General features: G+C 54.6%; 400 protein-coding genes, 5 tRNA genes, 3 rRNA genes, 4 pseudogenes and 1 riboswitch (2 of these 413 cut by a window edge). Of the genes and pseudogenes, 248 read left to right on the plus strand and 164 right to left on the minus strand.

The genetic code is table 11. From position 1 onward, the window contains the following. Positions 1–502: the final stretch of a two-component system sensor histidine kinase EnvZ gene (gene envZ / locus AC0IXH_RS19745; protein ID WP_013204205.1), read on the plus strand. The gene continues 851 nt to the left of window position 1, outside the view; 502 of the gene's 1353 nt are visible here — the last part of the coding sequence; its start codon lies beyond the left edge, outside the window; its stop codon occupies positions 500–502. A gap of 55 nt (positions 503–557) precedes the next feature. Here envZ and pckA read toward each other — a convergent pair whose 3' ends face one another. From pckA to AC0IXH_RS19765, 4 genes are all read right to left on the minus strand, one after another. Beyond that, complete coding sequence (gene pckA, locus AC0IXH_RS19750; RefSeq protein WP_013204204.1) at positions 558–2171, minus strand: phosphoenolpyruvate carboxykinase (ATP); 1614 nt, start codon at positions 2169–2171, stop codon at positions 558–560. Between the two features lie 254 nt (positions 2172–2425). Continuing rightward, positions 2426–3304 (minus strand): Hsp33 family molecular chaperone HslO, encoded by an 879-nt coding sequence (gene hslO, locus AC0IXH_RS19755; RefSeq protein ID WP_013204203.1) that lies wholly within the window; start codon positions 3302–3304, stop codon positions 2426–2428. A 22-nt stretch (positions 3305–3326) separates the two neighbouring features. Beyond that, on the minus strand, positions 3327–3728 hold the full coding sequence (gene hslR / locus AC0IXH_RS19760) for a ribosome-associated heat shock protein Hsp15 (protein WP_013204202.1): 402 nt from the start codon (positions 3726–3728) through the stop codon (positions 3327–3329). A gap of 139 nt (positions 3729–3867) precedes the next feature. Continuing rightward, positions 3868–6006 (minus strand): intracellular growth attenuator family protein, encoded by a 2139-nt coding sequence (locus tag AC0IXH_RS19765; protein WP_346600140.1) that lies wholly within the window; start codon positions 6004–6006, stop codon positions 3868–3870. A gap of 409 nt (positions 6007–6415) precedes the next feature. Between AC0IXH_RS19765 and nudE the strand changes: the two genes are divergently transcribed. Further along, on the plus strand, positions 6416–6982 hold the full coding sequence (nudE, locus tag AC0IXH_RS19770) for an ADP compounds hydrolase NudE (protein WP_013204200.1): 567 nt from the start codon (positions 6416–6418) through the stop codon (positions 6980–6982). Positions 6983–7063: 81 nt separating this feature from the next. On the opposite strand, the gene mrcA is transcribed toward nudE, so the two are convergent. After that, positions 7064–9619 (minus strand): peptidoglycan glycosyltransferase/peptidoglycan DD-transpeptidase MrcA, encoded by a 2556-nt coding sequence (gene mrcA / locus AC0IXH_RS19775; protein ID WP_013204199.1) that lies wholly within the window; start codon positions 9617–9619, stop codon positions 7064–7066. Between the two features lie 118 nt (positions 9620–9737). Between mrcA and pilM the strand changes: the two genes are divergently transcribed. From pilM to trpS, 12 genes are all read left to right on the plus strand, one after another. Next, complete coding sequence (gene pilM / locus AC0IXH_RS19780) at positions 9738–10565, plus strand: type IV pilus biogenesis protein PilM (RefSeq protein ID WP_471720882.1); 828 nt, start codon at positions 9738–9740, stop codon at positions 10563–10565. Then, complete coding sequence (locus AC0IXH_RS19785) at positions 10565–11104, plus strand: PilN domain-containing protein (protein WP_134822913.1); 540 nt, start codon at positions 10565–10567, stop codon at positions 11102–11104. Before pilM ends, AC0IXH_RS19785 begins: the two co-directional genes overlap by 1 nt. Continuing rightward, positions 11097–11597, plus strand: coding sequence for a HofO family protein (locus tag AC0IXH_RS19790; protein ID WP_053141528.1), 501 nt, complete (start codon positions 11097–11099; stop codon positions 11595–11597). The genes AC0IXH_RS19785 and AC0IXH_RS19790 overlap by 8 nt, the downstream gene beginning before the upstream one ends. Further along, complete coding sequence (locus tag AC0IXH_RS19795) at positions 11587–11991, plus strand: HofP DNA utilization family protein (RefSeq protein WP_471720883.1); 405 nt, start codon at positions 11587–11589, stop codon at positions 11989–11991. The genes AC0IXH_RS19790 and AC0IXH_RS19795 overlap by 11 nt, the downstream gene beginning before the upstream one ends. After that, positions 11924–13192 (plus strand): DNA uptake porin HofQ, encoded by a 1269-nt coding sequence (gene hofQ, locus AC0IXH_RS19800; RefSeq protein WP_471720884.1) that lies wholly within the window; start codon positions 11924–11926, stop codon positions 13190–13192. Before AC0IXH_RS19795 ends, hofQ begins: the two co-directional genes overlap by 68 nt. 386 nt (positions 13193–13578) lie before the next feature. Further along, positions 13579–14100: a shikimate kinase AroK gene (gene aroK / locus AC0IXH_RS19805; RefSeq protein ID WP_041692146.1), complete on the plus strand. Its 522-nt coding sequence runs from the start codon at positions 13579–13581 to the stop codon at positions 14098–14100. A gap of 52 nt (positions 14101–14152) precedes the next feature. Further along, positions 14153–15241 carry a 3-dehydroquinate synthase gene (gene aroB / locus AC0IXH_RS19810; protein ID WP_346568065.1) on the plus strand — a complete coding sequence of 363 codons (1089 nt, stop codon included), beginning with the start codon at positions 14153–14155 and terminating at the stop codon, positions 15239–15241. Positions 15242–15331: 90 nt separating this feature from the next. Further along, on the plus strand, positions 15332–16360 hold the full coding sequence (locus tag AC0IXH_RS19815) for an SPOR domain-containing protein (protein WP_134822908.1): 1029 nt from the start codon (positions 15332–15334) through the stop codon (positions 16358–16360). A 124-nt stretch (positions 16361–16484) separates the two neighbouring features. After that, positions 16485–17303 (plus strand): adenine-specific DNA-methyltransferase, encoded by an 819-nt coding sequence (dam, locus tag AC0IXH_RS19820; RefSeq protein WP_013204190.1) that lies wholly within the window; start codon positions 16485–16487, stop codon positions 17301–17303. A 52-nt stretch (positions 17304–17355) separates the two neighbouring features. Next, the gene (gene rpe / locus AC0IXH_RS19825; protein ID WP_013204189.1) at positions 17356–18042 is read left to right on the plus strand and encodes a ribulose-phosphate 3-epimerase; all 687 of its coding nucleotides are present in this window, start codon (positions 17356–17358) and stop codon (positions 18040–18042) included. Further along, positions 18026–18703, plus strand: coding sequence for a phosphoglycolate phosphatase (locus tag AC0IXH_RS19830; protein ID WP_471720885.1), 678 nt, complete (start codon positions 18026–18028; stop codon positions 18701–18703). The genes rpe and AC0IXH_RS19830 overlap by 17 nt, the downstream gene beginning before the upstream one ends. Before the next feature lie 17 nt (positions 18704–18720). After that, a complete protein-coding gene (trpS, locus tag AC0IXH_RS19835) occupies positions 18721–19725 on the plus strand; it encodes a tryptophan--tRNA ligase (RefSeq protein ID WP_013204187.1) in 1005 nt (334 codons plus the stop codon). A gap of 57 nt (positions 19726–19782) precedes the next feature. Here the strand turns inward: trpS and cysG are convergent, their stop codons facing one another. The 3 genes from cysG to nirB all read right to left on the minus strand — a co-directional run bounded on the left by cysG (position 19783) and on the right by nirB (position 24080). Continuing rightward, a complete protein-coding gene (gene cysG, locus AC0IXH_RS19840) occupies positions 19783–21147 on the minus strand; it encodes a siroheme synthase CysG (protein WP_346600131.1) in 1365 nt (454 codons plus the stop codon). A gap of 75 nt (positions 21148–21222) precedes the next feature. Next, positions 21223–21549 (minus strand): nitrite reductase small subunit NirD, encoded by a 327-nt coding sequence (gene nirD / locus AC0IXH_RS19845; RefSeq protein ID WP_471720886.1) that lies wholly within the window; start codon positions 21547–21549, stop codon positions 21223–21225. Then, complete coding sequence (nirB, locus tag AC0IXH_RS19850; RefSeq protein ID WP_471720887.1) at positions 21546–24080, minus strand: nitrite reductase large subunit NirB; 2535 nt, start codon at positions 24078–24080, stop codon at positions 21546–21548. The genes nirD and nirB overlap by 4 nt, the downstream gene beginning before the upstream one ends. A gap of 248 nt (positions 24081–24328) precedes the next feature. On the opposite strand from nirB, the gene AC0IXH_RS19855 reads away from it, so the two are divergent. Further along, a complete protein-coding gene (locus tag AC0IXH_RS19855) occupies positions 24329–25609 on the plus strand; it encodes a cytosine deaminase (RefSeq protein ID WP_471720888.1) in 1281 nt (426 codons plus the stop codon). Between the two features lie 61 nt (positions 25610–25670). Here AC0IXH_RS19855 and tsgA read toward each other — a convergent pair whose 3' ends face one another. Then, positions 25671–26855, minus strand: a complete 1185-nt coding sequence (gene tsgA / locus AC0IXH_RS19860; RefSeq protein WP_134822903.1) for an MFS transporter TsgA — start codon at positions 26853–26855, stop codon at positions 25671–25673. A 269-nt stretch (positions 26856–27124) separates the two neighbouring features. Here tsgA and ppiA point away from each other — a divergent pair, with 269 nt between their 5' ends. The 4 genes from ppiA (at position 27125) to argD (ending at position 30266) form a co-directional block, all read left to right on the plus strand. Continuing rightward, positions 27125–27697: a peptidylprolyl isomerase A gene (gene ppiA / locus AC0IXH_RS19865; RefSeq protein WP_013204179.1), complete on the plus strand. Its 573-nt coding sequence runs from the start codon at positions 27125–27127 to the stop codon at positions 27695–27697. 97 nt (positions 27698–27794) lie between these two features. Next, positions 27795–28355 (plus strand): putative adenosine monophosphate-protein transferase Fic, encoded by a 561-nt coding sequence (locus AC0IXH_RS19870; protein WP_134822902.1) that lies wholly within the window; start codon positions 27795–27797, stop codon positions 28353–28355. Between the two features lie 33 nt (positions 28356–28388). Next, entirely contained in the window at positions 28389–28967 is a 579-nt protein-coding gene (locus AC0IXH_RS19875) for an aminodeoxychorismate synthase component II (protein ID WP_471720889.1), read from the plus strand. Between the two features lie 81 nt (positions 28968–29048). Next, positions 29049–30266, plus strand: coding sequence for a bifunctional acetylornithine/succinyldiaminopimelate transaminase (argD, locus tag AC0IXH_RS19880; RefSeq protein WP_013204176.1), 1218 nt, complete (start codon positions 29049–29051; stop codon positions 30264–30266). 67 nt (positions 30267–30333) lie between these two features. Here argD and AC0IXH_RS19885 read toward each other — a convergent pair whose 3' ends face one another. Both AC0IXH_RS19885 and crp read right to left on the minus strand, forming a co-directional pair. Next, a complete protein-coding gene (locus tag AC0IXH_RS19885; protein WP_134822900.1) occupies positions 30334–32412 on the minus strand; it encodes a YccS/YhfK family putative transporter in 2079 nt (692 codons plus the stop codon). A gap of 58 nt (positions 32413–32470) precedes the next feature. After that, the gene (crp, locus tag AC0IXH_RS19890) at positions 32471–33103 is read right to left on the minus strand and encodes a cAMP-activated global transcriptional regulator CRP (protein WP_005969523.1); all 633 of its coding nucleotides are present in this window, start codon (positions 33101–33103) and stop codon (positions 32471–32473) included. Between the two features lie 307 nt (positions 33104–33410). Between crp and AC0IXH_RS19895 the strand changes: the two genes are divergently transcribed. Further along, on the plus strand, positions 33411–33821 hold the full coding sequence (locus tag AC0IXH_RS19895) for an OsmC family protein (protein ID WP_013204174.1): 411 nt from the start codon (positions 33411–33413) through the stop codon (positions 33819–33821). Between the two features lie 39 nt (positions 33822–33860). Here AC0IXH_RS19895 and AC0IXH_RS19900 read toward each other — a convergent pair whose 3' ends face one another. Then, positions 33861–34730, minus strand: a complete 870-nt coding sequence (locus tag AC0IXH_RS19900) for a phosphoribulokinase (protein WP_013204173.1) — start codon at positions 34728–34730, stop codon at positions 33861–33863. A 178-nt stretch (positions 34731–34908) separates the two neighbouring features. Here AC0IXH_RS19900 and AC0IXH_RS19905 point away from each other — a divergent pair, with 178 nt between their 5' ends. Continuing rightward, positions 34909–35706 carry a creatininase family protein gene (locus AC0IXH_RS19905; RefSeq protein WP_013204172.1) on the plus strand — a complete coding sequence of 266 codons (798 nt, stop codon included), beginning with the start codon at positions 34909–34911 and terminating at the stop codon, positions 35704–35706. Between the two features lie 33 nt (positions 35707–35739). Here AC0IXH_RS19905 and AC0IXH_RS19910 read toward each other — a convergent pair whose 3' ends face one another. Then, positions 35740–36639, minus strand: a complete 900-nt coding sequence (locus AC0IXH_RS19910) for a LysR family transcriptional regulator (protein ID WP_013204171.1) — start codon at positions 36637–36639, stop codon at positions 35740–35742. Positions 36640–36749: 110 nt separating this feature from the next. On the opposite strand from AC0IXH_RS19910, the gene AC0IXH_RS19915 reads away from it, so the two are divergent. From AC0IXH_RS19915 to AC0IXH_RS19945, 7 genes are read left to right on the plus strand one after another with little or no spacing between them, the layout of a single operon-like run. Next, a complete protein-coding gene (locus tag AC0IXH_RS19915; RefSeq protein WP_455916506.1) occupies positions 36750–37757 on the plus strand; it encodes a BMP family protein in 1008 nt (335 codons plus the stop codon). 16 nt (positions 37758–37773) lie between these two features. Next, positions 37774–39324 carry an ABC transporter ATP-binding protein gene (locus tag AC0IXH_RS19920; protein ID WP_471720890.1) on the plus strand — a complete coding sequence of 517 codons (1551 nt, stop codon included), beginning with the start codon at positions 37774–37776 and terminating at the stop codon, positions 39322–39324. Then, entirely contained in the window at positions 39308–40420 is a 1113-nt protein-coding gene (locus tag AC0IXH_RS19925; RefSeq protein ID WP_346568049.1) for an ABC transporter permease, read from the plus strand. Before AC0IXH_RS19920 ends, AC0IXH_RS19925 begins: the two co-directional genes overlap by 17 nt. Continuing rightward, positions 40417–41355, plus strand: a complete 939-nt coding sequence (locus tag AC0IXH_RS19930; protein WP_471720891.1) for an ABC transporter permease — start codon at positions 40417–40419, stop codon at positions 41353–41355. The genes AC0IXH_RS19925 and AC0IXH_RS19930 overlap by 4 nt, the downstream gene beginning before the upstream one ends. A gap of 3 nt (positions 41356–41358) precedes the next feature. Continuing rightward, entirely contained in the window at positions 41359–41781 is a 423-nt protein-coding gene (locus AC0IXH_RS19935; RefSeq protein ID WP_053141563.1) for a cupin domain-containing protein, read from the plus strand. A 1-nt stretch (position 41782) separates the two neighbouring features. Continuing rightward, the gene (locus AC0IXH_RS19940) at positions 41783–42547 is read left to right on the plus strand and encodes a cysteine hydrolase family protein (RefSeq protein ID WP_013204165.1); all 765 of its coding nucleotides are present in this window, start codon (positions 41783–41785) and stop codon (positions 42545–42547) included. A 9-nt stretch (positions 42548–42556) separates the two neighbouring features. Continuing rightward, a complete protein-coding gene (locus tag AC0IXH_RS19945) occupies positions 42557–43942 on the plus strand; it encodes an amidohydrolase family protein (RefSeq protein ID WP_013204164.1) in 1386 nt (461 codons plus the stop codon). Here the strand turns inward: AC0IXH_RS19945 and AC0IXH_RS19950 are convergent. Then, on the minus strand, positions 43939–44157 hold the full coding sequence (locus AC0IXH_RS19950; protein WP_013204163.1) for a YheU family protein: 219 nt from the start codon (positions 44155–44157) through the stop codon (positions 43939–43941). The two genes, AC0IXH_RS19945 and AC0IXH_RS19950, sit on opposite strands and share 4 nt — an antisense overlap. 1 nt (position 44158) lies before the next feature. Then, complete coding sequence (locus tag AC0IXH_RS19955) at positions 44159–45151, minus strand: hydrolase (RefSeq protein ID WP_471720892.1); 993 nt, start codon at positions 45149–45151, stop codon at positions 44159–44161. An 85-nt stretch (positions 45152–45236) separates the two neighbouring features. Here AC0IXH_RS19955 and AC0IXH_RS19960 point away from each other — a divergent pair, with 85 nt between their 5' ends. The 5 genes from AC0IXH_RS19960 to tauD all read left to right on the plus strand — a co-directional run bounded on the left by AC0IXH_RS19960 (position 45237) and on the right by tauD (position 49497). After that, positions 45237–45839: a LysE family translocator gene (locus AC0IXH_RS19960; RefSeq protein ID WP_013204161.1), complete on the plus strand. Its 603-nt coding sequence runs from the start codon at positions 45237–45239 to the stop codon at positions 45837–45839. Between the two features lie 225 nt (positions 45840–46064). Next, on the plus strand, positions 46065–47045 hold the full coding sequence (gene tauA / locus AC0IXH_RS19965; RefSeq protein WP_013204160.1) for a taurine ABC transporter substrate-binding protein: 981 nt from the start codon (positions 46065–46067) through the stop codon (positions 47043–47045). Between the two features lie 9 nt (positions 47046–47054). After that, positions 47055–47822, plus strand: a complete 768-nt coding sequence (tauB, locus tag AC0IXH_RS19970; RefSeq protein ID WP_471720893.1) for a taurine ABC transporter ATP-binding subunit — start codon at positions 47055–47057, stop codon at positions 47820–47822. Continuing rightward, complete coding sequence (tauC, locus tag AC0IXH_RS19975) at positions 47819–48646, plus strand: taurine ABC transporter permease TauC (RefSeq protein ID WP_013204158.1); 828 nt, start codon at positions 47819–47821, stop codon at positions 48644–48646. Before tauB ends, tauC begins: the two co-directional genes overlap by 4 nt. Continuing rightward, entirely contained in the window at positions 48643–49497 is an 855-nt protein-coding gene (gene tauD, locus AC0IXH_RS19980; protein ID WP_471720894.1) for a taurine dioxygenase, read from the plus strand. The genes tauC and tauD overlap by 4 nt, the downstream gene beginning before the upstream one ends. Positions 49498–49507: 10 nt before the next feature. Here the strand turns inward: tauD and AC0IXH_RS19985 are convergent, their stop codons facing one another. Further along, positions 49508–50233, minus strand: a complete 726-nt coding sequence (locus tag AC0IXH_RS19985; RefSeq protein ID WP_265909322.1) for an NUDIX hydrolase — start codon at positions 50231–50233, stop codon at positions 49508–49510. 214 nt (positions 50234–50447) lie between these two features. Between AC0IXH_RS19985 and prs the strand changes: the two genes are divergently transcribed. Next, positions 50448–51323, plus strand: coding sequence for a ribose-phosphate diphosphokinase (gene prs, locus AC0IXH_RS19990; protein WP_471720895.1), 876 nt, complete (start codon positions 50448–50450; stop codon positions 51321–51323). Then, entirely contained in the window at positions 51313–52800 is a 1488-nt protein-coding gene (locus tag AC0IXH_RS19995; RefSeq protein ID WP_471720896.1) for a nicotinate phosphoribosyltransferase, read from the plus strand. The genes prs and AC0IXH_RS19995 overlap by 11 nt, the downstream gene beginning before the upstream one ends. A gap of 50 nt (positions 52801–52850) precedes the next feature. Here AC0IXH_RS19995 and AC0IXH_RS20000 read toward each other — a convergent pair whose 3' ends face one another. Then, positions 52851–54749 (minus strand): ABC transporter ATP-binding protein, encoded by a 1899-nt coding sequence (locus tag AC0IXH_RS20000; RefSeq protein ID WP_013204152.1) that lies wholly within the window; start codon positions 54747–54749, stop codon positions 52851–52853. 121 nt (positions 54750–54870) lie between these two features. Between AC0IXH_RS20000 and kefG the strand changes: the two genes are divergently transcribed. The 4 genes from kefG (at position 54871) to slyD (ending at position 58122) form a co-directional block, all read left to right on the plus strand. Next, positions 54871–55422 carry a glutathione-regulated potassium-efflux system ancillary protein KefG gene (kefG, locus tag AC0IXH_RS20005; RefSeq protein ID WP_013204151.1) on the plus strand — a complete coding sequence of 184 codons (552 nt, stop codon included), beginning with the start codon at positions 54871–54873 and terminating at the stop codon, positions 55420–55422. Then, entirely contained in the window at positions 55423–57228 is a 1806-nt protein-coding gene (gene kefB, locus AC0IXH_RS20010) for a glutathione-regulated potassium-efflux system protein KefB (RefSeq protein ID WP_013204150.1), read from the plus strand. An 8-nt stretch (positions 57229–57236) separates the two neighbouring features. Next, a complete protein-coding gene (locus tag AC0IXH_RS20015) occupies positions 57237–57431 on the plus strand; it encodes a YheV family putative zinc ribbon protein (RefSeq protein WP_013204149.1) in 195 nt (64 codons plus the stop codon). Between the two features lie 139 nt (positions 57432–57570). Continuing rightward, positions 57571–58122 carry a peptidylprolyl isomerase gene (gene slyD / locus AC0IXH_RS20020; RefSeq protein WP_013204148.1) on the plus strand — a complete coding sequence of 184 codons (552 nt, stop codon included), beginning with the start codon at positions 57571–57573 and terminating at the stop codon, positions 58120–58122. Between the two features lie 58 nt (positions 58123–58180). Here slyD and AC0IXH_RS20025 read toward each other — a convergent pair whose 3' ends face one another. Next, on the minus strand, positions 58181–58399 hold the full coding sequence (locus AC0IXH_RS20025) for a SlyX family protein (RefSeq protein ID WP_013204147.1): 219 nt from the start codon (positions 58397–58399) through the stop codon (positions 58181–58183). A 285-nt stretch (positions 58400–58684) separates the two neighbouring features. On the opposite strand from AC0IXH_RS20025, the gene fkpA reads away from it, so the two are divergent. The 42 genes from fkpA to AC0IXH_RS20235 all read left to right on the plus strand — a co-directional run bounded on the left by fkpA (position 58685) and on the right by AC0IXH_RS20235 (position 82141). Next, positions 58685–59521, plus strand: a complete 837-nt coding sequence (gene fkpA / locus AC0IXH_RS20030) for an FKBP-type peptidyl-prolyl cis-trans isomerase (protein ID WP_013204146.1) — start codon at positions 58685–58687, stop codon at positions 59519–59521. 199 nt (positions 59522–59720) lie between these two features. Further along, positions 59721–60443, plus strand: coding sequence for a helix-turn-helix transcriptional regulator (locus AC0IXH_RS20035; RefSeq protein ID WP_013204145.1), 723 nt, complete (start codon positions 59721–59723; stop codon positions 60441–60443). Then, positions 60443–60829, plus strand: coding sequence for a sulfurtransferase complex subunit TusD (gene tusD, locus AC0IXH_RS20040; RefSeq protein ID WP_346568036.1), 387 nt, complete (start codon positions 60443–60445; stop codon positions 60827–60829). Before AC0IXH_RS20035 ends, tusD begins: the two co-directional genes overlap by 1 nt. After that, positions 60829–61188 carry a sulfurtransferase complex subunit TusC gene (gene tusC / locus AC0IXH_RS20045; RefSeq protein WP_346568035.1) on the plus strand — a complete coding sequence of 120 codons (360 nt, stop codon included), beginning with the start codon at positions 60829–60831 and terminating at the stop codon, positions 61186–61188. The genes tusD and tusC overlap by 1 nt, the downstream gene beginning before the upstream one ends. A 7-nt stretch (positions 61189–61195) precedes the next feature. Continuing rightward, positions 61196–61483: a sulfurtransferase complex subunit TusB gene (gene tusB / locus AC0IXH_RS20050; RefSeq protein WP_105760326.1), complete on the plus strand. Its 288-nt coding sequence runs from the start codon at positions 61196–61198 to the stop codon at positions 61481–61483. A 125-nt stretch (positions 61484–61608) separates the two neighbouring features. After that, positions 61609–61983 (plus strand): 30S ribosomal protein S12, encoded by a 375-nt coding sequence (gene rpsL / locus AC0IXH_RS20055; protein WP_013204141.1) that lies wholly within the window; start codon positions 61609–61611, stop codon positions 61981–61983. Between the two features lie 96 nt (positions 61984–62079). Then, a complete protein-coding gene (gene rpsG / locus AC0IXH_RS20060; protein WP_008457106.1) occupies positions 62080–62550 on the plus strand; it encodes a 30S ribosomal protein S7 in 471 nt (156 codons plus the stop codon). Positions 62551–62643: 93 nt separating this feature from the next. Next, on the plus strand, positions 62644–64758 hold the full coding sequence (gene fusA / locus AC0IXH_RS20065; RefSeq protein ID WP_013204140.1) for an elongation factor G: 2115 nt from the start codon (positions 62644–62646) through the stop codon (positions 64756–64758). 70 nt (positions 64759–64828) lie between these two features. Next, complete coding sequence (tuf, locus tag AC0IXH_RS20070; RefSeq protein ID WP_013204139.1) at positions 64829–66013, plus strand: elongation factor Tu; 1185 nt, start codon at positions 64829–64831, stop codon at positions 66011–66013. 166 nt (positions 66014–66179) lie between these two features. Beyond that, complete coding sequence (gene bfd, locus AC0IXH_RS20075; RefSeq protein WP_346568034.1) at positions 66180–66374, plus strand: bacterioferritin-associated ferredoxin; 195 nt, start codon at positions 66180–66182, stop codon at positions 66372–66374. Between the two features lie 84 nt (positions 66375–66458). Next, on the plus strand, positions 66459–66932 hold the full coding sequence (bfr, locus tag AC0IXH_RS20080) for a bacterioferritin (protein WP_013204137.1): 474 nt from the start codon (positions 66459–66461) through the stop codon (positions 66930–66932). Positions 66933–67271: 339 nt separating this feature from the next. Further along, positions 67272–67583 carry a 30S ribosomal protein S10 gene (gene rpsJ / locus AC0IXH_RS20085; RefSeq protein ID WP_001181005.1) on the plus strand — a complete coding sequence of 104 codons (312 nt, stop codon included), beginning with the start codon at positions 67272–67274 and terminating at the stop codon, positions 67581–67583. A 33-nt stretch (positions 67584–67616) separates the two neighbouring features. Beyond that, positions 67617–68246 (plus strand): 50S ribosomal protein L3, encoded by a 630-nt coding sequence (rplC, locus tag AC0IXH_RS20090; RefSeq protein ID WP_013204136.1) that lies wholly within the window; start codon positions 67617–67619, stop codon positions 68244–68246. Positions 68247–68256: 10 nt separating this feature from the next. After that, a complete protein-coding gene (gene rplD, locus AC0IXH_RS20095) occupies positions 68257–68862 on the plus strand; it encodes a 50S ribosomal protein L4 (protein WP_013204135.1) in 606 nt (201 codons plus the stop codon). Beyond that, positions 68859–69161, plus strand: a complete 303-nt coding sequence (gene rplW / locus AC0IXH_RS20100) for a 50S ribosomal protein L23 (protein ID WP_013204134.1) — start codon at positions 68859–68861, stop codon at positions 69159–69161. Before rplD ends, rplW begins: the two co-directional genes overlap by 4 nt. Positions 69162–69178: 17 nt before the next feature. Beyond that, the gene (gene rplB, locus AC0IXH_RS20105; RefSeq protein WP_013204133.1) at positions 69179–70000 is read left to right on the plus strand and encodes a 50S ribosomal protein L2; all 822 of its coding nucleotides are present in this window, start codon (positions 69179–69181) and stop codon (positions 69998–70000) included. Between the two features lie 16 nt (positions 70001–70016). Next, complete coding sequence (gene rpsS, locus AC0IXH_RS20110; protein ID WP_013204132.1) at positions 70017–70295, plus strand: 30S ribosomal protein S19; 279 nt, start codon at positions 70017–70019, stop codon at positions 70293–70295. Positions 70296–70308: 13 nt separating this feature from the next. Beyond that, positions 70309–70641: a 50S ribosomal protein L22 gene (rplV, locus tag AC0IXH_RS20115; protein ID WP_013204131.1), complete on the plus strand. Its 333-nt coding sequence runs from the start codon at positions 70309–70311 to the stop codon at positions 70639–70641. A gap of 17 nt (positions 70642–70658) precedes the next feature. After that, entirely contained in the window at positions 70659–71357 is a 699-nt protein-coding gene (gene rpsC, locus AC0IXH_RS20120; protein ID WP_013204130.1) for a 30S ribosomal protein S3, read from the plus strand. Between the two features lie 12 nt (positions 71358–71369). Further along, the gene (gene rplP, locus AC0IXH_RS20125; protein ID WP_002438716.1) at positions 71370–71780 is read left to right on the plus strand and encodes a 50S ribosomal protein L16; all 411 of its coding nucleotides are present in this window, start codon (positions 71370–71372) and stop codon (positions 71778–71780) included. Further along, complete coding sequence (gene rpmC / locus AC0IXH_RS20130) at positions 71780–71971, plus strand: 50S ribosomal protein L29 (RefSeq protein ID WP_013204129.1); 192 nt, start codon at positions 71780–71782, stop codon at positions 71969–71971. The genes rplP and rpmC overlap by 1 nt, the downstream gene beginning before the upstream one ends. Then, complete coding sequence (gene rpsQ / locus AC0IXH_RS20135) at positions 71971–72225, plus strand: 30S ribosomal protein S17 (RefSeq protein ID WP_013204128.1); 255 nt, start codon at positions 71971–71973, stop codon at positions 72223–72225. The genes rpmC and rpsQ overlap by 1 nt, the downstream gene beginning before the upstream one ends. A 166-nt stretch (positions 72226–72391) precedes the next feature. Further along, on the plus strand, positions 72392–72763 hold the full coding sequence (rplN, locus tag AC0IXH_RS20140; RefSeq protein WP_004160583.1) for a 50S ribosomal protein L14: 372 nt from the start codon (positions 72392–72394) through the stop codon (positions 72761–72763). A gap of 10 nt (positions 72764–72773) precedes the next feature. Further along, positions 72774–73088: a 50S ribosomal protein L24 gene (gene rplX, locus AC0IXH_RS20145; protein WP_013204127.1), complete on the plus strand. Its 315-nt coding sequence runs from the start codon at positions 72774–72776 to the stop codon at positions 73086–73088. 14 nt (positions 73089–73102) lie between these two features. Next, positions 73103–73642 (plus strand): 50S ribosomal protein L5, encoded by a 540-nt coding sequence (rplE, locus tag AC0IXH_RS20150; RefSeq protein ID WP_013204126.1) that lies wholly within the window; start codon positions 73103–73105, stop codon positions 73640–73642. 13 nt (positions 73643–73655) lie between these two features. Further along, positions 73656–73961, plus strand: a complete 306-nt coding sequence (gene rpsN / locus AC0IXH_RS20155) for a 30S ribosomal protein S14 (RefSeq protein WP_013204125.1) — start codon at positions 73656–73658, stop codon at positions 73959–73961. Positions 73962–73991: 30 nt separating this feature from the next. Then, positions 73992–74384: a 30S ribosomal protein S8 gene (gene rpsH, locus AC0IXH_RS20160; protein ID WP_013204124.1), complete on the plus strand. Its 393-nt coding sequence runs from the start codon at positions 73992–73994 to the stop codon at positions 74382–74384. 10 nt (positions 74385–74394) lie between these two features. Next, positions 74395–74928 carry a 50S ribosomal protein L6 gene (gene rplF, locus AC0IXH_RS20165; protein ID WP_013204123.1) on the plus strand — a complete coding sequence of 178 codons (534 nt, stop codon included), beginning with the start codon at positions 74395–74397 and terminating at the stop codon, positions 74926–74928. 9 nt (positions 74929–74937) lie between these two features. Then, complete coding sequence (gene rplR / locus AC0IXH_RS20170) at positions 74938–75291, plus strand: 50S ribosomal protein L18 (RefSeq protein WP_013204122.1); 354 nt, start codon at positions 74938–74940, stop codon at positions 75289–75291. A 14-nt stretch (positions 75292–75305) separates the two neighbouring features. Further along, entirely contained in the window at positions 75306–75806 is a 501-nt protein-coding gene (gene rpsE / locus AC0IXH_RS20175) for a 30S ribosomal protein S5 (RefSeq protein ID WP_013204121.1), read from the plus strand. A 5-nt stretch (positions 75807–75811) separates the two neighbouring features. After that, a complete protein-coding gene (gene rpmD / locus AC0IXH_RS20180; protein WP_004160569.1) occupies positions 75812–75991 on the plus strand; it encodes a 50S ribosomal protein L30 in 180 nt (59 codons plus the stop codon). 3 nt (positions 75992–75994) lie between these two features. Next, positions 75995–76429 carry a 50S ribosomal protein L15 gene (gene rplO, locus AC0IXH_RS20185; RefSeq protein ID WP_013204120.1) on the plus strand — a complete coding sequence of 145 codons (435 nt, stop codon included), beginning with the start codon at positions 75995–75997 and terminating at the stop codon, positions 76427–76429. A 7-nt stretch (positions 76430–76436) separates the two neighbouring features. Beyond that, the gene (gene secY, locus AC0IXH_RS20190; protein ID WP_013204119.1) at positions 76437–77768 is read left to right on the plus strand and encodes a preprotein translocase subunit SecY; all 1332 of its coding nucleotides are present in this window, start codon (positions 76437–76439) and stop codon (positions 77766–77768) included. Between the two features lie 32 nt (positions 77769–77800). Then, a complete protein-coding gene (rpmJ, locus tag AC0IXH_RS20195; RefSeq protein ID WP_013204118.1) occupies positions 77801–77917 on the plus strand; it encodes a 50S ribosomal protein L36 in 117 nt (38 codons plus the stop codon). Positions 77918–78053: 136 nt separating this feature from the next. After that, positions 78054–78410 carry a 30S ribosomal protein S13 gene (gene rpsM / locus AC0IXH_RS20200; RefSeq protein ID WP_013204117.1) on the plus strand — a complete coding sequence of 119 codons (357 nt, stop codon included), beginning with the start codon at positions 78054–78056 and terminating at the stop codon, positions 78408–78410. Between the two features lie 16 nt (positions 78411–78426). Further along, the gene (gene rpsK / locus AC0IXH_RS20205) at positions 78427–78816 is read left to right on the plus strand and encodes a 30S ribosomal protein S11 (protein ID WP_004160563.1); all 390 of its coding nucleotides are present in this window, start codon (positions 78427–78429) and stop codon (positions 78814–78816) included. Positions 78817–78848: 32 nt separating this feature from the next. Then, complete coding sequence (gene rpsD, locus AC0IXH_RS20210) at positions 78849–79469, plus strand: 30S ribosomal protein S4 (protein ID WP_012442832.1); 621 nt, start codon at positions 78849–78851, stop codon at positions 79467–79469. Between the two features lie 25 nt (positions 79470–79494). Continuing rightward, positions 79495–80484: a DNA-directed RNA polymerase subunit alpha gene (locus tag AC0IXH_RS20215; protein WP_013204116.1), complete on the plus strand. Its 990-nt coding sequence runs from the start codon at positions 79495–79497 to the stop codon at positions 80482–80484. A 40-nt stretch (positions 80485–80524) separates the two neighbouring features. Further along, complete coding sequence (gene rplQ / locus AC0IXH_RS20220; RefSeq protein WP_004160560.1) at positions 80525–80911, plus strand: 50S ribosomal protein L17; 387 nt, start codon at positions 80525–80527, stop codon at positions 80909–80911. Between the two features lie 112 nt (positions 80912–81023). Next, positions 81024–81395, plus strand: a complete 372-nt coding sequence (locus tag AC0IXH_RS20225; RefSeq protein ID WP_471720897.1) for a DnaJ family domain-containing protein — start codon at positions 81024–81026, stop codon at positions 81393–81395. Further along, complete coding sequence (gene zntR / locus AC0IXH_RS20230) at positions 81395–81814, plus strand: Zn(2+)-responsive transcriptional regulator (RefSeq protein ID WP_013204114.1); 420 nt, start codon at positions 81395–81397, stop codon at positions 81812–81814. The genes AC0IXH_RS20225 and zntR overlap by 1 nt, the downstream gene beginning before the upstream one ends. Positions 81815–81868: 54 nt before the next feature. Beyond that, positions 81869–82141, plus strand: coding sequence for an alternative ribosome-rescue factor A (locus tag AC0IXH_RS20235; RefSeq protein WP_049789634.1), 273 nt, complete (start codon positions 81869–81871; stop codon positions 82139–82141). Here AC0IXH_RS20235 and mscL read toward each other — a convergent pair. The 5 genes from mscL to def form a co-directional block, all read right to left on the minus strand. Next, the gene (gene mscL, locus AC0IXH_RS20240; RefSeq protein WP_013204113.1) at positions 82116–82526 is read right to left on the minus strand and encodes a large-conductance mechanosensitive channel protein MscL; all 411 of its coding nucleotides are present in this window, start codon (positions 82524–82526) and stop codon (positions 82116–82118) included. The two genes, AC0IXH_RS20235 and mscL, sit on opposite strands and share 26 nt — an antisense overlap. A 126-nt stretch (positions 82527–82652) precedes the next feature. Beyond that, positions 82653–84029, minus strand: coding sequence for a Trk system potassium transporter TrkA (gene trkA, locus AC0IXH_RS20245; RefSeq protein WP_105760321.1), 1377 nt, complete (start codon positions 84027–84029; stop codon positions 82653–82655). A 62-nt stretch (positions 84030–84091) separates the two neighbouring features. Next, positions 84092–85381: a 16S rRNA (cytosine(967)-C(5))-methyltransferase RsmB gene (gene rsmB / locus AC0IXH_RS20250; protein WP_471720898.1), complete on the minus strand. Its 1290-nt coding sequence runs from the start codon at positions 85379–85381 to the stop codon at positions 84092–84094. A 46-nt stretch (positions 85382–85427) separates the two neighbouring features. Further along, positions 85428–86372: a methionyl-tRNA formyltransferase gene (gene fmt, locus AC0IXH_RS20255; protein ID WP_134822883.1), complete on the minus strand. Its 945-nt coding sequence runs from the start codon at positions 86370–86372 to the stop codon at positions 85428–85430. 9 nt (positions 86373–86381) lie between these two features. Then, entirely contained in the window at positions 86382–86906 is a 525-nt protein-coding gene (gene def, locus AC0IXH_RS20260; RefSeq protein WP_013204109.1) for a peptide deformylase, read from the minus strand. Positions 86907–87033: 127 nt separating this feature from the next. Between def and dprA the strand changes: the two genes are divergently transcribed. The 6 genes from dprA to AC0IXH_RS20290 are packed head-to-tail and all read left to right on the plus strand — an operon-like array spanning position 87034 to position 90826. Next, positions 87034–88158: a DNA-protecting protein DprA gene (gene dprA, locus AC0IXH_RS20265; protein ID WP_471720899.1), complete on the plus strand. Its 1125-nt coding sequence runs from the start codon at positions 87034–87036 to the stop codon at positions 88156–88158. After that, positions 88130–88603, plus strand: coding sequence for a DUF494 family protein Smg (gene smg / locus AC0IXH_RS20270; protein ID WP_041692141.1), 474 nt, complete (start codon positions 88130–88132; stop codon positions 88601–88603). Before dprA ends, smg begins: the two co-directional genes overlap by 29 nt. A gap of 25 nt (positions 88604–88628) precedes the next feature. Further along, on the plus strand, positions 88629–89186 hold the full coding sequence (locus AC0IXH_RS20275; RefSeq protein ID WP_471720900.1) for a DNA topoisomerase family protein: 558 nt from the start codon (positions 88629–88631) through the stop codon (positions 89184–89186). Then, entirely contained in the window at positions 89176–89748 is a 573-nt protein-coding gene (gene tsaC / locus AC0IXH_RS20280) for an L-threonylcarbamoyladenylate synthase type 1 TsaC (RefSeq protein ID WP_346596208.1), read from the plus strand. The genes AC0IXH_RS20275 and tsaC overlap by 11 nt, the downstream gene beginning before the upstream one ends. Positions 89749–89759: 11 nt before the next feature. Beyond that, positions 89760–90578, plus strand: coding sequence for a shikimate dehydrogenase (gene aroE / locus AC0IXH_RS20285; RefSeq protein ID WP_134822880.1), 819 nt, complete (start codon positions 89760–89762; stop codon positions 90576–90578). After that, complete coding sequence (locus AC0IXH_RS20290) at positions 90575–90826, plus strand: DUF1488 family protein (protein WP_041692139.1); 252 nt, start codon at positions 90575–90577, stop codon at positions 90824–90826. The genes aroE and AC0IXH_RS20290 overlap by 4 nt, the downstream gene beginning before the upstream one ends. On the opposite strand, the gene AC0IXH_RS20295 is transcribed toward AC0IXH_RS20290, so the two are convergent. Further along, the gene (locus AC0IXH_RS20295) at positions 90802–91356 is read right to left on the minus strand and encodes a gamma carbonic anhydrase family protein (RefSeq protein WP_346568021.1); all 555 of its coding nucleotides are present in this window, start codon (positions 91354–91356) and stop codon (positions 90802–90804) included. The genes AC0IXH_RS20290 and AC0IXH_RS20295 overlap by 25 nt on opposite strands. 510 nt (positions 91357–91866) lie before the next feature. Here AC0IXH_RS20295 and AC0IXH_RS20300 point away from each other — a divergent pair. From AC0IXH_RS20300 to rrf, 5 genes are all read left to right on the plus strand, one after another. After that, a 16S ribosomal RNA gene (locus tag AC0IXH_RS20300) occupies positions 91867–93407 on the plus strand. Positions 93408–93482: 75 nt separating this feature from the next. Continuing rightward, a tRNA-Ile gene (locus tag AC0IXH_RS20305) sits at positions 93483–93559 on the plus strand. A 171-nt stretch (positions 93560–93730) separates the two neighbouring features. Next, a tRNA-Ala gene (locus AC0IXH_RS20310) sits at positions 93731–93806 on the plus strand. 202 nt (positions 93807–94008) lie between these two features. Continuing rightward, positions 94009–96916: ribosomal RNA gene (locus tag AC0IXH_RS20315) — 23S ribosomal RNA — on the plus strand. Positions 96917–97023: 107 nt separating this feature from the next. After that, a 5S ribosomal RNA gene (gene rrf, locus AC0IXH_RS20320) occupies positions 97024–97139 on the plus strand. Together the 16S, 23S and 5S rRNA genes with 2 tRNA genes alongside form the textbook arrangement of a ribosomal RNA operon. Before the next feature lie 338 nt (positions 97140–97477). Here the strand turns inward: rrf and AC0IXH_RS20325 are convergent. The 15 genes from AC0IXH_RS20325 to msrP form a co-directional block, all read right to left on the minus strand. Next, positions 97478–98239 carry an amino acid ABC transporter ATP-binding protein gene (locus AC0IXH_RS20325; protein WP_471720901.1) on the minus strand — a complete coding sequence of 254 codons (762 nt, stop codon included), beginning with the start codon at positions 98237–98239 and terminating at the stop codon, positions 97478–97480. 8 nt (positions 98240–98247) lie between these two features. Beyond that, positions 98248–99348: an amino acid ABC transporter permease gene (locus AC0IXH_RS20330; protein WP_013204101.1), complete on the minus strand. Its 1101-nt coding sequence runs from the start codon at positions 99346–99348 to the stop codon at positions 98248–98250. A gap of 15 nt (positions 99349–99363) precedes the next feature. Beyond that, positions 99364–100542 carry an amino acid ABC transporter permease gene (locus AC0IXH_RS20335; protein WP_013204100.1) on the minus strand — a complete coding sequence of 393 codons (1179 nt, stop codon included), beginning with the start codon at positions 100540–100542 and terminating at the stop codon, positions 99364–99366. A gap of 68 nt (positions 100543–100610) precedes the next feature. After that, on the minus strand, positions 100611–101636 hold the full coding sequence (locus tag AC0IXH_RS20340; RefSeq protein ID WP_013204099.1) for an amino acid ABC transporter substrate-binding protein: 1026 nt from the start codon (positions 101634–101636) through the stop codon (positions 100611–100613). Positions 101637–101984: 348 nt separating this feature from the next. Continuing rightward, positions 101985–102905 (minus strand): kdo(2)-lipid IV(A) palmitoleoyltransferase, encoded by a 921-nt coding sequence (lpxP, locus tag AC0IXH_RS20345; RefSeq protein WP_013204097.1) that lies wholly within the window; start codon positions 102903–102905, stop codon positions 101985–101987. A gap of 201 nt (positions 102906–103106) precedes the next feature. Next, the gene (gene fis / locus AC0IXH_RS20350; RefSeq protein WP_000462905.1) at positions 103107–103403 is read right to left on the minus strand and encodes a DNA-binding transcriptional regulator Fis; all 297 of its coding nucleotides are present in this window, start codon (positions 103401–103403) and stop codon (positions 103107–103109) included. Positions 103404–103427: 24 nt separating this feature from the next. After that, positions 103428–104393: a tRNA dihydrouridine synthase DusB gene (dusB, locus tag AC0IXH_RS20355; RefSeq protein ID WP_013204096.1), complete on the minus strand. Its 966-nt coding sequence runs from the start codon at positions 104391–104393 to the stop codon at positions 103428–103430. A gap of 303 nt (positions 104394–104696) precedes the next feature. After that, a complete protein-coding gene (gene prmA, locus AC0IXH_RS20360) occupies positions 104697–105578 on the minus strand; it encodes a 50S ribosomal protein L11 methyltransferase (RefSeq protein ID WP_013204095.1) in 882 nt (293 codons plus the stop codon). Between the two features lie 15 nt (positions 105579–105593). Beyond that, positions 105594–107045: a sodium/pantothenate symporter gene (panF, locus tag AC0IXH_RS20365; protein WP_471720902.1), complete on the minus strand. Its 1452-nt coding sequence runs from the start codon at positions 107043–107045 to the stop codon at positions 105594–105596. Next, positions 107042–107278 (minus strand): YhdT family protein, encoded by a 237-nt coding sequence (locus tag AC0IXH_RS20370; RefSeq protein ID WP_346595942.1) that lies wholly within the window; start codon positions 107276–107278, stop codon positions 107042–107044. Before AC0IXH_RS20370 ends, panF begins: the two co-directional genes overlap by 4 nt. A gap of 72 nt (positions 107279–107350) precedes the next feature. Further along, the gene (accC, locus tag AC0IXH_RS20375) at positions 107351–108700 is read right to left on the minus strand and encodes an acetyl-CoA carboxylase biotin carboxylase subunit (protein WP_013204092.1); all 1350 of its coding nucleotides are present in this window, start codon (positions 108698–108700) and stop codon (positions 107351–107353) included. 11 nt (positions 108701–108711) lie between these two features. Next, a complete protein-coding gene (gene accB / locus AC0IXH_RS20380; protein WP_013204091.1) occupies positions 108712–109182 on the minus strand; it encodes an acetyl-CoA carboxylase biotin carboxyl carrier protein in 471 nt (156 codons plus the stop codon). Positions 109183–109203: 21 nt separating this feature from the next. Beyond that, positions 109204–109656, minus strand: a complete 453-nt coding sequence (gene aroQ, locus AC0IXH_RS20385; RefSeq protein ID WP_346595941.1) for a type II 3-dehydroquinate dehydratase — start codon at positions 109654–109656, stop codon at positions 109204–109206. Between the two features lie 240 nt (positions 109657–109896). Next, the gene (gene msrQ / locus AC0IXH_RS20390; RefSeq protein ID WP_053145092.1) at positions 109897–110496 is read right to left on the minus strand and encodes a protein-methionine-sulfoxide reductase heme-binding subunit MsrQ; all 600 of its coding nucleotides are present in this window, start codon (positions 110494–110496) and stop codon (positions 109897–109899) included. 2 nt (positions 110497–110498) lie between these two features. After that, the gene (gene msrP / locus AC0IXH_RS20395) at positions 110499–111503 is read right to left on the minus strand and encodes a protein-methionine-sulfoxide reductase catalytic subunit MsrP (protein ID WP_346595939.1); all 1005 of its coding nucleotides are present in this window, start codon (positions 111501–111503) and stop codon (positions 110499–110501) included. A 317-nt stretch (positions 111504–111820) separates the two neighbouring features. Between msrP and csrD the strand changes: the two genes are divergently transcribed. The 8 genes from csrD (at position 111821) to tldD (ending at position 124169) form a co-directional block, all read left to right on the plus strand. After that, positions 111821–113770, plus strand: a complete 1950-nt coding sequence (gene csrD, locus AC0IXH_RS20400) for an RNase E specificity factor CsrD (RefSeq protein ID WP_346567248.1) — start codon at positions 111821–111823, stop codon at positions 113768–113770. A 314-nt stretch (positions 113771–114084) separates the two neighbouring features. Then, the gene (gene mreB, locus AC0IXH_RS20405) at positions 114085–115128 is read left to right on the plus strand and encodes a rod shape-determining protein MreB (RefSeq protein ID WP_003855260.1); all 1044 of its coding nucleotides are present in this window, start codon (positions 114085–114087) and stop codon (positions 115126–115128) included. A 72-nt stretch (positions 115129–115200) separates the two neighbouring features. Continuing rightward, the gene (gene mreC, locus AC0IXH_RS20410) at positions 115201–116250 is read left to right on the plus strand and encodes a rod shape-determining protein MreC (RefSeq protein ID WP_106381957.1); all 1050 of its coding nucleotides are present in this window, start codon (positions 115201–115203) and stop codon (positions 116248–116250) included. Beyond that, on the plus strand, positions 116247–116735 hold the full coding sequence (gene mreD, locus AC0IXH_RS20415; RefSeq protein WP_013204085.1) for a rod shape-determining protein MreD: 489 nt from the start codon (positions 116247–116249) through the stop codon (positions 116733–116735). Before mreC ends, mreD begins: the two co-directional genes overlap by 4 nt. Positions 116736–116743: 8 nt before the next feature. Then, complete coding sequence (locus AC0IXH_RS20420; protein WP_471720903.1) at positions 116744–117337, plus strand: Maf family protein; 594 nt, start codon at positions 116744–116746, stop codon at positions 117335–117337. After that, the gene (rng, locus tag AC0IXH_RS20425; protein ID WP_053145081.1) at positions 117327–118796 is read left to right on the plus strand and encodes a ribonuclease G; all 1470 of its coding nucleotides are present in this window, start codon (positions 117327–117329) and stop codon (positions 118794–118796) included. Before AC0IXH_RS20420 ends, rng begins: the two co-directional genes overlap by 11 nt. Positions 118797–118815: 19 nt before the next feature. Then, positions 118816–122640: an AsmA2 domain-containing protein YhdP gene (gene yhdP / locus AC0IXH_RS20430; RefSeq protein ID WP_471720904.1), complete on the plus strand. Its 3825-nt coding sequence runs from the start codon at positions 118816–118818 to the stop codon at positions 122638–122640. An 83-nt stretch (positions 122641–122723) separates the two neighbouring features. Continuing rightward, a complete protein-coding gene (tldD, locus tag AC0IXH_RS20435) occupies positions 122724–124169 on the plus strand; it encodes a metalloprotease TldD (RefSeq protein WP_013204081.1) in 1446 nt (481 codons plus the stop codon). A 71-nt stretch (positions 124170–124240) separates the two neighbouring features. On the opposite strand, the gene aaeR is transcribed toward tldD, so the two are convergent. Next, entirely contained in the window at positions 124241–125158 is a 918-nt protein-coding gene (aaeR, locus tag AC0IXH_RS20440; protein ID WP_471720905.1) for an HTH-type transcriptional activator AaeR, read from the minus strand. A 280-nt stretch (positions 125159–125438) separates the two neighbouring features. On the opposite strand from aaeR, the gene aaeX reads away from it, so the two are divergent. The 5 genes from aaeX to AC0IXH_RS20465 all read left to right on the plus strand — a co-directional run bounded on the left by aaeX (position 125439) and on the right by AC0IXH_RS20465 (position 130452). After that, positions 125439–125642, plus strand: coding sequence for a p-hydroxybenzoic acid efflux pump operon protein AaeX (gene aaeX / locus AC0IXH_RS20445; protein ID WP_013204079.1), 204 nt, complete (start codon positions 125439–125441; stop codon positions 125640–125642). A 7-nt stretch (positions 125643–125649) separates the two neighbouring features. Continuing rightward, the gene (gene aaeA / locus AC0IXH_RS20450) at positions 125650–126582 is read left to right on the plus strand and encodes a p-hydroxybenzoic acid efflux pump subunit AaeA (RefSeq protein WP_134822869.1); all 933 of its coding nucleotides are present in this window, start codon (positions 125650–125652) and stop codon (positions 126580–126582) included. A 13-nt stretch (positions 126583–126595) separates the two neighbouring features. Further along, positions 126596–128554, plus strand: a complete 1959-nt coding sequence (aaeB, locus tag AC0IXH_RS20455) for a p-hydroxybenzoic acid efflux pump subunit AaeB (protein WP_013204077.1) — start codon at positions 126596–126598, stop codon at positions 128552–128554. A 127-nt stretch (positions 128555–128681) separates the two neighbouring features. Beyond that, positions 128682–130136 carry an NAD-dependent succinate-semialdehyde dehydrogenase gene (locus AC0IXH_RS20460; RefSeq protein ID WP_471720906.1) on the plus strand — a complete coding sequence of 485 codons (1455 nt, stop codon included), beginning with the start codon at positions 128682–128684 and terminating at the stop codon, positions 130134–130136. Positions 130137–130188: 52 nt separating this feature from the next. Next, the gene (locus AC0IXH_RS20465; RefSeq protein WP_013204075.1) at positions 130189–130452 is read left to right on the plus strand and encodes a barstar family protein; all 264 of its coding nucleotides are present in this window, start codon (positions 130189–130191) and stop codon (positions 130450–130452) included. Between the two features lie 158 nt (positions 130453–130610). Here AC0IXH_RS20465 and yhcN (AC0IXH_RS20470) read toward each other — a convergent pair whose 3' ends face one another. The 3 genes from yhcN (AC0IXH_RS20470) to argR all read right to left on the minus strand — a co-directional run bounded on the left by yhcN (AC0IXH_RS20470) (position 130611) and on the right by argR (position 132167). Beyond that, on the minus strand, positions 130611–130880 hold the full coding sequence (gene yhcN / locus AC0IXH_RS20470; protein ID WP_013204074.1) for a peroxide/acid stress response protein YhcN: 270 nt from the start codon (positions 130878–130880) through the stop codon (positions 130611–130613). A 115-nt stretch (positions 130881–130995) separates the two neighbouring features. Then, positions 130996–131259, minus strand: a complete 264-nt coding sequence (yhcN, locus tag AC0IXH_RS20475) for a peroxide/acid stress response protein YhcN (protein ID WP_013204073.1) — start codon at positions 131257–131259, stop codon at positions 130996–130998. Positions 131260–131696: 437 nt separating this feature from the next. Then, entirely contained in the window at positions 131697–132167 is a 471-nt protein-coding gene (gene argR / locus AC0IXH_RS20480) for a transcriptional regulator ArgR (RefSeq protein WP_013204072.1), read from the minus strand. 435 nt (positions 132168–132602) lie between these two features. Here argR and mdh point away from each other — a divergent pair, with 435 nt between their 5' ends. After that, a complete protein-coding gene (mdh, locus tag AC0IXH_RS20485; RefSeq protein WP_013204071.1) occupies positions 132603–133538 on the plus strand; it encodes a malate dehydrogenase in 936 nt (311 codons plus the stop codon). 50 nt (positions 133539–133588) lie between these two features. On the opposite strand, the gene degS is transcribed toward mdh, so the two are convergent. The 3 genes from degS to zapG all read right to left on the minus strand — a co-directional run bounded on the left by degS (position 133589) and on the right by zapG (position 136621). Next, entirely contained in the window at positions 133589–134647 is a 1059-nt protein-coding gene (gene degS / locus AC0IXH_RS20490) for an outer membrane-stress sensor serine endopeptidase DegS (protein WP_013204070.1), read from the minus strand. Between the two features lie 77 nt (positions 134648–134724). After that, positions 134725–136098: a serine endoprotease DegQ gene (degQ, locus tag AC0IXH_RS20495; protein ID WP_471720907.1), complete on the minus strand. Its 1374-nt coding sequence runs from the start codon at positions 136096–136098 to the stop codon at positions 134725–134727. 121 nt (positions 136099–136219) lie between these two features. Beyond that, positions 136220–136621 (minus strand): Z-ring associated protein ZapG, encoded by a 402-nt coding sequence (zapG, locus tag AC0IXH_RS20500; RefSeq protein WP_013204068.1) that lies wholly within the window; start codon positions 136619–136621, stop codon positions 136220–136222. Between the two features lie 187 nt (positions 136622–136808). Between zapG and zapE the strand changes: the two genes are divergently transcribed. From zapE to sspB, 5 genes are all read left to right on the plus strand, one after another. After that, positions 136809–137936 (plus strand): cell division protein ZapE, encoded by a 1128-nt coding sequence (gene zapE / locus AC0IXH_RS20505; protein WP_013204067.1) that lies wholly within the window; start codon positions 136809–136811, stop codon positions 137934–137936. Positions 137937–138181: 245 nt separating this feature from the next. After that, complete coding sequence (gene rplM, locus AC0IXH_RS20510) at positions 138182–138610, plus strand: 50S ribosomal protein L13 (RefSeq protein WP_013204066.1); 429 nt, start codon at positions 138182–138184, stop codon at positions 138608–138610. A gap of 15 nt (positions 138611–138625) precedes the next feature. Next, entirely contained in the window at positions 138626–139018 is a 393-nt protein-coding gene (gene rpsI, locus AC0IXH_RS20515) for a 30S ribosomal protein S9 (RefSeq protein WP_013204065.1), read from the plus strand. 319 nt (positions 139019–139337) lie between these two features. Further along, on the plus strand, positions 139338–139979 hold the full coding sequence (gene sspA, locus AC0IXH_RS20520; RefSeq protein WP_013204064.1) for a stringent starvation protein SspA: 642 nt from the start codon (positions 139338–139340) through the stop codon (positions 139977–139979). A gap of 5 nt (positions 139980–139984) precedes the next feature. Beyond that, positions 139985–140485: a ClpXP protease specificity-enhancing factor gene (gene sspB / locus AC0IXH_RS20525; protein WP_013204063.1), complete on the plus strand. Its 501-nt coding sequence runs from the start codon at positions 139985–139987 to the stop codon at positions 140483–140485. A 37-nt stretch (positions 140486–140522) separates the two neighbouring features. On the opposite strand, the gene AC0IXH_RS20530 is transcribed toward sspB, so the two are convergent. Together AC0IXH_RS20530 and AC0IXH_RS20535 are read right to left on the minus strand one after the other, a co-directional pair. Continuing rightward, positions 140523–142280 (minus strand): sulfite reductase subunit alpha, encoded by a 1758-nt coding sequence (locus AC0IXH_RS20530; protein WP_013204062.1) that lies wholly within the window; start codon positions 142278–142280, stop codon positions 140523–140525. Positions 142281–142346: 66 nt separating this feature from the next. Continuing rightward, the gene (locus tag AC0IXH_RS20535; RefSeq protein ID WP_134822861.1) at positions 142347–147878 is read right to left on the minus strand and encodes a glutamate synthase-related protein; all 5532 of its coding nucleotides are present in this window, start codon (positions 147876–147878) and stop codon (positions 142347–142349) included. A 1153-nt stretch (positions 147879–149031) separates the two neighbouring features. On the opposite strand from AC0IXH_RS20535, the gene arcB reads away from it, so the two are divergent. Together arcB and mtgA are read left to right on the plus strand one after the other, a co-directional pair. Further along, positions 149032–151362 (plus strand): aerobic respiration two-component sensor histidine kinase ArcB, encoded by a 2331-nt coding sequence (gene arcB / locus AC0IXH_RS20540; protein WP_013204059.1) that lies wholly within the window; start codon positions 149032–149034, stop codon positions 151360–151362. 876 nt (positions 151363–152238) lie between these two features. After that, positions 152239–152961 carry a monofunctional biosynthetic peptidoglycan transglycosylase gene (gene mtgA, locus AC0IXH_RS20545; protein ID WP_471720908.1) on the plus strand — a complete coding sequence of 241 codons (723 nt, stop codon included), beginning with the start codon at positions 152239–152241 and terminating at the stop codon, positions 152959–152961. 47 nt (positions 152962–153008) lie between these two features. On the opposite strand, the gene npr is transcribed toward mtgA, so the two are convergent. The 11 genes from npr to AC0IXH_RS20600 form a co-directional block, all read right to left on the minus strand. Then, on the minus strand, positions 153009–153281 hold the full coding sequence (npr, locus tag AC0IXH_RS20550) for a PTS phosphocarrier protein NPr (protein ID WP_013204056.1): 273 nt from the start codon (positions 153279–153281) through the stop codon (positions 153009–153011). Next, positions 153278–154132, minus strand: a complete 855-nt coding sequence (gene rapZ, locus AC0IXH_RS20555; RefSeq protein ID WP_013204055.1) for an RNase adapter RapZ — start codon at positions 154130–154132, stop codon at positions 153278–153280. Before rapZ ends, npr begins: the two co-directional genes overlap by 4 nt. 109 nt (positions 154133–154241) lie before the next feature. Next, positions 154242–154724, minus strand: coding sequence for a PTS IIA-like nitrogen regulatory protein PtsN (gene ptsN, locus AC0IXH_RS20560; RefSeq protein ID WP_173363019.1), 483 nt, complete (start codon positions 154722–154724; stop codon positions 154242–154244). A 212-nt stretch (positions 154725–154936) separates the two neighbouring features. After that, positions 154937–155224 (minus strand): ribosome hibernation promoting factor, encoded by a 288-nt coding sequence (gene hpf / locus AC0IXH_RS20565; protein WP_013204053.1) that lies wholly within the window; start codon positions 155222–155224, stop codon positions 154937–154939. Positions 155225–155246: 22 nt separating this feature from the next. After that, positions 155247–156680 (minus strand): RNA polymerase factor sigma-54, encoded by a 1434-nt coding sequence (rpoN, locus tag AC0IXH_RS20570; RefSeq protein WP_013204052.1) that lies wholly within the window; start codon positions 156678–156680, stop codon positions 155247–155249. Positions 156681–156728: 48 nt separating this feature from the next. Continuing rightward, positions 156729–157454 carry an LPS export ABC transporter ATP-binding protein gene (gene lptB, locus AC0IXH_RS20575; protein WP_013204051.1) on the minus strand — a complete coding sequence of 242 codons (726 nt, stop codon included), beginning with the start codon at positions 157452–157454 and terminating at the stop codon, positions 156729–156731. 6 nt (positions 157455–157460) lie between these two features. Next, a complete protein-coding gene (gene lptA, locus AC0IXH_RS20580; RefSeq protein WP_013204050.1) occupies positions 157461–158009 on the minus strand; it encodes a lipopolysaccharide ABC transporter substrate-binding protein LptA in 549 nt (182 codons plus the stop codon). Beyond that, a complete protein-coding gene (lptC, locus tag AC0IXH_RS20585) occupies positions 157981–158556 on the minus strand; it encodes an LPS export ABC transporter periplasmic protein LptC (RefSeq protein WP_013204049.1) in 576 nt (191 codons plus the stop codon). The genes lptA and lptC overlap by 29 nt, the downstream gene beginning before the upstream one ends. Further along, complete coding sequence (kdsC, locus tag AC0IXH_RS20590; RefSeq protein WP_013204048.1) at positions 158553–159119, minus strand: 3-deoxy-manno-octulosonate-8-phosphatase KdsC; 567 nt, start codon at positions 159117–159119, stop codon at positions 158553–158555. The genes lptC and kdsC overlap by 4 nt, the downstream gene beginning before the upstream one ends. Positions 159120–159136: 17 nt before the next feature. Continuing rightward, a complete protein-coding gene (kdsD, locus tag AC0IXH_RS20595; protein WP_013204047.1) occupies positions 159137–160123 on the minus strand; it encodes an arabinose-5-phosphate isomerase KdsD in 987 nt (328 codons plus the stop codon). Positions 160124–160138: 15 nt separating this feature from the next. Next, entirely contained in the window at positions 160139–161119 is a 981-nt protein-coding gene (locus AC0IXH_RS20600) for a calcium/sodium antiporter (protein ID WP_013204046.1), read from the minus strand. 223 nt (positions 161120–161342) lie between these two features. Between AC0IXH_RS20600 and mlaF the strand changes: the two genes are divergently transcribed. The 7 genes from mlaF (at position 161343) to murA (ending at position 166151) form a co-directional block, all read left to right on the plus strand. Next, on the plus strand, positions 161343–162155 hold the full coding sequence (gene mlaF / locus AC0IXH_RS20605; protein ID WP_013204045.1) for a phospholipid ABC transporter ATP-binding protein MlaF: 813 nt from the start codon (positions 161343–161345) through the stop codon (positions 162153–162155). A gap of 7 nt (positions 162156–162162) precedes the next feature. After that, on the plus strand, positions 162163–162936 hold the full coding sequence (gene mlaE / locus AC0IXH_RS20610) for a lipid asymmetry maintenance ABC transporter permease subunit MlaE (RefSeq protein ID WP_471720909.1): 774 nt from the start codon (positions 162163–162165) through the stop codon (positions 162934–162936). Between the two features lie 4 nt (positions 162937–162940). Beyond that, positions 162941–163489 (plus strand): outer membrane lipid asymmetry maintenance protein MlaD, encoded by a 549-nt coding sequence (gene mlaD, locus AC0IXH_RS20615; protein ID WP_013204043.1) that lies wholly within the window; start codon positions 162941–162943, stop codon positions 163487–163489. Between the two features lie 11 nt (positions 163490–163500). Continuing rightward, positions 163501–164136 carry a phospholipid-binding protein MlaC gene (mlaC, locus tag AC0IXH_RS20620; protein WP_013204042.1) on the plus strand — a complete coding sequence of 212 codons (636 nt, stop codon included), beginning with the start codon at positions 163501–163503 and terminating at the stop codon, positions 164134–164136. Continuing rightward, the gene (mlaB, locus tag AC0IXH_RS20625; protein WP_013204041.1) at positions 164136–164432 is read left to right on the plus strand and encodes a lipid asymmetry maintenance protein MlaB; all 297 of its coding nucleotides are present in this window, start codon (positions 164136–164138) and stop codon (positions 164430–164432) included. The genes mlaC and mlaB overlap by 1 nt, the downstream gene beginning before the upstream one ends. 124 nt (positions 164433–164556) lie before the next feature. Further along, on the plus strand, positions 164557–164811 hold the full coding sequence (gene ibaG, locus AC0IXH_RS20630) for a BolA family iron metabolism protein IbaG (protein ID WP_013204040.1): 255 nt from the start codon (positions 164557–164559) through the stop codon (positions 164809–164811). Positions 164812–164888: 77 nt separating this feature from the next. Then, positions 164889–166151: a UDP-N-acetylglucosamine 1-carboxyvinyltransferase gene (gene murA / locus AC0IXH_RS20635; protein ID WP_013204039.1), complete on the plus strand. Its 1263-nt coding sequence runs from the start codon at positions 164889–164891 to the stop codon at positions 166149–166151. Positions 166152–166201: 50 nt separating this feature from the next. Here the strand turns inward: murA and AC0IXH_RS20640 are convergent, their stop codons facing one another. Both AC0IXH_RS20640 and ispB read right to left on the minus strand, forming a co-directional pair. Continuing rightward, positions 166202–166459, minus strand: coding sequence for a helix-turn-helix domain-containing protein (locus AC0IXH_RS20640; protein WP_106381969.1), 258 nt, complete (start codon positions 166457–166459; stop codon positions 166202–166204). Positions 166460–166777: 318 nt separating this feature from the next. Continuing rightward, positions 166778–167749, minus strand: a complete 972-nt coding sequence (ispB, locus tag AC0IXH_RS20645) for an octaprenyl diphosphate synthase (protein ID WP_106381970.1) — start codon at positions 167747–167749, stop codon at positions 166778–166780. A gap of 254 nt (positions 167750–168003) precedes the next feature. On the opposite strand from ispB, the gene rplU reads away from it, so the two are divergent. The 4 genes from rplU to fepB all read left to right on the plus strand — a co-directional run bounded on the left by rplU (position 168004) and on the right by fepB (position 171221). Beyond that, positions 168004–168315 (plus strand): 50S ribosomal protein L21, encoded by a 312-nt coding sequence (gene rplU, locus AC0IXH_RS20650; RefSeq protein ID WP_013204036.1) that lies wholly within the window; start codon positions 168004–168006, stop codon positions 168313–168315. 15 nt (positions 168316–168330) lie between these two features. Next, positions 168331–168588 (plus strand): 50S ribosomal protein L27, encoded by a 258-nt coding sequence (gene rpmA, locus AC0IXH_RS20655; protein WP_013204035.1) that lies wholly within the window; start codon positions 168331–168333, stop codon positions 168586–168588. A 329-nt stretch (positions 168589–168917) separates the two neighbouring features. Then, on the plus strand, positions 168918–170105 hold the full coding sequence (gene cgtA, locus AC0IXH_RS20660; protein ID WP_134822856.1) for an Obg family GTPase CgtA: 1188 nt from the start codon (positions 168918–168920) through the stop codon (positions 170103–170105). A 147-nt stretch (positions 170106–170252) separates the two neighbouring features. Further along, positions 170253–171221, plus strand: a complete 969-nt coding sequence (gene fepB / locus AC0IXH_RS20665; protein WP_471720910.1) for a Fe2+-enterobactin ABC transporter substrate-binding protein — start codon at positions 170253–170255, stop codon at positions 171219–171221. On the opposite strand, the gene fes is transcribed toward fepB, so the two are convergent. Beyond that, the gene (fes, locus tag AC0IXH_RS20670; RefSeq protein WP_134822854.1) at positions 171186–172424 is read right to left on the minus strand and encodes an enterochelin esterase; all 1239 of its coding nucleotides are present in this window, start codon (positions 172422–172424) and stop codon (positions 171186–171188) included. The genes fepB and fes overlap by 36 nt on opposite strands. 156 nt (positions 172425–172580) lie before the next feature. Between fes and AC0IXH_RS20675 the strand changes: the two genes are divergently transcribed. Continuing rightward, a complete protein-coding gene (locus AC0IXH_RS20675) occupies positions 172581–174794 on the plus strand; it encodes a TonB-dependent siderophore receptor (protein WP_471720911.1) in 2214 nt (737 codons plus the stop codon). Positions 174795–174828: 34 nt separating this feature from the next. Here AC0IXH_RS20675 and pmrB read toward each other — a convergent pair whose 3' ends face one another. Genes pmrB through dacB form a run of 3 tightly spaced genes read right to left on the minus strand, consistent with a single transcriptional unit; the run spans position 174829 to position 177982 of the window. Next, the gene (pmrB, locus tag AC0IXH_RS20680; protein ID WP_134822853.1) at positions 174829–175884 is read right to left on the minus strand and encodes a two-component system sensor histidine kinase PmrB; all 1056 of its coding nucleotides are present in this window, start codon (positions 175882–175884) and stop codon (positions 174829–174831) included. Next, positions 175881–176543 carry a two-component system response regulator PmrA gene (gene pmrA / locus AC0IXH_RS20685; protein ID WP_013204028.1) on the minus strand — a complete coding sequence of 221 codons (663 nt, stop codon included), beginning with the start codon at positions 176541–176543 and terminating at the stop codon, positions 175881–175883. The genes pmrB and pmrA overlap by 4 nt, the downstream gene beginning before the upstream one ends. Positions 176544–176548: 5 nt before the next feature. Beyond that, positions 176549–177982 (minus strand): serine-type D-Ala-D-Ala carboxypeptidase, encoded by a 1434-nt coding sequence (gene dacB, locus AC0IXH_RS20690; protein ID WP_106381975.1) that lies wholly within the window; start codon positions 177980–177982, stop codon positions 176549–176551. A gap of 248 nt (positions 177983–178230) precedes the next feature. On the opposite strand from dacB, the gene greA reads away from it, so the two are divergent. Continuing rightward, positions 178231–178707, plus strand: a complete 477-nt coding sequence (greA, locus tag AC0IXH_RS20695; protein WP_013204026.1) for a transcription elongation factor GreA — start codon at positions 178231–178233, stop codon at positions 178705–178707. Positions 178708–178832: 125 nt separating this feature from the next. Here the strand turns inward: greA and yhbY are convergent, their stop codons facing one another. Continuing rightward, positions 178833–179126: a ribosome assembly RNA-binding protein YhbY gene (gene yhbY, locus AC0IXH_RS20700; RefSeq protein ID WP_013204025.1), complete on the minus strand. Its 294-nt coding sequence runs from the start codon at positions 179124–179126 to the stop codon at positions 178833–178835. Between the two features lie 128 nt (positions 179127–179254). Between yhbY and rlmE the strand changes: the two genes are divergently transcribed. The 17 genes from rlmE (at position 179255) to AC0IXH_RS20785 (ending at position 197265) form a co-directional block, all read left to right on the plus strand. Next, positions 179255–179884: a 23S rRNA (uridine(2552)-2'-O)-methyltransferase RlmE gene (rlmE, locus tag AC0IXH_RS20705; RefSeq protein WP_053145041.1), complete on the plus strand. Its 630-nt coding sequence runs from the start codon at positions 179255–179257 to the stop codon at positions 179882–179884. Positions 179885–179940: 56 nt separating this feature from the next. Beyond that, positions 179941–181875 (plus strand): ATP-dependent zinc metalloprotease FtsH, encoded by a 1935-nt coding sequence (ftsH, locus tag AC0IXH_RS20710; protein ID WP_013204023.1) that lies wholly within the window; start codon positions 179941–179943, stop codon positions 181873–181875. A gap of 115 nt (positions 181876–181990) precedes the next feature. After that, on the plus strand, positions 181991–182827 hold the full coding sequence (folP, locus tag AC0IXH_RS20715; protein WP_013204022.1) for a dihydropteroate synthase: 837 nt from the start codon (positions 181991–181993) through the stop codon (positions 182825–182827). A 4-nt stretch (positions 182828–182831) separates the two neighbouring features. Beyond that, entirely contained in the window at positions 182832–184166 is a 1335-nt protein-coding gene (glmM, locus tag AC0IXH_RS20720) for a phosphoglucosamine mutase (RefSeq protein ID WP_013204021.1), read from the plus strand. Positions 184167–184386: 220 nt separating this feature from the next. Further along, positions 184387–184719 (plus strand): preprotein translocase subunit SecG, encoded by a 333-nt coding sequence (gene secG, locus AC0IXH_RS20725; RefSeq protein WP_013204019.1) that lies wholly within the window; start codon positions 184387–184389, stop codon positions 184717–184719. A gap of 54 nt (positions 184720–184773) precedes the next feature. Then, a tRNA-Leu gene (locus AC0IXH_RS20730) sits at positions 184774–184860 on the plus strand. Positions 184861–184921: 61 nt separating this feature from the next. Next, positions 184922–184998: transfer RNA gene (locus AC0IXH_RS20735), tRNA-Met, on the plus strand. A gap of 212 nt (positions 184999–185210) precedes the next feature. Next, a complete protein-coding gene (gene rimP / locus AC0IXH_RS20740; protein WP_041692438.1) occupies positions 185211–185663 on the plus strand; it encodes a ribosome maturation factor RimP in 453 nt (150 codons plus the stop codon). Between the two features lie 24 nt (positions 185664–185687). Continuing rightward, positions 185688–187175, plus strand: a complete 1488-nt coding sequence (gene nusA / locus AC0IXH_RS20745) for a transcription termination factor NusA (protein ID WP_013204017.1) — start codon at positions 185688–185690, stop codon at positions 187173–187175. Between the two features lie 24 nt (positions 187176–187199). Further along, entirely contained in the window at positions 187200–189887 is a 2688-nt protein-coding gene (gene infB, locus AC0IXH_RS20750) for a translation initiation factor IF-2 (protein WP_013204016.1), read from the plus strand. Positions 189888–189956: 69 nt separating this feature from the next. Next, entirely contained in the window at positions 189957–190373 is a 417-nt protein-coding gene (rbfA, locus tag AC0IXH_RS20755; RefSeq protein WP_013204015.1) for a 30S ribosome-binding factor RbfA, read from the plus strand. Further along, positions 190373–191317, plus strand: coding sequence for a tRNA pseudouridine(55) synthase TruB (gene truB / locus AC0IXH_RS20760; protein ID WP_346567232.1), 945 nt, complete (start codon positions 190373–190375; stop codon positions 191315–191317). The genes rbfA and truB overlap by 1 nt, the downstream gene beginning before the upstream one ends. 108 nt (positions 191318–191425) lie before the next feature. After that, entirely contained in the window at positions 191426–191695 is a 270-nt protein-coding gene (gene rpsO / locus AC0IXH_RS20765; protein WP_013204013.1) for a 30S ribosomal protein S15, read from the plus strand. Between the two features lie 300 nt (positions 191696–191995). Then, a complete protein-coding gene (pnp, locus tag AC0IXH_RS20770; RefSeq protein ID WP_013204012.1) occupies positions 191996–194140 on the plus strand; it encodes a polyribonucleotide nucleotidyltransferase in 2145 nt (714 codons plus the stop codon). A gap of 126 nt (positions 194141–194266) precedes the next feature. Then, a complete protein-coding gene (gene nlpI, locus AC0IXH_RS20775; protein ID WP_013204011.1) occupies positions 194267–195151 on the plus strand; it encodes a lipoprotein NlpI in 885 nt (294 codons plus the stop codon). Positions 195152–195254: 103 nt separating this feature from the next. Continuing rightward, positions 195255–195311, plus strand: coding sequence for a protein YrbN (gene yrbN / locus AC0IXH_RS20780; protein ID WP_106382000.1), 57 nt, complete (start codon positions 195255–195257; stop codon positions 195309–195311). 16 nt (positions 195312–195327) lie between these two features. Next, a complete protein-coding gene (locus AC0IXH_RS20785) occupies positions 195328–197265 on the plus strand; it encodes a DEAD/DEAH family ATP-dependent RNA helicase (RefSeq protein ID WP_013204010.1) in 1938 nt (645 codons plus the stop codon). A 113-nt stretch (positions 197266–197378) separates the two neighbouring features. On the opposite strand, the gene AC0IXH_RS20790 is transcribed toward AC0IXH_RS20785, so the two are convergent. The 3 genes from AC0IXH_RS20790 to ubiU all read right to left on the minus strand — a co-directional run bounded on the left by AC0IXH_RS20790 (position 197379) and on the right by ubiU (position 200504). After that, on the minus strand, positions 197379–198386 hold the full coding sequence (locus tag AC0IXH_RS20790; protein ID WP_013204009.1) for a luciferase-like monooxygenase: 1008 nt from the start codon (positions 198384–198386) through the stop codon (positions 197379–197381). A 235-nt stretch (positions 198387–198621) separates the two neighbouring features. Further along, complete coding sequence (locus tag AC0IXH_RS20795) at positions 198622–199500, minus strand: U32 family peptidase (protein ID WP_471720912.1); 879 nt, start codon at positions 199498–199500, stop codon at positions 198622–198624. Between the two features lie 8 nt (positions 199501–199508). Then, positions 199509–200504, minus strand: a complete 996-nt coding sequence (gene ubiU / locus AC0IXH_RS20800; protein ID WP_471720913.1) for a ubiquinone anaerobic biosynthesis protein UbiU — start codon at positions 200502–200504, stop codon at positions 199509–199511. A 205-nt stretch (positions 200505–200709) separates the two neighbouring features. Here ubiU and ubiT point away from each other — a divergent pair, with 205 nt between their 5' ends. Together ubiT and AC0IXH_RS20810 are read left to right on the plus strand one after the other, a co-directional pair. Next, positions 200710–201237, plus strand: a complete 528-nt coding sequence (gene ubiT / locus AC0IXH_RS20805; RefSeq protein WP_013204006.1) for a ubiquinone anaerobic biosynthesis accessory factor UbiT — start codon at positions 200710–200712, stop codon at positions 201235–201237. Further along, on the plus strand, positions 201231–201734 hold the full coding sequence (locus tag AC0IXH_RS20810; protein WP_013204005.1) for a GNAT family N-acetyltransferase: 504 nt from the start codon (positions 201231–201233) through the stop codon (positions 201732–201734). The genes ubiT and AC0IXH_RS20810 overlap by 7 nt, the downstream gene beginning before the upstream one ends. Here the strand turns inward: AC0IXH_RS20810 and AC0IXH_RS20815 are convergent. Then, on the minus strand, positions 201721–202038 hold the full coding sequence (locus tag AC0IXH_RS20815; protein ID WP_471720914.1) for a GIY-YIG nuclease family protein: 318 nt from the start codon (positions 202036–202038) through the stop codon (positions 201721–201723). The genes AC0IXH_RS20810 and AC0IXH_RS20815 overlap by 14 nt on opposite strands. A gap of 73 nt (positions 202039–202111) precedes the next feature. Here AC0IXH_RS20815 and AC0IXH_RS20820 point away from each other — a divergent pair, with 73 nt between their 5' ends. After that, positions 202112–202540, plus strand: coding sequence for a YhbP family protein (locus tag AC0IXH_RS20820; protein ID WP_471720915.1), 429 nt, complete (start codon positions 202112–202114; stop codon positions 202538–202540). Between the two features lie 30 nt (positions 202541–202570). Here AC0IXH_RS20820 and AC0IXH_RS20825 read toward each other — a convergent pair whose 3' ends face one another. Continuing rightward, a complete protein-coding gene (locus tag AC0IXH_RS20825) occupies positions 202571–203092 on the minus strand; it encodes a type 1 glutamine amidotransferase domain-containing protein (RefSeq protein ID WP_471720916.1) in 522 nt (173 codons plus the stop codon). 242 nt (positions 203093–203334) lie between these two features. Between AC0IXH_RS20825 and AC0IXH_RS20830 the strand changes: the two genes are divergently transcribed. Further along, on the plus strand, positions 203335–204378 hold the full coding sequence (locus AC0IXH_RS20830; RefSeq protein WP_471720917.1) for a permease: 1044 nt from the start codon (positions 203335–203337) through the stop codon (positions 204376–204378). 42 nt (positions 204379–204420) lie between these two features. Here the strand turns inward: AC0IXH_RS20830 and nrdG are convergent, their stop codons facing one another. The 3 genes from nrdG to AC0IXH_RS20845 all read right to left on the minus strand — a co-directional run bounded on the left by nrdG (position 204421) and on the right by AC0IXH_RS20845 (position 208372). Beyond that, positions 204421–204897: an anaerobic ribonucleoside-triphosphate reductase-activating protein gene (gene nrdG / locus AC0IXH_RS20835; protein ID WP_134822844.1), complete on the minus strand. Its 477-nt coding sequence runs from the start codon at positions 204895–204897 to the stop codon at positions 204421–204423. Next, on the minus strand, positions 204894–207026 hold the full coding sequence (nrdD, locus tag AC0IXH_RS20840) for an anaerobic ribonucleoside-triphosphate reductase (RefSeq protein WP_471720918.1): 2133 nt from the start codon (positions 207024–207026) through the stop codon (positions 204894–204896). The genes nrdG and nrdD overlap by 4 nt, the downstream gene beginning before the upstream one ends. 200 nt (positions 207027–207226) lie before the next feature. Next, positions 207227–208372 (minus strand): SIS domain-containing protein, encoded by a 1146-nt coding sequence (locus AC0IXH_RS20845; protein WP_471720919.1) that lies wholly within the window; start codon positions 208370–208372, stop codon positions 207227–207229. Positions 208373–208677: 305 nt separating this feature from the next. Between AC0IXH_RS20845 and AC0IXH_RS20850 the strand changes: the two genes are divergently transcribed. The 5 genes from AC0IXH_RS20850 to AC0IXH_RS20870 all read left to right on the plus strand — a co-directional run bounded on the left by AC0IXH_RS20850 (position 208678) and on the right by AC0IXH_RS20870 (position 214922). After that, the gene (locus AC0IXH_RS20850) at positions 208678–208986 is read left to right on the plus strand and encodes a PTS sugar transporter subunit IIB (RefSeq protein ID WP_071822128.1); all 309 of its coding nucleotides are present in this window, start codon (positions 208678–208680) and stop codon (positions 208984–208986) included. Positions 208987–209077: 91 nt separating this feature from the next. Beyond that, positions 209078–209401, plus strand: a complete 324-nt coding sequence (locus tag AC0IXH_RS20855; protein WP_013203997.1) for a PTS lactose/cellobiose transporter subunit IIA — start codon at positions 209078–209080, stop codon at positions 209399–209401. Next, positions 209394–210695: a 6-phospho-beta-glucosidase gene (locus AC0IXH_RS20860; RefSeq protein WP_471720920.1), complete on the plus strand. Its 1302-nt coding sequence runs from the start codon at positions 209394–209396 to the stop codon at positions 210693–210695. The genes AC0IXH_RS20855 and AC0IXH_RS20860 overlap by 8 nt, the downstream gene beginning before the upstream one ends. Positions 210696–210723: 28 nt before the next feature. Continuing rightward, complete coding sequence (gene celB / locus AC0IXH_RS20865; protein ID WP_041692435.1) at positions 210724–212094, plus strand: PTS cellobiose transporter subunit IIC; 1371 nt, start codon at positions 210724–210726, stop codon at positions 212092–212094. 251 nt (positions 212095–212345) lie between these two features. Further along, the gene (locus tag AC0IXH_RS20870; protein ID WP_041692434.1) at positions 212346–214922 is read left to right on the plus strand and encodes a DEAD/DEAH box helicase; all 2577 of its coding nucleotides are present in this window, start codon (positions 212346–212348) and stop codon (positions 214920–214922) included. 36 nt (positions 214923–214958) lie between these two features. On the opposite strand, the gene AC0IXH_RS20875 is transcribed toward AC0IXH_RS20870, so the two are convergent. After that, positions 214959–216617: an alpha,alpha-phosphotrehalase gene (locus tag AC0IXH_RS20875; protein ID WP_013203993.1), complete on the minus strand. Its 1659-nt coding sequence runs from the start codon at positions 216615–216617 to the stop codon at positions 214959–214961. A 210-nt stretch (positions 216618–216827) separates the two neighbouring features. Here AC0IXH_RS20875 and AC0IXH_RS20880 point away from each other — a divergent pair, with 210 nt between their 5' ends. Further along, positions 216828–219218 (plus strand): beta-N-acetylhexosaminidase, encoded by a 2391-nt coding sequence (locus AC0IXH_RS20880; RefSeq protein ID WP_471720921.1) that lies wholly within the window; start codon positions 216828–216830, stop codon positions 219216–219218. A gap of 40 nt (positions 219219–219258) precedes the next feature. On the opposite strand, the gene ridA is transcribed toward AC0IXH_RS20880, so the two are convergent. The 4 genes from ridA to argF all read right to left on the minus strand — a co-directional run bounded on the left by ridA (position 219259) and on the right by argF (position 222427). Further along, positions 219259–219645, minus strand: a complete 387-nt coding sequence (gene ridA, locus AC0IXH_RS20885) for a 2-iminobutanoate/2-iminopropanoate deaminase (protein ID WP_013203991.1) — start codon at positions 219643–219645, stop codon at positions 219259–219261. A gap of 103 nt (positions 219646–219748) precedes the next feature. Then, complete coding sequence (gene pyrI, locus AC0IXH_RS20890; protein ID WP_013203990.1) at positions 219749–220213, minus strand: aspartate carbamoyltransferase regulatory subunit; 465 nt, start codon at positions 220211–220213, stop codon at positions 219749–219751. An 11-nt stretch (positions 220214–220224) separates the two neighbouring features. Then, complete coding sequence (pyrB, locus tag AC0IXH_RS20895) at positions 220225–221160, minus strand: aspartate carbamoyltransferase (protein ID WP_013203989.1); 936 nt, start codon at positions 221158–221160, stop codon at positions 220225–220227. Positions 221161–221416: 256 nt separating this feature from the next. Next, positions 221417–222427, minus strand: coding sequence for an ornithine carbamoyltransferase (gene argF, locus AC0IXH_RS20900; RefSeq protein ID WP_106381990.1), 1011 nt, complete (start codon positions 222425–222427; stop codon positions 221417–221419). 159 nt (positions 222428–222586) lie between these two features. On the opposite strand from argF, the gene rraB reads away from it, so the two are divergent. Next, positions 222587–223006, plus strand: coding sequence for a ribonuclease E inhibitor RraB (gene rraB, locus AC0IXH_RS20905; RefSeq protein WP_013203986.1), 420 nt, complete (start codon positions 222587–222589; stop codon positions 223004–223006). A 127-nt stretch (positions 223007–223133) separates the two neighbouring features. After that, a complete protein-coding gene (gene miaE, locus AC0IXH_RS20910; RefSeq protein ID WP_013203985.1) occupies positions 223134–223898 on the plus strand; it encodes a tRNA isopentenyl-2-thiomethyl-A-37 hydroxylase MiaE in 765 nt (254 codons plus the stop codon). Positions 223899–223959: 61 nt separating this feature from the next. On the opposite strand, the gene AC0IXH_RS20915 is transcribed toward miaE, so the two are convergent. The 4 genes from AC0IXH_RS20915 to pepA all read right to left on the minus strand — a co-directional run bounded on the left by AC0IXH_RS20915 (position 223960) and on the right by pepA (position 229385). Further along, a complete protein-coding gene (locus AC0IXH_RS20915) occupies positions 223960–224463 on the minus strand; it encodes a GNAT family N-acetyltransferase (RefSeq protein ID WP_013203984.1) in 504 nt (167 codons plus the stop codon). An 84-nt stretch (positions 224464–224547) separates the two neighbouring features. Further along, positions 224548–227403: a valine--tRNA ligase gene (locus tag AC0IXH_RS20920; protein ID WP_471720922.1), complete on the minus strand. Its 2856-nt coding sequence runs from the start codon at positions 227401–227403 to the stop codon at positions 224548–224550. Between the two features lie 5 nt (positions 227404–227408). Then, positions 227409–227867 (minus strand): DNA polymerase III subunit chi, encoded by a 459-nt coding sequence (locus AC0IXH_RS20925; RefSeq protein ID WP_471720923.1) that lies wholly within the window; start codon positions 227865–227867, stop codon positions 227409–227411. 6 nt (positions 227868–227873) lie between these two features. Then, positions 227874–229385 (minus strand): leucyl aminopeptidase, encoded by a 1512-nt coding sequence (pepA, locus tag AC0IXH_RS20930; protein ID WP_013203981.1) that lies wholly within the window; start codon positions 229383–229385, stop codon positions 227874–227876. A 290-nt stretch (positions 229386–229675) separates the two neighbouring features. On the opposite strand from pepA, the gene lptF reads away from it, so the two are divergent. Both lptF and lptG read left to right on the plus strand, forming a co-directional pair. Beyond that, the gene (lptF, locus tag AC0IXH_RS20935) at positions 229676–230776 is read left to right on the plus strand and encodes an LPS export ABC transporter permease LptF (RefSeq protein ID WP_013203980.1); all 1101 of its coding nucleotides are present in this window, start codon (positions 229676–229678) and stop codon (positions 230774–230776) included. After that, positions 230776–231852 carry an LPS export ABC transporter permease LptG gene (gene lptG / locus AC0IXH_RS20940; protein ID WP_013203979.1) on the plus strand — a complete coding sequence of 359 codons (1077 nt, stop codon included), beginning with the start codon at positions 230776–230778 and terminating at the stop codon, positions 231850–231852. Before lptF ends, lptG begins: the two co-directional genes overlap by 1 nt. A gap of 80 nt (positions 231853–231932) precedes the next feature. Here the strand turns inward: lptG and AC0IXH_RS20945 are convergent, their stop codons facing one another. The 4 genes from AC0IXH_RS20945 to AC0IXH_RS20960 all read right to left on the minus strand — a co-directional run bounded on the left by AC0IXH_RS20945 (position 231933) and on the right by AC0IXH_RS20960 (position 240084). After that, positions 231933–236111 (minus strand): S6 family peptidase, encoded by a 4179-nt coding sequence (locus AC0IXH_RS20945; RefSeq protein ID WP_471720924.1) that lies wholly within the window; start codon positions 236109–236111, stop codon positions 231933–231935. A 404-nt stretch (positions 236112–236515) separates the two neighbouring features. Further along, positions 236516–237811 carry a DUF445 domain-containing protein gene (locus tag AC0IXH_RS20950; protein ID WP_346567222.1) on the minus strand — a complete coding sequence of 432 codons (1296 nt, stop codon included), beginning with the start codon at positions 237809–237811 and terminating at the stop codon, positions 236516–236518. A 55-nt stretch (positions 237812–237866) separates the two neighbouring features. Continuing rightward, on the minus strand, positions 237867–239369 hold the full coding sequence (locus tag AC0IXH_RS20955) for a helicase HerA-like C-terminal domain-containing protein (protein ID WP_471720925.1): 1503 nt from the start codon (positions 239367–239369) through the stop codon (positions 237867–237869). Positions 239370–239571: 202 nt separating this feature from the next. Beyond that, positions 239572–240084: a YjjA family protein gene (locus AC0IXH_RS20960; protein ID WP_241199661.1), complete on the minus strand. Its 513-nt coding sequence runs from the start codon at positions 240082–240084 to the stop codon at positions 239572–239574. Positions 240085–240461: 377 nt separating this feature from the next. On the opposite strand from AC0IXH_RS20960, the gene AC0IXH_RS20965 reads away from it, so the two are divergent. Then, a tRNA-Leu gene (locus tag AC0IXH_RS20965) sits at positions 240462–240546 on the plus strand. Between the two features lie 199 nt (positions 240547–240745). Further along, positions 240746–242011 carry a tyrosine-type recombinase/integrase gene (locus AC0IXH_RS20970; RefSeq protein ID WP_471720926.1) on the plus strand — a complete coding sequence of 422 codons (1266 nt, stop codon included), beginning with the start codon at positions 240746–240748 and terminating at the stop codon, positions 242009–242011. Between the two features lie 92 nt (positions 242012–242103). On the opposite strand, the gene zorE is transcribed toward AC0IXH_RS20970, so the two are convergent. The 4 genes and pseudogenes from zorE to AC0IXH_RS20990 all read right to left on the minus strand — a co-directional run bounded on the left by zorE (position 242104) and on the right by AC0IXH_RS20990 (position 246696). Then, positions 242104–243195, minus strand: a complete 1092-nt coding sequence (zorE, locus tag AC0IXH_RS20975; RefSeq protein WP_471720927.1) for a type II Zorya anti-phage system protein ZorE — start codon at positions 243193–243195, stop codon at positions 242104–242106. A 5-nt stretch (positions 243196–243200) separates the two neighbouring features. Beyond that, positions 243201–243908, minus strand: coding sequence for a type II Zorya anti-phage system protein ZorB2 (gene zorB2 / locus AC0IXH_RS20980; protein WP_471720928.1), 708 nt, complete (start codon positions 243906–243908; stop codon positions 243201–243203). Positions 243909–243914: 6 nt separating this feature from the next. Then, positions 243915–245567 carry a type II Zorya anti-phage system protein ZorA2 gene (gene zorA2, locus AC0IXH_RS20985; protein WP_471720929.1) on the minus strand — a complete coding sequence of 551 codons (1653 nt, stop codon included), beginning with the start codon at positions 245565–245567 and terminating at the stop codon, positions 243915–243917. 204 nt (positions 245568–245771) lie between these two features. Next, a pseudogene (locus AC0IXH_RS20990) lies at positions 245772–246696 on the minus strand (IS5 family transposase). Between the two features lie 152 nt (positions 246697–246848). Between AC0IXH_RS20990 and AC0IXH_RS20995 the strand changes: the two are divergent. The 9 genes from AC0IXH_RS20995 (at position 246849) to AC0IXH_RS21035 (ending at position 279128) form a co-directional block, all read left to right on the plus strand. Next, entirely contained in the window at positions 246849–250208 is a 3360-nt protein-coding gene (locus AC0IXH_RS20995) for an STY4851/ECs_5259 family protein (protein ID WP_471720930.1), read from the plus strand. Next, positions 250208–256537, plus strand: a complete 6330-nt coding sequence (locus tag AC0IXH_RS21000; RefSeq protein ID WP_471720931.1) for a DEAD/DEAH box helicase — start codon at positions 250208–250210, stop codon at positions 256535–256537. The genes AC0IXH_RS20995 and AC0IXH_RS21000 overlap by 1 nt, the downstream gene beginning before the upstream one ends. A gap of 223 nt (positions 256538–256760) precedes the next feature. Continuing rightward, positions 256761–259622, plus strand: a complete 2862-nt coding sequence (locus AC0IXH_RS21005) for an SNF2-related protein (protein ID WP_471720932.1) — start codon at positions 256761–256763, stop codon at positions 259620–259622. Between the two features lie 2 nt (positions 259623–259624). After that, the gene (locus tag AC0IXH_RS21010; protein ID WP_471720933.1) at positions 259625–264547 is read left to right on the plus strand and encodes a DNA methyltransferase family protein; all 4923 of its coding nucleotides are present in this window, start codon (positions 259625–259627) and stop codon (positions 264545–264547) included. After that, complete coding sequence (locus tag AC0IXH_RS21015; protein ID WP_471720934.1) at positions 264547–270894, plus strand: DEAD/DEAH box helicase; 6348 nt, start codon at positions 264547–264549, stop codon at positions 270892–270894. Before AC0IXH_RS21010 ends, AC0IXH_RS21015 begins: the two co-directional genes overlap by 1 nt. Next, positions 270891–273014 (plus strand): 3'-5' exonuclease, encoded by a 2124-nt coding sequence (locus AC0IXH_RS21020; protein ID WP_471720935.1) that lies wholly within the window; start codon positions 270891–270893, stop codon positions 273012–273014. The genes AC0IXH_RS21015 and AC0IXH_RS21020 overlap by 4 nt, the downstream gene beginning before the upstream one ends. A 180-nt stretch (positions 273015–273194) precedes the next feature. Further along, on the plus strand, positions 273195–274583 hold the full coding sequence (locus AC0IXH_RS21025) for a hypothetical protein (protein ID WP_471720936.1): 1389 nt from the start codon (positions 273195–273197) through the stop codon (positions 274581–274583). Beyond that, complete coding sequence (locus AC0IXH_RS21030) at positions 274580–276481, plus strand: hypothetical protein (protein ID WP_471720937.1); 1902 nt, start codon at positions 274580–274582, stop codon at positions 276479–276481. The genes AC0IXH_RS21025 and AC0IXH_RS21030 overlap by 4 nt, the downstream gene beginning before the upstream one ends. After that, a complete protein-coding gene (locus AC0IXH_RS21035; RefSeq protein ID WP_471720938.1) occupies positions 276471–279128 on the plus strand; it encodes a DEAD/DEAH box helicase in 2658 nt (885 codons plus the stop codon). Before AC0IXH_RS21030 ends, AC0IXH_RS21035 begins: the two co-directional genes overlap by 11 nt. 148 nt (positions 279129–279276) lie before the next feature. Here AC0IXH_RS21035 and AC0IXH_RS21040 read toward each other — a convergent pair. The 5 genes and pseudogenes from AC0IXH_RS21040 to AC0IXH_RS21060 all read right to left on the minus strand — a co-directional run bounded on the left by AC0IXH_RS21040 (position 279277) and on the right by AC0IXH_RS21060 (position 285596). Next, positions 279277–281796 (minus strand): annotated as a pseudogene (locus tag AC0IXH_RS21040) (hypothetical protein). Between the two features lie 40 nt (positions 281797–281836). Continuing rightward, positions 281837–283288: a hypothetical protein gene (locus AC0IXH_RS21045; RefSeq protein ID WP_471720939.1), complete on the minus strand. Its 1452-nt coding sequence runs from the start codon at positions 283286–283288 to the stop codon at positions 281837–281839. Continuing rightward, entirely contained in the window at positions 283288–284133 is an 846-nt protein-coding gene (locus AC0IXH_RS21050) for a hypothetical protein (protein ID WP_050946000.1), read from the minus strand. Before AC0IXH_RS21050 ends, AC0IXH_RS21045 begins: the two co-directional genes overlap by 1 nt. Positions 284134–284136: 3 nt before the next feature. Further along, a complete protein-coding gene (locus AC0IXH_RS21055; protein ID WP_471720940.1) occupies positions 284137–285045 on the minus strand; it encodes a helix-turn-helix transcriptional regulator in 909 nt (302 codons plus the stop codon). Positions 285046–285215: 170 nt separating this feature from the next. Then, positions 285216–285596 carry a hypothetical protein gene (locus tag AC0IXH_RS21060; RefSeq protein ID WP_471720941.1) on the minus strand — a complete coding sequence of 127 codons (381 nt, stop codon included), beginning with the start codon at positions 285594–285596 and terminating at the stop codon, positions 285216–285218. Positions 285597–285649: 53 nt separating this feature from the next. On the opposite strand from AC0IXH_RS21060, the gene AC0IXH_RS21065 reads away from it, so the two are divergent. From AC0IXH_RS21065 to AC0IXH_RS21085, 5 genes and pseudogenes are all read left to right on the plus strand, one after another. Next, positions 285650–286758 (plus strand): IS3 family transposase gene (locus AC0IXH_RS21065; protein ID WP_471720942.1). Its coding sequence is split into 2 segments (ribosomal slippage): positions 285650–285911 and positions 285911–286758, totalling 1110 coding nucleotides; the frame shifts between segments, so codons are not numbered across the junction. Next, positions 286734–287054, plus strand: a complete 321-nt coding sequence (locus AC0IXH_RS21070; protein ID WP_471720943.1) for a DUF4942 domain-containing protein — start codon at positions 286734–286736, stop codon at positions 287052–287054. The genes AC0IXH_RS21065 and AC0IXH_RS21070 overlap by 25 nt, the downstream gene beginning before the upstream one ends. Positions 287055–287380: 326 nt before the next feature. Next, positions 287381–287524, plus strand: a pseudogene (locus tag AC0IXH_RS21075) (helix-turn-helix domain-containing protein); the annotation flags it as partial. A 152-nt stretch (positions 287525–287676) separates the two neighbouring features. Further along, a complete protein-coding gene (locus tag AC0IXH_RS21080) occupies positions 287677–288396 on the plus strand; it encodes an integrase (protein ID WP_471720944.1) in 720 nt (239 codons plus the stop codon). Beyond that, positions 288389–289051, plus strand: coding sequence for an RES family NAD+ phosphorylase (locus AC0IXH_RS21085; RefSeq protein WP_471720945.1), 663 nt, complete (start codon positions 288389–288391; stop codon positions 289049–289051). Before AC0IXH_RS21080 ends, AC0IXH_RS21085 begins: the two co-directional genes overlap by 8 nt. Before the next feature lie 147 nt (positions 289052–289198). Here AC0IXH_RS21085 and AC0IXH_RS21090 read toward each other — a convergent pair whose 3' ends face one another. Beyond that, a complete protein-coding gene (locus AC0IXH_RS21090; protein WP_346567209.1) occupies positions 289199–289465 on the minus strand; it encodes a helix-turn-helix domain-containing protein in 267 nt (88 codons plus the stop codon). Positions 289466–289562: 97 nt separating this feature from the next. On the opposite strand from AC0IXH_RS21090, the gene AC0IXH_RS21095 reads away from it, so the two are divergent. Next, positions 289563–289847, plus strand: coding sequence for a helix-turn-helix domain-containing protein (locus AC0IXH_RS21095; RefSeq protein WP_346567208.1), 285 nt, complete (start codon positions 289563–289565; stop codon positions 289845–289847). Between the two features lie 460 nt (positions 289848–290307). Here the strand turns inward: AC0IXH_RS21095 and AC0IXH_RS21100 are convergent, their stop codons facing one another. From AC0IXH_RS21100 to AC0IXH_RS21125, 6 genes are all read right to left on the minus strand, one after another. Beyond that, positions 290308–290895, minus strand: coding sequence for a class I SAM-dependent methyltransferase (locus AC0IXH_RS21100; protein WP_471720946.1), 588 nt, complete (start codon positions 290893–290895; stop codon positions 290308–290310). After that, entirely contained in the window at positions 290895–291908 is a 1014-nt protein-coding gene (locus AC0IXH_RS21105; RefSeq protein ID WP_471720947.1) for an HNH endonuclease domain-containing protein, read from the minus strand. Before AC0IXH_RS21105 ends, AC0IXH_RS21100 begins: the two co-directional genes overlap by 1 nt. A gap of 148 nt (positions 291909–292056) precedes the next feature. Continuing rightward, positions 292057–294129, minus strand: a complete 2073-nt coding sequence (locus AC0IXH_RS21110) for an FUSC family protein (RefSeq protein WP_471720948.1) — start codon at positions 294127–294129, stop codon at positions 292057–292059. Positions 294130–294484: 355 nt separating this feature from the next. Then, positions 294485–295816, minus strand: a complete 1332-nt coding sequence (locus AC0IXH_RS21115) for an MFS transporter (RefSeq protein WP_053144942.1) — start codon at positions 295814–295816, stop codon at positions 294485–294487. Between the two features lie 85 nt (positions 295817–295901). Then, positions 295902–296843: a 2-hydroxyacid dehydrogenase gene (locus tag AC0IXH_RS21120; RefSeq protein ID WP_013203938.1), complete on the minus strand. Its 942-nt coding sequence runs from the start codon at positions 296841–296843 to the stop codon at positions 295902–295904. 150 nt (positions 296844–296993) lie between these two features. After that, on the minus strand, positions 296994–297986 hold the full coding sequence (locus AC0IXH_RS21125) for a LacI family DNA-binding transcriptional regulator (protein ID WP_134822813.1): 993 nt from the start codon (positions 297984–297986) through the stop codon (positions 296994–296996). 270 nt (positions 297987–298256) lie between these two features. Here AC0IXH_RS21125 and idnO point away from each other — a divergent pair, with 270 nt between their 5' ends. Genes idnO through AC0IXH_RS21140 form a run of 3 tightly spaced genes read left to right on the plus strand, consistent with a single transcriptional unit; the run spans position 298257 to position 300063 of the window. After that, positions 298257–299018 carry a gluconate 5-dehydrogenase gene (gene idnO, locus AC0IXH_RS21130; RefSeq protein ID WP_013203936.1) on the plus strand — a complete coding sequence of 254 codons (762 nt, stop codon included), beginning with the start codon at positions 298257–298259 and terminating at the stop codon, positions 299016–299018. A 15-nt stretch (positions 299019–299033) separates the two neighbouring features. Continuing rightward, on the plus strand, positions 299034–299600 hold the full coding sequence (locus tag AC0IXH_RS21135; RefSeq protein WP_455864394.1) for a gluconokinase: 567 nt from the start codon (positions 299034–299036) through the stop codon (positions 299598–299600). Continuing rightward, positions 299590–300063 (plus strand): NanQ anomerase/TabA/YiaL family protein, encoded by a 474-nt coding sequence (locus AC0IXH_RS21140; RefSeq protein WP_471720949.1) that lies wholly within the window; start codon positions 299590–299592, stop codon positions 300061–300063. The genes AC0IXH_RS21135 and AC0IXH_RS21140 overlap by 11 nt, the downstream gene beginning before the upstream one ends. A gap of 72 nt (positions 300064–300135) precedes the next feature. On the opposite strand, the gene AC0IXH_RS21145 is transcribed toward AC0IXH_RS21140, so the two are convergent. From AC0IXH_RS21145 to AC0IXH_RS21160, 4 genes are all read right to left on the minus strand, one after another. Continuing rightward, positions 300136–300681 (minus strand): hypothetical protein, encoded by a 546-nt coding sequence (locus AC0IXH_RS21145; RefSeq protein ID WP_471720950.1) that lies wholly within the window; start codon positions 300679–300681, stop codon positions 300136–300138. 316 nt (positions 300682–300997) lie between these two features. Then, positions 300998–302398 carry a c-type cytochrome gene (locus tag AC0IXH_RS21150; protein ID WP_471720951.1) on the minus strand — a complete coding sequence of 467 codons (1401 nt, stop codon included), beginning with the start codon at positions 302396–302398 and terminating at the stop codon, positions 300998–301000. Beyond that, positions 302395–304053, minus strand: coding sequence for a GMC family oxidoreductase (locus AC0IXH_RS21155; protein WP_471720952.1), 1659 nt, complete (start codon positions 304051–304053; stop codon positions 302395–302397). Before AC0IXH_RS21155 ends, AC0IXH_RS21150 begins: the two co-directional genes overlap by 4 nt. A 27-nt stretch (positions 304054–304080) precedes the next feature. Next, positions 304081–304647, minus strand: a complete 567-nt coding sequence (locus tag AC0IXH_RS21160; RefSeq protein ID WP_471720953.1) for a sugar dehydrogenase complex small subunit — start codon at positions 304645–304647, stop codon at positions 304081–304083. A gap of 412 nt (positions 304648–305059) precedes the next feature. On the opposite strand from AC0IXH_RS21160, the gene AC0IXH_RS21165 reads away from it, so the two are divergent. The 4 genes from AC0IXH_RS21165 to AC0IXH_RS21180 are packed head-to-tail and all read left to right on the plus strand — an operon-like array spanning position 305060 to position 310002. Beyond that, entirely contained in the window at positions 305060–305956 is an 897-nt protein-coding gene (locus AC0IXH_RS21165; protein WP_053144928.1) for an ABC transporter substrate-binding protein, read from the plus strand. Continuing rightward, positions 305953–306879 (plus strand): amino acid ABC transporter permease, encoded by a 927-nt coding sequence (locus tag AC0IXH_RS21170; RefSeq protein ID WP_134822803.1) that lies wholly within the window; start codon positions 305953–305955, stop codon positions 306877–306879. Before AC0IXH_RS21165 ends, AC0IXH_RS21170 begins: the two co-directional genes overlap by 4 nt. Then, complete coding sequence (locus AC0IXH_RS21175) at positions 306872–307633, plus strand: amino acid ABC transporter ATP-binding protein (RefSeq protein ID WP_053144926.1); 762 nt, start codon at positions 306872–306874, stop codon at positions 307631–307633. The genes AC0IXH_RS21170 and AC0IXH_RS21175 overlap by 8 nt, the downstream gene beginning before the upstream one ends. Before the next feature lie 26 nt (positions 307634–307659). Beyond that, on the plus strand, positions 307660–310002 hold the full coding sequence (locus tag AC0IXH_RS21180) for a molybdopterin-dependent oxidoreductase (protein ID WP_471720954.1): 2343 nt from the start codon (positions 307660–307662) through the stop codon (positions 310000–310002). Between the two features lie 1083 nt (positions 310003–311085). Here the strand turns inward: AC0IXH_RS21180 and AC0IXH_RS21185 are convergent. Genes AC0IXH_RS21185 through AC0IXH_RS21200 form a run of 4 tightly spaced genes read right to left on the minus strand, consistent with a single transcriptional unit; the run spans position 311086 to position 315258 of the window. Continuing rightward, positions 311086–312414 (minus strand): MmgE/PrpD family protein, encoded by a 1329-nt coding sequence (locus tag AC0IXH_RS21185; protein ID WP_471720955.1) that lies wholly within the window; start codon positions 312412–312414, stop codon positions 311086–311088. Positions 312415–312428: 14 nt separating this feature from the next. Beyond that, positions 312429–313535, minus strand: a complete 1107-nt coding sequence (locus AC0IXH_RS21190) for an Ldh family oxidoreductase (RefSeq protein ID WP_471720956.1) — start codon at positions 313533–313535, stop codon at positions 312429–312431. After that, entirely contained in the window at positions 313532–314710 is a 1179-nt protein-coding gene (locus tag AC0IXH_RS21195) for an amidohydrolase (RefSeq protein WP_471720957.1), read from the minus strand. The genes AC0IXH_RS21190 and AC0IXH_RS21195 overlap by 4 nt, the downstream gene beginning before the upstream one ends. Continuing rightward, a complete protein-coding gene (locus tag AC0IXH_RS21200; RefSeq protein WP_013203921.1) occupies positions 314707–315258 on the minus strand; it encodes a GNAT family N-acetyltransferase in 552 nt (183 codons plus the stop codon). Before AC0IXH_RS21200 ends, AC0IXH_RS21195 begins: the two co-directional genes overlap by 4 nt. A 335-nt stretch (positions 315259–315593) precedes the next feature. Between AC0IXH_RS21200 and AC0IXH_RS21205 the strand changes: the two genes are divergently transcribed. Genes AC0IXH_RS21205 through AC0IXH_RS21215 form a run of 3 tightly spaced genes read left to right on the plus strand, consistent with a single transcriptional unit; the run spans position 315594 to position 319282 of the window. Beyond that, positions 315594–316664, plus strand: coding sequence for an iron-containing alcohol dehydrogenase family protein (locus tag AC0IXH_RS21205; RefSeq protein WP_134822797.1), 1071 nt, complete (start codon positions 315594–315596; stop codon positions 316662–316664). Between the two features lie 54 nt (positions 316665–316718). Further along, positions 316719–318026 carry an LLM class flavin-dependent oxidoreductase gene (locus tag AC0IXH_RS21210; RefSeq protein ID WP_471720958.1) on the plus strand — a complete coding sequence of 436 codons (1308 nt, stop codon included), beginning with the start codon at positions 316719–316721 and terminating at the stop codon, positions 318024–318026. Positions 318027–318073: 47 nt separating this feature from the next. Continuing rightward, a complete protein-coding gene (locus AC0IXH_RS21215) occupies positions 318074–319282 on the plus strand; it encodes an aminotransferase class I/II-fold pyridoxal phosphate-dependent enzyme (RefSeq protein WP_471720959.1) in 1209 nt (402 codons plus the stop codon). Between the two features lie 87 nt (positions 319283–319369). On the opposite strand, the gene AC0IXH_RS21220 is transcribed toward AC0IXH_RS21215, so the two are convergent. The 4 genes from AC0IXH_RS21220 to AC0IXH_RS21235 all read right to left on the minus strand — a co-directional run bounded on the left by AC0IXH_RS21220 (position 319370) and on the right by AC0IXH_RS21235 (position 323026). After that, positions 319370–320488 carry an NAD(P)/FAD-dependent oxidoreductase gene (locus AC0IXH_RS21220; RefSeq protein ID WP_471720960.1) on the minus strand — a complete coding sequence of 373 codons (1119 nt, stop codon included), beginning with the start codon at positions 320486–320488 and terminating at the stop codon, positions 319370–319372. A gap of 57 nt (positions 320489–320545) precedes the next feature. Next, complete coding sequence (locus AC0IXH_RS21225) at positions 320546–321319, minus strand: amino acid ABC transporter ATP-binding protein (protein ID WP_471720961.1); 774 nt, start codon at positions 321317–321319, stop codon at positions 320546–320548. A 1-nt stretch (position 321320) separates the two neighbouring features. Then, positions 321321–322133 (minus strand): amino acid ABC transporter permease, encoded by an 813-nt coding sequence (locus tag AC0IXH_RS21230; RefSeq protein ID WP_053144909.1) that lies wholly within the window; start codon positions 322131–322133, stop codon positions 321321–321323. Positions 322134–322195: 62 nt separating this feature from the next. Continuing rightward, entirely contained in the window at positions 322196–323026 is an 831-nt protein-coding gene (locus AC0IXH_RS21235; RefSeq protein WP_053144907.1) for an ABC transporter substrate-binding protein, read from the minus strand. Between the two features lie 201 nt (positions 323027–323227). Between AC0IXH_RS21235 and AC0IXH_RS21240 the strand changes: the two genes are divergently transcribed. Then, positions 323228–324316 (plus strand): LacI family DNA-binding transcriptional regulator, encoded by a 1089-nt coding sequence (locus tag AC0IXH_RS21240; RefSeq protein ID WP_471720962.1) that lies wholly within the window; start codon positions 323228–323230, stop codon positions 324314–324316. Here AC0IXH_RS21240 and fucO read toward each other — a convergent pair. From fucO to AC0IXH_RS21280, 8 genes are all read right to left on the minus strand, one after another. Continuing rightward, positions 324288–325439 carry a lactaldehyde reductase gene (fucO, locus tag AC0IXH_RS21245; protein ID WP_346567187.1) on the minus strand — a complete coding sequence of 384 codons (1152 nt, stop codon included), beginning with the start codon at positions 325437–325439 and terminating at the stop codon, positions 324288–324290. The genes AC0IXH_RS21240 and fucO overlap by 29 nt on opposite strands. A gap of 135 nt (positions 325440–325574) precedes the next feature. Continuing rightward, positions 325575–327176 carry an APC family permease gene (locus AC0IXH_RS21250; RefSeq protein WP_471720963.1) on the minus strand — a complete coding sequence of 534 codons (1602 nt, stop codon included), beginning with the start codon at positions 327174–327176 and terminating at the stop codon, positions 325575–325577. 338 nt (positions 327177–327514) lie between these two features. Then, complete coding sequence (ampH, locus tag AC0IXH_RS21255; RefSeq protein WP_134822788.1) at positions 327515–328708, minus strand: D-alanyl-D-alanine-carboxypeptidase/endopeptidase AmpH; 1194 nt, start codon at positions 328706–328708, stop codon at positions 327515–327517. A gap of 130 nt (positions 328709–328838) precedes the next feature. Then, the gene (locus tag AC0IXH_RS21260; protein ID WP_053144897.1) at positions 328839–330419 is read right to left on the minus strand and encodes a methyl-accepting chemotaxis protein; all 1581 of its coding nucleotides are present in this window, start codon (positions 330417–330419) and stop codon (positions 328839–328841) included. 106 nt (positions 330420–330525) lie between these two features. Continuing rightward, positions 330526–332823 carry a phosphatidylglycerol--membrane-oligosaccharide glycerophosphotransferase gene (opgB, locus tag AC0IXH_RS21265; protein WP_471720964.1) on the minus strand — a complete coding sequence of 766 codons (2298 nt, stop codon included), beginning with the start codon at positions 332821–332823 and terminating at the stop codon, positions 330526–330528. A 373-nt stretch (positions 332824–333196) separates the two neighbouring features. Next, positions 333197–334690 carry an FGGY-family carbohydrate kinase gene (locus AC0IXH_RS21270; RefSeq protein WP_013203906.1) on the minus strand — a complete coding sequence of 498 codons (1494 nt, stop codon included), beginning with the start codon at positions 334688–334690 and terminating at the stop codon, positions 333197–333199. Positions 334691–334704: 14 nt separating this feature from the next. After that, positions 334705–335550 carry a class I fructose-bisphosphate aldolase gene (locus tag AC0IXH_RS21275; RefSeq protein WP_041692131.1) on the minus strand — a complete coding sequence of 282 codons (846 nt, stop codon included), beginning with the start codon at positions 335548–335550 and terminating at the stop codon, positions 334705–334707. Next, entirely contained in the window at positions 335522–337300 is a 1779-nt protein-coding gene (locus tag AC0IXH_RS21280; RefSeq protein WP_471720965.1) for a glycerol-3-phosphate dehydrogenase/oxidase, read from the minus strand. The genes AC0IXH_RS21275 and AC0IXH_RS21280 overlap by 29 nt, the downstream gene beginning before the upstream one ends. A gap of 330 nt (positions 337301–337630) precedes the next feature. Between AC0IXH_RS21280 and AC0IXH_RS21285 the strand changes: the two genes are divergently transcribed. The 3 genes from AC0IXH_RS21285 (at position 337631) to AC0IXH_RS21295 (ending at position 341501) form a co-directional block, all read left to right on the plus strand. Beyond that, positions 337631–338782, plus strand: coding sequence for a porin (locus tag AC0IXH_RS21285; protein WP_013203902.1), 1152 nt, complete (start codon positions 337631–337633; stop codon positions 338780–338782). A 151-nt stretch (positions 338783–338933) separates the two neighbouring features. Then, positions 338934–340094 (plus strand): alanine racemase, encoded by a 1161-nt coding sequence (locus AC0IXH_RS21290; RefSeq protein WP_471720966.1) that lies wholly within the window; start codon positions 338934–338936, stop codon positions 340092–340094. Positions 340095–340154: 60 nt separating this feature from the next. Then, positions 340155–341501: an amidase gene (locus tag AC0IXH_RS21295; RefSeq protein WP_471720967.1), complete on the plus strand. Its 1347-nt coding sequence runs from the start codon at positions 340155–340157 to the stop codon at positions 341499–341501. A 36-nt stretch (positions 341502–341537) separates the two neighbouring features. Here AC0IXH_RS21295 and AC0IXH_RS21300 read toward each other — a convergent pair whose 3' ends face one another. Continuing rightward, positions 341538–341927: a tautomerase family protein gene (locus tag AC0IXH_RS21300; protein ID WP_013203899.1), complete on the minus strand. Its 390-nt coding sequence runs from the start codon at positions 341925–341927 to the stop codon at positions 341538–341540. 130 nt (positions 341928–342057) lie between these two features. Between AC0IXH_RS21300 and AC0IXH_RS21305 the strand changes: the two genes are divergently transcribed. From AC0IXH_RS21305 to mug, 4 genes are all read left to right on the plus strand, one after another. After that, positions 342058–342978, plus strand: coding sequence for a LysR substrate-binding domain-containing protein (locus tag AC0IXH_RS21305; protein ID WP_471720968.1), 921 nt, complete (start codon positions 342058–342060; stop codon positions 342976–342978). A gap of 100 nt (positions 342979–343078) precedes the next feature. Then, entirely contained in the window at positions 343079–343540 is a 462-nt protein-coding gene (locus AC0IXH_RS21310; RefSeq protein WP_013203897.1) for a heme-degrading domain-containing protein, read from the plus strand. A 71-nt stretch (positions 343541–343611) separates the two neighbouring features. Next, on the plus strand, positions 343612–344568 hold the full coding sequence (locus AC0IXH_RS21315; RefSeq protein WP_471720969.1) for a YncE family protein: 957 nt from the start codon (positions 343612–343614) through the stop codon (positions 344566–344568). Between the two features lie 37 nt (positions 344569–344605). Continuing rightward, positions 344606–345124 (plus strand): G/U mismatch-specific DNA glycosylase, encoded by a 519-nt coding sequence (gene mug / locus AC0IXH_RS21320; RefSeq protein WP_041692423.1) that lies wholly within the window; start codon positions 344606–344608, stop codon positions 345122–345124. A 72-nt stretch (positions 345125–345196) separates the two neighbouring features. Here the strand turns inward: mug and rpoD are convergent, their stop codons facing one another. From rpoD to rpsU, 3 genes are all read right to left on the minus strand, one after another. Then, positions 345197–347035: an RNA polymerase sigma factor RpoD gene (gene rpoD, locus AC0IXH_RS21325; RefSeq protein ID WP_013203894.1), complete on the minus strand. Its 1839-nt coding sequence runs from the start codon at positions 347033–347035 to the stop codon at positions 345197–345199. 260 nt (positions 347036–347295) lie between these two features. Further along, positions 347296–349041, minus strand: coding sequence for a DNA primase (gene dnaG / locus AC0IXH_RS21330; RefSeq protein ID WP_013203893.1), 1746 nt, complete (start codon positions 349039–349041; stop codon positions 347296–347298). 111 nt (positions 349042–349152) lie between these two features. Then, positions 349153–349368, minus strand: a complete 216-nt coding sequence (rpsU, locus tag AC0IXH_RS21335; protein ID WP_001144069.1) for a 30S ribosomal protein S21 — start codon at positions 349366–349368, stop codon at positions 349153–349155. A 302-nt stretch (positions 349369–349670) separates the two neighbouring features. Between rpsU and tsaD the strand changes: the two genes are divergently transcribed. Then, positions 349671–350690, plus strand: coding sequence for a tRNA (adenosine(37)-N6)-threonylcarbamoyltransferase complex transferase subunit TsaD (gene tsaD, locus AC0IXH_RS21340; protein WP_013203892.1), 1020 nt, complete (start codon positions 349671–349673; stop codon positions 350688–350690). A 100-nt stretch (positions 350691–350790) separates the two neighbouring features. Here tsaD and plsY read toward each other — a convergent pair whose 3' ends face one another. Further along, positions 350791–351399, minus strand: coding sequence for a glycerol-3-phosphate 1-O-acyltransferase PlsY (gene plsY, locus AC0IXH_RS21345; RefSeq protein WP_013203891.1), 609 nt, complete (start codon positions 351397–351399; stop codon positions 350791–350793). A gap of 107 nt (positions 351400–351506) precedes the next feature. Here plsY and folB point away from each other — a divergent pair, with 107 nt between their 5' ends. Together folB and bacA are read left to right on the plus strand one after the other, a co-directional pair. Next, positions 351507–351866 carry a bifunctional dihydroneopterin aldolase/7,8-dihydroneopterin epimerase gene (gene folB / locus AC0IXH_RS21350; protein WP_013203890.1) on the plus strand — a complete coding sequence of 120 codons (360 nt, stop codon included), beginning with the start codon at positions 351507–351509 and terminating at the stop codon, positions 351864–351866. Positions 351867–351979: 113 nt separating this feature from the next. Then, positions 351980–352828 carry an undecaprenyl-diphosphate phosphatase gene (bacA, locus tag AC0IXH_RS21355; RefSeq protein ID WP_173363018.1) on the plus strand — a complete coding sequence of 283 codons (849 nt, stop codon included), beginning with the start codon at positions 351980–351982 and terminating at the stop codon, positions 352826–352828. A gap of 49 nt (positions 352829–352877) precedes the next feature. Here bacA and AC0IXH_RS21360 read toward each other — a convergent pair whose 3' ends face one another. Further along, entirely contained in the window at positions 352878–354104 is a 1227-nt protein-coding gene (locus AC0IXH_RS21360; protein WP_471720970.1) for a multifunctional CCA addition/repair protein, read from the minus strand. A 139-nt stretch (positions 354105–354243) separates the two neighbouring features. Then, positions 354244–354864, minus strand: a complete 621-nt coding sequence (locus AC0IXH_RS21365) for a TIGR04211 family SH3 domain-containing protein (protein ID WP_013203887.1) — start codon at positions 354862–354864, stop codon at positions 354244–354246. A 271-nt stretch (positions 354865–355135) separates the two neighbouring features. On the opposite strand from AC0IXH_RS21365, the gene AC0IXH_RS21370 reads away from it, so the two are divergent. From AC0IXH_RS21370 to hldE, 3 genes are all read left to right on the plus strand, one after another. Continuing rightward, the gene (locus tag AC0IXH_RS21370; RefSeq protein ID WP_471720971.1) at positions 355136–356440 is read left to right on the plus strand and encodes a CYTH domain-containing protein; all 1305 of its coding nucleotides are present in this window, start codon (positions 355136–355138) and stop codon (positions 356438–356440) included. A 57-nt stretch (positions 356441–356497) separates the two neighbouring features. Continuing rightward, complete coding sequence (gene glnE, locus AC0IXH_RS21375; RefSeq protein WP_471720972.1) at positions 356498–359332, plus strand: bifunctional [glutamate--ammonia ligase]-adenylyl-L-tyrosine phosphorylase/[glutamate--ammonia-ligase] adenylyltransferase; 2835 nt, start codon at positions 356498–356500, stop codon at positions 359330–359332. Positions 359333–359451: 119 nt separating this feature from the next. Further along, positions 359452–360879 (plus strand): bifunctional D-glycero-beta-D-manno-heptose-7-phosphate kinase/D-glycero-beta-D-manno-heptose 1-phosphate adenylyltransferase HldE, encoded by a 1428-nt coding sequence (hldE, locus tag AC0IXH_RS21380; RefSeq protein WP_105760238.1) that lies wholly within the window; start codon positions 359452–359454, stop codon positions 360877–360879. Positions 360880–360943: 64 nt separating this feature from the next. On the opposite strand, the gene ubiK is transcribed toward hldE, so the two are convergent. Continuing rightward, a complete protein-coding gene (gene ubiK, locus AC0IXH_RS21385; RefSeq protein ID WP_013203883.1) occupies positions 360944–361231 on the minus strand; it encodes a ubiquinone biosynthesis accessory factor UbiK in 288 nt (95 codons plus the stop codon). Positions 361232–361378: 147 nt separating this feature from the next. Beyond that, positions 361379–361531: riboswitch (FMN riboswitch) on the plus strand. Between the two features lie 107 nt (positions 361532–361638). Between ubiK and ribB the strand changes: the two genes are divergently transcribed. After that, entirely contained in the window at positions 361639–362295 is a 657-nt protein-coding gene (ribB, locus tag AC0IXH_RS21390; protein ID WP_013203882.1) for a 3,4-dihydroxy-2-butanone-4-phosphate synthase, read from the plus strand. 70 nt (positions 362296–362365) lie between these two features. Here the strand turns inward: ribB and zupT are convergent, their stop codons facing one another. Then, positions 362366–363133 carry a zinc transporter ZupT gene (gene zupT / locus AC0IXH_RS21395; RefSeq protein ID WP_041692129.1) on the minus strand — a complete coding sequence of 256 codons (768 nt, stop codon included), beginning with the start codon at positions 363131–363133 and terminating at the stop codon, positions 362366–362368. 195 nt (positions 363134–363328) lie between these two features. On the opposite strand from zupT, the gene ygiD reads away from it, so the two are divergent. Beyond that, positions 363329–364114 (plus strand): 4,5-DOPA-extradiol-dioxygenase, encoded by a 786-nt coding sequence (gene ygiD, locus AC0IXH_RS21400; RefSeq protein ID WP_346595856.1) that lies wholly within the window; start codon positions 363329–363331, stop codon positions 364112–364114. A 10-nt stretch (positions 364115–364124) separates the two neighbouring features. Here ygiD and AC0IXH_RS21405 read toward each other — a convergent pair whose 3' ends face one another. The 6 genes from AC0IXH_RS21405 to tolC all read right to left on the minus strand — a co-directional run bounded on the left by AC0IXH_RS21405 (position 364125) and on the right by tolC (position 378428). Beyond that, a complete protein-coding gene (locus AC0IXH_RS21405) occupies positions 364125–365141 on the minus strand; it encodes a hypothetical protein (protein ID WP_471720973.1) in 1017 nt (338 codons plus the stop codon). Between the two features lie 127 nt (positions 365142–365268). Next, entirely contained in the window at positions 365269–373746 is an 8478-nt protein-coding gene (locus AC0IXH_RS21410; protein ID WP_471720974.1) for an Ig-like domain-containing protein, read from the minus strand. A 235-nt stretch (positions 373747–373981) separates the two neighbouring features. Then, entirely contained in the window at positions 373982–374362 is a 381-nt protein-coding gene (locus AC0IXH_RS21415; RefSeq protein WP_241199665.1) for a hypothetical protein, read from the minus strand. A 606-nt stretch (positions 374363–374968) separates the two neighbouring features. After that, the gene (locus AC0IXH_RS21420) at positions 374969–376129 is read right to left on the minus strand and encodes a glutathionylspermidine synthase family protein (RefSeq protein ID WP_471720975.1); all 1161 of its coding nucleotides are present in this window, start codon (positions 376127–376129) and stop codon (positions 374969–374971) included. 4 nt (positions 376130–376133) lie between these two features. Next, the gene (locus tag AC0IXH_RS21425; RefSeq protein WP_013203875.1) at positions 376134–376805 is read right to left on the minus strand and encodes a DUF1190 family protein; all 672 of its coding nucleotides are present in this window, start codon (positions 376803–376805) and stop codon (positions 376134–376136) included. Between the two features lie 144 nt (positions 376806–376949). Next, on the minus strand, positions 376950–378428 hold the full coding sequence (gene tolC, locus AC0IXH_RS21430; protein ID WP_134822770.1) for an outer membrane channel protein TolC: 1479 nt from the start codon (positions 378426–378428) through the stop codon (positions 376950–376952). Between the two features lie 212 nt (positions 378429–378640). Between tolC and nudF the strand changes: the two genes are divergently transcribed. From nudF to parE, 5 genes are read left to right on the plus strand one after another with little or no spacing between them, the layout of a single operon-like run. Then, positions 378641–379276, plus strand: coding sequence for an ADP-ribose diphosphatase (nudF, locus tag AC0IXH_RS21435; RefSeq protein WP_013203873.1), 636 nt, complete (start codon positions 378641–378643; stop codon positions 379274–379276). Continuing rightward, entirely contained in the window at positions 379273–379698 is a 426-nt protein-coding gene (locus tag AC0IXH_RS21440) for a DUF1249 family protein (RefSeq protein WP_013203872.1), read from the plus strand. The genes nudF and AC0IXH_RS21440 overlap by 4 nt, the downstream gene beginning before the upstream one ends. A gap of 39 nt (positions 379699–379737) precedes the next feature. After that, on the plus strand, positions 379738–380565 hold the full coding sequence (cpdA, locus tag AC0IXH_RS21445; protein ID WP_013203871.1) for a 3',5'-cyclic-AMP phosphodiesterase: 828 nt from the start codon (positions 379738–379740) through the stop codon (positions 380563–380565). Between the two features lie 3 nt (positions 380566–380568). Next, positions 380569–381150, plus strand: coding sequence for an esterase YqiA (gene yqiA, locus AC0IXH_RS21450; protein ID WP_346567171.1), 582 nt, complete (start codon positions 380569–380571; stop codon positions 381148–381150). A gap of 53 nt (positions 381151–381203) precedes the next feature. Continuing rightward, entirely contained in the window at positions 381204–383099 is a 1896-nt protein-coding gene (parE, locus tag AC0IXH_RS21455) for a DNA topoisomerase IV subunit B (RefSeq protein WP_053144838.1), read from the plus strand. Positions 383100–383178: 79 nt separating this feature from the next. Here the strand turns inward: parE and ampC are convergent, their stop codons facing one another. Then, positions 383179–384345, minus strand: a complete 1167-nt coding sequence (ampC, locus tag AC0IXH_RS21460; RefSeq protein ID WP_471720976.1) for a class C beta-lactamase — start codon at positions 384343–384345, stop codon at positions 383179–383181. 195 nt (positions 384346–384540) lie between these two features. Between ampC and AC0IXH_RS21465 the strand changes: the two genes are divergently transcribed. The 4 genes from AC0IXH_RS21465 (at position 384541) to AC0IXH_RS21480 (ending at position 387457) form a co-directional block, all read left to right on the plus strand. Continuing rightward, complete coding sequence (locus AC0IXH_RS21465; protein WP_471720977.1) at positions 384541–385866, plus strand: sensor histidine kinase; 1326 nt, start codon at positions 384541–384543, stop codon at positions 385864–385866. Then, positions 385863–386510: a response regulator transcription factor gene (locus AC0IXH_RS21470; RefSeq protein ID WP_013203866.1), complete on the plus strand. Its 648-nt coding sequence runs from the start codon at positions 385863–385865 to the stop codon at positions 386508–386510. The genes AC0IXH_RS21465 and AC0IXH_RS21470 overlap by 4 nt, the downstream gene beginning before the upstream one ends. A 70-nt stretch (positions 386511–386580) precedes the next feature. Further along, entirely contained in the window at positions 386581–387063 is a 483-nt protein-coding gene (locus tag AC0IXH_RS21475) for a GlcG/HbpS family heme-binding protein (protein ID WP_013203865.1), read from the plus strand. Positions 387064–387079: 16 nt separating this feature from the next. Then, positions 387080–387457 (plus strand): DUF1090 domain-containing protein, encoded by a 378-nt coding sequence (locus AC0IXH_RS21480; protein ID WP_346567169.1) that lies wholly within the window; start codon positions 387080–387082, stop codon positions 387455–387457. Between the two features lie 42 nt (positions 387458–387499). On the opposite strand, the gene AC0IXH_RS21485 is transcribed toward AC0IXH_RS21480, so the two are convergent. After that, positions 387500–388087, minus strand: coding sequence for a hypothetical protein (locus tag AC0IXH_RS21485; RefSeq protein ID WP_346595959.1), 588 nt, complete (start codon positions 388085–388087; stop codon positions 387500–387502). Continuing rightward, a complete protein-coding gene (locus tag AC0IXH_RS21490; protein WP_346567167.1) occupies positions 388087–389049 on the minus strand; it encodes a hypothetical protein in 963 nt (320 codons plus the stop codon). The genes AC0IXH_RS21485 and AC0IXH_RS21490 overlap by 1 nt, the downstream gene beginning before the upstream one ends. Positions 389050–389449: 400 nt before the next feature. On the opposite strand from AC0IXH_RS21490, the gene AC0IXH_RS21495 reads away from it, so the two are divergent. After that, a complete protein-coding gene (locus tag AC0IXH_RS21495) occupies positions 389450–390349 on the plus strand; it encodes a LysR family transcriptional regulator (protein WP_013203863.1) in 900 nt (299 codons plus the stop codon). 16 nt (positions 390350–390365) lie between these two features. Here AC0IXH_RS21495 and AC0IXH_RS21500 read toward each other — a convergent pair whose 3' ends face one another. Next, positions 390366–391298, minus strand: a complete 933-nt coding sequence (locus AC0IXH_RS21500) for a nucleoside hydrolase (protein ID WP_471720978.1) — start codon at positions 391296–391298, stop codon at positions 390366–390368. A 67-nt stretch (positions 391299–391365) separates the two neighbouring features. After that, entirely contained in the window at positions 391366–391878 is a 513-nt protein-coding gene (locus AC0IXH_RS21505; RefSeq protein WP_471720979.1) for a flavin reductase family protein, read from the minus strand. Positions 391879–392139: 261 nt separating this feature from the next. Between AC0IXH_RS21505 and AC0IXH_RS21510 the strand changes: the two genes are divergently transcribed. Genes AC0IXH_RS21510 through argE form a run of 3 tightly spaced genes read left to right on the plus strand, consistent with a single transcriptional unit; the run spans position 392140 to position 394382 of the window. Beyond that, positions 392140–392559: a RidA family protein gene (locus AC0IXH_RS21510; protein WP_053144822.1), complete on the plus strand. Its 420-nt coding sequence runs from the start codon at positions 392140–392142 to the stop codon at positions 392557–392559. A 1-nt stretch (position 392560) separates the two neighbouring features. After that, positions 392561–393238 (plus strand): DUF1028 domain-containing protein, encoded by a 678-nt coding sequence (locus AC0IXH_RS21515; RefSeq protein ID WP_346567164.1) that lies wholly within the window; start codon positions 392561–392563, stop codon positions 393236–393238. After that, positions 393231–394382 carry an acetylornithine deacetylase gene (argE, locus tag AC0IXH_RS21520; protein WP_471720980.1) on the plus strand — a complete coding sequence of 384 codons (1152 nt, stop codon included), beginning with the start codon at positions 393231–393233 and terminating at the stop codon, positions 394380–394382. The genes AC0IXH_RS21515 and argE overlap by 8 nt, the downstream gene beginning before the upstream one ends. Before the next feature lies 1 nt (position 394383). Here argE and AC0IXH_RS21525 read toward each other — a convergent pair whose 3' ends face one another. After that, a complete protein-coding gene (locus AC0IXH_RS21525; protein ID WP_013203856.1) occupies positions 394384–395331 on the minus strand; it encodes a LysR family transcriptional regulator in 948 nt (315 codons plus the stop codon). 403 nt (positions 395332–395734) lie between these two features. Here AC0IXH_RS21525 and AC0IXH_RS21530 point away from each other — a divergent pair, with 403 nt between their 5' ends. From AC0IXH_RS21530 to AC0IXH_RS21550, 5 genes are all read left to right on the plus strand, one after another. Further along, positions 395735–398104: a glycoside hydrolase family 3 C-terminal domain-containing protein gene (locus AC0IXH_RS21530; RefSeq protein WP_346567162.1), complete on the plus strand. Its 2370-nt coding sequence runs from the start codon at positions 395735–395737 to the stop codon at positions 398102–398104. A gap of 61 nt (positions 398105–398165) precedes the next feature. Next, entirely contained in the window at positions 398166–399251 is a 1086-nt protein-coding gene (locus AC0IXH_RS21535; protein WP_346567161.1) for an ABC transporter substrate-binding protein, read from the plus strand. Positions 399252–399300: 49 nt separating this feature from the next. Beyond that, the gene (locus tag AC0IXH_RS21540) at positions 399301–401073 is read left to right on the plus strand and encodes an ABC transporter permease subunit (protein ID WP_041692128.1); all 1773 of its coding nucleotides are present in this window, start codon (positions 399301–399303) and stop codon (positions 401071–401073) included. A gap of 2 nt (positions 401074–401075) precedes the next feature. Further along, positions 401076–402113 carry an ABC transporter ATP-binding protein gene (locus tag AC0IXH_RS21545; protein ID WP_346595842.1) on the plus strand — a complete coding sequence of 346 codons (1038 nt, stop codon included), beginning with the start codon at positions 401076–401078 and terminating at the stop codon, positions 402111–402113. A 37-nt stretch (positions 402114–402150) separates the two neighbouring features. Then, positions 402151–403407 carry a flavin-containing monooxygenase gene (locus AC0IXH_RS21550; protein WP_013203850.1) on the plus strand — a complete coding sequence of 419 codons (1257 nt, stop codon included), beginning with the start codon at positions 402151–402153 and terminating at the stop codon, positions 403405–403407. Between the two features lie 51 nt (positions 403408–403458). Here AC0IXH_RS21550 and AC0IXH_RS21555 read toward each other — a convergent pair whose 3' ends face one another. Together AC0IXH_RS21555 and AC0IXH_RS21560 are read right to left on the minus strand one after the other, a co-directional pair. Continuing rightward, positions 403459–403767 carry a putative quinol monooxygenase gene (locus AC0IXH_RS21555; protein ID WP_013203849.1) on the minus strand — a complete coding sequence of 103 codons (309 nt, stop codon included), beginning with the start codon at positions 403765–403767 and terminating at the stop codon, positions 403459–403461. A 34-nt stretch (positions 403768–403801) separates the two neighbouring features. Beyond that, positions 403802–404383, minus strand: coding sequence for an NAD(P)H-dependent oxidoreductase (locus AC0IXH_RS21560; RefSeq protein WP_105760224.1), 582 nt, complete (start codon positions 404381–404383; stop codon positions 403802–403804). Between the two features lie 165 nt (positions 404384–404548). Here AC0IXH_RS21560 and AC0IXH_RS21565 point away from each other — a divergent pair, with 165 nt between their 5' ends. The 4 genes from AC0IXH_RS21565 to ftsP all read left to right on the plus strand — a co-directional run bounded on the left by AC0IXH_RS21565 (position 404549) and on the right by ftsP (position 410185). After that, on the plus strand, positions 404549–405319 hold the full coding sequence (locus AC0IXH_RS21565) for a transporter substrate-binding domain-containing protein (RefSeq protein WP_471720981.1): 771 nt from the start codon (positions 404549–404551) through the stop codon (positions 405317–405319). Positions 405320–405467: 148 nt separating this feature from the next. Further along, positions 405468–407741 carry a DNA topoisomerase IV subunit A gene (parC, locus tag AC0IXH_RS21570; protein WP_013203846.1) on the plus strand — a complete coding sequence of 758 codons (2274 nt, stop codon included), beginning with the start codon at positions 405468–405470 and terminating at the stop codon, positions 407739–407741. A 180-nt stretch (positions 407742–407921) separates the two neighbouring features. Continuing rightward, positions 407922–408659 carry a 1-acylglycerol-3-phosphate O-acyltransferase gene (locus AC0IXH_RS21575; RefSeq protein WP_013203845.1) on the plus strand — a complete coding sequence of 246 codons (738 nt, stop codon included), beginning with the start codon at positions 407922–407924 and terminating at the stop codon, positions 408657–408659. Positions 408660–408766: 107 nt separating this feature from the next. After that, positions 408767–410185: a cell division protein FtsP gene (gene ftsP / locus AC0IXH_RS21580; RefSeq protein ID WP_346567157.1), complete on the plus strand. Its 1419-nt coding sequence runs from the start codon at positions 408767–408769 to the stop codon at positions 410183–410185. A gap of 62 nt (positions 410186–410247) precedes the next feature. On the opposite strand, the gene dkgA is transcribed toward ftsP, so the two are convergent. Beyond that, positions 410248–411072, minus strand: a complete 825-nt coding sequence (dkgA, locus tag AC0IXH_RS21585) for a 2,5-didehydrogluconate reductase DkgA (RefSeq protein WP_134822761.1) — start codon at positions 411070–411072, stop codon at positions 410248–410250. A 124-nt stretch (positions 411073–411196) separates the two neighbouring features. Between dkgA and AC0IXH_RS21590 the strand changes: the two genes are divergently transcribed. Then, a complete protein-coding gene (locus AC0IXH_RS21590; RefSeq protein ID WP_013203842.1) occupies positions 411197–412090 on the plus strand; it encodes an AraC family transcriptional regulator in 894 nt (297 codons plus the stop codon). A gap of 27 nt (positions 412091–412117) precedes the next feature. On the opposite strand, the gene AC0IXH_RS21595 is transcribed toward AC0IXH_RS21590, so the two are convergent. Together AC0IXH_RS21595 and metC are read right to left on the minus strand one after the other, a co-directional pair. Further along, the gene (locus AC0IXH_RS21595) at positions 412118–412774 is read right to left on the minus strand and encodes a DedA family protein (RefSeq protein ID WP_053144792.1); all 657 of its coding nucleotides are present in this window, start codon (positions 412772–412774) and stop codon (positions 412118–412120) included. Positions 412775–412880: 106 nt separating this feature from the next. Continuing rightward, a complete protein-coding gene (gene metC / locus AC0IXH_RS21600) occupies positions 412881–414080 on the minus strand; it encodes a cystathionine beta-lyase (RefSeq protein WP_346567156.1) in 1200 nt (399 codons plus the stop codon). A gap of 249 nt (positions 414081–414329) precedes the next feature. Here metC and exbB point away from each other — a divergent pair, with 249 nt between their 5' ends. Both exbB and exbD read left to right on the plus strand, forming a co-directional pair. Further along, on the plus strand, positions 414330–415061 hold the full coding sequence (gene exbB, locus AC0IXH_RS21605; RefSeq protein WP_134822758.1) for a tol-pal system-associated acyl-CoA thioesterase: 732 nt from the start codon (positions 414330–414332) through the stop codon (positions 415059–415061). A gap of 5 nt (positions 415062–415066) precedes the next feature. Next, positions 415067–415489, plus strand: coding sequence for a TonB system transport protein ExbD (exbD, locus tag AC0IXH_RS21610; RefSeq protein WP_013203838.1), 423 nt, complete (start codon positions 415067–415069; stop codon positions 415487–415489). Positions 415490–415539: 50 nt separating this feature from the next. Here exbD and tcuC read toward each other — a convergent pair whose 3' ends face one another. The 6 genes from tcuC to AC0IXH_RS21640 form a co-directional block, all read right to left on the minus strand. Further along, complete coding sequence (gene tcuC, locus AC0IXH_RS21615; RefSeq protein WP_471720982.1) at positions 415540–416868, minus strand: tricarballylate/proton symporter TcuC; 1329 nt, start codon at positions 416866–416868, stop codon at positions 415540–415542. A 182-nt stretch (positions 416869–417050) separates the two neighbouring features. Next, positions 417051–418037 (minus strand): Csu type fimbrial protein, encoded by a 987-nt coding sequence (locus AC0IXH_RS21620; RefSeq protein ID WP_471720983.1) that lies wholly within the window; start codon positions 418035–418037, stop codon positions 417051–417053. After that, complete coding sequence (locus tag AC0IXH_RS21625) at positions 418034–420457, minus strand: fimbria/pilus outer membrane usher protein (RefSeq protein ID WP_471720984.1); 2424 nt, start codon at positions 420455–420457, stop codon at positions 418034–418036. The genes AC0IXH_RS21620 and AC0IXH_RS21625 overlap by 4 nt, the downstream gene beginning before the upstream one ends. A gap of 3 nt (positions 420458–420460) precedes the next feature. Further along, a complete protein-coding gene (locus tag AC0IXH_RS21630; RefSeq protein ID WP_013203834.1) occupies positions 420461–421180 on the minus strand; it encodes a fimbrial biogenesis chaperone in 720 nt (239 codons plus the stop codon). 26 nt (positions 421181–421206) lie between these two features. Continuing rightward, the gene (locus tag AC0IXH_RS21635; RefSeq protein WP_346598956.1) at positions 421207–421722 is read right to left on the minus strand and encodes a Csu type fimbrial protein; all 516 of its coding nucleotides are present in this window, start codon (positions 421720–421722) and stop codon (positions 421207–421209) included. A 37-nt stretch (positions 421723–421759) separates the two neighbouring features. Next, positions 421760–422326: a spore coat protein U domain-containing protein gene (locus tag AC0IXH_RS21640; protein WP_265909592.1), complete on the minus strand. Its 567-nt coding sequence runs from the start codon at positions 422324–422326 to the stop codon at positions 421760–421762. Positions 422327–422875: 549 nt separating this feature from the next. Here AC0IXH_RS21640 and AC0IXH_RS21645 point away from each other — a divergent pair. Together AC0IXH_RS21645 and AC0IXH_RS21650 are read left to right on the plus strand one after the other, a co-directional pair. Continuing rightward, positions 422876–425008, plus strand: coding sequence for a putative bifunctional diguanylate cyclase/phosphodiesterase (locus tag AC0IXH_RS21645; RefSeq protein ID WP_471720985.1), 2133 nt, complete (start codon positions 422876–422878; stop codon positions 425006–425008). 57 nt (positions 425009–425065) lie between these two features. Continuing rightward, positions 425066–426475 (plus strand): aminotransferase-like domain-containing protein, encoded by a 1410-nt coding sequence (locus AC0IXH_RS21650; protein WP_471720986.1) that lies wholly within the window; start codon positions 425066–425068, stop codon positions 426473–426475. A gap of 76 nt (positions 426476–426551) precedes the next feature. Here AC0IXH_RS21650 and AC0IXH_RS21655 read toward each other — a convergent pair whose 3' ends face one another. After that, complete coding sequence (locus AC0IXH_RS21655; RefSeq protein WP_013203829.1) at positions 426552–427034, minus strand: YlaC family protein; 483 nt, start codon at positions 427032–427034, stop codon at positions 426552–426554. A gap of 301 nt (positions 427035–427335) precedes the next feature. On the opposite strand from AC0IXH_RS21655, the gene AC0IXH_RS21660 reads away from it, so the two are divergent. From AC0IXH_RS21660 to AC0IXH_RS21695, 8 genes are all read left to right on the plus strand, one after another. Then, positions 427336–427923, plus strand: coding sequence for a cupin domain-containing protein (locus AC0IXH_RS21660; RefSeq protein WP_041692125.1), 588 nt, complete (start codon positions 427336–427338; stop codon positions 427921–427923). A gap of 192 nt (positions 427924–428115) precedes the next feature. Then, the gene (locus AC0IXH_RS21665) at positions 428116–429552 is read left to right on the plus strand and encodes a circularly permuted type 2 ATP-grasp protein (RefSeq protein ID WP_013203827.1); all 1437 of its coding nucleotides are present in this window, start codon (positions 428116–428118) and stop codon (positions 429550–429552) included. Beyond that, positions 429546–430475: an alpha-E domain-containing protein gene (locus AC0IXH_RS21670; protein WP_013203826.1), complete on the plus strand. Its 930-nt coding sequence runs from the start codon at positions 429546–429548 to the stop codon at positions 430473–430475. The genes AC0IXH_RS21665 and AC0IXH_RS21670 overlap by 7 nt, the downstream gene beginning before the upstream one ends. Beyond that, positions 430472–431272: a transglutaminase family protein gene (locus AC0IXH_RS21675; protein ID WP_471720987.1), complete on the plus strand. Its 801-nt coding sequence runs from the start codon at positions 430472–430474 to the stop codon at positions 431270–431272. The genes AC0IXH_RS21670 and AC0IXH_RS21675 overlap by 4 nt, the downstream gene beginning before the upstream one ends. A gap of 19 nt (positions 431273–431291) precedes the next feature. Continuing rightward, positions 431292–432002, plus strand: a complete 711-nt coding sequence (locus AC0IXH_RS21680; RefSeq protein WP_013203824.1) for a proteasome-type protease — start codon at positions 431292–431294, stop codon at positions 432000–432002. A gap of 269 nt (positions 432003–432271) precedes the next feature. Further along, positions 432272–432706, plus strand: coding sequence for a DcrB-related protein (locus AC0IXH_RS21685; RefSeq protein WP_471720988.1), 435 nt, complete (start codon positions 432272–432274; stop codon positions 432704–432706). A gap of 14 nt (positions 432707–432720) precedes the next feature. After that, the gene (locus AC0IXH_RS21690; RefSeq protein WP_471720989.1) at positions 432721–437001 is read left to right on the plus strand and encodes an HNH/endonuclease VII fold putative polymorphic toxin; all 4281 of its coding nucleotides are present in this window, start codon (positions 432721–432723) and stop codon (positions 436999–437001) included. After that, complete coding sequence (locus tag AC0IXH_RS21695; RefSeq protein WP_471720990.1) at positions 436991–437395, plus strand: Imm50 family immunity protein; 405 nt, start codon at positions 436991–436993, stop codon at positions 437393–437395. The genes AC0IXH_RS21690 and AC0IXH_RS21695 overlap by 11 nt, the downstream gene beginning before the upstream one ends. A gap of 144 nt (positions 437396–437539) precedes the next feature. Here AC0IXH_RS21695 and AC0IXH_RS21700 read toward each other — a convergent pair whose 3' ends face one another. From AC0IXH_RS21700 to AC0IXH_RS21710, 3 genes are all read right to left on the minus strand, one after another. Beyond that, on the minus strand, positions 437540–438763 hold the full coding sequence (locus AC0IXH_RS21700) for a serine hydrolase domain-containing protein (protein WP_471720991.1): 1224 nt from the start codon (positions 438761–438763) through the stop codon (positions 437540–437542). Positions 438764–438987: 224 nt separating this feature from the next. Beyond that, positions 438988–439596 carry a phosphate/phosphite/phosphonate ABC transporter substrate-binding protein gene (locus AC0IXH_RS21705; RefSeq protein ID WP_471720992.1) on the minus strand — a complete coding sequence of 203 codons (609 nt, stop codon included), beginning with the start codon at positions 439594–439596 and terminating at the stop codon, positions 438988–438990. Continuing rightward, complete coding sequence (locus AC0IXH_RS21710) at positions 439577–440671, minus strand: fatty acid desaturase (protein ID WP_471720993.1); 1095 nt, start codon at positions 440669–440671, stop codon at positions 439577–439579. The genes AC0IXH_RS21705 and AC0IXH_RS21710 overlap by 20 nt, the downstream gene beginning before the upstream one ends. 219 nt (positions 440672–440890) lie before the next feature. On the opposite strand from AC0IXH_RS21710, the pseudogene olsF reads away from it, so the two are divergent. The 3 genes and pseudogenes from olsF (at position 440891) to AC0IXH_RS21725 (ending at position 445578) form a co-directional block, all read left to right on the plus strand. Further along, positions 440891–442594 (plus strand): annotated as a pseudogene (gene olsF / locus AC0IXH_RS21715) (bifunctional ornithine lipid synthase OlsF). Positions 442595–442928: 334 nt separating this feature from the next. Next, on the plus strand, positions 442929–444149 hold the full coding sequence (locus AC0IXH_RS21720; protein ID WP_105760206.1) for an oxalate decarboxylase family bicupin: 1221 nt from the start codon (positions 442929–442931) through the stop codon (positions 444147–444149). 157 nt (positions 444150–444306) lie between these two features. Continuing rightward, entirely contained in the window at positions 444307–445578 is a 1272-nt protein-coding gene (locus tag AC0IXH_RS21725) for an acid phosphatase (protein ID WP_471720994.1), read from the plus strand. A gap of 64 nt (positions 445579–445642) precedes the next feature. On the opposite strand, the gene abgT is transcribed toward AC0IXH_RS21725, so the two are convergent. From abgT to AC0IXH_RS21740, 3 genes are all read right to left on the minus strand, one after another. Next, positions 445643–447175: a p-aminobenzoyl-glutamate transporter gene (abgT, locus tag AC0IXH_RS21730; protein WP_053144760.1), complete on the minus strand. Its 1533-nt coding sequence runs from the start codon at positions 447173–447175 to the stop codon at positions 445643–445645. Between the two features lie 86 nt (positions 447176–447261). After that, positions 447262–448710 carry a M20 family metallopeptidase gene (locus AC0IXH_RS21735; protein ID WP_013203813.1) on the minus strand — a complete coding sequence of 483 codons (1449 nt, stop codon included), beginning with the start codon at positions 448708–448710 and terminating at the stop codon, positions 447262–447264. After that, a complete protein-coding gene (locus AC0IXH_RS21740; RefSeq protein ID WP_346567138.1) occupies positions 448710–450026 on the minus strand; it encodes a M20 family metallo-hydrolase in 1317 nt (438 codons plus the stop codon). Before AC0IXH_RS21740 ends, AC0IXH_RS21735 begins: the two co-directional genes overlap by 1 nt. 271 nt (positions 450027–450297) lie before the next feature. Between AC0IXH_RS21740 and AC0IXH_RS21745 the strand changes: the two genes are divergently transcribed. From AC0IXH_RS21745 to AC0IXH_RS21760, 4 genes are all read left to right on the plus strand, one after another. Next, positions 450298–451221, plus strand: a complete 924-nt coding sequence (locus tag AC0IXH_RS21745) for a LysR family transcriptional regulator (RefSeq protein WP_053145116.1) — start codon at positions 450298–450300, stop codon at positions 451219–451221. 331 nt (positions 451222–451552) lie between these two features. Further along, positions 451553–452281: a gluconate 2-dehydrogenase subunit 3 family protein gene (locus tag AC0IXH_RS21750; RefSeq protein ID WP_346567136.1), complete on the plus strand. Its 729-nt coding sequence runs from the start codon at positions 451553–451555 to the stop codon at positions 452279–452281. A gap of 3 nt (positions 452282–452284) precedes the next feature. Beyond that, the gene (locus AC0IXH_RS21755) at positions 452285–454063 is read left to right on the plus strand and encodes a GMC family oxidoreductase (RefSeq protein WP_053144752.1); all 1779 of its coding nucleotides are present in this window, start codon (positions 452285–452287) and stop codon (positions 454061–454063) included. Between the two features lie 15 nt (positions 454064–454078). Further along, positions 454079–455380, plus strand: a complete 1302-nt coding sequence (locus AC0IXH_RS21760; protein WP_471720995.1) for a c-type cytochrome — start codon at positions 454079–454081, stop codon at positions 455378–455380. 84 nt (positions 455381–455464) lie between these two features. On the opposite strand, the gene ftnA is transcribed toward AC0IXH_RS21760, so the two are convergent. Next, positions 455465–455974, minus strand: a complete 510-nt coding sequence (gene ftnA, locus AC0IXH_RS21765) for a non-heme ferritin (protein ID WP_013203806.1) — start codon at positions 455972–455974, stop codon at positions 455465–455467. A 290-nt stretch (positions 455975–456264) separates the two neighbouring features. After that, positions 456265–457164, minus strand: a complete 900-nt coding sequence (locus AC0IXH_RS21770; RefSeq protein ID WP_013203805.1) for a sugar-binding transcriptional regulator — start codon at positions 457162–457164, stop codon at positions 456265–456267. A 268-nt stretch (positions 457165–457432) separates the two neighbouring features. Here AC0IXH_RS21770 and AC0IXH_RS21775 point away from each other — a divergent pair, with 268 nt between their 5' ends. From AC0IXH_RS21775 to AC0IXH_RS21800, 6 genes are all read left to right on the plus strand, one after another. Continuing rightward, positions 457433–458374, plus strand: coding sequence for a tagatose-bisphosphate aldolase (locus AC0IXH_RS21775; RefSeq protein ID WP_346595824.1), 942 nt, complete (start codon positions 457433–457435; stop codon positions 458372–458374). Continuing rightward, the gene (locus AC0IXH_RS21780; RefSeq protein WP_471720996.1) at positions 458367–458960 is read left to right on the plus strand and encodes a P-loop nucleotide/nucleoside kinase family protein; all 594 of its coding nucleotides are present in this window, start codon (positions 458367–458369) and stop codon (positions 458958–458960) included. Before AC0IXH_RS21775 ends, AC0IXH_RS21780 begins: the two co-directional genes overlap by 8 nt. Before the next feature lie 228 nt (positions 458961–459188). Further along, on the plus strand, positions 459189–459632 hold the full coding sequence (locus AC0IXH_RS21785) for a PTS sugar transporter subunit IIA (RefSeq protein WP_013203802.1): 444 nt from the start codon (positions 459189–459191) through the stop codon (positions 459630–459632). Positions 459633–459644: 12 nt separating this feature from the next. Beyond that, the gene (locus AC0IXH_RS21790) at positions 459645–460637 is read left to right on the plus strand and encodes a 6-phosphofructokinase (RefSeq protein ID WP_471720997.1); all 993 of its coding nucleotides are present in this window, start codon (positions 459645–459647) and stop codon (positions 460635–460637) included. Between the two features lie 10 nt (positions 460638–460647). Next, a complete protein-coding gene (locus AC0IXH_RS21795; protein WP_013203800.1) occupies positions 460648–460947 on the plus strand; it encodes a PTS sugar transporter subunit IIB in 300 nt (99 codons plus the stop codon). A gap of 48 nt (positions 460948–460995) precedes the next feature. Further along, positions 460996–461373 carry the start of a PTS sugar transporter subunit IIC gene (locus AC0IXH_RS21800; RefSeq protein ID WP_471720998.1) on the plus strand. The gene runs 888 nt beyond the window's last position, so the window shows 378 of its 1266 coding nt (coding positions 1–378); it begins with the start codon at positions 460996–460998; the stop codon falls past the right edge of the window.

Consider the following 461373-nt stretch of genomic DNA (forward strand, 5'->3'; position numbering starts at 1 on the left):
TATTGATTATCTGCGTACCGGCCAGGAGATGCAGTTTGAGCGTGCGGACCTGAATGGCGTACTCGGCGAAGTGGTCGCGGCGGAAAGCGGCTATGAGCGTGAGATTGAGAACGAGGTGATGACCAGCGAACTGATGGTCGATATCAACCCGCTATCCATTAAACGTGCGGTGGCCAATATGGTGGTGAACGCCGCCCGCTATGGTAACGGTTGGATAAAGGTCAGCAGCGGCAGCGAGTTGCAGCGCGCCTGGTTCCAGGTTGAAGATGATGGTCCGGGCATCCGGCCCGATCAGCTGAAGCACCTGTTCCAGCCGTTTGTGCGCGGAGACAGCGCCCGCAGCACCAGCGGAACGGGATTAGGTCTGGCGATTGTGCAGCGTATTATCGACGCGCATCAGGGATCGCTGGAGATTGGTGACAGCGATCGCGGTGGGTTGCGCATTCGTGCCTATCTGCCTTTGCCACCGGCCAACAGCCTGCCGGCACCGCCCGTCGCGTAACGGTTAAATCTGTCTGTAAAAAAAGGGCTTAGTCGATGACTAAGCCCTTTTTGAATTACAGCTGCGGACCGGCTTTGATTAACGCCTCACCGGCCGGCGTATCGGTGTATTTATCGAAGTTATCAATAAACCGCTGGGCCAGATCGTTGGCTTTCCCTTGCCACTCGGCTTCATCACTCCAGGTGTTTCGCGGATCGAGAATATGGCTATCCACACCCGGCAGCGCGACAGGCATCTGCAGATTAAACACCGGCAGCGTCACGGTTTCGGCTGTCGACAGCTCACCGCCCAGAATGGCGTTGATAATCGCCCGCGTATCCTTAATGGAGATGCGCTTGCCGCTGCCGTTCCAGCCGGTATTGACCAGATAGGCTTCCGCACCGGCCGCTTCCATCCGCTTCACCAGCACTTCGGCATACTGCGTTGGATGCAGCGTCAGGAAGGCCGCACCGAAACAGGCGGAGAAGGTCGGCGTAGGTTCGGTCACGCCGCGTTCGGTGCCCGCCAGTTTGGCGGTGAAACCCGACAGGAAGTGATACTGGGTCTGATCGGGGCTGAGCCGTGAAACCGGCGGCAGCACGCCAAACGCATCGGCAGTCAGGAAGATCACTTTACTGGCGTGGCCCGCCTTAGAGACCGGCTTCACGATGTTATCGATGTGCTCAATCGGGTAGGAGACGCGGGTGTTTTCGGTCTTGCTGCCGTCATCGTAATCCACGGTGCCATCGGCACGGATCACCACATTCTCCAACAGGGCGTCGCGTCGAATTGCCTGATAAATTTCCGGTTCAGCCTGTTCAGACAGCTTGATGGTCTTGGCATAACAGCCGCCTTCAAAGTTAAACACGCCGTCATCGTCCCAGCCATGTTCATCATCGCCGATCAGCTGGCGCAGCGGATCGGTAGAAAGCGTGGTTTTACCGGTGCCGGAGAGGCCAAAGAACACCGCCACATCGCCTTTTTCGCCGACGTTCGCCGAGCAGTGCATCGAAGCAATGCCCTTCAACGGCAGCAGATAGTTCATGATGGCGAACAGGCCTTTCTTCATTTCGCCGCCGTACCAGGTGCCGCCAATCAGCTGAATACGTTCCGTCAGGTTGAAGGCAACAAAATTCTCGGAGTGCAGTCCCTGTTTTTGCCAGTGTGGATTGGTGCATTTAGCGCCGTTCATCACCACGAAGTCCGGCTCAAAGGTGGCCAGCGCGGCGTCATCCGGGCGGATAAACATGTTTTTCACAAAGTGCGCCTGCCAGGCCACTTCAGTGATAAAGCGCACGCAAAGTCGGCTATCGGGATTGGCGCCGCACCAGGCATCCACCACAAACAGGCGTTTGTGTGACAGTTGCTTCGTGACGAGGGATTTCAGGGCCTGCCAGTTTTCCTCAGAGAGCGGCTGGTTGTCGTTCTTACCTTCGCCCCGATCGTTCCACCACAGCGTGTCGCGGGTGGTGTCATCGCGGACGATATATTTATCTTTGGGTGAGCGGCCGGTAAAAATGCCGGTATCGACGGCAATGGCGCCAGATTGTGTCTGAATGCCTCGTTCACAACCGGACAGTCCTGGACGGGTTTCTTCATGAAAAAGCGTTTCATAATCGGGGTTATGGACGATTTCAACCGTGTCCGTGATGCCATAAGCGACGAGGTCCTGCGGGGTCAGATCACGCATGTTACTGCTCCTTTATCGGCTCTGTGCTGCAACGTAGTGTAGGGTAATGGAAGACCATTAACCGTGATGTTCCGCATATCCATCCTCATGCGGAAAACACGATCGCGCGCAGTCTACACGTGTGAAGATGCAGTGAAAGGCAAAAGCAGCAGAAATGAGAAGCAGCGCGTGAAGAGAGGAAGGGGCAGGGCCAGGCCGGTTAAGGCCTGACCATTTCGTGCATATTAACGCATCAGTTTGCGACGCGAGTCGCATCAATGAAGCTGATCGTTACTCGCGGAAGAACCGTTACGAATCGCCGCAATATCCACCGCGTCGTAGGTATAGTGGCTGCCGCAGTAGTCACAGTGCATGTCGATTTTGCCATCTTCGGCAAGGATTTCGTCCACTTCGGCTTCTGGCAGCGTCGCCAGCACTTCGCCACAGCGCTCGTGCGAGCAGGTGCAGCGGAAGCAAACGTCTTGCGGATCGAAAATCGTCACTTCTTCCTGGTGATACAGGCGCCACAACACATCATTCGCCGGCAGGCCGAGCAGCTCGTCGGTTTTGATGGTTTCGGTCAGCGTGGCCAGATGGGTGAAGTCATCCGGGTTAGCATCCTGCGCCGGCAGCACCTGCAACAGGATCCCGCCCGCGCCCTGCTGGCCTTCGATTTCGCCGGTACGGATAAACAGGCGCGTTGGCAGCTGTTCAGAGCGCATAAAGTAATCTTCCAGGCACTCCGCCAGCGTCTCGCCTTCCAGCCCTACCACGCCCTGATAACGCTCACCTTCCGCCGGGGAAATGGTGATCACCAGGTAGCCGTTGCCGACCATCTCTTTCAGCGTGCTTTCTGCCGCAATCTCACCCTGCATACGGGCAACACCGCGCATTTCCTGGCGGTTATTGCCGTTGATGACCGCCAGATTCAGCGGGCCATCGCCCTGCAGCTGGACGGTGATATCGCCGTCAAACTTCAGCGTGGCGGTCAGCAGGCTGGTGGCAACAAGCAGTTCGCCCAGTACTTTCTGCACCGGTAACGGATAGTCGTGGCCTTTGATGATTTCACGCCAGGTGTCGGAAACGGTAACCAGTTCGCCACGCACGGCATGGTTTTCGAACAGGTAACGGTGCATTTGATCTTGATGAGCCATGATTCTCTCTCGTTTGGGCGGATTACTCGTCGCCAGAATTTTTAAATTTCATTAAGTCCCGTCGCTCTTTTTTATCCGGGCGGCGGTCGGGATGCGGCATGGTCAGCGCGTTCATTTTTCGCGCCAGCGCTATCTTTTCCCGTTTCTCAATACTTTGAGCCGTCTCTTCGTACATCAGCTGAGCTTCCACCGCCGGGCGGCGCTGTTCGCTGATGGCCAGCACGATCACGGTACGTTCATCATTTCCCTGCCGGAGCGTCAGTTCAGCATTCAGCTCAACGATTTTACTCGGCTTGCTGCGCTGACCGTTGTAGTGGACTTTGCCACCCTCAATCATCTGGCGCGCTGCAGAACGGGTTTTGTAGAAGCGAGCGGCCCACAGCCACTTATCCAGCCGAATCGCCTCTGCGGATTTCTCTTTCATCGCTGCTCCTTGATGGGAATACCCCTATGTATGGGTGAATCGCTGGAATTCAAGGCGCTTCATCGCAGGATAATCAGGGGAGTCAGAAGGGGAGGCCATTCGCCTTGTCAGCCTTAAAAATAGCATAAAACTGACCGGCTCAGAATAACGGGCGAATGCTCTGGCTGGTGCTCAGCGAGGGGCTGAAGCACTTATCGTAATAGGTTTGGATGGCAATCAGGCGCTGGCGATTACCGTGGATGCGCTTCAACGCCAACAGGCCGTTGATCACAAAACTGAGCGTAACCACCAGCAGCAGCAGGCTGGTGCCCAGATAACGCCACAGCGTCAGTTTGTCCGGTGCGCTGTGCAGCGCGATATGACGCGTGCCGTTAGCATCGGTGGTGATATTGGTGACGATGCCGCTGGCGTAAAACTGGGTGTGCAGCAGCATGCCGGCCAGACGTTGCAGCTCGGGCCACTGGTCGGGTGCATTGAAATCAAACAGTGAAACGCTCGGTGCCGGTTGGTTTACTAGCTGCCGGCCTTCATCGCTGAGGATCAGGAAGCCGCCTGGCGGTGGGCTGTTCAGCGCTTCCGCCGCACGGCGCGTCTCGCGGTAGAAGAACGAAGAGGTGGCGGTATTTACCAGATTTTCCAGCGCTTCAGCACTGACCGGGCGCAGCAGCACATTCATGCCGTTCAGCGAGCCGGAATCCGCCCGGCGCACCAGCGTATCCCAGTCTTTGGCATTACCAAGGTTAACCAGCGCATTCTTCAGCCGCACGCAATCCTGATCCTGACTGCATAACTCCTGGGTTCTCAGCACGATGTCTGAGAAATCATCCAGCAGGATCATGCCGGATTTCTGAATAGCCGTTGCCAGTTGTGGGTTGAGCTTCGGATCGGTATTGCTTTGCGGGTGGAGCTGCATGCTGGTGGTGCTGAGCAGCGCGGTGGCTTTATCAATAATGTCGGACTGCGGCTGGGGCAGGGGAGCAGCGTTATTCCAGTAAACCGCCGAGCAGTCGAACGGCATAAAGGCGTAAGTGCGGTTGCCCTGATAGGTTGCCGGGATGGAACACATGCCTTCACCGTTGACCTTCAGGCTGTCACCGATATGCAGCGGCATTTTTTCCAGATCGTTGACCGTCTGAACCTGAACGCTTTCGGTGCCCTTCAACCACGCCAGGCTCAGCTTGAGCGGCATACTGAGCGGGATCCACGCAACCAGCAGCACCATTACCAGTAACGATCCTGCCGCCAGCACCAGATTCTTTTTCCAGCGCTGAATCGGGAAGTTGCGCACTTCATCCTGCAGCGAGAGGAAACGCCCCTGGCGGACAACCTGGCGGTTCAGGTAAATATCTATTTCAGTCGACTGGCCCAAATCAGTGGAGACGTAGGGCTGCCAGTGTGGCGGGTAAATCAGGTCAATGATGCCCAGTGAAATATTGCTGACCTGTCCCTGGTTCGATTCGCCGAACAATCCCCAGCGCTTAGGCGCGCCGCGCAGGCAGTGAATTTCGCGGAGATCTTTTTCGCCAGGACGACGGTAGAGGAACCAGCAGCTGACCGCAATCATCGCGGCGCCAGCCAGCACCAGCCACGGCATCAACAGTTCAGGGCCGACCAGACTGACAAAGAACAGCAGGAAGGCGATGCAGATTGCGGACGCTTCACGCGTGCCGTCCGGGCGGCTGAGGGCGTACTCTTCGGCGGTTTCCTTGCGCACGCTGACCAGCTCAATGTTTTCGCTCTCTTCTTTCCTGATCGAGGCGTTTTGCGACACCGGGCGAATAGCCGGGGCCAGCGCGGGCTGCTCATAAACGTAATTCACCAGCGAATGGCCATTTAACGAAATGACCAGCGGAATGGATTGCGTTTTGATCAGCTCAACGTAGTTCTCTTCAGCAATATACTGTTCCCACAACGGCGGCAAATGGACTTCTACCGCATCCAGGTAGTAACGCCATTTGTTAGGATCATCAGTGGAGAGGCCGTAGCGGGTAATCGAGCGGGTGACAGGGTAGACGTTGCTGCTTTGCGAGGTGAGGACCAGCGGTTCGGCCGTCCTGCTGGTACCACCGGGTAAGGTGTTATCACGATGTTTTTCAAGCAGGCTGATATAGCGCTCAACGGCTTTGCGCTCGTCGTCGCTCAGTTTACGAAATGGAGGACTGATGAATGGCAGTGGTTTCGCCAACGGCGGGCGATGCCGCATAGCGTACCAAAAGAAACATCCCGCTCCCATCGAGCAGGCCAGCATTACAGCCAATATAATGACTATTGTGCTCATGCTTCCCTCATTCCTGCCACGATGCTCCCGTCGTCATTATGATGATACCCGGCTTTGATCATATCGTTACCGACATTGTGGCGGGTTTAGACGGCTCTGGCAATCCGCTGTGTATACAAAAATAGCGCGCAAAATCATAAAATTAGATTATTAGTATAAGATTCCCTGTTGAGATGGTATCAACTCATTTGCCGCATCAGTATCGGCATAATCCTATTTTTACTGGTCCTGATTGACTTTTTTTAAAACTTTTCATGCTAGCCGACGCGCATTTGTTATAACTACGTAAAATAATCCATGCGATGATTGGCATCCCCACTCCGGTGCCGCACAATGGGGGTACGACGGTCAATATGCCGTGACTTACGGGCTATGACGCTCATTTTTTGGCTTTTTTCCTGGGGCCACTATGACCAGACAACTGCAGAAACCCAAAATCCTTAATGTGGAAGCCGTGGCACGCTCGCGCCTGTTCACCGTTGAGGCCGTAGACCTGGCATTCAGTAACGGTGCCCGTAGAGTCTATGAGCGGATGAAACCCACTGACCGCGAAGCGGTAATGATCGTGCCGATTATCGACGACCACATTATCCTGATCCAGGAGTATGCGGTGGGGCTGGAATGCTATGAACTCGGCTTTCCAAAAGGGTTGATTGACCCAGGCGAAACCCCGTTTGAAGCGGCAAACCGTGAGCTGAAAGAGGAAGCGGGTTTCGGCGCGGAAACGCTGGAAACGCTGGGTAAACTGACGCTGGCACCGTCCTATTTCTCCAGCAAAATGAACATCGTGGTGGCGGAAAAGCTCTATGAAGAGAAGCTGGAGGGAGATGAACCTGAACCCCTTCCGCAGCTGCGCTGGCCGCTGGATAACCTGCTGGGATTGTTACAAGAACCGGACTTCTGCGAGGCGCGTAACGTCAGTGCGCTGTTCCTGGTCCGTGAATGGCTGGTGAAGCAGGGCCGCATTCGCTATTAAAAAAGCGGGCACCAGGCCCGCTTTCGTTGATTCAGAGGGACGCGCCGGATAACGGCGCGTCCCTTTTTGTTGGCTTAACGATCAGAACAGTTCATGACTCTGGCCGTTATCCATCAGCGTGGTGCCGACATCATGCACGGAGTACTCGGTAGGCTGGGTGCCATCGATGAAGTATTCCTGACGGGTGTTGCCACCGCCATTCGCCAGCTTGCCGGTGCCACGGTCAATGGTCACCGTCACCACGCCTTCCGGCGGAGTCAGGGGCTGAACCGGCACGCCATCCAGCGCAGCTTTCATATACTGATCCCAGGCAGGCTGAGCGCTTTTCGCGCCGCCTTCATACCCTGAAATCTGATCCTTGATCGCACCCGACGCCGTGGTGCGACCCAGATCGCGACGGTGGTCATCAAAGCCAATCCACACCGAGGTCACCACGCCCGGGCCATAACCAGAGAACCAGGCATCTTTCGAGCTGTTGGTTGTCCCGGTTTTGCCGCCGATATCGTTGCGACCCAAATCACGACCTGCGCGCCAGCCGGTTCCCATCCAGCCTGGCTCGCCGAAGATGTTCGAGTTCATTGCACTCTTAATCAGGAACGACAGCGGCGTGTTGATCACGTGAGGCGCGTATTGCTGCTCACCATCCTGCTCGGCCTGCTTCTGCGAAACCTGCTCAAGCTGCGGCTGAGGAACGGCGGTCTTTTCACCTTCTTTCGAGACGGCAACGTTTTCCACGCTGTCTTCACTCAGGGCGACCGCTTTCTTGGTTTCGCCGTAAATGACCGGAAGATTGCACTCCGGGCAGGCGACCTTCGGTTTCTCTTCAAACAGGGTGTTGCCTTGCTCATCTTCGATCTTGCTGATGAAGTAAGGGTCAACCAGGAAACCGCCGTTAGCCATAACGGAGTAACCGCGCACCATCTGCAGCGGGGTAAAGGACGCGGAACCCAGCGCTAACGATTCGGTGTGAACGATGTTTTGTGCCGGGAAGCCAAAACGCTGCAGATATTGTGCCGCGTAATCGACGCCCATTGCGCGCATAGCCCGCACCATCACCACGTTTTTCGACTGTCCCAGACCCTGACGCAAGCGGATTGGACCATCGTAGGTTGGCGGTGAGTTCTTCGGACGCCAGTCAGAGCCGGCACCCGCATCCCAACGTGAAATCGGCACGTCGTTAAGGATAGAGGCCAGCGTCAGCCCACGGTCCATCGCGGCGGTGTACAGGAACGGCTTGATGTTCGAGCCCACCTGGCGCAGTGCCTGAGTGGCACGGTTGAATTTGCTCTGATTAAAGTCGAAGCCACCCACCAGCGCACGAACCGCACCGTTATGGGGATCCAGCGAAACCAGTGAGGAGTTCACATCCGGCACCTGACCCAGCGCCCAGCCGGAATCCACTTTGTAGACCCAAATTTGCTGACCGGCCTGAACCACTTCCGTCACCGATTTTGGCGTGCGGCCTTGTGCCGTGTCGGATTTGTATGGACGTGCCCAGCGCATACCCGCCAGATTCAGCGCGATGCTGCTGCCGTCACGCATGGTGACCGTGGCTTCATCACTGTTCGCCTCGGTAACCACTGCCGGGAACAGCGGACCATATACCGGCAATGCCTTGAGGGACTTGACGATTGCCGTGTGGTCCCATGGGTTCTGGCCCACTTTCCACAGCACATTCGACGGGCCACGGTAGCCGTGACGCATATCGTAGTTCATCACGTTGTCCTGCACCGACTTCTGTGCAGCTAACTGTAATTTACGGGTGATGGTGGTGGTGACTTTGAAGCCGTCGTTATAGGCGTTGTCGCCATAACGCTTAACCATCTCCTGACGAACCATCTCGGTCAGGTAAGGGGCAGAGAACGCAATTTCCGGCGCGTGGTAGTTGGCTTCCAGCGGGGTGTTGCGCGCTTCGTCATACTGCGCCTGAGTGATGTAATTCTGGTCCAGCATGCGACCCAGCACTACATTGCGGCGCTGTAACGCGCGCTCGTGTGAATACAGTGGGTTGAACGTTGAAGGGGCTTTAGGCAAGCCGGCAATCATCGCCATTTCGCTCAGCGACAGCTGATCAACGGTTTTGCCGAAGTAAACCTGCGCTGCGGCGCCCACGCCATACGCACGGTAGCCGAGGTAGATCTTGTTCAGATAGAGCTCAAGGATTTCGTCTTTATTCATCATCTGCTCAATGCGGATGGCGAGGAAAGCCTCCTTGATCTTACGCATCAGCGTACGCTCAGGGCTGAGGAAGAAGTTACGCGCCAGCTGCTGGGTGATGGTACTCGCCCCTTGTGACGCATGCCCGGACACCAGCGCCACGCTTGCCGCACGGAAGATGCCGATAGGATCGACTCCGTGGTGCTCGTAGAAGCGGCTGTCTTCGGTAGCGATAAAGGCTTTCACCATCACCGGCGGGATTTGCTGCAGTTTCAGCGGAATACGGCGCTTCTCGCCATACTGAGCAATCAGCTCATTGTCGGCGCTGTAAACCTGCATAGGCGTCTGCAAACGCACATCTTTCAGTGTGGCAACGTCGGGCAGCTGGGGCTCTATGTATTTGTACAAACCATAGACCGAGCCTGCTCCAAGCAAAATGCAACACACTGCAAGGATCAATAAATACTTTACGAACTTCACCTGATATTTTCCATTCTGAGTCGATTGGGCAGTTTATAAACAATCGCGCGGTAGTATAAAGGCAAGCCAGAAGCTTGGATACGTCCTTTTAGATACTGACGATATGGAGATCGCGCGAATGGCATTTCAGACATGGCAAGTCGGCCTGGATATTCAAAACGGGCAACTCTGTGCCCTCGGCATCCAGCGCCGTCGGAACGGCTGGCAACTTCGCCACTGGTGGCAACATGCGTTGCCGCAAGATACGTTAGTTAACGGGCTGCTGCAACGTCCTGAGCCGGTGATCGCCCTGCTGCAAAACTGGCGCAGGCGGCTCCCTTACCGCATCTCGCTACGGGTGGGTTTTCCTCCGCAACTGGTGCTGCAGCGGCAGATCGAGCTGCCTGGCAGCCAATTGCGTGAACCAGAGCGTAGCAGGTACATCACCGCAGCGGCGAGGCGATTTTTCCCAATTGAACCGGAGACGCTGGCGCTGGATTACCGTGTGGAGGCCGACGCCGGCAAAGCGCTCTATCTGACCGCAGCCCGTCAGGATGCGCTTCAGAGCTGGCTGCACTGCCTTCATCAGGCCAGATTCAACCCCCAAGTGCTGGAGCTGTCGCCCGCGGCACTGCATGCCCTTTCAACCACGTTACCGCTCAACCCGTCGGCCGCGCTGGTTCACCGTTTGCAGGATCACTGGCTGTGGTATTGCCCATTTGCGGGCAGGCCTCGCTGGGGCTGGAGTTCAGTGCAGGATGCGCCAGATTTTGCCGCGTTACAGCAGAAGCAGCTAGCGGACGTTGACGCATTTTATTACAGCTCGTACCAAAAGGAACCGCTGCCGGAGCGCGCGCAGGGGTTGGATCCTTTTGCCGCATTTGCCCTGAAGCAGCCGCCGTTACCCGCGCTCAGTGGCGCTTTTTCGCTGGCTGCCGGACTGGCGCTTCGTCCAGGAGATGCCTGATGGTTTGGGTCAATCTGTTGCCCTGGCGGGCACTCAAACTGAAAAGGGCGCGTCAGCGTTGGGCATGGGTGCTGGGTGTGCTGGTGCTGACACTGATCGCCGCCGGAATGCCAACGGTCGGGACGCGGGCGCTTAACCAGCAATACCAACGTCTGGACAGCTTTATGCAGGGTGCCAGCCAGCGGCTGGAAGAGCAGACCCGGCAGATGTCGGCACTCACGCTGGAAAAAGAGGGCCTGCAACGCCAGCTTGCGGCGCGCCAGCAGCGTCAACATCGCCTTGATCGCTGGCGAAGCTTTGCCCTGAGTCTGCCCGAGGTGATGCCAGACACGCTGTGGCTGAGCGCCATGGCTAAAAACGCCACCAGCCTGACGCTCTCAGGAGTCTGCCAGGGAATAAGCGATCTGGAGACGTTTCGCCTGCAACTGCAAACGCTGGCATTGGCCGCGCAGGTAAAAACCGGGCAGCTGAGTCGAGGCCCACAAGGCAGGCTGGCCTTTAACCTGTTGGTGACGCTTGCAGGAGAAGAAGATGAATAGCGCCTGGTCTCGCTGGCTGAGTTTACCGGTCTGGGTGCAGGGCTCGCTGCTGTGCATGGCCGTCTGTGCTTCTGCACTGTGCGTTTGGCATCTTTGGGCCGCACCGGCCGACCAGCAGGCGATAAAGCTGCTGGCTCAGCATCGGCTGCAAAGCAGTCGGTATCAGCTTCTTGTGCAACGTCTGATGGCGTCGGGATCCTTTGTCAGTGCCAGGGAGGAAATCGCGCAACTTCAGCAGGCGCTGCAGCCTGAGCAGAAAACAGCCTTCTCTTTACTGACGTTGACCCAGATTTCTGGTGGCGAGTTGGCAGACTGGCAACCCAGCCGCCAGGGAGGAAGCCTGACGTTGGATGTTAGCTGGCCGCAGGTGGAAAGCCTGTTCGGCTATCTGAGCACGCTGCCCGCCGGCGTGACGCTATCAAGCTTCACCCTCAAGCCTGAACACGCGCAGCTGCGTTTCCATCTGACGCTGGCCCTGAATCATGAAGACTGAACGCGGACACCTCTGTAGGGCCATCGTTAGCCTGTTGTTGCTGGTGGCTTCGGACAGTCAGGCCGGTCGCGATCCCTTTCAGCCGTTGGTGAGTGAATGCGAGCAACATCCGATGCCTTTTCACTGGCAGCTGAAAGGCATCATTGGCCAGGCTGACGATTTCCATGCCTGGCTGATGGCGAAAAAAGGCAAGTGGATCCAGCTTACTCAGGGCCAACAGCTTAACCAGCGCTGGCAGTTGCAGGAGATCACCGCGTTGAGCATTACCCTGGAGGATCTGAACGGGTGTGAGCCAGCGTTTAAAAGGAATTTAAAAGGGAGCATTTATGAAAAGGATAGTTTGTCTGCTGATGTTGATGCTGATGGGCGTACTGACGCCGTTAAAGGCCAATGAACGACCGGTCTCGCTGGCCTTTGACGATGCGCCGGTGGGGCAGGTGCTGCAAGCGCTGGCTGACTGGCAGAACCTGAATTTGATGGTGGCGCCAGACGTGCAGGGTACGCTTTCTCTCAGGCTGACGAACGTTCCCTGGCAACAGGCGCTTCAGCTGGTGGCCCGCATGGCTCAGCTCAGTGTCGAAACCGAAGACAGTATTTTACTGGTGTGGCCGGAAAGCCGGGCGCTGGAACAGCAACGCAAGGAGGCGCTGGAACAGGAACATCAGCGTGAGAAGGCCGAGAAAGAACAGCTGCTGATAACCGAAGTGCTGACGTTGGCCCACGCGGATGCCAGCATCGTTAACAGCAGTTTGCAGTTGGAGCGTGCACGACTGATGAGTGAGCGCGGCAGTGTTACCGTCGATGCCCGAACCAACAGTTTACTGCTGCGTGACACGCGCCCAGCGTTGGATGCCACCCGACGTTGGGTACAGGCGCTGGATGTGCCGTTGGAACAAATCGAGCTGGCGGCCCATATCGTCACCATCAACGAGGAGAGCCTGAGAGAGTTGGGCGTTCGTTGGGGCACCACCAGCAATGAGCAAATCACACAAGCGTTGCGCACCAGTCAGTTTACCGTCTCCCTGCCTGTTGCGGATGCCGCCCTGACGGCGGGCTTTACGCTGGCCCGACTGGACGGAAAATTGCTCGATCTGGAGCTCAGCGCGCTGGAACAGGAAAATAAGCTGGAAATTATCGCCAGCCCGCGTCTGTTTACTTCCCATCAGCAACCCGCCAGCATCAAACAGGGCACCGAAATCCCTTATGAAGTATCCAGCGGCACCAGCGGCACCACCACGGTGGAGTTTAAGGAGGCGGTGCTGGGCATGGAGGTGACACCAGTGGTTCAGGCTAACGGCCGGATTTTATTGAAGTTACAGCTAACGCAAAACGTGCCTGGCCGAACCATGCGCAGCGGCGAGGGCGAATATCTGGCCATCGACAAACAGGAAATCCAGACGCAGGTGACGTTAAAAGACGGCCAGACGCTGGCCCTGGGCGGCATCTTTCAGCGTTCCACCGCCAGCGGCCAACGCAAAGTTCCGCTGATTGGCGATATTCCGATACTGGGGTCGCTGTTTCGCTATGATATTAATGAACAAAAAAGGCGAGAATTGGTGATCTTCATCACGCCACGACTGATTCGTGATGAGTAATGCTTTTTTTAGTCCAAACTGAGTAACCGGGTGCTTTTTTCCGGCCTTGAAGGCATATGGGTTTGACGCAAGGGCGGAATTAGCTTACAAGGTTTAGCGATTTTGATTTATGGGCCACAGTTTGGCTCCGAAGAATACACAGAACCCGTTTTTTATCGTGCGCAACCGGCGTAGCCGATGCAATGACATCGGGGTGATAAATGAAGCGGACTGAAACGCGCCAGATAGCGCGCAATGGGCAAGGTCAATTTAAACGGTTGCCAAAACACCTTCAGTGTTGAGATAATTTTGTTCTGACTCTCGCACAACGCTCATGAGGTTTCAGTTCATGTCCTGTCCGGTTGGACGGGGTATCATTAACGAATTGTCGTAGTAATACCGAAAAAATGGCAGAGAAACGCAATATCTTTCTGGTTGGGCCTATGGGTGCCGGCAAAAGCACTATTGGGCGTCAGTTAGCTCAGCAACTCAATATGGAATTTTTCGATTCCGATCAAGAAATTGAGCGACGTACCGGAGCGGATGTGGGTTGGGTGTTCGACGTCGAAGGCGAAGAAGGCTTCCGCGATCGCGAAGAAAAAATCATCAACGAACTCACTGAGAAGCAAGGCATTGTGCTGGCGACCGGTGGCGGTTCCGTTAAATCACGTGAAACCCGTAACCGTCTTTCGGCTCGCGGCGTAGTGGTGTATCTGGAAACTACCATTGAGAAGCAGCTTGCCCGCACTCAGCGCGATAAAAAGCGTCCTCTGCTGCAGGTGGAATCTCCACCGCGCGAGGTGCTGGAAGCGCTGGCCGCAGAACGCAATCCGCTCTACGAAGAGATCGCTGACGTGACGATCCGTACCGACGACCAGAGTGCGAAAGTGGTCGCGAATCAGATCATCAACATGTTGGAAAAGAGCTGAGTCCAGCTCTGACCGCCTGCGGGCCAAAGTAATAAAAAGGTGATAACGCTTCATGGAGAAGATTACCGTCACTTTGGGGGAGAGAAGTTACCCCATTACCATCGCTGCCGGACTGTTTACCGATCCGGCTTCTTTTTGGCCGCTTAAGGCGGGCGATCGGGCCATGCTGGTGACAAACCAGACGCTGGCCCCTCTCTATCTCACGCCTGTGCGCCAGCTGCTGGAAGGCGCTGGTGTGGAGGTTGACCAGGTGATCCTTCCCGATGGCGAGCAGTATAAAACGCTGGCGGTCATGGATCAGGTCTTTACCGCTCTTCTCGAAAAACCTCACGGTCGTGACACTACCCTTATCGCGTTAGGCGGTGGGGTTATTGGCGATCTGACCGGGTTTGCCGCCGCCAGCTATCAACGTGGCGTGCGCTTTATTCAGGTTCCTACCACATTGCTGTCGCAGGTTGACTCCTCTGTGGGAGGCAAAACGGCGGTTAACCATCCGCTGGGCAAGAACATGATCGGCGCATTCTATCAGCCCGCTTCGGTGGTGATTGATATTGACTGCCTGAACAGCCTGCCGCCACGCGAGTTAGCGTCTGGCCTGGCTGAAGTGATCAAATACGGCATTATTCTCGACGCTGAGTTTTTCGACTGGCTGGAAGCGAATATCGATGCCCTGCTGGCCCTTGATGGCACCGCGCTGGCGTACTGTATCCGCCGCTGTTGCGAGCTGAAAGCCGACGTGGTGGCCGCAGATGAACATGAATTAGGGCAACGCGCGCTGTTGAATCTCGGCCATACCTACGGCCACGCGATCGAAGCCCATATGGGCTACGGTAACTGGCTGCACGGTGAAGCCGTCGCTGCCGGCATGGTCATGGCTGCCCGCACGGCCGAGCGTCTGGGGCAATTCTCTGCTGACGATACCGACCGGATCATCCGGTTGCTCAAACGTGCAGGTCTGCCGGTCACCGGCCCGGAATCGATGGCGGCTGAAGCGTATTTGCCGCATATGATGCGTGACAAGAAAGTACTGGCTGGAAAACTTCGTCTGGTGTTACCTCTCGCTATCGGCCAGTCCGAAGTGCGCAGCGGCGTGGCCCATGATACGGTGCTGGCTGCGATCAACGACTGCCTGCCAGTCTGAAGCTGTTACATCGGGCTTGTGCCCAACGATCAAGTTATCCGCCGCTCAGAGGATGTTGAGTGGCGTCGCTGCTCTACTGTAGGAGGTTGAATGGACGAGTTTAAACCGGAAGACGAGTTAAAACCTGACACCAGTGATCGCCGCCCGCAGCGATCCCGCAAGACGTCTTCTGCCCCTAAAGTCCCGGTATCCCGCCAGCATATGATGATGGGCGTCGGTATTCTGGTGCTGCTGCTTTTGGTGATTGGTATCGGCTCCGCGCTGAACTCGCCGGGTGACAGCAACGGAAGCCAGACGGCTGAGAAGCCAGCTGCGCCAACCGGTACTGCGGCTACAACACCTGCACAGTCCGGCAGCGATAAAAATATCGATCTTTCTGGTTCCTCATCAATGAGCGGCCAGTCTGGATCCCAGCCTGCGCCTGATACCACCGCGGCAAACCCGCCGGCGACCAGCAATGGCCCGCAGGAACTCAGCGCACCGCCAATCTCTTCCACGCCAACTCAGGCTGCACCGGTTCAAACCCCGGCTAATCAGCAGCGCGTTGAGCTGCCGGGCGATCTGAATAATGCCCTGAGCAATCAGCAAGGTCAGGTCGATGCCGCCGCACAGGGTGCGCAGGATTCCGGCAGCTCATTGCCTACCGCACCGGCAACCGTTGCGCCGGGTGGCAATACGCCGCCTGCAACCGCAGCTAAGCCCGCCGCCAGCCAGCCACGTCATCCGACTCAGCATCAGGCTCCGGCAACTGCCCACAAGCCAGCCACGGCTAAACCTGCTGCAAAAGAGACTAAGCACGCTGCCACCACGCCAGCCGCGCGTAGCGCCTCTGAGCCGTCAAAAGCCTCTAGCTCAACGCCGGGTGGCAGCTATACGCTGCAGCTGAGCAGCGCCTCGCGTTCAGATACCCTGAATGCCTGGGCGAAGAAACAAAACCTGAGCAGCTATCACGTGTATAAAACCGCACGTAACGGTCAGCCATGGTATGTGCTGGTCAGCGGCTCGTATGCCACGCCAGCAGATGCGAAGCGCGCCGTAGCCTCGCTGCCTGCTGAGGTTCGTGCACAAAACCCATGGGTGAAGCCAGTCAGCCAGGTGAAGAAAGAGTCCACTGAATAGAGGTCAGGCGAGCCTGATTTACTGATGAAACTGTTAGCCCTCTTCGGAGGGCTAACTATTCAAAGCGCAGATAGGTTGTTGTTGTCATCGCAGCCAGAAAAATAAGTGTAATAAAAACGACGGCATGAAAAAAAATCGCGCTTTTTTGAAATGGGCGGGTGGCAAATACCCGCTGCTTGAAGATATCCATCGTCATCTGCCGGAAGGCGACTGTCTGATTGAGCCTTTTGTCGGGGCCGGATCGGTGTTTCTTAACACTGAATTTCCGAGCTACCTGCTGGCGGATATCAACAGCGACCTGATTAACCTCTACAACATCGTTAAAACCCGCGTCAGCGAGTTCACCACCGATGCCCGCGAGCTGTTTACCAGTGAAACCAACGACGCCGAGTTCTACTACGCTCGCCGTGCTGAGTTTAATCGCTGTGAGGATCCTTACCGCCGTGGCCTGCTGTTTTTGTATCTCAACCGCCATTGCTACAATGGGTTGTGTCGCTACAACCTGAGCGGTGAGTTCAACGTGCCTTTTGGCCGTTATCGCAAACCCTATTTCCCGGAGGACGAGCTGTACTGGTTCTCTGAACGTTCACAAAACGCCACCTTTGTCTGTGAATCGTACGATGTTACCCTGAGCCGTGCACATAAAGGGGCGGTGGTCTATTGCGATCCCCCGTATGCACCGCTGTCAGCGACGGCGAACTTTACCGCTTATCACACCAACAGTTTCAGCCTGCTGCAACAACAGCATCTGGCGCAACTGGCGGAGAAGCTGTCGATGGAGAGCCACATTCCGGTGCTGATCTCCAATCACGATACCCCGCTAACCCGCGAATGGTATCAGGCGGCAAAGCTGCATCAAATCAAAGCGCGGCGTTCGATCAGTCGCAACAGTAACGGACGTAATCAGGTGGATGAACTGCTGGCGTTGTTCGCCGGGAGTTAGCCCTCAACTGCGGTACGTGCCTGTCGTCAGGCGCGCTAATTGGGAGAAATGGATGAAACAGTTTTTACTTGCCCCATCAATTCTGTCTGCGGATTTTGCCCGTCTGGGTGAAGACACAGCAAAAGCGCTGGCCGCCGGTGGCGATGTCGTGCATTTCGATGTGATGGACAATCACTACGTTCCCAATCTGACCATGGGGCCAATGGTACTGAAAGCGCTGCGCGACTACGGTATTACCGCGCCGATTGATGTGCACCTGATGGTGAAGCCGGTCGATCGTCTGATCCCGGACTTTGCTAAAGCCGGTGCCAGCTACATCACTTTCCATCCGGAAGCCTCCGAGCATGTTGACCGCTCGCTGCAGCTGATTAAAGAGCACGGCTGTAAAGCCGGTCTGGTGTTTAACCCGGCCACCTCGCTCAGCTACCTGGATTACGTGATGGACAAGGTGGATGTCATTCTGCTGATGTCAGTCAATCCGGGCTTCGGCGGTCAATCCTTTATTCCCGGCACCCTCGATAAGCTGCGTCAGGTTCGCAAGCTGATCGACCAGAGCGGTTATGACATTCGCCTGGAAGTGGATGGCGGCGTGAAGGTTGAAAACATCGCTGAGATTGCCGATGCGGGCGCAGATATGTTTGTTGCCGGTTCAGCGATCTTTGGCAAAGCGGATTACAAAAAAGTGATCGACGATATGCGCACCGAACTGGAGAAATCACGCCATGGCTCATTTCACTAAGGTTCGTGCATTGGCTTTCGACCTGGACGGCACGCTGATTGACAGTGCGCCAGGTCTGGCCAGCGCGGTCGATGCGGCATTAACGGCACTCAGCTTACCGGCCGCAGGCGTTGAACGCGTCTCCACCTGGATCGGCAACGGTGCGGATATCCTGATTGAACGCGCGCTGACCTGGGCGTTAGGCCACCAGCCGGAAGACGATTTGATCCGCGATGCGCGCGTGCTGCTGGATACCCATTACGCCACCACCATCGAAAGCGGCAGCAAGCTGTTTCCGGGCGTGAAGGAAGGGCTGGCGGCATTGGCAGCGAAAGGCCTGCCAATGGCGGTGGTGACCAACAAACCAACGCCTTTCGTCGCGCCGTTGTTATCTTCTCTGGGCATTGCGGACTACTTCTCGCTGATTATCGGCGGTGATGATGTGGTGGCGAAAAAACCGCATCCGGCACCGCTGTTTCTGGTGTTAGGCAAGTTCGGCCTGTTGCAGGAGGAGCTGGTGTTTGTCGGTGATTCCCGCAATGATATTCTGGCGGCTCAGGCTGCCGGTTGTCCCTCAATCGGGATGACGTTTGGCTATAACTACGGTGAGCCGATTGCCACCAGCCAGCCTACCGTTGTACTGGACCATTTTAACGATTTGTTGCCCGCACTCGGGCTGTAATTATCAGGACGAAAAACATGAGCAAACCCATCGTATTTAGCGGCGCACAGCCTTCCGGCGAACTGACCATCGGTAACTATATGGGTGCGCTGCGTCAGTGGGTCAGCATGCAGGATAGCCATGACTGCATCTACTGTATCGTCGACTTACATGCGATCACCGTGCGCCAGGATCCGACCGCACTGCGTAAAGCGACGCTGGATACGCTGGCCCTTTACCTTGCATGTGGCATCGACCCTGAAAAGAGCACCATCTTTGTTCAGTCGCATGTGCCTGAGCATACTCAGCTGAGCTGGATCCTTAACTGCTACACCTATTTCGGCGAACTGAGCCGCATGACGCAGTTCAAGGACAAGTCCACACGCTACGAAGAGAACATCAACGCCGGTCTGTTTGACTATCCGGTGCTGATGGCGGCCGATATCCTGCTGTACCAGACCACGCAGGTGCCGGTAGGCGAAGACCAGAAGCAGCATCTGGAACTGAGCCGTGACGTGGCGTCACGCTTTAACGCGCTGTATGGCGATATCTTTAAGGTGCCAGAGCCGTTTATCCCGAAATCAGGCGCGCGCGTGATGTCGCTGCTTGAGCCGACCAAGAAGATGTCCAAGTCTGACGATAACCGTAATAATGTCATCGGCCTGCTGGAAGATCCAAAAGCGGTAGTGAAGAAGATCAAACGCGCGATGACCGATGGCGATGAGCCGCCGGTGGTACGTTATGACGTGAAGAATAAGGCGGGCGTGTCTAACCTGCTGGATATTCTGTCTGGCGTGACCGGCACCAGCATTCCTGAGCTGGAGCAGCAGTTTGAAGGCCAGATGTATGGTCATTTGAAAGGCGCGGTGGCCGAAGCCGTTTCCGGCATGCTGACCGATCTGCAAGAGCGTTATTACCGCTTCCGTAATGATGAAGCGCTGCTGGATCAGATCATGCGTGATGGCGCGGCTAAAGCCCGTTCACAGGCGCAGGTGACGCTGAAAAAAGTCTACGAAGCCATCGGCTTTGTTGCGCAGCCGTAACGGCCGTTGAATAAACCAGAAGCGGACATTTTCGCTTCTGGTTTACCTTTTCATCCCTCAGAACCAACGCAATTTTTCCCGCAAGGCCACCACCCGGCCGACAATAATCAATGACGGGCTGCTGACGTCTGCTGCCAGGCTTGCCAGCTGCTGTAACGTGCCGCTGACCACCCGTTGCTGGGGCGACGTACCTCTTTCTACCAGCGCTACCGGCATATCGGCCGCCATGCCGTGAGCCAGCAGCTGCGTCTGGATCTCTCCCGCCTGCGACAGTCCCATATAGAACACCAGCGTTTGCTGCTCCGCCGCCAGGTTTTGCCAGTCGAGCGTGCCATTCGCCTGCAGATGCCCGGTGACCAGTCTGACGCTTTGCGCATGATCGCGGTGCGTCAGCGGAATGCCGCTGTACGCTGAACAGCCCGATGCGGCGGTGATGCCGGGCACCACTGAGAAGGGGATCTTCGCGTCCAGCAGCGCCTCCAGTTCTTCCGCGCCGCGGCCAAAGATAAAGGGATCGCCGCCTTTCAGACGCACCACCCGTTTGCCCTGTTGCGCCTGTTCCAGCAGAAGCTGATTGATGCTTTCCTGCGGCACGCAGTGGAAGCCGGCCCGCTTGCCAACAAAGATGCGCTCCGCATCGCGGCGCACCAGTTCGAGGATCGCATCGGACACCAGGCGATCGTACACCACCACATCAGCCTGCTGGATCTGCTGCAGGCCTTTCAGCGTCAGCAGCCCGGCATCGCCAGGTCCTGCGCCAACCAGCACCACTTCACCGCGGCTCTCCAGCGGTTCCGCAAATAGCGCTTCGGTCAGCTGCGCAACCTGGTCGGTTTGTTGATTGGCCAGCGACTGCGCCAGCCGATCGTGATGAAACACTTTTTCCCAAAACCGTCTGCGTTGACCCATCTCGACGAACCGATCTTTAACCCGCTGGCGAAGAGAACCGGCATAGGCGGCGATTTTCCCCAGATGCTGAGGCAACAGCGCCTCTATTTTTTCCCGCAGCAGTCGGGCCATCACCGGCGCACGGCCGCCGCTGGAGATGGCGACAATCAACGGCGAGCGGTCAACGATGGACGGCATAATGACGCTGGCCTGTTGCGGGGCATCGACGAGGTTACAGAACACCTGTCGTGCCTCGGCGCAGTCGCCCACCTGCTGATTCGCCGCATCGTCGTCGGTGGCGGCGATCGCCAGCCAGCAACCGTCGAGCATCTCCGCGCGGAAGGTGCCCTCAATCAAGGTGACCTTGCCTTCCTGCTGCCAGAGCCGGAACTGCGGGGAGAAATGGGTTGCACAGACTGTCAGGTCGGCTCCGGTTTTCAGCAGCATTCGCGCTTTACGTTCGGCAATGTCACCGCCGCCGACTAACAGACAGGCTCTGTTACGCAGCTGACAAAACAGGGGAAGATAGTCCATACAACGCTCACCAGTCAGAAAGAAAAGGGCCGCCAGAACGCGGCCGGTGCGGGATTTTTACATATCAGTCGGGGATCAAACAGCAATCTCTACCTGACCGTCACGGACGCGGGCAGGGTAGCTGGCGATGGAACGGCTTTCGTCTTCCATACAGAGGCCATCATGCAGACGGAAACGCTGCTTTTTCAACGGGCTGGCGACCCAAAGCGCCTGCTGATGCTCGCCGATTAATCCGCGCGACAGAACGCTGGCCCCGGCAAAGGGATCGATATTGCTCAGCGCATACACCGTTTCATCGGCGCGTGGGCGGAAGATCGCCAGCTGTTGATTGTTCACCAACGCACACACGCCGGTGGCGGGCAGGATGCTGTCCAGAGAACAGACCGGTTGCCAGTGACTCATGATTGCTCCTCCATCAGAACAACAGGGATGCGCTCCTCCGGCCGTGCAGGGCGATGCTGCTCGCGTTCGCCGATGACCTGCACCAGCGGGTCGCGCCGTGAATCGTTAATAAAGTGGGCGAAGCGCGCGTGCTGACGCGGATCGTCCACGGTCTCTTTCCACTCGCAGACAAATCGCGCGCGCAGTCTGGCGAGTTCGGCTTCCAGCTGCGCATTGAGCGCCAGCGAGTCGTCAATGATCACCCGTTTCAGGTAGTCGATGCCGCCTTCCAGACTCTCCAGCCACAGCGAGGTGCGCTGCAACTTATCGGCCGTGCGGATGTAAAATATCATCAGGCGGTCGAGATAACGGATTAGCGTTTCCTTATCCAGGTCGGCTGCCAGCAAATCCGCATGGCGCGGCTTCATGCCGCCGTTCCCGGCGACATACAGATTCCAGCCTTTCTCGGTGGCGATAATCCCGACGTCTTTGCCCTGGGCTTCGGCACATTCGCGGGTGCAGCCTGAGACACCGAACTTCATCTTGTGTGGCGTGCGGATGCCCTTGTAGCGGTTTTCCAGCTCGACGCCCAGGCTGACGCTGTCGCCGACGCCAAAGCGGCACCAGCTGCTGCCCACGCAGGTTTTGGCCATGCGCAGCGCTTTGGCATAGGCGTGACCGGTTTCGAAGCCGGCGGCGATCAGCTGTGACCAGATCGCCGGCAGGTCATCCTTCTGCGCGCCAAACAGGCCAATGCGCTGGGAGCCGGTGATTTTGGTGTAGAGGTTGTAGCGGCGGCCAATGTCGCCAATGGCCATCAGCCCTTCCGGGGTGATCTCTCCGCCGGCGGATCGTGGGATCACCGAGTAGGTGCCATCTTTCTGAATATTGCCGAGGAAGATATCGTTACTGTCCTGCAGTGAGGTGTGCGCAGGCTTTAATACGTATTCATTCCAGCAGGAAGCCAGCAGCGAGCCGACGGTCGGTTTACAGACCTCGCAGCCGTAGCCTTTACCGTATTTCGCCAGCAGCGCATCGAAGGTTTTGATCTCTTCAATGCGGATCAGGTGATACAGCTCCTGGCGCGAATAGCTGAAATGCTCGCAAAGGTGGTGATTCACCTCGATGCCCTGACGGCTCAGTTCGGCATTCAGCACCTGGGTCATTAACGGCACGCAGCCGCCGCAGCCCGTTCCGGCTTTGGTTTCTGCTTTGAGGGCAGCCACGGTATGGCACCCGCCCTGAATGGCGCTGACCAGATCGCCTTTGGTGACATCGAAACAGGAGCAAATCTGCGCGCTGTCCGGCAGCGAGTCGACGCCGATTGAGGGTTTGCTCCCGGCATGGGCCGGCAGGATCAGGGCATCCGGATTCTCAGGCAGTTCGATGGCATTGAGCATCAGCTGCAGCAGGTTGCCGTAATCGCTGGTGTCGCCCACCAGCACCGCACCGAGCAGCCGCCTGTTATCCTCGCTGACCACCAGCCGCTTATAGATTTCCTTGCTCTCATCCAGATAAACATAGCTCCGTGAACCCGGCGTGCGGCCATGCGCATCGCCAATGCCGCCCACATCCACACCCAGCAGTTTGAGCTTGGCACTCATATCTGCGCCAGCGAACAGGTTGTCGTTGCCCAACAGATGATCGCAGGTGACCTGCGCCATTTTGTAGCCCGGCGCCACCAGCCCATAGATGCGGCCCTGCCAGGCGGCACATTCGCCGATGGCATAGATATCGCCATCAGAGCTGAGGCAGTGGTCATTAATCAGCACGCCGCCACGCGGGCCGAGGGCAAGCTCGCTTTGTCTGGCGAGGGTATCCTGCGGGCGAATACCGGTAGAGAAGACGATAAAGTCGATGTCCAGCGCGCTGCCGTCGGCAAACTGCATGCGTTTGCCGCCTTCCGGGCGGTCGGTGATGCGTTGGGTGTTTTTACCGGTGTGAACCTTCACCCCCATCCGTTCGATTTTCTGCTGCAGCTGCGCGCCACCAAGGGGATCCAGCTGTTCCGCCATTAGCACCGGAGCAAACTCCACGACATGGGTTTCAATGCCGAGGTTTTTCAGCGCGCCAGCCGCTTCCAGGCCAAGCAATCCGCCGCCCACCACCGCACCGCGCGTGCTGCGGCGCGCGCAGGCTTCAATCGCGTTGAGGTCTTCAATGGTGCGGTAAACAAAGCAGTCCTGGCCGTCCGCGCCGTTGATTGGCGGCACCCACGGATAGGAGCCGGTGGCGATCACCAGCTTGTCATAGTGTACGACGCGACCGCTGCTGGAAACGATCGCCTTCTCCTGCCGGTTCAGGGTGATCGCCCGTTCGCCAATCAGCACCTCCACGTTGTTTTTCAGGTAGAGGTCGTTGCGGACCAGCGATAATTCTTCCGCGGTATGATGGGAAAAATAGGCGGAAAGGTGTACGCGGTCGTAGGCCACGCGAGGCTCTTCGCAAAAAACGGTGATGGCAAACTGGCCGGGCGTCGCCTTTTCCAGCAGTTCTTCAATCAACCGGTGGCCTACCATGCCGTTGCCAATGATGACGAGTCGGGTGCTCATATTTGCCTCACAATGCAATGTAATGCCGCTACAATAGCGCGCCCGACCTCCGGCTTATTGATGTACATCAAAGCGCTTTTTAAATACTCCTTTATGGGTATGCTGCTGATTTTCTGGGTTTTATTGTAAGTGTTGGAATTTGCAGAACTTCAGCTGAAACGCATCAGCCGGTGACTGACAATCTGCCGTGCAGCCCGCGTAAACAATGTTATGGTTAAAGAAGAGATCACTGACCCTCAGGAGCGTGTATGCAGGCTGTTAATTTGAAATGGATTACGCATGTTCGTTTGCCGGCGCGGGAAGGCCTTTGGCAAATTGAGATCGATGCCGGCAGGATCGTGCAGATTTCCCCGCAGACGCAGGATCCTCCCACGGTGGATGCGCTGGATGCGGAAGGAGGATTAGCCTTTCCGCCATTTATCGAGCCGCATATTCACCTGGATACCACGCAGACCGCGGGCGAACCGGCCTGGAATGCGTCGGGAACGCTGTTCGAGGGCATTGAGCGCTGGGCGGAACGCAAGGCGCTGCTGAGCCACGACGATGTTAAGCAGCGTGCGAAGCAGACGCTGAAATGGCAAATTGCCAACGGCATTCAGCACGTACGCACCCATGTGGATGTGTCCGACCCCACGCTGACCGCGCTGAAGGCGATGCTGGAAGTGAAGGCCGAGATGGCGCCGTGGGTCGATATTCAGCTGGTGGCGTTCCCCCAGGAAGGCATTCTCTCTTATCCAAATGGCGAAGCGTTATTGGAAGAGGCGCTGAAGCTCGGAGCGGATGTGGTTGGCGCTATTCCGCATTTCGAATTCACCCGTGAATATGGCGTGGAGTCGCTGCATAAAACCTTCGCGCTGGCGCAGAAGTACCAGCGGATGATCGATGTGCATTGCGATGAAATCGATGATGAGCAATCCCGTTTCGTCGAGACGGTCGCCGCGCTGGCGCTGCGCGAGAAAATGGGCGAGCGCGTCACCGCCAGCCACACCACGGCAATGCACTCCTATAACGGCGCCTATACCTCGCGGCTGTTCCGCCTGCTGAAGCTCTCCGGCATCAACTTTGTCGCCAATCCGCTGGTCAATATTCACCTGCAGGGGCGGTTTGACACTTACCCTAAACGCCGGGGCATTACGCGGGTGAAAGAGATGCTCGACGCGGAGATCAACGTCTGCTTTGGCCACGATGACGTGTTCGATCCCTGGTATCCGTTAGGCACGGCAAATATGCTGCAGGTGCTGCATATGGGGCTGCACGTCTGCCAGCTGATGGGTTACGGCCAGATTGATACCGGCATTAATCTGATTACCCATCACAGCGCCAAAACCATGAACCTGACGGATTATGGACTCGAGGCAGGTAACAGCGCCAACCTGATTATTTTGCCGGCGGAGAATGGTTTTGATGCCGTGCGTCGTCAGGTGCCGGTGCGCTACTCGATTCGTCAGGGAAGGGTGATTGCAGAGACCCGGCCTGCCGAAACCACCATTCATCTGCAGGAAAGCGAGCCGGTGGATTTCAGGCGCTGAGCCTTTCCCGCAGGCAATAAAAAAGGCCGGTTTCCCGGCCTTTCGTTGATCTGTGTGGTGCTTAGTGCGCGGACATATGGCCAGGCAGCTTATGCTTGCTGACGAAGCCCAGCAGCAGACACATCACGAACACCACGGCATACAGACCGTTTGCCGTTAACAGCGCCGCATGTGCGCCGCCTTTCTCAACAATCGGCCCGGTCACCACGAAGGTCAGCATGGTGCCGACGGTGCCGCAGGTCAGGATAAAGTTGACCAGCTTCGGCGAGGAGACTTTGGTCTGCAGCGAGCCGAGGGTGATGATGGTGGTGTAAATCGCGCTGGAGCAGAAGCCCAGGCTGATCATGATCCACTTCAGCATCGACGCGTCGGTCGAGGTGACAAACCAGTACATCAGTGCGGTCGCCAGCAGGGCCAGCACGGTGACAATGCGCTGCGGATCGAAGAAACGCAGGATGGCGCTGAATGCCCACATGCCGATCATGTACGAGGTCCAGAAGTTACCGACCAGACCGCCGGCCTGACTGATATCCATGCCCATGGTTTTGGTGGCGTACAGCGGTACCCAGCCAATAAAGCCAAGCTGGCCCAGGATATAACAGAGGGCAGCAACGGCGAGCAGCAACACGCCAACACCCCATTTCTCTTTCTCACCCTGCGGCTGGTTTGGGGCTTTCTTGCCAAGCACCGGGAACTCAAAGCACAGCGCCAGCACAAAGATCGCTACGTAGATCACGCCGATACAGGCATACACCCAGTACCACGGCAGCGATCGTGCGAGGATGGCGGCGGCAATAATCGGGAAAATCGTTCCGGCCATGCTGAAGAAGGAGTCGGTAAAAAGCAGGCGCGAACCGCGCTGACGGCCTTCGTACAGATGGGTGATCAGGAAGGTGCCGATCGACATGGTAATGCCGCTGACCACACCCAACACAAACATGCACAGAGAGAAGACGCTCAGACTGTGGCTGTTCATCAGCCCCAGCACCGCCAACACCATCAGCACAAAACCAAAGATCAGCTGGCGCTTCAGCGGAATAATTTCCATCAGCCAGGCATTCAGAAACACCGCAGCGAGGATACCGGCGTTCAGGAAGGTAAAGGTATTACTCATCTGGGCAACAGGTAACTGGAAATAGTCAGCAATATTTTCCAGCACCATCCCGGTCACAATAACCACTGCGCCGGTAAGCGCATAAGAGAAGAAGCTGATCCAGGTAAGCCCGATGCGATCGCGATTAGTCATAATTGGAAACCTGTGAGTCAAAGGGAGTGTGGAGCAGGACGCCCACGGTAAGCGTCGGAAGTGTAACGATAATCGTGATCAGCTTAAATAATTAATGAAACATTTGTTTTCATATTCATGAATAACGTGAGCAAGCTCACGCTTTATCGGGTCTCGCAAGCGATTGCCCGGACAGGTTTCGACGTAAATATAGGTAAAACGCTGGCGCACGGGTAAGCGCCTCTTTACAATCAGTTTTCTTGCCTGTAGCCCTTTGTAAGGAATCTTTCATGTTAAAACGTACTTTGACAGCGGTTGCGACCGTTCTCGCGCTGTCCTCGATCTCCGTATCTGCTCTGGCAGCCAAGGGAGACACGCATGTGATGTTGACCACCTCCGCTGGCAACATTGAGCTGGAACTCAACAATCAGAAAGCCCCGATCTCCACCAAGAACTTCGTTGATTACGTCAACAGTGGTTTTTATAACAACACCACTTTCCACCGCGTGATCCCCGGCTTTATGGTGCAGGGCGGCGGCTTTACTGCGGATATGCAGCAGAAGCCGACCAACGCGCCGATTAAAAACGAAGCCGACAATGGCCTGCTGAACAAGCGCGGCACCATTTCAATGGCCCGTACCGCGGACAAGGACAGTGCCACCAGCCAGTTCTTCCTCAACGTCGCGGACAACGCTTTCCTCGACCATGGCCAGCGTGATTTTGGCTATGCGGTGTTCGGTAAGATTGTGAAAGGCCAGGACGTGGCGGATAAAATCTCTCAGGTTCAGTCGCAGAACGTCGGTCCTTACCAGAATGTTCCGGTGAAACCGGTGGTGATCCTCTCCGCAAAAGTACTGCCTTAATCTCCCGATGGGTGATTGCTGCTTATACTGAGTGCAGGCATCTTGCACGCGGCCGCCCGGCCGCATTAAGCAGCAATCACTTCGTCATGGAGGCAGCATGTCCAAAAAAGTCACCGAGAAACAAAAACACAGCCTTTGGCAGCAACGACTGGAAGCCAATTTCCTCGCCAGTTTTCAGTTAGACGGCACCGCCTTCGATCCCGGCCCTGCTCATCCCGGACTTCCCCATTTGCGGGCGCTTCACCATGCGTTATTTCAGGATGTCCTTGAGGATGCGGGCGAACTGCGCCGCGTTGATATCCAGTTGGGCGATACGCCGTGCTGCCATTTCGAATATATCGAGAAAGAAGGCAATGCGCTGATGCAGTCGCTTGAAGATGAGAATGGCCTGGCCGATTTGCCGCTGGAAACGCTGACCGAACGTCTGGCGTGGTATTACTGCGAACTCACGGTGCTGCATCCGTTCCTGCACGGCAATGGGCGCGCTCAGCGACTGCTGTTTGAGCAGGTGATCATTCAGGCCGGGTTTGATATTCAGTGGAAGAATATGGATGCGGAAAGCTGGCAGGCCGCGAACCAGGCGAGTCTGGACGGGGATCTCAGCTTACTGACCGCCGCGTTTGGCAAAGTGGTAAGCGAACGGCCGGAAAGTGCGTAGAATAGCGCCGTCCTGATCCCGCCCGGAGCCACCATGCTACTGCTTATCGACAACTACGACTCATTTACCTGGAACCTCTACCAGTACTTTTGCGAGTTGGGCGCCGAGGTTGAAGTCCACAGAAATGATCGGATCACCCTTGAGCAGATCGCGGCGCTACAGCCCGAACGTTTGGTGATTTCTCCGGGGCCCTGCACGCCTGACGACGCGGGAATTTCTCTGTCGGCTATCCGCGCCTTCGCCGGAAAGCTGCCGATTCTGGGCGTCTGCCTGGGGCATCAGGCGATTGCCCAGGCGTTTGGCGCGCGCGTGGTGCGGGCGCGCGAAGTGATGCACGGGAAAGTCTCCGCCATTGAACACAACGATGGCGGCGTGTTTGCCGGGCTGAATCATCCGCTCACCGTCACCCGCTACCATTCGTTGATTGTGGAAAACGGCTCGCTGCCCGATGACTTGGAAATCACCGCCTGGACCCTTGCAGACGGGCAACCGGACGAGATTATGGGCTTCCGCCATCGCCATTTGCCGCTGCAGGGCGTGCAGTTCCATCCGGAAAGTATCCTTAGCGAGCAAGGGCATCAGCTGCTGGCGAATTTTCTCGCGCGTAAATAAATTGCCTTTGAGTGATTTATTATGCATATTTTATGATTATAATTTCACTTTCCTGCAACGTTACAAATGATGAGGTAGTCAATGGCAGCGGATAAATTAGCGGTAACGCGGGCGACATTTGATGAAGTGATATTGCCTGTTTATGCACCAGCGCAGTTTGTGCCAGTGAAAGGCAAAGGGAGCCGTGTCTGGGATCAGCAGGGCAAAGAGTACATCGATTTTTCCGGTGGGATTGCGGTCACCGCGCTGGGACATTGCCATCCGGTGCTGGTGGAAGCGTTAAAAACGCAGGGTGAAACCCTCTGGCACACCAGCAATGTGTTCACTAACGAACCCGCACTGCGCCTTGCCAGCAAGCTGATCGCCGCCACCTTCGCCGAGCGCGTGTTCTTCGCAAACTCCGGTGCTGAAGCCAATGAAGCCGCCTTCAAGCTGGCCCGCTATTACGCCTCTAAACGCCATTCGCCGTACAAAAGCAAAATCATCGCTTTCCACAACGGCTTCCATGGCCGCACGCTGTTTACCGTTTCTGTCGGTGGCCAGCCGAAATATTCTGACGGCTTTGGCCCGAAACCTGCCGATATCGTGCATGTGCCGTTCAATGACCTGGATGCGGTCAAAGCGGTAATTGACGATCACACCTGCGCCATCGTGGTTGAGCCGATTCAGGGTGAAGGCGGCGTGATGCCCGCGACCGTTGAATTTATGCAGGGGCTGCGCAAACTCTGTGACGAACATCAGGCGTTGCTGGTACTGGATGAGGTGCAGAGCGGTATGGGTCGCAGCGGCAAGCTGTTCGCCTATGAGCATTATGGCGTGACGCCCGATATCCTCAGCACCGCGAAAGCGCTGGGCGGCGGTTTCCCGGTCAGTGCGATGCTGACCACCAACGAAATTGCCTCCACCATGTCGCCTGGCGTGCACGGCACCACCTACGGCGGAAATCCGCTGGCCTGTGCCATTGCCGAAGCCGCGCTGGATATCATCAATACCGAAGCGGTGTTGAGCGGGGTGGAAACGCGTCGTGAGCAGTTTGTCACCGCGCTGAAAGCGCTGGACGCGAAACTGGATCTGTTCAGCGACATTCGCGGTAAAGGGCTACTGATTGGTGCGGCGTTGAAGCCACAACATGCGGGCAAAGCGCGCGATATTCTGAATGCCGCCGCCGCTGAAGGGGTGATGATCCTGAATGCCGGTACCGATGTGATCCGCTTTGCGCCATCGTTGGTGATTGAGCCGACCGACATTGAAGAAGGCATGGCGCGCTTCGCCAAAGCTGTCGAAAAAGTCCTGTCTTAACCGACAAAAACGGGAGCTGAGTGGCTCAGCTCCCGATCCACGCCTGCCGTTCTCCGCACCTTTCAGCTTACGTCGACTTCCTTAACCGTCGGGACAACCAGCGCCCATGATGCGGTCGCGCGCTCCACGCCAGTGACGAGATGGTGTGCATCACGCTGAGGTGCCCCAGGATCCGCTTCACATGCCTTTCCAGGATGGTCACCGGCCCCTGATTCAACTCCATCTGCGTATCCAGCACGTTCGCTTCTGAGCTCGGCCCGTCATACTCCAGCCGCTGTTGGCAACGCTGCAACGCAACCTCACAGGCCTGCAGATAACGCTCCGCCAGCGACGAGGTCAGCATGGTGTGTTCCCGCGCCAGCGTGGTCATGGCATTGATATGCTCGACGATAAACTGGCTGTGCGTCACCCACAGTTTCATATCCGCCAGATAGCTGGGATCAAAGCCTGGCTCCTGCATCGACTGATTGAGCGAGTTGAACAGGGCGTTGTGCGCCTGATTAACGCGGATACGCTGATAGGCCAGCTTCACCGGGTCCTGTTCATTCCCCAGCAATAACCGCAGCGCATCCTGATAGGTTTCCAGCGCGTCATGCGCATTCTGCCGCAGCAACCCGCTTTGCCATTGCGGCCACAACCAGATGGTGCCGCCGAAGGCAATCAGGCAACCCATCAGCGTATCCAGTAAACGCGGCAGCAGGAAGTCTGCGCCGTTAAGCGAGAGCAGCTGCAACGAATACACTGCGGTGACCGTAAAGCCAATCATCGCAAAGCCGTAGAATTTACGGATAAACAGGTAGCTGATAAGGGTGATGGCTAACATCACCAGCAGCACGATGGATTCGGGTGCCTGCAGGCGCAAGGTCACCGCGGCAATCACCAGCCCGGCCAGCGTGCCCAGCGCACGGTGCTGGATGCGGACGCGCGTTGCGCTGTAACCGTTCTGGCTGACAAACATGACCGTCATCAGGATCCAGTAGGGTTTGGGCAGATTAAAGAACAGCGCCAGCGAACTGGCAAATGTGAGCATCACCGCGAAGCGGGCGGCGGTGCGCAAGGCGGCCGATTTCAGCGACAAATAGCTTCTGATGGCCGGCAGCAGCGGCAGTCGGCGCTGCCGGTCAGCCATCAAATCGCGCTGATAAAGGGGACGCTGGGTACGCAGCACCCGACCAATCCGGCTGAAGTGGTAATAGCAGAAGGTGCCCACCGGGTTATCCGGATTCTGCCGTGAGATCTTCTCCAGCGCCTGAAGCTGCTTATCCATGGTGAAGCGCTCGGGCAGCTTGTGGTAAAGGATATCGTCGGCCAGTTCACGCAGCCTGGCGGCGATGGTCTGCGCGTTCCAGCGGATCACCGCTTCGGCATGGCTTTGCTCCACCAGCTTTTGCACTTCTTCCGGCTGATGCAGGCTGACGGAGATGTGCTCCTGCAAATCCAGCGCGATTTGAAACGCGCGGGTCAGCCGCTTGTGGTGATTGTTGTTGGTAGCTGACAGCATATGCATCTGCTGATAGCAGGTGGTGATCAGGTCGACCGCTTTTTGCTGACGCGCCAGCAGCGGAGGCAGGGCTTTCTCCGGATCGGTGAGTTTGGTCAGCAGGGTGTATTTCGCTTCGCAGTAACCCGCCAGCTCGCGATAGAGCAGGCTTAAGGTTTCCCGCAGCGGTTGCTCTTTCCACAGCCAGAACCAGACCCAGTTGAACACGCCGTACCAGATGGTGCCGAGCACGTAGAGCATCGGCGGTTCCCACACCGGCATGCGTCCTGCCAGGCTAAGGGTGAAGATTGCGGCTATCAGCGAGCCGGGCAGCAGGCGGCCATGCAGCGGGCTGATTTCACCGGTGACGCCCAGCAGCATCGCCATCGAAAACAGGATCACGGGCAGGGGAACGTGGTGACCGGCAAGATACTGGATCAGGAAACTGCTGAAGGCGAACAGGCTTCCGCCAACGATCAGGCGTTTGAAAAAGCGCTTATGAGGAGTATCAAGGCCAGCGAGGTTGCAACAGGCAGGGACTAAGGAAAACAGCAACCCTTTTTGCAAGTCGCCCAGTAGCCATCCCATCGCTACCGGTAAACAGAGCACCAGCGTCTGGCGCAATGCGTAGTTGATCTCCGGGTGATAAATCAGTCGACGCCACATCACTCCACACCAAATAAAAAGGCGCAACACCAGGTGTTGCGCCGTGGATCAGAGCCGATTAGCGAGTGCCGTAGACAACGATAGTTTTACCGTGTGCCGAGATCAGGTTCTGATCTTCCAGCATCTTCAAAATGCGTCCCACTGTTTCACGAGAACAGCCAACGATTTGCCCAATTTCCTGGCGGGTGATCTTGATCTGCATCCCATCCGGGTGCGTCATGGCGTCCGGTTGTTTTGCCAGGTTCAGCAAGGTCTGCGCGATGCGACCCGTCACATCGAGGAAAGCTAAATTGCCCACTTTCTCAGAAGTGACCTGCAAGCGATTCGCCATCTGTGCAGACAGGCGCATCAGAATGTCAGGGTTAACCTGGATCAGCTGACGGAATTTTTTGTAAGAGATTTCAGCCACTTCACAGGCTGTCTTCGCGCGTACCCACGCGCTACGCTCCTGACCTTCTTCAAACAGGCCAAGCTCGCCAATAAAGTCGCCCTGATTGAGGTAAGACAGGATCATCTCTTTGCCTTCTTCATCCTTGATAAGCACCGCTACTGAACCTTTGACGATATAGTAGAGGGTTTCTGCCTTTTCACCCTGATGAATCAGCGTGCTCTTGGATGGATACTTATGAATATGGCAATGAGACAGGAACCATTCAAGTGTCGGGTCTGTTTGCGGTTTGCCGAGAACCATTCGCTGTTATCCTCTGTTGTAATCGTGCCTAAATACAGGGGCAGAGTTCCCTGCCAGGCGTTGAAATAGTCAAGCGTTTCCCATCAGGAAATTTATTCGGGCCTCTGTTAAAAGCCTGGCTCGTTATGCGATTCGTTTCGTCGTGCCTGTAGAGTACTGACGAAAATATTACAGCTTTGTTTGTAGCACAGCTTTCAACGAGTGTCTTGTGTTGTCTCGCTTCAGCATAGTGCGAAAATTGCCGCATTGCCGTTTTTCTGCCTAAAGCGTAATCTGGCGATAACTGAATGAATTAGAGGAAATTGTTATGCAGGCTCGAGTCAAGTGGGTTGAAGGGTTAACGTTTTTGGGAGAATCCTCATCCGGGCATCAGGTTCTGATGGACGGAAATGCGGGCGATAAAGCCCCGAGCCCGATGGAGATGGTGTTGATGGCCGCGGGCGGATGCAGCGCAATCGACGTGGTTTCCATTCTGCAGAAGGGCCGCCACGACGTAAAGGATTGCGAAGTGAAGCTCAGCTCCGAACGCCGTGAAGAGGCCCCGCGCCTGTTCACCCACATCAATCTGCACTTTATCGTCACCGGCGTGGCCTTAGGCGATAAAGCGGTGTCGCGTGCCGTCGATCTCTCCGCGGAGAAATATTGCTCGGTGGCACTGATGCTGGGCAAGGGCGTGGAAATCACCCACAGCTATGAAGTGATTGAGTTACCGGCGTAAGTCATCCCATCGCCGCCCTAAGCCCCGTGCCCGCGGGGCTTACTCTATTTTCTTACCCTGGATCAGACGCTTCACCAGCGGCCCCATAATCAGCTCCATCGCCAGCCCCATCTTGCCGCCCGGCACCACCAGCGTATTAATGTGCGAGATAAAGGATCCCTGCAGCATCGACAGCAAATACGGGAAGTCGATATCTTCCAGCGCCTGGAAATGGATCACCACAAAGCTTTCATCCAGCGACGGGATACCGCGCGCCGCGAACGGGTTAGAGGTATCCACCGTCGGCACACGCTGGAAGTTAATGTGCGTGCGGGAGAACTGCGGCGTAATAAAGTTGATGTAATCCTCCATGGATCGCACCACCGAATCCATCACCGCTTCGCGTGAGTGGCCGCGTTCGCTGGTATCGCGCACCAGTTTCTGGATCCACTCCAGGTTCACGATCGGTACCACGCCAACCAGCAAATCAACCTGCTGCGAGACATTGTTCTGCGGCGTCACCACGCCGCCATGCAGCCCTTCATAAAACAGCACGTCGGTCGGTTCCGGCAGGGGTTGCCACGGCGTAAAGGTTCCCGGAACCTGATTCCAGGGGACCGCTTCATCATAGGTGTGCAGATATTTGCGGGATTTGCCGCTGCCTGACCGGCCATATTCCGCGAAGGTCTGTTCGAGCAGGGCGAAGTCATTGGCTTCCGGGCCGAAATAGCTGATATGGCGGCCCATATCGCGCGCTTTTCGGATCGCCATATCCATTTCAGGACGGGTATAACGGTGAAAGCTGTCGCCTTCGACTTCGGCGGCATGCAGATTCAGCTGCTGGAAAATTTTTCTGAAGGCCAGGCTGGTGGTGGTGGTTCCCGCCCCGCTGGAGCCGGTGACGGCAATAACCGGATGTTTGGCTGACATGCGCATACCTCCCTGAGTAAAGTCACATCGATCACGCATTGGTACCATGTTTCGCGCACGGGTGTCATCTTTGCCACTCTCTGATGCCAAAAAAGCAACGCTGCGCCGCATTTTTGCTGCTTCAATTCGGCCACGAATATCCGCAGACTGACAAAAATGATGCAGGAGAAGGTGCCAGATGAATATGCCGTCGTCACGCTGGTGGTGGGATCTTTCCACCCGAGAATTCAGTGAGCTGGACATGGATAAAGTGATCGCGGTGCTGCCGATTGGCGCCGTCGAGCAGCATGGTCCGCACCTGCCGGTCCGGGTGGATGCCGCCATCAACGCGGGCATTATTGCGCGCGCGGTCGAGTTAATGCCGGCGGATTTGCCGGTACTGATCCTCCCGGCGCTGCCGGTGGGGAAATCCGATGAGCACCTCAATTTTCCCGGCACCTTAACCCTTCCTTATGAGGTGTTGGGTAAAGTCTGGTTTGAGGTGGCGAAAAGCGCCTGGCGTGCCGGGATCCGTAAACTGATTTTCTGGAATTCCCATGGTGGGCAACCGCAGCTGATGGAAATCGTCTGTCGCCAGCTGCGCATCGAACTCGATCTGTTTGCGGTCGGCGCCAGCTGGTTCCGCACCATTGATTCTTCCGACCTGTTTAGCGCGGAGGAGTTACAGCACGGCATTCACGGCGGGGAATCCGAAACCAGCGTGATGCTGCATCTGCACCCGGATTTGGTGCAGATGGACTATGCGCAGAACTTTGTTTCCGCCTCGGTGGCGCTGGCGGAAACGGGCGGTATTCTGACCCCGGAAGGCGGCGTCGGCTTTGGCTGGATGGCGGAAGATCTGCATCCGTCCGGCACCACCGGCAATGCGGCGGCGGCAGATGCTGAACGCGGTAAGATTGAAACCGATCGGGCGGCTGAGGCCCTGATCCGGCTGATTGAGGAAGTGCAGGCTTATCAACCTCCTTTCCAGCGCTAAAGGTCCACGGGCGTTGTCTTCGCGGCAACGCCGTTACGCCATCTGTCCCATCATCACTTTGATGGTTTCTGCCAGCACGCTGCCGATCGCGCTGGTGCCCCGGTCGTGACCAATCAGCATCAGCGTTTGTGCCTGCTGCGACAGTTCACGTACCGGGATATACATCAAACGCCCGCTGCGCAGATCGAATTCGATATCAAACGGCGTTAAAAAGGTCAGCGCCTGATCGAACATCGCCGCCTGGCGCATCACTTCGATTGAGTTGGTTTCAATTACCGGATGCACGGTGACCATCGCCCGGGCAAACAGCTCATTCAGATACGGGCGGATCACCATCGACTTATCGGCAATCACCAGCGGATGAGGCACGCAGTCGCTGAGCCTCAGGCTGGTTTTATCGGCCAGCGGATGGCCGGGAGCAACCACTGCGCCCAGTCTGCCGACGGCGCTGCCCAGCATGCGCAACGAGGGCGGCAGGTCAAAATCGAACCCCAGCCCGAGGTCGGCCTCACCGGATCCCACCGCGGCGGTAATGTCATCGCCGGTGGTCATCTGCCGGAGGATCAGTTTCACCCGCGGATTTGCCCGGCGAAATTCAGCGGCCATTCGCGGGATCAAATTGGCGGCCAGCCCGCTCATCATCGCCACCGTCACTTCGCCTCGCCGTAATCCCTTCAGCTCTTCAATCTTAATCTGCGCCCATTCCAGCTCTTTAAAGGTCTGCCGCACATGGTGGATCAACACTTCGCCCGCCGCGGTTAACACCATTTTACGCGGCAAGCGCTGGAACAGCGGGGTGCCCAGTTCTTCCTCCAGCGCGAGGATCTGGCGGTTGATTGCCGACGCTGAGATATGCAGCCGACCTGCGGCTTTGCGGATCGATCCGCAGCGCGCCACTTCATCCAGGTAGGTCCAGAGCCGGTGTTGCAACATGCAAAACTCCTGCGTTGCCTTTAAGGCATCAATGAGTACGAAAATATGTGCTTTTAAGGTAACGAAAATCGCGGCATAACTGAACAATCTTCAGTTGAGGGGGCAAAAAAATGGCAGGTGTAAGTCGCAGGGGATTTGCAAAAATGCTGGCGGGTGCGGTGATGTTACCGGCTCTGGCGCCGTTACTTTCGAAGCGTGCAATGGCGGCCGATAAAAGCATTAAGATCGCGTTGTTATTACCCGGCTCCGTCGCCGATGGCGGCTGGAGCATGCTCGCTTATCAGGGATTACAGGCCCTGAAAAAAGAGGGCTTCACCGTTGCCTGGAGCGAAAGCGTGCCGCAGGCGCAGATGGAACAGACTATCCGCGGTTATGCCGACGACGGCTATTCGCTGATTATCGGACACAGCTTCGAATACGGCTCGGCCTTTGCTGAAATCGGCCCTGATTATCCGGACACCTATTTCTTTGCGTCGACCTTCAAGCCAGACAGCAAAGCACCTGCCAACGTTGAGTACGTCAATCTGGCCTACCTGCAGTCGGCTTATGCTGCCGGCGCGCTGGCGGCACTGATTTCCGATAAGGGCAAGGCGGTGGGCTTTGTCGGCGGCGGGGATAACCCGACGCAGCAGGCGATGATGCGGGCGTTTATTGCCGGCGCGGAGAAAACGCGTCCGGGAGTAAAAGGCCTGGGCGTGGTAACCGGCGATTATGACAATGCGGCCAAAGGTCGGGAAGCGGCCACCACCCTGATCGGCAACGGTGCGGATGTGATCTGGCATACCGCCGATGTGACCGGCTTAGGGGCGCTGCAAGGCGCGGCGGCAGCGAAGGTCAAAGCCATCGGCTGTTATGCCGATCAGAAGGACGTGGCACCGGCGTATATCGCCTGCAGCCTGAAGCAGAACCTTGACTGGATGGTGGAAGAAGTCGGCCACTCGGTCGCCAGTAAACGTTTTATGGGCGGCAAAGAGTGGTCGCCAACGGTCGCCAAAGCCTGGTCAGTGGTGTACGGCAGCGAGCCATACAACAGCAAGCTGGTCAGCGCCGAGGCCTGGCAGACGTTTACCGCCATCTGGCAACAGCTGGATAACGGCAGCATCGTTCCTAACGTGTGAGCAAAGGATTTTTGATATGGCATCAACTCCGTCAGTCCGTGTCGCGCTCAATAAGATCACCAAGCGTTTTGCGCGCGTCACGGCCAATGACTGTGTGACGATGCAGGTGGCTTCCGGGGAAATTCATGCGCTGCTCGGTGAGAACGGCGCCGGGAAAAGTACCCTGATGCAGATCCTCTATGGCCTGTATCAGCCCGATGAAGGCGAGATCGTTATCGAAGGTAAGCCGGTGACGTTGCGCGATCCGGGTGATGCCATTGCCTGTGGCATCGGCATGGTCCATCAGGAATTTATGCTGGTGCAGCCGATGACCGTGGTGGAAAACGTGATCCTCGGACTGAAAGAGACCCGCAGCGGTCGGCTGGATTTACGCACGGCGGCGGCGCGTTTGCAGACCTTGTCGGATCGCCATGGTCTGGCGGTCGATCCCTGGGCGAAGGTACAGCATCTGCCGATTGGCGTGCAGCAGCGGGTTGAAATCCTCAAGCTGCTGTATCGCGATGCCCAGGTGTTGATCCTCGATGAACCCACCGCGGTGCTGACACCGCAGGAAAAAGAAGGGCTGTTTGCCACGCTGAAATCACTGCGTGCCGAAGGGCGCTCGGTAATCATTGTGACGCACAAACTGTATGAAATTATGGCGATAGCCGATCGCGTCTCGGTGATGCGCGGCGGCAAGATGATCGATACCGTGGCGGTCAGCGAGACGTCGGAAACCGATCTTGCCCGGCGCATGGTGGGACGAGATGTGGTGCTGAGGGTGAATAAATCGCCCTGTCGGCCGGGAAAAGAGGTGCTGCACGTCGACAATATCGCGGTGCGGGACGAATCCGGTCAGCAAAAAATCTGGCGAGCCTCGCTGAAAGTGGCCGCCGGGGAAATTTTAGGCATTGCCGGTGTCGACGGTAATGGGCAGTCCGAACTGGCTGAAGCGTTACTGAATCTGCGCGAAGTGGAAGCCGGGCGCATCTGGCTGGGGGGCGAAGATATCACCGAGCTGTCTCCTGCCGGGCGACGCGCGAAGGGCATGGGCTTTATTCCCGCCGATCGCCGGGGCGTCGGATCGGTGACCTCGCTGTCGATTGCAGATAACGCCATGTTAGGCGCGCAGCAAACCTTTACCCATGCTCGCGGCTGGCTGCTCGACCGCAAGAAAATCGCGCTGCACGCACGGGCGATCGTCAATCATTTCAAGGTCCGCACCCCGGATACCGACTTCGAAGCCGGAAAACTGTCCGGCGGCAATCTGCAAAAACTGATCCTCGGTCGCGAAGTGGCCCGTAAACCGCAGTTACTGGTGGTGGAACAGCCGACGCGTGGGCTGGACGTTGGCGCGGTGGAAGCGGTCTGGCAGGCGCTGCTGGCCGCACGCGACAGCGGCTGCGCTATCGTGATGATTTCGGCCGAGCTGGAAGAGATCCTCAACCTGTCTGACCGGGTGGCGGTGATGTACAGCGGGCAAATCGCCGGGATCCTCGATGCCTCAGACGCCACGGCCGAAAAGCTCGGCGAACTGATGGCCGGTGGCAAACTTGTTTCAGGAGCCGACAATGACCAGGCTGCTTGAAAAACGACTGGCACCCGCCGACTCCTCAACCGCCATTGCCATCACCACCTCCGGCGCCATGCTGGTGGCCTTTTTCCTCGCCGGACTGCTGTTTATCCCTTTCGGCGGCAATCCACTCAGCGCCTATGGCTTTTTATTCAGCGAAGCGTTCGGCTCGGTGCGTGGCATCGGGCAGACGCTGGTGCAGGCCACACCGTTGATCCTGATTGCGCTCGGGACGATTGTGATCTGGCGCGCGGGGCTCGGCTACATCGGCTTTGAAGGCTGCTTTTTAGTGGGCGCCGCGGCGGCGAGCTGGGTGGCGTTAGCCGGCACGCCGCAGGGCTTGCCGTGGAGTTTGCCGGACTGGGCTTACTGGCCCGCCGTTATCGTGGCGGCTTTTGTCGCCGGTTCGCTGTGGGCCGGCTGGGTGGGATATCTGCGGGTACGGTTTGGCGGCAACGATGTGCTGATCTCGCTGATGGCGAACTATGTCGCCATTTTCCTGATCCAGTATCTGGTCTCCGGGCCGATGCGGGCGATGGGCGATCTGCCGCAAACGCCGCGTCTGCCGAAAGAGAGCTGGTTGCCGTTTATTATGGACGGTATGCGGGCGCACTGGGGATTAGGCATCGCGCTTATCGCCACGCTGTACGTCTGGTGGTTGATCCGGGCGACGCCGGCGGGCTTTGAAATCATTGTCAGCGGACTCAATCCCAAAGCCGCGCGCTACAGCGGCATTGATGTTGCCAGCCGTCAAATGAAGGCGGTGCTGTTGGGCGGTGGACTGGCCGCACTGGCGGGACTGTGTGCGGTGTTGGGTGTGCAGCACCGTCTGATGGAAGGCTTATCGGGCGGCGTGGGATTTATCGGCGTGGTGGTGGCGTTGCTCGCCAGACTCAATCCGTTGCTGGTGATACCAACCGCCATTTTGTATGGCGGGCTTGAGGTTGGCGGCAGCGCGATGCAACGCCAGACGGGCTTGCCCACCTCGGTGGTGCTGATCCTGCAAAGTCTGGTAGTTATCCTGATCCTCGCGGGCGATATCCTGCGCTATTACCGTCTGCGCTGGCCTGCTCGTTCGCCGCACTCTTCTCTGACGGAGGAGAAGTCATGACTGCACTGATGCATATCGATACGGCGTTTATTGTTACCTGGCTGGCGGCAGCGGTGCGCCTGGCCGGCCCGGTATTGCTGGCAGCCCTCGGCGAAATCTATGCTGAGCGCTCGGGCGTGCTGAATATTGGCCTTGAAGGCACCATTTTGATGGGTGCGCTGGCCAGCTATATGACCGCCGTCTACAGCGGTTCTACCGCGCTGGGCTTTATCGCCGGCGGCGTGGCCGGATTGGTGGTGGGGATGTTGCTGGCCGCGCTCTATTTACGGGCGCATGCCAGCCAGATCGTCATTGGCATCGTCTTTAACATCCTCGCCGGCGGCGTGGCAACCTGGACCTACTCGCTGGTGATGGGCGACAGCTCTTCGCCAACCATCGCCATGCTTAACGCCATCCATATTCCCGGTCTTTCCACGCTGCCGGGCATCGGGCCGGTGCTGTTCTCCCAGCCTCTGCCGCTGTATCTCACCTTATTGTTAGTCGGCATTGCGCACTATGGCCTGTTCCATACCCGGTTCGGCCTTTCGCTGCGTGCCGTCGGGGAAAACCCTCGGGCGGCGCATGCCGCGGGCCTCAACGTGCTGCGCATCCGCACCTGGGGCGTACTGCTCTCGTGTCTGGGCGCGGGCCTGGCGGGAAGCTATCTGGTCACCGCGCAGATTGGTCTGTTCCGCGACAATATTGTCAGCGGCCAGGGATTTATCGCGTTGGCCATCGTCATATTTGGCCGCTGGAGCCCGGTTAAAGCGCTGATTGCCGCCTGTATTTTTGGTGCGGCGGATGCGCTGCAACTGTCGCTTCAGCTGTTTGAAAGCAGCCTGCCGCCGCAGGTGCTGCTGGCGCTGCCTTATCTGTTGACGATCCTCGCCATGTCGGGCGTCGTTGGACGCACGGTGCAGCCTGCGGCGTTAACTCAACCCTATCGCAAGGAGTAATGGATGAAAAATTTCCGCCTGACTAACCCCGCGGAGGCTCAGGTCTTCCGCATCAGCCCGAAAGACACCAACTACTTTGCGGTGCTGTTCGACCAGCAGCAGGACGGTATTGAAAACATCTTCGTGGTGGAGATTTTTACCGTCGGCGGCGCAACGCCACCCAATGAACATGCCCATGCTCACGAGTTCTTCTACGTGCTGGAAGGTGAGGGCGTGGCGAGCTGCAATGGCGATGAGGTGACCATCGGCAAGGGCGATGCGCTGCTGCTGCATCCGGGTAATGAACATCTGATCCGCAATACCGGCAGCGGCAAGCTGTACACCCTGACCGTGATGACACCGAACGAAGGGTTTGCGGAACTGATCCGCAGCGGCCAGCCGATGGCGCTGGATGAAGAAGATTTGCGTGTATTAAGCGGGAGTTAATATGTCAGGACTGAATCCCCTGGGAAGTGCGGCGCACAACCAATGGCGCGTGTCGGCCAGCGAGGTCAACATGGTGCGGCCACCGGTTTCCTGCCATCCGGTTAGCCTGCTCAGCCGTGGCAGAGAAATCACCTTCGATTTGCAGCGCACCGCGCTGCTGGTGATTGATATGCAGAATGACTTTTGTCATCCCGAGGGGTGGCTGGGGCACATTGGCGTCGATGTGACGCCGGCGCGTGCGCCGATTGCACCGCTGCAATCCCTGTTGCCATCGCTGCGTGAAGCGGGTGTGCCGGTGGTCTGGCTTAACTGGGGAAACCGGCCCGACAAGCTCAATCTCAGCCCGGCGTTACTGCACGTCTATAACGGCGACGGCGCAAGCGTGGGGCTGGGCGATCCGCTGCCGGTATCGGGTGAACCGGTATTGCAGGAAGGAAGCTGGGCCGCCGAGGTCATCGATGAGTTAACGCCGGCAGTGGATGACATCCGCATCAGTAAATATCGCATGTCCGGCTTTAAGGACACCGTGTTGGACAGCGTGCTGCGCAATATGGGCATCACCACGCTGCTGTTTGCCGGCGTGAATGCCGATCAGTGCGTGCTCTGTACGCTGCAGGACGCCAATTTTCACGGCTACGACTGCCTGCTGTTGGAAGACTGCAGCGCGACCACGTCCCCGGCGTATTGCCTGGATGCCACGCTGTACAACGTGCAGCAATGTTTCGGTTTCGTCGTCAGTTCAGCCGAACTGCTGCCGCAGCTTTAAGGGGGCCTCTTGTCTTATATTCTTGCTGATGGCTGGATCATCACGATGAATCCCGACCGGGATATCTACCAGCAGGCCAGCCTGTTAATCAGCGGCGATCGCATTGCCGCCATCGGCTCGCGGGAAACGCTGCAGGCGGCGAACCCGGAAGCCGAGATCATTGATTGCCGTGACAGCATCATTATGCCCGGCATGGTGAACACCCATACGCATCTGTTCCAGACGCTGCTGAAGGGGCTGGGCGATGATATGGTGCTGAAAAAGTGGTTCACCTGCATGACCGGGCCGAGCGCCGTGGCGCTGACCGAAGAGGATGTTTTCGCCGCCGCGCTGCATGGCTGCGTGGAGTCCATCCGCTCGGGCGTGACCTCGCTGGTGGATTTTATGTATGCGCATCCACGGCCAGGCCTGACCGCCAAAGTGATTGAAGCCTTTGAGCTTAGCGGCATTCGTGGCCACGTCTGTCGGGGATTCCTCACCACCGGTGAAGAGCACGGCATTCCTGCCGAATTGATTGAAACCCCCGAAGCGGCGCTGGCCGATGCCCGCCAGGTGATCCACCGCTATCACCGTGCGGATGGGCGGGTCAAAGTCGGGTTGGCACCGAGTATGATTTGGGCGCTGGATGAGAAAGTCCTGCGCGGCACGCGGGCGCTGGCCAATGAAACCGGCGTGCTGATCACCACCCATGTGGCGGAAACCGACTTTGAGATTGCCCAGGCGCAGCTGCGTTTTCAGAGCAGCGATACGGAATTCCTCAGCGACATCGGCTTTCTCGGGCCGGATGTGCTGGCCGTCCATTGCGTGCAGTGCAGTTCGCGGGATATCCGCGCGCTGAAACATCACGATGTGCGGATTTCGCATAACCCGTGCAGCAATCTCTATCTGGCGTCCGGCATTCCGCCAATCCCGGAGATGCTGGCCGCCGGTCTGACCGTCGGGCTGGGTTCCGATGGCCCGGCCAGCAGTAACAACCACAGTTTGTTCCAGGCAATGAAAACCGCCGCGCTGATGCAGAAGGGCGTCCATCGCGATCCGACCATTATCACCGCTGAAAAAGTGCTGGAGATGGCGACCATTGACGGCGCGCGCGCCATCGGGCTGGACCATCTGGTGGGATCGCTTGAAGTGGGGAAAAAAGCCGATGTAATTGTTATCGGAACCGATCATCCGGCGATGACGCCGATCCATCATCCGGTTTCCGCGCTGGTGTACTCCGCGCTCGGACACGAAGTCACCGATGTGTTTATCGAGGGTGAAGCGGTGATGCGAGCCGGAAACCTGACGCGGGTCAATCAGCGTGACGTACTGCTTCGTTCCCGCCTGGCCGCCGCGTCACTGGCTGCCAGAACCGGCAACGATCGACCCCGGCCATGGCGGTCTGCCGCGTTCTAACCGGTCACGGAACCCCGTGGCATAATATTGACCGTCTCGTGCAGTTCAGACCACACCAGCACCGCTTCGCCGCTGCTTAACTGGCGGCGAACATCCTTCACTTTTTGTTCCAGCGAGCGTTCCTGCTCACCGTAGTCGGTGCCTTCACGCAGGACAAAAGATTCAATCAGGTTATCGAGGGTTTCAGCGTCGAGCTCTTTCCAGGGAATAATCACGTTAGTTGTCCAGCCAGGTTGAAAGCCATTGAGGAATGCGTTGCTCAAGCCACATTTGCGGGTTACGTAAGGTGCCGCAGACAAATCCTACATGGCCGCCATGTTCGGTCAGTTGGTAGGTCACTGAAGCAGGGAGCAGATCGGCCGCGGGGATCACCTCGCGGGTCATAAAGGGATCGTCTTTGGCGTGAATGATCAGCAGCGGTTTCGCCACGCCAGGCAATCGCGGCATCGCGCTGCAGCGGCGATAATAATCGGTCGCATCCTGAAAACCGTGCGCCCGGGCAGTAATGGCATCATCAAAATCCCGCAGTTTTTTCAGCGCCCGGAGTTCAGTCAGATCGATGGGCAAGGTGCCGGGCCAGGCAAGCAGTTTGCGTTCAGCGTTTTGCTTCAGCAGGTTTAGCAGATAGCGCTGATAAACGCGGGAAAATCCCTGCTCCAGTTTCTGGCTGCAGGGTTCCAGCATCAGCGGGGCCGATACCACCACCGCCGCATCCAGCAGGCAGTTTTTGCCCTGCTCGCCCATCAGGCAGGCCAGCATATTCCCGCCCAGCGAAAACCCAACCGCCGCGGTGGGAACCTGACCCCACTCTTCACGCAGCCAGTTAAGGAAAAAGGTGGCATCGCTGGTTTCGCCAGAGTGGTAAATCCGGTTAAGGCGATTCGGCTCGCCGCTGCAGCCACGAAAATGCATCACCACACCCAGCCAGCCTCGCGCTTTACAGCTTTCCAGCAGCCCGTGGGCATAGGGACTGTGAAAGCTGCCTTCCAGACCGTGGAACAGCACCATCCGCGGTTTGTGTCTGGCACCCGCAGGGTCTTCACTCCACGCCAGATCGACAAAATCCGTGTCCGGCAACGTCAGGCGCTGCCAGTGAGGTTTTAAGGTAATCCGACGGCGAACCAGGCGCGGCAGAAGCGTTTGCAGGTGCGCATTGCTCATGCCGGTTAAGGGCTGAAAAGAGACGGCTGCTGAGTGATTAAAATTCATGTTCAAAATGCTTGTAGGATCTCTGTCACATTGCTAGCTTCGACAAGTTCGTTTCTGGTCAGGGGGTGAGGAGCACCCGTTTCATATGGAACTGAGTTTGTTTTTATCGATGTTAGGCTTTTTATGGGTCGCTGCCATCACGCCAGGCCCTAATAATATGTTACTCACCGCCTCCGGCGCCAACTTTGGTTTTCTGCGCTCGCTGTGGTTGCTGATTGGCATCATGATCGGCATGCAGGTGATGCTGCTGATGGTGGCCTTTGGCATTGGTGGACTGATCCTGCTCTATCCTTCGCTGCATCTGGTGCTGAAAATTGGCGGCAGTGCCTATCTGCTGTGGCTGGCATGGAAAATCGCCAGCGCGAAGTACGAGAAACTGGACACCGAAACGGCACCCGCCGCGCCGATGCCGTTCTGGCAAGGCGGCCTGCTGCAGCTGATTAACCCGAAAGCCTGGCTGATGGCGCTGGGCGCGGTGGCCAGCTTTAGCCTCGCCGGTGAAGCCTATCGCGGTTCGGTGCTCGCCATCAGCGCCGGGATGGCGTTGGTGAATGTGGTTTCCGGCGTGATCTGGCTGGGCTTCGGCTCGCTGATTGGCCGTATCCTGCGCAGCCGCCGCGCGTGGACGATATTCAATGTCTTTATGGGAATCCTGACCGCGGCCTGCGTGCTGCTGATCTGGCATTAATTCCCCGCCCGGCAACATGAACCACCGGCAGGTAGGCTGCTCCCTGAAGGGGCACTTTCTCTGCCGGTGGTTTTTTTATGGGCTAAACCCGGATTCTGACTAAGAAACCCCGCATTTGATCTAAGGACAAAAGGTTATAACAGATAATTTCTAATTACTTTCTTGCGATGGTCACTGTCGGTTACAAAGGCGTTATTCAAACAATAACGTGCGGCGGAAGACATCATGGCAGGAAAATTCACTCTTACTCTTATTGCAGCATCACTCGGATTGTCGGCGCTTAGCGCCCAGGCGGTGGACGTCACTGTAGCCTATCAAACGTCTGCCGAACCGGCGAAAGTCGCTCAGGCCGATAACACCTTTGCCAAAGAGAGCGGGGCGAAAGTCGACTGGCGTAAATTCGACAGCGGCGCGAGCGTGGTGCGTGCGCTGGCTTCCGGCGATGTGCAGATTGGTAACATCGGCTCAAGCCCTCTGGCCGTAGCCGCCAGCCAGCAGGTACCGATCGAAGTCTTCCTGCTGGCCTCTCAGCTGGGTAACTCTGAAGCGATGGTGGTGAAAAACACCATCAAAACCCCGAAAGATTTGATCGGCAAACGCATCGCCGTGCCGTTTATCTCCACCACCCATTACAGCCTGCTGTCCGCGCTGAAGCATTGGGGCATTCGTCCCGATCAGCTGCAAATTATCAACCTGCAACCTCCCGCCATTATTGCTGCCTGGCAGCGTGGCGACATCGATGGCGCCTACGTCTGGGCACCTGCGGTTAACGAACTGGAAAAAACCGGCAAGGTGCTGACCGATTCCGATCAGGTCGGGAAATGGGGCTCGCCAACGCTGGATGTCTGGGTGGTACGTAAAGATTTTGCGCAGAAACACCCGGAAGTGGTCACCGCCTTTGCCCGCAGCGCGCTCGCGGCACAGAAAGGCTATCTCGATAATCCCGAGCAGTGGCTGAAAGAGGGCGACAACCTGAGCAAACTGTCCCGTCTGAGCGGCGTGCCGGAACAACAGGTTCCCGGTCTGGTGAAAGGCAATACCTATCTCACCGCCCAGCAGCAGGTTGAACAACTCGGGAAGCCGGTCGATAAGGCGATTGTCGATACCGCTAAATTCCTGAAAGAGCAGGGCAAGGTGCCGCAGGCGGCCACCGATTACAGCGATTACGTTACCGATCGCTTCGTTAAACCTCTCGCGACGCAATAAGGAGTTCCCATGCTGACGGTCTCGCATCTTACGGCTCGCTATGAAGGGCATCTCGCACTGCAGGATATCAACCTGTCGATTGATTCTGGTGAGCTGCTGGTGGTGCTGGGACCTTCAGGCTGTGGCAAAACCACGCTGCTGAATCTGATTGCCGGTTTTCTGCCTGCCGAATCCGGCAGCATTATGCTGGATGGCAAGGCGGTCACCGGGCCGGGCGCTGAACGCGGCGTGGTGTTTCAACATGAAGGGCTGCTTCCGTGGCGCAACGTGCTGGATAACGTCGCTTTTGGCCTGCAGCTGGCCGGCGTCGAGAAAAACGCTCGCCGCGAGGTGGCTCGCCAGATGCTGAAGAGGGTTGGGCTGGAAGGCGCTGAAAAACGCTTTATCTGGCAGCTGTCCGGCGGCATGCGCCAGCGGGTGGGCATTGCCCGGGCGCTGACCGCCGACCCGCAGCTGTTGCTGCTGGATGAACCTTTCGGCGCGCTTGACGCCTTCACCCGCGAGCAGATGCAGGAACTGCTGCTGACCTTGTGGAAGGAGAGCGGCAAAAAGATCCTGCTGATCACTCACGATATCGAAGAAGCGGTGTTTCTTGCCAGTGAACTGATCCTGCTGTCGCCCGGGCCGGGAAGGGTGATTGAGCGACTGCCTCTCGACTTTGGTCGTCGTTATATCGCTGGCGAGTCCTGCCGATCCATCAAGTCCGATCCGGCGTTTATTGAGCGCAGAGAATACGTTTTAGGCCAGGTCTTCCAGCAACGCGAGGTGTTTTCATGAGCCTGTTATCCACCGAAAAAACCGTGCCACGCCGCGTGCGTCTGCGTTGGCCCTTTGGCCGCCAGATCACGCTGAGTGCGGCGACCTTGCTGGTGATCCTCGCGATTTGGTGGGGCGTCACGGCGCTGAAACTGATTGCGCCGCTGTTTCTGCCTGCGCCGCAGCAGGTGTTCCATCAGCTGCTGACCATTGCCAGTTCACAGGGGTTTATGGACGCCACGCTCTGGCAGCATCTGGCCGCCAGTCTGACCCGCATCCTGATCGCGCTGTTTGCCGCGGTGATTATCGGCGTGCCGGTAGGCATTCTGATGGGATTGAGTGCAACCGCTCGCGGCATTCTCGATCCGCTGATCGAACTTTATCGTCCGGTTCCGCCTCTGGCCTATCTGCCGCTGATGGTGATCTGGTTTGGCATTGGCGAGACCTCCAAAATCCTGCTGATCTACCTGGCCATTTTTGCCCCGGTGGCGATGTCAGCCCTGGCTGGGGTGAAAAGCGCCCAGCAGGTACGCATCCGCGCGGCCCAGTCGCTGGGCGGCAACCGCTGGCAGGTGCTGTGGTTTGTGATTTTGCCTGGCGCACTGCCTGAAATCCTCACCGGTCTGCGCATTGGTTTGGGCGTGGGCTGGTCGACGCTGGTGGCCGCTGAGCTGATCGCCGCCACGCGTGGACTGGGCTTTATGGTGCAGTCCGCCGGAGAATTTTTAGCGACCGATGTGGTGCTGGCCGGCATTGCCGTCATCGCCCTGATCGCTTTCACCCTTGAGCTGGGGCTGCGCGCGCTTCAGCGCCGCTTAACCCCGTGGCACGGAGTACACTCATGAACGAACGTCTGACGATTACCGCGCTGGGCCCGAATATCGGCGCTCAGGTTTCCGACATCAACCTCAGCCGTCCGCTGAGCGATGCGCAATTCGAACAGCTTTATCATGCGCTGATCCGCCATCAGGTCTTATTCTTCCGCGATCAGCCGGTCACGCCTCAGCAGCAGCGTGCGCTGGCCACCCGCTTTGGCGACCTGCATATCCACCCGGTTTATCCTCACGCGCCGGGTGTGGAAGAGATTATCGTGCTGGATACCCATGACAATAATCCGCCGGACAACGATAACTGGCACACCGATGTGACCTTTATTGCCACGCCGCCGGCTGGCGCGATCCTTGCGGCCAAACAGCTGCCGGAAACGGGTGGCGATACGCTGTGGACCAGCGGCATTGCCGCGTATGAGGCGCTGTCTGAACCCTTTAAGGTGCTGCTGAGCGGATTACAGGCCGAGCATGACTTTACCAAGTCATTTCAGGAGTTTAAGCATCGTGGCAGTGAAGAGGAGCATGCGCGCTGGAAGCTGGCGGTCGAGAAGAACCCGCCGTTGCTGCATCCGGTGATCCGCACCCATCCGGTCAGCGGCAAGCCGGCGTTATTCGTCAACGAAGGCTTTACCACGCGCATTGTGGATGTCAGCCAGAAGGAGAGCGAAGCGCTGCTGAACTTCCTATTTGCCCATGTCACCAAACCGGAGTTTCAGGTCCGCTGGCGCTGGCAGGAGAACGATATTGCTATCTGGGATAACCGGGTCACGCAGCATTATGCTAACGCCGACTATCTGCCGCAGCGCAGGATCATGCATCGGGCCACCATCCTGGGTGACAAGCCTTTTTACCGCGCTGAACGCTGAGGGCTGTGAATTAGTCAGCGGCCATCAGGTTGCGCGAGAAGTTGCGGACATCGGCGCCGGCTTTCAGGCGATAGAGTTTCGCTTTTCGCGCACCGGTGGCCACGCTTTCGCCGGTTTCTTCGAACATCTCAGAAGCCTCAAACCGGCGGATCAGGCTTTTGCGCTGCACCGTTTGGCCAAGGATCGTTTCGGTGACATCCTGAAGCTGAGTCAACGTAAATGCTGCGGGCAGGCAGTACACCGGCAGCAAGGAATAGAGCGTCTTCTGCCGTAATCGCTGCAAAGCGGCGGCAATAATCTGCTGATGGTCAAAGGCAATATCTGACCTCGACGCCAGCTCTGCCACTGGCTGCCACTGCACATCACTGATGGCATCACTTTCCGACTGGCAATTCTCTGCTGCTATCAACGCATACCAGGCCGATGTCAGGCTCCAGCCGCGCGGATCCCTGTCGGGGCCCGAAAAGGTTTCTAATTGCTCCAGCCAGGGCGGAATCACGCCCGTTTTCTCCTGCAACTTCCTCATTGCTGTGGCTCTGGTTGAGTCATCACGCGTTAAATCAATAAACCCACCCGGTAACCCCCAAAAACCTTGCTGCGGATGGTTGGCACGCTGCACCAGCAACACACAGAGTCGTTGGTCAAAGAGCGTAAACAGGACGCTGTCGACGGTGACAATGGGCGTGGGATAGCGGCTGGGATCATAGCCGGCCAGATACTGCTGTTCTGCTGTCATGGGATTGCCTGCGAAGAAGTGTCACAAAGACACATTATCAGTCTGCTGCGCGTCATTCAAATACCGCTGCGTGAATGATGTTTTAATCTGCATTAAATCATATGGTTATGTGTTTATCACCCGAAATGGAAATCAAACGCTTGCTTAATAGTGTCTCATGGACAATTATATAAATGTCTCTCGGACATTAATCATAACTGAAAGGAGTCTGACAATGATGAAACTCTCATTAACCCTCGATGGACAGGAAACGGCATTCGATACCGGCCGCTTTCCTGATGGTGCGGTCTGGGCTCACCTGCTTCCGCCACTGCGTTCACAGGCAAACGTGCTGACGCTGCGGGCGACAGCAATGCAGAGCATGGACGATCTGATGCTTGTGGCGCAGTTACTGGATGCTGCTCGCCAACGCTACACCCTGACGTTAACGACCCTCGAACTGCCCTGGCTGCCTTATGCCCGTCAGGATCGCAACATGCGTGATGGCGACAGTTTCGCGTTGAAGGTCTTTGCTGGTTTCATCAATCAGTTGGGCTTTGACCGGGTGAAAGTGCTGGACCCGCACAGTGATGTGGCTGCAGGTGTCCTCGATCGCATGATGGCTATCCCACAACATCGTTGCCTGCAACACAGTCGCAGTCTGATGAGCAAACTGGAACAGGGAATGATGCTGATAGCGCCGGACGCTGGCGCGCTGAAAAAAATTCATGCGCTGGCTCAGCATGTCGGGGCCAGCGACTTTGGCATCCTGGCCAAGCACAGAGATATCACCAGCGGCAGGTTAAGTGGATTTGAGCTGCTGAAAGGCGAGGTTGCGGGACGCGATGTGCTGATCGCCGATGACCTGTGTGATGCTGGCGGCACCTTTATCGGTTCGGCCGCCGTTCTGCGCGGGGCGGGAGCCCGCTCGGTCAGCCTGTATGTCACTCATGGCCTGTTTACTAAAGGGGTTGATCATCTGCTGAGTCAGGGCATTGACCATATCTGGACTACCACTTCCATTGCCGATCCGGCCATTGCGCAGCCGCATGTCGAGCTGATTAACAGCGATGCCATTTTCCACCGCGAAGGAGATAACCATGCAAACTAATCCGATTCTGGCCATTGATGGTTACAAGACCTCGCACCGTGAGCAATACCCGCTGGGCACCAACAAGGTCTATTCCAACTTCACGCCGCGCGGAAACCGCTTCTTCCATTCCCCGCTGGCCGACGACCGCCTGGTGTTCTTTGGCCTGCAGGGCTTTCTGCAGTGGTTCATGGTCGATCTGTTTAACGACAAGTTTTTCGCCCAGCCAGAAGAGGTGGTGGTGGATGAGTATCAACAGCTGATGGACAGCTACCTTGGAAAAGGCAGCGTCAGCGTTGATCATATTCGTGCGTTGCACCGCTTAGGCTATTTGCCGCTGGAGATCAAAAGTCTGGATGAAGGCAGCAAAGTGCCGATGAAAATTCCGGTGCTGACCATCACCAACACGGTTGATGAATTTTTCTGGCTGGTCAATTACCTGGAAAGCGTGATGTCGGCGGAGTTATGGAAATCGTCCACCAATGCCACCGTCGCCAGCCATTACCGGCAGATTTGCCAACTGTGGGCGGACCGCACCTGTGACGATAACAGCCATATCGATTTTCAGTGCCACGACTTCTCCTTCCGGGGAATGTCAGGCTTGCATGATGCCGCACAGGCGGGTGTCGGGCACCTGCTGAGCTTTACCGGCACCGACAGTTTGCCTTCCATTCTGTATGCCCGCCGTTACTACACGCCGGCCAAAGATTACTTTATCGCCGGCAGCATTCCGGCCACCGAGCACAGCGTGATGTGCATGGGAGAAGAGCAGGGCGAAATCGCCACCTTCCGCCGGCTGATCACCGAGCTTTACCCGCAGGGATTTGTCTCTGTGGTGTCGGATACCTGGGATTACTGGAAAGTGCTGACCGAATACAGCCGCGAGCTGCGGCCGGAGATTATGGCGCGTGAGGGGCGTCTGGTGTTTCGCCCGGACAGCGGTAACCCGGTGGAAATCTTATGTGGAACGGGTGATGATCAGGCGACGGATCCCGCGCGAACCGCCCAGCAAAAAGGCTCTGTTGAAGTGTTATGGGAAATCTTTGGCGGTACGGTGAACAGCAAGGGCTACAAAGTGCTGGATCCGCATGTGGGGCTGATTTATGGCGACTCGATTACCCTGGAACGCGCGAATGAGATCCTCAGCCGTCTGGAAGCCAAAGGCTTTGCCAGCAGTAACGTGGTGTTTGGGGTCGGCTCTTACACCTACCAGTACAACACCCGGGACACCTTCGGCTTTGCGATGAAAGCGACTTACGGCGAAGTGAATGGCGTTGGGCGTGAAATCTTTAAGCAGCCTAAAACCGACAGCGGCATGAAGAATTCAGCGCGTGGCTTGTTGCGGGTCGATCGGAATGCCGCCGGGGAATTAACGCTTAAAGATGGGCAAAACTGGGCGCAGGAGCGCGGCGGGGAACTGAAAACGCGTTTTCTCAATGGCAAGCTATTGAATACTGAGGATCTTGCGACGCTGCGTCAGCGTCTGGCCGCACAGTAAATCAGCAAAGCGTCAGAGGTGCGCATTTCACGCGCCTCTGACGTGTGGCATCAGGAGGCCATCAGGGTTTCCAACTGCTCCTGCGCATCCAGCCATTCCATCTCACACTCTTCCAGCGCCGATTTTGCCGTAGCCTGCTGTTGTAGCGCTAACGTGAGATCGGCTTTGCGGCTCTGATCGTAGATGTCGCCATCGGCCAGTTTGGCTTCCGCCTCTGACAGTTGCGTGTTCAGCTTTTCCATCTGCTTTTCCAGCTTCTCGATCTGCTTACGCAGCGGCTGAGTCTGGGTGCGCAGTTCCGCTTCACGCCGTTTCTGGTCTTTACGGTTTTGCGCGCTGTTGGCGCTGTCCTGCTTCGGCTCTGACGCCGAGGTCTGCTTTTGCAGATCGCTCAGCCACTGCTGGTAATCTTCCAGATCGCCATCAAACGGCTCGACCTGACCATCGTGAACCAGGTAGAGATCGTCGGTGGTGGAGCGCAGCAGGTGACGGTCGTGCGAAACGACGACCAGTGCGCCTTCGAAATCAATCAGCGCTTCGGTCAGCGCCTGACGCATATCCAGATCCAGGTGGTTGGTCGGTTCATCAAGCAGCAGTAGGTTAGGGCGCTGCCAGACAATAAGGGCCAGCACCAGCCGCGCTTTTTCACCGCCGGAGAAGCGTTCGGTGTTTTCAGTGACTTTATCGCCCTGGAAACCAAAGCTGCCCAGATAATCCCGCAGCTGCTGTTCCAACACTTTTGGCGCCAGACGCACCATATGCTGCAGCGGAGATTCATCTGCCCGTAAGAATTCCAGTTGATGCTGGGCGAAGTAACCAAGCTTGATGCCTTTTGCCAGGCCGATATCGCCCTTTAACGGCGCCAGATCGCCGGCCAGCATCTTAATCAACGTGGATTTACCGGCACCGTTGCGGCCGAGCAGCCCAATGCGGGAGCCGGGAACCAGGTTCAGCTTGATGGAATTCAGGATGATTTTATCACCGTAACCGGCGGTGACTTTTTCCATCTTCAGCAACGGGTTAGGCAGGCTTTCCGGCTCGCGGAAGCTGAAGGTGAACGGGTTATCAACGTGAGCAGGCGCGATCATCTCCATGCGCTCGAGCATTTTGATGCGGCTTTGTGCCTGCTTGGCTTTGCTGGCTTTGGCCTTAAAGCGGTCGATAAAGCTTTGCAGATGCGCCACTTTTTGCTGCTGATTTTCAAACATCGACTGCTGCTGCGACAGCTTGGTGGCGCGCTGAATTTCGAACGAGCTGTAGTTGCCGGTGTATTCGTTCATCGACTGGTTTTCGATATGCAGAATTTTGTCGACCACCGGATCGAGGAAGTCGCGGTCATGCGAAATCAATACCAGCGTGCCCTGATAGCTGTTCAGCCAGCGCTCCAGCCAGATCACTGCATCAAGATCGAGGTGGTTTGTCGGTTCATCGAGTAACAGCAGGTCAGAGCGACAAATCAGCGCCTGCGCCAGGTTAAGACGCATGCGCCAGCCGCCGGAGAAATCGCTTACCGGGCGTTGCAGCTGTTCCTGAGAAAAGCCCAAACCGTTAAGCAGGCTGGCGGCGCGAGGCTGTATTGTCCAGGCCTGAATCGCATCCAGCTTACCGTGCAGCGTGGCGATGGCGTGGCCGTCGTTGATCTCATTGGCATGTGCCAGTTCAGCTTCCAGCTGACGGAATTCGCGATCGCCATCGATCACGTATTCAATCGCCGGAACGGAAAGGGCCGGGGTTTCCTGATTGACCCAGGCCAGCGACCAGGTGCCGGGAAAGCTAAAGCTCCCTGCATCGGCGCTTATCTCGTTTTTGAGCAGCGACAGCAGCGTGGATTTACCGCAGCCGTTTTTTCCCACCAGGCCCACTTTCTGCCCGGGGTTAATCGTGGCTGTGGCATTGTCCAGCAGTACGCGGACACCGCGTCGAATTTGTAACGATGAGAAGACAATCATAAGCGCCGTAATAGTCAGGATATGTTAAATTAAACCATCAATTTTTTCGGAATCTTGAATTCCGTTGCGTCGAGCATGGTAGCGGAATTTCCCCGCCGTGACGATGATTTGGAGGGGAATGATGTCGCAGCCACCTAAAGTTTTGCTGCTTTATGCACACCCGGAATCACAAGACTCGATAGCCAATCGGGTTTTGCTGCAACCGGCCTATGATTTGCCGCACGTGACCGTTCACGATCTCTACGCGCACTATCCTGATTTCTTTATCGATATTCACTACGAACAGCAGTTGTTGCGCGAGCACGACATCATCGTTTTCCAGCATCCTCTTTATACGTACAGCTGCCCGGCGCTGCTGAAAGAGTGGCTCGATCGTGTGCTGTCACGCGGTTTTGCCAGCGGTCCCGGCGGCAACGTGTTGGAAGGCAAATACTGGCGCAGTGTGATCACCACCGGTGAGCCCGAAGCGGCTTACCATCAGGAAGGGCTGAACCGCTATCCGATGTCAGACATTATGCGTCCGTTCGAGCTGACGGCGCAGATGTGCCGGATGCACTGGCTGACGCCGATGATCATCTACTGGGCCCGTCGCCAGACCCCGGACGTGATGAAGAATTTTTCGCGAGCTTACAGTGACTGGCTCGCTTCCCCTTTGCCTTATGGAGGTATTTGAATGGAAGGACAAACTCTCCTGACGGCAGGCGTGGTCTATTTATTTGCTGCGGTTATCGCTGTGCCGATTGCGGCCCGTTTAGGCATTGGCGCGGTTCTGGGCTATCTGCTGGCGGGTATTGCCATCGGCCCGTGGGGACTTGGTTTTATCAGCGATGTGGACGAGATCCTTCACTTCTCCGAGCTGGGCGTGGTGTTCCTGATGTTTATCATCGGCCTGGAACTGAAGCCCTCAAAGCTGTGGGAGCTGCGTCGGTCTATCTTCGGCGTCGGCGCGGCGCAGGTTATCTTCAGTGCGGCCATTTTGGGCGGGCTGCTGCTGCTGACGGACTTCTCCTGGCAGGCCGCGACCATTGGCGGCATTGGCCTGGCGATGTCCTCAACGGCGATGGCGCTGCAGTTAATGCGCGATAAGGGCATGAACCGTAACGAGTCCGGTCAGCTGGGCTTTTCGGTGCTGCTGTTCCAGGATTTGGCGGTGATCCCCGCGCTGGCGCTGGTGCCGTTACTGGCCGGCGGTGACAGCGGCCACACCGACTGGATGAAGGTTGGCATGAAGGTGCTGGCCTTTGCCGGCATGTTGATTGGTGGTCGCTATCTGCTAAAGCCGATCTTCCGCTTTATCGCCGCTTCCGGCGTGCGTGAAGTCTTTACCGCAGCGGCGTTGCTGCTGGTGCTGGGTTCGGCGCTGTTTATGGATGCGCTGGGGCTTTCGATGGCGCTCGGAACCTTCATCGCCGGGATCCTGCTGGCGGAAAGTGAATACCGCCATGAGCTTGAAATCGCCATCGATCCCTTCAAAGGGTTGCTGCTGGGCCTGTTCTTTATCTCCGTCGGCATGGCGCTGAATCTGGGCGTGCTTTATACCCATATCACCGAAATCCTGATTGGCGTGGTGGCACTGGTTTCCATCAAAGCCGGCGTGCTCTATCTGCTTTCCCGCATCTTTGGCCTGCGCAGTTCAGAACGCCTGCAATTTTCCGGCGTGCTGAGCCAGGGCGGTGAGTTTGCCTTTGTGCTGTTCTCCGCTGCCTCCTCGGCGAAGCTTTTCACCGGCGATCAGATGCCGCTGCTGCTGGTTACCGTCACCCTGTCGATGATGACCACGCCGTTGCTAATGCAGGGCGTGGATAAGATTCTGGAAAGACGCTTTAACGAAGTGGATGAGACCGCCGAGAAACCGTTCGTTGAGGATGATAAGCCACAGGTGATCGTGGTGGGCTTCGGGCGTTTTGGTCAGGTTGTCGCCCGCCTGCTGATGGCCAACGAGAAACGCATTACCGTGCTGGAGCGCGATATCAGTGCGGTTAGCCTGATGCGAAAATACGGTTACAAAGTATACTATGGGGATGCGACCGAGCTGGAGCTGTTGCGTGCCGCTGGCGCAGAAACCGCCCAGTCTATCGTGATTACCTGTAACGGCCCGGAAGATGCGATGGAGATTGTGCATCTCTGCCAGCATCACTTCCCGCACCTGCAGATCCTCGCAAGGGCGAGGGGACGTGTGGAGGCGCACGAGCTGATTCAGGCTGGCGTGACGCAATTCTCGCGTGAGACCTTCTCCAGTGCGCTGGAGTTAGGACGCAAGGCGCTGATGACGCTGGGCATGCATCCTCATCAGGCGTTTCGCGCCCAGCAACATTTTCGCCGGTTAGATATGCGGATGCTGCGTGAACTGATGCCAAATCATGCTGACAGCCAGCAAATTTCCCGGGTAAAAGAGGCGCGTCGTGAGCTGGAAGATATTTTTCAGGCTGAGATGCAGCATGAAAAACGCCAGTTTGATGGCTGGGACGAATTTGAATAGGATCGATTATGCGTAAAAGATTTATTGCAGGTGCCACCTGCCCAAAATGCAAGGCTCAGGACACGCTTGCGCTGTGGCAGGAGAATAATATCGATGTGGTTGAGTGTGTTAAGTGCGGCCACCAGATGCGTGAAGCCGACAAACAGGCGCAGGAACAGGTCAGAACCAATGAGCAAGTGATTGGAATTTTCCATCCTGAGTAGCGTTATGCCTCAGCTTTTTTTAAGCTGTAACACACAGCGGCATTGAAATTCGTTACAATCGGCGCAATTTAGAGTCTTTCGCGTTGGCAAACAGGTCAACAAACTAAGGACTCAACGTTCTCAACGGTTAGGAGTAATCATGAAAGTAGCTAAAGACCTGGTGGTCAGCCTGGCATACCAGGTACGTACAGAAGACGGCGTGTTGGTCGATGAGTCCCCGGTGAGCGCACCGCTGGATTACCTGCACGGTCATGGTTCCCTGATCTCAGGTCTGGAAAAAGCCCTGGAAGAGCATCAGGCGGGTGATAAGTTCGAAGTGAACATCGCTGCCGACGACGCTTACGGTCAGTATGACGACAACCTGGTACAGCGCGTACCGAAAGACGTGTTTATGGGCGTTGATGAACTGCAGGTTGGCATGCGCTTCCTGGCAGAAACCGATCAGGGTCCTGTTCCGGTAGAAATCACCGAAGTTGAAGACGAGCACGTTGTGGTTGACGGTAACCATATGCTGGCCGGTCAGAACCTGAACTTCAACGTTGAAGTGGTTGCGGTTCGTGAAGCGACGCCGGAAGAACTGGCCCATGGCCACGTTCACGGTGAGCACGGTCATGACCACGATCACGACCATGACCATGATCACGACCATGGTAAAGGCGGTTGTGGTACTGGCGGCTGTGGCTGCCACTAAGTGCCCGACACGAAAAAAGGAGCCCACGGGCTCCTTTTTTTATGCGCTGAACCGGCCGTTAGTAGTGCGGCGGCGGGGCTTCTTCAGACTGTGACGCGATCATCGAAGGAGCCGCTGATTTTAGCTTATCGGTCAGCAGGCGCATTTGCTCACGCAAACGGGCCATCTCCAGTTCATGATGAATCACCGTTTGGTTAAGCTCTTCCAGGGTATGTTCCTGAAAGGCCAGTCGGCTCTCCAGCATCTCCATCCGCTCTTCAAACAATGATTGTTGCATACGTTTTCCTCTTGTTGCTGCACTGGCCGGTATACTGGCCGAATGGCGTGATTCTAACGGCAAAGCCTGGCTTGAAATAGGGATTTTGCGGTTAATTTCGCTCCAGCGGTTGAAAAAGTTCTTTCGCGTCTGCATCTCTGTGGTGAAACTTTCGCAGGGGACTGCGGTCGGAAGTTAACTTAGTTTTCATTGCGAGATTGTGTAGCTTCCTCGCAGACAGTTATAGTGCAGGCCCTGGCCTGTAAACGATTTCCGAGGTGAGAGCCTTCGGTTTTGGAGAAATGGATGAAATCACTGTTTAAAGTCACACTGTTAGCCACCACCATGGCCGTTGCGCTGAATGCGCCACTGGCAATGGCTGCCGAAACTACTCCGGCAGCAGCACCGGCTGAACAGGCACCACAGCAGGCACCGAAGAATGCAGCCTTCAAGAATGACGACCAGCAGTCCGCTTATGCGCTGGGTGCGTCATTGGGTCGCTACATGGAGAACTCACTGAAAGAGCAAGAGAAACTGGGCATCAAACTGGATAAAGATCAGCTGATCTCCGGTGTTCAGGACGCTTTTGCGGGTAAGAGCAAACTCTCAGACCAGGAAATCGAGCAGACGCTGCAGTCATTTGAAGGCCGCGTGAAAGGCGCCGCTCAGGCCAAGATGGAAAAAGACGCAAAAGAGAACACCGCGAAAGGTGAGGCTTATGCCACCAAGTTCGCGAAAGAAAAAGGCGTGAAGAAAACCGAGTCTGGCCTGCTTTACCAGGTTGAGAAAGAAGGTACCGGCGACGCACCGAAAGACAGCGACACTGTGGTAGTGAACTACAAAGGTACGCTGATTGACGGTACTGAATTCGATAACTCCTACACCCGCGGTGAGCCACTGTCATTCCGTCTGGATGGCGTTATCCCAGGCTGGACTGAAGGTCTGAAGCACGTGAAGAAAGGCGGTAAGATTAAGCTGGTGATCCCACCACAGCTGGCTTACGGCAAAAACGGCGTTCCGGGTATCCCGGCTAACTCCACGCTGGTGTTCGATGTTGAGCTGCTTGACATCAAACCTGCTGCCAAAGCGGATGCTAATGCTCCGAGCCCAGCAGAAGCCCCAGCCGCCACGCAGGCGAAGTAACACCTCTCACCGCCACACATTGTGTGGCGGTGTGCTTTCCCCGCTGTAAAATCCCTCTTGTTGTTGCGTTCCCCGGCATTTCATGACAAAGGTCAGGACAGGCGTTTCTGATATTTGATAGACTGTGCCTCACGCATTTTCTTCAGAATGAGTCTGCCCTTGCGCCGTGCGACAGGCTCTCTTAAAGGGTGGTGTCTAAATGTCTGGTTCAATTTTTACCGGTGATGTGGCCGATCTGGAATTACTGGAACAGCATCCCTTCGTGCAAACTGACTTTGATATCCTCAAATCCTATGAAGCGGTGGTGGATGGATTGGCAATGCTGATCGGCTCCCACTGCGAAATCGTGCTGCATTCACTGGAAGATTTGAAGTGCTCAGCGGTCAGAATCGCCAATGGCGAGCACACGGGGCGTAAAATTGGGTCGCCTATCACCGACCTGGCGCTGCGTATGCTGCATGACATGAATGGCGCAGACAGCAATGTCTCCAAAGCCTACTTCACGCGGGCAAAAAGCGGCGTACTGATGAAATCGGTGACCATTGCCATCCGCAACGGCGATCAACGCGTCATTGGCCTGCTGTGCATCAACATGAACCTGGATGTGCCTTTCTCTCAGATTATGGCGACGTTTATGCCACCGGAGACACAGGACGCGGCATCTTCCGTGAACTTCGCGTCGTCGGTTGACGATTTGGTGATGCAAACGCTGGAGTTCACCATCGAAGAGGTGAGCGGCGACCGCAATGTGTCCAACAACGCCAAAAACCGTCAGATCGTGCTGAACCTGTATGAGAAGGGGATCTTTGATATCAAGGATGCCATTAACCAGGTCGCCGACCGGCTGAATATTTCCAAGCACACGGTTTATCTCTACATCCGCCAGTTCAAGAATGGCGATTTGCAGGGGCACGATCGCTGATGCGTTATTCCCTGCTGGTCACCGGACCGGCTTACGGCACGCAGCAATCCAGCAGCGCCTATCTTTTCGCCCAGGCTTTACTGGCCGCCGGCCATCAGTTGGAGAGCGTGTTCTTCTATCGTGAAGGCGTGCTGAATGCCAGCCAGTTAACCTCACCGGCCAGCGATGAATTTCACCTCAGTCAGGCCTGGCAGCGCCTGCATCAGGAGCAGGGCGTGACGATGAATATCTGCGTGGCCGCGGCGTTACGTCGGGGCATTACCGATCGGCAGGAAGCGACCAATCTGGGGCTGCCTGCGGCCAATCTGGCGGAAGGCTTTCAGCTGTCGGGATTGGGTGCGCTGGCGGAAGCGGCGCTGACCTGTGACCGTCTGGTGCAGTTCTGATGAACCGTGTGGCGTTCGTGTTCAGCCAGGCTCCTCATGGCAACAGTGCCGGCCGCGAAGGGCTTGATGCGGTGATGGCGATGTCTGCATTGAGTGAAGAGCTGGCGCTGTTTTTTGTCAGCGACGGCGTGTTCCAGCTTCTCTCAGGCCAGGACCCCGAACAGATACTTTCCCGCAATTACATTGCGACCTTTGGCGTGCTGCCGCTGTATGACATCGAGCATTTCTATGTCTGTGCGGAATCGTTGGCTGAACGTGGCCTGAGTGCCGAAATGACCAACGTGCTGCCGGTCGAAGTGATGACGCCTGCTGCATTGCGTGAAGCGCTTGGAAAGTACGATCGGATCATCACGTTTTGAGGATTTTATGCTTCACACTCTGACCGCTTCCCCTTTTAAGACCGATTTAGCCGCGATCGTGCGTTTATTTGCGGCAGGCGACGATGTTCTGCTCATTCAGGATGGTGTGCTGGCCGCAATTGAAGGGACGCGTAGCCTTGAAATCCTGCAGAAAGCCCCTATATCCCTGTATGTGCTGGAAGAAGACATTGTCGCGCGTGGGCTTTCTGCTCAAATTTCGACCAGTGTGGCGACAGTAAGCTATACTGATTTCGTCGCGCTGACGGTAAAAAACCCACAACAAATAACCTGGTAACTGAAGATATCCTGGTTATTTCTTGACACCTTTTGAGCTCAGCCCTAAAATTCTGCGTCCTCGTTATACCACGAGGCGATTTATCACGTGTTTACGAAGCAAAAGCAAATCCCAGGAGCTATTTAATGGCAACAGTTAATCAGCTGGTTCGCAAACCACGCGCACGTAAAGTTGCAAAGAGCAACGTACCTGCGCTGGAAGCCTGCCCGCAGAAACGTGGTGTATGTACTCGCGTATATACTACTACCCCTAAAAAACCGAACTCCGCACTGCGTAAAGTATGTCGTGTTCGCTTGACCAACGGTTTTGAAGTTACCTCCTACATCGGCGGTGAAGGTCATAACCTGCAGGAACACTCCGTGATCCTGATCCGTGGCGGTCGTGTAAAAGACTTGCCAGGTGTGCGTTACCACACCGTCCGTGGCGCGCTGGACTGCTCAGGTGTTAAAGACCGTAAGCAGTCACGCTCCAAGTACGGCGTGAAGAAGCCAAAGGCTTAATGGTTCTCCGTTAAGTAAGGCCAAACGTTTTATATTAAATGTCATAATAAACTCGTAGAGTTTTGGACAATCCTGAATTAACAACGGAGTATTTCCATGCCACGTCGTCGCGTAATTGGCCAGCGTAAAATCCTGCCAGATCCTAAGTTCGGATCAGAGCTGCTGGCTAAATTTGTAAACATCCTGATGGTAGACGGTAAAAAATCTACAGCTGAATCAATCGTCTATACCGCGCTTGAGACCCTGGCTCAGCGTTCAGGTAAAAACGAACTGGAAGCATTTGAAGTAGCCCTGGACAACGTCCGCCCAACCGTGGAAGTTAAATCCCGTCGCGTTGGTGGTTCTACTTATCAGGTACCAGTTGAAGTCCGTCCGGTTCGTCGTAATGCTCTGGCAATGCGTTGGATCGTTGAAGCTGCTCGTAAACGCGGTGATAAATCGATGGCTCTGCGCCTGGCGAACGAACTTTCTGATGCTGCAGAGAACAAAGGTACTGCAGTTAAGAAACGTGAAGACGTTCACCGTATGGCCGAAGCCAACAAGGCGTTCGCTCACTACCGCTGGTAACAGCTTCGTAGTTGTTATTAACCCAGCGGGCGTCCCAGTGACTCACCCGCTGGGGTTTACTAACTTAGAACGTCCGAGAATCAGAGGAATCAAATGGCTCGTAAAACACCCATTGAGCGCTACCGTAACATCGGAATCAGCGCACACATCGACGCCGGTAAAACGACGACGACCGAACGTGTTCTGTTCTACACCGGTGTAAACCACAAAATCGGTGAAGTACATGACGGCGCGGCCACCATGGACTGGATGGAGCAGGAACAGGAACGTGGTATTACCATCACTTCCGCTGCGACCACCTGTTTCTGGTCTGGTATGGCTAAGCAGTTTGAGCCACACCATGTAAACATCATCGACACCCCGGGACACGTTGACTTCACCATCGAAGTAGAACGTTCCATGCGTGTGCTTGACGGCGCAGTAATGGTTTACTGTGCAGTTGGTGGTGTTCAGCCACAGTCTGAGACCGTATGGCGCCAGGCTAACAAATATAAAGTTCCACGCATCGCGTTCGTTAACAAAATGGACCGCATGGGTGCTAACTTCCTGAAAGTTGTTGATCAGATGCAAGTGCGCCTGGGTGCAAACCCAGTTCCATTGCAGCTGGCAATCGGCGCAGAAGAGAAATTCACCGGTGTTGTTGACCTGGTGAAAATGAAAGCCATCAACTGGAACGATGCCGATCAGGGCGTGACCTTCGTTTACGAAGAGATCCCAGCTGATATGCAGGAACTGGCTGATGAATGGCGCGCCAAGCTGGTCGAAGCCGCTGCTGAAGGTTCTGACGAGCTGATGGAGAAATTCTTTGGCGGCGAAGAGCTGACTGAAGAAGAGATCAAAACATCTCTGCGTAAGCGCGTTCTGAACAGCGAAATCATCCTGGTTACCTGTGGTTCTGCATTTAAGAACAAAGGTGTTCAGGCGATGCTGGATGCGGTTGTTGAATATCTGCCGGCTCCAACTGACGTTACTGCAATCAACGGTATGCTGGACGATGGTAAAGATACCCCAGCTGTTCGTCACTCTGATGATGAAGAACCGTTTGCTGCGCTGGCGTTCAAAATCGCTACCGACCCGTTTGTTGGTAACCTGACCTTCTTCCGCGTTTACTCTGGCATCGTTAACTCCGGTGACACAGTTTATAACCCGGTGAAGTCTGCTCGTGAGCGTCTGGGCCGTATCGTACAGATGCACGCCAACAAGCGTGAAGAGATCAAAGAAGTTCGTGCAGGCGACATCGCCGCGGCTATCGGTCTGAAAGACGTGACTACCGGTGACACTCTGTGTGATCCGAACAACGTGATCATTCTGGAGCGCATGGAATTCCCAGAGCCAGTAATCTCGATCGCTGTTGAACCAAAAACCAAAGCTGACCAGGAAAAAATGGGTCTGGCTCTGGGTCGTCTGGCTAAAGAAGATCCATCATTCCGCGTATGGACTGATGAAGAAACTAACCAGACCATCATCGCCGGTATGGGTGAGTTGCACCTCGACATCATCGTTGACCGTATGAAGCGTGAATTCAACGTTGAAGCGAACGTCGGTAAACCTCAGGTTGCTTATCGTGAAGCGATTCGCGCCAAAGTTACCGATATCGAAGGCAAACACGCCAAGCAGTCTGGTGGTCGTGGTCAGTACGGTCATGTTGTTATCGACATGTACCCACTGGAGCCAGGCTCGAACCCTAAAGGTTACGAGTTCGTCAACGACATCAAAGGCGGTACTATTCCAACGGAATATATCCCTGCGGTTGACAAAGGTATCCAGGAGCAGCTGAAATCAGGTCCTCTGGCTGGTTATCCAGTAGTTGATCTGGGTGTTCGTCTGCACTTTGGTTCTTACCATGACGTTGACTCCTCTGAGCTGGCGTTTAAACTGGCTGCTTCTATCGCGTTCAAAGACGGCTTTAGGAAAGCAACTCCAGTTCTGCTTGAGCCGATTATGAAGGTTGAAGTAGAGACTCCGGAAGAGAACACCGGTGACGTTATCGGTGACCTTAGCCGTCGTCGTGGTATGCTGAAGGGACAAGAATCTAACGCTACTGGCGTTCAGATTCACGCTGAAGTTCCGCTGTCTGAAATGTTCGGATATGCAACTCAGCTGCGTTCTCTGACTAAAGGCCGTGCTTCATACTCTATGGAGTTCCTGAAGTATGATGATGCGCCGAACAATGTCGCTCAGGCCGTTATTGAAGCTCGTAGCAAATAAGCTACAGTTTTAAAATATTGATCATATGCTCTCACCATGGAGTGAGAGCATTAAAGTAAGGAATATCGTCGTGGCTAAAGAGAAATTTGAACGTAACAAACCGCACGTCAACGTTGGTACTATCGGCCACGTTGACCACGGTAAAACTACCCTGACAGCAGCTATCACCACCGTTCTGGCTAAAACCTACGGCGGTTCTGCTCGTGCATTCGACCAGATCGATAACGCACCAGAAGAAAAAGCGCGTGGTATCACCATCAACACTTCTCACGTTGAATATGACACCCCGACTCGCCACTATGCGCACGTTGACTGCCCAGGCCACGCCGACTATGTGAAAAACATGATCACTGGTGCTGCGCAGATGGACGGTGCAATTCTGGTTGTTGCTGCAACTGACGGCCCTATGCCTCAGACCCGTGAGCACATCCTGCTGGGTCGCCAGGTTGGCGTTCCTTTCATCATCGTATTCATGAACAAATGTGACATGGTTGATGATGAAGAGCTGCTGGAACTGGTTGAGATGGAAGTTCGTGAACTTCTTTCTGCCTACGACTTCCCTGGTGATGACCTGCCAATCGTTCGCGGTTCTGCACTGAAAGCACTGCAGGGCGAAGCTGAGTGGGAAGAGAAAATCATCGAGCTGGCTGGTTACCTGGATAGCTACATCCCAGAACCAGAGCGCGCAATTGACAAGCCATTCCTGCTGCCAATTGAAGACGTTTTCTCTATCTCCGGCCGTGGTACTGTTGTTACCGGTCGTGTAGAGCGCGGTATCGTTAAAGTTGGCGAAGAAGTTGAAATCGTCGGCATCAAAGACACCGTTAAATCTACTTGTACTGGTGTTGAGATGTTCCGTAAGCTGCTTGACGAAGGTCGTGCAGGCGAGAACTGTGGTGTTCTTCTGCGTGGTATCAAGCGTGAAGAAATCCAGCGTGGCCAGGTTCTGGCTAAGCCAGGTTCAATCAAGCCACACACCAAATTTGAGTCAGAAGTTTACATTCTGTCCAAAGATGAAGGCGGCCGTCATACTCCGTTCTTCAAAGGCTACCGTCCACAGTTCTACTTCCGTACAACTGACGTGACCGGTACCATCGAACTGCCAGAAGGCGTTGAGATGGTAATGCCTGGTGACAACATCCAGATGGTTGTTACCCTGATCCACCCAATCGCGATGGATGACGGTCTGCGTTTCGCAATCCGTGAAGGCGGCCGTACTGTTGGTGCGGGCGTTGTTGCTAAAGTTATCGCTTAATTGTCGATGATTTGAAACGGCAGGGTTCGCTCTGCCGGTGCAAATAAAAAGAGCACTTCGGTGCTCTTTTTTTATGCCTGTAATTTGACGCCGGCAGGCGGGTAGCGATTGAAATAAAAACGATTCGCATTTACACTGTGATCAGAAACTGTACTGGAGTCGCAAAATGTACGTCTGCTTGTGTAATGCCGTTAGTGATAAAACCATCCGCGAAGTTGTCCGTCGTTATCAACCGAAATCGTTACAGCACCTTCGTCAACTGGTCCCGGTTGGCAAACAATGTGGCAAATGTATCCGTGCCGCGCGCGAAATCATGGATGAAGAACTGCAGCACGTTCCGCAGTACAAAGAGATCGCCTGATAATCTCCCTATAATTTGTCATGGTTTTTTGACTTCCCCCAATCCGCGTCTACGATTTGATTAACTGGAAGCGGAGGAAGCAAAATGAAGGGCGATGCCAAAATTATAAGTCATTTAAACAAATTGCTTGGAAATGAGCTGGTTGCTATTAATCAGTATTTCCTGCATGCGCGGATGTTCAAGAATTGGGGACTGATGCGGCTTAACGATATTGAGTACCACGAATCCATCGATGAAATGAAGCATGCCGACAAGTACATTGAACGCATTCTGTTTCTTGAAGGATTACCCAACCTGCAGGATCTGGGCAGACTTCGCATCGGAGAGGATGTTGAAGAGATGCTGAAGTCAGATTTAGCGTTGGAACTTGAAGGGGCGAGAGACTTGCGGGAAGCGATAGCCTACGCCGACAAGGTGCATGACTATGTCAGTCGGGACATGATGATTGTGATCCTGGAGGATGAAGAGCATCACATCGATTTCCTGGAAACCGAACTCGAGCTGATGGGCAAGGTTGGGGTTCAAAATTATCTACAGACACAAATAAAAGTCGAATAGCAGGGTAGGGCAGTTGCAATGTCGTTGTACATATTTTCGCCGCTGAAACAGTCACTTCAGCGGCGTTGTCATTTCTGAGTTCCATCAAGCGCTTTCCCCTTCCAGCTTCCCACTACAGTCCTTTGCGACAAACAGTTTGCTTTGTGTGCTCAGACACGTATAATGCGCGGGCTCGTCAGAAATGACGGCCCGGTTCAATCTGAACCGCAGGTTAGCAATTAGCTCACCTGACAATACTCCCAATAGGGGAGTTATGTGCAGACGATTACACTCTCCCATCAATCGTAATGGGTTTGAGTAGTAATCTTTTCGTTTATAAATAATTGGAGCTCTGGTCTCATGCAGAACCAAAGAATCCGTATCCGTCTTAAAGCGTTTGATCATCGTTTGATCGATCAATCAACTGCGGAAATCGTAGAGACTGCCAAGCGCACTGGTGCGCAGGTTCGTGGTCCTATTCCGCTGCCGACCCGCAAAGAGCGTTTTACTGTTCTGATCTCCCCGCACGTCAACAAAGACGCGCGCGATCAGTATGAAATTCGCACTCACAAGCGTCTGGTTGACATCGTTGAGCCAACTGAAAAAACGGTTGATGCTCTGATGCGTCTGGATCTGGCTGCAGGTGTAGACGTGCAGATCAGCCTGGGTTAATCAGGTCATTGAGCGATTGAGAGGTTGAACACAATGATTGGTTTAGTCGGTAAGAAAGTGGGCATGACTCGTATCTTCACTGAAGATGGCGTTTCTATCCCAGTAACCGTGATTGAAATTGAAGCAAACCGCGTGACTCAGGTTAAGAGCCTGGAAAACGACGGCTACACTGCTATCCAGGTAACTGCGGGCGCTAAAAAAGCAAACCGTGTTACTAAGCCTGAAGCAGGTCATTTTGCTAAAGCTGGCGTTGAAGCTGGCCGTGGCCTCTGGGAATTCCGCACCGTTGAAGGTGATGAGTTCGCTGTTGGTCAGAGCATTAACGTTGATATCTTCAGCGACGTTAAAAAAGTTGACGTGACTGGAACATCTAAAGGTAAAGGTTTTGCCGGTACTGTAAAGCGCTGGAACTTCCGTACTCAGGATGCTACTCACGGTAACTCCTTGTCCCACCGCGTACCGGGTTCTATCGGTCAGAACCAGACTCCGGGCAAAGTGTTTAAAGGCAAGAAAATGGCAGGCCAGATGGGTAACGAACGTGTCACTGTTCAGAGCCTGGACGTGGTACGCGTTGACGCTGAGCGCAACCTGCTGCTGGTTAAAGGTGCAGTACCCGGTGCTACCGGTTGCGACCTGATCGTTAAACCAGCTGTTAAGGCGTAAGGGGATAGCAATGGAATTAGTATTGAAAGACGCGCAAAGCGCGCTGACTGTTTCCGAAACTACCTTCGGTCGTGATTTCAACGAAGCGCTAGTACACCAGGTTGTTGTTGCTTATGCAGCAGGTGCCCGTCAAGGTACTCGTGCTCAGAAGACCCGCGCTGAAGTAACTGGTTCCGGTAAGAAACCGTGGCGTCAGAAAGGTACCGGCCGTGCTCGTGCTGGTACTGTGAAGAGCCCGATCTGGCGTTCAGGTGGTGTAACTTTCGCAGCGAAGCCACAGGATCACAGTCAAAAAGTTAACAAAAAGATGTACCGCGGCGCGCTGAAAAGCATTTTGTCCGAACTGGTACGTCAAGATCGTCTGATCGTTGTCGAGCAGTTCTCTCTGGAAGCGCCTAAAACTAAGCTGCTTGTTGAGAAACTGAAAGACATGGCTCTGGAAGACGTGCTGATCATCACTGGCGAACTGGAAGAGAACCTGTTCCTGGCCGCGCGCAACCTGTACAAGGTTGACGTACGTGATGCAGCTGGTATCGACCCAGTTAGCCTGATCGCCTTCGACAAAGTCGTTATGACTGCTGACGCAGTTAAGCAAGTTGAGGAGATGCTGGCATGATCCGTGAAGAACGTCTGCTGAAAGTCGTGCGCGCGCCGCACGTATCTGAAAAAGCATCTGCCGCGATGGAAAAAACAAACACCATCGTTCTCAAAGTTGCTAAAGACGCGACCAAGGCAGAAATCAAAGCCGCTGTACAGAAGCTTTTCGAAGTGGAAGTAAAAGACGTTAACACCCTGGTAGTTAAAGGGAAAGTTAAACGTTCTGGTCAGCGTATTGGTCGTCGTAACGACTGGAAAAAAGCTTACGTCACCCTGAAAGAAGGCCAGAATCTGGACTTCGTCGGCGGCGCTGAGTAAGTCGGAGGAGAAGAACAATGGCAGTTGTTAAATGTAAACCGACATCTCCGGGTCGTCGCCATGTAGTTAAAGTGGTAAACACGGAGCTGCACAAGGGCAAACCATTCGCCCCGCTGGTAGAGAAAAACAGCAAATCCGGCGGCCGTAACAACAACGGTCGCATCACTACCCGTCATATCGGTGGTGGTCACAAGCAGGCTTACCGTATTGTTGACTTCAAACGCAACAAAGATGGTATCCCAGCAACCGTTGAACGTCTTGAGTACGATCCGAACCGCTCTGCGAACATCGCACTGGTTCTGTACAAAGACGGCGAGCGCCGTTACATCCTGGCCCCTAAAGGCCTGAAAGCTGGCGACCAGATTCAGTCTGGCGTTGATGCTGCGATTAAAGCAGGTAACACCCTGCCGATGCGTAACATCCCAGTGGGTTCTACCGTGCATAACGTAGAAATGAAACCAGGCAAAGGCGGACAGATTGCTCGCTCAGCTGGTACTTACGTGCAGATCGTTGCGCGTGAAGGTTCCTACGTAACCCTGCGTCTGCGTTCAGGTGAAATGCGTAAAGTCGAAATCGACTGCCGCGCTACCCTGGGTGAAGTCGGTAATGCTGAGCATATGCTTCGCGTTCTGGGTAAAGCCGGTGCTGCTCGTTGGCGTGGTGTTCGTCCTACCGTTCGCGGTACTGCGATGAACCCAGTCGACCACCCACACGGTGGTGGTGAAGGTCGTAACTTTGGTAAGCACCCGGTAACTCCGTGGGGCGTTCAGACCAAAGGTAAGAAGACCCGCAGCAACAAGCGTACTGATAAATTTATCGTACGTCGCCGTAGCAAATAATTTTAGAGGATAAGCCATGCCACGTTCTCTCAAGAAAGGTCCTTTTATTGACCTGCACTTGCTGAAGAAGGTAGAGAAAGCGGTGGAAAGCGGAGACAAGAAGCCTTTGCGCACCTGGTCCCGTCGTTCAACGATCTTCCCTAACATGATCGGTTTGACCATCGCTGTCCATAATGGTCGTCAGCACGTTCCTGTCTTTGTTTCCGACGAAATGGTCGGTCACAAACTGGGTGAATTTGCACCGACCCGTACTTATCGCGGCCACACGGCTGATAAGAAAGCCAAGAAACGCTAAGCAGGAGGAAGAGATGGAAACTATCGCTAAACATCGCCACGCTCGTTCTTCTGCACAGAAGGTTCGCCTTGTTGCGGATCTTGTACGCGGTAAGAATGTGTCGCAGGCTCTGGACATTTTGACCTACACCAACAAGAAAGCGGCTGTACTGGTTAAGAAGGTCTTAGAATCTGCCATTGCTAACGCCGAACACAACGATGGCGCTGACATTGATGATCTGAAAGTCACGAAGATCTTCGTAGACGAAGGCCCTAGCATGAAGCGCATTATGCCTCGTGCAAAAGGTCGTGCAGATCGCATCCTGAAGCGCACCAGCCACATTACTGTGGTTGTGTCCGATCGCTGAGACTCTGGAGACTAGCAATGGGTCAGAAAGTACATCCTAATGGTATTCGCCTGGGTATAGTTAAAGCTTGGAACTCTACCTGGTTCGCCAATACCAAAGAATTCGCTGACAACCTGGACAGCGACTTTAAAGTGCGTCAGTTCTTGACTAAAGAACTGGCCAAAGCGTCTGTATCTCGTATCGTTATCGAGCGTCCAGCTAAGAGCATCCGTGTGACTATTCACACTGCTCGCCCTGGCATCGTGATCGGTAAGAAAGGCGAAGACGTAGAAAAACTGCGCAAGGTCGTAGCGGATATCGCTGGCGTTCCTGCACAGATCAATATCGCTGAAGTCCGTAAGCCGGAACTGGACGCTAAATTGGTTGCTGACAGCATCACTTCACAGCTGGAGCGTCGTGTGATGTTCCGTCGTGCTATGAAGCGTGCTGTACAGAACGCAATGCGTCTGGGCGCTAAAGGGATCAAAGTTGAAGTTAGTGGCCGTCTGGGCGGTGCTGAAATCGCGCGTACCGAATGGTACCGTGAAGGCCGCGTGCCGTTGCACACCCTGCGTGCTGACATTGACTACAACACCTCTGAAGCGCACACCACTTATGGTGTAATCGGCGTTAAGGTATGGATCTTCAAAGGTGAGATCCTGGGTGGTATGGCTGCTGTTGAACAACCGGAACCGGCTGCTCAACCTAAAAAGCAGCAGCGTAAAAGCCGTAAGTAAGGAGAGTCGCTGATGTTACAACCAAAGCGTACAAAATTCCGTAAAGTGCATAAAGGCCGCAACCGTGGTCTGGCGCAGGGCACGGATGTTAGCTTCGGTACTTTCGGTTTGAAAGCTGTTGGCCGTGGTCGTCTGACCGCCCGTCAGATCGAAGCCGCACGTCGTGCAATGACACGTGCAGTTAAGCGTCAAGGTAAAATTTGGATCCGTGTATTCCCGGACAAACCAATTACCGAGAAGCCGCTGGAAGTGCGTATGGGTAAAGGTAAAGGTAACGTGGAATATTGGGTTGCCTTGATCCAACCGGGCAAAGTCCTGTATGAAATGGACGGCGTTCCGGAAGAGCTTGCCCGTGAAGCATTCAAGCTGGCAGCAGCAAAACTGCCTATCAAAACCACCTTTGTAACTAAGACGGTGATGTAATGAAAGCAACAGAGCTGCGTGAAAAAAGCGTTGAAGAGCTGAACACTGAGCTTCTTAACCTACTGCGTGAGCAGTTTAACCTGCGCATGCAGGCAGCATCCGGCCAGCTGCAACAGTCTCATCTGTTGAAGCAAGTGCGTCGTGATGTTGCACGCGTAAAGACTTTACTGACTGAGAAGGCGGGTGCGTAATGACCGATAAAATCCGTACTCTGCAAGGTCGTGTGACTAGTGACAAAATGGAGAAATCCATGACCGTTGCTATCGAACGTTTTGTGAAACACCCTATCTACGGTAAATTCATCAAGCGTACGACTAAACTGCACGTACATGACGAGAACAATGAATGCGGTATCGGCGACGTGGTTATCATCCGCGAATGCCGCCCGCTGTCCAAGACTAAGTCCTGGACGCTGGTTCGCGTTGTAGAGAAAGCGATTCTGTAATAGAATCTGCCCTCGTTAAAAATAAGATAAACGGCTCGTTTTGAGCCGTTTATTTTTTCTACCCATATGCGAAAAGCAGTGTTATAATGCTGCGCCCTCAATTATGGGCTATCAATCGACCTGAATCAGGTCCCGAAGTAGTAGTTGACATTAGCGGAGCACTAAAATGATCCAAGAACAGACTATGCTGAACGTCGCCGACAACTCCGGTGCACGTCGCGTAATGTGTATCAAGGTTCTGGGTGGCTCGCACCGTCGCTACGCAGGCGTAGGCGATATCATCAAAATTACCATCAAGGAAGCAATTCCTCGCGGTAAGGTTAAGAAAGGTGATGTGCTGAAAGCGGTAGTGGTGCGCACCAGGAAGGGTGTTCGTCGCCCGGACGGTTCTGTCATTCGCTTCGATGGTAATGCATGCGTTATTTTAAATAATAACAGCGAGCAGCCTATCGGAACGCGTATTTTTGGGCCGGTAACTCGTGAACTTCGTACTGAAAAGTTCATGAAAATTATCTCTCTGGCACCAGAAGTACTCTAAGGAGCGAAAAATGGCAGCTAAAATCCGTCGCGATGACGAAGTTGTCGTGCTGACCGGCAAAGATAAAGGTAAGCGCGGTAAAGTTAAGAATGTCCTGTCTTCTGGCAAGGTAATTGTTGAAGGTATCAACCTGGTTAAGAAACATCAGAAGCCGGTTCCGGCCCTGAACCAACCAGGTGGCATCGTTGAAAAGGAAGCTGCTCTGCAGGTTTCTAACGTTGCACTTTACAACACTGCCACCGGCAAGGCGGACCGTGTAGGCTTTAGATTCGAAGACGGCAAAAAAGTCCGTTTCTTCAAGTCTAACAGCGTAACTATCAAGTAATTTGGAGTAGTACGATGGCGAAACTGCATGATTACTACAAAGACGAAGTAGTTAAACAACTCATGACTGAGTTTAGCTACAATTCTGTCATGCAAGTCCCTCGGGTCGAGAAGATCACCCTGAATATGGGTGTGGGTGAAGCGATCGCTGACAAGAAACTGCTGGATAACGCAGCAGCTGACTTGGCAGCAATCTCCGGTCAAAAGCCGTTTATCACCAAAGCACGCAAATCAGTTGCAGGCTTCAAAATCCGTCAGGGCTATCCGATCGGCTGTAAAGTAACTCTGCGTGGCGAACGCATGTGGGAGTTCTTTGAGCGTCTGATTTCTATTGCTGTTCCACGTATCCGTGACTTCCGTGGCTTGTCCGCTAAGTCATTCGATGGCCGTGGAAACTACAGCATGGGCGTTCGTGAGCAGATCATCTTCCCAGAGATCGACTATGACAAAGTCGACCGCGTTCGTGGTTTGGATATCACCATTACCACTACTGCGAAATCTGATGATGAAGGCCGCGCACTTTTGGCTGCTTTTAACTTCCCATTCCGCAAGTAAGGCAGGGTTACTGATGGCTAAGCAATCGATGAAAGCACGCGAAGTCGTTCGCGTGAAACTGGCTGACAAGTACCGCGCTAAACGCGAGGAACTGAAAGCTATCATTTCAGGTGTGAACTCATCCGACGAAGATCGTTGGAATGCTGTTCTCAAGCTGCAAACTCTGCCGCGTGATTCCAGCCCGTCTCGTCAGCGTAAACGCTGCCGCCAAACTGGCCGTCCACATGGTTATGTGGGCAAGTTCGGGTTGAGCCGTATCAAGCTTCGTGAAGCCGCTATGCGCGGTGAAGTACCTGGCTTGAAAAAGGCTAGCTGGTAATTACCAATTGAATCACGGGAGTAAAGACAGATGAGCATGCAAGATCCGATCGCGGATATGCTGACCCGTATCCGTAACGGTCAATCTGCGAATAAAGTAGCGGTTACCATGCCTTCCTCCAAGCTGAAATTGGCTATTGCCAAGCTGCTGAAGGAAGAAGGATATATTGAAGAATTTAAAATCGAAGGCGACACCAAGCCAGAACTGGAACTTACTCTTAAGTATTTCCAGGGCAAGGCAGTGGTAGAGAGCATTCAGCGTGTTAGTCGTCCAGGTCTGCGCATCTACAAACGCAAAGACGAGCTGCCAAAAGTTATGGCAGGACTGGGTATCGCTGTTATTTCTACCTCTAAAGGTGTTATGACCGATCGTGCAGCGCGCCAGGCTGGTCTTGGTGGCGAAATTATCTGCTACGTAGCTTAAGGAGGAATTTATGTCTCGTGTTGCTAAAGCACCTGTCGTGATTCCTGCAGGCGTAGAGGTAAAACTCGACGGTCAGGTAATTTCGATTAAAGGTAAAAACGGCGAGCTGACTCGTACTTTGAACTCTGCTGTAGAAGTTAAGCATGTTGACAACACCCTGACTTTCGCCCCGCGCGAAGGCTTCACGGATGGTTGGGCACAGGCTGGTACTTCTCGTGCATTGTTGAACGGTATGGTTATCGGTGTTACCGAAGGCTTCTCTAAGAAGTTACAGCTGGTTGGTGTAGGTTATCGTGCAGCCGTTAAAGGCAACTCTGTGAGCTTGGCCCTGGGCTTCTCTCACCCTGTTGACCACGCGCTGCCAGCCGGAATTACTGCTGAATGTCCAACTCAGACTGAGATCGTGCTGAAAGGCGCTGATAAACAGCTGATTGGCCAGGTAGCAGCAGATCTCCGCGCCTACCGTCGTCCTGAGCCTTATAAAGGCAAGGGTGTTCGTTACGCCGACGAAGTCGTGCGTACCAAAGAGGCTAAGAAGAAGTAAGGTAACACTATGGATAAGAAATCTGCTCGTATCCGTCGTGCGACCCGCGCACGCCGTAAGCTCAAAGAGCTTGGTGCAACTCGCCTGGTGGTACATCGTACCCCGCGTCATATTTACGCACAGGTAATTGCTCCAAACGGCTCTGAAATCCTGGTTGCTGCTTCTACTGTAGAAAAAGCAATCGGTGAGCAATTGAAGTACACAGGAAACAAAGACGCCGCAGCAGCTGTTGGTAAAGCAGTAGCTGAGCGCGCAATCGAAAAAGGCATCAAAAATGTTTCTTTCGACCGCTCTGGTTTCCAATATCATGGTCGTGTCCAGGCACTGGCAGATGCTGCCCGTGAAGCTGGCCTACAGTTCTAAGGTAGAGGTGTAAGATGGCACACATCGAAAAACAAGCTGGCGAACTGCAGGAAAAGCTGATCGCGGTAAATCGCGTATCTAAAACCGTTAAAGGCGGTCGTATCTTCTCCTTCACTGCATTGACAGTGGTTGGCGACGGTAACGGTCGTATCGGTTTTGGTTACGGAAAAGCGCGTGAAGTTCCAGCAGCGATCCAGAAAGCTATGGAAAAAGCTCGTCGCAACATGATCAATGTTGCGTTGAACAACGGTACTCTGCAGCACCCTGTTAAAGGTGTGCACACAGGTTCTCGTGTGTTCATGATGCCGGCTTCTGAAGGTACCGGTATTATTGCCGGTGGTGCAATGCGCGCCGTCCTGGAAGTCGCTGGGGTTCATAACGTTTTGGCTAAAGCCTACGGTTCCACTAACCCGATTAACGTGGTTCGTGCAACGCTGGATGGCCTGGGCAACATGAATTCCCCAGAAATGGTCGCTGCTAAGCGTGGCAAATCCGTTGAAGACATTCTGGGGTAATGACCATGGCTAAGACTATTAAGATTACTCAAACCCGCAGTTCGATCGGTCGTTTGCCAAAACACAAGGCAACGCTGCTTGGCCTGGGTCTGCGTCGTATTAACCACACCGTAGAGCGTGAAGACACGCCAGCTGTACGCGGTATGGTCAACGCGATTTCGTACATGGTTAAAGTGGAGGAGTAACAGATGCGTTTAAATACTCTGTCTCCGGCCGAAGGGTCTAAACACGCTGCGAAGCGTGTTGGTCGTGGTATTGGTTCTGGCCTCGGCAAGACCGCTGGTCGTGGTCACAAAGGTCAGAACTCACGTTCTGGCGGTGGCGTACGTCGCGGTTTCGAAGGCGGCCAGATGCCTCTGTACCGTCGTCTGCCGAAATTCGGTTTCACCTCACGTAAAGCAATGGTTACGGCAGAAGTTCGTCTGTCTGACCTGCTGAAAGTGGAAGGCGGAATCGTCGACCTGAACACGCTGAAAGCAGCCAACATTATCGGAATTCAGATTGAATTCGCTAAAGTTATTCTGTCTGGCGAAGTCTCTGCACCGGTAACGGTTCGCGGTCTGCGTGTCACTAAAGGCGCTCGTGCTGCAATCGAAGCTGCTGGCGGTAAAATTGAGGAATAAGTAGCAGATGGCTAAGCAACCAGGATTAGATTTTCAAAGTGCCAAGGGTGGTTTTGGCGAACTAAAACGCAGACTTCTGTTTGTTATTGGTGCGCTGATTGTTTTCCGAATTGGTTCTTTTATTCCGATCCCTGGTATCGATGCCACTGTACTTGCCAAACTGCTTGAGCAACAGCGTGGCACCATCATTGAAATGTTTAACATGTTCTCTGGTGGTGCCCTCAGCCGTGCTTCTATCTTTGCCCTGGGTATTATGCCGTACATTTCGGCCTCTATTATTATCCAGCTGCTGACGGTGGTTCATCCAGCGTTAGCTGAAATAAAGAAAGAAGGGGAGGCTGGCCGTCGTAAGATTAGCCAGTACACCCGTTACGGTACGTTGGTATTAGGGATATTTCAGTCTGTCGGTATTGCTACCGGTTTACCGAATATGCCTGGAATGCAGGGCCTGGTGTTAAACCCAGGCTTTGCTTTCTACTTTACCGCTGTTGTTAGCCTGGTTACCGGAACAATGTTCCTGATGTGGCTGGGTGAACAGATTACTGAGCGAGGTATCGGCAACGGTATCTCAATCATAATCTTCGCTGGTATTGTTGCGGGATTGCCGCCGGCCGTTGGCCATACTATCGAGCAAGCAAGGCAAGGCGACCTGCACTTCCTCCTGTTGCTGTTGGTTGCAGTTCTCGTATTTGCAGTGACCTTCTTCGTTGTTTACGTTGAGCGTGGTCAACGCCGCATTGTGGTGAACTATGCGAAACGTCAGCAAGGCCGTCGTGTCTATGCTGCACAGAGCACACATTTACCGTTGAAAGTGAATATGGCCGGGGTTATCCCAGCAATCTTTGCTTCCAGCATTATTCTGTTCCCAGCGACCATCGCTTCTTGGTTCGGGGGCGGTACCGGTTGGAACTGGCTGACGACTATTTCGATGAATTTGCAGCCCGGACAACCGCTTTATGTGCTACTCTATGCGACTGCAATCATCTTCTTCTGTTTCTTCTACACAGCGCTGGTGTTCAACCCGCGTGAAACAGCAGATAACCTGAAGAAGTCCGGTGCATTTGTACCAGGAATTCGTCCGGGAGAACAGACGGCGAAGTACATCGATAAAGTAATGACTCGCCTGACTTTGGTCGGCGCGCTCTACATTACTTTCATCTGCCTGATCCCGGAGTTCATGCGTGATGCGATGAAAGTCCCATTCTACTTCGGCGGTACATCACTGCTGATCGTAGTGGTTGTCATCATGGACTTTATGGCTCAAGTGCAAACTCTGATGATGTCCAGTCAGTATGAGTCTGCATTGAAGAAAGCAAACCTGAAAGGCTACGGCCGTTAATCAGGCGCTTACTGAAGTTACGGAGAGTAAAAATGAAAGTTCGTGCTTCCGTCAAGAAATTATGTCGTAACTGCAAAATCGTTCGCCGCGAAGGTGTCGTTCGTGTTATTTGCAGCGCCGAGCCTAAGCATAAACAGCGTCAAGGCTAATATTTTTCTTGCAAAGTCGGGTTGAGCTGGCTAGATTAGCCAGCCAATCTTTTGTATGTCTATGCGTTTCCATTTGAGTATCCTGAAAACGGGCTTTTCGGCATGGGACGCATAAGTAATTAAATAGGAGTGCATAGTGGCCCGTATAGCAGGCATTAACATTCCTGATCATAAACATACCGTGATTGCATTAACTGCAATCTTCGGCATCGGTAAGACCCGTTCACAGTCTATCTGTGCAACTACGGGAATCGCTGAAAATGTTAAGATCAGTGAGCTGTCTGAAGAACAAATCGATATTCTGCGTGATGCAGTAGCTAAGTTTGTTGTTGAAGGCGATCTGCGTCGTGAAGTCACCCTGAGCATCAAGCGTCTTATGGACCTTGGCTGCTATCGTGGTTTACGTCATCGTCGTGGTCTTCCAGTTCGCGGTCAGCGTACTAAGACCAACGCACGTACCCGCAAGGGTCCGCGTAAACCGATCAAGAAATAATCGGGGTGATTGAATAATGGCAAAGGCACCAGTTCGTGCACGCAAGCGTGTAAGAAAGCAAGTCTCTGATGGCGTGGCTCATGTCCATGCGTCTTTTAACAACACCATCGTAACTATTACCGATCGTCAGGGTAATGCGCTGGGTTGGGCAACAGCCGGTGGTTCCGGTTTCCGTGGTTCTCGTAAGTCTACGCCATTCGCTGCGCAGGTTGCTGCAGAGCGTTGCGCAGAGGCCGTGAAAGATTACGGTATTAAGAACTTGGAAGTTATGGTTAAGGGTCCAGGTCCAGGCCGCGAATCAACGATTCGTGCTCTGAACGCTGCTGGTTTCCGCATCACGAATATTACTGATGTGACTCCGATCCCTCACAACGGTTGTCGTCCGCCGAAAAAACGTCGCGTATAACGCCCGTTTTTTAGGAATGTTGGAGAAAGAAAATGGCAAGATATTTGGGTCCTAAGCTCAAGCTGAGCCGTCGCGAAGGTACCGACCTCTTTTTGAAGTCAGGCGTTCGCGCGATTGATACCAAGTGTAAGATTGAACAAGCTCCTGGTCAGCACGGTGCGCGTAAACCGCGTCTGTCTGATTATGGTGTGCAGTTACGTGAAAAGCAGAAAGTTCGTCGTACCTACGGCGTGCTGGAGCGTCAGTTCCGTAACTATTATAAAGAAGCAGCTCGTCTGAAAGGCAACACAGGTGAAAACCTGTTAGCACTGCTTGAAGGTCGTCTGGATAACGTTGTTTACCGTATGGGCTTTGGCGCTACTCGTGCAGAATCACGTCAGTTAGTTAGCCACAAATCTATCATGGTAAACGGTCGCGTTGTCAGCATCGCTTCTTATCAGGTAACTCCGAATGACGTTGTTAGCATCCGTGAGAAAGCCAAAAAGCAGTCTCGCGTGAAAGCCGCTCTGGAGCTGGCTGAACAGCGTGAAAAGCCAACCTGGCTGGAAGTTGATGCGACTAAGATGGAAGGTGTGTTCAAACGTATTCCTGAACGTACCGATCTGTCTGCGGACATTAACGAACACCTGATCGTCGAGCTTTACTCCAAGTAAAGCTTAGTACCAAAGAGAGGACACAATGCAGGGTTCTGTGACAGAGTTTCTAAAACCGCGCCTGGTAGATATCGAGCAAGTGAGTTCGACGCACGCCAAGGTGACCCTTGAGCCTTTAGAGCGTGGCTTTGGCCATACTCTTGGTAACGCACTGCGCCGTATTCTGCTTTCATCCATGCCGGGTTGCGCGGTGACCGAGGTTGAAATTGATGGTGTACTACATGAGTACAGCACCAAAGAGGGCGTACAGGAAGATATCCTGGAAATCCTGCTCAACCTGAAAGGGCTGGCGGTAAGAGTTCAGGGGAAAGATGAAGTTATTCTCACCTTGAATAAATCTGGCATTGGCCCTGTAACTGCAGCCGATATCACCCATGATGGTGATGTCGAAGTCGTCAAGCCGCAGCACGTGATTTGCCACCTGACCGATGAGAACGCTGCGATTAGCATGCGTATCAAAATTCAGCGTGGTCGTGGTTATGTGCCGGCTTCTGCCCGAATTCATTCGGAAGAAGATGAGCGCCCGATCGGTCGTCTGTTGGTAGACGCCTGTTACAGCCCTGTAGAGCGTATAGCCTACAATGTTGAAGCAGCGCGTGTTGAACAGCGTACTGACCTGGACAAGCTGGTCATCGAAATGGAAACCAACGGCACTATAGATCCTGAAGAAGCGATCCGCCGTGCGGCAACCATCCTGGCAGAACAACTTGAAGCATTCGTTGACTTACGTGATGTACGTCAGCCGGAAGTTAAAGAAGAGAAGCCAGAATTCGATCCAATCTTGCTGCGCCCTGTTGACGATCTGGAATTGACTGTCCGCTCTGCTAACTGCCTTAAGGCAGAAGCTATCCACTACATCGGTGATCTGGTACAGCGTACCGAGGTTGAGCTGCTTAAAACGCCTAACCTTGGTAAAAAATCTCTTACCGAGATTAAAGATGTGCTGGCTTCGCGTGGACTGTCTCTGGGCATGCGCCTGGAAAACTGGCCACCCGCTAGCATTGCTGATGAATAAACCGATCACAGGTTAAGGTTTCACTGAGAAGGATAAGGTCATGCGCCATCGTAAGAGTGGTCGTCAACTGAACCGCAACAGCAGCCATCGTCAGGCTATGTTCCGCAACATGGCTGGCTCTTTGGTTCGTCACGAGATTATCAAGACGACCCTGCCAAAAGCGAAAGAGCTGCGTCGCGTAGTTGAGCCGCTGATTACTCTTGCCAAGACCGATAGCGTAGCTAATCGTCGTCTGGCATTCGCCCGTACTCGTGATAACGAGATCGTGGCAAAACTGTTTAATGAGCTCGGCCCGCGTTTTGCGAGTCGTGCAGGTGGTTACACTCGCATTCTGAAGTGTGGCTTCCGCGCTGGTGACAACGCTCCGATGGCTTACATCGAGCTCGTTGATCGTCCAGAAGCTCAAGCAGAAGCTGTAGCAGAGTAATCTGTTGCACTACGGAAAAACCGGGCTTGCCCGGTTTTTTTATGTCTAAAATTCCCCTCAGCCCTTTCAAGCGTTATCCTTATCCCTTCCTTCTCCATTCAGCGAGTCCAATATGTGGCTTATTGATCGACTGGTAGAGCAACATATCTCTGAAGCACAAAAGAACGGTGGGCTGGACGATCTGCCTGGCAGCGGTAAAAAGCTTGGGCTGGATGATGACAGTCATGTTCCAGTTGAATTACGCGCGGCCTATCGTCTGATGAAAAATTCTGGCTATCTGCCACCTGAGCTGGAAATGCGTCGTGAAGCGGTCGAACTTGACCAACTCCTTGCAGGGCTCGAGCCCGATGACCATCGCTATGATCAGCATGCGAAGCGTCTGGTCTTACTTGAACTAAAACTCAGACAAGCGGGTATGAGCACTACGTTCCTGCGCGGTGACTACCGTAATCACGTTCATAAGCGGTTCAAAGGAGAAGAGTGATGTTTAAAATTGGGCAACTGGCTAAGCTGGCCGATGTCACGCCAGATACCATCCGCTACTACGAAAAGCAGCAGATGATGGATCATGAAATCCGAACTGAAGGCGGATTCCGTCTTTATAGCGATAAGGATTTGCAGCGTTTGAAGTTTATTCGTTATGGCAGACAGTTGGGTTTTAGTCTTGAAGCGATCCGGGAACTACTGTCGATCCGCGTTGATCCGGAGCATCATACCTGCCAGGAATCTAAAACCATCGTCCAGTCACGCTTGCAGGAAGTCGAAGGAATGATTGCCGAATTGCAGAATATGCAGCGTTCACTACGGCGATTAAATGATGCCTGCTGCGGGACTTCACACAGCAGCGTTTACTGTTCAATCCTCGAGGCGCTGGAGAAGGGGGAAATTGCAGCAGCAGATTGATTTTTTATTCAACGGGTTCTATATTCATGCCGTCATTCATTAAAGGAAAATCACATGTCAGGTTATCAACATAAGAAAGGTGTCATTCGCGACAATGCGATTGAAGCGTTACTGCACGATCCATTATTCAAAGTTCGGATAGAAGTGAATCACAAAGGCAAAGGAAGCTTCCGGCGTAAAGACAAACACGCGAAGAAGGGTAACTGGGAGGCCAGTGGTAAAGACAGCTTTACCACTGGCCTTCTGCTTTCAGGGCAAAAAAAAACCGCCAGGAGCGGTTTTTTTACAGCCAACGCCAGAATTATGGCTGGCCATTCTGCTGCTTGAGCAGATCGCGAATTTCCGTTAACAGCGTCTCTTCTGCACTTGGTTTCGCCGCTGGTTTTTCCACTTCTTTTTTCTGATACAACTTGTTCATTACCTTGATCGCCATAAAGATTGCGAAGGCAACGATCACAAAATCAAATACCGTCTGAAGGAAAATACCGTATTGCATCACAACCGCTGGGGTTTCGCCTTCTGCAGGCTTCAATATCCAGCTGAACGATTTGAAATCTACACCACCAATCAGTAACCCTAGCGGTGGCATAATGATATTCGCCACCAGAGAAGAAACGATCTTACCAAATGCTGCACCGATAATGACACCGACCGCCAGGTCGACAACATTGCCGCGCATAGCAAAATCGCGAAACTCTTTGAATAAACTCATTGTTATCTCCTTTCCTGTGCCAATTGTTAAGTCTAACAAACGATTGGTTTTTTTCCATGGTGGTGAGTGAATAAATGAATTATCACCGGAATAAAGCAGCCGGCAGTAAAGTCCACCGGCGCGAAACTACAGGAAGAACGGACTCGGCTGGAAGAGGCGTTCAACATCGGGCACAAACTTCTTGTCAGTAAGGAACATGATGACGTGATCGCCTTGCTCAATACGCAAATTATCATTGGCGATCATGACATCATTACCCCGCACAACGGCCCCGATGATGGTGCCTGGAGGAAGTTTGATATCATTAATCAGTCTGCCCACGACGCGCGACGTGGTTTCATCACCATGAGCGATGGCTTCAATGGCTTCTGCAACACCGCGGCGTAATGACGAAACCCCGACAATATCAGCCTTACGGACATGCCCCAGCAATGCGGAAATAGTTGCCTGCTGTGGTGAGATGGCAATATCTATCACGCTGCCCTGCACCAGATCGACATAGGCTTTACGCTGGATGAGCACCATTACTTTTTTCGCGCCCATCCGTTTGGCGAGCATAGCCGACATAATGTTGGCTTCGTCATCATTGGTGATGGCAATGAACAGATCTATTTGATCGATGTGTTCTTCTTCAAGCAGTTCTTGATCGGAAGCATCACCATAAAACACGATGGTGTTTTGCAGCTGCTCTGCCAACTCTGCTGCACGTTGCTGATCGCGTTCGATCAGTTTAACGCTGTAATCTTTTTCCAGCCGCTGGGCGAGTCCAAAGCCAATATTACCGCCGCCGACGATCATAATGCGCTTGTACGGTTTTTCCAGACGCTGGTATTCGCTCATCACCGCCCGGATATTTTGGCTGGCAGCAATAAAGAAGACTTCATCACCGGCTTCTACAATCGTCGATCCTTGCGGACGGATGGGACGATCCTGACGGAAGATAGCTGCTACGCGTGTATCAATATGCGGCATATGTTCGCGCATGACGGCAAGCGCATTGCCGACCAACGGGCCGCCATAATACGCCTTCACAACCGCGAGACTCACTTTGCCTTCTGCAAAATTCACTACCTGCAATGCCCCTGGGTACTCGATCAACCGGTAGATGTTATCGATCACTAACTGCTCTGGCGAAATCAAATGATCGATTGGGATCGCTTCCGGGACAAACAGTTTTTCCGCATCCCTGATGTAGTCCGGAGCACGAATACGGGCAATACGGTTGGGGGTGTTAAACAGCGAGTAGGCGATCTGACAGGCGATCATATTCGTTTCATCCGAATTGGTCACCGCAACCAGCATATCGGCATCTTCGGCGCCCGCTTCACGTAATACGCGAGGATGTGAACCGTGCCCCTGTACGACACGCAGGTCGAATTTATCCTGCAACTGACGCAGACGATTCGAATCAGTATCTACGACGGTAATGTCGTTGTTTTCACCAACCAGGTTTTCGGCGAGTGTGCCACCGACCTGACCGGCGCCAAGAATGATTATTTTCATTTTGCTTTAGTCTGATTCGTTGGGATTCAACCTGGCCGGGAATTTGTCACCGGCCGGCGCAGTTATCGTTTTAGTAATTTTGCATAGAAGAAGCCGTCGCCATCCTGTGGAGCAGGGAAGACCTGCAGACCCGGATGGTTGGCATCGCCTGTATCAGACAGCATGGCATCTTCATGGCGTTCAAGGAAAGCGGCAACCTGCAGATGATTCTCTTCCGGCAGGATGGAGCAGGTTGCATACAGCAATGTACCGCCAGGCTTCAGATGCGGCCAGATAGCATCCAGGATCTGCTGCTGCAAAGCAGCAAGCTCAGGGATGTCACGATCGCGGCGTAGCCATTTAATATCAGGATGACGGCGGATAACACCGGTTGCCGAGCAAGGGGCATCTAACAGAATTCGGTCAAACTGTTTGTCGCCACACCATGTTTCTGGAAGGCAACCGTCGCCGACCTTTACCTCTGCCGTCATATTGAGACGCAGCAGATTTTCGTTAATCCTGGCCAGACGTTGCTCATCAATATCAACCGCCAGCACAGTTGCCTGTGGCGCTGCTTCAAGAATATGAGTTGTTTTGCCGCCCGGAGCGGCGCAAAGGTCGAGAATAGATTCGCCATTTTGCGGATCCAACAGCGCCACGCATCCTTGTGCAGAAGCATCCTGAACCGTCACCCAGCCCTGATCAAATCCCGGCAGCTGTGACACCGGGCAAGGCGTCTCCAGTCGTAAAGCATCTGCATGCAGTGGGTGCGGCTCGGCTTCTTTGCCTGCTTCCTGTAACAGCTTCAGCCAGGCATCCCGGCTATGGTGTTGGCGATTAACACGCAGCCACATTGGCGGCCGCTGATTATTGGCCTCAACAATGGCTTCCCAGTTATTCGGCCACGCACGCTTCAGTCTTTCCAGCAGCCATTTCGGATGCAGGTATTTCTGGTCACCTACATTCATCTGCTGCACCAACTCGTCCTGCTTACGCTGGAATTGACGCAATACACCGTTAATCAATCCCTTAAACTGCTGTCGTTTCAGGGAGATTGCACCTTCAACCGTTTCTGCCAACGCGGCATGAGCGGGAATACGGGTGAAGATCAGCTGATAAAGGCCAACCATCACCAGGAAGTGAATAGTACGTTGTTTGCCCGTCATCGGGCGTTCCATCAGCTGGCCAATAATCCATTCCAGTTGAGGAAGGGTACGCAACACGCCATAGCAAAGCTCTTGCAGCAGCGCCGCGTCTTTCTCAGCCACGGATTTCTGCGCAGCAGGCAGCACGTTACTGAGCGACTGGCCTTGCTCGACCACTTTTTCGATAGTCTGGGCAGCAATGCTGCGCAAATTGGTATTTTTTTTCATAGGGATCGCAAGTCAAAATCAGCCCGGCTGTAAACCGGGCGAGGCATCAGGCAAGAATGTTGCCCGGCGTGAACCACTCTCGGCGGGAGTTCAGCAGATCCTGCGCTTTCATCGGCTTTTTGCCGGCAGGTTGCAGTTCTTCAATGTTCAGGACACCGTCAGCGGTAGCAACCTGAATGCCGTTTTTATCGGCCTGAACGATCTTGCCGGGGTGTTGATCTGAGTGAGGCAATACGGTCGCTTTCCAGACTTTTACTGGCTGGTCATCGACAGTGAAATAGCTAACAGGCCACGGGTTGAAGGCACGGATGCAGCGTTCCAGCTGGGTAGCCGAAAGGCTCCAGTCCAGCTTAGCTTCTTCCTTGCTTAGCTTCTCAGCATAGCTGACCTGCGCTTCATCCTGTACTTCAGGCTTCGCAGTGCCGTCAGCCAGTTGCGATAAGGTGACCAACATACCTTCAGGGCCCAGTTCAGCCAGCTTGCTGTAAAGCGTGGCGCTGGTATCTTCAGGCCCGATTGGGCAAGCAAGCTTATACAACATATCGCCCGTATCCAGCCCGACGTCCATTTGCATAATCGTCACGCCGGTTTCGCTATCTCCCGCCCACAGTGAGCGTTGGATTGGCGCAGCGCCACGCCATTTCGGCAGCAGCGACCCGTGCACGTTGATACAACCCAGACGTGGCATCGCCAACACCGGCGCTGGCAGGATCAAGCCATAGGCGACGACCACCATCACATCAGCGCGTAAATCGGCAACCAGCTGCTGGTTTTCCTCCGGTCGGAGGGATTTTGGTTGGAACACCGGGAGATTGTGTTGCTCGGCCAGCTGCTTAACCGGGCTGGCGGTGAGTTTATTTCCACGGCCTGCCGGACGGTCTGGCTGCGTAAAAACGCCAACAACGTTATGCCCAGAAGACAACAGCGCGTCTAAATGACGCGCTGCAAAGTCTGGAGTGCCGGCAAAGATAATATTCAGGGCTTCAGACACGCTTTTCCCTTATTCAGGCTCGTTTTGATCGCGAGCAGTCTGGCGATAAAGTTTTTCCAGCTTCTGGCGGATACGCTGGCGCTTCATCGGCGACAGGTAGTCAATAAACAGTTTACCGACCAGATGATCCATTTCGTGTTGAATACAGATAGCCAGTAAACCATCTGCTTCCAGCTCATAGCTGTTTCCTTCACGATCCAGCGCGCGGATTTTGACTTTTTCAGCGCGGGGAACCAGCGCACGCTGTTCAGGAATGGAGAGGCAACCCTCTTCAATTCCCGTTTCGCCGCTTTTTTCCAGCATTTCCGGGTTAATAAGCACAAGACGTTCTTCGCGATTTTCAGAAACGTCAATCACGATAATGCGCTGATGGATATCGACCTGAGTGGCCGCCAACCCAATACCTTCTTCGGCATACATCGTTTCAAACATATCATCGACGATGCGCTGAATATCGGCATTCACTTCTTTAACGGGTTTCGCAACGATGCGCAGGCGCTCGTCAGGAAAATGTAATACCTGCAAAACTGACATAACTTTCCAGATCTGTGTTCAAGGGATTAGATATTTATCTTTCTTATTGTAGACATTTCGGTCGGTGATTGACAGCATTCCCGCTACGTTAGCCTTAGGGACTTTTCAGTATTTACAGGGATGCATCATGACACCAACGGAGATTTGGTTACGTCTTTCCGGCGTTATAGGTATACGCAACCAGCAACGATTAAGGGTTGTGGATTGCTTGCGGCAAACGGCCAGTGTGGCAGAGAAAGATCTCATCCGCGCCGGCTTAAATGACGAACAACGGCAGGCTTTTCTCAACTATGATCCAACGATTGTGGAGGAAACCCTTCTTTGGCTGGAGCAACCTCAGCACCATCTTCTGACATGCGACAATTCTAACTATCCTGAACGTTTGAAAAATATTGCCAGTTATCCGCCGCTGCTTTTCATTGCGGGTGACCCTGACATTTTACTCACGCCGCAAATTGCTATCGTGGGGAGCCGTAGATGTTCACCTTATGGCAGAAATTGGGGTAGCTATTTCGCTCAGACATTGGCGTTGAGTGGTATCACTATCTCCTCTGGGCTGGCATTGGGAATAGATGGGATTGCTCATCGTGCGGCACTGGAGGTTGGAGGGAAAACCCTCGCGGTATTGGGCAGCGGCCTGAACCACCTTTATCCCCGACAGCATATCTCTCTGGCAAAGGAGATTATCGCAAGTGGTGGTGCGGTGATCTCTGAATTCCCATTATCCACTTCGCCGGTTGCGCACAATTTTCCCCGGCGTAATCGCATCATCAGCGGTTTGAGCCTGGGCGTATTAGTGGTGGAGGCGACATTAAAAAGCGGCTCGTTGGTGACCGCGAAGCTGGCTTTAGAGCAAAATCGCGATGTGTATGCTTTGCCTGGCGCCATTGGCAATCCGGGTAGTGAAGGCACTCACTGGTTGATTCAGCAGGGCGCGTTATTAACGGCACATCCCCATTCCATCCTTGAACAGCTGCAAAGTGACCTCCAATGGTTGTCCAATACGTCAAATTCAACAATATATTCACATCAGCAGGGCAATACTCCATTGCCATTTGCTGATGTGTTGGCTAACGTAGGAGATGAGGTTACACCTGTTGACGTCGTCGCTGAACGTGCCGGCCAACCTGTGCCAACCATCGTAGCTAAGCTGCTTGAGTTGGAGTTAGCAGGATGGATCGCAGCTGTACCCGGCGGCTATGTCCGATTGAGGAGGGCAAGCCATGTTCGACGTACTAATGTACTTATTTGAAACGTATATCCACAGCGAGGCAGAAATGCGCGTTGATCAGGATAAATTGACTGATGATTTAACCGATGCCGGTTTTCATCGTGAAGATATTTATAATGCGTTGAACTGGTTGGAAAAGCTCGCAGATTATCAGGAGGGACTTGTCGCTCCGATCCTGCTGGCTACCGATCCGCTGTCTATGCGTATCTACACCGAGGAAGAGAGTCAGCGTTTAGATGCTAACTGTCGGGGCTTTATTTTGTTCCTGGAGCAAATTCAGGTGCTGAATCTTGAAACCCGGGAAATGGTCATCGAACGTATTATGGCCCTCGATACTATCGAGTTTGATCTTGAAGATCTCAAATGGGTGGTGCTGATGGTGCTGTTTAATATCCCAGGATGTGAAAACGCTTATCAACAGATGGAAGAACTTCTTTTCGACGTCAACGAAGGAATAGTGCACTGAAGATCGTCTTCGTGTAAGAAATGTTATGAATAAAACAGCGCTTTTCGCTGTGCGAAAAAATGAACCCTGCCCCCAATGTGGGGCAGAACTGGTTATTCGCTCCGGCAAACACGGCGCTTTTCTCGGCTGTTCGCAGTATCCCGAGTGTGATTACATTCGCCCCCTGAAAAGTCAGGCAGATAGCAACATAGTTAAAGTTCTGGAAGGACAGTTTTGTCCTGAATGTCAGTCGGAACTGGTTTTACGCCAGGGACGATTCGGCATGTTTGTCGGTTGTAGCCGCTACCCGGAATGTGAACATACTGAAGTTATCGATAAGCCCGATGCCACGACGCTTGCCTGCCCTCAGTGCAATCAAGGAAAGCTGGTTCAGCGGCGGTCACGCTATGGCAAAACCTTCCACGCATGCGAACGCTATCCAGATTGCCAGTTTGCGGTGAACTTCACGCCAGTCGAGGGTGAATGTGAGTTTTGTCATTTCCCGCTTTTAATAGAGAAAAAAACGGCTCGCGGTCTTCGGCGTTATTGCGCCAGCAAAGCCTGTGGTAAGCCGGCAACATCAGGAATCAGCAGTGAAGAATGAGTCCGTCCCAGGTTCTGTAGAAGCCTGTATTCACCAACTTCGGCAAAATGCCGTCATTGCCTATCCTACCGAGGCTGTTTTTGGCTTGGGGTGCAATCCCGACAGTGAGTCAGCGGTAATGGCTTTGTTGGCATTAAAGCAGCGGCCTGTGGAGAAAGGGCTGATCCTTATCGCTGCAAATTATGCTCAGCTTCAGCCCTACATCGACGATTTCGCCCTTACTGATGCGCAGAAAGAGAAGATGTTCGCCTCGTGGCCGGGCCCGGTTACCTGGGTGATGCCTTCGCGCACCTCAACACCTCGCTGGCTGACTGGCCGTTTTGATTCTCTGGCAGTCAGAGTCACTGACCATCCTGATGTGCAGCGTCTCTGTTTGGGCTTTGGTAAACCGCTGGTGTCTACCAGCGCGAATTTAACCGGGCTTGAACCCTGCCGTACTGCTGCTGAAGTTCATCAGCAGTTTGGGTCTGACTTCCCGGTCTTTCTGGGAAATACCGGCGGTCGGCTGAATCCGTCAGAGATTCGTGATGTTTTAACCGGCGAACTCATTCGTCAGGGATAACAGGAAATAAGATGCACACCTTTGCCGTTTTCGGAAATCCGATCAATCACAGCAAATCACCGCGTATTCACCAGCTTTTTGCTGAGCAGACCGGCATCTCTCATGTTTATGGTCGCATCTGTGCGCCTGTTGATGAGTTCATTGCTTCCTTATCAGAGTTTATGGCGCAGGGTGGCAAAGGAGCCAACGTTACCTTGCCATTCAAGGAGCAGGCTTACGAGAGAGCCGATGAGTTGACTGAACGTGCTTCTCTGGCCGGTGCCGTCAACACGGTGAAAAAACTGGAGGATGGCCGTCTGTTAGGTGACAACACCGACGGCATTGGTTTGCTGACGGATCTGGAACGACTGAATCTGATCAAACCGGGCGATCGTATTCTGTTAGTGGGGGCTGGAGGTGCCGCTCGTGGCGTGATCCTTCCTTTATTGTCGTTTGGCTGTTCACTGACCATTACCAACCGCACGGTATCTAAAGCGCAGATCCTCGCCGAAGTATTCCAACACGCTGGTGGTATTCAGGCGAAAGCGATGGATCAACTTGATGGTGAACACTTTGATTTGATCATCAATGCCACATCCAGCGGGATTGGTGGGGATATTCCGGCATTGCCATCATCACTGATCACTGAAAAAACCCGTTGTTACGATATGTTCTACCTGGCTACGACGACACCTTTTCTGAACTGGTGCCAGCAGCATGGAGCTGTGGCTATGGCAGATGGTCTGGGAATGCTGGTGGGGCAAGCGGCTCACTCATTCTTTTTATGGCACGGCAAGCTACCCGATATTACTCCGGTCATTGCGGTATTAAAGTCAGAACTCAGCGCGTGAATCAGGCTATCCAGTTTCCCGACAGGGAATGGTGGGACGAGACAGAAAAGGCGGTTTGTTTTCCAGCCCTGGTGAATGGCTTCCTGCTTACCTGTGCGATCAGCGGCGAAACGATGGTTCGCCGCTACGGTAATGAGCTGGCAATAGTGCCGTGTTTCCTTGCCCATCGTTGGGATCTGGAAGATGAAGCGGAAGCCTCTATTAAAGACGCGCAAGAAAACGATCAGGGTTGGGTCTGGCTTTCCTGAGCAAGGTAGTCATCTTTCCAGCCGACATAATTATTCGATGAGTAGAGAAGGCCCGCCACCTCAGCTTCTGTCAGTTTGCGAGCTTGCCTTACCGGACTTCCTAAATAAAGGTAGCCACTCACCAGACGTTTACCCGGAGGGACCAGGCTTCCGGCCCCAATCATCACATCGTCTTCTACTATTACCCCATCCAGCAGAATAGATCCCATTCCTACCAATACCCGATTGCCAATGGTGCAGCCATGCAACATGGCTTTATGGCCAACCGTGACATCTTCCCCGACGATCAGCGGATTGCCTTCAGGGTTATAAGAAGACTTATGGGTAACGTGCAAAACACTGCCGTCCTGAATATTGCTGCGTTTGCCGATCAAGACACGGTTCACATCCCCGCGGATGGCAACCAGTGGCCAGATACTGACATCGTCCTGCAAGTGCACTTCGCCTACCACCACGCTTGAAGCATCGACCATTACGCGCTGGCCGAGCTGCGGGCGGGTGTTTTTAAACGATCTTAGGTTCCCTGACATAACTACCTCTCTGCAATAGGATCCCTGAAGGGTAGTGCGGCAGGGGTTTATCGATCAATAACTGTCGATGATTTTGCGGTAATTTTGTGCGGATCGTCTGAGATCTCGGCGGAAAGCGTGAAAATCCAGCAACCAAATAGAAAGATCGAAAAAAGCCTTGTGCTCTGAAATGGGATCCCTATAATGCGCATCCACTGACACGGAACAACGACTTCACGGTCACCGGGTCAGAGGTTCAGGAAGCTGAATCGCCAGAGAAAAACTTCCCAAAAAGAAGTTGACTCTGAAGGAGGAAAGCGTAATATACGCCACCTCGCAGTAAGGCGCTAAGGCACTTACCGCAACGCTCTTTAACAATTTATCAGACAATCTGTGTGGGCACTCGCAGGATTGATATCAGCGCCGCAAGGCGCAAAAAAATATCAAGCCTTAAGAGTGAACACATAATGAAATTCATTATGACGTTTTACACTTGAGCACCGCTGAACTTGTTTCAGCAAATCGAACTTTTAATTGAAGAGTTTGATCATGGCTCAGATTGAACGCTGGCGGCAGGCCTAACACATGCAAGTCGAACGGTAGCACAGAGAGCTTGCTCTTGGGTGACGAGTGGCGGACGGGTGAGTAATGTCTGGGAAACTGCCTGATGGAGGGGGATAACTACTGGAAACGGTAGCTAATACCGCATAACGTCTTCGGACCAAAGTGGGGGACCTTCGGGCCTCACACCATCGGATGTGCCCAGATGGGATTAGCTAGTAGGTGGGGTAATGGCTCACCTAGGCGACGATCCCTAGCTGGTCTGAGAGGATGACCAGCCACACTGGAACTGAGACACGGTCCAGACTCCTACGGGAGGCAGCAGTGGGGAATATTGCACAATGGGCGCAAGCCTGATGCAGCCATGCCGCGTGTATGAAGAAGGCCTTCGGGTTGTAAAGTACTTTCAGCGGGGAGGAAGGCGATAAGGTTAATAACCTTGTCGATTGACGTTACCCGCAGAAGAAGCACCGGCTAACTCCGTGCCAGCAGCCGCGGTAATACGGAGGGTGCAAGCGTTAATCGGAATTACTGGGCGTAAAGCGCACGCAGGCGGTCTGTCAAGTCAGATGTGAAATCCCCGGGCTTAACCTGGGAACTGCATTTGAAACTGGCAGGCTAGAGTCTTGTAGAGGGGGGTAGAATTCCAGGTGTAGCGGTGAAATGCGTAGAGATCTGGAGGAATACCGGTGGCGAAGGCGGCCCCCTGGACAAAGACTGACGCTCAGGTGCGAAAGCGTGGGGAGCAAACAGGATTAGATACCCTGGTAGTCCACGCCGTAAACGATGTCGACTTGGAGGTTGTGCCCTTGAGGCGTGGCTTCCGGAGCTAACGCGTTAAGTCGACCGCCTGGGGAGTACGGCCGCAAGGTTAAAACTCAAATGAATTGACGGGGGCCCGCACAAGCGGTGGAGCATGTGGTTTAATTCGATGCAACGCGAAGAACCTTACCTGGCCTTGACATCCACGGAATTCGGCAGAGATGCCTTAGTGCCTTCGGGAACCGTGAGACAGGTGCTGCATGGCTGTCGTCAGCTCGTGTTGTGAAATGTTGGGTTAAGTCCCGCAACGAGCGCAACCCTTATCCTTTGTTGCCAGCGAGTAATGTCGGGAACTCAAAGGAGACTGCCGGTGACAAACCGGAGGAAGGTGGGGATGACGTCAAGTCATCATGGCCCTTACGGCCAGGGCTACACACGTGCTACAATGGCGCATACAAAGAGAAGCGAACTCGCGAGAGCAAGCGGACCTCACAAAGTGCGTCGTAGTCCGGATCGGAGTCTGCAACTCGACTCCGTGAAGTCGGAATCGCTAGTAATCGTAGATCAGAATGCTACGGTGAATACGTTCCCGGGCCTTGTACACACCGCCCGTCACACCATGGGAGTGGGTTGCAAAAGAAGTAGGTAGCTTAACCTTCGGGAGGGCGCTTACCACTTTGTGATTCATGACTGGGGTGAAGTCGTAACAAGGTAACCGTAGGGGAACCTGCGGTTGGATCACCTCCTTACCTGAAGATACTTTCCCGCGTAGTGTCCACAACAGATTGTCTGATAGAAAAGTAACGAGCAGAAAAAACCTCTACAGGCTTGTAGCTCAGGTGGTTAGAGCGCACCCCTGATAAGGGTGAGGTCGGTGGTTCAAGTCCACTCAGGCCTACCAAATTTTCACTCATGCTGCGTTATGCGCGCGGTCGTTTACCTCAGGTAAACTTCCCTTCCGCATGCCTTGCCTGAGCAAAAATTACATTTCTCCCAAAGAGTTATGTCCTCAACGTCCTATTCGAAAGAAAAGAACGTAAGTGGTAGTAGATGGTCTCTGCAGTAACTGTATGGGGCTATAGCTCAGCTGGGAGAGCGCCTGCCTTGCACGCAGGAGGTCAGCGGTTCGATCCCGCTTAGCTCCACCATGCAGTTTTCTGACAATACTTCAGAGCGTACCGGCAACGGTGTGCTGCGAAGTATTATGCTCTTTAACAATCCGGAACAAGCTGAAAATTGAAACGACATGTCGTTTTCATTCTCCGTAATAAGAATGAAATCAACGATATGTTCGAGTCTCTCAAATGCTTACAACAGCAATGTGTCTTTCGGGACGCTTGTGGGTTGTGAGGTTAAGTGACTAAGCGTACACGGTGGATGCCTAGGCAGTCAGAGGCGATGAAGGGCGTGCTAATCTGCGATAAGCGTCGGTAAGGTGATATGAACCGTAATAACCGACGATACCCGAATGGGGAAACCCGGTGCACTTTGGTGCATCATTGCAACATGAATACATAGTGTTGCAAGGCGAACCTGGGGAACTGAAACATCTAAGTACCCAGAGGAAAAGAAATCAACCGAGATTCCCCCAGTAGCGGCGAGCGAACGGGGAACAGCCCAGAACCTGAATCAGTTTGTGCATTAGTGGAAGCGTCTGGAAAGTCGCAGGGTACAGGGTGATACTCCCGTACACAAAAATGCACTTACTGTGAGTTCGATGAGTAGGGCGGGACACGTGACATCCTGTCTGAATATGGGGGGACCATCCTCCAAGGCTAAATACTCCTGACTGACCGATAGTGAACCAGTACCGTGAGGGAAAGGCGAAAAGAACCCCGGCGAGGGGAGTGAAACAGAACCTGAAACCGTGTACGTACAAGCAGTGGGAGCACCTTCGTGGTGTGACTGCGTACCTTTTGTATAATGGGTCAGCGACTTATATTCTGTAGCAAGGTTAACCGTATAGGGGAGCCGAAGGGAAACCGAGTCTTAACTGGGCGTTAAGTTGCAGGGTATAGACCCGAAACCCGGTGATCTAGCCATGGGCAGGTTGAAGGTTGGGTAACACTAACTGGAGGACCGAACCGACTAATGTTGAAAAATTAGCGGATGACTTGTGGCTGGGGGTGAAAGGCCAATCAAACCGGGAGATAGCTGGTTCTCCCCGAAAGCTATTTAGGTAGCGCCTCGTGAACTCATCTTCGGGGGTAGAGCACTGTTTCGGCTAGGGGGCCATCCCGGCTTACCAACCCGATGCAAACTGCGAATACCGAAGAATGTTATCACGGGAGACACACGGCGGGTGCTAACGTCCGTCGTGAAGAGGGAAACAACCCAGACCGCCAGCTAAGGTCCCAAAGTCATGGTTAAGTGGGAAACGATGTGGGAAGGCACAGACAGCCAGGATGTTGGCTTAGAAGCAGCCATCATTTAAAGAAAGCGTAATAGCTCACTGGTCGAGTCGGCCTGCGCGGAAGATGTAACGGGGCTAAACCATGCACCGAAGCTGCGGCAGCGACGCTTATGCGTTGTTGGGTAGGGGAGCGTTCTGTAAGCCGTCGAAGGTGGACTGTGAGGTCTGCTGGAGGTATCAGAAGTGCGAATGCTGACATAAGTAACGATAAAGCGGGTGAAAAGCCCGCTCGCCGGAAGACCAAGGGTTCCTGTCCAACGTTAATCGGGGCAGGGTGAGTCGACCCCTAAGGCGAGGCCGAAAGGCGTAGTCGATGGGAAACAGGTTAATATTCCTGTACTCGGTGTTACTGCGAAGGGGGGACGGAGAAGGCTATGTTAGCCGGGCGACGGTTGTCCCGGTTTAAGCATGTAGGCGGAGAGTTTAGGTAAATCCGGACTCTTTTTAACGCTGAGGTGTGATGACGAGGCACTACGGTGCTGAAGTAACAAATGCCCTGCTTCCAGGAAAAGCCTCTAAGCATCAGGTAACACGGAATCGTACCCCAAACCGACACAGGTGGTCAGGTAGAGAATACCAAGGCGCTTGAGAGAACTCGGGTGAAGGAACTAGGCAAAATGGTGCCGTAACTTCGGGAGAAGGCACGCTGGCGCGTAGGTGAAGGGACTTGCTCCCGGAGCTGAAGCCAGTCGAAGATACCAGCTGGCTGCAACTGTTTATTAAAAACACAGCACTGTGCAAACACGAAAGTGGACGTATACGGTGTGACGCCTGCCCGGTGCCGGAAGGTTAATTGATGGGGTTATCCGCAAGGAGAAGCTCTTGATCGAAGCCCCGGTAAACGGCGGCCGTAACTATAACGGTCCTAAGGTAGCGAAATTCCTTGTCGGGTAAGTTCCGACCTGCACGAATGGCGTAATGATGGCCAGGCTGTCTCCACCCGAGACTCAGTGAAATTGAACTCGCTGTGAAGATGCAGTGTACCCGCGGCAAGACGGAAAGACCCCGTGAACCTTTACTATAGCTTGACACTGAATATTGAACCTTGATGTGTAGGATAGGTGGGAGGCTTTGAAGCGTGGACGCCAGTCTGCGTGGAGCCAACCTTGAAATACCACCCTTTAACGTTTGATGTTCTAACCTGGCGCCGTGATCCGGCGTGGGGACAGTGTCTGGTGGGTAGTTTGACTGGGGCGGTCTCCTCCTAAAGAGTAACGGAGGAGCACGAAGGTTAGCTAATCACGGTCGGACATCGTGAGGTTAGTGCAATGGCATAAGCTAGCTTGACTGCGAGAGTGACGGCTCGAGCAGGTGCGAAAGCAGGTCATAGTGATCCGGTGGTTCTGAATGGAAGGGCCATCGCTCAACGGATAAAAGGTACTCCGGGGATAACAGGCTGATACCGCCCAAGAGTTCATATCGACGGCGGTGTTTGGCACCTCGATGTCGGCTCATCACATCCTGGGGCTGAAGTAGGTCCCAAGGGTACGGCTGTTCGCCGTTTAAAGTGGTACGCGAGCTGGGTTTAGAACGTCGTGAGACAGTTCGGTCCCTATCTGCCGTGGGCGCTGGAAGATTGAGAGGGGTTGCTCCTAGTACGAGAGGACCGGAGTGAACGCACCACTGGTGTTCGGGTTGTCATGCCAATGGCATTGCCCGGTAGCTAAGTGCGGAAAAGATAAGCGCTGAAAGCATCTAAGCGCGAAACTTGCCTCGAGATGAATCTTCCCTGGGCCTTTAAGGCCCCTGAAGGGACGTTGAAGACTACGACGTTGATAGGCCGGGTGTGTAAGCGCAGCGATGCGTTGAGCTAACCGGTACTAATGACCCGTGAGGCTTAACCTTACAACACCAGAAGCGTTCTGGTGGTGTCTGAGAGACACGAACAGATATTTTCAGCTTGAACCGGATAAATTTGCGCGGCCCTATGGCGGCGTGAATAACAGAATTTGCCTGGCGGCTTTAGCGCGGTGGTCCCACCTGACCCCATGCCGAACTCAGAAGTGAAACGCCGTAGCGCCGATGGTAGTGTGGGGTCTCCCCATGCGAGAGTAGGGAACTGCCAGGCATCAATTAAGCAGACAAGCCTCATGCGAAAGCATGGGGCTTTTTTGTGTGCGTGAGAAGGCAAAACCCGCCTCAAAACGGCTCCCGGATTCCCCAGGCCCGCCTGATAACGGCCGAAACCCGCCACTAAAATTCCAAACCACCCCAAAAACCAGACAAAAAAAGACGCCGTGCTGCCGCACGACGCCATATTTAATCCAGTTATCACTGGACCCAGAATCGTCTCACGCCCTCAATGCTAATCACCTACCTGATAGGCCATACCCTCACTGCGGGCATAAAAAAGCCCTGCCTGTGGGCAGGGCGTTTAACACAGTTGGCTACTTAACAGTGCTTAACTCAATGAATAACCTGAGAAAGAAACGCGCGGGTACGTTCTGACTTCGGATTGGAGAAGAACTCTTGCGGTGGCGCTTGCTCAACGATCTCACCACGATCCATAAAGATCACCCTGTCAGCCACGGTACGGGCAAAGCCCATCTCGTGCGTGACACACAACATTGTCATACCATCTTCAGCCAGACCAATCATGGTATCCAGCACCTCTTTCACCATCTCTGGATCCAGTGCCGATGTCGGTTCATCAAACAGCATGATTTTCGGTTTCATACACAGCGATCGTGCGATCGCCACGCGCTGCTGCTGCCCACCGGAAAGCTGTCCAGGAAACTTATGGGCGTGCTCTGAAATGCGAACACGTTCCAGATAGTGCATGGCCAGTGCCTCAGCTTCTTTCTTCGGCGTTTTACGCACCCAAAGCGGCGCCAGCGTGCAGTTCTGCAAAACAGTCAGATGCGGGAACAGATTAAAGTGTTGGAATACCATCCCCACTTCTGTCCGCACACGTTCAATATTGCGGAGATCGTCATTGAGATGAATACCATCAACCACAATACGTCCCTGCTGATGCTCTTCGAGATGGTTAATACAACGAATGGTCGTTGATTTACCGGAACCCGAAGGGCCGCAAAGCACGATGCGCTCGCGCGGCTTAACGTGCAGGTTGATATCTTTCAGTACGTGAAACTGGCCGTACCATTTGTTCACGTTTTCGAGCGTAATCATCATCGCGTCGTCGGATTGTTTCATAGGTTGGGTCATTTTAAGCCTCAGTGCGGTGTACGCCCGGTGTGAAAACGCTTCTCCAGATACTGGCTATAGCGCGACATGCTAAAACAGAAAATCCAGTAGACCAGTGCAGCAAAGACATAGCCTTCAGTCGACATCCCCAACCACGCGGGGTCGACGGTCGCTTGCTGTACGCTACTGAACAGGTCAAACAGACCGATGATAATCACCAGGCTGGTATCTTTGAACAGGGCAATGATGGTGTTCACCAGACCCGGGATCACCAGTTTTAACGCCTGCGGCAGGATCACCAGACCCTGTGTCTTCCAGTAGCCCAGCGCCAGTGACTCTGCGGCTTCAGTCTGGCCTTTTGGTAGCGCCTGTAATCCACCACGAACCACTTCTGCAACATACGCTGACTGGAACAGGATCACGCCGACCAGCGCACGGATCAGCTTATCAATGCTGTTGCCCTCTGACATAAACAGCGGCAGCATCACCGAAGACATAAACAACACGGTGATCAGCGGCACGCCGCGCCAAAATTCGATAAAAATGACTGAAAGGGCACGCACTACCGGCATCGAGGAACGTCTTGCCAGAGCCAGTAAAATCCCCAACGGCAGGGCACCGGCGATGCCGATGGAGGCAATAATCAGCGTCAGCGTTAATCCGCCCCACTGACGCGTCTCTACCCGCTCAAGTCCAAAGAAACCGCCATACAGCAGCACCCAGACAGCAATCGGATAAACCACCGCCCAAACGGCGATGTACAGGCCACGGCGCGGCATGCTTTTGAGGAACATCGGCAGAATTGAAAGCAGGCCAATCACCAGAGCCAGGTTGATACGCCAGCGCAGTTCATGCGGATATAACCCATACATAAACTGGCCAAAGCGGGCATGGATAAACACCCAGCAAGCGCCATCCTTAGTACAGTCTGCGCGGGTGGTACCAATCCAGTTAGCCTGGAAGACCAGCCAGTTAAGCGCCGGCGGGATCACCGTCCAGATAACCCAAATGCAAAACAGGGTCAGCAGAGAGTTTCCCCAGCTGGAGAACAGATTTTTTCTTGCCCAACTAACGGTGCGGGAAAAAGCATTCGTCGGGACGGGCGGGGTTTCGTGAGTAGCTAAAGTCATATTGATCCCGTTCTCTTAACGCTCAATCAGGCGGATTTTGCGGTTATAGATGTTCATTAACAGCGAAATCAGCAGGCTGATGACCAGGTAGACACCCATGGTGATGGCGATAGTCTCGATAGCCTGGCCAGTCTGATTCAACACCGTTCCTGCAAACAGCGAAACCATATCGGGATAGCCAATCGCTGCGGCGAGCGAGGAGTTTTTCACGATATTCAGATACTGGCTGGTCAATGGCGGGATTATCACGCGCATGGCCTGAGGAATGATGACCTGGCGCAGCGTAACCGGATTCGGTATCCCCAGTGAACGTGCCGCTTCGTGCTGACCATACGGTACGGACTGGATGCCGGAGCGGATAACTTCAGCGATAAAGGTTGAGGTATAGATCGACAGGGCCAGCGTTAAGGCTGCCAGCTCAGGGATCAGGGCAAACCCGCCACGGAAGTTAAAGCCGCGAAGTTGAGGAATGTCCCAGTGCATAGCGGCACCAAACGTCAGATGCGCAATAACCGGGAAGATAATCACCATCGCCACGCTGGCAGGCCAGGTACGGCGAAGCTGCCCGGTTTTCAACTGATAGGTGCGGTTGTAGCGGAACAGAGCAACAGTGCCTGCTACCGCCACCAACAGCGCAATGACAAACGGCCAGGTACCCACTGCGTACTGTGGCCATGGAATATAGAGACCCCGATTACTGACAAAGGCTAAATCAAACGCACTGGCTGCCTGACGCGGTCCCGGAAGGTTGCGTAAGACGGCAAAGTACCAAAAGAAGATCTGCAACAATGGCGGGATATTACGGAAGGTCTCGATATAGATCGTCGAGATTTTCCGCAGCAGCCAGTTGTCGGATAAGCGTGAAAGGCCAATAAAGAAGCCGAGGAGCGAGGCAAAGACAATACAAAGAGCAGAGACCAGCAAAGTGTTGGTTAAGCCAACGAGAAACACCCGGGCATAGGTATCACCTTCGCTGTAATCGATCAGGTGTTGAACGATACCAAAGCCAGCGCTACGTTCCAGGAAACCAAAACCGGAGGTAATGCCGCGGCTTGCGAGGTTAATGACGGTATTGTGAACCAGATACCCCGCCACACCCAGAACAACGACAATCGCAATGATCTGGTACAGCCAGGCGCGCACCGCAGGATTACTGAATGAAAAATCCCTTTTTACGGTTGGGCGTTGAGACATGTTGAAACCTCAGTGACGAAAATTCTGACTAAGGCACCGGCAAGCCGGTGCCCTGTAAACGGTGGGAATTAACGTACTGGTGGTGCGTACTGGATGCCGCCTTTGTTCCAGAGGGCGTTCTGGCCACGGGCAATTTTCAACTGGCTGTCTTTACCGACGTTACGGTCAAAGACTTCCTGATAGTTACCAACCTGCTTAACGATGTTGTAAGCCCATTTGTTATCAAGCTTCAGGTCTTTACCGAAATCACCTTCTGAGCCCAGCAGGTGAGCCATATCTGGGTTGGTAGGTTTAGCGGCCAGCTGATCAACGTTTGCAGAGGTGATGCCCATCTCTTCGGCATTCAGCATGGCGTACAGAGACCATTTGACGATGGTGAACCAGTCATCATCGCCACGACGGACAACCGGTCCCAGCGGTTCTTTAGAGATCACTTCTGGCAGCACGATAAATTCGTTTGGTTTGCCCAGCTTGATACGCAGTGCATACAGCTGAGACTGGTCGGATGCCAGCGTATCGCAACGACCGGTATCCAGCGCTTTCGCTGATTCGTCAGAACGGTCGAAGGTTACCGGGGTGTACTGCATGTTGTTGGCTTTGAAGTAGTCAGCCACGTTCAGTTCGGTATCTGTACCGGCCTGAATGCAAACGGTTGCGCCATCAAGCTCTTTCGCGCTCTTCAGCCCTGCTTTCTGGTGGGTCAGGAAGCCGATGCCGTCATAATAGTTTACGCCAGCGAAAATGAAGCCCATGCCGCCATCGCGCGCAGAGGTCCAGGTTGTGTTACGAGACAGGATGTCTACTTCACCAGACTGCAGAGCAGTGAAACGTTCTTTTGCAGTCAATGGGGTGTATTTCACTTTGGTTGCATCGCCAAACACGGCGGCAGCTGCTGCACGGCATACGTCCACATCGATACCGCTAAATTTGCCACTGGCGTCTGCAAACGAGAAGCCAGGCAGACCATCACTGATACCGCATTGAATGAAACCTTTCTTCTTAATGGCATCCAGGGTGGTGCCGGCGTGAGCCTGATTCGCAACTGCAAACAGCGCTGCAGCGGCAACCAAAGTGGAGAGCATCATTTTTTTCATAAAGCATCCTGTGTGGCGAAATCATTATTATGTTTAACGCACGCTGTGGTGCACTTTTCCTGTCTGTGGCCGAAGCCATCCACGACACTGCAAAGGTAATGCCAAAATTGCAGAGCCCTGAATTTGTTGGAAAGGTTTGCTAATAATTAGAAGCATCCAGAAAGTTTGCTTAATATCGCGCACTACGGGTGGGCAAAAACAGGTGGATTGGTCACAAATGGTGCATCGCGTTTCACTATATGGAAGCAATGTGAGCAAAAGCGTACTTTATGTTACGAGATTGTAATGAATTCGGCGAAGCCAGCTCACAGAATGTGAGCTGGTTCTGAAAAGAAGGGAGAAAGAGATTTAATAAAGGGAGCTGGCACCCTCAGGACGGGTTTTGAAGCGGCGATGGAGCCACAGATACTGATAGGGCGCACGCATGATTTCGTGTTCAATCACCTGATTCATATACGCCGCAGCCTGCTGCTCATCCGCGACAGGGTAATCTTTCAGCTCAGGCTGGATCACCAGCTTATAGCCGCTGCCATCATCATTGCGGATCAGGACAACGGTGAGCATGGCTGGTTTAGCCATGCGGGCAATCATCCAGGTACCGCTGGTCGTCGCGGCCTGAGGAACGGCGAACAGCGGCGCGAATACGCTGCCTTTAGGACCATAATCCTGATCGGGAGCAAACCATACGGCTTCGCCTTGTTTCAAGGCATTCACCATGCCACGCAGGTCACGACGGTTGATCATCGCTTTGTTAGAGCGCATACGACCTTTAGTCTGAACCCATTCCATCAGTTTATTGTTGTGCGGGCGGTACATGGCCATCATTGGCTGACACAGGCCCATCGTACGGCCTCCCAGCTCAAGAGACATAAAGTGAACGCCAATGATCAGCGCACCTCGTCCACCTACCTGCGCGGCCTTCAGGTTATCCAGGCCCTCAACGGTAAACCAGCGCTTCACCCGGCGATCCGACCAGAACCAGGCCATGCCGGTTTCCAGTAATCCCATACCCAGTGATTCAAAATTCTTCACGATGTGCTGTTCAAGCTGATCGGCAGGCATCTCAGGGAAACACAGCTCCAGATTGCGGCGGGTAATGCGAATCCGGCGCTTGAGGAACCGCATCGAGGTCCGGCCCATCCAGGTGCCCAGTTTTTCCAGCAGAGGAAAAGGGAGCTGAACCAGCAAAAACAGAATTCCCAGTCCGATCCAGGTTATCCAGTAACGTGGGTGCAGTAAGCGGCGGGTGAAACGGGGGGAAGACTTCATAATTCTCTCTTTAAGCGTGCATAGGGTATGTAGCGCATAGAGACGCAAATCATCAGCGATACAAAAACTTCGACAACATCACGGACAGGAAGTTGAGCCAGAAAGGTGTACTTTACACGATCCGGATAATTCTGGGCCTGAAAAAAGGCAATAAAAAAGGCGCTAACGAATGGTAGCGCCTCCAACACAATGAACCGAAACTTAGTTCATGCCGTATTTTTTCAGTTTCTTACGCAGCGTACCACGGTTGATGCCCATCATCAGGGCCGCACGGGTCTGGTTGCCACGGGTGTATTGCATCACCATGTCCAACAATGGCTGTTCTACTTCAGCCAAAACCAGCTCATACAGGTCATTCACATCCTGACCATTCAGTTGAGCAAAATAGTTCTTCAGTGCCTGTTTGACCGAATCACGCAGTGGCTTTTGAGTCACCTGATCCTGTGAGTTTACGGTAGATACGGTCAGTACGTCAGAATTTACGCGTTGTTCGAACATAGTTCTGTCAGCTCTTTATTTCTATTAGGCAAGATTTTCGAAGTATGCTTCCAACGCCTCCAGCTGTTCGCTGGCATCCTCTATGGCGTTGAATGTGCGCCGAAACTGGTCGTTTGGGGCATGCTCCTGGAGATACCAGGAGACGTGCTTCCGGGCAATACGGTATCCCTTGCGGTGACCATAAAAGTCGTGCAGTTCCCGTAGGTGCCCGATGAGCAAGCGCTTTACTTCAGCTAGTGGCATCGGTGCCAGCAGCTCCCCAGTGTCCAGATAATGCTGGATTTCCCGGAAGATCCAAGGTCTTCCCTGAGCCGCACGTCCTATCATCAGGGCATCAGCCCCCGTATAGTCGAGCACGGCTCTGGCTTTATGCGGGTCAGTGATGTCGCCATTCGCGATAACGGGAATGGAGACATTCTGCTTAACTGTCCGAATGCTGTCATATTCAGCTTCGCCGTTGAACAAACACGCGCGAGTGCGTCCGTGGATGGTCAGGGCCTGAATACCGCAGCGTTCAGCCAATTGGGCAATTTCAACACAATTACGGTTGTCTGGATCCCAGCCAGTGCGAATCTTCAACGTAACGGGAACGTCCACTGCATCAACCACCGCCAGCAGGATAGACTTCACCAGCTCAGGGTGTTGCAGCAGGGCAGAGCCCGCCAGTTTGCGATTCACCTTTTTGGCTGGACATCCCATGTTGATGTCAATCACCTGCGCGCCAGATAAAGCGTTGATACGCGCTGCTTCAGCCATCTCATGAGGGTCACAACCTGCAATTTGCACGGTACGAATACCGGGCTCATCACTGTGAACCATGCGCAACCGGGATTTGTCCGTCGCCCAGACTTCAGGGTTAGACGACATCATCTCGGAAACGGTCATACCAGCGCCCATTGCATAACAAAGGGTCCGGAACGGTCTGTCGGTTATCCCGGCCATTGGCGCGGCAATCAGACGATTACGAAGCTGGTGGTTTCCAATGCGCATGAAATAAAAGTGACCATAGTGTGTCCGCAAGGCGGCGTATATTACGCATTTTCTGTCGAAGATGAAAGGCCAAACTTTGAACAATCCACCGGCTTACGGGGTGCTGGTAGAGATATCCGTTAGGGGTAAATTATTTTAGTGATTAAATTCAATAGCTTAATAAAAAGCGATTAAATTACGAACAAATATTTTTCTTTTTTTATAGGCTAAACAGCCAGATAAAAGGCATCACATGCCCCGGATAACGAGACATGTGACGGATGAAATCATCAAAACCAGACGATCTCACCTTTTGTTAACATCTCAGGCTTTGATGCCCGTAATCCGACACCACTCTTCTTTTTCTGCTACCGGATCAAGGATGAACAGCTCCTGATAGGCTTCACAAACACTTTCAGCCTGGCTTGCCAGTACGCCTGACAGACCCAGAGAGCCGCCCTTCACCGGCAGGACGCTAATCAGCGGTGCCAGCTCGCGTAAGGGGCCTGCAAGGATGTTAGCCACCACCACATCGGCACTCAGATTATCTGGCTGCTCATGCGGCAGATACAGCGAGAGGCGATCAGAGACGCCATTACGTTCAGCGTTGTCACGGCTAGCCTGGATCGCCTGAGGATCGATATCGATCCCTATCGCGCTGGCGGCACCCAGCTTCAGTGCGGCGATCGCCAGAATGCCGGAACCGCAGCCAAAGTCGATCACCGTTTTGCCTTGCAGATCCAGACCATCAAGCCAGGTCAGGCACATTGAAGTGGTAGGATGCGTACCCGTACCGAAAGCCAGGCCAGGATCGAGCATCACGTTTACCGCCTCCGGGTCCGGCACGTCGCGCCAGCTTGGGCAGATCCACAGACGCTGACCAAAACGCATCGGATGGAAGTTGACCATCCACTCACGTTCCCAGTCTTTATCTTCGATCTGTTCAATTTTGTGGGCGAAGCCGCTGCCCAGCAGAGGACAGGCTTCTAAGCCAATCACTACCAGATCCATATCGGTTTCAGCATCAAATAAGCCGATCGCATCGGTATCGCCCCACAGCAGCGTTTCGCCGGGTAAGGGCTCGAACACCGGGTTGTCATGCGTGTCCTGAAACGTGACCGAGACAGCCCCGTTCTCGATCAGCGCATCGCCCAGCTCTTCAGCCTGAGCGCCGGTGGTATTAATTTTCATCTGTATCCAGGGCATGGCAATTCTCTTTATTCAAATAGGGGTGGAAGCCTGCGCTGACGGGGCAGCGGCATGGCCAAAACGGTTTCCAACGACAAAGGCAATCAGACTCAGGATCAGTGAGGGCACGATCGGGTGGAATCCCCATGGCTGCAGCGAAAAACTGGCCAGCAGCGTATAACAACCCGCACCCATAATCATGCTACTGAGCGCGCCAGTGGCATTGGCTTTTTCCCAGTATAACCCGAGGACCAGCGGCCAGAGGAAGACCGCTTCAAGCCCACCAAAGGCCAGCAGATTGAGCCAGATGATCATTTCAGGTGGATTCCACGCGGCCAGCAGCAGCAGCAGGCCAAGCAACAGCGTGATCACGCCTGACATCTTCTTCAGCAGCGGCTCATTGTCCATCTGCTGTGGATAGAGGCGCAAATAGAGATCTTTGACGATCGTCGCCGATGATTGCAGCAGTTGCGCGTTGATGGTCGACATGATCGCCGCCATCGGTGCCGCCAGGAAGATCCCGGCAGCGACGGGCGGCAGAACGTGGATCATCAGCGTTGGGATCACCTGGTCCGGGATTGCCAGGTCAGGCATCACCGCCCGTCCAAGCGCGCCCGCCAGATGCATGCCAAACATCAGAATCGTGACCACGATGGTGCCAATAATGATCCCGCGGTGGACCGCCTTGCTGTCTTTATAGGAGATGCAGCGCACCGCGGTATGCGGCAGGCCGATCACGCCGAAACAGACCAGCACCGAAAACGACGCCAGGAAGGTCGGGCTGAGAATATGGTCAACGCCACTGGCGGACACCAGCTGGGGATCAATATGCTGAAGCTTATCGACGGCACTGTGCATCCCGCCAGCGGCATGGATCACCGCAAACAGCAGCAGGAAGGTGCCTGCCAGCATCACCACACCTTGCATGGCATCATTCAGCACGCTGGCCCTGAAGCCGCCAAAAGCGGTGTACAGCGCGATGGTGCCACCAAAAATCAGCAATCCGCTATCGTAGGGAATGCCTGCGGCGGTTTCCAATAGCCGCGCACCACCGACAAATTGCACGGTCATGGCACCAATAAAGGCGATCAGCAGGCTGAGGCTGGCGAACCACACCAGTAACGGACTGCGATAACGGGCATAAAGCATATCGTTGAGGGTAACCGCGTTGTAACGTCGGGCGAGGATAGCGAATTTTTTCCCCAATACGCCCAGCGAAAGCCAGACGGCGGGGACCTGTACCATCGACAGCAGTACCCAACCCAGCCCATATTTATAGGCCGCACCGGGTCCGCCAATAAACGAACTGGCACTGATGTATGTCGTCGCCATGGTCATGGCCAGCACAAAGCCGCCCATCGATCGGCTACCGAGGAAATATTCAGTCAGAAAGCTGCCTTCACGGCGCTTACGCATGGCATACACAGAGAGGCCGGCGACCAGCAGCAGATAGGCAATAAGCGGCAGGATGATTTGAAGTTTCACTTTTCATCTTCCAGAGGAATGTCACGAAATACCAGCCTGACCATCAGCCAGCACAGCAGGATAAATAGCGCAGGAACCAGCAGACAGGCCATTTCAAACCAGTGTGGTAGCCCGGTAATGCCTTGTATATCATCCGGTAGCCAGGCCATCAGCGACCAGGCAATAAGATAGGCGACAGCCAGCCAGAATGACCAGCGAGCCTCGCGATGAGCCTGAACGAAGCGCTTGTCCATCTCTCTCCTCACCTTAAAAATGCAAAGAAAAAGGCCGGTCAGACCGGCCTTTTTTTCAAAACATCAGGCTAATCAGGTTTCCTGAAGGCCGAGTTTTTTCTCCAGATAGTGGATATTGGTTCCACCGTGCTGGAAGTTTTCGTCAGACATGATCTTCATCTGCAGCTCAACGTTCACTTTAATGCCGTCGATGATCAGCTCAGCCAACGCGTTTTTCATGCGGGCGATTGCCACATCACGGGTTTCACCGTAAGTGATCAGTTTACCGATCATGGAGTCATAGTACGGCGGCACAGTGTAGCCAGCGTAGATATGCGATTCCCAACGCACGCCAAAACCACCTGGTGCATGGAAGCGGGTGATCTTGCCTGGGCTTGGCAGGAAGGTGTTCGGATCTTCGGCGTTGATACGGCATTCTACCGCATGGCCACGGATCACCACGTCTTCCTGTTTGATCGACAAAGGCTGACCGGCAGCAATACGCAGCTGCTCTTTGATCAGGTCAACACCGGTGATCATCTCGGTAACCGGGTGTTCTACCTGGATACGGGTGTTCATCTCGATGAAGTAGAACTCGCCGTTTTCGTACAGGAACTCGAAAGTCCCTGCGCCACGGTAACCGATTTCGATACAGGCTTTAGAGCAACGATCGCCGATAAAGCGACGCATCTCTTCAGTGATACCGGGTGCTGGAGCCTCTTCCACCACTTTCTGGTGGCGGCGCTGCATGGAGCAGTCACGTTCAGCCAGATAAACGGCGTGGCCCTGACCGTCCGCCAACACCTGAATTTCGATGTGGCGTGGGTTTTCCAGGTATTTTTCCATATAGACCATATCGTTGTTGAAAGCCGCTTTGGCTTCAGCACGGGTCATATTAATGGACTGTTCCAGATCTTTTTCATGACGCACAACGCGCATACCACGACCACCACCGCCGCCAGAAGCTTTGATGATTACCGGGTAGCCGATTTGCTTACCGAAGGCACGGTTCTTATCCATGTCTTCAGTCAGCGGGCCGTCAGAGCCAGGTACGCAAGGTACGCCAGCTTTCTTCATCGCATTGATTGCAGAAACTTTGTCACCCATCAGGCGAATGGTTTCAGCTTTCGGGCCGATAAAGATGAAGCCTGAACGCTCAACCTGCTCAGCAAAGTCCGCATTCTCGGACAGGAAGCCGTAGCCGGGATGGATTGCCACCGCACCGGTGATCTCTGCAGCAGAGATCAGGGCAGGGATGTTCAGGTAGCTTTTTACGGACTGCGCAGGACCAATACAGACGGTCTCATCTGCCAGCAGTACGTGTTTCAAATCGCGGTCCGCGGTTGAATGCACGGCAACAGTCTTAATGCCCAGCTCTTTACAGGCACGCAGAATGCGCAGCGCGATTTCACCACGGTTAGCTATTACAATTTTATCCAGCATGGTTCGCCTCGTTATTCGATGACTACCAGCGGCTCGTCAAATTCAACGGGTTGGCCGCTTTCAACCAGGATCGCTTTTACTACGCCGGACTTATCGGCTTCGATCTGGTTCATCATTTTCATCGCTTCAACGATGCACAGAGTGTCGCCAGCGTTAACTTTCTGACCCACTTCCACAAACGCTTTAGCGTCCGGGCTTGGGGTACGGTAGAAAGTGCCCACCATTGGTGAACGTACGATGTGGCCACTGATCTCGGCTGCAGCCGGAGCTTCCATCGCTGGTGCAGTTGCAGGTGCGACGGCGTTAGCCAGCGCAGGCTGCTGCTGCATCATCGGTGCAGCATAGTGCTGCATCATTGGGTAGCCCGTGTTGGCCGGTGCGCGACTGATGCGAACAGACTCTTCACCTTCAGAAATTTCCAGTTCAGAAATGCCTGATTCTTCAACCAGTTCGATCAGTTTTTTAATCTTACGAATATCCATGAGTGTGGTTCCGTACTCTGTTTAATTAGATTGTGACAGGCGTTTAACCGCCGTCTGCAAAGCCCAGGAATAACCGTCGACACCAAGTCCACAGATTACGCCGGCAGCAATATCAGAAAGATATGAATGATGACGGAAAGGCTCGCGAGCATGCACATTCGACAGGTGCACTTCAATGAATGGGATGCTGACTGCCAGCAGGGCATCCCGAAGCGCTACGCTGGTATGGGTGAATGCCGCCGGGTTAATGACGATATAATCGACACTGCCTTTCGCCTCATGAATGCGGTCAATTAACGCGTGTTCCGCATTGGACTGGAGATGGCTCATCTTCACGTTGAGCGCATCAGCTTGCGTGGTAAGGTCACTTACAATCTCTGCCAGGGTCGTTTTACCGTACTTCTCAGGCTCACGTGTGCCGAGAAGGTTAAGATTGGGACCGTTTAAAAGCAGTATGTGAAACTTATCCGTCATCTTGCTGCTATCTCCTGCGATAATTGAGGCATCGCACAAAATACAACGCGAAACGCCATTTGTCACCATTCCAGATGAAATTAGGTCGGTTCGCAAGTTTGAAGTCGGGCATTATAACGATTTCGTGGCAATTCGCAGCTAAATACTGGTCGTATCAGCGAAGATTATCAACCACCTGGCAAAAACGCCAGGCGGTTTAATGCCAGATATGCGGAGTGGCACACAGTCTTAAGCGGGTTTTTAACGAAACCACTGGCGGAATTTTTTGTAGCGCCATGCCAGCAAGATCGCTGCAATTAGCGCATAAATCCACGGTTGGGGACTGAAAGTCTTCACCGACCACAAGTAATGAATGGGTGCGAGGATCAGCACCAGGTAAACGCCGTTATGCAGGGTTTGCCAGCGTCTGCCCAGCTTGCGCTGCGCTTTCTGAAACGACGTCAGGGCCAGAGATAAGAGGATTAACCAGCTGATAATGCCCAGCGTCAGGTAAGGTCGGGAGATCAGTTCAGAGCCCAGCAGGCCGAGATTGCTGATGCCCAGCTCCAGCACCGAATAGCTTACCAGGTGCAGTGTTGCCCAGGCAAAACACCACAGGCCCAGCAGGCGGCGCACACGGATCAACAGCGGTTGCTTACCGTAGCGCGCCAGCGGGGTGATCAGCAGCGAGCCCAGCAGGAACTTCAACGCCATTCTGCCGGTAAAATGTTGTATGTCTTTCGCCGGATCGGCGCTGAACCAGCCCTGATCGATGGAGAGAAGCAACCAGAGTAAAGGAAGAAAACCCGCAAGGTGCAGGATCACTTTTAAGCCGGTAATTTGCCTGGCGGTGATACGCATCACTAGAAATTCTCCCGCAGATCCAACCCACGGTATAAAGAAGCAACCTGATCCGCATAGCCGTTAAACAGCAAGGTAGGCTGGCGTTTGACATCGAGAATGCCACCTGAACCGATAAAACGCTCTGTCGCCTGCGACCAGCGAGGGTGATCCACATGCGGGTTCACATTGCCGTAAAAACCATACTCGTTTGAGGCGAGCTGATTCCAGGTGGTTGGCGGCATATTTTTGACCAGGGTGATTTTGACAATCGATTTTATGCCTTTAAAACCGTATTTCCACGGCACGGTCAGCCGAACAGGTGCACCATTTTGCGGGGGCAGCGCTTTACCGTATACGCCGGTGGTCAGCATCGTCAGAGGATGCATCGCCTCATCAAGGCGCAATCCTTCAACATAGGGATAGTCGATACCGCCGCCAATAAACCGATCCTTCTGGCCCGGCATCTCATCCGGTGCATAGATGGTCTGGAACGCCACATAACGCGCATTGCTGGTGGGTTCGGCTGCTTTCAGCAATTTGCCCAATTCAAAACCGATCCAGGGCACGACCATCGACCAGGCTTCAACACAACGCATCCGGTAAATACGCTGTTCAAGCGGGAAGCGTTTGAAAATATCGTCCATGGATAGCGTCAGGGGTTTCGCGACTTCACCGCCGATTTCAATTTTCCAGTCGTCGGTTTTTAGCGTTCCGGCGTTAGCCGCAGGATCGGCCTTATCGAGGCCAAACTCGTAATAGTTGTTGTAGCCGGTGACTTTATCTTCCGGCGTCAGGGCTAAATTGGCCTGATACTGAGCGGGTTTGCTGAAGTCCAGGGGTTTTCCAGAAGGCGCTTTAGGGCGGTCGTTGCCTTTAAACCAGGATAAGACGTCGGCGTGAGCCGCAGAGGGCAGCGATAACGCCGCCGCGCTAATACCCAGCGTTTTCAGCAACTCGCGGCGACGGGCGTTAAAAATGCTCTCGGGGGTAACATCGCGTTCGGTAAGTTTATCAAAGGGCTTCATCAGGCGGCCTCCACAGGCTCGTTCTTCTCTTCCTGTTAGCATGACCAAAGAGTCGGCTTTGCGCGAATAAAGGACGAAAAATGTGAAATTTCCTGGAATGAGAATCACCCGAAAATGAACGGTGAAACGTCAGGCAAACGCGGAGACACGTATACTCGCAGGGCGGGTCATTAATCTGACATCCGCCAGGTCAACGCCCGCCAGGATATGGTACTTTCAGTGGCGGTCTGATTTTGGGCAGCTGAGAGTCATACATTTATTCGGCACGGGTTCAGGGCGCGAAATGCGTTACTTTATCCGCAGTGATGGGCACAGGGATGCGATTAACCACCAAACTTTCGACGATGATCACCTTACTGAGCGCACTGGCGATGTTACTGATGCTGGTGGGCTGCATTATGAGTTTTTTTTACCTCAGCACGCAGAGAAGTGAACACCGGCTTGAACTGATGGCTGGCGATGTGGATACCGCGCTGCAAAGTGAGTCACCCGAACAGGTTGCTCAGTGGCTAAGCAAAGTGATGGGGCCACTGCAAATTGTTCGCACCGAGCTGATGCAAGGTGATCAAACCCGGTTAACCCTCGTGCATCATCAGGATCCGGTACTGGATGATGAACAAAACCAGTATCGCGACACCGTCCTTCCGCTGCCAAAACATCCGGGTTACCGCCTCCATGTTCAGTGGGTCGATTCAACCGAAACCTGGCTGAAATCGTTTATCGGCGCCTTCATTCTTAGCGTGGTCATCGCGATAGTGGCGATCATGACCACGCTGCTGATCGTGACGCATCGCTGGCTTAACCGGCAGCTTCAGGGCATGGAGCGGCTTGAGGTCAGAGCCGGCAAGGTGATTAAAGGAGAGAGAGGCACGGTAAGGGCGGGGACGGTACAGGAGTGGCCACCCAAGGCCAGCAGCGCCATCGATTTACTGCTGGCAGACCTGCAGGAAGCGGGCGAGCAGCGCACGCGCATTGATACCTTAATCCGGACGTTTGCCGCGCAGGACGCGACCACCGGGCTGAACAATCGCCTGTTCTTTGATAACCAACTGGCGACCATGCTGGAGGACACCGAAACCGGTGGCACGCACGGCATGGTAATGATGATCCGCCTGCCGGACTTTGACACGCTGCGGGATAACTGGGGACATAACCAGACCAAAGACTATCTGTTTGCGCTGGTGAACCTGTTATCGACTTTTGTGATGCGTTATCCCGGCGCCTTGCTGGCGCGCTATTTCCGCAGTGATTTTGCCGTTCTCCTTCCTCACCGCAGCCTGAAAGATGCCGACAGCATTGCTTCCCAGCTCATCCATGCCGTGGATGCGCTGCCGCCGACGCGAATGTTGGATCGCGAGGATATTATCCACATCGGTATCAGCGCCTGGCACAGCGGGCAGGAAACGCAGCAGGTAATGGAAAACGTTGAACTGGCTACCCGACATGCCGCTTTACTGGGTGGCAACAACTGGTCGGTGGGTGAAGCGCCGCAGCAAGAGTTCACCCGCGGCAGCGTTAAATGGCGCACGCTGCTGGAAAATACCCTGCACCGTGGCGGCCCAAGACTGTATCTGAAACCCGCAGTGACCCTTGATGGGACCGTTCATCATCGGGAAATGATGCCGCGTATCTATGATGGCGAGAAGGAGCTGCTCTCAGCCGAGTATCTGCCTTTCGTTCAGCAGTTAGGTATGGCCGAAGGATACGACCGTCAGTTAGTCACCCGCATCCTGTCGCTGTTGCCGATTTGGCCAGAGGAAACCTTCGCCATTCCGCTGACGGTTGATGCCCTTATGCAGCGTCCTTTTCAGATTTGGCTCAGGGATATGCTGCTGCAATGCACTAAATTGCAAAGAAACCACATTTTATTTGAACTTGCAGAAGCAGATGTGTGTCAACACATCAGCCGTTTGGGTTCTGCGTTTCGATTGTTAAAGGGTTTTGGCTGTCGAATTGCGATTAATCAGGCGGGCCTGACGGTGGTCAGTACGGCTTATATCAGGCAGTTTGAGGTGGAGCTGATCAAGCTGCATCCTGCCCTGGTAAGAAACATCGAGCGTCGCACAGAGAATCAGCTGTTTGTCAGGAGTCTTCTGGAGAGCTGTACCAGGACTTCTACCCAGGTTTTCGCGGCGGGTGTCCGCACCAGAGGCGAGTGGCAAATCCTTGCGGAGCTAGGTGTGGCGGGTGGTCAGGGCGATTTCATCGCGCCGTCGCAGCCGCTAAACACCGGCGTAAAAAAATATTCGCAAAGATATCAAGTTTAATCTGCCGTTGTGCTGGATTTCACGTAGAATACCCGCGCGGCTGTGGTGCCGGCATGGGAGATCTGGTCAGCCAGTGACCCAAAGAATGTTAAATTTTATGTACGTTATGTCCGTCTGTCAGCCCTGAATTCTGAGCGCATTAGCCTGACATCAGGCTTGTGGTTCGCAACGCGACTTCAGGGTGTGGCCCTTGCGTGAGATAGCGTGATTTTTCACCGAAGTAGACTATTTTTGCGCCTTGTCGCTGCTTCGTGTGGTTGGTAAAGTAAGCGGATTTTATTTTCCGCCCCCAGCTTGCAGGATTATCCTTTAGTATGTTTAAAAAATTCCGTGGCATGTTTTCCAACGACTTGTCCATCGACTTGGGTACAGCCAATACCCTGATCTACGTGAAAGGGCAGGGTATCGTTCTGAACGAACCCTCCGTCGTTGCCATCCGTCAGGATCGTGCCGGTTCCCCTAAAAGCGTTGCGGCAGTCGGTCATGATGCAAAACAGATGCTGGGTCGTACCCCCGGCAATATCGCTGCTATTCGGCCAATGAAAGACGGCGTCATCGCCGATTTCTTCGTTACCGAAAAAATGCTGCAACACTTTATCAAGCAGGTTCACAGCAACAGCTTCATGCGCCCAAGTCCGCGCGTGCTGGTGTGTGTGCCTGTCGGCGCGACGCAGGTTGAGCGTCGCGCAATCCGCGAATCCGCCCAGGGCGCAGGAGCACGTGAAGTGTTCCTGATTGAAGAGCCTATGGCTGCGGCAATCGGTGCCGGCCTGCCGGTGTCTGAAGCAACCGGTTCAATGGTTGTGGATATCGGTGGCGGTACAACAGAAGTGGCGGTTATCTCGCTGAACGGCGTGGTGTACTCTTCTTCCGTCCGTATCGGTGGCGATCGCTTTGATGAAGCGATCATTAATTATGTGCGCCGTAACTACGGTTCACTGATTGGTGAAGCGACCGCTGAACGTATCAAGCATGAAATCGGCTCTGCTTATCCGGGCGATGAAGTGCGTGAAATTGAAGTCCGTGGTCGTAACCTGGCAGAAGGTGTGCCGCGTGGCTTCACGCTGAACTCCAATGAAATCCTGGAAGCGCTTCAGGAGCCGCTGACCGGTATCGTTAGCGCGGTGATGGTTGCGCTGGAACAGTGTCCGCCAGAACTGGCATCCGACATCTCTGAACGCGGTATGGTTCTGACCGGTGGTGGCGCATTGCTGCGTAACCTCGATCGTCTGCTGATGGAAGAAACCGGTATTCCGGTCGTGGTGGCAGAAGATCCGCTGACCTGCGTTGCTCGCGGTGGCGGTAAAGCGTTGGAAATGATCGACATGCACGGCGGCGATTTGTTCAGCGAAGAATAATTTGCTTTAAGGAGTGTAGGTACGCTCTGTCCTGCACTCCTTTTTTAAGATGTCGAGGAATACGCCGAGTTTATGAAGCCGATCTTCAGCAGGGGACCTTCCCTGCAGTTACGCTTATTTTTAGCGGTTATTGTGGCTATAGGCGTGATTGTCGCCGACAGTCGTATGGGCGCTTTCAGCCAGATACGCACCTATATGGATACGGCGGTCAGCCCATTCTATTTTCTGGCCAACGGGCCACGTCAAATTCTGGACAGTGTTTCTGAAACACTGGCCTCTCGCCAGCAGCTCGAACTGGAAAACAAAGGCTTACAGCGCGAACTGATGCTCAAGAACAGCGAATTGCTGATGCTGGGTCAGTTTAAGCAGGAAAATGCCCGTCTCCGCGAACTGTTGGGTTCCCCTCTGCGTCAGGACGAGCACAAGATGGTCACTCAGGTGATCTCCACCGGTACCGATCCCTACACCGACCAGGTGGTGATTGATAAAGGCAGCGTGAACGGCGTTTACGAAGGCCAGCCGGTGATCAGTGATAAAGGTGTGGTCGGGCAGGTGGTTGCCGTGGGCAAAATCACCAGCCGGGTGATGCTGATCTGTGACTCGTCCCATGCCTTGCCTATTCAGGTACTGCGTAACGATATACGGGTGATCGCGGCGGGCAACGGCTGTACTGAAGACTTGCAGCTGGAACACCTGCCAGGTAACACCGACATTCGCGTTGGCGATGTGTTAGTGACCTCCGGACTGGGCGGCCGTTTCCCTGAAGGCTATCCTGTTGGCGTGGTCTCTTCCGTCAAGCTTGATACCCAGCGCGCTTACACCGTGATCCAGGCCCGACCTACCGCAGGTTTGCAGCGTCTGCGCTATCTGTTGCTGCTTTGGGGCGCCGATCGTAATGGCACGATGCCAATGGCACCGAATGAAGTGCACCGGGTGGCCAATGAGCGACTGATGCAGATGATGCCGCAGGTTCTGCCTGCCGCGAATGAACTGATGGGACCGCCCGCACCGGGGCAACCTGCGGGATCCGTTCCCGCTGCTTCCGGTCAAACCGCTGTTCCTGCCTCGCCTTCTTCTGCGGGTCGTCAGGCCGCGCCTGCTGCCCGCGGAGGCCAGCCTTGAGCAGTTATCGCAGCCATGGGCGTTGGGTTATCTGGTTGTCGTTCCTGGTCGCACTGGTATTACAAATTATGCCGTGGCCTGAACAGTTCTTTATGTTCAGGCCGTCATGGCTTCTTCTGATCCTGATTTACTGGGTGTTGGCTCTGCCTCATCGTGTGAATGTCGGCACGGGCTTTGTGATGGGTTCTATAATGGATCTTATCTCTGGCTCGACGCTGGGCGTTCGTGCTCTGGCTTTCAGCATCGTGGCTTATCTGGTGGCGTTCAAATTCCAACTGTTCCGTAACCTCGCGCTCTGGCAGCAGGCGCTGATGGTCATGGTGCTGTCGCTGGCAATGGATGTCATTGTATTTTGGGCTGAATTTTTAGTGATAAACGTCTCATTCCGACCGGAAATTTTCTGGAGTAGCGTAGTAGACGGTATCCTCTGGCCCTGGCTGTTCTTGTTGATGAGAAAAATACGCCGCCAGTTTGCCGTACAATAAGGACGATTATGGTATCCCTTTATCTGGCCTCTGGTTCTCCCCGTCGTCGCGAGCTGCTCACGCAGCTTGGCCTGCGCTTTGAACGCCTCTCTACTCAAGTTGAAGAACTGAAACGCCCGGACGAGCAGGCTGAAGCCTACGTTCGCCGTCTCGCCTGTGAAAAAGCTCAGGCCGGTGTTGCCGTGGCAGAACGGGATCTGCCGGTGCTTGGCGCAGACACCATTGTGGTGCTGAACGGTGAGGTGCTGGAAAAACCTGAAGATCAGGCTGACGCCGCCAAAATACTGACTAAACTGTCTGGTCAGACGCATCAGGTACTGACCGCCGTTGCGCTGGCAGATAACGCGAGCATCCTGGACTGTCTGGTGGTCACCGACGTCACTTTTCGCACCTTAACCGCTGAGGAAATTGCCGCCTACATTGCCAGCGGTGAACCGATGGATAAAGCTGGAGCCTATGGCATTCAGGGGTTGGGAGGCAATTTTGTTCGCAAAATTAATGGAAGCTATCACGCAGTGGTCGGGTTGCCGTTGGTTGAAACCGCTGAGTTACTCAGCCATTTTCAGTCACTGCGTGAGGTAAGGGAACAACATGACCGCTGAACTGCTGGTAAATATCACCCCTTCGGAAACGCGTGTAGCCTATATTGATGGCGGCATCCTGCAGGAAATCCATATCGAGCGCGAAGCGCGCCGTGGGATTGTGGGCAATATTTATAAAGGGCGCGTCAGCCGTGTGTTGCCCGGCATGCAGGCCGCTTTTGTCGACATCGGTCTGGAAAAGGCCGCCTTCCTGCATGCCTCTGACATCATGCCGCACACGGAATGCGTCGCCGGAGATGAACAGAAAAACTTCTCAGTGCGCGACATCTCCGAGCTGGTCCGGCAGGGGCAGGACCTGGTGGTTCAGGTGGTGAAAGATCCCCTGGGCACCAAAGGTGCACGCCTGACCACAGACATCACTCTGCCATCACGCTATCTGGTGTTTATGCCTGGCGCCTCTCACGTGGGGGTGTCTCAGCGCATTGAAAGTGAAGCCGAGCGCGACCGTCTTAAAAAGGTGGTGTCTGCTTACTGTGACGAGCTGGGTGGTTACATCATCCGCACGGCGGCTGAAGGCGTGGGTGAGGTTGAGCTGGCGTCTGACGCGGCATTTCTGAAACGCCTGTGGACCAAGGTGATTGAGCGCAGAAAACGCAACCAGACGCGCTGCCGCCTGTATGGCGAAGTGGCCTTATCCCAGCGCATCCTGCGTGATTTTGCCGGTGCAGCGCTCGACCGGATCCGCATTGACTCACGTCTGACCTACGAGCACCTGGTGGAGTTTACCGGCGAATATATCCCGGAGATGACCGCCAAACTGGAACTGTATACCGGCAAGCAACCGATCTTCGATCTGTTTGACGTTGAGAATGAGATCCAACGTTCGCTGGATCGCAAAGTGGAGCTGAAGTCCGGTGGCTATCTGATCATCGATCAAACCGAAGCGATGACCACCATCGACATCAATACCGGCGCGTTCGTCGGGCATCGCAATCTTGATGAGACCATCTTCAATACCAACATTGAAGCGACGCATGCCATTGCCCGGCAGTTACGTCTGCGTAATCTCGGCGGCATTATCATCATCGACTTTATCGATATGACCAATGAAGATCACCGACGCCGTGTGCTGCATTCCCTTGAGCAGGGTCTGAGTAAAGACCGGGTAAAAAGCGGTATCCATGGCTTCTCCCAGCTTGGGCTGGTGGAGATGACGCGTAAGCGCACCCGCGAAAGTATTGAACATGTGCTTTGCCAGGATTGCCCGGTCTGTAAGGGACGAGGCACGCTGAAAACCGTGGAGACGGTCTGTTATGAGATCATGCGTGAAATTGTTCGCGTACATCATGCTTATGACTCGGACCGCTTCCTGGTATACGTCTCACCTGCGGTGGGTGAAGCGCTCAAATCCGAAGAATCACACGCGCTGGCCGAAGTAGAAATCTTCGTTGGCAAGCAGGTCAAAGTCCAGGTTGAACCGCTCTATACCCAGGAGCAGTTTGACGTGATCATGATGTGACCAGCACAAGGAGAAGTGTGTGAGGAGATTACCAGGGATCCTGCTACTGACTGGCGCAACCATCGTGGTGATTGTTGCGCTGATGGTCAGTGGGCTGCGTCTGGTGATGCCGCATCTGAACAGCTGGCGAGAACCGCTGCTGGAAAAAATTTCGTCCGTGGCCGGCATGCCGGTGGAAGCCAGTGCGCTGAACGGCACCTGGGAAAACTTCGGCCCGGTGCTGGAAATCCGCGATCTGCACGTCAGCCTGAAAGAAGGTGATGACTTAAAAGCCCAACGTATCACGCTGGCGCTGGATATCTGGCAGTCAATGCTGCACCTGCGCTGGCAGTTCCGCAATCTGACCTTCTACCAACTGAATCTGGCCACCAGTCAGCCGTTAACCTCAGGCAACGGTGAGAAACTGCAGCTGGAGCCGGGTAAGTTCAGCGATCTGTTCCTTCGTCAGTTCGATCATTTCGATCTTCGCGACAGTCATATCAGCTTTGTCACCCTTTCCGGTCAGCGTGCGCGACTGGATGTTCCGCAGCTCACCTGGCTAAACGAGAAAAACCGTCACCGTGCGGAAGGCGTGGTCAGCCTGTCCAGTTTTAACGGTCAGCATGGTGAAATTCAGGTGCGGCTGGATCTGAGCGACAGTAACGGCTATCTGGATACCGGCCGGGTGTGGATGCAGGCGGATGATGTTGACGTGAAACCCTGGTTAGGCCAGTGGATGCGCGACAATACCAGCCTGGACAGTGCACGATTCAGTCTGGCGGCATGGATGAGCCTGAAAGAGGGTGAAATCTATGATGGCGATATTCAGCTGAAAAAAGGCGGCGCGAGCTGGAAGGGCGACCAACAGCAGCATCATCTGACCGTCGATAACGTTACCGCGCACATTGCCCGCTTCAATAGCGGCTGGAGCATTGAGGTCCCTCAGACCAATCTGGTGACCGACGGCCACCCGTGGCCGAAAGGCCAGCTGTCGGGTATGTGGCAGCCTGAGAATGGTGTATTGCCTGGCCCGGATCACAACGAAGAAGTCCGCGTGCGCGCCACGCAGCTGGATCTGGAACGGCTGGATCCGCTGATACCTCTGTTTGCCAAACTGACCCCAACACTGCTGCAAAACTGGCGTGCGTTGCAACCTAAAGGCCGCATTGAAGCGCTGGCGGTGGATATTCCTGTCCAACAACCGGAACAGAGCCGTTTCCAGGCCAAATGGCGCGATCTCAGCTGGCAACACTGGGAACTGCTGCCCGGTATGGCGCATTTCAGTGGATCGGTGAGCGGTGCGGTGGCGAACGGGCAGGTCGATTTCAACGTCAACAACGCCACCTTACCTTACGGTTCGATGTTCCGGGCACCGCTTGAAATAGAACATGCCATAGGGGCGTTGAGCTGGCAGTACGCCAACGACCACTTCACCCTTGCAGGCCATCAGTTAGATGTGAAGGCGCGTTCCCTGTGGGCGAAAGGCGACTTCACCTACGCCCAGCCGAAGGACAAAGCGCCCCGACTGGATATTCTGGCCGGCATCAATGTGACCGATGCCGGCGATGCCTGGCGTTACTTCCCTGAACCGCTGATGGGCAAATCGCTGGTGGACTACCTCAGCGGCGCCATTAAGGGCGGGCAGGTGCAGAATGCCTCACTGATTTTCGCCGGCAACCCCCAACTGTTCCCGTTCAAGCATAATGACGGGCAGTTTGAAGTCTGGGTGCCGCTGAAACAATCAACCTTCCAGTTCCAGCCAGGCTGGCCGGATCTGCAAAATCTGGATATCAACCTCGACTTCGTGAATGACGGCCTGTTTATGAAAGCCGAACACACCAAACTGGGGCAGGTTGATGGCAGAAATATCTCGGCGGTAATCCCGGATTATCTGAAAGAGAAGCTGATCATTGATGCTGACATCAACGGTGCCGGCAAAGCGATTGGCGATTACTTTAATCAGACGCCATTGAAACCGTCACTGGGTGCCGCGCTTGATGAGCTGCAGATTGGCGGCGATGTGAGTGGTCGCTTACATTTGGATATTCCGCTCGATGGCGAGCTGGTCCGGGCCACCGGCGATGTGAATCTGAAGGACAACACGCTGTACATCAAGCCGCTTGATAGCACCATCAAGCAGCTGACTGGCCACTTTACCTACGATAATGGCGATCTGAAGAGTGACCCGATGACGGCCAACTGGTTCGGGCAGCCGATGGACGTCAGCTTCAACACCCTTGAGGGCGACAAGAACTACCAGATTGGCGTTGATCTTAAAGGGGATTGGCAGCCAGGCAAGATGGATGTGGTTCCTGCGCAGATCCGTGACAAGCTCACCGGCGATGCCAGCTGGAAGAGCAACGTGCTGATCAATCTGCCGCACGCTGGCAGCGCAAATTATCAGGTTGTGCTGGACGGTGACCTGAAAAATGTGAGTAGTCACTTACCTCCACCGCTGGATAAAGAGCGGAATGTGGCGATGCCGGTTAAAGTCAGCGCCAAGGGTGACCTCAAAAGTTTCAACCTCAGCGGTTCTGTCGGCAGCAACCGCCACTTCAATAGCCAGTGGCTCTTTGGCAAGCAGTTGAAGATCGATCGTGGAATCTGGGAGAACAACAGCAAAGGTCTGCCTCCCCTCCCCGAGGCGGACGGCATGGTCCTGAATCTGCCTCCGCTGGATGGCGAAGCCTGGCTGGCGCTGTTCAACAGCCAAAGCACAGGCAAAACGGCAGGTGGATCGTCTTCGCAGCAGGCCACTAAAAGCCGGGCGTTTATTCCGGGGAATATCACCCTACGCACGCCAGCGCTGACGCTGGGTGGCCAGCTGTGGCACGATCTTGAAGCCACGCTGAGTGAGACCGTATCGGGAGACACGCAGATTCAGGCTAAGGGCAAAGAGATTAACGGCACGTTGAAGATGAACCAACGCTCACCCTGGGCTGCTCATCTCAACTACCTTTATTACAATCCGGAATGGGCCTCCGCCGAAGGCGGTTCTCCTCTGCCGGGCGACAGCAGCAAGATTGATTTCAGCAGCTGGCCAGCGCTGGCACTGACCTGCGATGAATGCTGGATACGCGGGCAGAAATTTGGCCGGATGGCGGCAGATGTCAGCCATTCCAGCGACACGCTGACCCTGAAAAATGGCCTGATTGATACCGGTAGCTCGCGGCTGAAAGTCGAGGGCGAGTGGGTTAATCGTCCTGGCGCCCAGCGTACGGCTTTAAAAGGCGTGCTCAGTGGTAAAAAAATCAATGATGCCACCAACTGGTTTGGGGTGAATACGCCACTGCGGAATTCGCCGTTCAATATCGATTACGATCTTCACTGGCAGTCCGCTCCGTGGCAGCCGTCAGAAGCAACCTTAAGCGGCGTGCTGAAGTCGCATTTCGGTGCCGGTGAAATTGCCGATGTGAATACCGGCAGAGCCGGACAGCTCCTGCGGCTGGTCAGCTTCGATGCGCTGCTGCGCAAAATGCGGCTGGATTTCAGCGATACCTTCAGTCAGGGCTTCTATTACGACTCGATCAGCGGAACGGCCTGGATTGAAAAGGGCGTGATGCACACCGACAATTTGCTGGTGGACGGGTTGGAAGCTGACATTGCGATGAAGGGCAAAATGGACCTGGTGAAACGCCAGATCGATATGGAAGCGGTTGTGGCACCAGAGATCTCCGCGACCGTCGGTGTGGCTGCAGCGTTTGCGGTCAATCCGATTGTCGGTGCGGCGGTGTTTGCCGCCAGCAAAGTGCTCGGTCCGCTGTGGAACAAAATTTCGGTGCTTCGCTACCATATTTCCGGCTCGATCGATAAGCCGCAGATTGACGAAGTGCTGCGTAAGCCCGTTGAAAAGAGCGCGAAGTGAATTTGACGTGACCTGCGAATTGCCTCAGGCTATAGATATGCGATGCCAGCGGTTACTGGCTCATCCAAACAGAGCGAGAATTCATGAGTCTGAATCTGGTAAGTGAGCAGTTACTAACTGCTAACAACATTAATCAACAGGATCTCTTTTCCCTTCTCGGTCAGCTGTCTGAACGTAAACTGGATTATGCCGACCTCTATTTCCAGTCCAGCTTTCACGAGTCCTGGGTGCTGGAAGACCGCATCATTAAAGACGGTTCATGGAATATCGATCAGGGTGTCGGCGTCCGTGCCGTCAGCGGCGAAAAGACCGGTTTTGCCTATGCAGACCAGATTACGCTGAATGCCCTGACGCAGAGCGCTACCGCTGCGCGCAGCATTGTCCGTGAGCAGGGGAACGGAAAATCCCATACGCTTGGCGCGGTGATGCATCGTTCGTTGTACCCAACGGTGGATCCGCTGCAGAGCCTGACCCGTGAAGAAAAAATTGCGTTATTGCACCGCGTCGATAGCGCCGCCCGTGCTGCGGACAAACGTGTTCAGGAAGTCAGCGCCAGTCTGAGCGGCGTGTATGAAATGATTCTGGTGGCCGCCACTGACGGCACGCTGGCCACCGATATTCGCCCGCTGGTTCGCCTTTCTGTCAGCGTGCAGGTAGAGGAGAACGGCAAGCGTGAGCGTGGTTCAAGCGGCGGCGGCGGGCGCTTCGGCTATGAATTCTTCCTGGCTGATGAGTCTGGCGAAATGCGTGCTGAAGCCTGGGCGCGTGAAGCGGTGCGAATGGCGCTGGTTAATCTGAATGCGGTTGCTGCCCCGGCAGGCACCATTCCGGTGGTACTGGGTGCCGGCTGGCCGGGCGTGCTGTTGCATGAAGCGGTCGGTCATGGTCTGGAAGGCGACTTTAACCGCCGTGGAACCTCGGTCTTTAGTGGCCAGATGGGGCAGCTGGTGGCTTCTGAGCTCTGTACCGTGGTCGACGATGGCACCATCGAAGGTCTGCGTGGATCGCTGGCTGTCGATGATGAAGGCGTACCGGGTCAGTACAACGTACTGATTGAAAACGGCATTCTGAAAGGTTACATGCAGGATAAGCTCAATGCGCGCCTGATGGGGGTTAACCCAACGGGCAACGGCCGCCGTGAGTCCTATGCTCATCTGCCAATGCCGCGTATGACCAATACCTATATGCTGGCCGGTAAATCCACGCCGCAGGACATCATCGAAAGCGTGGAGTACGGCCTGTATGCACCGAACTTCGGCGGCGGTCAGGTTGATATCACCTCAGGTAAGTTTGTGTTCTCTACCTCAGAAGCGTATCTGATTGAGAACGGCAAGGTCACCAAACCGGTAAAAGGCGCGACCTTGATTGGCTCGGGCATCGAAGCGATGCAGCAAATCTCGATGGTCGGAAACGACCTGGCGCTGGATAAAGGCGTGGGCGTTTGCGGTAAAGAAGGCCAGAGCCTGCCGGTTGGTGTGGGTCAGCCCACGCTGAAGCTTGATAAGCTGACGGTTGGCGGCACCGCGTAATCCGTTTAAACGCATAGCTGAAAAGCGACACCCAAAGGGACGAGAAATCGTCCCTTTGGCTTTTCTGGCCTCTACTCCTGCCGCGATTCCTGATAAACGTCCGCCACCTTATCGAAATACTCGGTGAGATAGTTAATACACACCTGCACCTTCAACGGCAGCTTGTCCTTCTGGGTATAAACCGCATAAACCGGCCGTGGTGCGGATTGATAATGGGCAAACAGGATCTCCACCTGTCCGGCGTTAATCTCATCGATCACCCACATTAACGGCACATGGGCGATGCCGGTTCCTGAAACCAGCCAGCGGATCAGGGTTTGTGAGTCATTGGTGGCAAAACGCCCCTGAAGAGAAAGGCGGATAGAGACGCCTTCAGGCGACGTCAGCTCGAAATCGTTATCCGGGCGGACGCTGTACTCCAGCCAAGAAAAGTTACCTAAATCTGACGGTTTCTCCGGTGTGCCATGTTGGGTCAGATAGCTTTTTGCGGCGCAAACCACCATCGGCATTGACCCCAACCGCCGTGAAAACAGACTCGAGTCCTGCAGCGCGCCGACGCGGATCACTAAATCCAGCCCGTCAGCGATAAGATCGGGAGCTGGGCTGCCGGTGACCAGATTTACGGTCAGGCCGGGATATTCCCGCAGCATCTCCGCCGTCATGTTGGCCAGCACGTTTTGCGCCATGGTGGATGAACTGCCAATGCGCAAGGTTCCCACTGGGGTATTGTTAAACGCGTACAGCTGTTCATGAACCTGCTGCGCTTCAGACATCATTCGTCGACAGCCCTGGAAGTAGATCTTCCCGGCTTCGGTCAGTCCCAGGCTGCGGGTACTGCGATTCACCAATTTGACCTGGAGTTCATCTTCCAGTTTGGCTACAGTCTGGCTGACGGCCGAGACGCTCATTTGCATCCGGTTAGCCGCCGCGGTAAAGGATCCCAGTTCTACCACCCGTGCAAACACGGACATGCCCTTAAGTCTTTCCATTGTTAACCCTGGCTTAAAAGTGATTTAGATCACATTAGGTAGAAAACACATAGTCAGGCGCGTTATTATAGCGGCGCCGGGTTACCTTTCCGTAACTCTACTCACCACAATGCTGGCTCCTGAATACGCTATTATTCATTGAGCGCCGGTTATGATTATCTGACAGCTTGTCTGTTACTCTATCATCATCAACCTGTAAAGCAGCAGCCCCCCTCAACCGGGAGGTGGCTTGAGTCTGCCAGAAGGCGTGTGCCCGGTAAGGTACTGACAAGGATAAAAGATGAGTATGCTTCCGGTTATTGTGATATTTGGGCTCTCTTTTCCGCCCATTTTCTTCGAAATTATTGTGTCATTGATGCTGTTCTGGCTGGTGCGTCGTTTGCTGACACCAACCGGGATCTATGACCTGGTCTGGCATCCTGCACTGTTTAATACAGCACTCTACTGCTGCCTGTTCTACCTGGTTTCCCGATTGTTTGTCTGAGGTCATAGTGAAAGCGCTAACTACAAAAATTGCCCGATACGCCATAACCCTGATTCTAGTCGTCATCGCCGTTATCCTGATTTTCCGCGCATGGGTGTTCTACACAGAATCCCCGTGGACACGTGATGCTAAATTTACTGCGGATGTCGTGGCGATTGCCCCGGACGTGAGCGGCCTGATAACGGATGTTAAGGTACGCGATAACCAGCTGGTGAAGAAAGACCAGGTGCTGTTCGTGGTCGATCAGCCGCGCTATCAACAGGCGCTGGATGAAGCTGAAGCCGATGTGGCTTACTACCAGGCGCTGGTGAACGAGAAACGTCGTGAAGCGGCCCGCCGCAATCAGTTGGGTGTCACTGCCATGTCCCGTGAGGCCATCGAGCAATCCAATAACGATTACCAGACCTCCGAGCACCAGCTGGCGAAATCCATCGCGACGCGCGATACCGCAAAACTGGATCTGACGCGTACCGTGGTGAAAGCGCCGGCCGATGGTTGGGTGACTAACCTGAACGTTTACCGCGGTGAATTCATTACCCGTGGCTCAACCGCCGTGGCGTTGGTGCAGCAGCATACTTTCTATGTGCTGGCCTATATGGAAGAAACCAAGCTGGAAGGCGTCCGTCCGGGTTACCGTGTCGAGATTACGCCGCTGGGCAGCAACCGCGTATTGCATGGTACGGTGGACAGCGTTGCGGCGGGTGTGACTAACAGCAGCAGCACCATCGACAGTAAAGGGATGGCGACCATTGACTCCAACCTGGAGTGGGTGCGTCTGGCGCAGCGTGTGCCGGTGCGTATTCACCTGGACGAGCAGCAGGGCAATCTTTATCCATCCGGCACCACGGCGACGGTAGTGGTAACCGGCGCAGCCGATCGCAAGCCGGAACAGATGTCACCGATGTCGAAGTTGATGCATCGCCTGCGTGAGTTCGGCTAAGCAGGAGAGCATTATGCAGTGGCACCGTTTGCGGTTCCCGATCAAGCTGACTTTTGCCATTGTGCTGTCTTTGCTAATCGGTTTTCACTTCAATCTTGAGACGCCTCGCTGGGCGGTAATGACCGCCTGCATCGTGGCAGGCGGAACGGCGTTTGCTGCCGGTGGCGATCCGTTCTCCGGCGCGCTTCGCCACCGCGGCATGTTGCGTATCATCGGCACCTTCCTGGGGTGTATTGCGGCACTGACCATCATGATCGCCACCATCAGGGCACCGGCGTTAATGATGCTGCTTTGCTGCATGTGGGCCGGACTCTGCGTCTGGCTCTCTTCCCTGATCAAAATTGAAAACTCCTATGCGCTGGGTCTGGCGGGTTACACCGCGCTGATCATTGTGGTCAGTGTGGATGCGAACGGTTCAGTACTGCTGGCTCCGCAGTTTGCGGTGGAACGCTGTAGCGAAATCATCATCGGGATTGTCTGCGCCATCCTCGCCGATATGCTGTTTTCGCCGCGCTCGGTGAAGCAGGACATTGACCGGGAAATTGATGCCCTGCTGGTGGATCAGTACAAGCTGATGCAGCTTTGTGTCGCACACGGCGACAAGGAAGAAGTCGACAGGCTGTGGACCAACCTGGTTCGCCGCACCACGGCGCTGAACGGCATGCGGGGCAACCTGATGATGGAGTCCAGCCGCTGGCAGAAAATCGATGAGCGCATGCGTGCGCTGAATACCCTTTCGCTGGCGCTGATTACCCAGGCCGCCGAAACCTATCTGATTCAGGACAGCCGAAAAGAGTATGTCCCGCCGCAGTTCCATATCTTCTTTGATAAATCGGTAGAAAACATCGGTGACATCCACAAGCGGATGAAGATTATGCGCCGGGTTATCACCACCAGTGGCAGCAAAAACACGCCGGTTACGTTGCAGAACTGGGTAGTCGCCGCCACGCGCTACCTGTTGTTGTTAAAAGGCATCCATACCAATAGCAGCATCAGCCGTATCGAACGGGAAGTGCTGAAGGATGAGCCGGTGGTGAAGATGCGTTCGGCCGAATCCCGCCATGCGATGATCAACGGTATCAGGACGTTTGTGGCCACCGCAGTAGGCTCTCTTTTCTGGCTGTGGACCGGCTGGGCTTCCGGAAGCGGCGCGATGGTCATGCTGGCGGTGATCACCGCACTGGCGATGCGTATGCCGAATCCCCTGATGATGGCGAAGGATTTCCTCTACGGCATGATCGTGGCGATCCCGCTCGGATCGCTCTATTACATGGTGATCATGCCGTCAACGCAGCAAAGTATGCTGCTGTTGTGCATCTCGCTGGGTGTGATGGCATTTATCGGTGGAATACTGATCCAGCGGCGGCAGATTGGTACTTTGGGTGGTCTGGTCGGCACCATCAACATTATTACCCTGGATAACCCGATGACCTTTAACGTCACCGCGTTTCTGGATAACGCGTTGGGGCAGGCTATCGGCTGCTTCCTCGCGCTGCTGGTGATCCTGTTGATCCGGGACACGTCGAAAGCCCGCACCGGCCGCATCCTGCTGAATCGCTTTATGTATGCCGCGGTGGCCGCCATGAGCACCAATCAGGCTCGCCGTCGTGAGAATCATCTGCCGGCGCTGTATCACCAGCTCTTTATGTTGCTGAACATTTTCCCTGGTGATATCGATAAATTCCGCATTGCCCTGACGTTGATCATTGGGCACCAGCGTTTGCGGGATGCAGATATCCCGGTTAATGAGGATTTATCGGCTTACCATAAACAGCTGCGGCATACCGCCGATCAGGTCATTGCCGCAAGAACCGATGCAAAACGTCATCGTTATTTCGAGCAGCTGCTGGCCGAGCTGGACACTTATCAGGGCAAGCTGGTGCATTATGACGCGCCGCTGAACGTAACCGAGCCGGTCAAAAGGCTGGCGAATACGCTGAAAAAGTACCAGAACACCCTCATCCAAATCTGACTTTACGCTGATACCGTTCGGTATCAGCGCTTTCCCATTCACGTTTCTCTCCGACGGGTTCATACAGGGATAAAGTGTGCCATCTATACTTATTCCATCAGGATGGCAAACCCCTCAGGAGAACACGATGAGCACCTCATTACTTCAGGATCACGAACTGTTCCAGACCGGCTATTTTTGTGATGGCAAGTGGCTGCGTACCGCTGCCACCTTCGATGTACTGAATCCGGCAACGGGTGAAGTGGTAGCCCAGGTCGCCAAAGCCGGTAAAAGCGAAACAGAGCAGGCGATCGCGGCTGCAGAGAAGGCTTTCCCCGCCTGGCGTGCTAAAACAGCCAAAGAGCGCAGCGAAATCCTTAACCGCTGGTATCAGCTGATGATCGACAACAAAGCCTGGCTCGGCAAGTTAATGACCGCCGAACAGGGCAAACCGCTGAAGGAAGCTGAAGGCGAAGTGGAGTATGCCGCCAGCTTCATTCAATGGTTTGCTGAACAGGCCAAGCGCGCTAACGGCGAGATCATTCCTCCTGCCAAAGCCGGCTCGCGGATCCTGGCCACGCGGGAACCGATTGGGGTGGTGGCCGCGATCACACCGTGGAATTTCCCCATGGCAATGTTGACCCGCAAACTTGGTCCTGCACTGGCCGCAGGCTGTACCGGCATTATCAAACCCGCCAACAACACCCCACTTTCAGCCTTTGCGCTGCTGGCACTGGCGAAGAAAGCCGGTGTACCCGATGGAGTTCTCAATGCTGTCGCGGGCGACACCCATGCAATCAGCGATGCCATTATGGCCAGCAAGGCGGTTCGGAAGATCTCGTTTACCGGCTCGACCGCCGTCGGCAAGCTGTTGATGCGAAATGCCGCAGAGACGATGAAAAAGGTCTCGATGGAACTGGGCGGTAACGCACCCTATATCGTGTTTGACGATGCCGATATTGATGCCGCGGTGAAAGGCGCCATCGCCAATAAATTCCGTAACGCGGGCCAGGTTTGCGTCAGCGTGAACCGCTTCTATATCCACAACCGCGTTTATGACCGCTTCGTCAGCCAGCTGGCTGATGAGGTGAAAAAACTGAAGGTCGGTAATGGCATGGAAGAAGGGGTGATCGTCGGGCCGCTGATAGAGGCTTCTGCGCTGGAGAAAGTGGAAGAACACGTCAAGGATGCGGTCGCCCACGGAGGCAAGATTGTTACTGGCGGTGCCCGCCATGTTCTGGGTGGCAATTTCTGGCAGCCCACGGTGATAGCCGAAGCCAACGAGAAGATGAAGCTGGCAAAAGAAGAGACCTTTGGCCCCGTGGCTGCCTGCTTCCGTTTTGATGAGGAAGACGAGGTTATTCGTCGGGCAAATGATACCGAGTTCGGGCTGGCTGCGTATTTTTATACGCAAAACCTTCAGCGTGTGTTCCGCGTGTCGGCGGCACTGGAGAGTGGCATGGTCGGCATTAACGAGTGTGCCGTCTCGACGGAGCTGGCACCTTTCGGCGGCGTAAAAGAATCTGGCCTAGGACGTGAAGGTTCGGTGCTGGGACTGGAAGAGTTTTTAGAAGTGAAAGCCCTGCATATTGGGGGACTGTAACTCACCGGGCGGCAGTATGCCGCCCAACCGTGGGCCTCGTGGAGCGGCTAGCATGAGAACAGAGATTTTTGATTTTGATGAAATTGTCGATCAGGCACACTTCTACCGCCAGTTCAGCGAACGGTTTGCGCTGGCCGATCTGAATGTGAAGGATTTGGACAGCTTATGGGACGCGGTGACGCTGTTGCCATTACCCCTGGAAATTGAATTTGTACATTTGGGGAGCGGACAGAAGCGGCGTTATGGCGCGTTAATCCTGCTGTTTGATGAAGCAGAAGAGGAGCTGGAAGGGCAGCTCCGATTTAACGTTCGCTAGTCAGCAGAAACAAAAAGGGCCCCGACAAGCGGGGCCAAAGGGTTCGTCATACTGACGAGGAATGTCTTACAGTAGCAGTGACAAGCCAGCGAGAGGGATTCGCGCGTTCGACAACACGCAGGTGCTGGCACCTTCTAATTTTTTGTACTTATCAGAATTTATTTATACAGCTCTGCGGTGGCGTGGTAGTTGCCATCGTTACGCGCTTCGATCACACGATAAGAGCTGGCACCTTGCTGATCCGCTTTCTGAGAAAGCTCATGACGGATATCGGTTGGCGCGCCATCAACACCACTGACACTAATGGTGCCCATTGACTGCAGGTTCTGCTCGCTTGCCTGCTGATCAGTTATCAGGTGAGCGGCGCTGGCGCCGAAAGAAAGAACTGAGGCCAGGCCGAGTACTGCGATTGCTAATTTGGTTTTCATGATAGATGCTCCAGATAGGGTTGAGCGGTAACCGAAAGGGCTAAAAAGCGTTTATTATTCTTGGGGTTATCGTTTTTATTTAGTCGTTAATACCGTATTGCCGGGTAATCTTTGCTTATTTGTACAGCTCTGCAGTCGCGTGGTAGTTACCGTTGTTGTACGCCTCGATAACTCGGTAAGCACTTGCGCCCTGAGCGTCAGCTTTCGCATTCAGCTGCTGGCGGATGTCCATCGGTGAACCGGCAACGCCGCTTACGGAGATGGTGCCAACTGATTGCAGATTTTGCGCCTGATCCGCATTAACAGATTCAGCTGCAAAAGCACCAAATGAGAGAGCAGAAAGAACGGTTACAGCCGCAACAGTAGTTTTAATGTTCATGATTATTTCCTCGTAGTATGTTTTTATCTTTTTGTTTAGTGTGATTGTCATCACGAAAACAAGTATAGATCTAATAACGTAAAAAATTAATAGCGTGCTAATAATGTTTTGTTGGGATACTTTAACCGAAAACTGCATTTTAATAACCAGACGTTATAAAAAACGCTTATAAGTTGCCCTATCCATGTTAAATACATGTAAAAACATAGGGATATGTGACTTTAGCCATTCGTGCGCTTATTTGTGGTGGATCACACCATGAGACGAGAGTATCTGGTTTTTCTGCCTGACATGTCGCCCGCGAGGCAGTGCATCATGCTGAATAGTGAGGCGTGGAAGGGCAGAAAAGCTAAAGCCGGCAGGCGCCGGCTCTAAGAAAAGATGATGATACGGGGTGGTTAGCCTTAGGTTAAAAATCAGGCGTTAATTGCTGCTGCTTATAACTCTTGCTCGAAGAGGATCAGGATCGCTTCGAACAGCTGCTTTACCGTAAAGGCGCGGGCAGGGGTAATAAAGATGGTGTCATCGCCGGCAATGGTGCCAAGGATCCCTTCAGCTTTGCCGAGGGAATCCAGCAGGCGAGCGATAAGCTGCGCGGCACCCGGACTGGTATGGATTACCACCAACGCATCGTTGTAGTCGATATCCAGCACGAGGTTTTTAAGCGGGCTGGTGGTGGTCGGCACGCCCAGTTCCGCAGGCAGGCAATAGACCATTTCCATCTTGGCGTTGCGTGTGCGCACGGCACCAAACTTGGTCAACATGCGGGAGACTTTAGACTGATTGATATTGTCGAAGCCATCTTCCTGTAAAGCGGCGACGATCTCGCCCTGCGAGCTGAACTTCTCTTCCTTCAATAAAGCCTTAAAGGCTTTAATCAGGTCTTCCTGTTTTGATGGGTTACGCATAGGCTTCCGCTTAAGAGTCAGAAATAAAGGGGATTCCCTGATGGGACTGGCGGTGATTATGCAATTAAATGAATGGTTATGCAATAAGGCAGGGTGTTTTATGCGGGGGAGCGGTGAAGGGGTGACAGTATGCCAAACTTTTGATGGAAAAAAAATGCCCGCTCAGACAAGGATGTAGCGCAAAAAGTAAACGATTTGTTATTAAATTGATGTTGTTCTGCTTAGCGCTAAGGGTGTAATGTAAGGCCGAATCGTGCTGTTTGTCGCTGGCTACGAGCGGCCTTGCACCCTATGCGGTTAATCATTTGCTTCAGCGGTTTTGGGCGTGAGCGCTCAGATCGACATGAAAGCAATCGCAAAGCGCTGAAGGCTGGACTATGTTCATAACCAGATGGATTCACAGCACTTTACGCTCACTATAATAAGGAGTTCAGGATGAAAGTTGCAGTTCTCGGCGCAGCTGGCGGTATTGGCCAGGCTCTCGCACTTCTGCTAAAAACCCAGCTTCCGGCGGGTTCCGACCTCTCTCTGTACGACATCGCTCCCGTTACGCCTGGCGTAGCTGTTGATTTGAGCCATATCCCTACCGCAGTCAATATCAAAGGTTTCTGTGGCGAAGACGCAACGCCGGCGCTGAAAGGCGCTGACGTGGTCCTGATCTCCGCTGGCGTGGCGCGTAAGCCAGGCATGGATCGCTCCGATCTGTTCAATGTTAACGCCGGTATTGTTCGTAATCTGATTGAACAGGTTGCCAGCACTTGCCCTAAGGCGTTGATAGGTATCATCACTAACCCGGTTAACACCACGGTCGCGATTGCTGCGGAAGTGCTGAAAAAAGCCGGCGTTTACGATAAAAACAAACTTTTTGGCGTTACCACGCTGGATATCATCCGTTCCAACACCTTCGTCGCTGAGCTGAAGGGCAAAAATCCTGCCGAGCTGAACATCCCGGTAGTGGGTGGACACTCAGGCGTGACTATCTTGCCTCTGCTCTCCCAGATCCCAGGCGTCAGCTTCTCTGAACAGGAAGTGGCCGATCTGACGAAACGTATCCAGAACGCGGGTACCGAAGTGGTTGAGGCGAAAGCAGGTGGCGGATCCGCGACGCTGTCGATGGGCCAGGCTGCGGCCAAATTCGGTCTGTCGCTGGTACGCGCTCTGAACGGTGAAAGCAACGTTGTGGAATGTGCTTACGTTGAGGGAGATGGCGCACATGCTCGCTTCTTCTCACAACCGCTGCTGCTGGGTAAAAACGGCATCGTTGAGCGCAAGCCAATCGGCACGCTGAGCGCTTTTGAGCAGAAGTCGTTGGACGGCATGTTGGATACGCTGAAGAAAGACATTACCTTGGGCGAAGAATTCGTTAAATAAGCCTGCTACAGGGCCAGCGCTGTCTGGCCCTGCATTCCATCACTTCCCGCTTAATTCCCCGGATATTCCAGCACGGTAATCGGCAGCGTCATTTTTTGATCGTTGCGAATGATATCCACGTCAATGACGGTTCCCGGTCGAATCTCCGCAACCTGATCCATTGTTTCCACCGCCGAAATAGCCGGTTTATGGTTCACGTTGGTGATCACATCATTGATTTGCAGACCCGCTTTGGCTGCCGGGCCTCCCTGAGAAACATTGGTCACCACAATGCCCTGAATATGATCCAGGCTGCTGTTTTGTCCGTGCATTTGCGGTACTTCACGGCCACTGATGCCGATGAACCCACGGATTACGCGACCATCGCGAATAAGCTTATCCATGATTTTCGCAGCCAGTGCCGTAGGGATGGCAAAGCCAATGCCTTCCGGCGTTTCACCGTCGTTACTCTTATCAAACGACAGCGTATTGATTCCCATCAGTTCACCGAGAGAGTTAATCAAGGCGCCGCCCGAGTTCCCTTTGTTGATGGAAGCATCTGTCTGTAAGAAGTTCTGGTAGCGGGAAGGGCTCAGACCAACGCGGCCAGTGGCGCTGATAATCCCCTGGGTCACCGTCTGCCCAATATTGTACGGGTTGCCGATAGCCATCACTAAATCGCCGATATGGGCAATGCGCGCGGGATTGATTGGGATAACGGGCAGGCTGGACGCGGTGATCTTCAACACCGCTAGGTCGGTCAGGCTGTCCGAACCTACTAACATTGCCTCAAAGATGCGGCCATCTTGCAGCGCAACGATAATCTGCTCGGCATCGTTGATCACGTGTTTATTAGTAAGGATATAGCCACGCCCATCCATGATCACGCCAGATCCCAGCGTGCGGATTTCGAGGTTGTCAGCAGAGGCATTGGCACTGCGATTGTAGACATTCACTACCGCCGGGGCAGCCCGACGCACGGCAGAGTTGTAGCTGACAGGCGTTTCATTAGCGCTGTCATCTTTGTGCGAGAAAAAGTCACTGCCGATCCGCAATGCTGGCATGCCGGCCAGCAGCAAACCCGCAACTACAAGGCCAAGAAGCACTGAACGCAATAGTTTAGGAAACATGGCTTTAAATGGTGAGTGAATGAACGTTTGGCAGGATAGCATGAGTTAAGCGGACACGCAGGTGTCCGCTTCATGATTTAACGTAAAAGCAGATAGATACTCGCATCGCCACGGATCACGTTCAGCGCCAGCAGCGGTGGCTTGGCTTCCAGCAGCTTGCGCAGCTCGGCCAGATTAGCCACCTTGGTGCGGTTGAGGCCAATAATCACATCGCCTTTTTTCAGGCCATATTGCTCAGCGGGTGAGGCTTTGGTCACGTCATCCACTACCACGCCTTTGGTTCCGTCTTTCGCGGCGCCATCGATGAAGGTAGCACCTTGCAGAGCCGGAGTGGTCTGATCGGCCGTGGTCGAGGTTTGCGTACTGGCATCCAGTTTAACGGTAACGTTAACCGGCTTACCTTCCCGGATCAGGCCGACCTTGACGTCTTTACCCGGTGCGGTAGTACCAATTTTCACCCGCAGTGCAGCGAAGCTGTCGATCGGCTTGTCATCCAGACTGGTGATGATATCCCCGGCCTTGATGCCCGCTTTCGCCGCCGCAGAGCCTGGCAGCACTTCATTGACGAACGCGCCGCGCTGGGCATCCACATTGAAGGCTTTGGCCATATCCGCCGTCATCTCAGTGCCTTTAATACCCAACTGACCGCGGTTCACTTTGCCGAAATCAATCAGCTGCTGAGCCAGGTTCATCGCCATATTGCTTGGGATGGCAAAGCCAATGCCGATATTGCCCCCGGCGGAGGAGAGAATGGCGGTATTCAGGCCAATCAGTTCGCCATTCAGGTTCACTAGCGCGCCACCGGAGTTACCGCGGTTGATGGCGGCATCCGTCTGAATAAAGTTTTCCAGACCTTCAAGATTCAAGCCGCTGCGCCCCAGCGCAGAGACAATCCCTGAAGTGGCGGTCTGGCCAAGGCCAAATGGATTGCCAATGGCGACGGCAAAATCACCGACTTTAAGCTGATCGGAATCCGCCACTTTAATCTGCGTCAGGCCTTTTGCGCCGCTGATCTGGATCAGCGCGATGTCGGTTTGTTCATCGTGACCAATCAGTTTGGCATCAAATTCACGGCCATCACTCAGCTGGACACTGATTTTACTGGCGCCATTGACCACATGATTGTTGGTGAGCACATAGCCCTTATCGGCGTTGATCACCACGCCTGAAGCCAGACCTTCGAATGGCTGCGGCTGGGAATCACCGTCCTGGCCCTGACCAAAGAATTTTTTCAGCGGCTCAGGGATCTCCTGAGACTGCGCAGCCGTCTGGGTGCCTTCCACATGGACGCTAACGACCGCAGGAAGCACTTTTTCCAGCATTGGCGCCAGGCTTGGCAGCGGTTGCCCCTCAATTTGCGCGGGGAGCGTAGCCATCGCCTGGGGAGCAATGGTCAGATTCATGCCAATACTCAATGCCAATGCACTTAACAGTAAGGATTTGTTCTTCATCGCTAAGACGCTCTCGCTACAAAAGGTGGGGGGGAACTCAGGTATTAACCTAAAACTCAGAGTGCAGATGTTGCTACGGCAAAAGAAAAAAAGGGCGCTGAGCGCCCTTCAATCATTCTGCTTATTTCTGTGCTGCACGGTCACCGCGAAGCAGGCCTGAAGCGCTGTCCGGGTAGTCACGTGGCATCTGAACCGGGACCTGATCGTTATCCGCTTCTGATTCAGTCAGCTGATAAGCAAACGGGTTTTTCTCACCCGGCAGGTTTGGCAGCAGGTCATTAGACCCTTTCGCCATATGCTGATACAGCTGGCGGTAATCGCGCGCCATGTTGTCCAGCAATTCAGCACTCTGTGCAAAGTGGCTGGTCAGCTCTTCACGATAGTCGGCCAGCTCTGCTTTCGTTTTTTCCAGTTCGTACTGCTGGCTCCGCTGCTCGCGAAGCTTTTTGTTGCCAAAACGCATGGCCGCCGCGCCGATGATTAATCCAACTACCAAGCCAATAAGCGCGTATTCCCAGGTCATAATAACTCCCGTGTTGTCTTCGTTGTTCCGTAAGGGCTACTGGCCAACGCCAGTTCACTACCTGCCACTATAACCGCTAATCTGATGGAAGTGGAATCCTGAGGCTGCATCGCTTAGTGTATAGCGGCCTTTTTTTCGACAATCAACCACCTGACGCACCGAATTTTTCAGGGAATGTGAATAAATTATGCAAACGATGTCTCCTCTGGCGCGATACCAGCAGGCGCTGGAAAAAGGCGAATTCCAGCCTGATGCAGTACAACTCGACGCCATGACGCGCCTTGACGGAATTTATCAGGCGCTGACTCGCGTTCAGCCGGTTTCTGCCCAGCCTGCGAAAGGACTTTTTGGCAAGTTGAACAAGCTGATGGGCAAAGGAAAAACCGAGGCGCCGGCGGCGGCCCGGGGCTTATATATGTGGGGCGGTGTCGGCCGTGGGAAAACCTGGCTGATGGATATGTTTTTTCAGGCAATTCCTGGAGAGCGTAAGCAGCGTCTGCACTTTCACCGCTTTATGTTACGCGTCCATCAGGAGCTGACTGAGCTTCAGGGACAAAGCGATCCGCTGCAAATTGTCGCCGATCGTTTCAAAAGCGAAACCGACCTGCTGTGCTTCGACGAATTCTTTGTGTCAGACATTACCGACGCGATGCTGTTGGGCACGCTGATGGAAGCGCTGTTCGCCAGAGGGATTACGCTGGTTGCGACCTCAAACATTCCGCCTGACGATCTCTATCGCAATGGCCTGCAGCGCGCGCGTTTTCTGCCTGCCATTGAAATGATTAAGCAGCATTGCGAAATCATGAACGTGGATGCCGGCATTGATTACCGCTTGCGCACGCTGACCTCAGCCCATCTGTGGATGACGCCCTTAAATGACGACACCAGCAAAGAGATGGAGCGGATGTTCGTGGCGCTGGCTGGTGTCGCGCGCAGCGACAAACCGGTGCTGGAGATTAATCACCGTTCTTTGCCGACCCAGGGCATGGCGGAAGGCGTGGTGGCGATGGACTTCAAAACGCTGTGCGGTGAAGGGCGCAGTCAACATGACTACATCGAGCTGTCGCGCCGTTTTCATAGCGTATTGCTGTATAACGTGCCGGTGATGATCTACAAAACGGAGGACCAGGCGCGACGTTTTCTGGCATTGGTGGATGAGTTCTACGAGCGGCATGTTAAGCTAGTGGTCTCCGCCGAAGCCTCGCTGTTTGAGATATACCAAGGCGCGCGGCTGAAGTTCGAATACCAACGCTGCGTCTCCCGCTTGCAGGAGATGCAAAGCGAAGAGTACCTCCGGCTGGCGCATTTGCCCTGAAGCAAGCCAGGGCGGGGCACCGGGGTGCAATTATTGTAAGAAAAGGGTCGCGCTTTGTGGTCGACTTCTCTATAATCTTGCGACCCCACGTTACAACAAAGGTTTTTTTCCCAAAACTCTTTGTGTTCCAGTAACTCTATCCGAAGGGGTGGGCTTGCTGGTCAAGATGGTCGTGTGAGCCTCAACCGTTTATTCAAGCGTTTGGGATTTCACCAACGTGTAACTTAATTTGGGTAAGCTTTTAAATGAAAACTTTTACAGCTAAGCCAGAATCGGTCCAACGTGACTGGTTTGTTGTTGACGCAACTGGCAAAACTTTAGGTCGTTTAGCGACCGAACTGGCTCGTCGCCTGCGCGGTAAGCATAAAGCGGAATATACTCCGCACGTTGATACCGGTGATTATATTATCGTTCTTAACGCTGAGAAAGTTGCCGTAACCGGTAACAAGCGTACCGATAAGATTTATTACCATCACACCGGCTTTGTCGGTGGTATCAAGCAAGCGACCTTCGAAGAGATGATTGCTCGCCGTCCTGAGCGTGTGATTGAAATCGCGGTTAAGGGCATGCTGCCAAAGGGCCCGCTGGGTCGTGCTATGTACCGTAAACTGAAAGTTTACGCGGGCAACGAGCACAACCATGCGGCACAGCAACCGCAAGTTCTTGACATTTAATCGGGATTACAGGCAATGGCTGAGAATCAAAACTACGGCACTGGTCGCCGCAAAAGCTCTTCCGCACGCGTCTTTATCAAGCCGGGTAGCGGTAACATCGTTATTAACCAGCGTTCTTTAGAACAGTACTTCGGTCGCGAAACTGCCCGCATGGTAGTTCGTCAGCCGCTGGAACTGTTGGACATGGTTGGTAAATTCGATTTGTACATCACTGTTAAAGGTGGTGGTATCTCTGGTCAGGCTGGTGCGATCCGTCACGGTATCACACGCGCTCTGATGGAGTTTGACGAATCACTGCGTGGCGAACTGCGTAAAGCAGGCTTCGTGACTCGTGATGCTCGTCAGGTAGAACGTAAGAAAGTCGGCCTGCGTAAAGCACGTCGTCGTCCTCAGTTCTCCAAGCGTTAATTTATTCTGCCTCGGCAGAGTCGATTATCGAAAAACCCGGTGCTTGCACCGGGTTTTTTCTTTTCCGCCATCGGCATAATGATGGAAATCGCGACGGGGTTTACCCTTTTCCCGTCAAATCCGCGTTCCCGCCCCCACAAGCTGTCTAAAATCTGGTAAACTGTGTGTCACTTTGCGCGCATTAGCAGAGCATTGATGCATGAAATCCTCAGTGGATGCTGGTTCGGCTTCACATCATGCTAATGGCACTCTATTAAGCAGGTTAGTCGCCACCTGGCGGGCTTGCGCAGTAATTTTCTGGATAAACTTGGAGGTTTACATGGCTGTCGCTGCCAACAAACGTTCGGTAATGACGCTGTTTTCTGGTCCTACTGACATTTTTAGCCACCAGGTTCGTATCGTGCTGGCGGAGAAGGGTGTTAGCGTAGAGATCGAGCAGGTAGAAATGGATAGCCTGCCCCAGGATCTGATTGACCTCAATCCGTACCGTACCGTCCCAACGCTGGTTGATCGTGAACTGACGTTGTACGAATCCCGTATCATCATGGAATACCTTGATGAGCGCTTCCCGCATCCACCATTGATGCCGGTTTACCCGGTTGCCCGTGGTGAAAGCCGTCTGATGATGCACCGCGTGGAGCAAGACTGGTACAGCCTGATGCGTAAGGTCGAGAGCGGCACGGCGCAGGAAGCAGAAGCCGCGCGTAAGCAGCTGCGTGAAGAGCTGCTGGCGATCGCCCCTCTGTTTGCCCGTACCCCGTTCTTTATGAGCGAAGAGTTCAGCCTGGTTGATTGCTACCTGGCACCGCTGCTGTGGCGTTTGCCGCAGATGGGCATTGAGCTGGTCGGCGCAGGTTCTAAAGAGCTGAAAGGCTATATGACGCGTGTCTTCGAGCGTGATTCCTTCCTGGCTTCCCTGACGGAAGCGGAACGTGAAATGCGCCTGCAAACACGGGGCTGATTACGATGGAAATGTCGCAACTTACCGCTCGTCGCCCGTACCTTCTGCGGGCGTTCTATGACTGGCTGCTGGACAACCAGCTAACCCCGCACCTGGTCGTGGATATCAATCTGCCAGGTGTGATGGTGCCTCTTGAGTATGCGCGTGATGGTCAGATCGTTCTGAACATCGCTCCGCGTGCGGTCGGCAACCTGGAACTGGGTAATGATGAGGTGACTTTCAACGCCCGCTTTGGCGGCGTGCCTCGTCAGGTTACGGTTCCTCTGGCGGCAGTGATGGCTATTTATGCACGTGAAAACGGTGCAGGTACGATGTTTGAGCCTGAGCCGGTTTACGAAGAAGCCGGGGAATATAACCCGGATTCAGAGCAGAACGACACGCCAGAAACGGTGATGTCTGTTATCGACGGCGATCGCCCGGATGACAGCGTGCAGAACGATGATGACAATCCGGACAACGACCCGCCACCGCGCGGTGGTCGACCGGCGTTACGCGTCGTGAAATAAAAAACGGGCCTTTCGGCCCGTTTTTTTATCGCTGAGATTAGTAAACATCTCGCAGGTAACGTTTTTCTTTTTTGAGCTGGTCAACATAGTCGGCCGCGCGCTCTACAGACATCCCACCGAACTGAGTAATCACCTCATACAAGGCTTTATCCACGTCCTTCGCCATGCGTGATGCATCACCACAGACGTAGAAGTAGGCGCCTTGTTCCAGCCAGGCAAACAGCTCTGCACCTTGCTCAAGCATGCGACTCTGTACGTAGATTTTCTTCGACTGGTCGCGGGAGAAGGCCAAATCCAGACGCGTCAGTAAGCCGCTTTCCTGCCAGCCCAGCAATTCGTCTTTATAGATAAAGTCGTGTTCCTGATGCTGGTCACCAAAGAACAGCCAGTTTTTGCCTTTCGCGCTGGCAGCCTGACGTTCCTGCAGGAAGGCGCGGAATGGCGCGATACCGGTCCCCGGACCAATCATAATCAATGGCGCATCGTTGTTCGCCGGCACGCGGAACGCTTTGTTCGGCGAAATAAAGATAGCCGGTTTTTCACCGCGACCGACACGCTCCGCCAGGTAAGCAGAGCATACGCCGCTACGTGGGCGGCCAGTGCTGTGGTAACGCAGCGTGGCGATAGTCAGGTGAACCTGATTTGGGTACGCCTTCGAACTTGAAGAGATGGAGTAAGCACGGTGCTGTAATGGGCGCAGCAGCGCAACGAACTCTGGAATGCTCAGCGAGCGGGTCAGCTCAAGTTGCAGCAGGTCCAGCGTGTCTTTGCCCCACAACCAGACGCCAAGCGCGTCCTTGTCGTCATGCTGCAGAACGTGGCGCAGTTCCTGGTTAGTGGTGTTCTGGCCAACCCATTCAATCAGCTTACGCGAAGGCTCAGAGATCTCAAACTGATAGGTCAGCAGGTCGCCCAGCGTTCTGTCGAAGCCTGAAACCGGCGTATCGTAATCCGAGTTCAGCTGAGTCAGCAGCAGTTTTACCAGCGAAGGGTCATTGACCGGGATCACGCCCAGCGCATCGCCGGCTTCGTACTTCAGCCCGCTGTCGGTCAAATCGAATTCGAAGTGACGGATATCTTTGCCTGATTCATCACCAGAAAGACGCTTATTGGTGATCAGTGCTGCGGCATAAGGATTCTGCTTGTTGCTGCCAGGGATCACCGGGGCTTCCGGTAAATTCTCCAGCGCGGTACCGCTACTGCCGGCACTGGCGGCAAACTGTGGCATAGAGGTAGAGATCCACTGATTAGAAGGCTCTTCGTAATCAATGTCGCAATCAATACGGTCGCTGACGCGTTTCGCGCCGAGCTGCTCAAGGCGCATATCGATGAATTTACCGGCCTGGCAGAAGCCATCATAGCCGGTATCACCGATAGCCAGTACGGCAAAGTGCATCTGCTCCAGACGCGGGGCGGTGCTGGCAGAAATGGCCTGCCAGAACAGCTGGGCGTTGTCAGGCATTTCGCCTTCGCCGTAGGTTGAGGTGATCACCAGCACGTGACGCATGGTCGCGAACACGTCGATATCCACTTCACCCAGGCCCTGCACCACAGGCACCAGACCCTGAGCACGGGCAGCTTTCGCTGCGCTCTGTGCCAGCGCTTCGGCATTACCGGTCTGCGAGCCAAACAGGATATGCAACTGCGTGGTTGCCGCAGAACTGGTACCGCTGGCAACCTGCTTGCTGTCTTCCAGTACCAGCAGGCGTGAGTGTAGCCCGGCGAGAAACCCCGCCAGCCAGTATTTCTGGTCGCCATTGAATGGCGCGTCTTCAGGAATGTAAGGAATTTTCATGGGTTATCTGTACTCAATCCCGTTTCGTCGTGTTCAGTAGATAGTCACATTCAGTCCGGTAAACCGTCAGGATAATTTCCCGACGGCTGCAGCGATTTCAGGCAGTGCGGCGCGAGCAAACAGCTCTTCGAAGTCAGGCAGTCCGCCCAGCACTTCTCTGTTACGCGCATCCTGATAAATGATCCAACCATAAGTCGCCAGGCTGTCCATCGAGCGGATGTTACGTTGCGTCAGGGCAGCCTTGTAGTCCGCCATACGTTTGGCTGCAATCAGGCAGGCCAGTTCATCATCACTGTAATTTTCAATCGCTGAACGTGCGTGACGCTGCAGCTTACTGATCAGTGCGAAGTCCTCTGTCATTAACAGGTTACGTACGGCTTTTTCTACCGCGGCATCTTCTACCGGCGTACCTTTCGGCAGGCGGGAGAGCGCCAACTGCTGTGCAAAGCTGAGCACGGTATAGTTGTTCAGCAGCACAAACATATCTTGCGTGTCAGTTGCACCGTATTCAGGTACCACTCCATTGGCAATCGTTTTCTTGCTGCGCCAGGCCGCTTTGAACTTGGCAACCTGATGGCTTGCCAGCGCGGTTGAAAGCTCTTCCAGCAGATCCTTACGGGTTTTGGCCTTCAGGATCTCGGTGCTTTCCTGGTACAACAGCAGGGAGCGCGGCATCACAAAGACAAAGTGCTGGCACTCGGTTTCCCAGTGCTCAAGCAGCCAGGCTGCACGAGGTGAATGGGTCGCTTCCAGATGCCAGTTCAGCATCGTCAGCACCGCGTCCTTGTGCACGCGCGCCATTTCATTGTCGTCAGCGATGCAGCCAAACAGCACGGAGTCTCCGGCTGCTGAACCTGCCAGCGTGCCGTACGGGTCGTACTGGTAAGCAAAGCCACCGCTCATGCCGTTACCGAAACCGGTGCCGTAAGTGCCCAGGTTCAGGATCGCGCCATTGGTCATATATTCACAGCAGAAATCGCCAACGCCTTCAACCACGGCCGTTGCACCTGAGTTACGGACTGCGAAGCGGTCACCCGCCTGGCCCTGCACAAACAGGCGTCCACCGGTAGCGCCAAACAGCGCGAAGTTACCGATCAACACGTTGCCTTCAGCATCCTGCGAGCCGCCGCCAGGCGACATCACCACAATTTCGCCACCGCACTGGCCTTTACCGACGCCATCGTTACAGGTGCCGTAATGCTTCAGCTGCATACCGTCGTTGCAGAATACGCCGAAGGACTGACCGGCCGATCCTGAGGTAGAGATATTGACGGTATTGGGTGCCAGATAACGGCGTCCGCGATCGTCCAGCAATGCTGCAGGGATTTTGCTCAGCTGAGCAGCATCCAGCGTGTGGTTCAGCAGGCGCTCGATATCGATGGCCAACTGTCCGCCAACGCTTTTGTTGCGGTTGTTCAGCGTGATGCCATTGCCGAACTGAATATCGGTTTGGCCCTGATCGACCAGCTCCAGTTTCAGCTGATCGACCCAGCCGTTGTCCAGCTCGAAATCTTTTTCCAGATAGACCGGACGGGCGATTTTCAGTTCGGGTACCACGGTCAGCATGGCACGGAAGTCCAGCTTGCCGACTTCCAGTGGGTGATCCATCAGGTGCAGCAGGTCAGAGCGACCGCGCGCTTCACGCAGCGAACGCAGGCCAAGGCGCGCCAGAATCTCACGCACTTCATGCGCGACGTTCATAAAGTACTGCGCCAGCTGACGGGGATCGCCATCAAAGGCTTCGGCATTGGTGGTCAGGCCGGCCGGGCATTTCACGTTACAGTTTTTCGCCATCACGCATTTCAGCATCATCAGCGCGGTGGTGCCGAATTCGAAGCTGTCGCCACCCAACAGGGCAGATTTCACGACGTCGCTGCCCGTTTGCTGCGCGCCGGAGCAGCGAAGCAGAACTTTTTCACGCAGGCCGTTAGCGCACAGCGCCTGATGCACTTCGGCAATGCCGATTTCCGCCACGCGTCCGGTGTATTTCAGGCTGGTAACCGAAGCCGCACCGGTACCACCGGTGTTGCCCGCGACGTTGATAACGTCCGCACCGGCTTTTGCCACGCCGACGGCGATGGTGCCAATGCCTTCAGAGGAAACCAGTTTAACGATGACGCGCACGCGAGCTGCCTTGCAGTCGTGGATCAACTGCGCCAAATCCTCAATCGAGTAGGTGTCGTGGTGCGGAGGAGGGGAAACCAGCTCCACGCCAGGCGTACCGCCACGGGCCGCAGCAATTTCAACCGTGACTTTCGCCGCAGGCAGCTGACCGCCCTCGCCAGGTTTCGCGCCCTGACCGATTTTAATCTCCAGCTCTTCCAGCATCGGGTCCGCAAGGTACGCAGCCCACACGCCAAAGCGACCGGAAGCCAGCTGCTTAATGCGTGATGCACGGATAGTGCCGTGACGGGAATAGTGCTCGCCACCCTCACCACAGTTGCTCATGCCACCAACCATGTTGGTGCCGTGTGCCACCGCTTCGTGAGCCGGCGCAACCAGCGCACCGTGGCTCATCGCACCGGAAGCAAAGGTGCGGGTGATTTCGCTGGCAGGCTGAATTTCGTTCAGCGGCAGAGAAGGGGCCGAGGTGAAGATGCGTGACAGGTACTCAGCCGCTTTGCCGGTTGCGGCAAGCTGCAGGCCACCAGCCACAATCTCACTTTCGCCGATCTCATCGGTGAAACGGGTTTTCAGTGCGCTGAACAGTGCCGCAAGGCGCTCGTTCTCTGGCTTCAGACCAACGATGCTGTCGGTCAGGCGCAGCGTGAAGTGACCTTCACGGCCTTCGGTGGCTTCACATGCCAGACCACGGGTCGCAAAACCATTGTTGGTTAGCGAGTAGCGACCCAGTTTACGGGCAAACTCTGCCTGGCTGTCGACGTGGGTCAGATCGGCCGGGAAGGTCAGAATGTCACGCAGCGCCGCCGGGCGACGTTTACGTTCCTGCAGCATCAGGCTGGAGAATTCGCGATAGTCCGGCGTGATGGTGAAGTTATCAATCACGTCATTTGGGATACGTTCAAAGCTGGTGTCCGCAAAAGCGCTGGGTTTGATATTGAAGGCATTATCCAGTTTCGCCAGCGTCAGCAAACGGATGAACTGATCTTCATCGCGTGGCTTATCAGCAAAACGGATCGGCTGCTCTGTCATATCAATAAAGGTACGCACAGCAATGGTACCGTAGGAGTGACCGGCACCTTCCGCACGCTCTTTAAACAGACCCAACAACGGCACTTCTGACTCACCCTGAATTTTCAGGGCGCTCTGGTGCCAGTCTACGGCCATCTGCGCGATTGTGGCAAAGCCAGCGCCGCCAACCGGGGTTTTAATGTTCGGGAAGTACTTTCTCAGTACCGGATCGTCGGTATTAAGGAAGTTTGGCTCGAAGAACTCACCGCAGCTGTAGCTTTCAACGGTACAAAGGCCGACTTTACCCATGGTTTTCATCAGGGCTTTTTCAGCGGCTTTGGCATAGCGTTTGAATGCTTTATTGCCTTCTTCGCCTTCGCCGTACTTCTCTTCTGCGCGCATTTGCACGCCGAGAGGGTAAACGGCCGACGCGCCGAAACCGAGGGTTGCCGCGATATGGTGCGAGGAGATGCTCTGGCCACTTTCAACCACCAGAGAAACGTCCAGACGCAAGCCTTCCTGAACCAGGCGCTGGTTAATGGCAGACACCATCAACAGCATCGGGATACCGGCACGGGTAGAAGAGATATGACGGTCAGTCAGAACCGCGATACCGCCTTGCTCACGGGCAAAGTCGACAACCTGCTGAGCAAGGTCATCAATGGCTTTTTCCAGGGCGTTGGCATTGTCGATACGGTTCTGTGGCTCTGTGCCCACCACCGGGATGTAAAGCATATCGAAACGCGCATAAGGGGCGACATTCTGTTCACGCAGCTGCAGCATATCCAGATGCGTCAGGATCGGGGTCGGCACGATAATCTGACGGCCTTTGCTGCGGCCCAGATGCGGCTTAGCACCCAGCGCAACGCGCAAGGTCATGCCGTCAACTTCACGGATCGAGTCTAACGGTGGGTTAGTTACCTGAGCAAAGCGCTGAGAGAAGTAGTGCGCCATCCCGCCTTCATGATCGGACAGACCGTTGATCGCGTTGCCGTAACCCATGGCAGAAATTTTCTCTGCGCCGGTGTTCAGCATCGGGTCCATCATGAATTTGAAGCTTTCCTGGTTGTAATAGTAAGCCACAAACCGTTGATAAGTTTTCAGGTCACCACTGTAGCGCAGCGGTGAACCTTGCTCTTCAGCAGGAACCACAGGCAATTCTTCCAGCATGACACGGGCCTGTTCAACCAGTGCCGGGTAGTCTTTTTCAGCAGCCAGTTTTTCCAGCGCTTCCAGCGTGGTGTAGCTGCGCTTTTCGCTGTGATCGTAATACAGCATGCCGCCCGCTTCGATACGGCCACGGCGTAATACGCTTTCCGGTGGGAAGGCGATCTGACCGGCTTCTGACATCGCACCGATATACTCGGCGGTTTCCACAGAGCGCAGTGGGCGCAGGCCCAGACGGTCCAGACGCGCGCCAATCACTTCACCGTTACCGAAGATCAGCGCGGCCGGGCCATCGTTTTTCTCTTCATATAAAGAGAAGTACTCCAGCATCGCACGGACTTCGGTCGACAGGGTGAGATCGTTTTCCCACGCCGGCGGCATCATCGACACCACGGCATTGATCAGGTCGAGGTTATCTTCCATCAGGCGGCTCTGGATACTCTGATCCAGACGCGAGCTGTCGGACTGTCCTTTCGGGCGAACAATTTTCTTGCCGCGAGCCAGCGCCAGCGCAGACTCAGCAATACGGTTTTTACGGTCGGTGTTCAGCTCGCCGTTGTGGGCCATCAGCCGGAAAGGCTGCGCCATGGTGGTGTGCGGATCGGTGTTGGTTGAGAAGCGGGTATGGAAGAACAACCCACGCACCTGATGATCCGGATCGGTCAGATCCTTGAAGTAAGGGATCACTTCATTGGAATTCAGACGGGCCTTCAGAACCTGCGTGCGCGAAGAAAGCGACAGCGGATAGAGCCCGCCAAACTGGCTTTCGGTAAAGGCGCGCGCTTCGATGTCCAGCAAGGCACGGTAGATGCGTTTTTCGAATTCGTTTTGCGTGTCGACATCCTGCGGGGCAGTAAACACCCACTGGACGATCGGCAACTGGAAAGAGAGCGCAGCAGGACGCAGCACGCTACCATCGAGTGGCAGGTCGCGCTTCAGCAGAACAGGCAGGCCATAGGCTGCAAGCGTATCTTCAACCAGACGTTCCGCATTGGCACGCAGTTCAACGTCTTTAGGCACGAAGAAGTTGCCGACGCCAAAGCGACCCGCTTCAAGCTGTTGGCCGGTAATTTTGCGGAAGAAGTGCAAAGAGATGTCCACGTTGACGCCAGCACCGTCACCGACGCCTTCCGCCGACATACCCCCGCGATGAGGTACCGTGCACAAGGCGCTATGGGCCATCTGCAGGATCTCATGAGTTTGCTCGCCGTCCTTACGCGTCAGAAAACCTACGCCACAGCTATCGCTGTCTCTTGAAGGATCGTACAAGCCATAGGGAAAAGGTTTTGTGTTGGACATCGGAGGCCTCCTCAACTTCTTTGTGACATTACCTATAGTGTTTCAAGCACAGAGTGCATCTGAGGAGTCTCTCTCAGGCTCTGTCTCATTTTTCCTGACCGCTTAATGCGGACGCCGTTACCCCGAGCGTTACCTCTCCAGACTTTTTTCCTGACGTCCTTGAAGGGGGGCTGCTCTCAAATTTCCGAATCTCTTAAAGGGAGATAACTTGCATCACGAGGGAGTCTTCTTGCTGCATAGATATGCCGAGACACTGGCCCGTCGGGAAAGCTTCCAGCGGATTTCCAACTTATCGGGAAAGCGTACTCAGGTCAAATAGCGTTCTTACTGAGGCTTTTGCGACCTTATGACAGCTCAGGCTATTGATGTGTAAGGATTTGTCGCCGTTTTTTCTACTAAACCCTGCAAGGCAAAGACCGCAATAAGTGTGAGCTGTCTCACTGTAGTGCAGGCGCCATATCTCTGCACCATGCTGGTGCTGGGGTTATTGGTAGGAGAATGTTCTGACAATTATACGCTATTTACTGAAAAATACTGTTTTTATCCCGTACGCTTATTTGAATTAAACAGCCGCCCATCATTAGTAAAATTAATCATCATCGCAATGAGTAAGTTCTCACTTAATGTGAATTGTTATTCGATAGGGTAAAGGGTTAAGAGCGCAAAGATCGCCCTATCACTATGAATTAGCCAGTTCAGTGAGGAAAACCAGTAGAAGAACCGACCAGCAGATTATGCAGTTCAATAAAGCGTCCAGCCTCAGGGTGACAGAAAGATGACAAAAAATTCGGGCGACGACAGGTTCATTTTCAGGCAGGCGGTTTTTATGCTGTGGATCCAGCAAAGACGCAGCTTGCAGGCAGATAAGCGATCGCAATTTTATGCCAAACGTGCCGGTGAAAGTCCTCCTTAACAATTCGCCACAACCGCTCTCAACCAGGGCGAAGTAAGGCGATCGTGCCGGGCTTGTTTAACCGCGCGCCGTAGCAGAAATCCGTTAAGGTCCGTTTATTTCTTTGAATAAGTGAGTGCGTAAGCAGTCATTCAGCGCGGGTGCTGCACCAGCCTGGTGCGCTGATGCTTTGTACAGGTTACGTGGGTCTTTTAAGCTTTTACGGTATGATTGGGACTATTGGCCCGGAAGGAATCTTTTATGAAACAAATTCGTCTCTTAGCACAATATTATGTCGACCTGATGGTCAAGCTGGGACTGGTCCGCTTCTCATTGTTGCTGGCTTCAGCGCTGGTGGTCCTGGCGATGATCGTCCAGATGGCGGTCACCATGGTATTGCGCGGTCATGTCGAAAGTATCGATATGGTTCGATCGGTGTTTTTTGGCCTGTTGATTACGCCGTGGGCGGTCTATTTTCTCTCAGTCGTCGTTGAGCAGCTTGAGGAGTCGAGGCAGCGCCTGTCGCGGCTGGTCGATAAGCTGGAAGAGATGCGTCACCGCGATCTTGAGCTGAATCAGCAGATGAAAGAAAACATCACTCAGCTGAATCACGAAATTGCTGACCGTATCAAAGCTGAAGAGGCGCGTTTGCAGGTGATGGCCAAGCTGAAGGAGGAGATGGCCCGGCGCGAGGAAGCGCAGATCGAACTTGAGCAACAATCCTCCTTCCTGCGCTCATTCCTGGATGCATCACCCGACCTGGTCTTCTATCGCAACATTGATCAACAGTTCTCCGGCTGTAACCGCGCGATGGAATTGCTGACGGGAAAAAGCGAAAAGCAACTGATTGGGCTGACGCCACGCGATGTGTACGACGAAGATGCCGCCACTAAGGTATTGGAGACTGACGATAAAGTCTTCCGTCACAACGTGTCGTTAACGTACGAGCAGTGGTTGCAGTATCCGGATGGGCGCAAAGCCTGCTTCGAAATTCGTAAGGTGCCTTATTACGACCGCATTGGTAAACGCAGTGGGCTGATGGGCTTCGGACGCGATATAACGGAACGTAAGCGCTACCAGGACGCTTTAGAGAATGCCAGCAGGGAAAAGACCACATTTATCTCCACAATCAGCCACGAGCTTCGTACGCCGCTAAATGGCATCGTCGGCCTGAGCCGTATTTTGCTGGATACCGATTTAAATCAGGAGCAGCTCAAATACCTGAAAACCATCCACGTGTCGGCAATCACCCTCGGCAATATCTTTAACGATGTGATCGAGATGGACAAAATCGAGCGGCGTAAGGTCCAGCTGGATATTCAGCCGGTGGATTTTACCGGCTTCCTTGCCGATCTGGAAAACCTCTCCGGGCTGCTGGCCCAGCCGAAAGAACTGAAGTTTGTGCTCGACCCGCAACTGCCGTTGCCTCACAAAATCATGACCGATGGCACGCGCCTGCGGCAGATCCTGTGGAACCTGATCGGCAATGCGGTGAAGTTCACCCAGAAGGGCAGCATTATTGTTCGCGTGGCGTATCTGGGCGAAGACTGCCTGCGCTTCGAAGTGGAAGACTCCGGTATGGGGATCCCGCAGGACGAGCAGGACAAGATTTTTGCCATGTATTACCAGGTGAAAGACCAGCATGGCGGCAAGCCTGCCACCGGGACCGGGATTGGCCTGGCCGTTTCACGTCGGCTGGCGCAGAGCATGGGCGGTGATATTACGGTTCACAGCGCGCCTGGCACAGGTTCCTGCTTTACCCTGACGGTGAATGCCCCACGTATCGCTGAGCAGCCGGAAGATCAGCAGCCAGCGGATGATATGCCGCTTCCTGCGCTTCACGTGCTGCTGGTTGAAGACATCGAGCTTAACGTGGTGGTTGCCCGCTCGGTGCTGGAAAAGCTCGGTAACAGCGTTGAGGTGGCGATGACGGGTGAAGAAGCACTCGCCATGTTCGACCCTGAAGAGTTTGATTTGGTGTTGCTCGATATTCAGCTTCCGGATATGACGGGCCTGGATGTCGCCCGTGAGATCCATCAGCGTCATGGCAAGCAACATTTGCCGCCGCTGGTCGCGTTGACCGCCAACGTGCTCAAGGACAAAAAAGAGTATCTGGATGCCGGGATGGATGACGTGCTGAGCAAACCGCTGGCCGTGCCGGCGCTGACCGCCATCATCAAAAAATACTGGGACTTTCAGCAAGACGAAGCCGAGGAAAGAAAAGTGGACGAGAAGAAACTGGGATTACTGGACGTCACCATGCTTGAGCAATATATCGAGCTGGTGGGCCCGCAGTTGATTTACCAGAGCATGGAGATGTTCGAGCAGATGATGCCGGGCTATCTGGACGTGCTGGACTCCAACATGATGGCGCGCGATCAGAAAGGGATAGCGGAAGAGGGGCACAAGATTAAAGGCGCGGCAGGTTCTGTGGGGTTGGTACATTTACAGCAGTTGGCGAAACAGATTCAAAGTCCGGAGCTGCCAGCCTGGTGGGACAACGTTCAGGAATGGATTGACGAGCTGAAGCAAGAGTGGCGGAACGACGTGGACGTGTTACGGGAATGGGTTTCGGACGCTGGAAAAAAATGACCCCGACCGAGGCCGGGGTGCGCGAATACTGCGCCAACACCAGGGAAATGGGTAACCTGCGCTATTCTTAGAAGAAGAGTTTAAAAGCACAGGCGCGGTATTGGGTAAAACGCTCAGGAACTACCTTAGCAAATCTTACATCACATGTTACCAGATTCATTAAAATGTGTGATGTTGAGCAGCGATTTAAGACAGAAAACATTAATTTGATAACACAGTCAAGCTGGAAATGATTTTTTGCTTTGAATTGGTGGTTTTTTAAACGAATGTGGCGGTTTTTACGGGAATCCGATTGACGTGGTGGTGTAGCCAGCACGTCGGCGCGCTAGCAACGCTGCTAATCAAAAATGGTCAGACTGCTGAAAAGTTTAACTCTCTGTATAACATATTCTTTTTGTGAGATTACGGTCTCGGGAATGAAACCGTTTACAGGGCGAATGATAAAAGCGCAATTGGAAGTTTTTACCGATTAATGAAGGCGTATTTAATAACTTTTGCGATCTGGATGAAGCGCTTATCTTGTTAGCCCAGTAAAAGCCCCTATTCAGAATCTTCTCAGGGTTTTGGGGCGCTTCCGACCTGTTTTGCAAATGCTTAGGTAAGAAATTTATAAGCTATGCGAATCTTTTTTTATCAACTGATTCGGACCGCTTAACTGATGTTCCTGAGGATGTTTTACGTTCGTTTGTTCTATGGAACCGATTCCTGAAGTGCGGAAGTGGTTGAAGCGGCTAGGACATTTTAATTCTGGCCGGGCTTTATCCCTTAAAAGCGCCTTTTGTTGGCAATGTTAGCGTCAGGTTCTTGTTTAAGAAGAAAAGTGTCATACAGCTATCCTCTTACAGGAATTGATAAGATAGTCATGGATATTATGGTATGAAAAAACGAAACAAAAAGGGTTTTCAACTGCTCAAAACGTGGGTTTTACGCGCGTTTTTGACCGTGATTGGCGTGTGGGTTGCGGGTATTTTACTGTTTTCATTTCTGCCGGTACCGTTCTCCGCTGTTATGGTAGAACGACAGCTAGGTGCCTGGTTTAGCGGCAATTTTAGTTATGTCGCGCACTCTGACTGGACCAGCATGGATGACATTTCCCCCTGGATGCCGCTGGCGGTAATGGCCTCTGAAGATCAGAAATTCCCGACGCACTGGGGTTTTGATGTGCAGGCCATTCAATCAGTGCTGGATAACGAAGAGGGTGGGCGGATCCGCGGCGCGTCGACCCTGTCTCAGCAGACCGCCAAGAACGTCTTTTTATGGGATGGCAGAAGCTGGGTACGCAAAGGCTTAGAAGCGGGCCTGACGGTGGGAATTGAAACCGTCTGGACCAAAAGACGTATTCTGACCGTTTACCTGAATGTGGCCGAGTTTGGTGACGGCGTTTTCGGCGTTGAGGAAGCCTCTCAGCGCTACTTCCATAAGCCGGCGAGTCGTCTGACGATGTCTGAAGCCGCGCTGTTAGCGGCCGTATTACCGAATCCAATTCGTTTTAAAGCCGATGCACCGTCAGGCTATATCCGTCAGCGCCAGCAGTGGATTTTGCGCCAGATGAAGCAGCTTGGGGGAGAGGGATTTTTACGCGAACATAAGCTGATGTGAGAACGTTTTCCCAGGCATAATCGGTGATTATGCCTGGGATAAAACGGTTAATCTTCGTCGAAACCGGCGTTAAAAAGCTCAATTACCGCACTCAGCGCCTTCTCTTCTTCCGGGCCAGAGGCTTCAATTTCAATATGGCCGCCCTTGGCTGAATCCAGCATCAGCAGCGCTATCACGCTGCTGGCCTCCGCTTCAGTGCCACTCTCATTACGCAGTAACACTTCCGCATCAAAACTCTGCACCAGTTCGAAAAGCTTCATGGCCGGGCGCGCGTGCATTCCCAGCTTATTTTTGATCTCAACGGTTTGCCTGACAGTCATGATTTACGTTTTTCCAGCGTGCGATGACGGGACTGGACATTTTTACCGCGAGAGCGGAAATAGTCAGCCAGCTGTTCAGCGATATAGACGGAACGGTGTTTACCCCCGGTACAACCGATGGCAACAGTAAGATAGCTGCGGTTGTTGGTTTCCAGCATCGGCAACCACAATTCCAGATAGCTTCGGGTCTGATAAATGAAGTTATGCACTTCCGTATGGCGGTCGAGAAATGCCGCTACCGGGCGATCCAGGCCGGTCATCGGACGCAGTTTGGGATCCCAATGGGGATTCGGCAAAAAGCGCACATCGAAGACGTAGTCAGCATCGATAGGAATACCGTGCTTGTAGCCGAAGGATTCGAAAACCATCGTCAGCTCGCGCTCGCGTTTACCCAGTAAGCGCGTCCGCAGCATCTCGGCCAACTCGTGCACCGACATCTCGGAGGTATCAACAATCAGGTCAGCGCGAGAGCGCAGCGGTTCCAGCAGCTCATTCTCTTCGTCAATGGCGCTCTCCAGCGATAAATTCTTGCTGGAAAGAGGGTGCAGGCGGCGAGTATCGCTATAGCGACGGATCAGCGTGTTGCGGTCGGCATCGAGAAACAGCAGTTGAGGAGAAAAGCTGTCTGGCAGGCTGGTCAGGGCTTTTTCGAACACTTCTGGTGACTCAGGCATATTGCGCACGTCGATGCTGACCGCAGCAGACATGTTGCGGTCGGCCAGAGAATTGGCCAGTTCAGGCAGTAAAACCACGGGTAAGTTATCCACGCAGTAAAAGCCCATATCTTCCAGTGCTCTCAAGGCGACAGACTTACCCGATCCCGATCGACCGCTGACAATCATCAGCACCATGACTTGTTCTCCTGAATTTGCCTGTTTGAGGGTATTCAGCCCTGGCTGCTAAGGCCGCCAGAATAACCCACATGCTTAAAATGAGCCGGGGCTTCCACGCCCGGTATGATCAGTGGCTCTCCTCAGGAGTCTCAGCCATGATCTCGTAAAGCTCTTCATCGGTCTGCGCAGCACGCAGGCGGCGACATACGGTTTTATCCGCCAGACGTTTGGCAACCAGCGACAGCGTATGCAAATGCGTTTTGCACTGATCGGCAGGTACCAGTAAGGCGAAAAGCAGATCTACCGGTTGATTATCAATGGCATCAAAAGCGATCGGCTGATCGAGGCGGATAAAAACGCCCACCGCACGCAGGGTGTCTTCTACCAGCTTGCCATGCGGGATCGCGATACCATTACCAATTCCGGTACTGCCCATACGTTCACGGGTCAGAATCGCTTCGAAGATGGTCTGGTGCGGAAGGTTAAGCTGTTTAGCCGCCAGCTCGCTGATGATTTCCAGCGCCCGCTTCTTACTCTGGCAATGGACGCCGCTGCGGGTGCAGGACACATTCAGTACCGAGCTCAGTTCCAGTGTTAATTCATTGTTCATCATAGTTTCACTTACGTGTTCACTTCTGCCTGGCAAAATTACGGGACACATCTTCACCTGAGAAGAGGGGAGAGGGTCATCGGTCGACTGCTCAGCCTGCCTGATTGATTAACGGCCCGGCTCCCCGGTTAAAGGGAGCCGAGCCGGTTATCTACGTCATGCCTGATCCTAAGATTAGGGTGGCGAAGAAATAATCAATGCTTGAGTGAAATTTAGTGCTGCTTCAGCTTGTCTTTATGTTTATTGAGCTGGCGCGTCAGCTTGTCTATCAAGCCGTCAACCGCCGCGTACATATCTTTCCCTTCCGAGGTGGCATGCAACTCACCGCCATTCACATGCAAAGTCGCATCCGCTACCTGAGTGACCTTTTCGACCTTCAGTACAATATAGACCTGATTAATTCGATCAAAGTACTGTTCCAGTTTGGCAAATTTGGTCGTCACGAAATCACGCAATGGTTCAGTGATTTCCACGTTCTGCCCGGTAATGTTGAGTTGCATACGTTCTTCCTTATCTGTTCGATCAGACCAGCTGTTTGCGCTGGTTTGAGGGCGGGATGGATAAAGACTCTCGGTACTTTGCGACAGTGCGGCGCGCTACCATGATCCCTTGATTAGAGAGCAAGGTCGTGAGCTTGCTGTCGCTCAGTGGTTTGGCGGGATTCTCCGCCGAGATTAATTTTTTCACCAGTGCACGTATCGCCGTGGAGGACGCTTCGCCACCACTGTCGGTGTTGACGTGACTGGAGAAAAAATACTTCAATTCAAAAATTCCGCGCGGACTGTGCAGATACTTCTGCGTGGTCACGCGCGAAATGGTGGATTCATGCATATCCACGGCACTGGCGATATCCGCCAACACCATGGGGCGCATAAATTCCTCGCCCTGTTCAAAAAACGCCTGTTGCTGATCGACGATGCAGCGCGTCACTTTCAGCAGCGTGTCGTTACGGCTTTCCAGACTTTTTATCAGCCACTTCGCTTCCTGCAAATTGCTGCGGATAAACTGGCTGTCACTGTCGTTACGCGTCGAACCGCCGAGTGAAGCGTAATGCTGATTAATCTTCAGCCTGGGTACGCTGTCTGAGTTCAGTTCCACCGTCCAGCGATTGCTGGCTTTGCGCACCAGCACATCCGGGATGACATATTCCGGCTCGGTAGTATTAATCGACTGACCCGGACGCGGATCGAGCGACTGAATCACCTGCATGGCGTTTTTAAGCACGTCTTCCTTCAGCCGCGTCACGCGCATCAGGCTACGAAAGTCATGATTAGCCAGTAAGTCCAGATGTTCGCTGACAATCAGCCTTGCCTCTTTCAGGCACAAGGCCTCAGGCGGGAACTGGGAAAGCTGGACCAGCAGGCAATCCCGCAGATCGCGGGCACAGACGCCAACGGGATCGAAGCGCTGGACGCGTTTCAATACCGCTTCCACTTCATCCATGGTCAATTCATCGTTGCCAATGCTGTCGAGGATCTCATCCAGCGAGGCGGTCAGATAACCGGTGTCGTCCACGGCATCGACGATCGAGGTCGCGATCGCCCGGTCAGTTTCGGTAAACGGGGTTAGCTCCACCTGCCACATCAGGTAATCCTGAAGGGTCTGCGTGGTTTCACCCTGATAGACCGGCAGCTCGTCGTCGTGATAATCGGTTCCGGTGCCTGACGGCGTTCCGGCGGTATAAATTTCGTCCCAGGTCGCATCCAGAGGCAGTTCTTCGGGCATGTCTTTCTGTTCCAGCGCTTCCCTGGTATCCAGAGCCTCTTTCTCCTGATATTCGCGTACGTCCACTTCCTCATGAATGTCGGTTTGTTCAAGCAACGGATTACTTTCCAGCGCCAGCTGAATTTCCTGCTGTAGTTCAAGCGTAGAGAGCTGCAGCAAACGGATCGCCTGTTGCAGTTGTGGCGTCATGGCAAGCTGTTGGCTAAGCCTGAGTTGCAAACCTTGCTTCATATTCAGGATACTAATTCCTCGAAAATCTTACCTGGTTTTAACACCTTATCAGAGTCTGAACTCTTCGCCCAAATAGACTCTTTTAACTTGTTCATCCTCCAGAATTTCTGCCGGAGTTCCATGAGCAATTAAGTGCCCCTGGCTGACGATGTAAGCGCGCTCACATACCGCCAGCGTTTCACGCACGTTATGGTCGGTGATCAGCACGCCAAGGCCGCTGTCACGCAGGTGTTCGATAATCTTTTTGATATCAATAACTGAAATCGGGTCTACACCGGCAAAGGGCTCATCAAGAAGGATGAACTTTGGATTGGCGGCCAGCGCGCGGGCAATCTCAACACGACGGCGTTCGCCACCGGATAATGCCTGACCCATGCTGTTGCGCAGATGCTCGATGTGGAATTCGTTCATCAGCTCATTGGCGCGGTCTTCGCGTTGTTCTGTGGTCAGATCGTCGCGGATCTGCAGCACGGCCATCAGGTTGTCATAGACGCTCAGGCGGCGGAAGATCGACGCCTCCTGCGGCAGATAGCCAATCCCACGGCGAGCGCGGGCGTGCAACGGTAAGATACTGATGTCTTCATCATCAATGATGATACGACCCGCATCACGCGGCACAATGCCAACTACCATATAAAAGGTGGTGGTTTTGCCGGCGCCATTTGGACCTAACAGGCCAACAATCTCACCGGATTTGACCTGCAAACTGACATCTTCGACCACGCGACGGCCTTTGTAAGCCTTCGCCAGGTTTTCCGCAATTAACGTAGCCATAGCTGATTAGTTACTCTTTTTTGGGCCGGTAGACTGGGTGCCTTTGTCCTGCAACTGGGAAGGAACCAGGATGGTAGTCACGCGTTTACCGCTGCTGCCATAAGCCTGCATTTTCTGATCTTTCACCAGATAGGTTATCCGATCACCCTTCACGTTGCTGTCGAGCTGCTCCAGATAAGCATTACCGGTCAGCTCGACAAAATCTTTCGCCAGCTCATAATGCATTTTCTGCGCATGGCCTTTCACCGGCTTACCGTTGTCCTGCATCTGGTAGAAGGTGGCAGGATTACCATAGGCATCGACGATGGTTTTCTTGCTGTCGCCATCCGGGCGAGTGACCACGACTTTGTCCGCGGTGATTTTGATCGAGCCCTGGGTCACGATGACGTTGCCGGTAAAGGTGGCAACGTTACCCTGCATATCAAGGGCCTGATTTTCGGAATCGACATTCACCGGTTTATCGGAGTCGCCGGTCAGCGCCAGAGCGGGCAGGCTGGTAGCCAGCAGCAAGCTGAGCGCCAGGAACTTAAGGTTGTTTTGCATTTTGGATTTCATAAGAGGTTTTGACCTTTTCAATCAGCTCGGCTGTTTTCTTCCGTAAATTTCCACGCATCTTCATCCCGGTAGAGTTGAAGCTACTGCCATAAAGTGTGACCTGATCATCCGACGTTACATCCTGGGTGACGAGGTTCACTATGGCATTATCGGTCTTAATCCGCTCAAGTTGAGCATCCTGAGTCAGGCTGTTGACCTCTACGTGGCCGTAAAGATACAGCATACGGTCATTGGTCAGCTTGGCTTTGTCTGCCCGGATAGACCAGGTCGGAATTTTGTTTTCGTCGTACGTGGTCATCACCGGGTTTTCGAACCAGCTGACGGCCTCAGTGGAAAAATAGGTCACTTTATCCGACACCAGCTTGTAGTTCAGACCACCCTGAGGGTTGTAGACCACAGTATTTGAGCTCTGGCTGGTGTAGGTGGGATTCTGGTCGCTGTTGGCAACAGGTTGTGCGCTGTCATCCGGACCGGCCAGATTCCAGCCAATCAGTACAATGGCCACCAATGCCAGTAACAGCGTGATCCAACGTCTGGTTTTACTCATACAGACTGCCCTTTGGCCTCATCAAACTTATCCTGTGCTATCAAAATCAGATCGCAAATTTCACGCACCGCTCCCCGACCACCGGCAATACGGGTTACGTAGTTTGCGCGAGGAAGCAGGACCGGGTGGGCATCAGCCACGGTAACGCTGAGACCGACTTCGGCCATCACCGGCCAGTCAATCAGGTCGTCACCGATGTAAGCCACCTGCTCGGGGCGAAGTGCTAGTGTATCCAGAAGTTCACGGAAGGCCAAAAGCTTATCAGATTGTCCCTGGTAAAGATGCGTAATCCCGAGGGTGGCACAGCGATCTTCCAGCAATTTTGCCTTCCGGCCGGTAATAATGGCCACTTCCACGTCGGATGTCAGCAGGCAACGAATACCATAACCGTCGCGGACGTTGAAAGCTTTCAGCTCTTCTCCGCTGTTACCCTGATAGATCACGCCATCGGACATGACGCCATCAACATCACAAATCAACAGTCTGACCTCGCGCGCGCGGGTCATGACATCAAGGCTCACCTCGCCATAGCAAGTTTCAACCCACTCTGCAGCAGTACTCATTTGTCTTCTGTTCCTTGTTAAACCACGCCAGCGCGCAGCATGTCATGCATATGCACCACGCCCAGCAGCGTGTCACCGTCAGCCACCATCACGACGGTAATATTCCTGCTTTGCATCAGGTTGAGCGCATCCACCGCCAGCAGATTTGGGCGGACCCGAATGCCGCCTGAGGTCATCACGCTGGCAATGTCGGCCGTCTGGAAATCAATGCCCATATCAAACACCCTGCGCAGGTCACCATCGGTAAAGATGCCTTCGATCTTCATCAGATCGTTGCAAATCACCGTCATGCCCATGTTTTTGCGGGTAATTTCAAGCAGCGCATCCCGCAAAGAAGCCTCGCGGCTGACATGCGGGATCTCATCACCGGTGTGCATAATATCATTGACCGTTAACAACAGCTTACGGCCAAGTGCGCCGCCCGGATGGGACAGGGCAAAGTCTTCGGCAGTGAAGCCACGCGCTTTTAACAGCGCAACCGCCAACGCATCTCCCATCACCAGTGTCGCGGTGGTGCTGGTGGTCGGCGCCAGGCCCAGAGGGCAGGCTTCCTGCGGTACTTTAACACACAGATGAATATCAGCGGCACGGCCCATCGCGCTCTCGGGTTTGCTGGTCATGCAAATCAGTGAGACGTGGAGCCGCTTTAACACCGGGATAAGGGCCAGAATTTCAGAGGATTCGCCGGAATTGGAGATGGCGATGACAATATCGCCCGCGCTTACCATGCCTAAATCGCCGTGGCTGGCTTCAGCAGGATGCACAAAGAAAGCGGGTGTACCGGTGCTGGCAAAGGTCGCGGCCATCTTTTTGCCGATGTGACCCGACTTGCCCATGCCCATTACCACGACTTTCCCTGAACAGCTGAAGATGCGCTGACACGCCTGGGTGAAATCGTCGTTGATGTATTGATCAAGCTGCTCCAGGCCCTGACGTTCGATATTCAGGACATCTTTCCCGGCTTGCTGAAAGTCAAAGCCGGGCTCGAGGTTGCCAGGTGCCATAATTTCCATTCCTTTTTACCAGAGGGTAGCCGAAGGCAGCCAGTAGAGCAGTGCAACCCAGGCAACAAAGCCAGAGAGCAGTAGCGCACCGGCCACGCGGCCGATACAGCGGCTGCGCTGTAAACAGATTAAGGTAAATAGCGCGCTGACGCCCAGCATGACCCAATAGTCACGAGCGAACGCGTGCATATCAATATCCCCTGGGTGAATCAGTGCCGGAACGCCCAGGACAATCGCAATATTGTAGATGTTGGAACCAATAAGGTTGCCAATAGCGATATCATCTTCGCCTTTGAGTGCGCCCGCGATCACCGTCGCCAGTTCAGGCAGGCTGGTACCAACGGAAATCACCGTCAGGCCAATAATCAGTTCGCTGATGCCGAAGAAGTCCGCAATCACCGTGGCGTTATCGATGACCATCCGCGTAGACATCGGCAGGATAATCAACGCCACCGCCAGCCATAAAAAGGCGACGGTATTACCGGTATCGTCGCGCGGCAGCTCAGCCAGCTGCTCTCGTGTCAGCGAGTCGTTGTTTTCGCGTTCGGCTTTACGGGCAATTTTGATAATAAAGAGTAAATAAGCCGCCGCAATGGCGATCAAGGCCACGCCATCATTGCGGCTGAGGTTATTATCAAACAGCATTACGCCGCATAATAATGTGACCAGCAGCATCAGTGGCAGTTCACGACGAACCAGATTTGAATGCACCGTAAGGGGATGAAGCAGGGCCGCACCACCGAGGATCAGCAAAATGTTGGTAATGTTCGATCCCATGGCCGTGCCCACGGCGATATCCATCTGTCCATGGGTTGCTGCGGAGAAAGAGACAATCAGCTCAGGTAGCGAGGTGCCTATTCCGACCACCGTCATACCAATAATCAGCGGAGGAATGCCCAGCGCGCGGCTCAGAATAGCGGCACTGAAGACCAGACGATCGGCACCATATACCAGCAGAACTAAACCGATAACCAACAGTGCTATAGCTACGAGCATGAAATGTCCTTTGATCGGGTATAATCGTCGGCTGGCCTTGCGCGACGAGTAAAGCAAGGGTGTTAAGTTATTGTGCTGATTTTGACGGTCTGGGAGCGAAAAGTAAAACTTATGCCAACTTTAGCCACGTCTTCGAGGTAAGTTTCTGTAAAAGTGTCCTGTCCGATGGGTTATACGCTACCATCGGAGATAAATTTAATGCCTGAAATGTGGAGAGGTAACTATGAGCCAGACGGAGACGAATTTGGTGGATGTCCGGGGCGTGAGCTTTGCCCGTGGAGATCGCCCAGTATTCGATAACATCTCGCTGACTGTGCCAAAAGGGAAAGTGACCGCTATTATGGGGCCATCAGGCATTGGTAAAACCACCTTATTACGTCTGATTGGTGGCCAGTTACGCCCTGACAGCGGAGAAATCTGGTTTAACGGCGAAAATATTCCCAGCCTGACTCGCTCTCGCTTATATGAAGCCAGAAAAAAAATGAGCATGCTGTTCCAGTCCGGTGCACTGTTCACTGATCTTACCGTCTTTGATAATGTCGCCTGGCCGCTGCGTGAACACACTCAGCTTCCCCCGCAGTTGCTGCACAGCACGGTGATGATGAAACTGGAAGCGGTAGGATTACGCGGAGCGGCACAGCTGAAACCTTCCGAACTGTCAGGCGGCATGGCACGCCGTGCGGCGCTGGCCCGTGCGATTGCATTAGAGCCTGACCTGATCATGTTCGATGAGCCTTTCGTCGGCCAGGATCCCATTACCATGGGCGTACTGGTTAAACTGATTGATGAACTCAACCATTCGCTGGGGATGACCTGCATTGTGGTTTCTCACGATGTTCCGGAAGTGCTCAGTATCGCTGACTACGCTTATATTATTGCCGGGCAGAAGGTGATTGCTCAGGGAACGGCTAAATCCCTGCATGAAAATGAAGATGCGCGTGTCCGCCAGTTTATTGATGGTATCGCCGATGGTCCGGTACCGTTTCGTTTTCCTGCAGGCGATTATCTGCAAGACTTAACCGGTTCAGGGAGTTAACTAACTGATGTTTTTACGTGTGCTTGGACGACAGGGGATCAATACCTGTGCTTCCTTTGGTCGTGCCGGATTAATGCTCTTTCACGCGCTGGTGGGTATTCCCCGCTTTCGCAAGCACGCGCCACTGCTGATAAAACAGCTTTACAGTATTGGTGTACTGTCACTGCTGATCGTTGTGGTATCGGGCTTATTTATTGGCATGGTACTGGGATTGCAAGGCTATCTGGTATTAAACACCTACGGTGCCGACAGCAGCCTTGGCATGTTAGTGGCCCTTTCGCTGCTGCGCGAGCTGGGGCCGGTTGTGACCGCGCTGCTGTTTGCGGGCCGTGCAGGCTCTGCCTTAACGGCGGAAATTGGCCTGATGAAAGCCACTGAACAGCTCTCCAGTATGGAGATGATGGCGGTCGATCCCCTACGTCGGATTATTTCACCCCGGTTTTGGGCGGGCTTTATCAGCATGCCATTGCTGACGCTGATTTTTGTGGCGGTTGGTATCATGGGCGGCGCGATTGTTGGCGTCAGCTGGAAAGGCATCGACAGCGGGTTCTTCTGGTCGGCGATGCAAAATGCTGTTGATGTGCGCACGGACATTCTTAACTGCGTAATCAAAAGTGCGGTCTTCGCCTTCACGGTGACCTGGATTGCTCTGTTCAATGGCTATGATGCTATCCCAACTTCGGAAGGGATTAGCCGGGCAACCACTCGCACTGTGGTACATGCTTCTCTGGCGGTACTCGGTTTAGATTTTGTGCTGACTGCACTGATGTTTGGGAACTGATTCAATGCAAACGAAAAAAAGCGAAATTTGGGTAGGTGTGTTTTTATTACTGGCGCTGTTTGCAGCACTGTTTCTTTGCCTGCGCGTGGCGGATTTGCAATCGCTGGGCAGCACGCCAACCTGGAAACTCTATGCGACTTTCGACAATATTGGCGGCCTGAAAAGCGGGTCACCGGTCAAAGTGGGCGGTGTGGTGATTGGTCGGGTATCCGACATTGAACTTGATCCAAAAACTTACTCGCCGCGCGTTACGATGGATATCGAAGACCAATATAATCAACTGCCTGACACCAGCTCGCTGGCGATCAGAACCTCCGGTCTGTTGGGGGAGCAATTCCTGGCGCTGAATGTCGGTTTTGACGATCCCGATATGGGAACCGCTATGCTTAAAGATGGCAGCACCATTCAGGACACCAAATCGGCGATGGTGCTTGAAGACCTGATTGGCCAGTTCTTGTATAAGAGCGGCAATGGTAATGAGAAGAAAGATGATTCGTCGGCGGCACCGGAAGCTAACGGGCAACCCGCGCCGGCGGCTACGACTACACCATAAGAGGACAAGTCATGTTTAAACGTTTCCTGATGATGGCAATGCTGGTTATTGCCCCGGTTGCAGCCAATGCGGCAGCAGATCAAACCAATCCTTATCAGCTGATGAACGAAGCGGCAGGGAAAACCTTCACCCGGCTGAAGACCGAGCAGCCTAAAATCAAACAGGATCCTGACTATCTGCGTCAGATCGTGCGTGAAGAGCTGTTGCCGTATGTGCAAATCAAATACGCCGGCGCGTTGGTGTTAGGTCGCTATTACAAAGATGCGACGCCTGCGCAGCGCGATGCGTACTTCAAAGCCTTTGGTGATTATCTGGCACAGGCCTATGGTCAGGCGCTGGCGCTGTATAACGGGCAGACTTACCAGATTGCTCCTGAGCAATCCTATGCAGACAAAACCATTATCGCGATCCGCGTCACCATTGTTGATCCGAACGGTCGTCCACCTGTGCGTCTGGATTTCCAGTGGCGCAAAAACAGCCGCAGCGGCGACTGGCAGGCGTATGACATGATTGCTGAAGGGGTAAGCATGATTACCACTAAGCAAAATGAGTGGAGCGACACGCTGCGTCAGAAGGGCATCGATGGCCTGACCGAGCAGCTGAAGTCTTATGCTAAACAGCCTATCACGTTGGATAAACAGCAGTAATGAGCGATCAACTGAGCTGGCGTCTTGAGGCAAACCAGTTACATTTGTCCGGCGAACTGCAGCGCGAAACCCTGTTAGCGCTGTGGAAGCAGCGCGAGACGGTAATGAAACAGATCGATACAATCGACGTTTCTGAACTGGATCGGGTTGATTCGGCTGGGCTGGCGCTGCTGGTCCATCTGCGGCAGATAGCATTACAACAGGGCAAAGCGCCCCAATTTACGGGCATCAACGATAAACTTCATTCGTTGATTACCCTGTATAACTTGCAGCAGATCATTGTTTCCCGCGGATAAAATGCCTGGCGGAAACTGAACAGAAAGAGCCCCTGCATCGTCAGGGGCTTTTTGCTTGTTTAAGATAGCGGCACTTTCCACTAATATGTGTGCCTGTTTATCATCTATTAAATTTAGAAGCCTCATGGAAACTAGTGAAATTCAATCCGTGCTGATGGGCGCGTTACCGTTGCAGGAAGTCCACGTTACTGGCGATGGCAGCCATTTTCAGGTTATCGCGGTAGGCGAACTGTTTGCCGATCTCAGCCGGGTCAAAAAACAGCAGACTGTCTATGCACCGCTGATGGCGTATATCGCTGACAACCGCATGCACGCAGTCTCAATCAAAACATTTACCCCTGAAGAGTGGGCGCGCGACCGTAAGTTAAACGGTTTTTAAGCTGTTTCGCTGTGGTCACCGCGCAAGATCGTGGTGAGGCGAACAGACCTTTATTTTTTTAAAAGAGAGCTGGTGCAATGGATAAATTTCGTGTGCAGGGTCCGACCCGTTTAAGCGGGGAAGTCACTATTTCCGGCGCAAAAAACGCTGCGCTGCCGATCCTGTTCGCCGCTCTGCTGGCGGAAGAGCCTGTAGAGATTCAGAATGTCCCGAAACTGAAGGACATCGATACCACCATGAAGCTGTTAAGCCAGCTGGGTGTTAAGGCTGAGCGTAACGGTTCTGTGCATCTGGATGCCAGTGACGTCAATATCTACTGCGCACCTTATGATCTGGTGAAAACCATGCGCGCTTCCATCTGGGCGCTTGGCCCGCTGGTGGCCCGTTTTGGTCAGGGGCAGGTTTCTCTGCCTGGCGGTTGCGCCATCGGTGCCCGCCCTGTTGACCTGCACATTACCGGTCTGGAACAGCTGGGTGCTGAGATCAAGCTTGAAGAAGGCTATGTGAAAGCGTCCGTCGATGGCCGTCTGAAAGGCGCACATATCGTGATGGACAAGGTCAGCGTTGGCGCGACCGTTACCATCATGAGCGCAGCCACATTGGCTACCGGTACGACGGTTATCGAGAATGCTGCGCGCGAGCCAGAAATTGTGGACACCGCGAACTTCCTGAACACCTTAGGTGCGAAAATCACCGGTGCCGGCAGCGACCGTATTACCATTGAAGGCGTTGAGCGTCTGGGCGGCGGAGTTTACCGCGTTCTGCCCGACCGTATTGAAACGGGAACCTTCCTGATTGCTGCGGCGATTTCGGGCGGAAAAGTCCTTTGTCACGCGACTCAGCCGGACACGCTGGATGCCGTACTGGCTAAGCTGCGTGAAGCCGGTGCAGAAATTCAAACCGGTCCGGACTGGATCAGTCTGGATATGCATGGCAAGCGGCCTAAAGCGGTCAACTTCCGCACTGCGCCGCATCCGGGTTTCCCAACGGATATGCAGGCTCAGTTCAGCTTGCTGAATCTGGTGGCAGAAGGCACCGGTGTGATCACCGAGACCATCTTCGAAAACCGCTTTATGCACATCCCGGAGCTGATCCGTATGGGTGCGCATGCTGAGATAGAGAGCAATACCGCGATTTGTCATGGTGTTGAGAAGCTCTCCGGTGCTCAGGTGATGGCGACCGATCTGCGTGCGTCGGCCAGCCTGGTTCTGGCAGGTTGCATCGCAGAAGGCACTACAATTGTTGACCGTATTTATCATATCGACCGTGGCTATGAGCACATCGAAGATAAACTGAAGGCGCTGGGCGCGAACATTGAGCGCGTGAGCGGCGAAGAGTAATTTTCTCGTCCTCAGCAATGAAAGGCGGTAGGAAACTACCGCCTTTTTTATTATCTCATCAGCCCTTTGCGGTCGATAAGCTTTTTCGTGATGGGATGGTAATAGCGGCTTGGCCATATCTCGGCGGGATGAACTTGCAGCGCATCCGCAATCAGCCACTCACCTTTTGGCCAGGGACGAAATAGCGCATTGGCGAGCGTCGATGAGCAGAGTCCAGCATCTCGTGAAACCCCTGCCAGACTGGTTCCCTTTTTGCGCAGGCTCGCAATAATGTCTGCGTTGTGCCAGTCATCTTTAAATTTGACCATTTGTGTCTCCTCCTTGTACACCTGACTTCTCAGGACATTCCTTTATTAACGGCTGAGCAGCGTGGCTATGTTTGGAAACAGTGCCTGCTGTGACTGCTCGTAGTCGCAATACACCGCGAAGCATTTATAGCAACTTCAGGAAGTTTATTTCCAGTATTTTCTAAATGTTGAGGTAACTTTTTGCGAGGAAACGCATAAGTTGCAGAAGTTTTGGCCGGTTAACTGCGCAAGGTATCAGGCAAAGAGGGATGGAGGATGAGTGCAGGACGAAAAGGGCTGGAAAAAGTGGGCAGAGCGCGGTTTCCCGCGCTTAAAAGACTAGTATTCGCGCTGTACTGACATGTGAGCAAGCGCTTCAAGCGCACTGCGCCAGGGTGATTCAGGCAGTGCTTTAAGCGCCGAAATGGCTTTATCCGCTTCATGCTCCGCGGCCTGACGCGTCCATTCCAGAGAGCCACATTGGCGCATGGTTTCCAGAACGGGTTCCAATAAATGGCGTCCGTTGCCCTGTTCAATCGCTTCGCGGATCATCTGGGATTGTTCAGGGGTACCATTGCGCATCGCATGCAGCAGCGGCAGGGTAGGCTTGCCTTCACTCAGGTCATCACCGACATTTTTACCGAGCGTTTTACCATCGGCGCTGTAATCCAGCAGATCGTCGATTAACTGGAAAGCGGTGCCAATGAAGCGGCCGTAGTCCTGCAGCGCTTTTTCCTGCTCTGGCACAGCCTCAGCAAGGATGGCTGAAGATTGGGCTGCCGCTTCAAACAGACGGGCGGTTTTGCTGTAAATCACCCGCATGTAGCTTTCTTCGGTGATATCCGGGTCGTTGCAGTTCATGAGCTGCAGGACTTCGCCTTCAGCGATAACGTTCACTGCTTCAGACATTAGCGCCAGTACCCGGAGCGATCCGAGGCTGGTCATCATCTGGAAAGCACGCGTGTAAATGAAGTCGCCAACCAGCACGCTGGCCGCGTTACCAAAAGCAGCATTGGCCGTGGCTTTGCCGCGACGCATGTCGGATTCATCCACCACATCGTCATGCAGCAGCGTGGCCGTGTGAATAAATTCGATCAGGGCTGCTACGGTAACATGCTGTTTCCCGGTGTAATTAACGGCGCGAGCCGCTAAAACAGCGATCATCGGACGGATGCGTTTGCCTCCACCACTGATGATGTAGTAACCCAACTGATTAATGAGGGAGACCTCAGAGTTCAGCTGTTCGAGGATAGTTGCGTTGACGTCCGCCATATCTTGCGCGGTGAGTTCGTTTATCTGTTCTAAGTTCATCAGTCTGTTCAGCTATTGCTCAGTATGCTGCTATGATAAGCGTCTTTACCCGTGCCTGCGGCAGGTTATGTATTACAGATTGTACTGGAAAATCAGCGCAACGAAACAATTGCATTCGCTTAGCGTTTTTTTTCTGCAATACCCCGCATCAGGCACTTGTCATTATCCTGGAAGTTGCGTAGAATTCGCGCCCTATTGTGAATATTTATAGCGCAGCCTGAAACTAAGACGGCAAGCGCGAAAGCGGAGTTTATATGTACGCGGTTTTCCAAAGTGGTGGTAAACAACACCGAGTAAGCGAAGGTCAGACCGTTCGCCTGGAAAAGCTGGACATCGCAACCGGCGAAACGATTGAATTCGACCAGGTTCTGATGATTGCCAACGGTGAAGATGTGTCAATTGGCGCGCCTTTAGTTTCAGGTGGCTTGATCAAGGCAGAAATTATTGCTCATGGTCGCGGCGACAAGATCAAGATTGTTAAGTTCCGTCGTCGTAAGCATTACCGTAAGCAGCAGGGTCACCGTCAGTGGTTTACTGACGTGAAGATCACTGGCATCAGCGCGTAAGAGGAGATCTGACAAATGGCACACAAGAAAGCTGGCGGCTCCACTCGAAATGGTCGCGATTCCAATGCAAAACGCCTCGGCGTTAAGCGTTTCGGCGGCGAATCTGTTCTGGCAGGTAGCATCATCGTTCGTCAGCGTGGAACCAAATTCCATGCGGGCACCAACGTAGGCTGCGGCCGTGACCACACTCTGTTTGCAACTGCAAACGGCAAGGTCCAGTTCGAAGTGAAAGGCCCGAACAACCGTAAATACATCAGCATCGTTGCTGAGTAAGGTTTTCGTGCCTGAAAGCGGTACCTGATACCGCTTTCAGCAGCGAATCTAAAAGCCCCGCTATGATTGCGGGGCTTTTTACATTCTGCGTTCTGCCCCGGCGTAATTACGTCTGAGGGTTCACAGCAAAGGTCACTTTTGCTGTACACTTTATATTCAGCTGCACGATGTCTTGAGGCGGATCCCCTTTCTGGAATCGACGTGAAGACAGCTTTTGCGGCGCCAGAAACCCAGTTTCCGTCACCAGGCACACCAGCTTGCTACGGCGGATCACTCCCGGACACGCGTCACCTTGCCAGCGTCGGGCGAATGATTTACGGAGAAGTAACATGAAGTTTGTTGATGAAGCGACGATACTCGTCGCTGCGGGCGATGGCGGCAATGGCTGCGTCAGCTTCCGTCGTGAGAAATATATCCCAAGAGGCGGTCCGGACGGCGGCGACGGTGGTGACGGCGGCGATGTCTACATGCAGGCCGATGAAAACCTCAATACCCTGATTGACTACCGTTTCGAAAAATCTTTCCGTTCAGAGCGTGGCCAGAATGGTCAGAGCCGTGATTGTACCGGCAAACGTGGTCAGGACATTATTATTAAAGTGCCGGTCGGCACCCGTATCATCGATCAGGGCACTGGCGAGACGCTGGGCGACATGATGACGCATGGTCAGATCCAGATGGTCGCGAAAGGCGGCTGGCATGGTCTGGGCAACTCCCGCTTCAAATCCTCCGTAAACCGTTCTCCTCGTCAGAAAACGATGGGGACCAAGGGTGAAGTGCGTGATATTCAGCTGGAACTGATGCTGCTGGCTGACGTGGGTATGCTTGGCTTGCCGAATGCCGGTAAATCAACCTTTATCCGTGCGGTGTCCGCCGCGAAACCAAAAGTGGCTGACTATCCGTTTACCACCCTGGTACCAAGCCTCGGCGTGGTTCGTATGGACACTGAACAGAGCTTTGTGATCGCCGATATCCCGGGTCTGATCGAAGGGGCATCTGATGGCGCGGGTCTGGGTATTCGCTTCCTTAAGCACCTTGAGCGCTGCCGTGTGCTGTTACACACCATCGATCTGGCGCCAATTGATGAATCCGATCCGATTGAGAATGCCCGCATCATCCTCGGTGAGTTGGAAAAATACAGCGAGAAGCTCTTCAACAAACCGCGCTGGTTAGTGTTCAACAAAGTTGACCTGCTGGACGAAGAAGAAGCGGAATCTCGTGCTAAAGCGATTGCTGATGCGCTGGGCTGGACAGATAAATACTATCTGATCTCTGCTGCCAACCGTACTGGCGTAACGCCATTGTGCTGGGATGTGATGTCCTTTATCAACGCCAATCCAAAAGAAGCGGAAGAAGCACAGAAGCAGCCTGAGAAAGTCGAGTTCATGTGGGATGACTATCATCGCCAGCAACTCGAAGAAGCTGAAGCAGAATCTGCTGTTGAAGTGGAAGACGACGACTGGGATGACGACTGGGATGAAGAGGACGACGAAGGCGTCGAAATCATCTACAAGCGTTAATCCAACAAAAGGACACCCCGGTGTCCTTTTTTTATGTCTGCAGCTCGGGCAATTAAGTCTTTTAAATGGTAAAGATAATTATTATCATCTTTGCCATCCTTCGATTTGCCATGTTTTGACATCGGCGCTTTGCCAACGAGCCTGATAATGACCTCTGCCTTCCTCACGCGTTACCCGCTACTGTTCAGCCTGCTTTTGATCCCCTTTCTCGCCCAGGCTGATGCCCGTCCTGACTGGCCGCGCCATCTTTCAACCTCAAAGGGGGAAGTTGTGCTTAAGCAGCCGCCGCGACGTATTGTTTCAACCAGCGTGACGCTTACTGGCTCATTACTGGCGATTGAAGCCCCGGTTATTGCCAGCGGGGTAACTCAGCCTGGAAAACGGCTTGCCGATGATCGGGGGTTCTTTCGTCAATGGGGCGATATTGCCAGCGCCCGCGGGGTAAAACCGTTACCCACAGGGGAAGCCAGTCTGGAAGCCATCGCCGCGCAGGATCCAGATTTGATCGTGGTCAGCGCAACGGGAAAAGACTCAGCTGTCACGCTGTATGACCGCCTTTCGCTGATTGCACCCACGCTGGTGATTAATTACGACCAGCAGAGCTGGCAGCAAACAGAGCGACAACTTGCAAAAGCCACCGGAAAGGAGACCGAAGCGGAGGCTTCTATTCAGTCATTTGCCAGACGAGTCGCTGCCGTCAAAGCGGCAATAGTATTGCCACCGCAGCCCGTCTCTGCACTGGTGTTCAATCCACAAAGTCAGGCCGCTAATCTCTGGACCCGCGACTCTGCGCAGGGGCAATTGCTGGAATCATTGGGGTTTACCCTGGCCACGGTGCCCGCTGAACTGGCTCAGGCGCAACGGAGGTTGCAACGCAAAGACATTATCCCACTCAGTGGCGAGAGCCTGGTGACGGGGATCAATGGGCAATCTGTATTGATGTTCGCCGCCGATCAATCTGGCAAAGTGGCACTGCTGTCTGCGCCTTTACTGGCGGCGTCGCCTGCCGTTCAGCATCAGCAGGTCTATACGCTGGGGAATGACAGCTTCCGCCTTGACTACTACAGTGCAAACCATCTTTTAACGCGACTTAGGGATCTCTTCGCTGCTCACTGAGTCGGACCATAACCACTTAAGTCCGTCCGTGATCCCTCCGCGCCAGCAGAGGGCATCATGACCGCCGTCAATCTCCCGAAAGCGGACATCAAGGCCAGCATCGACCAGCAGGGGATATAACTGCCGGTTCGAATCAAGAATGATTTTCTCATGCCAGCCTGCATCCAGTGCAATGCGTTGCCCGGGCATTCCGGCAATTCCCTTTACAACCTGTTGTATCAACAACCCTGTCGCTTGCTCAGGTTGGTGATCCCGGCGTGGCCACCAAAAAGATCCTGACTGACTAAGCGCACAGCCAAAGCGTTCAGGCCAGTTCAGCACCGCATACACCGCCGCGAGGCCACCAAAACTCTGTCCAACAACAACGGTATTTTTTGCTTGCCCGGAAAACGCGATTTTCCGCCGCAGTTCGGGTAACAATTCCTGTTGAATGGCCTGCCAGAAGAGCGGATTACAGGGGAGCTCTGCGGCTCTCAGCGAGTTATCCACCGAATCGATAAATATGTATACCGCTTCAGGCAGGTCTCCGCTGCGTGTCAGCGTTGCCAATGGCGCTGCAACAGGTTGACTCATTAGCCAAAATTTCCCGTCAAGCAGGATCACCAGTGGACGATGAAGGGGATTTTCTTCGCCGGTGGCCAGTATCGCCACGTCTCGGGTATTACCCAGTAACACGCTCTCCCAGCTCAAGTTCAGGGTTTCAAGCCGATTATCCTCAGTCTGCCACTCGGGTTGCGCTGGTGCTGCAGGCATATGCAGCGGAGACACCCAGTGACCACGTCCGTTTTGCCAGCCCGCCAGCGGATTGTAACGATCGGGTTGTGCCAGTGGGAATTTCTGCTGCCACCACTGTCTCAGGGAAAGCATCGAAAGCGGTTCGGCGGGCAACTCATCTGCGGTGTCAGGCATCAAAGAGTAACTGCCACGCCAGCCCTGGCTCAGGGACAGAGTGGTCTGCCAGACGTCGGTTCCAGCAATGCGCTTAAGAGAGTGGGGAAGCCCACCACGATGATGGTCGGTTATGCCGATAATGTTCAGCCAGACGTTGCGGATCGCCGAGTGGAACTCATCCCCGTCAGGATCGCGCCAGAGGAAAGTCACTAAGGCGTTTTTTCCCTTTTCCCTGGCGATAAATGGGGTGCCTTGTTGAGCGACAGATTGCCACCAGGCCTCTGTTCCGATTACAGATGTTAAAGCCGTCATAGATTATCAAACCACTGAGTGAACTTTCTGACAAAAATAGAAATGATTGTAATAATCGTATTGATAATTATTTGCATTTGCAATAGTGTGTTGCCGCACTTTTGCCAATTTGGCCCGGGTAATTTTGAAGGGCATATTTGTAGGGAAACAGGCTTCATGACCAGATTTTCACGCTTATCACTGACGATTCTCGCAGGACTGGGAGGCGTCGCGCTGGCTCAGGCAGACACCGTTGATGCCAATGGTGGCACGCTGATGGTGACGGCCGCGCAGCAGACGCTTCAGGCGCCAGGCGTTTCGACCATTACGGCCGACGAAATCAAAAAACGTCCTCCCGCCAGAGATCTCTCTGAAATCATTCGGACCATGCCAGGCGTCAACCTGACCGGCAACTCAACCAGCGGACAGCGCGGTAACAACCGTCAGATTGATATTCGTGGCATGGGTCCAGAAAACACGCTTATCCTGATTGACGGTCTGCCCGTTTCCAGCCGCAACTCGGTACGGTTAGGCTGGCGTGGCGAGCGTGATACGCGTGGAGACACCAACTGGGTTCCACCTGAAATGGTCGACCATATTGAGGTGATTCGCGGGCCTGCCGCAGCGCGCTATGGTAACGGCGCCGCAGGTGGCGTGGTGAATATTATCACTAAGCAGGCCAGTAATGAGTGGCATGGTGCCTGGAATAGCTATCTGAATATGCCGGAGCATCGCTCTGAAGGATCGACCAAACGCACCAACTTCTCACTCAGTGGGCCGCTCTCTGATGCCGTCAGCTTTATGCTGTATGGCAACCTCAGTAAAACGCAGGCTGATGCGCAGTTTATCAATGAAGGGCATCAGTCACTGAGAACCGGCACGTATGCTGATACGGTGCCGGCAGGGCGGGAAGGGGTGGAAAATAAAGATATCCACGGCAAATTGCGTTGGGAGTTTGCGCCACGCCAGGTACTGGAATTCAGTGCAGGCTACAGTCGGCAAGGAAATCTGTACGCCGGAGACACGCAAAATACCAATACCAGCGCACTGGTGCAGGACAACTATGGCAATGAGACTAACCGTCTCTACCGTCAGGACTTCGCCACCACGTGGACAGGCGTGTGGGATAACGGCATCAGCACCCGCAGTTATGCGCAGTATGAAAACACGCGTAACAGCCGGATGAACGAAGGGCTGGCAGGCGGTACGGAAGGGATTTTCTCCGACAGCGGCTTCTCCACCATCCAGCTGGATGACGTATTGTTGCACAGTGAAATCAGCGTTCCTTTTGAGCTGTTGGTCAATCAGACCGCAACGTTTGGCGTCGAATGGAATCAGCAACGCATGAAAGACGGGGCTTCCAATACTCAGGCGCTGTCCGGCGGTAACATTGAAGGGATCGGAAGCAGCAACCGCAGCCCTTACTCCTCTGCAGAAATATTCTCGTTGTTTGCTGAAGACAATATCGAGCTCACTGACAGTACCACGCTGGTGCCCGGTTTGAGATTTGATCACCACAGTATTGTCGGTGATAACTGGAGTCCTTCGTTGAACCTTTCACAGGCGCTGGACGATGACTTCACCCTGAAGCTGGGCATTGCCCGCGCCTACAAAGCACCGAGCCTTTACCAGACCAATCCAAATTACGTCCTGTACAGCCGTGGGCAAGGCTGTGCAGACAGTGCCGGCGCCTGCTATCTGATGGGAAATGACGACCTCAAAGCAGAAACCAGCATTAACAAGGAAGTGGGGATCGAGTATAAGCATGAAGGCTATCAGGCCGGGATCACCTGGTTCCGCAATGATTATCGCAATAAAATTGAAGCCGGCTATCAGCCAAGTGGCACCTCAACTTCAGGCGGTACTGATATCTACCAGTGGGAGAATGTGCCCAAAGCGGTAGTGGAAGGGCTGGAGGGGACGGTTAACCTGCCGCTGACTGAATCAGTAAGCTGGAACAACAATCTGACCTATATGCTGCAAAGCAAAAACAAAACGACAGGCGACCGCTTATCAATCATCCCGGAATATACCCTTAACTCGACGCTGGCCTGGCAGGCCACAGACGCGCTTTCCCTGCAAAGCACCCTGACCTGGTACGGTCGACAGACGCCGAAAAAATATAACTACAAGGGAGAGTCAGTCAGCGGGACGGAGCAATCGACGGTCAGTCCCTACTCCATCGTTGGCTTGAGCGGCACCTACGATGTGAACAATTACGTGAGCGTCACTCTTGGCGTGGATAACGTGCTGGATAAACGTCATTTCAGGGAAGGGAATGCACAAACAACCGGTAATGCCACGACCAATGCGTATATGTATGGCGCAGGGGCGAACACCTATAACGAATCAGGCCGGACCTGGTATATGGGCCTGAACACGCATTTCTGAGGATGGTGGCGGTGGGGACGGACCCCCACCACGGCTAATTCAGATTTTGCGGCAACCAGCAGGTGGCATTGAGCCCACTTCGATCCTCTCGGTTGGTTAATCGCAACTCACCGTGATGGATCTGCGCGATGCGCAGCACAATATTCAGTCCCAACCCACTGCCGCCATAACGTTGATCCATCCTGCGAAACGCTTTTGTCAGGTCGGCTGCCGCTTCAGGATCAATACCTGGCCCTTCATCTCTGACAGTGAAACGGCTGCCGCCGTTTTCACTTTCTGCCAACAAACTGATATGGCTGCCTTCCGGGCTGTATCTCGAGGCATTCTCCAGCAAATTGCGCACCATCAATCGCAACAGAACGGCATCGCCTTCAGCTTCAAGCGACAGGTCACCTGAGACCTCCAGCGTCTGCTGGCGCAGCAATAACATCTCAACCATTTCCTGCTGCAATGGCTGGAAGACACTTTCCCAGCTGACCACCTGATAATGACCACCGGCCAGAGCCTGACCTGCACGGGACAGCATCAGCAGTTGCTCAATGACATGCATTAGCTGGTCGATGCGTTTCACTAACATCGGACCCTGGGTAACACCCTGTTGCTCCAGCAGTTCAAGGTGAAGCCGTAATCCGGCAAGCGGTGTGCGCAGCTCATGGGCGGCATCAGCGGTGAAAAGCCGCTCTTGCTGCAAGGTATGATCGAGCCTGCCCAGTAACTGGTTCAGGGCGCGGGTCACTGCAGCAATTTCATCCATGTCAGAGAAATTAGGCAGCGGCGTGAGATTATCTGCAGAACGCTCAGACAAGCTGTTCTGCAATGACTTTAACGGGCGAATGATCCAGCTGATCGCCCAGAAAGAGAGTAGCAGCGTGAAGCAGACCATCACCACAGAAGGCAGTAACAGTGAGGCTATCGCTTCGCGGATTTCATTTTCGACTCGCTCATTGCGGGCGTGAGCAGAGAGCGTTTCGTTAACCAGGAAACTGATCTGTTCGCGGCTTTCATGCCACAGCCAGGCTGCGCTCATCATCTGACAGGACAGCAGGATCAATGCCAGCATAATCAGCAAACGCCGACGCATACTGTTCAAGTGCGTTCTTCCAGACGATATCCTACGCCACGCACCGTCTTGATGCGGTCTTTGCCCAGCTTGCGGCGCAAGTTGTGAATATGCACCTCAAGCGTGTTAGAGCCGGTATCATCCTGCCAGCTATAAAGATCTTGTTGCAGCGTTTCACGATGCACCGTCTGACTGATGCGCATCAATAGACGCGTCAGCAGCGCAAACTCTTTCGGCGTCAGCTCAACAGGCTGATTGTCTATATAAACTTGCTGAGAAGACAGGTTAAGGGAGAGATCGCCCTGTTGCAGCAGGTTATCGCTGCGACCCTGATAGCGGCGAATCAAAGCCCGAACTCTGGCCTTCAATTCGGCCAGCGCGAAGGGTTTAACCAGATAATCATCGGCACCGGCATCCAGTCCATCAACCCGATCCTCTAAGGCATCACGGGCAGTGAGGATCAGCACCGGCAGATCGATAGTCTCTTTACGCCACTGCCGCAGCAGCTGCCTGCCGTCCCGATCCGGCAACCCAAGATCGAGAACAATCAGGCTGTACTGGCCGCTTTGCAGCAGAGCACAGGCTTCAGCGCCATTCTTAGCCGCATCCACCGCATACCCTTCAGTCGTCAGCGCCTGAACCAGTCCGCCCAACAGCAAAGCATCATCTTCAACAACCAGTAGTTTCATAATTGTCAGTTATTTTGGTAAACATCCTTATAAAGCCGGCTCTCAAAGCGGACCAGCGGAATACGTCGCTGGCGCTGATCTTCCGGCGGAACGGCATAGCCAGAAAGATACTGGACGAATGCCACGCGCTGCCCGCTGGCTGTCGTCATAAAGCCAGCAAGGTTATACACACCCTGCAATGAACCGGTCTTGGCTGATACCTTTCCGTCGACGCCTGCTTCATGAAGACCACCACGATAGCGTAACGTTCCGTCGTAGCCTGCGAGAGGCAACATGGAAATGAAATTCAGCTGTTGATCATTTTGTGCAATGTATTGTAACGCTTGCATCATGGTCGCCGGGGAAATCAAATCGTGCCGTGAAAGCCCCGAACCGTCTACCTGAATGCTGTTGCCCAGATCGACATTCGCCTTTTGCTTCAGTATCTGACGCACGGCATCAGAGCCGGCGCGCCAGGTGCCAGGGACGCCAAATCGCTCATGTCCAATGGTGCGGAACACGGTATCGGCAATCATATTGTCCGACTTCTTCAGCATGATCTTCAGCAGATCGTGTAAGGGTGCAGACTGCGTTTCTGCCAGCACGTTAGCTGGCTGCGTGACCTGAGTCTGACGCAGTAAATGGCCGGAATAATCGATATCGGCTGCCTGCAACTCCGCTTTTAACAGGGCACCGGCATAGCTAGCGCCATCCTGAATAGCAAAGGCCAGCGGCAAGGGTTCGGCACGCTGGGTCATACATCCGGTCAGGGTGAAGCGGTTTAATTCGCCTGGCACCACATCCAGCTCACAATACTGTGCATCCGGCGAGCCTTTCGCCAGCGTTCGCACCTGGCTAAACATACTGACCGGATAATAGGAGGCCACGCGGATAAACGCCTTGTCACCTGGATTCGGTGCGCTGTAGAGCGATACCGAGAAGCAGTTACGGTCAACAATGGCAGCGGCTGGCGGCGCACTAAAGCACTGCGTCAGGTCATTCCACGGCCAGCCTGGGGCTTCGTCGTGGCTGGCAAATACCGACGTATCAATCACCAAATTGCCCTGAATATGCTTCACACCCTGCTTTTTCAGCGTGGTGACCATATTGCGCAAGTCCTGACGCGTCAGCGTCGGATCGCCACCAAAACGGGCCACCAGATCGCCTTGCAGCGTGCCATCATTAATGGTGCCTTTGCTTTCCAGTTGCGTATGAAAACGGTAGTCCGGGCCAAGCTGAAGCAGCGCCGCCAGGGCGGTCAACACTTTCATCGTACTGGCCGGCAGTGCCATCTGTTTACTGTGGTAGTCAATTGAAGGCGTGGTTGCGCCTATTTTCTGCACAATCAGCGCCAGGTTTGCGCCATCAGGTAAATATTGGGTGTAGTCTTCAACCGAAGCAGCGTGGGCATTCAGCATAAATGCGCAGGCTAAACCGGTAACAATTCGTGAAAATCGCATAATCTCGCGTTTACTGACAGGTGATGCTGACATACTACGGTGCATCGTTGTGGAAAGTAAACGATGACCCATAAGGAACTCTGGGTTAAAATACGTATCAAAATGCAAAACCTCCAGGCCCTGAGCTTCCCTTTGGGTCTGGTTTATTTCGTTTGAAATTCAGTGGCAAGCGCCGCAGAACGCTTTTTCTGCATGAACCTGTCAGGATGACGAAATTTTGCACAGGACAGAGTTTACGAGGTATTGAGATGAATCAGATTCCGATGACGTTAAGGGGCGCGGACAAACTGCGCGAAGAGCTGGAAGAGCTGAAAACCATTAAACGCCCCCGAATTATTGCCTCAATTGCAGACGCACGTGAGCACGGCGACTTAAAAGAAAACGCTGAGTATCACGCAGCGCGCGAAGAGCAGGGCTTCTGTGAAGGTCGTATCCAGGAGATCGAGGCAAAACTGTCTAATGCTCAGGTAATCGACGTCACCAAAATGAACGCGAACGGTCGGGTGATCTTCGGTTCAACCGTCAAGGTATTGAACCTGGATACTGACGAAGAGTCGACTTATCGCATCGTGGGCGATGATGAGGCTGATTTTAAGCAAAATCTGATTTCTGTGAACTCGCCAATGGCGCGCGGCCTGATTGGCAAAGAAGTTGATGATGTGACGATCGTGAAAACACCCGGCGGCGACGTCGAGTATGAGATTTTGAAGATAGAATATCTCTGATTTCTGCTACGCTGAAACTATCACGCGTATTGTAAAGAAAGGAAAAAGGCCGCTATGCGGCCTTTTATCAACATCAGGAGCGTGTCACCTTCTCCAGTCTAAGTTTCAGAATTGTTACCTGATCCTCAGCGCGGAAGGGAGATCTTGCGTTCCTTCGTTGGACGGTACAGTACCAGCATCTTGCCGATAACCTGCACGTTTGCTGCTTTGGTTTCGCGCACGATAGCCTCAACAACCAGTGCTTTCGTTTCACGGTCTTCCGTGGCGATTTTCACTTTGATGAGCTCGTGGTGCTCCAGTGCTTGTTCGATCTCGGCTAGCACCCCTTCGGTCAAACCATTGTTGCCCAGCATGACAACGGGCTTCAGCGGATGGGCCAGTCCTTTCAGGTGCTGTTTTTGTTTGGTACTCAGATTCATCGTATTTTTTACTTACATTGGGATTGAAAACGGGTCATTCTACCGCCATCTCTGGTGTATCACCAAATCGGCTTTGCTGATTTGCGCGGTTTATTTATCGCATGCGTTGAATCATAGTTGGAAATTGTATGACTGGTAAAAAGCGTTCGGCCAGTTCCAGCCGCTGGCTGCAGGAACACTTTAGCGATAAATATGTGCTTCAGGCACAGAAAAAAGGGCTGCGTTCTCGCGCCTGGTTTAAACTCGATGAAATACAGCAAGGTGACAAGCTGTTCAAACCTGGCATGACCGTCGTCGATCTGGGTGCTGCACCCGGAGGTTGGTCTCAATATGTGGTAACGCAGATTGGGTCAAAAGGCCGTGTTATTGGTTGTGATATCCTGCCGATGGATCCTATCGCCGGTGTCGATTTCCTCCAGGGCGATTTTCGTGATGAACTGGTCATGAAAGCGTTGCTGGAACGAGTAGGTGACAACAAAGTACAGGTTGTGATGTCCGATATGGCTCCCAACATGACAGGAACGCCAGCAGTTGATATTCCACGTGCAATGTATTTAGTTGAGCTTGCACTGGAAATGTGTCGTGATGTATTGGCACCTGGCGGCAGTTTTTTAGTAAAAGTGTTTCAGGGAGATGGCTTTGAAGATTACCTCCGGGAAATTCGCTCCCTGTTTACGAAAGTAAAAATTCGTAAGCCGGACGCTTCGCGCTCTCGTTCGCGTGAAGTGTACATTGTAGCGACAGGGCGCAAACTATAGTACCCTACGCTGTCTGTTAACACAGTTGTAATAAGAGGTTAATCCCCTTGAGTGACATGGCGAAAAACCTAATTCTTTGGTTAGTCATCGCGGTCGTGCTGATGTCTGTATTCCAAAGCTTTGGGCCCAGCGAGTCGAATGGCCGTAGGGTTGACTATTCAACCTTCCTGTCAGAAGTGAACCAGGATCAGGTCCGCGAGGCACGTATTAACGGGCGTGAAATCAACGTTGTCAAAAAAGACAGCAACAAATACACGACTTACATTCCTGTCAACGATCCCAAGTTGCTTGATAACCTGTTGACTAAAAATGTGAAAGTGGTTGGCGAACCGCCAGAAGAACCGAGCCTGTTGGCGTCGATCTTCATCTCATGGTTCCCAATGCTATTGCTTATTGGTGTCTGGATCTTCTTCATGCGCCAGATGCAGGGCGGGGGCGGCAAAGGGGCAATGTCCTTTGGTAAAAGCAAAGCCCGCATGCTGACGGAAGATCAGATCAAGACAACCTTCGCTGATGTTGCCGGTTGCGACGAAGCGAAAGACGAAGTGGCTGAGCTGGTTGAATACCTGCGTGAGCCAAGCCGTTTCCAGAAACTGGGCGGTAAAATTCCGAAAGGCGTTCTGATGGTCGGGCCTCCGGGTACCGGTAAAACGCTGCTGGCGAAAGCCATCGCCGGTGAAGCTAAAGTGCCTTTCTTCACTATCTCCGGTTCTGACTTCGTTGAAATGTTCGTTGGTGTGGGTGCATCCCGTGTTCGCGACATGTTTGAACAAGCCAAGAAAGCCGCGCCTTGCATCATCTTTATCGATGAGATCGATGCAGTCGGTCGTCAGCGTGGCGCTGGTTTAGGCGGTGGTCACGATGAACGTGAGCAGACGCTGAACCAGATGCTGGTTGAGATGGATGGTTTTGAAGGTAATGAAGGCATCATCGTCATCGCCGCGACTAACCGTCCAGACGTACTTGACCCGGCGCTGTTGCGTCCAGGCCGCTTTGACCGTCAGGTTGTTGTAGGCTTGCCAGACGTTCGAGGCCGTGAGCAGATCCTGAAAGTGCATATGCGTCGCGTTCCATTAGCGACCGACATTGAAGCATCCGTTATTGCCCGTGGTACGCCAGGCTTCTCAGGTGCCGATTTGGCTAACCTGGTCAACGAAGCTGCGCTGTTTGCAGCCCGTGGTAACAAACGCGTTGTGTCGATGGTTGAGTTCGAAAAAGCGAAAGACAAGATCATGATGGGTGCGGAACGTCGCTCCATGGTGATGACAGAATCGCAGAAAGAGTCGACGGCCTACCACGAAGCCGGTCACGCGATCATTGGTCGCCTGGTGCCGGAGCATGATCCGGTGCACAAAGTGACCATCATTCCTCGTGGCCGTGCATTAGGTGTGACCTTCTTCCTGCCTGAAGGCGACGCGATCAGCGCCAGCCGTCAGAAACTGGAAAGTCAGATTTCTACCCTTTACGGTGGCCGTCTGGCAGAAGAGATCATCTACGGTGTTGAGCGTGTTTCTACCGGTGCTTCTAACGACATCAAGGTAGCCACCTCAATAGCGCGTAACATGGTAACGCAATGGGGCTTCTCAGAGAAACTGGGCCCGCTGCTGTATGCTGAAGAAGAGGGTGAAGTATTCCTCGGTCGTTCAGTGGCTAAAGCGAAGCACATGTCTGATGAGACCGCGCGTATCATTGACCAGGAAGTGAAATCACTGGTTGAAGGTAACTATCAACGTGCACGTCGTATTCTGAACGAAAACATGGACATTCTTCACGCGATGAAAGATGCGCTGATGAAGTATGAAACCATTGATGCTCCACAGATCGATGACCTGATGGCACGCCGTGAAGTGCGTCCACCACAGGGTTGGGAAGATCCGGGCAGCACCAATAATTCTGACAGCAACGGTACGCCTAAGGCGCCGCGCCCGGTTGATGAACCGCGCACGCCTAATCCTGGTAACACCATGTCAGAGCAGCTGGGCGACAAGTAATTTACTTGTTCGTTTAAGCTCACTCCAAACCCCGGCGCTGTCCGGGGTTTTTTATATCTACAATTTCATTACCCGGTCCAACTGACCTGCTGAACCCGTTTGGAGACTTACCGTTATGAAGCTTTACGCCAGAGACACCATCCTCGATCTTTCCCATCCTCATGTGATGGGGATCCTGAATGTGACCCCGGATTCTTTCTCTGATGGCGGCAAGCATAACGATTTGGTTCAGGCGCTGACCCATGCCAACGAAATGATCAATGCCGGTGCCACCATCATTGATATCGGCGGCGAATCCACGCGTCCTGGCGCATCGGAAGTCAGTGTAGAGCAGGAGCTGGAACGGGTTATTCCGGTGGTTGAGGCTATTTCTCAACGTTTTGAAGTGTGGATTTCGGTCGATACATCAAAACCAGAGGTGATCCGGGAATCGGCAAATGCGGGTGCGCACATCATCAATGATATCCGTTCACTGCAGGAGCCCGGTGCTTTGGAAGCGGCGGCGGCAACGGGCCTGCCGATTTGTCTGATGCATATGCAGGGCGATCCGGCCACCATGCAACAATCGCCGAAGTACAAACAGCTGCTGCAGGATGTGGACGCCTTTTTTGTGCAGCACATCGCCAGATGCGAAGCCGCCGGGATCAAAAAAGAGCAGTTGATCCTCGACCCGGGATTCGGTTTCGGTAAGAATCTGTCCCACAATTATCAGTTGCTGGCCCATCTGGCTGATTTTCACCGGTTCGGCCTGCCACTGCTGGTCGGCATGTCCCGTAAAAGTATGATTGGGCAACTGCTGAATGTTGGCCCGTCGCAGCGGCTGACAGGCAGTCTGGCCTGCGCGGTAATCGCCGCGATGCAAGGCGCGCACATCCTGCGCGTTCATGATGTTAAAGAAACCGTCGAAGCGATGCGCGTCGTCGAAGCAACACTGTCAGCGAAGGAAGAGTAACGCTATGAGCAACCGTAAGTATTTTGGTACCGATGGCATCCGCGGCAAAGTGGGTGAGTCTCCTATTACACCTGACTTCGTGCTGAAGCTTGGCTGGGCAGCGGGTAAGGTGCTGGCACGCAATGGCTCAAAGAAAATTATCATCGGTAAAGATACGCGCATTTCTGGCTACATGCTGGAGTCGGCCCTTGAGGCAGGCCTGGCGGCGGCAGGGTTATCGGCAGCCTTTACCGGACCGATGCCAACCCCAGCCATTGCCTATCTGACCAGAACCTTCCGTGCCGAAGCGGGGATTGTGATTTCGGCTTCGCACAATCCGTTTGACGATAACGGTATCAAGTTCTTTTCCATCGAAGGCACCAAGCTGCCAGATGACGTGGAGGAGGCGATCGAAGCGGAGATGGAGAAACCGATCACCTGCGTTGAATCTGCAGAGCTGGGACGTGCCAGCCGCATTGTCGATGCAGCCGGCCGCTACATCGAGTTTTGCAAAGGTACCTTCCCAAGCGAACTCAGCCTGAATGGCATGAAGATTGTGGTGGACTGCGCCAACGGTGCGACCTACCACATCGCGCCAAACGTCCTGCGTGAACTCGGCGCGACGGTGATCACCATTGGTGTTAATCCTGATGGGATGAACATCAACAAAGAGTGTGGCGCCACCGATGTCCGCAAGCTGCAGGAACGCGTGTTGTCGGAGAAAGCGGACGTGGGGCTGGCCTATGATGGCGATGGCGATCGCATCATGATGGTGGACCATCTGGGCCATAAAGTGGATGGCGATCAGATCCTGTATATCATTGCCCGTGAAGGCTTACGTCAGGGACAACTGCGCGGTGGTGTCGTCGGTACGCTGATGAGCAACATGGGGCTTGAACTGGCGCTTAAGCAACTGGGTATTCCGTTTGCGCGTGCAAAAGTGGGCGACCGCTACGTGCTGGAAAAACTGCAGGAAAAAGGCTGGCGTCTGGGCGCTGAAAACTCCGGCCACGTCATCCTGTTGGACAAGACAACTACCGGTGACGGTATCGTGGCAGGTTTGCAGGTACTCACTGCGATGGTGCGTAACCACATGACTCTGCACGATCTGTGCAGCGGCATGAAGTTGCTGCCACAAATCCTCGTTAACGTGCGCTTCAGTGGAACAACCGATCCGCTGGAAGATGCAACGGTCAAAACGGTCACTGCAGAAGTCGAAAAAGAGCTGCAGGGTCGTGGACGTGTGTTGCTGCGTAAATCAGGCACTGAACCGCTAATCCGCGTGATGGTTGAAGGCGAAGATGAAGCGCAAGTGACGGCGCTGGCACACCGGATTGCCGATGCGGTGAAGGCGGTCTGATAAGCCAGAAAAGGACGGTAGATGAGTGATTTACCAGCAATTCATTGCTCATTTGCCGTTTTTTTCCGCAATCAGATGCCTGGTGCTAAATTGCCCTTGCGCAGTCAGGCGGCTTTGGTTAGTATTCACACCCGCTTCTGATGGGTAGTGACAACGCTATCTCTCTAACTGGTTTGAAGCTTTTTGATGTGCGGCTACCGCGCAAGGAAACAGGTTAATTATGTACGAAGCTCTCTTAGTTGTTTTCCTTATTGTTGCAATCGGCCTTGTAGGTTTGATCATGCTTCAGCAAGGTAAAGGCGCTGATATGGGCGCGTCATTTGGTGCAGGCGGTTCGGCAACGCTGTTTGGTTCTAACGGTTCAGGTAACTTTATGACCCGTATGACCGCAGTATTGGCAACACTGTTCTTCATCATTAGCTTGATTCTGGGTAACCTCAACTCCAATAAGACTCAGAAAGGAAGCGAGTGGGAAAATCTGACTCAGCCTGCACAGTCGCAGCAGAGCCAGCCAGCTAAACCGGCAACCCCGGGTAGCGATATCCCACAGTAAGCAGTAAATGCAGTGATTTCGACACGACAGAAATAAAAAAGTCGTCACTTTAGTGCCGTGGTGGTGGAATTGGTAGACACGCTACCTTGAGGTGGTAGTGCCCGCATGGGCTTACGGGTTCAAGTCCCGTCCTCGGTACCAAACTTCAGTATTGCTTGCGTTTTACGCAAGATCGGCGTAGTATTTGCCACGTTATTTCGGACGCGGGGTGGAGCAGCCTGGTAGCTCGTCGGGCTCATAACCCGAAGGTCGTCGGTTCAAATCCGGCCCCCGCAACCACTTTCCCTTAGAGTTCTTTTTCAAATATACTGTATGCATCGAACGGCGCATCTCAGCAGATTTTGAAAAAAATTCTTTTGGATTGTGCCGAACCGCCAGATTTTTGGCGTACAGGGTCCAGTCGCATAAAGCCCCGATTTATCGGGGTTTTTTGTTATCAGGAAACAGCATACTGGGCTATTAAGCCCTTTTTTTATGTCTTGGGGGTGGCCTTGTCCACATTAGAGCAAAAATTAACTGAGCTGATCACAGCACCTGTAGAGGCGCTGGGCTACGAACTGGTCGGTATCGAGTTTGTACGCGGTCGTACATCGACGTTGCGCATCTATATTGATAGTGAAAATGGCATCAATGTTGACGATTGTGCTGATGTTAGCCACCAGGTAAGTGCCGTATTCGATGTCGAAGACCCGATTACTGTCGCTTATAACCTTGAAGTCTCCTCACCAGGCCTTGAGCGCCCACTCTTTACCGCTGCGCATTACGCACAATTTATTGGCGAAGAAGTGAGCCTGGTGCTGCGTATGGCCGTTCAAAACCGCCGCAAATGGCAGGGAATCATTAAATCTGTAGAAGGTGAAATGATCACTGTTGCTGTTGAGGGTAACGACGAAGTGTTCGCGCTGAGCAACATTCAGAAAGCGAACCTGGTTCCCCACTTTTAAAAGTCCGGATTGAGGCATACCAGGATGAACAAAGAAATCTTAGCTGTAGTTGAGGCTGTGTCGAACGAGAAATCACTCCCGCGCGAAAAGATTTTCGAAGCGCTGGAGAGCGCACTGGCCACGGCGACCAAGAAAAAATACGAGCAGGAAATTGAAGTCCGTGTCAGCATTGACCGCAAAAGCGGCGATTTCGACACCTTCCGCCGTTGGGTTATCGTTGACGAAGTGACTATGCCAACGCGTGAAATCACGCTGGATGCAGCTCGCTACGAAGACGAAGCGCTTAATCTGGGCGAATACGTAGAAGACCAGATCGAATCTGTGACCTTCGACCGTATCACCACCCAAACCGCGAAACAGGTTATCGTGCAGAAAGTGCGCGAAGCTGAACGTGCGATGGTTGTCGATCAGTTCCGTCAGCAGGAAGGTGAGATCATCACCGGCGTGGTTAAGAAAGTTAACCGCGACAACATCTCTCTGGATCTGGGCAGCAACGCAGAAGCCGTCATCATTCGTGAAGACATGCTGCCACGTGAAAACTTCCGTCCGGGCGACCGTATTCGTGGTGTTCTGTACGCAGTGCGTCCAGAAGCGCGCGGTGCTCAGCTGTTTGTCAGCCGTTCCAAGCCGGAAATGCTGATCGAACTGTTCCGCATTGAAGTGCCAGAAATTGGCGAAGAAGTGATTGAGATTAAAGCCGCCGCGCGCGATCCGGGCTCACGTGCCAAGATTGCGGTGAAAACCAACGACAAACGTATCGACCCAGTTGGTGCATGCGTCGGTATGCGTGGTGCGCGAGTTCAGGCAGTATCCAGTGAGCTGGGTGGCGAGCGTATTGATATCGTACTGTGGGATGACAATCCTGCGCAGTTCGTGATCAATGCCATGGCCCCTGCGGATGTTGCCTCTATCGTGGTGGATGAAGATAATCACACCATGGATATCGCTGTTGAAGCCGGTAACCTGGCTCAGGCGATTGGCCGTAATGGTCAAAACGTACGTTTAGCCGCACAGCTGAGTGGCTGGGAGCTAAACGTAATGACGGTCGACGATCTGCAGGCGAAGCACCAGGCTGAAGCCCATGCTGCCATCGACGTCTTTACCAAGCATCTCGATATTGATGAAGACTTTGCTACCGTTCTGGTTGAAGAAGGTTTCTCTTCTCTTGAAGAACTGGCATATGTTCCGATCAACGAGCTGTTGGAAATTGACGGTCTGGATGAAGAGACAGTAGAAGCGCTGCGCGATCGTGCGAAAAATGCGTTAACAACCCTGGCGCTGGCGAAAGAAGAGAGCCTGGGCGACAACCAGCCGGCAGAAGATTTGCTGAATCTGGAAGGTCTTGATCGTGAGCTGGCATTCAAGCTGGCAGCGATTGGCGTCTGTACGCTGGAAGATCTTGCCGAACAGGGTGTTGACGACCTGACAGATATTGAAGGCCTGAACGATGAACAGGCTGGTGAGCTGATTATGGCTGCACGCAATATCTGCTGGTTCGGCGACGACGCGTAATAAACTGTAGCAGGAAGGAACAGCATGACAGATGTAACTGTAAAATCGCTGGCCGCAGAGATTCAGACACCGGTAGAACGCCTGGTACAGCAGTTTGCTGATGCAGGGATCCGCAAGTCTGAAACTGATTCTGTGACGCAGCAGGAAAAAGAAACGCTCCTGACCCATTTGAATCGCGATCATAACGGCGGTTCAGGTAAACTGACTCTGCAGCGCAAGACGCGCAGCACCTTGAATGTTCCCGTTACCGGGGGCAAAAGCAAGTCAGTACAAATTGAAGTCCGCAAAAAGCGCACCTATGTAAAAGGCGATCCTGCAGAAGCTGAACAGGCTGAAGCAGAAGAGCAGGCACAGCGTGAAGCGGAAGAACTGGCTCGTCGTGAGGCTGAAGAAAAAGCCAAGCGTGAAGCCCAAGACAAAGCGAAGCGTGAAGCCGAGGAGCAGGCTAAACGTGAGGCAGCTGATAAAGCCAAACGTGAAGCAGCGGAAAAAGATAAAGTGAGCAATCAACCTACTGATGAAGTAATCCGGGCAACGCAGTCTGACAAAGCCCGTCGCGAAGCAGAAGCTGCAGAACTGAAGCGTAAAGCCGAAGAAGAAGCGCATCGCAAGATTGAAGAAGAAGCGAAGCGCGTAGCGGAAGAGGCTCGTAAAATGGCAGAAGAGAAAGGCACCGAGTGGACTGAGGTTAAAGAAGTTGAAGATACTTCTGATTACCACGTAACCACTTCTACCCACGCCCGTGCGGCTGAAGACGAAAACGATGCGAAGGTTGAAGGCGACCGTCGTACCCGTGCAGTCCGCCCGGCTAAAGCGCCACGCTCCAAGAAAGGCAACAAGCATTCTGAAGCGAAAACTGACCGTGAAGAAGCGCGTGCGCAGGTTCGCGGCGGTAAAGGCGGCAAGCGCAAGCCAAGCACCCTGCAACAGGGCTTCAACAAGCCAGTGCAGGCTGTTAACCGTGACGTGATCATCGGCGAAACCATCAGCGTAGCCGAACTGGCTAACAAGATGGCGGTGAAAGGTTCCCAGGTCATCAAAGCGATGATGAAAATGGGCGCCATGGCCACCATTAACCAGGTTATCGATCAGGAAACTGCCCAGCTGGTAGCGGAAGAAATGGGTCACAAAGTGACGCTGCGCCGTGAGAATGAGCTGGAAGAAGCGGTAATGAGCGATCGTGATACTCATGCGCTGCAGGAATCCCGTGCACCGGTCGTGACCATCATGGGCCACGTTGACCACGGTAAAACCTCTTTGCTGGATTATATTCGCTCCACTAAAATCGCCTCTGGCGAAGCGGGCGGCATTACTCAGCACATCGGTGCATACCACGTTGAAACTGACACCGGTATGATCACCTTCCTGGATACCCCGGGACACGCCGCGTTTACCGCAATGCGTGCTCGTGGTGCTCAGGCGACTGACATCGTTATCCTGGTCGTTGCGGCAGATGATGGCGTGATGCCACAGACTATCGAAGCTATCCAGCACGCAAAAGCGGCGAAAGTGCCGGTTGTTGTTGCGGTGAACAAAGTTGATAAGCCAGATGCCGATCCGGATCGTGTTAAAAACGAACTGACCCAGTACGGAATCATTCCGGAAGAGTGGGGCGGCGAGAACATGTTCGTGAACGTGTCTGCGAAAGCCGGTACCGGTATTGATGACCTGCTTAACGCCATCCTTCTGCAAGCAGAAGTGCTGGAACTGAGCGCGGTTCGTCAGGGTATGGCAAGCGGTGTGGTTATCGAATCCTTCCTGGATAAAGGTCGTGGTCCGGTTGCTACCGTGCTGGTACGTGAAGGTACGCTGAATAAAGGCGATATCGTTCTGTGCGGCTTCGAGTATGGCCGTGTGCGTGCGATGCGTGACGAATTGGGTCGCGAAGTGACTGAAGCTGGTCCTTCGATTCCTGTTGAGATCCTTGGCCTGTCAGGTGTTCCTGCCGCCGGTGATGAAGCAACGGTTGTTCGTGACGAGAAGAAAGCCCGTGAAGTTGCACTGTATCGTCAGGGCAAATTCCGTGAAGTTAAGCTGGCTCGTCAGCAGAAATCTAAACTGGAGAACATGTTTGCGAACATGACCGAAGGTGAAGTTTCTGAACTGAACATCGTGCTGAAAGCTGACGTTCAGGGTTCTGTCGAAGCTATCTCCGACTCGCTGCTGAAGCTGTCCACTGATGAAGTGAAAGTGAAAATCGTGGGTTCAGGCGTAGGTGGTATCACCGAAACTGACGCCACGCTGGCCGCGGCTTCTAACGCTATCCTGCTGGGCTTCAACGTGCGTGCCGATGCTTCTGCTCGCCGCGTAGTGGATACCGAAAGTCTGGATCTGCGTTACTACTCCGTGATCTATAATCTGATCGACGAAGTTAAGCAGGCGATGAGCGGTATGCTGGCGCCTGAGTACAAGCATCAGATTACTGGTCTGGCTGAAGTGCGTGACGTGTTCAAATCACCTAAGTTCGGCGCTGTTGCTGGCTGTATGGTGACTGAAGGTAACATCAAACGTCACAACCCAATCCGCGTACTGCGTGACAACGTGGTTATCTACGAAGGCGAGCTGGAATCCCTGCGCCGCTTCAAAGATGACGTCAACGAAGTCCGTAACGGCATGGAATGTGGTATCGGCGTGAAGAACTACAACGATGTGCGTGTTGGCGATATGATCGAAGTCTTCGAGATTATCGAGATCCAACGTACTATCGATTAATGGTCGCCTGAAAACAGTGACTTATTTGGGAGGCCGTTGTGCCTCCCGAATTATTTGGAGAGTATTATTATGGCGAAAGAATTTGGTCGCCCACAGCGTGTCTCTCAGGAATTGCAGAAAGAGATTGCTGTTATTCTGCAGCGTGAGATTAAAGATCCCCGTCTGGGCATGATGGTTACCGTATCAGGCGTCGATTTGTCTCGCGATCTGGCCTATGCCAAAGTATTTGTGACCTTCCTGAACGACAAAGACGAAGACGCTATCAAAGGCGGTCTGCGTGCACTGGGTGATGCTTCTGGCTACATCCGTTCACTACTGGGCAAAGCGATGCGTCTGCGCATCGTCCCTGAACTGACCTTCTTCTACGACAACTCGTTGGTCGAAGGGATGCGCATGTCTAACCTGGTGACCAATGTGGTCAGAAACGATGTTGAACGTCGTGGACCGCAGGAAGAACAGGAAGAAGAAGACAAGAAGGAAGACTGATGAGCCGTCCTCGTCGTCGCGGACGTGACGTCCACGGTGTTCTGCTGCTGGACAAACCGCAGGGGCTGTCGAGTAATGATGCCCTGCAGAAAGTGAAGCGGTTGTTCACAGCAAACCGTGCTGGCCACACCGGCGCGTTAGATCCTCTGGCGACCGGCATGCTGCCGATCTGCCTTGGCGAAGCCACCAAATTTTCTCAGTATCTACTGGACTCAGATAAACGTTACCGCGTGATTGCCCGTCTGGGTCAGCGCACGGATACGTCTGATGCTGATGGCGCGATTATCAGCGAGCGTCCGGTGACCGTTACTGAAGAACAACTGGCGCAGGCATTGGACAGCTTCCGTGGGGAAACCCAGCAGGTGCCGTCGATGTATTCCGCGCTGAAGTACCAGGGGCGTAAGCTGTACGAATATGCCCGCGAAGGCATTGAAGTCCCGCGTGAAGCCCGCAGCATTACGGTTTACGAGTTACAGTTTATTCGCTGGGAAGGCGATGAGCTGGAGCTGGAAATCCACTGTTCCAAAGGCACCTATATCCGCACCATTACCGACGATCTCGGTGAGATGCTGGGTTGCGGCGCGCACGTTATCTATTTGCGTCGTTTGCAGGTTGCGACCTATCCGATCGCCAGTATGGTGACGCTGGAACAGTTGGCTGAACTGAGTGAAGAAGCTTACCGTACGGAACGCACGCCGGCAGAATTGCTTGATGCGTTGCTGATGCCGATGGACAGCCCGGCAGCCGCGTATCCGGCGGTTAATCTGCCGCTGGCGGTGTCAGCTTACTTCCGCCAGGGCATGCCGGTGCAGGCGGTTAATGCGCCTTCTTCCGGCCTGGTTCGCGTGACGGAAGGTGAAGAGCAGAAGTTTATTGGCATGGCAGAAATTGCCGATGACGGTCGCGTGGCGCCACGCCGTCTGGTTGTAGAATATTCCGACTAGTCATTTGCGTAAGCTTCTGGCTAAGAGTAGAATGGCGCGGCTTTACCATTGGGTTGCTGAATTAGAGATCGGCGCCTGTACATTTATCTTATAATTTGGAGTTGTATCATGTCTCTAAGTGTTGAATCTAAAGCGCAGATCGTAGCTGATTACGGTCGTGACGCGAATGACAGTGGTTCTACCGAAGTTCAGGTTGCTTTGTTGACTGCACAGATTAACCATCTGCAGGGTCACTTCTCTGAGCACAAAAAAGACCACCACAGCCGTCGCGGTCTGCTGCGTATGGTTTCTCAGCGTCGTAAGCTGCTGGATTACCTGAAGCGTAAAGACGTTGCACGTTACACCAGCCTGATCGAGCGTCTGGGTCTGCGTCGCTAGTCTTAGAGTTTGCCAGGTCGTTTCGGTGCATTCTGATGTACCGAAATGATGGGTTGGCAGATTCGTGCGAGTTTCGCTAAAAAGGGGCCTTTATGGCCCCTTTTTTTAGGCGAGCGGCAGCATTTCAAGCCAAACTATTGTATTGTTGCTGGGTGTGATCTTCAGTTGCAGAGGTTCGCGCGGCTAATGAGAGGCTTTGTCCCATAAGGGATTAGGGTTGTCATTAGTCGCGAGGATGCAGATGAGGATTTAAAATTAACGGCAGGGTCAGTGCCTTGCCAGTACGTTAAGGACATAATTTTGCTGAACCCGATCGTAAAAAAATTCCAGTATGGTCAGCATACCGTCACCATTGAGACCGGTATGATGGCTCGCCAGGCAACGGCAGCCGTAATGGTAAGCATGGACGACACCGCTGTGTTCGTTACCGTTGTAGGCAAAAAGACCACTAAGCCAGGCCAGGACTTCTTCCCGCTGACCGTTAACTATCAGGAGCGTACTTATGCTGCTGGTCGTATTCCGGGTAGCTTCTTCCGTCGCGAAGGCCGTCCAAGCGAAGGTGAAACCCTCATCTCTCGTCTGATTGACCGTCCGGTTCGTCCGCTGTTCCCGGAAGGGTTCATCAACGAAGTCCAGATTATTGCCACCGTGGTCTCCGTAAACCCACAGGTTCACCCGGATATCGTGGCATTAATCGGTGCCTCTGCCGCACTGAGCCTGTCAGGTCTGCCTTTCAATGGTCCAATTGGTGCCGCTCGCGTGGGCTACCTTAACGATCAGTACGTGCTGAACCCAACGACCGATGAGCTGAAAGAAAGTAAGCTGGATCTGGTTGTAGCGGGTACTCAGGGCGCGGTTCTGATGGTTGAGTCTGAAGCTGAACTGCTGAGCGAAGATCAGATGCTGGGCGCAGTGGTGTTCGGCCACGAGCAGCAGCAGGTTGTGATCGACCAAATCAACGCGCTGGTTGCCGAAGCAGGTAAACCGCGTTGGGACTGGAAGCCAGAAGCTGTCAACGAATCATTACAGACCCGTATTGCTGCGCTGGCTGAATCTCGCCTGAGCGAAGCTTACCAGATCACTGAAAAACAAGAGCGTTATGCTCAGGTTGGCGTGATCAAGTCTGAAACTACCGCAGCACTGCTGGCGGAAGACGCTAGCCTTGATGACAACGAAATCGGCGATCTCCTGCATGCGCTTGAGAAAAACGTGGTTCGTAGTCGTATCCTGAGCGGCGCTCCGCGTATCGATGGTCGCGAAAAAGACATGATCCGTGGTCTGGATGTGCGCACTGGCGTTCTGCCACGTACTCACGGTTCCGCGCTGTTCACCCGTGGTGAAACTCAGGCACTGGTTACCGCAACGCTGGGCACCGCCCGTGATGCGCAGAACCTGGATGAGCTGATGGGTGAGAAGACCGACAGCTTCCTGTTCCACTACAACTTCCCTCCGTACTGCGTAGGTGAAACTGGCATGGTTGGGTCGCCTAAGCGTCGTGAGATTGGTCACGGTCGTCTGGCTAAGCGTGGCGTACTGGCAGTAATGCCTAAAGCTGACGCGTTCCCATACACCGTGCGTGTGGTGTCAGAAATCACTGAATCAAACGGCTCTTCTTCAATGGCTTCCGTCTGTGGTGCTTCACTGGCACTGATGGACGCAGGCGTACCAATCAAAGCAGCCGTAGCCGGTATTGCGATGGGTCTGGTAAAAGAAGGCGAGAACTTTGTGGTTCTGTCTGACATCCTGGGTGACGAAGATCATCTGGGCGACATGGACTTCAAAGTAGCCGGTAGCCGTGAAGGTATCACCGCGCTGCAGATGGACATCAAAATTGAAGGTATCACCCGCGAAATCATGCAGGTGGCTCTGAACCAGGCTAAGGGTGCGCGTCTGCACATTCTGGGCGTGATGGAACAGGCTATCAGCACGCCGCGTGGCGACATCTCTCAGTTCGCACCACGTATTCACACGATTAAAATCAGCCCGGACAAGATCAAAGACGTGATCGGTAAAGGCGGTTCTGTGATTCGTGCGCTGACCGAAGAAACCGGCACCACCATCGAAATCGAAGATGATGGCACGGTGAAAATCGCAGCGACCGACGGTGAGAAAGCGAAATATGCTATCCGTCGTATCGAAGAGATCACTGCAGAAATCGAAGTGGGCCGTATCTACAACGGTAAGGTTACCCGCATCGTTGACTTCGGTGCCTTCGTTGCTATCGGTGGTGGCAAAGAAGGTCTGGTTCACATCTCTCAGATCGCTGATAAGCGTGTAGAGAAAGTGACCGACTATCTGCAGATGGGCCAGGAAGTGCCGGTGAAAGTTCTGGAAGTTGATCGCCAGGGCCGCGTACGTCTGAGCATCAAAGAAGCGACTGAGCAGGCTGCAGAGCCTGAAGCAGCCGTGACTCCAGCAGCGCCTGAAGCTCCTGAAGCAGAATAAAGTCAGACCCTTAAGCTCTCCCTGCGAACAGGGAGAGCGGTATCATCGCGAGGACAGGACGACACCTTGTGCACGGCAGGCGGATGAAAGGATATTCATCCCATTGTTTGTCTTTGGGAGTGGGAAATGAAGCCTTTTTTACGCTGGTGTTTCGTTGCGACAGCTTTAACGCTGGCAGGATGCAGCAACTCGGATTGGCGTAAGAACGAGGTTCTGGCTGTTCCGCTGCAGCCTACGCTGCAACAGGAAGTGATTCTGGCACGTATGGAACAAATTCTTGCCAGTCGATCCCTTAGCGATGATGAACGCGCACAGCTGTTATATGAGCGCGGAGTGTTGTATGATAGTTTAGGTTTGAGAGCACTGGCGCGAAATGATTTTTCATTAGCGTTATCTGTCAGACCTGATATGCCTGAAGTATTCAATTACTTAGGCATATACTTAACGCAGGCAGGCAATTTTGATGCTGCCTATGAAGCGTTCGATTCTGTACTTGAGCTTGATCCAACTTACAATTATGCGCATTTAAACCGCGGTATCGCCTTATACTACGGCGGAAGGTATAAATTAGCGCAAGATGATCTGCTGGCGTTTTATCAAGACGATCCTAACGATCCTTTCCGCAGCTTGTGGCTCTATCTCGATGAAAGAGAGATGGACGCAGACAAGGCTAAAGTAGCGCTTCAACAGCGTTACGACAAAGCGGTCAGAGACCAATGGGGATGGAAAATTGTCGAGTTCTACCTGGGAAATATCAGTGAAAGTACACTGATGGACAGTCTCAAGGCAGACGCAACGGATAACACCTCGCTCGCTGAACATCTCAGTGAAACCAACTTCTATTTAGGTAAACATTACCTAAGTCTGGGGGAGAAGGACGACGCAGAAGCGTTGTTCAAGCTGACGGTCGCAAACAACGTTCACAACTTCGTTGAGCACCGATATGCATTGTTGGAGCTGGCCCTACTCGGCCAGACACAAGACGATTTATCAGAATCTGACCAGCAATAGCTGACGAACTACTATCGCCCTTTTTTCGAAATGTCATCATCTTAGCGGATGAGGGCTTTCTTGTTCGTCGAAACCACTAATTTGAGCCGGTTCACACTTTTTGATGAAAATGACTGAATGTTTTCACGACGAGTTATGTAGACTGGCCGCCGCAATCTAAGAGGCACGTGTACTACATGACTGATATTGAAACCACTTTTGCTGACCTTGGCCTGAACGCCGAACTCCTTGAATCTCTGAACGGTATGGGCTACGTGAAGCCTTCTCCAATCCAGGCTGAGTGTATTCCTCACCTGTTGGCAGGCCGTGATGTTCTGGGTATGGCACAGACCGGTAGCGGAAAAACTGCAGCGTTCTCGCTGCCACTGCTAAACAACATTGATAGCTCCCTGAAAGCACCTCAGATCCTGGTGCTGGCACCAACGCGTGAGTTGGCGGTTCAGGTGGGTGAAGCGATTACCGACTTCTCCAAACACATGAAAGGTCTGAACGTGGTTGCCCTTTACGGCGGCCAGCGTTATGACGTTCAGCTGCGCGCTTTGCGCCAGGGTCCACAAGTTGTTGTGGGTACGCCTGGTCGCCTGCTGGATCACCTGAAGCGTGGCACGTTAGATCTGTCTAACCTGCGCGGCCTGGTGTTGGACGAAGCCGATGAAATGCTGCGTATGGGCTTCATCGAAGACGTTGAAACTATCATGGCTCAGATCCCAGACAATCATCAGACTGCTCTGTTCTCTGCAACCATGCCAGAAGCGATTCGTCGTATTACTAAACGCTTTATGAAAGATCCGCAGGAAGTGCGTATCCAGTCAAGCATGACCACTCGCCCTGATATTTCTCAGAGCTACTGGACGGCTTTTGGTCGTAAGACTGATGCACTGACTCGCTTCCTTGAAGCTGAAGATTTTGATGCTGCTATCATCTTCGTGCGTACCAAAAACGCGACGCTGGAAGTTGCTGAAGCGCTGGAGCGTAGCGGTTACAACAGTGCTGCCCTGAACGGTGACATGAACCAGGCCCTGCGTGAGCAGACTCTGGAACGCCTGAAAGATGGTCGTCTGGACATCCTGATTGCGACCGACGTTGCGGCCCGTGGCCTGGACGTTGAGCGTATCAGCCTGGTGGTAAACTTCGACATCCCTATGGATGCAGAATCTTACGTTCACCGTATCGGCCGTACCGGTCGTGCGGGTCGTGCTGGCCGTGCGCTGTTGTTCGTTGAGAACCGTGAGCGTCGTCTGCTGCGTAACATTGAACGCACCATGAAGCTGACCATTCCAGAAGTTGAACTGCCTAACGCAGAACTGCTGGGTGAGCGTCGTCTGGCTAAGTTCGCCGCTAAAGTTCAGCAACAGCTGGAAAGCAGCGATCTGGAACAGTACCGCGCACTGCTGAGCAAAATGCAGCCTGCAGAAGATGAGCTGGATATCGAAACGCTGGCCGCTGCTCTGCTGAAAATGGCTCAGGGTGAACGTCCTCTGATCGTTCCTGCCGATGCACCTCAGCGTCCTCGTCGTGAGTTCAAAGAGCGTGACGATCGTCGTGGTGACCGTCCAGAGCGTGGTCCTCGTGAAAAAAGTGAAGGTGGCGAGCGTCCAGCCCGTCGCGAACGTCGTGACGTTGGCGATATGGAAGTTTACCGCATTGAAGTTGGCCGCGATGACGGCGTTGAAGTTCGTCACATCGTTGGTGCTATCGCTAACGAAGGCGACATCAGCAGCCGTTACATCGGTAACATCAAACTGTTTGGTACTCACTCAACTATCGAGCTGCCGAAAGGCATGCCGGGTGACATCCTGCAGCACTTCACTCGTACGCGTATTCTGAACAAACCAATGAATATGCAGCTGATTGGCGATGCAGTGCCACACAGCAAAGAGCGTACTGGTGGCGGTGAGCGTCGTGGTCCAGCTCCAGCCCGTGGCGGCTTCGGCGCTGGCAACCGTGAAGGCGGTCGTAGCGATCGTCCTGAAGGTGGTCGTCGCTTCAGCAATGACCGTAACGGTCCAGCTGCTGGTGGTGAGCGTCGTGGCGGCGGTTTCAGCCGTGACGGTGGCAACCGCGGTCCTCGTACCGAAGGTGGCAACGCACCTACTCGTCGTCGTGATGCATAATCACTGACTGACCAATAAAAAAACCAGCCTTCGGGCTGGTTTTTTTTTGCCTGCAATTCGCGGACGCTGCATCAGCGATAAGGGCAGCGAAATCCTGCCCTGCAGCGTGCGGATTACAGCGTGTTATGCGCTTCCATAGCCAGTTCAAACGAGCGCAAACGCGCCTGCTGATTGTGTATCTGACCATTCACCATGATTTCGTCAGCCTGCGTTTCACGGATCAGTGAAGCCAGTCCCTGACGGACTTTATCCAGATCGCCGACAATCGACATACTCAGCGCCTGTTGCACACCGTACTGCTCTGAAGGTGACCACAGGTTATCCATATTCTCAACCGGAGCAGGCAGTGGGCCTGGCTTACCCCGGCGGAGATTGATGAACTGCTGCTGCATCGAGGTGAACATATAGCGGGCATCCCGTTCGCTATCCGCAGCAACCACATTCACGCACACCATCGCATGCGGCTTCTCAAGACGCGCGGACGGCTTAAAGTTTTCACGATAAATATGCAGGGCCTGGAACAACATGTCCGGCGCAAAATGCGACGCAAAGGCAAATGGGATGCCTAGCTGGGCGGAAAGTTGCGCGCTGTATAAACTGGAACCGAGCAGCCAGACCGGAATCTTCAGCCCGAGTCCAGGCACCGGCTGGACGGCGGGTTGCGCGTCTGGCTCCGCATCAAACCAGGCAATCATCTCGGCGACATCAGACGGGAAGTTATCAACATGGCCGCCCATATGACGGCGAAGAGCCATCATCGTGCGTTGATCCGAACCCGGCGCGCGGCCCAGTCCCAGATCGATACGGCCGGGATAAAGCGATTCGAGAGTACCGAACTGCTCGGCGATCACCAGCGGTGAATGGTTTGGCAACATTACGCCGCCAGAGCCCAGACGCAGCGTGGTGGTATTGGCGGCCAGATAGCCAATCAACACCGACGTCGCCGCACTGGCAATGCCGGTCATGTTGTGGTGTTCAGCCAGCCAGTAACGGTTATAACCTGACTTTTCCGCTTGCTGTGCGAGAGCCAGTGAAGAATGAAACGCATCGCGCGCGGTGGCGCCTTGCGGGATCGGCGCCAGATCGAGAACCGAAAGTGGGACATTTTTTTTATCAGACATAGGTGCTCACTTATTCGAAGGGCGTAAGCCAATACAAATATCTATCCTGGACGATTTCTTCTTGAAAGGATTGGCAGTTTGCAGCACTTTTCAGCAGTGCAAGGCCGCGATTAAAAAACCGCCAACCCAATGGCTCGCGCTCAGGACAGGCTAGTCTGACCAGTATCCTCCATCGTTACCCATATTGAACAGCCTTTATTGGTAGTGCGATGATGCGGGCTTGACGCCCGCCGCGTTAGCTGACCAATTCCAGCCCGGCCACTTTCCACCAGTAGCCATTGCACTGCTGGCGGGATATCAAGGTCAGAGGCTGTTTTCCGGTTTCATTATTGCGGAACGCTTCAAGCATCGGCAGGGTATCGCTGCCTTCCGGTGACAGCCGCACAATGTCGACCAGGCCCTGCATCGAAATCAGTTCATTGCCGAGGTTATAGCAGTAGCCGCTCATGGTCTGGATGCCGTTAAGCACAAACACCTGCTGATCTTCCTGCGAGCGCAAGGCTCTGCCCTGGGGATAGTCAATACAGCAGGTCTGACAATCATCTTTCCCGCGGTTTTCCGCTCTGGCCGTAAAGCAGCGGGCGGAATAAGCCAGCGGCAAATGGCCGTAACTCAGCACCTCAACCTCAAACTTATTTCTGATTCCCAGCGCCTCACACTGGGTGAGTAAATTGACCAGCCATTCACGGGAAAGCTCAACCGGCATGCACCAGCGCATCATGCCCATTTTATGCAGCAGGCGCAGGGTCACGGCGTTATAACAATTGAGCGCATGTCCGGCGACGAAAGGCAAACCGGCCTCTGAGGCCATATTCACCGTGCCCATATCGTTAGCTTCGATCAGGAACTCGCCGTTATCAACGTACCTTTTCAGCTCGGTCAGTTCAGAGGGTGATTGCAGCAATGCCAGCGTACTGAGCACCACCTGTTTTCCGCTGCCCGCCAGGTCTTTGGCCATCCCCAGCCAGTCGGCGTGCCTGGTTGCCCGACGCTTGCTGCAAACGGCTTCGCCCAGATAAATAATGTCAGCCGAGCTGGCAGCGGCTGCCTGATAAAAAGCCTGCAACGTCTCTGTTGGCCAGTACCAGAGAACCGGGCCTAGTGCGTATTTCATGCTGATCCTTACTGCCATTCACGGTGATAGGCACCGAGTGTGGTTTGAGTGCCTTCGCTAAGCGAACTTAATGCGGTCATCCAACTTTGTTGTGCGCTGAAATTCTCCGGATCAGCCTTGCAGCGATCGATAGCTTGTCGCCAGATACGCGCGATTTGCGCCACATAGGCCGGACTTCTCTGGCGTCCCTCAATTTTCACTGAGGCGATATTTGCCGACAAAAGGGTGGGAAGCAGCTCGAGGGTATTCAGGCTGGTCGGCTCCTCCATGGCGTGATACGGCACATCGCCCACCTTATAACGGCCCTTACACAGCGTCGGATAACCGGCATTTTGACCGGCGTCGTAACGGTCGATCAGCACTTCATTTAAGCGTGACTCAAGTCCGGCGGAGGTTTGCTGCCAACGGACATATTTCGCCGGTGAGCAGGCACCCACGGTGTTCGGCGATTCGCCTGTCAGATAGGAGGAGAGGTAACAGCGACCTTCAGCCATGATGCACAGGCTGCCAAAGGCAAAGACTTCAAGCGGAACGGTTGTCGCGCGCGCCAGCTGGCGAACCTGATGAATGGACAGCACGCGCGGAAGAACCACCCGTGAAACCGCAAAGTTGCGTTGATAGAACTTAATCGCCTCAGCGTTAGTGGCGGATGCCTGTACCGAAACGTGGCGCTCAATCTGCGGATAGCGCTCGGCGGCGTATTCCAGCATGGCGATATCGGCGAGGATCAGCGAATCGACGCCGGCTTCTGCAGCCATATCCACCGCCCGTTCCCAGCGCTGGTAGCCGTCAGGATGGGCGAAAGTATTGATCGCCACATGCAATTTACGTCTATGCTGATGAACGTAGCGGGACGCTTCCTGCAGACGCTTATCGGTAAAATTGAGCCCGGCAAAATGGCGCGCGTTGGTGTCATCTTTCAAGCCGATATATACGGCATCAGCACCATTCTCTATCGCTGCCTTCAGGGCAGGTAAGTTACCTGCAGGACATAGCAATTCCATATCAAAACATTCCGGATAAACAGAAGAGGCGTTGAGTTTAGTCAGCATGAAGCGGACAATTTTTGATTTAAGGCAGCTAATGGCGTATTGATGGGAAGAGATTTGCCGGCAAATTCCTCAAAGTTCGCTCACTTTGTTGATCCAACTGCCTGATGCGTTTTGTCGATATGGCAAAATAGTCGAAATTTACTCAAAAGGAGTCACGATGGTGTTGAACCCATTTCGCGCTCAATTGGTTCGAAAAGGCCCGCAAATGTTGCGGATCCCGCTACAGTTTGCACCGTTCATGATCAAGAAGCAGATGCTGCAGCAGATCCTGAACTGGCAATTTCACCATGCTTTGGCTGAAGGTGAGTTAAACTTTCTGCAGGGGCGTTGGTTAGGGATTGAGATCCGTGACCTCGGGCTGAGCTGGGCAACGACTGTTGAACAGGGAAAATTACGGGTAGCCGATCGGGTTGAAGCGGACGTCTGGTTTCGCGGCGACGCCAACGATTTGCTACTGGTAGCCGCTCGCAGGTTGGATCCCGATACGCTGTTTTTCCAGCGCCGTTTGGTGATTGAAGGGGATACAGAACTGGGGCTTGAAGTGAAAAATCTGATGGATGCGATTGAGCTTGAATTCATGCCGGCGCCGTTGCGCTTTGGTCTTATGCAACTGGCTGATCTGGTTGAGGCTGGACTGACTGAGGACGCGAATTCCCCAGCGGATCGCGCGGGTGCACCATGTTGATTCGTAGTGAAATAGGAATGGATGCGGCCAGCATAGACAGTTTGTTGCGCCGTTGCTTTGAAACCTCCGCAGAAGCCGAACTGGTTCAGCAACTGCGTGAAGATGGTTTACTCACCCTGGGCGTGGTCGCCACAGATGAGGAAGGCCAGGTACTGGGCTACGCGGCATTCAGTCCGGTAACCTTGAATGGCGAAGATAATCAGTGGGTCGGCCTTGCGCCGCTGGCCGTAGATGCCGATTTTCGCGGGCAGGAACTGGGCAAAAAGCTGATTTACGAAGGGCTGGATACGCTGAACGAGTTTGGCTATGCCGCGGTGGTCGTGCTCGGCGATCCGGCCTACTACGAACGATACGGTTTTGAACCGGCGGCCAGGCATCAGCTTCGTTGCCGCACGCTGGGCGCGGAAGCCGCTTTTCAGGTCTACAAGCTGGCTGATAATGCGTTTACCGGTGCAGAAGGGCATATTGACTATTCGGCGCCCTTTAACCGTTTTTAAGCCCCTCCAGCCAGGCGCCTAATGAGACAGGCTGGTGCTCTACCAGCCTGATCTTCTCCAGCCGCTTCAACTGCTTCACCTGATATTCCAGCCTGGAGGCAGAAGAACGATCCCCGGCCTCACAGTGAAACAGCAGCTCCAGCGGACCTTTCCCGCGTAATGCTTTCGCCCCTTTCCCCGCCTGATGCTGTAAGAAGCGTCTGGCCACGTCATTAGTGATCCCGGTATACAGCATGCCGCTGGCGGTGCGCAGGATATACAGGCGCCAGGGCGCACGCTCACATTCACTCATTATTTCAGTCATCACGATTCCTCTGCCCGCAGCATAGCAAAACCCACGACGAATGTGGCAAAGTAGCGTTTTTCAGGGAGGCCTCATGTCAGCAAGCGAAAACCTTAGCGCGATTAGCCGCTATCTTAAAAAACAACATGTGCTGTCTCTTTGCAGCGGCAATCCCGTGTGGTGTGCCAACTGCTTTTACGTCTATGACGCCGAAAAGGTGGCGTTCTGGTTGATGACGGAAACCGAAACCCGTCACGGTGCGCAAATCGCCCAGGATCCATTGGTGGCCGGCACCATCAATGGACAGCCCAAGTCAGTGTTGCTGATAAAAGGGGTGCAATATTCTGGCAAGATCGCCTTGCTGCAAGGCGAAGAAGAGCTTCATGCCCGCAAAGCCTACATCAGGCGTTTCCCGATCGCGGCAAAAGTCTCCGCACCGTTATGGCAGATAACGCTGGATGAATTGAAGATGACCGACAATGCGTTGGGATTTGGCAAAAAGCTGAGTTGGATCAGAGGATAACAGGCCGGGTGATACCCGGCCTGAGGCCTGTCAGGCCGTTTGGAGCAGACGCAGGGATTCACGGTTAAACGCGGGTAAATCCTCAGGGGTGCGGCTACTAACCAGCGTGTCGTTATCGACGACCACTTCTTTATCGTAGAAATCGGCACCGGCATTTTTCAAATCAATCGCAATGGCCTTCACGGAGGTGATTTTACGGCCGCGGACCGCATCGGCGCTGATAAGCAGCTGTGGGCCATGGCAGATGGCAAATACCGGTTTGCCCAGCGCCACAAACTGTTTGGTGAAGTCAACGAAACGGTCATCGCCTCTCAGGCTGTCCGGCGAATGACCGCCCGGTAACAGCAGCGCATCGAAGTCGCCTGGCTTCACGTCGTCGATAGATTTATCGATCTTCACTTCAGCCTTGCCTTGCTTGCCCTTAACGGTCACGCCGGCTTTTTTCTCAATGGTGATAACCTGATGGCCAGCCTTGATGAAAGCGTCGGCAGGAGAAGTAAATTCTGAGTCTTCAAATTCATCGGTGATCAGTACCGCAATCTTCTTGCTCATGTTTTCCTCCGGTGATTAAAATCATTAACACCCTTAAGTGTGGTTCATCATGCTGAAAAATCAAGCCGGTAAGGGTGAATGCGCTAATTGACCACGGTTAAGGTAGAGGGTAATGCCGGTGAAGCGGTCATTCTGCCCGTGCAGACGAAAATTCAAAACGGAACCCCGATCAAATTGTGGATATTGAATTCTGAGTACTATGCGCTGTCGGGCGTAGCCCGCAGTGATCCGGAGCCTTCGCCATGTCCCATATAACCTCGTCACGCCTTGCCCTTCCTGTGTTTGCCAGGTGGAAACCGCTGCTGTTTTTGGCTGTGGTGGTCATCGGGCTGTGGGTCGTCAAGTGGCAGCCGTATTACCTGAAAGCCTTCCTCGCGGCGGACACGCACAGCATCGGTAAATCCCTGTTGGCCAACCCCAGCGAGCATCCTTTACAGGCCGCCTGGGACTACGCGCAGCTCTATTTTCTTGCGGTATGGAAAGCCGCCGTGCTGGGCGTGATCCTCGGTTCTCTGGTACAGGTACTGATCCCGAGAAACTGGTTATTACGCACGTTAGGGCAGCCCCGTTTTTCCGGCACGCTGTTTGGCACACTGCTTTCCCTGCCAGGCATGATGTGTACCTGCTGTGCCGCGCCGGTTGCCGCAGGGCTGCGGAAATCTTCAGCCTCGGTAGGGGGAACGCTGGCGTTCTGGTTGGGTAATCCGATCCTGAACCCGGCCACGCTGGTATTTATGGGATTTGTGCTGGGCTGGCAGTTTGCGGCAATCCGGCTGGTGGCCGGGTTGCTGATGGTGTTGGGCATTGCGCGGCTGGTACAAAAAATGACGCCAGACGCGCCCGTGTCTAACGTGGTTCCGCTGAGGCCTAAAACCGATAACACGCCGTTTTTGCGACGCTGGTTTCGCGCGCTGTGGACGCTGTTCTGGAATACCATCCCGCTGTATATCCTCGCGGTGCTCCTGCTCGGCGCGGCGCGAGTCTGGCTGTTCCCTCATGCGGATGGCCTGGTCAGCAATACGCTGTTCTGGGTGGTGGCGATGGCGATTGCCGGTTGCCTGTTTGTGATCCCAACGGCGGCAGAAATCCCGATTGTTCAGACCATGATGCTGGCTGGCATGGGGATGGCACCGGCGCTGGCGCTGTTGATGACCTTGCCTGCGGTGAGCGTGCCGTCGCTGCTGATGCTGCATGGCGCGCTGCCGGCCCGTTCGTTGTGGCTTACCGGCGCGCTGGTGGCATTAAGCGGAATGCTGGTTGGCGGGGTGAGTCTGTTACTGCTTTAGCACGATAAGAGCGTTCGATGTCAGCCCGCCAGAATAACGGGCTTAGCCATCGGCTTTCCGCAGGTAGTGAATGACCTGATTATTGCTGCCACGCCACAGCAGTGCCGGGTCTTTTAAAGCCGCGATAAACTTCCCATCGATTAACACATCAATCTGCTCAACGACCTGCTTTTGCCTGGCGGTCAGCTCAGCCAGCAGGTAACCGGTCCACAGCCAGATATCCTTGCCCGGGCAATCACGACGCACGCGCTTCACCAGCCTCAGCACATCCGCGACGTTAGCCGGATGCAAGGGATCGCCTCCCGACAGGGATAACCCCTGGCGGGGAATGCGCGTATCGTTCAGGTCAGCAATCAGCTGCTCTTCCTGCTGCACGGTGAAAGGATGGCCGGAAGTGAGCCGCCAGGTACTTTTGTTATAGCAACCCTTGCACTGATGCTCACACCCGGCAACAAACAGCGTGCAACGCGTGCCCGGCCCGTTAATGATGTCGACCGGGTAATACTGATGGATATTCACCCCAGCGGGCCATTCAAGTGCTTAACGCGTCGCTTCACCTCTTCCTGTTTTCCGGCGTTAAACGGACGGGCATCCGGGCTGCCAAGATAACCGCAAACGCGACGGGTAACCGACACTCTGGCCGCATCGTGATTGCCGCATTTCGGGCAGGTAAACCCCTTGCTGGTACAGGCGAATTCGCCGGTAAAGCCGCACACATAGCATTCATCAATTGGCGTGTTGGTGCCGTAATAGGGTACACGGCTGTAGCTGTAATCCCAGACGTCTTCCAGCGCTTTCAGGTTGTGCTGAATATTGGGATATTCGCCGTAACAGATGAAGCCGCCATTGGCGACCGGCGGGTAGGCCGCTTCGAAATCAATCTTGTCGTAGGGGTTCACCTTTTTCTCCACGTCGAGGTGGAAGCTGTTGGTGTAATAACCTTTGTCGGTGACGCCAGGCACCACGCCAAACTCCGCTGCATCCAGACGGCAGAAGCGATCGCACAGGTTCTCACTCGGCGTGCTGTACAGACTGAAGCCGTAACCGGTTTCGGCTTTCCAGCGATCGGTGGCCTGACGCAAATGGCTGACAATTGCCACCGCTTTGTCCCGCAGCTGTTGATCGTCGTAGAGATGCGTTGCGCCGCCGCTCAATGCGTTAATGGTTTCGTGCAGCCCGATATAACCCAGCGAAATGGAGGCGCGGCCATGTTTGAATATCTCCGCCACGTCATCGTCGGCATTCAACCTGACGCCACAGGCGCCTTCCATATACAGAATCGGTGCGACCCGCGCTTTGACGTTCGCCAGCCTGGCGATACGGGTCATCAGCGCTTTTTTCGCCAGCGCCAGACGCTGGTCGAGCAGCGTCCAGAAGTGCTGTTCGTTGCCTTTGGCTTCAAGCGCGATGCGCGGCAGATTCAGGCTGATGACGCCGATATTATTGCGGCCTTCATGCACCAGTTCACCGTTCTCTTCCCAGGTTCCGAGGAAGCTGCGGCAGCCCATGGGGGTTTTGAAGGAACCGGTGACGCTGACCACCTGCTCATAGTTGAGAATATCCGGGTACATGCGCTTACTGGCGCATTCAAGGGCCAGCTGTTTGATATCGTAATTGACGTCACCGGCGCGGCGGTTAAGGCCTTCTTTGATGGCGAACACCAGTTTTGGGAACACCGCAGTTTTACGGTTTTTACCCAAACCGGCAATGCGGTTGCGCAAAATGGATTGCTGCACCAATCGCGCCGACCAACAGGTACCAAGGCCAAAACCAAAGGTGACAAAAGGCGTCTGACCGTTAGCGGTATGCAGGGTATTCACTTCGTACTCAAGCGACTGAAAAGCGTCATAACACTCTTTTTCGGTACGGTCGCGGGCATAGGCTTCGGCATCGGCGATCTGCCACTGTTGTGCGGTTTTCAGGTGCTTAGCCTGGCTGGCCTCGACAAACGGGGCCAGCACTTCATCAATGCGGTTGATGGTGGTGCCGCCGTAAATATGGCTGGCAACCTGCGCGATGATTTGCGCCGTAACGGCTGTCGCGGTGGAAATGGATTTTGGGGGTTCAATCTCGGCATTGCCCATCTTAAAGCCGTGCGTCAGCATCCCTTTCAGGTCGATCAGCATACAGTTGAACATCGGAAAGAACGGCGAGTAATCCAGGTCATGGTAATGGAGTTCGCCACGTTCATGCGCCATCACCACATCTCGCGGCAAAATATGCTGCGAGGCATAATGCTTAGCCACAATCCCTGCCAGCAGGTCGCGCTGCGTTGGGATTACCTTACTGTCTTTGTTGGCGTTTTCGTTCAACAGGGCGGGGTTACTTTGCTCCACCAGGCCGCGAATGGCGGTATTCAGTTTGCCCCGCAGTTCGCGGGCGATGTCGCGATCGTGGCGATATTCGATGTAGGTCCGGGCCAGTTCGGGATAGCGCCCGGCCATCAGCTGGTTTTCAACCGCGCGCTGGATATCATGAATATCCAGACACTCCTGTTGCTGAAGCTGCTGGCAAATCTGCACCGTTACCTCAGCGCAATATTCCTGATCCTCAATCCCTGCCGCGTGCGCCGCGCCTTTGATTGCATCGCCGATGCGCGTTGCATCAAACGGCATACTGCAGCCATCACGTTTAATCACCCTCACCACGTATCATCCCTCGCAAAAATCTATATATGGATTTAAGCAGGCATGATAAACGCTATATGTAGTGATTTTTGGAGTTTAACTGCCAGTTTGTTGACCTGGCGCAAGTGTTCAGCAAAGTCTTAAGAACGCACGGTTAGCGTCCCGGAAAGGGGCGCGGACCATGCCTGATGCAGGGAGACGTTAGCGGGATGTCAGCCGGTTTATTGCCACTCCGCCAGCAGTAAATCAATCGCCATTAACACACAATAACGCGCCAGTTTCTGCCCGGCAGGCAGGGCAATCAGATGCTGTGACATTGCCGCCAGCGGGCTGGAGGCTGGGGCAAGGGTGACGATCGGCAAACCATGCTCGCGCGCCTGTAACACCGCCGCTTGCAGCATGATATCGGCTTCATCGGTGGTCAGCACCAGCAGCGCGTGATCGTCGCTTAGCGTGGCGGCCGTCATCCGCATCAGATTACTTTCCTGGCAAAGGGTGGTCATGATGCCCGCTTCCAGCAGACGATGCTGTAGCTCACTGGCAAACGGCGCATCCTGATTGCCCATCGCAAACAGCGTCACGCTGCGGGCTTTTTTAAGACAGGCAGCGGCCTGGCTGAAGGCGTGGGTATCGCTGGTCTGCAGCTGCGTTTGCAGCGCCTGCTCAACGCCTGCAAGCGTCTGCTGCCATGCGGCAGGCAGATTCGTGGCCTCTCTGGCCGGCAGATAGCGTGAATGGCTGGTGCTGGCCTGAGCCAGCTTCATCCTCAACTCACGGATATCTTCACAGCCCACCGATTTGGCAAAGCGCGTGATCGTCGCCGGGCTGACGCCGGAGCGGGTCGCAAGCTGTTCAATCGATGCGGACGAGGCGAAGTCGACATCTTCCAGCACCGCACGGGCAACCTTCGCTTCCTGCTGGCTCAGCTCGTTCAGGCGGCGGCGGATCTGGAACAGAATATCGCTGAAGTCTTCCCGGCCAATCGAGCGCGCAAACCGCTTGAGCATATCCGGGCCGATGCCGGCCTTAGCGGCGAGCTTCTCCAGCGCGGTGGTGGTCGAAAAATCGATATCCCCGGTGACGGCAGGCGCAACGCTATTCTCGTCGACCTGTTTGCTGTTCAGGGCCCGCAACTGCGCCATAAAATCATTCAAATCTTTGCATCCTACCGAGCGTGCGAAAGCCGTCAGCGTCTCAGCACTGACCCCTGCCTTCGTGGCCAGCTGTTCAATACTGGCCTGAGAAGTAAACGTTAAGTTATCCAGCACAAAGCGCGCGACCCGCGACTGTGGGGCGGGAAAGCGAGCCTGTGCTGTTTGCAACTGCCAGAGAATATCCAGAACCGTTATGCCTTTGACGTTTATCACCAGAGAACTGTTTTACCATCATATGCCAATGAAAAACTTTTTCACAAGGGGGTTTTTAGCGTGAAAGGGAGAGCTTTTCAATTAAGGTGATGATTTTTATCGATTATTAAATATATCCACTCCGATCGCGATCTGTGAAAATCTATCCAGATCACATTCATGAAAATTATTTTCATAAGGCATTTATTCTATCCTGATGATTATTAACGGCTTTCAAAAAACATCAGCAAATCCTATGTCCCGGGGGTATTTACAGAACGATCGGCTTCAGGCTTATATTCTTCCACGCCATCACAGGAGGAAAGCTGATGCGAATCGTATTGTGTTGTGCCGCTGGAATGTCCACCAGCATGCTGGTCACTAAGATGAAAGCCGAAGCGCAAAAGCGCGCGCTGCAGATTGAGATCGAAGCCGTCCCGGTGGCCAGTTTCGAACAGGAACTGGCTGGCGCGGATATCGTTCTGCTCGGCCCGCAGGTTCAGTATGAAGCCGCACGACTTCAGGCGCTGGCTGCTCCACAGGGCAAGCAGGTCGCCGTTATCGATATGCTGGATTACGGCATGATGCGCGGTGACAACGTACTGGATAAAGCTCTGGCGCTGATGGGAGCCTAATCCCTCACTTCCCTTTTTATTTATCGCTGTTACGCGCTGCCTTTGCAGCGTGCGGCTTACTGCACTTTTTTTTCGTCAAAGAGGAATTTTTATGTCACTGGAAAATCTGATCATGGAGTTGCTGGTCAGGGCTGGAAGCGCCCGAAGCCATGCGCTTTGCGCTCTGCAAAATGCCCGAAGCGGGGATTTTATCGCCGCCGATCTCGCGATGGCGGCCGCCAAAGAGTCGGTCAACGAAGCCCACCACATCCAGACCGAACTGATCGGCATGGATGAAGGCTGCGGCAAAGTGCCGGTGACCTTAATCACCGTCCACGCTCAGGATCACCTGATGAATGCGATGCTGATCCAGGATCTGGCGACGGATTTCATCACCCTCTATCGCCGTTTACCGCAGGAGGTCAGTCATGCTTAAGATCGCAGTCGTTGGCGGTGGCAGCAGCTATACGCCCGAATTGATGGAAGGTCTGATCCAGCGCTATCAACAGGTGCCGATCACCGAACTGGCGCTGGTTGATGTGGAAGCCGGGCGCGAGAAGGTGGAAGCGATCGCCGCACTCGCCCGCCGGATGCTCAGGCACAAAGGGCTGGAGCAGGTCAACGTCAGCGTTCACTTCGAGCTGGATGACGCCATCCGGGGTGCCAGCTTTGTGCTGACGCAGCTGCGGGTTGGGCAGTTAGCCGCCCGCACGGCCGATGAGCGGTTGGGGCTGAAATATGGTTTGCTGGGACAGGAAACCACCGGCGTTGGCGGCTTTGCCAAAGCGCTGCGGACCATTCCGGTCATGCTGAACGTGGCGCGCAAGGTGGAAGAGCTGGCGCCGGACGCCTTTATCATCAACTTCACCAACCCGGCGGGGATTGTTACCGAAGCCGTGTCTCGCTACAGCCGGGCAAAAATCATCGGCCTGTGCAACGTGCCTATCACCATGCACCACATGATTGCCGATATGCTTGCGGTGCCTTATCAGGAGCTGTCGCTGCGCTTTGCCGGGCTGAATCATATGGTCTGGGTGCACAAGGTCAGCCGGTTGGGTGAAGACCTGACGGCGAAGGCGATCGACCTGCTGTGTGATGGCAACGCCCTGTCGATGAACAACATCAAGGATTTACCGTGGCCGCCGGCGTTCCTGAAAGCGCTGGGCGCAATTCCCTGTCCTTACCATCGCTACTTTTATCAAACCGCCGCGATGATCGAAGAAGAAGTTGAGGCAGCCAAATCCCGCGGTACCCGAGCCGAACAGGTGATGAAAGTCGAAGCCGAGCTCTTTGCGCTGTATGCCGATCCGCAGCTGGACACCAAGCCCGAGCAGCTTAGCTTCCGTGGCGGCGCGCACTATTCGGAAGTGGCCGTGGAACTTATCAGCGCAATCTATACCAACGCCGGCAAAGAGCTGGTGGTGAACTGCCGCAATAACGGGGCGATTCAGGGACTGGCTGATGATGCGGTGGTTGAAACCAACTGCCTGATTGACGCCCAGGGCGCGCATCCGCTGGCGTTTGGCCGCCTGCCGCCGGCCATGAATGGCCTGACGCAACAGGTCAAAGACTTTGAAAGGCTGACCATCGAAGCCGCGGTCAAAGGCGATCGTCAGAGCGCGCTGCTGGCGCTGGTGACCAATCCACTGATTGGAAATCTCGCCAGTGCTGAAGCGTTGCTGGACGACGTGCTGACGCTAAACAAACCGTATCTGACGCAATTTAACTGATGTGAAAAACACCGGCGACGAACCGGTGATGGGGGTGTCTGTGACTGTGAAAAAAACATTCATTGAGCGTTATGTCCTGCCCGTAGCGCTGAAAGTCGCCGGGCAAAAGCATGTGCTGTCGGTGCGTGACGGCATCATTTTGAATATGCCGTTTATGCTGATTGGCTCTTTCTTCCTGATTTTTGCCTATCTGCCGATCCCCGCCTGGGGACATCTGATGGCTGACCTGTTTGGCGATAGCTGGCGGGACAAGCTGTTGTATCCGGTGAAAGCCACTTACGACATCATGGCGATCCTCTCCAGCTTCGGCATCGCTTACCGGCTGGCGGAAAAATACCGCACCATCGATCCCCTCACCAGCGGTGCGATGTCGCTGGTGGCCTTTATGATGACCATCCCGCAGCACACCTTGTTTGCGCCAGTAGAAGGCGCGGCGCAGAAAGTGATTGATGGCGTGATCCCGGTTAACCTGGTGGGCAGTCAGGGGCTGTTTGTGGCGATCATTATCTCGTTACTCTCCACCGAAATTTACCGCTTTGTCAGCGGGCGAAATCTGGTGATCCGCATGCCGGAAGGGGTGCCGCCAGCGGTGGCCAAATCGTTCCTGGCGCTGGTTCCCGGCTTCTGCGTACTGGCGGTGGTGCTGGCGATCAGGCTGGCGGTGGAAGCCTCCTCCTTTGGTGACGTAAATAACATGATCGCCACCATCATCGGCATTCCGATGCATCATGTCGGCGGCACGCTGCCGGGGATGATTTTCTCGGTGATCCTGATTGGCGTGTTGTGGACGTTGGGGCTGCATGGCGATGCCATCGTGCTGGTGTTTATTCAGCCGGTGTGGCTGTCTAATATGACCGAAAACCTGAACGCGTTTCAACATAACCTGCCGATACCACACATTATTACCCAGCAGTTTTACGACCTGTGGATCGCGCCGGGCGGGACCGGGGCATTGCTGGGACTGGTGATCTTTATGGTTGTCAGCAGCCGCAGCGCACAGATGCGCCAACTGGGTAAAATCGCCGCACCGGGCGCGCTGTTTAATATCAGCGAACCGATGGTGTTTGGCATTCCGCTGGTGATGAACCCGTACTTCTTCCTGCCGTTTATCCTGACGCCGGTGCTGCTGGTGCTGGTTTCCTATTTCTCAATGTCTACCGGGCTGGTGGCACCGCCCGCCGGGATTGCGCTGCCGTTCACCACGCCGATCTTCGTTAGCGGCTATCTGGCAACCGGCGGGCACATTTCCGGAACCATTCTGCAGGTGGTGAATCTGGGGATCTCGCTGGTGGTCTATTACCCGTTCTTCCGCGCGTGGGACAACCTGAAAGCCCGTGAGGAGCTACAGGCCAGGCAGCAAAGTGTGGAAGCCGCCGCCGCTTCACAGCCCGCCGTGTAAGTGCGTTAATCGACTTCAGTCTTTTTACCTCAGCACGCCACCACCCGCATTGTGCCTGGGTGGTGGCGTGCGGGTTGTCAACGCGCACGGCGCTGAAACTTTGGCCGGAGAACGGGCAACATCGCAGCTGAAAGTATTTTTTGGCGCCTGAATGACGCGCTTCAGTTGCATTCATAGCAGAGGAATTCATATTATTGCCTGTTATGCGGAGCAAACATGTTTTTGCTCAGGTCATCCCGGGATACTGTCTGATGCCTTCTGTGACGTACAATGAAAAACAGGTTAGCCGATGGATCGGTGCGCGCACCGTTGCCAGGGGAAGAAGCCTGGTGGAAAAAGCGCAGAATATTCAGTGGCAAAACAACCTGCTGACCGGCGAAGTGCCGGGCAGAAAAATCGAACCCTTCCAGGTGATGGTGCATTTCAGCACGCCGCAGGGCAAGCTGCTGGCCAATGGCGAATGTACCTGTCCGGTAAAAAACAACTGCCGCCATGTTGCGGCGGTGATGCTGGCTTATCTGCAACAGCAGCCTGAAAAAGCGTCAGAAGAACCCACATTACACCGAATCTCCACCACGCCAGTGCCAACGCTGCGGCTTGAATCACGCGCAAAATTTGTCAGTGGCTTTGGTCGCTATGGCCACCGGCAGAAGAAGCTGGACTTCGCTGCGGTGCATTTTGACTACTCGGGCATCGCCGTCCCGGCGGGCAGCAGCGGTGAACGCTTTGAAGACCGTCAGGGCGCGCCTTTTTTGATTCAGCGTCAGCCGGCGCTGGAGGAGAGCTGGTTGCAGGAGCTGAATGCCGCCGGGCTGGAAACCATCCCGGCCGGGCACATCTACACGCCTGAATCCACGCCATTGCCACCGGTGATCTTTGCCCCGGAAACCCCGGCTGCGTGGCGGACGTTTATCCGCAAACAGCTGCCGAAACTGCGCAAGCGCGGCTGGAAGGTCAGCATGGACGATGACTTCACCTGGAACGTCACCGACATTGCCGGCATCGAAGGTAAAGCGGTGCAGGGACAGGACGGCTGGTTCAACCTTGAGCTGGAAGTCAACGTCGGCAAACGCCAGGTGCGGATGCAGCCGTTACTGTCGGCGCTGTTCCAGAAAGATCGCCGCTGGTTCTCCGGCAACCTCAATCAAATCCCCGACGAGGAAGTGATCGAACTCCGAAGCGATCGCAACGAACGTCTGCATATCAGCGCCAGCATCATGAAGCCGCTGGTCGGCAATCTTATCGATCTGTTTGCGTTAGGGGCCCATACGCCGCTGCGGATTGCGCCTTACGAGGCAGGCCGCTTAACCGCGCTGAATGACACCGGTCGCTGGCAGTTTCACGGCGACAGCGGTGTCTGTCAGCTGGCGGAACGCCTGCGATCCAGCGAAGGCATCCTGCCGGTTGAGCCACCAAAAGGGCTGCATGCCCAGCTGCGTGACTATCAGCAGCAAGGGCTGAACTGGATGCAGTTCCTGCGCGCCCATGACCTCTCCGGCGTGCTGGCGGATGATATGGGACTGGGCAAGACCGTGCAGACGCTGGCACATCTTCAGCTGGAAAAAGAGGCGGGCAGGCTGGACCGTCCGGCGCTGATCGTGGTGCCGACCACGCTGGTCTATAACTGGACGCAGGAAGCCAGCCGCTTTACGCCAGAGCTGAAGGTGCTGGCGCTGACCGGGCCGGATCGCAAAGCCTTTTATGATGACATCGAAAAGTACGATGTGGTGCTCACCACCTATTCCCTGTTATGGCGTGACCAGCCGCAGCTGATTGGCCACAGCTATCATCTGTTGATCCTCGATGAAGCGCAGTACGTCAAGAACAGTGCCTCACGCGCGGCGTCGGTGATCCGCTCGCTGAAATCCCGCCACCGCTTGTGCCTGACCGGTACGCCGCTGGAAAACCACCTCGGCGAGCTGTGGTCACAGTTCGATTTCCTGCTGCCGGGCTTCCTCGGCAGCGAAAAACAGTTTACGCAGGACTGGCGCGTGCCGATTGAGCGCAACGGTGACCGGGTGCGCAGAGAGCTGTTAGCGCGACGCGTCAGGCCGTTTATGCTGCGCCGACGCAAGCAGGAAGTGGCAAAAGAGCTGCCGCCGAAGAACACCATCGTGCGTTCGGTCGAGATGGAAGGCAGCCAACGCGAGCTGTACGAATCCGTGCGCAGTGCGATGCAGGATCGTGTGCGGCTGGCAGTTGAGCAACAAGGCGCCGGGCGCAGTCATCTGCTGGTGCTGGATGCGTTACTCAAGCTGCGACAGATATGCTGCGATCCGCGGCTGGTCAAAACCGATAAGGCCGCGAAGGTGAAGCATTCCGCCAAGCTGGCGCTGCTGCGGGAGATGCTGGACGATCTGCTGGCGGAGGATCGCCGGATCCTGATCTTCTCGCAGTTCACCACCATGCTGTCATTGATCGCGGAAGAGCTGCAAAAAGCCCGCATTCCGTTTGTGACGCTGACCGGCAGCACGCGGGATCGCATTGAGCCGGTGAGGCGCTTCCAGGAAGGTGAGGTCCCGGTATTTTTGATCAGCCTGAAGGCCGGTGGCGTGGGGCTCAATCTCACCGCGGCGGACACGGTGATCCATTACGATCCCTGGTGGAATCCGGCGGCAGAGAATCAGGCCACCGACCGCGCGTATCGCCTCGGTCAGGACAAGCCGGTGTTCGTCTATAAACTGATTGCCGCGGGCAGCATTGAAGAGAAGATCGTCGCGCTGCAGGGGCAGAAAGCCGAACTGGCCGACAGCATCCTTGAGGATGAACTGAGCGAACCCGCCAGCTTCACCAGTGACGATCTGGCGACGCTGTTTGCGCCGCTCTGACATCTCCTCTCTGCGGTCGATTGCCGCCAGGCGCAATCAGCGCTTCTGATACCACCAGACCGCTTCCCACGGGCGCAGCATCACTTCACCGGGCGTGACGTGGGTATCGGGATAGTTGCTGATCAGCACGTCCCACTGACCGCTGTAGGCCGGTGGGTGCCAGACCTGGGTTTCGGCACTGAAGTTGGTTGCCACTACCAGCGTCTCGTTGTCCATGCGTCGGCAGTAACACCACAGATAAGGATGATCCGGCAGCAGATCGAGGTAATCGCCCCAGGTGAGGATCGCGAACTCTTTGCGCAGCTGGATCAACCGCTGATAGGTGTAAAACACCGATCCCTTGTCGGCCAGTGCCGCCTCGGCGTTGATCGTTTCCAGATTGTCGCACATACCGATCCACGGCGTGCCGCTGGTGAAGCCGCCATTCTCGCCCGCGTTCCAGGGGATTGGCGTGCGGCCGTTATCGCGGGATTTACTGGCCAGAATCGCCAGCAGGTTATCGCTGTCACGACCCTGAGAGCGCAGCTCGGCGTACATATTGTGGCTTTCGATATCGCGGTAATCGATGATGCGGGTGAAGTGCGGATTGGTCATCCCCAGCTCTTCACCCTGGAAGATATACGGCGTGCCCTGCATCCCGTGCAGCACCAGCGCCAGCATTTTGGCCGACTGCACGCGGTAGCGATCTTCATCTCCCCAGCGCGACACCACCCGCGGCTGATCGTGGTTACACCAGAACAGCGCGTTCCACGCCTGATTGTGCATGCCATGCTGCCAGTGGCTGAAGATCGCCTTTTGCGCCACCAGATCCAGCGGCGTCAGCGTCCATTTCTGGCCGTTGTAAAAATCCACCTCAACATGATCGAAGCTGAATACCATCGACAGCTCTTCGCCATCCAGTGCGCCATAGCGCTGGCAGTGCTCAAGGGTGGCGGAAGACATCTCGCCCACGGTCATCAGCTCACGCGGGCGGAATACGTCGCGGCTCATTTCCTGCATAAACTCATGGATGCGCGGACCATCGGTATACAGCCGCAGCCCGTCGCCACCGGGATCGTCCGGGAAATCCTGATGCTTGGACACCAGGTTCACCACATCCAGCCGCAGCCCGTCGATGCCGCGATCGGCCCAGAAGTTGACGATCTGCTTTAGCTCGGCGCGCAGATTGTCATTCTCCCAGTTAAGCTCGGCCTGCTCCGGTGCCCACAGGTGCATATAGTACTGGGCGCTTTCCGGATGCCAGCGCCAGGCGTTGCCACCAAACTTCGACAGCCAGTTGTTCGGCGGCTGAGTTGGCGTGCCGTCACGCCAGATATAATAGGAACGATAGGGACTCTCGCGATCCAGCGCCTCATGGAACCAGTGATGCTGGGTCGAACTGTGGTTAAACACCATATCCAGAATAATGCGCATGCCGCGGCGATGTGTCTCTTCGACCAGCCTGTCGAAGTCGTTCAGGGTGCCAAAGATCGGATCGATGGCGATATAGTTCGCCACGTCATAGCCGTTGTCGACCTGCGGGGAGATATAGAACGGCGTCAGCCAGATTGCATCCACGCCGAGCTGTTTTAAATAGTCGAGCCGCTGGATCACGCCTGCCAGATCGCCCGTTCCGCTGCCGGTCGTGTCCTGAAAACTCTTGGGATAAATTTGATAAATAACGCCGTTTTGCCACCACGGGGGAATTTTGGTCATCGCTCAATCCTGATTCTCAGGTGAAAGGGTCTGGCTGTGTTGATTGCTGTAATCCGTTCTTATTCCCTAAGATTAGCCATTATCTGGCAAGGCGTCACAAAACAAGACAGTGCCTGGGGGATTAGTCACAACTCACTTGCTGCGCATTGCGAAATATGTTTTATGGGTTTTTTGCCTTTTTTGGCCCGTCATACTTATGGAGACCTTTTGATGCCTCAGTTTTTGCGTTTGTCGTTACTTGCCAGCGCCATGTTTGTCTCACTCTATGCTCAGGCAACCCCCGCTGGCAACCTGCCGTTGATGCCCTGGCCACAACAGGTTGAGCAGCCCGCCAGCGGCGGCAGTTTGCGGCTGGATAACCGGCTTTCCATCCGCATTGAGGGCGACGATCTGCCGGGATCGGTAGATCGCTGGCGTCAGCGTATTGGCCTGCAAACTGGCTGGCAGATGATGCCGCAAATCGGCGAGGTGGCGCAGCCGACCATCCGCATTATCATCGCCAAACGCGTCGATCCGATCCCGCAGCCGGACAGCGATGAAAGCTACAGCCTGCAGGTCAGCGGTGATGGCGTGGTGCTGAATGCCGCCACGCGTTTTGGCGCGATGCGTGGCATGGAAACCGTGCTGCAGCTGGTGCAGAACACCCGGCAGGCCAGCGAGATCCCGTATGTCACTATCCACGACAGCCCGCGCTTTCCCTGGCGTGGCATCCTGATCGATTCCGCCCGTCATTTTATGCCGCTCGACACACTCCGCCGCCAGATTGATGGCATTGCCTCGGCCAGAATGAACGTCTTCCACTGGCACCTGACCGACGATCAGGGCTGGCGATTCGCCTCCAGTCATTATCCACAGCTGCAGGAAAAGGGCAGTGACGGCCTGTTCTACACCCAGGATCAGATGAGATCGATCGTGCAGTACGCAGCGGATCGTGGCGTACGCGTGGTGCCGGAGATCGATCTTCCGGGTCATGCGACGGCGCTGGCAGTAGCGATGCCCGAATTGATCAGCGCGCCGGGGCCGTATCAGATCGAACGTGGCTGGGGCGTGTTTAAACCGCTGCTCGATCCCAGCAACGAGCAGGTTTATCGGTTTATCGACATCCTGGTCGGGGAAGTGGCGGCGGTGTTCCCCGATCCGTGGCTGCATATTGGTGGCGACGAAGTGGATGCCACGCAGTGGAAGGAATCCAAACCTGTTCAGGACTTTATGCGGGAAAAAGGGCTGAAGGATGAGCATGCGCTGCAGGCGTATTTCAACCAGCGGGTGGAGAAGATCCTTGAGCAGCATCATCGCCAGATGATGGGCTGGGATGAGATCGCCCATCCGGATCTGCCAAAAAGCATTCTGATCCAATCCTGGCAGGGGCAGGATGCGTTGGGCGAGGTCAGCAAGCAGGATTATCACGGCATTCTCTCCGCCGGTTTCTATCTGGATCAGGCGCAGCCGGCCTCTTATCACTACCGCAACGAAGTCTATCCCGTGGGTCTGGACGGGCACGATCGGCTGCAGCAGGGCGATACCGCTCAGAGCTGGCAGTTCAGCATGCCAAGGCTGAAAGGCAGCGCGGTGAAGGGCAGCTTTACGCTTATTGAGCATGGCGGCGAATGGCGCGGCTTTATCGATTTTGCCGGGAAATCGCGGCGGATGGTACGCGACGTCGAGTGGCTGTCACCGCAGCAGGTGACTTTCAGCGTGGATACCTGGATGGGTGATTTCCGGCCGGTGGTCTCACTGGATGGCGACAGGCTCAGCGGCTATATGCGGGTGGGCAACGCCCGCTATCCTGCTCAGGGCACTAAGCTGAATGCGGTGCCGACCGGCATCCAGCCTGCGGTACCCAGTGAGCAGCAGATGAAAGATAACCTGCTGGGCGGCGAAGCGGCGCTGTGGGCAGAAATCGTTAATCCGCAGGTGATTGATGTTCGCCTGTGGCCGCGCGCCTATGTCGTCGCGGAGCGTCTGTGGTCGGCGAAGGATGTGACCAATGAGCAGAACATGTATCGGCGGCTGGCGGCGGTGGATAGCTGGTCAGCCGTCTCGGTGGGCTTGCAACAGCATGCCCAGACGCAGACCCAGATGATCCGGCTGGCGAACAGCAGTAATACCGTGCCGCTGCAAATCTTCGCGGAAGCGCTGGAGCCGGCCCAGTATTACACCCGTCAGCACCTGAAATTCCAGGCCGGGCATTATGACCTGAACGAACCGCTAAACCGGCTTGCCGATGTGTTACCCGCAGAGAGCGATAAGGTGCGCGAGCTGAATCAGCAGGTCGGGGCATTGATTGCCAACAGGAGCGACCGCCAGGCGCTGCAGGCTATACGTCATCAGCTGCGCCTGTGGCAGCAAAACGTGCCGGAGGTGATGCCGCTGCTGGCGCAAAATTATGCGCTACAGCCGCTTCAGCCGGTGGCGCAGCAGCTGGAAGCGATAAGCCGCATCGGCCTGTCATTGCTGGATGCCATTGAGGATAACCGGGCGTTCGGGTCGGATGAAGTGGCAAAAATGCAGGCGACGCTGGATAAAGCGGCGGCCACCCAGGATGAAGTGGTGCTGGCGCTGGTCTATCCGATTGAGCGGTTATTGCGGGCGGAACGGTAGGACGAAAACCCTCTCCCGCGGCGGGGAGAGGGTGAACCGGTTAGCGACGAACGGCGATCGCTTCGATTTCGATTTTCACATCTTTTGGCAGACGGGCCACTTCCACGCAAGAACGCGCCGGGAAGCTGGCCTGATGCTCGGTGAAAAACGCTTCATAAGCGGCATTCACCGTCGCGAAGTCATTCAGATCCTTAACGAACACCGTGGTTTTAACGATGTCACCGACTTTCAGACCGGCGGCTTCGACGATCGCCTTCACGTTTTCCAGCGACTGGCGTGCCTGAGCGGTCACGTCGTCGGCCACGGTGCCGGTTTTAGGATCGACCGGGATCTGGCCAGAAGTGATGATCATGCTACCCAGATCGACGCCCTGCACGTAAGGACCGATAGCGGCGGGTGCGTTTTCAGTGCTGATTTCGCGAGACATACTTTCTCCCTGATAATGAGATGCTGCGTTAGCGGAGCAACGGCGGTCGCTCCGGCCGGGTTTGGCGTTCACCCGCGGCCCATTATAGGCCGCTGGATGCTGATTACCAGTTTGCCAGCACCACGTGGTGGGCGAACGACTTCTCGCAATATTTGCAGGTTAAGCGCACGTCATCCTGACGTTTTTTCACCGCGAAGCTGGAGGTGACCGGCTCGCTGCGGCTGATACAGTTGCTATTCGGGCAGGTCAGCACGTGCTCGATACGATCCGGCAGCGCCGGGGCAATTTTGCCGACCACTTCATAATTATCGATGCGGTTAACCGTAGCGTGCGGGGCATAGACCGCCAGCTGGTTGATCTGATCGTCGGTCAGGAAGGTGTTCTCAATCTTGATCAAATCTTTGCGGCCCATCTCGCCAGACGGCAGGTTCAGACCGATGGTAATGCGCTGATCGGTTTCGGTCAGGCGGAACAGCGACAGCAGCTTAAAGCCAATCTGTGCCGGAATGTGGTCGATTACCGTGCCGCGTTTTATCGCTTCGACCTGCAGTTTATTATCGTGCGTCATCTCAATTCCCCTTACAGAGCCAGTTCGCTACTCAGCACCAGCGCCAGAAGCGCCTGGCGTGCATAGATGCCATTTCCCGCCTGCTGGAAGTACCAGGCATACGGCGTTTTGTCGACATCGGTGGTGATCTCGTCGATGCGCGGCAGCGGGTGCAGCACTTTCATATTGTCGCGGGCACCGGCGAGGTCAGCCGCACGCAGTACAAACTGCGCTTTGACGTTGGCGTATTCGGACGGGTCCAGGCGCTCTTTCTGCACGCGGGTCATATACAGAATGTCGACCTGCGGCACCACTTCTTCAATGCTGTCGTGGCGGCTCCAGACAATGCCTTTTTCGTCCAGCACATCGGTGATGTAAGCCGGCATCGCCAGCGCATCCGGGGCGATAAAGTAGAAACGGTTGCCGTCGAACTTCGCCAGCGCCTGTGCCAGTGAGTGCACGGTACGGCCATATTTCAGGTCGCCGACCATTGCCACCTTAAGGTTGTTCAGACGGCCCTGGGTTTCCTGAATGGTGAACAGGTCCAGCAGGGTCTGCGTCGGGTGCTGATTCGCGCCGTCACCGGCATTCAGGATCGGCACCCCGTTGGAGAATTCCGTTGCCAGGCGCGCGGCACCTTCCTGCGGATGGCGCATCACAATCGCATCGACGTAGGTACCTATTACCGAGATGGTGTCGGCGAGGGTTTCGCCTTTCTTGCCCAGTGAGGTGTTGCTGCCATCGGCGAAGCCGACCACCGATGCGCCCAGGCGGTGCATGGCGGTCTCGAAGGAGAGGCGCGTACGGGTGGAGGCTTCAAAGAAGCAGCTCGCTACCACGATATGCTTCAGCAGTTCCGGCTGCGGCGTGGCCTTCAGGCTGGCGGCGGTGTGCAGCACCAGCTCCAGCTCTTCACGATTGAGGTCGTTAATTGAAATGATATGCTTGTGAAACAACGGGTTTGCCATTATCTCTCTCCTTTACGCGTGCCGGTTAGCTGAAAAACGGGCAAAAAAAAGCCCCTCAATGAGGGGCTTCTTTTTATGATCGGTGGTGCCATGGAAGGAAAAACGGCGCTGCCAGCCTGGGTTCAGGCTTGTCAGTCCAGCAATGTTAACGCGACTCAGTTTCATGCTTCCTCCCGGCAAACGGGGGGCATTATACGCAATCGGCACGCTGCGGCAAGCAAAAACCGCAGCGCCGAAACCGTTTGCCCCTGGCAACTTAATGCAGTTTTGCCAGCGTCGCGACCATCACCGCCTTAATGGTGTGCAGACGGTTTTCCGCCTGATCGAACACCACGCTGTGCGCGGATTCAAACACGTCGTTGGTCACTTCCATGCCGCCCTGCAGATTGTATTGCTCGGCCATCTGCTGGCCCAGCGTGGTCTGGTCGTCGTGGAAAGCCGGCAGGCAGTGCAGGAACTTCACTTTTGGGTTGCCGGTCAGCGCCAGCATCTCATTGTTGACCTGGTATTTGCGCAGCAGCGCGATACGTTCCTGCCACACTTCTTTCGGTTCGCCCATCGACACCCAGACATCAGTGTAGATGAAATCTGCGCCGTTCACGCCTTCCGCAATATCTTCGGTCAGGGTGATTTTGCCGCCGGTTTTCTCTGCGGCCTTACGGCACTCGGCGACCAGCGCCTCATCCGGCCAGCAGCCTTTGGGTGCCACCAGACGCAAATCCAGCCCGACCAGCGCGGCGGCTTCCATCAGGGTATTGCCCATATTGTTATGCGCGTCGCCGACGTAGGCGAGGGCCATCTGGCTGAAGGCTTTCTCCGGCAGGTGCTCTTCCATGGTCAGCAGGTCTGCCAGCAGCTGGGTCGGGTGGAACTCGTTGGTCAGGCCGTTCCACACCGGCACGCCGGCATGCTCCGCCAGCGACTCAACCAGCGCCTGGCCGTGACCGCGATACTGAATACCGTCATACATCCGGCCCAGCACGCGCGCCGTGTCTTTCATCGATTCTTTATGGCCGATCTGGCTGCCACTCGGGCCGAGGTAGGTGACGTTTGCGCCCTGATCGTAAGCGGCAACTTCGAAAGAGCATCGTGTACGGGTCGAGTCTTTTTCGAAGATGAGCGCAATATTTTTGCCTTTCAGGTGCTGAATTTCCTCGCCATTTTTCTTATCGGTTTTCAGCGTGGACGCCAGCGCCAGTAATCCGGTCAGTTCAGCGGGGGTAAAATCCAGCAGCCTGAGAAAATGGCGTTTATATAAATGACTCATAAAGCACTCCAGGTGACAATTATTGAATTAAAATTCAATTTAACCGTATGAATATGCATTTTCAACCCCGGCGTGCAGAAACTTTTGTTTAAAGGTAGTGGCGGGAACGGCACTGTGGGAAAATACTCATTATAGATGCCACACACAGAGGAACGGATCATGGCAAATGAAGCCTTGCTGGAAGAGCAGCGTGAAGAAACGCGGCTGATTATTGAAGAGCTGTTAGACGATGGCAGCGACCCGGACGCGCTTTACACCATCGAACACCACCTCTCTTGCGACAGTTTTGACGCGCTGGAAAAAGCGGCGGTTGAAGCCTTTAAGCTGGGTTACGAAGTGACCGAGCCAGAAGAGCTGGAACTGGAAGATGGCAGCAAAGTGATGTGCTGCGATATTTTGAGCGAAGGCGCGCTGAATGCCGAACTGATTGATACGCAGGTTGAACAGCTGGTCGATCTGGCGGCGAAGTTCAACGTTGATTACGATGGCTGGGGCACCTACTTCGAAGATCCTGATGCGCAGGACGAAGATGAAGAAGGCGACGAAGCCGATGAAGAAGATGACGGCATCCGTCACTGATTCAGCTTAAGCGTTATCAGGCCCGGACATTGCTCCGGGCCTGTTTATTTCTGACCGGGCAGAATTGCGCTGCCATCGACTTTTATGAGGGGAACGCCGGTTCACCTTCACCACTTTTCGGACCCGCATGAACACTGAACACCTGCTTGCTCCCATTCACGCTTTTTTGCATTGCCGCACGCCGCAGGCATGGATTGAGCAGGCCCGTAAGCCGGAGAACCTGCCGCTGCTGCTCACCGACCATCTGGTGTGCGAACTGAAAGCGGCGCAGACCGCCATGTGGCTGATCCGCCGATATGTCGCGGACAAAGAGAGCGGCGATGCGCTGCTGGCCTGGCTGAAGCCGTGGGAGCAGTTTGTGCATTGTGAGAACGCTGACCTGGCGTTTCTCGAGCAGCATAAAACCTTATCGAAGACGGTGATCAGCCGCGTCGACGCGAAATATGGCGATGTGCTGGTGGATAAGATGGTGCTGCTGATCAAAGAGGAGCTGCACCACTTTTATCAGGTGCTGGAGATCATGCAGGCGCGCAATATTCCCTATGTGAAAATCACCGCCAGCCGCTATGCCAAAGGCCTGCTGCGGGAAATCACCAATCATGAACCGCAGACGCTGGTGGATAAGCTGATTTGTGGTGCCTACATTGAAGCGCGTTCCTGCGAACGGTTCGCCAGCCTGGCGCCGCATCTGGATGACGAGCTGGCGTCGTTTTACGTGTCGTTATTGCGCTCAGAAGCCCGGCACTATCAGGATTATCTGGCGCTGGCAGCCGAGATATCGAAAACCGATATCAGTGCGCGCGTGCAGATCATTGGCGAGACGGAAGCGAAATTGATCCAGGAACCGGACAGCCAGCTGCGATTCCACAGTGGATTGCCGGATTTCGGCTAGCCGAAGAGAAGGTTGAGCCAGGAAGGGATCGGGACGGAAGGGGAGTTCCGTCCGGTTCAAATCACAGCGTTTTCAGCATGGTGACTTCGCAGTCAACGTGGCCGGTGCAGCCCATCGGGCCTGGGATATGTTCAAAGCCCAGATGCTCATACAGACGCACGGCACGCGTCAGTGAAGCGGTGGTTTCAAGGTAGCAACGTTTGAAGCCGCGCTCGCGCGCAAAGTCCATCGCCTGCATCGCCAGCTCGCGTGCCAGCCCCAAACCGCGCACCGCAGGCATAAAGTACATCTTCTGCAGTTCGCAAACCCCTTCCTCGCTGCACTGCAGCGGCGCTACGCCACCGCCGCCAACAATCTTACCTTCCAGCTCAATTACCCAGTAGGCGCTGTCAGGCTCGCTGTAGAGCTCAAAAAGATGGTCGAGGTTCGGGTCCGCCACGGTGAAGCCTTTATCGGCCGTCAGGCCAAACTCGGCGGAGACATCGCGGATGACCTGCGCAATCTGCGGGTTATCGTCCAGCGTGATGGGACGCACGTGTAAATTGAGCTGCGTTGCAGTTGTCATAAGACTCACTCGTTTAACCATGCCAAAAAAGCCGGGCAAGCCCGGCTCTGATCGGTGGGCAACGGGCTGGACGCCCGTTGCACTTTACAGTGCGGCAATTACCGCCTGCTGTTCAATCAGTTTCGCTTTAGCCTGTTCAAAGTCGGCAATGCGCTCACGCTCTTTCGCCACAACGGCTTCAGGGGCGCGGGACACAAAACCTTCGTTCGACAGTTTGCTCTCAATCTTACCGATTTCCACGTCCAGCTTGGTGACTTCCTTCGCCAGACGCTCCAGCTCAGCGGTCTTGTCGACCAGGTCAGCCATGGGGATCAGCAGCTCGGCACCGTCGATGATCTTGGTGACCGACACCGACCCTTTGTCATCGGCGGCCAGACAGGTGATGCTGTCCAGACGTGCCAGCGTTTTCAGGAAGCTGTGGTTGTCGGTAACGCGCTGCACCACAGCCGGGCTTGCGCCACGCAGCAGTACATCGAGCTTTTTAGAAGGAGACAGGTTCATTTCCGCCCGAATATTACGGATGGCAACGATAGCCTGCTTCAGCCACTCGGTGTCGTTCAGTGCGGCTTCATCAACCTTCGCGGTATCGAAAGCGGGCATCGGCTGCAACATGATGGTGTCGTCGCTGATGTTTTTCAGCACTTTCACGCGCTGCCAGATGGTTTCAGTGATAAACGGAATGATTGGGTGCGCCAGGCGCAGCAAGGCTTCCAGCACGTTCACCAGCGTATTACGCGTACCGCGCAACTGGGCTTCCGTTCCGCCGGTCATTACCGGTTTCGCCAGCTCCAGGTACCAGTCACAGAACTGGTTCCAGGTGAATTCATACAGAATGTTGGCGGCGATATCGAAGCGATAGTTATCCAGCGCGTCGCGGTAGGCTTTCACCGTCTGGTTGAATTCAGCGATGATCCAGCGATCGGCCAGAGACAGCTCCATTTCGCCACCGTTGAAGCCACAATCCTGGTCTTCGGTGTTCATCAGCACAAAGCGGCTGGCGTTCCACAGCTTGTTACAGAAGTTGCGGTAGCCTTCCAGGCGCTTCATATCCCAGTTGATGTCACGGCCGGTTGAGGCCAGCGCCGCCAGGGTGAAACGCAGGGCATCGGTGCCGTGAGGCTCAATGCCGTTCGGGAACTGCTTCTCGGTGCGCTTGCGGATTTTCTCGGCCAGCTGCGGCTGCATCATGTTGCCGGTACGTTTCTCCAGCAGGTCTTCCAGCGAAATGCCGTCAACCATATCCAGCGGATCGATGACGTTGCCTTTCGACTTGGACATCTTCTGGCCTTCGTCGTCACGGATCAGGCCGGTCATATAGACCGTCTTGAACGGAACCTGCGGCTTGCCGTCTTCATCTTTGACGAAGTGCATGGTCAGCATGATCATGCGGGCGATCCAGAAGAAGATGATGTCGAAGCCGCTGACCAGCACGCTGGTCGGGTGGAAGGTGCGCAGCGCTTCGGTGTTCTCAGGCCAGCCAAGGGTGGAGAAGGTCCACAGGCCGGAAGAGAACCAGGTGTCCAGCACGTCTTCATCCTGGTTCAGCGCCACTTCGGCACCCAGGCTGTTTTCGCTACGCACTTCTTCTTCGGTGCGACCGACGTAGACGTTGCCTTCCGCATCATACCAGGCCGGGATACGGTGACCCCACCACAGCTGACGGGAAATACACCAGTCCTGAATATCGCGCATCCACGAGAAGTACATGTTTTCGTACTGCTTAGGCACGAACTGGATATCGCCTTGCTCAACCGCTTCAACCGCGACTTTCGCCAGCGGTGCAGTACGCACGTACCACTGATCGGTCAGCATCGGTTCGATAACTACGCCGCCACGGTCGCCGTAAGGCACGGTCAGATCGTGAGGCTTCACCTCTTCCAGCAGGCCCAGCGCGTCGACCGCAGCAACGATCGCTTTACGCGCCGCGAAACGTTCCAGGTTCTGGAATTCTGCCGGGATAGCCGCGCTGTAAACGTCAGATTCTTCGCCGTTGCAGTCATACACCTGCGCCAGCTCACGGATATCGCCATCAAAGGTCAGGATGTTGATCATCGGCAACTGGTGACGACGGCCAACTTCATAGTCATTGAAGTCGTGCGCCGGGGTGATTTTCACGCAGCCGGTGCCTTTTTCCATGTCCGCGTGCTCATCGCCAACGATGGGGATGCGACGATTTACAAACGGCAGCACGATAAATTTGCCGATCAGATCTTTGTAGCGCGGATCTTCCGGGTTAACGGCAACGCCGGTGTCGCCCAGTACCGTCTCAGGACGGGTGGTGGCGACCACCAGGTAATCTTTGCCATCGGCGGTTTTCGCGCCGTCGGCCAGCGGATAGCGGATATGCCACATTGAGCCTTTCGACTCGCGGTTTTCCACTTCCAGGTCAGAGATAGCGGTGCGCAGTTTTGGATCCCAGTTGACCAGGCGCTTGCCACGGTAAATCAGGTTCTCTTTGTACAGGCGCACAAACACTTCTTTTACCGCGTCAGACAGGCCATCGTCCATGGTGAAGCGCTCACGCTCCCAGTCCACAGAGTTACCCAGGCGGCGCATCTGGCGGGTGATGGTGCCGCCTGATTCTGCTTTCCATTCCCAGATTTTTTCGATGAACGCATCGCGACCGTAGTCTTTGCGCGTTTTGCCTTCTTCAGCGGCGATTTTGCGCTCGACAACCATCTGTGTGGCGATACCGGCATGGTCTGTACCTGCCTGCCACAGGGTATTTTTACCCTGCATGCGTTGGTAGCGGATCATGGTATCCATGATGGTTTGCTGGAACGCGTGACCCATATGCAAGCTACCGGTGACGTTCGGCGGCGGGATCATGATGCAGAAGCTCTCCTGACGGGTATCGCCATGAGGTTTAAAGTAGCCCTGCTGTTCCCAGTGCTCGTAAAGCGGCTGTTCGATATCTTGCGGGTTATATGTCTTTTCCATTTCTACTATGTCGTTGGCGGCACGGGCGGCGTTGCCGTATTCAAGTGGAATCCAACGCTGCGATACGCTTTATAGCGGTCGCGCGCCAGCTGTTTCAAAGATTCTTCATAAGGGACGAAGTCTACCACTTCATGGAAAGCGGTGGCAAAATCTGCAAAGTGCGGCAGCAGGCTGATCAGCAGGTCGCGCGGAGAATTTCCCCGACGTTGCGGCCAGGCGAGTTCAACCGGTGCACCGAATTTTGGCCCTTCGCCCGCCAGATTGTGCGGCACAAAGGCGCTGGCCGGACGTTGCCATAAGGCTTCGTCCAGCCGGATGGCCTGCGCTTCATCCTCGCAGGCAATCAACACGCGTTTTCCCTCGCGCCAGCGCGCTTCTGCTATATCGCAGACCAGCGCCTCAAGGGCGCTGATCCCGTCAACCGGGGTGTCGGTTTCCAGCAGATAGAAGGTTGCGTTTTTCATCAGATTTTAATCGTCGCCGTTCAGGCCTGCGCGGTTAAGCAGGAACTGAGAGAGCAGGGCAACCGGACGTCCGGTCGCGCCTTTGGCTTTACCGGAGCGCCATGCGGTGCCGGCGATGTCCAGGTGCGCCCAGTTGTATTTACGGGCAAAGCGCGCCAGGAAGCAGGCTGCGGTAATCGCGCCGCCAGGACGGCCACCAATGTTTGCCATATCGGCAAAGTTGGAGTCCAGCTGCTCCTGATATTCGTCGGCCATCGGCAGACGCCACGCGCGGTCACCCGCCTGTTCGGACGCGCCGATCAGCTCGTGCGCCAGCGGATTGTGGTTCGACAGCAGACCGCTGACGTGGTGGCCCAGCGCAATCACGCAGGCACCGGTCAGGGTGGCGATATCAATTACCACGTCCGGATCGAAACGTTCGACGTAGGTCAGCGCATCGCACAAGACCAGACGGCCTTCGGCATCGGTGTTCAGCACTTCAACGGTCTGACCGGACATGGTGGTCAGCACGTCGCCAGGACGGTAAGCCCGGCCACCCGGCATGTTTTCACAGCCGGCCAGCACGCCGACCACGTTCAGCGGCAGATTCAGCTCGGCCACCATCCGCATCACGCCGTACACCGACGCCGCGCCGCACATGTCGTACTTCATCTCATCCATGGCTTCGCCAGGCTTGAGCGAGATACCGCCGGAGTCAAAGGTCACGCCTTTACCGACCAGCACGATAGGCTTGCTGTCCGGATCCGGGTTGCCTTTGTACTCAATGACCGACATCAGCGATTCATTTTGCGAACCCTGGCCCACGGCCAGATAGGCGTTCATGCCCAGCTCTTTCATCTGCTGCTCGCCAATCACGCGCGTAGTGATGTTTTTGCTGTAGGCATCCGCCAGCTGACGCGCCTGGGAGGCCAGGTAAGCCGCATTACAGATGTTCGGTGGCATATTGCCGAGGTCTTTTGCCGCTTTCACGCCAGCCGCGACGGCCAGACCGTGCTGAATGGCGCGTTCGCCGCTGGTCAGTTCACGGCGCGTCGGCACGTTGAACACCATTTTCCGCAGCGGGCGACGCGGTTCGGTTTTGTTGCTTTTCAGCTGATCGAAGCTGTAAAGCGTCTCTTTCGAGGTTTCAATCGCCTGACGCACTTTCCAGTAGGTATTGCGGCCCTTAACGTGCAGCTCGGTCAGGAAGCACACCGCTTCCATTGAGCCGGTATCGTTCAGGGTATTGATTGTTTTCTGAATAACCTGCTTGTACTGACGTTCATCGAGCTCGCGCTCTTTGCCGCAGCCAATCAGTAAAATGCGCTCAGAGAGAATATTCGGCACATGATGCAGCAACAAAGTCTGACCGACTTTGCCTTCCAGTTCGCCACGGCGGAGCAGAGCACTGATGTAGCCATCACTGATTTTATCCAGCTGTTCAGCAATCGGTGACAACCTGCGCGGTTCAAACACGCCAACCACGATACAGGCACTGCGTTGTTTTTCCGGGCTACCGCTTTTTACACTGAACTCCATGCACTCTCCTGAATCTTAAAGACAACGGCGCTTGCTGCGGCTAGAATGTAGCGCTTTCGTCAAGCTCGGTGCCAGGCATTACGCCGTTAAAGTAACGGGCGTCAGATTTAGTTTTGGTGATGATTAGTCCCAATTATTTTGGGTTACATCATTTTTTTGCATCACCAGAACGCGATTGTTGTCATACTAGTTTAGCTATGACGGAGGCCATTGATGAGAAAAAATGGCGTATAAGCGATGAAACTAGCGATTTTCCTGCAAAAAGACAAGTTTTCACAGGCGTACTCAGCGTGATCATCATTAGATATCTGGTAAGGGAAACACTCAAAAGCCAGCTGGCTATCCTCTTCATCCTGCTACTGATCTTCTTTTGTCAGAAGTTAGTCAGGATTTTAGGTGCAGCGGTGGACGGTGAGATCCCAACAAATTTAGTCCTGACATTATTAGGCCTTGGCGTGCCCGAAATGGCGCAGCTTATCCTGCCACTGAGCCTGTTTTTAGCCATTTTGATGACGCTTGGCCGGTTATACACCGAAAGCGAAATCACGGTGATGCACGCCTGCGGCTTGAGTAAAGCCGTACTGGTGAAGGCAGCGATGGTGCTGATGCTGTTCACCGCCATTGTTGCGGCGGTCAACGTTGCCTGGCTCGGGCCCTGGTCTTCGCGCTATCAAAGCGAAGTGACACAAAATGCTAAAGCTAACCCTGGCGCTGCTGCGCTGGCGGCGGGCCAGTTCCAGCAGTCCGGAGATGGTCAGTCGGTGATGTTCATTGAGAACGTCAAGGGCAACAACTTTGGCAACGTGTTCCTGGCGCAGTTGCGGCCGAAAGGCAACGCGCGTCCGTCGGTGGTGCTGGCGGATAAAGGCCATATGACCCAGGGGCCGGACGGTTCTCAGATTGTGACCCTTGATAAGGGCACGCGCTTTGAGGGCACGGCGATGCTGCGCGACTTCCGCATTACGGATTTCGAGAACTATCAGGCGATCGTGGGGCACCAGGACGTGGTGCTGGATCCGAACGATGCCGAGCAGATGGATTTCAAAACCCTTGCACAGTCCGACAAGCCGGAGTTCAGAAGCGAGTTCCACTGGCGCCTGACGCTGGTGTTCTCGGTGCTGGTGATGGCGCTGATGGTGGTGCCGCTCAGCGTGGTCAACCCACGTCAGGGCCGCGTGCTGTCGATGCTGCCTGCCATGCTGCTGTACCTAATCTTCTTCCTGCTGCAGAGCTCCCTGCGCTCCAGCGGACAAAAGGCCCGCCTCGATCCGGCCTTGTGGATGTGGGTGGTGAACCTGTCTTATCTGGGGCTGGCCGTGTTGCTTAACGTGTGGGATACGGTGCCGATGCGGCGTTTCCGTGCCCGCTTTAGCAAGGGAGGAGCCTACTGATGTTTGGCGTACTCGACAGATATATCGGTAAAACCATCTTCAACACCATCATGGCAACGCTGTTTATGCTGGTGTCGCTGTCCGGCATCATCAAGTTTGTCGACCAGCTGCGCAAAACGGGCCAGGGCGAATACACCGCGCTGGGTGCCGGTTTGTACACCGTGCTGAGCGTGCCGAAAGATATCGAAATCTTCTTCCCGATGGCGGCGCTGTTAGGCGCGTTGTTGGGACTGGGCACGCTGGCGCAGCGCAGTGAGCTGGTGGTGATGCAGGCGTCGGGCTTCACCCGTATGCAGATTGCCGCCTCGGTAATGAAAACCGCCATTCCGCTGGTGCTGTTGACCATGGCCATCGGCGAATTTGTTGCGCCGCAGGGCGAGCAGATGGCGCGTAACTACCGTGCTCAACAGCTGGTGGGCGGCTCGCTGCTGTCGACGCAAAATGGTCTGTGGGCGAAAGATGGCGATAACTTTATCTTTATCGAACAGATCAAAGATAACAGCGAACTCAGCGGCATCAGCATCTACAGCTTCAACAAAGAGCGTCGTCTGGAGACCGTGCGTTATGCGGCGTCGGCCAAGTACAACGTGGATAAAAAACGCTGGGATCTGGCGGAAGTGGATCAGTCGAATCTGACCGATCCAAAACAGGTGACCGGTAGCCAGACGCTGAGCGGCGAATGGAAAACCACCTTAACGCCAGACAAGCTGGGCGTGGTGGCGCTGGATCCGGATGCGCTGTCGATCAGCGGCCTCTACAATTACGTGAAGTACCTGAAGCAGAGTGGCCAGGTGTCCAGCCGTTATCAGCTGAATATGTGGAGTAAAATCTTCCAGCCGTTGTCGGTGGCGGTGATGATGCTGATGGCGCTGTCGTTTATCTTTGGTCCGCTGCGCAGCGTATCGATGGGGATGCGCGTGGTCACCGGGATCAGCTTTGGCTTTATCTTCTACGTGCTTGACCAGATTTTCGGTCCGCTAAGCCTGGTTTACAACATTCCGCCGATTATGGGCGCCCTGTTGCCAAGCGGTGCGTTCTTCGCGATCAGCGTCTATATGTTGCTGAAGCGGCGATAACCGCAGCCCGGTTGTTAAAAGCTGACCTGACAGCAAAAAGACCCCGCCAACTGGCGGGGTCTTTGTTTTTACAGAAGCGATCAGAAGTGGTAATTGATGCCTGCGATGCCGCTGTAGTCGGTGCGGAAGGTGCCACCCATGCTGCTTCTGGCTTTCCCTTCCAGCGACCAGTTATCGGCAATCTTGCCTTCGGCACCCATATGCACACGGTAGCGGTTATCCGATAACGCGCCGAATTTGCGTTGCTGCTGGCTGTCTGACAGCGTCAGGCTGGAACCGGCTTTGCCCGGCGAATACTGATATTCAACCCCCGCCGTTAACATCACATCCGGATTCGTCTTCCACAGGCCACGCTTCTTCACTTCCAGCCCGGCGGTAGCGATATAAGGCGTGCTGGCGCTGAGGCTAACCTGCGCACTGTCGCTCTTCAGGCTGAAGCCAGACAGGCTGCCGCCACTCAGGCCTACGTACGGCGAGATAAACAGCGAGCCGCGATCGGCAGTGAACTGATAGCCGCTTTTAACGCTGCCGGCCAGGATATGGCTTCTCGCTTTACCGTGGTGAATATCCAGCACCGGATCGAAGGTCAGATCCTGGCTGAGGTGCATATAGCGCACCGCGGCATCAACAAACCAGCCAGCCGGAGACGACCAGGAGTAGTCAGCGCCCACGCTCGCCATACGGTGAGTTTCCTGCCCGTTACCCTTGGTGGTGCCCTGGGTGTAGCCGGCATTAAAGCCGAACATCGTCTGCCCCTGCACGCTGTCCCAGCCGAGGTTCAGAGACTGCTGATTCACCGTGAATCCTTCGAAGCTGCCCTTGTTCTGCTCTATCGACACCCATTCACCGCTTTTTTGCGGCGCATTGCGCAGCAGCGAGGCGCGTCCATGCAGCTGGCTTATTGCTTCGCTGTAGACATACTGGCGGGAAGCCAGCAACGCACGGGTATCCCGGATCAACGGCTTGTTATCCTCGACGGTAAACCAGCTGGCAGGCTTATCGGGAGTCGGGTCGGCAGGTGCTTCGGGTTCAGCCGCTTCTTCTGGGGTTTCTGCATCAGCGGATGCTTCAGTTTCGGCTGGGGTTTCTGAATCAGCAGACGCTTCAGGTTCGGCTGGGGTTTCAGGAACCACTGGCGCTTCAGGTTCTGCCGGTGTTTCGGCTTCTGCTGGTGCGTCAGGTTCAACCGAGGTTTCAGGTTCTGAAGGTGTTACGGGGTCCGCAGATGCTTCAGGTTCTGAAGGTGTTGCGGGATTCACTGGTGCTTCGGTTTCAGATGGCGCTTCAGGAACCACTGGCGCTTCAGATTCTGCCGGTGTTTCGGCTTCTGCTGGTGCGTCAGGTTCAACCGAGGTTTCAGGTTCTGAAGGTGTTACGGGATTGACTGGCGTTTCAGGTTCAACCGGCGTTTCAGGTTCAGCAGGTGTTACCGGAACCACTGGTGTTTCAGGTTCAACCGGAGTTACCGGAACCACTGGCGCTTCAGATTCTGCCGGTGTTTCGGCTTCTGCTGATGCGTCAGGTTCAACCGGAGCTACCGGAACCACAGGCACTTCAGGTTCAACCGGTGTTTCAACCTCATCAACCACTTCCGGCTCTGCCACGGCGTTATGCGCCAGCATCCATTGCACGCGGTTATCTTTGTCGACCACCTGATAGTCCGGTGTATACAGGCTGAAGCCGCGGGCAACTGAGGGAACGGTAAAGTAATCATGCGCCGTGCCGGCTGGGGCATCCAGCAACACAATGTCATTCAACAACCTCACCGGTTCTGCCGAATCGGCCAGCACGATGATATCCAGAATGTTATTACTGCCCGTTGCGGCATCCTCAATGGTCACTTTGTCGCCCTGCTCGGTGGCAGGCGAAGCCGCGAGGCTAATCGTCAGACCGTTGGCATCCAGCGATGCCAGATTAAAGAGGGTTGGCGACCAGGCCACGCCATCCGCAGCCAGCAGCGAAATAGTTGAACCGGAGGCGGCTTTCAAAGACCCAATGCGGCTGTTGCCGCTCAACTGCCAGAACGCGCCGCTGTCCATAGTCATATTGCTGCTGGTGGCCGCCGCAATCGTTCCCTGATAGTTCACTTTACCGAGCGTCAGCAGGCTGTTTTCGCCCAGCGTGATATCGCCAGTGACGGTGCTGGCAGCCAGCGCAGCCAGTTCAGTCGCGCTGCGCAGTGGCTGGCTGCAGGTGGAGATGTCGGCATTGATCACCGCATAACAGCGCCAGACACGGTCCGCCTCAGATGAGCTGGCGTTATAGCCCAGCATTACTTTAGATGAGTCGTCCGCAGCGATATTCGCCTCAACCTGGGCATACTCGCCGACCTGCAACGTGCTGTCTTTGCTAACGGAAATAAGGTCGGCGCTGAAGCGGGAGGTTGTCCAGTCGTCATTAACCACCAGGCCGGCCGCATGAGGAACCGGCTGGCCCGAGAGCAGGACGGTACCCTGCGAGACGTTCAGATTTCCCTTCAGATCCATGCCGCCAGTGAACGCGGTTACGGCAGAGGAGCCGGGTACACTGACATTGACGTTCAACTCGCCTTGCTGGTCGCCACCGCCACCCAGAAAGCCGCGAAAAACCATCTGGTTCATCTGTAACAGCCGGCTTTCGATCAGGGCGTCGCCATCGGTACCTAAATAGATCCAGGTATCGGTGCTGGTTTTATCGGTCGGGAAATACCAGTAGGACGTCTTGTTAAGCTGGAAATATTCGGTGTCTTTGGTGTAAGGGTTGTTGTAAACATAGAGCGACCCGATGGTTCCGGTGTGATTGCTTCCGTTGAACCGGTAAAAAGGCACGTCATCACGGCTGTAACCGGTCAGAGTGATCGAGGCCGGGCTGGCGGAATGATGGTTCACCACCGTGGCACCGCTGTCGGTATGATTGATGTTTTTGAACGTCAGGCTGTTGCCGTTAAGGTCGAGCGTGCCGCCGCGATAACCGAAGAAGATATTATCTGCCGCCACCTGATCGGCATCCTTCAGAATCACCGTCGGGCGTCCGCTGACGAGGGTCACCGAGGAGAACGCCTGCTTGTTGCCCTCTGCGTCCGCCTGTTGATCGAGCACCACCGTACCGTCGCCGGTATTCAGGCTGCCGCCATTGCTCCCGCTGGCATTGACGTACAGCGTACCTGCACCAATTTTATGCAGGGCATCACCGGCCAGCCCGTTAACCTGCCAGCGCACGGTTTTACCGGTATCAACCTCAACACCGCCGCCAACCCAACTGCTGTTTGCGCCATCGGCCGATTTAACGAAGTAGTCACTGGAAAATTGCAGCTTTCCTGCGCCGAGGTTGACCGCCTGATCCAGCACCAGCGTGCCGCCGTCACCGTTAAAGCGCAGATCTTTGGACGCATCCAGCTCCTCGTTTGTGGCGTTGGCGGGTAACGCGGCGTCGACACCATGCCATGACCAGCTGTTGCTTCCCTGGGTGATGCTGTCTGAGCCCCAGTGCAGCGTGCCATCTGCACTGCTGTCGGTAACATCCGCATCGGTATTGTTGGCGATGATTTGTTGAACAAACGCATCCTGGATATAGATTGAATTGGTGTTCAGGCCGTAGGGATAGCGGCCTGATATCGTTGCGGTGACGGCGGCGAGTTTCCAGATTTTCTCAACGTTGTCATAAACCAGCACCGGACTGCCGCTGTCGCCAGTCTGCGCACCAATATCCAGCGGCGTGACGCGGGCATCCGTCGGCGCATAGGTGGTCCAGGAGAGAGAATCGCTGGAGAAGCTGGGATTAAGAATCGTGCCGCCGGTGCGGTAAGTGTACGCATCGGCCAACTTAACGACGGTTTGAGTGTCGGCATCGACCTGTTTCTGGACGCCGGTACCGACACGGACGTACCAGGTGTAGCGGCTGGTATCTGTTAATTCTGTGCCGGTGACATAGGGAATTGTCGCGGTATCCGTCACCACTTTGTTTAAGCGTGGGACATGAAAATCCAGCGAGCTCATTTCATTACGGTTAATTAATTTATAGCTGGCGCCGTATTTGGCACCATTACCAAAACTTACCGTTTTATAGCCACCGTTATGTTGTACGCCGGCCACATAGGAAGGGGAAATTAATGTCGCGTAACCCTGGGAAGCGGAGACCCCAAAATCTGGCATAGGGAAATTCAACGTCCCCGCAAGCAGGCCATCGGTGGTGTAGACATTAACGTCGGTATTGCCCACAGCATACTTGCCGAGGTTTTCGCCAAAATCACGATAGTCTTGGAGATCAACATCCTGTCTCATGATGCCTGCATAAGACGTTACGCACGCGAACAGTGTGCAGTAACACGCAGCGGTCCTTTTTCTCACGATAATATTCCTTCGCATTTATTTTATTTTGCATTGCGCATTAGCAATGAGTTATCTCGCCTTATTTTTTAAACAATTTACGAACACATTAATCGGGTATTAAAAATGATAATAATTGGATTGTAAACGCACTAATGAATAATGATTGATCTGCGATAGTATTCAACCGTCTGAATACCCGCAGTAATGATGAGATATCTTATTAGGAGGATGTTAAATTTTCGCTCAGAAAAGTATGAGGATTTTATTAAAATACGCTTAAAAATAATAATATTCCCTTGTGGGAAGGGAATGTTATTATCGGGGATGCTGACAGGAATAATCTTATTATTCGACGGCTATGTGAGTTGTGCCCAGGCGAGCAGGGCGGGAACCTGCGAGAGTCCCCACAGGATCAGCCCAATCACGCCACCCACCACCGTGCCGTTAATGCGAATGCGCTGTAGATCCTTGCCGATATTCAGCTCAACCTGATGCGACATATCCTTCGCATCCCAGCTTTTCACCGTGTCGCTGATATGGCGGCTTAAGAACGCCGAAAACTCTGGTGCAGCGCTGGTCGCAGCCTCTTCCATATGCTGGTTGAGCGAGGCGCGTAAGTTGGCATCCTGCATCAGGGTTTCCCCCAGCCACTGTCCGGCGGCGCTGACTTTGCTGTGCAGCACAGAATCTTCCTTATCCAGATCCGCTTTCAGCCAGTTCCGCAGGTCGCCCCACAGCTGGCTGATATAGGTATTCAGCGCGTCATCCTGCTTCAGGTACTCTTTAATCTCTTCGGCCTTCAGCTGCATTTCCGGATCGTTGCGCAGCCGCTCGATCAGCCGTTGCACCGCACGGTTAAAGCCCTGACGGATCTCATGCGCGCCATCCTGCTCGATATCGTTGAGGATCGATCGCACCGCATTGGCGGCCATCTCGGCACTTTTATCGCCAACCCATTCGGTCGGCAGCATCTTCTCTTTCAGTGGATGCTCGCGCTTGAGATAACGCATCACCTGCTGGGCGATAAATTCGTGGGTGCCCGGCTTATTCACCAGATGCAGCAGCTGCGCGATGGCATCGTCCAGCAGCGTCTGGTGGCGGTTATTCTTGGTCAGACTTTCCAGCACCATCGCCGCCGACTGCGACAAATCGACCTTATCGATCGCTTTATGAATGGCGCGACGCATAAACGCCTGAATGCGCTGGTCATCGGCCAGATCGAGGAAACCGCGCACGATCTTCAGCAGATAGCCGCCCAGCCGTGCCGCGTTCTCCGGGCTGCTCAGCCAGTTGGCAATCATCTGCGCCGGATCGTGACGACGTATCAGCGTCAGCAGTGAGGTGGTGTTAAGGAATTTGTCCTGCACAAACAGCGCGAGGTTATCGGCGATGCGGTCTTTATTGCGCGGGATGATGGCGGTATGACGGCCAACCAGCGGGATCGGCACGCGGCTGAACAGCGCGCTGACCGCAAACCAGTCGGCCAGTCCGCCGACCATTGACGCTTCGGAAATGGCCTTCAGCGCACCGACCCATTGATTAGTCGGAAACCACAGCGGGTAAAGCACGGTGCCGATAAAGACCCCTGCCGCGCCGCATAACAGCAGCAACGGCGTACGTTTCGCTCTGGTGAGTTCGAGTTCTTTGTCCATTGACCCTTATCTTACAATTTATGGTGTGTTGACGGCCTGGCCTCACTCCAGTCGCTTAGCGTTTACGGCCGCCCATAATGCTGCCGAGCACGCCACGGATGATCTGATTGGTAATCTGGCGCGCGGCGCTTTTGGTGACGCTTTGCACCACGCCATCTCGCTTGCCGCCGCGTGGGCCGGTGCTGCCGAACAGGATATCCTTCAAGCCGCCGAGGATGCCGTCATCGACCTCGACCTTTTGCCCTTTAGCCGGCGGCGCGTTGGCTTCGTCGCTGGCGGCCTGCACGCCTTTGCTCAGCATCTCGTAGGCCGATTCGCGATCGACCGCTTCTTCGTATTTGCCGGAGAGCGGAGAGTGATTGATCAGCCCGTTGCGCTCATCGTCGGTGACCGGTCCCATCCGGGAAAAGGGTGCTATCACTGACGCGCGCTCGACCATTGACGGGCTGCCTTTCTCATCCAGGAAAGAGATTAACGCCTCGCCGGTGCCGAGTTCCTGAATGGCGGCGACGGTATCAAACGCCGGGTTGGCACGCATGGTCTGCGCGGCCACTTTAACCGCTTTCTGATCCTTCGGTGTAAACGCCCGTAGCGCGTGCTGAACACGGTTGCCGAGCTGCCCGAGCACCGTATCCGGGATATCCGCCGGATTCTGCGAGACAAAATAGACGCCCACGGCTTTCGAACGGATCAAGCGTATCACCTGCTCAATCTTATCCAGCAGCACCTGCGGCGCATCGCTGAACAGCAGATGGGCTTCATCGAAGAAGAACACCAGTTTCGGCTTCTCTTGATCGCCCGCTTCCGGCAGTTGCTCATAGAGCTCTGAAAGCATCCACAGCAGGCTGGTGGCATAGAGTTTCGGCATCTGATAGAGCTTCTCTGCCGAGAGGATATTGATCACCCCTTTGCCCTCGCTGTCGGTGCGCATCCAGTCTTTGATGTCGAGCATCGGCTCACCGAAAAAGTACTCGGCACCCTGTTGCTCCAGCGACAGCAGCCCGCGCTGGATTGCCCCCACCGACGCGCTGTTGATATTGCCGTAATGCGTCTGGAATGCTTTGGCGTTATCGCCGATGTACTGGGTCATCGCCCGCAGGTCTTTAAAGTCGAGCAGCAGCAGGCCCTGATCGTCCGCCACGCGGAAGATAATCTGCAGCACGCCGCTCTGGACCTCATTCAGATCCAGCAGACGCGCCAACAGCAACGGGCCGAGATCGGATACCGTGGCGCGAATGGGATGGCCTTTCTCGCCGAAGATATCCCACAGCACTACCGGATTGCCCTGCGGCGACCAGTCAGTTACACCAATCTTCGCCAGGCGCGCTAACAGCTTCTCCGAGGCCGTGCCTTCTTTCGCTATCCCGGTCAGATCGCCTTTCACATCAGCCATAAACACCGGCACGCCGATGGCCGAGAAGCTTTCCGCCAGCTTTTGCAGGGTGACGGTTTTGCCGGTGCCGGTTGCGCCGGTAATCAGCCCGTGGCGGTTGGCCATGCCAGGCAAGAGGCTCAGCGACAGGTCGGTGGTTTTAGCAATCAGCAACGGTTCAGTCATCGGTATGGTTCCTGAAGTAAGCGAAAGAAGTGGGTGAAGTCATACACTAAGCGTAGCAGGCCGACGCGCAGCGAAGCGAGAAGGGCACTGTCCTTTTTCAGCGCGCAATGATGACTGCAACGGATTCAGTTGGCGGATAAATAAAAAAAGAGCCGCGCAATGGCGGCTCCGGGAAGGACGGTGAGGGGACAGCCTCGCCGTATTAAGAGATAAACTGTTTGCCCTGCTTCAGAACCAGGTCACAGGCTTTGGTTTTCACCTTCTTGCCCATCGCGGTATCGCCCAGGCTGCTGAGGTTCACCTGCTGATTGTTGCCGGTGTTCAGCAGACCCATCAGGCCCTGTTTGTAATCGGTGGTTTCCTGCTGCTTGGCCGTGTCGGTCAGACCCAGTTTGCCCATCAGCTGGTCTTTCACCGAGCTGACGTTGTTATCCACCAGATTGTTCTTCACGCAGTATTGCAGCACGCCAGTGGCATTGGTCATGGTGCTGGAGCTTAGCGCCTGATTACCGCCGCCTAACAGGCTGGTCAGCGAGCTAAGCGAGGTTCCCGCAGGCTGAGGCGTGGTGCCGGACGCCGCAGTGGAAGAATTGGAGTTCTGGCTGAGCGAAGACGCCGCGCTGCTCAGCTGATCCTGCCAGCTGGCTGCAGAAGCCACGCCTGCGAACAAGGAAGTCGAAACCGTTACTGCCAAAACCATCTTAGAAAATTTCATAATAGACCTTTTAGTATGTTTTCCAGCACGACGCCCTTCGGGCGTCACACCGTATCTCCCCTTTGGGACTGCCGGATTGCGGGGGAGTTCCGCATTGTGAAGGGGGAAAGCATTTGGTGCTGGCCTTTGAGATTAGTCCTAAGGGAAGGGAGGGCTGGTGGGGCGAATGGGTGGGGGTGCAGAGTGGCTGAAGGGGTGGAGAGGGGAACTGATGATTTGAGGCTATTGATGTGGGAGATAGTTTGGTGAGAGGCTGAGTCAGGTTTTTCCGCACTACCGCTGATTTTTTCAGCACTTGCATCACAACAGGGCGGATAGTAGTTGCGCGCAGAGTCGGTAACGGTATAATCCCCAACGTTTTCCGCATACCCTTCAGTGCCGAAGTGGCGAAATCGGTAGACGCAGTTGATTCAAAATCAACCGCCGCGAGGCGTGCCGGTTCGATTCCGGCCTTCGGCACCAACAGTATGTAAATAGACCTCAAGTGAGGTCTTTTTTTATGCCTAAAATCCAGTCCCCGCAAGGCTTTGCCCCGCTTTTCAGTCAACCGACGTCAATCTGAGTTACCCCACATCAACATACTTGTGAGTATAGAACCGAGTATATATGCTGGTTCGATAATGCTTATATACTCACGGCAGCATATGGAAGGAATACCATTATGGCCCTGACTGATACCAAGGTGCGTTCGGCAAAACCTGAAGCAAAGGAATACTCGCTAGTAGACGGCGATGGCATGTTTTTGTTGATACACCCTAACGGCTCCAAATACTGGCGCTTTCGTTTCCGCTTTGGCGGTAAACAACATCTGATGGCTTTTGGTGTTTACCCAGAGACATCTCTTGCTGATGCCAGACATAAAAGAGAAGCTGCCAGAAAACTGGTTGCGGCAGGTATTGACCCTCGCGAACAAAAACGTGCAGTAAAAGAAGAGTTGGCTAAAGAAGTCTTCACCTTCGAAGTGGTTGCCAGAGAATGGCATGCGACTAATAAGAAGTGGTCAAAAGATCATAGCTCCCGAGTTTTGAAAACCTTGGAAGACTTTCTTTTCCCCTCTATCGGTAAATGCAATATTACCGAACTTAAAACCCGCGATTTGCTGGCACCCATCAAAGTGGTAGAGAAATCAGGGCGTCTTGAAGTGGCTTCACGCCTACAACAGCGCACCACAGCAATCATGCGCTACGCCGTACAAAGCGGTTTGACCGATTATAATCCCGCGCAGGAAATGGCAGGAGCTGTCGCTACAGCAAAAAGGCAACATCGTCCCGCTTTAGAACTTAGCCGGACTCCTGAGCTCCTTCATCGTATTGACACATACACCGGTAGACCGCTCACTCGTTTAGCTATAGAAATAACGTTGCTTACCTTTATCCGTTCCAGCGAACTGCGTTTCGCCCGTTGGTCAGAGATCGACTTCGAGACAGCAATGTGGACGATACCTGCAGATCGCGAACCATTGGAAGGGGTTAAGCATTCTCACCGTGGATCTAAGATGCGAATGCCGCACCTGGTACCGTTATCTCGTCAGGCCCTTGCAGTCCTTGAGAAAATAAAACGACTAAATGGTAATCGCGATTTAATTTTCGTTGGCGATCATGACCCGCGTAAACCAATGAGTGAAAATACGGTAAACAATGCACTCCGGGTGATGGGCTATGACACGAAAGTTGAGGTTTGCGGGCATGGATTTAGGACTATGGCATGTAGTTCGTTGATCGAATCAGGGATGTGGTCGAAGGATGCGGTCGAGCGGCAGATGAGTCATCAGGAGCGTAACTCTGTACGTGCATCTTACATTCATAAGGCAGAGCACTTGGATGAACGCAGGCTAATGCTGCAGTGGTGGGCTGATTTTCTGGATGCAAATCGGAAAAGCGTTATCTCGCCTTTTGACTATGCGAAGATTAAAAACTCCCTGTCATAAAGAAAGAGTGCATCGATAAAACTTACTTTGTATAATAGAAAACACTATAGAGACCTGAGTGAATATCAGGTCTCTTTCAAATTTTTACCGAATTAAAATATAACCCCAGATTGTATCTGTTTTACGAGTTCACCAACTGTGAATATTTCCCAACCTTCTACTTGTATTTCGGTTAAATTCACTGCAATTTTTAATGTGGGCCATGCAGCTTCTACAGTTGCAATAATCTCATGTGCAGAGTTCTGTAAGTCTAATCCTGGAACCGGAGGTTGATATCCTTTGTGTTGCATAATGTTAATATCACCGTGAACAGATGGATCAGTTAGCTCATAAATATCTTTCCAAGAGTCAGCCTTTAATAACCCCTGCTGAGAGCGCAATCGTTGAATAATTGCCATTTCAGCTTGAGTGACAAATATTCCTTCGTGGAGAGGTTGCTTGCGATGGCAATCCTTGCAAAGAACATGCAAGTTTTCTGCTGAATTATCGTATTTAACACCATTTTTATGATGAACATCGCAGAGCTGGCGTGAGGATGTTAAATTAACTCCGCAATCATTACATTTATAATCTGCCTGTTCACGAACAGAACGAGAAATATCTTTCCAATTATCTACATAACCACTGTTTGCTTTATCATGAATACCTTTTGGCATATGACGGAAGCAAGTACTGTAGTGAGAGAAGAAGTTATTCAATGAGAACGATTTAAATACTACTCTTTTTTGAGGTTTATCAATACTACCTTTGTAATTAAGGCGCTCAAGGCAATTCATGCAAACTCTTAAGTCAGCATCTTGACTGCGGCCTAAACCGTCATCAATTTCAAATAAACCGTCAACACGGTTTGTTGCATGGTAGCGCTCAAAACGATTTTTCTGTCGCATTTCGTCAAGTGTTCGACACCAAGCAATATGAAAACGTTTCCCTTTCTCACCATCTTCAATCGCCGCATCATAGCGCCCGGTATGATCACGGATATATAAAAGGACTTGACGACCCTGGTAGGAAATTAAGCCACTGCCAGGGTCAAGGTCGGCAATACTGACTTCTTTACCAGCAGATAATTCAATATCAATAGGATCGAATACAAAAAGCGCTTCATCAAGAGAAAATTTAGCACCAGAAGGAAGCATTTTTTTTCCTAGCGCAATCAATTCAGAAAAATCAAGAGTTAACTTCATTTTGACTATTCCTGAATAATACGACGAATTTGTAATTCGGCATTTGTAATAACTTTAAACGTGACTCGTCGTGAACGGTTTGGGTCTTCTTTTCCTTCAGGGGTGAGAATTGGATGTGAAGATGAATATCCTACCGCTGAAAATTTACTTTTCACCCATTTTTGGTGACCAGCTGATTCTTTTAAAGAATATACATATTGTAATACTGCGCGAGTTCTTCCTTGAGATAACTCCATATTATTAAAATAGGCAATATCTTGATTGGCTGCACCCGTCCAATCTGTACTGGTATGTCCCTCTATACGTACCTCAGTAATATGCTGCTTATACTCATCTAATACTTTCAAATAGCGTGGGAAAAAGTCGTTAAGAATTTCTTTGAATTTTGGTTTTAAGTCTGAGCTGCCTAATCCAAAAAGAACATCAGGGGATTTAAATCTTACTTCAAGGGTTTGCTTATCGATTTCGGCATCCCAGGATGGTAGGTCTTTCGAAAACTCAACCTCTAAAGCATTATAAAGCTGCTGTTGAGCTTGCTCATAGGCAACAGCCACTTCTTTTATTTTTTCTTTTTCAATACGCACATAATGCATATAAGCAATAGAAATAAACATAAATACCATCATTAGTCCGGCCATTAGGTCTGACATAGAAACCCAGTGTTCATTATCCTGGGTTTTCTTCGGGGTAGGTTTGCCTATAATTTTATCCATGAATTGTTACCCACGGTTTTGTCTTGAGTTAATTAATGGTTGTAGTTGGCCAAGAACACTTTGATATTCTTTAATTAGATGATCGTAGTTTTTAACAAATCCCTGGCTGATTGCCAGTAATGAATTTCCTAGTGCTTGCATTTCCCTATTCATTTCACGTTCAGTAGCTTGTTCAAAAGCGTGTAGTTGTTCGTTGATGGAACTACCAAAGCGCTCAACTGATTCTTTTACCTGTGAATTCAAACCTGCACTTGCTTTGTCAAATGTTGACTGGATGGTTCCAAACATATTATCTGCATTATTAGATAACTGTTGATTAAACTTATCACCGGTTTTAGTGAAGAGGTCAATAACACTGGCTGTGTTTTGTTCCATATTACGGTGAAGATCTTTAGAATGTAATTCAAGGGACTTCAAGAACTCATCACCACTTTGCTTCATTTCAGTAATGGTTTCACCCAGCGTTGTTGTTAAAGTCTCAGAAGAATTACTTACATCATGTGCCATTGATGCAAATGCTTGCTGAGTCTGAGTAACCGACTGTCTGAAACCTTCTGAGCCTTCATCCAGGGCAATGCGCATGGCATTTGCATTGGTAAGTAGTTCCTCTCCTGTTTGCCCCAAGGTGGTGCTGACACTCAAGGCACCTGCTTTAAGCAATTCACCTACTTCATTCAGTTTTTCATGGATAGCCGGAACCGCATCGGCTGCTTTATCACGTAATAAAACAAAAGCATCAAGGTGCAGAGATAACTCGCTTATTTGATGTTGATTAACCTGCAAAACATCGCGTAATTCAGCCATTGCAAGTGGTATCTCTTTGCACTCCTCCCAGATACCAGCAACTGCACCACGAGTTTCAACTAATGACTCGACACTTTGTTGGTACTGTGCGCCCATTTGTTCGACTTGGGTTTTATAGTTTTCTTGCCAATCGACAAGTTTTTTTACCGAAGCATCAAGAGCTTTAAAGTTTTCACCGAATTGTTCTGTTAAGTTTTTATTAAAATCAATAATAACTTGTCTCAGTGCGTCAATTATTTGCTCAGTCGCGCCCTTGGCCATCAAATCTGCAAATTGTTGAAGTTGTTCCCATAGTTTATTAGTAAATTCATTATGATGAGAAAGTTGGGTGCGAGATGTATCATTTATTTCATTACGTAATAATTTTATCTGTGCAACCAAAGAACCTTCTTCGCTGCCACTCATTCCCGATACTAACTTTTCCAAAAATTGGTTTTGCTCTTTCAGTTCATGGTGAATATGTTCTGGAGTGATAAGCTCTGGTTCATTAATTGCCGATTTATTTCTTTTATTCGCAAAGAAAAATGCATCAAGTGCATTAAATGCAATAGCGAAAAACATTCCGACAATACTTGTGATGAATGCAGTTTTTAATCCACCAAGTAGTACTGGGATGCTAGTATCAATACTTTCCGTATTAAAGTTTAGTAGCCCAATAATTATGCCGATAAAGGTACCTAATATACCCAATGCTCCCATTAATGTTGGAGCATATTCCCTAAACTTGCTATGTATATTTTTATAGTCACACCACCACGCAAAGGCGAAGATTAAAATTACGGCCCAAATAAAAATATTGGTTACAAGCATTGAATCAACAGAGTGAAACAAATGTTCAAAAAGCTGGGCTAACATAACGATTCCTGTGTTACGTAATAGTAATTTTTAAGCTTAGCGGCAGGCACAATGGGAAAAACTCATCAAAGTGCTGCGAGCAAACCTGATTTTTGTGATCATTGTAACAAAATTAATCTAAGAATAAATGACATTAATCAGCCTTGAAGGGGCTTTGTTGAATAAATCGGATTTAGATAAAAGCGCCTCTCGTCACTGACTTCCTCAGGCAATCCGCACACTTTCTGGCATCCCTTCACGCGTCATTTTGTTCAATGCACGGATCATGGCCATAGCCTCACCGACCTGCGCATCGTAGTCACGCAGCGTCAGGTGACCACCGAACAGTTGTTTAACACGGTACATCGCCGTTTCCGCCACTGACCGCCGGTTGTAAGCCGTGTTCCATTTCCAGTACGCATTGCTTCCCGTCAGCCGTTGCCTCGCCACCGCCTGATTTCTGTCGGCATACTCCACCGGCCAGTAATCGGCGCGCGTTCGCGGCGGGATAAGCGCCTTAATTTTTCTTGCGACGCAACTCGTCGTGGCAACGTTTTGTGTCATAAGCCCCGTCAGCACAGGCGGCTTTGATTTTCCGGTGCGTCTGACGGATAAGCCCCGGGAATGCCTCTGCATCAGTCACGTTGTTCAGGGACAGGTCAGCGCAGATAATCTCATGCGTATCAGCATCCACCGCCAGGTGCAGTTTCCGCCAGACACGGCGCTTCTCCTGGCCGTGTTTTTTCACCTTCCATTCGCCCTCACCGAAGACTTTTAATCCGGTGGAATCGATTACCAGATGGGCAATCTCACCGCGTGTCGGGTTTTTGAAAGGGATGCTGACGGACTTAGCCCGCCTGCTGAGGCAGGAATAATCCGGGCAACGGAGCGGAAGATTCATCAGGGTAAAAATGGAGTCAATGAATCCCTGAGCAGCGCGTAATGTGAGGCGAAAGACGCGTTTGAGCATCAGAACAGTGGAGATGGCCAGCTCAGAATAACGTTGTGGACGACCACGTGACGCCGTTTTTGGTTCGTCATACCAGGTCTGAATGGCCGACTCATCGAGCCAGAATGTCAGTGCACCCCGATTGATGAGCGCCTTGTTGTAGGCTTTCCAATTGGTGATTTTGAACGTTTGTTTTGCCACGGGGTACCACTACAGGGTCAGAGATGTGGTGATCTGATCCTGATTGCGGCCAAAAGTTCGATTTATTCAACAAAGCCCCTTGAAGGTGGTTATCCTTTGAGCTTTTCATTCATGGTAGTAATGTGTTAAGAAATCTGATTCCGGACAAAAGGATGCTTGTGAAGACGCCAACTAACCCTCTTCTACTGTGGCTTAAAGATTTTCTTAGAAAACGCCAGCTAACAGTAACAGATGGAAGAGCTCTCTATGCCTATCGATGTGAAGATGTCGAATTCGCTAAACTGGCTCAGACTCTTAGCAGTCATATCCCTCGGACCTATCCCAAAACGGTCTTTATTTCTTACAGCGATGCTTTGTTCTGTCTTTATGCAGCCGAATTTATTCGTCGGAATCACACTGCTGGCCATCCCAAATGGGATGCTATTTTACAGTCCATAAACTGGCAAATTCCATATCAGCATCGCCAGAAGCTTGTCAGTGAAGGTATATGCTACTGGAAAAGAGAAGTGAGGAGTCTGGGGCAAGCTTCAGGCTACTTACATACACTGGCCTGCGAAGGTGGATTGCCAGTGCGTATGATAGAAAACGAGAGTGGTTATTTAATAAACTACTTTAGGCGGATTTATCAGGGGTTGAGAGGGTCACAAGGTAATGTCTCAGCAGTTAAGATTGCGGAAGACTTGAGTGACACTATTCCTGGTACAATGCAAAACGAGCTTGTCTATGAAGTAGCGGGTGAATTTTGTTGGACGCTTTCTAAACTTCTTAACGAAAGTGGTCATCAGGGGGGAGATCCTATTGCCTCACTACGCAAGACATTGCCAAACTGGCATCAACAACTACCTCTCGTTCTCCTGGAAGAAAATGCAGCAGAAATAGTCAGGCGTTTACTTTCACAAACATCAGAAACCCGAGTCGCTTCTGGCATCTTAGTAGAAAGAATTTGGATCGATGTCGATGACAGTTGGTTCTGTGATGCGCGATTCCGTTTTCCTGGGATGCTACGTAATGAACAGCTTAAAGCCTTATTTGAATGTGAAATACAACAAGATCAATCGCGACTGATTATTTCTGCACAATGGATAAATGGTGGGGCACGTCTGGCAATGCTAAGCCGTCATGAACACCAAGATTGGCGGGTTGAATTGTTGCCAGCTGCGACACAAAAAATCTCAGGCATGGAAGCGTTGGGAGAAATATCATTAATGTTGTTTGATGGGCCAGCGCTCATAGGCAAAGGCATCCCGAAAGGAGGATACGAACTGGCAGAAGATCTCCCTTGGGTTTTTGAAGCTATGAACGAGAGCGAGTCACAGCTGAAATTATTCGGAATGGGTTCTGTTAGTTCTGTGCAAGCCGCTCTATTTATCTCATTGCCAGCAAATAGCAATCTGGATATCAGTGGTGAGGGAGACTTCGATATTCCACAACTATTGACGAATAGTGCACGTAGTCTCACGAAAGTCAGTGGTGTTTTTAGCGTTATTTTGCAAGATGGTGCCATCTGTACTATTCGTACTCGGCAGATATCTGATTCATCCACTGAATATTTTATTAAACCATCAGAGGTCGATCTTGTTAAGTCGGATTATCCTGTTCATCGAGCCTGGCCTAAAATTGCCTGGAAAAAAGACCTTCAGCATGGGATTGTTCCCGAGCCGGAACTTTATTGGCGCTCAATACGTTCAGGGAATATGACATGGTCCTCAGTCTCAACTTCAATACCTAAAGGGCAAATTGAAGTACGGCATGTGGTTAATAATGAAGTGTTATTCAGTGGTCGGATGGTTGTTCTACCAGCAGATTTTGATATTAAAATTGTTCCCTACTCAGCCCAAAAAGGAATTATTACTCTTTCCGGGGTTGCTGAAACGCGGGTAGAACGTTACACAAATAATGAAAATTATTTATTAAAAACTGACTATCTGGCTCAAGAGTGCATGGTTCCTTTCGATGGTAGTGTTTCCAAAAATATCACAATAGACCTTCGTGTTACCTGGCGGGATGGTTGTAACCTTAAGCTATTATTACCCTCTCCAGTGGCAGGTGGTCGATTTGTTAATCAAGAAGGTGAGACATTTTCTGAAGGTATTGCATCAGTAGACCATTTACATGGAGTGAGTGCTGATTTACTTACAATATCTCCAGCAGGGAAAGGTTTCCTAAACGTTGAGTTACAAGATGAGAATCCACTTTCTAAAGATCTTCATTATTTATCTATGGATATTCCATTAATAACCGGGCGAAATGAAAACCTACAACAAATTTCTCTATATGAAAAATATAATCTCTTAAAGTCGTTCCTCGCGTGTTCATGGTCAAATAATAGTTCATTGCGTATTGATTTTTATGCTGATAAGTTAGGAGGTCTCAGTTCATCGCTAAGCGTTACACGATATGATGGTAAGTTTGTTGAGCGATATGGACGACTATATATTGATGTGCAAGACGTAATAAATTTCCCACAAGAGCGTGCTAGTGAAGTTATTGTGCAAGCTGTTTCACTTATAGATCCAGACTCTTATACGATAACTCTACAAAAAGATGTATTGGGCTATGATTTTTCGTCATTGAATGAGAGTGGTGGTTCGTGGTTGATTATTGGAAAGTTAGATAACTATATTAGAATTGAACCATTATTAAAATGGGGTGCAATATTATCATTAGATAATGACCTGCTCATAAAATCACTTTGTGAGCCGGAGCGATCAAAGCGTAAAAATGAGATAAAATTACTGCTGTCCGATGTAAAAAACAATCCATTACAGCAGTCTGCTTATTCAATAGTCGAGTATTTAAAAAAATATAAAAGCTCTAATGACTTACCTCTGCATGTGCACGATTTGTTTAATAAACTATCCAAGGACCCACTGGCTTTAATTCAGCTCTTAATCACATCCTGTTTGTCTGGTGATAGTGAGCTTATTTACGACATGCAAAATGAATTGCCATTCTCATGGGGTTGGATTCCATTCGAACATTGGAGAAAAACTTTTCATGATTGTTATGTTTCTCTTGCAACTCAATTTGGTGATGAAGCGCTGGCGTTAAATATATTACAGCCATTTGTTTTATTTATTAGTAATAGAGCAGCGATTGACCGTCGATTCGCAGCGATTGCCAATATGCTTCAAATGAATTTTAAATTATCACAATCAGCCTGTGTCGGAATTACATCTGTTGATCGTGAGCATTTTAATGAAGCAAAACAGATGCTGTTACGTACTCCGGATAGTTTTGGCCGTGTTGGAACCTTTACCAAGGAACAATGGTTAACTGCTATCTCGCCTGACCTGAAATCTATATTTAAAAAGTTTTGGATCGAAGACAGTTACCAACAAAAATTTGAGAAACTATTTAATTTGATGTTGGTCGCCGCGTTGTTATCTCATAAAGATAATAATGTAATGCACCAGCTTTCTTCACTATTCGAAATACACTATCAACAAGCCCCACAACAGTTGGGGATCATTTATCAGTATTATTTTGAGCAAGCAGGAGTTTGTCATTGATGAAAGTCCAGCAACTACATTATGCGCCGCTTTTAAATCAACTTCATCAGCGTGCAGTGCGTTCGGTGGTGAGCCAACTGGCATTGCGTAGCAAATCGCTGACTGAGTATCTGGAATCTCAGTACTTCAGAGCACCAGGGCTACAAGGTTCTCTGCTTGCCGATCCCGTATTTGAAAGTACTTTTGGTTGGATGCCTGCCAGTGAAACAATGGATGGGCTTCGAGACAAGCTCATATCTAACCATTTGGTTAATGCACTCAGTCATGCACCAGTGCCCTTTTCCCACCAGCTAACAGCCTGGCGTACTATTCTTGAAGATAAACAGTCCTTATTAGTGAGCAGTGGTACTGGGTCAGGAAAAACAGAATGTTTCATGGTCCCTGTACTGGAAGATCTGATTCGTCAGCAAGAGGCTCATAGGCAGCCACTGATAGGTACTCAGGCTATTTTTTTGTATCCTCTTAATGCCCTAATCAACAGCCAACAGGAACGGTTACGTGACTGGACCAAAGGGTTTAAAGGAAAAATTCGTTTTGCGCTTTATAACGGTGAAACGAAACACACGAAATATGAGGTTCAGGAAGAGCAGAAAAAAGTTCCAGAACAAGCTTTGAGTAGAGAGGAAATATACGAGTCCCCACCTTCTATTATGGTTACTAATACCACCATGCTGGAATATATGCTTATTCGACGTAAAGATGCTCCTATCGTTGATAAATCACAGGGGATGTTGAAATATATCGTTCTTGATGAGGCGCATAGCTATATTGGTTCCCAGGCGGCAGAGCTGGCATTATTACTGCGCCGTGTCATGCAGGCCTTTAATGTCGGTCCAGGGACTGATAATCCTGTTCAGGTCATTGCAACATCGGCCACGATTGGTGAAGATTCAGTCGAGGGCAATCAAGAATTGGCAAAATTTGTCGCTGATTTGGCTGGTGTGACTGAGCGGAATGTAAAAGTAGTACGTGGTTACCGTCAGATCCCACCTATATCTGATACGCATATTCGAGCTGAATTTCCATTGTCATTAACTTCACTTAATAATCTTACCCCGAAAGAACTTTATCAGCAGCTTTGTCAGTACCGAGTGACACAAGAACTACGGCGAGCCTTAACTCAGCAAAAAAATCCTGCAGTGCGTTTAAGTGAATTACTGGTTACTGCCCGGCATATCTGGCCGGAAATATCAAACCGTGAGTTATTGCAATTACTTGATCTGATGGCTAAAGCTCGTGTAGATACATCAGATAATTCGCTAGCTTTTACCCCTTTACGTATGCACGGGTTTATTCGAACTCTGGCTGGGCTATGGGCGTGTTCAAATCGGCAATGTGACCATAAATCTCCTGAATTGCAGAATAAGGATTGGTCGTTTGGACAAATTTGGTCTGAGCAACGCCTGTTTTGTGATTGTGGCGCACCAGTCTTTGAGGTACTTCGTTGTTCCGGCTGTGGCACAGCTTATTTATCGGCAAAGGAAGAATTAAAAAACGATGGCACTACATGGTTATCTGCACAACCAACTGTTGCCGATGAAGACGAGTTTGCTCTTGAAGTAGACTTATATCGTGATGATGAAGATGAAGACAGCGAAGAGAGCGGTCACCAGTTTGATCGTCTTTTAGCTGATACCGGTGAGAAAACATTTGTCTCACTCGAAGAGAACAGCCAAGGGAAAATAGTCAGTAATTCCGCAGTTGGTTATGAAGTGAATTTGCTGAGACCGGAAAACCGTGATGCAGGGAAATCGACGTTTTTTACTTGTATTTGCTGTGGTGATGCTGAGCGGAAAAATAACCCTTTATTTCGCCCACTGCGTTTGGGGGCACCTTTCTTTCTAAGTGACATTATTCCAACGTTACTTGAATTCTCCCCATTACCAAAAAACCTGGAAGAACAGCAAGGGCCTTTCAATGGTCGTCGATTACTGACTTTTACCGATTCCCGTCAGGGTACGGCACGAATTTCTGCACGCTTACAGCAAGATGCAGATAAATCAACCCTCAGAACCCTTTGCTATCAAGAGTTAGCGAACATAACAGAGCGTTCTGCTGGTTTGAGCGACGAGCAGAAAGAATTGCTCAAACCTTATATTTCCCAATTCTCTGTAGTTCCAATATTTAAGAGTGCAGTCGAGGCTTTAAGTAAGGTGATAACCTCACATGAAGTGTTAAGCCCAAATGAAATTCTCGCTTTGAATACCATTACGGCAGCCATCAGTTCACAAAGCGAAGCACATGCTCAGGCAATGGAAGCGTTACTTTCTGGTTCGGGTGGTCAGAAGGTTAAATCTGTTTCCTGGCAAACATTGGTCGAGCAGCTATCCGGTAGTGTAGACCTGGCTGACCGAATGCGAGGTAGTTTCAAAGAAATATCTGGGCTTGATTTAACCAAACAACAGTTTGCCGATTTTTGTCTGTACAGTGAATTTGGACGCCGCCCTAAAAATGCATGGACGTTAGAAAATTTGGGTCTCGTTGCTATTCATTATCCTTTTATTGATGACGTGAATCGTTGTCCTCAGGATTGGAAAAGCCTTCTGCCAGATCCTGACAAGCAACTTGCCGAATGGCGCAATCTACTGAAAATTACCCTTGATTTCTTTATTCGCGAAAACAGTGCTGTCTTTTACGAGAATGAACAATATCCCCGTTGGATGGGGGCACGTTTCCCAGTAAAAATGCTGCAAGGGCCGGATAAAAAATATAAAGAGCAGAAGCGTGATCAACTTTGGCCCCAAATTCGGGATCGCCATTACAACCGGGTTATTAAGTTACTGGTGGCTGTATTCCCAGCTATTCAGCCAGATCAAACTTACTGGAAAGATTTAGTTAACAATTTAATGAAAGAGGCCTGGGATGCCATCAGGCCAAATCTACGTCAATTTGAGTCGGGTTATCAATTTGATATTAAAGAACAAGCTTATTTTTACAGCCCAAAAGAGATCTGGCGTTGTCCTTATACCCGGCGCGCACTTGATGTAACTCTGCTAGGTTACTCACCTTATTTACCTGGAAGTGAAGGCATTGCTCCTGAGAAGGCCGTATTGGTTGAAATGCCTGAATTGCCAATGCGCCACTGGCGGCTGTCTGGTGGCGGTGAGTTGCCAAGAGATGAGCGGTTACAATGGCTGGAAGATGACCCGCAAATCAAGAGCGCTCGTCGTGAAGGTGTGTGGTCTACCCGTAGCGACAGGCTGGCACTGAAGGATGGCTGGTATCGCCTGGAAGAGCATTCTGCACAACGCACACCTCAACAAAACCAGTTTAACGAAAAACTGTTTAAGGCTGGGAAAGTAAACGTGTTGAACTGCTCTACGACGATGGAAATGGGCGTAGACATTGGCGGTATGAGTTTGGTTGCGATGAATAACGTCCCTCCTGCTCCAGCTAATTATCTGCAGCGTGCAGGCCGTGCAGGGCGTCGAGGTGAATCAGCTTCAGCAGCAATTACCTTATGCAAAAATACCGCTCATGGTATGGAAGTTTTCAAAGATCCGCTTTGGCCATTTAACAGTAGTTCCAAGGCTCCACAGGTACGCTTTGAGAGCGAAAGCATTGTCCAGCGCCACGTCAATGCGCTGGTACTTGGTCTGTTTTTAAGGGCGGAAGTGCCGGATGCGACCAAGCTGAGTTGTAAATGGTTTTTTGAGGGTGAAGATAGCCAGTGTCAACGTTTCTTGAATTGGATGAATGGCCAATCAGAAGTATTGGCCAACAAGTTGAAACGGCTGGTTCAGGGAACGATATTAACGTCTCTGACTGCTTCCCAGCTACTTTCCCGTACCAATACAATGATGAAGAAAGCGGAGCTTCACTGGCGTAATCAACTCGCTATTTTGCTGCAAAATATTGAATCTTTGAAAGCAGACAATATTGCCTGGGAAGAGACTCCTGCCGGTAAAGCAATTGCCTATCAATTACGTGATTATCGTAGCGCATATCTTTTTTCAAAACTGATCAGTGAAGCTTTTCTTCCTGGACACGGTTTCCCTGTGGGGGTCGTTAACTTTAACTTCCTGACAGCTGATGAACTTGAAAAGCGTAAAGCTTTAAAAGCCAGTCAATTGGATCAGAAAGAGGGGACAGAGAACTTTTCACGTAGTCTCGAAAAACTGCCAAGTCGTGACTTGCCTACAGCATTGCGTGAATATGCACCGGGTGCCGATGTGGTTTTAGGCGGAAAAGTCTACCGGTCCGCAGGAATTATGCTCGGTAAAGTATTGGGGAGTGGGCAGGAGCTAAAAGGCGACCATCATATTCCGTGGTTCTGGCACTGCCGCCAATGTGGTGCGGGGTCTACCAGCGCAACATATCCTGCAGGTTGTAGCCATTGTGGTGCAGAAAAATCACTACTTACCGTGAGGCGCTATTTGCAACCAGTTGGTTTTGCGACAGATATCCGTTATCAGGCCCATAACGATGTGTCTATGCCCGCACAATTGCCTTATCAGGACCCTCGGGTGTTGGTACCTTCAGCTGTATGGGTTTCTCTGCCAGATACATCACTGGGGCGTTACCGCTTCAGCAATAGTGGTGAGTTATTCCATTTCAGCGATGGTGAGTTCGGTAAAGGCTATGCCATTTGCTTGTCTTGTGGTCGCACTGAGTCACAAACGGAAGCTGAACGCACACCGGCAACACTCAAAAACCCTGCACTAGAAAATACGCATCTTCTGTTACGTGGCGGCAGTAATGATCGGCAGGGCAGCAGCAAGCTGTGCCATGGTCATGTTCATAAAGATTTGTGGTTAGGTTATAGCAGCCGTACAGACATGGTTGAACTGCAGCTTAATGACGAAAACGGTTTGCTGATTACTGATGATGTTGCTGCACGTTCCCTGGCTGTCGCATTACGTGAAGGGTTGGCACATAAATTAGGTATTGAAAATACCGAGCTGGGCGTCACTATTCAGCAATCCCGCGATAGTAACAATGCTTATGGATACTCGATTTTCATCTATGACAATAATGCAGGCGGGGCAGGTTATGCTGTTCAAATAATTGATCTTTTTAGCGAAGTGTTTAACTACGCCAAAAAGTTACTTGATTGCTCATGCGATAAATTCTGTCATCACTGCTTACTCAGTTACGACAGTCAGCACTATGTCAGTAAGTTGGATCGCCATCGTGCCTTACCATTGCTCACCAGTACGCGTTTGCAGATGTTGAAACTTGCGCCGGAATATCAATTCTTCGGGCCGGGCAGCCGGGTTGAAACTATCCCTCTAATGCTGCGTTTATCGCAGCATCTTAGCTCAGGGCGTTACGGCACTCTCTCATTGGTAATATCCGGAGTGACAGAGGAGTGGGATTTTGCGCAGTGGCCATTATTGAAGGATGTACTGCGGTTTGCATCCTCGGGAGGCAAGGTTGAACTGCTAATCACCACCGCATTAGCTGAGTTACCTGAGAAAATACGCCATCAGTTGTCGGCATTGTCAGCGATGCCGGGTAATACATTATGCATCCGTCCTATCACTGAGAGCCAGCTTGCTCAGAATAAAGGTCGCTGGTTGGCGCAAATTATTGGTGATGATCATTGCCTACAGTGGGCCGCAGGCAATGATGCCATTACCATCCCTGGTGAAAGCTGGGGGCAGAGTGCAACAACTCCTGTTGTATCTTGCCAGGTGTCCGCTGCTAAGGATTACCCTGGAAATGCGCTTTCCCCAGAAGAACTGTTACCTAAGTTGCCCGCGGGAGCTGTTCGAATCCATTTGTCCCACCAACTTGATGGCCCATTGGAAGGTTTCGGGGCACGTTTCTGGGCGCTTATAAGCAGTCAACACCCATTCTGGAAGCGTGCTTTCACCGAAAAACGTGAAATAGCTCAGGTGCAATATAGCGATCGTTATGTGAATAGTCCTTTCACTGCACGTCTGCTGGCCGAACTTTTGACTGAATTGGTCGAACAAGGAATGGCAGAACGAGCGGCACTCTCGATATCGGTGAAAAAGCTCGACTACAGTTCGCGTCAACATGACTCATTGTTTAACGCCTGGCTCAACGAGCAAGACCGGGAGCAGGTGGTGAGAACATTGCTGGAAGAAGGATATCTGGGCCCTGCCTGGTCAGGGAATATTTCATGGTTTATTGGTGATAACCGAACGACTGACCATGGCCGCGAGTTAACTGTGTCATTCAAAGATGGTAGTGAAGGTTATCTACTGCTGGATATGGGACTTGGCTACTGGCGCTGCCAGGGAGATTCATTCTTTGACTTCGAAGAGCATCCTTCCCGGCAAGTCGAAATAGTCGCTTCCAGTAGGGCAAATCTCATCGCTCCAGATAATGGTCTGCGAAGCTACATCATTGTCGGGTAATTGAAGGCCCCCTGCCTGTTCAGGGCAGGGGGTTGACGAAGCGCACTATTCCCATGTCTCTGGTTAATAAATAAACTAAATTATTGCGAGATGTCTCCCATTAAGCCATCACATTAATCAGTCATCGTGATACTCTTTAACTCCCTCTTTTTTATCGCAGTATGCCGTGCTGGTGCCGATAAACCGCCGATTTGCATTGCTGCTACAACAGACAGAAAAACCGATGAACGAACAAAATTATGCACCCGGAATGCGGGTAGTCATTCGTGACGCAGAGTGGCGTATTCGTCGCGCAGACAACAGCGGTGATGGTGGTCACTTGCTTATTTGTGACGGCATTTCGGAACTGGTACGCGGTAAAGAAGGGTTGTTTCTGACAGGGTTGGAAGAAAATATAGAAATACTGGATCCTGCAAAAACTAAGCTGATAGAGGACGACTCCGCCAACTATCAGGCGTCACAACTTTATATCGAAAGCCAGCTTCGCCAGAGAGTGCCGACGGATAATCTGGTTCACTTCGGCCATAACGCGGCGATGGATTCGATGCCTTTCCAGCTTGATCCAACGCGAATGGCGCTGGCACAGCCACGCCAAAGAATTTTGATTGCCGATGCAGTGGGCTTGGGTAAAACGCTTGAAGCGGGAATTCTTGTTTCTGAATTAATCCGCCGTGGCCGTGGTAAACGTATTCTGGTGCTGGCGGTTAAATCGATGCTGACCCAGTTTCAGAAAGAGTTCTGGAGTCGTTTTGCCGTTCCTTTAACCCGTCTGGACTCTGCTGGCCTGCAAAAAGTACGTAACCGCATCCCCACGAACCACAACCCGTTTCATTATTTCGATAAAACGATTATTTCCATCGATACCCTGAAACAAGACATTGAATACCGTCACCATCTGGAAAATGCCTGGTGGGACATTATCGTTATTGATGAAGCCCATAACGTCGCTGAGCGTGGCACCAGTTCATTACGTAGCAAACTGGCGAAATTGTTGGCCGGGCGAAGCGATACGTTAATTATGCTCTCTGCGACCCCTCACGATGGGAAAGCTGAAAGCTTTGCCAGCCTGATGAACATGCTTGATCCCACAGCGATCGCTAATCCAAAAGAGTATGAATACGCCGATTTCGCGGATAAAAATTTGGTTGTGCGTCGCTTCAAGAAAGACGTGAAAGACCAAATGGCTGGCGAATTCCCTGAGCGTGAAATCAAGGCCTTGAAACGAGAGGCGACATCTGCAGAAGAAGAGGTTTATCGCCGTCTTCTGGAAAGTAAATTCCGCGATGACGACGATGAAGATACTTCAGCAAACAAAGGTCGTTTGTTCAAAATCACGCTGGAGAAAGCGCTGTTCTCAAGCCCTATGGCTTGTGCCAGCGTGGTCGCGAACCGTTTGAAACGCCTCGAAAGCCGGGAAATTAATAGCCAGAGCCAAATTAACGAACTGCATTCACTGCTGTTGGCTTTGAATAATGTTGATGCCAGCCAGTTCAGTAAATACCAGCTATTACTGGAAACCATTCGCAGCGATCTCAAATGGAAAGCCAATAACAGCGACGACCGTCTGGTGATCTTTACCGAGAGCATAAAAACGCTGGAATTCTTGCACCAGCAACTGCTTGCAGATCTCAAAATCAAACCAGAGCAAGTCGCTACATTACGTGGAGACCAGGGTGATACCGTGCTGATGGAAACTGTTGAAGCCTTCGGTAAGCAACAGTCTCCATTGCGCTTGCTGATATGCTCTGATGTGGCATCGGAAGGTATCAACTTGCACCACCTGAGCCACAAAATGGTTCACTTCGATATTCCCTGGTCATTGATGGTATTCCAGCAACGTAACGGGCGTATTGACCGCTACGGGCAAAAGCACGTTCCACAAATTCGTTATCTGCTAACTGAAGCAAACGAACCGCAAATCAATGGCGATATGCGCGTTCTGGAAGTGTTGATCAACAAAGATGAGCAAGCGCAGAAGAATATCGGCGACAGTTCAGAGTTCACGGGTAAGTTTACCCAGGAAGAGGAAGAAGAGCAGGTTGCAGGCTTCGTAATGCAAGGGAGTGATAACGGGGCGGACCTCTTCGAGCAGCTACTGAACAGTAATATTGACGAAGGTGCTGAACATGATCTATTCAATGAGTTCAGTAACGTGGTTTCCAATGACATACAGTCGCTAACCGCCACGGATACCAGCCTCTTCGCTGATGAACAGACCTACTGTGAAAAAGCTCTGGGTTATCTGAAGGCCAGTGGTCAACGTATTCAATTTGAAACCTTGCCTGATAACACTCTGTCGCTGGTGGCACCGGAGGAATTGCGCCGAAGGTTTAATCAGCTTCCTCCAGAAATCACCCCGGAAAATGGCCAGCTTTACCTAAGCCAGGATAAAAAAGTCATCTCTGATTCCATTATCCGTTCCCGTGGGGAGCAACACGCCTGGCCTGATGTGCATTATCTCTGGCAAATCAATCCGGTGGTGCAGTGGTTAGATGACAAAATGCAGTCTGCTTTTGGTCGTCATCAGGCCCCGGTAATTCGCCTGCCGCATCTATTTTCGCCAGATGAAGATCATTTTATTCTTTCGGGCTTGTTCCCGAATCGTAAATCCCACCCGATGGTGAATTCATGGCTGGTGGTGAGTTTTAATCTTGACCAGCTAACCGGGAGTTTGCCGTTTGCTGAATTCCTGGCAAACAACCCGCAGCTTGGCAAAAAGCTGACCAATGCTGGTGGCGAGCAACGCAACCATCAGCGCCAGCAGCAGCTACTGGAAAAAGCGATAGATCATGCTCGCGATGTTTTTGCTCATGATCGTCAGGCGTTCGAAGACAAAATTAACCAACAGCTCAATGAACATCTTGAAAAGCTGGATGTACTCAGAAAACGCCAGATAGGCCAGTTGGAGTTGGATTTTGCTGAAAACAAACAGCAAGAGTCAGTTAAACAGAGCCGTAAAGAGCAGCGCCAGCGTGAAATTGAACACAACTTTAACAGCTATATCGAATGGATCGAGGACACGATGACGACAGAAAAACAACCCTACATTCAGGTCATTGCTGTTATCAGCGGAGCGGAGGGTTAATCATGGCGCTGGTCGGTATTAATAACGAAAACGAATTTTACTCCAACCACTATTTGGGCGAAGTGTTTACCAGCGATATCCGCGAAGCTCTGGAGCCGTGGAACGAACAGGAAAATGCCGCTCGTGAAGTAGAGCGTGCTGCCAGAGAAAAAGGCGAAGAGTTTACGCCGGGCTACCGGGCCCCCTGGAATCAGCTAAACAGTCTGGCGACGGCCTTCTTCCGCCAGTTAGCTGAACAGGAAAAACAGCGCCAGATCCCGCAACGACTGGCGGATCAACGCAACCGCTGGCAGCCACTGTTACAAGCTTTGGGTTACGAACTGAACCCGCAAACTCAGGTGCTGGAGGACGGTTCTCCTCTTCCTGTACTGGCGCGTTATAACAGCGTGGATGGCAGCCCGTGGTTGTGGATCGTTGAAGCCCACGATGTGGAAGAGGGCACTCTCGATCCACTGGCGTTATCCTTGCTGAAGGCTCAATTCCCGGCTGATGTAGATAAAAAGCACCGTGATAATCTGCGTAAAAATGCCCGTGGTGAATATCGTTCCTGGCAGGATCTGATTTCCACCGAAGTCTTCACTCAGCCAGAACCCCCGCGATTTGTCTTGCTACTTGGCAACCGCCAGTTGTTGCTGCTGGACCGCACCAAGTGGGCGCAAAACCGCCTGCTGCGTTTTGATTTTGAAGAAATTTTAAGCCGCCGCGAAACGGAAACGCTGAAAGCGACGGCGGTGTTACTGCACAAAGATTCGCTCATGCCTGGCAGCGGCGTGCCTTATCTCGATTCATTGGATGACAATTCCCACAAACATGCGTTTGGTGTATCCGAAGATCTGAAATATGCGCTGCGTGAAAGTATCGAATTACTCGGCAACGAAGCGATGCGTTACCTCATTGAGCGAGGGCTGGCAAACTATACGGGTAATCGTGCCGTTAACCCGGAAGATCTCAGCCGTGAATGCCTGCGCTATATGTACCGTCTGCTGTTCCTCTTCTATATCGAAGCACGTCCAGAACTGGGCTATGCGCCAATGCAGGCGCGGACCTATCTGCAAGGTTACAGCCTGGAAACGCTGCGTGAACTGGAAATGATCCCGCTTACCAGCGAAGAGGACAGAAATGGCCGCTACCTGCATGACAGCCTGAATATGCTGTTCAAACTGGTGCGTGAAGGCTACAAAGGCGGCGAGAAGATCCAGAGTGACTGGATCAGCGGCGAGCAGATCAGCGTCCACAGCAACCAGTTCAAAATCCCTCGTCTGGAAAGCCATCTTTTCGCGGCAGAAAACACGCCTTATTTAAACCGTGTTGTGTTCCGCAACGAAACGCTGCAACAGGTTATTCAGGCGATGTCCCTTAGCCGTCCAGGCAAAGGGCGTTTTGCGCGTCGTGGGCGTATTTCTTATCGCCAGTTAGGGATTAACCAATTAGGTGCGGTGTATGAAGCACTGCTCTCCTATCGTGGTTTCTTTGCCAGTCACGATCTCTATGAAGTGAAAAAAGCCGGGGAAGAGTTTAACGAGCTGGAAACCGGCTACTTCGTCAGTGCCGATGAGATAGCCAAATATCAAGACGACGAAAAGGTCTACGAGAAAGATGGCAGTCTGTGTATTCACCGCCGTGGCAGCTTTATCTATCGCATGGCCGGTCGTGACCGAGAGAAATCGGCGTCTTACTACACCCCGGAAGTGCTGACTCGCTCATTGGTAAAATACGCGCTCAAAGAACTGTTTAAAGTGCAGATTGAGCCGATAGCCGATCCGCACGCCAAAGCCGATGCGATTTTAAAACTAACCGTCTGTGAACCAGCAATGGGAAGTGCTGCGTTCCTTAACGAAGCCATCAACCAGTTAGCGGAAGCCTATCTGTTCCATAAGCAGCGGGGTGAAGGGCGACGCATTCCACAGGATCAGTACACCCAGGAATTACAGCGGGTGAAAATGTACATCGCGGATAACAATGTCTTTGGTGTGGACTTAAACCCGGTGGCTGTTGAGCTGGCAGAGGTTTCCCTGTGGTTGAACGCCATTAGCGGCGACACCTTTGTACCCTGGTTCGGTTACCAGCTGCACTGCGGTAACTCGCTGGTAGGCACCCGTCGCCAAGTATTCAATAAAAGCGAACTGACCTACAAAAAAACTAAAGACCCGAGCTGGCTAAACAGCGAACCTGCTGAGCTGGCAATGAATACGCCGCGTGACGAAAAGCAGATTTTCCACTTCCTGCTACCAGATAGCGGCATGGCAAACTACAGCGATAAAACGGTTAAGCAGCGCTACCCGGACGATTACAAACTGCTCGATGCCTGGCGTAAAGCGTTTACCACAAGCTTTGAGCCTTATGAAATTAATGACTTGCAGCGTATCAGCAGCAAAGTAGAAGCCTTGTGGAGTGCGTATCGCCAGCAGCTTAAAGCTGAACGCGAATCCACCGCTGATAGTTATACCGTCTGGCCATTGCCAGCCGATGCGCAATTGCACTCCAGCATGCGCAGCAAAGACGAGACGTTCAGCAAACGCCATCAGGACAATAGCGACTATCAAAAATTGCGCTGGGTGATGGACTACTGGTGTGCGTTGTGGTTCTGGCCGATTGATAAAGCCGATGAACTGCCGGATCGCAGTGACTGGCTGTTTGATCTGGAGACCCTGCTCGACGGTATTGTGGTGACGGAAGAAGTCACCGCTGCAGAATCAAATACCATGGCCGGTTTGTTTGACGAAGAGGAAAGCATCCGGGGAGAAGCATCACTTTTCTCCGGCACGGGTCGCCTGAAAACCGATGTGTTATTCCGCCATTTACCGCGCCTGAAAGTGGTTGACGATTTACGCAAACAACATCGCTTCTTCCACTGGGATTTAGAGTTCAGCGATCTGCTTGCCGAACGCGGCGGTTTTGACCTGATGCTGGGTAACCCGCCGTGGCTGAAAGTGGAATGGCAGGAAGCGGGAGTATTGGGTGATTTCGAACCGGAGTTTGTGCTGCGTAAACTGAGTGCTTCGAAGCTGGTGACGTTACGCGAGCAAACCTTTAATCAAATCCCTGCGCTGGAAGATGCCTGGCGCAGTGAATACGAAGGTTGTGAAGGGATGCAGAACTTCCTTAATGCGCAGCAGAACTACCCGGTTCTACGTGGTGTGCAAACCAACCTGTATAAATGTTTCTTGCCGCAGGCCTGGCGTTTGGGGACGAAAAAAGGTGTGGCAGGGTTTCTGCACCCTGAAGGGATTTATGACGATCCGAAAGGTGGGCAGTTGCGTGCGTCGGTGTATCCGAGGTTAAGAGCGCATTTTCAGTTTCAGAATGAGCTGAGTTTGTTTGCTGAGGTTGATCATCATGCAAAATTTAGCTGCAATATTTATTGTTCTTCTCTTGGTGATGTTGAGTTTGTCCATATCTCCAATTTATATACCCCACAAACAATCGATACTTGTTTTGATCATTCAGGTCTTGGGGATATCCCAGGTATTAAAGATGAACTTGAAGTAGACGGGAAGGTAAAAGTTTTCTGGAATACTACCGGTCACCGTTCTCGTCTCATCAATGTCGGTTTGCACGAACTCTCTTTGTTTGCTCGTCTTTATGATAGTGAAGGAACTCCGGCCAGTCAGGCTCGTCTGCCAGCATTACATGCCACACAGCTTGTTGCAGTACTGGAGAAGTTTGCTGACCAGCCGAAGCGTCTGGGGGATTTACAGGGCGAGTATCTGTCACTGGAAATGTGGCATGAAACTAACCAACAAAAAGATGGCACTATTGAACGACAAACACAGTTTCCAGAAGATGCCTCACAATGGGTTTTATCAGGACCGCATTTCTTTGTGGGGAATACTTTCTACAAAACGCCAAGAGCAAACTGTACGCTGAATAGCGATTACGACTGCCTCGATCTGTTGACTCTGCCAGTCGACTATTTGCCGCGTACTAACTATATTCCGGCCTGTGATGCGCAAGAATATGCCAGACGTACACCACGAGTAACCTGGACAGAGCCGGGCGAAGATGAGCCGAGAAAAGTGACGGATTATTTTAGATTAGGCTATCGAGGAATGTTATCTCAATCAGGTGAACGGACTCTCATTGCATCCATTTTACCTCCTTCAATTGCACACATTCATGGAGTGCAAAGTACCTCCTTCAAATCAGAAAAATTGCTTTTACAACAATTTCTAATGAGTGTTTCATTAGTGGGTGATTTTTTCATTAAGAGTACTGGTAGAAGTAACCTAATGGCCAGTTGGGCCAATTTTCCTTTAGTCAGCTTAGTTGGGCATACATCTCTACGATTACTCGCTTTATGTAGCTTGACAAAACATTTTGAAAAACTGTGGCTTAATTTTTTCACCCCTTCTTTCAATCAACTTAGTTGGAGCCGCAATCTCCCACAGCTTCCACAATATTTCTTCGCCCAGCTCAAACCAGAATGGCAGCGTAACTGCGCTTTGCGCACCGATTACACCCGCCGTCAGGCGCTGGTTGAGATCGACGTACTTGTCGCTCAGGCCTTGGAGTTAACGCTCGAAGAGCTGCTGACTATCTACCGCGTTCAGTTCCCCGTAATGCGCCAAAACGAAGCCGATACTTGGTACGATCAAATCGGGCGCATTATCTTTACGCCAAGTAAAGGACTGGTGGGCGTTGGTCTGCCGCGTACCGCGCGTAAAGCCGATCTGAAGAATGGTTTTAGATTCTCTGTGGATAGCCCGGACTGGAAGGGCGGAGATGGCGAGGAATTGGCTATCGGTTGGGATGATGTTAAACACCTGCAAAGCGGCACTGTCAGCGTGACTTTTGATGACTACACCCGCAGCGATGAGGGCGAGCGCCGCAATGTGACCTGGCAGGCACCGTTTATCAAACCAGACCGCGAAGATGACTATAAAGTCGCCTGGGCATTCTTTGAAAGTGATAAGGAGAGCATCTGATGCTGCCTTCCGTTGTCAGTCGGCAGATTGCCGACAGCGTAGCCGAGTTTTTACGTGCGGCATTTCCGCTCAATAGCCCACTCTTCAATGGCGAAAAGAACGATAACATTAATATGCTGGAGCAGTTTCTGCGCCAGCCGGAAGCGTTGCTGAAAGGGCCGTATCTCTCCGCTCAGCTACCGTTCCGTAAAAGTTTATTGCCGCTGGATTTCTTCCCCCATCTGTCGCTGCCATTCCCGCCGCATGCCCATCAGGCACAGGCTTTTGAACGGTTGGGGAATGATGAGCCTCAGCCAACGCTGGTGGCAACCGGTACGGGTTCCGGTAAGACAGAATGCTTTATGTTCCCGCTGCTGGACTACTGCGCGGGAACGCCAGGCTCTGGGGTGAAAGCGATAGTCATCTATCCGATGAACGCCCTGGCGACCGATCAGGCCAGCCGCTTTGCTCAAACCATCAGTCGCGATCCTCGCTTGCACGGCAAAGTCACCGTTGGCTTGTTTGTGGGTGATAGCGAAGAACACCCTAGCAAAAAAATGTCCGCCGATAAGGTGATTACCTGCAAGCATACGCTGCGCGACAGCCCGCCAGATATCCTGCTGACTAACTACAAAATGCTCGACTACCTGCTGATGCGCCCCGGCGACCAAAAGCTATGGCGGCACAATAAACCCGGTATGTTGCGCTATCTGGTGGTGGATGAACTGCATACTTTTGATGGTGCGCAGGGTTCCGATTTGGCCTGTCTGGTGCGCCGCCTTAAATACCATGTCGGTGTAGATAACGGACGTTTTGCTTGTGTTGGCACTTCCGCGACAGTGGGTGATGAACTCGGGCAATTGCTGGATTACGCTCAAACTATTTTTGATCAGCCGTTCACCGATGCTGCGGTGATCCGTGAAGATCGTTATAGCGCAGCCGAGTACCTGCAAGGCTTTGAAATAACTCACAGCCAGTATCCCGCGCCAAAAGATAAAACGGCGCTTGAACCTCATCGTTATGCCACGCCGGTTGACTATCTGAATGGGCAAATTCCTCTTTGGTTCCCTGAAAGTACATTGCGTCTTCCTGAAAATCTGGAAGACGATAACGGGCGTGAAAAACGCGTAGCACTCGGTGAAATGTTACGTCGCCACAGCGTGTTGCATGTGTTACTGCGTGATTTACAGGGCGGTATTCTTTCCGAACAGCAGTGCCTTGAAAACCTACAGGTCATGCTTGCTGAAAGCCCGGAACACGCCGCTCTGGTTTTGCAAAGTATTTTGGCGCTGATTGCTCAGGCAAGGCTGGAAGTACCGGAAAACCCAGGTGACCATCAGCAGCGAATTGCAGCAGGTAAACCACGCCCGGTCTTACCCTTTGTACAGTTGCGTTCACAATTATGGTTACGTGAAATGCGCCGCCTAGTGGCCAGCGTTTCAAAAACACCGCAACTGGTTTTTGCCGATGACCTGACCGTTGAAGACCGAGAACATCACCTGCCAGTCATCCACTGCCGTGACTGCCATGCCACCGGGTGGGTGAGTATGCGCCACGGGCAAAATGTGCAGCTGGAAACCGATCTCGATGGGATTTATCGCCAGTTTTTTGAAAAGGGCCGCTCGATTGTGCTGGCCTTCCCGGATAAGAATGAAAAAGCCGTTAGCGGTGTGCATCAAAAATTATGCCCGGCTTGCCTGAAGCTTAATAAACAAACCAACGTGCAGTGTGGCCACTGTGGCTACAGCGAAATGGTGCGGGTTCTGATCCCTGATATGCTCAAAGAGCGCAAAGACCAGCTTGAGTTCGCCAACGAATGCCCTTATTGCAACAGCAAAAATGGCATATCGATCCTCGGTTCTAGAGCGGCTAGCTTATCGGCGGTGATGATCCACCAGCTTTATGGCAGTAAGTTTAACGAACATAAAAAGCTGATCACTTTTTCAGACTCCGTACAAGACGCAGCCCACCGCGCCAGTTTCTTTACTGCCCGCACGTGGCCATTAATGGTGCGTGGGCAGATTGCCCGTTTACTCAATGTGGGTGAAACCTTACGGCTTGACGAATTCGCCTACAAGGTTTGCCAGCAAACGCGTGAGTCAGCGACCGATGACGCACATTTTGTGGCGAATTTCATCGCGCCAAATATGCAGTGGCTAAACGATTATCAGACGTTAAAAATCGAAGGCCAACTTACTGAAAACTCGGATCTCCCGGAGTTGGTTCGGTTACGTCTCGACTGGGAGGTGTGGAGCGAGTTTACCCTTCGCGCCAGCATCGGACGAACATTAGAAACCACGGGTTTTGCTGCTACCGGCGTGGATACTGAACGCCTTAACCCAGCAATTAAAGCGCTACATCAGCAGCTTTGCGAAGAGTTGGGTGACCTGATGAACGGTGTGAAGGTTGAACAAGTCACACATCTGGCTTTAGGAATTTTGTGGTATCAGCGCCATGCTGGTGCGGTGATGCATCCGGCATTTGAAAGTTATCGCCGGGATGGCACGACCTTTATGATGACGCAAAAAGAGCGTACATCACGCTATATGCCATCTATCGGGCCTAAAACCCGCAAACCCGTCTACGCCTCCTTTGAAAAAATCACCGGCTTCCACCGTCTTATCGGATCTAAGGACAACCCAAGCTGGTATCAGCGTTGGTTAACGCGCTCATTAAACAGCGGTGATAATATTTTCATCAGTAGTACTTCGGAAACGATATTGCGGCTGCTTTATACGGCGCTGCAACGTGCAGGAATGGTGACATCTTTCGATACCAAAGGTCGTGAAGCCTGGGGGTTGAGTACTTCGGCACTGGTTGTCAGCCGCGATGTCACTCAACTTAGCTGTACGTGCTGTCGGGAAATCGTTCGCGCTCCAACTGAGCAGGCGTGGCTTTGGGAAAATGCCCCCTGTATGTCACTGCGCTGTGATGAAGGTCGCTACCAGATTACAGATAGCAAGCCGACGCTGCGTTGGGACAATATGGATATTGCTCGTGTCATGGGAGCTGAGCATACCGGCTTACTTACCCGTGAAGATCGCGAGGCGACGGAAAAATCGTTCTATCGCGGCACTAAGCCCTGGAACATCAATTTATTATCAGCGACGCCTACGCTGGAGATGGGGATCGATGTTGGCGATCTTTCTTCGGTTCTGCTTTGTTCCGTGCCGCCAGCTCAGGCGAATTATTTACAGCGTATCGGGCGTGCCGGGCGTAAAGACGGGAATGCATTAAACATTACTGTTGCCGAAGGGAATCCACACGATCAGTTCTTCTTTGAAGAACCGCTGGAGATGATGCAGGGGCAGGTTCAGGCTCCCGGTGTATTTCTCAATGCGGTGGCGATTCTCGAACGACAACTCGCCGCGTTCTGCGTGGATAACTGGGTAAAAACCGGTGTGCCGGGTTCCGCCATCAGTAAAAACGTGAAGCAGATGCTCGATGAATTGGATACTGGCCGTAAGGGCGGTTTCCCATACAATTTCCTGCGCTATGTGCAGGAACATCGTGTGGCGATTGCTGAACGTTTTGCCGGGATTTTCCCGCAACTGGAAGCTGATACTCTGCTGCAACTGACCCATTACCTCACCGGTGAACAAAGCTATCGTTCGCTTGAACAAAGAATAGATACAGCACTGGCGCAATTACTCGAAGATCGCAAGTCACTGCGTGCACGTATTGATAAATTGAAATACAGCATCGAGAAGTTGAGGGCGGTGCCGCAAGATCAAAATTACGAAGCTGATTTGCGTGAACTTACTTCTGAGCGTTCAGCATTGCAGTCATTAGTACGTCAGATAAATGACAAGCAGACCCTGAATTTCCTCACTGATGAAGGGTTACTGCCTAACTATGCTTTCCCGGAAGCCGGTGTGACTTTGCGTTCAGTTTTGTGGCGACGTAAAGAAGGGGGCCCAGAGCGCGAATCCCAAAACACAACCTATGAGTATGAACGCCCAGCCGCCACAGCGCTGGCTGAGCTAGCCCCCTTGAATAACTTTTATGCTGGTGGGCATAAAGTAGAGATCGAACAAATCGATCTTAACGTCTCGAAGCCTGAAAACTGGCGGATATGTAGCCACTGCAACTATAGCGAAAATATCGATCAAACTGGTGACCAGCATAAATACTGTCCAAAATGTGGCACGCCTGTTTGGGCTGATGCAGGGCAGAAAACGACCTTACTGAAATTGCGTCAGGTCTATGCTCGTGCCAGTGCACGCGATAGCCAAATCAGCGATGAAAGTGATAGCCGCGAACCGACTTTCTTCCAGCGGCAGTTACTGGTGAGTTATGAACCTCAGGATGTCACGGCGGCCTATGCCATTGACGAAGGCGAAGTCCCGTTTGGCTTTGAGTTCTTGAGTAAAGTGACTCTGCGCGATATTAACTTCGGCAAGATGGCTGATGATGCCAGCGAGTTAATGATTGCGGGTGACAAAAAACGACGTACTGGTTTCCGGGTATGCCTGAGCTGTGGAATGGTTAAACGCCCGCGTAATAATGATCCGCGGCGAGATCATGATCTGAGCTGCAAGTATCGCAGTGAGCCAGAAAAAGCGAAGTTTGAAGATTACCTCTATCTTTATCGCCAGCTGGAATCCGAAGCGCTGCGTGTTTTATTACCTGTAACCAGTTACAGTAATGACCGTATTGTTGAGTCCTCCCTTGCTGCGGCCATCCAGCTTGGGTTGAAACACTACTTCAGGGGAAATGTTGATCATCTTAAGGGCGTTGTATATCGCGAACCTGAAAATGAAGGTGAATCTTGGCGGCAATATCTGGTTATCTACGACACGGTACCGGGAGGAACGGGCTCTCTCAAAGAGTTGATGAGAACGCCAGACAACCTGCTGAAATTATTGCAGCAGGCCTATCAGGCATTAGTGGAATGTAGCTGTAATCACGATACCAGCAAAGATGGCTGCTATCGCTGTGTGTACGCCTATCGTGATCGTGGACGCATGAAGTTTGTTTCACGTGACCAGTCGCGCGTCCTATTGGCGCAAATTCTTAAAGCCAGCGATAAAATTCGCCAAATTAAAACCATTAATAGTATTTCGCTCGATGCAATGATGGGGTCTGAGCTTGAGAAGCGATTTATCAGCTGCCTGCAGGAGCAAAAAAGCTTAGTTGTTAGCCGCAGTTACGCGCACCAAAGCGCAGGTTGGGTTATCAGCACCAGAGTAGAGTCTTCTTCCAGTTGGCATTTAAAAGCGCAGGTCGATTTAGGCGTTAAAGAGGGAGTGGGTATTCCATCACGTCCTGATTTTGTTCTTTACCCTATTGCGCAATCAGCAGATATAAAACCAGTAGCGATTTTTCTTGATGGTTATGCATTCCATAAAGATTCTATATCTGACGACGTACAGAAACGGCAAGCAATTAAAGATAGCGGGCATTATCATGTCTGGACTATCGGTTGGCGTGACCTCAACGAAGCGGGCTGTAAGCATCTGCAGGACGTGCTTGGTCTTGGGCACAACCCGGCAATGAAGAATCCAACAATTTATAACCGATTCCACGATATCAATTTTGTTACTTTGCATAGCTCTGTGCAGGACAAAAATAGCTTTGATTTGTTGCTTGATTATCTGTCTGAATCTGAGAAAAAAGCGACAATTTGGAAAAAGTTAGCTGCTGCACACGCTTGGGTATGGCTGGACGTTAAGTGTTCGCAAGAGCCTGGCGTTCAGCAAAAATATGCTTATGAAATGCAGGAAAATGCCTCACCAGTACGCCAGAAGCAAATCTCACCCGATGAACCTTTTGTTTTTGGCGGGCTTCTGGACAGTTGCGGTTCATCTCAACCATTTATTGAGTTGGCATCAGTACTGCTTCAGAGCTATCTCAAGACTACGCCAACAGCGGATCAGCTGTGTGAGGCATTACGACTTCATCTCTGCTTTGATGACCGCCATTCAGAAGATAGCGGTTATGAAGCTGGATTTTATGGTTTCTGGCGCCTGGTGAATCTGCTGCAATTTTTGCCTGATATGTCGTTTACCAGTCGTAAAGCAATACATCAGCCGCAAGAAAAATTAGTCGTTTTGCCGATAGAAGCAGCTCAAGAAGTGCAGTCAGATGCCAGTTGGGCAGAAATTATTGAGTTTGAATTACTCACCAGTGAAGAAATTGCTTTGCTTCAGGCTCATGACCTTGGAGCGCCTGTTCCTGGCTACGCCTTACAAAACGATCTGGGTGAGATTATTGCAGAAGCCGATCTTGCCTGGCCTGAACGGAAACAGGTCATCATTTTCGAAGATGAGAACTTCGCTTCTCATTTCATAACACATGGCTGGCAGGTCGCTTTAGGCCCAATCAGCGAAGAAACCTTACAACATCTGTCAGGAGGTGATAAATGACGGTTCAGTCGCCAAAAGTGGCACTTTCTGATGGCTTTTTGGGGGCGTTTGCTCGTATCCCAAAAGCGCAGCAGAAGAAAGTTCAGGAGTTTATTTCTAAGTTTCGCCAGGATCCCACCAGTAATGGGCTGAACTACGAAAAGATTCACGATGCTCGAAGTGCCAATGTTCATTCGGTACGCATTGATCAAACTTACCGCGGTATCGTGCTTAAACCAGAACAAGGCGCGATATATATGCTGATGTGGGTGGACAAGCATGACGAAGCCTATGATTGGGCGCGCCGTCATGACTGTTCGATTCACCCATTAACGGGGGCGATTCAGGTTATTGATATTAGTTATATCAAGGCTGTGCCTGAACCTGTTGCACCTGATAAACCTAAGCTGTTTGCTGCATATTCAGCCGATCAGATATTGGCATTAGGTGTTCCTCCTGTATTTATCGATCAGGTCATGGCTCTGACAGATATGGATGGACTTAACCAACTCGAAAGCGTGATGCCTGCGGAGGCCTGGGAGCCACTTCATTGGTTGTCTGAAGGATTGGATTACCAGGAGGTTCTGGAAGAGTTTAACGACCGCAAAGATGTGCCTGTCGATACTAACGACTTCATCGAAGCTATTGAACGCAGTAAACGTCGATTCCATGTAGTGGAAAATGAACAAGAACTGCTGCAAATGCTTAATGCACCACTAGAAAAGTGGCGAATCTTTTTGCACCCCAGCCAGCGTAAGTTGGTAGAAAATCCAGCGACCGGACCTGTTCGTGTCTTGGGTGGCGCTGGTACAGGGAAAACCGTAGTTGCTATGCATCGTGCAAGATGGCTTGCTCAACGTTTGGGTGATCAACCTGGCAAGAAAATTCTGTTTACGACTTTTACTCGTAACCTTGCTGCAGATATTCGCGCCAATTTACAGCGTCTTTGTTCTCGTGAAGAAATGGGTCGCATCGACGTTATTAATATTGATGCCTGGATGAGTGAGCAACTTAAACGCCATGGTTATGATTTCCGTGTAGTTTATGAAAGCGATGAAGGTCGACGTAAATGCTGGAATTATGCCTTGCAGCAAGCACCTGCCGAGCTCGGCTTATCTGACAATTTTTATGCGGAAGAATGGGCTCGGGTAGTGCAACCCAATGCGGTCTACAGTCGTGAAGACTACCTTAAAGTAAGCCGGTTAGGGCGAGGAACCGCATTGTCGCGTATTCAGCGAGCCAAAATATGGCCTGTATTTGAAGAGTTTCGTTCCCAGATGGCACGCGCAAAATTGCGTGAAATGGGGGATGCGATGCATGAAGCGATTATCTTGTTTAAAGAAAAACAGGTTCAGTTACCTTACAGCAGCATTGTGGTCGATGAAGCCCAGGATATTGGTGCTCCGGCCTTTACTCTGATTCGCAGTCTGGTGCCTGAATCACCTAATGATCTGTTTATTGTCGGTGATGGGCATCAGCGAATTTATCGCAACAAGGTTGTGCTGGGGCAATGTGGCATTAATGTCCGTGGTCGCCGTAGTAAGAAACTAAAAATTAACTACCGTACGACGGAAGAGACTCGGCAGTTTGCCGTCGGGTTATTGACTGGAGTGAAGGTAGATAACCTGGATGGTGAAGCAGATGCCAGCAATGATTATTTATCATTGCTGCACGGTGACCAACCGACCATAACTCATGCTACCGATTTCAAAGAAGAAGCTAGCACCATCGTTAAACAAATTCAGGCGTTACTGGCTAACAATGTGCGTTCCCAGGATATCTGTATAACGGCCCGTACCAAGCACGCCTATGACCGTTATGCTTCTGCGTTAGATGATGCTGGAATTGAAACTTATTCTTTAGGCCAGGACAGCGGTGATACTGATCAACGTTCTGGGGTGCGTATGGCAACAATGCATCGCATCAAAGGACTTGAGTTCCAGTATGTCTTCCTTGCCGGGATTAACGATGGTGTTGTACCTGAGGTGAAAGCCATCACTTCAGATGATCCCGTAGAAAAGCGTGATGCGTTGTTTAATGAACGAGCATTGCTTCACGTCGCAGCAACGCGCGCGGTAAAAGGTTTATTTGTTTCATCATACGGTAAACCTAGTTTCTTACTGGAGCCTGAAAGCGAGTAACACAACCAGATAACCAGAAGCTGTAGCTTCTGGTTATCTGCATTTTAGCCCTAATCAATATCGGCCACTGATTTGCTGATTTGGTAAGGATTAGGAAATCAAGTGGCACATGGAAGGGCTTTCGCAGTGCACAAATTGCGTGTTGTTAGCCCTGTGGGCATAAAGGACTGACGCAACGAAATGTACATAGAAAAATTTCTGACTGAATACGATGACTCGCTAACAGGTGAATTGAATGTTGATCCGCTTGGGCAATTAGTCATCTGGTCGTCCTGGGGACAGGACATCTTTCATAGCCGTATTACTTCTATCGCAAATGATGTGCGGCAATACACACTGAATCTGATGCATCACAGCGTACTGCGCCAGCTGCTGGCAGATGACAAGCAGCAAACTGCTGGCGCGATGAAAAGCCTCTATCATAAAAAGCAGGCGCGCGAGTTCAGCGCAGCCTGTCTGATCCATCTTGAAAATATCTATATCTACTCCATGCTGGCGGCTGAAAAAAGGGGCGTCACGCTCACCGGTGTGCAGGGTATTAATAAAGCCAGGCCAAGATGGAATGCCGCAGACAAAAATCCTCCGTTACATTTTGGTCATGAGAAGGGCAGTGAGCTGCTGACCAATCAGATTGCGCTTGGCACCAATGGGCGCTACAAATCGCCAATGATGAATATGCAGTTTTTCACTACTGATTACCGCTACGATCTGCCGGGTAATAAGCCTGTGTGGCAGGCTGCAGAGGCATTTATCCAGCATGTGCCAGAGCTGAATAAATTACGTGAAGCGGCTCTGACCCACTTGCAGTCACTAATGCAGGTATCACATAAGCGCGATCTCAGCCCGGTTTACGAAGACATTCCTGCCAGCCTTAAAAAGGCTTATGTGGCGGCATTCCGCGACCCCAAAATGGTGGGTGATTACTCCCGTGAATTCTGGCTGCAAAGAACAGGTTTGGATAAACACGCGGCTGGGGCGATTTATCTGGTACTTGAGCAGGAACGTGAACGTTCGGACGAACCGGAGCTCACAGTCGCTGAGGTTTTCAAACGAGCCGTACAACAGGCTAAAAGCGTGCCTGAAATGAATGAAAACGATCTCATGGCGTTACAGAATATCTGCCAGGCTGAGCCGTTTTTGTCGTTGATCGATCTGATGTTTTCTGGTCTACGCCGACAGGGTAGTCAAACACTGGCAGAGTTCCGTCAATTCTGGCAGTCGCGCGGTCTCACGGAACTACATCTGCCTCAAATGGCGGCTCAGCTTCAACAAAATGGTGCACTACTTTCCTCCCTTTCCGGAACTCCCGCTAGACGTTTTCAGCAGTTATTAACGCTGGCCAGCGAGACATTGCTGGAAGAACAGGTACGGGGTCTGCTGGCCTATCATCACAAGCTAATGGAAGCTCGAGGACAATTTCCGTGGCTAATGCTGGAAGGCGACGAGATTGTGTTGCAAGTGCCGCCGTATTCGCTTCGTGAAGAACGCCGGAATAGCGACTGGGTAAACCGTTACTATTTGCCACAGTTCAGGCACATGCTGAATGGCTTATGGGGAAGCGCGGCATGAAACTGCTAGAAACTTTTAAAAAGCAGATTGCTGAAATGGGCGATCTAAAGCGCGTTTGGCTTACCACCTTTAATCTGGATATCTCTTTTGTTGAGACTTGGGTGCTACCTGCTGTACTGGGAATGGATGTGCCTGCGAGTCGTATGGACTATGAAGGCCTGCAACGAGCGCTGGACGAGAGCGGCATTGATTTCCGCATTTATTGCGATCCGCACATGATGGCGAAAGATAAGCCGAAAAGAACCTCGATAGCGGTGTATCCGGTTTCGGTGCGTAGGCTGGCTCAAGGCGAAGACTCTTATCTGGACAAGGATCGCGGTCTGTTTCACCCGAAAGTGTTTTATCTCGAAGATCACAACAGAAAGATTATTGTGGGTGCGGGCAGTGCCAACCTTACGCTGAGTGGATGGGGGCGAAATCAGGAAGCAGCAGTTTTTCGTTGCGTTGCGAGTAATACCCAGTACCAACAGGTAAAACAGTTTTTTACCTCTATCGACAACAGTTTGAATAAAGAAGCGTTCTTCCCCATACGCCGTAAGTTTCTTGGCGATGATCATGACTGGTCATTTATTCACAGTCTGGCTGGCGCCACGCTGCTGGATACCCTGAAACAGGGTGTTGAGTTGAAAACGCTGAGCGTCTGGTCACCTTATCTTGCTGCGGATCTGGCAGGTTTTATTGGCAGGTTAGGGCCGGAATTACGCGTAGAATTAGTTCCTGACTTGGTCGAAGGAAGCTATATACGCACTCGCTGGAGTGAAAGTATTCAGGAGCTAATAACAAGTAAAGCGCTGACCCTTCACGACTCGCCTGCTCCCAAAGACGATCGTGCGTTGATGACCCATGCCAAGCTCTGGCTGGCGAAAAGCAGCAAAAGCACGCAACTGGCAGTGGGGTCCTGGAATTTCACTTCTCCCGGTTGCAGCAGCCTCATGGAGAAAAACTGGAATGTAGAAGCGGGAATTGTGCATCCGGTCTCTCGTAACATCACGATTTGCGGCAAAGAATGGGATGATGTTAATGAGGAGGATTTCGCCAGTGAAGTACTGTTGAAGGAAGAGGTGCTGGAGCTGGGCGAACTCCCTCCTTTCGATCTCACCGTTATTTTTGACTGGACCCGCTGCGAATATCAGATTGTCGGGCAATGGTTCAGTGGCAAGCCAGAGTCGGGTTACCACTTGATACTGCCGGGTATCAATGGGTCGAATGAACTGGTATGGAAAGCTAATGGTAAAGTTCTGAAGTCACCACAGCAATTGGCAGTATTGAAGAGCGATGCCGTGTTGGATAACCCTTTTTATACCCTGCGTAGAGCAGGAAAAACAGACTGGCAGGGTATGATCGTCGAAACTGGTACTGAACACCGGCGCGCGCTGAGCTTTACATCGCTCGATGATCTGCTTAACAGTTATCTGAGTTCTGCAGAACCCGGTTTGAGCGATCGCCTTATGCTGCGGGGCGTTGGGGCGCAAGACGAAGTGCAAAGTGAGGTAGAGGCAGAAATCGTTAGGTTAGAAGTCACCAGCTATTTCCGCCTGTTTCAGGCCATCCAACAGCGTCGCAACTGGTTGGTAGAGGTGGAAGATGGCACCTTGCTTTATCGTCGTCTGTTCAGCGAACCTGGCTGTCTGCAGGAACTGGCAGAAATAGCCAGAGAGCGGGTGAAGCAACCAACCCATCCGGTATTTAACTGGTTCCTGGCGCAGGAAGTTAATAGTCTGGCAGCTCTGGCAATAAAGCGTGTTAAAAGTATCCGACGCAAACAGGGGACTGAAGCCATATTTGTCGCAGCGCACTTGTGGGAGTCTCTACAGGTTGCCATTCCACCTCTAACTAGCGATGCCGCTAGCCTGCTTTATCTCGCTGCCATCAGGGAAGACTGTAGTTATGGCGAATAAGTTAAAACAGATCATTACCCCGGTTGAGGTTTCAGCCGTGATGAATTTCGATGCGACTGATATGCACTGGCAGTATCAATCCGGTGCGTCCAGCATGGCGGCGAAGCAGGCTGAGGGTGTGGCTGGATTGTGGAATTTGCTGAGTAAACAACGACTGGCGCTTCTCGCCGATGAAGTCGGCATGGGCAAGACCTATCAGGCGATGGGTATAATGCTGCTGTTATGGGAGGCAAAACCCGATGCGCGCATTCTGGTGATGGCACCTAACAGGACGCTCTGCGACAACTGGGAAAAGGAATTCGGCACCTTCACCCAGAAGCACTACCGGGCAGCGAATAATGCGTTTACCTCAGCAGAGGGGAAGGAAAAATATGCTCCGCAAATTCAAGGCAGGCTGGCAGATCTGGCGGAAGCTGTGGAGAAAAAGGCACACCATTTCTACCTCACTACCATCCACTCATTAAGCGGCCTGGTGCCCCAGTCTGAAAAAGAAGATGCTCTGAACGCTGCAGAAGCCTATGGCGCGTCGTATCGTCAGCAGATTAAGCAAGCTCTGGGAAAAGGAGGCTTTGACTTAATTATCATTGATGAGGCGCACTACTTTCGTAACCGAAGCGGCTCACAGCGCGCTGCTGCCGCTCAGGCCTTCTTTGGTGATGCGCAGGATCGGCTGGGTAGCAACGTACTACTGTTGACGGGAACCCCCAATCACTCATCACCGCGAAATATTTATGACATTTTTAGCTACTTCAGTGACTTGCCAAAGCGGTACGCAGTGGATGATGTCAGCGCTCTGATGAATGATTTTGCCATCCGTCGCCTGCGCAAAATGCAGGGCAGGGAGGGCAGTCACAGCAAATATGAATATCGTCATGAGCGCGCCAGCGTTTCCAACTTTACTGACCGGCTGGATGCAGAGCTGTTCTTTGCTCTTTATCAGAAACAACTGGTTGTCCAGCTGGATAAAGAGAAAAAGTCGGGTGGCGGCAGACGTATGCTCTATGGCTATCTTGAAGGGTTTGAATCAACGGGTAGCACAGCCAGTGAACGGGACAATGGTGGCGATGAAGAAGAACAAATCCATAACGACTTCAACCAAGCCCCGGATTCTTCTCTGCTCAACAGGCTTACCCGGCAGTTTAACGATATCTATCACCGCTTTCCAGATCACCCGAAATACGATGCGCTGGTGGATGCCTGCGTTACCAGCGATCCATTCGAGCAGTTGCAGCCGCTACACAGCAGAAAGCATCTGGTCTTTGTGCGCCGCATTCCGTCGGTGCGCGAAATTACCCAGCGCATCAACGCCCGTTATGACGAAATGATGGCTAGGCGGTTGATGGATGTCTGGCATCTACCCGCTGATGCACGGGAAAAATGGCGAGAATCGGGTTGGTCGCGGGAAATCTTCGTTGATCTTTTATCGGGAAAATTCAGCGGGGAGCCGGATCTGGAAGAGCATATGCAGGAAGATAGTGCGGCAGATGAACCCGAAGCAGATAATGAGCTGAAGCTTTCCAGTAAAATAGCGGAGTTGTTTGTAACGAAGAAAACCGGCCTGCGCAGCACTGACTGTACCAACGTCAGTTTGCGTTTCCGCCGCCAGGAAAGTCTTTTCTCTCTGTTTCTGGAACCCGCACTGGACGGCACAACTGGTACCTATCGTTATCATTACCGAAAAGAGTCTGGTGAACGTCAGCGCGACAGCTATGGTGATGCCGCGCACGATGCCCGGTGGTCGCAAACCCCATTAGCGGCGGGGATTGAATATACCAAGGCATTGCCTACCGCCTGGGGACTGATGTTCAATGAGCTCCCGCAACCGGCAAAAGAGCAACTGATAAAGTGGCTCGACCAGCCTAACGGCATGGCAATCATTGAAAACTTTGCCAACTATCTGCGCACTGGTTACCTGTTTGCCAGCCCGGTGATGATTGAGCTCTATTGCTGGTTTACTGAGTTCAGGCGTAAACCTCAAAAGAGCGAAGTTCAGCAGCGCTATGAGCATTTTGTTGAGTGGGTGACCCCCAAACTGAAGAGATCGCTGATGCAGCGTTACTTTGTGGCTGCCATCGAAACTTTCGAAACACTATGCGTGAAAATTGTTGGTCAGAAGCTGGATAGTAATCAGTACAGCTGGCGCGAGTTTACCAGCCTTAACAGCCCTGGCTGGTACGCTAGCGGGCAATCCCACAACCGTGAACGCTTGATTCGCGGATTTAACTCGCCCTTCTTCCCGAATGTCTTGGTAGCGACTTCAGTATTGCAGGAAGGTGTGAACCTCCATCTTCAATGTCATCAGGTGCACCATTACGGCATTGCCTGGACGCCTGGTGATAATGAACAGCGGAATGGGCGAGTTGACCGCCTCTTTGGCCGTATCAATACCATGCTCAAGGTCCATGGAGAAGCCGAGATGATAATAAATTATCCTTTCCTTGAAGGTTCATTTGACCAGGATCAGTTGGCATCATTTATTCGCCATAAACATAGTGTTGAAGAGAAGCTTGACAGTTGTGAACCCCAGGATTTCGATAGTGCAATTGATCTCCAGGAGGACACTCAGGATTGGCAACGATGGCTACGACAGCCTTGTAAGGACAAGGATAAAGAAGATCCTTATCCAGCAAGGTTTGATCAGCAGTGATCTACTCTAGGTGATTCCCACACATACGATAATCACCCTCGTATATCAACGGATTATCAAAGAAGGGGGCAGTGTGTAGTGGCTGGAGCCACTACACACTGCCCCAGCCGCTATATTGTCTTAAAAATTTGTCCCTATATTATTTCGGTCATGCAGCAGCAGAAATTGGCGCTGCAGTCTCCAGTTGATCAACTATCTCGCTAATTTGCGCATGGCCATAGGTTAGAATCGGCCTTTGCTTAACCACACTGACTACCAGCGGCTTGATCAACATATTGGCTGTTGCACGGCCTTGCTCTTTAGCAGCGAAGATGATCTCCAGCGTTTTTGGGGCGAGCACTGCTGCCAGATTCGCATTAAGATTTTCCAGCTCATGCTCTGTAAGAATGAAGCTTGTCGCAAGCCATGTTACTTGCTCCTGAATGAGCGTCAGCACCTTAACCCGATCGTCTTCAACCAGGGCACCAGCAATTTTTTTGGAAATAGCTGTAGCAATCATCCCACCTAGTAAGCCGCCTGCTGCGCGCCCAGCTAAAGCGCCAAACGGACCTAATGGGCTAATCATTACTCCGCCAGCAATGGAACCGATAGCTCCTCCTGCCACGCCGGAAGAGGTTACAGCCAGATTTTTTATAAACTGAGCTCCAGAAATATGACCACGTATCATCTTGATCATATCCGGGCCAGTGGTCACGGCGACCAACGCAAAAGAGGTTATAAGAGTACCACGCATCATTTTATTCAGAGAATTCAGGTTATTGGCACCGACTCCCTGCTGAAACGCATTCCTTACAGTTGGGCTGGCTGCCGCGAAATCAATATTTTTAAGCAACCCCTGAACGGCGCCAATGCGGTGTAACTGCTGAACCGTCACATAAACTGTCAGCGTACGGGCAAAGGTTTTCCCTGCCTGAATCGCAGCTATTTGTAGCGCGGCCTTACGATCACCGGTATTGAGATAGAAAATAGAAGCCGTCAGGCCAAAGCTGAGCCCGCCTGCAGCAAGGCTGACAATAGACCCTTCTGCAAGATCGTAAGTAATGGATTCGAATGTGCCAAACTTAGTAATATTCTGGGCTTGGGTATAGGTAAGATGGCCCTGACGCACTAGTTTTGTCGCTTCAGCAGGGTCGTTAACCCCTGGCACTTTTCCATCGCGAATTTTGTTTTGCATAGTCTCCAGTGCTTTTGCGTACTGGTCTTTTGGCACTTCAAGCTGCATCGGTGCGCCGTTACTATCATAGTAACGATAGTGACCATTTTGCCCGTCAAAACCCGCACCTACGCTGCGAGCTGCAGTTGCACAATACTTTGTTTGGATCTCAGTTCCATTAACCAGCCTGTCGGCTCCGTTTTTTGCATTATTGTCACCGAGAATATGTGCGTCTTTCAGCTGAACTTTGTCGACCAGATGGTTTCCTCGTTCAGCTGCAAAACCATGCCCCTGTCCACCCGTAGCAAACATTTTTTCATTTGTATTCCAGGCTTCTGGCAACGTAATTAGGATCAGGCCATTCGTCGCTGCGCTGGAAATAAATTCAGCTTGTGGTCTCTCATGGATTTCCAGACATAGTTTTTCAGTTTCCCGACAGACATCAGAGCAATACCATTCATGGTTTACATGCTCAGTACCATTGACACTTTTAATGTCACTCAAACCGCATGACGTGCAGGTACAAAGTTCATCTATATAGTGGAATGAGACAAATTTGCGTCCGTCTGAAAACTAATAATAACTTCCACAATCGAGATAACGATACAGGAGGTCATCGTTAGCAGCAGATGGTAAGTTCAATCGATTGGCGAAAAGTCTTTTCAGCTCATCGGAAGAATGGGTTAGCTTGTTGTTTAATCGTTCATTGAATTCAGCCATTTTTGTTTCATACCAGGCATCATTCAACAACCAGTTTTCGCCCGCCAATTCTTGTTCACGCGTATCGCCCTGCAAAATATATTGCGAGACCAGCTTCAGATAAATACTTTCGATTAATTCTGCTGAGAGGTTACTTTCTTGTTTTAGCTCTGCCAGCCATCCTCGGCTATTGATTGCTTTTTGTTCATTCAATCCTTCGTTGATAGTAATCGTTAATTTTTTAAGTTCCTGAATCTGGTTTGCCGCATAGAACTGCGTCAGTAAGGCCGCTATCCAGTAAAGCAAACCTGCCCACCACATCAGCAAAGAGGAGATATCGTATTGCCATGCGATAAATGGAGTTGCAGCAGAACAGGCCATCAGAAAATAAGACGTATAAAAACAACAATAATACTCTTTAATTTTCCTGGCAATGTCGGCTGATGTAAGCCCATTTCTCAGAATTGCTTTGGTTTGCACGGGCAGTGCTAGCAGGCCTCCAGCAAATGCGGCAGTTAAAATGAACTTCATTGAGTCAAAGGTATGGGCTTCATAGGCGATATGTTTGCCGTCAAGCCCCCACATAAAGCTAATGATCATGCCAGAAATGACCAGTGGAACACCCAACAACCAGCGTAGGCGAAGCGCAAAGGTTATGCGCTCCACCATATAACCTGCTAATAGCGGTGGTCCTGCTACAATCAGCACCCCTAGACCTAATACCGCACCCAGAATATTGAACGATGCCCGAAATAACGCTTTAAGAATAACAAACCCTATAACCAGAAGAATTAATACACCAATTATCTGTAGCATTATTATTTTTTTCCTTGTTTTAACCGGTTTCATCCCGGCATCACGCCATCATAAAGGCGTCCAAATCATCCGCATTTTTAATGATTTTGTTTTTCTCTACTCCATAGGCCTGAGCAAGTGTAATGCTCGCCTCGAGTAATTTACGGTTATTTTCAACATTGAAAGCTGCTGCTGTCAGTTCACCTAATGCCGTGAATTCGGACAAGATGCGCTTGAGTGCCTGCTGCTCAATGTCATTCAACCGAAGAGTAAAATGGTCCATTCTGGCTTGCAGAGCCTGGCGGGCTTTGCTGTCCAGATTTTTGGCTACGGTGACCATGAACTTCCCGGAGATAGAGCCAATCACAGCCCCCAGCACAGGAACAGGGATTAACGCCTGGCCTGCAATGGCCATTGCACCAATAATCGCGGACTCGGCACAAACAATGAGCCCGAGCTCGGTAAACTCATCAAGATCTATTTCACCCTGCTGGTAAGATAAGGCAAGGCTTCCAACCCCCTTGGCGGCGGTGACAAGTGCGCTGGCGAATGGTGCTCCCATCGAGGCATAGTTGGTAAGGGTATAAATCGCTCCAGCGGATACACCTCCAATGGCTGCACCTTTTAGTGTATCTAGCCCCACGTCCTGCCAGTCTTGTGCATCGAACTCACCACAAAATATATTTTTACCGTCACGATACTTGCGGTATATCCCCGTTCCGAGAGCAAAAGCCCCCCCGAAAGCTACTCCCATCGCTGTCGCCCGCATGGCTTCGTTCAGCGAAGGCTGGTGATCCTCGATAATTTCAGCTTTTTTAGTCTCGTTCTGCTTACCTAATTCCTGATCATGATTATCAAGTGTTTCGTCGATTTTCCCCCATTGAACGTCTTTGTAATCGGAAACACCTGGGCGCACGACATCGGCAAATGGTCGCCCCGTCGCGCTTTCAATATCGGCAACTTTATCCTTAATAGCCTGTAATGTTTTTTCGCTCAATCCCTCTACCGGCTTCCCGTCAATGACGTCCTGGATGGTCTGCCAGGTATCTTTCGGGATATGGTAAAACGGCTCACCCTTTGTGAAGTCGGGATAGGTTTCCATGTGCTTCAGGACATGCGTTAGATTGTTATTAATGCCGTTTATAAATTTTGACTGTACTTCAATACCATCAATCTTGTAGTCCGCAGGGGCGGTGCGACCCACCCCGTTAAATGTTGCACCTAAAGCCGACTCATCAACCAATCCCTCATCGATCGCCTGGCGTGCATTGCGCACGCCCACCTCAAGTTGTTCAGCAATCTCACCGTGCTTGGTACTCATCGAACCCAGAATGTTATTCGGTGACGCAATAAAATCACGCACCTTCTGCATCTGTTCGCCCGCAAAAGTAAAGGCGCTATCCTGCTGCGCCAACTTAAACAATTCATCCTTGATGCGGGCCTGATTGAGGGCATCAACTGCACTGCCGATAACTTGGTCGCCAACCGAATCATGACTATTTAAACTATTCATTACTGGATTTTCTTGTTGATCAGTTTTGACAACGCATTGATATGGTTAATCAACGCCCCTAGCTGATCTTTCTGATGCGCATTGAACTGGCTATAGTCTCGCGGTGCGGTCTTTTCCAGTGCATCGACGATGCTTTCAGTGCCATGATAATGCTCTGACGTTAACACCTTTAGTTCCTGAGCTCCGCGTTCCATCACTCTCAATTCGCTGGTTTTGGCACGAACCTGGCGATCTTCGCGCTGAGCTTCGTCAATGATTTTTCCATTCTTACGACGAGCCAGTAAGGTTCCTCCCGCAATACCTACGGCACCAATTCCCCAACCGACTGGACCCGCTAACGCCAGCAATGCGCCTCCAGCGGACATGCCTCCGCCGCCAGCTGCCAGTGCACCACCACCAAGCCATGCCAGTGCAGCATTCGTTGCCGCAGCGCCGCTTAAAGTTGCAATTGCTGTCCCCGTCGAGGCCGTACCAAAAGTCGTTGCAATGGCCAGTGCTGCCGTAGGGGCAAATGCTGCGACTCCCGCTCCGACAGCAACCCCTGCGGCAGCGGTCCCTTTACCAACATGTGATGTTCGGTATTCTTCTTCCAGTTTTTCGACGACGTTATCGAATTCAGCAATTTCCGCTTTCAGTTCGCTCCAGGATTTATCAAATTCTTTGGGTTTATTCGCCAGTCGGTTTACAAAGCTTTCACCACGAGTAATCAGATTTTTACTGCACTTTTGGCGCAGCAAAAAGAGAGCTGTGATCTCCTCCTGAGTATCTTTTGCCTGTGCTTCATATTGGTTTGTTGCCCTGGTGAGACTGGCTAATGCTTCTTTTCTTTCTGAGCCGCGTAACATTTTTCACTCCTGTTGCATATCGTCAAAAATAGCCATGCCGTATTTTGTTTCCATTTCAGCCATTTGTTGATTGAGCTGCTGCTGAAAACGTTGTTGCAGGCTATTAGGGTAAATAATAATGAGATTTGGTAACCAATATCGTAATAGAGGGAAGAGCTGGTTTTCGTGCGCCATTTCGGTTTGCACAATCAAATCACCGCTTGATTCTTGTCGTATTAATTTCTGCGCAGGTAATAAGTTGCGGCGCTGAAAGTAGTAGCTAACTTCGGCTGCGATTTTGACGTGTACCGTCTGCTTATTCAGAGAAAACCAGACATCATCTTCTTCAGCAAAGTACTGGGTTATGTGCAGCTCTGGCGTGAAATGTAAGGAAGTAAGATGCAGCCAGCGAATTTTACTGAGCTGATAACCCTTCACATTTCCTCTATCCACAGCGCCGAGATACCAGACACCTTTTATGTTAATGAGTTTATAAGGTGCAACGGTACGGAGTTTGTCTTTATAGTGAAATTCGCAAATGTTGTTTTCGCGAATCGCTTTATCAAACAGACTAAAGTTATTCTCAAGTACTCGTTGAGCCTCAGGATCGCTCGGTAAAGCACGGATACTTAACGACGTTAAATCAGGCTGGGAAAAGAGTTTTTTTGCGGGAAATAACGCTTCCATACCTAAAATACGGACGAGATTTTGCAGTTCTTTTAGTGATTGAGGTTTGGCATAAGCAGGTGCCAGCCTGTAAATACCCTCTCCATTATGGATAATACGATCGCCCAAGCGGTTAAGATCCCGATACAAGGTGCGTTCGCTTATTTTGAATTCGTTCATCAACTTTTGGCGAGACACAAAACCGTATTGATAAAGTTCTGAGATAATGACGGTTATTCTCTGTACCATGACTTCATGCCCGCTCATAAGTCTTCCCTTGATAGCTTTTCCCTGATGGTAATCTTACTTACTGACAGGTTATGTCAGTAAGCGACAGAAAAATGGAGAGGCTCCTCTTTCTATATCGGCACAAAACAGTTTTTCTTAAAAATTTCATGCATCAATGTTGCACCCGATACAACCCGGTAAACATAAGACTAATTGCTCTCTGCGGACAATTCATCATAATTGACAAATTGTCCTTTAAAATTAATGACCTGATTGGAAGGTGTGTAGTCCACATCGGAGAGCGACTCATCGCAACGGGCAATCGACGGGTCGCTAATTTTCATCCATTCTGAAAATGTTTCCAGAAAACGTAAGCCGCTGTGTTGTACCGGGATGATAACTCTTTCTGTTTGATTTCTGTCGACGGTGAAAAATGGCACGTCGTAATTCTCGCGGGTTTTATCTCCGTGCGTTAAGTAAGCATTTGCCTTGTCTTTGTTGATGTATGACAGTCCGTGATCCGAAAAATACATCATGGACCAGTCGCCGCCGTGATGCTCTGCTGACCCTGACCCGAAATCCTGCTCCATTCAGAAACAGAATTCCGGCATGATATACACTCCCCTGAACGGAGGATGTGCCGATGAAAAAGTCACGATTCACCGAAGAGCAGATTGTTTTTGCCCTGAAGCAGGCTGAACTGGGTATGTCAGTGCCGGATGTCTGTCGCAAGCTGGGCATTTCGGATGCCACTTTCTATACGTGGCGTAAAAAATACGGCGGCATTTCTCCTTCGGAGCTGAAGCATATGCGGCAACTGGAAGAGGAAAATCTGCGGCTGAAGAGGCTGGTTGCCGATCTGAGCCTCGACAAGGCGATGCTGCAGGACGTGCTGGCAAAAAAGAGCTGACGCTGGCACGCCTGCGCGAATGGGTCAGGGATTTGCAAGTCCGCTACGGTGCCAGTGAGAGACAGGTCTGTTTTGCGCTGCGGGTCAGCCGCAGCTCGTTTCGATATCGTTCTGTGGCCGCCGATGACAGCGCACTGCGGCTGCGTATCCGTGAGATCACAGAAACCCGGGTTCATTACGGGTACCGCCGGGTACACGTGATGCTCAGGCGGGAAGGCTGGCACGATAATCACAAACGGATCTACCGGCTTTACAGCGAACAGGGGCTGTCACTGCGCCTCAAACGGCCACGCCGCAATAAATCGGCCCAGCGCCGACAACCGCAGCCTCAGGGTCTGTATCCGAATCACGTCTGGGGCATGGATTTTGTCTCTGATGCGCTGTTTGACGGGCGACGACTGCGCCTGCTGACGGTTATCGACCTGTACACCCGCGAATGCCTGGGGATCTGCGTGGGGCAGAATTTGCGTTCAGCAGAAGTGGCAGAAATGCTGAACAGCATAGCGCTCAGACGTCCTTTACCTCAGTTGCTGAAAACCGATAATGGTTCTGAATTTGCAGGGAAAATGCTGAACAGATGGGTGTACGAAAGAGGCATCAGAATCGACTTCTCACGCCCGGGAACACCGACGGACAATGCGACGGTCGAGTCCTTCAACGGCAGGTTACGGCAGGAGTGTCTGAACGAGAACTGGTTTATGTCTCTGGAGGATGCACGGTGCAAAATCGAGGACTGGCGCATACACTATAACCAGAGGCGTCCCCATTCTGCGCTGGGCTGGATGACTCCGACCGAATTTGCTAAAAAATCTGCCGGTTGCCAGAATATGCAGCCAGACTGAAGCCGGTTATTCCTGATTATGACTGGATCATATTCGGGGTCAGGGTCAGAAGCCGGTTATTCCTGATTATGACTGGATCATATTCGGGGTCAGGGTCACGTGGTGATATCTCTACCCGATTGATTGAACATATTCGGGATAATCCGGCTAAGGATGTGTACGAGGATGAGTACTTTAGTATTCGTTACTTTCAGAAGGGAACGGCGCATTTGACGTTTAAACGCCTGGATCTGATTGAAAGGATGAAAGACATTATTGCGAAACACTATCCGGGGATGTTAGCTAAGCCTCGTTGAAGCGGAGAGTTTCAGTTGCTTCCTGCTGGTAAAAATGGCTCAAAACTGAGACTATACACATTGCTCTAACTCATTGATTTATAATGATAGTAAACTAGAATCAATTGAGTATACAAGTGAGTATATAACGAAGATTCAAATGATTTAATATTTATTTAATTCAGATGGTTATATTGATTTGGCGAGTCCGGCCTTCGCACCATAGTGTATGAAAAATTAAGTCACCGTTTAGGTGGCTTTTTTTTTGGTTTGAATTCAGCGATATGAGTCGTATTTGTGGTGTAAGCAGTATGACCCAGCATAATTTCCTGTGAAACCCTTTTCGAATCAGTAAGCCTGTTTTTGCGCGTTATCTGAATACGAGTGTTTCCACCGTACAAAAGTGGGAAACCGGGGCGAAACGCCCTGGTGGGATGTCGCTAAAACTCCTTTCTATTGTGCGTAAGCATGGGCTTGCAGTTCTGCTTTAGACCGCACCCTATTTAAGCCTTAGGCTAATCCTGATACAGGAACAGCCCAATCCTTACACCCTTCCCCAATTCATTCAGCTCAAATATTCGACAAACCTCACATCAAATATATAATGGATATAACCGATATATCCTTCTGTCAGTCGAGGTGAATGATGGCAGCAAAAAACAACTCTGCACGGCGTGAAGATCACTCTTTCGATGTGAGGAACCTGAGTGGCGACCAGCTTCACAGCCTGGAAACCCATGCCGATGCGGAATACCTGGTGATTGATTTGGGCAGCACGAAAGCACGTAACCCCGCGTTCAACGAAACTATGAAGGTGGCGATGCAGGCTGCCCTGAACGCCGTGCTGGCTTCGTTTAGCCAGAAAGAGCCTGCGTTGAACAAGAGCACGGCTTCCAGTAGACGAAAAACGCTGGCGGTGGTCACTGAACCTCTGGAACAAACCAGTAAACAGGCCAGGGCCGAACGGAATGCTCAGCGTCGCGAGCAGTTGAACGACCGTATTCTGGCAGATTCCGTCTGGCTGACGGCGCGTGAACTCTCCGAAAAAGCCAACTTCCAGAGCAGTAATCCAAGCGCGGGCCCTAATCGCTGGAAATCGGCAGGCAGTATTTTTGCCCTGCAGCTGCAAGGCAAGGACAACTATCCGGAATATGCGCTGGATGAAGGTTTCCGGCCAATCCCGGTGGTGAAGCAAGTGATCTCGCTGTTCGGCGAGAAGAAAACGCCGTGGGGACTCGCCATCTGGTTTGGCTCGGAGAACAGCTGGCTTGGCGGCAAAAAGCCGAAAGATGTGTTGGCATCGCAGCCCAAGCAGGTGCTGTTAGCGGCGCAGGCAGAGAGAGAGGGCGCCATTCATGGCTGATGCCGATGACAAGGAGGTTGTTGCCCGCAAAATACGTCAGCCCAAGGCTAATTTGCAGGTGAATTTTGTCACCTGGCCTGCTGGCAAACGGCTCCATCGGGTGCATTCAGCGGATTACAGTGCAGTGCAGTTCAACCCAGGTAAGGGGAACTCTCGCTTCAGCCCAATGAGTAACGGCGTAGCGACATTATACGGCGGGGAAAATACCGGCGTGGCGGTTATGGAGACGCTGTTCCACGATCTGCCGGCAGACTCCGCTGGCGCATCTTACGATTTGGGAAAGCTGTCCGGAATGGCGCATTCGATTATCACGCCGCTTATTGACCTTCAGCTAGCGGATCTTAATCCTAAAACACTGCGCAAAATGGGCGTCACGCGAGCCCAGCTTTTAGACTCTTCTGCCGAACAGTATATTTTCACCCGGGAATACGCGTTGGCGATACATCAGGCTTTCCCGGACGTTCAGGGACTTCAGTGGTCTTCTAAACAGCATGGTGATGCGGCATTGATGCTATTTGGTGACCGTATTGAAGCATCTCAACTAAATGTTGAGATTGAGTCGGAGGTGATAATCGAGTCAGAGAACGTGTTGGATGCCATCGAGGAAGAAGCCGATCAGCTGGGCGTGGTGCTTTTGGCGGCGGGTGGTGCTTAAAATCTGCCTTTTTACGCTGCGTAAGTAAAGGCAGTTAAGTAGTTTGAAAGCCAGCAGACTATGTACTGGCTTGAATCCCTCAACATTCATTAAGCTAACTAAGTCTTTACTTGGCTGAGCATCAAACGCCAGCTCGACTATTAAAGTTCAGACTCTTCTAACGGCTCGAACTCTAACCAGAGATTTGCGGTCGATCAACTTTCCCTCACTATTATAATAACGTTCGGGCCAGATCTCAGCGGGATGAACTCCGATCCTGTCTGCTATCAGAACTTCGCCTTTAGGCCATGGGCGGTAGAGTGTGTTTGCCAACGTAGATGAGCTTAAACCCACGTCACGAGAGAGCGCAGCGAGTGAAGTACCTTGTTTGCGAATCGCGGCAATGATGTCAGCTGGGTGCCAATTCCTTCTCATTTCAATCTCCTAAGTTACTCTTGTTAAGTTAACCAGCAATGTAATGCTACGATATTCGTAGTATCTGCGAAAGATAAAATCTACGAATCTCGTAGTTATGAAACCGAGATCAAGTATCCATGAAACATTCTGCAAACGCTTAAAGCAGGCACGCCTGGCGAAGGGCTTTTCCCAGAAAAGCTTAGGCATTGCTGCGGGCATCGACGAGTTCGTCGCCAGCACCCGTATAAACCGATATGAAAAGGGGATTCACGAGGCTGATTTCAACACCATTCAGCGTCTGGCTGAGGCGTTAGAAGTACCTGCAGCTTATCTGTTTGCTGAGGATGAAGTCGCATCCATTTTTTTGAAGATATTGCCGCCGGGCGATATTAAAGGATAATAAACATAAAATTTTTTATGAGGAAATAGAATGAGGGATTTTGGCTCTGGCGATATTCACGGCGATGTTACTATAAACGACCACTCCAATAACGTTGAGTACAAGCTTCTTATTCATTGTGGCAATCAAGAGTTAATTCATGAGGAAAAGCATCGAATAAGTAACTTAAAAAGAGAACGAGCCAGGAAAATAAAATATTATTTAAGGTCCTTGGCTTCGCTGCGATACTTATGTTGCTTGCTGCAGGTTGGTATTTCATTCAAGGGAAATTTGATTTAGTCAATTGCTTGACTGGCGGAGCTGGAGGGGTACTGGCCTTAGCGGCTCTATCTCAATCAGACAAACGAACTCCCTTCGAACATCGTCAGATTTCTGCATTGGAAGAAATAAATCTCATTTTACGCGATCGCGGTGTGAGATAATTAACATAAAAATTTTTTTTGTATGAAAACCAACCTCTTCAAAGAGGTTGTGATTTTTTTATGATTATATTCATCCATAGTTCTGTGGTGTTTTTTTTATAACTCTTTGAGCACCATTCTTTCTCTATATTTATGAACTTAACGCTCATAATTAATCTTTTTATCGAATCCTCATTCATATCCGTAAATCGCCTGCCGTCCTTCACCCGCTCGCCGGTTCCATACTTAAAGGATACATACCAAACGCCGCCAGGTTTTAGTGCTTTTGCCAGCAGCGCTATCACCTCCGGCAATTCCTTCTCAGGCACATGCAACAGCGAAGCACAGCACCAGATGCCGTCGTACTGCTCAACCGCAGCCAGCTCCTGAAAGCGCATCACCTCAACCGGTTTTCCCGTAAGTTCCTTCGCTCGCCCGACAAGCTCGGCAGATGCATCAAAAGCATCAACAACGTAACCCAGCTCGTTGAACGCTTTGGTATCACGGCCCGAGCCGCAACCCGCGTCCAAAATACGGGCGCCTGGCTTCAGAAGAGCCAGAAACGGTTGATAGACGGCAGACATATCGACATCCACCGTCTCGTCAAAAAAGCGCTGTGCGTTTTGCTGGTAATAATCGTCATTCATCAGAAAATACCGTCTCCCTGTGCGACAGGTTCCCATATATGAAACAGCGTTTCTTTCGCCGTTTGCCAGTGTTGCTGCAGGAAATTATGCCTCAAAGCCGGCGTATTGCCCGTCTGACGGATCAAGGTTTCGCGCAGCGGAAGATGGCTGTTAATAAAGTACTCATTACGGTCATGCAGACGTTGAAGCAATTTGGTGGAAGGTATCCGGGCAAACTTCCCCTGATGCCCACGATTGCAGGTCTGGCAGGCCAGTACCAGGTTCCAGACACCGTCCAGATTGCTGAGTGAATGGTTCAGCATAAAGGGAAGGAAGTGGTCGACGTCGGCAAGGTCGGTTTCACCCATCGCGATGCTGATAGGGCGGTAGCAATAGAAACAGTAGCCTTTTTGATAGCCATTCAGACTGTCGCGACAGCTGGTAATGTTAATGCGCTTGTTATTTCTGCGGCTGAATAACATCTTACTGTCTTCGTCATATTCCACGGCAATCAGGTTACGTGAAACGCCCATTGCCCAGGCTTCCTCAACCAGTCGCCAGCGTGCATCGGTTTCCCGAATCAGATTAGGAAACTGATCGTTTTCGGTCAGATGGTAGTAATTGTCGGTCAGACGAATGCCTTTCTCCGATTTACGCTCATCAAGGAAAAAGCGCTTGTCGATTTCAGCTTGATTGACGTTATGAAAGGCATCAATCACGTTGGCAAAACCGCGTTTAACGGTAATGCCAATCAACTGCTCTTCCGTAATTTCACCCTTATTGAACTGCAAACAGGCATCGAGAAACTGGCTTTGCTTGCTGGTGATCTGTTTGGGTGCCTGCTCCAGGTGAGCACAAATATGGCGGGCAAAAGGTGCGGCCAGCATTTCCAGGGTAATCAGGTCGTTACCAGGCTGCTTCAGGTCATACAGCGCATGGGCCAGCGCAAATTTGTAGGACGCGACATTCTTGCCAAAAAGGATCACACCACGCCAGTAATGCTCCAGCTTAGGATCGGCCTGATAGAAACGCATAAATGTCCTGTTTTGTGAGGCGGCTCGTAATAAAGAGAGTTACGCGATCACATAACAAAACGCAGTAATTGTAAATCCAAAAACAACCAATCTTTAACAATGTTCGCTTATAGCTGCGCGGATGTTTTTAACATCACCACCCAAACCCTCACCGGCGCATCCTCAAATACGCCAACGGCTTATCCGGCCACGCCCGATCCGGGAACAGCCACAGGCGGATGCTGTACAGATGGAACAGCGGCGTGAACAGCTGCTCATCGCGGGTGGCCAGGCCTTCCAGCTCCAGCAGCAGCAAATCCAGCTCATCCAGCAGGGCAGGATGCGGAGCCACTTTCAGTGACTTCATTCGCCGCTTCAGGAACAGCGCCAGCTCGTGGAACATCTGTCCGCTGTCCAGCTGATGCTGCCCCAACATCTCGCGGTTGCGGGCGTAATAGTCATAGCAGTTCGCGCCCAACCACACTTCGGTCACCAGGTTGCCAGCGGTCAGCAGGTCGGGATGCGGATCGAGGCGCATACGCGGCAGGATCACGTTCACGCGCTCCAGCATGCGGGTAATAAAGTGCTGACGTGATAGCAGCGATGAGCCGTTGCGCTCCATCTCTTTCACAAATCGCAGCAGCTCGCCCAGCCCCGAACGCACCGCGCGGCGGGCGATCCATGACGGGCGCTTGTTACGGATAATCGCGTTGATCACCACCGCAAACAGAATCCCTGTCATCGAGGAGATCGCCGTGTTGATCGCCAGCGTCAGGTCGGGCTTCAGGTGGTGGCTCAGGCCGATTAAACCGGGAAGCTGGATCGCGGCGCTCAGGCCGATCATATTGGTCGAAGGATTGGCAATCACTAACCCCAGCACGAAAAGCCCCGGCGACAGGCAGATAATCAGGCTTTCAAAGGTCACGGCCTGCGGGATCAGCAGCGCGACGTACAGCACGCTGATAATGATCGATATGACGGTGCCTTTGATAAACAACTTCATGGAGTTGCCCGGCGTGTCTGCGCTGGCAAAGAATGAGCTGAGTATCGCGGCCATCATCGGCGCGGAGGCGCCATCGCGCCAGGCGGTGCCCATCCAGAACAGGCAGGCGCCAAAGGTCGCGAGGAATGAGGTGGTCGCGGAGAGCAGCAGCAGGCCGGTGTCCGTATGCGGGCGCGAGCGTTCTTTACGCGCGAGGCTGGTATCGCCCGACAGATCGCTGACCAGATTGCTGACGCTGTGATATGCCCCGGCGATGCGCACAAAGTCGGCCAGGCGCTCAAGTAAACCGGTCAGCACCAGGCACTCGTCAATCGGCAACTCGCCATTCTGCCAGGCACGTTTGAGATCGGCCTGAGTGGCGGTAAGCGTAGCCTGAATCCCGGCGGTATCCCTGAGATCGTCTCCGGCGTTCAGCCACAGCAGAAACTGCTGAAAGGCGAGGGAAACCGTTTCCGGAAAGCGGATATCCAGCTGCGCCATCTGATGCAGACGAATCTCAATCGCGGCCAGTGTCGGGATCAAATAAGAGAGATGCTGATACTGCACGCTCACCAGGCGGATCAACCTGCGCGCCGCGTCACCTTCATACACGCAGTGGGTGATCAGCGCTTCAACCTGCTGCGGATACTGCGCCATGCGGATCAGGATATCTTCCCGCTCCGGCGAGTTATGTTTCGGAATACCGGTCAGCAGATCGCTGCACATCTTACGCCCATTCTGATACCAGACGGTGACGCTTTGCTCGAGCAGGTTGCGCATCGAAACCGGCAGCAGTAATCCATGAATAAAACTGCTGCAGGTGACGCCCAGCGCGATCTCTTCAATACGTGAAATCACCGTGCCGGTAATGCTCAGCGGCATGGTCACCGCCGGGAAACCCATAATGGCGGCGCTGTAGCCCGCCAGCATAAACACATAGCTTTTCGGCGTGCGGTCATGCAGCGACAGATAGAGGCAGAAGCTGACCCACAAAGACACGCACAGGCTGAACAGCATCGGAGACTGCACGGTTTCAGGATAAATCAGGAATACAAACAGCCCACCCAGCAGCGTGCCCATCAGGCGGAAGATCGATTTCGAGATGGTTGAAGCGGAGTAAAGCTGGGAAGAGACGTAAACGGTAGTCAGTGCCCAGGCCGGTTTATCCAGATTCAGTTCAAGCGAGATATAGACAGCCAGAAAGGCCGCAAGACAGGTCTTTACTGAAAACAAAACGGCGTTCTTCGAAAACCACTGCATGACAGGGACTACCAAATGCACACTAAGTGCGCAGCATCCTGCCAGAATACGCGCCTAATTCATGGGGTTAACTACGTCAAATTGTTACTGAATCAAAAAATATATTCCCATCATGAAATTATCTTCAGGTGAAACTATATAAATAAACTTCAGCGGCAACCTTAACCACATAAGCCCCTGCCAGTAAAAGCAGGGGCTTTTCGAGTCATAACAAGGTGCTGCACGTTACCCGTAACAGCCGATCAATAAATCCTGTCAATGATAGCGATCAAGCCAATGTCAGTTAACGCTCAGAAACCGCCCCGTTACCATAAAAAAGATTCGTAAAAGAACGGGGCGATCGCTCAACATATTCCTACCGTCCCTGGTGCGAAACTCCATGCCCGATCTTGCCATGCCCGGCACCGACTTTTCCGTCGTCGGCATCCTCAACCAGGTCACACTGTTTCGGCAGCGTGGTGGCGATCAAACCGGCAATAATCAGCGAGCCGGCCAGCGCGCAGATGGCCGTTCCCTGACCGTAGAAGTAGATCATAATGCCGACCAGGTAAGGGCCGCAGAAGCCGCCCAGATTACCCAAACCGTTGATCACACCGCGTGCGCTACCGGCCAGTTCGGCCGAGGCGATACGGCCAGGCATTGACCAGAACGGGCTGGTGGCGGCTTTGAGGAAGAAACCACAGAATACCAGGGCGATATAGGCCGCGACGATATGCTGATGCAGCACCACGGAAGCCAGCAGCGATGCGGCAAAGCAGAACAGCGAAATCATCACCCACAGACGGCGTTTACCGGTTTTATCGCTGATCATCGAGATCAGGTAGATACCGACAATGGTCGCAACAAACGGCAGTATCGCCAGCAACCCCACGTTGGCCATATTGGCACCGGTCAGGTTTTTCAGAATGCTTGGCAGCCACAGCGTGTAGCCATAATCGCCGGTCTGGTAGAAGAAGTTCAGCAGCACCAGCTTCATCAACCCTTTGTTGCGGAACACGTCTTTCAGTCGCGCTTTGCCAACCGGCGCTTTCTTGCTGCGCTCTTCGCGCTCACGGGTCAGTTCGGTAATCAGGTATTCACGTTCACGCGCGGGCAGCCAGCGGGCTTCTTCCGGACGGTCGCTGATCACCAGCCACCACACCAGCAGCACGGCGGCAGACAACAGGCCTTCGATGATAAATAACCAGCGCCAGTCGAAGGCGTTAATGATCCAACCGGAAATCGGCGCGGTAAACATGCCGCCCAGCGGCGCAAACATCATCACAAAAGCGTTCGCACGTCCCAGCTCTTTTTCCGGGAACCAGTTGCTGACCATGGTCAGCACCACCGGCAACATCCCGCCTTCCGAGATGCCCAGCACGAAGCGCAGCCCCAGCAACTGCCAGTGATTGGTGACAAAGCCGGTGGCGATCGACACCACCATCCACGCCGCCAGAGACCAGGCGATAAACTTCTTGCCGCTGCCGTTCACCGCCACGCGGCCGCCCGGCACCTGCAGGAATAAATAACCGATAAAGAAAATGCCGCTGGCGATACCGGCCATCTGGCTGGTGATGGCTAAATCCTGCTCCATGCCGCCAGGCAGGGCAAAGCTGATGTTCACCCGGTCCATAAACGACACAATGCAGGTGATCAGAATCGGGGCTATCACACGCAGCCAACGCGTGCCGGGTATTTTATTATTCATCTCAGGCCCTCTGGAAAAAGTGGATAACGGTCCATCCCGGTGATGCAGGCCGACAACGCCGGCCTGGGCAGGGGATGCAAACGCGTTAATCGATGGCGGTCGGCAGCGGCTTCTGGTTGAAGAACGCCTCAACGTTGGCGAACACCACATCCGCCATCTGCTGACGGGTTTCGTGGGTGGCGCTACCCACATGGGGCTGTAACAGCACGTTGTTCAGCGCAATCAGCTCTTCTGGAACCTGCGGCTCCTGCTCGAAGACGTCCAGCGCGGCACCGGCAATCTCGCCTTTGCGTAAGGCCTGAATTAATGCGGACTGATCGACTAACGAGCCGCGCGCGATATTGATCAGCCAGGCGTGTTTCGGCATCGCCTGCAGGACGGCGCTGTCAACCATCCCTTTGGTGGATTCGCCGCCCGAAGCCGCAATCACCAGGAAGTCACAGGATTTCGCCAGGCTCTGCACATCGTCGCACCAGCTGTACGGCAGCGACTCACGGCGGCTGCGGCTGGTGTAGCTGACCGGCATATCGAATCCGCTGGCGCGGCGGGCAATGGCCTGGCCAATGTTGCCCATGCCGACAATGCCGATACGTTTGCCGCTGACCTGGGTGCCGAGCGGTGGCGCGTTGTTCAGCCACTGGCCCTCGCGAACAAAGCGGTCGCCCTGGCACAGTCGGCGGGATGCCGCCAGCAGCAGGCCCATCGCCATATCGGCAACGTCATTGGTTAACACGCCGGAGGTGATGGTCACGGCAATCTTGCGGGCGCGGGTGGTGTTGAGGTCGATGGCATCGGTGCCGACGCCGAACACGGCAATCAGCTTTACCTGCGGTAACTGCTGCAGAACCTCGTTGCGAACGCCGATGTCGCCGCGCGTCACCACCGCCTGAATGCTGTCGCCAGACTGGGCCAGAAAGGCCTGCGGATCCTGCTGCTCGTACAGGCGGTGAACCGTCCAGCCAGAAGCCAGTCGGTCCATCAGGGCATCAGGTACGGGAGCGATTAGCAGGATGGCTTGAGTTGTCATGGGGTTCCCCTTCAAAGGCAGTACGTCGGATACGTACTATTAAAGGGGTTTCTGAGTATTTAATTGCGAGCTGGATCACACTGAATCGTGTTAGAAATCTGTGTTACCGACTACGTGATCGCGAAGGTGCTTATCGGCGGGTTTCCGCCGTCAGATGGTCGATCCCATCGACAGGCGATAGTGCAAATCTACCCGCTCGATGGTGGGAAGGTTGTTGATCTTCTTAATCAAAATCTCGGTGGCGGTTTTACCCATCTCGAAGCGCGGGGTGATGACGCTGGCCAGTTTCGGGGTTGTTACCTGACCGATCTCCAGCCCGTGGAAACCGGCTATCGCCATCTCCTGGGGCACGGCAATCCCGGCCGCCAGGCACTCCTGCAACACGCCTACCGCGAGGTCATCGTTGGTGCAGAGAATGCCGTCCATATCGGGATACATCTGGCGCGCCATGGTCATCATTCCGGCCCCGGTCGACACCGATGAGACCTTTTTTGGCGCGATGCGTCCGGTTGGCAGGCCCGCGTCTTCCACCGCTTTGCAGTAGCCGGCGTAGCGCTGCTCATCGCGGATATCGGACATTGAGCCGAAATAGATGATGCGCTTTTTGCCGCTGCCAATCAGCATGCTGGCCATATCAAACCCGGCCTGGAAGTTATTGAATCCGACGTTGACGCGGCCTTCGGTGGTAGTCAGTCCCATCACTTCCGCCACCGGAATGCCCGCCGCTTTCAGATACTTCTCGGCGCGCACGGTGTGGACCGATTCGGTCAGTAAGATTGCCTTAACATTGAAGGCCAACACGGTGGCGATCTGCTCTTCCTCACGCTGGCTGTCGTAATCGTAATTCACCACCAGCGTCTGATAGCCCTGGGCGGTGGTGACCGACTCCACGCCGGCCAGCAGGTCGGAGAAAATCTGGTTATTAAAGGAGGGGATCAGCACGCCGATGCGGGGAAGGGCGTTGCTGGCGATGGCGTGATTATCCGGGTCCGGCTCATAGCCCACCTCGGCAATCACGCTGGCAATCCGTTCGGCGGTGTCAGGTTTAACTTTTTCCGGCGTGCGGAGATAGCGGCTGACCGTCATTTTTGTTACACCCGCCAGAGTGGCAATATCATGTAACGTGATCCGTTGCATTTTCATCGTTGTTATCAGCCGACAGCCCTTCAATGCCTGCATTATGCCTGCTGCGACCCTTAAAGGAAATTGGATTAAAGTGCGGTTAATCCTGGTCTTGCGGTGCGTGTTACGGTGAAAAGCCCGTCGCGATCACAGCAACGGTATCCTGGTTTCGTAACAGCGCTATAGGTGATCTGTATCACAGTTTAAAAGGGCTAAAAGCCGTGTGATAAGGCCCATACAGACTCACCTCGCGCGAGCCACTCACTGCCTGATGCAATGGAGCAGGAACAGATGAATCTATTCAGCTTAGAGAACAAACGAATTTTAGTGACCGGCGCAGCGCAGGGCATCGGTTTTATTATGGCGCGCGGCCTGGCGCAGCACGGTGCGGAAATCATCATTAACGGCACCTCAGAAGAGCGCGCAGAGAATGCGGCGATGAAGCTGCGCGACGAAGGCTTTACCGCGCACACCGCGGTCTTCAACGTCGCGGACCCGCAAGGGGTTGAAGCCGGGATTGAAAAGATAGAGTCCACCATCGGGCCAATCGACGTGCTGTTTAATAATGCCGGCATCCAGCGCCGGCACCCGTTCACCGAGTTCCCGCTGGATGAGTGGAATGACATTATTGCCACCAACCAGACCGGGGTGTTCCTGGTGTCCCAGACCGTGGCGAAGCGCATGATTACCCGCAACGCGGGCAAAATCGTCAACATCTGTTCGATGCAGAGCGAACTGGGCCGCGACACCATCACTCCCTATGCCGCAGCGAAAGGCGCGGTGAAAATGCTGACGCGCGGCATGTGCGTGGAGCTGGCCCGCTACAACATCCAGGTCAACGGCATTGCGCCGGGCTATTTCGAGACGCCGATGACCAAAGCGCTGGTGGACAATCAGGAGTTTACCGACTGGCTGTGCAAGCGCACCCCGGCTGCCCGTTGGGGCAATCCCGAAGAGTTGGTGGGCGCGGCGGTATTCCTGTCTTCAAAGGCGTCTGACTTTGTGAACGGGCATCTGCTGTTTGTTGATGGCGGCATGCTGGCGGCGGTCTAACCCGGAGGAACCGAAATGGCAGGTCAATGCATTATTGTGATGGGCGTATCCGGCACCGGGAAATCCTCGGTGGGGACGGCGCTGGCAAATGCCTTACAGGCGAAATTTATCGATGGGGACGATCTGCATCCCCGCCAGAACATCACCAAGATGGCGTCCGGCCAGGCGCTGAACGACGACGATCGTTTGCCGTGGTTAGGCCGGCTTTCAGACGTGATTTTCAGCCTTGAGCAGAAGAATGAGTCCGGTGTGCTGGTCTGTTCAGCGCTGAAAAAAAGCTACCGCGACCGGCTGCGTGAAGGCAATCAGAACGTGCATTTTATCTGGCTGAACGGCGACTACGACTGCGTGCTGGACCGCATGAAGCGGCGCAAAGGGCACTTTATGCCGGAGGCGCTGCTTAAAAGCCAGTTTGCCGCGCTGGAAGCACCGGGTGCAGAGGAGCGCGATGTTATCCCCGTGGATATCTCGCCTGCGCTGAGCACTATTGTGACCCGCTGCGTCAGCCTGTTGCGGCCCACTTCTGCGGCACCCGCCGTGGCATCCTTACAACCGGAGACCGAACAACGTTATGATCATTGATACCCTCGAACAGGCAGCAAAAAATCCGCTTTATCCAGCGGTGATCCGTAACACTCTGCAGGCCATCCAGGCGAACAATCCACAGACTCAGGCGGTGGGGAAATACGCCATTCAGGGCGAGGCGATTTTCTACTCGGTGATGGAAAGCGAAACGCGCGATTTTAACGCGCAGCAGCCCGAGTTCCACCGCCAGTATATCGATATCCATCTGGTGCTGGCCGGGGAAGAGATCATCGGTGCAGGCCCGATCGGGCTGGAGTTGGATCTGGTTGCTCCTTTTGAAGAGCAGAAGGATCTGGGCTTCTGCCACCGGATCGACAGCGAAACGCTGATCCACCTGCAACCCGGCGCGCTGGCGGTGATCTTCCCGCTGGAGCTGCATCGCCCAATGTGCACCTTCGGCGTTCCCTCTCCGCTGCGTAAGATCGTGGTGAAAATCGACAGCGCATTGCTGGTGGATTAATCCCGATCCGGCTTGAGGATCTTGTTTAGAAAGCGCCTGAAATCGGAACTTTTCAGGCGTTTTTTTAGTGGGTCAGTAGCCTGGAACGGAATTTATCCCCCAGCTGTCAGGGTTTCTTGCGGCATCAGCCATGATTTCATCATGAGTGTCTTCCAGCATTTTCAGGCAATACGCCCCCTCCTTGCCCAGTTTCTGCACTGAGCGGTGCACCGCGCGATAATACCGCAGGTATGAATCTTCAGTGACCCAATCAAAGTCGCTGCTACACACCATATCTGTGCTGAAAACGGCAAAACCATGCAGATCCTTTGCATCCAGCGGTTTGAGCATCTTCAGCATGACGCGGGGATTTTTAACCAATCCTAATTTCGCTGCGGTAAGAAGTTCGAGGTTATTTTTGCGACTGGCATGCTTCTCAAAATCAGGAATTCGATTGATCCACTCCGTCTTGCCTGCTGCCACATTTTTAATGACCACGGTGTACCAGGTTCTGAAGTCGATACGATCTGCAGTGCAAGTCACATTGCGAATATCGCAGGGACCGGCAGGTTTATGCTGAGCATCTTCCGCAAATGCTGGCAGAGCACAAAAAAGAAGTAATATGCTGAGTCTTTTCATGGCTGCCCCTCCAGAACAACACCAACTCTGATAGCCGAACCGCCATCATCCTTTAAACGCAAATAGACGGGTATTGCCATAAACATCTCCTTGTTTATTCCGTATACGGGCAAGGATGATGCTAAAGCTTTGTGTTTTGACAACCAACCGGGAAGTGGCAAACTTTGCGCGCGGTAACGGAAATAGAATTCCGGCAGAGGGATAGGTTAATTAGCGTCAGCGAAATAAATAAGATGGTGTTCGAATTAATTCTGAATTGTTAACTCATTGCCAACAGTAAAATAGCTGGGGTTAATTGAATTAACCCCAGCGATTATTATTTACGTCGTGCCCGACGCCACAGCAGAACAATAATCAGCACAATCACAATGACCGCAATGCTGCCAGGAACGATCCACGGCTGCACTTCGGCCAGCAGCGGTGGATGGCCGCCTTTACGCACCCAGGCAACATCGCCTGCGGTAACCGTACCTTCTGGATTGCCGTAGTTCTGACGGACAAAGTTGGTGATATCCGCCACCTGCTGATCGTTCAGCTTGTCGACATAAGACGGCGAGCTGAAGCCCGGCATCAGCACGTCACCATCGGCGGTTTTACGCTGCACACCAAACAGGATCGCCGAGATCAGGTTATTCGGATCGCGCAGCCCGGTTGCGGTGTTGTGGAACAGCGACGGATAAGCCTGATTCTTGCTACCTGCGCCATCCGGCTGGTGGCAGCTGGCGCAGTTTCCGCTAAACAATGCGGCACCGGTGGTGAGCGAGTGTTTAGCATTATTCGGGTTGCGACCACGAATGCTGTTTTCCACATCCATCGGCTTGCCGTAAGAGAAGGCGGCCTGGGTGTCGCCGTCGTCACGGATCGCCGGGGTGCTTTTCAGGTAAACCGCAATCGCCTTCAGATCGCTGTCCGGCAGATACTGCAGACTGTTTTCAACCGCTTCCGCCATGCCGCCAGCCGCCTGGTTTTTCCCTTCAGCGCGACCGGTTTTCAGGTACTGCATCAGCTCCTGGTCGCTCCAGCCGCCAATGCCGCTGACCTTGTCGGAGGTGATATTCGGCGCATACCAGCTGCCCAGCGGGCCGCCAGCCAGCGGCTTCGCGCTCTCTTCCTGCATCAGCACGCCGCGCGGCGTATGGCAGGTATTACAGTGCGCCAGGCTGTTGACCAGATAGTTGCCGCGATTCCATTCGGCGCTTTTGCTGCTGTCCGGCTCGAAGCGTTTGGTGTTAGCAAACATCAGGTTCCAGAACTTCATGCTGAACCGCAGGCTGAACGGGAACGGCAGGTTGGTCTGCTGATTGGCCCGATCGACCGGCTTCACGCCGTGCTCAAAGTAGTAATAGAGCGCGTGCAGATCCTCGTCGGTCATCTGGCTGTAGGACGTGTACGGCATCGCCGGATAGAGCTGCGCGCCGTCAGCCCGCACCCCATCGCGTACCGCCGCGGAGAATTGCGCTTCGGTATACTGCCCGATGCCGTTTTCGGCGGGCGTGATGTTGGTGGAGTAAATCACCCCCATCGGCGAGGCGATGGCATAGCCGCCAGAGAAGGCGGATTTGCTGCCCGGCGCGGTGTGGCACGCCTGGCAGTCGGATGCGGAGGCAACCTGCTGACCTTTATGCAGCAGGTTAACATCCAGCTCCTCAGCTGAAGCGGCAAAGCTTGCAGCGGTCACGCTGGCCAGCAGCAGAGAAAGCAACGTCAGTTTTTTCATACCCGCCCCTTCATGCGCATCGCCATATCCTGTGCCGCTTTCAACGCCAGCGCGGCCATGGTCAGCGTACTGTTAACCACGCTGGCAGACGGAATCGCCCCGCCGCCCGGCAGCCACAGATTCTCATGATCGAAGGCACGACAGTTGCCATCGACCACCGCGTCTTTGGCGTCTTTGCCCATGATCACGCCGCCCATAATATGGTTGTTGGCGTTCAACCCTTTGCTGATGTTGAACTCTTTGGCATCAAACAGCTGGCCGATATGCTCCAGCTGCGCGTGGGACGCTTCCGCGCCTTTACGCACGTAATCACCGACGTCGTAGTAAATATCCGGGCAGGGCAGGCCGTGCGGATCCAGACGGGTTTTGCTCAGCGTCAGGCGGTTTTCCGGATCCGGCAGCGGCTCAAGGCTGATCGACAGATCGACGCTGTGCACGGCGCGATAGCGGATCTCTTCGTCCAGCGCCTTGCCGACCAGGCCTTTTGCCAGCGCCTGAGTGGTGGCAGCAACAACGCGCGAGATGTTGTTGAGGATCACTTTGTTGGCGGAGTAGTCGCGGCGGAACTCGCCATCGCGGTAGCCAACCATACAGCTACTCTGCGCCGGGCCACGACCCAGCCAGACCGGTTCTTTGGTCAGGAATGAGCAGTGGAAACCGGAGTGGTCCATCATATTACGGCCGACCATATCGGAGCTGTTGGCGATACCGGTTGGGTTAGCTCCGTTGGCCGCCATCAGCAGCAGGCGCGGCGTTTCGATGCCGTTACAGGCCAGCGCGAAGGCTTTGCCGCTGGCTTTATGCGACGCACCCGCGCTGTCTTTCCAGTGCACGGCGGTGATGCGGTTGTTGCTGTCGGTATCCATCTTGTAGACCACCGCTTCGGCCAGCACCACCGCACCCGCGCGCTCGGCACGTTCGATATGGTGAATGCCGTTATACATCGCGCCAATCGGACAGATCGGCTGGCAGTTATTGTTGCCACAGCAGGTCGGGCGACCTTCCCACGGACGGGTACTGCGGCCCTGCGGGATCGGCACCAGGTTGTAGCCGTGCGGGTTGACCACGCTGGCGAAATAGCTGTCGCCGTGGGCAAACGGCACCATATCCATCGGATAGGGCTGGCTGCGCTGGGAAGGTGACTGACGGGCGGGATCGTGCGGGCCCGCCACGCCAATTTCGTTTTCGGCTTTGCAGTACCACGGCTCCAGTTCGTCATAGGAGATTGGCCAGTCGCGACCGACGCCATATTTCGACTGCATGACAAAGTCGCTGGGATCGTGACGCCAGCAGGACGCCGCCCAGTGCCAGGTGGTGCCGCCGACGGTACGCAGATAGCCCTGCTGGAAACTGGAGGCGTTCGGGCCGGTCACGTTAACGTAGTTATTCGGCGGGAAGTAGAGCGGGGCGGGCGCGAATTTCGACTGCGGGTACAGCCCCTGGAAATCCGACCCTGCACGGTTAGCAAAAGGCATATTGCGCCAGTTCTCGACCGCCTGGGAACGCTCAATGCGCAGCCCGGCTTCCAGCACCAGCACGGAATAGCCTTGGCTGACCAATTCATTGGCAATCATGCCACCGACAACACCTGAGCCCACGATCACAATATCCGCGCTGGCATCGCCTTGCGCAGTAAAAACGGGTTGTTTGTTCATTTTTATTTTATTTTTTAATGTGTTGAATTACAGACTGGCGATCAAACCGTCGTTTTCATCCGGGACGGGCGCGGTCCACCAGATCGGGCCATTGCCGCAGTAGGTTGGCACCACCAGGCCATCGCTGACCGGGGCATACATCAGCGCCTGCTTATAGGCGACCAGCGTGCCGTGATAGTCGCTGCCGACGGTGCCGGTGTACCAGGCGGTAACGATCTGATAGAGGAAGTCTTTCAGTCCTGCCTGAGTGGCTTTGTCCATCAGCTGTTGCGCGCTGTCGCCGGCGGTCAGCAACTGCGCCAGGCGGGTGACCCTGGCGGTAAACTGCCTGTCACTGCGGGCGAAGGCTTCGTAGAAACGCGCGGCGAGGCCACTGTCGATCTGCTTATGTTCGGTGATGGCCTGCGAGACGCTAATAAAGTTTTTAACCGGATCGCTGGCGCTGACCAGGCCTGCCGCAAACGCCCGGCCAGGCCCGACGAACAGCGCCGCCGAGACGGTCAGATTGACGGCGGCGCGCAGGAACTCACGACGATTGGAACCGGTTCCATTTTTGGGCGGAACCAAAGAACGATCGGTTTTTGGCTGGTGCATGGTATCCCTGGAAAACGAAAGTGAGCGAGAAATGATACTGAAGTCACAAATCTTACTGGGATGCCCCTGTTTTGTTAATGGGATATTGCAGGAATTTATCGAAATGTGACGATTTCAGCTCTAAATGATAATTTTGTTTAAAAATTAGTAGCCGATTTCATGCCTCCCTAAAACCCTTCTTCAGCAGATCCCGCCGAAATCCTGGTTGTGATGCCGGAAACCGCAGGCAAACCCGTGCTCCACGGGCCTTAAACAAAAACCGGCAAAGCTTAGCGTATTTTCACATTTGCCCTGGTTCCGCGGCTTCAGTGAGAATGAATCAAGCGTTCCATTAAATAAGATCCGGTGGCGTTATTCTTTTCCGTCTCCCTGGCGAGCGGATTGTTATCTTTATTCAGGAGAAAGAGTGCAAATGACATTATCTAAATGGGTATTTTCAGCATTGATGGTCGCCAGCCTGCCAACGGCCTGGGCTGCGGAACAAAATGTCCCGACTGAAAGCTCTTTGCACGTGTCGGCCGACAGCAAGCTAAAAAGCCAGCTGCCCGCCGAGATCCTGAAGCGCGGTTATATCGTTGCCGGAACCAACCCAAATACGCCGCCAACCACCTTTTATAAAGAAGATAACCGCACGCTGGCCGGTCGCGAGATCGACATTATGAATGCGGTCGGCGAACGCCTGGGCATTCCGGTGCACTGGCAGGATACCGGCGGCTTCGACAACATCATTCCGGGGCTGAAATCCGGCCGTTACGATGTGGCGCTGTCGAATATCAACGCCACCAAAGCTCGCCTGGCGCAGGTCGATTTCGTTGGCTATTACAACGCCTCGCGTCTGGGGATCATTGCCCAGAAAGAGGCCAACGTGAAGCCGTTTACCTCGCTGCTGGACGTCTGCGGTAAAACGGTGGGCGCCGGTGCCGGCACCACGCAGCTGACGCGTCTGGACCAGGCCAGCAAAGAGTGTGAGGCCGCCGGCAAGCAGCCGATTAAAACGGCGGTATTCCCGGATCGTCCGGCCGGTGTTCAGGCGGTGGTGAGCGGGCGTGTACCGATGTTCTTCGGCCCGTATGAAGGCCTGACCTATCAGGTCAGCCAGGTTCCCGTGCTGGCCTTACCGGGCCAGATCCACGTCGACGATGCGCCGGTGTCCGTGGCCTTCGCTAAAGATTCTCCGCTGGAGCCTGCGGTGCAGGCCGCACTGAACTCGCTGATCGAAGACGGTTCGTACCAGAAAATTCTCGATAAGTGGAACATCGGCTTCGGCGCGGTGAAAGAAGCTAAACGCAATCTGGATATCTTTAAATGAGTAAAGACGACAGCCATCAGGATCCCGACACGCTGCGCATTGTCGGCAAACGCTATTATGGCCGCTGGATCAGCGCCTTAGTGGTGCTGCTGATGCTGGCCGCGGCGGTCAGTTCGATGGTACAGAACCCGCGTTTTGAATGGCAGGTGATTGCCGACAGCTTTACCCAGCAGTCGATCCTGCAAGGTGTGCTGATGACGCTGCAGCTGACGGCGATTTCGGTGGTGCTGGGCTTCACCGGCGGCACGGTACTGGCGTTAATGCGGCTCTCTTCCAATCCGGTGCTGGTCAGCGTCAGCTGGGCCTATACCTGGTTCTTCCGAGGCGTGCCGATGCTGGTGCAGCTGTTTCTCTGGTACAACATTGCCGCGCTCTATCCAAAGGTCTCTGTTTCGCTGCCCTGGGTCGGCGAGCTGTGGAGCGCGTCATCGAACTCGCTGATCAGCCCGTTCAGCGCGGCGGTGATCGCCCTGGTGATGCACCAGGCGGCCTATGCGGCAGAGATTGTGCGCGCCGGCATCCAGAGCGTGGGTAACGGCCAGCTGGAAGCGGCCAAAGCGTTGGGCTACCGGCCTGCCGAAATTTTCCGCTATACCGTGCTGCCGCAGGCGATGCGCGCCATCCTGCCACCGGCGGGCAATGAAATCATCGGCCAGCTGAAAACCACCGCGGTGGTGTCGGTGATCGCCCTGCAGGACGTGCTGTTTTCGGCGCAGATTATTTACCAGCGCACCTATCAGGTGATCCCGCTGCTGCTGGTGGCGACGCTGTGGTATCTGCTGATGACCTCGGTGCTGTCAGTGGGACAATTCTACGTTGAGCGCTACTTTGCGCGCGGCGTCACCCGTAAAGAGAAGCGCGAATGGTTCAAACGCAAGCCGGCAACCTTTACCGCAGAGCAGGGGAGAGTGAGCAATGGCTGAAGCTATCTCGTTACGTAAAATCACCAAACGTTTTTCCGGCGTCACCATTCTGGACGGCATCGATCTGGATATTGCCGCCGGTTCGGTGACCACCATTCTCGGCCCGTCGGGCTCGGGTAAATCGACGCTGCTGCGCTGCATCAACCATCTGGAAAAGCTCGATGGCGGCACCATCCGTATTGGCGGCGCGCTGGTGGGCTACCAACAAAAGGGTCAGCTGCTGCACGAGCTGAACAGCAAGCAGATCGCCGCACAACGCAGCCAGATCGGCATGGTTTTCCAGCAGTTCAATCTGTTTCCGCACCGCACGGTGCTGCAAAACGTGATTGATGCGCCAATGCGGGTGAAAAAGCTCAGCCGTCAGCAGGCGGAAAGCAAAGGTCTGGCGCTGCTGAAGCAGGTCGGGCTGGCGGGACGTGAACACGACTGGCCGCAGCAGCTCTCCGGTGGTCAGCAGCAGCGCGTGGCGATTGCCCGGGCGCTGGCGATGGATCCCGAGGTGATGCTGTTTGATGAACCCACCTCGGCGCTGGATCCGGAGCTGGTCGGCGAAGTATTGCAGGTGATCAAACAGCTGGCGCATTCCGGCATCACCATGGTGATCGTCACCCATGAAATCGGCTTCGCCCGTGAAGTGGCGGATAACATCGTCTTTATGGAAGAAGGGAAAATCGTTGCCTCCGGACCGACTTCAACCGTACTCGACGAAGCGCAAAACCCACGCGTCCGTCATTTTTTAGCCACGGTACTTTAACCGTCGCGTTTTAACCGGGAAACACCATGACCGCTACCCGCGCTATGCATAGCTCGCACTGGGGGGCGTTCAGCGCCCTCAACGACAACGGCACCTTGCACATCACCCCGTTCAGCGGCGATCCCGATCCCAGCCCGCTGCTCCAGAATTTTGAGAATGTCCTGCGTCATCCGGTGCGGCTGGCCACGCCGATGGTGCGTCGCGGCTGGCTGGAGGATGGGCCAGGCCCTGACGACCGGCGTGGGGCGGATGACTACATCGCCATCAGCTGGGAGCAGGCCTACAGCCTGGCCGCCGCAGAACTGAAGCGGGTAGCCGGGCTGGCAGGCCCGGAAGCGGTGTTTGGCGGCTCCTACGGCTGGTCGAGCGCCGGGCGTTTCCATCATGCGCAAAGTCAGGTGCATCGTTTTCTTAACACCAGCATTGGCGGCTACGTCCGTTCGGTTAACAGCTACAGTTCGGGCGCGGCGTCGGTGATCCTGCCGCATATCGTGGGCGATATGAATGAGATTGCCCGCCGTGGCGTCAGCTGGCAGGAAATTGCCGAACACAGTGAGGTGGTGCTGTCGTTTGGCGGCCTGGCGCTGAAAAACTCGCAGGTGGCCAGCGGCGGCCTTAGCGAGCATACCGAACGCGGCTTTATTCAGCAGGCGGCCCGTCGCGGCGCGCGCTTTATCTCGGTCAGTCCGCTGGCCAGCGATCTGCCTGACGAAGCCCAGGGCGAGTGGCTGGCCATTCATCCCGGCACCGACTCGGCACTGATCCTCGCGCTGTTGCAGATCCTTAAGCAGCGGCAGTGGAGTGATGAAGCCTTTCTGGCGGATTACTGCGTCGGCTGGCCGCAGCTGGTGGCCTACCTGAACGGCGAGCAGGACGGGCAGCTTCGTGATGCCGCCTGGGCCGCAGAGATTTGTGGCATTCCGGCGGCGCGCATCGAGGCGCTGGCAGAACAGCTGCACGGTAAGCGGGTGATTGTCAGCGTGGCGCATGCGTTGCAGCGCGCGCAGCATGGCGAACAGCCGGTGTGGTTAGGGCTGGTGCTGGCTGCCGCGTTGGGCCAGCCGGGGTTGCCGGGCGGTGGCTATTCCTATGCGCTTGGCGCGTTGGGGCATTATGGCAAGCAGCATAACAGGGTGGCCTTTCCCGCGCTGCCGCAGGGCAAAAACGGCATCGACCGGCTGATCCCGGTGGCGCGCATCTCCGACATGCTGCTGCATCCGGGCGAAAAGTTTCGCTACAACGGCCGCACGCTCACCTATCCCACCATCAAACTTGCCTGGTGGGCGGGTGGAAATCCGTTTCATCACCATCAGGATCTCGCCCGATTGCGCAAGGCGTTCGCGACGCTGGACACGCTGATTGTGCATGAGGTGGCCTGGACGTCGACCGCCCGTCATGCCGACCTGGTGCTGCCCGCGACCATGACCCTTGAGCGTGAAGACGTTGGCGGCGCACCGACCGACCGGCATTTGATTGCCATGCAGCAGGTGGCCGCACCCTATGGCGAAGCGAAAGATGATTACAGTATTTTCAGCGAGCTGTCGCGGCGGCTGGGCAGCGAGCAGGCCTTTACCGAAGGGCGCAGCGCGCGCGAGTGGCAGGCGCATCTTTATCAGCAAATGCAGGAAAAACTGCAGCAGCAGGGCGTCAGCGTGCCGGATTTCGCCACCTTCTGGCAGCAGGGGATCCTCGAGCTGCCGCAGAGTGATGACGCGGGCAGGCTGCTGCGTCATTTCCGCCGGGATCCGCAGCAGCATCCGTTGCCGACGCCGAGCGGAAAAATCGAAATTTATTCCGCCACGCTGGCCAGTTTCGACAATGCGGACTGTCCGGGGCATCCGGTGTGGCTGACGCCGCTGCAGCAGCCAGACGAGCAGTACCCCTTTTATCTGATTGCCAATCAGCCCGCCTCCCGTCTGCACAGCCAGTTGGATTTTGGCCGCTTCAGCGTCAGCCAGAAGCGCGGTGGGCGTGAGGTGTGCAGCATGCATCCGCAGGATGCGCAGCAGCAGGGCATTGCCGAGGGTGACGTGGTGGAAATCACCAACCCGCGTGGCACGGTGCTGGCCAGCGTAACGCTGAGCGAGAAGGTCAGAACCGGCGTGGTGCAGTTGCCGACCGGCGCCTGGTACGATCCGGTCGATCCGTTAGCGGAGCAGCCGACCTGTCGTCACGGCAATCCCAACGTGCTGACGCTGGATATCGGCACCTCAGGCCTGAGCCAGGGCTGCACCGGGCAAATTACCGTGGTGCAGATCCGCAGGTTTACGGGTGAGCCGCCGGCCGTAAGGGCGTTCGAACCGCCGGTGATTAGCCGCAACCCGCCTCAAGCGTCGGCAGCGGCTGGCGATGTGGCGCCTGGAGCGTAAAGCCTGCGAGGAACGTTTTCGCTATTATCAGGAAAGTCGGGGAAGTTGGGGAAGTTGGGGACATCGGGAAAGTTGGGGATGTTAGGGATGTTAGGTAAGTCGTCTGGACGTTGGGGTGGCAGGGTCAGGGATGTTAGGGACGTCGTCTGGATGTTTCGGTGTTTTGCTCAGGGAGAGAGGGGGTAACACAAAGACGCCGTAAACCCATCCCTGGGGGCTCAGCGGCGACATCCCTGTCGCCGATGCTTTGCTTTTCCCCCCTCTCTCCCTTCCCTCAGGCTTCAATAATGAATGGTCGATTGTGGACGCACAGGTCAAAACCCACTGAGTTCATTCTATGCGTTGACCAAACTTGATTTGATTTTGACCTGTATGACCACCGTACCACCCGAGCAGTTTTTGAACTGTGTGACCACCGTACCACCCAACGACGCTAATGTTATTGGGTGGCGGCATAGTGCGCATTAGCCGGGTGTCTGCGGCAGGGATGCCGCAGCCAAGCCTCTAGGGATGGATTCACGGCGTCCCGGAAAATGCGCACTATGCTGACGCCTTGCCACCGCAGCGGGTTTTGACCTGTGTGTTAGGGACGTCGTCTGGATGTTTCGGTGTATTGCTCAGGGAGAGAGGGGGGAACACAAAGACGCCGTAAACCCATCCCTGGGGGCTCAGCGGCGACATCCCTGTCGCCGATGCTTTGCTTTTCCCCCCTCTCTCCCTTCCCCTCAAGCTTCAGCGTTGCCTGTACTTATCGGGCCACACACTTCAAAACCCATTCAGCAACTGCCTTTGACCTGTGTGACCACAAGGCCCACCAACAACGCTAATGCTATTGGGTGGCGGCATAGTGCGCATTAGCCGGGTGTCTGCGGCAGGGATGCCGCAGCCAAGCCTCCAGGGATGGATTTACGGCGTCCCGGAAAATGCGCTCTATGCTGACGCCAAACCACCGAAGCGGGTTTTGACCTGAAGTCCTCCAGGGATGGATTCACGGCGTCCCGGATAATGCGCTCTATGGTGACGCCGTACCACCGAAGCCGCTTTTAACCTGAGTGACCACCGTACCACCCAACGACGCTGGTGTTATTGGAGCGCCGCGGTCAGCATCGCCGTTAACCTGGGGAGGGAATCTGGCGTGGCCAGTTGGCACAGCGAGGCAATTTCCTCGGCCTCGTCCTGAGATGCGGCGCCCAGGCAACTGCGTAATTTCGCCTGCAAATCGACCGGCGTTGCCAGGCTTTCGCTGCGCGTCATGCGGCAGCTTAACGGCTCGGCGTCAGTAAACCAGATCGTCACCTTATGGAATCGCGCGGCCGGATCCAGTTCATCCGGCGGAGCGGAGAAATCGGGACAGCGCTGCACGCGATCTGCCAGACTGGCGATCACCGGATTCACCGGTCCTTCCGCCACATCCTCCAGCGCCACGCCGTCAAATAACAGGCTGGAAGCAATCACGTATTCCAGGCTGAAGCGCGCCTCGATGCCATTTTTCGGCTGCGTGACCGACGCGGCAATGTCACCGCCCGGTGGGAAAGCCACCTCAATGCGGCTGATGGCGGCGTCCATCGCCTCCACATTGCCCTGAAACCGTGGCAGCGCCTGCTGACGTAGGCGGCGCGCCACGTCTGCGGCGGTATGGGTGCCTCCGCAGGTGGCATAGGGCTTAAACTCCAGACCTGGCGACTGGATGCGCCATGGCATTCCCCAGTGCTCAACCAGCTTTGTCGCATCGCTCTGCTCGCCGCAGCAGGCGAGTAAGAACGCCTCGATCACGCCCTGCGGCTGCCCGCTAAAGCCAGCCAGCGTCAACCGTCCGGCAAGCACCGCACTCTGCGCCGCCAGCCCGGCATGCAGCGGCTTGGTGGCGGAGCCAAACTGGGCACGCAGCCCGCTGGCCTGGGTGGTGGCGATGCCGAGGATCACCGCCGCCTGATGTTCATCGGCCTTCAACAGGCGTGCAACCGCCGCGGCGGCCGCCAGCGTGCCCAGCGTGGCGGTACTGTGGAAACCGGACTGGTAGTGACGCTGCGTCGCCGCCAGCCCCAGCCTTCCCGCCACCTCGACGCCAATCACATAGGCATCCAGCAGCGCGTCGGCGTCGGGCTGAACGTCTGCCGCCAGCGCCAGCAGCGCCGGCAGGATCACCGTGCTGGGATGGCCGCGAAAATCAGGGTGGAAATCATCGTAATCCAGCGCGTGGCCGGCATAGCCGAGCAGCAGGGCACGCGTCTGCGCATCCTGCGCCTGACTGACGCTGCGCAGCGCCAACAGGCCGCTGTCGCTGATGTCGCCACGCAGTATTGGGAGCGTTACCGCCACATAATCCAGCAGGCCCGCTCTGGCCTGCTCACGCGCGGCGCTGTCCGGCTGACTGCGGACAATCAGTCTGGCTAGCGGTGGGGTAATGGCCATTGGCTCTCCGGGATTCATGACGATGACGGCGGCAGATGCGCAGCGAGTAAATCGGTAAAGCCGCTGCGCTGACAAAGTGCCTGAAGTTGGGCGATCAGCGCGGCGGGCAGCGGGATGCCGTTCAGGCTGCGCTGCTGATGCGTCTGGTTTTCAATGTCACCGGCGACCAGCACCGGCTTACTGGCATCGGCGGGCGGCGTGTCATGCAGCGTATCAATAATGTGGTCGAGGCCCTGACGGAAGTCGGACGGATCGCCAAACGCCGCAGGATCGATGACCAGGAAAAAGTGGCCGATATCCGGCATGCCGCCTGCCGGACGCGTGGCGGCAAAGGAGGCACCGGCCAGCGGGCCCGCCAGAATTTGCGCCAGCATCGCCAGGCCATAACCCTTGTGGCCGCCGGTCTCTTCCAGACCGCCCAGCGGCGTCAGGCCGCCAGGCGGGCGCTGGAAAACGTACTCCATGCCCAGCGCGCTGTCGGTGACGGCCTCGCCGTGTTCATCGCTGACCCAGCCCGGCGGCAACGCCTGACCGGTAAAGTCATATACCTTGACCTTGTTGGCCGCCACGGTCGTGGTGGCCATATCCAGCACGAAATCGGCGTTTCGCTCAGCGGGTGCGGCAAAGGCGAGGGGATTGGTGCCCAGCACCGGCACCTGTGCGCGGCTGGGCACCAGCATTCTGCTGCGGGTGGTGCTGGTGATCAGCGCAATCTTGCCTCTGGCCGCCGCGTAACGGGCATACAGCCCGGCGGCGCCAAAATGATTGGAATGACGCACCACCACGCTGCCCATGCCGGACAGCTCGCTTTTCGCCACGGCGGTCTGGATCGCCAGTAACGCCGTGGCGTGACCCAGCGAATGGCAACCGTCGATCACCGCCGTTGCCGGAGTTTCCCTGATAATTTTCGCCCGTCCGGCCGGGTTCCACAGTCCGGCCTGCAATAATTTATCGTAATGCGGCAGCATCGAGATGCCGTGGGAATCGACGCCAAACAGATCGGTTTCCACCATCAGTTCGGCGGTTTGCACCGCGATATCCTCGGGCATTCCCCAGCCGGTGAGGATGGTTTCCGCCTGGCGCATCAGCAGCGCAGCGGGCAGGGTCACCGCCTGATTCATCGTGAGGGTCCTGATGCGGGCGTTTCCTGGCTGAGTTTTTCCAGCGCGTTGACCGCAAGCGTCGCCAGATAATCGGCGGTGGGGAACAGCGCGCGATCGTCAACGCGGAATTCGGGATGGTGCAGGGCAAACGGCCCGCCGGATCCCACCATCACAAAGGCACCGGGGATCTGCTGCTGATAGAAGGCGAAGTCCTCGCCGATCGGGCTGGCCTCGACCACTCTGGCCGCAAAACCGGCCAGCGGCGCCTGCGCCAGCGCAAATTCAGCCCAGGCCGGATCGTTAACCACCGACGGCGGGCCGGCCTGCCAGTCCAGCTCAATGCGCGCAGCATAGGTCTCGCCCAGTCCCTGCGCCACCTGACGAAAACGCTGCTCAATCTTCTCGCGGGCCCCGGCGCTAAAGGTGCGCACGGTGCCCTCCAGCCAGGCGCTGTCCGGGATAACGTTCCAGGTGGTGCCGCTGTGGATCTGGGTGATCGACACCACCGCATTTTCCGCCGACGACAGATTACGGCTGATCACCGTCTGTAGCGTGCCGATCAGCTGTCCGGCGATGACGATCGGATCGTTGCCTTCGTGCGGCTTAGCCGCGTGGCTGCCGGTGCCGGTAATGGTCAGGGTGAAACGATCGACGCCTGCGGTGAGCGCGCCGCCTTTGCTGCCAATCACCCCCACCGGCAGCGACGGATCGTTATGAATACCAAAGATCGCTTTTGCCTGATCCAGTGCGCCGGTTGCCAGCAGCGCCGGCGCGCCCATGCCGGTCTCTTCTGCGGCCTGGAACAGGATGCGGACCCGTCCCGGCAGAGTGGCCTCAATTTTTTTCAGCAAAATGGCGGCACCCAGGGCGGCCGAGGCATGAAAATCATGACCGCAGGCATGCATCACGCCAGGATTTTGCGAGAGGTATTCCACCCCCGATTTTTCCTCAATCGGCAGGGCGTCAATATCGGAACGCAGCACGATCAGCGGGCCGTCACCGTCGCCGACTTCGGCAACCAGACCGGTCGGCAGCGGCAGGTCCAGAATGCGGATCTGATGTTCTTCCAGCGCCGCTCTCAGGCGGGCAGTGGTCTCAAACTCCTGGTTGGACAGCTCAGGATGGCGATGCAATTCGTGACGAAAGGCCTGCAGCTGCGCGGCCAGAGGCTGGTGCTTTTCACTGATATTCATGGTTTATCCTGACGGGTCGTCGATGAGGCGGATTTCTCCAGCCACTGCTGATGGGCGGCCTCATCGAGAATTTTCTTCATATACAGCGTGATATGTCCTTTGCCCAAATCGGTCTGGTGCATGGCGACAAAACCGCGGTTCAGGTACATCTCTTTCAGCCAGGGATGGCTGACGGCGGTGCCGAGCGAAACGGCCGGGGCTTTTAACTGCGCCCGCAGAATATGCGTTTCCACCCAGTCCAGCATCGCGCGGCCCAGCTGCTGTCCCTTATACGCCGGGTCGGTGCCGAACCAGCCGATATGCGGCAGGCCAAACGGGCCGGGCAGCGGTCCCCAGGGAAAACGCAGGGTCAGCGAACTGGCCAGCCGATCGTCGGCAAACAGGCCATACACCGCATGCTGTTGCAGGTGGCGGGTGACCCGATCCAGGTCGGCGGTGGCGGCATCAAAGTGGATCCCCAGCGCGCGGATGGGGGCATACGCGGCCAGCATCAGGGTCAGATAGGCGTGACGATCGTCCAGCGTCAGCTGGCGGAAATGCAGATTCATGCGGTGCTCCCTGACTGGAAATAAAAAGATTCAGTGCCGTTCTTTATTATTCGTCATGCTGTTTCGCAAGCGTTGAGAATAATCATGCCGTCTTTAAATTTCGCACCGCAAGCTATTTATCCCTATAGCTTTTATTTGCATAAGCTCTTGCGAATTTGTCGTAAAGGATCGGGAATGCCTGATTGCTTCTGCACTTTTCTTTGTAGCATGATGAATGAAGCGCCGCTGGTAGCAAGGCAGACAACCACTTTCTCAGCAGTCAGCCCGTTTCAGGTAAAACGTTTCAGGGAAAAAGTTCGCCCGGTTCCACGCAGAATAAATTAAAAGGTCACAGCGTGTTTTCAATAAAATCCCCTAAACAGTATTCGCAACTTCCCGGTATTCGCGCGCGGGTGGGTGAATTAATTTCCCCGCTGGCGAACAGGATTTTCATTATTTCCAGCCCAGCGGCCTGGCAGGCCGTTAACCCGGAACTGGAAAACAGCCTGGCCGCCGCCGGCATCCGCTATCAGCTGGCGATGCTCACCACTGAATGTACGGAGGTGGCAATCGCGGATTTGACGGCGGAGATGCAGGCGCATGGCAGCACGCTGGTGCTGGGCATCGGCGGCGGGCGCGTGCTGGATACGGCGAAAGCCGTCGGTAACGCGCTGGACGAGGTGAAGATTGTCACCCTGCCAACGCTGGCCGCCACCTGCGCCGCCTGGTCACCGATCAGCATTCTCTATACCGCCAGCGGTGCCCATCAGCGCAGCCAGCCGTTAAGCCAGATGCCCGAGCTGGTGCTGGTGGACAGCGAAATCATTGCCCGCAGCGACGTCCGTTTCCTGAAAGCGGGCATCGTCGATGCGCTGGCCAAGTGGTATGAATTTCAGCCCTATCAGCGGCATAACCCGGACAACCTGGCGCTGAATTTGAAGGCGCTGATGGCCCGTCAGGCGGTGGAAGTGTTCGCACAATGGGGCGAGCAGGCGGTGCGGGATAATCAGCAGGGCCAGGTTACGCCCGCGCTGGAGAAAGTCATTGAAGGCTGCATTGTGTTAGCCGGTATGGCCAACAGCATTCGCGATGCCGATCCGACGCCGGGTTTTGCCCACGCCATTCACAACCGTCTGACGCATCAGCCCGAGCTGCACGACTGGCTGCACGGTGAGAAAGTCGGCTTCAGCCTGCTGGTGCAGTCGCGAATGCAGCAGCCGGATGGCCAGCCCGACGCCGGATTGCTGGCACTGCTGCGGCAGTACGATGCGCCGTTAACCCTGGCACCGCTGATCGGCAACCGCACAGAGGCGATCCAACGCATCGCCCGCGAAGTGAAATTTTCGCCCGCCAGCGCCGCGCGTCTGCCGTTTGAGATTTCCCCGGCCACGCTGGAAAAAGCCTTGCTGGCGACCGAAATTGGCTAACCCTTTTCAGACGCAGGCCGTGTTGGCGTGCGCTTTATTATTCCAGGACTGATTATGCAACCGACTCCGTCTTCACCCCGCCAGCTTCGCCTGGGTTTGTTTGTTCAGCCGTTGGGACAGCACGTCAGCGGCTGGCGTCTGACCCGCCAGTTAGGTTCGCCGACCGATATCGACTGGCTGATCCAGATTGCGCAGAAGGCCGAAGCCGGCCTGTTCGATATGTTTTTCGTCGGTGATGCGCTGGCTACCAGCGTGCACCGCCTGCCATCCACCATGGCGCGCCTTGAGCCGCTGACGTTACTGTCGGCGCTGGCGGTCTCAACCAAACATATCGGCCTGGCGGCCACCGCCTCCACCACCTTCAGCGATCCCTTTACCCTCGCGCGCAGCTTCTCGTCGATTGACCATATCAGCCGTGGCCGGGCGGCCTGGAATGTGGTGACCTCGTTCTCAACCGACGTGGCGCGCAACTTCAGCCGCGACGATATGCCGGGCCATGCGGAACGCTATGCCAAAGCGCGCGAATTCCTCGAGGTCTCCTTCAAGCTGTGGGAAGCCTGGGAAGAGGGCGCGGTGCAACCGGATGCCGCCAGCGGCAGCTATTTTGTTGATGACAAGATCAAGGCGATTAACCATCAGGGCGAGCATTATCAGGTGCAGGGCCCGCTGAATATCTCCCGTTCGCCGCAGGGACGGCCGGTGATCATTGAAGCCGGTTCCTCGGAGGATGGTCAGGCGCTGGCGGCGGAAACTGCCGAAGTGGTGTTTACCGCGTCCGCCAGCCTGGAAGAAGGTCAGGCGTTTTACCGCTCCCAGAAGCAGCGGGTGAAAGACGCCGGACGCAATCCGGATCATCTGCTGATTTTGCCGGGCGTGATGCCGATTGTTGGCAGAACCCGCGAAGAGGCGCAGGCGACCTGGAAAGCGCTGAATTCGCTGGTGGATATTGAGAATGGCCTGCGCCAGCTGTCGGCGCGCTTCGGCCTCGATCTCAGCCAGTATCCGCTGGACGGCCCGGTGCCGGATGCGCCGGAAGGCGAGGGTAACCAGAGCCGGGTGCGGCTGTTTACCGAGATGGCGAAACGCGACAACCTGACCCTGCGCGAGCTGGCAGCGGTAGCCGCCGGGTCCCGTGGGCATCGCGTGGTGGTGGGCACGGCCGAAGATATCGCCGATGACTTCCAGCAGTGGCTCGAGCAGTCGGCGGCGGACGGCTTCAACATCATGCCTGCCACCGTGCCGGAGCAACTGGATCTGTTTATCGAGCGGGTGGTGCCGGAGTTGCAGCGCCGTGGCCTGTTCCGCGAGCAGTATCAGTTCAACACCCTGCGCGAAAACCTCGGGCTGCCCGACTACAACTGATCCTTTTCTCAGCCGGATGCGCTCCGGCTTAACCGCGAGATCTCTTCATGACCATTACCCTGTCCCGCCGTGTTCAGCGCGTTTCCCTGTCGGCGAATGCTGCCGCCCGTCAGCTCACCCAGCGCCTGCAGGCGGAAGGGGTGGATATTCTCGATCTTACGGTGGGTGAGCCCGATTTCGATACGCCTGAACATATCAAGCAGGCGGCATGTCAGGCGATTGCGCGGGGCGAGACCAACTACACGCCGACGCCTGGCACGCCGGCGCTGCGTCAGGCGGTGCAGCGTAAACTGTTGCGCGAAAATCAGCTGGCGTATGACATCAACCAGATTGTGATCGCCAACGGCGCCAAGCAGATCATCTTTAATGCCTTCGCCGCCACGCTGAATGACGGCGATGAAGTGCTGGTGCCGGTGCCTTACTGGCCGACCTTCCCGGACAGCGTGAAGTTTAACGGCGGTGAGCCGGTGCTGCTGGATTGCCCACTGGAGCAGGGCTTCAAGCTGCAACCGCAGCAGTTAGCGGCAGCGATTGGGCCGAAAACCCGCTGGCTGGTACTGAATTCGCCGGGTAATCCCAGCGGCGCGGTGTATGACGCCGCCGAACTGGCGGCGCTGGCGGCGGTGCTTCGCCAGCATCCGCAGGTGCTGGTATTGCTGGATGAGTTGTATGAGCACGTGCTGTTCGATGGCCGCCAGCATCAAAGCCTGCTGAACGTTGCGCCGGACCTGAAGGATCGTATTTTGCTGGTAGGCGGCGTGTCGAAAACCTACGCCATGACCGGCTGGCGCATTGGTTTCGGCGCGGGCCCGAAGATCCTGACCGACGCGATGGCGGTGGTTCAGTCGCAAAACAGCTCGGGGGCCGGATCGGTCAGCCAGGCTGCGGCGGTGGCGGCCTTTAACGGCGGGCTGGATTTTCTGGTGCCTCAGCTTGCGGCCTATCAGCAACGTCGCGACAGCCTGGTGGATGCACTGAGCACGGTGGATGGCCTCAGCGTCAGCTCGCCGGCCGGGGCCTTCTTTGTGTTGTGCCGCTGCGCGGACGTGCTGGGTCGCATCCGGCCCGATGGCCGCCCGCTGGCAAGTGAAGAGGATGTGCTGAGCTATTTACTGGAGAGCGGCGTGTCCGGGGTGGCGGGCAGCGCCTATGGCCTGTCGCCGTATTTCCGGCTGTCGATTGCGACGGACCTGGCGTCGGTACGCGAAGCCGGTCGCCGCATCCAGACCGCCTTCGGGCAGCTGCGCAAGGCGTGATCGACGGGGCGTAACCTTGCCAATAACGGTCGGTGTAACTTCACGATTAAGTCAGGCGTAACCTCGTATCCGGTTACGCCTGACCCCTTAAAACCGCTCTGCGCGGAACGCCGCCAGCATCGGATGTTTTTCCCCACTGACAATTTCCCCGGCCAGCAGCTCGCCAACAATCAGCCCCAGCGTGGCGCCTGAATGGGTGAAGGCGACATAGCAGCCCGGCACTTTTTCCAGTTCACCCAGCACCGGATCGCCATCGCCCGGGATCGGCTTCAGCCCGGCCTTCCAGCCAGCGGCTTGCAGCGGCGGATGCCCGGCCAGCAGCTTCGTCGTCTCCGCCATCAGCTCGGTGACCACCGCCGGCGGGATCTGATAGTTGCCTGCGGCATCCTGGGTAAACTGCGCTTCATACCAGTCATGATCCATCACTAACGTACTGCCCGGATTGGGTCGCACCGCCGATCTTGGCGTATTCAGCACCGCTTTCAGCCCGTGATCGACCGGTTCGCTGGTCACCAGCATCGAGACGGGCGAACCGTTGGGGATGGTCACGCCCAGCGGCTTCACTACCTCAGGGGTATAAGGTCCACAGGCCACCACCACCACCCCGGCGGAAAACGCACCGGCCGCATGGGTGGACACGCCGGTGGCACGTCCTGCGCTGTCGGTTTGCACCGTGGCTTTCCCGGCCTGCTCAACCAGCTTGCCGCCCGCGGCCTTGAACTCGGCCAGCAGCTTGCTAATCAGCGGCGGCAGGCTGACCCAGCCCTCGCCGGGATTGAAGATGGCGGTGGCGGCCATCGCTCCGGTGGCGATATTCGGCGTAAAGCGGGCGACGGTGTCGGGCCCAACCAGCACCGAGGCATAGCCGTGGGCCGCTTCATAGGCATGACGCGCCAGGCTGCCGGCCTCGTCGTTTTTGCTCCAGCACAGGCCGCCGTCAAAACGCAGCCAGTCGACGTCGGGCTGCTGAGAAAACAGCGTGCGATAGCGGTCGATCCCGGCCATGCGCAGATTATGGTAGGCAAGCGAGCGCTCACCCGCAGAATTCAGCCAGGCCAGCGAGCGGCCGGACGCGCCGGAGGCGGGCTCAGCCTCGGTAATCAGCGTGACCTGTGCGCCAAAGCGCTGCAAATGGGTGGCGATGGAAACACCGATAATGCCGCCGCCGATCACGGCAACGGTCTTGCTTGAAGCGGTTACAGCCATATAACAAATTCCTTATCAGTCAGACAGAGTAAGAGGCGGTCAACGGCCAACATGGCGTTACAGCACTTCCGAAAGAAACTGGCGCAAACGGGCCGATTGCGGGCGGTCGAAGATCTGCTCCGGCGTGCCGCTTTCGACAATTTCACCTTCATCCATAAACACCACCTGGTCGGCAACCTTGCGGGCAAAGCCCATTTCATGGGTCACCACCACCATGGTCATGCCACGCGTGCACAGGTCGGCCATCAGCGTCAGCACCCCTTTCACAAGCTCGGGATCGAGGGCAGAGGTCGCCTCATCAAACAGCATCACCTGCGGATCCATCGCCAGCGCCCGGGCAATCGCCACGCGCTGCTGCTGGCCGCCGGACAGATCGCGCGGGCGGTGGTCGGCGCGGGTGGTCAGGCCCACTTCATTCAGCCGGTCTGCCGCCAGCTTAAAGGCCTGCTTCTTCGGCAATCCTTTGATTTTCCACGGGGCCAGCGCGACGTTCTGCAAGGCGCTGTGGTCCGGGAACAGATTGAAGTGCTGGAACACCATGCCAATGCGCAGCCGCAGCGCGTCGGGGTTCTCTTTCAACACTGAACGGCCAGCCAGCAATACATCGCCGGATTTCGGCTCGTGCAGCCGGTTGATGCCGCGCAGCAGGGTTGATTTCCCCGAGCCGGACGGGCCAATAATGCAGGTGGTGGTGCCCGGTGCGACGCTGATCGACACCTTGCGCAGCACCTCAATCTCGCCGTAGGCCAGCGTCAGGTCACGCAGCTCAAGGCTGGCGCCGTGAAACGCGCGTTCGTCGACCGGCGCTGCCGGGGAAGGCTGATTCAGCATTTTATTGTCCTCTGTCGGGCGTCAGCTGTGACGCAGGATGGGTGGCAAGCGCGTTGCGTTGCTGCACTTCGTCTACTTCTTTCAGCCCGCTTTGTGGCGCGGTCGCTTTGCGGCGTCCGGTGCGGTAACGGGCATCGACATAGTTCACCAGATGGGTCATCGGCACGGTGATCATCAGGTAGAACAGCCCGGCCAGCATCAGCGGTGACAGGTTGCCGGTCAGCACTGCCGCATCCTGGCCGACGCGGAACAGCTCGCGTTCGTTGACCATCAGCCCAAGCAGATACACCAGCGAGGAGTCTTTGATGATGGCAATAAACTGATTCACCACCGCCGGTAACACGCGACGGATGCCCTGCGGAATGATGATCAGAGCCATGGCGCGGGCGTAGCTCATGCCCAGCGCGCGGCAGGCCTCCAGCTGCCCGCGTTCCACACTTTGGATCCCCGCGCGGAAAATCTCGCCCATATAGGCGCTGGCAATCAGGCTCAGGGCGAAAATCCCCAGCGGATAAGGGCTGGGGCCAAAAATCTGATAGCTGAAGCGGGCGAAGCCCTGGCCGATCAGCAGGATGGTGAGGATCGACGGCAAACCGCGAAACAGGTCGGTATAGAGGCGGGCAGGAATGCGCAGCCAGCGGGACGGCGAAATGCCCATCAGCGCCAGCAGCAGGCCGATGGAGGTGCCCAGCACGGTGGCGCAGAGTGAGATGATCAGCGTGTTGATCAGCCCGGTGCCGAGCAGCTGCGGCAGAACCTGTAACATCGACGGAAAGTCGAAAAACGTTTTCCTCAGGATCTCGAAAATATCCATAGCAAGGACTCACTTTCTTTAGGCGGCGCGAAGGTCACGCCGCCGGGTAGAGGGGCGCGTTTTCAGGACTGGCTGGTCTGGTCAGCGGCAGGGAGATACTGTTTCGGCATCGGCGAGCCGGGGAACCATTTCTCATACAGGCGTTTCCAGGTGCCATCTTCCATCGCCGACTTAATCGCTTTATCCAGCGCGGTTTTGAACGCCACCTTGTTTTTGGCGATGGCAAAACCGGCCGGCGCGTCAAACGACGGAATGTCTGCGGCATGGATCAGGTCATAACGGTCGGCGTAGGTTTTGGCCGACTCATAATCGAGGAACACCGCATCCACCGTGCCGTTGTTCATCGCCGAGATCGCCGCGTTGTTATCCGGGAAGCGCACCAGGTCGGTCTGTTTAAAGTGATCGACCGCATAAGACTCCTGCAGGGTGCCCTGGATCACCGCCAGCCGGTGTTTGGCCAGCGTATCGACGTTCTTCACCCCGGAGGTTTTGTTGGTCAGCACCGTCAGGTAACCCGCCAGATAGCCGGAGGAAAAGTCCACCGTTTGCTCGCGCGCTTTGGTGATGCCAATCGCCGCCACGCCGGCGTCGTACTGACCGTTCGCCACCGCCGGCAAAATGCCGGCAAAGTCCTGGCCGATAAAGTCCACGTTGTTGATGCCGATGCGGTGGGCCACGTCGGTAAAGAACTCGACGTCGAAGCCGGTGAACTGGCCGTTGGCATCGGTGAAGGTATAGGGTTTGGCATCGCCAAGGCTGGCGACGCGCAGGTGCCCGGGCTCAATCAAACCATAGGGATTGTCATTACTGGCCGCCGAAGCAGCGCTGGTGAATAAAGAGACCGCAGCGAGAAGGGAAGCGGCCAGAGCGATCAGGGGCTTATGCGATTTCATAGTCAGTCCGTTTTTGTTGTGGATAACATCAACGACTATTGAGAGCGGATCGGTTTATTAGTATGAGACCGGTCTCAATGCAGGTGGCTGAAGGGCGACAGGGTTGTTGTGAGACCGGTCTCAAGTCAGCTATAGTGATAGTAGACACAGCCGGTAAAAGCCGTCAATCTTCATCCACTCAAGGTGTGATTCGAAATTATTATGACCAGAGCAGCAGCACGGGCCAAAGCCCCAACCGTCGCCGATGTGGCCCGCGAAGCCAACGTGTCGAAAGCGCAGGCCGCCCGAGCGTTGGGCGGCTATGGCGCAGTGAGTGAAGAGGTGGCCACCCGCGTGACCGATGCCGCCGGCCGCTTAGGCTATCGCCCCAACGAGCTGGCACGCAGCATGAACACCGGGCGCTCGAACACGCTGGGGGTGATTGTCGGCGATATCGAAAATCCGCACTTTGGCCTGGCGCTGCGCGGCATCTCCGACGTGGCGCGCCAGGCGGGTTACCATGTGATCCTCAGCAACAGCGATGAGCAGGTGGACATCGAACAGGAAGCGGTGCGGGTGATGCTGGATAAGCGCGTGGACGGCATTATCGTCGCGCCCTGTAGCTCGGCGGCCGGACACAATCCGCATCTGGCGCAGATTCTGGCGGATGGCTGTGCGCTGACCCTGTTCGATCGGGGCGTTTACGATCTGGATGTCGAGGTGATCGGCGTGGACTTTACGCCTGCGGCGCAGGAAGCCACGCAGCAGCTGCTGGAACTGGGACACCGGCGGATTGCCTATGTCACCAGCATGCAGTGCGAGGGCGGCTATCAGCAGCCGGAGGATTTGGGGCTCACACCGGTGGCGCAGCGTGTGGCGGGCATGGAACGGGCGTTTCTGCAGGCGGGCGTGACCTTCCTGCCGGAGATGATTAAAACCGATGCGATTGATGATGCGGCGATCGGCAAGATTGTCGCCGAACTGTTTGAGGATGGCCCGCCGCCGTCGGCGATTGTTGCCTCAGACAGCCTGATCGCCCAGTCGCTGATGCGTGAATTCGCGCTGCGCAGGCTACGGATCCCGCAGGATTTGTCGTTTGTGATGTATGACAATTTCCCGTGGACGGAAATCGTGTCGCCGCCGCTGTCGGTGATTGAGCAGCCGGTGTATGAGATGGGCCGGGAAGCCGCCCGCCGCGTGATTTCACAAATCCGTGGCGATGATGCCGGCTCCCAGCCCACTTTCACTCCTCGTTTTATCCGCCGGGGGTCGGTTGGTCCGGTCAGTACAGCTGGCGATACAGCTCGGTGATATCGGCCAGCGTGGCGTCGCGCGGGTTGCCGCCGGTGCAGACATCGTCCAGTGCCGCCTGCGCCAGCGCGGCAATGTCTTCCTCTTTCATGCCGACATCACGCAGCCTGGCGGGGATGCCGACGTCGGCGGAAAGCTGTTTCACCGCGTCGACCGCCGCCACCCGCACTTCGCTCAGGCTCAAGCCGCAAACTCTTGGGACGTTCATTGCCCGGGCAATATCACGGTATTTTTCGCCGGTGTATTCGGCATTCCATGCCATCACGTGCGGCAGGATAATGGCGTTGGCCACGCCGTGCGGCACGTTGTAAAACGCCCCCAGCGGATGCGCCATGCCGTGAACCAGCCCCAGCCCGACGTTAGAAAAGCCCATGCCGGCGATATACTGTCCCAGCGCCATATCTTCCACGCCTTTGGCATCGCCTGCGACCGACGCCCGCAGCGAGCGACTGATAATTTGCATCGCTTTCAGGTGCAGCGCATCGGTTAACTCCCACGCGCCCTTGGTGGTAAAGCCTTCAATCGCATGGGTCAGGGCATCAATGCCGGTGGCCGCTTTCAGCGAAGGCGGCATGCTGGCCATCATTTCGGCATCGACAATCGCTACCACCGGAATATCGTGCGGATCGATGCAGACGAATTTGCGGCGGTTCTCTTCGTCGGTGATCACATAGTTGATGGTGACTTCGGCAGCGGTGCCGGCGGTGGTGGGAACAGCAATGATTGGTACTGACGGGTTGCGGGTGTCGGCGAAGCCTTCAAGGCTGCGCACGTCGGCAAATTCCGGGTTGTTGATAATGATGCCGATGGCTTTTGCCGTATCCTGCGGGGAACCGCCGCCGATGGCGATCAGGTAGTCAGCGCCGGCGGTTTTAAACAGCTCCACGCCTTGCTGCACCACGCCGATGGTCGGGTTCGGCACCACCTCGTCATAAATCATATAGGGCAGATGGTGGCGGTCGAGCAGCGCGGTGACTTTCTCCACCACGCCGGCTTTCATCAGCGCCTTATCGGTCACCAGCAACGCTTTGGTAAAGTGGCGTTTGTTCACTTCACTGACGATTTGCGCGATCGATCCCGCACCAAACCAGGCTGTTTCATTCAATACCATTCTGTGTTGCATATCGGCTCCTGCCTTGAAGGTTTTTATTATACTCGAGAGGTCGGGGGGAAATATGCGCAGGAAATAGCCGGCGGGGTATTGATGGAGATCAGTCCAGGGCGAGTTTTCTCGCCCTGGTGAGGTTAACGCGGTGGATTAATTGTGGGCGTATTTGCCGGACGGTTTTTCGTCAGCGTCGGTGGAAATTTCTTCATCATCGGTGATTTCGGGCACCGACAGGCTGGCCGCTACGCCCCAGTAGTAACAAACCAGTGAGGCGATAGTCACCAGGATCATATCGGTCGGCGACGCGATCGCATTGATGCCGCCAAAGGTGCCGAAATAGGACAGGATCAGCACCAGCAGATAGTAAACCAGCAACCACCAGGCGCATTTCAGATCGCGGCCTGAGGTGTCCGACTTCTTACCGAATAGCGCATAGCCCACCCACGCCAGCACCAGAATCGGGATCAGGATTTCGTTAACCGACCAGCCGCTCCAGTAAATCAGCAGCGTACTGGCGACAAACGCCAGCGGGCTGAGGATGGCGGCAACCGGCAGGCGGAACGGACGGGGCATATCCGGCAGATGACGACGGAAGGCGCCCAGGGTGATCGGGCCTGGCATATAGGTGAACACGGTGGCCGAGGTCACGGCACCAATCAATCCGCCCCACACCTGGAACTCCGACGGCAGCGTCCAGGCAATCGACAGGATCAGTGACAGCCATAGCGCGCCGCGCGGCACGCCGGATTTGGCATCCACTTCACCAAAGATTTTAAACAGGTGGCCGTTACGCGCCCAGGCAAACAGCACGCGGCTGGCCCCGGCGAGGTAAATATTGCCGGTACCGGCCGGAGAGATCACCGCATCGACGAGGATCAGGTTAATCAGCCAGGTGATCCCCAGGCTGCGCGCCAGATCGGCATACGGCGACTGGAATACCTGCTTCAGCCCATCCCATCCGTGCGCCGACAGCGCTTCGGACGGCACCGCACCCATAAACGCATATTGCAGGGCGATATAGATCACGAAGCTCACCGCGATGGCGATGATGATCGACAGCGGCACGTTGCGCTGCGGATTTTTGGCCTCACTGGCGAAGTCCACCGCCTGGCGGAAGCCGAGATAGGCAAACACGATGCCGGCACCGGTCAGCGAGGTGAAGATGCCATGCGCGCCGCCCGGTGGCGGTGGGGGCACATCGAGGTTTGCGCCGTGGTAATACATAAACAGCGTGCCGATGGTCAGCAGCGGCACGATGAATTTGAAGGTGGTGACGATGGTGTTCACCCGGCCAAAGAAGCTGACGCTCCAGTAGTTCAGCAGGAAGAAGCCGACCAGCAGCAGGATCTGCACCGCGAAGCCCAACGCCGTCGGGCCGCCCGCGCTGTTACTGACCGCCGGCCACCAGTACTGGGCATACTGACGTACCGCTTCCACTTCCACCCCGGCGGTGCTGGTGTAGGCCAGCAACGAACTGACGCCGATCACAAAGCCGACCACGTTGCCGTGTGAGAAGTTGGGATAACGTACAAAGCCGCCGGCGCGCGGAATGGCGGCAGAAAGCTCGGCAAACACCAGGCCAATCATCAGCACGATAATTGCCCCTAAAATCCATGCCCATCCGGTCTGTGCCCCGGCATAACCGGAACTGGTCAGCGCCGCATACAGCCAGCCGGAGCCGATCATCGAGCCGATCCCCAACAGGCTGAGATCAACCAACCCTAACTTTTGTTTAAATGCCGCCTTCGCCATAGGAACCTCATGATGTGATGTCGCGAGTTATTGCTTACCGCTTTCTATTTTGGGTAATACGGTAAAAGGGGGATGTAGCATATTACGTGCCAGTAAAAATAACGGCGCGTGACGGTATTAATTTACCGGCGAGTTTCTGATGAAATAAGGGCGTAATACGGGCGGAATAATTGCGGAGGGCGTTGAATACATTCGCGGAGAAAAAAGGCGGTGAGCGCCAGTAGTGCGCTGCGCACCCGGATGATCCATTATTTAAACTTTATAATGGATATTTACATCCAGATATATTCGTGGCTTATTCCCGGCGGATTTAAGGCGTCCGCCGGGTGAATCGCATATTAGTTGGACATAATGCTGGCCGCTAATTGCGCACTGTCAGGCGTATTGCCAATTAATTCGGTCAGCAGATTATTCACCCCATCGCTCATCGGCGTGAAGTGCGTTTGCGCCGAGCGGGTGACCACAATAAACACGCCAACGCTGTACTGCGGCACCATCGCCATATAGGTAATAAAGCCACCGCCACCGCCGGTTTTCTGAATGATGCCAGGACGGCCGCCCTGAGGCGCCATATATACCCAACCCATGCCCAGCGCCGTGGCTTTGCCCGGCACATCCATGCCGATGACTCTGCTTAACTGGTCGCGCTGATAAATCATGGTCTGAATGCGGTCGGCCTGCGGCGTGCGCGGATGCACGTCGGAGGAAAGGAACTGCTGCATCCAGCGGCCCATATCATCCGGCGTCGAGTAAATGCCGCCGCTGCCAATCGCCGCCAGCGTATTCATGCACGGGCTGGCGCCTTTCGCGGCCACCATCAGGCGACGACACTGGTCCGGTGACGGCGTAAAGGTGGTGTCCTTCATGCCCAGCGGACGGGTGATTTCACGCTGAAGCAGCGCCGGATAGGGCACGCCCGAGGCTTTAGACAGCGCATCACCCAGCAGATCGAAGGCCAGGTTAGAGTAGGCCGCCTGGCTGCCCGGCGCGGCTTTCAGCTGGGCATTGTCCAGCCAGTTCCAGCGCTGAGCATGCGTCGGCCAGACAAACACCGGACGCTGCGCCTTGCCGCCAGGCTGTTCGCGAGGCAGGCCGCTGGTGTGCGTCGCCAGGTTGATCAGGCGGATGGTTTGCCCGGCGTAACCCGGCACGCTGCTGCCGGCAGGGGCATATTTGCTTAACGGATCGTCAAGGCGAACCACGCCCTGTTCAGAGAGCTTCACCAGCAGTTCGCTGGTCAGCAGTTTGGTCAGCGAGGCAATGCGGATCACCGAGTCTTTCTGCGGGCGCACGTTGCTGCCTGGACGGACATAACCCTGGCTGGCAAAAACGCGCTGGTTGGCATCAATTGCCACCATCGCCATGCCCGTTGCCTTGGTGTTGTAGAAGATGTTCTGCGCGTAGCGGTCAACAATCTGGGACGCAAGAAGCGGGTCGGGGCTGGTTCTCGCTGCCATGCCGCTAAGCGGAAGGGCAACAAGCATTAGTGCCAGCAAACGGTGAAGAAGGGGTTTCAACGTGCGGTCATCCATCTGAGTCAGGCTTAAGAGAAACCTTATAGTAATCTGTTTTAACCCGGCTTAAAAAGCCGTCAGCGTGCTTTTATCAGCGACTTTCGCCACAAATTTGTATCAAGAGGGCACACAGGTGCCCTCTCAGGGATCAGGCAAGCGCCTGACCGTGGTACTGCGCGTCGTTAACCTTGAACACGCTGATCGCCCGCGACAGCTGTTCTGCCTGCTCTTGCAGCGATTGCGCCGCCGACGCCGACTGGTTTACCAACGCGGCGTTCTGCTGCGTCACCTGGTCCATCTGGGTGATCGCCATGCTGATCTCGTTGATGCCGGTGCTCTGTTCTGAGCTGGCAATTGAGATTTCGCCCATGATGGCGGTCACGCTTTTCACGCTGCTCAGCACTTCTTCCATGGTGGTGCCGGCTTTCGCCACCTGCTTGCCGCCTTCGTCCACTTTGCTGACCGAGTCTTCAATCAGCTGGGCAATCTCTTTCGCCGCTGAAGCAGAACGCTGCGCCAGGCTGCGCACTTCCGAGGCCACCACCGCAAAGCCGCGACCCTGTTCACCGGCACGCGCCGCTTCTACCGCCGCGTTCAGCGCCAGGATGTTGGTCTGGAAGGCAATGCCGTCGATCACGCTGATGATGTCGACAATTTTACGTGAGGAACCGTTAATCATCTCCATGGTGCTGACCACCTGCTTCACCGCATCACCGCTCTGGCTGGCGACTTTCGACGCCAGCGCTGCCAGTTCATTGGCCTGGCGGGCGTTGTCGGCGTTCTGCTTGACGGTTGAGGTCATCTGCTCCATTGCCGAGGCGGTCTCTTCCAGCGAGCTGGCCTGCTGCTCGGTGCGTGATGACAGGTCCATATTGCCTGCTGAAATTTCGCTGGAGGCGTTATGGATCAAATCGGTGCCGGAGCGCACTTCGGTGACGATGCGCAGCAGGTTTTCGTTCATGTGCTTGAGGGCCTGCATCAGCTGACCGGTTTCATCGGTAGAGTTGACGCGGATCACCGTGCGCAAATCGCCTGCCGCCACGTTCTCGGCAATGGTTACCGCTTCACGCAATGGACGCACGATAGAGCGGGCGAGGAAATAGCCCAGCAGGACTGCGGCCAGGATCGCCAGGGCAGAGAAGATCAGGGTGATATGGATCGCACTGTTCCCTTCCGTGCCGGCCAGCGCGCCTTCAGCGACCAGCTGTTGCGACTGCGAGTCGGCAAAGGCGGACGCCAGATTCAGATAGGTATTCTGAGCCGGAGTCATTTTTTGCAGCGCGAACGCGGCCGCTTCATCCTGGTTACCGGCGCGGATCATCTCCAGCAGCGTGGATTTCGCCGTTTCAAATGTTTGCGCGGCTTCTTTAACGGCCTGAATTTTTTTGATGCCTACGGGCGTAGTTTGCAGCTGGGCAATCTTGCCCACCGCCAGATTGGTTTTGTCGGTGGCGTCGGTCAGCTGACCGAAGCGCTTAACGTTGTACTGTGGGCGGGTGGTGTCGATAACCATGCCGCGCAGGAATTTAATCTGATCGTTGACGCCATCGCGCACGTCAAATGCCAGGCGGACTTTGATATAACGATCGCTGACGATGCTGCTGACCGCGTCGTTAATGGTGTTGATTTTGACTACTGCGGTGGCGCTCACGATGATCAACAACAGGATCACCAAACTGAACGCAGCGCCGAGGCGAACCCCGACCTTCATATTTTTCACTGATGCCATCACATGTTTCCCTCTGAAAGACAGGGCTTTCGTTTGCGCCCCTGAAGCAGGTTAAATCGGCAACAGGGGCGAAAACTTGATGAATATTTGTGAGGCAGGTCTCAGTTTATTCGGTGGCGGTCACCTGCAGGCTGACCAGGCCGATGCCCAGCTTACGTGCGGCAAAGCCGTCGATAGCGCCTTCGGCGGTCTCTTCCGGCGCTGGCGGCAGGATTTCAATGGTGCGCGACTGCGACGGATTAGTGAAATGAATCTTAAGCGTGCTGTCGGCATTGCTCAGCGTAATCTGTTGCGTGCTGTCACCCACTTTGAGGGTGAACGGCTTCTGGCTGTTTTTGCCAAAGGCCCGCGCGGTCAGCGTCAGGTCAAAGGCCGCCGGCAGCGGTTCCAGATACTGCACGGTGACGGTCGGCAGCAGATTGGCGTCTGACCAGCGTCCACCCCAGGGTTCGATAAAGGAGAGGCCGGTGACCTTTTGCACCTGCTTCGGCAGGCCCGGCAGGCCGAACATGATGTGGTCGGCGGTATAACGCAGATCGTCGTCGGTGACTCTCAGGCGCGTCACCGCCTGCTGATAACGCGCGTCGCTCTGTTCGCCGGTCTGTTTAAAGGTGACCTTGCCCAGCGTGTTGCCCGCTTCAATCTGCAGGATCTGCGGCGCGGAATTCAGCGTGCCGTCAGCGACGCAAAGGCCAGGGTTCAGCTCCAGCTTCTCGTCCCAGACATCGCCCATTTTGAAGCAGCGGTCAATCCAGACAAACTTCTCGTCGGGCGCAAAGTTCGCCAGCTGTTGCTTTAACGGCGCCGCGAGGTAGACGTCAAACTTTGGCTCAATCTTGTTCGGCTTCACCGACAGCAGCAGCGGCAGCTTGAAGTGCATGCCGGAGAAGCTGAAGGTGTTGCTGACCGTATCAATTTTGTAATCGGAAATCGATTTCGGGAAGTTCCACAGCTTGATGACGTCGGGCTTCCACTCGTTGATTTTGTCTTTGATATTCAGATAGGTGGCCACCATAGAGGTTGACGACAGGCTGCTGCGGCCAAGGCCGATAAAGTTATCGCCACCCATCGCATCCAGCACCGTCGCGCCGTTATCCAGCGTGCTGCGTTTCACCGGCAGCACTTTGCTGGTGACGTCGTTGCCGCGCACCATAAAGAACAGATCGCTGCGGTCGTGCTGGTTCAGGTATTTGTAGGCGGTGTTGTTCATCGCCAGGTGATCGGAACTGACCACGATAATGGTGTTTTTAAAGTACGGCGTAGCCTGAATGCGCTGGATCAGCCGGGCAATATGTTCCTGGCTACAGGCCACTGCGGCAAAGGATTTGTTCGGTTTGCCCTCATACGGATAGTCTTTGCGCTGGCAGCTGCGCGAGATAAATCCGTCCGGATGATGGGTATCAACGGTCAACGCAAACAGTGAGAAAGGGCGGTTCTGCTTCGCCAGCTCAAGGTATTTATCGAACACCACGTCCAGCAGCGTGTCGTCATACCAGCCCCAGTCGTTGCGGTAGTTGGGATCTTTGACCACCGATTTCAGCTCGTTATAGCCATACAGATGGTCGAAGCCGTGCGAGGAGAGGAACAGATCTTTGCCGGCGAAGCTCAGGCTCGCGCCCTGGTAAAAGTAGTTCTGGTAGCCGGAAGACTTGAGGATGTCGCCCAGGCAGACGTTCTGCGGGTAGAAGGTGGAGAGCGAGCTGGAGGCATTGCCGTCAAACGGTGCAAACAGCGGGATGCCGCACTGCGAGGCCACCATGCCAGCAATGGTATATTCGGTTCCCGGCAGCTGTTCGGTATTGCTGAAGTCGTAGGCGTTATCTTTAATCTTGCTCAGTTCCGGCGCCAGACCGGGAAAGGCTTTTTCATCGAAATAGGTGCGCTCCAGGCTTTCGGCATAGATATAAACCAGATTGGGCTTATCCCCGCGAAGCTGTTTTCCCGGCACTTTGTAATGGGTATAAAAATCGGAGTTACCTTTTCCGACCTGGGATTTAATCAGGCTGGCCACCTGCTGATAGGCCGGCGTGGTATTGATCGAGGCAACGGCCAGAATCACCGCCAGCAGGCTGTAGAGCTGACTGGCGCGATGGCCTTTGCGCAGGCGTAACAGCCAGGACAAAACGCCAAACAGCACAACCAGCGCGACAATCAATCCCACCGCCGGAAGAATATATTTGCTGATACCGGCGCCGCTTAAGCTGCTGGTGATGGTGTAAATAACCGCGTCATTAATGCCTTCGCCGGTAAAATAATTACTCGCGAGCATTGAGGCGTTCAGAATGATATAGATGCCAAGAAACAGCAGAATAGCGCTGAACCACAGTTTATTTCTTCCGGCTTTCCAGGTGTAAAGCGACACTGAAGCAATGAACAGTACCAGCGAGAGTAATTCTGAACCCATGAGCTTTTTTTTATCCTCAACCTGACGCGATCCCTGCCCTGTGCCGGAAGTAGCAGTGGTCTGATCTGCGCGTAATATGCCAATTTAGCGCAGCGAATTATCCCTGGCAATGTTGTTACCACCCAGCAAAATGCGGCTGACCGCGTGGTTTATGACGGTCTGTTTACACTTTGTTTAAGTTTGTATTATTTTCAAATCGGTAACATTAACGTTTTGTGGGGCATAAGCGGGCCAGATGACGGGAAGTTCGTTGAATTATAAGCAAAATGCGGAAGTCGTCCGCCAGCCTGCTTGCGGAGTGTTAAGTTAAATTAACGTTATTTACCCGGCGGCTACCCAACAGCGACGTAACGGAATTCAGATTTAGATCACGTTAAGCCAGGTCGTTAAGCTCTTCATGCCAGAGGCTGTCCATCGCCCGCTCCAGCTTTTTGAACAGGCGATAACGGGGTTCATGGAAGGCAACGCGGGCAGCGTCGGGCTGCAAAATCACCGGGTTGAGCTTGACCGCCTGCGCCACGCCTTCCGCCAGATTCGCCCAGATCCCTACGCCGACGCCGGCACAGATTGCCGCGCCCAACGCGCCGGTCTCTTTACACTCCGCGACCTGAATCGGGATCGCCAACACGTCGGCAAACATCTGTGGCCAGACGCAGCTGCGGCTGGCACCGCCAGAAAGGGTAGCCGAGGTGAACGGCAGTCCGGCCGCGCGCAGCCGATCGATATGCGCACGGTGAGAAAAGGTCACGCCTTCAAATAAGGCGAACAGCATATCGGCGCGGGTGTGCCAGCCGCTGAGGCCATAAAATCCGGCCTTGGCCGGTTCTTCTTTCCGGCCGGAATAGAGGTAGGGATGGTAGACCGGCAGATGCGCATCCGGCACCACCTTTGCCACTAAATCACTGCTTTGTTCTGCGCCGCTGCCGCTGCGGCCGTCGGCAAACTCGCGGATAAACCAGTCCAGATTGGTCGCCGAGGTGGCGCTGGCTTCAATCGCCATATAGCGATCGCGCTCAATCAGGGCGTTCATAAAGACCGGGCGCAGGTAATCAGGACGGGACACCACCACCTGATTAATGCTCCAGGTGCCTGCCACAATCGAGGCTTCGCCTGGCAACACCACGCCGGAGCCAACGGCACTGGCCACCACGTCAAAGATCCCCGCCACCACCGGAATACCGGCAGGTAAACCGGTAAGCTGCGCGGCATGTGGGGTGACGGTGCCGACCACTTCGCAGGATTCATGCAGGGCGGGAAGCAGCGGCAGGGCGTCCGCCAGGTCGTACAGGGCCAGCAGGTCGGCGCTGTAGCCGCGAACGCGGTGATCAATCAGCCCGGCTCCGGACGCATCGGAATAGTCAGCACTGACTTCGCCAGACAGGAAGTGACTGATAACGTCCTTGGCACAGAGCACATGGCCGATGCGCTGATACAGTTCCGGCCGGTTTCGCTTCAGCCAGCTCAGCAACACCGGCGTTGAGCTGGCCCAGACTTTTTGCAGCGAACGGGCATAAATCGCCGCTGCGTTGCCGCTCTGTTCCAGCTCCTCCACCCGGTCGGCGGCGCGGCTGTCGACCGACTGAATGCCGATTAACGGCTGCTGCGCCTGATCCAGCGCATACAGCCCGTTGCCATGTCCGGCGGCACCGACGGCGATCACCTGCGCATCCGGCATCTGTGCCAGGCAGGCTTTGATGGCGGCGGTGACGCCCAGCCAGACCTCGTTCACCGGTCGTTCGGCATAGCCGGGCTGTGGCTGGTGGGTTTCGCCCGCACAGCTGGCAACGGCGCGAACCGTGCCATCCAGATCGAACAACACCGCCTTAATCATGGTGTTGCCGGCATCAATGCCCAGCAGTTGGCTCATCGCATTTCTCCGTTTCAGCCAGCACGCTGATAGATCGCCAGCGCCTCTTCTCCGCTGACGCCCTGATGAATTATCGCCATCAGCGCCGTCACCACGCTGGCCGGATTGCTGTGTTGATAGACGTTACGGCCATACACCATGCCGGATGCGCCCTGCGCCATCAGCGCCGCGCTTTTGGTCAGCACCGGGCCAAGTTCACCCTTGCCGCCGCCGCGCACCAGCGTCGGACAACGGGCCGCTTCCACCACGCGGTGAAACTCTTCCACGTTATCGGTCGGATCAACCTTGATGATATCCGCGCCCAGTTCGCGCGCCAGCCGGACCAGCGGCACCATTTTCTCCACGTCGCCCAGCGAGCCATAGGCCGCGCCCTGTCCGGCCGCTGCCATTACCAGCGGCTCAATCATCAGCGGCATGCCGTAACGCTCGCAGGCGTGGCGCAGCCGGCCGATATTCTCAATGCACTGGCGAAAAATGCCCGGCTCATCGGGGATCAGATAGAGATTCACCACCACTGCCGCCGCGTCCATTTGCAGGGCCGCCAGAATCGGATCGTCCGGATTGTGCAGCACCGCCCACATCTCACGATGACGGGCGGCGTTATAGGCATTGCCGACGTCGGTGCGCAGCACCAGCGCGGGCTTGTGGCGCTGGGGCAATTGCTGAAGCAGATCGGCCTGGCCGTAATTGACCTGAATCGCGTCAGGCTGAGCGGTGACCAGGCTGCGCATCACGCTGGCGATATCTTCCAGGCCGATCAGGAAATCGGGCTCGTTGGCGATGCCGTGATCGATGGCGACATCCAGGCATTTACCCTGATTAAAGAGTCGGTTAAGCCTCACTTTCTGACTGGCTGACATGGCGGGTTTCCTTATTAACGGCCACAGGAGAAAGCCTGCCGAGCCCGTGCAGGCTGGCAAGACGTGAAAGGGTGTGATCGAGGTGCTGCGCGGCCTGTTCCGGCGACCAGCCGCGCGCCTCCGCCAGCAGGCGGTTGATCTCCGCAATCAGATCAACGGTCAGCTGTCCGCTGATGGCCAGCGGCGTGCGGCGAACCAACAGGTCCTCCAGCGTCTGCACCTGCTCGTGCGCGATCAGGAAGCGTATTTCGTTCTGGCTCCAGTTCGGGTTAGCCTGCAACGGCTGGTCAGGCTGGAGTGCCATGGTATGCAGCATCGCCTGGGCGCGGGTGCCGTAACGGGCAACCAGCTGTGAAACGCGCGCGGGCGTCAGGCCGAATTCCTCACTCAGTTCGTGCATCCAGATGGGTTTTCGCGCCGCATTGGGATAATTGCGGCCGCCGCCAATCGCCAACTCCACCGTGCTGACCTTGCGGCTTTCGCCCAGCAGCTTCAGCACCCGGTCTGCCGCTTCTTCGCCAAATTTGCGGAAGGTGGTCCATTTGCCGCCGACCAGGCACAGGGTGGTGAACTCCCGTCCGGCCACCGGCGGCAGTAATACTAACGAGTGATTGCGTGAAATGGTGCCATTAAAGGCCGAATCGCTGGCCGGAAGCGGGCGCACGCCGCTGAAGGTATAGAGGACGTCTTCGTCATTGACCTTAAGGTGGGGAAAGACAAAGCGCAGCGATTGCAGAATATAGGTTTTCTCGTCCGCTTCGCAGACCACATCATCCGGGTTATCCACCCGAATATCGGTCGAGCCCACCAGCACGTTGCCGTACCACGGGAACATGATGCACACCCGGCCTTCCTGATTCTCGTAGTAGACCATTTCGCCATCCAGCATCTGCAGCAGCTCCGGGCTGCGCAGGATCAGATGCGAGCCCTTGGTGCCGCCAATCAGCTTTTGCTCAGGCAGGGTTGGGCTTAAGGTGCCGTTCAGCCGATCGATCCACGCGCCGGTGGCATTGACCACCACATGCGGTCGCAGCGAAAACGTCTCGCCGCTGAAGCTGTCGCGCAGGGTGATGTTCTCGCCATCACACTGCTCAACGCTGACATAGTTCAGCGCCAGCGCGCCTGCGGCCGCACGCTCGGTATCGTCAATCAGTTCAAAGCCCAGCCGTTCCGGTGCGGCAATCCACGCATCGTAATAGGCGGCGCTGCACTTCACCCAGTCGGCAAAACCCGGCCAGCGTTGTTGGGTCTGTTGTTTAGTGTGCAACTGATGTTTGGGCATGGTGCCGAAGCGGCGGGACCAGGTGTCATACAGCGCCAGGCCGGTTTTGATCACCAGCGCGCCGCGACGACTCGGTTTTTCGGACAGGCGCAGGAAGCGTTTTCCGGCATTCATCAGGCCACCACCCCAGCTGTCAATGGGCACGGTGGTGCGCAGCGGCGCGACGAAGTGCGGCGCATTTTTTAACAGCCGGTCGCGCTCCTGTACCGACTCTTTCACCAGCGAAAACTCACCGGTTTCCAGATAGCGCAATCCGCCGTGGATCATCCGTGACAACGCGCCGCTGGCGGCCTGACACCAGTCGCCTTTTTCCACCATCACCACCGGGATCCCCTGCAGGGCCAGCTCGCGGAAGGTGCTGATGCCGTTGATGCCGCCACCAATAATCAGTACCGGCGTGCGGGTGAGTTGCCGGAGGCGGGTCAGTCGCGCCTCGCGATCGTCAGGCCTGCTGCTGTCTGATGCCATGCTGTCCTCCTTATGCAATCCTTTGTGAGGTATAGCAGTCAGGGACAGAAATTCACTCTGGTGTTGCAAAAGTGTTAACCCGCGCGGCTTTAACGGCGCTTATCGGCAAATTATTGCAAAACATCAATGCGGATGTGAATGCTGTACGGGAAACGCTAAAAACCGCACAAAATGCTTGGTTTCGTGAGTAAGTGCGTCAAATGACACATTTACTTAATGATTTCGTCAGCAAAAACGCACAAAACGGTCATGGAAGGCGATTTTTTGTCATGTTTCTCAGGCTATTATCTGCGGGCAAAATTCTAAGACGATTCTTTCCAGGGATACATTATGTTAACAAAAATGCGCGTTTTATCTCAGGCCATTGGTCTGGGGCTGCTGGCAGGCAGTGCGTCATTCGCCGCCCATGCAGAAGTGACTGTGTTGAAGCAAGATCCTCAGGCTGGCGACCCGCTCAGCCGCCTGAACTTTACCGTTGGCGGCAGTATTCGTCCGCAGTTCAACAATATGACCGGCGCCAGCGATAACGGCTCTTACAAGCGTAACGGCTTCGATGGCGGCACCCGTTTCCGCTTTGCGGCGGATTACTACCTGTTTGATGACATCAGCTGGATCGGTTACTACGAGCTGGGCGTGAATATTCCGGCGGTGTTTGACTGGGATAATCATCACGCTGACGGCGCTAACAACACCAGCCGCCGTATGCTGTATACCGGTTTCAAAAGTAAGACCTGGGGCCAGATGACCTTCGGCCAGCAGAACAGCGTTTACTATGATGTGGTCGGCGCGAAAACCGATATCTGGGATTACGACATGCTTGCCCAGGCACCGGGCAACGGCATCAACGGCGACTACGATGGTTCATACCGTAGCCGTAAGATGCTGAAGTACAAAAACACCTTCGGCGCGGCTGACGTCTATGCGTCATACCTGTTCAGCGATAACGAATACCTCCCGGGCAACGGCTTACGCTACAAGCGTCAGGGCGGCGGCTCGCTGGGTGTGGATTATCACCTGACCAAAGACCTGACCTGGGGCACCGCGTGGAACTACACCCGCGCAGAGATGCGTAACCCGGGCAACGGCGACAACAAAACCTACGATCAGAACATCTACGGCACTTCTCTGAGCTGGAAACCGGACAACTGGACCTTCAGCTTCGGCGGCGGTTACTACCAGAACTTCCTGACCACCAAGCAAGTTAACGTGAATAACTACTTCGCGGGCGATGCGTGGGGCATTGAATATCTGGCCGGTTACACCATCCCGGTGGGCCAGTACGCCCTGAAATCGGTGATGCCGTACTTTATGGGTGACCGTCTGGAATACGTTAACGACCGCAACTATCAGCGCATCGATAACGGCGTCGGCGTGACCTTCCAGCTGGATTACGGCTTCCGTGTTGACTACGAACACGTCTTCACCTCCAGCACCGACAACCTGGGTGATATGAACCTGGTCCGTCTGCGTTACGACTTCTAATTCGCTGTAAACCGTGACCTTATTCACGGTTCAGGCAGACTCTGAGCGCCCCTGCATTTGCACGGGCGCTTTTTTTTTCGCTGAGGCGCGTTTGGGTTAGGATGGGCAACTCACTCCTGATGACGGGAGAGTCCGATGCGATGGAGGCAGTGTGAATCAACTGAAGGCAGGTTCAGAAGCAGTGGCAGGCAGCGATCGTCCATTTTATGACGACCGGCTGACGCCCTATATTGAAATCGATGCGCAACGGCTTACGCGTAATTTACAGCAGATGCAGCAGCGTGCCGCGGCGGGGAACGTACGGCTCCGTCCTCATGTGAAAACCCATAAAAGCGTGGCGATCGCGCAACAGCAGATTGCGCTGGGCGCGGTCGGCATCACCGTGTCGAAACCCAGCGAAGGCGTGGTGTTTATCAAAGGCGGCGTGCGCGATGTACTGCTGGCTTACCCGGTGGTGCAGGCTAAAAGCGTCAGCGCGCTGTTTGCCGTCGCCGCCAGCAGCGGCGGCAAACTGGGGGTGATTGTCGCCAGTCTGGCCGGCGTGGCGGCTATTGCGCAGGCCGCAGCGGCGGTCACATCGCTCGATTTATCGGTGTGGATCAAGGTTGATGTCGGGCTTGGACGGGTTGGGGTCAATCCGGAAGGCGACGAAGCGTTGCAGCTGGCCCACGCGGTGCAAGCCGCCGGCCTGCACTTTGCCGGGCTGGTCTCTCATGCCGGACATGCCTATGGCGCACAGAACCCGCAGCAGATGGCGGCGATCGTGCAGGCAGAAGCCCAGTGTATGCAGGGACTGCGCCAGCGCCTGCATCAGGCTGGATTTGCGCAGTGCGCGCTGTCCGTCGGTGCAACGCCGTCGATCCTTGGTGCGCCCTTGCCTGACGGGTATGACGAGATCCGTCCCGGCAATTACGCCTTATGCGATCTTACCGGGTTGCGCCTGCAGCTGTGCACGCTGGATGAGGTGGCCATCAGCGTGGTCGCGCGGGTGGTGTCGGTAAACGATCGCTACGCCATTATTGATGCCGGCTCAAAAGCACTCAGTTCTGACAAGGGTCCGCACGGAACTGGTGCAGCCGATTTTGGTCTGGCGGTCAATGCGCTGACGGATCGGCAGTATCGCGTCGAAAAATTATCGGAAGAGCATGGCTTTATTCCACATTATGGCAACACACCGCCGCTCGGTAGCCTGATGCGCGTTTTCCCCAATCATTCCTGCGCGGTAATGGCACAATTTGCGCAATTTGTTATGAGAAACAGCCATGGCACGGCGGAAATCATGAATATCGATGCGCGCGGCATGTTTCTCTAAAAATATGGATCGGATATTGCACTGTCTCCTTCATAAATGATGACAGGCCATGGAGACCGCATGATTGCGCCATTTTCACCGATCGCCGAACTGGCCGCCGCATTACGTCGCGGCGAGCTGAGCTGTGAAGAGATTGCGGAATTTTATCTTGCCCGCATCGCCCGTTATAACGACAAGCTCAATGCGTTTGTCACGGTGTTTGCGCAGACGATGCTGACGGCAGCGCAGGGGCAGGATCTGTTGCTGAAGGCCGGGGTCGATCTTGGTCCGCTACAGGGGATACCACTGGGCATTAAGGACCTGCTGCACTGGCGGGGCACGCCCTGCAGCGCCAGCTCCCGTCAGCTGCCGGACAGCCGCTCAACCCATACCGCGCCTGCGGTAACCCGGTTGCTGCAACACGGCGCGGTGATTGCCGGAAAAACCCAGCTGGTGGAGTTTGCCTTCGGCGGATGGGGGATCAATCAGAGTGCCGGCACGCCGTGGAATCCCTGGGATTGCGACGTGCATCGCGTGCCGGGCGGATCCTCCAGCGGATCGGCTGTGGCGGTTGCGGCGGGCTTAGTGCCAGCGGCGATCGGCACCGATACCGGCGGCTCGGTGCGTATTCCCGCCGCGCTGAATGGCCTGGTGGGCCTGAAGCCCACGCAAAATCGCATCAGCCGCGAAGGCTGTATTCCGCTCTCCACCACGCTGGATTCGATTGGTCCGTTAACCCACACGGTGGCCGACGCGGAGCTGATCTACCGCAGTATGAGTGGCGATACGCAGCGCCTTGCGGTGGCAGACACGCTAAAGGTGGCGTTTATTGAGCCGGATACGTTGGGCGCGGCAATCGACCCAGAGATTGTCGCCGCGCTGGAAAAGACCCAGAGACGGCTGAGCGAGGCGGGAATATCGGTCACCCGCATTAAGCTGCCGTTCTCATGGACCGGGCTGAGCGCCCGCAGCGGGGAAATTATTTCGGCGGAAGCCTGGGCCTGGCATCGCGAGATGATGACCAGCCACCGCGATCGCTACAATCCGTTAACGGCTGAGAAGCTGCTGCACGGGGCGGCGATCAACAAAGAGAGCTTCGAAGGCCTGTTACGCCAGCGCGAGCAGCATATCGGGCTGTTCCATGAGTTGATGGACGACTGGGATATCCTGCTGATGCCAACGCTGGCTATCACCGCCTGCCCGGTTGACGAGGTCAATGAGCAGCAGGCCACGCTGGCGCTGCTGACCCGCGCGGTGAACTATCTTGATGGCTGTGCAATTACGCTGCCGGTGGCGCTGAGCTCAGAAGGGATGCCGATTGGTGCGCAGCTGGTGGCCAACTACCACCATGAGTCACAGCTGCTGGCGATGGCGCACCGGCTGGAAGCGTTAACCGGCTGGCATCAGCAGCCCGCTGGCTGGGAATAACCGTCGGCGCGCTTGCTGCACAAGCGCGCCGTCAGTTTACAGATCGCCGGTCATGTACTGCGCTACGCCGTTGCCAAAGCTCCAGTCGCCTTTGCCGTTGGTGATAAAACTGATCATCACGTCGCTGCCCAAAATGCCACAGCTCTCTTTCAGCTCGCGGCAGAGTTCGGCCATAAAAAACTGCTTCTGCTCATCGCTGCGCGGGCTGGTAAAGACGCGCACCATCACCAGATTATCGGTACGGGTCAGACCCAGTCCGGTATCTTCAAACACCATCTGATACGCTTTGTTTTCGTGAACAATCTGGTAGCGATCGCGCGCTGGCACCTTAAATGCCGCCAGCACCGCGCGGTGCGCTGCGTCCAGTAAGGTTCTCATCTCCGATTCTGAACGGCCCTGAATCACATCAAATTGCAGTAATGGCATTGGTTTATCCCCTGAAAACAGTCAATTGAGCCGGATGGCTGCGGCTTATCTGAGGTTCACTTTACGGGGAATATGAGACGGGAAAAAGCGCTATACTTGAATTGATTATTTACTATTGTGAACAATAACCATGAAAGACGTAAAGACCGACGCGCTGTGGATCCATCTGCACTGGCTGACGGTGTTGGCAGAGCAGGGGAGCTTTACCCGCGCCGCCGAGCGCCTGGAGGTCAGCAAAGCGGCGATGAGCCAGAAAATTAAAGAGCTGGAGCATCTGGCGGGCGTGCCGCTGGTCACGCGTACCACCCGCAGCCTGCGGCTGACCAGCGCCGGTGAGAAGCTGGTGGAAGAGTTACGCCAGCCTTTTGCGCAGATTGAACAGAGCTTTTTTAGCGTGCGTGACTCGGCGGGGCCGTTACGCGGCCTGGTGCGGGTGACGGCGCCGGTGGCGTTTGCCCGCCAGCAGCTGGTGCCGCATATTACTGCTTTCCTGCGCGAGCATCCGCAGGTGCGTGTGCAGCTTGAGGTGTCTGACCGGCTGGTATCGCTGGCCAGTGAAGGCTTTGACCTCGCTATCCGCCACAGCGATACCCTGCCCGAAACCCATGTGGCGCTGCCGCTCTGTGCCACTCATGCGCAGGTGGTAGCTTCGCCGGCGTATCTCGCGCAGCACGGCTTCCCGCAAACGCCGCAGGACCTGAGCGATCATCAGTGCCTGTATTACCCGCGCGGCACGGAGATGCCACGCTGGACCTTTGCCTCACGCAAGCCGGGAGAAGAATCGGTGACGGTGAACGTCAGCGGGCCGTTTGCCACCAATAACAGTGAATCCATTCGCGATGCGGCGCTGGACGGGCTGGGCATCGCGCTGCTGCCGGACTTCAGCGCCCGCGCGGCCTTAAGCGAAGGGCGGCTGGTGGAGGTGTTGCCAGACTGGCAGACGGTGGGCGCCTTTGCCGGAATGCTGTACGTGGTGCGCCCGTGGTCTGCGCAGGTGCCGCGCGCGGTCAGCGGCTTTATTCACTGGCTGCGGGCGGCGTTTGAGCAGTGATCTTGCTCGCAAAAACAGAACTGATATTTCATATTTATCTATTTTGGAAAATAGTAATCAATTAAGCTGAAGGCCTCGTTTCCCGCTCACGGAGAGTCCGATGTCCAGCGTTCCCAGCCTTGAAACCCTGCTGCAGCAGGAGCAACTTGTTCGTCTGACCCAGTTCAGCTTTGATGATGCCTGGAAAGTGGGTGAGCTGATCCGCCAGCGCGCCTCACAGGAAAACTATCCGGTGGCGATTGAAGTTTATGCCTTCGGTCAGGTGTTGTTCTGCGCCGCGCTGCCGGGTTCCAGCGCCGAAAATCTGGAGTGGATTGCCCGCAAGCGCAACAGCACCCTGCGCAACGGTCATGCCTCTTTATACACCGGCGAAGTGAATGAAGCGGCCGGCACGCGGATGGAAGCGATGAATTATATGGATCCTGAGCGCTATACCGACCACGGCGGCAGCTTCCCATTACTGCTTACCGGTGGCGGGATTATCGGTGCGGTGACGGTCAGCGGACTGCCTTCCCATGAGGATCATGCGCTGGCGATGTGGGGGATCCAGCAAGTTTTGTAACCTTTTCCCGCAAAACTTGACGACGTTATGCGCTACCTTTAAATGAAACGTTCATTTTACTGGAGGTGTGTATGACGTCGGCCACTCGCTATGGTTTGATCGCAGTGGATAAGCAGGGCAGCAACGTGCTGTTCCTCAATCCTGAGACCTTTGCCGTAGAGCAGGAGCTTAATGCTTTCCCTCCGCGTCCCCACGAGTTACTGATCCTGCCGCAGCAGCATAAAGCCTATGTGCCGATCTTTGGTGATGGCATCCACGGCGATAATCCCCATCCCGGCCACAAGATTGCGGTGATCGATCTGATCTCCCGCCAGGTCAGCGGATTTATTGACGTCAGCCCGCTGGAGTCGCCGCATACTTCGCGGCTGGCAAGCGATGGCTATGTCTATCAGTGCTGCGAAAACAGCGCGACGATCCTGGCGATCGACCCCAATACCGATAAGATCGTCAGCCAGATTGCGGTGCCTTCGCACAATACCCATCGCCTGACCATCCTGCCTTCCGGCCGTAAGCTGTTTACCGACAACGAAGAAGATGCCTCGATAACCGTGGTGGCGCTGGAAAACGGCAAAGGTCAGGTGGTGGACAATATTGCGATGCCGGGACCGATAAACGGGATTGCGGCGTCGCCGTGCCATCCGGCGATCGTTGCCACCGATGGCGACCAGCCGCGTCTGTATGTGCTGGATGCGGAAAGCCATCAGCTTATCCGCACCTTGCCGCTCACCGGCCACCAGAAGGCGTCACAGATTGTCCGCTTCAGTGAGGATGGCTCTTTGCTGGTGGTGATTGGCGATCAGGAGCCGGTAATCAGCCTGTTTGACGGCGAGCTGAATCCGCTCGGTCAGGTGGCGGTGGGCAATAAGCCGATGGACGGCTGTTTCAGCCCCGACAACCGCACGCTGCTGATTGCTAACGAAGATGATGGCACCCTGAGCGTCATTGATATTGACAGCCTGACCGTGACCGCCACGCCGTCTGTCGGGCGAGGTTGTGAAGTATTGAGCTATTATGCGTTAGCAGAATAAACGCGGCATTTGGAAGAGAAGATAACCAGTGAGTGAGATCGACGAGCATAATATTACCGATATTCTGGCACCGGGCCTGCGGGTGATTTTTTGCGGCATCAATCCGGGAAAATCCTCCGCCCATAAGGGCTTTCATTTTGCCCATAACGGCAACCGCTTCTGGAAGACGATCTGGCAGGCGGGATTCACCGTCAGGCAGCTGAAGCCGGAAGAGGAGATGCAGCTGCTGGAGACCGGCTGCGGCATCACAATGCTGGTGGAGCGGCCTACCAAAGAGGCGACCGAGCTGTCCGGCATGGAGCTGCGTGACGGCGGCAAAGCGCTGATTGAGAAGGTGCAGCAGTACCAGCCTGATGCGCTGGCGGTGCTGGGCAAGCAGGCTTACAAGCAGGCGTTCCGGGTCAGTAAGGTGGAGTGGGGCAGGCAGCCGCAAACCATTGGCGACACCGAAGTGTGGGTGCTACCCAATCCCAGCGGGCTGAACCGGGCGTCTCAGGAGCAGCTGGCGGCCGCTTACCGCGAGTTGGATACCGCCCTTGCGGCACGAGGCCGTTAGGGCGCTGCCCGGCTTCAGGCATAAAAAAAGCCCCTGCATGCAGGGGCTTTTTTACTGGCGCTTAGGGAACGATTAATCGTCCAGGAAGCTGCGCAGCACTTCAGAGCGGCTCGGATGACGCAGTTTACGCAGCGCCTTCGCTTCAATCTGACGAATACGCTCACGGGTTACGTCAAACTGCTTGCCAACTTCTTCCAGCGTGTGGTCGGTATTCATATCGATACCGAAACGCATACGCAATACTTTCGCTTCACGCGCGGTCAGGCCAGCCAGCACATCGTGCGTGGCAGAGCGCAGGCTCTCGGAGGTCGCGGAATCCAGCGGCAGCTCCAGCGTGGTATCTTCGATGAAATCACCCAGATGCGAATCTTCGTCATCACCAATCGGCGTCTCCATAGAGATAGGCTCTTTAGCGATTTTCAGCACCTTACGGATTTTATCTTCTGGCATCAGCATGCGTTCGGCCAGTTCTTCCGGCGTCGGCTCGCGACCCATTTCCTGCAGCATCTGGCGGGAAATACGGTTGAGTTTGTTGATGGTCTCAATCATATGCACCGGAATACGGATGGTGCGCGCCTGGTCAGCGATGGAGCGGGTGATAGCCTGACGGATCCACCAGGTGGCATAAGTTGAGAACTTATAACCGCGGCGATATTCAAACTTATCAACGGCTTTCATCAGACCGATGTTACCTTCCTGAATCAGATCCAGGAACTGCAGACCACGGTTGGTGTACTTCTTGGCAATCGAGATAACCAGACGTAAGTTCGCTTCAACCATCTCTTTCTTCGCACGGCGGGCTTTCGCTTCACCGATAGACATACGACGGTTGATGTCCTTAACCTGCTCGATGGTCAGGCCGGTTTCTTGCTCAATCTGTCCGAGCTTCATCAGGCCGCGCTGCACGTCATCGGCGACGTCTTTCAGCTTCTCAGACCATGGCTTGTTCATTGCCAGCGCGGCTTTGAACCAGGTTTCGCTGGTTTCGTTGCCGGTGAACAGGGTGATGAAGTTCTTCTTCGGCATTTTGCAGATTTCAACACAGAACTTCATGATCAGGCGCTCTTGCGTACGAACGCGATCCATCATGATGCGCATGCTGTTGACCAGGAAGTCGAACTGCTTCGGCACCAGGCGGAACTGCTTGAAGACGTCAGAAAGATTCTGGATCTCAGCGGCGGCATCAGCGTGGCTGCGGCCTTTAGCTTTGATAACGGTACGCGCTTTCTCGTACTGAACACGCAGGTCGTTAAACTTCTCGCGCGCCAGTTCCGGGTCGATGCTGTTGTCATCTTCCGCGTCGTCTTCGTCTTCTTCTTCTTCGTCGTTGTCGTTACGTTCTGCTTCAGAAAGCTCAGAGCCCACGTGGGTAGCGGTAGGGGCAATTTCTGCTTCAGCGTTAGGATCGACAAAGCCGGTGATCATGTCTGACAGGCGTGCTTCGCCCGCTTCAACACGGTCATACTGTTCCAGCAAATAGGTAATAGCTTCCGGATATTCGGCAACGGAGCACTGAACCTGGTTGATACCGTCTTCGATACGCTTAGCGATGTCGATTTCGCCTTCACGCGTCAGAAGTTCAACGGTACCCATTTCGCGCATGTACATACGCACCGGGTCAGTGGTACGCCCGATTTCAGATTCAACGCTGGACAGCACCTGAGCGGCGGCTTCGGCGGCATCTTCGTCAGTGTCGCTGCTGTTTTCGTTGAGGATCAGATCGTCGGCATCAGGCGCTTCTTCTACAACCTGGATGCCCATGTCGTTGATCATCTGAATGATGTCTTCGATCTGATCGGAGTCGACGATATCTTCCGGCAGATGGTCATTGACCTCGGCATAGGTCAGATAGCCTTGCTCTTTACCACGGGTGACAAGAAGCTTAAGCTGTGACTGCGGGTTTTGCTCCATAAGACGGTATCCACACTTCTGTTAAATTAGATTGGTGTCGGTCGGCTAACAAGCCAACAATAACAGTGAGGGCGTTGGATTTATGCCGCTGCCCATCCAAGCGGCTGCCAGGCTCGACCTGGCGGATTATCGGCACTTAAGCCGCAGTGTTCTTTACATATTCTGTATGGAAGCTATCTGGCTTGCCATTTTGAACGCTGGCAGTGCTCGCGTTCAAACTGGCCTCGCCGATATACGCTTCACAAATTCGGCAATATAACTTATTTCTTGGCTAAGGCCTGGCTCAGCGTCCAGAACTCGCGGCGTTCTTCCGAGTTCAGACCATGTGTGCGATCGCGCGCAATCAGCTCTTCGAGCCGGCGTTCCAGCGCCGCGTCATACATGCTGGCCAGGGAGTCCTGAAACATGGTTTCCACTTCATCTTCTACGATCATGTGGTTCCATGTGGCCAGAGTTTCAAGGCTCTGGCTAAAATTTGTTCCACGGTACAACTCTAGTAGCTGTCCGGTGGTCAGGCCAGGATGAGCAACGCAAGTGCTCACTAACTCCACAAAAAGTGGGAATCCGGCCAGATCTGACGCTTCTAATCCTTCCAGTGGCGGCACGGTAGTCGCCAGCGCCGGATTCTGGATCAGCAGTCCAATCAGTATACGCATGGTTGTGCGTTTTAGCTGGGGCTGCTGAGGAGGCCGGGCTTTCTCGCCCAGCTTCGGCATCAGCTTATCAAGCTGGCTGTCGTCCAGAATGCCCAGCTTGTTGCCCAGCTCCTGACGCAAATAAATGCGTAACGTTTCGCCCGGCACCTGGGTAATCAACGGCAACGCCAGGGTGCTTAGCTGCGCGCGACCATCTGGCGATCGCAAATCAACCTGCGGGAGTAAAGAGTCAAACAGGAACGCGGAGAGCGGCATCGCCTGCTCCATCCGGGCTTCAAAGGCCTCTTTACCCTCTTTACGCACCAGCGTATCCGGGTCTTCACCATCAGGTAGAAACATAAAGCGTAGCTGACGACCGTCATTCATGTAAGGTAATGCGGTTTCCAGCGCGCGCCAGGCCGCTTCACGACCAGCCCGGTCACCGTCATAACAGCAAATAACCGTGTCGGTGGTGCGGAACAGCAGCTGAATATGCTCCGGTGTGGTCGAGGTTCCCAGCGAGGCAACGGCATAATCAATGCCAAACTGCGCCAGCGCCACCACATCCATATAGCCTTCAACCACCAGTAGCTTCGCCGGTTCGGGATGATTCTTTTGCGCTTCATACAGGCCGTATAACTGACGACCCTTATGGAAAATATCGGTTTCGGGGGAGTTGAGGTATTTCGGCATCCCGTCGCCTAACACGCGACCGCCAAATCCTATTACCCGCCCGCGCTTGTCGTGGATCGGGAACATCACCCGTTCGCGAAAACGATCGTAACTGCGGCCCTGGTCGTTGGTGACCAACATGCCCGCATCGATTAACGACTGGCGATCGTCCTGATTGCGACCGAAGCGCTTCAGGGCGTTATCCCAGCCTGCAGGGGCATAGCCGATAGAAAAGTGCTTGATGACAGCGTCACTCAGTCCGCGATTGGCAAGATACTCGCGTGCACCTGAAGACTGACTCTGTGACAGCGCCTGCTGATAAAACTCATTCAGGCCGCCCATCAATTGATAAAGGCTCTGACGCTGATGACGCTCTAACTGGCTCGGGCCGGTTCCGCTTTCGTACGGCACTTCTAATCCGTACAGCGTCGCCAACTCTTCGATGCTTTCCACAAACTCCAGACGATCGTAGTTCATCAGGAAGTCGACAGCATTGCCGTGGGCGCCACAGCCGAAGCAGTGGTAGAACTGTTTCTCACCGTTCACGGTGAAAGAGGGGGTTTTTTCGTTATGGAAAGGACAGCACGCGTGGTAGTTCTTGCCCTGCTTCTTCAGCTTTACCCGTGCATCGATGAGGTCCACGATGTCCGTGCGCGCCAGCAAGTCATTGATAAATACACGTGGAATTCGTCCAGCCATAGGCCCCGGTTTATCAGTGCATAAACGAGAACAAGCCGCGCATTCCTTTCGGAAAGCACGGCCTTCTTAACTACTACTTATCTGTAAAACGTGAGGGCGAACCCCCAACGACTAGTACAGACGAGTGCGGCGTGCGTTTTCGCGAGCCAGTTTCTTCGCGTGGCGTTTAACTGCTGACGCTTTAGCGCGCTTACGTTCGGTAGTCGGTTTTTCATAAAACTCACGACGACGAACTTCAGCCAGAACGCCTGCTTTCTCGCAAGAACGCTTGAAGCGACGCAGTGCTACGTCAAATGGCTCGTTTTCACGTACTTTAATTACCGGCATGTAACTCTCACCTCGATAAAATCGGTTTTGTTGCTGACGTCGGTGCCAGCTTGTTTCAAAATGGTGCGGAATTTTACTCCAACACAGGCAGCGTTGTAAAGCACCATAGCATTAACTTACCAACAGATGCGCCTGTGCCACTGCCGGTTTTTTCAGGCCAAGGAGTATACATCAAAGGGAAGGCGCTCGCGAAAATATTTTCCCCAGCTTTTTCAGGGAGTCACGTTTTTCGTTGCAAAATTGCCGAATGGCAGCGGCCTTCATGGTACACTGCGCGCCGCCAGAATGAGGTAAATAAAGTCATGCGTGTGCTCGGAATTGAAACATCCTGCGATGAAACCGGAATCGCCATTTACGACGAAACCGCCGGTTTGCTCGCCAATCAACTTTACAGCCAGGTCAAACTGCATGCCGATTACGGCGGTGTGGTGCCGGAACTGGCGTCGCGCGATCACGTGCGTAAAACCGTACCGCTGATCCAGGCGGCGTTAAAAGAAGCCGGATTGCAGGCCAAAGACATTGATGCGGTGGCCTATACCGCCGGTCCCGGTCTGGTCGGCGCGCTGCTGGTCGGGGCCACTATCGGCCGTTCACTGGCCTTTGCCTGGGATGTGCCGGCGATCCCGGTTCATCATATGGAAGGCCATCTGCTGGCACCGATGCTGGAAGATAATCCGCCGGAATTCCCCTTTGTCGCCTTGCTGGTATCGGGTGGTCACACTCAGTTAATCAGCGTGACCGGCATTGGTGAATACAGCCTGATGGGCGAGTCAGTGGACGATGCGGCAGGCGAAGCCTTTGATAAAACCGCCAAGCTGTTGGGGCTGGATTATCCTGGCGGCCCAATGCTGTCGAAAATGGCTCAGCAGGGCACCGAAAAGCGCTTTATCTTTCCGCGTCCGATGACCGATCGCCCTGGGTTGGATTTCAGCTTTTCCGGGCTGAAAACCTTTGCGGCCAACACCATCCGTGAAAACAGCGATGACGATCAGACCCGTGCTGATATCGCCCGTGCCTTTGAGGATGCGGTGGTTGATACGCTGGCGATCAAATGCAAGCGCGCGTTGGAGCAGACCGGTTTTAAACGTTTGGTGATTGCCGGTGGCGTCAGTGCCAACCGCACGCTGCGCAGCAAAATGGCGGAGGTGATGAAGGCGCGCGGTGGGGAAGTGTTTTATGCGCGACCGGAGTTCTGCACCGACAATGGCGCGATGATTGCTTACGCGGGTATGGTGCGGATGAAAGGCGGAACGCGGGGCGAGTTGAGCGTGACAGTACGTCCGCGCTGGCCGCTGGCGGAACTGCCTGCAATCCAGGCGTAGTGTTCCACTCTGCCATCATCAGCCGGTGATGGCAGAGGCGTTACGGATGACGCAATAAACCCTTCAATGCCCGCCCGGGCGATGGCTTTGCCCGGCGTTCTCAGGCGTCAGGTTTCTTCTTTTTCTTCTTCCAGATCTTCGATTCCTGCCCACGCCACAGACGCTGAATATTGTCGTGATGACGCAGCAGCACCAGACACGAGAGCATGGCGACCGGGAAGGTCAGCTGGGGTTTGAACCACCAGACGTAGAAGGGGGCAATCAGTGCGCTGATAATCGCGCCAAGGGAGGAGTAGCCGCTCAACAGCACGGTCAGCAGCCAGGTCCCGGTCATCAGCCCGGTTAAGTCCCAGCCAATCGGCGCAATGGCACCAAAGGCTGTCGCCACGCCTTTTCCGCCTTTAAAGTGGAAAAACACCGGATAGATATGACCGAGGCAGGCGGCAATGGCGATGAGGCCGAGATAGAGTGGCGAAACGCCATAGTGATAAGCCAGCCAGACCGGCAGCATGCCTTTCAGAACATCAAACACCAATACCATCGCTGCCGGGGTTTTCCCGCCAATACGCAGCACATTTGTCGTACCGGGATTACCGGAACCATTAAGTCGCGGGTCCGGCAGTCTGAACAGTCGGCAAACCAGGATCGCGCTGGAAATGGAGCCGCACAGATACGCGAAAAGAATCATACCAAGCGCGAATACACTCATAACACCGTTCCATCCAGTAGGGGTCGTTTTGTTCTCGTCATCCGTGGATAATACGCATAATCCGCCGGAAGTGGTATCCGGCAACCACAAAAACAGAGACGGCCATCATGGATATTGTATTTATTGAACAACTCACGGTCATAACCACCATTGGTGCTTTCGACTGGGAACAAACCATTCAGCAGAAGCTGGTGTTCGATGTCGAAATGGCCTGGGACAACCGCAAAGCCGCCGCCAGTGATGATGTGAACGACTGCCTGAGCTACGCCGACGTCTCTGAGACCATTATTAATCACGTTGCCGGTGGCCGTTTTGCGCTGGTTGAGCGCGTGGCGGAAGAAGTGGCTGCCTTGCTGCTGACCCGATTCAACTCTCCCTGGGTGCGAATTAAGCTCAGCAAGCCAGGCGCAGTGGCCCAGGCAGCCCAGGTCGGGGTGATCATCGAACGCGGGACTAATCCGAAATAAACCCAATGTGATTGCCATCACGGTGAAACCAAACCACATTATGCTCTGTCTTAAGGTTGGCCTAACTCAACCTGGGCAGAATTTGGCGGTAGCGATAAGCAACCGCCTTTTTAATGTTTTTTATACGGATAGGGGTAGATTGGATGGCAGATATTCATCAGCTATGGGTGGCAGCAATACTCGGCATTGTTGAGGGGCTTACGGAGTTTCTTCCGGTCTCCTCCACCGGGCACATGATCATCGTCGGTCATTTGTTAGGATTTGAAGGCGACAAGGCGGACACCTTTGAGGTTGTTATCCAGCTTGGTTCAATCTTAGCTGTCGTAGTGATGTTCTGGCGTCGACTGTTTGGTTTAATCGGCATTCATTTTGGCAAGGTGCCGCATGAAGGCACTGGCAAAGGTCATCTGACGCTTATCCACATCCTGTTGGGCATGGTGCCCGCTGTCGTTATCGGTCTGATTTTCCACGACAAAATCAAAGAGCTTTTCAATCCGATTAACGTGATGTACGCGTTGGTTGTCGGCGGCGTGCTGCTGCTGGCGGCAGAATACCTGAAGCCTAAAAATCCGAAAGCGGTCGGCGTGGATGATATGACCTATCGTCAGGCGTTCGTGATCGGCTGCTTCCAGTGTCTGGCGCTGTGGCCGGGCTTCTCCCGCTCGGGCGCGACCATTTCAGGCGGTATGCTGATGGGCGTGAGCCGTTATGCGGCTTCAGAGTTCTCCTTCATCCTGGCCGTGCCAATGATGATGGGTGCCACCGTGCTGGATCTCTACAAGAGTATTGGCTTCCTGAGCATGGCCGATCTGCCGATGTTTGCCGTCGGCTTCCTGACCGCATTCGTGGTCGCGCTGATTGCCATCAAGGTGTTCCTCAACCTGATTAAGCGCATCTCGTTCGTGCCGTTTGCGATTTACCGCTTTATTGTGGCCGCTGCGGTCTACATGATCTTTGTGTAGTTAAGCGTGCTTTGCCCCGGAGTCGGCCTGCTCAGGCCGCTTCGGGACCTTAATCCTGCTGTTGCTTCCACTGTTCCAGCGCGGCAATGCGCCTTCTGTTCAGCTCTTCTCTGACTTCCATACCCTTAAATCCGGCTGCCACCACCTCCCTGGTCGACACGCTTAACACCACCTCAAACGCCTGACGCAGATAATCACCCTGCGGATACGCATTGCTCTCAAAACCGGTGCGCCCACGAGCATCCGCCTCGCTGGTCAGGGCAATTTGCTCCACACGCTGAGGCTTACGCCAGGCATCGATGCGATCAAACAGCGCCACCAGGGTTTCGGCGCTCTGACGTTCCACGGTGTGCACCAGATCGTGAAATTCAGTCACCAGCAGGGCGAGATCGCGAATCGCATTCGGCACCCGCAGACGCTGGCACACGGCGGCAACCAGCGGGACGCCGGCCGGGCCGTGACCGTGATGGCTCGGCCACTTCTCAGGTGGCGTGAGCGCCTTGCCGACATCGTGGAACAGGGTGGCAAAGCGAACAGCGATATCCGGGCTAAGCTGAGCGGCAATAGCCAGCGTCATCAGCGTATGAATGCCGGTATCGATTTCAGGATGCCATTTGGCCGGCGCGGGCACGCCGTAGAGATTGTCCAGCTCCGGGAACAGCACCGCTAAAGCACCGCAGTCTCTCAGCACCTGGAAGTAGACCTGCGGGTTGCGGGTTTCCAGCGCCTTTTCCGTCTCCTTCCACACCCTTTCTGGCGTCAGCGTGTTCAACTCGCCGCTCTCTGCCATCCAGCGCATCAGCGCCTGGGTCTCTTCCGCCACCACAAAATTCAGATGGGCAAAACGCGCGGCAAATCGCGCCACGCGCAGCACACGCAGCGGATCTTCGTTAAAGGCCGCGGAAACATGGCGCAACAGACGCTGATCAAGGTCCGCTTTGCCACCGTAGGGATCGTATAAGCGGCCCTGTTCATCCTGGGCAATGGCATTGATGGTCAAATCGCGGCGCTGTAAATCCTGCTCAAGCGTCACATCCGGGGCGGAATAGCAGACAAAACCGGTATAGCCACTGCCACTTTTGCGCTCGGTGCGCGCAAGCGCGTACTCCTGATGGGTTTCAGGATGCAAAAACACCGGGAAGTCACGGCCAACCTGCTCGTAACCCTGGCTGAGCATCTCTTCCGGAGAGGCGCCCACCACTACCCAATCTTTGTCTTTGACCGGCAGATTTAACAGTGCGTCGCGTACCGCGCCACCGACAAGGTAAGTCTTCACTACCACGCTCCTGAGTTAAACGTTTCCGTCATCATACTAGATGTGGTGATCCTCTCCCACCTTTGCGGGTCAGGTTTGCTGAATGACAGGCACGACAAAAAGGGCATCAATGGATGCCCTGATGCTGACCGGTGAAGGGTTAGTTCATCCAGCGATCTTTCTTTTTACGGCTCGGGATCATATGCGGTAACAGCAGACCCAGCAGCAGGCCGACACCGGCCACGCCGCCGCCGTACATAAACCACTGCATAATGATGGTGCGCTGCTTATCATCAAGCTGAACGTTGGCGGCACTCACTTTTTTCTGTGCCACAACCAGTTCGTTTTTCAGCTTTTGATTCTCGTCCTTCAGGCTGTTGATGGCGCCATCGCTACCGGCCACTTTCTTCTGCATCTCGGCGGTGCGCTGGTTCCAGCTGCCATCAATGTTTGCCAGCTTGTCAGTCAGGTCTTTGACCTGCTGTTCCAGCTGCGGCACGCGGGTACGCAGGCTTGGCTGCTGGCTCAGCTGGGATTCCGGGATCCAGGTGGTGCGGCCGTTTGAGTCGCGGATCTGTGCATAATGCGTGCTGTCATTCGATTGCAGCAGCTGGACTTCTTCGCCGGCATTCAGGGTGCCGACAAGGCGGAAATTGTCACCGGGACCACTGCGAACCCAGGTGGAAAGTTCGTCGGAGATATAGCGTTTTTCTTCGGCATGAACGGATGCTGCTACGCTAAAAGTCAGTAAAGTGAGGCCAATAAGCTGAGTTTTTTTCATTCGATGTCTTTTTTACATGGATCCTGGACAAAAGTAATGGAACAGTCTGGAGCTGGCTCGCAGAAAGCTGAATGAGAACTTTCCTGGTCTCAGCGCTCTGCGAGGGCCGACGCGAGCAGACGCGAAATAGAGAAGAAAGCCAAGACAGCCACGGCGATTCTGCATTACTCTTCACGTCATATCTGGCCACCGTGTGCCCCATTGATGAAATGAGCGGCAAAATCGCGCCAAAAGCCCTTTACCGTACCGCTAATTATCTGGTTAAGAAAATATGACCATCGAAATCGAATTAAAGTTCATCGCGACCTCCGACGCCGCCGAAAAATTGCCTGCACAGCTGGCAAACTGGCCGCATCAGCACTCTGCACCGCAGAAACTCACCAATATCTACTTCGAAACGGCCGACGGCCAGTTGCGCGGTTGGGATATGGGGCTGCGCATTCGTGGCTTCGGCGACAGCTATGAAATGACGCTGAAGACAGCAGGGCAGACCATTGGTGGCCTGCATCAGCGCCCGGAATACAATGTGGCGCTTGCCAAACCCGAGCTGGATATTGCTCTGTTGCCAGCAGATATCTGGCCGCAAGGCTGCGATCTGGCCGCGCTGCAGCAGCAGTTGCAGCCGCTGTTCAGCACCCATTTTGTTCGTGAAAAGTGGGTGGTTACTTACCGGGAAAGCGAGATTGAAGTTGCGTTTGATCGCGGCGATGTCACCGCCGGTGAGCTGAGCGAGCCGCTGAATGAAATTGAGCTGGAACTGAAATCCGGTGAACGTGATGATCTGTTGGCCTTTGCCGCTGAACTGGCAAATATGGGCGGACTGCGTCTGGGGAGCCTGAGCAAAGCCGCCCGTGGATACGCGCTGGCCAAAGGCAATCCAACCCGCGAACTGCGCCCGCTGAAAGTAATGAAGGTGGCACCGAAAGCCACGGTAGAGCAGGCGATGCTGGCGGCGTTCACCCTGGCGCTGAGCCAGTGGCAGTATCACGAAGAGCTGTGGCTGCGTGGCAACCGCGCGGCTCAGCATGAAGTGCAGCAGGCGCTTGAAACCCTGCGCCAGACTTTCTCCCTGTTTGGTTCACTGGTGCCGCGTAAGGCCAGCAATGAGCTGCGTCACTCCTTAACCGGGCTGGAAGAAGCGCTGCGGGAAGATGATGTTAAGGCCGACGCTCTCTGTTTCAGCACGCTCTGTCTGGATACCCAGTTAGCACTTACTAACTGGATTGTAACCGAGCGCTGGCGCGGGTTTATCGACGCGAAAGGCGATGCCAAGCTGCAGGGATCGTTCAAACGCTTCTGCGACATTATGCTCGGCAGAATTGCCGCCGATTTGAAAGAAACCTTCGGCGATGTGCGTCAGATGAATGAGTATCAGGATAAATTGACCCGCCTGCATCGTCAGCTGCTGGCCGCCCGTTTACTGTCCGGTGGCTACGACGCTGAGACGGTCGATGCCTGGATGCAAAGCTGGCAGCAGCTGGCGCAGGCGATCGAAAGCGGTCAGGAAATCTGGCTGGAAGGTCATTGTCGCCAGGCGGTTAAGCAACCGGCCTTCTGGAAAAACGGCACCGTCTGAGGTCGTTCGCCGCGTTAAGAGAACCGAGAGAATTCACGCCGCTCACAGGGAGTTTTTATGTCGCCATCGCTTACTCAGACCCTGCCGCCGCTGCTGGCGGCACAGGCCCAACAGCTCAGCCCGACATGGGGAGAACTGAGCGCCGGACAGCAGGGCGTGCTGGCCTTCAGTGATTTTGTGCAGGACAACCTGGCACGCCATCCTGACTGGTGGCAATCGCTGCAGGAGCAGGCGCCCGCGCCGGACGAGTGGCGGCACTATCCGGCCTGGCTGGCTGAAAAGCTGGCAGATGTGGCGGATGAAAATGCCCTGATGCGTGAACTGCGCCTGTTCCGGCGGCAGATGCTGACGCGCATTGCCTGGATGCAGACGCTGGCAACCAGCAGTACGCAAGACTCGCTGAAGCAGCTTAGCGAACTGGCTGAAACCCTGATTGTCGCCGCCCGTGACTGGCTCTGGCTGGCCTGCTGCCGTGAATTCGGCACGCCGGTCAATGCCGCCGGTGAGCCGCAGCCGCTGCTGATCCTCGGCATGGGCAAGCTGGGCGGCGGCGAGCTGAACTTCTCTTCTGATATCGACCTGATTTTCACCTGGCCTGAAAATGGCACCACCACCGGCGGACGCCGTGAACTGGATAATGCCCAGTTCTTCACGCGGCTTGGCCAGCGTCTGATCAAAGTGCTCGATCAACCGACGGTCGACGGCTTCGTCTATCGCGTGGATATGCGGCTGCGGCCATTTGGTGACAGCGGCCCGCTGGTATTGAGCTTTGCCGCGTTGGAAGATTATTACCAGGAGCAGGGACGCGACTGGGAGCGCTATGCGATGGTCAAAGCGCGCCTGATGGGCGGGACGGACGATCGCTGGAGCCAGGAATTACAGCAGATGCTGCGGCCCTTTATCTACCGCCGTTACATCGACTTCAGCGTGATCCAGTCGCTGCGAAATATGAAAAGCATGATCGCCCGTGAAGTCCGGCGGCGCGGCCTGACCGACAACATCAAGTTGGGCGCAGGCGGCATCCGCGAAACGGAATTCATTGTGCAGGTGTTCCAGCTGATCCGGGGCGGGCGTGAGCGTTCGCTGCAGCTGCGTGCGCTGTTACCCACCTTGCAGGCCATTGGCGAGCTGAATTTGCTGCCTGGCGAACAGGTCGGGCAGCTCAGTGAGGCCTATCTCTATCTGCGTCGTCTGGAAAATCTGCTGCAAAGCATCAATGACGAACAGACCCAGACGCTGCCGGCGGACGCGTTAAACCGCGAGCGTCTGGCCTGGGCGATGGGCGTGGAGAACTGGGCTGCGCTGACCCGCCAGCTTGAGGGCCATATGGCCGCGGTGCGCGCAATTTTCGATGACCTGATTGGCGATGACACCCCGGAAACCGGCGGCAATAAAGAAGCCGATGATTATGGCGTGCTCTGGCAGGATCGGCTGGAAGAGGCCGAGCTTGCGCCGCTGGTTCCCCACCTTGAAAGCGAGGCGCGTCAGCGTTTGCTGCAAACCATCAACGACTTCCGTCAGGATGTGGATAAACGCACCATTGGCCCGCGTGGACGGCAGGCGCTCGATCAGCTGATGCCGCGTCTACTGAGCGAAGTCTGCCCGCGCGATGATGCTGCCGTTGCCTTAAGCCGCCTGACGCCGTTGCTGCTGGGCGTGGTAACGCGAACCACCTATCTGGAGCTGCTGACCGAGTATCACGGCGCGTTAAAGCACCTGATCCGCCTGTGTGCGGCGTCGCCAATGGTGGCCAGCCAGCTGGCGCGCTATCCGTTATTGCTCGATGAGCTGCTCGATCCGGCCACGCTCTACCAGCCGACCGCCACCGATGCCTACCGTGATGAGCTGCGCCAGTATCTGCTGCGCATCCCGGAAGAGGATGAGGAGCAGCAGCTGGAAGCGCTTCGTCAGTTTAAGCAGGCCCAGCATCTGCGCATTGCGGCGGCAGATATTGCCGGCACGCTGCCGGTAATGAAGGTCAGCGATCATCTGACCTGGCTGGCAGAAGCGATGATCGAGCAGGTGGTCCAGCAGGCCTGGCAGATGATGGTGCAGCGTTATGGTCGTCCTTCGCACCTGACTCAGCTTCAGGAACGCGGGTTTGCCGTGGTGGGTTACGGCAAGCTGGGTGGCTGGGAGCTGGGCTACAGCTCGGATCTGGACCTGGTGTTCCTGCATGATTGCCCGGCCGATGCGGTGACCGACGGCGAGCGCAGTATTGACGGCAGGCAGTTTTATCTGCGTCTGGCGCAGCGTGTTATGCACCTGTTCAGCACCCGCACTTCCTCCGGCATTCTGTATGAAGTGGATGCGCGGCTGCGTCCATCCGGAGCCGCAGGCATGCTGGTCAGTACCTTTGACGCCTTTGATGAATACCAGCGTAATGAAGCCTGGACCTGGGAGCATCAGGCGCTGGTCCGCGCCCGCATCGTCTTTGGCGAGGCGGCGCTGAGCCAGCGCTTTGATGATATCCGCCGTGGCATCCTGTGCCTGCCGCGTGAGGCCGATAAGCTGAAGATCGACGTGCGCGAGATGCGTGAGAAAATGCGCGCGCACCTTGGCAACAAGCATAAAGGGCGCTGGGATCTGAAAGCCGATCGGGGCGGCATCACCGATATTGAATTCATTACGCAATACCTGGTCTTACGCTATGCCGCCAGTGAACCGAAGCTGACCCGCTGGTCAGATAACGTGCGCATTCTGGAGCTGATGGCCAATAATGACCGGATGAGCAGCGAAGAAGCGAAGGCGCTGACCCAGGCTTACGTCACGCTACGTGACGCGCTGCACCACCTCGCATTGCAGGAATTGCCGGGTCATGTTTCGCCGGATGCGTTCAGCGCGGAGAAGAGCGTGGTCAACAACAGCTGGCTGCACTGGTTCGGCAGTTAATCTGCTGCTTGCCCGGGTTTGCAGGCGATAGCGTGTAAGATTACGGGTGAATGTGCGGGATAGTCAGCTTGTGCTATCATCCCGCGCACTATTTTTGACTTCAGCCTGGAGTGTCTGGAATGAAAATTACGCTGCCCGATTTTAACCGTGCGGGTGTTCTGGTTGTTGGCGACGTGATGCTGGATCGCTACTGGTACGGCCCAACCAGCCGCATCTCCCCTGAAGCCCCGGTTCCGGTAGTAAAAGTGGATAACGTTGAGGAGCGTCCTGGCGGCGCGGCTAACGTGGCGATGAACATCGCCTCACTGGGCGCAGGCTCACGTCTGGTGGGATTGACCGGTATTGATGATGCCGCCCGCGCGCTGGACGCCAGCCTAAGTGGCGTTAACGTGCAGTGTGACTTCGTTGCGGTTGCCACCCATCCCACCATCACTAAGTTGCGCGTTCTGTCGCGTAACCAGCAGCTGATCCGCCTTGATTTTGAAGAGGGTTTTGAAGGCGTCGATCCTGAGCCGCTGCATGAGCGTATTCGTCAGGGCCTGCCGAAAGCGGGCGCGCTGGTGCTGTCTGACTACGCCAAAGGGGCGTTGGCCAGCGTAGAAACCATTATCAAGATCGCCCGCGAGGCCAATGTGCCGGTGCTGGTCGACCCGAAAGGCACTGACTTTGAGCGTTATCGCGGTGCCACCATTCTGACGCCAAATCTCTCTGAGTTTGAAGCCGTGGTCGGCAAATGTGCGGACGAAGCCGAGATTGTTGAGCGCGGTATGGCGCTGATGGCGCAGTTCGATCTTTCAGCCTTGCTGGTGACGCGTTCAGAGAACGGCATGACGCTGCTGCAACCGGGCAAAAAGCCATTCCATCTGCCGACTCAGGCACAGGAAGTGTATGACGTGACCGGTGCCGGTGATACGGTGATTGGCGTGCTGGCGGCGGCGCTGGCGGCGGGCAATACGCTGGAAGAGAGCTGCTTCCTCGCCAACGCCGCTGCGGGTGTGGTGGTCGGTAAGCTGGGGACCTCTACCGTGTCGCCGGTTGAACTGGAAAACGCCATCCGTGCCCGTCCGGAGTCGGGTTTTGGCGTAATGGATGAAGCGCAGCTGAGAGAAGCGGTCGCGCTGGCTCGTCGTCGCGGTGAGAAAGTGGTGATGACCAACGGCTGCTTCGACATTCTGCACGCTGGTCACGTTTCCTATCTGGCCAACGCCCGTAAGCTGGGCGATCGCCTGATTGTTGCGGTTAACAGCGATGCCTCGACCAAACGGCTGAAAGGCGAAACCCGTCCGATCAATCCGCTGATCAATCGCATGATTGTGCTGGGCGCGCTGGAAGCGGTCGACTGGGTGGTGCCGTTTGAAGAAGACACGCCGCAGCGGGTGATTGCTGATGTGCTGCCAGACCTGTTGGTGAAAGGCGGAGACTACAAGCCGGAAGAGATTGCTGGCAGTGTTGAAGTCTGGGCTAACGGTGGCGAAGTGCGGGTGCTGAATTTTGAAGATGGCATCTCCACCAGCAAAATCATCGAAGCGATTAAAGCGAAAGACTGACCGCGGTCAGAAAGAAAAAGGGGCGATCTGAGATCGCCCCTTTTTTTGGCCTGAAACCAGAGAATTACTGCATATCTTCGGTTTTAATCACGTCTTTTGGCGCTGCGTCGGTACCGCGGCTTTCCAGCTCGGCCAGACGTTGCTCTAGCGCAGCCAGCTTTTCACGGGTGCGTAATAACACCTGAGTTTGCACATCAAACTCTTCGCGATTGACCAAATCTAAACGGGTCAGCTGCGATTGCAGCGTCTGACGGATTTTTTTCTCAACATCGTCGCCGAACTCACGGATGCCTTTTGGCATGGATTCGTGAACCTGACGGGCGAGTTGTTCAATTTTTTTGGGGTCAATCATAGCGGCTTCCTGGTAGCGGCAAAGTTTCTTTAAGTGTAATGCGATAATCCGAAAGGATAAACCAGAAATAAGCAAAGCAGAAAAATGCCAAACTAAAGGCACATTTTGTTCGTTGCCCTGGCTTTTTATCGGCGTTATAGTAAGCAGGCTTATTCTCAGGGCGGGGTGTAATTCCCCACCGGCGGTAAATCGGCGTCATGCCGAAAGCCCGCGAGCGCTTCAGACCTCCCGGTTTGAAGGTCAGCAGACCCGGTGTAACTCCGGGGCCGACGGTTAAAGTCCGGATGGGAGAGAGTAACGTATCAGGCCGGGCTTTGCCCGCCGCGCCGTTATTTTTTGTCACTGCATGACACTCCTAAGCACGCCCTGATTCTGGTAACCCATACATTTTATAAGGTTTTATTACCATGAATCAGACGCTACTTTCTGAATTTGGCACGCCTGAAGAGCGTGTAGAACGTGCTATCGCTGCCTTGCGCGACGGGCGCGGTGTGATGGTGTTGGACGATGAAGATCGTGAAAACGAAGGCGACATGATCTTTGCCGCCGAAACCATGACCGTTGAGCAGATGGCACTGACCATTCGCCACGGCAGCGGCATTGTCTGCCTTTGTCTGACGGAAGAGCGTCGTCGTCAGCTTGAGCTGCCAATGATGGTCGAAACCAATACCAGTGCTTATGGCACCGGCTTCACCGTCACCATTGAAGCGGCAGAAGGCGTGACCACCGGCGTTTCGGCGAAAGATCGCGTGACCACCATCCGTGCGGCTATCGCCGACGATGCCAAACCTTCTGACCTGAATCGTCCTGGCCATGTGTTCCCACTTCGCGCCAGCGAAGGCGGCGTGCTGACGCGCGGCGGTCATACTGAAGCAACTATCGATCTGGTGACGCTGGCCGGTTTCAAACCGGCGGGTGTGCTGTGTGAACTGACCAACGATGATGGCACTATGGCGCATGCACCAGAAGCTATCGTGTTTGCTAAGCAGCAGAATATGCCGGTTGTGACCATCGAAGATTTGGTGGCTTATCGCCGTAGCAACGAGTCTCGTCAGGCCAGCTAATTGCCTGTCGATGAAAAAAAACCGGGTGCTTGTCACCCGGTTTTTTTATGCACAAACTTAAGCCGCTGCTTTAACTTAGGCCACTGCTTTGCAGCATGGTCAGGCTCAGGCCCATCACCGCCATCCCGCACAGCACGCCATAGCTGGGATTACTTTTCGGATCGATCTCTTTCGCCAGCGGCATCAACTCATCGACCGACAGCGCCACCATAATCCCGGCCACGGTCGCCATCACCGCGCCCATCATCACTGGTGACACCAGTGGACCGAGCACCAGGAAGGCCAGCACGCCACCCAGTATTTCGGCCATGCCTGATACGCCAGCCCAGAAGATCGCTTTCCTTTTTGAACCCGTTGCGGCATACATCGGCCCGGCGACCGCAAGTCCTTCAGGAATATTGTGGATGGCAACGGCCAGCGCGATGCCTAAGCCCATTTCGAGGTCACTGCTGGCGGTGACATAGGTTGCCACACCTTCTGGAAAATTATGCAGGCTGATGCCGAGCGTCAGTAAGATTGCCGTGCGCCGAAGGTTGCGGGGAGGTTGGCCGCCGCTAAGTAGATCCTGTGGATGCTGGTGGGGCAACATCCGATCGAGGGCGAAGTAACCCAGAAGCCCAACCACAAACATGCCGTAACCCAAAACAGGAGACATGCCTTCAGCGTGCAGCGCCGCTGGCAGCATCTCCATCAGCGAAATCAGCAGCATAATGCCGGCAGCAAAACCCAGCGCAAACGCCAGCACCCGGTTCGACGGTTTCTGGCCGACAACACCCAGAAACGCGCCAATAAAGGTCGCGCCACCGGCAAGTAAAGTCAGTATTAATGGCACGGACAAGGTGACCTCCTGAAGACAAGAATAAAGTATAGCCTTTGCTATACCTTATCAAAAAATAATCAGTTGTAACGTCAGGATTTGTATTTTTCGCTGTTCAAATTTCTTGAATATCTTCATCACTGTTATCCGGGTTCATCCCCTGTCGAAAGGGCGTAATGTAGCGATCATTAAGCCGACATCTTCAGGGGAACCACTATGAGTCAGTCACGTATGCCCGCACTTTTTCTTGGCCATGGCAGCCCAATGAACGTGCTGGAAGAAAATGTTTATACCGAAGCCTGGCGTGAGCTGGGCCAAACCTTACCGCGTCCTAAAGCTATCGTGGCGGTCTCCGCACACTGGTACACCCGCGGCACGGTGGTTACAGCGATGGAAAAGCCAAGAACCATTCACGATTTTGGCGGATTCCCTCAGGCGCTGTTTGACACCACTTATCCGGCTCCGGGTTCACCGGACCTGGCCCGCCAGGTGGTTGACGCGCTGGCACCTTACGATGTCCGTCTGGATCAGGAGTGGGGTTTTGACCACGGTTCATGGGGCGTGCTGATTAAAATGTACCCGGAAGCCGATATTCCAGTGGTTCAGCTGAGCGTCGACGGTACGCAACCGCCGGCTTATCACTTTGAACTGGGCCGTAAGCTCGCGGCACTGCGCGAGCAGGGCGTGATGATTGTCGCCAGCGGCAACGTGGTGCATAACCTGCGCATGGTGCGTTGGGAAGGCAATGCTGAACCTTACCCGTGGGCCTCATCCTTTAACGACTACGTGCGTGAAAACTTGAGTTGGGAAGGGGAAGCAGAGCAGCATCCGCTGGTGAACTTCAGTCAGCACAGCGGCGCTGCGTTATCCAACCCGACGCCTGAGCACTACCTGCCACTGCTTTACGTGCTGGGTGCCCGTTTGCCGGGTGAAGCCGTCTCTATCCCGGTGGATGGTTTAGTGATGTCTTCGCTCAGTATGCTTTCGGTGCAAGTGGGCTAAATGCACACCATCAGTTGGTGTTGACAGAAAGAGGGGTGAAAGCCGGCGTTGCTTTGGCCTTCACCTCTTTTTCTGCATTGTTAAAGATCCACGCAGGACTGTTCAGGGTTAATGCTGCCAGTTTTGGGGTTAATACCAGCGGCACAGAGTAGCTTGCCTTGCCTGCGCTAATCGGGATAGTTAACGGCACGGTCTTACCGGGCGTGACAGCGGTTCCTTTAAGGGCGACGGCAAAACCAAATTGGTCTTTGTCAGTGCCGTAATGATCGCTTTTGTTTGTCATGGCATTTCCTGACAGCGAAAAGTCACCGGTTACAGTGGAAATTAAATTAGCCAGCCCGGAGGTATCCGACGAGCAGGCAATATTCACCACCGGTTGCGCACTGAGGCTTGATGAGGCTGACAGGGCTTGGGCTGTGGGCACTGCAAGACTGAATGTGCTGTTAGAAACCGTATGGGAACAGCTTACCGTGCCGGCCTGATTCCACTCTGAGAGGCTGAATTTATAATTCATTGCGTTAGCCGCTTTGTTTAATCCACCTTTGCCATCCAATTGAAACAGACGGATAGCGCCTGATACCTTACTGGTGTCGATATCCCCGGTCTTTTTCAGATAGGCCTGAAATCGAAATGTTTTTGTAGCGGCCGCTCCGTTGATTGTCCAGCCGGTATCAATTTTGGTGTTGATGTTGCCATTTCCTGAGCTTTCATCAAAGGTACCGAGATCTTTACCATCATATACCAGTCCCATTTCTACGCCGCTTGGCGGCGTCTCGCTCTTAATATAGGGAAATGGATAAAAATAGACGTTTTCCTGGATACTTCCTTTGCAGGTAATATCACGCACATATTCTTTTGATTCCCAGACCCGGCTGCCATTCTGCGTGCCAGAGAGCAGTACCAGTTTACCGATTGATACAACTTCATCGACCGTATTACCAATATAACAGTCAAGGGCGGCAGCATTAAATGACAGTGTCAGGGTGAACAGGCCAAAGGTGATTTTTCTTTTCAATGATTTTTTCATTTATCGTAGTTCCTTTACATCAGTTAATTAATGGAGCCTCGGCTGTTTTATTCCGTCTTCGGTAGCGTCAATTTTAACAGGCCGGCGATTACCGGCCTGTTAACTATAAACACAGTTTCGGAGTCGCTTAATTAATTACTAAGGTTAACTGCGGCGAATACAAGCCCACATCAACCGACATGTTTTCCACTAAGACATCATTTTGCAGAACGGAGATAGTTCCTGTACCCGCTTTCGTCCCGCCGGTCAGTGTCGCCGTGTAAACCCCATTCTTTTCAGTGACTGCGCTTATTTTCGTTCCTTCTAAATTAGCGACCTTGAAGGCAACTTTCCCTCCAGTGACGACATTCTGAAATTTATCTTTCGCAGTTAACGTTATGGCAAGCGTAGATTTCCCATCAGCTGGCAATATGTTGTTGCTAAGTTGCAAGACTGAGTTGCTGGCATTAATTGGGGCGGCAACAAAGATAACCTTTGTGGACTTGCCGGTTGTGTCAGTGCTGATGATGGCAGTGAGAGTTATGCTACCTGCAAGGGTGCTGGCAATTTCCGCTGTGGAGACTCCTTCAGCATCTGTTTTAAGGGTTCTTGCGCCCCATATAACTGTTCCTGCCGCCTGGAAGGTGACCGCCACATCTTTTACGGGATTCCCCTTGGCATCTTTCACCACGGCAGTGAGCGTGGAGAAGGTATTACCATCCGCCGTCACGCCGGTCGCTGGCGAGGCCGTCAGGCTGTCGACGACGGCTGTTTTAGTATTGGCGATAAAGGTAACGCTCACCGTTTTTTCAATGCCCTTAGTGCTGGCCATGACGTCCATTGTCATTGCTTGAGAACTGCTCACTGTCGTGACAGCCATACCTGCACTGTCGGTCTGTACCTGTCCTTTGCTAAGCGTACCTGGTGCGGAGAAGGTAACTGATGTATCCGACACAGGGTTATTGTAGGCGTCGGTGATCAGAGCCTTGATGGTTGAGACGGCGACGCCGTCCGCAATAATGCCTTCTGCCGGCGTTGCCGTCAGGCTGGCTATCGTGGCGGTAGACGCATCTGCCTTAAAGACAACGGTGATGCTCTTGCTGTCTTTAACCATATCCGTCCTGGCCGTAACCGTATTGCTGCCTGCCACGGTACTGGTGAGCGTCATCTTCGCGTAACCGTTGTTGTCGGTGCGGGCAGTAAGCTGATTTGGCGTCGCTTTGCCACTGAGGGTAAAAATCACCTCTACGTCACTGACAGGGTTCTCATTTGCATCCTGTACTACAGCGGTGAGGATCGACTGATCTTTAGCATTAGCCAGTGGAATATTTGCTGACATCATAATGTCAGTCACTTTTGCCGTGTTTTCGTTGGCGATAAAGTTGACTGCAGCGTTCTTACCCTCAGGATCATACTTGGTCACGGCTCTCGTCTCATGAATCCCCGCTATTTTACTGGCAATGGTTACCACCACCTTGCCTTCACTGTCGGAAACAGCTGAAGACTGGCTCAGGGTGCCGTTAGCTGGCGCTTTAAAGGTTACTGCGGCCCCTGCCACCAGATTGCCATTGGCATCTTTCACAATTCCCGTCAGGGTGGCAAATGACTTACCGTCAGCGATTACCTGGCTTTGAGACGCGGTAAAACTGTTGATGGCGGCGGTAGCAATATCGCCAATAAAGTTGACGGAGGCCTGCTTCCCGGTTTTGTCATAAGCTGTCTGCGCCAGCACCGTGCTGCTGCCTGCGGTAAAGCTGATGGCGCTCACTGATGCTTTACCATCATTGCCTGTTGTCGCCGATGAGTTAATGAGGTTGGCGTTGCCCTTGATGGTGAACGTCACCCGGGCGTTATTGACCCGATTTCCGTTGGCATCCGACACCGTTGCCGTCAGCACAGATTTATCCGTGCCATTAGCGGTAATTCCACTCTCCGGCGCAGCGCTAAGACTGTCGACTTTGGCCGTGGCCTGGTCAGCAATAAAGCTGACGGAAGCCTGCTTACCGGTTTTATCGTAATCAGTGGTTGCAGTAACGGTACTGCTGTCCGCAATAAGGCTGGTCAGTTTCATTTCTGCATACCCCTCGCTGTCCGTCGTCGCGGACGTGCCGGCCAGGTTGGCGTTTCCGCTTACGCTGAAGCTGACGGGTTTGTTGCTCACAGCATTGTTATAGGCATCGACCACCCTGGCTCTAAGCACCGAACTGTCGGCACCGTTGGCGATGACGTCGGATTTGCGCGAGGCGTCCAGGAAGTCAACATGCGCAGTCGCGGCATCGGCCACAAAGCTGACGCTAACCTGTTTGCCGATGCTGTCGCCCTCGAGGGTCGCCGTGACGGTGCTGCTACTGGCGCTGCGGCTGGTAAGGTTCGCCGTCGCCACGCCGTTCACATTGCTCCTCGTGGTCTTAGCCAGCACACCCTCACCGGATGTCACGGTAAATGTCACATCAAATCCACTGACCGGATTACCGTTGGCATCTCTTAACCTGGCGCTAATTACCGAGCGGTCAGCGCCATTTGCCGTCACGTCTGAAGATCGTGAAGCGGTAAGCGTGTCGATCTTCACCGTAGTGCTATCGGCTATAAAGCTGACGGCGGCCTCTTTGAAGTTCGTGTCCGTTTCGGTATGCGCTCTGACCGTGGTGATTGCAGCGGTACGGCTCATGAGTTCGACAGTCGCTAAACCATTGACGGTAGTGGCTGAATTCTGACTCAACGTCCCATTGCCAACGTTGATTTTAAAGGACACGGTGACGCCGCTGACGAGGTTACCGTTAGCATCCTTCACCGTGGCAGTCAGCACGGAGTGGTCAGTGCCGTTCGCCTTCACGTCTGAAGGCCGTGACGGGATCAGGCTGTCGATGGTTGCCGTAGCCGGGTCGGCTTTAAAAAGGACGCTGGTTTGTTTACCGGTCGAGTCCGCGCCGACGGTCGCGGTGACCGTGATGCTTTCCGCCGACAGGCTGGTTAGCTGCACGCTGGCGACGCCATCTACAGTAGTAACGCTGTCCTCAGCTAATTTGCCGCCCGTTACCGTGAAGGTGACTTTTGCGCCATTGACCCGATTTCCGTTGGCATCTTTTACCGTGGCGGTGATCACAGAGCTATCGCTGCCGTCAGCCTTGACGTTATCCGTCCGTGAAGGGATCAGGCTGTCGATTTTTGCCGTGTCTGCGTCGGCAATAAAGCTGACGGCAGTCTGTTTACCGGTGGTGTCGAAAGCCGTAACGGCGGTGAGGGTCGTGCTGCCAGCAGTGGCGCTTTTCAGCGTCACCGTGGCTGCCCCTTTGCCGTTGGTTTTGACTGTGGACGGGCTCAGATCGGCATTACCTGTCACACGGAAGGTCACCTCCTCATTTGCCACCGCATTGCCATTGGCATCTTTCACCGTGACATCAATGGTGGAAGTCGCTTTGCCATCGGCCTTGATCCCTGATGCCGGCGTCGCGGTGAGCGTGGCAATACTGGCTGTTTGAGCATCTGCGACAAAGGTTACGGTGGCCTGTTGACCACTTTGGTCAGTAGCCGTGGTAGCCGTGACAGTACTGCTATCTGCGTTGACACTGGTTAGCCCCACGCTAACTTTTCCGTTGCTGTCGGTGGTAACTGAGCCCGACTCCAGTATTGCCCCGTTAGTTGCAGTAAAGCTTACCGGCACCTGGCTCACCGGGTTGTTATTGGCATCCCTGATTACCGCCGTCAGAGTGATGACTGAACGGCCATTTGCCAGTGCGGTGGAAGGGAAGGGAGTGAGGCTGTCCACTTTCGCGGTGCTTTTATCGGCGATAAAGCTGACTGCCGTATTTTTGCCGGATTTATCAGCGTCCGTGGTTGCGGTAACGGTGCTGATTTCCGCGGTGCGGTTTGTCAGACTGACTATGGCATAGCCGTCATCGTTGGTTTTGGCGGACTGAGTAGCTAAGTCGGCATTGCCCTCGACGCTGAAGAACACGTTAGCCTGCTTCACGCGGTTTCCATTGGCATCGGTTACGGTGGCTTTAAGTTCCGAGCTGTCAGTGCCGTTAGCCACAACCCCCGCGTCAGGTGAAGCGATGAAGTTTTCTATTTTTGCTGTGGCAAGGTCGGCGATAAAGCTGACGGATTCAGTTTTGCCCGTCGCATCAAAATCGGTTACTGCTTTAACGCTAATAATTTCAGCGCGGGTACTGAACAGATTAACGCCAGCAATACCATTTACCGTATTGGCCGATTTCTGGCTAAGTTCTCCATTGTCTGTCACCACGCTGAAGGTGACGTTAGCGCCATTGACCAGGTTGCCACTGGAATCCTTCACTGTCGCAACAAGGGTTGTACTATCTGTGCCGTTAGCCTTCACCCCGTCTGTTCGTGTGGCGCTTAAGCTGGCTACTTTCGCCGTGGCAAGGTCGGCAATAAAGCTGACAGAAGTCTGTTTGCCCGTTCCATCAAAGTTGGTGACAGCCGTGACCGTGATGATGTCAGCGACATTGCTGGTGAGCTGCGCGGTAGCGATGCCATTCTGGTTACTGGTGGCCGAAGTCGGACTCAACTTGGCTTTGCCATCCGAGACCGTGAATGTGACGGTCGCGCCATTGACCAGGTTTCCCTGAGCATCTTTCACCGTGGCGGTAACCATGGCGCTGTCCTGACCATTAGCCGTTACATTCTCCGTACGCGACGCGGTGAAGTCGGCAATTGTCGCGGTGTCTGAGTCACCAATAAAGCTGACGGCAGCCTGTTTTCCGGTGCTATCGACGTTGGTTGTTGCCGTAACGGTGATGGTTTCAGCGCTAAGGCTGGTCAGAACGGTCGTGGCTACACCGTTGACGGTGGTGGCAGAGGTCTGACTGAGTTTCCCCTTGCCTGCTGATGAAGTGAAGAACACCTTCGCACCGTCCACCAGGTTGCCGTTAGCATCTTTCACCGTGGCGGTAAGTATTGAACTGTCGGTGCCATTGGCTTTCACATTAGAATCTCGTGAAGCGCTCAGGCTGTCGATTTTGGCTGTGCCCACATCGGCCCTGAAGGTGACTGAGGTCTGCTTACCGGAGGCATCAGCGTCTGTGGTGGCCGTAACGGTTACGATCCCGGCCTCAGTGCTGGTTAGTTGCACGGTCGCGATACCGTTGGACGTCGTGGCTGGAGATGGCGTCGCCGATCCCTTGCCGGACACGTTGAAGAACACTTTAGCATTATTGACCAGGTTGCCGTTGGCATCCTTGACCGTCACGGTGAGAACCGACATATCGTTGCCGTTGGACAGCACATCATTATCGCGTGAAGGGATCAGGCTCTCGACTTTCGCTGTGGCTACGTCGGCGATAAAGCCAACAACAGTCTGCTTACCGATGTTGTCACCGTCGACCACTGCCGTCACCGTGCTGCTTCCTGCCGCTTTGCTGGTAAGGGAGACTGTCGCGGTGCCGTCACTGTCGGTTTCAGCGGTCGACTCACCCAGGATGGCATGGCCATGCACGCGGAAAGTGACCGTAACGCCCGCTACGGCATTGCCAAAGTTATCTTTTACCTTCGCGGTCAGCAGTGAACTGTCAGATCCGTTGGCTTTCACCTCTGTATCACGCGATGCGCTCAGGCTGGCAATTCTCGCTGTCGTGGCATCAGCAATAAAGCTGACGGTGGCCTGCTTTCCTGTGGTATCAAAATCGGTTTTCGCCGTAACGGTGAGGGTATCCGCCTGCGTGCTGGTCAACTGGACGGTGGCGATACCCTCTCTGCTGGTGATAGCGGATGACTGGCTTAATTTGCCTTTTCCATCGGCAGGCACGCTAAAGCTCACTTTTGCCCCGCTGACGAGGTTACCCCTGGCGTCTTTCACCTGCGCGCTGAGGATCGAAGTGGCAATGCCGTTGGCTTTCACCTCAGAGGCAGGTGAGGCAATAAGGCTCTCAACGCTGGCCGTGGCAACGTCCGCAACAAACTCAACGGAAACCTGTTTACCCGTCGCGTCAAAAGGCGTTGTGGCGCTGACGGTAATGCTGTTGGCTGTGGCGCTGGCCAGGCTAATCGTAACGGTGCCGTCATTGCCCGATATGGCCTCAGTCGCGCTGAGTCGACCATTGCCGCTTATTATCGCAAAGTTAACCAGAATCCCACTGACGGCGTTGCCCTGAGCATCCTGCACCACGGCGTTGAGCTGGGCGGCTTCAGTGCCATCCGCCTTCACGCCAGCTTCTGGCGAAGCGGTGAACTGGTCTATCTGCGCGGTACTGATATCACTGATAAAGGTGACGGTGACCTGCTTACCGGTTTTATCTTCTCCGGTGATTGCGGTTACCGTACTGCTGCCAGCTCGGATACTGGTCAGATTAACCCTGACGGCTCCGTCGGCATCAGAGATAACCGTGGTCTGGCCCAGTTTGGCCGCACCCGTGGCGTTGAAAATCACCGGCGCGCCACTGACGCGGTTGCCGTTGGTGTCTTTCACTACTGCCGTCAGGACTGTGGCATCAGCGCCATTCGCCGTCACCTCGGTGGCTGGCGTCGCGAACAGATCATCAATTTTCGCGGTACGCAAATCTGCGACAAATGTCAGCTCGGCACTTTTGGTCATGCCGGTGGCTGATGCGGTCAGGGTGACGGTGCCAGCCAGTTTGCTGGTCAACTCCACGGTGGCAGAACCGTTGCTGTCAGTCACGGTGGCGGTGGTAGAAAGCGTCGCATTCCCAGCGACAGAGAAGGTGACCGGCACATTACGGATCGGGTTGCCGTAGTAATCGGCGACCAGCACCCTGGCTTTATTGGCGACGCTGCCATTGGCGACGGCATTGTTGACGTCCATGGTCAGCTCGGCCATTTCAGCGGTAGTGCTATCGGCGATAAAGTTCAGCGTTTTGCTGTCGCGGTTACCGTTATCCAGATGCGAGAAAATAGTGACCTTACCGGCGCGGGTTGAGGCCAGCGGCACCATCGCGCTACCCGAGGTATCGGTAATATGCAGCGCTTCACAGTTGTTAGCGCCCTTCAGAATACAGCTGTCATCAATGCCTGAGACCACAAAGCGCACGTTATGATCGCTTAACAGTTCACCGGATTTTCCGGTGACTTTGGCATGCAGCTGTGCAGCATCCACGCCGTTGGCCACCACATTATCGGCCGGTTTAACCTCCAGCGTGATGATGGTGCTGGAAGGGATAAGGTTAATCACCACGGTACTTTCTGGCGAGACATTGCCGTGGTTATCGGTGGCGATGGCCGAAACGGTATAGCTGTTAACCCCCTCGTGCAGATATTTCGGTAATTTGACCGCCACAGACGTCGCCGAATCCTGAGACAGTGAGCCGCCCGCCGCAATCAGTTCTGCTGCGCGCCAGTCAATTTTTTTCAACCCGTATTTCGCGCGAACGCTGGCAGTGATCACCGTGATGGACGCTGCTTCAGCGCTTACCGATGCCGGTAGGGAGAGTGAAATCAGATTCTGTTTGCGATACTGCATGACGATGTTGTAGTTACGATCGACAAAATCGTAACGTGCGCCAGGCAGGCTGCGCATCACCTTGACCGTTTCACGGTCGGTCTGTTCTTGCCACGACAGGCCGAGGCGGTAATTAATGTCCAGACCGACAAAGCTGTCGGATCCGCTACCGGATTTGTGGCCCGCCTTGAAGGTCAGCAACGGGATCGGCGTGTAATTCACCGTGGTGGTGACGGCGGAAGGGGAATCCCGCAGGTCACTGGGACTGGCAGAATTATCAAGAACGATGCCTTTACCAAAGTACTTTTCATACTTCACCGACGCGCCAAATTGCGGGTAGAACGGCAGCCAGGCATCGGCGGCCAGATCAAAACCGTTGGCAGGACGTTCGTCGTAATCTTCCATCGCATCCAGTGGCGACTGGTGCCAGTCGGTCAGGCGCTGATATTTATTGGCGCTCAGTTTCAGGTAGTGGGTCCAGGCTTCGGCCCCGACGCTGAATCGCGCATTGTTGCCGGTGATATCGCGGTCATAGAAGCTGTTTACCCCGAGCATAAAGTGGTCGGAGAGGTAATGACGCAGCCCCAGCCCGAGATTGAGCGTGGTGCGTTCTTTATTGACGCGAACGCCCTGTTGGTTGAACAGCAGCGTGCTCGGAGTATCCCACCACGGGATCAGTAAATCCGCACTGGCTTCACCTGCGGAATTAAACTGGATGCGGGTATTGCCGCTTTGGCCCATCCAGTCACGCAGCGCACTGCTGGCCATATCATTTGCAATACCGGTAATGACGCCCATACCGGCCTGAGAACGGCTGTCTGCGCCCATGATTTGCCAGAACTGCTTAACGCCTTCGAGCGGGCGCAGATCGTTTTCATCCGCTTCACGGGAACGTTGCATATCCTCATTTAACAGCAGCGATTTTTCTTTTGATAAGCTGCTCTGGCTTCCTTCCAGTGAAGGGAGCTGTGAAATAAGGTCATTGCTGCCTTCTTTATTTAACTCTGCCGCAGTATTGAACGGGCCAGAGGAAGAAGAGGCGTCGTAGGCCGGTGAGGCAGGGAATAAAGGGGGCGAAAGGTTGAGTGCCGATGGCGAAGGATCGCTACTTTCCTGCGCTGTAGTTGCAGGCGCGGGCTCAAGGGTGTGGCGGTCTGGCAGGGTACTTATCCCCGCGTTGAGCTCCGCCATCGTCTCGCTTAATGCCAGCATGTCTGAATTAGCCCGGACGGCTGAAGAATAAAGCGGTATAGCAATCGAGACAAATAGATGGTTCAGTATAACAAGAACAGAGGCTATTTTTTTGAATTTGAAGTCCATATCTTCCCGTCCGGAAAAAAAGTTCCATAACCCCGGAGAGGAGGTTATGGAAAGTAGAGAAAAAAATGTAGGAAAAGATCTTTTGATTGTTAATGTGACAGGCTGTCAGCGGCAAAAAGCGGTTTATTTAGATCTGGCTGATGGATTTCATTTTTTTTTGAATTTCCAGGAAAGCCTGGCTTTTTACACGCTCGCAGACCATGTTCAGTTTGTCATTCAGGGTTAGCGTCATCAGCTCTTTCGGATCCTGTTCCATCAGGCCTTCATGACTTTTGAAATACGCGTGGGAGTTATTGATTTTATCGAATTGCAGACGGTACTGATTAAAGGCTTCGTAATTGAGGCCTTTCAACATATCAAAGTTATCAACACACTTCTTACCGTCAGTCTTTTGTTGCACCAGGCTGTCGCCAGTTTTTTTGACCGTTCCTTTTTTTCCTTGCGGCGAACTGCAGGCGCAAAGCGTCAGTGAAAGAAGCGCAAGTGAGACGAATTGATGAATCTTCATTGTACATATCCTTATGGCTATCCAGGCCGAGTGTAAAAATGATAAGCACACAGGTGCTCTCATCTAATAACAAGGCGGCAACTTTAATAAAGTTATTAAGATTTCTCCGCAGGACTGGATTTTTCTTAACAACTTTTGCATGAGGATAAAGATGGGAGAGAGCTTAATGAAATCGTTTTTGACGATTAGTTGAACAGATCTTGTTTTGTTAAAACGATCAGAGGATTAATAAAGATCTTAATCTTTAGCGTTATCCATTACGGGTGCCGCTACTGGATATATAGGGCGTTTATTGGCACCTTTAGATCTTGATATCCTTGTGTTTTATCCTGATGTCATTCTGAATGATTGTTTATTTCGGCGTTTTCGTCTTCATATTATTGATGAATGTTAGCATAACCGCTTAGGAATTTTTGAGGTGAATAAGCGCAATTATCAGACTGCCTGTAGCGCAAATTTTAAAAAAACTAAGGAGAAAATTGCCGGGAAAGATGGAAAAGGAGGGGAAGGGGCAGTACCGGGGCTGAGAGCAGGGTGGAAATACATGAACAGCAGCAGCGAAGCACTCCGTGTTAACGGAGTGCTCAACTGAAAGGCATAACAGCGTTATTCAATAAAGGTGTGCGGATAGAACCGCGACAGATCCTGTGTAATCAACGCCCGGTCTTCGCGGATGCCAATACCAGCCGGTTGATCGTCGATCAGCCAGCTGCCAATTAAGGTGTAGCTGTCGCCAAATTTTGGCAGCGGGTGGAACTGCTGCACAATCATGCCTTCTTCGCCATAAGGTCCATCGGCACTGGCAATTTCCTTGCCGTTTTCAATGATGCTGATGTTCGAACCTTCGCGCGAAAACAACGGCTTAACCACATATTTATCCATATGCGGCACGTCATCTTCGGCAAAATACGCCGGCAACAAATTCGGATGATTGGGGAACATTTGCCACAGCAGCGGCAGCAACGCTTTGTTGGAGATAATGCTTTTCCATGCCGGTTCCAGCCAGCGAACGCCAGCATCCTCCAACTTGGTAGAGAACACCTCACGCAGCATAAACTCCCACGGATACAGCTTGAAGAGGTTGCCGATCACCTGGTCATGCACATCGGTGAACTGGCCTCGTTCGCCCAGGCCAATTTCATCCATAAACAGAAATTCGCTCGGTAAGCCGGCTTCGGTGGCGCAGTCCTGCAGATACTGAACCGTGCCACGATCTTCGTCGGTGTCGCGACAGCAGGCAAAATGCAGCCAGCTGAAGCCATGCTGCTGATGGAGGTTGGCAAAGCGCTCAATCAGCTTCTCTTGCAGGCTATTGAACTGATCGCTGCCGGTAGGCAGGTTACCCGCCGCCTGCTGATCTTCCAGCCAGATCCACTGAAAGAACGCCGCTTCATACAGCGAGGTCGGCGTATCGGCGTTGTTCTCAAGCAGCTTAATGTCGGAATGGCCATCCCAGGCCAGATCCAGCCGCGAATAGAGCGACGGCTGGTTGGTTTTCCACGAGGCGCGCACGAAGTCCCAGGTGTGTTTTGGAATGCGGAATTTGGCGAGCAGCTCTTCGCTGTTCACCACTTTCTCCACCACCTGTAAACACATCTGATGCAGTTCGCTGGTTACGTCCTCCAGCTTCTCAATCTGCTGGAGCGTAAACTGGTAGTAAGCATTCTCACACCAGTAAGGCTCGCCGTGCATGGTATGAAAACGGAAACCGTATTCGGTGGCCTTTTCACGCCAGTCCGGGCGTTCAGCGATAGCAAGACGCTTCATGGCATTAGCCCCCTGAGGTGCGGCGGGAACCGGATGTCGCGCTGCTACGCTGCGCGGTGGCCTGCTTAGCTACGCTGTCACCAAAGCCGCCACGGGTGACCGTGCTGGTGGTGGCAGGTTTCGGCGCCATGGCGGTTTTCGGCACGTTCATGGTGCGGCCTGGTGTGGCAGCGCCAAAGCTTTTACCGCTGGCATCCACAAACTTGCCGTTGGCCGGGCTGTTCGGTGCGCGTGAGGTGAACAGCGGCTGCTGTTGTCCACCAAAACCGCCGCCCATCATACGGCCCATCATGTAGCCTGCCATCAGCGGCATCCAGAAGCTTCCGCTCTGCTGAGATTCGGCATTATTGGTTGTGCCTACGCCCGCCTGAGCAGGGGTTTGCTGGCACTGCCCCTCACCGAATTCCGCCACGCAGTCTTCACGTGTGGCATATTTCGGTGCGGTTTTTTCCGCTTCTTTTTTCGCGTTGTTGAACGCCGTGGTGCATTGCTCGCTTTTGCCCGGGTTGGCGCTGGAGCAGTCGTCGGCATTTTGATACAAGGAAACGCTTTCATCCGATTGTTCACAACCGGCAAGCATAAAGACCGCGGTGACCGCTAAGGCTACCGGGGTTAAGTGTCGTGCGCTCCAGCTTTTGCGAAAGGAGGCATGATTGATTTGTTTAGTCCGTTTCATCACGTTCTGTCCTGTGCCCAAAGGTAGTGCATAGAATAGGGTAACAGCGGTGAAAAATGAAGCGATGAGGGCAGTACGGAGGGGGATCTTTACTTAGCTATACGTTTGATTGTGAAGGGGCAGCAGGCGCTGCCCCTCTGGGGATTACTTACTGAATGGATTGCCGCTGGCACGGGCTGGCGCGGTGCTTTGTGCAACCGGCGTAGCATGAACCTGAGCCGGTGCAGCATTGCCGTTATCAGCCGCGTTATTTTGCTCCGGGGTTTCAGGTGCCACCGCCTCAGGAGAGGTAGACACATCTTTGCCCAGACGCGCATTCAGCGACTGCAGATCCTGCTCGTTCAGCGTACCCAGTGCCGACTTGATATTCAGCTCATTGATCATGTAGCTGTAGCGGGCATCGGAAAGCTGCTGTTTAGCACTGAACAGCGTGGAGGTCGCATCCAGCACATCAACGATGGTACGCGTACCCACCTGATAACCGGCTTCCATCGCATCGAGGGAGCTCTGGGCAGACACCACGGCCTGACGATACGCATCGATGCTGCTGATGGACGCATTCACGTTGTTAAAGGAAGAACGCACGGTCTGAACAGCAGAACGGTGCGCGCTTTCTAGCTGCTCGCTGGCAGCAACGAATGAATACTGCGCCTGCTTAACCTGAGAGGTGACGGCACCACCGCTGTACAGCGGCAGAGAGAAGCTCAGGCCAACCTGGTTAGAACCGGTGATGCTGTCATCGGTCGCAGACGTCTGGTTGGCGCGGCTGCCACCGTATTTGCTGTTAGACATACCGGTAGAGGCGGTCAGATCCAGCGTTGGCATATGGCCAGTTTCGGCTGAACGGATGGATTCGCGTGCCAGATCCTGGGACAGACGCGCAGACAACAGGCTCAGGTTGCGGCTTTCGGCTTCTTTCAGCAGTGCGTTAACCGGCTGAGGTTTTTCCGTTTTAAAGCGGTCAATGTTCAGCGACGCCAGGCTTGGATAGTAGTTGCCGGTGACCTGACGCAGGATTTCAACGTTGTTATCCAGCGCGTTGCGTGCGGTCACTTCGTTAGCCAGCACGCTGTCATACTGGGCGCGGGCGTTCTGCACGTCAGTGATGGCAACCAGACCGACGTTGAAGCGTTGGGTGGTCTGATCTAACTGGCGATAAATAGACTGTTTCTGCGCTTCCGTGTAGGACAGCGTATCAATCGCATTCAGCACGTTAAAGTAGGCGGTAGCGGTGTTCAGGATCAGCGTCTGCTGTGCAGTCTGATAAGTCACATCCTGGATGCCGGCTTGTTTTTCCTGCAGGGTCAGCGCGCGCCATTTTGACATGTCAAAAATGGTCTGAGTCAGCTGCAAGGTTCCGCTGGTGGTATTGGAATGCAGGCCACTGCTGTCGCGATAGCCGTTGTTATAGGTATAATCAGCACCCAGGCCTAACTGCGGCAGCAACGGGCTACGGGCTTCGTTGATTTTCTCAAAGGCCGCATCACGATCTGCTGCAGAACTGCGAAGATCGGGGTTAGACAAACGAGCCTGTTGGTAAATCTGCAACAGGTTTTCTGCCTGACTGGCGACACTGAAGCCGCCCAGGCTCAGGCCGATGAGTAACGGGAGCAGTTTCTTCATTTGCATTCCTTGTAGTGCAGCAAAATTGCTATGGTAGCGCTGACGTAAGCCAAAAAATAATCGCCGATTCTAGCAGAGTAAACGGAACAGTTAAGTTGGCTGAACGTGCCATGTTGCCCTAATTTACTCAAATAATTCATTAAGAACCACACTCTCAGCGGATTCGGGTTGCTTTTCTCGTTTTCGCACTCATCCGGAATGGAGCTGCCCCGATGGAAAACAGCAAAAAATACCCAGTGACTTTCACAAAAAACGATGTAGAAATTATTGCACGAGAGACACTTTATAGCGGTTTTTTTTCACTCACCAGCTACCGATTTCGTCACCGCTTGTTTAAGGGTGGGATGAGTGGTGAAGTAAAAAGGGAAGTCTTTGAGCGCGGACATGCCGCAGTGCTGCTACCCTATGACCCCGTGCGCGACGAAGTGGTCCTGATCGAACAAATCCGAATTCCCGCGTTTGACAGCAGTGAGACGCCCTGGCTGTTAGAATTAGTCGCCGGGATCGTTGAGCCGGGCGAAACCTATGAAGATGTGGTGCGGCGTGAAGCAGTAGAAGAAGCCGGGATCACCCCCGCGCGCGTGAAGCCGGTGCTGAGCTATCTGGCCAGTCCTGGCGGCACCAGCGAGCGGTTGCATATCCTGGTGGGAGAAGTGGATGCCAGCGTGGCGAAGGGAAACCACGGTCTGGAGGAAGAGAATGAGGATATTCTTGTCCATGTGGTCAGCCGTGAGCAGGCTTACCAGTGGGTGGAAGAGGGGAAAATAGACAACGCAGCCTCTGTCATCGCTTTGCAATGGCTTGAACTGCACCATAAAAAATTACGCAACGAGTGGAAAACCGAATGATAAAGCGCTATGTACCTGATTTCCCTGAAATGATGCGCGTGTGCGAAACCAATTTCGCCCAGCTGCGTCGCCTGCTGCCTAAAGAAGACCAGGCGGGAGAGTCAGTGACCTATCAGGTGAACGGTGCCCATTATTCTGTCACCATCCAGGAATCGACGCGTTACACCACGCTGGTGGAAGTGAAGCAAACCGCGCCGGCCGTCAGCTACTGGAGCCTGCCTGCCATGTCCGTCAGGCTGTATCACGACGCGATGGTTGCGGAAGTGTGTTCAACGCAACAGATCTATCGCTTTAAAGCGCGCTATGATTATCCTAATAAAAAGCTCCATCAGCGTGATGAAAAGCATCAGATAAACCAGTTCCTTGCAGACTGGTTGCGCTACTGTTTAGCGCATGGCGCGATGGCCGTACCGGTTTGTTAAGACAGACAACTGAGATGGCGTTAACCCTAAGGATTTTGATTGGATAGCCGGCTACTACTTCCTGCGGCGGGTGGGTCTACGGTCAGGATTTTACAGATAACCGATACCCACCTCTTTGCAGGTAAAGACGAAACGCTGCTGGGTGTGAACACCTGGGCCAGTTATGACGCGGTACTGCAGGCGATATCCGCCAGCCCCCGTCACTATGATTTGATTGTCGCTACGGGCGATCTGGCTCAGGATCATACTGTCGAAGCCTATCAGCATTTCGCTGAGGGTATTGCGCGCCTGCCCGCGCCCTGCGTCTGGTTGCCAGGAAATCACGATTTCCAGCCCGCGATGTTCAGTACATTGGCCGAGTCGCAGATTGCCGATGAGAAACATGTGCTGATCGGCGACAGCTGGCAGATTGTCTTGTTAGACAGCCAGGTGTTTGGCGTGCCGCACGGCATGCTCAGCGACTATCAGCTGGAATGGCTGGAGAATACGCTGGCGAAAGAACCGCATCGTCACACGCTGGTGCTGTTGCATCACCATCCGCTGCCTTCTGGCTGTACCTGGCTGGATCAACACAGCCTGCGCAATCCCCATTCGCTGGATGCGGTGCTGCAAAAATACCCGCTGGCCACCACGCTACTGTGCGGCCATATTCATCAGGATCTCGATCTGAACTGGAACGGACGCCGCCTGCTGGCGACACCGTCGACCTGCGTGCAGTTCAAACCCCATTGCACCAATTTCACCATTGATTCCGAAGCGCCGGGCTGGCGTTGGCTGGATCTTCTGCCGGACGGTCGGGTGGAAACGCAGGTTGAACGCCTGGCGACGCGGGCCTTCAGTCCCGATCCCGATTCGGAAGGATACTGACGGATGGCCACGCTACTTTATCTGCATGGCTTTAACAGTTCCCCGCAGTCAGCCAAAGCCACCCAGTTCCGTGAATGGCTGGCCGCTCACCATCCCGATCTCAGGGTGCATGTGCCGCAACTCCCTGCTTTTCCTGGCGAAGCCGCGCAGATGCTGGAGAACTGGCTGATGTCTGCATCCGGTGAACAGGTCGGCATTGTCGGCTCTTCGTTAGGCGGCTATTACGCCACCTGGCTGTCACAACGCTTCCATCTTCCGGCGGTGGTGGTGAACCCGGCGGTGCGGCCTTTTGAGCTGTTGGCGGATTATTTGGGCAACAACGAGAACCCATACACCGGCCAGCAATATGTGTTAGAGTCACGCCATATTTACGATCTGAAAATGATGCAGATTGACCCGTTAAAGTCACCGGATTTGCTCTGGTTGCTGCAACAAACGGGCGATGAAGTGCTCGACTACCGTCAGGCCCTGGACTACTACAGTGCCTGCCGCCAGACGGTTGAAGAGGGCGGCAATCATGCTTTTATCGGATTCGAACGCCATTTCTCCCCGATCCTCGACTTCCTGGGCTTGTCCTCCGGCTGACGTGAGTCGCGGCGACTGGCTTCTCACTTTTAGCCACCAATCAGATTTATACGATGACTCAATCCAGCTATAACGCTGACTCCATTGAGGTACTCAGCGGCCTTGAACCCGTTCGTCGCCGTCCGGGGATGTACACCGATACATCACGTCCTAACCACTTAGGTCAGGAAGTGATCGATAACAGCGTCGATGAGGCGCTGGCGGGCCATGCCAAACGCGTCGAAGTGATCCTGCATGCCGATCAATCGTTGGAAGTTATCGACGATGGCCGCGGCATGCCTGTGGATATTCACCCGGAAGAGGGTGTTCCAGCCGTTGAGCTGATCTTCTGTCGTCTGCACGCCGGCGGTAAATTCTCCAACAAAAACTATCAGTTCTCTGGCGGCCTGCACGGCGTGGGGATCTCGGTGGTTAACGCCCTTTCCACCCGAGTGGAAGTGACGGTTCGCCGTAATGCCGAAGTCTATGAAATGGCCTTCGAAAACGGCGATAAAGTGGAAGATTTGCACGTCACCGGCACCGTGGGTAAGCGCAACACCGGCACCCGCGTCCGCTTCTGGCCAGACGTGAACTTCTTCGACAGCCCACGATTTTCCGTTTCGCGCCTCAGCCATTTGCTGAAGGCAAAAGCGGTACTCTGTCCGGGCGTTGAAATTGTTTTCAAAGACAACGTGAACAACACAGAACAGACCTGGTGCTATGCCGATGGCCTGACCGATTACCTGTGTGAAGCGGTAAACGGTCTGCCTACGCTGCCAGAGCGGCCATTTGTCGGCGCGTTCGCCGGCGATGTGGAAGCGGTGGACTGGGCGCTGTTGTGGCTGCCGGAAGGCGGCGAGCTGCTGACCGAAAGCTACGTCAACCTGATCCCGACTATGCAGGGCGGGACGCACGTCAACGGACTGCGTCAGGGCCTGCTGGATGCGATGCGTGAGTTTTGCGAATACCGCAATATCCTGCCGCGCGGCGTGAAGCTGTCTGCGGAAGATATCTGGGATCGCTGTGCTTACGTGCTGTCGGTCAAAATGCAGGATCCGCAATTTGCCGGCCAGACCAAAGAGCGCCTGTCTTCACGTCAGTGCGCGGCCTTTGTTTCGGGCGTGGTGAAGGATGCCTTCAGCCTGTGGCTGAACCAGAATATTCAGACCGCTGAGATGCTGGCCGAAATGGCAGTATCCAGCGCGCAACGGCGTATGCGTGCCGCCAAAAAGGTGGTGCGTAAGAAGCTGACCAGCGGCCCGGCACTGCCCGGCAAACTGGCCGACTGTAGCGCGCAGGATCTTAACCGCACCGAGCTGTTCCTGGTGGAAGGGGATTCCGCAGGCGGATCGGCCAAGCAGGCCCGCGATCGTGAATATCAGGCGATCATGCCGCTGAAAGGTAAGATCCTCAATACCTGGGAAGTCTCTTCGGATGAGGTGTTAGCCTCACAGGAAGTGCATGATATCTCGGTTGCGATTGGCATCGATCCAGACAGCGAAGATCTCAGCCAGCTGCGTTACGGCAAAATATGTATCCTTGCGGATGCGGACTCCGATGGCTTGCATATCGCCACGCTGCTGTGCGCGCTGTTTGTGCGTCACTTCCGCACGCTGGTGAAAAACGGCCACGTCTACGTGGCGATGCCGCCGCTTTACCGCATCGATTTGGGTAAAGAGGTCTATTACGCGCTGGATGAAGAAGAGAAAGCCGGTATTCTCGATCAGCTCAAGCGTAAAAAGGGCAAGCCTGGCGTACAGCGCTTTAAAGGGCTGGGCGAGATGAACCCCTTACAGCTGCGTGAAACTACCCTTGATCCGAACACCCGTCGCCTGGTTCAGCTGACGGTTGAAGATGATGAAGTGGAGAAGACCATGGCGGTGATGGATATGCTGCTGGCGAAAAAGCGTTCGGAAGATCGCCGCAACTGGCTGCAGGAAAACGGCCATACGGCGGATATCGAAGCGTAATCTAACGCCGATATAAACAAGGCCCGGACAGGAAACCGTCCGGGCCTTTTTATTGCGTCAACGCTGGCGGGTTAATGCCTCAGCGCAATGCCTGCAGAATATTCGCCGCGGCTTCCACGCGAGTCGGGTTCGGGTAGTTCTTGTTCGCCAGCATCACAATCCCGAGCTTCTCCGCAGGGATAAAAGCAATGTAAGTGCCAAAACCATTGGTGCTGCCGGTCTTATGGATCCAGCTGGCGGGCGTTGCCGCACGGGCCGGCACCAGCGCGTGGACTTCACGTGGCTTCAGGGCAACGTCATTGGCGCTGTCGGCAATAATCGTCTGCGGATCGGTCGGCCAGTCATACATCTCCCAACCAAGTCCCTGCCGGAAATTCCCCACCTGGTAATAGCCTTTCTGCGCGGTCAGCAGCGATTTTTTCAGCACCGCATCCTCAGATGGCAGGCTGTCGGGATCGATATTGGCCTGTAAAAATTTCGCCATGTCCTGCGCGCTGGACTTCACGCCATACGCCTGTTCATCCAATGGACCCGGCGTCACGCGCAGCGGCTGGCCATTTTTATAGCCCCAGGCGTAGTCAGCCTGAGCGGATTCGGGCACGCGAAGGTAGGTGTGGGTCAGGCTTAACGGGTTGAAAACCTGCTGCTGCATCAGCGAAGCAAAGCTGCTGTTGGATTTCGCCACGGCTAACAGTCCAAACAGGCCAATGCTGGCGTTGGAATAGTTGCGCATAGTTCCGGCTTTCCACTGTGGTTGCCACTGCTGATAGTAATTCCACAGCGATTTCTGGTCGGTGACCGCATCAGGCACCTGCAGAGGCAATCCGCCCGCCGTATAGGTGGCGAGGTTGAGCAGGGTGATATCGCGCCACTGTTTACCGGACAATTCTGCACTGTATTTCGCCACCGGATCATCGAGCTTGATCAGCCCGCTCTGCACGGCATATCCGCCCAGCACGCCGGTAAAGGTTTTGCTGACCGAGCCCAGCTCAAAAATAGTGCTGGCAGAAACCGGGCGGCCGCTTTTCACTTCCGCCACGCCATAGTTAAAGAACCAGGCATGACCCTGATAGATCACTGCCACGGCCATGCCGGGGATCTGCTGGGCTTTAAGCAGCGGGGCAATCTGGCCATCGACCACGCTCTTGATCTGTTCACTGCTCAGCGTCGGGGCAGAAAAAGCGTCAGCAGAGGTCAATGTCAGTACGGCAGACAGGCAAACAACAGGGGAAAGTCCTTTAAACATCACAGTGCTCCAGATAATTAATTAACCGGCTTATGCTAAGGGATCCTCCCGGAAGTTAACATGTCCTTAACCGCAATCGGCCAATTTTGTGATGGCCGCGACATTTACCCTTTCCCTTATTCTCTGTCCGTTTAGTTGATCCCTGGCGATAATACAGGCTAATCTGCCGCCAATGTGCTGATTAAGGATCTTTTGGTGACATTTCCGCTGATAAAACGCAGCCTGATCATCTGGTTACTGCTGATGGCGATCCCGCTGATGGTGGTGCCCGGCATCCAGCTGTATCAACAATGGAAAGCGCTCAATAAGGCGTTTCAGGAAGTGGAGCTGCAGATTGCGTACCGGCTGACGCAGAATGCGGCGGTATTGCCGCTGATCTCACCCGGCAGCGATGCCAAAGCGCTTAATCACAAATTCCCGCAAATTGTCGCCATTGAACCCCTGCCTGGCGGAAGCTCTGAAGAAGTGCGGATTACCCTTGCTGATAATGGCCGTTACTGGCTGAATAATCCCTGGCAGAATGTCCGCGAGCTGGTGGACTTTCGCCCGGTCATCGCCGCGGCATTGCAGCAGGCTCAGTTCAGCCATCTGACGTTAAGCTGGCAGGAAAACGTGCTGCTCACCGCAGGCAGCGGGCAGTCTGGCGGGATCTGGCACTGGTCGACGACCTTTGCCCAGGAGATCCAGCCGTTTACGCTGACCGCTGACGCGTCGGCAAACTGGGCGGCAGTCAAAATATGGCCTTCGTTACTGCTGGCGCTGCTGCTCAGTGGGCTGGTTCTGCTGCTGCATCAGCTGCAGCGCCAGCGCCAGGCCGATCGCCGCGCGCAGTTTTATCAGCATTCACAGCTCAACGCGCTAGGCGAAATTACGGCGGGCATGGTGCATGAGATCAATCAGCCGCTGACCGCCATCCAGACCTGGTTACAGGGCGCGCAAAGGCTGGTGGCGAAGGGCGATCTCAGCCTGCTGCCGAAAGCGCTTGAGGGCGCCTTAAGCCAGACTCAGCGCATTGCCTTACTGCTGCAGCGCTTCCGCGATCACCTTGAACAACGTGAAGTAAAGATGGAAGCGGTGGACGTGAAACGTCTGTGGGGGCATGTCGAGGATCTGCTGGCGCGGGAGATCCGCGAAGGCGAGATAGCCGTGCAGCGCGATTTTGTTACGCCAGCACCGCTGGTGCGCGCCGACCGCCTGTGGCTGGAGCAGGTGCTGCATAATCTGTTAAGCAATGCGGTGCAGGCGCAGAGCGCGCAGCGCAAAGGCTGGGTACGGGTACACTGCAGGGTGGACGATCGCAGCGTGCTGATAACGCTGACCGACGGCGGGAAAGGATTTTCGGAAGAGGGCCTGAAGCAGGCGCTGATGCCGTTCTACACCACCCGCGCCGAGGGGATCGGGCTGGGGATGACGCTGGCGGAAACCCTGGTATTACGCATGAACGGGACGATTCGCCTGTCGAACCATGAGGCTGGCGGAGCCTGCATACACCTGCGTTTTCAGCTTTGGGAGAAGCAATGAACGAGTCACCTATCTGGCTGATTGACGATGATGCGTCGATCAGGGAATCCCTGAGCTTTCTGTTGCAGACGCTGGGCTGGCAGGTTAACACCTTCGACAGCATTGCCGCCTTTGAAAGCGACGCGTCGGTCACGCCCTCGCTGACCGGTTGCCTGTTGCTGGATATCCGCATGCCGGGAAAAAGCGGGCTGAGCTGGCTGGAAGAGACGTCCCGTCACTATCCGCTGCTGCCGGTGATCCTGATGACCGGCCACGGCACTATCGACCTGTGCCGCCGGGCGTTCCAGCACGGTGCCTGGGAGTTTTTTACCAAACCCATCGACAGCGATGCGCTGATTGAGTGCATCAGCGAGGCCTTCAAAGAGAGCGAACTGCGCGCCGGGCAACGGCAGGAACGGCAGCAGTTGGAGAATAAGTTTGCTCAGTTGACGAACCGTGAGCGCGAGGTGCTGGCGCTGCTGGTCGAAGGGCAGAGCGCCAAAGAGATCGCTAAGACGCTGGCGCTTTCCCCGCGTACCGCCGAAGCGCATCGTGCCTCGATCTTTGCCCGCCTTGAGGTCAATAACCTGGCAACGCTGGTCTGGCAGTATGCCCGGCTGCAAACCCTGTCTGAACCTGGTAGATCTACCAGGCACGATGGGTAATCCACCGAATAGTTCGCCTCTGACGTTTCCTGCAGAATAGGGTCCACTTACCGAAAACAGGAATACTGAGATGAAAAAGACCCTTTCTGCTCTGGCCGTACTGGCCTGCTTTAGCGCACTGCCGGTACATGCCGCGTCGCTGACTGAAAAAAACATTTCTCTGCAGCAGGCCAATGAATTGGCGTCTGCCGTCATTCAGTCCTGTTCGGCGAAAAAATATAACGTCAGCGTGACCGTCCTCGATCGTGGCGGCAACGTGAAAGCCCTGCAGCGCATGGATAACGCCGGCCCGCACACCGTTGAAGCCAGCCGCATGAAGGCCTTCACCGCGCTGAGCGCGAAAAATGCCTCTGGCAAAGTGATGGAAGCCGCGCAGTCGAACGCCGGTGCCGCCAATATGCGTGACATCCCGGGTTTCCTGTTGCTGGCTGGTGGTTTGCCGCTGCGTGATGGTGACCAGGTGATCGGCGCGGTAGGCGTGGGTGGTGCACCAGGCGGAAATCTGGATGAGCAGTGTGCTCAGGCCGCTATCGATAATGTGTCCAAAGGCTAATGAGGAAGGCTAAACCATGAAAAAAATCATTCTACTGACTTCGCTGCTGATGGTGTTGGGTTCAGCCCAGGCCGCGGAACCGGCAACCGGCTGCTCCGCTAAACGCGCAGAGGTTGTCGAACAAATTAAGTATGCCGATGCCCATGGCAACAGTTCACAGAAAGCGGGCCTGGAAAAAGCGCTGAAAGAGATCGATCAGCACTGCACTAATGAAGGTCTGCTGGCCGATCGCCAACAGAAGGTCAGCGAGAAGCAGGCCAAAGTCGCCGAGCGCGAAGCCGATCTGCGTGAAGCGCAGGCCAGCGGCAACAGCAAGAAAATTGCCAAACAGCAGAAGAAACTGGACAGCGCTAACGAAGAGTTAAAAGACGCGCAGGCGCAGTTGAGCAAGTAGGGTCGAAAAAGTCATCCCGACCCCATTCAGCCCCTAAAAATGTTAATCGCCCCTGGTGCGCACTTTGCGCGCCAGGTTAGCGAGACGCTGGGTGCGACAATAAACCGCAAACAGCACAAACCCCCGGCTATTGAAAATCCGTCTGCAACACAGTAGCGCAAGTGCGGCAATCGCCAGAGGCCACACGGAGCCAGCTCCGGCCAGCAGCTGACTGAGTAGTTGTGATACCGTCAGCGCAAGCAAAATGAGGAACAGCGATAAGAATCCTGTCAGCCCTGCGGTGAAACCACGAGCCACAAGTACGCCTGCGGTTATTAACGCGACGAGCATTACCAGTGACGGCGCAAAGAAGCTCAGCGCATGAAGCTGCGGTGATAATCCGGGCAGAGTGTGCAGGAAGGGCAACAGGTTGAAGGCAAAAGCCACCAGAAATAGCGGGAATAACGTGGCTATTGGGAAGGCATTTTGTCGGGGAAGTTCGCTGCCAGGACGTGAGAAATAGCGCTCCAGTTCTGGCGTGGAATGGTTCAACATATGAGCGTCTTGACGCGCGATAGCACGTTCGATCTCCCGGCCATGCACTAAAAGATCGTAAAAGACACTTCCGGTTATCAGTGAAAGAAATCGCATCAAAAAACCGCCAAAGATTGAATGGTGCCGACAATGTATTTACCGGTGCGTGGAATATTGGCTGGGGCAGCTATTACTCCACTTACCGCACTTCCAGCCAGCGATGCTGCACTGGTAACAACTTGTCCTAATTGTCGGGATAGCTCTTTCTGTATCGGCGCGACTGGAAAACGTTTTGGATAAAGACCTGCGCGGATGACTGCCTTAATTTCTTTATTACTAATACCGGGATTTTGCGTGCGTATGATCAATTCTGTCAAGCGGGCGCGATCCTGTCGCGGATAACTTTTTAGCCATTCAGTGGCTTTTAATGAAGAGACCGATTTCATCGCCCGCCAGGTCGCAATGGCTTCTTTTAACGCCCCGCCAGCACTGGCAAGCGAAATAACATCTAACGATGTTGAGGTAGCTACATACCACTCCTGGGAGTCAAGCCAGGTAATATTTTCACCACCGTTTTCAACCAAATCATAAACACGATATAGGCCATTGATGCATTGCAACCCGGTTGCAACGGTTCCCGCATAACCGATAGCGGCCAGTACGCTGCCGCCGCCTGCAGTAAGTGGTGTTGCCGCAGTCCCTGCAACCATCACAGCTCCAGTAATTATCATCGCCCCACATGAAATTACGGTCGACGCGATTTCAGTTCCCATCGAATTGAATGAGACTGCTTCAGTTAATGCTTTGCCCGCACTGTAAGCTGAAGGATGAGAGATTACTTTAGTCACGATCACATGCGATACGACACCGCTTTGCCCGTTGGGATGTCGTTGGCTGGGGCGCACCAGGTAACGCTGATGGCCATCGAAATAAACGATTCCGGCTTGATAAAAAGCGCGGGTGCAGTCCATGGCGGCACCCAATGCTTTGAAATTGAAATCTGCTGCACCCTTACCCGCCATTCGTGCAAAGTCATAGCCTGGTAAGTTTTTCTCAGGATTCATCCCATAAAGAGCCATATGTCATTCCCTATGATGGTTAGATTATCAAGAATAATTGAACAGCTAAGCCACGCGTTCCAGAGTTACAAACAACAGGATATCATCTCTTTCACATTAAGCAAAAAGCACCCTAGATAATTTTATTTACAAGGATTCAGTAAGTTATTGGGGTTAGTTAATCTGGTAATAGGAACGGTAAGCTCTTTAATGACAGGTTGAATCTGTTACTAACGTGTTAGTTTGATTGTCATGATAGGGAAGGTTAATCAGTTATTCTTATTGTTTTGACCTTGCTTCCTTTTATGCTGCCGGCAGAGCAGCAGCATTGTCATGCCAGCATCACGCAGCAAATTAGTGAAAATACCTTCGCAGTTTCTGGGATATACTCAGCCGGTCCTCACTTTCGCTAAGGCCATCCTTGAAAATCACGCTTGAAGAACTGCGGGCCTGGGTCGTGGTTGTCGATACCGGTTCGATCACCGCTGCCGCCGAGCAGCTGAGCCAGACCACTTCCGGCATCAGCCGTGCGTTGAGCAGGCTGGAAAAGAAGCTGCAGACCACCTTATTGCACCGTACCACCCGACGCATCGCCCTGACCGAAGAGGGCCAGATATTTCTGGAGCACGCGCGGGAGATCCTGCGTTCGGTCGAAACCGCCGAGGAGCAGATTGCTCAGCGTCGTGAAATCCCTTCTGGCCGCTTGCGGGTGAATGCCGCCACGCCGTTTATGCTGCATGTGATCGTGCCGTTACTGGACGAATTCACCGCGCGCTATCCATTGATCCAGCTTGAACTGAATACCGACGATCTGGTGATCGATCTGCTGGAGCAGCAGACCGATATCGCCATCCGGATTGGTGAACTCAGGGATTCCAGTATTCATGCCAGGGCATTAGGCAGCAGCCGGTTGCGGCTGGTGGCCAGCCCGGACTATCTGGCGAAATATGGCGTGCCAACCCGCGTGGAGGATCTGGACGATCACCGTTTGCTGGGCTTCAGCCAGTTAGATCGTCATAACGTCTGGCCGGTGTGGAAGAGTGAAGGAGAGCCGCTGCAAATCAAACCGACGATGTCGGCTTCCAGTGGGGAAACGCTCAGGCAGCTGGCGGTTTACGGGCAGGGGATCGTGCGCATCTCCGATTTTCTCAGTCGCGAGGATCGCGCCAGCGGCAGGCTGGTTACCGTGCTGGATGACCTGACGCGCGAGATGCATCACCCGATCCACGCGGTCTACTACCGCAACACCACCTTATCGGTGCGGATCAGCTGCTTCCTGGATTTTCTTAGCGAGCAGATCGCCAGCAAGCCTTTGCTTTAAACCGAAGCCGTCGACCTCAACGCTGCGCCGACTGCCGTAAACAGCTGAGAAAAGCCTGTTTCACCTTTTCGGCGTCCACTTCCAGACACAGGGTCTGCGCGCGGCAGTGCTGATACGGGTTAAACCGTGAGGCCAGCTCCGTGGTTTTCCGCACCGTCTGCCCAAGGGTGATCCCTTCTGTGACCACTCTGATCGGGGCATTGACCGTGGTAAACAGCTCGGGGTGACTGAGCCAGGACAGGGTCAGCGTGTCATGCAATGCCATACCTTCAAACCCTTCGCGCTCAAGGCTGTATTTCAGATAGCCTTTGGAGATGCTGGTCAGCACCGGTACGTTCAGCGCGCGGATCTCCTCGCCGGTGATCAGCACTTCATGCGTCACATCCAGCGGCAGGATCACCAACGGCAATGCTGAGGCGAAAACCTGATCGGCAGCATGCGGATCCTTCCAGATATTGAATTCGCTGTGCGGCGTTACGTTCCCGGCGTGCCCGTTGGTGCCAAAAGCACCGCCCATAATCACCAGTTCTTTGACCAGCGGAATAATCTCTGGCGCCAGATTGATCGCGGTCGCAATGTTGGTCAGCGGACCGATAGCCACCAGGGTGATCTCTCCCGGATGGGCTTTCACGCTGTCGATGATAAAGCTGATGGCATTGTCGGCCTGGCCGTCAAACGGATTTGTCAGCACATCGCCCAGGCCATCTCCGCCGTGCACGGTAGTACTGTTGACCATCGGCGACAGGGCAAGTGGTCGGGAGCAGCCACGGAAGATCGGCACATTCAGCCCAATATGCTGTGAAAACAGCCTTGCATTTTTCACTGCCTGATCGACCGGCACATTACCGAAGACGGTGGTAATGCCGAGAATGGTCTGCGTTTTGGCAGCGTAAGCCAGCGCAAAGGCGTCATCTACGCCAATGTCAGTATCAAAAATGATGGTTCTCATCGTTCCTCACTCTGTGGTTCCGCTATGCCGAAATTTTGCCGCCTTTCAGGACAACATCGATCCGCTGTCAGTATTGATCGCGTTGGATCAGCACATACTGGCGCGCCTGTCGTGCCAGCGGCACGCCGTAATGGCGATACACCGCGCTGACTTCGCCAACCAGTAACACCTTATCATTCACCGCCAACTGCTGATGCAACCGGCAATCAAAACTGGCAATGGCGCCCTGCAGCAGCGGCGTTCCCTCCGGACTGATGGTCCAGTGGGAGTCGGCAAATTGCGGCTCACCCTGCGCAAATGTTGAAAACGCGTGTGCGGCCATTTTTTGCCCTTCGGCCAGTACATTAACACTGAAACCACGATTTTCTTCTATGGCGCTGCACAGTGAACTGGTGCGGTTAAGGCAGATCATCAACAGCCCTGGCTCGGTTGAAATGGCCGTCATACCGCTGAGAGTTGCTCCCTCTCTGCCGGCTGGCCCGTCAGTGGCCACAATGTGCACGCCGGTGACACAGCTTTCCATCGCGCTAATAAAGGCTTCCCGGGTAATAAGCGGCACTTCTTTAACAGTGGCGGACATAGCCAGCTCCTTAATTAACTAGCTTTAAGTATGTTCACGGCCAGCGTCAAAAATAAATGCGTATTTTTTTATCCTTTGGCATTAAAAAAACGCGTCTGCGAGAGGCCAGTTTTTAGTTATTGCCGGAAGATAAAAATCCTTATTTATTTTCTCTCCGGCAATCACCAAGAATGGACGGATATTCTGAGCCGGTCCAATGCGCGAAAATTTTCGCGCGATGCTGCTGGCTCGGTTCATTATTGGCTACTGAAGGAACCGACCATGAGTCAACCAACCCATACCCGTATCCGCATGTTTAACACGAAAGACACCTATCCTAATCAGGCGCTGAATAACGATCTTTGTCAGGCGGTGCGTGCCGGCAATACGGTGTATGTGCGCGGGCAGGTCGGGACGGATTTCGATGGCAATCTGGTTGGGCTCGGTGATGCCGGCCTACAAGCCGGGCAGGCAATGAAAAATATCAAACAGCTGCTGGAAGAAGCGGGCAGCGATCTCAGCCATATCGTCAAAACCACGACCTACATTATCGATCCGCGCTACCGTGAGCCGGTATATCTGGTGGTGGGCGAGTGGCTGAAGGGCGTTTTCCCAATCTCTACCGGTCTGGTGGTTTCAGCACTGGCCCAGCCGCAGTGGCTGGTGGAAATTGATGTCATCGCCGTGATCCCGGAGGCATAACATGACCTTTTCCATCGCCGGTTTTTGCCCGCGCAGCGGGCAGTATGGTATTGCACTCAGCTCATCCAGCCTGGCCGTTGCCGCACGCTGCCCGTGGGTGATGAGCGGCGTGGGCGCGGTGTCCAGCCAGAACATTACCTTACCGGCCCTGGGGCCGAGAATTCTTGCCCGGCTGGCGCAGGGGGAAACGGCCGACGTGGCGTTGAAAGCGGTGATGGATGCCGAACCTTACGCCGACTGGCGGCAGGTGACGGTGCTGGACGGCAGGGGTGACAGCGCGGTTTTTTCTGGCCAGAAAACGCTGGGCATCAATCATCACCGGCAGGGGCTGAACTGTGTGGCCGCTGGCAATATGTTGGCAGATCGCGAGGTGATTGAGGCGATGGTCCGCCAGTTTTGTGCCGATCCGGGCCAGTCGCTGGGCGATCGCCTGATTGCCTCCTTGCAGGCCGGGCTGAAGGCCGGTGGCGAAGCCGGGCCGATCTATTCGGCGGGGATGAAGGTGGTCAGCAGTGAAAGCTGGCCGCTGACCGATCTGCGGGTGGACTGGTTTGAAGAGGATGCCATTGGCGAGCTGGCGCGGATCTGGCAGCTGTGGCAGCCGCAAAGTGAAGCCTATCTGACGCGCGCGATCAATCCTGCCGCTGCACCCCGTTACGGCGTGCCGGGCGATGAATAATCTGACCACCCGCGAGCTGCTGGCGGAGCTGATCGCCTTTGATACCGTCAGCCGCAACAGCAATCTGGCGCTGATGGTCTGGGTGCAGGATTACCTGTCCGGCTATGGCGTCAGCAGCCAGCTTTTGACCGATGCCAGCGGGGAAAAAGCTAATCTGCTGGCGGTGATTGGTCCGCAGGAACGCGCTGGCATCGTGCTCTCCGGGCATACCGATGTGGTGCCGGTGGACGGGCAGCAGTGGCAAAGCGATCCTTTCCAGCTGCGTGAAGCCGATGGCTGTCTGTACGGTCGCGGCACGGCCGACATGAAGAGTTGGCTGGCTGCGGTATTAGCGCTGGTCCCGCAGCTGGTTGCTCAGCCGTTGCGTCTGCCGGTGTGGCTGGCATTCAGCCATGATGAAGAGGTGGGCTGCAAAGGTGTGCCGGCCCTTCTGGCGCATCTGGCCAGGGTGCCGGTACTGCCGGCAGCCTGCATCGTCGGTGAGCCGACCAACATGCGGCCGATCCTTGGGCATAAAGGCAAAATCGCGTTGCGCTGTGAGGTGACTGGCCTGGCGGGTCATTCCGCCTATACGCCGCAGGGAGTGAATGCTATCGAGTACGCGGTGCGGATCATTCAGCAGCTTATGGCGCTGGCGGAAAAATTAAAAACACAGCAAAACCTGGCCTTCGATCCGCCGTTTTCAACCCTGCAAACCGGGGTGATCCGGGGCGGTGAGGCGTTGAATATTGTGCCGGCACACTGCCAGTTCGATTTTGAGATCCGCACGCTGCCTGGCGTCGATGCGCAGTCGCTGGTGGACGAAATCGAAAGCGAGTGCCAACAGCATCTGCTGCCGGAAATGCAGCGGGTCTCGCCAGACTGTCGCATCACCTTCAGTCCGCTCAGCCATTATCCCGGTTTACAGAGCGAGAGCAGCGACGCGCTGGCGGCGGTTCTGCACCTTCTGCCGCCGCCGGACAGCCTGTGTACCGTGGCGTTTGGCACCGAAGGCGGGCTGTTCCAGCAGATGGGGATCCCGACGGTAGTCTGTGGGCCGGGTGATATGGCCCAGGGACACAAGGCCGATGAGTTTATTCGCCTCGACCAGCTGGCAGAGTGCGACCGCTTCCTGCAGCGGCTGTGCCAGTCGATGCGGGAATAATTTACGCCACGGACTGCGAGAGCAGCTCGGCTGCGCTGAGATGTTCTGGCGTCAGCTCCTGCGCGCGACAATATTCCATAAACAGTTGCGTCGGGCGCGTCGGTTCTGCGTGGCGTAAGTGCGCCATCACCAGGCACGATCCTTCCATCTCATCGCGGATGGTCACGCGCTTCACGCGCTTGCCATCATAGGTAAAGTCCGGGAATGGCCGGGTCACCAGCAGCGAAAAACCAAAGCCCTGACCGACCATACAACGCACCATTTCAATCGACGGTGAGCTGAACGCCACGTTTGGCGACAGGCCTTTCTGCTTAAAGATATCGAGGAAATAGTTCCGGCTTGGCACCACGTCCAGCAGGATCATCGGCTCATGGCTCAGCTCTTCCAGGCTCACGCTGCTGCGTAAGGCCAGCGGATGATCGGCAGGCAACAGCGCATAGGGTTTTTGCGGGGCTTTCAGCTGCTCGGCATGGATGCTGCTGTCCAGTTCATGACGATACAGAATGGCCATATCAAAGCGCCCACGATGCAGACCGTCGGTCAGCTCATGCTGCTCGCCATCGTAAATCTGCACTTCGATATTGGGATAAAGCTTCTTAAAACCGGCGATCAGCTTGGGCATATACAGCGGTGCCGCGGTTTCAAAACAGCCGACCGACAGCGTTCCCGCGACCAGGTCATTGTCTGCACGGGCATTCTGCTCAAACTGCCGGGACATTCTCATTAACTCAGCGGCCTTTTCATAGAAGCGACGTCCACTCGGCGTTAGCGACACCCCTTGCGCATGATGACGGATAAATAATTGCTGTTCGAAACTCTCCTCCAGACTTTTAATCGCCGTTGAAATGGACGGTTGGGCAATGTGCAGATGGCGCGACGCCTCGGCAATACTGCGATGTTCCACCACGGTTATAAAATATTTGAGCTGTTTGAGGGTGAAATGAGCCATGTGCAGGTGTTCTCTCTGATGAGTATTTAGTTATGTCAGCGCTTTCTTTGAAAACAAAAAAGCGAGGCAGACTCATCAAAGCAATATTTGTGCCACAGAAAAAAAGAGGTTGGCGAAGGATTATTTATTATTCACCGGCCTGCCTGCTCTTATTTCGTGCAACGGCTGCATCAGCGTCGATTAATTAGCGCCATTTTAGGGCAGTGAGCGTTTATTTCTGCCCGTCTGAACCGAATTCAGCGGATAAATAGTTTTTTTATGCAGAATAAATACTGACCTAGTTTTTTTAAGTTTAGTGGCAAACAAATTACTACTTTCCTCCTTGTTTCGCCTCAGTACATAGTGAATGCCAGCGAATTCTGTGGCGTCGTCAGCCACGCCTCCATGACAGGAATATTAAGGCATGAGCACTGCATTCATTCAGCAAGGGGAATTTTTATCTCTGGCGAAAGCGATGACGCCCGAAGAGCTGGGCGACATTCTCAGCGGACATGGCATGTGGAAGACCGAAGCCAACGTCCGGCTCGGCATCCCGCATATGATCATGACCGACGGCACCTACGGTGTGCGCTACTCAATCCAGCAAATTGAGCAGGACGAGAAGGGCGGCCAGGACTTTGAAGCCTTCCTGAACGTGGTCAACCAGCGCGCAAAAGATGTGGAGGTGGCCTGGGGCACCATGCGGCCTGCCACCTGCTTCCCTAATGGCTCCAGCTTTGCCTGTAGCTGGGACGTTGAGCTGGCGGCAACGCTGGGCGATGCGCTCGGCAAAGAGTGCCAGCGGCTTGGCGTAAACCTGCTGCTGGGGCCAGGGATTAACATCCGCCGCACGCCGCTGGGTGGCCGCAGCTATGAATACTATTCCGAAGATCCGTTGATCAGCGGAGAAATTGCTACCGGGGTGATCAACGGGTTACAGCAGCGCGGCGTTGGCGCGTCGCTGAAGCATTTTGCCTGTAATAACTCCGAAGTTGAGCGTACCAGCATGGACTCAATTGTCGAGGAACGTGCGCTGCGTGAAATCTATCTGCGCGGCTTTGAACGTGCGGTTAAGCAGTCGCAGCCGTGGACGGTAATGAGTTCTTATAACCGCCTGAATGGCGTACATACTGCCGAAAATAGCTGGTTGCTGAACGATGTGTTGCGGTCTGAATGGGGCTTTGAAGGCGTCGTGGTCGCGGACTGGCACGGCATCAAAGATCGTCCGGCGTCGTTACTGGCGGGTAACGATCTGGATATGCCAGAAAGCGAGACGCGCAAGGCCAGTCTGATCAACGCGATCAAATCCGGTGAGGTGCCGCGTGAAGAGGCCGAGCGCAGCGCGGAGCGGATCCTGAGCCTGGTGCACCGGGCCAAATCCGCAGAACGTCCTGAGACGCAGGTTGATGTCGATGCGCATCATGCGCTGGCCCGTAAGATGGTGGCCGAATCAATTGTCCTGCTGAAAAACGAAAATCAGACGCTGCCGCTGGAAGCCACACGCTGCCGCCAGCTGCTGATTGTCGGTGAAGGTGCGAAAAAACCGGTTATTCAGGGTTCCGGTTGCGCCACCACCACCCCGACTCGCGTCGATATCCCTTACGACGAAATCCTCCGTTATTGCGGCGACACCATTGCTGTGAACTGGTGTCAGGGAGCCGGTGACGAGTTCACTGATGAGCAGGCATTACGCGCTGAGGCCTGCACGGCTGCACAGTCAGCCGACTATGTCGTGGTGTTTGTTAACAGCGAAGACGGTTATGACGGCGAAGGTTCCGACCGCCGCACGCTCGGCTTGCAGCACGGTCACGATGCATTGATTAGCGCGCTGGCGGCGGTCAACGATCGGGTGATCGTGGTGCTGGCGAACCCGGATGCCGTGGTAATGCCGTGGCTGGACCGGGTGAGTGCCGTGGTTGAAACCTTCTATGCCGGTCAGGCGATGGGCGGCGGCGTGGCCGACGTGCTGTTTGGTGCGGTAAACCCGTGCGGCAAGCTGACCGTTACCTTCCCGCAGCGTATTGACGATATCCCGGGCTGGCACAGCTACCCTGGCGAAAACGGCCGTCATTATTACAGCGAAGGCATCTTTGTCGGCTATCGCTGGTATGACATCCGTAAAGTGGAACCGCTGTTCCCGTTTGGTTTCGGCCTGAGCTACAGCCAGTTTACCTACAGCGACATCGCGCTGGATGTGCAGAGCTTACGCGAGGATGACACCGTCAACGTCAGCTTCACGCTGAAAAACACCAGCACACGCGCCGGCAAAGAAATCTGTCAACTTTACAGCCATTACGACACCTCGAAGCGCGCCCGTGCGGTGCAGGAATTGCGGGCATTCAGTAAGGTCGACCTTCAGCCAGGTGAAGCGCGCCGCATCACGCTGGCCGTCTCCGCCGATGACCTGCGTTACTACGATACCGGCCGTCAGCAGTGGATCCTGGAAGAGGGGCAGATAACGCTGAGCGTTGGGCCAAACTCCCGCGAATTCCCGTTGCAGGCTGAGGTGAAATGCCTCAGCGACGTGGCGCGTTACCGCCTGATTTCGCGCGATACCCAGCCGATATTTGTGCTGGAAAACCCGGTCGCCCGTGAAGCCTTCACCCGATTCCTGCAGGCCCAACTCTCCGTCAGCGCGCCCGATGCTGACCGCATGCTTGAGCACTGCAAAAACTCGTTCTTCAGCATTTTCACCACCTTTGATCGCCGGTTCCGTCAGCGCTTTGCGGAGGCCGATATTGAACAACTGATCGTTACGGTCAATCGGGCCATCATCGAACGAGAAACACAGTAAAAAAACAGCGGCTTTTGGGTCGGCCATTCACACCATTTTGCTATGCAGCAGGGGAATCAGAATGAAAGAGAACAAAGGGTATTCGCGTCGTGATGCACTCAAACTCGGCATGGGAGCGGCGGTCACCGCCGCCGTTGCGCCGATGATTATCAGCCGTCCGGCACGCGCGGCGGAAGTCACCACCCTGACGGTGGCGGATGTGGGCGGCCCGTATGGCGCGGGCTTCGGCAAAGCCTTCTATAAGCCGTTTGAAGAAGCCACCGGCATCAAAATTATTAATACCGTCCTGGGGCCGGATCCGGTTCCTCAGTTCCAGATGATGGTCGATACCAAAAACTATCTGTTCGACGTGGCGTTGCTCAATCCGGAGCATTTGGTGCGTCTGAACAAGATGCCGAAACCCTATCTGGAAGATCTGCATATTCAGGTGCCGGACCCGGAAAACTACGTTAAAGGCTCGATCACCCCGCAGTTCGGTGGCGTCAGCATCTATGCGCTGGCACTCGGCTACCGTACCGACAGCTTTGCCGGTAAAGCGGCACCCACCAACTGGACGGATTTCTGGGACACCGCCAAATTCAAGGGCCGTCGTGGACTGTGGCGCAGCCCGGTCTGCACCCTTGAGCTGGCGTTGATGGCAGACGGCGTTGATCCGAAAAAACTCTATCCGTTGGATGTGGATCGCGCGTTCCGCAGCCTGGATAAAATCCGCAGCAGCATCGACGTCTGGTGGACCAGCGGGGCGCAGGCTACGCAAATGTTGCAAAGCGGCGAGCTGGATTTGATGAGTATCTGGAGCACCCGCGCGCAAACGGCGATTGATGCCGGTACGCCAGCGTCAATCGGTTGGGGCCAGGGACTGTACAACATTGATGGCTTCACCATTCCGCATGGCAGCCCGAAGCTCGACGCCGCCCGCAAGTTCATTCAGTTCTGTATGGATGCCCAACGCCAGTCGATGTACACCAACGACCTGGCCTGCGGACCGACCAATATTAAAGCCTACGACTTTATCGACAAGAAGAAGGCGGCATTGCTGCCGACCGCGCCGGATCATATCCAGGGCCTGGCGGAGATGAGCGCGGACTATTGGGGCGACAATCAGGTGGCGCTGACCGAGCGTTTTGAGAAGTGGGTAATGAGTTAATTCAGGCGGTGGCGCAATCGCGCCACCCAACCTGTTGGAGGACAAGTCTTTGGCAGAACTCGCAACATCTGGCGTGAAAAAATCGCCACCTGGTCAATCCCGACGCTGGCATCCCCTGTGGCTGACGGCGCCAGGACTACTCTTTTTGGCCCTGTTCCTCGCCTGGCCGACGCTGAAACTGATGTTACTCAGCTTTCAGGATGGCGACGGCGGATTCTCACTGGCGGTCTGGAGCCAGATGTTTGGGGCCGGGATCTACGTGAAGGTGATGCTGAATACCTTCACCATCGCGCTGCAAACCACCGTGGTCTGCCTGGTTATTGGCTACCCGGTAGCGTACTGGCTTTCACAGCGCACGGAAACCGTCCGGCGTCGCTTAATGTGGCTGATTTTACTGCCATTCTGGACCAGCGCCCTGTTGAAAAACTTTGCGTGGCTGGTGCTGCTTTCCCGCCGTGGCATTCTCTCGGAAATCCTGCTGTCGCTGGGTGCCGATCAGCCGCTGAATGTGCTCTATACCCGCGGCGTGGTGGTATTTGCCATGGCGCACAGCATGTTGCCGCTGGCGATTATCACCATGCTGCCGACCATGACCGGCATTGATAACGGGTTGATGAAGGCCGGTCACACGCTCGGGGCGTCAAAGGCGCAAAGCTTCTGGCGGATCTTTTTCCCGCTCTCCATGCCTGGAGTGGTCGCGGCCTGTTTGCTGATCTTTATCGGTTCACTGGGGTTCTTTATTACGCCGGCATTACTCGGCAGCCCGCAGGATTCGGTGATTGGCCAGCTGCTGATCACCCAGGTGCAACAGCTGCTCAACTGGCGACTGGCCGGCGCGGTGGCGATGATGCTGCTGGTGACCACGCTGATTGTCTGTTTTTGCTATGACAAGCTGTTCGGCATGTCGGCGATTTCAGGTGGCGAAAGCCATGCCAGCGGCAAGCTGATCCGACGGGTGGGCTATGCGATTACCGCTGTGCTGGCGCGGGTATGTGACGGGCTGGCCACAGGGCTGGCGGTGATCCCTGGGCGTCCCGGCTTCGGCTGGCTGCTGCCACTGTTCAGTATCCTGGTGATGCTGGTGCTGGTTTCACCGGTGGTGTCCTTCCTGCCGATGGCCTTCAGCAGCTCCAGCTTCCTGCAATTTCCACCGCCGGGTTATTCGTTGCGCTGGATGGAAACCTATCTGGAATCACCCATCTGGACCGGGGCCACGATACGTTCCTTTGGCATCGCGCTGGTCACCGGCATCTTCTCGGTGCTGATTTCAGGTGCCGCGGCCTTTGGCCTGGCAAAACATCAGGGCAAATCGGGCAGCCTGGTGGTGATGACCTTCCTGCTGCCAATGATCATTCCCAACATTGTGACCGCCGTTTCCCTGTTCTATCTGTTTGCCACCCTGGGGCTGATTGGGTCTGACCTTGGCATCATTCTGGGGCATACGGTGATGGCCATTCCGGTGGTGTTTATCATTATCCTCACCACCTTCAAAGGCTATGACTGGCGGCTGGATCAGGCAGCGGGCACGCTGGGTGCCAGCCGCTGGCGGACGCTGCGGGAAATCACCTTACCGTTAATCAAAAGCAGCCTGGTGGCGGCGTTTATCTTTGGTTTCCTCAACTCGTTTGAAGAGCTGACGGTTGCCCTGTTTGTCGGCGGCGGCGTGAAGCAGACGCTGCCTAAACAGATGTGGGATGACGTGCTGCTGTCCGTTACGCCAACGCTGGCTGCCGCCTCGGTGATTATCCTGTCCGTGGTTACGCTGTTGTTCATTATTGCTGAACGCTCGCGTCGTAAAGCCGATGCGCTGCAAGGAGAATAAGCATGTCCTCTGTTAAGTTGAAAGTGGAACAGATCGCCAAATACTACGGGCAAACCAAGGTATTGCAGGATCTGGATTTAACGGTAAACAAAGGGGAGCTGTTAACCCTGCTTGGCTCCTCCGGCTCCGGTAAAACCACCTTATTGCAGATCATCAGTGGCCTGACCGAACCGACCTCGGGCCGGTTATTGATCGACGGAAAAGATGAAACCTGGACGCCGGTTCACAAACGCGATATCGGCGTGGTGTTTCAGAACTATGCGCTCTTTCCACATCTGACCATCGAAGAGAACGTCGGGTTTCCGCTGCGGATGCGTCAACTGCCGGCGGCGGAAGTGGCCCGCAAGGTCAAAGCCGCGCTGGAAATGGTTGAGCTGGGCCATGCGGCGCAGCGTTTTCCGCGGGCCCTGTCTGGCGGTCAGCAGCAACGTGTCGCCCTGGCACGCTGCCTGGTATACCAGCCGGGGATCATCCTGATGGATGAACCGCTGGGCGCGCTCGATCGCCAACTGCGTGAAGCCATGCAGATGGAGATCCGCCGGATCCACCGTGAGTCAGGCGCCACGATCATCTTTGTCACCCACGATCAGGAAGAGGCGCTGGCGCTTTCAGATCGCATCTGTCTGATGAATGAAGGGCGGATCGTGCAGATCGACACGCCAGAAGGCATCTATGAACGCCCGCAGTCGACCTTTGTGGCCGGATTTATTGGCCTCTCCAATATTTTGCAAGGGGATATTCAGGGCGGCCAGCTGGTGACCAAACAGGGCTCATTCGCGCTGCCGGAATCCCCGACCAAACAGGGCAACGCTTCGCTGGTGATCCGCCCAGAACATTTACGTATTTTGCAGGCCGGCAGCGGCCAGCTGCACGGCGAAATCTGTGAGCGTATTTATGCCGGCTCAGAAACCCGTCTGGTGGTGGCACTGGCTGAGGGCGCACGGTTCGTGGTGCGCAGCAATGGCCTGTCCGGCAACCGAATTGGCGATCGGGTTTCGCTGGGTTGGGATGTTCAGCAAAGTCTGTTACTCCCGGCGTAATCCGTCCGCAACAGAAAACTACTTTAAGGATGCAGTGATGATGGTTGAAAAAACCGTGACAGATACCCTGGTTATTGGCGCCGGGCAAGCCGGTGTTGCCATGAGCGAACATCTGACTAAATTGGGCATTGCCCATCTGGTATTGGAAAAAAAACGTATTGCCGAAGCCTGGCGCAGCGGACGCTGGGACTCGCTGGTTGCCAATGGTCCTGCCTGGCACGATCGTTTCCCCGGCATGGAATTTCCCGGTATTGATGCCGACGGCTTCGTGCCGAAAGAGGGCGTTGCCGACTATTTTGCGGCCTATGCCGAGAAATTTAACGCGCCAATCCGCACCGGCGTTGAAGTGAAACGCGTTGAACGCAACGTCGGACGCGCGGGCTTCACGGTGGAAACGTCGGAAGGGATCATTGAAGCGCGGCATATTGTTGCCGCCACCGGGCCATTCCAGCGTCCGGTGATCCCGGCGATCGCGCCAAATGATGACAGCGTGCATCAGATCCATTCTGCGGCCTATTACAACCCGCAGCAGCTGCCTGAAGGCGCGGTGCTGGTGGTCGGCGCGGGATCGTCCGGTGTGCAGATCGCGGACGAGCTGCAGCGCGCAGGCAAAGCGGTGTACCTTTCCGTGGGGGCACATGACCGTCCGCCGCGTGCTTACCGTAACCGCGATTTCTGCTGGTGGTTGGGCGTGCTGGGCTTGTGGGACGCCTCCGCCAGCCAGCCAGGCAAAGAGCATGTGACCATTGCCGTGAGCGGCGCACGCGGCGGTCATACCGTTGATTTCCGCGCACTGGCGCATCAGGGCGTCACGTTGGTGGGCCTGACAAAAGCGTTCCGCAATGGCAAGGTGACCTTCCAGCCCGATCTGGCAGAGAATATTTCCCGTGGTGATGAAAACTATCTCTCGCTGCTGGATGCGGCGGACGCCTATGTTGTCCGTAACGGTCTGGATCTGCCGGAAGAGCCGCAAGCGCGACAGTTCCTGGAAAACCCTGAATGCGTGACCCATCCTATATTACAGCTGGATCTTGAAGAGGCGGGAATTACCTCAATTATCTGGGCGACCGGCTATACCACGGATTACAGCTGGCTGCAGGTGGATGCCTTTGATGAAAAGAATAAGCCGAAACACCAACGTGGTGTATCCAGTGAAGCGGGGGTCTATTTCTTAGGATTACCGTGGTTATCGCGCCGGGGCTCGACGTTTATTTGGGGTGTCTGGCACGACGCGAAGTATATCGCTGACCATATTGCCACGCAGCGAAAATACAGCGAATACCGACAGGGTTAAAAAAAATCGCCCGGAGAGGCCAGCTCATCCGGGCGAAGTATTTCAGGCAGGTTACTTAGCCGCTTCCAGCACGAAAATCTTCACATCCACCACATCGGCTTTGATGTTGGTGCGATGCTGTTCCATATGGGCAGCCTGCTGATGCTGCTCCAGATGGCGCAGAGAATCCCAGTGCTCGACCATAAAGATGGAATCCGGCGAATGCTGCTTCCAGGGAACCTGCGCTTTATAGTCAGTCAGCGCCTGATAGCTTCCGCAGCCCGCTTCCTCCAACACTGTTGGCGTTACGTTCTCAATAGCCTGTAAAACGGCCGTACGGCGGCCTGGCTTTACGCAAATTTCAGCGATCACGGTGAGCATAGTCGTTCCTTTTTTGGGATTGTCGTCTGACTAGTTAAGCAAAGATTTCGCTCAGATGAGTCCGATAGCGTGCAATATCTGCGGCAATGTCCGGCTGTTTAATCACATCGTTACAAATAAAGGTCGGTAAACCTTCCATGCCGAGGAACTGATTGGCCTTATGGAAGTGCAGGTACAGGCCATCGACGCCGACGCCTTCGAAGAACTGCTCGGGATCGGTAAAGGCCTGTAGCGGCGCATTCCAGGTCAGGGACAGCATATATTTGGTGCCCTGAATCAGCCCGCCGGAGCCGTATTTTTTCGCCGCGTCGGAGCGGGTACGGCCATCGCTGGCGTATAGCGAACCGTGGCCTTCGGTAAAGACTTCATCAATGTATTTTTTCAGGATCCACGGCTCGCCCATCCACCAACCTGGCATCTGGTAAATCACGGTATCTGCATCAAGATATTTCTGCACTTCATCGGCTACCACATACCCGTCGTCAACCACGGTGACGTCGACCTGATGGCCGGCATCGCGTAAAAAGGTAGCGGCCACTTCGGTCATCGTGTGGTTCAGCTCGCCTTTTGAATGGGCGAAGGCTTTTCCTGCATCAATAATTAAAATCTTGCTCATGCTCTTTGTTCTCCAGTTCATGACATTACGGCCAGTCTACGCGCGAGAACCGCAGAGAAAAATGTGTGTTTGATCACAACACTTTTGCTTTTTGAGCAATAATGGCGCTTCACAAGGTAGGATTTCGGCACAGTTACCATGAGACAGACAACAATGATAAAAAAAATGCGCATTAAAAGCGGGGTTGCCGCGTTATTGCTGGTTGCAGGCGGCGCCAGTGCTCAGTCACATCTGGACCGCGTGCTGCAAAGCAAAGTCCTGACGGTTTGCACCACCGGCGATTACAAGCCGTACACCTTCCTGCGCGCTGACGGGCAATATGAAGGTATTGATATCGCGATGGCGCAGTCACTGGCTAAAAATCTCGGCGCGGAAGTGAAGTGGGTGCCCACAACCTGGAAAACCTTAACGCCAGATTTTATCGCCAAGCAGTGCGATATCGCCCTGGGCGGCGTGTCGGTCACCCTGAAGCGCCAGCAAACCGCCTGGTTTGCTACCCCGCTGGGTACCGATGGCAAGATCCCGCTGGTGCGCTGTGCCGATAAGAAGAAGTACCGCACCATTGAACAGCTGAATAAGCCGTCGGTGCGGCTGATCGAACCGGCGGGTGGCACCAACGAGGCGTTTGCCCACGCTTACCTGCCGCAGGCTAACCTGACGCTGTTCCACGACAACGTCACCATATTCCAGCAGTTAGTGGATAAAAAGGCCGACGTGATGATCACCGATGCCTCGGAAGCGATGTTCCAGCAGAAGCATTATCCCAAGCTCTGCGCCATCAATCCTGAGCAGCCGATGCAGTACGGCGAGAAAGCCTACATGCTGCCGCGTGACGATCTGAGCTGGAAACTGTATGTCGACCAGTGGCTGCATTTGAGCAATGCCACCGGCGAATATCAGCAGGTTGTCAGCCAGTGGCTGGCCGTTAAAAAATAAACCTGATGGCGGGGCAATCTTTCCCCGCCTGAATCCGCTTTGCCCCCACGGTTACCTGTGACAGACCCCGCCTGGATAAGGTACTATCCACGCCAAACGACCCCGATGTGGCGCGCCAACAGCGCCGCGATGTGAGGAATCAAGAGTAATGAGTGACCTGACGCAGGATGGTGCAGAGCGTCGTGCCCTGCATAAGTTTACGGAAGAGGCCTACCTCAACTATTCCATGTACGTCATCATGGACCGTGCGCTGCCCTATATTGGCGACGGGCTGAAGCCCGTACAGCGCCGCATTGTCTATGCGATGTCAGAGCTGGGGCTGAACAACAGCGCCAAGTTCAAAAAGTCGGCCCGTACCGTGGGTGACGTGCTGGGTAAATACCATCCGCACGGCGACAGCGCCTGTTATGAAGCGATGGTGCTGATGGCGCAGCCGTTCTCTTACCGCTATCCGCTGGTGGATGGTCAGGGAAACTGGGGTGCGCCGGACGATCCGAAGTCCTTCGCCGCGATGCGTTACACCGAATCCCGCCTGTCGAAATATGCCGAAGTGCTGCTGGGCGAGCTGGGGCAGGGCACCGTCGACTATGTCCCGAACTTCGACGGCACCATGCAGGAGCCGAAAATGCTGCCTGCGCGGCTGCCGAATATCCTGCTGAACGGCACCACCGGGATTGCGGTGGGCATGGCAACGGATATTCCTCCGCATAACCTGCGCGAAGTGGCGAAGGCGGCGATCGCGCTGATCGACGCACCAAAAACCACTCTCGACGAGCTGCTGGATATCGTGCAGGGGCCGGACTATCCGACCGAAGCCGAAATCATTACGCCGCGTAACGAAATTCGTAAAATTTACCAGAGCGGTCGTGGCTCGGTGCGCATGCGCGCGGTGTGGAAACGTGAAGATGGCGACGTGGTGATCACCGCGCTGCCGCATCAGGTCTCCGGTGCCCGCGTACTGGAGCAGATTGCTGCCCAGATGCGCAATAAAAAGCTGCCAATGGTCGAGGATCTGCGTGATGAATCCAACCACGAGAACCCGACGCGGCTGGTGATTGTGCCGCGCTCCAATCGGGTGGATATGGACCAGGTGATGAACCACCTGTTTGCCACCACCGATCTGGAAAAAAGCTACCGCATCAACCTGAACATGATCGGCCTGAACAACCGTCCGGCGGTGAAAAACCTGCTGGAGATCCTCAGCGAGTGGCTGATCTACCGTCGTGATACCGTGCGCCGCCGCTTGCAGCACCGTCTGGATAAAGTGCTGCGTCGTCTGCATATCCTCGAAGGTTTGCTGGTGGCGTTCCTCAACATCGACGAAGTGATCCACATCATTCGTACCGAGGACGAGCCGAAGCCGGTCCTGATGTCGCGCTTTGAGATCAGCGAAACGCAGGCTGAAGCGATCCTCGAACTGAAATTACGTCATCTCGCCAAACTGGAAGAGATGAAAATTCGCGGCGAGCAGGATGAGCTGGCGAAAGAGCGCGATCAGCTGCAGGGCATTCTGGCGTCCGAGCGCAAAATGAATACCCTGCTGAAGAAAGAACTGCAGGCAGACAGCGACCTGTATGGCGACGATCGCCGTTCACCGCTGCGTGAGCGTGAAGAAGCGAAAGCCATCAGCGAAAGCGAACTGGTGCCGTCAGAGCCGGTGACCATTGTGCTGTCGCAGTCTGGCTGGGTGCGCAGTGCCAAAGGGCATGATATCGATCCGGGTGGCCTGAGCTACAAAGCCGGTGACAGCTATCGCGCCGCCGCCCGTGGCAAGAGCAATCAGCCGGTGGTGTTTGTCGACTCCACCGGGCGCAGCTATGCGCTGGATCCGATTACGCTGCCGTCGGCGCGTGGCCAGGGCGAGCCGTTAACCGGCAAGCTGACGCCACCGCCGGGCGCGGTGATGGAGCAGGTGCTGATGGAGGCCGACGATCAGAAACTGCTGATGGCCTCAAACGCGGGCTACGGCTTCGTCTGTACCTTCAGCGATCTGGTTTCCCGTAACCGCGCCGGTAAAGCGCTGCTCACGCTGCCGCAGAATGCCAAAGTGATGACGCCACTGGCTATCCATCATGATGACGATCTGCTGTTAGCGATCACCTCTGCGGGCCGGATGCTGCTGTTCCCGGTGGGCGATCTGCCGCAGCTGTCGAAAGGCAAGGGCAACAAAATTATCTCCATTCCTTCCGCGCAGGCGGCGTCCGGTGAAGATAATCTGGCCTGGCTGCTGCTGCTGACACCACAAACCTCGGTGACGCTGCACGTCGGTAAACGCAAGCTGACGCTGAAGCCTGACGATCTGCAGAAGTTCCGCGCAGAGCGCGGGCGTCGCGGTACGCTGTTGCCACGTGGATTGCAGCGTATCGATCGGGTGGAAGTTGACGGTCCGGTCAGAGCACCGGTTGCTGACAGCGAAGAGTAACGGTCCCTGTATACTGCGTGCTGGCCAGGCGAAAGCCTGGCTAACCCGGTGAAATGCAGTCAATTTCAAGATTTCAGGATATACTTTATCCGTACCCCGAAGGCAGGGCGTTCGCCCCGGTAACAGGTCAGGTTACCGTCTGCCGACTCAAGGGAGTCTGAAAGCAATAACGAGGATGTGATGCTCTCAATTTTACGTTTTATTGTCGTGGTGATTTACTCAATCCTGGTGTGTGTCTTTGGCTGCATCTGGTGCTTATTCAGCCCGAGAAACCCGCGTCACGTCGCCACGTTTGGCCATCTTTTTGGCAAACTTTCGACGGTATTTGGCCTGAAAGTCGAACTCCGCCGTCCAGAAGGCGCCGATAATTACCCTAACGCCATCTATATTGCCAACCATCAAAATAACTACGATATGATCACCGCGGCGAAGATTGTGCAGCCAACGACGGTGACCGTCGGTAAGAAAACGCTGTTGTGGGTGCCCTTTTTTGGCCTGCTGTACTGGCTGACCGGTAACCTGCTGATTGACCGTGATAACCGCTCCAAGGCGCACGGCACCATTGGCGAGCTGGTCGATCAGTTCAAGAAGAAAAAAATCTCGTTCTGGATGTTCCCGGAAGGCACCCGCAGCCGTGGTCGTGGCCTGCTGCCGTTTAAAACCGGCGCGTTTCACGCGGCAATGGCCGCCGGTGTGCCGATCATCCCGATTGTGGTGTCGAACACCCACGATAAAATTAAGCTTAACCGCCTGAACAACGGCCATGTGATTATCGAAATGCTGCCACCGGTAGATACGGCTGCCTTTGCCGACCAGTCGGTGCGCAAGCTGGCGACACACTGCCGTGAACTGATGATGGCGAAACTTGACGAGTTGAACGCAGAAGTGGCCGCGCGCGAAGCCGCCGATAAAAGATAATTTCAGCCAGCCTGCGGGCTGGCTTACCCTCACACAGCAAAGACCAGAATCATAAAAGATGGATAGCAGTCCGGCATAAGGACTGCGTTTTGGTTTACGGAGTTTTTATGTCTTTCAGTCGACGTCAGTTTATTCAGGCTTCGGGTATCGCGCTGTGCGCGGGCTCGTTACCTGTTAATGCGTTCGCCGCCGGGCCGGGCACCGCATTGCCGGTCCCGCCGCTGGTGGAATCGCGCCGTGGGCAGCCCATTTTTCTGACCTTACAACGCAGCCACTGGTCCTTCACCGGCGATGGCAATAAGGCTCAGGTGTGGGGCGTTAACGGCCTCTACCTCGGGCCGACGGTGCGGGTGTGGAGCGGCGATGATGTCAAGCTGATCTACAGCAACCGACTGAATGAACCCGTCTCGATGACCATCAGCGGTCTGCAGGTGCCTGGCGCACTGGCGGGCGGCGCACCACGACTGATGTCACCGGGTGTGGACTGGGCGCCGGTATTGCCGATCCGCCAGGCAGCCACCGCCTGCTGGTATCACGCTAACACGCCAAACCGCATGGCACCTCACGTTTATAACGGGCTGGCCGGTCTGTGGCTGATTGAAGATGAGGTCAGCAAAGCGCTGCCGATCCCCAATCATTACGGCGTCGATGATTTCCCGCTGATTATCCAGGATAAGCGCCTGGATAACTTTGGTTCACCGCAGTATGACCCGCCGTCCAGCGGTGGCTTTGTCGGCGACACGCTGCTGGTTAACGGCGTGCAGAATCCGTATGTCGATGTCTCGCGCGGCTGGGTGCGTTTGCGCTTGCTTAACGCCTCCAACTCCCGCTGTTATCAGCTGTTAATGAGCGACAACCGCCCGTTCAACGTGATTTCCAGCGATCAGGGATTCCTGCCTGCGCCGGTGGCGGTCAAGCAGCTGTCGCTGGCACCGGGCGAACGCCGTGAAGTACTGGTGGATATGAGCCAGGGCGACGAAGTGTCGATCACCGCGGGCACCGCAGCCGGTATCGTTGACCGCTTGCGCGGCCTGTTCGAACCCTCCAGCATTCTGACCTCGACGCTGGTGCTGACGCTGCGTCCGACCGGGCTGTTACCGCTGGTCACCGATAACCTGCCAATGCGCCTGCTGGCCGATGAGGTGATTGAAGGGTCGGTCAGCCGCACGCGTGAATTCAGCCTCGGTGATTCACTGCCGGGCATCAATGGCGCGCTATGGGATATGGAGCGAATTGACGTGCAGGCGCAGCAGGGCACCTTTGAGCGCTGGATTATCCATGCCGATCTGCCGCAGTCATTCCATATTCAGGGCGTGAAGTTCCTGATTAAAAACGTCAACGGCGCGCAGCCCTGGGCAGAAGATCGCGGCTGGAAAGATACGGTCTGGGTCGACGGCACGGTGGAGTTATTTGTCTCAATGCTGCAATCCTCAGCCGAACATTTCCCGTTCGTCTATTACAGCCAGACGCTGGAAATGGCCGACCGCGGCTCGGCGGGTCAGATGTTGGTACAGCCAACGATTTAGGTGGCGAGAGTCGGGCAGGCAGGCAAAAAAAACGGGGCGATTAATTCGCCCCGTTTGCACAGTTAGTTCAGCTCATCCGGGTTTGGCCCCAGTCGGTTACCCTTATCCAGCTTGGCAATCTCACTGATTTCAGGTTTCTCCAGACGGAAGTCAAACACCTTAAAGTTCTCTTCAATGCGCGACGGCGTGACCGATTTCGGGATCACCACCAGGCCGCTATCCAGATGCCAGCGAATCACGATCTGCGCCGGGGTTTTGCCGTATTTTTTCGCCAGGTCCTTAATAATCTCCTGATCAAATACGCCTTTACCGCCCTGCGCTAACGGACTCCAGGACTCGGTCTGAATATGGTGCATCGCATTCCACGCGTGCAGCGTGCGCTGCTGCAGCATTGGATGCAGTTCAATCTGATTGACCACCGGGCTGACGCCAGTCTCTTCCAGCAGGCGTTTCAGGTGGGCCTCCTGGAAATTACAGACGCCGATACTTTTGGTCAGCCCCTGTTTCTGTAACTCAATCATCGCTTTCCAGGCATCAACGTAGTTGTCTTTTGCCGGGCACGGCCAGTGCATCAGATAAAGATCGACACTCTCCAGCTGCAATTTTTTTAGGCTGGTTTCCATCGCCTGCGGCGCGTTCAGCTGATCGTCATTCCACAGTTTGGTGGTGACAAAGATATCTTCGCGCGGGATATCGGTTTCTTGCAGCGCCTGCCCAATCCCTTCCTCGTTTTTGTAGATGGCGGCGGTATCCAGTGAACGATAGCCGACCTGCAACGCCTTAACTGCAGCGGTGCGGGTATCTTCAATGCTGGCCTGCCAGACACCAAGGCCAATCTGCGGCATCATGTTGCCGTCATGGAGTTTAATTACAGGTTGCTCTGCCATGTTTTCTCCTTTGCAGCGAATGAACCGGCACCTCTGTGCCGGCGAGTGACTCTAAGTCTAGTTGAGAATAGCCGCGCCGTTGGGCATGATGCTATTTGGAATTCTCTGAGAGTAAAACTCGTCTATGGATCGCAACACGCTTTGTACTCAGCTTGCCAGGAAGGTGGTGCATCTGGTGACATCGGGCGCTTCGCCGCTGGCTTCGTTGCCGGATGTTCGCCTGATTTATGCCGACAAGCCCAGCGGACGGACGCCGGTGCTCTATTCTTCGGGGATTGTGATCCTGTTCCAGGGGCAGAAAACCGGCTACCTCGGCAATAATGTTTTTCATTACGACGCCACGGAATACCTGATGCTGACCGTGCCGCTGTCGGTCGAGTGTGAAACTTTCGCCACGCCGGAAGCGCCGCTGGCCGGGATCCTGCTGAACGTCGATCCGGTCAAGCTACAGGATTTGCTGATTGATATTGGCGATGACGACAGCTTCCACCCTGAACCGCAAACCCGGGGCATTCACTCCTCCGCGCTGACGGAAGAGATGCTCTGTGCCGCCGAGCGGCTGCTGGATGTGCTGGCGAATCCACGCGATGCCCGCGTGCTGGGCCCGCAGATTGTCAGGGAAATTCTCTATCATGTGCTGCTTGGCCCGTGCGGCGGGGCGCTGATGGCGCTGGTCAGTCGCCACACCCAGTTCAGCCAGATTGCTCGCGCGCTGCGCCGCATCGAACACCATTACACCGATAACCTCAGCGTTGACCTGCTGGCCGCAGAAGTGAATATGAGCGTCTCGGCGTTTCACCATAACTTTAAAGCGGTGACCAGCACCTCGCCGTTGCAGTATCTGAAGAGCTACCGGCTGCATCAGGCGCGGATGCTGATGCTGCATGAAGGATTGAAGGCCAGCGCGGCGGCAATGCGGGTAGGGTATGAAAGTGCTTCGCAGTTTTCGCGCGAGTTTAAGCGCTATTTCGGCGTCACGCCGGGCGAAGAAGCGACGCGGATGCGTCAGGCGGGATAAGAGAAAGGCCGGAGCACCGGCCTTTTTTTACGCCGATTTTTTACGGCGGATCAGCAGTACCACGCTGCCGATTAATCCGGCACAGAGCAGCACCAGCGGCAGCACCATCAGAATGGTCATCACCTGATCTTCGTGCCGTTTGATAAACGGCACCTGGGTGATGGCAAAGCCCAGCGACACCAGAATGCCTACCCAGAGAAAACCGCTCAGCCAGTTAAACAGCTGGAAGCGGCCGTTTTTCAGGCCGGAAATCCCCGCCATGGTTGGCAGAATGGTGCGGACAAAGCCCAGAAAACGGCCAACGATCAAAGCCGTCAGTCCGTGGCGATGAAACAGATTCCACGCCCGCTGGTGATACTGCACCGGCAGATGCATCAGCCAGCTTTTCACCAGCCGCGTATTGCCCAGCCAGCGTCCCTGTAAATAGCTTAGCCAGCAGCCGAGGCTGGCGGCCAGCGTCAGGATCGCCACCGTAGGCACAAAGTCCATCACCCCTTTGGCAATCATCGCGCCTGCCAGTAACAGCAGGCTGTCGCCCGGCAGAAACGAGGCGGGCAACAGGCCATTTTCAAGAAACAGGGTAGCGAACATAATGCAATAAACTACCCAAATGACGTCCGGATTGGCCAGCGCAGCAAAATCCTGATGCCACAGCGCCTGAACAATCTCATGCAATACACCCATCTTAATTCCTGTTTACTGCGTTAAGCTGCCATTGTAGCGCTAATCCCCTCACCACACTTTGATCAAGGGCGCGGATGTCGCACCGTTAATCGTCCGTTTAGCTTTATCAGGCAGGACAGGCGGAAAGACGAGCAAATCCGGCAGCCAGGTCTTCAATCAGGTCGTCAACGTTCTCCAGGCCAATATGCAGGCGCACCAGCGTGCCAGTGAAATCCACGCCGCCGGCCGGCCGGATTTCCGCCAGCTCTTCCGGCTGATTAGCGAGGATCAGCGACTCGTAGCCGCCCCAGGAATAGGCCATGCTGAAGTGTTCGAAGTGATCGAGATACTCAGCCAGCTGCTTGTCGGTCAAACGCGCTTTCAGCACAAATGAGAACAGGCCGCTGCTGCCGGTAAAGTCGCGCTGCCAGAATTCATGTCCCTTACATTGTGGCAGAGCAGGATGATTGACCACGGAAACTTCGGCCCGATCCGCCAGCCAGTGGGCGACCTTTATTGCGCTTTCTTCATGCTGACGCAGGCGCACGGCCAGCGTTCTTAATCCCCGGCTGGCCATATACGCGGTATCGGCATCGACCATCTGACCCATCAGATAGGAGTTTTCACGCAGCTGTGCCCAGCAACGTTCATTGGCAACGGCGGTGCCGATCATCGCGTCGGAGTGACCAATCAGATACTTGGTGCCGGCCTGAATGGAAATATCGACGCCAAAATCCAGCGCGCGGAACAGAATGCCGGCGGCCCAGGTATTGTCGATCATGATCACCGCATCCGGCGCTTTGCTGCGCACGGCGGCGACAATCGCCGGGACATCCTGCACTTCCATGGTGATCGAGGCCGGAGATTCGAGAAACACCACCTTGGTATTTGGCTGCACCCGTTCGGCAATTTCCGCACCGATGCAGTGATCGAACCAGGTAGTGGAGACATTCATTTTGCTGAGAATTTTGGTGCAGAAGTCCTGCGTCGGCTCATAGACCGAGCCCGCCATCAGCACGTTATCGCCAGCAGAAACAAAGGCCAGAATGGCGTTAGCAACCGCCGCCGCGCCGCAAGGATAGAGCGCACAGCCCGCGCCGCCTTCCAGTTCGGTCATCGCGTCTTGCAGGGAAAAGTGGGTCAGCGTGCCGCGACGGCCGTAAAATAACTCGCCATCGGCGCGGCCAGCGGTACAGCGTTTTTTCTCAGCCACGCTATCAAACACCAGCGAGGAGGCCCGCTGGATCACGCTATTCACTGAGCCCTGGGTAAAACGTTTACTGCGTCCGGCGGCAATCAGCGCCGTTTCAATTTTTTTACTGGTCATCGGAATGCTCTGTTTGCGGATGTCTGGTCTGCCTTAACGTTAACACGGCAGGCGGCTGGGCGAAATTAAGCGTAGGGCACTGTGAGAAAGATTCAGCAAAAGTCGGCTGGATATGCGTTAAATCAGGAAAGTGTGTAAAAAATGTTACCCCAAAAGTAAATAGTAATGATAACCACTATCAATTCAGCACTGATTTGGTATGATCCGCATTGGTTTTTTTTACCCGTTGAATGACGTTGGAGACACAGCGTGACGAATGATTTGATGCAGACGGATCTTTCCGTCTGGGGCATGTACCAGCATGCGGACATCGTAGTAAAAGTGGTGATGATCGGCTTACTGCTGGCATCTGTCGTGACCTGGGCGATCTTCTTCAGTAAAAGTTTTGAACTCAGCGCCGCGAAACGCCGCCTGAAAAACGAACAGAACGCGCTGGCAGGTGCACGCTCTCTGCAGGAAGCCGCGCAGATCAGCGCCAGCTTTAAAGCGGGCAGCCTGACCACGCAGTTTCTGAAAGAAGCGGAAAACGAGCTGGAACTTTCCGCAGGCTCCGACGACGACAACGGCATCAAAGAGCGTACCTCTTTCCGCCTGGAGCGCCGCGTGGCGTTCTTTAGCCGTCACGCGGGCCGCGGCAACGGTTTCCTCGCCACCATCGGCGCCATCGCACCGTTCGTCGGTTTGTTTGGTACGGTGTGGGGCATCATGAACAGCTTTATCGGCATTGCCCAGACCCAGACCACTAACCTGGCAGTGGTTGCACCGGGAATTGCGGAAGCCCTGCTGGCCACCGCTATCGGTCTGGTTGCGGCCATCCCCGCCGTGGTGATCTACAACGTCTTTGCCCGCCTGATCGGCAACTACAAAGCGTCAATGGGCGATGTTGCCGCCCAGGTGATGCTGCTGCAAAGCCGCGATCTGGACCTGGCCGCCAGCGGCAGCGTACAGCGTGCGCCCGCTCAGAAACTGCGGGTAGGATAAGCACCATGGCAATGCGATTGAATGAAGATCTCGAAAGCAACGGCGAAATGCATGAAATCAACGTCACGCCGTTTATCGACGTGATGCTGGTGCTGCTGATTATCTTTATGGTCGCCGCGCCGCTGGCAACCGTTGACGTCCGCGTTAACCTTCCTGCTTCCACCAGTGCGCCGCAGCCGCGTCCTGAGAAGCCGGTTTACCTGTCAATCAAAGCCGACAAGCAGCTGTTCATTGGCAACAATGCGGTGACGCCGGAAACGCTGTTGAATGCGCTGAACAGTCAGACCGAAGGCAATAAAGAGACCACCATTTTCTTCCAGGCAGATAAGTCTGTGGATTATGAAACGCTGATGGGCGTGATGGATAAACTGCGTCAGGCGGGATATCTGAAGATTGGTCTGATGGGAATGGAAACCGCCGGGAAGTAACCGACGGGCGTTAAAAAAAGGGCCGACATGCAGATGTCGGCCCTTTTTTATTACAGCTGCACCGCCGGGGCGCCGCTGTGTCGGGTCTGGTACTGACAGATCAGGCGCTTGATAATCATTGTCCCAATCAATCCGCACACGGCGGCAAAGGTCAGCCAGACGCCAGGCATCGCCTTATCGCCGGTGACGTGGATCAGGTAGCTGGAGATGGCCGGGGTGAAGCCGCCGAACAGGGCGGTTGCCAGGCTGTAAGCCAGTGAGAAACCGGTCGCCCGCACTTCCGCCGGCATCACTTCTGCCAGATACACCACCATCGCACCGTTATAGCTGGCGTAGAGGAACGAGAGCCACAGTTCCGCTTCCAGCAGGTGGGAAAGGCTCGGGGAACCGACCAGCCAGTGCAGCACCGGCCACGCGGTGGCAATCATCAGCAGCGTAAAGAAAATCAGCAGCGGACGGCGGCCATAACGGTCAGACACGGTACCCATGATCGGCAGCCAAATCAGGTTAGACACGCCCACGCACAGGGTGACGAAGAAGCTCTGTTTATCGCTCATCATCAGCACGGTTTTGCCGAAGGTGGGGGTAAACGCGGTGATCATATAGAACATCACCGTGGTGGTGACCACCATCAGCATGCCCGCCAGCACCAGCGCCCAGTTGCTGGCGACCGAGCGGATGATTTGCTTCATCGACGGGTGCGTTTTACGCTGGCTGAACGCTTCGGTCTCTTCCAGCTTGCTCCGGATCCAGAACAGGAACGGCACAATCATACAGCCGATCACAAACGGGATACGCCAGCCCCATTCGGTGACCTGATCTTTTTCCAGCAGATGGTTCAGGCCCAGGCCTAACAGCGCCGCAAAAATCACTGCGATCTGCTGGCTACCCGACTGCCAGCTAACGAAGAAGCCCTTGCGGTTCTTCGGCGCGATCTCGGCCAGATAAACCGAAACGCCGCCCAGCTCAACCCCGGCAGAGAAGCCCTGCAACAGGCGTCCTAACAGGATCAGGATCGGCGCGGCGGCACCCAGCGTGTTGTAACCCGGCACCACGGCAATGGTCAGCGTGCCGATGGCCATCAGGCCCAGCGTCATCAGCAGCCCTTTGCGGCGGCCATGATGGTCAATATACGACCCCAGCACGATGGCACCCAATGGCCGCATCAGGAATCCTGCGCCGAAGGTCATCAGCGTCAGCATCAGCGAGGCAAAGGGATCGTCACCCGGGAAAAAGGTTTTAGCGATAGCCGTGGCGTAATAACCAAACACCATGAAATCGAACATTTCCAGGAAATTACCGCTGGTCACATTGAAGATGGTTCTGGCATTACCCTGAGGCTTGCGGGCGGGATTTGGGGGAGAAGTCACGGCAGTCATACAGCATCCTTTTGGGTTTTCTTCCGTTTTATCCTGCCAGCCGCGGATTTAATGTGATGACGGTCACCGTTAGCCGGGCGCTGGGCAGACTCTTCGTAACAAATTATTAACACATGCAGTGCCAGCCATTATTCAGGCAGAAAAGCCGCCGTCAGAAGCCGCTGACGGCGGTGGTCATCGACTCAGAACGACAGGTCGATCACCACACTGTCGCTGTAACTGCCCGCCACCGGCGTGGCCTGGGTGGTCAGCACCTTCGCGGTGTAGTTGAAGGTTCGGGTCAGGCCATCGGTGCTGAGGGCACTGGAGGCGGTACTCGACACCCGGTCGCTACCGGTTGGCCCCCAGCGCGTGGTGGTGGCATTTTGATAAATCTCGTAGGCCAGCTGGTTGCTGCCGCTGGTCATATAGCGTTGGGTGCCCACCGCATGGCTGCCGTTGCTCATCCCCACCGTATAGGTGCTGCCTTTGGTACAAATCACATTAATCGACTGAGAAATGGTATTGAAACTGCTGACCAGCGGCGCGCTGCCGAAGCTGATATCGGGTGCGGTGATCGTGGTGCAGTCATTGGTGACAATCAGCGTGGTAGTAATGGGTATGGTTCCCGATCCCGTCTGTTGATTGCCCAGCAGACAGAGACCCAACGCGCCAATGCCGGTACAAATGTTGTAGTTGACCAGGATATTCAGGTTGACGGTATAGGTGCCTGCGGCCACCGTTTGCCCCGGCACCGTGCGCAGGTACAGCGGAATACTGAAGTTCTGCCCGCCGCCCAGACCAAGCAGGTTCAGCAGCTGCGCCTGACTATAGGTGGTGGTGACGCCACCGACCGCGATTTCGGTGGCGCAGGCGGCGTCGATGCAGGTGCGAAGCGGGATATTGTCGGTGCCGGTGCTGACGGTTTTTAACGTTGCCCGCGTGCCGCTGGTGTAGGTGGCGCTGGCGAGCTGCAGCCTTATATAGTCGGTAGAAAGCAGTGACAGCACGCTGCCCGAGCCGCAGTTGACGTTGACGTTGGCCGTTATGTTGCTGGCAGTGGTATTGACCGCAAACGAACTGACGGTGCCGAAACTGGCGGTGGAAGAGGGCAACGTACAGGCGGCCCAGCCGGGGATCGCGCTGGCCAGCAGCAGCAGAAATAACAGGCCGGAAAGCAGCTTTTTCATGGTGACGTTCCTGAAGAGGGATCGGATGTGAGCGAGCAGGTCAGCGGCCCGTAAGTTTCAAGCGATTTAGGGCGGCCGCCCGCCACAGTGAGCGTTGACGCACAGTGGCGACCATCCGGCGTTTCCGCGCGGAAGGCATTGTCAGTTTTCAGGTTTTCCATCCACACCAGACCATCCCAGCCAACGTATTCGGTTGCCTGACCTTCGCGGAGGATCTGCGTGGAAACCGGCAGCGGCTGGCCGTTTTGATCGTGCAGGATCACGCTGGCGGCACGCAGCGGTTCAATCGGGAAGTGCAGCAGATAGCCACTGTCCCGCTTGACGGCAAAGCGCTGTTCCACGCTGGAGGTGGTCATGTCCGCCGGCAGATCGAGCGTATCGATGTCGTACTTCGCCGGATAATAGGAACTGATGCCCGGCACCAGCAGGTAGCCGTTGTCATTGGTTTTACCCATCAATTGGTTTTCGTAGCGGACATTGATGTTCGGGTAGTCGGTTTTCACCAGCACGAAGGCGTCGTTAACCTGATTGGCGGCAAACAGGCTGCCATCCATCAACACCACCGAGCCGGTTAAATCCGCCCATTCGGTGCTGTAGTCCTTGTCGCCATAGAAGCCGGCGGAGGTTTCGATATTGGCGTTACGCCAGCTCAGGCTCGCCTGGCGGTAATCGCTGTCGCTGCTCTGGTTGGCATACGAGGCATCCCAGGCAAATCCGCCTTCGGTCGGCATCGCGCGCGAGGCGGTGATGCGTTGTGACGATCCACCTTGCTGATCGCGCTCCTGACTTACGCTGACCGTGCCCAGATCGCTGAACGGGATCACCAGTGAGATCGCACCGGACCATTCGCCTTCCTGCTGGTCGCGGCTGGCCGAGACGTACAGGCTGCTGTTGCCCCACAGATTCTTACTCCACGACAGGTTCCACAGCTGGGTGCGGTCGCCGGTGCCGCTGGTGATATCAATAAAGGCGGCGCCGACGCTGCCATACTGGTTAAGCGACAGGCTGGCACTGTACTGGGCACTGCGGCGGCTCAGGGTATATTCCGAGCCGCCGATGTTACCGTTACGATCGCCGTACAGGGCCAGATTGCCGAAGCCTGACGAGCGCACGATATGCTGCGTGCCGACGCTGAAGCGGCTGTTGTTGTACTGGTAACCCCAGCTGTACTGCGTGCCGGTGTCGCCTTCCATCTGGCTTTGCGTCAGCGCTGCATTGACCACACCCAGCGAGCCAACTCTCATCTGGCCGCCCGCGCCGCCCACTGCCAGCGCATCGGCACCTTCGGCGTGGCTTTCCAGCGTCAGCCAGTCGTTCAGGCCATAACGATAGGAGCCGCTGACCGCACCGGCTCCGTAATCAAAATTCTTCAGGCCGTAATTTTCACGCAGCGCACCGGCCGAAAATGAAAAGTCCGACAGGCCGGGTTTCAGCAGGTTACTCGACACATAAAACGGCAGGGTGGTGGTCACGCGCCGGCCCACCGCATCGGTGGTCACTACCACCGCGTTCCCCGCGCCGTTGACGAACGGCATATTGGTCAGTGACCACGGGCCTGGCTGGACGTTGTTACTGCTGTTTTTATAACCGTTCACAAACAGGTCAACGGTTGATGGCACCGCCGCCTGGCCGGAAAACGACGGCAGCGGATAGGTGACCAAATCCGGGCGCACGGAAAAGTCCCTGGCGATCTGGATCCCGCCCAGCCTGACGCTGCTGGTCCACGCCAGCGAGTCGGTGATCAGATCGCCCACCCGCCAACTGAGCGAGTGGTTCTCATCCTGATTACTCCACCAGGTGTCGTAGCGCAGGAAGCCCTCGTCCTGACTGCCCGGCGTACCGGATAGCTGCTCCTGATAGACGCCATTGGTAGAAAACTGCCCGCTGTCGCTGAACAGGCGGAATTCGTTCCAGGCAGAAAGTCGGGTGCCGCTGGCCGAGGTGTGGCTGGTATACAGATCGTAATTGAACAGGGCGCCTGCGGTGGTGCGTCCCGGATAGCGCGGGCCGTTGGTCTCGGTGCTGGCGATGGTTTGCTTCGGCAGCCAGGCCGGCGGCACGGTCAGCAGGATGCGCTGACGCGGTCGATCGTATTCGGCTTTGACCTCGGGGAGCGTCGAGACGTCGACAATCGAGGCATTAATCTTCGAGGTGGGGATCCCGGCGCGCTGCAGATCGCCCGCGCGCAATAAATAGTGGTCATCCTTAAACTCAACCGGCACCACCTGACCGCTGTCCTGATCGTTCACCACCAGTCCCAGCATGTACTGATTGTTCTGCTGACCTGGCGCAGTTTGTTGTGGCGGCGGCGGCAGCGAGGAAAAGGTCTCCGCGCTGCCGGTTACAGGGAACAGGCAACTGATGATGCCGGAGACGGCCAGGGAGCAGCGTCCCAGTGACGCGAGGCATCGCCTGCTCATGCGTTACTGTGAGGAACCGGTACTACGCCAGCTTTTGTTATTTTCCAGCTGCGCGCTCAGTTCCGAACTGTTGGAAGCCGGGAAATTCAACGGAAAGGTATTGCTGGATCCTGCCAGCACATAGCCAAACAGGCTGTTGGACAGAATGCGGCTGCCGAGCGAGACCTTGCTCAGTCTGGCGTGGCCAGAGCCGTTATTGGTGATCCTGATGGCGGAATGGCCATCCTGGCTGACCGTCTGCCAGCTGAGATCGGGCTTAGCCGAGTCGGAGGAAAGGCCTTTACCGTAGGTGAACAGCGGCACCGAGTAACGCATCTGGAAGTTCAGCCCGGCCTGGTCTTTACCCGGCGTTTGCGGGGTGGGGATCTCATCCAGCAATACCCGGTACGCGACCTCCTTGCCTGCCGGTGGCGGCGTCTGATTGATCAACCGCACCAGCTGTTTTTTCCCCGGTTCAATCCTCACCAGCGGCGGGCTGGCGACCACGGTTTGCTGCGTCTGATACTGTTCCTGGCCGTTAATCTGCTGCCAGGTAAACACCCTGACCTGCATTAAGGTGGTGGCTTCTCCCCGGTTCTCCAGCCACAGCTCGGTGGCTTTATCACCGCTGGGGATTTTAGGATCGATAGGCCAGATCAACACCGAGTTACCAGCCCAGGCTGGCGCCACCAGAGCACTGCCCATCAGGCTGATCAGCAGGCCAAAAAGTCGTAGCGTCTTCATTATTCAATCCTTCTGAAATCCCTGTTTTACCAACTCAGCGTCACGGTCAGCGTGTCGCTGTAAGTCCCTGCCCGGTTGACGCCGCTCAGCTGCAGCAGGCCATAAATCGGCAGGGTAATGTTATTTGCATTGCTGTAGGTCAGCGCCACGTTCTGATTCACCGGGATAGCACTTGCCGCACTGTGGCTGGCATTGGTATACAGCGAATAGGCCACCAGATTGGTGTTATTTGCCACCTTCAGATTACGGCTGGAGCCGTAGTTGCTGCCGCCATCAATGCTCATATTCAGCGTGGTGCCGGGCGTGCAGGCCAGCGTGATGGTGGTGCTTTGCACAAACGCGGCACTGACGCTGCTGCTGCCGACGCCCGGTTGGGTGCCAAAATCGAGCGTGCCAAACACGCCCGGATTGGTCCCCGACACCACGCAGCCGTTGACCACCGAAGCGGTCACCTGAAAAGTTTGAGTGGGTAGCGACCAGCTCTGATGACTGATTAACAGCAGCATCAGGCACAGCGGATAAAGCCTCCCGCCTCGTCGCATCACCCACTCCAGCACGTTGTTTTCCCTGTCTTCAGACTCAGTAATTGACGGCTACGTTGATGGTATCGGTGTAGGTGCCTGCCGGAATGGCCGCATTGAATCCACCGCCGGTGATACGACCGTAAATCGGGTAGTTGTCGCCGTTAGCAGGATCGGTGGTGCCGGTATTGGCCAGGTTGGTATTGTTGGCAATTGGCGTGGTGTAGGAGGTGGTGCCATACAGGGTGTAAGCGATCCCCCGGGTGGCGTCACTGCCCAGTACCAGATAGCGTGGCTGTGCCGTCACCGCACCGAACACGGTAGCGGGCGCCGCATTACTGCTGGTGAGCTGGACATTGTAGGTTTGTCCGGTGGTGCAACGGACAAAGATGCCGTTACCCAGCGAGCCGACTAAGGTGGCGTTCAGAGTATCGAAGGTGGCAGCGCTGCTACCAAAGTCTAAGGTACCGAAGTTAACGCCGGTGGTGGCGGACTGACCGTTAACCAGGCAGCCGGTGGTCAGGACCAGCCTTGCGTTAATGGTTCCCGTTGTGGTGGCGGCAAAGCCAGAAGAGGCCACGCCAAGGCTAAGGCCACAGCCCAGCAGAAAAAGCTTCATTTTCATAACCATTCCTTACTGATTAGACAGATGAACGTGCTTTTTCGCCTGATGTGAAATTAATATAAGTGACGCTAAATTCTGCAATAAAATTACTTGATCGCTGTCACAATAAACACCTGAGGGCTGTGCTTCAGGCGTTTGAATTAACAGCTTTGTCTTGTTTTTCTTTACTATAGATCAGCCTGGACCTTGTAGCGAAGCGAAACCTTAAAATAAAGCTTATCAATTTACCGGTAGAAATCATTTCTGCGCCAAACCCTTACCCGATCTGGGCTGTGAAAATAAACGGGACTTTTCCTATTTATAACTTCGCAAAAAAAAGTGCCTCTGCTATGTTCGTAGGATCGCTATTGGCAATTAATAAACGAGATAAATTATAGGGATATCTATCATTGCGCTGTGCTTATTTTATTCAGCTTCCGTTCTTTATTGTCACAGGCATAAAGTTGCCTGATCTTTAGCCGATACACTGATCTCAAAGGCAGTTTTTTTCAGCAATTTTGTTTAACTACCCGGCGCCCGTAAAACGGCATCAGCATCAGAGATTTCCCTATGCTTATGAGCTCCTACGACCAGCTTCTGGTCATCGTTTCCATCTTCGTGGCTTTTCTGGCTTCCTATACCGCACTGGATATGGCGGGCAGAGTGGCGACCACTACAGGCAGAACAGCGCAGGTCTGGCTGTTTGGCGGCGGCTTTGCGATGGGCGTCGGCATCTGGTCGATGCACTTTATCGGCATGCTGGCGATGAACATGGCAATGGTGATGAGTTACGATCCCACGCTGACCGTGGTGTCGATGCTGATTGCGGTGGCGGCCTCTATCTTCGCGCTGTGGATTGTTTGCTACGGCGAACTGCCGCTGCATCGCCTGATGGTAGGCGCGCTGGTGTTAGCCAGCGGCGTGGTGGCGATGCACTACACCGGCATGGCGGCCTTGATGTTCGAGCCGGGCATCATCTGGAACTGGAACTGGATCATGCTGTCGGTGGTGATTGCGCTGGCCGCGTCCACTGCGGCGCTGTGGCTGGCGTTTAAGCTGCGTCAGGGCGGCGGTAGACTGGCGCTGATGCGCGCGGGTGCGGCAACGGTAATGGGCTTTGCGATCGCCGGGATGCACTACACCGGCATGGCGGCCGCCAGCTTCCCGATGCACAGCCACGCCACTGAAATGGGCGTTAACAGCAACTGGCTGGCGGTGCTGGTGGTGGTGGTGACGCTCTCCATTCTGGGGATCACCCTGGTGGTGTCGACGCTGGATGCCCGCCTGCAGGCGCGAACCTCGGTGCTGGCGTCTTCGCTGGCCGATGCCAACCGCGAGCTGGCTCAGCTGGCGCTACACGATAACCTGACCCGCTTACCTAACCGTATTCTGCTGGAAGATCGTCTGGACCAGGCGATGAATAAAGCGGTGCGGGAAAACACCTCTTTTGCGCTGATGTTTATGGATCTTGATGGCTTTAAGGCGGTTAATGATGCCTTCGGCCACCATATCGGTGACAACCTGCTGGTTGCCGTCACCGACCGAATGAACCATCTGCTGAAGGGCCACCACACGCTGGCCCGTCTGGGCGGCGATGAGTTTGTGCTGCTGGTGGAGATCAACGATCCCAATGATGCGGCCACCACGGCCGATATGCTGGTCAAAGCCATCGACCAGCCGTTTGAAATTTCCCGTTATGAACTGATGGTGTCGCTGAGCATCGGCATTGCCGTGTTCCCTGGCGATGGAAGTGACGAGCGCGAGCTGATGTTCAATGCCGATGCCGCCATGTATCACACCAAAAATAACGGCCGTAACGGCTACACCTTCTTCCAGCCGTCGATGAACATGATTGCGCAGAGCCAACTGCAGCTGATTAACGATTTGTGGCTGGCGCAGGAGCGTGAAGAACTCCGTCTGTTCTATCAGCCGAAGTTCTGTGCTCCGCAGGGACCGATCCTCGGATTTGAAGCGTTAATCCGCTGGCAGCACCCGGAGCGCGGCCTGATGTCCCCGGACGTATTCCTCCCGCTGGCGGAAAAAACCGGGCTGATTGTCAGTATCGGCAACTGGGTGATCAACGAAGCCTGTCGCCAGCTGCGTATCTGGCATTTGCAGGGCAATCCGCACTGGTCGGTGGCCGTCAACCTGTCCGCGTTGCAGTTTGAACAGCCAGGCCTGGTGGAAACCGTGCTCACCGCGCTGAAGGTTCATCATATTCCGGCCGAGCTGCTGACGCTGGAAGTGACGGAAACCACCGCGATGCGCGATCCGGATGAAAGTATCCGCATCCTGACGCAGCTGACCGATCTGGGCGTCAAAGCCTCGATTGATGACTTTGGTACCGGCTACTCCAGCCTGCTGTACCTGAAGCGTTTACCGGCCAGCGAGCTGAAAATTGACCGTGCCTTCGTCAATGAGTTACAGGCGCAGAGCGAGGATGCCACCATCGTCACCGCCATTGTGGCGCTGGCGCAGACCCTGAACCTGAAAGTGGTGGCTGAAGGGGTGGAAACCGAAGAACAGCAGGCGTTTCTTACCAGCCTCGGCTGTAACTCCCTACAGGGCTATTTATTAGGCCGACCAATCCCTGCGGATCAGGTGGCCGGGCTGAAGCATTACGTCGGTGACACTGAAGTGGACGTGTTGCCAACCCTGAAAAAAGAGTTGATTGGCATCACGCCGCTAACGGACATTGTTTAATCCGTCAGCGGCGACCTATAATAGTTGCCAAATTCCTAGTTCGGGCATGTAACAGTTTTGGCTAAATACCAGCAGCTCATCGACCAACTCCAGCAGCAGATTTCGTCGGAAGTCTGGCTGCCGGGAGAAAAACTGCCCTCGCTGCGAGAGCAGGTCGCGTTAAGCGGCATGAGCCTGATGACGGTGATGCACGCCTATCAGGTGCTGGAGAGCCAGGGGTGGATCCAGTCCCGCCCGCAGTCCGGCTACTACGTTGCCCCGCGCGCGGACTTCCTCAGCCAGCCTGCCAGCCACCAGAAGGTGCAGCTGGCGGAGTCTGTCGATATCAATGCCTTTATCTTTGATGTGCTGCAAGCCTGCCGCGACCCGCGCATTCTGCCGTTTGGCTCTGCCTTCCCCGATCCTGAACTGTTCCCGCAGCGGCAGCTGATGCGCTCGCTGGCCTCGGTTTCCCACACCATGAAGCCTGCCGACGCGTTGAATAACCTGCCGCCGGGCAATGAAGCCTTACGCAAAACCCTGGCGCAGCGTTACGCCTTGCAGGGCATTCAGGTCTCCCCGGATGAAATCGTTATTACCAACGGGGCGATGGAAGCGCTGAACCTGAGTATGCAGGCGGTCACCGAACCCGGCGACTGGGTAGCGATCGAAAACCCGTGTTTTTACGGCGCGCTGCAGGTGATTGAACGGCTGAAGCTGAAGGCCGTGGCGATCGCCACCGATCCACAGCATGGGATGGATTTAGACGAGCTGGAAAGGGCGCTGGAGCGCTGGCCGATCAAGGCCTGCTGGATGATGACCAACCAGCAGAATCCGGTGGGCCATACGCTGACCAAAGCGAAAAAGCAGCGGCTGGTGGAGATCCTCTCTGCCCATAAGGTGACGCTGATTGAGGATGACGTTTACAACGAACTCTATTTTGGTCATGAAAAGCCGCTGCCCGCTAAAGCCTTTGAGCTGGAGCAAAGCGTGCTGCACTGCTCGTCCTTCTCCAAGAATCTGGTGGCCGGCTTTCGCGTCGGCTGGGTGGTTGCCGGTCAGCATGCGCAGCGCATCCAGCGCTTACAGCTGATGAGCACGCTGTCGACCAGCACGCCGATGCAGCTGGCGCTGGCCAACTACCTGTTGACCCGCAGCTATGACAGCCATCTGCGTAAACTGCGGATGTTGCTGGAGCAGCGCAAGAATCAGGCGCGACAGTCGCTGAAGCGTCATCTGCCGGTGGAAGCGAGGATCAACGATTCCCAGGGCGGCTATTTCTTGTGGGTGGAGTTGCCGCGCCAGGTGAACACCACCGAACTTTATTACCGCGCGCTGAACAACAACATCAGTATTGCACCGGGGAAAATGTTCTCGTCAGGCGAACAATACGCGAATTATTTCCGCTTTAACGCGTCATGGGCGTGGTTCGATGCGCAGGAGGCGGCGGTGGCGATTCTCGGGGGATTGATTGCGGAAATGCTGTAAAGACTGAAGCGGACGGACGCAAGGGCAGGAGCTGATGGATGTGATTATTGGGCCAGTTTGCCTGGCCCCATTGCCATCAGATAGTTGAGGCGCGCTGCTGGCCCCAGGTCAGATGATATACGTCGTAGAAATCGACTTCGCCTTTCAGCGACAGCAGCTTTTCAATGCCCTGTTTCACCTTGTCAGAGACCTGGCTACTGGACAGAATTTCCTGAATCGCCTGGTCGGACAGGGTACGAATGTAGTACCACTCGCCGTTATAGCAAACGCGCAGATCCAGCGTATCGATATCTTCAAAACGGTAGCGCGGATTCACATCCAGCATCATCAAGCCGCTCATCAACAGCACAAAAAACGTTGCGCCCCAGAACGCCGGCCAGCCGAGGAATTCGGTGGTGAAACACAGCGCTACGGTCAATGCGTAACAGACATACATTGATATCCATAAGCCGGGATGGTTTTTCAGGAAGGTCATGCTCAGGCGTGGCCGGTTATCGCGCTGTTCCTGTTGATTCAGCGTGTCGATCTCGCGTTGCAGTATCTGTTTTACGTCGTGCATTTTTCTCACCTCATTCGTGACTGTTCACAGTAAAACACACTGCGTAAAGTCAGGGCAGACACAGTTTTCATTAATATGGCTATAACAGTTTGCCTACCGTGGTAAACGCCATTGCATCGCGCCTTTTTGAGCCCGATTTCCGTTTCTTTCATTCGGGGGATTTGCCGCTGCGCTGATTTGAGTTAAGTTCCCATAAATTAATAAGTTATGTGATCTGCGCCGTCGCGCAAACATTGCATCTTGTGGATTATTTGCCACAATTAATTAACAACTAATCAAGTCCAGAAACAGGAGACGCCGTATGTTGCCGCAATCTGGGAGCCTACTCACCATGATGTCCTTCGCTGCCGGTACTTTCTCTGCCGGCGCGTCATCCAATCCGCAATATATGACGTTCCAGCCCGCCAGCGGCGTACCGAACAATCCGCTGCCGTTGATCATCTATCCGCAGGTCGCACCGGATGATGAAGAAGACATTGCCCGCTTTTTCGAAGATCTGTTTGCCCGCCACCAGTGGCTGCCGCGCTGGCGCTATCCGGTTTTCCCTTACACCCATTACCATCCCAACACCCATGAACTGTTGGGGATTGCTGCCGGTTGGGCGCAAATTCTGTTTGGCGGTGAAACCGGCCGGGCGGTCACCGTCTATGCCGGCGACGCGGTGCTGATCCCGGCGGGCGTTGGCCATCAACAGCTGGCCGCCAGCGATGACTTCTTTGCGGTCGGCGCTTACCCGCGCGGGATGCAGCCAGATACCCGCCGTGATGAGCTGAATCTTCTGAACCAGTCTATAGTAGAAATTAAGCGGGTTCCGATGCCGCAGCATGACCCGATCACCGGCGGTGAAGGGGCCGTCACCGAAATCTGGCACCCGCTGGAACAAAACTGATCGCCGCTGATTAAACGCACCGTTATGGTGCGTTTCCTTTATGACCTCCTTTCCAGGGATACTTCCCGGCGCACCGGCCAGGCCAGGCGTTGATGGTGCCCTCGCACGGCATCAGGCTCCGCTCTGTCACCCTGGGTACTGGCACGCTTTGTGCAGATAAGTAACGGGTTCACCGACAGTGGAAGGGAAATCATGAATCAAGGCTATGAATTAGCATCAACCTTTTATGATGAAATGCTGCTGGGCAGCGGTCAGCACCGCCAGCACTATCGCGACTACTGGCACTGGCTGCAAAAAGCCGACCACGAGGCGATCGCCCGCAAGCGGGAAGAGGCCGAACTTTTGTTTCACCGCGTCGGCATTACCTTCAATGTTTATGGTCAGGATGGCGGCGCTGAGCGCTTGATCCCGTTCGACAGCGTGCCGCGCATTATTCCGGCCAGTGAATGGGCGATGCTGGACAAAGGCATCCGCCAGCGCGTTCAGGCGCTGAATGCCTTCCTCCATGATATCTACCACGAGCAGCACATCCTGAAAGCCGGCATCATCCCGGCGGAGCAGGTGTTGGTTAACGACCAGTATCAACCCTGCATGCAGGGATTGAATCTGCATCGCGATATCTACGCCCATATCTGCGGCGTCGATATGGTGCGTAACAGCGACGGTGAATACTACGTGCTGGAAGACAATCTGCGCACGCCGTCCGGCGTCTCCTACATGCTGGAAAACCGCAAAATGATGATGCGGCTCTACCCGGAACTGTTCGCCCAACAGCGGATTGCGCCGGTCGAACGCTATCCGTCGCATCTGCTGCAAACCCTGCGCGAAAGCTCCCCGGTGAACGATCCGGTGGTGGTAGTGCTGACGCCCGGTCGTTTCAACAGTGCCTACTTTGAGCACAGTTTCCTTGCCCAGCAGATGGGCGTGGAGCTGGTCGAAAGTGCCGACCTGTTTGTGAAGGACGGGGCAGTGATGATGCGCACCACGGCGGGCCCGTGCAAAATCGACGTGATTTATCGCCGCGTGGATGATGCCTACCTCGATCCGCTGGCCTTCCGCGCCGACTCCATGCTCGGCGTGCCGGGGCTGCTGTCGGTCTATCGCGCCGGCAATGTGGTGCTGGCGAATGCCATCGGCACCGGCGTGGCGGACGACAAATCCATCTATCCGTATGTGCCGGATATGATTAAGTTTTATCTCTCCGAAGATCCGATCCTCAATAACGTGCCGACCTGGCAGTGCCGTCGTCCGGACGAGCTTTCGTGGGTGCTGGCTAACCTGCCAAAGCTGGTGGTGAAAGAGGTGCATGGCGCGGGCGGCTACGGCATGTTGATTGGTCCGGTGGCCACTCAGAAACAGCTGGAAGAGTTCCGTTCGCTGCTGATTGCCCGGCCACAAAACTACATTGCGCAGAACACCCTGGCGCTCTCAACCTGCCCGACGTTTGTCGAGCAAGGGCTGGCGCCCCGGCATATCGACCTGCGGCCGTTTGCCCTCAGCGGGGCTGAAATCCGGCTGGTGCCGGGCGGGCTAACGCGGGTGGCGCTGACCGAAGGTTCGCTGGTGGTGAACTCATCGCAGGGCGGTGGGACCAAGGATACCTGGGTGCTGGAGGATGACCAATGCTGAGTCGCACAGCCAGTGGATTGTACTGGATGGCGCGCTATTTAGAGCGTGCTGAAAACATTGCCCGCGTGCTGGACGTGACCAACCGTCTGTCGCTGATGCCGGTGCGCAGCAGCCACGACGATGAGCTGCACGTACCGCTTAACCTGACCAGCACCAGCGAGCTGTTCTGGACGCTGAATGACAAGCTGGCGATGCCGCAGCTGTTCAATTTCTTTGTGCTCGATGAACGCAATCCGGGCAGTATTTTTTGCTGCTGGGAATCGGCATGGAACAACGCGCACGCGGTGCGCGGCAGCCTCTCTTCCGAAGTGTGGGAAAGCATCAACTCCAGCTGGATTGAGATGCGCAAGCTGCGGCGCAAAGGCGTCAGCAGCATCGGCGCGGATGCCTTTTTCGACTGGGTAAAAGAGCGTTCGCACCTGTTTCGTGGCGCGATGTTTGGCACGCTGATGCGCGGCGATGCGATGAGCTTTATCCGGCTCGGCACGCTGCTGGAGCGGGCGGACTGCACCGCCAGATTGCTGGACGTGACCCACTATCTGACCGAGCAGGATGACGACTCGGTGCGCGAGTATTACCGGCTGGATACCCTGCTGCGCTCGGTATCGGCGCGCGAGGCTTACCACACCATCTACAAACAGGAGCTGGCCAGTGCCAGCGTCAATGAGATGCTGATCCTGCGGGAAGAGAGCCCGCGATCCTTACGATCCTGCATTGATGAAATTTCCAACCAGCTAAACTTGATCGGTGGCAGCGGTGAAAATCGCCCGCGTCTGCTGGTGACGGTGCTGGATGCAGAGCTGCGCTTCACCTCGTACGACTCGCTGATAAAAGAGGGGATCCACAGCTGGCTGCAGGATTTCCTTGGCGACCTTGGCAACATTGCCGTGAGCATTCAACAGACTTACCTGGAGGCTAAATGAAACTGGATATCGCCCATAAGACCCTTTTCAGTTATCAGAGTCTGGTGAAGCAAAGCACCCAGTATCTGCGCCTGACGCCGCAGAATTCGGTCCATCAGAACATTATTTCCTGGGAATTGATCCTGCCCGAGCAGGCGATCTGTACTACCGATACCTACGGCAACGTGCTGCACGTGCTGACGCTGGATACGCCGCACCAGTCGATTGAGATTGAAGCGCGCGGCATGGTGGAAATCCTCGATAATGGCGACATGGCGCCGGATCCGGACAGCTGTCTGTCGCCGTTAGTGTTCCTGCGAGTGACGTCGTTAACTCAGCCTGATGCGGCAATCCGCGACTTTGCCCTGCGCTATTTCCGTCCGGAAGCGCCAATGGCCAGCCTGGACCGGTTGATGGACGAGTTATTACTGAAAATGCCTTATCAGCCGGGTAGCACGATTGTTACTGATAACGCCGCGAAAGTATTTGCCGCGGGCACCGGGGTTTGCCAGGATCACAGCCACGTGTTTCTGGCCTGCTGTCGCAGCCTGCATATCCCCGCTCGCTATGTAAGCGGATACCTTTATACTGACACCGTTGAACATGTGGCTACGCACGCCTGGGTTGAGGCCTGGGTGGACGGCAGCTGGCACAGCTTTGATATCACCAATAATACCCGCAGCACGCGCCAGCATCTCAAGCTGGCGGTGGGCGTAGATTATATGGATGCCTGCCCGGTACGGGGCATGAGGCTGGGCGGCGGGAGCGAAGACATGTTAGCGGTGGCTGCGGTGCAACTGGTGAATTCGCAGCAGTAATTAATAACTCGGGCAAACTATGACTTACTGTGTGGCAATGCGTTTATCGTCAGGGATGATTTTTGTTTCGGACTCCCGAACCAATGCGGGCGTCGATCATATTTCGTCCTTCCGTAAGCTTCATGTTTTCCAACAGGACGATGAGCGCACGCTGGTCCTGCAAAGTGCCGGCAACCTGGCCACCACGCAAAGTGCCCTCAGCCTGTTAAGGCGCGGGTGCGAAGACGCGAAAAAGCCCAACCTGATGAGCTGCAGCAACATGTACGATGTGGCGCTGCTGGTGGGCGATACGCTGCGTGAAGTCATCAAACGGGACGGAGAAGAGTTTGGCGGCACGCTGATGTTGGGCGGCCAGATCAAAGGCGAAGAGCCGCGGTTGTTCCAGATCTACCCGCAGGGCAATTTCATCGAGTCGAGCACCGACACGCCGTATTTCCAGATTGGTGAAAGCAAGTACGGCAAACCGATTATCGACCGCGTGCTGCGCTTTGATACGCCGCTGGACCAGGCGATGCAGTGCGCGCTGATCTCGATGGACTCCACGCTGGCCAGTAACATCTCGGTCGGACTGCCGCTGGACGTGATGATTTATCCCACCGACAGTTACAGCATCGCGCAACAGTATCACCTGACCGAAAAGCATCCCTACTACTCACAAATCCGCCAGCTGTGGAGCGCCGGTCTGCTCAGCGTCTTCGCTCAGTTACCGCCTTTAGAGCTGGATGAATAGCCTCGCCTGACCTCGATTTCCAGCCTGCTTTTAGTTGGCCGGGTTACTGATAACCCGGCCAACTAATGACGCCGGTTTTACGGCAACAGATAACCCCGTTGGATAATTTTATTAATAGAACTGCCGATCTTTCCTCACCGGCAAGCTGCTTAATATTTTTCCTAACCTGTTGTAAGTAATGGGTTACGGTGATTTTTTCTTGGTCTGCGCCTGGCATCGTGAGATGATGGCTTGCATCAATTATCTTTAAGTATCAGGGATTGGGCATCATGTCTTCCACCTCTCCGCAGTGCATTTTCACCGAAGGTCAGCTTGACCTGCCGCCAGGCTATGAAGATCGCACCCTCAACGTTTTCAAACCCCTCGATCCTGCAGGCGCAGTCATTACTATCGCCCGCGATGCGCTGAATGAAGGCGAAATGCTGGAGGCGTACATTGACCGTCAGCTGCAGCAACTGAATCAAGTCCTGAAGGGCTGGAAGCTGGAAAGCCGTCAACCGGCGACGCTGGGGCAACCTGCGTTGCCGGGCGAGAGCATCCACGCCAGCTATCTGCGGGAAGGTAAACGCATCACTCAGCATCAAGCCGTTTTCGCGGTTGACGACAGGTTGGTGCTGGTAATCACTCAAAGCAAATCCGCCGTACTGGATAACGGCGATATGGCGACCTTCAGCTCTCTACTGGAAAGCTACGTCGCCCGTTAATAAGGACATTTCAGATGCTTGAAGCTGCGCGTGTTGGCGATGACATCGGCCATTCCCATGCTCTTGCCGGGATGATTGCCGGAACAGTGGTGGGTGGACTGCTGTGTGCGATGGGGGGCATCGCCGCCGGAGCATTGATGGTGGCAGGGCTGGCTTCTTCCTATCTCGGTGTCGGGCTGCTGTTAGTGGGCGCCAGTCTGGCAGTGGGCTATGCGACGGGAGAACTGGCAACCGCTGCCCGCGATGGCATTGCCGCAGCCGGCGCAGCCGGCATGTCCGCAAGTGGGAAGATCCTGACGGGGTCTCATAATGTCTTTATCAACGGCAAGCCCGCGGCAATCGCCACCCTCAGCCAGGCAGGCTGTGCCAATGACGGCCCTTCGATGCAGGTGGCGCAGGGCTCTGCCAGCGTCTTTATCAATGGTTTTCCTGCTGCGCGAGCCGGCGACGCCACCAATTGCGATGCCAAGGTGATGACGGGATCGTCCAACGTGTTTATTGGCGGGGCCCGTCAGACCACCTTACCCATCACGCCAGAAGTGGCCGACTGGATTTATAAAGCCTCGGATCTGACGCTGCTGTTCACCGGCCTGTTGGGTGGCTGGGGCGGTGCAGCTGGTAAGGTTGGCGCGTTGAGTAAACTGCTCGCTAAACTTCCCGGCATCAATAAACTCGCCCGCATTACCTGTCGCGCGGGGGCATTGATGACCGGCGCGGCGGCGGCAGGCATTATTGCCCGCCCGGTGGATCTTATCAGCGGTCAAAAATTCCTCGACGGCGATGATGAGCTGGATTTCACGCTTCCCTCCCGTCTGCCCGTGCTTTGGCAGCGCTACTGGCGAAGCGGCAATCCCGCAGAGAGTGTGCTGGGTCGCGGCTGGAGCCTGTTCTGGGAAACCCGTCTGGCACGCTATCAGGATGGGCTGGTCTGGCGCGCGCCGTCCGGCGACTACGTCTCTTTCCCCGACGTCCCCAAAGGCCGTAAAACCTGGTGCGATAGCGAGAAGTGCTGGCTGGAGCACCATAGCGATGACAGCTGGTCGGTGTTTGATGTCAGCGGCGAGCGTCTGCATTACGGCAGTCTGGACGAGGCGATGCCCGGCCTGTTAACCGCCATGGCTGACCTTACCGGCAATACCATCACCTTCCATTATCAGCATGATGGTCTGCTGCATGAACTGATCGACAGTGCCGGGCAGCGGGTCATCTGCCGTTACGACCCTGCGCGAAAGCGGCTGCTGGAAGCCCGACTTGATGATGCAGTCACGCTGGTTAGCTACGAATATGATGATGAAGGTCAGCTGGTCAGGGTTAAAAACCGGGGCGGTAGCGTGGTGCGACGCTTCAGCTGGCACGACGGGCTGATGAGCAGCCATGAAGATGCTAACGGCCTGCTGAACGAATACCTGTGGCGCGAAATTGCGGGGCTGCCGCGCGTGGTGGCTTACCGCAACAGCGCGGGAGAAAGGCTGGACTTCAGTTACGATTTTGACAACGGCAGCCGCGGGGCAGTGCGTGAAGACGGCTGCACCGCTCACTGGGTTTGTGAGGATGATGACAGCGTGGCCGCATATACCGATTGGGACGGCCGCCGCTATAGCTTTATCTATCAGAAGGGCGAGCTGTGTTGCGTCCTGTTGCCGGGCGGCGCACAGCGCAGCTGTCAGTGGGACCGCCATGGCCGTCTGCTCAGTGAGAAAGATGAACTGGGTCGCAGGACGGAATATCGCTGGTCACGGCTGTCGACCAATCTTGTTGAAATCGCCTGGCCCGACGGCGTCCGCGAGCGCAGTGATTTTGACCCGGCAGGTCGGTTGATCGCTGAGACCGATGCCGCAGGCAACATCACCCGCTGGCATTATCCGGACGCTGAAGAGAGCCTGCCGGACAGGATAACCGACGCCAGCGGCGGCGAAGTCAGTCTGCAGTGGAACCATCAGGGACTGCTGACGCAGCGTACCGACTGTTCCGGCAGCATCACGCGCTGGCAGTACGATACCTTTGGCCAGCCCAAAGCCATGATCGATGCGCAGGGCAATATCACCCGCTGGCACTGGCTTGCCGCCGGGCAACTTAGCGAAGTGGAACACCCGGACGGCACGACGGAACGCTTTAGCTGGAACGAACGCAATCAGCTGGCGGCGTGGTATGACCCGTTGGAGAGCCTCACTCGCTGGCAGTACAACGCCCTGGGCCAGCCGCTGAGCCAGACCGACCGCCTGAACCGCACGCGGCGCTGGCATTATGACGTGCGCGGACGGTTAACCGAGCTGGATAACGGCAACGGAGGACGCTATCGTTTTGAGCACGATCCGACGGGACGCCTGACGCGCGAAGTTCGCCCGGATGAGACCTCCCGTCAGTTTGACTATGACGAGGCTGGCTACCTTGCCACCGTGGCGGAGACCGCGCGGGAAGCGGCTGATGGCGGCATTGCCCGCCGCAGCCAGATGTTCCGACACGATGCCGCCGGACAGCTCCTCTGGCGCGCTAACATCAGTGCTGAATGGGATTACTGCTATGACCTGCGCGGCAGGTTGACAAGGCTGCAGCGCACGCCAACAGAGTCAGGACGAGCGCTGGGCATTGAAGAAGACAGCCTGCAGTTCAGCTATAACGCGCTGGGGCAGCTGGAAGAAGAGTCCGGGGTGAACGGCACGCTGCGTTATACCCGGGATGCGCAGGGCAATCTGACCCATCTGGCCCTGCCTGGCGATGATGAACTCCGCTGGCTGCATTACGGTTCCGGCCACGTCAGCGCGATCGGTTTCAACCGCCAGACGGTCAGCGAATTCACCCGCGACAGCCTGCACCGCGAGGTATCACGCACCCAGGGAACCCGCCTGCAGACGCGAAGCTACGACGCGCTCGGCCGCCGCACGCAACAGCAAAGCCAGCTGAGCGGTGAATTTGTTTCACCACAGAGTACGCTGCTGGCCCGCGCTTTCCGCTATACCGCAAGGGGCGAACTGGCCGGCGTCAGCGACACGCTAAGAGGCGATATCCATTACGGCTACGATGCTGAAGGCCGGCTGCTGAGCCATGCAGAATCGCGCAGTCGCCGGGCCGCCAACGAACTGCGTTATGACAATGCCGACAACCTGCTGGCAGAGGGCAATGGCCCGCTTCCCGATAACTGGGGAGGCTGGAATGATGATCCTGTTTACGGCCAGCGTCAGAGCCACGGTAGCCGGGATACGGACGCCATTGCGGATAACCGCCTCAGCGTTTGGCGAAACCTGTTTTACAAATACGATGGCTGGGGCAACCTGATCAGCCGCCGCAACGGCGCGGACGAACAGCACTACCGTTACGATGCAGATAACCGCCTGATTAAGGCCAGCGGCACCGGCCCGGAAGGCCGGTTTGAGGCCCACTATCATTACGATGCGCTGGGTCGCCGTACCTGCAAAGCGGTTCGCCTCCATGACAAAACCGTTGCCACGCGCTTCCTGTGGCAGGGTTACCGTCTGCTGCAGGAGCAAAAGCAGAATGGCGCACGGCAGACTTACCTTTATGATCCGAACGATATCTGGAGCCCGCTGGCGAGACTGGATCAACCTGCCGCCGGAACGGCAGCTGACATCTTCTGGTTTAACACCGATCTGAACGGCGCGCCGCTGGAGGTTACGGACGAAGAAGGTCACCTGCGATGGGCTGGCCATTACGGCACGTTTGGGGAGGTCAAATACCAGACGACGCGCAGTTTCGACGTCCGTCAGGATCGCTCCCTGATAGAGCAACCCCTGCGTTACGCAGGGCAGTACGCTGACAAAGAAACCGGGCTGCACTATAATTTATTCCGCCATTACGATCCGGGTGTAGGACGGTTTACTGTTCAGGATCCGATAGGGCTGGCGGGTGGTGATAACCTGTATGCGTATGCGCCGAATCCTTTGAGTTGGATCGATCCGTTGGGACTTACTAAATGTAATTCTCAATTCAATTCTAGGAAAGAAGCCTTCAGAGCAGCGAAAAGAGATGCAGGAATACCAATGACTCAACAACCAGATAGGATATTTAATCCTAAAACTGGTTTTCATGGAGATCATAGGAATGTACGAATGACTGACTCAAATAATAATCCTATTTCAGATAAGAATGGAAATCAGATCTGGACTAGGGAATATCAATTTACAAAAACTGATGGAAATAAAATTATTATTCAGGATCATTCTGCGGGACATAGCTATCCAGGAGGGATCGGAAACCAAGGCCGTCATTTGAACGTAAGGCCTATTGAAAACATTCGAACAGGATCTGTTTCAGGTACGTTTGATCATTATGAATTTTGAGGGGGTTGATGTGTATTGGAATGATCTTGATGGTAGTTATATGATTAATAATGTTTTTTCTAAGCCTATAGAAATTAATGAAATCGATGTTTTTGACGTAAAAATAGATCGTGAAGGTGCTGCTGTAATAATATCTTTCGACTTAATTGATGAATTGCCAGACAATCCTCCAGTTAAATGGGTCAAAGGTTATAATAGATGTCGATGTGGTATAAATTGCGGTGGCGTTAGCACAATCAAGTTAGATGGGATGTCTACTAACATGCAGGCTAAAATTAAAATAGAGAAAAATGATGGGTGTAGCGAGGTTTTAATTAATGGGCCTAGTATTTTTTTGCACCTAAAGTGTATTCATATTCAGTTTATGGGGCCGTCAGTATATATTAGTAATTAAAGTTAAAGCCGGAAGCGATCCCAATGATCCTTCTGGCTTTTACCTTCAGCCGCCCGTCACGCAAGTATGGCGAGCCAGCTCCAGCTGCTTCGCCTTTAGCGGCTGTTCCATCATCCGCAGTTGCCCCGCAATATTCTCATGCACTCACCTCACTGAATTAACCCCTCCCTCGCTCGCCCCACACGCCGTTCCTTCATCCTTCTCGGTCGCCAACCGCAGCAGCATGCGGTGGCCGATATCATTATCCCAGTTAAAGCTGTTCTGTAGCACCACGATGGCGGTGCGGTGTTTGATGTCCATCCCGATATAGCTGGCGTAGCCGCCGATAAAGCCGGACTGATAGAGAATGCTTTGACCGTCAATATTGTTGCTCAGCCAGGCTAACGCGGAAGAGTCATACTTCGGCTCTTTAAAGCGAATGGTGGTGGCATCATCAAATGCCGCGTCCAGCGCCGGATCGCCGCTGCCGTTCATATGCGCATTCAGATAGGTCAACAGGTCGTTGGCACTGGACCACAGCGAGGCGGCTCCCACCATATTCCCGGCAAAATGCCACTCCGGCACCACTTGCCCCCGACGAACAAATTTAGGCTGATCGCCCGCATGTCCGCGGGCGCGAAGCATATAGCCCGGCAATGTCTCAGGCTGATAGCCGGTATGGCGCAGGCCCAGTGGCGCGATAATCTGCTGGCTGGCGATCTGCTGCGGCGACTGGCCGCTGTGTCGGGTGATCACGTAATCCAGAATCGAATAGCCGAGGTTGGAGTAGATCACCGAACGGTGGGCCGGCGCGGAAAAATCGCGCAGGTAACTAACAAACTCGCCCTGATCCAGGTCGTCATAGAAAGGATTGCCGGTAAACAGATAGTCGGTCAGCTTGCCGAGCATATGCAGCGTGGTCATCTGGCGCGGCAGGCCGGAAGTGTGGGTCGCCAGTTCCATCAGGGTGATCCTGCTGGCATCCGGGCTGAGCGCCACCTCGTTGCCCAGCATCTCCCGCAGCGTGCTGTCCCAGCGCAGTTTGCCCTGCTGCACCAGCAGCGCCGCACTCTCTGCGGTGAAGCCTTTGGTCACCGAGCCCACCGCAAACAGCGTATCGCCGGTCAGCGGGATCTGCCGGTCGGTGTCGGTAAAGCCGTAGCTGAACACCTGGCGTTTGCCGCCATGCAACAGCGCAACCACCACGCCGGGCGTGCGGTGCGCGTCGATCAAAGGTTTGGCCAGCGCATCGATCTGTTGTTTTACCGGCACATGGCAGCTTGCCAGCAGGCTGGCTTCCGGGGAGGTATCGATGCTGTTGCTGGACAGCGAGGCGCAGCCGCTCAATAGCAGGCATGCGGACAGCAACAGGGAGGTCAGGTTATTCATTGCGATAGGCCGTACTGATGATTTTGACTGCCGCGAAATTTTTAACTTTATCAGTAAGGCATCGGCGGGACGATCGTCGCCAGATTTCCATTAGTGCCAAAGATTTACGTTTGCTGGTAAGTAAAATAATCAATAAAAATAATAAGTTATGGTTTGTTATAGTGTAACCTGGTGACATTGTGAACGGCAAGCGCTAAGCCCGGTTATCAGCCAGTTCTGAATAATTACGCGAGGAGAACCTGCCAGGCGGATCGGGGAAGGGGCGTAAAATCCTTAATTAACAAGGCGTCCAGCATCGGGCGGTTGGCGGCATCCGCCACCACCTGAGTCAGTCCCTCGCGCAGCGCGGCGAGGGTTTCAGCGGATGTGCGGGCGGAAGTGATTACCGGTAAGCCTGGTACGCTCGCCGTTTGGTCAATAATCTTTAACCCACGCAGCTCTTCCGGGAAATCCCGCTGAAGCAGTGCCCAGCTGATACAGTCGATGGCGGCAATATCGGCTTGCCCACGGCGAACTAACGCCACGGAACGTCGATGGCCGCCGGAGGCAACGGTGGCAGAAAAAATCGCCGGGCCGCCGGTCATTTTCATCACGCTGTGGTAGCCCGACTGGGAATCTTCGCTGTTAAAGGCCAGCCTGCGGCCGGCAAAATCAGCCAGCGCCTGACCCGATTCCTCTTCCCGCACCACCAGCCAGCTCGAGTAATTCGGGCCATCGCAACCGGCCGCCGAGTAGCAAAACGCCCCAACCACCTGAACGTCCGGCAGCAGGGTGACCAGCGGATAGCCGCAGGTCTGGCTCAGCAGCAGATCGTCACGTTGCCAGTGAGGCAACAAGGGATCCGGCCAGCTCAGGGCGGTGGGCGTCGTGAGCGACGGCAGAGTGTTCCTCAGCGTCTGCCAGAAGGCTTCCACATGCTGGGGCGTGAAGGGGTACATCGGCAGTGAGGCAATCATCTGTGCTATTTGCTCCATCGGCAAACGGGTGGACAGTCACCGCGATCGGGGTAATTAGCGCGGGCAGCCACGCGCGGTAACCGTCCACCACAAAGCCTTCGCTGCGCTGCTGGTACGCCGCTTTATCGGCCAGATAAACCTCGCGCAGGCCATACCACGGCAGGCCCGGCAGATCGTGATGTACCAAATGATAGTTCAGATTCAAAAACAGCAGTCGCCAGAACGGCCCCGCCTCGTTGAGCACCGAACGCGCCTGCGGATTCTCTTCCGCCCGATGCTCGTAAAAGGAGCGGATTTTGGTCAGGCTCAGGCTGAAATAGCTCACGGCGAACAGGTAGTAGCCGGTTGCAATACCGTGCCGTTCCAGCCAGTAAAACACGCCGGCCAGCAGCAGCCCGTGGTTTAGCCACATCAGCATTTCGCGCCAGTCACCGGCGAGTATTTTGCGCACGGCAGCCTGCGCGGTGCCCACGATATCCAGCAGCGGGCCCAGCACCACCCGGCCGCTTAAGGTATTGCGCACCGCCGCCAGCAGCGGAAACAGGCGCGGATAGCGTTGCCAGTGCGCCGCACTGTAATAGTAGGTTTCTGGATCCTCTTCCGGCAGCGTCAGGAACTCATTGCGGTGATGTTTCAGGTGCGAATCGCGATACAGCCGGTAGGGATACCAGACGGCCAGCGGCAGTTGCGCCAGCAGCTGATTCACCCGCGCCCACCGGGTGGGATGGCCGTGAATACATTCATGTTGCAGCGACATATACCAGGTGGTCAGCAGCACCAGCAGCGGCGTGCCGATCCACGGCGATAGTGCCTGCCAGTTCGCCACCACGCCAAACCAGCCGGCATACACGGTGACGATCACCGCCCAGGTGGGCAGTTCGCTTTGCCACAACCAGTGAGCTTCACGCCGTTTAATGGCGCGGCGCTGTGACGCATGCAGGTAATCAGCCATAACTCTCTCCTGAAACAGAGCGTTCAGTATGCCGTGGCTGAAAATCGCGCGGAAATAGTGAAAACGTATGAAGTTATGCGCTTAATGGCAATGCTGGCGGCGTGCGGCCAGCGATGAATACCGACCGCCGCTGCAGGCTTCTTTTTGTCGTCATTTATTCGCCATGAAAGCGTCATTCAGGCTCTTTACTGTCGCGGTAAACCGCCTGGAGAGATGCCTGTGTTTACTATTGAATCCGTATTAGACGACCTCTGCCCACAGCGAAATACCCCCGGCTGGCAAAAATCCCTGCTCAGGATCCTGCTGCGCGAAAAAGAGTTTCAGCAGTTCAATCAGAAATACCGCCACCTCAAAGGGCTGGATATGGCGGAACAGGTACTCGATTACTTCGATATCCGCTGCGAACTGAGCGAGCGCGATTTGGAGCAGATCCCGAGTCAGGGGCCGGTAGTGATTGTCGCCAACCATCCGCTGGGCACGCTGGATGGCCTGGCCCTGTTACACGCGGTTTCGCAGGTGCGCCGCGATGTAAAAATTGTCACCAACCGGCTGCTGAACTGCCTGGAGTCGCTGAGCAGCCTGATGCTGCCGGTCGACAATATGGGCAACCGCACCAACCGCCAGCAGCTGGCGCAGATGCAGGAGCAGCTGGAAAATCAGGGCGTGCTGATCTTCTTCCCGGCAGGCGAAGTCTCGCGGTTTGGCAGCAAAGGAGTAAAGGACGGCAAATGGAACCACGGCTTTGTGCGGCTGGCCGCCCGTTTCCGCGCGCCGATCGTGCCGATCCACGTCAGCGGGCGCAATACCTCGCTGTTCTATCTCACCTCGATGATCTACCCGCCGCTGTCGATGCTGTTACTGGTGCGCGAGATGTTCAAAAACCGCGGCGCACGGCTCAAGCTGACCATCGGCGCGCGCATTCCTTATGCCCACTGGCATGACGGCCACACGCCGGCCAAAGAGCTGGCAAAGCGCTTCCGTCGTCATCTGTACCGCACCGCGCAGGGGAAATCCGGTCTGTTCCAGACCGAACCGGCCATTGCCCGCGCAGAAGATCGTGCGGTGCTGAAGCGCGCGCTGTCAGGCTGTGAAGTGCTGGGCCAGACGGCGGATGGCAAAATGATTTACCTGTGGCGGCGTAACGGCGAAGACTATGTGCCAATCCTGCGTTAGCTGGGCAGGCTGCGGGAAATCGCTTTCCGTGCGGTGGGTGAAGGCAGCGGCAAACGACGCGATCTCGATGACTACGACGACGACTATTACCATCTGATTTTGTGGGATGACGAGGCGCTGGATATTGTTGGCGCCTACCGTTTTCTGCCCACCGCCGAACAGCTGACGCAGAAAGGGCTGGAAGGGATCTACAGCCACAGCCTGTTCCATTACGATCACCGGATGAACGACGTGCTGATGCAGGGCATCGAGCTGGGCCGCAGCTTTATTCAACCGGCGTACTGGGGCAAACGCGGGCTGGATTATCTCTGGCTGGGCATCGGCGCTTACCTGGCGAAATACCCGCAGTACCGCTACCTGTTTGGCCCGGTGTCCATCTCTGGCGGGCTGCCGCTGCCCGCCCGCGATCTGTTGGTCGCCTTCTATCGCCTCTATTTTGCGCCCGCGTTGCCGATGGCCACGTCACGGCGACCCTATCCGGCTTCGCTGCCTGACGTGCTGGCGCAGTTCAGCGGCGAGGATTATCAGCAGGATCTGAAAACCCTGAAGCGGATGCTGAACAACCTCGGCACCAGCATTCCGCCGTTATACAAGCAGTACTCCGAGCTGTGCGAACCGGGCGGCGTGCAGTTTATCGATTTTGGCAGCGACCCGGACTTCAATAACTGCATTGATGGCCTGGTGGTGGTGGACTTGATGCAACTGAAATCCACGCGCTTCGATCGCTATATCGCCGTGCATCACTCCTGAATCGCGAGGCCGAACGGCGCGGTTCACTGTAAACATTTATTTCACATTCCATTAACTTATTGATAAATATTTTGCATGGATAGCGCGCGAATCAAACGCATGCTTCTGCGAAAACGTCATTCCAAAGCAGGGAATATTGCCTGGCGATAGAAGGGCTAATTTGGTTTAAGTGCGGTTGAACTAACGATAAAAAATTCTGCATAACGGTGGCTTACATTTGGTAAGGGTATTCCGCCGTGGGTGAGTGGCGCAGGGCATTACTGTGGTTAGTCTTATCTTTCGCTGGGACTAAAAAGGTCATCGGCTAATAAGACCCTACACAAGGAAGCTCATCATGAACCCCATTACTCGTCGCAGTTTTATGGCATTTGCTGCTGGTGGCACCGTCGCGTTAGCGGCTGGAAAGGTGCACGCTCACGATCAACCGGTGGCGCAACCCTTCACCGGTAAAACCGGCGGGAGCGATCCTGGCCCGAACGATCCGATCCGCATGGGTGAAAATCCCGATATCGTTAATCCTCCGCCGACCGACAGCGGAACCCTGCCCAACCTGCGCTTCTCCTTTAGCGACTCGCACGTCCGCAAGGGCACCGGCGGCTGGACCCGCCAGGTCACGCAGCGTGAACTGGGGATTTCCACCACCATTGCCGGCGTGGATATGCGCCTGAACAGCGGCGGCATTCGCGAGCTGCACTGGCATAAAGAGGGGGAGTGGTCCTATATGCTATATGGTTCAGCGCGCATCACCGCGCTGGATACCGACGGCAACTGGTTTGTTGATGACGTGAACGTCGGCGATCTGTGGTACTTCCCGCCTGGCGTGCCGCACTCGATCCAGGGGCTCGGGCCGGACGGCTGCGAGTTTCTGCTGGCGTTCGACAACGGCGGTTTTGATGAAGACAGTACCTTCCTGCTGAGCGACTGGTTTAAGCATGTTCCGCCGGAGATCCTGGCGAAGAACTTTGGCGTCCCGGCGGAAACCTTTAGCAAGCTGCCTTCGCCCTCCGATGAATATATCTTTGCCGGCAAGGTGCCCGGCGCACTGAATGCCGATGCGATCGGCGGCGCAACCCGCTCCAGCATTGCTTTCAGTCACAGGATGCTGGCGCAGGATCCGATTACATTGAAAGGCGGCACGGTGCGCATCACCGACTCCTCCACCTTTAAAGTGTCGAAAACCATCGCCGCTGCGCTGGTGGAGCTGCAACCCGGCGCGATGCGTGAACTGCACTGGCATCCGAACAACGACGAGTGGCAATACTATCTGGAAGGGGAAGGCCGGATGGGGGTGTTTGCCTCGTCCGGCCAGGCGCGCACCTTTGACTTCCGCGCGGGCGACGTCGGCTACGTGCCTTTTGCCATGGGGCATTACATCGAGAATACCGGTGATAAGCCGCTGCGTTTCCTTGAGCTGTTTAAAAGCAGCTACTACGCCGATATTTCCCTCAATCAGTGGCTGGCCTCAACGCCGCCTGAGCTGGTGAAACAGCATCTGCATCTGGATGACCGCTTTATGCAGGCGCTGGATAAAACCAAAAAACCGATCGTGAGCTAGTCATCACCGCAGCGGGCGGCGTCCGGTTTCGCCCGCGTTTAATCCCCCCGCAACGGGCGCAAATGGTAACAGAATATGCCTTGCAACATTTCTGTCATAATTGTCTTCTAGTCTGCTCTCCAGGCAGTTAACACCTTCAATTTCATAAGGAACGGCAATGCGCTATCGTTACTCTCTGCTGGCAGGCGCACTGGTGCTCAGCCAGTTGGCCCAGGCGAAACCGGCAACACTGACCTTCGAACACATCCGCGCCATCGCCGACACCACCACACCCGCCAGCGACAGCCCGCAGTTTGTCGCCTTTGATGCGGCAATCCAGCAGTCGCTGATCGCCGCGCTGAAAGGGGATGCTGCTACCCTGACGCGTGACCAGCTGGACGACACCAAACAGAGCAAAAAGCTGGCGGATAAAAAGTGGCTGAAAGAGAGTGGCTACGACTTCCAGAAGAAAGCCAATCAGCAGGCGGGTATCCAGCTGTTAACGGCGTTCCCGGCATTACCGAAAAGCACCATTGCCGCCAGCCTGAAAACCGTGGAGAACGTTAACCTGAATGCCAGCCAGGGCCAGCGCACGCAGGCCTTGATCGACGCCGAAGGCCAGGATCATCTGTTCTTCCTGGCGGATGCGCTGGGGCCGAAACTGGGTCAGGCTTTCCTGAACGCTTACAACAAAGGCGAGATCGGCAAAGCCGCCGCGTTGATCAAAGCCACTGAAGTGGGTACCGGCAGCGCTAAAAAACAGTTCAACAATCCGCGTCCGTTCCTGATCGACGGCAACAGCATTCATTTTGTGCCGGACACGGCGGTGGTGAAGGACAACAAACTTTACAGCGCCACCGAAGGATCCTATCCGAGCGGCCACACCAATACCGCCTATACCGATGCCTTATTGCTGGGCGAAATGCTGCCAGAGCGGTTTGTGCCGCTGGTGGATCGTGCGGCCCGCTACGGCTATTCGCGCATGGTGCTGGGCGTGCATTACCCGATCGACCTAATCGGATCGCGGATGGTGGCGCAGCGAAACGTGGCCCATTATCTCAATGATGCGAAGTATCGCGGCCTGTTTATTGAGGCACGCGATCAGCTGCGTCACGCGCTGGAGAAGGAGTGCGGCACCTCACTGGAGGTCTGTGCTAAACCGGCTGGCGAAGCCGATCCCTATACCGCGCCTGAGATGAAAACCTTCTACCGCTTCACCATGACCTACAACCTGCCACAGCAGAAAGTGAAGGCCTCGCCGGTGGTGGTGCCAGAAGGGGCGGAAGTGCTGCTGAAAGGGCCCTTGCCCGATCTGACCGATGCCCAGCGTCGTCAGCTGATGGTGTCTACCGCGCTTGCCGGCGGCTATCCGCTTTCCGGCAACACGCCAGAGCAGAACTTCTGGCAGCGCCTGAACCTGCAGGACGCGGTGGCTGCCGCGCACCGCTAGCCGTCAGCCAGAAAGCAGAAGGGGCAACCGTGGTTGCCCCTTTTTACTTTACGCCGTCAGGAAATTAGCCCTGGGTCGGCATGCCCGGCCAGACGCCCGGCCCGATCGGCAGGCCCAGCGCGTACCACGCCAGCAGCAGCAGGAACCACACGCTAAAGAACACCAGCGGATAGGGCATGATCAGCATGTAGTAGGTGCCCAGCTGCGCGTCTTTGCGGTAGCGCTGCAGGAAGCCTAGGAACAGCGGCAGGAACGGCGACATCGGGGCCAGCGGCAGCACCGACGAGTCGGCAATGCGGAAAATCATCTGGGCGAACGCCGGATGGAAGCCCAGCAGCATAAACATCGGCACAAAGATCGGCGCCAGAATTGACCAGATCGCCGAACCGCTGGCGATAAACATGCACAGGAACGCCGACAGGAACATCAGCCCGATAAAGGCCGGCGCACCGGTCATCCCGGCGGACTCCAGAATATCGGTCAGCCCCACCGCCATAAACTTGCCCATGTTGCTCCAGTTAAAGAACGCCACGAACTGCGACAGCGGGAACACCATCACGATAAAGCCCGCCATGCTTTTCATCGGTTCGATCAGCTGCTGCGGAATATCGTCCGGGCGCTGGATCTGTTTGGTCACCACACCGTACGTAATCGCCACCACAAAAAAGAACAGAATGATCAGCGGCACGATGCCCTGAATAAACGGCGACGGGATGATTGAGCCGGTGCCCGGCTGACGCAGCGGCGAGCCTTCCGGCACCACCAGTAGCGCCACCAGCGCAACAAAAATCAGCCCGGCGATGCCGCTCATCATCAGCCCGCGATTCTGACTCGGCGTCAGCGTGGCCAGCTGCTCATTGCTGTTGCCTTTCCATGCCGGCAGGCGCGGTTCAACAAACTTATCGGTCAGCAGACCGCCGGCAAGGGTCAGCACCACCACCGATGAGGCCATAAAGAACCAGTTATCGACCACGCTGACGTGCACCGTATCACTGACCGCTTTGGCCGCTTCGGTGCTGATGCCGGAGAGCAACACGTCGGTGGTGACAATCAGCAGATTGGCGGTAAAGCCGGAGGCCACACCGGCAATGGCGGCCAGCAGGCCAGCCACCGGATGACGACCCACTGCGATAAACATCAGTGCGCCCAGCGGCGGCATTACCACCAGCGCGGCATCGGAAGAGATATGGCTGAAGAAGGCGATAAACAGCACCATATAGCTGGCATACCGGGCGCTGACAAACGACGCCATCTTATGCATCAGCGCCTGCAACAGGCCGACTTTTTCCGCCAGCCCGGCACCGATCATCAGCGCCAGAATCGATCCCAGTGGTGCAAAGCCGCTGAAGTTTTTGATGATGTTCGGCAGGATCCACTGGATCCCCGCAACGCTCAGCAGGTTCTTAACGTGGATGATCTCGCCGTTGGCCGGGTTCTTCACCGACACGCCCAGCCAGGAGATCGCTGCGGTCGACACCATCAGCACCACGATCAGGTAAACGAACAGCAGGAAGGGATTCGGGATCTTATTGCCGACCCGCTCAATCCAGTAAAAAATCTTGCCTGGGCTTTTCCCCGGGCTGGTTGCTTCACTCATGCTTTACCCTCGGTCTTGGTTGTGTTTGCTTATGCTTATAATTTTTGGGCTGGGATCGAGCCCAGCCTCAGGGTCGGACGGTGGAACTAAGCCAGGGGTGAGGGTTTCACACCCGCCGGGATCGGACAGTGATAAGGCTGTTGTTCGCGCACCTGGCGGAACTCCTGTTGTGCGTTTTCCAGCAGCGCGCTATCGCTGAGCAACGCAATCGCGGTGGCGGCCAGGGTTTTACCTGCAAGACACATGCCTTTATGGGCAATCGGCGTGCGGCCTTGCGCCACCAGCTGCCAGGTGTGCAGCGGCGTACCCAGCGCAAAACAGGGGGTGAAGCACTGCGCGGTTGGCGCAATCCAGCTGACGTCACCGACATCGGTTGAGCCGTACATCACCTCGTCGGATTCACAGTAGGGCGCCACCTCGTCCATCAGCTGCTTGTCACCCAGCGCCGCCACCCAGGCCTTGCCTGCCGCGCCGCCGGTACGGGCGATGTTCAGCTTAGCGTTCTGCAAATCCTCTTTGCTCAGCGTCTGGCGGATCTCGTGCGCGAACTGCCGCTCGCTGGCGCTGTAATCAGGAATGCCGTACTCGCACAGGTAACCGTACATCACCCTTTCCAGCGCCCGGTTGGGCACATAGTTCGAGCAGGCTTTATCAAAGCGCAGGGTCAGGGTGGTGTCGGTCATCAGCGCCGCGCCCCTGGCGATATTAATCACCCGCTGATAGATGTTTTCGGCCTGATCGAGCTCGGGCGCGCGGATCAAATAGAGCACTTCGGCATCGGCCTGCACCACATTGGGGGAGCTGCCGCCGGTATTTGTCACCGCATAGTGCAATCGGGCTTCCTGAATGATGTGCTCGCGCAGGAAGTTCGCGCCGGTGTTCATCAGCGTCACCGCATCCAGCGCGCTGCGACCGAGGTGAGGGGAGTTAGCCGCGTGGGCGGCGACCCCTTTGAAGTGGAAGGCGGCCTGGATATTGGCCAGCGTGCTGGTATTGAACATGCCGCTGAAGCCTTCCGGGTGCCAGGTCAGCGCGGCATCGACGTCATCAAACAGGCCTTCGCGCACCATAAAGGTTTTGCCGGAACCGCCTTCTTCACCCGGACAACCGTAGAAGCGCACGGTGCCCGGTAAGCCTTGCTGGGTCATCCAGGCTTTGACCGCAAAGGCACCGGCCAGCGCGGCGGTGCCCAGCAGGTTGTGACCGCAGCCGTGGCCGTTGCCATTTTCGACCAGCGGATCGGGCGTGGCGCAGCCTGACTGCTGGCTTAATCCGGCCAGCGCATCGTACTCGCCCAGCAGCGCAATCACCGGCTTGCCGCTGCCAAAGCTGGCGATAAACGCGGTGTCGATATTGCCCACGCCGCGCTCGACGGCAAAGCCTTCCTCTTCCAGCGCCGTCGCCAGCAGATCCGCGGAGAAGGTTTCGGTGAAGCGGGTTTCGGGATGATCCCAGATGGCATCGCTCAGGGCGGTGAAGCGGGACTGGTTGCTGTCGATATAGTGCGCGACAAAGGCGCTGAATTCGTCAGACATTACGCCTCCTCCCTGAAGTCCTGAATATTGAGCGCCAGCGCGGCGAGGGTTTTCACCGCCGTGGCCATCACCTGCTCGTTAAAATCAAACTTCTCGTTATGGTGCCCGGCGCTCAGTTCGGTACCGAAGATGATGTAGGAGGCCTGTCCGCCCAATTCCTTCACGCGCTCCATCATATAGGTCGCGTCTTCGGATCCGGCGGCCTGCCCGCGCTGATCGACCAGCGAGGTCAGTTCAGGAATACGGCTGGCCTGCTGGCGAATATAGTTGACCCACGGCTGGGTCGGCTTGCTGCTGCGGGCCGCACCCATCAGCGTCACCTCGTGCTGCACGCCATACATCGCTGCCGCGCCCGCCAGTGCCTGCAGGGTTTTCTGGTAGATAAAGTCGTTAATCTCGTTGGTTGCGCCACGGGTTTCCACCTTCATAAAGGCGCGATCGGCCACCACGTTGCGCCCGGTGCCGCCCTGCAGCACGCCGACGTTGATGCGCGAACTGCCGCCGCTGTGCTGCGGCAAGGTATGCAGCGCCAGCGTGGCCTGAGCCGCCGCCAGCAGGGCATTGTTCCCTTCTTCCGGCCGCGCACCCGCGTGGGAGGCGACGCCACGGAAGGTGACATCCAGCTTGGTGGTGGCCATAAAATTATCGCTGCCGCAGACCAGCTCACCGGCCGGGACGCCGGTGCCGATATGGATGGCGGTAAAGAAATCGACGTCATCCACCACGCCAGCCGCAACCATCGATTTCGCGCCGCGCGTGCCTTCTTCGGCCGGCTGGAAAATCAGCTTGATGGTGCCGCACAGCCGGGACTCAAACTGCTTCAGCACCTGAGCCAGCCCCAGGCCTATCGAGGTGTGACCATCGTGGCCGCAGGCATGCATCATGCCCGCGTTGCAGGAGGCAAACCCGTCGGCAAACGGGCGGTGTTCTTCCGCCTGCAGCTCAATCACGTCCAGCGCATCCATATCCACCCGAAAAGCCATCACCGGACCTGGGCGGCCGGTGTCTAAGGTGGCGACGATGCCACAAAAGCCGCCGGAAAAATGTGACAGCCATTGCGGCAGTGCGCCCTGGCTTAGCGCCCGCTGCTCCTGCTGCGCTAGCACCTCGGCAGACGGCAGGCCCATGCGGGCGTCAGCATCGATCACCTCTCTGCCCAACTTGAGCGGGTATCCCAGCCGGTGCAGCTCTTCGGCCACCAGGGTGGCGGTACGGAATTCTAACCAGCCGGACTCGGCATATTTGTGCAGGTCGCGTCGTCGGGTTTGCAGCGTGGGGGCGATTTCACGGACGAAATCAGCAACAGCTTGTTCCATTTTCTCTTCCTCAGAATGACAGGATAAATTTTGCAGGCAGCAAAACGGGCCCGAAATTTATCAGGGACGGGTAAACAGGTGTCTGGATACTGGCGCAAAAAAGCCGCGCCGGGTCAGTCAAAAACGATGTTGCCGGGGGTACCAAATGGCCAACAGAAGGGCCGGGTGGAGAATGTGTCTTTTTTTTGACTGTACACATTGGCAGCAGGGGGAAGAAGATGCCAATATCTTTGCCTTGATAAACACTGGTTATCACACTTGTCGAGGTTTTATGCCTGCTTCCATTAAGCTTCATCAGCTGCGTGCCTTTGTCGATGTCACCCGGGCGGGCAGTATCCGTGCCGCCGCCCGTGCATCAAATTTGTCCCAGCCGGCGTTAACAAAATCGATTCAGGAGCTGGAGGAAGTCCTTGGTGCGCGGCTGTTTATTCGCCGCAGGCAAGGGGTTGAGTTGACCGATGTCGGCGATAATTTCTTTCAGCATGCCAGCCTGATCCTCGAAGAGTTACGGGTGGCGCAGGAGGATATTCAGCAGCGGCTGGGCCATGCCGGCGGGTCGGTCAACATTGGCGTGGGCGGAAGTATTGCCCGCACCATTATGCCGCAGGTGATAACTCAGTTTCATCGCCAGTTCCCGAAGGTGAAGGTCAGAATTGTTGAAGGTCAGCTGGTGTCGATGATCCCCGAACTGCGTCAGGGCGAGCTGGATTTCACCATCAATACCTATTATCAGAGCCATCTGGATAACGAGCTGAGCTACGAGCGTCTGATGGAGCGGGAATATCGGGTGGTGGTACGCAAAGGGCATCCGCTTGAACACGCCACCTCGCTGGCGGAGTTGCAACATTGCGACTGGACGATGCCGACGCCGAAAGGCAGTTACTACCGCTTGCTGCACGAGCTGTTTACCGATATGGGCATGGCCCCGGCGATCAGCGTCACCTGCGAAACCTTTATGGCCTGCACCAGCCTGGTGGCGCAAAGTGACTTTGTCAGCATCCTCTCGCTGGATGTGATTTCCGATCCGATCCTCGGCAATCATCTGGTGGCATTAAAGATTAAGGAGCCGCTGCCCAAAGCGACCTTCTATCTAATCCAACGCAAGGACACCACGCTCACCCCGATGGGCGCGCACCTCGCCAGGCTGTTCAGGATGCACTGCCAGGGCGTCAAATTCCCGCTTGAAGAGCAGTAAGCCCCGCGATATTTCCTCCACACCTGCCATTCTGCTAAACAGGCACTGAACTTAAGCCAAACTCAGTGCCACTGTTATGCTCTAAACGCATAAACCGCACTTTTTGTAAATATCCTTATTTTTCATTTTGTTGACACGGTTATTCAGCTTTCAGATGGTCTTAAATCTACCATACCAGAAACACTTATTAACATATTTAACTTCCCGTTCACTTTTACACAATATCTTTAACGGCTATTTTATAAACGCTAAACAATTAGCACTAAAACTATTACACAAGTAACTATTGTGTCGGGGAGCACCCCGGCGCGCTTGCATTGGAAATGTCGTCATGGAAAAAAAAACAGAAGCGCAGGTGCCTTCCCGAAGGCGTTTCCTGCAGAGAACCCTGTCGCTGATCCCACTGGCAGCGGCCGGAGGAAGCAGTGTCGTTGCCCTCGCCGCGCCCGCCGCTGAAGCAAAATCTGAGGGCGTCTCCGCCCATTACGTTCCCAACTATTTCAACAACGATGAATGGCGCTTTATTCTGGCCGCCTGCGATCGCCTTATCCCGACCGACAGCAACGGCCCCGGTGCCGTCAGCGAAGGGGTTCCCGTCTATATCGATAAACAGATGGAACTGCCTTACGGTCACGGTCACCTGTGGTACATGCATCCGCCGTTTGCCAACGCTGTGCCAGAACTCGGTTACCAGTCCAGCCTGGTCCCGCGCGAAACCTATCGCCAGGGGATCAAGGCCATTAATCAGCACTGTCAGCAGCAGTTTCAAAAGGCGTTTGCCGACCTCGATAACCTGCAGCAGGAAGCGGTGCTGCACGATTTGGACGGCGGCAAGCTGACCTTTGAGAACGTGCCGGGCAAGCTGTTCTTTGAGCAACTGCTGGAAAACACCAAGGAAGGTTATCTTGCCGATCCGATGCACGGCGGCAATCAAACGCTGGCCTCCTGGAAAATGATTGGTTTCCCCGGTGCGCGCGCCGATTACCAGGATCAAATGGATCATCCCAACCAGCCTTACCCGCTGGGACCGGTGAGTATTTCAGGCAAACGGAGCGTTTAACACATGGCAGCAATCAAAAAAGATCCCGTGGATATGGTGATCGTCGGCTTCGGCTGGACCGGATCCCTGATGGCGATGGAACTGGCCAACAGCGGGCTGAATATTCTCGCCCTTGAACGTGGCGAACAACGCGATACCTACCCTGATTTTGCTTACCCGCGCAATACCGATGAGCTGACCTACGGCATTCGCCTGAAGCTGTTCCAGAATGCCGCGCGCGAAACGGTGACGGTGCGTCATGCCACGGCGGATACCGCCATGCCGTATCGCCGCTTCGGTTCTTTCCTGCCGGGCGATGGCGTCGGCGGGGCAGGCGTGCACTGGAACGGGATGTTATGGCGTCCGCTGGAAGCCGACCTGAAAATGCGCAGCACGGTGATTGAACGTTACGGCGCCTCGTTTATTCCGCAGGATATGACGGTGCAGGATTACCCGTTTACCTACGCGGAAATGGAGCCCTATTTCGACAAGTTTGAGAAGATTTGCGGCGCGTCTGGCGATGCGGGCAACCTCAACGGCCAGAAGCAGGAAACCGGCAATCCTTTTGAAGCGCCGCGTCAGAATCCGTATCCGACCAAAGCGCAAAAGCGTCAGTACGGCGGCCAGCTGTTTTCGCAGGCCGCGGAGGGACTGGGCTATCACCCGTTTACGCTGCCTGCCGCTATCTGCACTGAATCCTATACCAACCCGTACGGCGTGCAGCTGGGCGTCTGTAATTACTGCGGTTTCTGTGAACGTTTCGGCTGCTTTAACTACTCCAAAGCCTCGCCACAAACCACCGTGCTGCCGGCGCTCTATCAGCACAAGAACTTTGAGCTGCGCACTCAGGCGCAGGTGATCCGGGTGAACACCGACTCCAGCGGCAAAAAAGCCACCGGCGTGACCTATATCGATGCGCAGGGCCAGGAAGTGGAGCAGCCTGCATCGATTGTGGTGCTGAGCACTTTCCAGCTGAATAACGTGCGTCTGCTGCTGCTGTCGAAAATCGGCAAGCCTTACGACCCGATCACCGGCGAAGGGGTGGTCGGCAAGAACTACGCCTACCAGATGAACGGCGGCATCAAGCTGTTCTACAACAAAGAAAAAATCTTCAATCCGTTTGCCGCAACCGGCGCAACCAGCGTGTTTATGGACGACTTCAACGCCGAGAATTTCGACCACAGCAGCCTGGGATTCATTGGCGGCGCGACCATCTCGGCCACCACCACCGGCGGCCGTCCTATTCAGCAAATGAGCACGCCGAAAAACGCGCCGCGTTGGGGATCGGGCTGGAAGCAGTCGATTAAGGATAACTATCTGCACGCGATGGGCGTCGGATCGTCCGGTTCGGTGATGCCGTACAAGCAGTGTTATCTCGACCTTGACCCGACCTATCGCGATGTTCATGGCCAGCCGCTGCTGCGGATGACCTTCGACTGGCAACAGAACGAACTGAAGATGACCAACTTTATCAAGGACAAAGCCGAAGGCATCGTTAAGGCGATGGCACCCGATCATTACGAGGTCGGTTTTATGGGCATGAACGCACATTACGACGTGCGTCCGTACCAGTCCACGCACACCACCGGTGGCGCGATCATGGGCGATAACCCGAGAAACAGCGTGGTGAATAAGTACCTGCAAAGCTGGGATGTGCCGAACGTGTTTGTGCTGGGCGCCTGCTGCTTCCCGCAGAACCTGGCCTATAACCCGACCGGGATCGTGGGGGCAACCGCGCTGTTTGCGGCCAATGCCATTCGTACGCAGTATCTGGCCAATCCCGGACCGCTGGTTCAGGCTTAACAGGGAAGAAAAAAGATGATCAAGCATTCTGGATGGTTAGCGTCTTTGTTGTTTGCCGGTCTGGCTTCCGCGTCAGCATCGGCGACAGACGCGCCGGTGAGCAAAGGGCATTATCTGGCACAGGCCGGTGACTGCGCGGCGTGCCACACCTCGGCGGGCGGCGCGAATTTTGCCGGTGGGCTGAAGATGGTCACCCCGGTAGGCGCAATTTATTCCACCAACATTACCCCGGATAAGCAAACCGGCATCGGCGATTACAGTTATGACGACTTTGCCAACGCGGTGCGTGGCGGCGTGGCGAAAGACGGACACCGGTTGTATCCGGCGATGCCTTACACCGCATTCGCGAAGATCACTGATGAGGATATGCACGCGCTGTACGACTACTTTATGAACGAAGTGCCGGCCGTGCATCAGGCCGACCGCGACAGCGATATTCCCTGGCCGTTAAGCATGCGCTGGCCGCTAACGGTGTGGAACTGGGCGTTCCAGGACGACAGTCGTTATCAGCCGGATAGCAGTCAGAGTGCGGAATGGAACCGCGGCGCTTATCTGGTTCAGGGGCTGGAGCACTGCGGCACCTGCCATACGCCGCGCGGCATCGGTTTCCAGGAAAAAGCGTTGAACCAGAAGGATTCGGCTTACCTGACCGGCGGCACGCTGGAAGGCTGGCACGCGCCGGACCTGACCGGCAACGTGCACGCCGGCATTGGCAGCTGGTCGCAGCAGGATATCGTCAGCTTCCTGCAAACCGGCTGGACGGCAAACAGCGCCGCGTTCGGATCGATGACCGACGTGATTGAGCACAGCACGCAGCACCTGAGCGATCGGGATGTGAATGCGATGGCGGTGTACCTGAAAAGCCTGAAATCGTCGAATCCAAAAGCCGTGGCACCCGAACCCGACAGCCGTACCCAGGCAGCGCTGGTAACAGGGGATATGAGCAAACCGGGAGCGCAGGTGTATATGGATAACTGCGCCGCCTGTCACCGCACCGACGGTAAAGGCTACAGTAAAACCTTCCCGGCGCTGGCACACAACCCGGCGATCTTAAGCGACGATCCGTCGTCACTGATAAGCATTGTCCTGCGCGGGGGCAAAGCGGCGGTAACGCACCAGGCGGTGACCGGATTAACCATGCCGGACTTCGGCTGGCGTCTGGACGATCGCCAGGTGGCGGATCTGTCGACCTTTGTTCGCAGCAGTTGGGGGAATAATGCGCCGGCGGTGAAACCCGAGCAGGTGAAGGCGCTGCGTAAAACGGTGTCGACCGTGGAGCGCAAGGATCCGGACAAGCAGCAACAACCGCAGCAATAACCTGCCACTAAAAAGCAAAACGCCTGACAAATGCTGTCAGGCGTTTTTTTTTAACTTGGGCTATCGCGCCCGGACTGACCCGGCTTAAGCCTGTGGGTTGCTGGTGGTGCTCATCTTCATCAGATCTTTATCAACGAAGAACATGCCCTGTCCACCGGTGCCAACCAGCGCCAGTTTATCCAGTACGGATTTGAACAGCTTCTCTTCTTCGTGCTGCTCGGAAACGTACCACTGCAGGAAGTTAAAGGTCGAGTAGTCCTGAGTGGTCATTGACGCGTGCGCCAGCTCGTTGATTTTGCCGGTGATCAGCTTCTCGTGCTCATAAGCCTGCTCCAGCACTTCGTTCAGCGAGTTAAAGGTCACCGGCGGAGCCGCAATGCTGCCCAGTACCGGCATCGCGCCGGTGTCGCTCAGGTAGTTAAACAGACGCTGCATATGCTGCATCTCTTCAACAGAATGTTCACGCATAAAGGCCGCAGCCCCTTCAAACCCTTTGTCAGCACACCAGGCGCTCATCTGCAGATACAGATTGGCAGAGTAGAACTCCAGGTTTAATTGATCGTTCAGTTTGGCGGTCATGTCGGCAGTCAGCATAAAGGCTCCATTAGCGATGATGGGATATTATTAGAAGTGTCATTGGGCGCAATTATGCACGCATGTTGCCTAAATAAAAACCGTTAGTTGCGGTTTTTATCTTATTATTTGGTGTTCGTAACATTATGATAGTTAAGTGATAACTATTCGCGCATTAATACCAATTATTCAATTTTCCAAATGGTTTTGATAACCATTCTTATTGTTATTTGCGCGGGATTTAACTGCTGAAAAACGCATAATGTGACGCTAAAAAATAACGCCCCCGAATAAATCAGGGGGAATTATTATCACTCCACCATTAAGCGGTCGAGGATTGCCTGGGCGGTGGTGACATCGGTCACCAGCGCGTTGATCATCCCGGAGCGCACCGCGCCAATGATGCCAGCCGCTTTTTCCGGCGTGGCCGCCACGCCAATACTCAGCGTGGTATTGCGCAGCTGGGCGGTGGAGGCGGCGATCATCCGCTCTTCGCCTTCCCAGTGCAGGATCTCACCGCTTTCGGTCACGTAATGCCGCAGCACGTCGCCCGCCGCCTGGCTGAGCGCCTGTTCATTGGCGGTGGCGGTGGTGGTTTCTGACGGGGCCGGCAAATGATGGGTTAAGCCGACGCCGACAATCGCCACGTCGAGGTTATCCCACAGTGAAATAATTTGCTGCACGCCGGCATCGGCCAGAAAGGCTTCGCGTAGCATCGGCGAGGTCAGATAGGGCGCATGCAGGAAATGCGGCACGCCGCCCATCTGTTCCGCCGCCTGACGGACAAATTCATTGATCTGAAAATGCGCTGCCGCCTGCTGCATCCCGCCGTTCATCGCTACCGTCATCACGCCAGGAATTTTCGGCAGGCCGCCCATCGTCACTTCCCGCACCGCGCGACCCCAGCCAATGCCGATCACCGAACCGGCCGCCAGATCGGCCTGCTGCAGCAAACCCGCCAGCGGCGTGGCCAGCGAGCCGAGGATATTGGTCGGCGGTGGCTCCACCACGGCGGCGCTTTTCAGCCCCAGCCGCTGGATAAGATCGGCGGTGATCTCTTCAGGCGACGTCAGCTCCACCACCTCGATCCGCACGATCCCCGCCGCGCGGGCTTTGTTGAGCAGCCGCGAGATGGTGGCGGTCGATACGCCCAGTTTTTTAGCAATGTCCACCTGAGCCATGTCTGACTGATAGTGCAACTTTGCCACCATATGCATCATCGCCCGCGTTGTCGCGGCGTCTTGTAAAAGAGGTTCTTTCAGCTTGAAATTCCTTTCTGCAATGTATTACACTCAGTTCATCGATTGAAGGATTATTGCGCAACACCCCACAAATTGCAATGCGTATACCCGGCAAAAACCCTGACAGGACGCCGCATCAGCACTGATGCTCCAGGGGGATCGGGTATGAAGTCGCACACTGAAAAATGAGGCTGTAACCGTGTTCTAAAACTGAAAAACTGTCCAGGAGACAAAAATAATGTCACATATGTCAACGTCAGAACTGCGTGGTTATCAACAGATTTGCGGCAGCAACGGCGCAATGCTGGTCATTGCCTGCGATCAGCGTGGCGCAATGCGCAGCCTGCTCTCATCCGACCCGGATCAGCAGAAAGCCATTTCCGAACAGCAACTCGGTCGCATCAAGGCGGACATCACCCAGTATCTGGCAAGCCAGGCCTCCTGCGTGCTGGTGGATCCGGTCTGTGCGGTCCCCGATTTGGTGGATGACGGCATCATTGCCCGCGACACCGCGCTGCTGATTGGGCTGGATGCCTCAGGCTGGGATACCACCGCCGAAGGCTACCGCAATTCACGTCTGGTGGAAGGCATCAACGCCCGGCGCGTACGTGAGCTGGGCGGCAACGGTGGCAAAATCATGGTCTACCTGCGTGCCGATCGTCCGGAGGCCAACGACCATAACCTCGCTATTCTCCGCAACTGTATCGAAGACTTCAGCAAAGAAGATCTGCTGCTGGTGGTCGAGTTCCTTACCTATCAGTTAGAAGGCGAGAGCGATGCGGACTATAAAAGCAAGGTCCCGTCGCTTATCTATGAAGGCACCAAACTGTCGCTGGATTGCGGTGCGAAAGTGCTGAAAATTCCGTATCCGGGATCGCCTGCCGCCTGTGCCGCCATCACTGAAATTTCCGGCGATGTGCCGTGGGCCGTGCTCTCCGCCGGTGTTGACCACGCAACCTTCCTCGGGCAGGTGGCCGATGCCATGAGCAATGGGGCTTCCGGTGTGATTGCAGGCCGTGCATTATGGAAAGACTGTATCTCGCTGGACCGCACGGTCACCCGTGAAAAGCTGGAAACCTTAGCGGTGCCAAGACTGCGGGAGATTCAGGCGGTTATCGGGAAATATTTTACCGCCGCCACGGCGGAAGTGAAAAGCGAGGAGCAGGTCAATCATGTCTGATGGAAGGGCAACCGCCAGCCACGCCGACCCGGTCAACGCCGGTAAACGCGTCGTGATGGTTAACGGCATCCCCGCTTCGGGAAAAAGCAGCATCGCGCGGGCTTTATCGCAGGCAACCGGCTGGCCCGTATTGTCGGTGGACGGTATTAAAGAACCGTTTATGCAGCAGTTCGAACAGCTGGATCGTCCGCTTAATCGTCGGCTGGGCATTGCCAGCTATCAGGCCATTTGGTCTGTGATTGCCGCAGCGCCACAAGGCTGCACCTTTATTGTTGATGCGTGGTTTGGCTTCCAACCCAAAGAGAGTCTGGTGAATTACTTACAGCAGGCTAACGTCAGATCCCTGGCCGAAATCTGGTGTCAGCTTCCCGGCGAACTGGCGGCGCAGCGTTATGCGGCCCGGTTGGGCGATCGTTTACCCGGTCATCCCGGTGCCGAATATATTCCTGAACTGATTGCGCTGGCTGAACGTGCCGGGCCGATGCAGTTAAGTCCGGTTTATATTGCCGACCAGAGTAAGGTTATCAACAATGAAAATATTATTGCCTGGACCAGAGAGGTTTTAGCCACAGTTAATTATAACTGATAACTTTCCGCCGTAATTAATGGCAGGAACGATTTCAATATCATTTATTTTAAATGAAACGTCACTGGTTTTTATTAAATTACCAGCGTGATCTTATTGCTTTATTTTTCAATCTCTTTTTAGGCTAAATTATTTTTATTTAATTTTAAAATAGGTGACTGGATCACGTTTTAACCCCTGGCTGGAAAGTATATTGAATTAACGCTTATTTTCTAAATAAGGAACACTATGCTGACTGACTGGATTAACGAAAGTAATCTTTCACTGTTCACCCATGTTAATGATTGGCAACACGCGGTGAAGCTGGCCGTGCAGCCGATGGTCGACAACGGCTCCGTAGAGCCGCGCTACCTGAACGCCATCTATGATATGCATCGGGAAATAGGGCCCTATTATGTGTTAGGTGAAGGCATCGCAATGCCCCATGCCAGACCGGAAGAGGGCGTGATTAAAACAGCACTGTCGCTAATCATTATTTCCGAAGGCGTCAGTTTTAATAGCCCTGATAACGATCCTGTTTATGTGGTATTTGCCCTGGCGGCCATCGACAGTCATTCACATATTGAAATGATTGCCAGCCTGTCCCGGCTTTTTTGCGAGGACGACGTGCTGGATAAATTAAAGAATGCCCGAAGTAAACACGCCGTACTGGATATTCTCAGCCAGTTTTAAAAGAGCCCGATCATGAAGCGAAAAATTGCACTGATTGCCAGCGGCGGAGATGCCGTAGGGATTAATTCGGCTATTTTGCCGCTGGTTCAGCACGCTGAATCTGTGCTGGCGTTTCATGGTGGCTATGACGGCATTATTCATCACGCGCCTTTTCTGCTGAATGAAACCGAGGTCAGGCTGGCGGTCGCCAGCAACCGTAACGTTTTACGCAGCGCCCGCAGTCAGCTTGCCTGGCAGCCGGCGGGAAGGGCCAGCATCCGCAGGCGGTTACGGGAACTTGACGTCGATCTGCTGCTGGTGTTCGGCGGCGGCGGCTCGCTGCAGGCGGCAAGGTGTTTGCAGGAAGAGGGGCAGCCAGTCCTGCTGATCCCGATGACGGTAGACAATGACATCCCCGGTCTGGATGACACGCTGGGTTTTAGCAGCGCGGTGGGGGTGATTGCGCAGGCGCTGGACCAGCTGCACGGTACGGCGCACAACATGCCGGGGCGGATTTATCTGCTGGAAGCGTTCGGTGCAGGCTGTGGGCATCTGGCGCTCAGCGGCGCATTGGCCGGCGCGGCACATGCGGTGTTAATCCCGGAGATCCCGCCGGATATGCACTGGTTGCAGCAGCGCTTACGCCACTGTCTTAGCGCGCCTTTTGGCTACGGCATCGTGGTGTGTGCCGAAGGCGTGGCAGGCAGCGGAAGGGTAATGGCAGGAAGCCAGGGCGGTGCGGTGGCGTTAGGGCAGCAGCTTGAAGCGACGCTCGACGTGCCGGTGCGTTACACCCTGCCGGGATATTGTCAGCGCGCGGCGACGCCTGTGACAGCCGACCGGTTACTGGCCTCCGCTTTCGGTCAGCAGGCCTTGCAGCTTATCCAGCAAGGTGAAAGCGGGCTGGTGATTGGCATGGCACGGGGACAAACAACATGTATCAGGCTGCAGGCGATCGCAGCAGGTAAAAGACAACCCGATCCGCATTTAGTGGTAGCGGCAAGAAACTTACAGATGATCAACTAAGGAATACCTGATGAAAAAGTTATCTATTCTTGCAGTGTGTGGCGCAGGGCTGGGCAGCAGCTTTGCATGCGAAATGAGTATTGAAGCGGCCTTAAAGGATCTGGGCATTGAAGCCGATCTTTCGCATTGCGATATCTCCAGCGCCACCTCCTCCCGCGCCGACATTATTATGACCGGCGAGAACTTCCGTTCACAGTTTCAGCATTACACCATTAATGCGACCGTTATTTATCTGAAGCGTCTGGTCGATAAGAACGAAATTAAAACCAAGCTTGAGCCGATACTAAAAGAAAAAGGCTACATGCTCTGATCCATTTTTAAACTTATCCGTTTACTGTGACAGAAACAGGGGACTACTATGTCTTTCCTTAACTTTATTGTCCATGATGTGCTGGGACAAGCGTCAATACTGATCTCATTGATCGCCATGATCGGTCTGATCTCGTTGAAGAAAAGTCCGGGCCAGGTGATTACTGGCACCTTAAAAACCCTCTTAGGCTTTTTGGTCATTCTGGCGGGTGCCAATATTATTGTCGGCACCTTAACCTTCCTGGGAGAGATATTCCAGAAAGGCTTCCATATGCGCGGTGTGGTTACCGACGTCGGCTCGATTGCCGGTATCGCCCAGCAAACGCTGGGCAGTGAGACCGCATTGATTATGGTGATCGCCTTTATCGTCAATATCGCCATTGCCCGTTTCACCCGCTACAAATATATCTTTCTGACCGGGCAGGCG

Source organism: Erwinia sp. AC075 (genome assembly GCF_979253995.1).

What these genes read in the sequence shown, in the direction of transcription:
- pckA (WP_013204204.1), bottom strand. Translation starts at nt 2,171, where the DNA reads ATGCGTGATCTGACCCCGCAGGACCTCGTCGCTTATGGCATCACGGAC.
- hslO (WP_013204203.1), bottom strand. Translation starts at nt 3,304, where the DNA reads ATGGCTCATCAAGATCAAATGCACCGTTACCTGTTCGAAAACCATGCC.
- hslR (WP_013204202.1), bottom strand. Translation starts at nt 3,728, where the DNA reads ATGAAAGAGAAATCCGCAGAGGCGATTCGGCTGGATAAGTGGCTGTGG.
- AC0IXH_RS19765 (WP_346600140.1), bottom strand. Translation starts at nt 6,006, where the DNA reads ATGAGCACAATAGTCATTATATTGGCTGTAATGCTGGCCTGCTCGATG.
- nudE (WP_013204200.1), top strand. Translation starts at nt 6,416, where the DNA reads ATGACCAGACAACTGCAGAAACCCAAAATCCTTAATGTGGAAGCCGTG.
- pilM (WP_471720882.1), top strand. Translation starts at nt 9,738, where the DNA reads ATGGCATTTCAGACATGGCAAGTCGGCCTGGATATTCAAAACGGGCAA.
- AC0IXH_RS19785 (WP_134822913.1), top strand. Translation starts at nt 10,565, where the DNA reads ATGGTTTGGGTCAATCTGTTGCCCTGGCGGGCACTCAAACTGAAAAGG.
- AC0IXH_RS19790 (WP_053141528.1), top strand. Translation starts at nt 11,097, where the DNA reads ATGAATAGCGCCTGGTCTCGCTGGCTGAGTTTACCGGTCTGGGTGCAG.
- AC0IXH_RS19795 (WP_471720883.1), top strand. Translation starts at nt 11,587, where the DNA reads ATGAAGACTGAACGCGGACACCTCTGTAGGGCCATCGTTAGCCTGTTG.
- hofQ (WP_471720884.1), top strand. Translation starts at nt 11,924, where the DNA reads ATGAAAAGGATAGTTTGTCTGCTGATGTTGATGCTGATGGGCGTACTG.
- aroK (WP_041692146.1), top strand. Translation starts at nt 13,579, where the DNA reads ATGGCAGAGAAACGCAATATCTTTCTGGTTGGGCCTATGGGTGCCGGC.
- aroB (WP_346568065.1), top strand. Translation starts at nt 14,153, where the DNA reads ATGGAGAAGATTACCGTCACTTTGGGGGAGAGAAGTTACCCCATTACC.
- AC0IXH_RS19815 (WP_134822908.1), top strand. Translation starts at nt 15,332, where the DNA reads ATGGACGAGTTTAAACCGGAAGACGAGTTAAAACCTGACACCAGTGAT.
- dam (WP_013204190.1), top strand. Translation starts at nt 16,485, where the DNA reads ATGAAAAAAAATCGCGCTTTTTTGAAATGGGCGGGTGGCAAATACCCG.
- rpe (WP_013204189.1), top strand. Translation starts at nt 17,356, where the DNA reads ATGAAACAGTTTTTACTTGCCCCATCAATTCTGTCTGCGGATTTTGCC.
- AC0IXH_RS19830 (WP_471720885.1), top strand. Translation starts at nt 18,026, where the DNA reads ATGGCTCATTTCACTAAGGTTCGTGCATTGGCTTTCGACCTGGACGGC.
- trpS (WP_013204187.1), top strand. Translation starts at nt 18,721, where the DNA reads ATGAGCAAACCCATCGTATTTAGCGGCGCACAGCCTTCCGGCGAACTG.
- cysG (WP_346600131.1), bottom strand. Translation starts at nt 21,147, where the DNA reads ATGGACTATCTTCCCCTGTTTTGTCAGCTGCGTAACAGAGCCTGTCTG.
- nirD (WP_471720886.1), bottom strand. Translation starts at nt 21,549, where the DNA reads ATGAGTCACTGGCAACCGGTCTGTTCTCTGGACAGCATCCTGCCCGCC.
- nirB (WP_471720887.1), bottom strand. Translation starts at nt 24,080, where the DNA reads ATGAGCACCCGACTCGTCATCATTGGCAACGGCATGGTAGGCCACCGG.
- AC0IXH_RS19855 (WP_471720888.1), top strand. Translation starts at nt 24,329, where the DNA reads ATGCAGGCTGTTAATTTGAAATGGATTACGCATGTTCGTTTGCCGGCG.
- tsgA (WP_134822903.1), bottom strand. Translation starts at nt 26,855, where the DNA reads ATGACTAATCGCGATCGCATCGGGCTTACCTGGATCAGCTTCTTCTCT.
- ppiA (WP_013204179.1), top strand. Translation starts at nt 27,125, where the DNA reads ATGTTAAAACGTACTTTGACAGCGGTTGCGACCGTTCTCGCGCTGTCC.
- AC0IXH_RS19870 (WP_134822902.1), top strand. Translation starts at nt 27,795, where the DNA reads ATGTCCAAAAAAGTCACCGAGAAACAAAAACACAGCCTTTGGCAGCAA.
- AC0IXH_RS19875 (WP_471720889.1), top strand. Translation starts at nt 28,389, where the DNA reads ATGCTACTGCTTATCGACAACTACGACTCATTTACCTGGAACCTCTAC.
- argD (WP_013204176.1), top strand. Translation starts at nt 29,049, where the DNA reads ATGGCAGCGGATAAATTAGCGGTAACGCGGGCGACATTTGATGAAGTG.
- AC0IXH_RS19885 (WP_134822900.1), bottom strand. Translation starts at nt 32,412, where the DNA reads ATGTGGCGTCGACTGATTTATCACCCGGAGATCAACTACGCATTGCGC.
- crp (WP_005969523.1), bottom strand. Translation starts at nt 33,103, where the DNA reads ATGGTTCTCGGCAAACCGCAAACAGACCCGACACTTGAATGGTTCCTG.
- AC0IXH_RS19895 (WP_013204174.1), top strand. Translation starts at nt 33,411, where the DNA reads ATGCAGGCTCGAGTCAAGTGGGTTGAAGGGTTAACGTTTTTGGGAGAA.
- AC0IXH_RS19900 (WP_013204173.1), bottom strand. Translation starts at nt 34,730, where the DNA reads ATGTCAGCCAAACATCCGGTTATTGCCGTCACCGGCTCCAGCGGGGCG.
- AC0IXH_RS19905 (WP_013204172.1), top strand. Translation starts at nt 34,909, where the DNA reads ATGAATATGCCGTCGTCACGCTGGTGGTGGGATCTTTCCACCCGAGAA.
- AC0IXH_RS19910 (WP_013204171.1), bottom strand. Translation starts at nt 36,639, where the DNA reads ATGTTGCAACACCGGCTCTGGACCTACCTGGATGAAGTGGCGCGCTGC.
- AC0IXH_RS19915 (WP_455916506.1), top strand. Translation starts at nt 36,750, where the DNA reads ATGGCAGGTGTAAGTCGCAGGGGATTTGCAAAAATGCTGGCGGGTGCG.
- AC0IXH_RS19920 (WP_471720890.1), top strand. Translation starts at nt 37,774, where the DNA reads ATGGCATCAACTCCGTCAGTCCGTGTCGCGCTCAATAAGATCACCAAG.
- AC0IXH_RS19925 (WP_346568049.1), top strand. Translation starts at nt 39,308, where the DNA reads ATGACCAGGCTGCTTGAAAAACGACTGGCACCCGCCGACTCCTCAACC.
- AC0IXH_RS19930 (WP_471720891.1), top strand. Translation starts at nt 40,417, where the DNA reads ATGACTGCACTGATGCATATCGATACGGCGTTTATTGTTACCTGGCTG.
- AC0IXH_RS19935 (WP_053141563.1), top strand. Translation starts at nt 41,359, where the DNA reads ATGAAAAATTTCCGCCTGACTAACCCCGCGGAGGCTCAGGTCTTCCGC.
- AC0IXH_RS19940 (WP_013204165.1), top strand. Translation starts at nt 41,783, where the DNA reads ATGTCAGGACTGAATCCCCTGGGAAGTGCGGCGCACAACCAATGGCGC.
- AC0IXH_RS19955 (WP_471720892.1), bottom strand. Translation starts at nt 45,151, where the DNA reads ATGAATTTTAATCACTCAGCAGCCGTCTCTTTTCAGCCCTTAACCGGC.
- AC0IXH_RS19960 (WP_013204161.1), top strand. Translation starts at nt 45,237, where the DNA reads ATGGAACTGAGTTTGTTTTTATCGATGTTAGGCTTTTTATGGGTCGCT.
- tauA (WP_013204160.1), top strand. Translation starts at nt 46,065, where the DNA reads ATGGCAGGAAAATTCACTCTTACTCTTATTGCAGCATCACTCGGATTG.
- tauB (WP_471720893.1), top strand. Translation starts at nt 47,055, where the DNA reads ATGCTGACGGTCTCGCATCTTACGGCTCGCTATGAAGGGCATCTCGCA.
- tauC (WP_013204158.1), top strand. Translation starts at nt 47,819, where the DNA reads ATGAGCCTGTTATCCACCGAAAAAACCGTGCCACGCCGCGTGCGTCTG.
- tauD (WP_471720894.1), top strand. Translation starts at nt 48,643, where the DNA reads ATGAACGAACGTCTGACGATTACCGCGCTGGGCCCGAATATCGGCGCT.
- AC0IXH_RS19985 (WP_265909322.1), bottom strand. Translation starts at nt 50,233, where the DNA reads ATGACAGCAGAACAGCAGTATCTGGCCGGCTATGATCCCAGCCGCTAT.
- prs (WP_471720895.1), top strand. Translation starts at nt 50,448, where the DNA reads ATGATGAAACTCTCATTAACCCTCGATGGACAGGAAACGGCATTCGAT.
- AC0IXH_RS19995 (WP_471720896.1), top strand. Translation starts at nt 51,313, where the DNA reads ATGCAAACTAATCCGATTCTGGCCATTGATGGTTACAAGACCTCGCAC.
- AC0IXH_RS20000 (WP_013204152.1), bottom strand. Translation starts at nt 54,749, where the DNA reads ATGATTGTCTTCTCATCGTTACAAATTCGACGCGGTGTCCGCGTACTG.
- kefG (WP_013204151.1), top strand. Translation starts at nt 54,871, where the DNA reads ATGTCGCAGCCACCTAAAGTTTTGCTGCTTTATGCACACCCGGAATCA.
- kefB (WP_013204150.1), top strand. Translation starts at nt 55,423, where the DNA reads ATGGAAGGACAAACTCTCCTGACGGCAGGCGTGGTCTATTTATTTGCT.
- AC0IXH_RS20015 (WP_013204149.1), top strand. Translation starts at nt 57,237, where the DNA reads ATGCGTAAAAGATTTATTGCAGGTGCCACCTGCCCAAAATGCAAGGCT.
- slyD (WP_013204148.1), top strand. Translation starts at nt 57,571, where the DNA reads ATGAAAGTAGCTAAAGACCTGGTGGTCAGCCTGGCATACCAGGTACGT.
- AC0IXH_RS20025 (WP_013204147.1), bottom strand. Translation starts at nt 58,399, where the DNA reads ATGCAACAATCATTGTTTGAAGAGCGGATGGAGATGCTGGAGAGCCGA.
- fkpA (WP_013204146.1), top strand. Translation starts at nt 58,685, where the DNA reads ATGAAATCACTGTTTAAAGTCACACTGTTAGCCACCACCATGGCCGTT.
- AC0IXH_RS20035 (WP_013204145.1), top strand. Translation starts at nt 59,721, where the DNA reads ATGTCTGGTTCAATTTTTACCGGTGATGTGGCCGATCTGGAATTACTG.
- tusD (WP_346568036.1), top strand. Translation starts at nt 60,443, where the DNA reads ATGCGTTATTCCCTGCTGGTCACCGGACCGGCTTACGGCACGCAGCAA.
- tusC (WP_346568035.1), top strand. Translation starts at nt 60,829, where the DNA reads ATGAACCGTGTGGCGTTCGTGTTCAGCCAGGCTCCTCATGGCAACAGT.
- tusB (WP_105760326.1), top strand. Translation starts at nt 61,196, where the DNA reads ATGCTTCACACTCTGACCGCTTCCCCTTTTAAGACCGATTTAGCCGCG.
- rpsL (WP_013204141.1), top strand. Translation starts at nt 61,609, where the DNA reads ATGGCAACAGTTAATCAGCTGGTTCGCAAACCACGCGCACGTAAAGTT.
- rpsG (WP_008457106.1), top strand. Translation starts at nt 62,080, where the DNA reads ATGCCACGTCGTCGCGTAATTGGCCAGCGTAAAATCCTGCCAGATCCT.
- fusA (WP_013204140.1), top strand. Translation starts at nt 62,644, where the DNA reads ATGGCTCGTAAAACACCCATTGAGCGCTACCGTAACATCGGAATCAGC.
- bfd (WP_346568034.1), top strand. Translation starts at nt 66,180, where the DNA reads ATGTACGTCTGCTTGTGTAATGCCGTTAGTGATAAAACCATCCGCGAA.
- bfr (WP_013204137.1), top strand. Translation starts at nt 66,459, where the DNA reads ATGAAGGGCGATGCCAAAATTATAAGTCATTTAAACAAATTGCTTGGA.
- rpsJ (WP_001181005.1), top strand. Translation starts at nt 67,272, where the DNA reads ATGCAGAACCAAAGAATCCGTATCCGTCTTAAAGCGTTTGATCATCGT.
- rplC (WP_013204136.1), top strand. Translation starts at nt 67,617, where the DNA reads ATGATTGGTTTAGTCGGTAAGAAAGTGGGCATGACTCGTATCTTCACT.
- rplD (WP_013204135.1), top strand. Translation starts at nt 68,257, where the DNA reads ATGGAATTAGTATTGAAAGACGCGCAAAGCGCGCTGACTGTTTCCGAA.
- rplW (WP_013204134.1), top strand. Translation starts at nt 68,859, where the DNA reads ATGATCCGTGAAGAACGTCTGCTGAAAGTCGTGCGCGCGCCGCACGTA.
- rplB (WP_013204133.1), top strand. Translation starts at nt 69,179, where the DNA reads ATGGCAGTTGTTAAATGTAAACCGACATCTCCGGGTCGTCGCCATGTA.
- rpsS (WP_013204132.1), top strand. Translation starts at nt 70,017, where the DNA reads ATGCCACGTTCTCTCAAGAAAGGTCCTTTTATTGACCTGCACTTGCTG.
- rplV (WP_013204131.1), top strand. Translation starts at nt 70,309, where the DNA reads ATGGAAACTATCGCTAAACATCGCCACGCTCGTTCTTCTGCACAGAAG.
- rpsC (WP_013204130.1), top strand. Translation starts at nt 70,659, where the DNA reads ATGGGTCAGAAAGTACATCCTAATGGTATTCGCCTGGGTATAGTTAAA.
- rplP (WP_002438716.1), top strand. Translation starts at nt 71,370, where the DNA reads ATGTTACAACCAAAGCGTACAAAATTCCGTAAAGTGCATAAAGGCCGC.
- rpmC (WP_013204129.1), top strand. Translation starts at nt 71,780, where the DNA reads ATGAAAGCAACAGAGCTGCGTGAAAAAAGCGTTGAAGAGCTGAACACT.
- rpsQ (WP_013204128.1), top strand. Translation starts at nt 71,971, where the DNA reads ATGACCGATAAAATCCGTACTCTGCAAGGTCGTGTGACTAGTGACAAA.
- rplN (WP_004160583.1), top strand. Translation starts at nt 72,392, where the DNA reads ATGATCCAAGAACAGACTATGCTGAACGTCGCCGACAACTCCGGTGCA.
- rplX (WP_013204127.1), top strand. Translation starts at nt 72,774, where the DNA reads ATGGCAGCTAAAATCCGTCGCGATGACGAAGTTGTCGTGCTGACCGGC.
- rplE (WP_013204126.1), top strand. Translation starts at nt 73,103, where the DNA reads ATGGCGAAACTGCATGATTACTACAAAGACGAAGTAGTTAAACAACTC.
- rpsN (WP_013204125.1), top strand. Translation starts at nt 73,656, where the DNA reads ATGGCTAAGCAATCGATGAAAGCACGCGAAGTCGTTCGCGTGAAACTG.
- rpsH (WP_013204124.1), top strand. Translation starts at nt 73,992, where the DNA reads ATGAGCATGCAAGATCCGATCGCGGATATGCTGACCCGTATCCGTAAC.
- rplF (WP_013204123.1), top strand. Translation starts at nt 74,395, where the DNA reads ATGTCTCGTGTTGCTAAAGCACCTGTCGTGATTCCTGCAGGCGTAGAG.
- rplR (WP_013204122.1), top strand. Translation starts at nt 74,938, where the DNA reads ATGGATAAGAAATCTGCTCGTATCCGTCGTGCGACCCGCGCACGCCGT.
- rpsE (WP_013204121.1), top strand. Translation starts at nt 75,306, where the DNA reads ATGGCACACATCGAAAAACAAGCTGGCGAACTGCAGGAAAAGCTGATC.
- rpmD (WP_004160569.1), top strand. Translation starts at nt 75,812, where the DNA reads ATGGCTAAGACTATTAAGATTACTCAAACCCGCAGTTCGATCGGTCGT.
- rplO (WP_013204120.1), top strand. Translation starts at nt 75,995, where the DNA reads ATGCGTTTAAATACTCTGTCTCCGGCCGAAGGGTCTAAACACGCTGCG.
- secY (WP_013204119.1), top strand. Translation starts at nt 76,437, where the DNA reads ATGGCTAAGCAACCAGGATTAGATTTTCAAAGTGCCAAGGGTGGTTTT.
- rpmJ (WP_013204118.1), top strand. Translation starts at nt 77,801, where the DNA reads ATGAAAGTTCGTGCTTCCGTCAAGAAATTATGTCGTAACTGCAAAATC.
- rpsK (WP_004160563.1), top strand. Translation starts at nt 78,427, where the DNA reads ATGGCAAAGGCACCAGTTCGTGCACGCAAGCGTGTAAGAAAGCAAGTC.
- rpsD (WP_012442832.1), top strand. Translation starts at nt 78,849, where the DNA reads ATGGCAAGATATTTGGGTCCTAAGCTCAAGCTGAGCCGTCGCGAAGGT.
- AC0IXH_RS20215 (WP_013204116.1), top strand. Translation starts at nt 79,495, where the DNA reads ATGCAGGGTTCTGTGACAGAGTTTCTAAAACCGCGCCTGGTAGATATC.
- rplQ (WP_004160560.1), top strand. Translation starts at nt 80,525, where the DNA reads ATGCGCCATCGTAAGAGTGGTCGTCAACTGAACCGCAACAGCAGCCAT.
- AC0IXH_RS20225 (WP_471720897.1), top strand. Translation starts at nt 81,024, where the DNA reads ATGTGGCTTATTGATCGACTGGTAGAGCAACATATCTCTGAAGCACAA.
- zntR (WP_013204114.1), top strand. Translation starts at nt 81,395, where the DNA reads ATGTTTAAAATTGGGCAACTGGCTAAGCTGGCCGATGTCACGCCAGAT.
- AC0IXH_RS20235 (WP_049789634.1), top strand. Translation starts at nt 81,869, where the DNA reads ATGTCAGGTTATCAACATAAGAAAGGTGTCATTCGCGACAATGCGATT.
- mscL (WP_013204113.1), bottom strand. Translation starts at nt 82,526, where the DNA reads ATGAGTTTATTCAAAGAGTTTCGCGATTTTGCTATGCGCGGCAATGTT.
- trkA (WP_105760321.1), bottom strand. Translation starts at nt 84,029, where the DNA reads ATGAAAATAATCATTCTTGGCGCCGGTCAGGTCGGTGGCACACTCGCC.
- rsmB (WP_471720898.1), bottom strand. Translation starts at nt 85,381, where the DNA reads ATGAAAAAAAATACCAATTTGCGCAGCATTGCTGCCCAGACTATCGAA.
- def (WP_013204109.1), bottom strand. Translation starts at nt 86,906, where the DNA reads ATGTCAGTTTTGCAGGTATTACATTTTCCTGACGAGCGCCTGCGCATC.
- dprA (WP_471720899.1), top strand. Translation starts at nt 87,034, where the DNA reads ATGACACCAACGGAGATTTGGTTACGTCTTTCCGGCGTTATAGGTATA.
- smg (WP_041692141.1), top strand. Translation starts at nt 88,130, where the DNA reads ATGTTCGACGTACTAATGTACTTATTTGAAACGTATATCCACAGCGAG.
- AC0IXH_RS20275 (WP_471720900.1), top strand. Translation starts at nt 88,629, where the DNA reads ATGAATAAAACAGCGCTTTTCGCTGTGCGAAAAAATGAACCCTGCCCC.
- aroE (WP_134822880.1), top strand. Translation starts at nt 89,760, where the DNA reads ATGCACACCTTTGCCGTTTTCGGAAATCCGATCAATCACAGCAAATCA.
- AC0IXH_RS20295 (WP_346568021.1), bottom strand. Translation starts at nt 91,356, where the DNA reads ATGTCAGGGAACCTAAGATCGTTTAAAAACACCCGCCCGCAGCTCGGC.
- AC0IXH_RS20325 (WP_471720901.1), bottom strand. Translation starts at nt 98,239, where the DNA reads ATGACCCAACCTATGAAACAATCCGACGACGCGATGATGATTACGCTC.
- AC0IXH_RS20330 (WP_013204101.1), bottom strand. Translation starts at nt 99,348, where the DNA reads ATGACTTTAGCTACTCACGAAACCCCGCCCGTCCCGACGAATGCTTTT.
- AC0IXH_RS20335 (WP_013204100.1), bottom strand. Translation starts at nt 100,542, where the DNA reads ATGTCTCAACGCCCAACCGTAAAAAGGGATTTTTCATTCAGTAATCCT.
- AC0IXH_RS20340 (WP_013204099.1), bottom strand. Translation starts at nt 101,636, where the DNA reads ATGAAAAAAATGATGCTCTCCACTTTGGTTGCCGCTGCAGCGCTGTTT.
- lpxP (WP_013204097.1), bottom strand. Translation starts at nt 102,905, where the DNA reads ATGAAGTCTTCCCCCCGTTTCACCCGCCGCTTACTGCACCCACGTTAC.
- fis (WP_000462905.1), bottom strand. Translation starts at nt 103,403, where the DNA reads ATGTTCGAACAACGCGTAAATTCTGACGTACTGACCGTATCTACCGTA.
- dusB (WP_013204096.1), bottom strand. Translation starts at nt 104,393, where the DNA reads ATGCGCATTGGAAACCACCAGCTTCGTAATCGTCTGATTGCCGCGCCA.
- prmA (WP_013204095.1), bottom strand. Translation starts at nt 105,578, where the DNA reads ATGCCCTGGATACAGATGAAAATTAATACCACCGGCGCTCAGGCTGAA.
- AC0IXH_RS20370 (WP_346595942.1), bottom strand. Translation starts at nt 107,278, where the DNA reads ATGGACAAGCGCTTCGTTCAGGCTCATCGCGAGGCTCGCTGGTCATTC.
- accC (WP_013204092.1), bottom strand. Translation starts at nt 108,700, where the DNA reads ATGCTGGATAAAATTGTAATAGCTAACCGTGGTGAAATCGCGCTGCGC.
- accB (WP_013204091.1), bottom strand. Translation starts at nt 109,182, where the DNA reads ATGGATATTCGTAAGATTAAAAAACTGATCGAACTGGTTGAAGAATCA.
- aroQ (WP_346595941.1), bottom strand. Translation starts at nt 109,656, where the DNA reads ATGACGGATAAGTTTCACATACTGCTTTTAAACGGTCCCAATCTTAAC.
- msrQ (WP_053145092.1), bottom strand. Translation starts at nt 110,496, where the DNA reads ATGCGTATCACCGCCAGGCAAATTACCGGCTTAAAAGTGATCCTGCAC.
- msrP (WP_346595939.1), bottom strand. Translation starts at nt 111,503, where the DNA reads ATGAAGCCCTTTGATAAACTTACCGAACGCGATGTTACCCCCGAGAGC.
- csrD (WP_346567248.1), top strand. Translation starts at nt 111,821, where the DNA reads ATGCGATTAACCACCAAACTTTCGACGATGATCACCTTACTGAGCGCA.
- mreB (WP_003855260.1), top strand. Translation starts at nt 114,085, where the DNA reads ATGTTTAAAAAATTCCGTGGCATGTTTTCCAACGACTTGTCCATCGAC.
- mreC (WP_106381957.1), top strand. Translation starts at nt 115,201, where the DNA reads ATGAAGCCGATCTTCAGCAGGGGACCTTCCCTGCAGTTACGCTTATTT.
- AC0IXH_RS20420 (WP_471720903.1), top strand. Translation starts at nt 116,744, where the DNA reads ATGGTATCCCTTTATCTGGCCTCTGGTTCTCCCCGTCGTCGCGAGCTG.
- rng (WP_053145081.1), top strand. Translation starts at nt 117,327, where the DNA reads ATGACCGCTGAACTGCTGGTAAATATCACCCCTTCGGAAACGCGTGTA.
- tldD (WP_013204081.1), top strand. Translation starts at nt 122,724, where the DNA reads ATGAGTCTGAATCTGGTAAGTGAGCAGTTACTAACTGCTAACAACATT.
- aaeR (WP_471720905.1), bottom strand. Translation starts at nt 125,158, where the DNA reads ATGGAAAGACTTAAGGGCATGTCCGTGTTTGCACGGGTGGTAGAACTG.
- aaeX (WP_013204079.1), top strand. Translation starts at nt 125,439, where the DNA reads ATGAGTATGCTTCCGGTTATTGTGATATTTGGGCTCTCTTTTCCGCCC.
- aaeB (WP_013204077.1), top strand. Translation starts at nt 126,596, where the DNA reads ATGCAGTGGCACCGTTTGCGGTTCCCGATCAAGCTGACTTTTGCCATT.
- AC0IXH_RS20460 (WP_471720906.1), top strand. Translation starts at nt 128,682, where the DNA reads ATGAGCACCTCATTACTTCAGGATCACGAACTGTTCCAGACCGGCTAT.
- AC0IXH_RS20465 (WP_013204075.1), top strand. Translation starts at nt 130,189, where the DNA reads ATGAGAACAGAGATTTTTGATTTTGATGAAATTGTCGATCAGGCACAC.
- yhcN (WP_013204074.1), bottom strand. Translation starts at nt 130,880, where the DNA reads ATGAAAACCAAATTAGCAATCGCAGTACTCGGCCTGGCCTCAGTTCTT.
- yhcN (WP_013204073.1), bottom strand. Translation starts at nt 131,259, where the DNA reads ATGAACATTAAAACTACTGTTGCGGCTGTAACCGTTCTTTCTGCTCTC.
- argR (WP_013204072.1), bottom strand. Translation starts at nt 132,167, where the DNA reads ATGCGTAACCCATCAAAACAGGAAGACCTGATTAAAGCCTTTAAGGCT.
- mdh (WP_013204071.1), top strand. Translation starts at nt 132,603, where the DNA reads ATGAAAGTTGCAGTTCTCGGCGCAGCTGGCGGTATTGGCCAGGCTCTC.
- degS (WP_013204070.1), bottom strand. Translation starts at nt 134,647, where the DNA reads ATGTTTCCTAAACTATTGCGTTCAGTGCTTCTTGGCCTTGTAGTTGCG.
- degQ (WP_471720907.1), bottom strand. Translation starts at nt 136,098, where the DNA reads ATGAAGAACAAATCCTTACTGTTAAGTGCATTGGCATTGAGTATTGGC.
- zapG (WP_013204068.1), bottom strand. Translation starts at nt 136,621, where the DNA reads ATGACCTGGGAATACGCGCTTATTGGCTTGGTAGTTGGATTAATCATC.
- zapE (WP_013204067.1), top strand. Translation starts at nt 136,809, where the DNA reads ATGCAAACGATGTCTCCTCTGGCGCGATACCAGCAGGCGCTGGAAAAA.
- rplM (WP_013204066.1), top strand. Translation starts at nt 138,182, where the DNA reads ATGAAAACTTTTACAGCTAAGCCAGAATCGGTCCAACGTGACTGGTTT.
- rpsI (WP_013204065.1), top strand. Translation starts at nt 138,626, where the DNA reads ATGGCTGAGAATCAAAACTACGGCACTGGTCGCCGCAAAAGCTCTTCC.
- sspA (WP_013204064.1), top strand. Translation starts at nt 139,338, where the DNA reads ATGGCTGTCGCTGCCAACAAACGTTCGGTAATGACGCTGTTTTCTGGT.
- sspB (WP_013204063.1), top strand. Translation starts at nt 139,985, where the DNA reads ATGGAAATGTCGCAACTTACCGCTCGTCGCCCGTACCTTCTGCGGGCG.
- AC0IXH_RS20530 (WP_013204062.1), bottom strand. Translation starts at nt 142,280, where the DNA reads ATGAAAATTCCTTACATTCCTGAAGACGCGCCATTCAATGGCGACCAG.
- AC0IXH_RS20535 (WP_134822861.1), bottom strand. Translation starts at nt 147,878, where the DNA reads ATGTCCAACACAAAACCTTTTCCCTATGGCTTGTACGATCCTTCAAGA.
- arcB (WP_013204059.1), top strand. Translation starts at nt 149,032, where the DNA reads ATGAAACAAATTCGTCTCTTAGCACAATATTATGTCGACCTGATGGTC.
- mtgA (WP_471720908.1), top strand. Translation starts at nt 152,239, where the DNA reads ATGAAAAAACGAAACAAAAAGGGTTTTCAACTGCTCAAAACGTGGGTT.
- npr (WP_013204056.1), bottom strand. Translation starts at nt 153,281, where the DNA reads ATGACTGTCAGGCAAACCGTTGAGATCAAAAATAAGCTGGGAATGCAC.
- rapZ (WP_013204055.1), bottom strand. Translation starts at nt 154,132, where the DNA reads ATGGTGCTGATGATTGTCAGCGGTCGATCGGGATCGGGTAAGTCTGTC.
- ptsN (WP_173363019.1), bottom strand. Translation starts at nt 154,724, where the DNA reads ATGAACAATGAATTAACACTGGAACTGAGCTCGGTACTGAATGTGTCC.
- hpf (WP_013204053.1), bottom strand. Translation starts at nt 155,224, where the DNA reads ATGCAACTCAACATTACCGGGCAGAACGTGGAAATCACTGAACCATTG.
- rpoN (WP_013204052.1), bottom strand. Translation starts at nt 156,680, where the DNA reads ATGAAGCAAGGTTTGCAACTCAGGCTTAGCCAACAGCTTGCCATGACG.
- lptB (WP_013204051.1), bottom strand. Translation starts at nt 157,454, where the DNA reads ATGGCTACGTTAATTGCGGAAAACCTGGCGAAGGCTTACAAAGGCCGT.
- lptA (WP_013204050.1), bottom strand. Translation starts at nt 158,009, where the DNA reads ATGAAATCCAAAATGCAAAACAACCTTAAGTTCCTGGCGCTCAGCTTG.
- lptC (WP_013204049.1), bottom strand. Translation starts at nt 158,556, where the DNA reads ATGAGTAAAACCAGACGTTGGATCACGCTGTTACTGGCATTGGTGGCC.
- kdsC (WP_013204048.1), bottom strand. Translation starts at nt 159,119, where the DNA reads ATGAGTACTGCTGCAGAGTGGGTTGAAACTTGCTATGGCGAGGTGAGC.
- kdsD (WP_013204047.1), bottom strand. Translation starts at nt 160,123, where the DNA reads ATGGCACCTGGCAACCTCGAGCCCGGCTTTGACTTTCAGCAAGCCGGG.
- AC0IXH_RS20600 (WP_013204046.1), bottom strand. Translation starts at nt 161,119, where the DNA reads ATGCTCGTAGCTATAGCACTGTTGGTTATCGGTTTAGTTCTGCTGGTA.
- mlaF (WP_013204045.1), top strand. Translation starts at nt 161,343, where the DNA reads ATGAGCCAGACGGAGACGAATTTGGTGGATGTCCGGGGCGTGAGCTTT.
- mlaE (WP_471720909.1), top strand. Translation starts at nt 162,163, where the DNA reads ATGTTTTTACGTGTGCTTGGACGACAGGGGATCAATACCTGTGCTTCC.
- mlaD (WP_013204043.1), top strand. Translation starts at nt 162,941, where the DNA reads ATGCAAACGAAAAAAAGCGAAATTTGGGTAGGTGTGTTTTTATTACTG.
- mlaC (WP_013204042.1), top strand. Translation starts at nt 163,501, where the DNA reads ATGTTTAAACGTTTCCTGATGATGGCAATGCTGGTTATTGCCCCGGTT.
- mlaB (WP_013204041.1), top strand. Translation starts at nt 164,136, where the DNA reads ATGAGCGATCAACTGAGCTGGCGTCTTGAGGCAAACCAGTTACATTTG.
- ibaG (WP_013204040.1), top strand. Translation starts at nt 164,557, where the DNA reads ATGGAAACTAGTGAAATTCAATCCGTGCTGATGGGCGCGTTACCGTTG.
- murA (WP_013204039.1), top strand. Translation starts at nt 164,889, where the DNA reads ATGGATAAATTTCGTGTGCAGGGTCCGACCCGTTTAAGCGGGGAAGTC.
- AC0IXH_RS20640 (WP_106381969.1), bottom strand. Translation starts at nt 166,459, where the DNA reads ATGGTCAAATTTAAAGATGACTGGCACAACGCAGACATTATTGCGAGC.
- ispB (WP_106381970.1), bottom strand. Translation starts at nt 167,749, where the DNA reads ATGAACTTAGAACAGATAAACGAACTCACCGCGCAAGATATGGCGGAC.
- rplU (WP_013204036.1), top strand. Translation starts at nt 168,004, where the DNA reads ATGTACGCGGTTTTCCAAAGTGGTGGTAAACAACACCGAGTAAGCGAA.
- rpmA (WP_013204035.1), top strand. Translation starts at nt 168,331, where the DNA reads ATGGCACACAAGAAAGCTGGCGGCTCCACTCGAAATGGTCGCGATTCC.
- cgtA (WP_134822856.1), top strand. Translation starts at nt 168,918, where the DNA reads ATGAAGTTTGTTGATGAAGCGACGATACTCGTCGCTGCGGGCGATGGC.
- fepB (WP_471720910.1), top strand. Translation starts at nt 170,253, where the DNA reads ATGACCTCTGCCTTCCTCACGCGTTACCCGCTACTGTTCAGCCTGCTT.
- fes (WP_134822854.1), bottom strand. Translation starts at nt 172,424, where the DNA reads ATGACGGCTTTAACATCTGTAATCGGAACAGAGGCCTGGTGGCAATCT.
- AC0IXH_RS20675 (WP_471720911.1), top strand. Translation starts at nt 172,581, where the DNA reads ATGACCAGATTTTCACGCTTATCACTGACGATTCTCGCAGGACTGGGA.
- pmrA (WP_013204028.1), bottom strand. Translation starts at nt 176,543, where the DNA reads ATGAAACTACTGGTTGTTGAAGATGATGCTTTGCTGTTGGGCGGACTG.
- dacB (WP_106381975.1), bottom strand. Translation starts at nt 177,982, where the DNA reads ATGCGATTTTCACGAATTGTTACCGGTTTAGCCTGCGCATTTATGCTG.
- greA (WP_013204026.1), top strand. Translation starts at nt 178,231, where the DNA reads ATGAATCAGATTCCGATGACGTTAAGGGGCGCGGACAAACTGCGCGAA.
- yhbY (WP_013204025.1), bottom strand. Translation starts at nt 179,126, where the DNA reads ATGAATCTGAGTACCAAACAAAAACAGCACCTGAAAGGACTGGCCCAT.
- rlmE (WP_053145041.1), top strand. Translation starts at nt 179,255, where the DNA reads ATGACTGGTAAAAAGCGTTCGGCCAGTTCCAGCCGCTGGCTGCAGGAA.
- ftsH (WP_013204023.1), top strand. Translation starts at nt 179,941, where the DNA reads ATGGCGAAAAACCTAATTCTTTGGTTAGTCATCGCGGTCGTGCTGATG.
- folP (WP_013204022.1), top strand. Translation starts at nt 181,991, where the DNA reads ATGAAGCTTTACGCCAGAGACACCATCCTCGATCTTTCCCATCCTCAT.
- glmM (WP_013204021.1), top strand. Translation starts at nt 182,832, where the DNA reads ATGAGCAACCGTAAGTATTTTGGTACCGATGGCATCCGCGGCAAAGTG.
- secG (WP_013204019.1), top strand. Translation starts at nt 184,387, where the DNA reads ATGTACGAAGCTCTCTTAGTTGTTTTCCTTATTGTTGCAATCGGCCTT.
- nusA (WP_013204017.1), top strand. Translation starts at nt 185,688, where the DNA reads ATGAACAAAGAAATCTTAGCTGTAGTTGAGGCTGTGTCGAACGAGAAA.
- infB (WP_013204016.1), top strand. Translation starts at nt 187,200, where the DNA reads ATGACAGATGTAACTGTAAAATCGCTGGCCGCAGAGATTCAGACACCG.
- rbfA (WP_013204015.1), top strand. Translation starts at nt 189,957, where the DNA reads ATGGCGAAAGAATTTGGTCGCCCACAGCGTGTCTCTCAGGAATTGCAG.
- truB (WP_346567232.1), top strand. Translation starts at nt 190,373, where the DNA reads ATGAGCCGTCCTCGTCGTCGCGGACGTGACGTCCACGGTGTTCTGCTG.
- rpsO (WP_013204013.1), top strand. Translation starts at nt 191,426, where the DNA reads ATGTCTCTAAGTGTTGAATCTAAAGCGCAGATCGTAGCTGATTACGGT.
- nlpI (WP_013204011.1), top strand. Translation starts at nt 194,267, where the DNA reads ATGAAGCCTTTTTTACGCTGGTGTTTCGTTGCGACAGCTTTAACGCTG.
- AC0IXH_RS20785 (WP_013204010.1), top strand. Translation starts at nt 195,328, where the DNA reads ATGACTGATATTGAAACCACTTTTGCTGACCTTGGCCTGAACGCCGAA.
- AC0IXH_RS20790 (WP_013204009.1), bottom strand. Translation starts at nt 198,386, where the DNA reads ATGTCTGATAAAAAAAATGTCCCACTTTCGGTTCTCGATCTGGCGCCG.
- AC0IXH_RS20795 (WP_471720912.1), bottom strand. Translation starts at nt 199,500, where the DNA reads ATGAAATACGCACTAGGCCCGGTTCTCTGGTACTGGCCAACAGAGACG.
- ubiU (WP_471720913.1), bottom strand. Translation starts at nt 200,504, where the DNA reads ATGGAATTGCTATGTCCTGCAGGTAACTTACCTGCCCTGAAGGCAGCG.
- ubiT (WP_013204006.1), top strand. Translation starts at nt 200,710, where the DNA reads ATGGTGTTGAACCCATTTCGCGCTCAATTGGTTCGAAAAGGCCCGCAA.
- AC0IXH_RS20810 (WP_013204005.1), top strand. Translation starts at nt 201,231, where the DNA reads ATGTTGATTCGTAGTGAAATAGGAATGGATGCGGCCAGCATAGACAGT.
- AC0IXH_RS20815 (WP_471720914.1), bottom strand. Translation starts at nt 202,038, where the DNA reads ATGACTGAAATAATGAGTGAATGTGAGCGTGCGCCCTGGCGCCTGTAT.
- AC0IXH_RS20820 (WP_471720915.1), top strand. Translation starts at nt 202,112, where the DNA reads ATGTCAGCAAGCGAAAACCTTAGCGCGATTAGCCGCTATCTTAAAAAA.
- AC0IXH_RS20825 (WP_471720916.1), bottom strand. Translation starts at nt 203,092, where the DNA reads ATGAGCAAGAAGATTGCGGTACTGATCACCGATGAATTTGAAGACTCA.
- AC0IXH_RS20830 (WP_471720917.1), top strand. Translation starts at nt 203,335, where the DNA reads ATGTCCCATATAACCTCGTCACGCCTTGCCCTTCCTGTGTTTGCCAGG.
- AC0IXH_RS20855 (WP_013203997.1), top strand. Translation starts at nt 209,078, where the DNA reads ATGTCACTGGAAAATCTGATCATGGAGTTGCTGGTCAGGGCTGGAAGC.
- AC0IXH_RS20860 (WP_471720920.1), top strand. Translation starts at nt 209,394, where the DNA reads ATGCTTAAGATCGCAGTCGTTGGCGGTGGCAGCAGCTATACGCCCGAA.
- celB (WP_041692435.1), top strand. Translation starts at nt 210,724, where the DNA reads ATGGGGGTGTCTGTGACTGTGAAAAAAACATTCATTGAGCGTTATGTC.
- AC0IXH_RS20870 (WP_041692434.1), top strand. Translation starts at nt 212,346, where the DNA reads ATGCCTTCTGTGACGTACAATGAAAAACAGGTTAGCCGATGGATCGGT.
- AC0IXH_RS20875 (WP_013203993.1), bottom strand. Translation starts at nt 216,617, where the DNA reads ATGACCAAAATTCCCCCGTGGTGGCAAAACGGCGTTATTTATCAAATT.
- AC0IXH_RS20880 (WP_471720921.1), top strand. Translation starts at nt 216,828, where the DNA reads ATGCCTCAGTTTTTGCGTTTGTCGTTACTTGCCAGCGCCATGTTTGTC.
- ridA (WP_013203991.1), bottom strand. Translation starts at nt 219,645, where the DNA reads ATGTCTCGCGAAATCAGCACTGAAAACGCACCCGCCGCTATCGGTCCT.
- pyrI (WP_013203990.1), bottom strand. Translation starts at nt 220,213, where the DNA reads ATGACGCACGATAATAAACTGCAGGTCGAAGCGATAAAACGCGGCACG.
- pyrB (WP_013203989.1), bottom strand. Translation starts at nt 221,160, where the DNA reads ATGGCAAACCCGTTGTTTCACAAGCATATCATTTCAATTAACGACCTC.
- argF (WP_106381990.1), bottom strand. Translation starts at nt 222,427, where the DNA reads ATGAGTCATTTATATAAACGCCATTTTCTCAGGCTGCTGGATTTTACC.
- rraB (WP_013203986.1), top strand. Translation starts at nt 222,587, where the DNA reads ATGGCAAATGAAGCCTTGCTGGAAGAGCAGCGTGAAGAAACGCGGCTG.
- miaE (WP_013203985.1), top strand. Translation starts at nt 223,134, where the DNA reads ATGAACACTGAACACCTGCTTGCTCCCATTCACGCTTTTTTGCATTGC.
- AC0IXH_RS20915 (WP_013203984.1), bottom strand. Translation starts at nt 224,463, where the DNA reads ATGACAACTGCAACGCAGCTCAATTTACACGTGCGTCCCATCACGCTG.
- AC0IXH_RS20920 (WP_471720922.1), bottom strand. Translation starts at nt 227,403, where the DNA reads ATGGAAAAGACATATAACCCGCAAGATATCGAACAGCCGCTTTACGAG.
- AC0IXH_RS20925 (WP_471720923.1), bottom strand. Translation starts at nt 227,867, where the DNA reads ATGAAAAACGCAACCTTCTATCTGCTGGAAACCGACACCCCGGTTGAC.
- pepA (WP_013203981.1), bottom strand. Translation starts at nt 229,385, where the DNA reads ATGGAGTTCAGTGTAAAAAGCGGTAGCCCGGAAAAACAACGCAGTGCC.
- lptG (WP_013203979.1), top strand. Translation starts at nt 230,776, where the DNA reads ATGTTTGGCGTACTCGACAGATATATCGGTAAAACCATCTTCAACACC.
- AC0IXH_RS20945 (WP_471720924.1), bottom strand. Translation starts at nt 236,111, where the DNA reads ATGAGACAGGATGTTGATCTCCAAGACTATCGTGATTTTGGCGAAAAC.
- AC0IXH_RS20950 (WP_346567222.1), bottom strand. Translation starts at nt 237,811, where the DNA reads ATGGACAAAGAACTCGAACTCACCAGAGCGAAACGTACGCCGTTGCTG.
- AC0IXH_RS20955 (WP_471720925.1), bottom strand. Translation starts at nt 239,369, where the DNA reads ATGACTGAACCGTTGCTGATTGCTAAAACCACCGACCTGTCGCTGAGC.
- AC0IXH_RS20960 (WP_241199661.1), bottom strand. Translation starts at nt 240,084, where the DNA reads ATGAAATTTTCTAAGATGGTTTTGGCAGTAACGGTTTCGACTTCCTTG.
- AC0IXH_RS20970 (WP_471720926.1), top strand. Translation starts at nt 240,746, where the DNA reads ATGGCCCTGACTGATACCAAGGTGCGTTCGGCAAAACCTGAAGCAAAG.
- zorE (WP_471720927.1), bottom strand. Translation starts at nt 243,195, where the DNA reads ATGAAGTTAACTCTTGATTTTTCTGAATTGATTGCGCTAGGAAAAAAA.
- zorB2 (WP_471720928.1), bottom strand. Translation starts at nt 243,908, where the DNA reads ATGGATAAAATTATAGGCAAACCTACCCCGAAGAAAACCCAGGATAAT.
- zorA2 (WP_471720929.1), bottom strand. Translation starts at nt 245,567, where the DNA reads ATGTTAGCCCAGCTTTTTGAACATTTGTTTCACTCTGTTGATTCAATG.
- AC0IXH_RS20995 (WP_471720930.1), top strand. Translation starts at nt 246,849, where the DNA reads ATGCTTGTGAAGACGCCAACTAACCCTCTTCTACTGTGGCTTAAAGAT.
- AC0IXH_RS21000 (WP_471720931.1), top strand. Translation starts at nt 250,208, where the DNA reads ATGAAAGTCCAGCAACTACATTATGCGCCGCTTTTAAATCAACTTCAT.
- AC0IXH_RS21005 (WP_471720932.1), top strand. Translation starts at nt 256,761, where the DNA reads ATGAACGAACAAAATTATGCACCCGGAATGCGGGTAGTCATTCGTGAC.
- AC0IXH_RS21010 (WP_471720933.1), top strand. Translation starts at nt 259,625, where the DNA reads ATGGCGCTGGTCGGTATTAATAACGAAAACGAATTTTACTCCAACCAC.
- AC0IXH_RS21015 (WP_471720934.1), top strand. Translation starts at nt 264,547, where the DNA reads ATGCTGCCTTCCGTTGTCAGTCGGCAGATTGCCGACAGCGTAGCCGAG.
- AC0IXH_RS21020 (WP_471720935.1), top strand. Translation starts at nt 270,891, where the DNA reads ATGACGGTTCAGTCGCCAAAAGTGGCACTTTCTGATGGCTTTTTGGGG.
- AC0IXH_RS21025 (WP_471720936.1), top strand. Translation starts at nt 273,195, where the DNA reads ATGTACATAGAAAAATTTCTGACTGAATACGATGACTCGCTAACAGGT.
- AC0IXH_RS21030 (WP_471720937.1), top strand. Translation starts at nt 274,580, where the DNA reads ATGAAACTGCTAGAAACTTTTAAAAAGCAGATTGCTGAAATGGGCGAT.
- AC0IXH_RS21035 (WP_471720938.1), top strand. Translation starts at nt 276,471, where the DNA reads ATGGCGAATAAGTTAAAACAGATCATTACCCCGGTTGAGGTTTCAGCC.
- AC0IXH_RS21045 (WP_471720939.1), bottom strand. Translation starts at nt 283,288, where the DNA reads ATGAATAGTTTAAATAGTCATGATTCGGTTGGCGACCAAGTTATCGGC.
- AC0IXH_RS21050 (WP_050946000.1), bottom strand. Translation starts at nt 284,133, where the DNA reads ATGTTACGCGGCTCAGAAAGAAAAGAAGCATTAGCCAGTCTCACCAGG.
- AC0IXH_RS21055 (WP_471720940.1), bottom strand. Translation starts at nt 285,045, where the DNA reads ATGAGCGGGCATGAAGTCATGGTACAGAGAATAACCGTCATTATCTCA.
- AC0IXH_RS21060 (WP_471720941.1), bottom strand. Translation starts at nt 285,596, where the DNA reads ATGGAGCAGGATTTCGGGTCAGGGTCAGCAGAGCATCACGGCGGCGAC.
- AC0IXH_RS21080 (WP_471720944.1), top strand. Translation starts at nt 287,677, where the DNA reads ATGATGGCAGCAAAAAACAACTCTGCACGGCGTGAAGATCACTCTTTC.
- AC0IXH_RS21085 (WP_471720945.1), top strand. Translation starts at nt 288,389, where the DNA reads ATGGCTGATGCCGATGACAAGGAGGTTGTTGCCCGCAAAATACGTCAG.
- AC0IXH_RS21090 (WP_346567209.1), bottom strand. Translation starts at nt 289,465, where the DNA reads ATGAGAAGGAATTGGCACCCAGCTGACATCATTGCCGCGATTCGCAAA.
- AC0IXH_RS21095 (WP_346567208.1), top strand. Translation starts at nt 289,563, where the DNA reads ATGAAACCGAGATCAAGTATCCATGAAACATTCTGCAAACGCTTAAAG.
- AC0IXH_RS21100 (WP_471720946.1), bottom strand. Translation starts at nt 290,895, where the DNA reads ATGAATGACGATTATTACCAGCAAAACGCACAGCGCTTTTTTGACGAG.
- AC0IXH_RS21105 (WP_471720947.1), bottom strand. Translation starts at nt 291,908, where the DNA reads ATGCGTTTCTATCAGGCCGATCCTAAGCTGGAGCATTACTGGCGTGGT.
- AC0IXH_RS21110 (WP_471720948.1), bottom strand. Translation starts at nt 294,129, where the DNA reads ATGCAGTGGTTTTCGAAGAACGCCGTTTTGTTTTCAGTAAAGACCTGT.
- AC0IXH_RS21115 (WP_053144942.1), bottom strand. Translation starts at nt 295,816, where the DNA reads ATGAATAATAAAATACCCGGCACGCGTTGGCTGCGTGTGATAGCCCCG.
- AC0IXH_RS21120 (WP_013203938.1), bottom strand. Translation starts at nt 296,843, where the DNA reads ATGACAACTCAAGCCATCCTGCTAATCGCTCCCGTACCTGATGCCCTG.
- AC0IXH_RS21125 (WP_134822813.1), bottom strand. Translation starts at nt 297,986, where the DNA reads ATGAAAATGCAACGGATCACGTTACATGATATTGCCACTCTGGCGGGT.
- idnO (WP_013203936.1), top strand. Translation starts at nt 298,257, where the DNA reads ATGAATCTATTCAGCTTAGAGAACAAACGAATTTTAGTGACCGGCGCA.
- AC0IXH_RS21135 (WP_455864394.1), top strand. Translation starts at nt 299,034, where the DNA reads ATGGCAGGTCAATGCATTATTGTGATGGGCGTATCCGGCACCGGGAAA.
- AC0IXH_RS21140 (WP_471720949.1), top strand. Translation starts at nt 299,590, where the DNA reads ATGATCATTGATACCCTCGAACAGGCAGCAAAAAATCCGCTTTATCCA.
- AC0IXH_RS21145 (WP_471720950.1), bottom strand. Translation starts at nt 300,681, where the DNA reads ATGAAAAGACTCAGCATATTACTTCTTTTTTGTGCTCTGCCAGCATTT.
- AC0IXH_RS21150 (WP_471720951.1), bottom strand. Translation starts at nt 302,398, where the DNA reads ATGAAAAAACTGACGTTGCTTTCTCTGCTGCTGGCCAGCGTGACCGCT.
- AC0IXH_RS21155 (WP_471720952.1), bottom strand. Translation starts at nt 304,053, where the DNA reads ATGAACAAACAACCCGTTTTTACTGCGCAAGGCGATGCCAGCGCGGAT.
- AC0IXH_RS21160 (WP_471720953.1), bottom strand. Translation starts at nt 304,647, where the DNA reads ATGCACCAGCCAAAAACCGATCGTTCTTTGGTTCCGCCCAAAAATGGA.
- AC0IXH_RS21165 (WP_053144928.1), top strand. Translation starts at nt 305,060, where the DNA reads ATGACATTATCTAAATGGGTATTTTCAGCATTGATGGTCGCCAGCCTG.
- AC0IXH_RS21170 (WP_134822803.1), top strand. Translation starts at nt 305,953, where the DNA reads ATGAGTAAAGACGACAGCCATCAGGATCCCGACACGCTGCGCATTGTC.
- AC0IXH_RS21175 (WP_053144926.1), top strand. Translation starts at nt 306,872, where the DNA reads ATGGCTGAAGCTATCTCGTTACGTAAAATCACCAAACGTTTTTCCGGC.
- AC0IXH_RS21180 (WP_471720954.1), top strand. Translation starts at nt 307,660, where the DNA reads ATGACCGCTACCCGCGCTATGCATAGCTCGCACTGGGGGGCGTTCAGC.
- AC0IXH_RS21185 (WP_471720955.1), bottom strand. Translation starts at nt 312,414, where the DNA reads ATGGCCATTACCCCACCGCTAGCCAGACTGATTGTCCGCAGTCAGCCG.
- AC0IXH_RS21190 (WP_471720956.1), bottom strand. Translation starts at nt 313,535, where the DNA reads ATGAATCAGGCGGTGACCCTGCCCGCTGCGCTGCTGATGCGCCAGGCG.
- AC0IXH_RS21195 (WP_471720957.1), bottom strand. Translation starts at nt 314,710, where the DNA reads ATGAATATCAGTGAAAAGCACCAGCCTCTGGCCGCGCAGCTGCAGGCC.
- AC0IXH_RS21200 (WP_013203921.1), bottom strand. Translation starts at nt 315,258, where the DNA reads ATGAATCTGCATTTCCGCCAGCTGACGCTGGACGATCGTCACGCCTAT.
- AC0IXH_RS21210 (WP_471720958.1), top strand. Translation starts at nt 316,719, where the DNA reads ATGCAACCGACTCCGTCTTCACCCCGCCAGCTTCGCCTGGGTTTGTTT.
- AC0IXH_RS21215 (WP_471720959.1), top strand. Translation starts at nt 318,074, where the DNA reads ATGACCATTACCCTGTCCCGCCGTGTTCAGCGCGTTTCCCTGTCGGCG.
- AC0IXH_RS21220 (WP_471720960.1), bottom strand. Translation starts at nt 320,488, where the DNA reads ATGGCTGTAACCGCTTCAAGCAAGACCGTTGCCGTGATCGGCGGCGGC.
- AC0IXH_RS21225 (WP_471720961.1), bottom strand. Translation starts at nt 321,319, where the DNA reads ATGCTGAATCAGCCTTCCCCGGCAGCGCCGGTCGACGAACGCGCGTTT.
- AC0IXH_RS21230 (WP_053144909.1), bottom strand. Translation starts at nt 322,133, where the DNA reads ATGGATATTTTCGAGATCCTGAGGAAAACGTTTTTCGACTTTCCGTCG.
- AC0IXH_RS21235 (WP_053144907.1), bottom strand. Translation starts at nt 323,026, where the DNA reads ATGAAATCGCATAAGCCCCTGATCGCTCTGGCCGCTTCCCTTCTCGCT.
- AC0IXH_RS21240 (WP_471720962.1), top strand. Translation starts at nt 323,228, where the DNA reads ATGACCAGAGCAGCAGCACGGGCCAAAGCCCCAACCGTCGCCGATGTG.
- fucO (WP_346567187.1), bottom strand. Translation starts at nt 325,439, where the DNA reads ATGCAACACAGAATGGTATTGAATGAAACAGCCTGGTTTGGTGCGGGA.
- AC0IXH_RS21250 (WP_471720963.1), bottom strand. Translation starts at nt 327,176, where the DNA reads ATGGCGAAGGCGGCATTTAAACAAAAGTTAGGGTTGGTTGATCTCAGC.
- ampH (WP_134822788.1), bottom strand. Translation starts at nt 328,708, where the DNA reads ATGGATGACCGCACGTTGAAACCCCTTCTTCACCGTTTGCTGGCACTA.
- AC0IXH_RS21260 (WP_053144897.1), bottom strand. Translation starts at nt 330,419, where the DNA reads ATGGCATCAGTGAAAAATATGAAGGTCGGGGTTCGCCTCGGCGCTGCG.
- opgB (WP_471720964.1), bottom strand. Translation starts at nt 332,823, where the DNA reads ATGGGTTCAGAATTACTCTCGCTGGTACTGTTCATTGCTTCAGTGTCG.
- AC0IXH_RS21270 (WP_013203906.1), bottom strand. Translation starts at nt 334,690, where the DNA reads ATGAGCCAACTGCTGGGCATTGATGCCGGCAACACCATGATTAAGGCG.
- AC0IXH_RS21275 (WP_041692131.1), bottom strand. Translation starts at nt 335,550, where the DNA reads ATGTCAGCCAGTCAGAAAGTGAGGCTTAACCGACTCTTTAATCAGGGT.
- AC0IXH_RS21280 (WP_471720965.1), bottom strand. Translation starts at nt 337,300, where the DNA reads ATGGCATCAGACAGCAGCAGGCCTGACGATCGCGAGGCGCGACTGACC.
- AC0IXH_RS21285 (WP_013203902.1), top strand. Translation starts at nt 337,631, where the DNA reads ATGTTAACAAAAATGCGCGTTTTATCTCAGGCCATTGGTCTGGGGCTG.
- AC0IXH_RS21295 (WP_471720967.1), top strand. Translation starts at nt 340,155, where the DNA reads ATGATTGCGCCATTTTCACCGATCGCCGAACTGGCCGCCGCATTACGT.
- AC0IXH_RS21300 (WP_013203899.1), bottom strand. Translation starts at nt 341,927, where the DNA reads ATGCCATTACTGCAATTTGATGTGATTCAGGGCCGTTCAGAATCGGAG.
- AC0IXH_RS21305 (WP_471720968.1), top strand. Translation starts at nt 342,058, where the DNA reads ATGAAAGACGTAAAGACCGACGCGCTGTGGATCCATCTGCACTGGCTG.
- AC0IXH_RS21310 (WP_013203897.1), top strand. Translation starts at nt 343,079, where the DNA reads ATGTCCAGCGTTCCCAGCCTTGAAACCCTGCTGCAGCAGGAGCAACTT.
- AC0IXH_RS21315 (WP_471720969.1), top strand. Translation starts at nt 343,612, where the DNA reads ATGACGTCGGCCACTCGCTATGGTTTGATCGCAGTGGATAAGCAGGGC.
- rpoD (WP_013203894.1), bottom strand. Translation starts at nt 347,035, where the DNA reads ATGGAGCAAAACCCGCAGTCACAGCTTAAGCTTCTTGTCACCCGTGGT.
- dnaG (WP_013203893.1), bottom strand. Translation starts at nt 349,041, where the DNA reads ATGGCTGGACGAATTCCACGTGTATTTATCAATGACTTGCTGGCGCGC.
- rpsU (WP_001144069.1), bottom strand. Translation starts at nt 349,368, where the DNA reads ATGCCGGTAATTAAAGTACGTGAAAACGAGCCATTTGACGTAGCACTG.
- tsaD (WP_013203892.1), top strand. Translation starts at nt 349,671, where the DNA reads ATGCGTGTGCTCGGAATTGAAACATCCTGCGATGAAACCGGAATCGCC.
- plsY (WP_013203891.1), bottom strand. Translation starts at nt 351,399, where the DNA reads ATGAGTGTATTCGCGCTTGGTATGATTCTTTTCGCGTATCTGTGCGGC.
- folB (WP_013203890.1), top strand. Translation starts at nt 351,507, where the DNA reads ATGGATATTGTATTTATTGAACAACTCACGGTCATAACCACCATTGGT.
- bacA (WP_173363018.1), top strand. Translation starts at nt 351,980, where the DNA reads ATGTTTTTTATACGGATAGGGGTAGATTGGATGGCAGATATTCATCAG.
- AC0IXH_RS21365 (WP_013203887.1), bottom strand. Translation starts at nt 354,864, where the DNA reads ATGAAAAAAACTCAGCTTATTGGCCTCACTTTACTGACTTTTAGCGTA.
- AC0IXH_RS21370 (WP_471720971.1), top strand. Translation starts at nt 355,136, where the DNA reads ATGACCATCGAAATCGAATTAAAGTTCATCGCGACCTCCGACGCCGCC.
- glnE (WP_471720972.1), top strand. Translation starts at nt 356,498, where the DNA reads ATGTCGCCATCGCTTACTCAGACCCTGCCGCCGCTGCTGGCGGCACAG.
- hldE (WP_105760238.1), top strand. Translation starts at nt 359,452, where the DNA reads ATGAAAATTACGCTGCCCGATTTTAACCGTGCGGGTGTTCTGGTTGTT.
- ubiK (WP_013203883.1), bottom strand. Translation starts at nt 361,231, where the DNA reads ATGATTGACCCCAAAAAAATTGAACAACTCGCCCGTCAGGTTCACGAA.
- ribB (WP_013203882.1), top strand. Translation starts at nt 361,639, where the DNA reads ATGAATCAGACGCTACTTTCTGAATTTGGCACGCCTGAAGAGCGTGTA.
- ygiD (WP_346595856.1), top strand. Translation starts at nt 363,329, where the DNA reads ATGAGTCAGTCACGTATGCCCGCACTTTTTCTTGGCCATGGCAGCCCA.
- AC0IXH_RS21405 (WP_471720973.1), bottom strand. Translation starts at nt 365,141, where the DNA reads ATGAAAAAATCATTGAAAAGAAAAATCACCTTTGGCCTGTTCACCCTG.
- AC0IXH_RS21410 (WP_471720974.1), bottom strand. Translation starts at nt 373,746, where the DNA reads ATGCTGGCATTAAGCGAGACGATGGCGGAGCTCAACGCGGGGATAAGT.
- AC0IXH_RS21415 (WP_241199665.1), bottom strand. Translation starts at nt 374,362, where the DNA reads ATGAAGATTCATCAATTCGTCTCACTTGCGCTTCTTTCACTGACGCTT.
- AC0IXH_RS21420 (WP_471720975.1), bottom strand. Translation starts at nt 376,129, where the DNA reads ATGAAGCGTCTTGCTATCGCTGAACGCCCGGACTGGCGTGAAAAGGCC.
- AC0IXH_RS21425 (WP_013203875.1), bottom strand. Translation starts at nt 376,805, where the DNA reads ATGAAACGGACTAAACAAATCAATCATGCCTCCTTTCGCAAAAGCTGG.
- tolC (WP_134822770.1), bottom strand. Translation starts at nt 378,428, where the DNA reads ATGAAGAAACTGCTCCCGTTACTCATCGGCCTGAGCCTGGGCGGCTTC.
- nudF (WP_013203873.1), top strand. Translation starts at nt 378,641, where the DNA reads ATGGAAAACAGCAAAAAATACCCAGTGACTTTCACAAAAAACGATGTA.
- AC0IXH_RS21440 (WP_013203872.1), top strand. Translation starts at nt 379,273, where the DNA reads ATGATAAAGCGCTATGTACCTGATTTCCCTGAAATGATGCGCGTGTGC.
- yqiA (WP_346567171.1), top strand. Translation starts at nt 380,569, where the DNA reads ATGGCCACGCTACTTTATCTGCATGGCTTTAACAGTTCCCCGCAGTCA.
- parE (WP_053144838.1), top strand. Translation starts at nt 381,204, where the DNA reads ATGACTCAATCCAGCTATAACGCTGACTCCATTGAGGTACTCAGCGGC.
- ampC (WP_471720976.1), bottom strand. Translation starts at nt 384,345, where the DNA reads ATGTTTAAAGGACTTTCCCCTGTTGTTTGCCTGTCTGCCGTACTGACA.
- AC0IXH_RS21470 (WP_013203866.1), top strand. Translation starts at nt 385,863, where the DNA reads ATGAACGAGTCACCTATCTGGCTGATTGACGATGATGCGTCGATCAGG.
- AC0IXH_RS21475 (WP_013203865.1), top strand. Translation starts at nt 386,581, where the DNA reads ATGAAAAAGACCCTTTCTGCTCTGGCCGTACTGGCCTGCTTTAGCGCA.
- AC0IXH_RS21480 (WP_346567169.1), top strand. Translation starts at nt 387,080, where the DNA reads ATGAAAAAAATCATTCTACTGACTTCGCTGCTGATGGTGTTGGGTTCA.
- AC0IXH_RS21485 (WP_346595959.1), bottom strand. Translation starts at nt 388,087, where the DNA reads ATGCGATTTCTTTCACTGATAACCGGAAGTGTCTTTTACGATCTTTTA.
- AC0IXH_RS21490 (WP_346567167.1), bottom strand. Translation starts at nt 389,049, where the DNA reads ATGGCTCTTTATGGGATGAATCCTGAGAAAAACTTACCAGGCTATGAC.
- AC0IXH_RS21500 (WP_471720978.1), bottom strand. Translation starts at nt 391,298, where the DNA reads ATGAGAACCATCATTTTTGATACTGACATTGGCGTAGATGACGCCTTT.
- AC0IXH_RS21505 (WP_471720979.1), bottom strand. Translation starts at nt 391,878, where the DNA reads ATGTCCGCCACTGTTAAAGAAGTGCCGCTTATTACCCGGGAAGCCTTT.
- AC0IXH_RS21510 (WP_053144822.1), top strand. Translation starts at nt 392,140, where the DNA reads ATGAGTCAACCAACCCATACCCGTATCCGCATGTTTAACACGAAAGAC.
- AC0IXH_RS21515 (WP_346567164.1), top strand. Translation starts at nt 392,561, where the DNA reads ATGACCTTTTCCATCGCCGGTTTTTGCCCGCGCAGCGGGCAGTATGGT.
- argE (WP_471720980.1), top strand. Translation starts at nt 393,231, where the DNA reads ATGAATAATCTGACCACCCGCGAGCTGCTGGCGGAGCTGATCGCCTTT.
- AC0IXH_RS21525 (WP_013203856.1), bottom strand. Translation starts at nt 395,331, where the DNA reads ATGGCTCATTTCACCCTCAAACAGCTCAAATATTTTATAACCGTGGTG.
- AC0IXH_RS21530 (WP_346567162.1), top strand. Translation starts at nt 395,735, where the DNA reads ATGAGCACTGCATTCATTCAGCAAGGGGAATTTTTATCTCTGGCGAAA.
- AC0IXH_RS21535 (WP_346567161.1), top strand. Translation starts at nt 398,166, where the DNA reads ATGAAAGAGAACAAAGGGTATTCGCGTCGTGATGCACTCAAACTCGGC.
- AC0IXH_RS21545 (WP_346595842.1), top strand. Translation starts at nt 401,076, where the DNA reads ATGTCCTCTGTTAAGTTGAAAGTGGAACAGATCGCCAAATACTACGGG.
- AC0IXH_RS21550 (WP_013203850.1), top strand. Translation starts at nt 402,151, where the DNA reads ATGATGGTTGAAAAAACCGTGACAGATACCCTGGTTATTGGCGCCGGG.
- AC0IXH_RS21555 (WP_013203849.1), bottom strand. Translation starts at nt 403,767, where the DNA reads ATGCTCACCGTGATCGCTGAAATTTGCGTAAAGCCAGGCCGCCGTACG.
- AC0IXH_RS21560 (WP_105760224.1), bottom strand. Translation starts at nt 404,383, where the DNA reads ATGAGCAAGATTTTAATTATTGATGCAGGAAAAGCCTTCGCCCATTCA.
- AC0IXH_RS21565 (WP_471720981.1), top strand. Translation starts at nt 404,549, where the DNA reads ATGCGCATTAAAAGCGGGGTTGCCGCGTTATTGCTGGTTGCAGGCGGC.
- parC (WP_013203846.1), top strand. Translation starts at nt 405,468, where the DNA reads ATGAGTGACCTGACGCAGGATGGTGCAGAGCGTCGTGCCCTGCATAAG.
- AC0IXH_RS21575 (WP_013203845.1), top strand. Translation starts at nt 407,922, where the DNA reads ATGCTCTCAATTTTACGTTTTATTGTCGTGGTGATTTACTCAATCCTG.
- ftsP (WP_346567157.1), top strand. Translation starts at nt 408,767, where the DNA reads ATGTCTTTCAGTCGACGTCAGTTTATTCAGGCTTCGGGTATCGCGCTG.
- dkgA (WP_134822761.1), bottom strand. Translation starts at nt 411,072, where the DNA reads ATGGCAGAGCAACCTGTAATTAAACTCCATGACGGCAACATGATGCCG.
- AC0IXH_RS21590 (WP_013203842.1), top strand. Translation starts at nt 411,197, where the DNA reads ATGGATCGCAACACGCTTTGTACTCAGCTTGCCAGGAAGGTGGTGCAT.
- AC0IXH_RS21595 (WP_053144792.1), bottom strand. Translation starts at nt 412,774, where the DNA reads ATGGGTGTATTGCATGAGATTGTTCAGGCGCTGTGGCATCAGGATTTT.
- metC (WP_346567156.1), bottom strand. Translation starts at nt 414,080, where the DNA reads ATGACCAGTAAAAAAATTGAAACGGCGCTGATTGCCGCCGGACGCAGT.
- exbD (WP_013203838.1), top strand. Translation starts at nt 415,067, where the DNA reads ATGGCAATGCGATTGAATGAAGATCTCGAAAGCAACGGCGAAATGCAT.
- tcuC (WP_471720982.1), bottom strand. Translation starts at nt 416,868, where the DNA reads ATGACTGCCGTGACTTCTCCCCCAAATCCCGCCCGCAAGCCTCAGGGT.
- AC0IXH_RS21620 (WP_471720983.1), bottom strand. Translation starts at nt 418,037, where the DNA reads ATGAAAAAGCTGCTTTCCGGCCTGTTATTTCTGCTGCTGCTGGCCAGC.
- AC0IXH_RS21625 (WP_471720984.1), bottom strand. Translation starts at nt 420,457, where the DNA reads ATGAGCAGGCGATGCCTCGCGTCACTGGGACGCTGCTCCCTGGCCGTC.
- AC0IXH_RS21630 (WP_013203834.1), bottom strand. Translation starts at nt 421,180, where the DNA reads ATGAAGACGCTACGACTTTTTGGCCTGCTGATCAGCCTGATGGGCAGT.
- AC0IXH_RS21635 (WP_346598956.1), bottom strand. Translation starts at nt 421,722, where the DNA reads ATGCGACGAGGCGGGAGGCTTTATCCGCTGTGCCTGATGCTGCTGTTA.
- AC0IXH_RS21640 (WP_265909592.1), bottom strand. Translation starts at nt 422,326, where the DNA reads ATGAAAATGAAGCTTTTTCTGCTGGGCTGTGGCCTTAGCCTTGGCGTG.
- AC0IXH_RS21645 (WP_471720985.1), top strand. Translation starts at nt 422,876, where the DNA reads ATGCTTATGAGCTCCTACGACCAGCTTCTGGTCATCGTTTCCATCTTC.
- AC0IXH_RS21655 (WP_013203829.1), bottom strand. Translation starts at nt 427,034, where the DNA reads ATGCACGACGTAAAACAGATACTGCAACGCGAGATCGACACGCTGAAT.
- AC0IXH_RS21660 (WP_041692125.1), top strand. Translation starts at nt 427,336, where the DNA reads ATGTTGCCGCAATCTGGGAGCCTACTCACCATGATGTCCTTCGCTGCC.
- AC0IXH_RS21665 (WP_013203827.1), top strand. Translation starts at nt 428,116, where the DNA reads ATGAATCAAGGCTATGAATTAGCATCAACCTTTTATGATGAAATGCTG.
- AC0IXH_RS21670 (WP_013203826.1), top strand. Translation starts at nt 429,546, where the DNA reads ATGCTGAGTCGCACAGCCAGTGGATTGTACTGGATGGCGCGCTATTTA.
- AC0IXH_RS21675 (WP_471720987.1), top strand. Translation starts at nt 430,472, where the DNA reads ATGAAACTGGATATCGCCCATAAGACCCTTTTCAGTTATCAGAGTCTG.
- AC0IXH_RS21680 (WP_013203824.1), top strand. Translation starts at nt 431,292, where the DNA reads ATGACTTACTGTGTGGCAATGCGTTTATCGTCAGGGATGATTTTTGTT.
- AC0IXH_RS21685 (WP_471720988.1), top strand. Translation starts at nt 432,272, where the DNA reads ATGTCTTCCACCTCTCCGCAGTGCATTTTCACCGAAGGTCAGCTTGAC.
- AC0IXH_RS21690 (WP_471720989.1), top strand. Translation starts at nt 432,721, where the DNA reads ATGCTTGAAGCTGCGCGTGTTGGCGATGACATCGGCCATTCCCATGCT.
- AC0IXH_RS21695 (WP_471720990.1), top strand. Translation starts at nt 436,991, where the DNA reads ATGAATTTTGAGGGGGTTGATGTGTATTGGAATGATCTTGATGGTAGT.
- AC0IXH_RS21700 (WP_471720991.1), bottom strand. Translation starts at nt 438,763, where the DNA reads ATGAATAACCTGACCTCCCTGTTGCTGTCCGCATGCCTGCTATTGAGC.
- AC0IXH_RS21710 (WP_471720993.1), bottom strand. Translation starts at nt 440,671, where the DNA reads ATGGCTGATTACCTGCATGCGTCACAGCGCCGCGCCATTAAACGGCGT.
- AC0IXH_RS21720 (WP_105760206.1), top strand. Translation starts at nt 442,929, where the DNA reads ATGAACCCCATTACTCGTCGCAGTTTTATGGCATTTGCTGCTGGTGGC.
- AC0IXH_RS21725 (WP_471720994.1), top strand. Translation starts at nt 444,307, where the DNA reads ATGCGCTATCGTTACTCTCTGCTGGCAGGCGCACTGGTGCTCAGCCAG.
- abgT (WP_053144760.1), bottom strand. Translation starts at nt 447,175, where the DNA reads ATGAGTGAAGCAACCAGCCCGGGGAAAAGCCCAGGCAAGATTTTTTAC.
- AC0IXH_RS21735 (WP_013203813.1), bottom strand. Translation starts at nt 448,710, where the DNA reads ATGTCTGACGAATTCAGCGCCTTTGTCGCGCACTATATCGACAGCAAC.
- AC0IXH_RS21740 (WP_346567138.1), bottom strand. Translation starts at nt 450,026, where the DNA reads ATGGAACAAGCTGTTGCTGATTTCGTCCGTGAAATCGCCCCCACGCTG.
- AC0IXH_RS21745 (WP_053145116.1), top strand. Translation starts at nt 450,298, where the DNA reads ATGCCTGCTTCCATTAAGCTTCATCAGCTGCGTGCCTTTGTCGATGTC.
- AC0IXH_RS21750 (WP_346567136.1), top strand. Translation starts at nt 451,553, where the DNA reads ATGGAAAAAAAAACAGAAGCGCAGGTGCCTTCCCGAAGGCGTTTCCTG.
- AC0IXH_RS21755 (WP_053144752.1), top strand. Translation starts at nt 452,285, where the DNA reads ATGGCAGCAATCAAAAAAGATCCCGTGGATATGGTGATCGTCGGCTTC.
- AC0IXH_RS21760 (WP_471720995.1), top strand. Translation starts at nt 454,079, where the DNA reads ATGATCAAGCATTCTGGATGGTTAGCGTCTTTGTTGTTTGCCGGTCTG.
- ftnA (WP_013203806.1), bottom strand. Translation starts at nt 455,974, where the DNA reads ATGCTGACTGCCGACATGACCGCCAAACTGAACGATCAATTAAACCTG.
- AC0IXH_RS21770 (WP_013203805.1), bottom strand. Translation starts at nt 457,164, where the DNA reads ATGGTGGCAAAGTTGCACTATCAGTCAGACATGGCTCAGGTGGACATT.
- AC0IXH_RS21775 (WP_346595824.1), top strand. Translation starts at nt 457,433, where the DNA reads ATGTCACATATGTCAACGTCAGAACTGCGTGGTTATCAACAGATTTGC.
- AC0IXH_RS21780 (WP_471720996.1), top strand. Translation starts at nt 458,367, where the DNA reads ATGTCTGATGGAAGGGCAACCGCCAGCCACGCCGACCCGGTCAACGCC.
- AC0IXH_RS21785 (WP_013203802.1), top strand. Translation starts at nt 459,189, where the DNA reads ATGCTGACTGACTGGATTAACGAAAGTAATCTTTCACTGTTCACCCAT.
- AC0IXH_RS21790 (WP_471720997.1), top strand. Translation starts at nt 459,645, where the DNA reads ATGAAGCGAAAAATTGCACTGATTGCCAGCGGCGGAGATGCCGTAGGG.
- AC0IXH_RS21795 (WP_013203800.1), top strand. Translation starts at nt 460,648, where the DNA reads ATGAAAAAGTTATCTATTCTTGCAGTGTGTGGCGCAGGGCTGGGCAGC.